Consider the following 461,373-nt stretch of genomic DNA (forward strand, 5'->3'; position numbering starts at 1 on the left):
AGGCATCCGCGATAATGTTGAGCTTTGGGCTGATGGCGGCATTAAGAGTGCTGCAGACGTATTAAAGGTTATGCTGCTGGGTGCTAACCGTGTAGGCTTTGGCACACTTTCCATGCTGGCTATCGGCTGTACGACATGCCGCGGCTGCCATCTTGATACTTGCCATGTTGGGATTGCAACACAAATAGATTCAGAGGCACAGGCAAAGGAACATGGCTTAAGAAGATTTGTTCCACGCCAATTCGACCTTGCTGTCAAAGGCATCATGAACCTGTTTAGTGCTTTTGGCGAAGAACTGAAAGCATTAGCAGCTTCTATTGGCATAAAAAATCTGCAGGATGCAGTTGGCCGTTCTGATCTGCTTGTACAGATTAAGGGGCAGGATCAGCTTGACCTGACTCACCTGCTGAAAACACTTGAAATCGGCCAATTCTCTGCACAGGAAGCACCTGAAGCCCTGCAGGAAGCCCAGCTGCAGGTAGCTGTTGGAGCAGAGTATCTCGATGCAAGTGTAGAAGAATTGGATCAGTCACGTGAATTCCATAGCGTCACTTCCGAGCAGCGTGTACTGGGAAGCCGGGTTTCCTGCCACCGTGTAAGAAACAGACTCGACGGTTCTTATAAAACTCTTCCGCAAGTTGATTTGAAATACAAAGGCGGTTCCATTCCGGGCAATGGCCTTGGAGCTTACAACAGCTTCGGCATCAACATCGAAGTTGCCGGAGGTGCACAGGACGGCATCGGAAAAACTTCGTTCGGCGGACAAATTAAAATCTTTAAAGCTAAAGGCAAGAATGGCAAGTTTTATAATGGCTCTGTTGGCAAAGGGTTTGGCTATGGAGCACAGGAAGGCTTGCTTGTAGCTCAAGGAAATGCTGACGCACGTGCCGGAATCAGATTATCCGGAGCGGATATGATTATCGGCGGCCAGCTGCAAAAGCCGCTGCCTGAAAAAGAATACGGCAATATCGGTTCAAACGCCAATATTAAAGGGTTTGCCTTTGAGTATATGACGAATGGCCGAGGCCTGGTCCTTGGCGATGCCGGTCCATGGATCTGCGCAGGAATGACAGGCGGTGTTGTTTACTTAAGACACCAGCCGGAAATGGGCTTAACAAAAGAAGCCATCCAGCGCAGAATTGCAAAAGGAGCTAAAGTCTCCGTTACTTCTCTTTCCGATAAAGGAAAGGAAGATGTAAAAGAACTGCTTGGCCAATACATTGCCATGCTGAATGATCAGAGACAGACAGAAGAAGCTTCCCAGTTTGCTTCCCTTCTTAATCATCCGGAAGACCACTTTGTTCAAGTTATACCGGTCAAAGAGCAGGCAGACCCATCTGTTTCCACAGAGTGATTATCTGCACCAATCAAGCCCCATCCGTTTCTTCGGATGGGGCTTTTTGTCTTCTTTATTAGCAATCTCTTGAACTTTTCACTTCATTTAGGCACCCTTAACTTTTTTTACTAACTTTTAATATTAATTTCATAAAAATGCCCCTTGAACTTCTTTCCATATCCCTGTATAGTACAATATTGTTTAACAATGAGCAAAATCGTTTAAAGTATGTATAATTACTGCTTTTACGGTTTAATCGCTTTTTAATGAACCCAACTTTTATGAAAGAAAGGACATATATTGTATGAAACTTGGCGCCCGCATTCTTAAGACGGGAATCGCAATCATTTTAGCTCTTTTATTATCAGAACTCTTTCATCTGCCTGCTCCTATCTTTGCAGGAATTGCTGCTATTTTTGCCGTTCAGCCGACCATTTACAGATCTTATCTTTCTATTGTGGAACAGATCCAGGGGAACGCAATCGGCGCATTAATTGCCGTGATTTTTGTGCTTTTATTCGGCAACCATGTCTTCATCATAGGCCTGGCAGCTATTATTGTTATCACGATTAATCTTAAGCTTAAAATTGAAAACACAATTGGCCTGTCACTTGTAACCCTGATTGTCATTATGGAGACACCGGGCGATACCTTTCTGCAATTTGCTCTTATTCGATTCTCAACCATTATGCTCGGGGTTTTGTCAGCTTTTATCGTTAACCTTGTATTTCTGCCTCCTAAATATGAAAACAAGCTTTACTTTAAAATATCCAATAACACAGAGGAAATTACCAAATGGATCAGGCTTACCATACGTCATGCATCTGAACACAGACTGCTGAAAAACGATATTGATAAGATGAAAGACAGCAATGTTAAGCTTGAACAGCTGTATTTAATGTATAAAGAGGAAAGAAATTATTTTAAACGAAATGACCTGGTTAAATCCAGAAAACTCGTTATTTACCGGCATATGATTTCCACTGTTAAACGCTCGCTTGAAACATTAAAAAAGCTTCATCGCTTTGAAAATGATCTGCAGCAAATGCCTGAAGAATTCCAGCATGCTGTGCAGCAGCAGCTTGATATTCTTATCCATTATCATGAACACGTCATGCTTAAATTTATTGGGAAAGTTCGTCCGAATGTAGTGTTTGAGGAAGGCGACTTCAGCCTGAGCAGAAAGGAACTGGTGAACCTTTTCCTGGCTCAGCAAAAAGAACATGAACATGATGAAGAATCCATTCTCCCCCATATCATGCAGGTAGTATCAGCTATTGTTGATTACGATGAACATGTAGAGCATCTGGATAAACTTATATCCAGCTTTCAGTCATATCATAAGGAAGAAAATGAGGTTTCCATACCGGAGAATGCCGAGTAGACTGTGATATCTATACAACTTGCCTTCATAGAAAAAAGCAGCTGATGTCAGCTGCTTTTTTGTTAATTCTTCATACGCGGATCAAGTGCATCCCTTAATCCATCACCCATTAAATTAAATCCCAGAACTGTAAGCATGATCGCAAGCCCGGGGAAGATCATCGTCCATGGAGCCTGTATTAAATATGCCTTCGCATCAGAGAGCATTTTTCCCCATTCAGGATTTGGAGCCTCTGCACCGAGGCCAAGGAATCCCAAGGCAGCACATTCAATAATGGCGGTTGCAATTGCAAGTGTTCCCTGCACAATTATCGGCGCCATACTATTTGGCAGTACATGCCTGAAGAGAATACGGCTGTTGCTCATCCCAATCGCTTTTGCAGCCATAATATATTCCTCCTGTTTGACACTCAGTACCCTCGAACGGATAAGTCTGCCAAAGTTGGGAATATTGATAACCGCAATGGCAATCAGAGCATTTCTCAATGATGGGCCAAGCACAGCCACAATCGCAATGGCCAGCAATATGCTTGGGAAAGCAAGCATGATATCAAAAATGCGGGAGATGATGGTATCAACCCATTTGCCATAATATCCTGCTACTACACCTAAAAGGCATCCAACTACAATAGATCCGATTACGGCCAGAAAACCTACCCATAATGAGATCCTCGCCCCGTAAACAACCCTTGAAAAGATATCCCGGCCGAAGTCATCTGTTCCAAACCAATGCTGGCTGGATGGAGCCTGAAGCCTTTTTGACAGCATCTGTTCATTAATCCCCTGTGGTGCAATAAGGGGTGCGAATACAGCCAGAAGGATGAAAAATACTACAATAATGGTGCCGATTAAAGCCAGTTTATTTTTTCTAAAGCTCCTCCATGCTTCCACCCAGGGGGAAACCGCTTTTTCTTCAGCTGGCATAATAGGCGGCTGAATGTCTTTTTGTGTTGAAAGTTCCAAGTACGTTCCCCCTCCTTAATTATATTTAATCCGCGGATCAATTGCTGCATACAGCAAGTCCACCACTAGATTAATCATGACAAAGATAAATGCAATGATAAGTATGCCTGACTGGATAACAGGATAGTCCCGATAGTTGATAGCCTCATAAATATATCGTCCGATTCCCGGCCAGCTGAAAATCGTCTCAGTTAAAATGGCGCCTCCCAGCAATAATCCCATTTGAAGACCGATAATTGTAAGAACTGGAATGATGGCATTCTTTAATGAGTGCTTATAAACAACCCAGAACATTCTCAAGCCTTTGGCCCTTGCTGTTCTGACAAAATCGGATCTCATTACCTCAAGCATCGTAGAACGGGTAATTCTCGCAATGATCGCCATTGGGATGGTCGCCAGGGCAAATGCCGGCAGAATCAGGTGTCTGATGACATCCCAGAATTGATCCATCCTTCCCTGCAGAAGGGTATCAATCATATATATGTTCGTAATGGCCTCAATCGGATTTCTTACTTCTTCCCTTCCCGATGTAGGAAGCCAGTCCAGCTTAATGGCAAATGCCCACTGCTCCATTAAGCCGAGCCAGAAGATTGGCATGGAAACGCCAATTAGTGCAAGCACCATTGCCACATAATCAAACCATGAATTCTGATACCAGGCACTGATGATTCCGGCATTCACACCGATAAAAACAGCAATTAGCATGGCAACGAATGTAAGTTCAATTGTTGCAGCCAGATACGGCCAAATTTCCTGGCTTATTTCCGTTTTAGTCCGGAGTGATTCTCCAAGATCCCCCGTAATAAGCCCGCCCAGATATGTAAAATATTGAAGGTACCAAGGCTGGTCCAGCCCCAGCTGCTTCGTTAATTCTTCCACTGCTTCTTTTGTTGCCAATTGTCCCAAAATAATCTGTGCCGGATTACCGGGTATTGCCCGGATCATAAAAAAGACGATTAAAGAAAGCCCCAGCAGAACGGGAATTAGGGAAAACAGACGTTTAAGTGTGTAGGACAGCATTGCCATCTCACCTCTCTTGAAGGGTTAAAATATTTTGGAATAAAAAAGGGAGCTACAGAACTGTACTCCCTTTTCCTTGAATATAAGAAGTATACTATCTCACTTGTAAAGCACCTTATTTAAATTCTACAGTTGCCAGTAAATCAGAACCTGTTGGATGCGGCTTGAAGCCTGTGATATCAGCTTTACCCGCAAGGATTGGCCTTGAGTGAACAAGTGGAATCCACGGAGCATCTTCTTTGATCAGAAGCTGAGCCTCTTTGTAAAGTTTTTCACGCTCTGCCTGGTCTGCACTAGCCTGAGCTTTTACAAGCAGTTCATGCACTTCAGGGTTTTTGTAGTAAGAGTAGTTGTTAGAACCGATGCTGTCCTGGTCAAGAAGCACATACAGGAAGTTATCAGCATCCCCATTATCGCCAGTCCATCCTAATAGGAATGTATCAGCTTCACCATTCTTAGCTTTATCCAGGTAAGTACCCCACTCATAAGTTACAATTTTTGCTTTTACACCGATTGCATCAAAGTTGGCTTGAAGTGCTTCAGCCACTTTTTGTCCATCCGGCATATATGGTCTAGGAACCGGCATTGCCCATAGCTCCATTTCAAAACCATCTTCATATCCTGCTTCTTTTAAAAGTTCCTTAGCCTTCTCAGGGTCATACTCATAATCCTTAACGTCATCATTGTAACCAGCTACAACTGAAGGCATTGGGTTTTTCGCAGGCTCAGCTGCACCCGCATAGAATGCATCAATAAGAGCTTGCTTATCAACTGCATAGTTCAATGCCTGGCGGACTTTTTTATCTTTTAATGGTCCACGTGTGCTTGTCAATCCAAGGTAAGCTACGTTTAATGATGGACGTTCAAAAGTTTGAAGATCCGGATTTCCTTCGATTTGGCCAACATCACTGAAGTTAACACCATCGATTAAGTCGACTTCGCCTGTAGCCAGGGCGTTCAGACGAGCAGAGTTTTCAGGGATGACACGGAAGATAACCTCATCTAGCTTTGGAAGGCCTTCCTGCCAGTATTCTTCATTCTTCACCAGAGTGATGCGGTCGTTTGCTTTGTATTCTTTAAATACAAATGGACCTGTTCCCACCGGGTTGTGAAGGAATTTTTCACCATGCTTTTCAATCGCTGCCGGGCTTGCAATTCCAAATGGAGACATTGCAAGATTCTTAAAGAATGGTGCAATTGGCTTGTTTAAAGTAAACTCAACTGTGTAATCATCTACCGCTTTCACTTCAGAGATTTTATCTCCAAACTGAGAGTTATAGTAATAGAATTGCTCAGCGCTTCCAGCTTTCCATCTTTCAAAGTTGAAGACAACTGCTTCGGCATTGAAATCAGTTCCATCGTGGAACTTAACGCCTTCACGAAGCTTTAAAGTATGCTTTAGCCCATCTTCGCTTGAATCCCATTCAGTAGCAAGGCCAGGCTGAATTTCTGTATCCTGCTCACCAAATTCGATCAGAGTTTCATAGATGTTTTTTGTAACTTTAAAAGATTCACCTTCTGTTGTAATAGCGGGATCAAGTGAAGTTGAATCACCGCCGCGGCCAAATACTAATGTTCCGCCTGATGACGCTTCTTCTGTATCTGTACCTTTCTCTTTATCCTTTTCGTCTTTCGTTCCGCTGCTTGAGTTGCTGCTGCAGCCGGCAAGAGCCAGTGACAGTAACAAAGCTGCAACCAGGAACCAAATGCCATTGCGCTTCTTCATTGTTTTCCCCCTTTTTTCTTTTGCCGGTATCGGCTGTTTACATATTTATCATCCATGCAGTTCTGCCTCTATAGCTCAGCTATAGAGATGGCAGGCTGCAAAGTGACCCGGTTCAATTTCCTTCAGCTGCGGCCTATCTGTTTTGCAGATTTCCATGCATTCTTTACATCTAGTATGGAAGGCACATCCAGCAGGCGGATTCTGCGGGCTTGGAATGTCCCCGGTTAATAATTCCCTGTCTTTCTTTAATGTCGGGTCAGGGATGGGAACTGCACCAAGCAATGCCTTTGTATATGGATGCAGCGGCTTATCGTAGAGCTGGTCAGAGGTTGTGATCTCTACTAATCTTCCAAGATACATAACACCAACTCTATCACTGATATGTTTAACTACCCCGAGATCATGGGCAATGAATATATACGTCAGCTGAAATTCTTTTTGAAGATCTTCCAGCAGGTTGAGCACCTGTGATTGAATGGATACATCAAGTGCTGAAACAGGCTCATCTGCAATGATCAGCTTAGGCTTGGTCATCAATGCCCTTGCGATTCCAATCCTCTGCCTTTGGCCTCCGCTGAATTGGTGCGGATAGCGTTTGGCATGGTAGCTGCTGAGGCCGACAACCTCAAGCATCTCTTTTACCCGCTGTTTACGTTCTTCTTTGTTCCCGATGCCGTGCACAATGAGAGGCTCCTCCAAAATCTGCTCAACAGTATGGCGGGGATTTAACGACGCAAACGGATCCTGGAATACCATTTGCATTTCCTTTCTCATCTTGCGCATTTCCGCAGAGTTTAGGGAAGTCAGATCTTTGCCTTCAAAAACTACTTTCCCCTCTGTTGGTTCAATCAGGCGCATCAGCATTCTCCCTGTGGTTGATTTGCCGCATCCTGATTCACCTACAAGGCCAAGCGTTTCCCCTTTGTTAACGAAGAAGCTGATATCATCAACCGCTTTCACATCACCCTGTTTTCTTCCAAACAGACCGCCTGTTACGGGGAAATATTTCTTTAACTGATTAACTTCCAACAGCACTTCGGTCATTAATGACACCCCCAGACTCATGCAGGAAACAGCGCACTGTATGCTGTTCTGCATTATTGGCATTATAAAGCGGAGGGCTTTCCGTCATGCATCGGTCATGGACAAATTCACAGCGCGCTGCAAAACGGCATCCAGTCTTGATGGAGCCCGGTTTAGGCACATTTCCCGGAATCGAATATAATCGCTCTTTTTTCTCTCTTACATCAGGCACTGATTGAAGAAGTCCCTGGGTATAAGGATGCTTTGGATTTTTGAATATCTCTTCTACAGGAGCTTCCTCCACTATTTTCCCGGCATACATGACAATTACCCTCTCACATACTTCCGCTACTACCCCGAGATCATGCGTAATCATGACTATGGCTGTGTCCAGCTTTTCATTAAGATCCTTCATAAGGGATAATATCTGTGCCTGGATTGTCACGTCCAAAGCGGTTGTCGGCTCATCTGCAATCAGAAGCCGGGGATGGCAGGACAATGCCATGGCAATCATTACCCTCTGCCTCATTCCCCCTGACAGCTGGTGGGGATATTCCTTTACAATCTGCTCTGCCCTTGGCAGGCCAACAAGCTTAAGCATTTCAACAGCCTGCTGGATTGCAGCCTTTTTATTTAGCTTTTTATGTAGTCTAATTCCTTCTATCAGCTGATCTCCAATTGTAAATAACGGATTCAATGAAGTCATCGGCTCCTGAAAAATCATAGCCACTTCATTTCCCCTTATTTCACGCATTCTTTTTTCTGATGCTTTAACGAGATCTTCTCCATCTAAAAGAATTTCACCGCCAACAATTTTTCCCGGGGGCTGTGGAATCAGCTTCATAATGGATAGAGATGTAACACTCTTCCCGCAGCCTGATTCTCCTACTATTCCCAGAATTTCACCCTTGTTGACCGAGAAGCTGATATCATCCACAGCCGGAACTTCTCCATCTGAAGAGAAAAAGGATGTCCTTAGCTGTTTTACATCTAAAACTGGAGCTTGAGTCACACGGATACTCCTTTCCTGATCGTCCGTTTCTATGAAATGGGACATTTTTAACAATTTTGGATCTTAGGTCACTATCTTTTTTTCATTCTATAAAAAAAGATTGGTTAAGTCTACTCATTTTTCTAAATTATTTAAATATAGTAAACATTATATATTTTTAGATTTGGTTTAATAAGTAATATCCTACTAATATTTATGAAAAAGATGGAGATTAATGACCGTTATTTGCCGGAAGCTATTTTAACACTATAGTAATTTAACGCATTGCTATAAAAAAGCTCACAAACAAAGCCGGCCCTGTAATAGAGCCGGCTTTTTAACCTAATTTTCAAGCTGCTGAACTTGAAAAAGCTTATAATAATTCCCTAGTTTTTTCATTAATTCGTCATGGCTTCCCGCTTCAGAAATTTCACCATGCTCTATCAGAATAATTCTATCTGCATGTGTGATGGTGGAAAGGCGATGAGCCACGATAAAAGTCGTGCGGTCTTTAGCCAATTTTTCCAATGCTTCCTGTATCAGATGTTCACTCTCCAGATCAAGGGCTGAAGTGGCTTCATCCAGCACAAGGATCGGCGGATTTTTCAAAAAGATTCTCGCAATGGCAATTCGCTGCTTCTGCCCTCCCGAGAGTTTCACACCGCGCTCGCCAACCTTGGTATCATAGCCTTCAGGCAAATTCATAATAAATTCGTGGGCATTTGCAGCCCTGGCAGCATCTATTACTTCCTCTTCAGTAGCATCGGGTTTGCCGAGCAGAATGTTAGTTTTGACCGATTCACTGAACAAAATATTATCCTGAAGCACCATCCCTATTTTATCGCGAAGGCTCCTTACTTTAAACGAACGGATATCAGTGCCGTCAAGCAGAATTCTGCCTTCATTCACATCGTAAAAACGCGGAATCAGCCCTACCAGAGAGGACTTTCCTCCTCCGCTCATCCCTACAAGGGCAATTGTTTCCCCTGCTGATACATCGAGATTTATTTCCTTTAATACCGGAGGCTCATTCTCATTGTAGGAAAAGCTCACTTCTTCAAATTGGATATGCCCTTTAACATCCCGGCATTGGATGGCATCAGGTGAATCGTCAATATCGTATTTCTCATCAATTAACTCAAATACCCGATCCATGGATGCGATTGATTGGGTTAAGGTGGTTGAAGAGTTAACAAGCCTTCTAAGCGGACCGTACAATCTATCTATATAAGCGACAAATGCCATCATGACACCGAGGGAAATATCTCCCTGGATAACCTGATATCCTGAATACCCAATGACTAAAAGAGGTGAAATATCTGTAATGGTGTTAACTACTGCAAATGCTTTTGCATTCCACTTCGTATGGTCGATCGCTTTTGTCAGGAAATTCTTATTTTGTGCATCAAATTGGGTTTGCTCATAATCCTCAATGGCAAAGCTTTTCACAACTGCCATCCCCTGTACACGTTCATGAAGATAGCCCTGTACCTCTGCAAGAGCCTGTGAACGGGCCCTTGTCAGCTTTCTGAGGTTCCCAAAAAAGTATTTAACTGAAAAAGCATAAAATGGAAATAACAGCAGTGACACAAACGTCAGCGTAACGTCCATATTCATCATAATAACAACTGCAATTAAAATGGTTGCCACATCAAGCCATAAATTCATTAAACCGGTTACTACGAATGTTTTGGTTTGCTCAACATCATTTATTACCCTGGAGATAACTTCCCCTGTCCTGGTATTTGCATAGAATCGGAAGCTTAACTTTTGAATGTGGGTAAAAAGCTTGTCCCGGATATCATAGAGAATTTTGCTTGCCACCCACTGGGCAAAATATTGGCGGTAATACTCAATTGGCGGACGGGCAATGACAAATAAAGCAATCATCACAGCCATAACCATTAACAGTGTGCTGTTCTTATCGCTCTGGCTCAATGCTTCATTACCAATAATATCATCTATTACATACTTAATCAGAAGCGGAATCAAAAGCGGAATGGCAAATTTTATGATGCCTATGATAATGGTTCCGATAATCTGAAGCCGATACGGCTTAACGAATTTCAAATATCTTTTTATACTGTCCAACCGGATCGCTCCCCCTCTCTGTCGCATTCCCTGTTATTTTCTTAAACTTACCCCTTAACCCGGCAATCATGCAGATTCAGGGCAATAAGAAAAGCGCAAGCGCCTTGCCCACCCCCGACACCTTGAGGGAGCAGACGCTTTCGCTAGACAAAAATAAAAACCTGCTGACTCAAGGTCCAACAGGCGTTTTTTTCGGCATTCAGCCATTTTTTAGCGTCTGTAAGTAAGATAACGTTCATACCATATATCAATAAAGTCGGGTGCAAAAGGACCTTTTCTCTGACGGATCCAATGGATGAGGTTGTCCACATTTGATTTAAGGATGCTGTCAATCACATCGGGATAATTCATTTCCTGACGGTGCCGTTCATACTCGTCTTCGTCAAGCAAATTGAATGTCATGTCCGGATATACTTTAATATCGAGATCATAATCAATATACTTTAACGCTTCTCCATCAAAAATAAATGGTGAACTAATATTACAGTAATAATAAACACCATCTTCCCGAATCATTCCAATCACATTAAACCAGTGCTGTGAATGAAAATAACAAATGGCTGGCTCTCTTGTCACCCATGTTCTTCCGTCAGATTCTGTTACGATTGTCCGGTCATTTCCGCCAATCACAAGATTTTGAGTCCCTTTTAATACGGTTGTTTCCTCCCAGACGCGGTGGATATGCCCATTATGTTTATAGCTGTGTATTTGCATTGGTTCGCCTTCGATGGGTACCGCCATTCTTTTTCCCCTACTTTCCTTCCGGAAGCTTTGCAACCTGATAATACTTTTTTGGCGCCTTTAATAGGCTTCCTCCCCTTCATGCTAAGTGCATACTGCACAGCATGACTCAATAATATCCAAAAGAAAAAGGCAACAAAGTACGATTCCTGTTTTCTACTATTATAACGGTAAAAGGAAATTTTTAAAACAAAGAGCCATTGAAATGTATCAACGGCTGTAAAAAAAGGATATAATAGCTTATTTTATAGGTATTGAAGACAACGAAAGATTATAGAGAGTTTATCTTTAAACGGTTACATTTACTTTCTGATAGGAGCGGATGACCTCTTCGGTCTGTTCCTCAAATATACGATGAATTTGTTTGAGCTCTTCTTTCATTCTGGCAATTTCATACTGTACACTTTCAAGTTCCGTTTCCTGCTGAATTGCTTTTAATTCCTCTTCAATCTCCTGGCAGCGCTCCAGCTCACTCTGCAGATAAAGAAGTTTTTCCATCGTTTTCATCTGTTCTGAAACTAAACTGTTAAAGTTCTCCATGTTTGTTCCACCGTCCCCATTATTTTTCCTATTTCTATAATTTCGCTGTACCTTTTTTTAACCCTTTGACTAGTTATGTTGACTTTATGGAAGTTTTGTCGAAGGGTGAGAGCAGCAAAAAAAGAAGCCGCCTTTTCCATTTAAAAGGCGGCTTCTCTCTTTAGATGTAATTAGCGGCTTTGTTTGCCGGCATTTTGACCTTTGCGAGCTTCAGCTTGCTGGTTTTGCTGTCTTACTTCAGCAGCATTTGTTTCGCTGGCAAATTCAGTACCGTATTGGCCTTGGCCAGCAGATTGTGCGTTTTGTTGTCTCACTTCTTGAACGTTAGTTCCAGCTTGAGATTGGTTTGGTTGTTTAGCCATTATAATCACCTCCACGCTCATTAATTTAACCGGGAGCGGAGGAAACTATCCAACTTTTTTACAAACCAAAAATATCCATATTTTATTAAACCAGCAGAGAAATGCCGCCATCCACAATAATCGTCTGGCCGCGGATCATGCTGGATTCCTCGCCTAACAAAAACATTACTGTATTCACCATATCTTCAATTTCAACCATTCGTCCTGCAGGAGTTTTGGCTTTTGCTTCTTCGAGAAGCTCTGTACGGTTAGGGAAATGTTTTAATGCTTCTGTATCCACTGCACCGCCTGAAACAGCGTTTACGGTGATATTCTTAGGAGCCAATTCAACAGCCAGGTAACGTGTCAATGCTTCCAATGCTGCCTTGGAAACCCCTACAGTCGTATAGTTTTCCAGATAGCGGATTGATCCCAGCGAGCTGATGCTTACAATTTTTCCGCCCCCGCTTTTCTCCATTAGCTTTGCAGCTTCCTGACCGCAGAAAAGCAGGGCTTTGCTGTTAATATTCATCGTCCAGTCCCAATGAGATTCTTCCAGTTCCATAACCGGACGCAGAACCCCGGAAGCTGCATTGTTGACAAACACATCGAGCCTTCCGAATTCACGGTCAATCTCCGCGAAAAGGCCTTTAATTTTCTCTACATCCCCCACATTTGCTTTTACAACCAATACTTTTCTTCCGAGCGCCTCAATTTCGGCTGCTGTTTCATTTGCAGCCGATTTGCTGCGTGCGTAATTGATGACAATATCATAGCCTTCTTTGGCAAGCCTGATGGCTGTTGCCTTTCCAATTCCTCTGCTGCTTCCTGTTACCAGTGCTACTCTTTGTGTCATGATTCAATTTCCTTTCTGTTATGTATTTCTGTTGTTTAAGGATTTTTTTCACGGGAATTTATAAAACAAAACACCTTACCGATTTCATTTTAGCTTTTTCCATGTATAGATGGCAATTCGAATTAAAACACTATCTGTAATCCAATTGAGGAAAGGAAGATGGCATATGTTTGTGGGTCGTGATATGACAGAGCTTTCTATGATGTCAAAATCGGACTGGAAGGACAGCGAGCTTGCTTTTTACCATCATTCATTTCAGCAGATCATGCCTTATTTAAATGCTGAGGGCCAGACGATTCATAGAGAGATTATTGAAGAAATAGAAAACCGCGGCGGCCTGAAGAGACAGGAAGCCGATTATACTCACGGGACCAGGGTCAGCTACGATTAATAGTGAAGGAAAAAGGGGAACGTTCCCCTTTTTCTATGTTTGGCTTTCCAAATATTGCTTCCAGATTTTCTGATGGGAAACCGGAAAAGGAAATTCCTTCATTTCTTCAAGCGTGACTAATTTCAAATCATTTTTTTCCTCTATAAGTTCTAATAATTTCCCTTTATAAACATTAATGTTCCATGTCAAATGGGAAAAAACGTGTTCGATCTGACCCGTCATTTCCTGAATATCCACATTGGCGCCATATTGTGTACTGAACGCATCCTTCATCTGCTCTTTGTCGCTTACATAAGCAATATTGATCTCTGCCATGGGAAATTCCCAGAGATTAGCAAGCAGTCCTTTACCGGGTCTTTTGTGTATGAGAACCCGCTCCTGATCATCTATAAGGACAGCTGCTGCCAATTGCACATTTTTTTGCTTTTTGATTTTCGTTTTTACGGGCAGGTCCTGCTGAGTCCCTTCATAAAAAGCAGTACAATGTTCTCTCACCGGGCATAATAAGCAGGAAGGCGAGGTTGGTGTACATATTAATGCGCCAAGCTCCATAAGCGCCTGGTTGAAATGGGACGGGTTTTCATGTGAAATTAAAGTTCGAACGGAAAACTCAAAGATTTTCCTGGAAGAAGGCTTTGCGATATCTTCCCAGATGGAGAGGATTCTTGACAGGACACGCATTACATTGCCATCCACAGCCGGTTCGGGTATTCCATACGCAATACTGAGAATGGCCCCTGCTGTATAGGGTCCCACTCCTTTTAGGGTGGAGATCTCTTTTGGCGTATCCGGAACTTTCCCCCCATATTTTTCATGTACCTCCCGGACGGCAGCCTGAAGATTTCTTGCCCGTGAATAATACCCTAGACCCTCCCAGGCTTTTAATACCTTTTCTTCGTCTGCTTCAGAAAGATCCTTGATGGTCGGAAACTGTTCAATAAAACGGTGAAAATAGGGGATTACAGTGTCCACCCGTGTCTGCTGAAGCATAATTTCAGAAACCCATACTTTGTACGGATCCTGATCTTTTCTCCAGGGCAAATCCCTTTGCTCGGCTTCGAACCAGCTGAGCAAATCATCTTGAAAACCTTTTATATCGGTTGATTCGATTGTATTTTGACTAACTTCTTTCAATTTTTTAATCCTCCTGATGTTAAACAATCGGAAAATATGGGAATATATTAGTACAGTCGCTGCTTATTAATAATTGAACATCAACTTCTGCGACACCTTTAAAGGTACCCATTTTCAGCTGTTAATACAAGAATTTTGCTGTTACACTTTAAGTAAATTAGGTACTCAATATATGATTTGTTACCAGGGAAGGAGGTATTTTCCTCTTGGATACCGGCACACATGTAGTGATGGGGCTGGCGCTTGGCGGCATAGCCACTCTTGATCCCGTTGTTGCGGAGAGTTCTGCTACAGCAACAAGTGTCATGATTGGAGCCATCGTCGGTTCGCAAATACCTGATATCGATACTGTCTTAAAACTAAGAAATAATGCCGTTTACATTCGCAATCACAGGGGAATTACTCACTCCATTCCGGCCGTCCTGCTTTGGCCGCTTGCCATACTAGCTGTGATTTATCCGTTTTTTCCGTCAGCTAATCTGCTGCACTTATGGCTATGGACTTTTTTGGCTGTATTCCTGCATGTTTTTGTAGACATATTCAATGCATATGGAACACAGGCACTCCGGCCCTTTTCATCCAAATGGGTAGCACTGGGGATTATTAACACATTTGACCCATTCATTTTTGGGATTCATGTCGCCGGATTATTCATTTGGGCATTTGGGGCTCATCCAGGTTATACATTCCTAATCATTTATGGCATTATTTTCGTTTATTATCTTCTGCGGTTTGCAGCCCAGAGAAGTGTTTTAAATGCCGTAAAGGTTATGATACCGGATGCAACTGAAATCATCATTGCCCCAACGATGAGATTTAATCAGTGGCGTGTGGCGGTTATGAGCAGGCAGCAATTTTTCGTCGGGCGTGCTGTTAAAAACCACGTGAGAATTCTCGATCAATTTAATCGCGTTCCCGTTCCCGAGACACCTGTAATAGAAGCCGCGAAGAAAGATAAAAATCTATCTGCATTCCTGTCCTTCTCACCGGTTTACCGCTGGGAAGTGGATGAATATGATGATTATTACGAAGTTCGTTTTATTGACCTTCGCTACCGGAGCAATGGACATTATCCATTTGTAGCCGTGGTCCAGCTCGATCGGGAGTTTAACATTCAATCATCTTATACGGGCTGGATTTTCAGCGAGGAAAAGCTTCGAAAAAAACTGGATATTCTTCCCGGATAATAAAAACAGGCTGCTACGATTGGCAGCCTGTTTTTAATTTAAGGTATTCTTATCCTGTTCAAGCAAATGCTGGTATTTAGGATTATTGGCAACAAATTCATGGAGCCTGCTGCCATAGTTTTCTATCCATTGCCTTACAATTCTTTCTGTCATTTCAGCACCCTTATATTCTCTGCCAGCCTTGGCATATGTTGCTTCGAAATCCTCCCAAAGCAGCTCAATCCATGTCTGGGCCTGACTTGCCGAAAGCAGGTTATTCTTTTCCAATAAAAGCTCATAAAGCTTTTGCTGGTACTCATTCATAAAAATCACCTCTTTTCCATTTATTAATCCCCTTAATCCTTCATAGCCTTCCGTAAAATACAAATAATAGTATTACGTGATTAGCTATTTGCCGGTCACGCTCTTATTCCGGTTTAGGAGGCATGTTATGCGCAATAAAGCGAGAAATTTCCCAAATCAGAACAATATAAAATTGGAGGGGGAGCCGCGGGCAAAAGCAGAGTATGCTTCACGCCGGGCTGATGGCACGATTAACACACACCCTCAGGAACGAATGAAAGCTTCAACAGACCGCGAAAGTGACACACCTGAATTTTAAAATACAGGGAGGCTTGGTTATGGGAAACAGCAAAAACTTTTTTGGTGATAATCCTTATTCCAGTCCGTTTACTTCACCGCACTTTAGGCCAAAACGTGCACATTCACAAGTAAATGGCGAGACCCAGCAAACTCAAGACCTCATTATTTTAAAGCGGCAGATTCGCAAAAACTCTTAAGGTGAAACATCAAATCAGGGGGGCTTTCCCCCTCTGATTGCATTTAACTCCACGTCAGGTCATCCTTTTTTCTCTAATTTTTTCAGCATGGAAATGGGCAGAGCCTCTTCGCCTTTGCTTCCGTTCAGCCGGAATCCCCAGGCAAATACTCCATTCATATAGTCAATCTTAAAGTAAACACCCGGATCCCCGTCAATTTCATAAATTTCACCAGGTAAAAAGGCTTCTGGATTGAGCAGGTAGGATTTCGCCATTATGACTTTGCGTTCAAGCACGGCAAACTCATTTACCATCCCCATCTGTTCCGCTTTCCTTGCTTTTTCATTTAAACTGGCAATTTCCTGCTGAAGCTCATACGTAGACATCATACTGTATCTTTTTTCCTGCATAAAGAGATCCTCTTACTTTCTTCAGATAGTAGTCAAGCTGATGATATGCAAATTTACTGTTACTCCACACAGCTAAGTATATGAGAAAATGCCTGTTAAGAAAAGGCTCCTGCTTTTTGTTTTGATGCATTTCGCAAGTAATGGACTTTTTTGCTAAGATGGTGGTTATAAGACGTTTCGAAGGAGGATTAATATGAAGTCAGTCATCATTACCGGCGCGGGGTCGGGTTTAGGAAAAGAGCTTGCTTTATTATTTGCCAAACAGGGATTTCATACTATTTTAACAGGCAGGACATTAGACAAGCTGCAGAGCGTGGAACAGGAAATTCATGAAGCAGGCGGAAGCGCTCAATCCTATACAGCAGATATCACACAAACCAAAGAGATCAGCAAATTGATGACGCAAATCCAAAATTATGAACTCTATGGCCTGATAAACAATGCCGGGGTTGGACATTTCGGGCCTTTTAACAGCCTTTCAGAGCAAGACATTCAGGATATGTTCGAAACTAACACGCTGGGCACTATCTATATGACACAGGCAGTCCTGCCCTTCTTAAAAGAAAAAAACGAAGGCCTGCTGATGAATATCATTTCGACCGCGGGCTTAAAAGGAAAAGTAAATGAATCCGTGTATGTGGCAAGCAAATTCGCTGTAAGAGGCTTTACTGAAAGCCTTCAGAAGGAACTGGAGAATACAAATATTAAAGTTAAAGCTGTTTATATGGGCGGCATGGACACTCCTTTCTGGGATGAAAGTGACCATATCAAGGACAAATCGAGGCTTCGTTCTCCTAAAGAAGTGGCAGAAATGATTCTGGATCATATGGAAGAAGACTCAATTGTCATCGAGTCAAAAGAATAACACATGGGCTTCCATGTGTTATTCTTCTTCACTTAAAAATTGCTCTATTAAATCAAAAGAAAAACCTTTTCTGAACAAGGCTTGTTTCATTTTTTGCGTATATTCGAACTCAGGAAGGTTCGCATATTTCTTCCTCGCTTTTTCCGCCTGAAACCTCAGGGCTGCCAGTTCTTCATCCTCTTCTTTATCAATCTCTGTTTCAGTTATGGCTTCTTGAATGATGTCGAAATTAAAGCCTTTGCGCATTAACATCTGTTCGAGCTTTTGTTTAAGGATTTTTGATGAATCACGGGCATATTTCTTGGAATACTTTTCACACAGCCTTATGGCGGCAGCTACCTCAGCATCCCATGGATATTCCTCCAATGCCACTTCGATTAATTGAGGGGAAATCCCTTTTTCCTTTAGTTCTGTGCGGATGAGACCTTTTCCTTTATCTGATGTGTTCATTTGTGTACGCACAAAAGCAGCTGCAAATTCCTCATCATTTAAAAAATGGTAATCATACAATTTGTGGATAACTTCCTGAATAACCGGTTCTTCCACTTCTTTTTCAGCTAAATGTTTGCGGACTTCGGTTTCTGAGCGCATTCTTCTGGATAAATAATGAATAGCCCTGTTATAGGCTTTCCTAATATCATCCTGGTATCCAATTTCATTTAAAGAGAATTCATCAAGCTCCATTCCCTTTTTGAGCTGATGCTTAATTAAAACATCTTCATCCACACTAAATGCATATTCTTCACCTTTCCCATAATCCATATATATATTGTAACGGTCTGTGTTTTTTTTCTGAACTGTGATTTTCGTAATAGTCGGCATTTTCTCCACCTCTTATCTTAAATGTAACACATCCAAAAAAGGATTTTGAAAGAAAACGTCGTAAAATGTACCAAAGTATATGACACTTGAAAGGGGAATTTCCCATGAGAATAGCCATCGCCGGCGGAACTGGTTTTGTTGGAAGCGCCTTAGTTAAAAAATTACTGGATAAAAAACATGAACTATTTATTCTTACAAGAAACACAGCTGATAAACACTCTTCTAAAAATTTGAATTATGTACAATGGCTGAACGATGTTGACTCACCTGAGGATGCTCTGGAAGGCATTGACGTGTTTATCAACCTGGCTGGTGAGTCCATTAACAGCGGGAGATGGACAGATGAACGTAAAAAGCGTATATTAAACAGCCGCATTACAGCCACAAGGGAAGTTCTCCGCATTATTAGCCGCCTTGAAGAAAAACCGTATACATTAATCAATGCCAGTGCGGTCGGCTACTATGGCACATCCCAAAATGAAACCTTTACAGAAGCCAACAGGAAAAACGGCACTGATTTTTTAGCTGAAACAGTAAGAAGCTGGGAAGAAGAGGCCTTCAAAGCAGAAGAATTTGAAGTCCGGACCGTTTTTTGCAGATTTGGAATCATTCTTGAAAAGAACGATGGAGCCCTTCCGCGAATGGCCCTTCCCTACAAGCTATTTGCCGGGGGGACTGTCGGAACAGGTGATCAATGGGTTTCCTGGATTCATTTAGATGATGTTGTAAACGGGATCCTTTATTGCATTGAACACGAGCAGCTTCAGGGTCCCGTTAACTTTACATCTCCACATCCCCTGACAATGAAAGAATTTGGAAAAATACTTGGTGAAGTCCTTAATCGTCCCCACTGGCTGCCCGCTCCCGGTTTTGCTTTAAAAATAGCTCTCGGAGAGATGAGTACCCTGGTATTAGAAGGGCAAAAAGTGCTTCCTGAAAAATTGCAGACATTCGGCTATGACTTCTTATATCCGAATTTAAGGTCAGCTCTCAGGAATATTTATCAATGAAATTTGTATCATTTATGTCAAATAAGGGAAAAATAAGGTAAGTGTGTACCCTTATTCTGAAAGGATGATGCAAAGTGGATAAAAAGAAAAGAGACAAATCCAAAAGCACTTTATCAAGCATGCAGGAAGTCACTTATTCAAGAGAATTCAAACGGGCTGACAAAGCTGGCGGATTTGCAGGCAGACAGTCTAAACATTAATTTCCACTCATACCGCCATGATCGATGGTACATGATAAAGGTACGGAAACACCTGAGTTTCCGTACCTTTATTGCTGAAAGGGGTTATTTGCAATGGGCCGTGCACATGGACATAAAACTCGTGATAAAAACAAAGCATCACTTCCACAAGTACCGAAAAACATGAAATCTGACGGCATTGACGTAGAATTTAACCGCGAACTCGCCGATCAGGATGATCTCGAGGCAATGGCACGTTCCAAGGCTGCCGATCAGCGGGCAAAAAGCCGACAAAAACGCTAAGCCAAAGGGTAAAAAAGAAGCAGGGACAACAGGTTCCTGCTTCTTCCTATTTCTGCTTAGTGAGTGTGTGCTTCTCTTTTACCTATGCCGTGACCGCCCCCCGACAATCACCAGAGAGTCTCCCGAAAAGGGTTCTTAGCCTTTTCTGGGAGGATTGCCCGAAGTTGGACGTGAATGCCCAGGACGACAGGCATTAGTCGTTTCCTGCAGAAGGTATTTCCCTAAAAAAAAGATACACTTATGACCCCGTGTTCTTAGGAGAGCAACTAGACAAGCTTCTGACCACGACGCGGGAATGTGCGTTGAAACAATTCAGCTATTCATGACGACCATTTTCACCCATGGCTTTTGATTTTGGGATTCATGAAGGCTTCATGGCGACCGTTTTCACCCTAGGCTTCAGATTTTGGGATTCATGAGGGCTTCATGGCGACCGTTTTCATCCAAGGCTTCAGATTTTGGGATTCATGGTGACCTTTTTCACTCAAGGCTTCAGATTTTAGGATTCATGAGTGCTCCATGGCTACCGTTTTCATCCAAGGCTTAAGATTTTAGGCTTCATGAGTGCTCCATACCTACCATTTTCACTAAAGGCTTTTAATTTTGGGCTTTATGAGGACTCAATGACAACCGTTTCCAGACGTCCTATGCTTTTTTATTTTCACAGGACAAAAGAAGCAGGAAGATCAGGTTCCTGCTTCTTCTTATTTCTGCTTAGTGGGTGTGTGCTTCTCTTTTTCCTATGCCGTGACCGCCCTTCATCATTGTCTTAATATAGGGATAAGCGAATCTGTCAATTCCCCAGTAGTAAGCACCTGCGCCTGTGAATAGAAGGATGATTGCTGCTGTATACAAAATTGGGTTAGTGCTTGTTGTTCCTGCTAATAAGAAGTTTAGATTCATGAAAGCTGCTGCAATTAAAGCTGGAATGGTCGCAGCTCCAAGTATAAGTCCAATCCCGACAAGAACTTCGCCCCATGCCACTAAAGTGCTGAATAAATCCGCGTTTGGCAGTGCTACATTTTCCAGAAATCCTGCATACCAGCCCTGCACTGCTGGATGATCGCCAGCTGCTTTGGCAATGGCCCCCTGCATGAATCCGCCTGCATCAAATCCGTCTGCTACTTTATGCCATCCTGCTTCAAGCCACTGTATACCAAGCCAAACCCTTAATACTGTCCACACAACTGCTGCCTGAGGAGTTTTCCACCATTTCATCATAATCATCTCCATGTTATTAATGTGAACTATTTCACATAATTTCTTAAATTTTTTTCCCTCTTGGGGATTTAAAAAGCCGGCCAGCTCTTATGAAGAAAGATTTCTTAAGTGAAGTTATTTGTGAAACTCTTCACTAACTTTCCTCACTTATAATATACTCCTTCCTTCCCTTTTTCGCAATATACTTCACCAATTTTTCACAATTATTGGGCCATCTTAAACAAGCAGTTTTCATCCTCCCATAGCGGGAATAGTAAGAGAGTACTGTGTAAATTTATTGCTGTAATAAAGGAGGACCTTTGACATATGCTTGAAAACTTATTGAAAGATCTCATTTCCATTGAAAGCTCTTCAAAGGAAGGAGCAAACCAGGCCATTGAATATTGCCATCAATGGCTTTCAGGACATGACCTCCCTTCCAGAGTCATCGAAAATAATGGCTATAAAATGACTGTCTGTGAGATTGGAAGCGGGGATCAGACCATTATTTTCAACGGACATGTGGATGTTGTTTCAGGGAAGGATGAACAGTTCATTCCTGTTGAAGTCCGCGATAAAATTTATGGACGTGGGGCAGCGGATATGAAAGCAGGGGTTGCCGCCATGATGTGTGCAGTAAAAGAGCTCAAAAATATGCCCATAGGCGTAAAAATACAGCTTCAAATTGTTTCAGATGAAGAAATCGGCGGCTTTAATTGTTCCGGGTATTTAGCAGAACAGGGATATCGCGGCGATTTTGTCATTTGCTCTGAACCTACTCAGCTCGGAATTGCGCTCGAAGCAAAAGGAGTTATCAGGCTGGACATCGAGATTGAAGGAGACCCTGCACACGGCAGCCGCCCATGGGAAGGAGTCAATGCTATCGAAAAGGCTTTTGAAGTACATCAAAAACTATTAAAATTGCCTTTTGCAAAGGAATCATCTGAATTTTACCCATATCCTTCGATTAATCTTGCAAAAATAACCGGAGGGGATGTTTATAATAAGGTGCCTGAAAAATGTGTAATGTCGTATGATATCCGCTATTTGCCCCAACAGAATCATGAAGAGATCATCAAACAAATCGAAAATATCACAGATGGGGAAATTATCATGAATATGTTTTCAAAGCCGCTTGTGACAGCCAGAGATAATCCTTTTATCCTGATGCTTGAACCTATTGTGGAAAAGCATACCGAAGATAAAGCTGTTTTCTTTGGACAGCATGGTTCTGCGGATACTGTGTTTTTTGCCAATTACGGGATACCGGCTATCGAATTTGGCCCAACCGGCATGAACTGGCACGGTGATAAGGAATACGTTCTGCCGCATTCCATCCATTTATATGAAAAAATGCTTATCGACTTTGCTATGAAATTTTCAAATTAGAAGGCTTTTTTAATGTGAATAGCTTCCCGCTATGGTAAATTTTAGATTATATGATTAAAGGGGGATTCACAGAAATGAGCTCTATTAGTTTATTAAAAAAGTCAGCAGGCATAGTATTGGAGAAAAAGAATCTGACAAATGTCACTGCCAGAGTAGGTCTGGTGCTGGACATTTCCGGCTCCATGCGCAAGTTATATAAAAATGGGACCGTTCAGAGGGTTGTGGAGAGAATCTTAGCAGTTGCCAGTCAATTCGATGATGATGGCGCTTTGGATGTCTGGATCTATGATAATGAATTTTCCAGGCTGAAGCCGGTAACCGAACATGATTTTGAAGGATATGTGGATCAGTATATTTTAAATAATGATCTGATACACAAATTCGGAAGAAATGATGAACCTCCGGTAATGGAGGATGTCATTCAGAAATATACCTCTGAAGATCCGAGCAAAGATCCTGCCTTCATCGTTTTCATTAATGATGGCGGCTGCAAAAGAACCATCAAAAAACCCGTTGTTTCATCATCCGATAAACCATTGTTCTGGCAGTTTGTCGGGATAGGCGATTCAAACTTTGAAGTATTGGAAAAGCTGGATGAAATGGATGGCCGCTATATTGATAACGCAAATTTTTTCCACATTAAAGATGTAGAGGCCATTTCTGATAACGAACTATATGACCTCCTGCTGAACGAATTCCCGGACTGGCTAAAAGAAGCAAAAGAAAAAAATGTCATTTGATAGATTAGCGAAAAGGCGGACTTGATAGTAATCAAGTCCGCCTTTTGTGTTGGAATAACCATTGATTTCATGCATTTGCCCCTGCTGCCGCTTTACCATGCAGCCGGTAATAAAAGCCCTCCTGTTCAAGCAGTGATTCATGTGTTCCTTCCTCGATAATCCTGCCCTCTTCCAGAACAAAAATCTTATCCGCATTTTGAATGGTGTTCAGACGGTGGGCAATGACAAAGCTGGTCCTTCCTTTCATCAGCTCCTGAAGGGCATCCTGAATTTTAAGCTCTGTCACCGTATCAATGCTGCTTGTGGCTTCATCCAGAATTAATATATCCGGGTTGGCCAGAAATGCACGTGCAATGGAAAGAAGCTGCTTTTGTCCCTGACTAATGCCATTTCCGTCCTGACTTAGCACAGTATCATACCGCTGAGGAAGTTTCATGATAAATGAATGGGCATTGGCAAGCTTAGCCGCCTCCACCACTTCTTCATCTGAAGCTTCCAGCCTGCCGTAGCGGATATTTTCACGCACACTGCCGCGGAATAGAAATGAATCCTGCAGGACAAATCCCATATGCTTTCTAAGGCTTTCTTTTTTCACATCTGCGATATCCTCACCATCAATTAAAATACGACCTGAGTCACGTTCATAAAAGCGGGAGAGCAAATTTATCATGGTTGTCTTCCCAGCACCTGTCGGACCAACGAAAGCAGCAGTCTGGCCTGCATTGACATGGAGGTTTGCGTTTCTTACCGTAGTTCCGTCTTCTTCATACGAAAAAGAGACATCCTGGAATTCAACCTCTCCTTTCACTTCGTTAAGTTCTTTCAGTTGCTCTTCATGTCTGAATTCTTCATCCTCATCCATGATGTCAAAAACCCGCTCTGCTCCTGCAAGGGCAGATAGAAGGGTGTTAAATTGGTTTGCCAGGTCATTAAGCGGACGTGTAAATTGGCGGGAATACTCCGTGAACACGACAATCACACCGATTGAGATCATGCCGTTCAGGGCAAAAATGCCCCCTACCCCGGCGATTATGGCAAAGCTCAAGTTGTTCAGGACATTCATCAGCTTCGGGATAAACCCGGAATAAGTTTGAGCCCAAAACCCTGCCAGCTTAAGTTTTTCCCCTTTTTCCCGGAACTCAGCCATTACTTTCTGTTCCTGAGAAAATGTCTTGATGATCCTCTGTCCTGATATAGTTTCTTCAATAAAACCGTTCAGCTCTCCAAGATTCTTCTGCTGCTCTTTGAACAGCCTTCCTGTCCGTGCTGTAATCCATTTCATTCCAAAGAACATCAGCGGCACAATGATCAGGGTAATGAGCGTCAGCAAAGGACTTAGCCAAAGCATGACGGAGACAGTGCCAATCAAAGTCAGCAGGCTGGAAAAAACCTGGATTACTGAACTGTTCAGAGTCGAGCTGACATTTTCAATATCGTTTGTGACTCTGCTCATCAGTTCACCCTGCTGCCGCTTGTCAAAGAACGGAATAGGCAGCCTGTGCAAATGGCCAAAAAGCTTCGTTCTCATTGTAAAAACCGTTTCCTGGGCAATGCCGATCATCCAATAATTCTGAAACCAAAGGGCAAGTGAGTTCATCACATAAATGACTCCAAGCCAGATCAGTAACGCTATAAATCCATCGCTGTTCTTTGTGACAATATAATCGTCAATAGCCATTCCGACTAAATATGGGCCAAGCAGCCCCATTGCCGAGCTTATGACCACCATTAATAAAACGAGATATAACAATCCCTTATTATAGGCTAAATAGGACCAGATTCTTTTCAGTGTGGCCCCCATGTTTTCAGACTTAGGCTTTTTCCCTTTAGAAAATTCGCCTTTCAGCTCAAGAGGAATCTTTTTATGCTGGAAAGGTTCTTTAAACTGCTTAAGCATAGTTTCTTTTCTCCTCTCCAGACTGGGATTGAAAAATCCGTTTATACAATCCGGATGTTTTAAGAAGATTCTCGTGGTCTCCCTCAGCAAGAAGCACTCCATCTTCAAGCAATAGGATTCTGTCTGCTTCCATTGCTGTACTGATTTTCTGCGTAATAATCATGGTTGTACAGGCATATTGTTTCAATGAACTCAGAAGTTTTGCTTCTGTTTCCATATCAAGTGCACTTGTGCTGTCATCAAAAAGAAGGATTTTAGGCTTTCGTACAAGCGCCCGGGCAATGGAAAGACGCTGTTTTTGTCCGCCGGATAAGTTAACACCCTTTTGCCCCACTCTTGTTTCATAACCCTGCGGAAGCTTCATGATTGTTTCATGTATCTGCGCATTGACAGCTGCTTCAGTGATTTCCTCCATCGTCGCATGTTCTTTGCCCCATGAAATATTCTCTTTCACACTGCCTGTAAAGAGCAGGGCTTCCTGAGGAACAAAACCGATTTTCCTGCGGAGGTTCTCCATTTTCAATTCCCTGACATCCCGACCATCAATTTCAACCTTCCCGCCGGTCACATCATAAAGCCGGGGGATCAGCTGGAATAAAGAGGTCTTTCCGGAGCCTGTCGCACCCAATATTGCCACTGTTTCTCCGGGATGGATGATAAAGCTGATGCCATCGAGTACTTTCTCTGAAGTGCCGGGATATTCAAAAGATACATCTTTAAAGTGAATTTCCCCCCGGCTGACTGTTAATTCCTTCATATCATGAGGTTCTGAGCGGTCAGTCAATTCCACTTCAGTGTCCAATACCTCTGTTACACGGTTTGCAGATGCCCTCGCCCTTGAAAATGCCATGATAATCCAGGAAAAAATGGAGAATGCGGCCGTTATTCTGGTTGCATAGTTAACAATCGCAACTACCTCGCCTACCTTTACATCACCTGCATTTACCTGTATGCTGCCAAACCAAAGGACTCCAAGAATACTAAGATTCATAATGAAAAGCAGAGCAGGCATGGTCACTTCCATCAGACGCAATGCTTTAACGGTTCCATCTCTGAGATCCTCATTTGTGCGCGTGAAGCGTTTTACTTCATGATTTCTGCGGACAAACGCTTTAATTAGCCGGATCCCCGTCAGGTTCTCCTGCATGACACTGTTCACAGAGTCTAGCTTTTCCTGGACTGCCTTAAAAAGCGCGCCGCCTTTTCCCATTACCCAAAACAGAAATAGAAAAAGGAATGGCGCCACAGCTGATAAGATAAGAGCAAGCTTCACATCTACCACAAAAGCCATAAGAAGTCCGCCGATGATTAAGAGAGGCGCTCGCATCATGATTCGAAGGCTCATAAAAACCGTATTCTGAAGCTGCGTAATATCATTCGTCATACGGGTAATTAATGAAGAGGTCGGAAATAGATTAAAGTTGGCAAAAGAGAAGGATTGAACCTTGTCATATAAGCTTCTCCTTACATCAAAACCAAAGCTCTGGCTGACATGTGCAGCATAAAAGGAATTAATGACTCCAGCCGCAAAAGCCGCAAAAGAAGCAGCCAGCATGATCCCTCCCCACTTCACGACCTCCTGAAGGTCATTCTGCAGGATGCCTTCATCTATGATCTTTGCCATTAATAATGGCTGAATAAGCTCAACAGCAAGCTCAGTCAGCATTAATGACAGAGCTATAGCCACCGCTATCCGGTAAGGCTTAAGAAATGCCAATACTTTCGCCATTTATAGTCCCCCAAGCTGTAATTGCAGTTAATATATGTATAATAATACTCTTAAAATCCTTCGGCAAACTAAATAATCCTATCCATATCATAATCCCTTTTACAAAATTTTTAAATAATTCCATTAAAAAAATCTAAAAAACGCCTGGATTAGACCAGGCGTCTATTCTTCTTTATATTTTGAGGCAATCAGCTCAATCCTGTTTGTCCAGATGCCTCCTGAGTAGCCATCAGGGAGCCGTTTTAGGTCTTCAGGTCTGTCAAATCCTTCTGACCAGCTGCCATCCCCTGCAACCACTATAACTCTTGTACCTGCATCATCCATTCGGTTTAAGAACTTATTTGGCCATCCCCACATCAGCTTTGCATACGATTCAGGAATATGAACCTGTGTCTTTTTGCAGGCATTTGGAACATAACCTGTCCATCCCGCACCTATATATGGCAGGAGGCAATCTTTCAATGTAGCCTTAGACATAATCCGCATCCCAGGCATTTCTTCCTTCAGTGCGGCAATAGGCCTGTCTCCTCCATATACAGATATTTTCTCCAATCTGTCTGCTGGAAACATGGACAAGTATTCAGCAAGCTTTACTCCTTCCTGGGAGTCATTGCTTTTAATATGGATTAAAAGATCTCCTTCCGGGAACTCGTTAATGACTTCTTCCAGGCTTGGCATCATTCCGACCCCTTTACCGCGAAACGGATGGGTTTTTCCCTGATCGTATGTATAGCCGTATCCAATGTCCAGCTTTTTTAATTCCCCCATTGAATACTCTCTCGTATTTCCCTTTGCGTTTGTCCGGCATTCCAGCGTCCAATCATGGAACACCGCAAATTGTCCATCCTTCGTAAGCTGAATATCCAGTTCGACTACATCTGCACCTGCCTCAAAAGCCGCTTCCATGGAAGGAATCGTATTCTCAAGAAAGGTATGCTCAGGCTCGTAAATTCTCTCAGCTGTACACGTTTCTCCTGTGATCCCTTCCATATGAAAGGTCTGTGCCATTCCTCTATGAGCGAGCAGCAGCGGCTTATCGTTTCTTTCTTTCGTAAGCAGGGAGCTGTTATTTAAAAACATAAATACGCCGAGAATTAATAAAGTTATAATTATCTGTTTTAAGATTTTCTTTCTCTTATTCATTTGTCCTCCGGTTTTTGCACGATGATTTCTCACTTCAACCGATTTTATCATAATGCAATAGGTAAAAATACAAAAGGCCAAACCAAAAGATTCGGCCTCTTATATTTAACTTGATTTACGCCCCAGATAGGCTTCCATGATACGCGGATCATTCAGAAGCTTCTCTGAACTTCCCTCAGCAACCATTTTGCCTGTCTCCAGGACATACCCATAATCGGATATTTTCAGTGCCTGCCTTGCATTCTGTTCTACCAATAGAACAGTCGTGCCCGCTTCATTAATTTCTTTTATAATTTTAAAGATGTCAGCCACTATCAGCGGGGCCAGCCCCATTGACGGTTCGTCAAGAAGAAGCAGCTTTGGTTTGCTGAGGATTGCCCTCGCAATGGCCAGCATCTGCTGCTGTCCGCCGGATAATGTTCCGCCAAGCTGCTTCTGCCTTTCTTCGAGGATGGGGAAACGCTCCATAACGTTCTTAATATCCCGGTCAATTTCATTATCCTTCCGGTGGTATGCTCCCATTTCGAGGTTTTCAAGCACTGTCATTCCGGAAAGAATTTGGCGGCCTTCCGGAACAAGGGCAATCCCTTTGCGCAGCAGCTGGTCCGGCCGAAGTCCCGTTACATCCTGCCCCTGGAATTGAATGCTTCCGGCTTGAGGCTTAAGCATTCCGGAAATGGTCTTCATGGTCGTTGTCTTCCCTGCGCCATTTGCGCCAAGGATCGTAACAATACTTCCTTCTTCCACTTCGAGGCTGATGTTTTTAAGAACCTGGATTTTGCCGTAAAAAGCGTTAATCCCATTTATCTTAAGCATACATATCCTCCTCCTCACTTCCGAGATAGGCTTCGATAACATCAGGATTATTCTGGATTTCAGCAGGTGTGCCTTCAGCAATCTTCCTGCCGAAATTAAGGACGGCGATACGGTCGCATAATTTCATGACAAGCGGCATATCATGTTCAATCAGCAGGACCGTGACGCCCTGTTCCTGAATTTTTTTGATGAGTTGAAATAATTCGCTTGTTTCTGTTTCATTCATTCCGGCTGCCGGTTCATCGAGCAGCAGCAGTTGGGGAGAGCTGGCCAGGGCACGGGCAATCTCCAGCCTTCTTTGCTGGCCGTATGCGAGGCTGTCTGATACAGTTTCCGCGAAGCCGCCCAGCCCCACAAACTCTAATAGTTCATTCGCTTTGCTGCGGATTCTCTCTTCTTCCTGCCGCTGTGATTTTGTCCTGAATACACTGCTGAAAACCCCTGATTTGCTTCGGCAGTGCTCCCCAACCATCACGTTTTCTACTGCTGTCATCTGCGGAAACAGGCGAATATTCTGGAATGTCCTGCAAATGCCTTTTTTCGTTATCAGGTGCGGCTTTAAGCCATTGATATTGTCTTCATTAAAGATAATCTCGCCTGAGGTAGGAGTAAACATCGATGTTATCAGATTGAACATCGTTGTCTTCCCGGCTCCATTCGGACCAATCAGCCCAAAGATCTCACCTTGATTTATAGAGAACGAGACATCAGACAGGGCACTCAGCCCGCCAAAGTTTTTACATGCTTTTTTGACTTGAAGTACCATGCTTTTGCCTCCTCTTTGATGTTTTAAGCTTGACCCAGTTTAAAATATTTACATCAATTAATCCCTGCGGCCTGACTGCCATCATAATAATAATGATCAAACCGTAAATCATGTAGCGGTATTCGCTGATAAATCGGAGCACTTCCGGCATTACAGTTAAAAAGAGAGCCCCAAACACCGGTCCCCAGATGACTTCGCTTCCCCCGAAAACGGCGAAAATCAGAATCTCAACGGCACGGTGATAGGCAAAATCGGCAGGACTTATGTACGCAAGAACATGCGCAAATAGTGCACCTGCAAATCCGGCTACCAGTGCACCCTGTGCAAATGCCAGGACCTTATAATACGTGATATTGATGCCCATTGATTCTGCAGCTTTCTCATCCAGCTTAATCGCTGCGAAAGCCCGTCCTACTCTTGAGCGGTTCTGCCTTCTGAAAAATGCGATGATGCTGATTGTCACCCCTAATAAAATGAGGAAGATAGCCAGAAATACAAACTGGTTATTTTGAAGTCCAAGTATTTTCGGATCAAAGCCTAAGTCTTTTAACGTATTCAGCAGCTCACGGCCCATATGCGGTATGCCTGATAAACCGACAGCTCCCTTTGTCATTGACTCCCAGTTTACAAAAATAACGCGGATAACCTCTCCAAACCCGAGGGTAACAATTGCGAGATAAACACCCTGAAGCCTTAATGTCGGTATCCCGATCAGGATTCCGAAAACACCTGCCAATAAAGTGCCTGCCAGTATGCCCACAATAATCGGAAGGTCAAAATTCAGCGTCAATAGTGCAGATGTATAGGCACCGATCCCCATAAATCCTGCGTTGGCGAGCGAAAGCTGTCCAGTTGATAGAGTAATATAAATACTAACCCCTAATATAATGTTGATTAATATAAACGAAGCTACCTGTAAATAATATGGATTTATTAATTCTGCAAGCATGAGTTCACCTTCTTACGCTGAAATTTTTTGGCCAAACAATCCCTGCGGCCTGATGAGAAGTATGATGATGATGGCCGCAAAAGCGATTGCATCCTTGTATCCTGAATCGCCGTAGACAACGACAAAGGTTTCGGCCAGACCAAGGATAAGGCCCCCAGCCATCGCTCCCTTGACATTTCCCATGCCGCCAAGAATGATGATAGCGAGTCCTTTAAGCCCGATGGACAAGCCCATCTGCGGCGTAACAGAGTTAAAGGCCATTCCGACAAGGATACCGGCGATCCCGCCCATTGCCGATGCGATAATGACCGTCATTGTAATTGTTCTTTTCACATCAACACCAAGAAGGCTTGCAGTTTCCAAATTTTCAGCAGTTGCTCTTAAGGCTTTTCCTGCCTTTGTTTTTCCCAGCCAAAAAGAAAGGGCGTACATGAGCAGTACGGATATGACAAAGATGACAATCTGCACAAGATACACAGTTATCGAACCGATTTGGAAGCTTATTTCCGCAAAAGAAGCACGGAAAGGGTGGTTGCCCGGTCCAAAAATATGGTGGGACAGGTTTTCCAGCAGTATCGATACACCAATGGTGCTGATCAATGGCGCCAGATGGGATACCCCCTGTTTATTCCGAAGCGGCCTCAGGGCAAATCGCTCAAGCAAATAGCCCATTGCAGCAGTTACCGCTATCGCTGCCAGAAAGGCAAGCCAAAGCGGCCCTTTAAAAGTGGAAGTGACAACAACGCCAATAAAGGCTCCGAACATAAAAATTTCTCCGTGGGCCATATTGATAATCCCAAGCACCCCGAAAACCAATGTAAACCCAAGTGCAACAATGGCATAAATGCTGCCAAGGGTAATTCCGTTTATTAATTGTTCGATTAACACGGCATTCACCTGCTTACTAGTAATTTTCTTAAAAGTAAGCTCTGGCACTGAAGGCGCCAGAGCTTCACTTTCGCACTTTTTAGTTAAATTCCTTAAATGCTCCGCCTTCAATAACCAAAACGGTCGGATCCATCACGACATCTCCTTCTTCATCGAAAGAGAACTCTCCAAGAATTCCATTAAAGCCCTTGACCTCGGCCAGAGCATCCCGAAGTGCATCACGGTCAGCTTCACCCGCATTCTTCAATGCCTCAGCCATTATGTACAGTGCATCGTAAGCCTGTGCTGCAAACTGATCTGGCTTTTTGCCGTATTCCTTTTCATATTTACTTACAAATTCTTTGACCTTATCATCTTCTTTTTCACCATACCATGGAGTTGCCACAATGAGACCATCTGCTGCATCCCCTGCGATATTGATGACTTCAGGAGAATTAAAGCCGTTTCCTCCGACAAACGGAACCTCAATGCCCATTTTCCTGGCCTGATCCATGATGACTGCACCTTCATTGTATAGAGCAGACGCCAGAATAAGGTCCGGCTTTAAGCCTTTAATTTTTGTCAGCTGAGCATTATAATCTGATTGACCTTTTTGGAACGTTTCAATCGTTAAGATTTCAAGGCCCTTCTCTTCCGCTGCTTTTTTCATCGTGTCAAAGCCTGATTTTGTAAAAACATCATCATTTCCATATAGAATTGCTACTTTTTTAGCATCATATTTTTCAATGGCTTTATCGATTGCAGCCGGAATGGCCAATGCTTCAGGCAGCGAGTTGCGGAAGACATAGTCCCCAATTTGCGGAATCCCTTCTGCCGTTGTGGAAGTCCCCATGATCGGCACTCCGTTGAGGTCAGCTTCAGGACCCACTACATTCATTTCTGTACTTAATGTAGGCCCGATTATGGCAGTCACATTCTCTGAATTCATTAGCTTTTGTGCTGCTGTCAATGCCTGGTCCTGCTTGCCGGCGGAATCTTCTACAACAAGGTTTATCTCGACTTCACCCTTGCCATTGATTTCTTCCTTTGCGAGCTTTAAACCATTTGTGATAGCTTCGCCATAAGCTGCACCCGGCCCGCTGATATAGGAAATAACTCCAATATCCGCTTTAACCGCTCCTCCGCTGCTCTTCCCATCCTCATCCCCTGCAGCCTGGTTGCCGCCGCATGCAGATAGGACAAGCAAACTGGACAATGCTGTAAATTTAGCAAATTTCTTTAACTGCTTTCTCATTTTTTCTGACCCCCATTTTCTGAAATAAATAAATATTCAAAACTATATTACTATTTAAATACAAATGCTTGTCATTGTAAACAATAATATGGAAACTTTTCTTACATATTAATTGGCAGCGGAATATGGAAAATGCAGCCTTTCATTGTCTTCTGTCAACAATAGATTGATAGAATCTTTGTTTTTTATGAACATTGTCGTAACTTGTCACAGAATTGTAAGATTAATCTAAAGATACAACCATTGGAGGTGCTTGATAAAATGGAAGCGATTACAAGAGACTTTTTTCTATATTTATCAAAAAATAGCTTACTGAATAAAATTGCCCAGAACAGAGGCGGAAGTTTTGCTGCAGGAAAATTAATTGGCGGGGTTGATTTCAAAAGCAGCGTCCGCTTTATCAGGGATCTGAACAATCAAGGACTTTCTGTAACAGTGGACCATTTGGGAGAATTTGTTGATTCTGTTGAAGTGGCTAATGAACGGACAGAGGAATGTATTTCAACCATTGAAATGATCAGCAAAGAAGGACTTGATTCACAAGTATCCCTAAAAATGACTTCACTTGGTCTTGATATCGATCGTGATCTTGTTGTGAAAAATATGACCAGAATTCTTGATACTGCGGAGAAGCATAAGATTATGGTGACAATTGATATGGAGGATGTGCCGCGCTGCCAGGCAACGATCGATTTGTTTAAACAGTTTAAAGAGAAGTACAGCTGTGTGAGCACCGTTCTGCAGGCGTACCTGTACCGGACTGAAAAGGATCTGGAGGATCTGGGGAAATACCAGCCCTTCTTAAGACTGGTAAAAGGCGCTTATAAAGAAGCACCGGAGCACGCATTTCCTGAGAAGACAGATGTTGATGAAAACTATAAGAAATTAATAGAACAAAGTCTCTTAAACGGAAACTATACAGCAATAGCTTCCCATGATGATCAGATCATCGAGTACACAAAAGAATTAGCAAAGAAGCATAACATTTCAAACGATCGTTTCGAGTTCCAAATGCTTTATGGCATGAGGAATAAAACACAGCTGGAGCTGGCAAAGCAAGGCTATAAGATGCGTGTCTATGTGCCATACGGCATGGACTGGTACGGCTATTTCATGAGAAGGCTTGCTGAACGGCCGGCTAATATTGCATTTGCTTTTAAGGGCATTTTCAAGAAATAATATTTTTCTTCCAAAATATTAAAATATAGCTATAATAAATAGAAACCATTCATGATTTCTAGGTAATGAGAAAGCAAACCACTGCTTTCTCATCGCTTATTTTATCTAAATATTTTGTTAAACCAACAAAAAGGAGGCTAACAAAATGGATTATGCATTAATTATATCCATAACTGTGTATATGATTGGGATGCTTTGGATTGGCTATTATGCGTATAAACGGACTTCCAATCTATCAGATTACATGCTCGGAGGACGAACACTGGGCCCTGCGGTAACCGCTTTAAGTGCGGGTGCTTCCGATATGAGCGGATGGCTGCTGATGGGCCTTCCTGGAGCCATGTATGCCACTGGCCTAAGCGCTTCCTGGATTGTCATCGGTTTGACTCTCGGGGCATGGGCGAACTGGATTTATGTTGCACCAAGGCTCCGCACGTATACTGAGGTAGCAAATGATTCTATTACGATTCCTGGTTATTTAGAAAACCGATTCGGGGATGCTTCCAAAATCCTCCGCCTGATTTCAGGATTAGTTATCTTAATTTTCTTTACCTTTTATGTATCATCAGGCATGGTTTCCGGGGGAGTTTTATTCCAGAGCACTTTCGGGCTGGATTACCACACAGGTTTATGGATCATTACAGGTGTTGTGGTTGCGTATACACTATTTGGAGGATTTCTTGCGGTTAGCTGGACAGACTTTGTTCAGGGTCTGATTATGTTTCTCGCCCTCATTCTTGTACCAATCGTAACCCTTTTCCATGTAGGAGGGTTTGGGCCGGCAATTGATACTGCCAGAACAATCAATCCAGCTTTCCTTGATATCTTTAAAGGGACAAGTCTATTAGGCATCGTATCCCTTTTTGCATGGGGCCTTGGCTATTTTGGACAGCCTCATATTATCGTCCGCTTTATGGCTATCAGTTCTGTTAAAGAAATCAAGAAAGCCACCCGCATTGGAATGGGCTGGATGATTTTCTCGAGTATTGGAGCTATGCTGACTGGTTTTGTGGGAATTGCTTATGTGGCGGATACCGGAATTAGCATCGAAGATCCCGAAACGATCTTCATCCTCCTTGGCGAGGTATTATTTCACCCGATCATTACAGGCTTTTTAATCTCGGCAATCCTTGCGGCTATCATGAGTACCATCTCATCACAGCTGCTAGTCACATCAAGCTCATTAACGGAAGATTTATATAAGACATTCTTCCGCCGCTCAGCTACAGATAAAGAATTAGTTACAATAGGAAGATTATCTGTATTGCTGGTTTCTGTCATTGCATTATTTATCTCATGGGAGAAAAATGAAACGATTCTTGACCTTGTAGGTTATGCATGGGCTGGTTTCGGATCTGCTTTCGGACCACTTATCATTCTCAGCTTATATTGGAAGCGCATGACAAGATGGGGAGCATTAGCAGGGATGATTGTTGGGGCCAGCACTGTTATCATTTGGTCTCAAGCCGGATTATCTGATGTCCTTTATGAAATGGTTCCAGGCTTTGCTGCCAGCTTAATTGCCATCGTAGTGGTGAGCCTTCTAACTGAAAAGCCTTCTGCAGACATTGAGAAACAATTTGCTGAATTTGAAAAAACATTAAAATAACTGCAAAATATTAGGACTGGGCAAAGAAAATGCCCGGTCCTTTTTCTTTCGACAAAATTCGGGTGGTGCCTGTCACCGTTTTTAACTATAATAAGAACAGCAATAATGAGGAGGGAGCTTAATGAGCCAGCCGCTGGAGAAAATCCTTACTTTGACTGATATTGATGAGATCACAGAAATGGTCAGCACTTTTTTAAAGAAGCCTGTTGTCATCGAGGATGAGCAATTCTCGCTGCTGGCTTATAGCTCGTATTATATTGAACATTTTGATTTGGCCAACCAGCAGACCATATTTTCGAAGAGATGGCCGATTCCCATTTTGGAGAAATTTATGGATGAAGGCATTGTTGATCAGTTAAAGACAATCCCTGAGCCTTTCAGAATTAAGAAAATGGAAGAAATCGGCCTTAACCAGCGCGTAGTTGTAAGCGCTAAATATAAAGAACAGATACTCGGCTTTATCTGGGTTCAGGAATTGGACGGCTTCCTGTCAGAAAGCGAAATGAAATTTCTGCATGACGTTTCTTTCCATATTGGAAAGCTTTTATATCAGAAAAACCTGAAGAAGCTCCGCAAAGAAGAAGAAAAACATCAATTTTATCAAAAAATCATTGATCGCACCTACCAGACAGAAGACCAGATTAAGTGGGAGGCGGCCAATGTAAAAATCATCCTCCCGGAGGCCTTTATCATCAATGTATTTACGATCGTCCAGGGAGATGAAGAGATGATTGCGGAATTGAATGAAACCGTTCGGCTGTTCGCAAATGCTCTCAGCCATCCCGCTCACATCTTTACGAATCAGCATGAAATTATCGTTATGATCGGCAGCAGCTCCCCTGTACCCGGCAGCCTTTCAGAAGACGCACACGAATTAACCAATACCGTACTAAGCCAATTCAGGCAGCAGACTGTTTATGCAGGTATCGGAGGAGAATATTCCTCCATCCTAAAACTTCGCAAAAGCTATAGAGAGGCTCTGGAGGTTATCAAAGCAGCCAAGTTCATTGGCTCGCCTGAAGAACTGCCTTATGAGTATAAAAAGCTCTGGGTGTTCCGTTACCTGGAACCGATCGCCCAGCATAACAGCAAGACTAATTATGTAAATGAAGACCTTATGAAGCTGCAGAAAAAAGACCTGGAGAGCCAAACCAGCCTTTTGAAGACGCTTGAAGTCTATTTATTGAACAACTGCCGCCTTAAGCCGACTGCGGAACAGCTTTTCATCCATACCAATACATTAAAATACCGGATGAAACAAATTACTGACCTGACCTCAATCGACTTTGACGACTTTAACACAAGATGCCAGCTGTACATTGATTTACAGCTGCTTAAGCGGAAGAAATAAGAATGTGGGGAGACTGGCGGGGGAAGGCCTATACGTGCGGCGATCATGGAGCGTTTATGACAACCGTTTTCTCCTGCGGTTCTTATTTTCGGCTTCATGAAGCGCTCATGGCGACCGTTTTCTTCCCCGCTCCCTCATTTTCGGCTTTATGGGGCGCTCATGGCGACCGTTTTCTTCCTCGCTTCTTCATTTTCGGCTTCATGAAGCGATCATGGCGACCGTTTTCACCTCCGCTCCCTCATTTTCGTCTTCATGGAACGTTCATGGCGACCGTTTTCTTCCTTGCTTCTTCATTTTCGGCTTCATGAAGCGCTCATGGCGACCGTTTTCTTCCCCGCTCCCTCATTTTCGGCTTTATGGGGCGCTCATGGCGACCGTTTTCTTCCTCGCTCCCTCATTTTCGTCTTCATGGAACGTTCATGGCGACCGTTTTCCGCTTCGATTCCTCATATTCGGCTTCATGAAGCGCTCATGGTGACCGTTTTCACCTCCGCTTCCTTATTATCGGCTTCATAAAGCGTTCATGGCGACTACTTTCACCTTCGCTCCCTGATTTTGGACTTCATGAAACGTTCATGGCGACCGTTTTCCTTACTGCTTCCTCTTTTTCGGCTTCATCCCGCCTCTTTTTCCGTCACTTGCTTCTAAACTTGCCAGGATTATCAACTCTGATAGAAACAATCTCCCCGCAGTTTAAACAAAAGCGAAAGATCTTCAGAGATCCAGTTGAGAGTTTTTTATTCAATGGCCTGACTGCCGCATAGTCAGTGCCTTCTGCAAATTCTGTCCCTTTGCATCTTGGGCATTCTTTAACATGATTCACCTTTATCAGCTCCCTTCAGCTTATATACGCATCAGAATTGTAAAAGTTCTCCAAAAAAAATGCCTGTCCCCTTTCCAGGGAGCAGGCATCTTATTGCTCTTCTTTTTCCGGCTTGAATAAAAAATAGGATATACACCCTGATAATAGTGCTGCACCGGCTGCTATCATCAAGCGGATCATCAGGTCTATCTGCTGATAATCCTTATTCAGCATCCACATTGCAGCCCCGGCTACAAGTATCATAATGGGAATGACAATAAGCATTCTATTTTTCAAGATTTCTTACATCCTTTCGTGCTCGTGCTAGTCATACCTATTATATAAGAATTATACAAAAATAGATATTAACACTCTCCAGTGAAACCCGTTCCAATTTTCATAATTATTAAACCTTATTTTTTTCCTCTCATTCCCTTTACAAAGGGTCTTGATGGGCTTTATAATCCCGTTGTTCCACTTTTTACGGAATCCGAAAAAACACTATAAAAAAAGGAGGTTGCGGCGATGCGGCAAAAACTGTTTTCTTTTATGATGATCAACCTGGGAGCTTTCCTGGTTTCTATAAATGTCCATTTTTTCTTGTCCCCCAATAATTTAGCAACTGGAGGGGTCAGCGGATTGTCGATTATCATGAATGACTTATTTCCCGATTTATCGATCGGTACGTTCATGATTCTTGTCAATTTGATACTATTTGCAGTTGGGTTTGTTTTTCTTGGATCTGGTTTTGGGGCAAAAACCATTTATGCAAGCTTTGCGTTGTCCTTTTATGTGTGGGCCCTTGAGAAGTTCGCCCCGATGGCTCAGCCGCTAAGCGATGACCTGCTTATTCAGCTGATTATCGGGCAATGCATCGCCGCAACCGGCATGGCCATTGTGTTTAACCAGCAGGCCTCCACTGGCGGTACAGACATTATCGCTATGATTTTTAATAAATATTTAAATATTGAAGTTGGCAGAGGAGTGCTTCTGGCTGATTTAGCCATTGCCCTGTCTTCCGCTGTTCTATTTGGGCCGCAAGTCGGCATGTATGCCTTTTTTGGAGTCATTATTAATGGATTTGTGATTGATTATGCACTTCAGCAATTCAATTCAAACAAGGAAATTGTGATTATCAGCCACCACAGTGATGAAATTAAGACCTATATTGTTCATGAACTGGGGAAGGGTGCAACCATTCACACGGCAACCGGTGCCTTCACTTCAGATAAAAAAGAAGTCATTACAACCATCCTGGGCAGAAAAGATTTTACAAAGCTGAAAAGCTATATTACCCAGGTTGATAATAAGGCATTTATTACAGTCCATACCATGAATGAAATACTCGGCCAGAACTTTAAGCGGCTGGCATAACAGTAAAGCTTCATCCTTAAAGGATGGAGCTTTATTTAGTTTAGTGAACCTATTATCCCATCAATCGGTCCCTTTAAAAATACTCAGAGAGTTTTCCTTCATGATATTCCTGTGATTAATGGAAGTACTGGCTTATCTGCAGCTATGCCTAGAAACGTATTCCGTATAGGGAGTTTAGAGATAACGCGCGGTAAAATCAGATGCGATTGCCCTCATTAGTCCATCCGTGTTAACGCGGCGGTTTTTTCCATTAAGTGTGAATAATGACAATCAGCAAAAATCAAATTAAGAAATGTGACACTATTTTTAAAAATAATACCATTATTCCCAAGTTATTTATGGTATTATTTTCCCATTACATATTTTTATAAGAGGTGCTTTCACTTGTTATTCAGAAAAAATAAAAATACAGAAATCACTCAAAAATTTTCAATTGGAACTGGAGAAATTAATATTCCCAGAGGCAGTGATGTAGAAAAGCAAATACACATGATTGGGTTAACAGTTTATGATCTGCAAATTATTAATGGCCTCAAACCCTATATAGAAAAGAACATCAATACAATAGTCGACCAATTCTATAAAAATCTAGAAAGAGAACCTGTCTTATTAGATATTATTAATAATAATAGTTCTATTCAAAGATTAAAGATAACATTAACAAAGCATATTGTTGAAATGTTTGAAGGAGAAATAAACGAAAACTATTTACATAAAAGGATCCGCATTGCCAATATGCACGTTAAAATAGGTTTACAGACTAAATGGTATATGTGTGCGTTTCAGGATATGCTCCTGTCTATCATAAATATCATTGAAGAAATTTCTGATAAACATCCAGATTATATTTCTATGATCAAAGCAGTTTCAAAGCTCCTCAATCTGGAGCAGCAGCTGGTTCTAGAGGCTTATGATGCTGAAAATGAGAGAATTAAAAAGGAAGCTGAGGACCATAAAGCCTTAATCCGAAATAATGTTGCCAGTGCATCTCAAAATCTGGCTGCCGTTTCGGAACAAACCAATGTATCCTTTCATCAGCTTCAAAATCAAGCACAAGACATTGTTTCAATTGCCTATAGAGGTTCAGAGCTTTCTTCCCTTGCAGATGAAAGTGCCCGAAAGGGGCAGGAACAACTGGGCAAGCAAACAACTCATATGTTGAACATCCAAGGAGCTGTTCAAGATATTATTGCAGATGTTCAAGTCCTCCTGGAAATCTCAAAACAGATGCAGGAAATTACCGATATTGTAACAGGAATTGCCGATCAAACTAACCTGCTTTCTTTAAATGCAGCTATTGAAGCAGCAAGGGCAGGAGAGCACGGTCGGGGATTTTCTGTGGTAGCAGATGAAGTACGCAAACTATCCGAAGAGACGAAGAAATCAATCACAAACGTATCATCACTTATTGCCAATACAAATGCACACACTGAAAAACTAACTGAATCCGTATCGAAAATCAGTGAAGCCGTAAAAAATGGCAGCAGCAACCTGAAAGAATCAGACGCCTATTTTCATAATATCCATACCAACATGCGAGAAAGCAGGAAACAGAATAACCAAATTGAAGAAGAGCTGCTCTCATTCGTGAATGTCGTAAATGAAATAGGAGATGCTTTTCAGCAGGTAGCTTTATCTGCTGATGAATTAACCATGATTACAAATGAATTGGAATGAACACTTCGCGGTCCTAATGGGCCGCTTTTTTTGTTTGCCTAATTTTGGTTTTAAATCAACCCCTTGTGGAAAAAGGGTAAAAAAGGAGGCGTTAGCATGAAGGTGATTGTAATCGGTGCCAATGGGGATGTCGGTGAGCATGTAATCAGGAAGCTCGCGGAAAAGAAGCATGAAACTCTTGCCGTTGCGGCAAATGAAAACCAAATTGAAGATCTGGTCAAGCTGGGAGCAGCACAGGCAATTGTTTATGACGAGGAAAAGCTGATCCCCTATCTTCAGGCTTCAGATGCAGTGATTTATTTAACAGGCGTCAATCCTAAAAAACATACAGGCAAAACTGTTATGGTCGATCACCAATCTATATCCGATATCATCCAATTGGCGCAAAAATCAGGTGTCAGGCGATTTGTGATGATGAGTGCAGTCAAAGCGGAGGAAAGCGAAACAGACCCTTCACGCAAAATTGCCGCGAAGGATCTTCCCGAGGATATGCTTAAAGCTGCCAACTTAGTGTACACAGTGATCCGGATTGGCCAATTAACGGACAATCCCGGGAACGGAACCATTACCCTGGCGGAGAAAATCCATGACCGAGAGGCTGAGATTCCGCGCGAGGACGCTGCTGAAGTTCTTGCAGAGTCCCTTGACAAAGAAGCGATCTTTCATTCAACCATTGAAGCAGCCTCGGGAGACACCCCTATCAGTGAAGCCCTAAGCCAGTTTTAATAGAAGGAGGATAAAATGAGTTTAACAGATTACCTTGTCATTGCATTATTCGTATTTATCTCATTGGTTATTTTTGTGCCTGTCATTCTACTTATTTATTGGTATGTAAAAGATGACAGGCAGAAACAGCACTCCATCCTGAGGAACTTCCCGGTAATCGGAAAGGTGCGCTACTTCGCAGAAAATGTGGGGCCTGAGCTAAGACAGTACCTGTTCAATAATGATACAGAAGGCAAGCCGTTTTCCAGAAAGGAATACCAGGATGTTGTCAAGGCCGGCAAATACAAAGAAAGATTAATAGGCTTCGGTTCGATAAGAGATTTTGATGAAGAAGGCTTTTATATACGAAATACCCTGTTCCCCAAACTGGTTGATGAAATGAAGGTGGATAATACAAGGAAAATAAACACACGTGTCTATAAGGTCGATGGGGATAATCTTTTTTCAAGAAAGGAGCACAGCGAGGAAAAATTGGCTGATCCTTACTATCTTCGGGATGAGGATGCGGTTGTGCTGGGAGAAAAAAGCTGCCGTCAGCCATTCAGAGTTAAGGGTCTTGTGGGACAATCGGCCATGAGCTATGGATCCCTCGGTGAAAAAGCCATCACGGCCCTTTCCAAAGGGCTTGGCCTTGCAGGGGGAACCTGGATGAATACGGGTGAAGGCGGCCTGTCTCAGTATCATTTGGCCGGCAGCCCGGACATCATTATGCAAATCGGCCCTGATATGTTCGGTGTCCGAAAGGCCAACGGGGAATTTTCATGGGAAGAATTTAAAAAGAAAAGCGAAATCCCTGAGGTCAAGGCCTTTGAACTCAAGCTTGCACAGGGTGCAAAAACCCGCGGCGGCCATGTGGAAGGCGAAAAAGTAACCGAAGAAATCGCTAGTATCCGGCTTGTCGAAGTCGGCAAAACCATTAACAGTCCAAACCGTTTCTATGAATTTGATAATGTCCCTTCCATGTTCGAATTTATAGAGGAGCTCAGAAGTGTTGGCGGAAAGCCTGTCGGTATGAAAATTGTAGTAGGTGACCTGGATGCTCTTGAAAACATGATTTCCTATATGAATGAGAGCGGCAAAGGCCCTGATTTCATTACAGTGGATGGCGGTGAAGGCGGAACTGGGGCGACTTATCAGGAGCTTGCAGACAGCGTGGGACTCCCAATCCAATCAGCCCTGACAGTTGTCGATGAAATGCTGAGGGAGTATGGGGTACGGGACCGTGTAAAAATTATCGCTTCCGGTAAATTAATCACTCCTGATAAAATTGCCATTGCACTTGCGATGGGAGCGGATCTGGTCAATATTGCCCGCGGTTTTATGATCAGCGTCGGCTGCATCATGGCGGGGGTCTGCCATACCAATCACTGCCCGGCAGGGGTGGCAACAACCGACAAAAAGCTTCAAGATGGATTGATTGTTGAGGAAAAGCATTACCGGGTCTGCAACTATGTCATTTCTCTCAGAGAAGGGTTATACAATCTGGCGGCAGCTGCAGGAATTGATAACCCCACCCAATTTGAAAGAAAACATATTGTCCATAAAGATAAATTCGGAAGAGTGTCTCCAATCGAAGATATTCTGCATGCCGCCAAACGCGCACAGCTGCAGAAAGAAAACTGAACAAATTGAAGCCCGGTCCTGAATGGTCCGGGTTTTTATAAGAAATAAGATTTACCATCCAAACCTTTTTCTTACATAAAAACAGGACTATCGTGTTATTTTGAGGTTATCATTCGAAATCCCCCGGCAATAAAGGTATAATTTAGTTTGGTTAAAAAATAGATACCGAGAAAAAATGTGTTTACATAAGGGAGGATTTTAGGATGGGATGGGTAATTGCCATATTATTTGGTTCAGCAGTCGTGCTGCTCATTTTATCGTTTTTAAAAACGGCGCAGTCGAAATCAAATATTGAGCAGCAAATTGACCAGGTCACTTTTACACTAAAAAATGAAATTCATGAGCTCCAGCAGCAAATCAGAAATATTGAATTGGATGCTGAGATTACAGCAAAGCAATCCGGGGCAATGAGCGGTCCTTCAGAAGAAAGACTGCTGCTTCGCGAAGTACTGGATATGCATAAACGCGGATATTCCAATGAAAGCATTGCATTAAAAAAACAGCTTACACCGAACGAGGTCGACCTGATGCTCCTGCCTTATACAGCGAACAAAGGTGAAAGGAGCATGGTTGCCCAATGACACCGAATACCTTGCGCAGTTTTGCAGCAGGCCTTTTAGCGGCGGCCATCTTGACAGGAAGCGTTTACCTTTTTGGACCTTCTGAAGCAAAGAGTACAGAAAAGCCTTCTGATAAAACTGAGAAAGCAGAAAAGCTGTCAGATAAAGAAATGATTGAATTGCTCGCATCTAAAGGCTACGTCATCAACACGGAAGATGAATGGAGCAAACAGCTCGCTGCAGCAGCAAAGTCCAGCGAGAAAAAAGATGAAAAAGCAGAAGAGAAAACTGAGGATAAAACAGGTGAAAAAGTTGTTTACCGGACTATTTTAACCGTATCAATGGGAATGACCAGCATTGACGTGGGGAATGCGCTTGAAAAAGCCCATATTATTGAAAGCGGAATTCAATTCTATAAAGATGTAGAAAAACGCGGTCTTGAGAATGATTTGCGTCCCGGCACGTTTGAAATAGAAAGCGGAATGACGACTGACGAGATTATTTCAGTTATATTTAAGTAAGATAAAGCTCCTTTTCTGGTGAAAAGGAGCTTTTTTTCTATATTTCACTCGCAAAAATGATTAATTTGGCGGCAAAGGAACCCTTCTGTGTGCTTAACGCCAATTTATGTGCGGATAAAAAAATTTATGTGCGCATCAAAACAGAGACTCCTTACTCTTTCAAAAACCCGCGGATAGCCTCTGCCAGTTCCTCCGGTGCTTCGTACATGCTCATGTGCCCCGCATCATTAATAGTCACCTGCTTAATGTTAGATCCTTTAACTGCAAATGATTTTTCTGGAGGGACAATCTGGTCTCGTTCTCCAGCGACAATTAACACTGGGAGCTTTGTACTTTTCAAGACATGACTGCGGTCACCGCGCAGTTTCATTGCTTTCAGGGAAGCCTTTGCACCTTCAGCTCTTGTACGATAGCCAATTTCTTTTGCCATTTGAATTTGGTCCGGATGTTTCTCCCCTGGTGCAAAAAGCTTCGGCACCAGTCCATCTATAAAGGATTCCATTCCCTCCTTATCAATTTTACCGGCAGCGACATCCCTTCCCTTTTTCCCTTCTTCAGAATCCGGGCTGGCTGTTGAATGGATAAGTGAAAAGGATTTCAGCTTGTCCTCAGACGCTTCAGCAAATGCAAGGGCTACATAACCGCCCAATGAATGGCCGAAAAGAGATACTTTTTCAAGTCCCAGCTCATCCATAGCTCCTTTGATTGCTTCTGCCATCTTTTCAATAGAGGGCTCACCCTCTGGCAGCCCTGAAACTCCATGTCCCGGAAGATCCATCGCAATCACGCGAAAGTTCTCCGCCAAAAGTGGAATCACCCTTGCCCAGTAATCTTTGCTGCCGCAAAATCCGTGCAGCAATACAAGCGGCTCCCCTGTTCCTTCACCATAGTATGAAATGACTGTTCCATTTACATCTATTCTTTTTGCGTCCATTCAGATGGCCTCCTTTAGTTTGCAAGCAAATCCTGATATTCGCTCTTTCGGTCAAAAACAGCTTTGGCATATGAGCAGGCAGGCACAATCTTATATCCCTTGCTGCGCGCCTCCTGAACGACGCTTTCCAGCAGCTTTCCTGCAATTCCCTGTCCGCGCAGGGAGTCGCTTACATATGTATGGTCTATGGTTATGACAGAATCGCCGCTTGGAATATACGTAATTTCAGCAATCATATTTCCTTTATCATCATTCATAAAAAAACGGTTTTCTTCTCTTTGTATATCTGTATTCATCGCATTTCCTCCTTTATTTGTATATGTCCTTATACTTGATGTTAACATACTGTCTTCGGAATTATTTGAATATCCCTTCCTATATCTTCCCTGCTTAATAAAACTTTTAAACTTTAGTTTTCTTGCGGGTACTAAATAAACTCTTGCATTGCATGCTGCCGCTGCTGAGGGAATCAATCTTTCAGGGACATCTATATAAAAGAAATCCCTTTCTGCTATTAAAACAGAAAGGGATTTCTTTATCTTAAATCTTATCGGGCATTATTAATATCTATGCAATTACTCTATACCAGCGGTAAATAAAATATCCTCTATTTCTTTGTATCCTTTTCTTCTGGCAAGCTCAATCGGCTTCACACCATATTGGTCTGTAAGACTTGTATCAGCTCCATGTTCAAGCAATAGCTTTATGATGGCCTGCTGCGTTTCTCCTCCATCATTCAAAACAATGGCTTCAATCAAAGGTGTCCATCCGCAATAATTGGTATGATTTACGTTCATATCTGTAGATGTTAAAAGCTCCCGAACTACTTCTAAATGGCCCTTTTCGCAGGCAGGAGTAATACCCACTCCGCCAAATCTCGTTAAGAGATTAATATCAGCCCCAGCGCTAATCATCATTTTTACTAACTTTAAATCTCCATGAATGCATCCATATAAAAATGGGTTTAAGCTGGTTTGATCTTGAAGATTAATGTCTGCTCCTGACTCCGCCAGAAAATGAACCAAATCATAATGCTTATTTATCGAAGCAATCAAAATGGCCGTTCGTTTTTTCTTATCCTGCAGATTAATATCAATGCCGCTCTCTATACAGGCTTTCAAACATTCAAGGTCACCATTTTCTGCTGCTTCGAATAACACAAGGCTATCATCAATTTTTAACATATGATCCTCCGTAAAATATGGTATTTATACCAGGAAACGCTTTTATGTCAGCTGTCCTGCCACCACTTTCCCTCTAAAAATTACCGCTTCTCTTTCAGGTGTTCTAGCAACTGCTTCTGCCGAACACGAAGCATTGACTAATACCAAGTTTGCCTCTTCTCCCTTAAGCGGCCAACTCATCTCTCCATCCTTGTTTAATGGAACAGGGCCCCCAGTGGCCCATTTTAATGATTGAGCCAGAGAAATTTCATCGCTCTTGCGATAAAGTTCACCATACCTCGTTACTTTTTCCAGCAGATCTCCATTCCCGAAAGGCCCCCAGGAATCATAGAATCCATCACAGCCCAGATAAACATTTACACCTTTCCTGTCCAAGAGTTCAATTGGCGGAAGAGATTTTGTTATAGGAATAGTGGACATGATCGACATTCCAAGCTCATTCAATCTTTCCGCCATTTCTTCCGCTTGCGGGACTGGTACTTCCCCTAAACAAAATGCATGGCTTACAGCAGCACGATTGTGCCACTTTGCTTCGTCTATCATTTCAGCAAATTTATCAATGGTATATAATCCGGCATGTCCGCCATCATGTAAATGGATATCTATATCTGCATCAAATTCTGTACTCAGATTCATGACTTCATACAGTGACTTTTCAATGTTGCGGTCAATTCCTGCAGGATCAAGACCGCCTACAATACTGGCTCCAGATCTCATCGCTTCTTTCATGAGAGGAATTACATGTTCCCTTAAAAGACCATGTTGAGGGAAAGCTACAATTTCGTATGTCAGTTTGCCGGAGTAGTCTTCTAGAGCTTCTCTTACGCCCTCCAGGTTCTTCAAGCCAATATAGGGATCAATATTCACATGGGTACGAATATGAGTTGACCCCTTAGAAAGGAGAAGCTCAATCATTTTGCTAGCCCGCTGTTTAGCTGTTGGCGCCAATTCCGCAAGCTCCATTGCTTCATACCGTAAACGTTCCTCTAAGTTTTTGACCGGCCTGCATGCCTTCCAATCAAGAGATAGATAGGTCTTATCAAGATGGTTGTGCATTTCTTTAAAAGATGGCAGTGCCAGAAATCCTCTTCCGTCCACCTTTTTTTCATTATCGGAAATTTTATAATTGCTGCTGTGTCTTTCTATGATTTTTCCATCTTCAATTTTCAAATGAAAGAGTTCTGTTGTTGTGGTATAAGCTCCCTTGTCATCCTGAAGATATCCTGTTTCAAGCTTTATATTTGTTAACCAATGGGAAGTTGACACTATATATCCTCCTTTTTGCTCTTAAACTATGAATTTATCAGGTTTTTTTCACTTCGTTTGCTTTCTACCTTATTGCCTTTGAAAAATAATGCCTCAACCGGTGCTCTTCTTGCAATTGCCTCTGCTGAACAAGTCGCATCAACAAGCATCATCGTTGCATCGTCGCCGACTTTTGGCCAAACCCGTTCACCAGCTTTATTCAGGGGAGTAATCCCGCCAGTTGCAAACTTCAAGACTGATGATAAAGAATATTCATCAATCATTCGGAACCTTTCCGCAAGGGTCCCCAGTTTCTGTATGGTGTTTCCTGTTCCGAACGGGGACCAGTGATCGGTGATGCTGTCATGGCCTACTGAAACGGGAATACCGTAACGATCAAGGGCAGGAACCGGAATAGTTGTACGATTAATTGGAATGGTAGTGGTCACGTCAATTTCCTGCTCTTTCAATATTGCCGCCATCTCAGCCAATGCATCTCCGGACAGATCAGCTAAAGCAATTCCATGGCTAATGGTTGCTCTTCCTTTCATGCCTGCTTCTTTTGTATAATCTGCCATTCTCTCGAATGTAAAAGCTCCCAATGAGTTAGGATCATGAAGATGGATATCGACTCCCTTATTATGCTCTGCCGCAATTTCAAAAATGGTGTGCAGGGACTTTTCAATATTTCTGTCCACGGTAGCTGGATCCACTCCGCCAACTAACGTGGCACCATTTTTCATAGCATCCCGAATTAACTGAACAGAATCACTTCTAAGCAGTCCATGCTGCGGAAACGCAACAATTTCATATGTAAGGACATCTTCATATTTTTTTAGTGCATTGACTGTAGCTTCCAAGTTTTTCAGGCCAATTACAGGGTCAACATTACAATGTGTACGAATATGGGTATGGCCATTTTTTAAATATAGCTCTATCATTTTTTCAGCACGTTCTTGTGCGGTTGAGAGAAGCTTTGGCAAAAGCTCCTTTTCCTCTTCTAGTCTAGTGAAAATACCTTTTGTGATTGGAGTGCAGGCTTTCCATGGCCCTCCGTAATAGGTTTTGTCAATATGAATGTGCATATCTCTTAAAGAAGGAAGCAGAAGCTTCTGTTTTGCATCAATTTGGTGTTCATTAGAATCTGGGGCAAGCTGTGAAATTTCTGCAATTTTTCCATCTTCGATTTTCAAGTGGAAAATTTCTGTGCTTGTGCCTGTAATTTGTTCATTTTCGCTGATGAATCCTGTTTCTAGCCGAACATTTGTAATCCATAGAGCTGTCATTCTGATTCCCCCTTAATATTGAAAATGAAGGAAAAGCACTTTTGCTTCAAAAGTACTTTTCCGGCTCACTCTTAATTTCTATTTACTTAATAACTGCATCATCAATCATTAAATAATTGGCAGCATTAAGCCAAAAGCCGCTTACGTTTTTGCTGTGCGCAGCCATATGTTCATAGTTTCGGATTGGTATATAGACCGCATCCTCTAATTCCATTTGCATCACTTTTTCATAAAGGTCCTTCCGCTTTGCTTCGTCAGTCTCTCTGCGTGCTTCTTCGATGATTTTGTCTACCTCCGGGTTGCTGTAATAGAAATGGTTTCCAGGAGGTCCCTGTGATGCCGTATGGAAAAGATTATACTGATTATAATCCCCATCTCCCGTGGCATTTCCCCATCCTCCGATAAATAAATCATGCTCAGATTTATCGATTGTATCAATATATGCTCCATATTCCATTACTTGAATTTCTACCTCAACGCCAATTCCCTTTAATTGCGATTGAATAACTTCAGCCATATTAATGCGTTCTTTTCTATCACTTGTCAGTAATTTAAGCTTTAGTCCGTTTTCATATCCTGCTTCTTTTAACAATTTCTTCGCTTCATTTAAATCATAATCATAAGGCTTAACATTTTCACTGTGGCCAAACACCTTTGGACTCATCGCTGCATTAGCAAGTGTCCCCACATTGTTGTAAACCCCTTTAATGATTGCTTCTCTCTCAACGGCATGGCTGATTGCTTTGCGGACTTTAACATCATCCAATGGTTTTTTCATCGTGTTAAATCCGATGTATTCAACTGCAAGCCCCTCAGCCCGGAGAAGTCCCATCGAATCAGAAGCCTCAATTCTCTCAATTTCTGTAACAGGCACCTGATCATTAATATGTGCTTCCCCAGTTTCAATCATAGCCAGCCGGGTCGCATCTTCAGGTACAACCTTAAAAACTACCTCATCAATATTTGGCTGTTTTCCCCAATAGTTTTCATTTTTCTTCAAGGAAATTTCCTGTCCAGTTTTCCAATCTTTAAAAACAAACGGGCCTGTACCAACAGGTTTCTCTGCAAGCGACTCCTGGTTTTCGGCCAGCGCCTTTGGACTTATGATGCTTCCCTCGCTGCTTGCAAGAATTGAAAGCAGTGGAGCATATGGATAATCAAGCAATAATTGCACTGTGTATTCATCCATTACTTTTACTTCATTAATCATCGCGAATTTCTCACGCTGAGGAGACCCGGTGTTGGGATCCAGCAAACGGTCAAAGGTGGCCTTCACTGCTTCAGCGTTAAACGGTGCACCGTCATGAAAGGTTACGTCTTCTTTTAGTTTAAACTCCCAGGTCGTATCATCAATGACATTCCATTCTGTTGCCAGCAGCGGCTGAATGTTCATATCTTTATCTGGTTCCACTAAAGTTTCATATACTTTTTGATAAATAATATTTGCTGAAGGAATGTCTGTTATAAAGTGAGGATCTAATTTTGTTGCATCTGATAAACGGACAACTGTCAATGTACCTCCATCCTTTTTACCTTCGGATTCATTGCCAGCTTCCTGCTCTGTTTTTGTTTGTGTAGAGCATGCTGTTGACAGCAGCATCATTAAGCATAGGAAAATCATTAGCATTCCCTTTCGAAAGTGCTTTCTATCTTTCTCCATTTTTCTCTCCCCTTTTTTAATAAATAATTCCGGTAATAAATTCAATGTTCACCGTCCCTCCCTAATTGCTTATCTGCATTATAGAAGATGATGCATTTAGATATTTACAGAATATTTACCTTATTTTTAAATATTTTGACAACTCTTTTAAAAAATATTTACTTTACAGGTAATTTTGATAATTTTAACTAAACGTTTGCAATCACTCTTTCTTTTGAAAGGAGGAATATTGTTTTTCATTTTAGTACTAGAAAAAAATTTTAGGGGGGAAATAAGATGACAGTTCAAGTAAAAACGGAGCAGCCAGAAATAACTGTAAAGACATTGATCAGCTCCAAAGATTCTAGAATTAAAGATTTTCTTTCTATATTGATTCAAAATAAAGCTGCCCTGGCAGGCGCCATCATTATTTTTGTTTACCTGTTAATGGCGGCATTTGCACCGCTGCTGGCTCCATATAGCCCATACGAAATTGATTTGGAAAATAAGCTGACTCCTCCATCTGCAGACCATTGGATGGGAACAGATGATAAAGGAAGAGATATTTTAAGCCGGATTCTTTATGGTTCCAGGCTATCAATGGGGGTTGGATTTGCTGCTGTGCTATTCGGAGCATTTTTCGGAATTATTTTTGGTCTTGTTGCAGGTTATTATGGCAAATGGGTTGACACCATTATCATGAGGATGATGGATGTTATGCTTGCATTCCCAGGGATTCTTCTTGCCCTAGCCATTATTGCAGCATTGGGTCCAAGTCTGATTAATGTGACCATAGCAGTAGGGGCTTTTTCGGTACCTTTATTTGCCAGGATTGTCCGCGGATCTACTTTAGAAGTAAAGCGCCTTGAGTATATTGATGCAATCCGATCGCTTGGCGCCTCTGATTTTGTCATTATTTTCAAGCATATTTTCCCGAACATTCTATCACCTATTATTGTTCAAGGGACTCTGCGTTTAGCTACTGCCATTCTATCAGCAGCTGGATTATCATTTCTTGGACTTGGTGCACAGCCGCCTTCTCCTGAATGGGGAACCATGCTCAGCAGCGGGAGGGATTTCTTATTCTCAGCACCATATATCGCTCTGTTCCCTGGTCTCGCTATTTCCATCCTCGTCCTTGGATTTAATATTTTTGGTGATGGCTTACGTGATGCTTTTGATCCTCGGATGAAAAAATAAAAGCTTTGAGGAGGTTACATCTATGCTGATGTTTATATTACGCCGGATTTTACAAACCATCCCGGTCATTATTGGAGTTACTTTTGTTGTCTTCTTCATTATGCAGCTCGTTCCAGGTGATCCTGCAGTACTTCTTGCTGGTGAAGGCGCTTCAAAAGAAACAATTGAAGCTATTCGTGAACAGCTTGGATTAAACCAGCCTTTATATATCCAATACTTCGAATACTTAACGAATGTGTTTAAGGGGGATTTAGGCGTCTCCTTAAAAAACAGCCAGCCTGTTCTTGATGAAATATTGGTAAGACTGCCAATTACGATTGAACTCGCCTTCTTTAGCATCATTATCACAATCGTGCTGGGAATGGCAGCAGGTATTATTTCAGCTGTTAAGCCTTATTCTTTGACCGATGTCAGCGTCATGCTTGTTGCACTCTTAGGCATTTCACTTCCAAGCTTCTGGTTTGGTCTCATGCTTATGTATTTCTTCTCTGTTAAGCTTCAAATTTTGCCTGTTGCAGGATGGGACAGTCTGCTCCATGTCATCTTGCCGGCTGTTACTCTTGGAGCAGGCGGTGCAGCAATTGTCGCAAGGATGACCAGGTCGAGCATGCTGGAAGTTATTCGCCAGGATTATATTCGAACAGCACGTGCAAAAGGGCTTCGCGAGCGAATCATTATTTCTAAACATGCATTAAGAAATGCACTGATCCCAGTGATTACGGTTGTAGGACTTCAGTTTGGCGCACTCCTTGGCGGTACAGTATTGGTGGAATCGATCTTTGCTATTAATGGACTTGGAAGAATGATTGTCGATGCAATTCGAATGCGAGATCTGCCAATGGTCCAGGGAGGAGTTCTATTTGCCTCACTTATTTTCGTAGTTGTGAATTTATTTGTAGATGTCTTTTATCGGTTCTTCAATAAACGCATTGAGCTAAATTAATTAGGGGTGGTGACTGGACATGAAAGAAATAAACAAGCCAATACTTGAAGTAAAAGGGTTAAAAACCCATTTCACAACAAAGCGGGGAGTCAGCAAAGCGGTTGATGGCATCGATTTTACACTGCATAAGGGGGAAACGCTGGGAATTGTAGGTGAATCCGGATGCGGGAAAAGTATGACCTCCCTCTCCATTCTCCGCCTTATTCCTTCTCCTCCGGGAAAAATTGCCGGGGGTTCCGTTCTTTTTAAAGGAAGAGATTTAGTAACAATGCCAGAGGATGAAATGAGAAAAATTCGAGGGAATGAAATATCCATGATTTTTCAGGAGCCGATGACATCCTTAAATCCAGTAATCCCGGTTGGAGAGCAAATTGCAGAAGCTTTAAGGCTGCACCAAAAGATGGGGAAAAAAGCTGCATGGGATAAATCAGTTGAAATGCTGAAGATGGTTGGAATCCCCTCTCCTGAAAAAAGGGCGAAACAAGAGCCATTCCAATTGAGCGGCGGGATGCGCCAGCGTGTCATGATTGCTATGGCTCTTGCATGTACACCTGAGGTATTAATAGCAGATGAGCCAACGACTGCCTTGGATGTTACGATTCAAGCACAAATACTGGAGCTGATAAAAGAGCTGCAAACAAAGATCGGAATGGGTGTTATCATGATTACCCACGATTTGGGAGTTGTGGCAGAAACTTGTGATAAGGTAGCCGTAATGTATGCCGGCAATATAGTCGAGCATGCTTCCACAGAGCAGATATTTGCTGCTCCAAAGCACCCGTATACCCAAGGTTTATTGAACTCATTGCCTAAAATACATGAAGATCAGGAAGAATTAATTACAATAGATGGCAGTGTCCCCAGCCCTTACAATATGCCTGCCGGATGCCGGTTCGCCTCTCGATGCCCTTATGCGGAAGATATATGTGCTGCTCAACAGCCTGATCTTGTTGCCTATTCTGATGATAGTAAAGTAAGCTGCTGGAAATACACCGACAAGTGGACTGGCAAAAGAGAGAAAGAAGGGGTTGTCTAATATGAACATGGCCGCAGAAAAAAATATCATCCTGCAGGTAGATCGATTAAAACAATATTTCCCGGTTAAAAAGGACTCTATCTTCAAGCCAAAGACATATGTAAAGGCGGTAGACGATATTTCATTTGAGCTTTTTGAAGGTGAAACATTAAGTATAGTCGGGGAGTCAGGCTGCGGGAAATCAACAACCGGACGTGCCATTTTAAGGCTTGATGAACCTACTGACGGAAAGGTTCTTTATATGGGGAAAGATATTTTAACGCTAAATAAAAAGGATATGAGAAAACTTAGAGGTGATTTGCAGGTAATATTTCAAGATCCTTTTGCTTCTCTTAATCCCCGTCAAACGGTGAAGCAAATTTTGAATGAAGCCATGGCCATTCAGAATGTGGTTGAAAAATCAAAGCGAAAGGAAAGAATGCTGGAACTGCTGGGCTATGTTGGACTTCCTCCAGAGGCGCTTGACAGATATCCGCATGAATTCAGCGGCGGCCAGCGCCAGCGCATTGGGATCGCCAGAGCATTGGCCGTCAATCCGAAATTAATCATTTGTGATGAAGCTGTATCTGCCCTGGATGTATCTATCCAGGCACAAATTCTCAATCTATTAAAGAAGCTGCAAAAGCAGTTTAAATTGACCTTTCTTTTTATCTCTCATGACCTTAGCGTCGTCAGGCATATTTCAGACCGGGTTATGGTGATGTATCTGGGAAAAGTGGTTGAGATTGCAGAGAAAAAAGAAATGTTCGATTCTCCGCTTCACCCGTATACAAAAGCGCTTCTCTCGTCAATTCCAGTCCCGGATCCAACTTTAAAAAGGGACCGTGTTATATTAAAAGGAGATGTACCATCGCCAATTGATCCTCCTGGAGGCTGCAGGTTCCATACACGCTGTCCTTTTGCTGCAGAAAAATGCAAACAGGAGGAACCTCCCCTTAGGGAGCTGGTTAATAATCACTTTGTAAGCTGTCATTTCGCTGAAACTCTTCCAGTTTAATACAAATACCTCTATTTTGTATAAAATGTTATATTAAAAAAGGGATAGGTTATGATACCTCCCTTTTTTAATACTTAAGGAGAAACGAACCGCATGCTGCCTATTGAATCATTCTCCATATACATTATGTTTTGTGTTCTGGTTCCACTGGCAGGAGCCTTTACCCTGCTATTTTTATTTGTTTTTGAAAAAAGAATTGATTTACTTGAGAAGCAAAAAAGAGAAATAGCGCTGGAAAGTGAATTACAGACAGCTTTATACAATCAATTAAACCAGGAAATCCAGCCGCATTTCTTTTTTAATACTCTAAACTCAATCCTGGCTCTAGCCAGGCTCGACCGCAAAGAAGAATTGATACGGTCCATTGAAACCCTTTCAAAACTCCTGAAATTTAAATATCGGACTTTAAATAACTTTATTTCCATTGAAGATGAACTTACTTATGTTAATTACTATCTGGAGATACAAAAAACTAGATTTAGAGATCGTCTTCATTATGAAATTCAATTGGATAACCATGTGAATAAAGCCATTATCATACCCTTTTTAATACAAACTCTTGTGGAAAATGCTTTTAAGCATGCCTTTGAAAGACATATTGGCGAGGCTTTATTAAAAATAAAAGTAATAAAGATCGAATCATCCATTCATGTTTCAGTGTGGAACAATTCCATAGAGCGCTATGAAACAGGCCCCCTGGATGGCGGGGTGGGGCTGGAGAATATAAAAAGAAGACTTGAGCTATTATTCCCCCATGATGAAACTTCTGTTCAATTAAAAGACCAGGGGGACGGAACAGCTGTTTTGGCAATATTCCCCCACGTTATTTTGTCAGAAAAATTGGAAGGAGAAAGGATGCAATGAATATTTTGCTTGTAGATGATGAACTTATCGAACTGGAACAGCTGGAATATCTCATCAAAAAGAAATTTCCCAATTGGATTCTTTATAAGGCTCAGGATGCCTCTCAAGCTCTTCAAATTATAAAGAAGCATGACATCTTTCTTGCTTTCCTTGATATTCAGCTCCCAGGCAAATCAGGGTTAGATTTAGCTATGGAGCTTTCCTCAGCTGGTGACATTGATTTAATCATGGTTACAGCTTATCAAAATTTTGATTATATTCAAAAATCACTCAGACTTGGGGTAATTGATTATATTACAAAGCCCGTCATTGAAGAGGAATTAATGAGCGTATTGCGAAGGTACGAACGAATCGGCAGTTACTCTGAGCAAATTGTTAAGGCTTTGCAAATTATTCAAAAGGAATACAATGAAAAACTAACTTTAAATTATTTAGCATCTAAGATTCATATCAATTCAGCTTATCTGAGCAGAAAGTTTCATGAGGAAGTAGGAATGGGGTTTTCCGAATACTTAAATGACTTTCGATTAAAACATGCACAAAAAATGCTGATTGAAAGTCCTGAATTAAGCATTAGCAGTATTTCAGAAAAGTGCGGCTTTAACAGTCAGCACTACTTTAGTCAAATCTTTCGGAAAATGACTGGCCTATCGCCAAGGGATTACCGCCTGAAGGAGACTTCACAATGAAGAAAACCGATTTTCAATACTATATTGGCGGGGCATTCCAGCTCGGAATCGGTTTTGGTGTAGTGAGTCTTTTGTCCAGATGGGTAACAGGCAATACCATTCTTTCATCGCCCGAAACATTAATAAAGTACGGACTAACCGGGGGAATCGGCTATTCGCTTATGGGGGCACTTGCACTCATCTTATTTGGAATATTAGCAAAAAAGATTCGAGATCGGTTTCACGACCATCAAACGATTGGAGATGTATTGCGCGAAAGATTGACTCCACGCGGCTACTGGTTCATGATCTCTATTCTTCTTGTGATTAGTCTTCATTCTATATTTGTTCAGGCTATGGGTGCAGGAATCCTCCTGCACATGATTTTTCCCCTGCCTGTTTTTTCTGGTATGGTTTTCTTTTTATTGTTTTGTTTTTTTATTGGGGGAGCAGGAGGCATGCAAAGAATTCATCAACTTGCAGGCATTAATGTTGTGCTCATATTCAGCGCTGTCATCATCATCCCTGTTTACTTTTATATCCAGGAAGGTGTATATCCTGTTTATGAAGGCATTAAATTATATCATCCATACATACTTTATGTTAAAAACACCGAAGCTATTTTGTTTATTTTCACAGCCATTTTAATTGGCTTTGGACAAGTGATTATCGATCGTGCCTCATGGCAAAGGGTTTTTATTATAAAAAAAGAAAAGCTGAGAATTACGTTTACATTAGCGGGTTTAATATGGGCAACTATTCCTCTTGCATTATCATCATTGATCATGATTATTATTTTTGGAAGAAGCTATGATTCCATATCTTCTTTGTTATTTGAGTTAATAGGAAAAATCAATTCAACTTTGCTTATTGTTTTATTTGTCCTATTTTGCTTCAGTGCCATTTCATCTGCCATTAGTGCAGAATTACACGCTATTGTCACATTAATCATTAAAAATATCGCAGGTATGCTTCGCCCTCTCAGCAATAAAGAAAAATGGGGATTCACCTATCTGTTTTCCGGAGCCATTTGTCTATTATTACTTATTATCGTTAGTATCTTGCCTCCATCCCCTATTGAACTGCTGTTTTTTTTCGGTAATATTTATGCTTCCATGATCGTTCCAATGCTGTACATTATACTAGGGAGCAAAACCTTGCCTGCCCTTATTCCCCTTGCTTCTATTATTGGGACTGCCGGGGGATTTGCAGCTTTGCCTATTACGGAAAATATTCTTACGATTTGGATCAGCTTTTCTCTGTCCAGCTTAATTTGCTTAAGTTATTTCATTTACAATCTATTAAGAACGAAGCTGACTATGAACGTCTAGCCGGGGCACCTTTTTTATTATGAATATATATCGTGTTCATTTCTGCATATCGCTCTCTTCCAGAAAATCCGGCTTAGAGCGATATGTTTTTTATAAGACTGCAGATTTAATATCTTGTAATATCCATTGGCAGAGAACCAGCAGCAAATCCAACAAATAAAAATCTATCCTTACCTGTATTGCGCATTCCATGAATCTGATTAGGCTTAGCAAGAATCACCATGCCTTTACTTATTTGAATTTCATTCTCCAAGTCAGGAAAGTAGGTTCCTGTTCCCTCCATACAAACCCACATATCATCTACATTTGAGTGAGAATGCAAGTATACCTCCTGTCCTGGTTCCAGACACCAGACAGCTCCCACTGTTTTATCAGTTTCATAAAAATAGTTCTTTTGCGGTTTCTCAGGATCGAACTTTGCTATTTTATCGATTTCAAAGACTCTTTCTTCCATAATCTTCTGTATGTTTGGCACCGCTAATTCTCCTCTCCTGAAATTTTTTATAGTTCTGCGTCCCGATTGCAATCTTTTGAGTAGACATATGTTAAATTTTCTCTCCCTACAGCATACGCGGCCTGGTGAACATAAGGGCCCATGAAAATATAATCGCCTTTTTTGACTGGGATCCACTTGTTATCGAGATTATACATCCCTTCCCCGGAAAGGATATATGCTCCATGTTCCTGAACATGTGTTTCAATAAACGGGTGGCTCGCAGCAGGATCGAACGAAAGGATATGAAAATTCATATCAAAATCTAAATCAGCAGGCAGCAGATCTTTAATGTTTACATTATGCATATCATCGTAATTCCTGAATTCTATCTTATTTGCATGTCCTGATATAACCCAAGGCTTCCGCCCTTCAAGAGGTCGATATTTCTGCTTGTATAAAAAGAGCTTAGAATCCCCATCATTCATATTTTCCAAATACATTTTCACTCCCGGCGGACAATAAAGGTATCCGCTTTCCTCCAGGATAAATTCTTTTTCCTCTGCAGAAGCTTTTACTTGTCCCTCCAATATGTAAACAAATGTCTGTACTCCTTCCTGTCCGCCGAAACCTTCTTTATTTCCGCCTCCTTTTTTCATTGTCACATAATAGTCAACAAAGCTTGCCCCAAGCTTAGGAGAACCTAAAATAGAAATAAGGCAATGATGAAATCCAGGAATAACATTGTTCACTAATCCTTCAGGTGCAATTAAGGCATACTTCCCATGTTCTATTACAGACCTGCTTGATAATAAATCTTTTGGATAGCCCATACATAACTCCCCTTTTCATGATTATTTATAAGCCAGTTCATATAACGTGCTGATCAGTGCTTTAACTCCTTCGGCTAAATCAGCAGGCGCAGTATATTCACCAGGGTTATGGCTAATGCCCTTTTTACTCGGCACAAATAGCATAGCCGCCGGAATGGAGGCTGCAAAAATTTGTGCATCATGGCCTGCACCACTATGCATTACTTTATAGCTCAAATTTTTTTCCTTGCACTTCTTCTCAATTATTTCCGTAATTTCAGGATCCATTGGGACCGGATCTGTATCAAGCCATTTTTCAATGACCGTTTCAACCCCATGCTCTCGTGATATATCATTTATTTTTTCTATAAATCTTTCAGTAAAATGGGATATTGTATTTTTATCAATATGGCGCAGATCTAAAGTAAACGCAGCTTTTCCCGGCACCACATTTGCAATGTTAGGTGAAATATCAACCCTCCCGACGGTTGCTACCAGCGGGTCACCATATTGATCTGCCATATTAAGTGTTTCATATATCATTTGGCTGGCAGCATACACAGCATCTCTGCGATATCCCATGGGTGTTGTTCCAGCATGATTGGCTTGACCTTTTACTTCAATTGTAAAACGCCTTTGCCCAACGATGCATTTCACAATACCAACAGATTTTTTCTCAGTTTCAAGAACATTTCCCTGTTCGACGTGGACTTCTACGAATACCTTCAAATCCTGCCGTGGAGATAGGGTTTCATCCCTAAATCTGAACCCTGCCTCATTTATGGCGTCAGAAAAAATTATTCCATTTGAATCTGCAAGATTTTCAACATCCTTTTTATATGCGCATCCTGCAATATTTTTTGAACCCCAAAAGCAATAAGGAAATCTGCTTCCTTCTTCTTCTGCCAGTGAAACAACCTCGAGATTGCGCTCTGGAGTCCCATAATGATCTTTTAAATAAATTAAGGCCAGTACTCCAGCTACAATGCCAAATTGCCCGTCAAAAAGCCCGCCATTTTTCACGGTATCTATATGGGACCCAGTTAGAACGGTCTCTGTCTGATTTACTCCCTTTAATATCCCACTCAGATTTCCCACTTCATCAAACTTTACTTCCAAACCCTCGTCTTCCATCCATCTTTTTAAAGCTTGCTGAGTATCCGTCCATTGCTGGGAGTATAACAGACGGGTAATTCCTCCTTCCGGGTCCTTTGCAAATGAACCCAGCCATTCAAGCCTGTTCACAATATGTTTTGCTAAATTTTCATATTCAAGTTTCCCCTGCAAATTGATTAAGTCTGTCATCCCAAATTCCCCTATCTATAATCTGTCTGCGGACTTTTTGATTTCAGATCATATTCAAAGCTGACCTGCCGTTTTTTAACTTAAGGGCTTTTCCGAGAGGTTTCCCGACAATCCCCTGATCCAAATCATATACAATCCTGCCGCGGACAAGGGTTTTAGTTATCCTGCAATTAATCATCCTCCCAATGTATGGGCTATGCTTATGCCGATAATATAGGCCTTCCTCCTCAACAACATAGGAACGATTTGCATCAATGAAGATGATATCTGCATCCATTGATACTGCTATTTCTCCTTTATTAGGAATGTTAAAACGTTCAGCGGGATTAGAAGAAATCATCCTTGCAAAATGAGTGATTGGCAGCTTTCTTTTCAAAACCGCTTCATCAAACATTAAATCAACGCTGTTTTGACACCCTGTGATTCCTCCCCACACTTCGAAAAAATTATTTGAAGAACTATACTTCATTTCAGGCGGACATGGTGAATGATCAGATGTTAACATATCAATCTTGCCTTCTATTAACTTTTTCCATAGCTTTTCCTGATCCTCTTTACTTCGCAGCGGAGGAGAGCATTTGGCAGCAGGGCCAATTTTTTCGAGCTGTTCAGATGATATTGTAAAATAATGGGGACAGGATTCAAGAGAGACATCCTGACCCGCGCTTCGGGCCTTCATAATTTCTTCTACTGCTTCTGCGGTGCTAATGTGCACAAAATGAATGGGACACTTCGTTTCTTTACCAAAATAAAGAGCGCGTTTCACTGCTTCAACCTCTGTTAAAACAGGCCTTGAAAAGACATAATCTGCAGCAGCTGTCCTTCCCTGCACCGTTAACTCTTCGCCTAATCGATCGGTAATTTGGGCATTTTCTGCATGAATGGATAAAATTCGGCCCAGTTCAGCAATCTTTTTCATCCCTGCAAAAAGGGTATAATCATCCACATTGGAAAAATCATCGGGATTATCGGTTCCACAAGTGGACATAAAGCATTTATATGCCATAACTCCTTCATCTGAAAGCTCTTCAAGCTTTTCAAGATTGCCAGGAACTAGTCCTCCATAAAATGTATAATCAATATAATTTTTCCCCTTGGCTGCTTCTGCCTTTAATTGCAGTGTGTGCCTGTCTATCGTAGCCGGGAGAGCATTCAACGGCATATCCGCATAGCATGTAGTTCCTCCTGCTGCCAGCGCTTTAGTTCCAGTTATAAACCCTTCCCATTCTGTTCTGCCAGGTTCACAAATATGAACATGAGTATCGATCATTCCTGGCATGACATATTGATCAGATGCATCGATAATCTGTTCAGCTTCATGATCAATTGTTTCCGCAATCGCTGCAATTTTTCCATTTATAATGGCGATATCATTCTTTATTACCTCGTCTTTAAGAACCACATTGCCGCCCTTTATAATCAAATCATATATCATCGCATTTCTCCCTTTGCTTTTAATATTTATCCTGTATTTTGTGGAACCTCATAACTGCTTTCTTAAATTGTATAAAAAAATCTAACTATTTTTTTCGGATTCCTTTACCAATTTTTTAGTTTTCTTTACTTCTTCAATTTTTTAGAAATATATAAGAAGACAATTACCAGAGAATGATCAGATCACTCTGGATTTATGCCTTTTTTATCGCAAACTAAATTTCCCTTATAGAACACTGCATGGCGTTCCGCCCTTCTCGCCATAGCCTCTGCTGAACAGCTTGCATCGACAAGGACCATGCTGGCTTCATCACCAGGTGCTGGCCAGATCCGGTTTCCCTTCTGATCAAGCGGCGTTCTGCCCCCTGTAATATATCTGAATGCCTGTGAAAGAGACTTTTCATCCGTCCATCTATACCGTTCAATTAAACGGCCTGCTCTTTCCAGGATATCTCCATTTCCTGTTGGCCACCATGAATCAAAAATATTATCGTTTCCGACAGCAACCTCTACTCCAAATTCACTTAACAGATCAACAGGCGGGATCGCACGTCCAGACGGAAGGCTGGTAACGATCGAAATACGAGCGTCTTTCAGTATCTCTGCCATCTCGGAGGCTTCTCCCCTTGAAACATCACCCAGGCCAAATGCATGGCTAATCGCAACTCTTCCTTCCCAGCCAGCTTCCTTAGTCAAAAAGGCCAGCCTTTTCATTGTAAAAGTCCCAAGGTGACCAGGATCATGTAAATGCAAGTCAATATCTGCATCGCCTTCTACAGCTAAATCCATCAATTGAACAAGTGAGGCTTCAATATTGTTGTCAACAGTAGCGGGGTCGACCGCACCTACAATTCCAGCACCGTTTCTAATAGCTTCTCTAATAAGCTGAGGTGTCCCTGAGCGCAGGAGGCCATGCTGGGCAAAGGCCACAATCTCGGAGCTGGCACAGCTTGAAAATTCCTCCAATGTCTGCTGAACTTCAGCTAAATTCCGTAATTGTACTTCAGGGTAAATATCCACATGGGTCCTAATGTGAGTTGATCCATAAGATATAAGCTGCTTAAGCAATGCTTTTGACCGCTGATAGGTGCTTGAAGACATAGATAACACTGCATTCTTTTCAATTTCACATCGTTCTATGACACCAGATGCAGGAATGCAGGCCATCCATTTATCCCCCATATACGTTTTATCAAGATGGACATGCTTTTCAACAAAGGATGGCAATAACAGCAGTCCGTTTGCATCTTTTATAGGCAGATTATCAGAGGGAGCCTCTAAGTCCTTCGTAATCTTAGCAATGCAGCCGTCCTCTATTAATAAATGAAATTGATCTGTTATAGTACCTGACACTCTATTATTCTCATTTTTGTATCCGCATTCTAATCGCACATTCTTTAGCCAATAGCTATTATTCATTTTCATTCACCTTTCGTGCCCCGGACAAGATAAAAGGGTACCCAGAATGGATATCCCTCTTATCTTAGAGCTTATTTAATTGAAATGTCATTGATCTCTAAGTATCCAGATGGACTTATAGAGAAGCCTTTTACAACTTTTGAAATAGCCGCCATATTCTCAATTACACGAACCGGAATATATACGGATTCTTCCATTTCGATTTCCTGAGTTTTTGCATAGAACTCCATCCGCTTATCCGAATCTTTTTCAGCCCGTGCAGCTTCTATTAAGCTGTCCACTTCTTTATTGCTGTAAAAGAAAGTATTGCCGGCAGCGCCGTGTGAACTGCTATGGAAAAGGTTATATTGATTATAATCAGCATCTCCCGTCGCATTTCTCCAGCTTAAAATAAACATCTCGGAATCACCGCGGTTTACTTGTTCGACAAATGTCCCGTATTCATATACCTGAATGTCCAGTTTGATTCCTATCCCTTTCAGCTGGGACTGAAGAACCTCCGCCATATTGATCCATTCTTTCTTATCCATTGTTTTCAATGTGGATTCAAAACCATTTGGGTAGCCCGCTTCGGCCAGAAGCCTTTTTGCCTCATTGAGATTATATTCGTATGCTTCTAAGCTTTCATGATACCCAAATACCTTTGGCCCCAGCAGTGAATTGGATTTTTTCCCAACATTCTCAAATACTCCTTCCAGAATGGAATCCATTTCAACAGCATGTCCAATAGCTTTGCGGACCCGGGCATCATCGAATGGCTCCTTTTCAACGTTGAACCCAATATATTCTGTACCAAATCCTTCACTGCGGAATATTTCTGCATTTTTGGAGTTTTCCACCGTTTCCATCATTGTGACCGAAAGAGGTTCGGCTATGTGGGCTTCGCCTGTTTCAAGCATGGATATCCTTGTTGTTTCTTCAGGCACAATTTTAAAGATGACTTTATCCAGCTTAGATTGAGTCCCCCAATACTTTTCATTTTTGTTAAAAACAATTTCCTTTCCTGGAGTCCAGGATTCAAATACAAATGGACCTGTCCCAACAGGTTCTTGAATCACTTTCTTTCCATATTTCTCAATTGTTTTTGGTGAGATAATTCCGCCTTCATGACTGGCCAATATGGACAGTAAGGGTGAAAATGGCTCTGATAGTTTAAATTGAACAGTAAATTCATCAACTGCCTTTACTTCTTCTACCATTTTGAATACGACAGCTCTTGGAGAAGCAACCTCCGGATCTAATAACCGGTCAAATGTCGCTTTCACTGCCTCGGCGTTAAATGCAGTCCCATCATGGAATGTAACATTCTCCTTAAGCTTGAACTCCCAAGTTGTATCATCTAACTGTTCCCACTTCTCCGCCAGCAGCGGTTTGATTTCGGCATTTTTATCCCGGCCAACAAGACCCTCATAAATCTTATTATGTGTTACGCTGGCAGCATTGATCGTCGACATAAAATGATGATCTAAATTTTCCGCATCAGATAAACGGGCTATAACTAATGTTCCGCCGTTTTCAGATGCTATTCCCTTGGTGTCCTGACTGCTGTTCACTTGCTTCTTGGTCGAACAGCCTGAAATAAGGATTGCGATCAGCAAAGCTAAAATGACTAACCCTATTCTTTTTTTCACTTTCAAATTCAATCCTCCTTTTTTAAGCCCTTAAGCCTTTATCTAATTATATAAAATATTCTGATTAATCTTTTTCTACTTTCTTTACATGTTTTTAAACTTTTTCTACTACTTATTAAAAATATTAATGTCATTGCTGATTAATAGAATCGACAACTCTGAAAGAAGGCGGCAGCAATTCATTTTCCGGAAGCTCTTGATAATCTCTTTTCAAATAACCTTTTTTCATTTTCATAAAATATTCTTTTGCTTTTCCTTTTAATGCCTCTAAATTAAGGTTGGGTAATTTTCGGTCTTTCATGACTACTTTCCCATTAATGATGGATAACTTGACATCTCTTCCAGTTCCGCTTATCATCACTGTCCTTAGGGGATCATCTAAAACTCCCATATGGAATCCGTCTAAATCAATTGCAATAATATCTGCTTTTGCACCAGCGCAAAGACGGCCCAAATCTTCTCTTCCCAGAAACTTTGCAGCCCCTAACGTAGCAGCACGGTATAGATCTGAGTATGATGAGTCTTTAACTTCTTTATTTACGATCCGGGAAAGCATGCTTCCTGTCCTGATATTCTGGAACATATCGGGAGGAAAGGTGTCTGTTCCCAACGCTAAATTAATTCCTGACTGCTTATATTTTGCAAAGGATTCCATTGCCTGCCCATGCCTTCCAATTATCAATGGGCAATGAATAACAGTTGTCCCCGTTTCCCTCAGAAGTGACAAATCATCCCCGCCGCCTGTTTTTGCCTCACTGTATCCTGCAATAAAATGGGCATGAGGAATCGCCGTTCTGGATCCTAAAAATCCAAGATTATACAAGTGCCTAATTGGCGTTACGCCATATTTCTCAACCATAGTATGGTATTCAAAATCACCTTGGGCCGCATGCAATTTTATCGGAACTTTATAATGATCACTATATTGCTTTGTCCTGAGAAGGCTTTCTTCCGTTTGACTTTCAATCCGCTCAGGTGCAAGCATTCCCCTGACCAAACCATTAAATGAACCATCAAACTCCTCCAAAAAACGCACAGCTCTTTCTAATCCTTGCCTTCCAGCTTCTTCATCCCAATAAATCTTTATATTGCCATCAGCCTGAACGACTCTTATCCCCGATTGATAGCTTGGCCCCAGGTATATGCGCAGTCCCAGGTCAGCAGCATGCCTCGCTGCTGCAGCAAGCTCCTCATATGTTTCTGCCCATTTTTTATAATGTACAGAAGTGATAGGCATAGCTGTTGTAATTCCATGAAGAATCAGCTGTGAATAGGCATATAAAGATTTAAAGGCCTCTTCCTCAGCCGTCATAATTTCATGGTGCCCTTTATTCACATACTTCTCTGACCAAAGCAGATTTTTCTGTCTTGCTGAACTGGCCTCCAAATGCAGGATATCATGATCAATATCGCCTAATGCATTCAAGTCAATAAATCCCGGACTGATTAAAGCGCGGCCGGCATCTATAACTTTATCAGCCTGGCCCGAATAACTTTTTCCAACATAAATAATGGTATCATTTTCAAAAACAACTTCAGCATTTTCTATCAGGACATGATCTTTTCCATCATATCCAATAACATATTTCCCCTTTAGCCTGGTCTTCATTGATGATCCCCTTTCTCCCCAACAGCTTCTTCCGCGTTATGGTCCATTCCATCTCCATAGGTTCGTGTGTGACCCCAAAAATATTTCGTTTGCTTCATGTATCTTTCTAGACCAGCACGCTTAATTGTTGCGTTAGCTTCTTCATTTGCTTCCGCCAAAACTGATTTTTCATCTACGGTCAAGACTGCTCTGTCTTTCATAAGGACCCTGCCATCTACGATAACATGCCCCACATCAGCTGCATAAGCTTGATGGACAAGCCGATGAATATGCATAAATTCAGGTGTTAAGTGCGGCTGATGCATGTTGACAGTTATAACATCGGCCTTTTTTCCCGCTTCAAGTGAGCCCAATTCATCATCCCATCCAATACATTTTGCTGCATCAATCGTAACCATCTCCAAAAGTTTACCAGGAGGCAAGCAATATTCATCTCTATGAGCGGCCTGATGTATAAATTGTGTTTTTCTCATGGCTTGAAACATGTCAAAGCCAGTGGATGGTGAAGTACCATCTGTTGATATGGCAACTGTTGTTCCCAGCTCGATCAATTCTATCATTGGTGTGCGGGCATGAATTTGAGAGAATCCAGGAGAGGCACTGACATTTGTTCCGGTTTCAGCTAATATTTTCGCTTCATCAAAGGATATCCCCCGGCAATGCTGAAGATGAACATCAGGACCTAAAAGAGCATTCTCCCAATCCTTTACTGCTAAGTGAATCATGCCTCCAAAAGCATCAGAGTGGATTCTTGTATTATATTTTCTGGCAATTTCTCTGACTTTCTTTGCTTGGTATAAATCATGTTCGGTTAAATGATGAAGTTTCGAAGGTGAAGTTGGGCCGGACGGTTCAACTGATGTAACAATTACGAAAGGCGTAATAAATGCTCTTGTCAGGTCTTGATTGGCATGGTTTAAAGCTTCAATCACTGCTTCAGCACCATTTAACACTTTCTCGTAGGTGACTTCTTTAGTAATTCGTTGACCGTCTATCCACCTGCTGAATGAATGAGGCCATGGCGGATTGCAGGGACCGGTGCAAACAACCTCCCTGACACCAGTCTCTGCATAGGCTTTTGCATGATTGAGGGCAAAAATCGGATCATCCGACCTTGGCATTGAGCCAAGAACAGATACACCTGTTGTTATGCCAGCCTTCAGACGTTCAAGCGCTGAAAGCTTTCCTTCAAAATACCAGAATTCATCTGTTACAAAATGCTTATACGTATTCGTCATGATAGGCATCCAATCATCCAGGCTTTCCATTGCAATTGTCTTAAACATTGAATGTCCGCCATGTCCATGTACATCTATTAATCCCGGCAGGATACAATGATGGCTGCAATCTATTACTTCTTTCGCTTCATATTTCTGCAATAGTTTTTCACTCATATCCACATCCAGGATCCTGCTGCCTTTTATGGCAACAGCTCCATCGGTGATGATTCGCCTGTTTTGATCCATGGTAATGACTGTTCCATGAATCAGGAGTAAATCGATCATTCCCTTCCCCCTCACTTCTTTTAACTTTAAGTATAGGAAAAAAGAAAACACTAAACTTTCAGAATCATTACTTAATTTTAAAGTATTTCTACCTATTTTTTATTTTTTTCCTGCCTATAACATTAAGCTTCTATTTCTCCTTGCTTAATAATTCTTCCAATAATACAATCGCATGGTTATTTACTGGATCTTTTGCAGCATATAGTAATGTAAGTTTTTGCTTCTTCGATATCTCGTACAGTTCTTCCATCTTGCGAATCTTGTCTGTCTGTGTGCGCAGCTCAATGAGATACTTTTCCCGGAACATACCGAAAAGTTCAGGCTTATGGTTAAAAGATTTTCTAAGTCCGCTGCTTGGTGCAACTTCTTTCTCCCAGGCTGATAAATGTGCATCTTCTTTTTTAATTCCCCTCGGCCACAGCCGATCCACTAATACCCGGTATCCATCAGCCTCTTCATGCGGATCGTATACTCTTTTTATAGTAATTTCAGCCATTTCTTCACCACCAGATTATTTTCGCGTTTCTATCTCTCTTGTCATTTGCTATAATTTATACAAATACCAATTATACAAAATTTTCTAATTCAATTAAATGTGAGGTGCAAGGAATTTGACAGGTATTATTGCCGTTATTATGACTTTCTCTATTCCCATCATTGCCATCCTGACTGTTCATACTCAAAAACTCGCAAAGATCAAACATAATATGACCAAAGATGAAATCACCCTGGAAAAGCTGAAGCAGGAAAACTTTTTGCTTGAAACCGAAAAAATGAAGCTCGAACTGGAGCAAATGAAGCTTGAAAGTCCTAAGGATCTTACCAAAATCATATAAGCAAAAAATCCCCATCTTACAAAAAAAAGGGTTCCATACTGAAGTACTTTTCTAAAAAAATGCACAGGAATGACAATCCTTTTGACATCCAATATGACATAAAAAAAGTAAAACTCGCTCCTAATGGCGAGTTTTCTTTGTTATAAATTAGTCATTTTTATTGAGCTAAAGCACCCCTTAGTTGAAAAACCACCTTCTCCTTAGTGGATATTTTTTTCGTACTATTCATTAAATAAAAAGATTATGTTTTTTGTCCAATCAATGATTTGTTCTATTTAATATACTATTAAAAAACATGAAAGGATTGATTAATATTGAGAAGCAGCAGTTGCTCATGTAATAAGAATAGCTGTCCTGAGTGTAATCCATGTGAACCTATTGGTCCTATAAATCCAAATGTCCCATGCACATGTTCTGCCTCATTTAAAATCAAATCAAAAACTCAAGTATCTATATTCCCAGTGGGAAATAAATCAGGAATCTTAACAGTAATCGGTAGCATCTGCCCTAATTGTCATAATGATACCAGTAATTTTCTTATAAGCTTTACCGATTTAGACATATCCGAAGGAGATCAGAGTTTTAGAGTTTCTCCAGTTTCTATAGAACCGATTGGATGTAGCCAAAGTGACAATAGAATAACCCTAAGTATAAGATTTGCTGGAATTTATAAACCAACAGTTGGAAATCCCCAGCTAGCAATTGGTCAAATGAACGTTAGCGACAGCATAGTAGATGGACAAGATACTGTAGAAATTGCACTATGGGATTTTAGTTTCAATAACTTTCTGGGAGCAGCAGCCAATATTCCTCCAACATCTGTGACTATTACTCAATGTTTCTAATGTTACTGCATTCATATTGCTCTGTTTTGTTTCGCAATATATGTCTAAAGTGACATAGCAGCATAAATTCTTATTAAAGAAACCTGCCCCTATAATTGAATAAAAAAGACCGGCTGTTGCAGCCGATCGTTAAGAATCTGTTAGGTTAAATAAGAAGTGTAAATACAACGGTTTCTTTCCTTACTGCTAGCTCAAAAAAATACGAGAACCATCCCCCTGGTTCTGTTTTTCTCTTATAATGAAGTTAATAAAATCAACAATTAGTCTTGCTGCAATTTGTGAAGTTACGCCGGTTGGGTCGTATAGCGGGTTTACTTCAACTAAGTCAAAACCGATTACTTGCCCTTTTTTTGCGACTGCTTCTAATATTTCACTTACTTCATCATAAAAGAATCCCCCTGGTGAAGGTGAACCAGCTCCAGGTGCAACAGAGGCATCTAAACCATCGATATCAATCGTTACATAGTACTTTTCGCCATTTGGCATCTCTTTCAATGCTTCTTCAATTCCCATTTTTCTAATTTGTTTAGGTGACAAAATCGTACTTCCATAGGCACGGGCATCGTCAAAGTCTTCTTTCTGGCTGCTGCCAACCCCTCTTATTCCGAGCTGTGCCATTTTATTGATATGCTCCATTTCTGACATTCTTCGCATCGGATTGCTTAACGTAAAGCGCTGACCAGAGGCATCCTTTAACCAGTCGAGATGGGCATCGATTTGAACAACATTCACTTTTTGCTCACTCTCTAAAGCAAAAGCAACCGGGCTCGTGATCGAATGATCGCCGCCTAAAACAATTGGAATAGCTCCTTTAGAGATAATTTTCCGAATGGCTTCTTCGGTATTTTCATGACTTTGTTCGACGTCTCCATTGATTATGGAAACATCGCCGCAGTCAACGACCTTCCAGCCATCATTATTGTAGACAATATCTCTTTCATGATCATAGCCTGAACCAAATGCATATAGAGAAGACTGCTCACGAATCGATCTCGGTCCCATCCGAGCCCCGGAACGCCAGGCGGTGGTCATATCATTGGGAACACCAATAATTGCAAAATCAGCATCTAAATCATCTAAATTCGTACAAATTGGATACTTTCGAAAGGATGTTATGCCTGTAAAGGGCATATCCAGTTTTACTCTTGTATAGTCTGCTTTTTTTGAATATTTACTCATATTTTCCCCTCATTCACTTAAATTTTTATCAATATTAACTGTAGTAGAAGTTGCACTTTCAAGTTTTCCCTTATTAATAAATTGGCGGTAAAGCATTCCAACCATTAAAATTAAGCCGATATATCCGACAATCGGATAAACAAGATCAATGATCTTCGCAAATGGAAATAATCCGCCAAAAAATCCTAATATTGTTAAAGTAACAACAAGAATTCTATATTTAGATAGGTTGTCTTTTGAAAATTGCTTTGCAACCGTCCATAGCATTCCAACCGCTGTTGTATAAATAGCAATGAGCAAAATAATCGAATAGATTGTTGCTAAAGCCGGACTAATTTGATCAGCTAGAACTAATGTCGGAATAGCTTTTGTGTGGAGATTTTCAATGTTTGATAGAATCCCAATATAGATGGCAAAGACGCCAATCAGCATAATGAGCCCGCCCAGACTCCCGCCAATGATTACATTACTTCTTTTTACTTCACCTTTACCTAAGTTTGCCAAAAACGGAAGTGCTACAAGTAAAACAAAGGAAGAATAAATAAAACCGGCTTGCCACCAATCACTTGTAGCCTTTGACAAGTTAAGCTCCTTAACAATATCCCCTGCTTGCGAAAATCCTGCTGATTCAAAATTTCCGATCCCTACAATGACGGCAAAAAGGACAATAATCGGCCCGGCAATTCCCAGGATTTTAATAATGGTTTCTAATCGGAATAAAGCGGTAATTAAAACGGCTATGGCCATGATTGCTCGGCCGGCGACTATTCCCAAACCAAAATGTTCAGAAACCGTTGCCCCTGCTCCGGAAATCATCACGACAAAAACGATTAGGATAAAGAGTTGTGCGAACCAATAAAAAAACAGCCCAAGATATTTTCCGCAAAAATAAATAAAAACATCTTTTGAATCTTCTGCTTTTAATTTAAGTCCGACATCCATAGCATAGGCACCAAACCACATATGCAAGACGGCTGCAATGATAATTGCGCCAATGCCAAGGTAACCAAAGGATACAAAAAACTGCAAAATCTCTTGCCCTGTTGCTGTTCCACCCCCTAAGATAAATGATACAAAGGCACCTGCTAAGACAATAATTTTAAATGTATTATTCATATTAACCTCTTTTCTATGTTTATTAGATTCGTTACAATTGCTGAATCTCCACAGTCATTTTCAGCCGGTTAGAATCACCCTCATTTCGACGTTTTTATTTTTTCATTTTTCAAACAATTTTTATGATACTATAATAGTACAATTAAATAAGGATTTACATATTAAAAGGTAGGTATTAAATGTAATAAAAGTTAAATTTGAAGGGAATTTAGGCAATTGGTTTACACTTTGAAGGATGTGAAGAAATGGATAATTTGGATATTAAAATGATAACCATACTGCAGGAGGATGGACGAATCTCAATCAGTGATTTATCGAAAAAGTTAGCCCTAAGTCGGCCAAGTGTGTCGGAACGCTTAAAGCGCCTTCAGGAAAAAGGGATCATTGACGGCTTCCATGCCCTAGTTCCTCCTGCGGCTGTAGGAAAAAAATTATTGGTTATGATCGAATTAAGTGACCTTAAGGTATCCCAAGACGTATTTGAACAAATGGTTAGTAACCAGCCAGATGTGATCGAATGCCATCGAGCCACAGGACATGTTCATTACTACATAAAGGCAGCTATAAAGGGAACTGATGAACTATCGCAACTAATCGGAAACTTCATCCCCTTTGGGAATACCAGAACATCTATCCTGCTGGCGTCTCCTGTTGTCAGAAAAGTGATATTACCCGGCTGAAACGGCCATGGTTGTGACACGGGGACGGTTCCGAAGCAAATACACTGATGTTGTCTTGCGGAAGAGTTGGAAGCATTTATAAAGCCACTACATAAAAAATCCCTGGATTTAACCAGGGATTTACTTTTATATGGCGATTTTTGAGATAAAGTTTTTAAGAATTGTTTTATAATCGCAGCCAATAATGAAAATTTTGAATGGATCCACCTTTAATTCTTTTGGATACCCATATTTAATACTATTTAATTCAAATTCATCCTCATTAACTACTGTCCATTGGTTATTCTTCTCCTGAATAAAATCTAAATCTAGATCAACAAAACTTATTTCTTCGTTTTTAAATAAGGTAGGTTTTGCTACATTGCAATAAGTAGAAACAACTTTTCCGTCTTCAACTTCCATTGCAGCTGTGAACCATTCTTTCAAGGGAATGTACTCTAATGAGGTATTATCAATAATTATAAATCGACCAAAGAGGAAAATGTTCCTTCGTTCATTTATTTTTCCTCAAAGTTTTAGATGCTTACCATCATTGTCATTATCTCGCATATACGGGTATAACCAATGTTATATTTAGGTTAGATAGGTAAAACAGTTGATAATAAAAGGACCACACATATTAGACATATCTAAAATGTGTGGTCCTTTATTTAGTCCGTTCTTAAACTAACGCACCCGTTCGTAATATAAGGTTAGCCAGATATTTCTGGTTGACCTTTTAATTTTGGGTCTTATTATATAACGGTAGTCGGGGTAGAACGTCGCACCCGTGGGTTAAATCCCGTCAACTAAACTGTTCACCCCCTACTTGTATAAACATGTTTCAGGCTGGTTGGGACAAAGATCCCGTTTAACAAGCGAACCTATGACATTACAAGAAGCCTTAGGGGATACCGACAAATTGAGTTTTAGGAGGAGAAAAGCATGAATCCAGTCATTGGCCTGGATGTATCAAAAGGAGAGAGTCAGGTTCAAGCATTTTTAGACAAAGGCAAACCGTATCGGAAGAGCTTTAGTATCAAGCACAATACCGATGGTTTAGGTAGTTTATTAGAGTTCCTTCATGAAGTAGAAAGTTCAGCTGGTAGTCATCAGCCAACGGTGGTTTTAGAATCAACAGGACATTACCATTTTCCTGTAATTCAATTTCTTGAGGAGCAAAGTTTTGTTTATATTGTTGTCAATCCTCTTATCTCCCATCGAGCCAAAAGTTCGAGTTTGCGGAAGGTAAAAACAGATGCAATTGATGCTTACCACCTTTGCGAGCTGTTTTATAAAGAAGAGTTAGAGCCTTATAAAAAAAGAGGAATTCAACTTTTAAATCTTCGTAATCTAACAAGACAACAAGAAAGTATTGCCGAAGTATCAGCACAGACGAAAATACAGCTGCATACCCTTTTGGATCAGGTATTTCCTGAATATAGAGGAGTTTTTGGAAGTTTATATTCCAAAGTCTCATTGCTTACATTATTAGCATTTCCTACTTCAGAAGTAGTGTTAAGTGTGAGTGAAAGAGAAATAACAGAGAAAATAGCTTCGCTATGTATGAGTCGTTCAGATGCATGGGCAAACGAAAAGGCTAAAAAATTAAGGGAAGCAGCCCTTCGTAATCCGTTTCAAAACAACCTCTACCAGAGTAATATTTTTAATCTAGAGTTATTAGTCAAGATCGTTCTTCAATACCAAGAGCATCTATCTAAAATTGCAGTTGAAATAGATGCCCTCGCTAAAGAAATTGAAGAATATCATATACTTCAGTCTATCCCTGGAATTGGAGAGAAAATCGCCGCCACGATTATTTCCGAAATTGGTGAGATAGATCGGTTCAATGATGCCAAAAAGCTCGTTGCATTCGCTGGAGTGGATCCTAGTGTTTTCTCTTCTGGTAAGTTTACCGCATCAGTAAATCGAATTACCAAACGAGGTTCTAGCAGGCTTCGTCATGCCTTGTATATGGCTGTTCAAAGTGGTATTCGTGATGCTCGTAAAAAGAAAACAACTGATGAAATCATCGCACGCAATAAAAAATTAAGGGAGTTTTACGATAAGAAACGGGAAGAAGGAAAACCCTTTAGAGTAGCAGTTATTGCATGTGTTAATAAGCTCTTACATTGGATTTTTGCCTTACTAAAAAGCAGAACTATTTTCCAAGATACAGATTAAAAACTATATCTAACTAAATACAACAAAACCTTCCAAATAAGACATAGAGGAAGGTTATTTGGCATGAACATTTTTAGTATATCATGACGTTATTAATCATTTTATTGAAAAATGTTGACAAACTATTAGCTGGTTTAGTTTAAGTGCAATATTTCACAAACTTAATTAATCATCGAAACTGTTAGTATGTTGACCTAGAAAGGCATACCAAGTTTCGGTATACCTTTCAGTTAAAATCTTATTAATATGCCATTTCGATTATTTTTTGAATGTTTTCTTCATCAACTTCTATGTTAACTTTCGTACTTAGGCATTTATTTAGTCTTAGTATTTCTGGAATCATACTTATTATCGTTTTCATAATTTCATTGGTATTACGTTTACTATTCCAACTTTCTAATAACGATAATTGCCAGTGGTTTAATTTCCTTCTCTTCCCCTCAATTTTCGACCAAACACCACATGGACTGTCTAAATGTATTTCCATTTCCATATACCATCCCGAGACGACTAACCACCGAATTCTATCGAGATTAGATATAGCATAATATATTTCATTCCTCATAACGGCTCTATATGTTTCGTGAATAAAGGCAAGAAGTTTTCCCCTCCAAAACTCTACTTCTTCCGATGAAGGTTCATATGCTTTGTTTGACGATTCTTTTATTACCTCGCTAATGATATTAAATGGATCGTATAGAACTTCATATCCTTTTAACCATATAGAAGGTACAACTTGTTCAGCGGAATGATACCAGCTATCTACTTTTACAAAAGAAGCATAATGTGTAACTACAACTGGTGACGCACGATTAAAATCTTCATAAAATAATACCTCTCCCCATTTTTGTGCTCTCTTTCTTTTTTGTAATATAAAATCAGGTTTTTTTTCTTGGGGTTACAATAATATGAAGATCAATATCAGAGTAAATGTCAGAATTGCCCTTAGCCAATGAACCTCCCTGGTAAATAGCCAAAACGTCAGTATCTGATGTTAAATCATTCAATGCATTCTCTAGGAGAATATTCCGAAACTCAGGTAATGATAAATCCCTTTCTAAATGTCTACTTACGAATCCCACACATAACAATCCGCCCCTTATAATGGGGATTTTTTGTAGTATTAAAAAATTCAATATATAATTCTTAAAGTCCTTTATAAGCTATTCTTCATCTTTTGTTATATAAGAAAATGAGGTGAGGCAGCTACATCCGTTAATTTTTACACATTAGCTTATTAAGGTATTAGTTGCATAACACTCCAATAATACAGAAGGCTCAACCGAAAATAGTTCCCTTATATCTTTTATATGGTTTGTTGATGTATAATTTGAAATTACTTTTAAGGCGAATGAATATCCCGCGAAAACAGGTATTCCTTTTTTGCGGCTCCCAAAGCATAATGACCCTTTTAGATTATCGTCTGTTGATTTAAGATGTTCTTTACACTCATTCCAATACCTTGACTCTACCTCAGCTGGAAGGTTATCTTTCCACCATCGCCTATCAGGATACAAAGAAAGAGAAAAATACTCTGCTGTTCCCTCCATTTTATACCATTCTTCTAAAGTAAAAGTACTTAACGATAAGTTATAGATAGGGTTCTCGGGACTAGCGTGATGACATTCGTGGGCTAGTAAATATTGAAGAAAATCAATATCTGGTTGAGGAGGTAACGCCATAATTACGTTGCCTGGACCATTGGTAAAAGCATTAGTCCACAAGGATTGCGGCTGTTCTTGAACATAAGCACCCATTAGCTTAACGAAGAATTTATTAAAATTGTTCCCCAATAAAGAAAACTCATAATAAAGAACACAGATAGAAATACCGTAAGTGCCTTTGGCAATTTTCTATAAAAATAAATTAAGGCTAATCCTATCAATATGTGAATAACAGCAAAAAGAAAAATACTCAACTCTTTCACCTCTACCAATAATTGTAACATTTTGTATATTAGTGAGTATATCTATATTTCATTAATCTGCCACTTTAGTTCAATAAAAAAAGCCACCTGGGATGTGGCAGCTGGATCTAAAAGTAACGCATCCTTTAGTTGAATAGGGTATGCGACTAATAACTATTGAGCTTCACACCTGATACTAGAAGAAAAATGAAACTTGACCATTATTCTCTCTTCTCGAAGTAGTGGATAGGGCGGATTTCAATCCTCCAGTTAAACTGCTCAGCTGCATCCAATTGTGTGGTCGGATGTAAGGAGGCCACCCTAATTGCTTCCTTAATGTCAAGTGCCTCTATGATGAACACACTGCCTATCATCTCATTTGTTTTGTCAAAAGGTCTCTCAGTAACCTCAACCTTCCCGTTCATCCGCTTCAAGCATTTTACTTCTAAGTCAACACCAACATCTATAATTACTTGACCGCTCTTGTAAAGTTCCTTTAGGTGGGGCTGACATTCGCTCAGGACAGTTTCGATCTCCGCCTTGGGGCTGGCATCCATTTTCTCTGGGTTGAAGTAACCCAAACACAAGTATTTCATTTTAACGTCTCCTTTTTATAGAAGCAGTTTTTGATACCAATGGTATTCTTTACTATTAAGTAAAATTCGACTAGTCTTTATAAAATCCTTCTTGAACTATCCTGCCCCGTTTGTTTAATAAGAACATTAACAATACAGTCTCGACTGCCACCTTTCACAAATACATTGTAATAATTCGTTAAAATAGTTTCTAAAAAATCTCAACAAAAATTCCACCAGAACATATATTCGTGAATAATTCATTTATGACTACTAAGGGGAGGGGTTCTTTTGAATTCAATTGACCTAATTATTTTAAACTTTAATGAAGTTCGAAGAAGAAGCGTTAATAAGCTGCATAACCCACTCTTTATTTTTTTGGCTGTTTTCGTAAACATTGTTGCTTACCATCAGGTTATAACAAAGAAAACTCGCATTAGAAAATTGCGAGTCTTTGTTATTTAAGGATTTGCTAATTCAATTAAAGCGCCCGAAAACGAACCCTTTACTTACACAAAAGGGGATTTTTGTTTTTACATATTCTCAATAATTTTACCGGCAGTTTCTGCCCCATTTTCAATGCAGTCAGGGATGCCCACGCCGTAATAAGAGCAGCCGGCAAGCCATATTCCCGGGTATTCCCGGCCCAGCCTGCTTTCAATCGCTGCTACTGTCTGCGGATGGGATATCAGATAGTTCGGCATTTTTTCAGTCCAATTTGTCACTTCACTTTCCAAAGGCATAGCCGTTATGCCGAGGCTTTTTTCAATGTCAGCCAGAGCCGTCCGAAGCAGTTCATCTTCATCCATTTCCCTTAGAGATGCAAAGGCCGGATGGCTGCTTTTATAAAATAATCTTACAAGCAAATTACCGCTTTCTGATGTATGCTTCCACTTGCGGCTTGTCCATGTACAGGCATTGCAGGTTAATTCATCCGTATTGGCCGTGATGAAGCCGGTCCCGTCTTCAGGCAGTTCGCTGTCTGGAATATCATAAGCAAGATAAATAGAAATCAGGGAACTGTTCTTCAACGGTTCGAACTCCGCTTTCAGCTCCTCATCATCGAACAGGGCTTCAGCTGCATTATGCGGAATGCTCAGCACTACATGATCTGCCTCCAGGCTTTCGCCATTTGAGAAATCAACCATATATCCGCGATCCGTTTTTTCTATTTTAACTGCCTGTGTGCTTTTTAATATTTCTGTTCCGTCCAATCTTTCCTCATAAGAATCAATTAATGTATCCAGGCCTTTATTAAAGGAAAGGAACTTCTTTCCCCCGCCGCTCTGGAACACCTTTTTATTTTCCTCAAAACCTTTTATAATACTGCCGTATTTTTCTTTATAATCAAACACCTGGGGAAGAGTTGAAGCAATGGTTAAATCACTGAGATTTCCGGAATATACTCCTGAAAGAACAGGCGCAACTTGTTTTTCCACCAGTTCTTTTCCAAAAAAATGCTCCAGGAAATCGCCGATCGAATCGTTCTTTGTAAAGCGGTCATTTTTCGTATAAAAATCCTTCAGGGCTTCCACTTTTCCTTCCGCTGAAACAAGCGTGGATTTGGCAAGAGATTCAACACTGGCCGGAATCCCAAATACAGAATCTGCCGGGATCAGCTTCAGCTCGCCGTCAGTGTAAATATAAGACCGTCCTGCCGCATTGTACACAACCGCTTCTTCCAAACCGAGCTCCTGGATAAAATTCATCGCATTTGCTTTTCGGGCAACAATCGAATCAGCTCCCGCCTCGATAGTGAAGCCGCCTTCCCTTACCGTGCGGATTTTTCCGCCAAGCTGTTCTGCTGACTCTGCCAGCACCAGCCGGATATCCTGATCATTTTCTTTTTTCCACTTATTCAGTTCATACATAGCGGACAATCCTGTTACACCGCCGCCTATGACTAATACTGTTTTCACTCGTATGCACCTCAGTTACATCCAATTCATATATAAAGTGTACCACAACCTAAAGAGATGAAAGAATGTGAGGGTTTGTCCAAATGATGAATATATTCTTTCAAATAAAAAAACGGAGAACTCTACTCCCCGTTTCATCATTTCCTGAACCAATTCGCATGCTCATCCATATGCAAAAAAGGAATGTCCGTATCAACTTCACCAGTGATTCTATTCATTTCAATATCCCGGCCTTCGAGCCATCTTCTGAAGTCAAAAACAACAGGCTCTCTGTCGCCGCCAAGCGCAAACCAGGCTTTCATCTCCCCCGGAAGATAGGCTGATGTATGAATGGTCCCTGCCCAGCTTCCATAAAGATCTGAATAGACACCTTTATCGCTATCATTCAGAAGGCGGAATGCATCATGTGCATCCAGGCGCCCATCCTGACGGCTTTTCATAACATCCAGCCTGCGCAAGCTGTCAGCCAGATGGTTGCGGTTTTCCTCCTTCATGATTTCAAAATGGTTTGTACAGGCAGTTGTCTGGCGGACCTCTACACCTCTCGGAGATGTTTCCACTGCATATGTCTCTCCGCTTGTGTCATACACCACATAAGTAAAGGAATGGCGATGGGGAATTTCCTTCAGCATCTCAACCGCTTCTTTGACATTTGCGCATGCCTCCAAAATCAGGCGGCCGATCATGCAGCAGATAAAGCCATCAGCAGGCTTTTTACGGTTCATGAAATTATAGCCGATGACAAGTCCTTTTTCATTCATGCCATCCATCCGGCCAGTCACCCTCTGGCTGGGACCCATGATCGCATAACCCTGGTCTGTTGGCTGATAAAAAGTATAGCGCCCCTCATAGGTTTTCGGATGGTAATCATAATTGCGGACCAGGTAATCAGCCCCTGTCAGGATGGAACAGCCTGAGCGGACATAATCAAGGCGATACCCGCCAAATTCCTGTAACACCCGCTTCATCGGCCATCGCAATGCTTCCTGTATCCCAAGCAGCTCATCCCAGATTCCTGGCGCAAACCTCGTGATCTCTCTTTTCACTTCTGCTTCATTTATTGAAAAACGCGGCTTTCTTACCTTCCATTGATCCTCCCGATTTTTCACAGAAAGAGAATCCTTGATTCGCTCTCCCTGCATAAAGCCAAAATCAAAGTGAGTGCCGCGGAATTGAATAATATCACTGTAAATCTTTTTCAAAGTAGATCCCTCTTCTATTCGTTTCTTTTAATTTAGAATAAAGGAAGGCTGCATGAAATTCCAGCGGGGGGATTTATGAAATTCTAAATCTCTTTCAATTTAATGCTATAAAACCTCATACTTTTCGGAATCCCTTTTATCGCAAATATTCCGTTATAAATCAGGGATCTTACTCTATACTCAGCAAAGCCATCACCAATTGGCTCATCCAGATGCCCTATCACTTCCCCGATTAATCTGGCTGATTTTATAAAACCCTTGTTGCTTTTATGAAGCTTTTTGGCTGCCTCGATGATATAGTCATCAAAATAACTCTCTGGCACACTGTGTATTTCGTTATCTTCCCATATACGCAATACTTCTTTTGTCTTGGAAAGTGCCTGCCAATCCAAAACAAAAGCAGTTCTTTCTTCTGCAGATAAAGGGCTTCCCATGTTTTTATCTAATATGATCTTCAGTTTTTCCGGAGCTGCTTCACCTGAGTGCCTTAAAAGGACTTGATTCTTTTTCGCAGGAAAAAGCTCCTTATATGACTGAGCAGTATTAATAACATGCACATTATTATCTTTGTTTCTTATTAAGTGCAGGAAATACCGCAAACCGGTTTGTTCATCTGCATTGTCAGCTGTCCAGATCACGATCGGTTTTCTTTCAGGAATGGCACAAATCTCCTCAAGTGCTGAGGCTATTTTTCTTTCATATTCCTTTTCCAGATAATCTTCAGGTATATTAATATGATCCTTCAGCCAATCTAATCGCTGTTTTCTCCCCTCCTCTTCATCCATCCTCCAGAGAGGTCCATTGCTGAAGAAGTCAGGAAAGCCAATGACTTTATTTTCTTTACTAAGCCCAACCTTTAAAGATCCTGCCGGTGATTCTCCGCACACAATGTGGTATGTTTCATATTCCTGCTCCAATTTCCTCTCCTGGGAATAAAAGATTATATTTTTTTGAATATCATTGAGCAGTTCCATGATCTCTTCCTGAGAATCAGCACTGTTTTTTAATAAGTGAACCCGAAGCAATATGTGGAATAAATAGCTCTTCGCCCCATGCTCCGGGAGTTTCTCAATTGCTTCCCGCAATTCGTCCAACATTATAATCATCCTTTTTAAATGAATTGGAAATCTATCTTTCCTACGAATGAACCTTAATGCTAGTTTCATAAAAAGCTGATTTGTTGCAAAAGGAATTTAAATCGCCTAAGATTAAATCGCACACGATTAAAAATAGGAGGTATCCCCATGACAACGATTTATGATTTTGAAGTCAAAAAGACGAATGGTGAATTGAAATCTCTGAAAGAATACGAAGGAAAGCCTCTAATTATCGTAAACACAGCAAGCAAATGCGGGTTGACGCCCCAATTTAAAGGCCTGCAGGAGCTCTATGAAAAGTATAAAGACAAGGGCCTTGAAATTCTTGGATTCCCTTGTGATCAGTTCAATAACCAGGAGTTCGATAATATTGAGGAAACCACTGAGTTTTGTCAACTCAATTATGGTGTGTCTTTCCCGATTTTCGCAAAAATCGATGTAAATGGCGACAATGCAGATCCATTGTTTGCTTACTTGAAAGAACAGAAAAAGGGCATTCTGTCCAAAAACATTAAGTGGAACTTTACCAAATTCCTCGTGGACCGCAGCGGCCAGGTGGTAGAACGCTATGCGCCAACAACAGAGCCGGGAAAAATTGAGGATGATTTGACAAATTTATTGTAATGCCGGAATCAGGTGATGATGTGAAAGATTTTTTTACACTGGATAAACAGCTATGTTTTGCTGTTTATGAAACAGCAGGCGAATTTACCAAACTCTATACAAGTGCCCTTCAGCCATTCGGCTTAACCTATCCGCAGTATCTGGTTCTACTGGCCCTTTGGGAAAAGGATGGCATGACAGCCAAAGAGCTTGGAGTAAGACTTAACCTTGGCACCGGGACACTTACCCCGATGATCTCAAGGATGATTTCTAACGGATGGCTTCGAAAAGAACGCTCCAAAGCGGATGAACGCAAAGTGTATATCTTCCTTGAGGAAAAAGCACACAATGAAAAACAGGATATCACCAAAAGTGTTGGAGAGGCCATTCAGACGTGCAGCATTGAACTCGAAGAATATGAAGAACTTATGAAGCTTCTCGGAAACCTTAAAGTTAAGTTAAGGAGCAGAGTATCTCGCTGATGCGGGGTACTCTTTTTACAGTTCCGTGTTTAATCCCTCCAAAAATAGCCATATTAAGGATAGCTAATATGGAAGGGAGCAAGCATAATGGAGTTTTTACCAAGAGAGCAAGTTTTAAATTCACTGCAGGAGCCATTTCAGTCTTATTTAGACAAATATGGAATCGACGATATTGGCATTTTCGAGGAAGAAGGACAGGACCAGCACTGCTATATGGGATACACGGTGAAAAAAGCAGGGAAAACGTATCATGTGCATAGCCCATTCCTTAAAGATGGGAATGGAGGATTATCACCTGAAAGAAATGAGTGGACCATTGAATCAGATGAGCCCGATGGTGCTGATAGAAGCGGATTTACCAGTATAGAACAAGCACTTCAGGAATTATAAGATTGTTTTGATTTTGACTTTTGAACTATATTAATATTAGAATATTTTGTCTATAATGGAATTGTATTTAAAGGAAGGAGTGGACGGTATGGCTGTTAATGCCTATTTAAATTTTGATGGAAATACACGCGAAGCTATTGAGTTTTATGTAAAGGCTTTTGAACTGGAAATACCTGAGATTACAACTTTTGGTGATGCTCCGCAGAATCCTGAATATCCTCTCCCGGAGGAAGCCAAAAATCTGGTCATGCATTCAAGCCTTACTATTTGCGGCAGTAATGTCATGTTTTCAGATACGTTTCCAGGTATGCCATTTACAGTAGGAAATAACATTAATCTCGCAGTTGTCATTGATGATGTGGATAACCTGAGAAAGTATTTTAACAATCTGGCAGATGGCGGTAATGTGACCATGGAGCTGCAGGAAACATTCTGGAGCAGGAGCTTTGGCCAGTTAACAGATAAATTCGGCGTTAACTGGATGTTCAGCCACGAAAGCGAATAAGATACATAGATAAAATGGAGGCATGCGGCCTCCATTTTTTTATTCATTCAGCAAATGATGCAGCATTCTATTCTTGTCATCGAAGAATTGCTTCATAATGCTGTAATGATTCGTTTCTTCGAGCTTCTTTTCCGAGATGCCGTCATCAGTGAATTCATATATGGCTGCATCAGGATAGGCCATAATGATCGGAGAATGGGTAGCGATAATAAATTGTGAATGGTCGCCTACCAAATCATGAATCCTTGTCAGCATGGACATTTGCCTCAATGGTGAAAGTGCCGCTTCGGGCTCATCAAGAATGTAGATTCCACTGCCGCGAAAGCGATGAAGAAAGGTGGAGAAAAAAGCTTCCCCATGCGACTGCTCATGTAAAGAACGGCCCCCAAAAGAGTCAATTACTTTTGGTGCGCCGCCTTCCCTGTCCATTTCCTCAATATTGGAAGCAACATTATAGAAGCTCTCTGCCCTTAAGAAAAAACCATCAGACGGCCTATCTACGCCTTTTATAACCTTTAAATATTCGCCCAGTATGGAATGTGAATCAAAGGTAGAAAAATTAAAATTGAATGATCCGCCTTCCGCATTGAATCCCAGTGCAACCGCTACTGCCTCCAGCAGGGTCGACTTACCCATCCCATTCTCGCCGATCAGAAAGGTGACTTTTGGGTGAAAAGCCATCTCATCCAGCGTTTTCAGGCTCGGAAGGCTGAAGGGATACTGATGGAAGGATGGTATATCTTCTCTTTTAAGCCTAATGCCTCTTACGTACTGTGAACTTAATAGATCCATAATAATACCTCATATATCCTTTAGTCAGCTATTTGCCATCAGGGCTAAACCCCGTCTTGGATACACCTAATTGAATGGGTGCATCTTGAAATTCCTGCTCCAGCATTTTAAGAACCACTCTATATGCGGATGGATTATACCATTTCTCCAAACCAAGCTCATCAAAAATCTTCCGGATTCCAAGTCTCTCGGTCCTTCGTCCTCCGCTTCCATCCCCCATCCAAAAATCGTCAATCGTAACACGATTTGCAATAGATTTAAGTTTTGCCGGAAATTCCCGCGAGCATGGAAGTAACGGGGCCAGTGTTGCCTGAGTTATAATCCCTGCATCTTTTATGTCTTTTAGCGCAGCCATTCTTGCCTGGATGGGAGGGGCCGCTGGTGCAAATGCCTTTCTGACTTCTTCTTTGTCTGTTTCGATTGTCATAGAAATTCTGATTCTATCTCTGAATTGCTGGAATAAATCGATATCCCGCTTCACCAATGGTGAACGGGTTTGTACATGTAAAAAGTCTGGCTGATTTTCAAGCATCACTTCCAATAAACTTCTGGTCAGTTTTGAGGTATATTCAATCGGCTGGTAAGGATCTGTGGAAGAGGACATAAATAAAGCAACTTTTCCCCTTTTTTTGGCTTTAGCCAATTCTTTCTCCAAAAGTTCGGCCGCATTTGATTTTATATCAATCCACGCACCCCATTCCTCTTCACGGAAAATGGAAACAGGGAGCTCCCTTACATAGCAATATTTACAGCCAAAAGCACAGCCCGCATAAGGATTCAATGAATGGGTAAAATTGTCTATAGCACCTTTGGCAGGTGTTAAGATACTTTTTGATATGATTTCTTTAAGCTGTATGTTCAAGTCAATCACCAAATCGAATGTATGTTCTATATTGAAAGTAACACTGTGAGCTCATGATGTCAACAATAAGCACTAGCTTCTCCTGCCATTAGAACTCTTCTATCAATTAGAGAACTCAACTATTTCAATTTGATTTCCTGAAGGATCCTCAATAATGAAGTAACGGCCAGGAGGACATGGCTGAGGATTTTCAAAAAGCATTTTCACACCAGCTTCTCTCATTTTGCTAAAATCACTTTCGATATTCTTTGAGAGGATTCCAGGCAATACGTTTGAACCCGTTTTTTCATCTGCGCTTTCTTCCAGAACAACCGGCACATCATTATGTACAAGACTGACAATTTTATCTCCATAATGTTTCGATACTTTGAAGTCTAAAACCTCAGTATAAAAATTCACCGCACTTTTCAAATCCGTTACTTTGATCGTAATAACACATAATTGATTTAACACGGAAATTTCCTCCTTTTTTTAAATCATAGATAGTATTCTTTTCTAAAATGAAAATTCCTGCATAATAAAAAATGCCTGACCCGATAATGGGGTCAGGCTTTGCCTATTTATTGTTATTAAGTTCCGCAAAATGTTCGATATGGTGCGCCGGTTGGCTCTGGAAGTCTGCAGAATTCTTCCTGATCTTCCCTATAAGCATAAGGATTCTCCAGCACTGCAAGAAGCTTTTTCATTACGCTGTAGTCTCCATTGTTAACCGCTGCTTCCAGAGCTTCTTCCACCCGGTGGTTTCGCGGGATAATGGCCGGGTTGCTGGCCCTCATTAGCTGATTTACTTCTTCTTTCGTTTCCTTCTGCCTGGTCAGCCTTTCCTGCCATTGACCAAGCCAGCCGGCAAATTCCTGATCATTACCTAATACAGTGTTCTCAAAGTCGCCCAGTGTTAAGGCACGGAATGTGTTCGTATAATCGGCTTCAGACTTTTGCATAATCTTTAGAAGGTCTGTAAAAAGGGCTTCATCTTCTGCTTCTTCATTAAAGATCCCAAGCTTCGCCCTCATGCCGGCAAGCCAATAATCCTGATACATTTTATTGTATTCTGAAATGGCGCCCTGAGCTATTTTAACAGCTTCCTCTTCCTCTTCATGCAGCAGAGGCAAAAGGGTTTCCGCAAATCTCGCCAGATTCCAGCCGCCAATATAGGGCTGATTTCCATAAGCATAACGGCCTTCCCTGTCAATGGAACTGAAGACAGTTGCCAGGTCATATTTATCCATAAAGGCGCACGGACCATAATCAATCGTTTCTCCGCTGATTGCCATGTTGTCGGTGTTCATGACTCCATGGATGAAGCCAATATGCTGCCATTTAGCAATAAGTTCAGCCTGCTTCTGGATCACTTTCTGTAAGAGAGCCAGGTAAGGATTGTCATTTTCCTTTATCTCCGGGTAATGGCGCTGAATTGTGTAATCTGCCAGAGTTCTAAGCTCCTCAACCGGCCGCCAATTCGCCGCATATTGAAAAGTTCCCACCCGTATGTGGCTATCCGCCACTCTTGTCAGGATCGCACCCGGGAGCATGGTTTCCCGGATAATAGCTTCCCCTGTTGTTACAACCGCCAGACTGCGGGTCGTGGGAATTCCAAGGGCATGCATGGCTTCACTGATAATGTACTCCCGGAGCATAGGGCCCAGAGCCGCCCGCCCATCTCCGCCGCGCGAAAATGGCGTTCTGCCGGAGCCCTTCAGCTGAATGTCGACCCTTTTATCCTCTGGTGTTATCTGCTCGCCAATCAGCATTGCCCGGCCATCTCCAAGCATATTAAAATGTCCAAACTGATGTCCTGCATAAGCTTGAGCGAGAGGTTCAGCTCCTTCTGAAACTTGAGAGCCTGAAAGGACCTCAATGCCTGTTTCACTTGTCAATGCATCCATATTTAATCCCAAAGATTTCGCCAGTTCCCTGTTAAGGATCACCAGCTCAGGAGATTGTACAGGGTTGGGCTTCATTTTTGAGAAGAATGTCTGCGGGAGCCGCGCATAGCTATTATCAAAATTCCATCCGATTTCATTGCTAATTGTCATCATAACTCCTTCCTTGCCTTCATGGTTTTATAGTCATTTTCCTTTATTATACCCTTTCTTGTAAAACATAGCGGGCATCTTTTTGTATGTAAAAAAACCTGACAGCCGGAATTATTCAATCCTCCGGCGGTCAGGCTTTTTCATGCTTATGCATCTTGCTCAAACGTTTTACAGGCTGTTTCCTCTATTTCATCCGCTTCCCGGCCATTCTGGCCAATCACATAAATAGAGTCAGCTACACATTTATCACCTTCAGCCCAGTACTTACAGTTTTCCACGTTACACAAAACTTCTACTTCCATTTTTGGCCACCTCCTTTTGGTTTAGTGATTATATACCCCTTTTTCGGATAGTTAACCATATGGGATAATGTTCCAATTTGAGGCAGAATGGCCTTAGAGGGGAGTTAGTCTGAGAGGATTAGGCTTCTTAGTTTTTTCGTCATTTGCGGTGAAGTCTGGTAAATATCTTCATTGGTAATATACATGAAGGCGCTCTTTTCATTATCCTCGCCGAGCCATAAATGAATGCCATGAGAAGGAAGATCTCCTTTGTATTCTACTGCTATATCATACTCAGGTTTACTGATATCTGCATTCCCTGACTGTTTGACAGCAGTTTTTATTGCTTTTTCAAATACAGCGATCGATTTTCTGTCCTTGAAAGAAATAAAATTTTCTTCATTTATTCCGCCTAAACCCTCTGATTTTGAGACTTTGATTTCACGTATTTCTTCATCCAAGAGAACCATTGTTTCAGCTGATTGACAGCCTGTTATGATTGCAAAAGAAAATACCATGAATGTGCATAATAAAAAAGCTTTCATCCTCATACCTCAAGTTTAATATTTAGGCTCTTTTCGTATAAATTGTTGTTTTCGCTTAACAATGTTGTCCGTTGATTTCCGCTCCAGGCTGCTCGCTTTCCGCGGGGCGGGCGGTGAGCCTCCTCGACGCTGCGCGTCTGCGGGGTCTCACCTGTCCCGCTACTCCCGCTGGACATTGAATAAGCTCCCTTGAGTAAACACCGCTCGAAAAAAATGCGAATGCATTTTCGAGGATCTCGCACCTTCCGCTCCAATCAACTCAGTAAATATAATATAAAAAGCAACAAACCTTGTGAAAAAGCCAAATTTATTTTTACAAAAAGAGGATGGACTTCTTGCCCACCCCCTTTAGAATTCAGTTATTATTTTAAAGATTCTTTGACGCAAAGGCATCTAGCAATTCACGCACTTCATTTGTTGACCTTGTGTTCATCAAATGGTTTCTTAGTGCACTTGCCCCTGGAAATCCTTTGACATAGATCTTGAAGAAGCGGTGAAGAGCCGTGAACGGCCGCAGCTCTAAATGTGAATATTGATCATGGAGATTCATATGCAATCTTAAGAGGTCCAGCAATTCCTCACTAGTATGATCCTTCTTCTCCTTTTCAAAGGCAAATGGATTATGGAATATGCCGCGCCCGATCATGACTCCATCAATCCCGTATTTCTCGGCAAGCTCTAAGCCTTTTTGACGATCAGGAATATCTCCATTGATTGTCAAAAGGGTATCCGGTGCCACCTGGTCGCGAAGTTCCTTAATCTCTGGGATCAGCTCCCAATGCGCAGGCACTTTGCTCATTTCGTCCCGTGTACGCAGATGGATGGAAAGATTAGCAATGTCCTGCTCCAAAATGTGTTTCAGCCAACCCTTCCATTCGTCTACTTCCGTGAAGCCAAGCCTTGTCTTTACACTTACCGGCAAACCTCCTGCTTTGGCTGCCTGTATTAGTTCTGCTGCCAGTTCGGGACGGCGGATCAGCCCGCTTCCCTTCCCATTCTGGGTCACATTGGGTACAGGACAGCCCATATTAATATCCAATCCCTTAAAGCCCATTTCCGCCATCCCAATACTCATTTGACGGAAGTATTCAGGCTTATCCCCCCATATATGGGCGACAATTGGCTGTTCATCCTCTGTAAAAGTCAAACGCCCTCGTACACTATTGACCCCCTCAGGGTGACAATAACTATCTGAGTTTGTAAACTCAGTAAAAAACACATCGGGTCTTGCCGCTTCACTCACCACATGGCGGAAAACAACATCTGTCACCTCTTCCATGGGTGCCAGTATAAAAAATGGCCGCGGTAACTCACGCCAAAAATTTTCTTTCATCTTTTTATTCCAATCCTCTCATTAAGGGATACCATACTAACCCGTATCCCAAAATTAAAAAGCAGCATATTTCTGCTACTATACACTTATACCATGGTTGGTCACTTTTTATCAAACTGATCAAAAATGTATACATCAACTTTACGACAGCCAGTATCTCCCGCTAAAATTCACCCTATTAATCAGCATTCCACAATCCGAGTTAAAATAAAGTTTTGCTAAGAAAAACATTATAATTTTAACAGGAAAAAGACCCCAAAATCGCAACGATTCAGGGTCAGAGCAGCAAAAGCATATCTTTAGTGGTTACACGTTTAAAATAAGCTGTGTCACACTTTCCACATGTGTGGATTGTAATTGACAACACATGAGATGTTGGTTTGTTTACAGAGATAGTTATAATTTTAGCACTTGAAAAGTGAATACAAATAACAGGGAATTAAAGTTTTATCCCCAACTGTCTTAACATTTCAAAGGTATTTACATAAGGAACTTCAAATGCCTCACAAGCAACTGGTATAAGTATCCGATTTCTTTTTTCTCGATTATATGCCTCGTGAGTAACTAAAGTTCCTCCTCTCGATTTCGCATATGCGATTAACCATGCATCTGCATTTGAAGCGAATTCACTTTTTGCTTCTGGTAAAAAGTGCTCACTAGAATTAGCCCATTGTTGCAGCTCTGCATAAGCACTAATGACATCGTGGCTATCTGTTTTTTCAAAGTACTCACGAAATTCATTTCCGGACCAATTATGTAACTCATCAGGTTCAGCTGCACATGTAAGTTCATCATGAATCTTATCAATACTACAAATCGCAGATTGTTGGGCTGACTTTTCTAAAGCCTCCCAAAAACTTGGAGCAAAATCAAAAGAATAATAGCTTCTATGGGCGGATATAAACACGTTAGCATCTAATATAAACATACCTACATGCTACCTCTCATTGTAATCCACAAATTTATTAAAAGTGTCACCCTTTAATCCGGTCAATCTATATGCATCTCTATACATGACATTCCCCGCCTTTACTTCAGAAATAACAATCCTGGTAAACAAACTACCTAGTTTTGCTCCCAGGGTGGTATAAAAATTCCCCCCACTAGAACTCCCAACATCCCTTAAATTTTCCCTATAGTTTCTATAGAAAATCATAAATTCTTCCCTGTTTATTAAGTTGAGTTCTAAGGCCCTACGAGCCACAACTAATGTACTTACTTTAAAATATCTAGCTAATGATTCAAATTTATTGGAACCTTCATGACTTTCCCAGTTATTTATAAATGCAGTCCTTGGACATAAAAATTCTGCCGCTGCCTTATTGCATAGTTTTTCAATTTCATTTTCTTCATTATCTAAAGGAGAAGCCTCAACTATTGCGCTATGTCCCACCCATATATGAGCTAGTTCATGAACTAAAGTAAATAATTGAGCTGCCTTCGCGTCAGCTCCATTAATAAAAACCAAAGGGGCCATATTATTCACCAACACAAAACCTCGAAATTCTTCAACATCTAATTTCCGATGTGTATTGTTATCGACCACTCCATTTACCATTACCATAATACGGTGTTCTTCACATTTACTAATTAGAAATCGCAAGGCATAATGCCAGTTAGGTAAACTAGCAGCCCAATTTTCTTGTAAACCCAATTTAGTCCTTATTAAATTTGCTAACTCTAATGGATTGCTTCCTCTGTATGAACCAATAAAATCAATTTCAACTCCTACATTTTCTATATAAAATTCTTTGATAAACTGCTGTCTTCGTTGCATGGTATGTAGAGTATCTATTAATTCCGGACTTGTTCCGGGTGGAGCCTCATCACCTATTGTACGGTAGTGTGGTACTGGTATAACTTCTTTTGGGGGTTCACTCAAGAAAAAATAACCTAGTGGTGTAGATGTAGCTTTAGCATACTTCTCTAATTGTTTTAAAGTAGGTTTAGACTCTCCCCTTAACCATTGATCTAACTTTGGAAAAATAGAGTTTAACGATTCACCTTTTCTTGACCTCTCCTTTGCCCATTGCAGTATACTTTGCTGGACCTCTATATAAGTCATATTTCACCTCCCACTTAATAAAAAAGTTTAAGTGTTTGAATATTTAGATATTGGCGTTCACAAAAAAAGTAACCCCCCTTACCCCAGATCAGGTGTTATAAGGTAATGGTTACTTTTTCGTAGCTCCTTATCACTTTACGTTGAAAAGTCGCTGCTCTTTATATGTTAAATATAACAGAGATATACACAAAAGTAAAATTAATACAAATACGATAATTAAATGTTGCAATTTTACTTTCAAAAGGTTTTATTTACCTTACTTAGTAAAACCCCCAAAGGGTCAGAGCCGCTACCTCTGCCAAAACGCTGTCGCCGGTTCGACAATTACATACCGGATAAAAGAATAACCGTGGGAGCGCCCTTAAGTCACGCTAAATAAGAGGTCCGGTGAGCTGAGCCGATGCAGAAAATCAGCGTAGCAATCATTAGACAAGGTCTTTCTGCTGTTTATGATCGGATTGTGAGTCTTAGAGGAGTGGGAACGGCTTCTTGCAGTAACGGTTCGGTGGAGTTTCGATTGGTTACGGCCAGTGGTACTTGCCATAAAGCATGCGGGCGAAACTGTATGCGCTTTTTAAAAGCTAGTGGCAAGGTGAAGAGATTCGGTACTAAACAGCAGCGTCATCAAGTTTCCCTGCTTTACACTAAAGCATGTACGCTAGTATCACTTCCTCTGTATACGAGTCTAACAATGATTCGTGTTACAGGGGAGGGTACAATTCGTAGTCAGTAGCCCGCATAACCTAAAGCATATAAATATAGACTGCAGCCTCCATTTGATGTTACTCAACAGCAAGTTTAGACCAACCTCAACCCACCATGGCATCGTTTTACATAAATCAGGAATATGAAAACCTCGGGTGCCTCAGTGAAGTAGTTCCTTAACCCAGAAAAACAACTGCAGGGTGCTTGAAGGACTTTGGTCCTTTATTGTTGAATTCCTTATTAAACTAACGGGGCAGGTTAACTTAATAAGGAAAAATAAAACAGGTTCGACCGAGCATTCCAAAAAAAAGTGGGAAGGCCTTATACTTAAATTAACAATGAGACTACTTATTCTAGAGGTGAAAATGATTGTTAGATAAAATAAAGGACATTAATCTTGCTCTTACTAATAAAAGTTATTTATCTGCACTTGCACTATCATTAACTTTACCGGATATTTGTGGGCAAATAGAATACCCACATTTTATTAAGAAAAATGGAGATCGGAACGTGGGAAAGCAATATGCAACATGGTTTGATAATTGGGTAAACCACCATTTTGCAGATACCTCAGGTTGGACAAATGATTACACTAAAGCTAAAAATCCATATTTAACTGGAAAAATGTGTTACTTTTTACGCTGTTCTTTCTTGCATGCTGGAAATTCAGATATAGGAAACTGGGGCGACAAAGAAGATGCAGATTTTTATTTTTCGTGCGAATTTGAATTAGCAGTAGGTGGCGCAGACAAAATTGGTTCATCTTGGGGACACCAACCTAATAATAACTCAAAAATATTAAAGACAAAAAGTGTCAGAGTAAATATCGACAAATTATGTGAGTGCATTTGTCGATCTGCTGAAAGGTATTATCGAGAAAAAGATCCTAATCTATTCAAAGACTATAACCTTAACTTGATTGACTTTAAATAACAAAAGAAATCAAATCATAAGAGCGATCTTGTCAGCATATATCCGCAAGCGACGCTTTTTTTTATTAAGAGGGCATTTTTTTATATTGACCATATTTATACAAGGTATAAGAAGAATTTGAAGGACTTAAACTATCGGGGGCTTTCCTTAAAGATCTGTCTGCTAAAAATACTGCCTTTTTCTTTTGCTACCAAAGGGATAGTTTAGAGAAAATGCATTTTTATGAATAATAAGACATTTGGAAAAAACACCATAATTACAATCAAAAGTTATTAACAAAACGGCAAGGGATATAATTGTGGAATGTCATTCTGAATAATATAATTGTTAAAAGTTAGGGGGAATCATATGTTAGTTAATTTTAGAGACCAGAAAAATCCAAAATATATAGAACAGCCTTTTATTATAAAAAGGCTGTTTACATATTAGTCATTAATGTGAAACAGCCTATGTTTATTGTATTGGTTTTATTAAATTGAGGTCTTGATAAATAATAAGATCGCATTTACTTCCTTGAAATAATCATCATCGATTTGCCTAAAGGCACGATACATTGATTGATCTCAGGTTTGTCACCCGTATATTATGGTGTTAACTTGTTATTTATTTGTTGCTCTTTATCTTTAATTAGATTTTCATCTTAAAAGGGGTTTGAAAGATCGGCACATTAATACGGTCCTTTGCTACACAAATTCCGTTACTAATGATGTAGCATTCTACGTAATGAGGGCCATTAAAGGAAGTGGGCTCTACTTTTTGAGAAGTCCCTTTAACTATTTCTCCTCTTTGCATTTTCTTTTCAACAGCTTTTGGACCACGATTTCGAACCTTCCAATAAATAGAATAATTTATTCCCTTATCTTCTACCTCATTTACATCTATATAAAATTTAAGTTCCCTTTTATGTAGCAAAGGGATTTTTTCCTTTATAAACCTCCGTAGTGAACCTTCACGAAACCCATTTGCCTTTACATCACACTCAATTTTCAATCTATATTTAATATCAACCTGAAACATTTCTTCAATGAATTGCTCGTTATCACCACGCAAAGCAAATGAACTAAGTTCAGCTTTTTGCACAACTTCAGGAACAGGAAAATTAATACCGAATATTTCCTGTAATATCTCATAAAGTTCTTCGCTTTCTTCTGTTAGATCTTTTATTTTATTGTAGGCCAGCTCTGCTTTGTCTATAAAAGCTTTACCTTTATCATAAACATGTTGTTTACTTCCTATTGCTTGCCAATACTTTTGTTCTTTACTTTGACCTTGTAGATACAAAAATAAATCTTTAAATAAAACCAAATAATCCTCAAACGTTGCTGTCACATAATCTGGATATTTGTTAAAAAACTTATGAACCAATGTATCTATTAATAATCCCCCCATCTTAAATCCAATGTTATTTTTCCAAGCGCGAATCATTTGACAAATATATTTGTAGTGATCATTAGTATGGTCAATCATATATTCACTTTCCCCAATCTCTACCATGGGGTCTGTTCGCTTCCAAGTACCTCCGTTGTTTGAATCTGGATATTTGTAACTACCGTCACTATTTTCAAATGCAGGACATACTTCTACTTCATAATTGGAAAAGGTTATGACAACAACTTGTCCATCTCCACGAACTATTATACTTTCATTTGGATATCGTTTTCTTATCTGAGCCTTTACATCCTGTAGCAAAGCTGATTGCCCGTTACTTTTATGCTCATCATATTGTTTGAATTTTGATTTAGGAAGTACAAACAACATATCCATGTCACTGATACCATTAATTGCAGTTTTACGCCCTAACGACCCCACTTTATAACCGTGGTCTTCCTCACTGGTACTACCATCATAATAGCTCATATTTAAACGCTTGGTGATGGTTCTAAATTTTGTATCAATATCATGTTGATTATCTAATTGAAGCGAATTTACAAACTCCTCAAATGATTCAGCTAACAAATGGTAACTCCCCCTTGAAAATGAATACCCATGTCGGGATAGCAAGTACAATTACAACGACAAACACAATAAATGATGTTGGTATTTTATCTCTAAATAACTTAAAATTCTTCTGCTCGTCAATCCAGTCGATCTGCATTTGTCTAAAGAATTTATAGTGTGCGTACCAATCGCTTGCAAAGATTTGATTACTCATACTGATGGAATAATATTGATTCATAATCTCTGCCATTTCCCGTTCTTCATTTTCAAATTCTGTCGCTGAAGAGCTTTGAACTTTGAAGTACAGCTGTCTTAGCTCATTAAAGAGCTGAGTTATTTTTACGCCTTGTTCATTATATTTTTCCTTTTCATTGTTAAAAGGAGTAATTGTCATACCAACTATGCTTGCCATAATTAAGACTGTTGATATTCCAGTATCAAAAGGGCCATCAGGATAAGCAAGTTGTCCTACTCCAATTAACAATCCTATTAATGAAATGAAACCTGGAACTTTTGAAATAATATCATAAGTCGCAAAGTTCTTCTTTGCTCCAAACCCTACATTGTAGCCATTAGTAGCTAATTCTTTTAATAGCTCATCTTTCCCTAATCCAGCCAACAGTTCTCAATCCCTTCATAAACAGTAAGACATATCAATACTTGTTAATTATAACAAGTTTACTGGAAAAATAGATCCAACGAAACATTATTTTTCCAAATTTCATATAAAGTTTGTGAAGAAATGTACTTAAATAAAACCAGCTAATAGTTTGTCAACATTTTTCAATAAAATGATTAATAACGTCATGATATACTAAAAATGTTCATGCCAAATAACCTTCCTCTATGTCTTATTTGGAAGGTTTTGTTGTATTTAGTTAGATATAGTTTTTAATCTGTATCTTGGAAAATAGTTCTGCTTTTTAGTAAGGCAAAAATCCAATGTAAGAGCTTATTAACACATGCAATAACTGCTACTCTAAAGGGTTTTCCTTCTTCCCGTTTCTTATCGTAAAACTCCCTTAATTTTTTATTGCGTGCGATGATTTCATCAGTTGTTTTCTTTTTACGAGCATCACGAATACCACTTTGAACAGCCATATACAAGGCATGACGAAGCCTGCTAGAACCTCGTTTGGTAATTCGATTTACTGATGCGGTAAACTTACCAGAAGAGAAAACACTAGGATCCACTCCAGCGAATGCAACGAGCTTTTTGGCATCATTGAACCGATCTATCTCACCAATTTCGGAAATAATCGTGGCGGCGATTTTCTCTCCAATTCCAGGGATAGACTGAAGTATATGATATTCTTCAATTTCTTTAGCGAGGGCATCTATTTCAACTGCAATTTTAGATAGATGCTCTTGGTATTGAAGAACGATCTTGACTAATAACTCTAGATTAAAAATATTACTCTGGTAGAGGTTGTTTTGAAACGGATTACGAAGGGCTGCTTCCCTTAATTTTTTAGCCTTTTCGTTTGCCCATGCATCTGAACGACTCATACATAGCGAAGCTATTTTCTCTGTTATTTCTCTTTCACTCACACTTAACACTACTTCTGAAGTAGGAAATGCTAATAATGTAAGCAATGAGACTTTGGAATATAAACTTCCAAAAACTCCTCTATATTCAGGAAATACCTGATCCAAAAGGGTATGCAGCTGTATTTTCGTCTGTGCTGATACTTCGGCAATACTTTCTTGTTGTCTTGTTAGATTACGAAGATTTAAAAGTTGAATTCCTCTTTTTTTATAAGGCTCTAACTCTTCTTTATAAAACAGCTCGCAAAGGTGGTAAGCATCAATTGCATCTGTTTTTACCTTCCGCAAACTCGAACTTTTGGCTCGATGGGAGATAAGAGGATTGACAACAATATAAACAAAACTTTGCTCCTCAAGAAATTGAATTACAGGAAAATGGTAATGTCCTGTTGATTCTAAAACCACCGTTGGCTGATGACTACCAGCTGAACTTTCTACTTCATGAAGGAACTCTAATAAACTACCTAAACCATCGGTATTGTGCTTGATACTAAAGCTCTTCCGATACGGTTTGCCTTTGTCTAAAAATGCTTGAACCTGACTCTCTCCTTTTGATACATCCAGGCCAATGACTGGATTCATGCTTTTCTCCTCCTAAAACTCAATTTGTCGGTATCCCCTAAGGCTTCTTGTAATGTCATAGGTTCGCTTGTTAAACGGGATCTTTGTCCCAACCAGCCTGAAACATGTTTATACAAGTAGGGGGTGAACAGTTTAGTTGACGGGATTTAACCCACGGGTGCGACGTTCTACCCCGACTACCGTTATATAATAAGACCCAAAATTAAAAGGTCAACCAGAAATATCTGGCTAACCTTATATTACGAACGGGTGCTTTAGTTGAAGATAGATAAACAATACTACAATATTTTTTATTACTCAGAACCTCGTCGGATTATATATTCCGGCGAGGCTTTCTTTTTTTAAGACTTAAAAAACTCCGCTTGACTTTTTCTCAGAAATGGTTATGTTCCTTTTGCCGGTAGATGAACTACCGAAATTAAAAGATATGTGGAGGAATATACACCATGAAACCAACTCAAAAAAACATATAAGAAAATAAGATTCGAAATAATACACAGGCTGCAATCCAGCGCTTGCGAAACAGGGGGATGCTTTCATGAGCACCAATCCCTCCTCTTTAATAAACAAATTAAGAAAACCTTTGGAGAAAGGAACTCTCTCACCTTTTTTATTTGAGGGCTTTAAAGAGTACCAGAGTCAAAGGAGGCCTAGAAATGAAGATACATCAAGTATCCATTGACTCTTTCCCTGGCCGGAACCGTGGAATAATAACGGTTTTAATTAAAAAAGGCGGCCAAGAAGGGAATGTTCAGCTCTCTTTTGACCTTTTCGAGGAAAAGCCTTTGAAAGAATAGCGGAATAATTTCTGCCTCTGCCTGAGAAAGATAACGGGTGGAGGTGATTTTATGAGACGACGAGTACAAATTAGCTCTATCCCCGAATCAAATCCGGTTTCAAACGTGTGGATCCAACACTTGATAGCGCGCCTCCTAATTGGTGAGCTTAATATCCCACACAGATTGCAGGCAAAATTACTTTATGAATTATCCAAAGAAAGAAAGGACGTAGATTAGATGAATGTTATTAACAGCCAGAAAAAGCACGTTTTCTTCCGGCGAGTAAGTACAGCAGGACAAGATATCATAACACAGGAAGCTGCTGACCTTCCTTTCCGGGAGAAACTGCCACACAATGGAATTTTGATTATTGATGAGATTGCCACTTCGGCAAACAAAAAATCAATCAGTGAAAGGCCAGAGATGCAAAGGCTTACTTCATTGATAAAGGAGAATAAAGTTCACAGTATTTATGCCTTTGACCGGAGCCGCCTATTTCGGGATTTTTACGAAGGCATGGAGTTTAATGACTTGCGCGCCAAATATAATGTCCAAGTGATTTACACATCAGTGGGAAACGGGAACATGCCAGCAAGTGATGACGTATTCGTAGAAGGATTACTGAGCATGTTTAGTGACATCGAGGGCAAAAACATTGCTCGCAGAAGCCGAGAGGCAAGATTGAGATATCCTGCTAAAAAATTCGGTTATCAAAAACAAAAAGAGACAAAGCGTTTCTTGCACGATACTGCTAAGCAGGAAAGCGTACAACAATACTTTACTGCTCTTCGGGAAATTAGTTCCCTTGATGACTTATATAAGGTGGTAAAGGAGTATCGAAAAAAATTCAAGAAAACAGACGAACAATTAATCTCAATGGCTACAGATCCATTTTACGCGGGATATGACCTGGAAAAGGGGACAAATAAGCTGCATCATGTCACCCCTTATATTTCTATTGAAGAATTTTTACAAATCCAAAGAAGTAAAGGTGACTTTTTTAAAGCTTTTCTTGAACGAAAAAAATCGCTAAAGGGCCAAAATGTTTACTCACCATATTGCGCCTATTGCCGGAAGCCTCTTAATTACAAAATTGAAGAAGAGACCAACAGTGCCTATTATTCTTGTTCCAGAAAACAACATTCCAAAATCACTGTGTCGTTTTCAGAGCTTACTCAAATAATCAGGCACGTATTGGATCAAATTATTCAAAACTTTGATAAAGGCAACCTAATTACTCACTCTATCCATTTTTACAGGGCAATTAAAAAGCTCCTGGAAGCAGAATTGAATAGGATCGACCAAAGCCTCAATGGAATCATAGAGGAATTAGTCCTTGAATCTGATGATTATTCTTCTACTTGGAAGGATGACCCTAGATATAAACGAAAACAACTTTTAAAACAGGAGTATCAAAACTGCCTGGAACAAATCAAAGAAAATCAAAACGCTCTCCAGCAAAATAAATCTGTCATTAAGGTGATTGAAGGGGCACTAATTAACCAGGCTAATATAAATCCCCTAATGCTTTATGACATGCTTATAAATGGAGTATGGATTTATGTGGATAACATTCAGGTAGATGTTTTCTTTTTTGATTATCTGCAGGAAATGGAGAAGGAAATTATTTACGAAGGAGAAGAGACAGCATGACTTTCGCATTCGGTTATATCCGTCGTTCATCTTATAAACAGCAGGAAAACAATAGTGTTGAAATACAGAAAGCCCACATCCTGGAGTACGCCCGGAGGAAAGGACTGAGTGTCCCAGAGGATTTTATCATTATAGAGGATGTTACGAGTGCATATAACAAACGAGCTAATCAACGAAAAGAACTGATGCGGCTCAAGGAATTGATGATGGAAACAAAGATTCCTACCGTGATCTTTTATGAAGAATCCCGAATGGACCGGACAGCTTACACGTTTGTACTAGACTTTTATAGACCATTAAAGGAAGTTATTCCGGACATTTTATTATATACAACCAATTCCGAAAATCCCTTCAATCCAGATAATGAACAAAACAAAATCGCTCTTTTACTTTACCGACAAGAATCAGAAATTAAATCAAACCGCGCAGTCGGGAATTTGATTGCCCATTTAGAAGCAGAGGAAAAGACACGGCCAGGCTCCAAGGTTCCCTTTGGATATAAGCAAGTTAATAAAATGCTTATTCCTAATGAGGATGCCGAGATTGTCACTTTTATCTATTACCTTCATAGCTGGGGTGTATCAATGGGAAAAATAGCAACCATTCTGAACGAAGCTGAAGTACCTTCACCATCCAATAAAGAATGGAGATCAAGCAGCATTGAAAACATTTTAAAGAACCCTGTTTATACCGGAACGCTAATATGGGATATTCAAAAATCAAAAAATGAAAGAAAATATGAATTCCTGGATTTCCATGAACCCTTAATTGATAGCTTCCTCAAACAGATTAGTGATATTAATAATCAGCTTCAAAAAAGTTTCGGACGCCTGGAAACCCCTTTCCTCTTTTTAAATAAACTAACCTGCGCTGACTGTGGTGATAAATTGGACAACCAAAACGGTTCGACCAAAAGGAACGGCATTTCATATCTATACCAATATTATGTATGCCGGAACTGTGACTACAAACTAGCAATCGATGAATTACATGAAAAACTTTTACCCCAGACTTTCAAACATGTCCAATCTTTTATAACTGCGCCAACAATAAAAACAACATCAGAAGAATACCTTACAAAATTCCAACAAGCCATTAAAAAAAATATAGCCAAATTAAAAAACTCTATTGACAAAGCTCAATCAAAGGGTTGTATTGCAAAAGAACAAGGTGATATGGAACTAGAAGAAATAGCTGTCTCTTTGGAACAAAGATACCAAGCCACCATTGATGACCTTGTTTCCTACTCAAAAACTGTCGATGAATTGAAAGGAACGCAAGATTCGGATGTCTTTTTTCATCGCTTCAATCAAATATTAGATGATTCACTGGCCATTACAGAGAAAAGGCTAATCATTCTCTACTTTGTGAATGAAGTTTTAATAACGCCGGAAAAGCCTCCAAAGCTTATCTTTTGCGAAAACTTCTTTGAACAATTACTTCCAATGGATAAACTCCAGAAACTCAGAGGAACTCAAATGGACAAACTACCGAAACCTATTTCACCCACCGGGATACAAAATACCGACATTTCTTAAGCGCCCTGTCTACAGGGCTATCCTTTAAGGAATGTTCGGTAGTCCATCCAAATTGGTATACCAATTTGGATGAATAACAGAAACCGATATCCATAGTATGGACGAAAAACCGAAAAATAACCAACTTAGAAAAAATACTAGGAGAGAGAAACAATGAAGGTAATTAGGTCATATGCAGGGCCTGAAAATGCAGTTAATGTAAGGGTCCTCCTGCAGCAACTTTTAACATTAGAAATAGAAAAAATGGTGAATACTAATCCTGTAAACTCACCAGCATCTCATGAAAAAATTACTCTAGGTGGTGATTGTGCATGAGATGTGCAGTATATGCTCGTGTTTCAACAGAATTGGATTCCCAAAGGACCTCAATTGAAAATCAGATCGATATTTTCCGGGACTACACTTCCAAGCAAGAAAATTGGGAGATTATCAAAGTCTATACAGATAAAAAATCAGGCACTAAGGAAAATCGGCCCGGATTAAAAGCTCTGATTCAAGATGGAAAAAACGGATTGTATGATGTGATTTTAGCCAAAGAGCTGTCCCGACTTGCGCGTAATGGTAAGCTATCATACGAGTTACGGGATATGTGTAACGACCATGGAATTCATATTGTTTGTATGGACAATTCCATTAATACTATTGAAGGCAATACCAACAACTTTGGGTTATATGCCTGGTTGTATGAAAACGAATCAGCCAATAGCAGACGGAGAAACAAACAGGCCAAGCGGGTTAAAGCTTTAAGGGGAAATTTTGTAGGTTCACATCCTCCCTACGGATATGGCTTGGAAAACGGTGTGCTGAAAATAAAAAGCGATGATACCCCCAATATCGTCCGCCGTATATTTCAGGATTATTTAAGCGGAACTGGTATGGACACTATCGCGAAAAATTTTACAGCAGAACAAATTCCTACTCCCGCTCAGGTAGCAAATAAAGCAAATGCTTCGGATCTATGGCATTCTTCTACAATTAAAGGTATCTTAAGTAACCGGCACTATGTTGGTGACCTTGTCCAAAGAAGGTCTGAAACAATATCAGTAATCTCTTCTAAACGGCGTCAAACAAGTGAGCAGGAATATATCATTAAGGAAAGCGCACATGAAGCAATAATAGCCAGGGAGCTTTTCGAAACCGTTCAGGTAATGATGTCAAATAGGACCAGAATTGGTACCGCTCCTCAGAAACACCTCTTTACCAACGTCCTTTATTGCGAAGAATGCAATAAAGGTATGTGGTATAAAGCAAACCAAAAAGGCTATAGGTGTGGAGGTAACATTAAACATGGAACCCATTTCTGCCAAAGTAAAGTCGCCGTTCGGGAGAAGGAACTTAAGAATGTGATATTGGAAGACCTGAAGGAATTGTTCAAAACAATAAGCAACGGCGCCTTCATGGAAACGATGGTCGGCAAACTAAATTCCAAAAAACAATCCGTTCAAAAAGAATTAAATTCCATCTTAAAAGAGATTGAGATGTGCCGGAAACAAAAGCTTGATCACGTGAATTTGTATACCGAAGGCATCTTAAACAAGGAAGATTTAATGGAATTAAAGCAAACACTTGATGCCAAAGTAGAATCACTCCTGATTAAACAGGCTCAACTAAATGAGGACTTAATTGAGTGCGAAAATAAGGATCATATTACTACCCTTAAAGAAAAGCTTAGTGACTTGCTTAACCTTAAGGATTTAACGCCTCAAATACTGAACTCATTAGTTGAAAAAGTGACCTGCCAATCAGATGGAACAATTCACATCAAATACAGCTTTGAAAATCCATTGCAGGAAACATGAGAAGGCAACTCCCTTAAGGGTTAGTTGCCTTCTTTTAAAATGAGTTGCGAGACACACTCAACATGCGCAGTCTGCGGAAACATATCCACAGGCTGAATACCATTTACCTTATATTTAGAGCTCAGAACTGAAATATCCTTAGCCAATGTTGATGGATTACACGAGACATAAACCACTTTCTTCGGCTGGACCTTCAAAATAGTCTTTAACAGCTGCTGGTCCAGTCCTGTTCTTGGCGGATCGACAATGATGACATCCGGCTTCCAGCCTTCTCTTGTCCATTTCGGAAGCCATTCTTCTGCTTTGCCGACCACGTATTGGGCATGCTTGATTCCATGGCGGGCCGCATTTTTCTTTGCGTCTTTAATGGATTCCCTGATGATATCCATGCCGCGGATTTCGGCAGCCTGATCAGCTACCCATAGCCCAATCGTTCCGACACCGCAGTATGCGTCAGCTACTTTTTCCTTGCCTGTTAAAGCCGCTGCTCTTTTGACTTCATTATAGAGCTTGACCGTCTGTTCAGGGTTCAGCTGGAAGAAAGTCCGGGCCGATAGTTCAAACTGAAGGTCTCCAAGTGTTTCCTGGATAAAGTCGCTTCCATCCAGATTCGTGGTTTCCTGTCCAAAAATAATGGAGGTTTTTTCACCGTTCACATTTTGAATGATGGACTTTACTTCAGGGAGCTCACTTTTTATTTTTTCGATAATAATCTCTTTTTTAGGAAGCTCTTTTTGAGCTGTAATTAATACGATCTGCAGCTCGCCTGTCTGTATTCCCACCCTGGCAACGATGGTTCTTACGATGCCTTTGCGGTTTCTCTCATTATAAATGGGGATTCGCAGGTCCTGGAGAATCCGCTTCACTGCTTCTGTCGCCTTTGTTGTCTGCGGATGCTGGACCGCACAGTGCTCTATATTAATCAGACGGTGTGAATTCATGCCATATAAACCGGCCAGCACCTTCCCGTCTTTTTGGCCAACCTGGAACTGGCTTTTATTTCTGTAGCTCCATGGATCTTCCATTCCAATGGTTTCTTTAATATCCAGCATCTCAGGATTAAGCTTTGTGTGCCGTTCTAAAGCTTGAATAATGATATCCCGCTTCTCCTTCAGCTGCTGATCATAGCGGAGATGCTGCAGCTGGCAGCCGCCGCACTCATGATAGACCGGGCATGGGGGCTGGACGCGGAACTCCGATTTTTTGCGGATTTTCTTGATCTTGGCCTCAGAAAACTTTGGATTTACCTTTGTTGCTTCTGCTACAATTTCCTCGCCAGGCAGTGCCCCAGGGACAAATACGACCTGCCTTTTAAAATAACCGACACCTTCGCCATTGATGCCAAGCCTTTTGATTGTCAGCGGGAACGTCTGTTTTAGTTTTAATTTAGCTGTTTGTTCTTGTTTCATGATCCTTCATCACTCCAAATTACTCGATGCTTCTCCACAAATAAAGCGAAGCATAGCTCAAATAAGGATTCCAGCTCTTTGAAAATGTCTCCATTTCCTCCAGAGTCGGTTTCGCTTCTAATTTATATAATTTTTTCAAGGCATTCTGGATGCCAATGTCTGCAGCCGGAAAAAGATTTGGCCGGCCAAGCCCGAACATTAAGAAATTCTGGACAGTCCAGGGACCGACACCGCGCAATTTGATCAGTTTATCATAAATTTCTTCATCTGAAAGGTTTTTAAGCTCATCAAAGTTTATATTTCCCGCGGCTGTTTCTTTTGCAATGCCAATGACATATTCCGCCTTCCGTCCGCTGAACTGCAGTTCCCTCAGGTCCTCCACCTTAAGTTCTGCCACTTTTTCAGGCAGCGGATAGAACCACACACCGTCTTGTTCAAAGCCAAAAGTTCTCACAAACCGTTCTGTCAATGTGTGTGCGAATGTAAGATTCAGCTGCTGGTGAATAATGCATTTCAGAATACAGGCATATGGATCAAAGTCGAGAACAATAGGTGTTCCATAATGCGCTTCAAATATCGGCTGTAATTCTGTGTTTTGAAAATGCCTGTGAATAGTCTCAAGCGGCAGATGCCATTGGAAAATTTCCGATAAGCGCTCAGCTGCTTTTTCTTTTAAGGGGCCATCCGTTCCGGAAATTAAAAATTCCGGCTGTTCCGTCGTTCCGATTGCCTTTACTTCTGCCACAACCGGCTGACGCTTAAGCATCAGGGGCACTTTCACAGACCTTTCCTCTATATTAACCTGATTAAGAGGATCGTTCGAAAGCCTGTCCAGTACAAGATCAAAATTATAAGGTCCTTCTACTTGTATCTTTTCCAAGAAGAATCCGTCCTTTATCATTTTCCCCGATTATAGCATTTTTTGCTGTTATTTTTCTAAAATTGTTCGCTTATGTAAAAATAGACCCTGAAGAACGGGTCTATTTCATGCAAATATTGAAATTCAGCTGTTTTACCGGCCGAAATTGGAGATTTACCGGCCATTTTAAGGAAGATACCGGCCAAAGTACATTATTTACCGGCCGAATTAAAGGTTTTACCGGCCAAACCTAATCAGTACAGCATCCGCTCCCCAATCGCCTGCTCCCATGTCAAGTCGTCAAGGCTCTTAAACGTGTACCCGCGTTTTTTCAGATCCTGAATGGCTTTTTCAAGAGCATCGGCATTGTCCTTTGAGACTGTGTGCAGAAGAAGAATACAGCCCGGGTGGATCTGGCGCATAATATTGTCATAAGAATACTGCCAGCCTTTCTGTCGATCAGTGTGCCAGTCGACAAAAGCAAGTGACCAGAATACATGCGTGTAGCCTTCCTTTTTAGCAAGAGCCAATGTACGCTCACTGAATATCCCGCGCGGCGGCCGCAGATAAGCCATATGCTTAACACCTGTCAGCTTTTCGGTTTCAGCACGGACCATTTCGAGCTCCTTGATGAATTTCTCATCGCTCACTCTTGTCATATCAGGGTGATGCCAGGAGTGATTGCCTATGATATGCCCTTCAGCCGCCATCCTCTTGACGAGATCGGGTGCGCTTTTTAAATAATGCCCAGTTACAAAAAAAGCAGCAGGGACATTTTCCTTTTTTAAAACGTCCAGGACCTGTCCGGTATAGCCGTTTTCATAACCATTATCAAAGGTTAAATAGATCTCCTTTTTGCTTGTATCGCCTTTATAATAAGAGCCATGCCTTGCAAGGAGGGAGTCGAGCGGCTTGCCTGCTTCGGCGGACACCTCATTTTTTGCCTTTTTAAATCCCCAATGAACCGGCGAGTTGCCGTAGTTTGCATAAGCTGTTCCGGAAAAAAACAGAATAAATACACTCAGGAAGATACTTAATTTTTTCATCTGAGCTCCTCCAATATTTTTTCTTAGTGTTTGTGAATGAAAAAAAAACATTCACAGGGCCGGCTGGCAAAAATGCACAAAAAAAGAGAGACCGCATGCAGTCTCTCTCGTTCCAATATTAAAATACACGCTCTTTAAATTGAGCCAATTTCTCAAGTGAAGATTTATCTACATCACGATGAAGGCTGTTGCCGTGGGAATCCATTGTCACAACTGCAGTAAAGCCTTCAACCTTAAGGTGCCACATAGCTTCAGGAATACCGAATTCCATCAGATCCACACCTTCAACAGACTTGATGCAGTCTGCATAATATTGTGCAGCTCCTCCGATTGCATTTAAGTAAACGCCGCCATGCTCCTGAAGTGCTGCCAATGTTTTCGGCCCCATTCCGCCTTTTCCAATAACAGCACGGATGCCAAACTTCTTCATGATATCGCCCTGATAAGGCTCCTCACGTATACTTGTAGTCGGACCGGCTGCTTTGACATGCCACTGGCCGTCTTCATCCTTCATCATAACCGGACCGCAGTGATAAATAACCTGTCCATTAAGGTCAACAGGAGCATCATGATCTATCAAATGGTGGTGGATGGCGTCGCGTCCCGTGTACATCATGCCGTTGATTTGAACGACATCACCGACCTTAAGACCGCGAATCTGTTCTTCCGTAATCGGCGCCTGCAGTGTCACGATGTTTGTTTGCTCTGCTGTTTCTGCTGCTGCCGCTGTCTCCAGTTCAGCTTCAGTTGCACCAAAGTCGATGTGCTCGCCTTCCTGGTACATCCATTCATTAATATCGCCAGTTTCCATGCTGACTGCCACGCCAAGTCGGCGGAACGCCCAGCAATTATAAGCAACAGATACGAAGAAGCTGGCCGGAATGCGGTTCATCACACCGACTTTACAGCCTAGAAGCGTTGTTTCCCCGCCGAAGCCCATTGTTCCGATGCCAAGCTCATTGGCATTTTCCATCACATAATCTTCAAGCTTGCGAAGATCTTCATTCGGGTTCACATCATCTACAGAACGGAACAGCTGCTCTTTCGCCAGGTCATAGCCTGAAGAGCGGTCTCCCCCAATTCCTACACCGATGAAACCGGCGCTGCAGCCCTGTCCCTGGGCCTGGTAAACAGAGTGCATGATGCACTTGCGGATTCCATCCAGGTCGCGTCCAGCGCGGCCAAGGCCGTCAAGTTCACATGGAAGGCTGTATTGGATATTTTTATTTTCACAGCCGCCGCCTTTTAGAATCAGGCGTGCGTCAATATAGTCTTTTTCCCATTGCTCGAATTTAATAACGGGAGTGCCAAAGCCAAGATTGTCCCCGCTGTTGGCTCCTGTCAAAGAATCAACAGAGTTCGGGCGAAGCTTTCCGTCCTTGGTTGCCTGGACAATTGCGTTTTTAATTGCTTCTTTCATGACCATCTGGTTCGCACCGACAGGCGTCTTGATTTTGAATGTCGGCAAGCCGGTATCCTGGCAGATTGGCGACACATTATCATCAGCCATTTTAATATTATTGGTAATCGTATCCAGGCTCATTGCCGCTCTAGTGCCGGCATTTTCTCTTTCTTTCGCTGATTTAATCGCACGGCGCACGTCACGCGGAAGATTTGTGGATGTCTCAACAATCAGCTGATACATGCTTTCCTGAAATTTGTCGATATTCATTGCTTTAGTCCCCTTCCCTTTGCTCCCTATATCGCTATATCTTTTATGAAAATTATAATTATTAATCGTCTATCATTATACTCCTATCTTGATTGTATTTAAAGACAAAGGTTGCAATCGTTTACAGGGTGAAAAAGGAAGCTTCGGCAAACAAAAAAGAGCCCTCAGGCTCCTATTGTTAATCGCGGTTATTAAATTCACGGCATTTGGATTCGAGGTCATCGATCATTTCAATCAGACGGTCGATGTCTTCGATTTCAGTGTCTTCCGGCTCAATAGCTTCCAGTACGTCCAGGAACATATTTAAGCGCTGTTTGAGAAAAGTAACCTGTGAATTTTTATCTTGAATCGGACTGCCCAAAACGTTCTCTCCTTTCGTCTCGATTACATCCTACATGAAATCTGCTGTTTCAGCAAATAAGTATTTTTACTTAATATACCCGTCAATGCCACCCTGCAACATGAAAACTGATTAAAAATCATCCGTTTACTGTCTTCCTTTTAAAGGAATAGAAACTATATAGAAGGGAGGCTAACCATGCTTTTTTCCAGCTGGCAGGACATATGGAGAGTTCTCTCGATTGGGGCAATGAGTTATATATTCCTGGTCATATTCCTAAGGATAGCAGGAAAAAGAACCTTAACCAAAATGAATGCATTTGATTTAGTGGTGACAGTTGCCATCGGATCTACCCTTGCCACTATTTTTCTTAATAAACAGGTATCACTTGCCGAGGGATTGACTGCTTATGTACTATTGATCAGCCTGCAGTATATCGTAGCCTGGCTATCTCTTCATTCAGCCACATTCAATAAGTTCATAAAAGCCAGTCCAGAACTTCTCTATTATAAAGGCCATTTCGTTGAATCGGCTTTAAAAGAGAATAGGGTTTTACGATCAGAAGTGCTGCAGGCAGTGCGCTCTGGCGGTCATTCCTCAATGGATGAAATTGAAGCCGTTGTGTTTGAAACTGACGGCAGTATGTCAGTCATTCAAAGGAGCAGTTCAAACAGCACGATGAGCACCCTTTCAGATATTGGCCAAAAGGAAAGCTGATGCCAAAACGGCATCAGCTCTTTATTTGCTCCTCAGTAATTCCGGCTGCCTTCCCTTCACGGCTGGAGTCAGCCGCTCCATATAAACGGCCTTTCTCCCGGTCGATTTGGATGGCCTGTACATTTCCGATCCTGCTTGGCTTATCTCCAAATTCATACCCCATGGACTCCATTTCTCCCTTGGATTCCATGCTGATGCCCGGCTCCCATTCAATAAGCGGGCCTGTTGTGGCAAAGATCCGGGGTTCTTCAATGGCTTCCTTTAAATTCATGTTATGATCAATAACATTCACGATCGTCTGAAAAACCGAGCCTATAATGGTTGGTCCGCCTGGAGAACCGAGTGTCAGGACAGGCTGATCATCTTTAAACAGAATCGTCGGGCTTTTACAGCTGACCGGCCGTTTGTCCGGTTTTGGTTCATTGATGCCGCCAGGGTTGGCATCAAAGTCTGTCAGCTCATTGTTTAATAAAAATCCGTATCCCTTTACCATAATACCTGACCCAAATGGGTGCTCAACGGTTGATGTACATGCAGCAATATTGCCCCATTGGTCGACAACTGTGAAATGGGTCGTTTCACTTTTCTCTAAATCATCCGGCTGGCGGATAATCTGCTGTGGTTCGCCCTCCTGGTATTTCCATGGGTTCCCAAAATCAATGGCATCATTTCTTCTTTTAAAATTAATGGCTTTGACCCTTTCAGCAATATAATCATCATGCAGCAGCCCTTCAATCGGGAGATCTGAAAATTCCGGATCACCTGAATAGGCAACCTTGTCAGCAAACGCCAACCGCATGGCTTCTGTAATCAGATAGTACTTCTCCCAGGACTTTGGATCATATTGGTTTAAGTCAAACTTCTCCAGGATCTTCAGTATTTGAATGACGGTTACACCGCCTGCACTCGGAGGAGCGGACGATGCAATCTTATAGCCTTTATATTCGCCCCATACCGGTTCATCAATCGTAAGACGGTAATTCTTCAGGTCCTCAAGCGTCATAAAGCCGCCTTCTTCTTTAAGAGTTTCTACAATGGCTTCAGCAATTTCTCCTTCGTAAAAAGAGGCTACACCTTCTTTTTGCAGAATCCGGAATGTCTTGGCTAAATGATCCTTGACTAACCTGTCACCTTCTTTTAGGGATTTGCCTTCAGGGAAATAAAAGGCTTTAGCCTCCTCACCAAGCCTGTAATGAAAGTTCTGAAGGGCTTCCGCCATTACCCAGTTCACTTCCACACCGCTCTCAGCAGCTTCAATTGCAGGCTGGATCAGATCGGCTAACGGCCTGGAACCATGTTCCTCAAGAGCTGTATCAAAAGCTTTTAGGATACCCGGAATGCCCACCGCAGACCCATGTGTAGAGCGTTTGCGAAAATCGATCACTTCCCCGCTGTCATCGAGGAACAACTCCGGATGCACGCCTTTTGGCGCCCGTGTGTGGCCATCATATATTTTTACATCTTTCTTTTTATTGTCGTATACCATTAAAAATCCGCTTCCGCCAATGCCTGTCATCATTGGTTCTACGACATTGAGAGCAAATTGGATGGCTGCTGCAGCATCCACTGCATTGCCGCCCTCCCGCAATATTTTTTCACCAATATCTGTGGCAACTGAATGAGGACTCACGACCATCCCCGCAGTACCAACAGCCGTTTCTCTTTCGTGTGATTGTTTTTCCATATCGTTTGATAATGATTTCCCTCGTCTATAACCCATAATGTAACCTCCAAAAATTGTCCTGTACCTATAATTAAGGGTTACCCCCTCATCGAAAATATAAAACAGCCATCATTAGGAAAAAACACCAATAAAAAACCTCCACTCCTAAGAGCAGAGGATTTTTAAAATTTATTACAGGTTGTTGCTGTTTTTTTGAGTCTCAGGACTGTAGGTAACTGCACTTTCACCGCGCTCTGCCGGAAAAGCAGTATTTGTGCTGCTCACTGAGCCTGTACCTTGATAGTTTGAGCCTGTGGAAGTTCCACTGTTTTCTACAGGGCTTTCCATTAATTCCGAGCCTGCCTCTTTCACTTTTGAACCAATATCAGCCAGCTCGCTTTTCGCTTCCTTCGCTGTTGACATTGCGTCGGTTGACACTTCCTTTACCATGTCCATATTGCCGAAAACATCTTCATTTACACGCTGATATAAACTCTGGGCGTCTTTAATGGCATCTTTCAGGGTATTGGAAGCACTCTTGAATTGGTTAATCATGTTTTCTTTTACATCACCGGGATTTTCCCTTACTTCTGAAATGAGATTGGCTGAAGAATCCTTAAGATCCATCGCTTTCGTTTTCACTTTCGTTCTTGTTGAGGTATCAAGCATAGCTAAGGCTCCGCCAATAATACCGCCAATCACAATCCCTTTCATCAGCTTGCTGTTTTGTCCATTGTCATAATTCATGTCCATATTCTGACCGTAATCTGACCTCAAAGCAGTTGTTGTGTTTGTCGTATTATAAGTGTTATTCTGTTCCATGTTCATTCCTCCTCTTTAGTTAAAAAGTGTTTCTCGTTTGATATTGAGTTAATTCCCGCAGGAGGAGAAATTAAACGTAATTATGTCATTTTTAGTACTAACTATCGATTGACAATAGATCCCAAAGATTAAATAATGACAAAGGACTTAGATTTTTAAGGAGCTACATATGAAAACACAACTTTCACCCATCACACCGGAATATGATCCATGGGAAGCATATTCCGACATTGATCAGCACGGAAAAATGGTGCTTTCAAATATTGAATTTACCACAACCGTCTTATGCAATATGCGCTGCGAACACTGTGCTGTCGGCTATACCCTTCAGCCGAAAGATCCTGACGCACTGCCAATTGATCTGCTTCTGAAAAGGCTGGATAAAATCCCCCTTTTAAGATCACTGAGCATAACAGGCGGGGAGCCGATGCTTTCCAAAAAATCAGTTGAAAATTATGTTGCGCCGCTGCTGCGCTACGCACACGACAGAGGGGTCAGAACACAGATCAATTCAAATCTGACGCTTGAGTTAGCCCGTTATGAAAGTATTATTCCTTTTTTGGATGTCCTTCATATTTCTCATAACTGGGGAACGGAGGAGGACTTTATTGAAGGCGGCTTTGCAATGATGGAACGAAAGCCGACAATAGAACAGCGCCAGCGCCTTTTTTACAGGATGATTGAAAACAGCAGGGAGCTCGTAAAAGCGGGGGTAATGGTTTCCGCTGAAACCATGCTTAATAAACGGACATTGCCTTATCTTGAGAAAATCCATAAACAGATTACGGAAGAAATGAACTGTCAGCGCCATGAGGTGCATCCTATGTATCCCTCAGACTTCGCCTCCTCATTAGAAACGTTAACTCTTGAAGAAATGAGATCAGCCATCCACCATCTTCTCGATGTCCGGAATGAGGATACCTGGATGCTGTTTGGCACCCTGCCCTTTTATGCCTGCAGCAGCGAGAAGGAAGACCTGGAGCTTCTAAGAAGACTGCACTTATCCAAAAATGTGACGGTCCGTAATGATCCAGACGGAAGATCACGTCTTAATGTTAATATTTTCACGGGTGATGTCATTGTTACTGACTTTGGTGATACCCCGCCGCTTGGGAATATCCAGAAAGATCAGCTTGAGGATATTTATCAGAAATGGAGCAGAACGGAACTCGCCGATTCCCTGAACTGTCATTGTGCCGGTATTAAATGCCTTGGCCCTAACGTTCTTGTGAAGAACAGCTATTATAAAGAAACAAATTTTAAGACGCGACGCTCGAATATCTAAAAAAATCAGCCAGCCCGAATCGTGGGCTGGCTTTACTAATTACAAAAAAACATCAATTTTGAACGTCGATAACTGCCTAGCTCCACAAGGAACGCTTCGACAGCATCATCATCGCACGGCTAAAAGCGTTAGCTTTTAGGAGGAGCGCACTACCTCCTCGAGGTGTCGAGGGTGGGCACCAAGGAAAGCTTCCTTGGATGATCTTCGCAGGAACAAGCGATTTTGGCTTGTTCCGAAGGCGCTTCCGCTTTTCTTATTATCTTGGCCTTTCTGAAACAACAAACCCGAATGTCACATGATCCTGAATCGGAATCCAGGCACCTATTCCCTGTGAAGTGACATTTTTAATGACGATCATTTTTTTGCTGCCTTTCAGCATCAAATACACTTCTCCATACGTGACTTTCCCCTTTTCATTGATGGCAGGAGCATAGCCGTATAGATAGCCTAATCTTTTAGGCGGAATATTATAGATATGATCCTTTTTGGTGCCTGCGCCTATAATTGTTTCAAAAGCAAGAGGCAAACCTGATTTCTCCATGGCCTTGAGGAGCATCATCTTTTTAACATCCTCGGCATTGGGAACCTTGGCAGTAAGTCCCCCGCGGACAACCTTCTGGGCTTCCTGCACATAATGAATCTGGTAAGGCGCCTTGCCGCCCCGGTTATCGAAATAATTCGTGTTTATCCGCTGATATTCCCAATTTGGGGAGGTTTCGGCAGACTCATAATTTAACGGCCACTGACCGAGATAGACGATCGCTCTATAGCCAAGCGCGAACGGAGTGCTGCTGACAGAGGTTTCATTCAGCATCCGGATGAGATCCGGATTTTCGATCGTAACCTTCGATGAATCAATGAGCTGCTGGGTTAATTCGCTCGGCTGCAGCGTCGGCATATCCTGCGCAGGGTTCGGATACGTATTTTCCTTCGTTACATTCAGCACCGAATTAGGGATAGTGATTGCTTTCGGCGGCTGTTTTGCCGGCTTCTCAGACCCTTTCTGCGCTTCTGCGGCCGGATGGAATGACAGCAATAGTATAAGACCTAAAAAAAGAATGCTTACGTATTTTTTCATGGTGTCTTTCTCCTTTCAAGTCACAATCTTTTTAGGTTGATATTAGTTTTTTCGGAGAAAGGGGATATTATCCCTCCCATGCAAAATAAGCTTTGTTTCGATTATTTTGTAACAAAATTGTAAAAATCAGAATATTTACAAATATCAAATAAAGGTTTATAATGAGATTACTAAATTAAAGGAGGGCAGTGGAAATCAACCCCACTATTATGTAAAAGGAGGAGAATCGTTTTTTTGTTAAGTCATCTGCAAGTCAGGTTAATGATCAAAAATCAGCATGAAGGTTGGTGATCAATGACAGAAAGCGAACAGAACCATTCTCTGAAAAAACATAATCCTTTAAAAAAAGTACTTAAATACCCATATAAATAACCGGCCCTGAGATTTTTCAGAGCCGGTTTTCTGTTTGTTATAAAAGATAAAATCCGATTCCCATGATTACGTAAGCTGCCAGGAGAGTGGCTCCTTCAAACCAGTTGGTTTCCCCGTCATTGCCAATGACAATCATCAGCAGGACGGCCGTCACCATGGCAATCAGCTCAGGTAATGTAAAAACAAGCGGCATGGCTGTTGGGAAAAGCAGCGAAAGCAGTACAAGGACTGGCGCTACGAACATCGCAACCTGAAGTGTGGAACCAACGGCAATTTCAACAGCAATGTCCATTTTATTTTTATAAGCCATAATGATGGCAGAAGCATGCTCTGCCGCATTTCCGACGATGGCTACTATCACTACCCCAATAAACAGCTCTGTCCAGCCAAACGCTTCCCCGACTGTTTCGAAGGTGTGCACCAGATTCTCTGATACATAGGCAACGGCAATAGTCGAAATGGCAAGCACCGCAATGGCCTTCCCTTTGCTCCATTCCGGGGTTTCCTCCTCATGAGAGCTTTTGCTCTCCTCTTTTGATTGATAGACGCCCCGGTGGGTGACCAATTTGAAGAACAAAGCTGCTAAATACAGAGCGATTAAAATGACAGAAATGCCGATGCTGAACGTAATCGTTTCAGCTTCATCCATGGTCATGGAAAAAACCTCAGGGATTACAAAAGCCACAATCACCGCAAACATCAGAAGTCCTGAATTGTGGCGTGCATCAAAGACATTAAAGGACTGGGTCTTGAATTTTACTCCCCCAACGAAAAATGATAGTCCTGCCACTAAAAGTAAATTCCCCAATACGGATCCTGTAAGTGATGCAAGCACAACACTGATCAGGCCGGCCTTTAAAGCAAAAATAGATATAATCAGTTCAACCGCATTTCCAAAAGTAGCATTCAGTAATCCGCCAATTCGGGGACCCGCTACTACGGCCAGGCTTTCTGTCGCCCTTCCCATATAGCTGGCCAATGCGATAATCGTGATGCAGTATATACCAAACAGCAATATATTGGACCAGTGCATCAATGTTCCGATGACAGACAGCGGAACACCTGCAAACGCCAATACCATGAACACTTTATTTGTCATAACTTTAACTCCTTACGTTTTATAATATTTTTAGTATTGCCTGCACATTCCTGCCTATGTGATTATATGCAGAGACTTTATGTAAAACGTACTTTCTCTTTAGCCATTTTTGGAAGTACTCAAACTTGCCGCGAATGGCATACAAAAAGCTGCCGTTTAAAACAGCAGCCTTCTGAGTTACTTTATCGCATTTTTTGCTAATGCCTGAATTGTCATATCATCCATCGGCGGGTTATGCAGGCCGGCACGCACATCCCTGTAATAGCGCTGCAGCGGATTTTTTGCTGATAAACTGCGGGCACCTGCCACCCGCATGGCCAAATCGACTACTGTAATTGCCGCGTTCGTTACAGCCAGCTTGACTGCTCCCAATTCAGGCTGCATCCTGTTTCTCGTATCATCGTTTGCTTCATCCCATTTATTTGCAACTGAATAAAGGAAATGGCGTGCTCTCATGAGTTCAAATTCCATCTCGCCAATTTTTTGCTGAACATTGGGCAAATCAATGATGGCACCCTTTATGCTATTCGGGGAGTAGTCTTTCGCAAAGGTAATCGCATAATTCTGAGCAGCCTGTGCAATGCCCAAATAACAGGCCGGAATGTGGAGAAGCCAGCCGGCAGCGCCTTTTTTGCCGGGCTGAAACAGCTCAACAAGGGCCTCTTCCTTCACCCTTACATCTTTTAAAAGAAGGTCATGGCTTCCTGTTCCTCTCATAGCAATGCTGTCCCATGTTTCCTCAATCTCCAGGCCTGCAGAATTTCCCGGAATTAAAAAGTTCCCAATCTCTCCACTCTCTTCAATCGTGGCGCTCACATTGAAGTAATCCAGCACGGGGGCCATGGTTGTGAAGCTTTTCCGGCCATTAATGATCCAGGAATCCCCCTCTTTTCGTGCAGAGGTAACAGGCTTGCCTCCCCTTGTAGGGCTGCCCGTCTGCGGTTCTGTTGCACAGTTATTCATTAGGGCACCCTTTTTTACGTCTTCACACAGCTTCTTAAATACTGCCTCTTCCCAGTTGTTTTTCTCGCCAAGGCTTTTGATAATCCCCATATGCCAGCCAATGGACAGGGCGGTGGATCCATCACCTTCCGCTATCTTTTCCTGGAGGTGCAGAAATTCAGAAAGGGAGATTTCTTTACCCCCGTATTGTTTAGGGACGGTCAAGGAGGTGTAGCCGGATTCTTTTAGTTCTTTCATATTCTCAAACGGAAAAAGGCCTTCTTCATCATTTTTGGCGGCCCTTGATAAAAAATTGTGTGAGAGTTCTTGCATGAGCCTGATTCTTTCTTCGGCGGTTTTTAAGTCTTGGAATTTCAAGTCGGGGCACCTCTTTTCCACTTCAAATTCTTATTATTTGTATAGGAATTATTATACTATTATTCTCCCGCCTTTCACAAAAGTACGCTTGTATAAGAAAAGCGCAAGCGCCTTGCACACCCCCGACAAGCACAAGACGAGTCTCTCGGAAAGGCGTTTTTTGCCTTTATGGGAGGATTGGCGTGTGACCTCGAGGGGGTAGGCGCTGGAGCTAGACAGTTATCGACGTTCAAAAATTATATACTTTCTTATCTTTTTAAGAAAACAGGAAAGAGGCATCCTCTTCCCTGTCTGCGTGTTAAATAAGTTCAAATGTCTCTTCTATTTCAATGCTTCCTTCCACTGAGCGCACCATTGAACAATTCTTTCTGGTCAATTCCAATGCCTTGTGGAGTTTCGCCTCATTCAAATCCGTTCCTTTAATAATGAAGTGGATTTGCACCTTTTCCACACGGTCAGCGATTTCAGGATTTCTTTCTACACTGGTTTTTATTTGGATATCCTCGAATTCCATGCGCATTTTTTTCATGATTTTTCTCAGAACACCGCCGCTGCAAACAGCCAGCGAAGCGACAAGCAGCTGGTACGGCCTGAAGCCATACTCTTCATCCCCGGCCACCTCCAGACGCCCGAATGGCAAATCGGCATAAAAGCCTGCTTCTTCCTTCATTTTAAATTCCATGGTATTCGCCCCTTTTTATCTTATTATTAGTAGAGATTACACTATTTTGGTTTTGAACAAAACTATTATGACCATAAACTTACTCTTGCCAAGATACCTTATTCCCGATACCATCATTTAGGAGACATTTATAATTCAGTCAGAAAAAGAGGTTTTTTTATGAATAAAGAAACAATGCGTTTTTGGATTCTCATCAGCATTGTGGCCATTTCTGGCTTCAGCCAGGGAATGCTGCTGCCGTTAATTGCCATTATTTTCGAAAATGACGGCATTTCCTCCAGCTTGAATGGTTTAAATGCAACTGGTTTATATATTGGTATCCTTCTCATTTCACCTTTTATGGAATATCCATTGCGAAAATACGGCTACAAGCCGGTCATTATCCTTGGAGGGTTATTAGTTGTTGTATCTCTCATGCTTTTTCCGCTGTGGAAATCGTTTTGGTTCTGGTTCATCCTGCGGCTTCTCATCGGAATCGGCGACCATGCCCTGCATTTCGGAACGCAAACATGGATCACATCCTTTTCACCGGAAAACAAACGCGGCCGGAATATCTCCCTGTACGGACTTTTCTTCGGAGTTGGATTTGCAGTAGGTCCATTAATGGCACCGCTTGTCAAAATCAATGAAACCATGCCGTTTATCATTTCTTCTATTCTATGTCTGATTGCCTGGCTGTTTTTATTCTCTTTGAAAAATGACTTCCCTGAACAGTCCATTGAAATTAACTCATTTAGTGAAACAATGAAGCGTTTTTCAAAAGCCACGAAATATGGCTGGGTTGCCTTCTTGCCGGCAATGGGCTACGGGTTTCTTGAAGCTTCATTGAACGGCAGCTTTCCCATCTATGGCCTGCGCATCGGGCTCGAAGTTTCAAGTGTTTCCCTGCTGCTGACTTCATTTGCGATCGGGGGTATCATATTCCAGCTTCCTTTAGGGATCATGAGTGATAAATTTGGAAGGCGCCAGGTTTTAATGAGTGTTCTTTTTATCGGGTTTATCAGCTTTGTAGCTGCAAGCCTGCTTGAGGAAATCGTGCTTGCACTGACCATTTGCCTATTCATAGCAGGCATGGCCGTCGGATCAACCTTTTCACTCGGCATCACGTATATGGCAGACTTAATGCCAAAGAACCTGCTTCCAACAGGCAACCTGCTTTGCGGCGTAGCCTTCAGCATTGGAAGCCTGATTGGCCCCTACTTCGGCGGCCTTTTCATTGATTTATTTAAGACAATCAGCTTTTTCAACATTATCAGTGTGATGCTATTGATTATTTTTGGTGCCGTCACCTTTTTTGGGAATAAAGGGCAGGTATTGCAGAAAAGCCAGTCATTTTAATTTCACGTAACTGTTTAGCTTTTCTTTTCATAGGTTATATAGTAATATAAGTGTAATAGATTACCATAATTGCATAGTGCAAGCTGCATTACTGATTTTAACGCTGTCACCTATCTGGTGGCAGCTTTCGTCGTTTTTTAGGGGTATTGAATGTGATTATTCTTCTCAATAAGACAACTGAAAAAACATTAAATCCATTTTAGGAGGACAAACGATGAGTATGGAGGCAAAGGCTCTGCTTAAAAGCAGCAATCGATCTGAAGAAAGTCTATTAGAAAAAATCAAACCCCATGCTGAATTAATTGCCGCACTTCTGAGCGGTGTATTGATTCTGGCAGGCTGGCTGTTAGACCGAAGCGGAATGGAAACCCCATCGATTGCCGCTTACCTGCTGGCTTTCGTAATCGGCGGTTTTGCGAAAGCGAAAGAAGGCATCGAAGAAACCATTGAGAATAAAGAATTGAATGTTGAAATGCTGATGATCTTCGCTGCAATCGGCTCAGCAATTATCGGCTATTGGACAGAAGGCGCAATCCTGATATTTATTTTCGCAGTCAGCGGTGCTTTGGAAACCTACACCATGAACAAAAGCCATAAGGAAATCTCTTCTCTTATGGAGCTGCAGCCTGAAGAAGCCCTGAGGATCACAGACGGTTCCGAGGAGCGTGTCCATGTTTCCGAGCTGGAAATTGGGGATTTTATCCTTGTAAAGCCGGGTGAGCGGGTTCCCTCTGATGGAACCATCGTAAAAGGACATTCATCCCTGGATGAAGCCGCCATCACAGGTGAATCCCTTCCTGTTTCCAAAGGCGCAGATGATCAGGTATTTGCGGGTACTGTGAATTTGAATGGATCGATTACGGTTGAAATCACAAAACCGAATAACGAAACCCTTTTTCAAAAAATTATTGAGCTTGTGCAATCAGCTCAAAGCGAGAAATCACCTTCACAGCTTTTCATTGAAAAGTTTGAAGGCACCTATGTCAAAATTGTTTTGGCTGTAGTTGTTCTAATGATGTTTGCTCCACACTTTCTGTTAGGTTGGAGCTGGACTGAAACCTTTTACCGGGCCATGATCCTTCTTGTTGTAGCATCACCTTGTGCCCTGGTAGCGTCCATCATGCCTGCTACTTTGTCAGCCATTTCGAATGGAGCGAGACACGGCATTCTTTTTAAAGGCGGTGTGCACCTTGAAAACCTGAGTCATCTTAAAGCGATCGCCTTTGATAAAACTGGCACACTGACAAAAGGAAAACCGGAAGTAACCGATGTAGTAGCCGGGGATAGGATTTCCAGGGAGGAACTGCTTCTAAAGGTCGCATCCATCGAGAGCCACTCAAACCACCCGCTGGCTAATGCCATTGTCAAATATGCCAAGAGCACACTTTCAGAGTCCCTTATCCACCCGGAGAGCATTGAAGATGTGACCGGATTCGGGGTCAAAGCCAAGGTTGATCATGATGAATGGAAAATCGGCAAAGCCTCTTTTGTCGGTAAAACAGAGGCAAGGGCATTTGCAGCCGGAGCTGCCGACCGCATGGCAAGCGAGGGAAAGACGGTTGTATTTGTCCAGAAAAACGATGAAATCATCGGCCTTATTTCCCTGAAGGATGTTGTCCGGGAGGAAACCAAACAGGCCATTGACCTTTTAAAGAAACAGGGAATCTACACCATCATGCTGACGGGAGACAGCCAGACAACAGCAGCAGCAATTGCGGGCGAAAGCCATGTCAATGAGCATATTGCCGAATGCCTTCCTGAAAACAAAGTGGAGCATTTGAAAAAGCTCAAGGAAACATACAGCAATGTCGCCATGGTGGGTGACGGAATTAATGACGCCCCTGCCCTGGCCACTGCCAATGTTGGAATCGCCATGGGGGAAGGAACTGACGTTGCGCTTGAAACGGCTGATGTCGTTTTAATGAAAAATGACCTTCCGAAAATCGCGGAAGCCATCGATCTTTCAAGGCGCATGAATAAGATTATCAAGCAGAATGTCATCTTTTCCATCATGGTCATCATGTTTCTAATTGCATCCAACTTCCTGCAGCTGCTTGACCTTCCTTATGGAGTAATCGGCCATGAAGGGTCAACCATTTTGGTTATTTTAAACAGCCTGAGGCTGTTAAGATCATAAGGAAAGCCTGGGAACTCAGATTCCCAGGCTTTTTTATGTCTGGCGCAAGAAGCCTACCCCCTCGAGGTGTCGGGGGTGAGCACCAAGGGAAAGCTTCCTTGGATGTTCTTCGCAGGAACAAGCGTTTTTGGCTTGTTCCGAAGGCGCTTCCGCTTTTCTTTTTAGTGATAGCCGTTCTGCCCGTTAGCAGATCCGGATGTTTTTTGTTTTGGTTTGTTTTTGCCTTTTTGCTTAGTGCCACCGTCTTTTTTCGTGTGCTTTGTCATATCGGTTCCCTCCAATGAATTCATTTTCCCCCATTACTATTGTGTTACGGAGAGAGACTTTTTAAGAAGGAAACTTTTATCAGCAATCCTCTTTATTGATCTTCGAATAGGTGGCATTGATTTCCCCGCCAAGAATGATGATAATGCCGGATAAGTAAAACCAGATCATAAGCACGATTATGGCCCCAATGCTTCCATATGTCGCGGAGAAATTGCCGAAGCTGCTGACATAGTATGAAAAGGCAAGGGATGAAAGCACCCAGCCGACTGTTGCGAAAATAGCACCAGGCACAGCGCTGATACAGGTTAGTTTTTTATTGGGGGCAATCCAGTACAACCCTGTAAACACCACAAAAAGGATAAATGGACTCACTAGCCAGCGAACCATATTCCATATCGCCAGGAATTGGCCTGACAAACCAAATTCCGAAGAAATAAATAAGCCAATCTGTCTTCCGAAAACAGGAAGAAGCAGAGCCAGTACAAACACAAAAATCATCGCAAACGTAAGCAGTATCGCCATCCCGCGTGCAATTATAAAATGACGGGTTTCCTTTACATCATACGCCTTATTAAAAGCCTTCACCACGGCATTGATTCCGTTTGAAGCTGACCAGAGTGTTGCGATGATTCCGAAGGAAAGCAGCTTTCCATTCCGCTGCGTAATTTCATAAATATTGGTTTCAATGAGCCTCATTGTCTCTCCCGGCGCAAAATCACGGACAACATTTAAGATATCCTGCTGCGTAATCGGCAAATAAGGAACGAGTGTGACCAGGAAAATCAGCAAAGGGAAAAGAGAGAGAAGAAAGAAATAGGCCAATTGGGCAGCAAGTCCAAATACATCATCTTCCTCTACTCTTCTCCATAAGTTTGGAATCAGAGCCGAAAAAGTTCGTCCCATTCCAACACCTCACTTGTTATTAATGCGGAATCTTAACCGAATCGTCAGCAGGTTTTTCCGGCAGTTCGTCTGATCCCTTCAGCTTTATATCTGAAAAGGCCTGCTTTGTGTTCTGAACAATCTGTGTTACTTCCGGTGCCATTTCTCTTATTTCTTCCACAGTGCCAGTAATAAAAGCGACGTCTTCACTAACCTGGTCAATAGCGGTTTTGACCTTATTGGAAACATCCTTCACCTGATTCACTGCTTCACTTGGGTGTTTTAAGTAATAGCCGACATTGCTGGACGTTTTCCGGCAATTGTCAAAAACCGTTTCCCTTGTGGATTTGTCAAGAAGGCTTAGCGCACCGCCTGCAAGCGCTCCATATAGTACACCTTTCCAAAACAATGATTTCCCCATATTTTATTCTCCTTTAGTAAAATTATTATATGAAAATTTTATTCAATTTTTCCCTTTTTTTCGTTTAACGAAACCTGACTTGTCCTTTTCCTGTATTTTCATATGTAATTTGTACATGGTTCTCCTTTATTTTCTACTAATTTCCATGGTACATGCAAGCCTAATTTAAGTTGACAATTTGCAGATATCGTGGAAAGATGATAAGAAAAGTGTGTTCGTCCTAATACATAGCTATGAGAGGGTGTCTGTAATGAATAATTTATCTGAGAAATCGGTTGAGAATGTGGAGTTTATGATTGAGGCTATTAAGGAGAAGCTGAAGGTTTTGAATTTAGGTGCTATTAAGCCTTCACATTTTGATGAGGAAATGTATGAGGAATTAAAGGATATTTATGATCTTGTCATGAAAAAGGATTCGTTTAGTCCGAATGAGATGCAGGCTTTGGTGGAAGAACTTGGGAATTTGAGGAAGAATAAATAATTTGGGAGCAGCCTTTTGAGGGCTGCTTTTTGTTAACCAACATAAAACCCCCTGCCAAATCAGGCAGAGGGCTGTCCATTTCATTAACCTAACAATTTAAGCGATTCACGTGTGAATGCCGGAATATCGTCCGGCTGGCGGCTTGTGACGAGCTGGTTTTGGCAGACGACGACTTCTGAGTCCTGGAATTTGGCTCCTGCGTATTCCATATCGACCTGAATGGATTTGTAGCCGGTTGCGTCGCGGCCTTCAAGAGTCTTGGCTGTCAGCAGCAGCTGCGGTCCGTGGCAGATCGCGAAAACTGGTTTCTTTTCGTCCATGAAGGATTTTGTAAATTTAACAAATCGATCATCAGCACGAAGCTGATCCGGTGAGAATCCGCCTGGCAGGAACAGTGCATCAAAGTCCTGAGGATTTACGTTATCAATGCTCTGATCTATTTGAACAGTGGCTTCACCCTGTTTGCCCTTAACGGATTTGCCTTGTTCCTTTTCGATTGTAACCACTTCATGCCCTGCTTCTTTGAAGCCTTTAGCAGGTTCCGTGTATTCACTATCCTCGAACATCTCGGTAATTAAGCATGCGATTTTTTTACTCATCTATACCATCTCCTTTTAAAAATCTTCACATAAGGAGATTTCCCTGAATGAACAATCTTAAACGTAAAAAAGCATGTTACACTCCACTGTCCATTCTTCTCGCAAAATCAACAAACCTGAATTTGTCCGGCCTGTGCCTGGATTCTGTGTACTGAAAGAGAGTAGCATCATCGAAATAAATATAATTTTTCACCACGACAATGGCATGGAATCCTTCCATATCCAGGAGCCTGCGATCTTCGGCAGTCGGTTCTTCCACTGTAAATTCCTTTTTGGCAAAGCTTATTTTTTTCCCGAGTTCACCCTCAATGTAGGCAAAAATAGAGCTTTGGCATATTTCTCTGGTTAAGCCCGGGACATATTTATCAATTAAAAAATCCTTGTCCAAAATGATCCGCTCATCTTCGATTTTCCGGACACGGTACACTTTCCATACCTTTTCATCTTTATCAATATGAAGATGCTTCATCTTTTCTGCGTCAGGCTGAATAAGTGAAAATTCGTCCACAATTGTTTCAGCACGCTGGCCCATTTTTCCGGCCAGCTCTTTAAAGCTGACCAGGCCCGATATGGGGAACTGCAGCTTTTTTAAATCAAGAACCATCGAGCCCTTTCCGCGGATTTTCTGAATAAATCCGTTTTGCGCAAGCAAATTTAAGGCCTTTCGGATGGTTTCCCTTGAAGTGGAATACATCTCCGTCAATTCATGTTCAGATGGCAGAATAGATCTGGCGGGATACTTGCCTTCCTGGATTTGCTGGGCAAGCTCCTCATAAATCACTAAATATTTATTATTTCTCATTTCAATCACCATTTCAGTCAAGTTAACACCATTCTACCATTAAACGGGCTTGCTTTCATTTACCGGTTGGACAGCTGGATAAAATACCAGCCACCTTCTGTTACAACCGGCTTGAAGGTTTTCACTTTCAGCTTCAGCTCTTTAGCGAGCTGGTGAATGTCCTCCTCTGTTGGGGTTGGATATAAATTTTCAAAGGCTGAAAAGAAGCTGTTAAACACGCTTGAAAACTCCTCGCCTTTTTTTGAATGCAGAATGGGTGTGATAATCGTAATGGATCCTTTCCGGCTAAGCCAGCTTTTCAATCGGGACAGCAGCTGTTTGCGATCCTCCGGCTGGATATAGTGAAGCAAATTATTGACCATAATTAAATCAGCCTGATGCTCAGGGGAGTATTCATGAACATCTGCTGTCACAATATTAATGTTGGGAATATCTTTGCAATTGGTTCGGGCAGATTCTGCGACATCTTCATTAATTTCAATTCCCGCCAGTTTTGCATGGGGGAACTTCTGGCTGATTCTGCTTAAATAGCCGCCTTCCCCACAGCCAATGTCAATGATTCGTTCCATTTTATTTTTCTTAATGGTTTTCATAAGCCGCGGCAGGGCAAGCTGTTCAAGCAGTGATGAAGTTCTTGCGACAGTCGGTCCATGCTCTTCATGGTCAAAAGTGTTTTTCGTATTGGAACGGAGCAGTTCTGGATAAGAGAGTAAAGTCGGGATATGCAATTCCATCATTTCCTTCAGGATGATTCCTGTGGAACGGGGGTTTTGGGGCGTGGACGGAAGGCTGAATTTAGATGCTGTCTTGATTTTATCCTTCCCCTTCTTTTTCAAATGGCGGATCGCCAGCCCCACCTCCACCCATCTTAAGAGCAGCTCCTCCTGAAGATTTCTGCTTGAGGCCACTTCTTTTACCGTTCTCCAGCTGCGGAACTGGGAAAAAAGGTCCAGCTCAAATCCAACATATGCATGCCAGCTGTATAAAAAGGGCTGGTTCTTTTTCATCCAATTTCGTGCTTTTAGCAATCTCACATATTCATTTATCATGGCTGTTCAACCTTCTTCCAGGGATAGTCTTCTTGTTCTGTATAAAAATAATGGCTTTTATCGGCAGCTGATAATTCTGTTTTTCTTGCCGGCAGCATTCCCGCCTGAATCAATCGGTCCCAAAGGCTCTCTGGCCAATATCCAAGACCTGAAACATTCAACATTTGCTTATATTGCAGGGTTTTATCTCTTTCGATCTGCTTCAGGCCTTTGCGGCGTATTCCTGTAATCACCCGGTTGGAATAGGAATAGGCTATGGCGGATAAATGGCTGAGGCTGATCATGTTTTCAGCGCGTGGCTTCCGGACTTTTTCATACCATTTAAGCTTGTCCGGCGCAATACTTCCGCTCTCATACATCTCTGCAAGCAATTCGCCCAGCACATCCGCATCCTGAATCGCCATGTTCATTCCTTCCCCTGCCATCGGGTGAACCGTATGGGCCGCATCGCCCAGGATAGCAAGTCTTCCATCCACATATTTATCTGCATAAAAGGCTGTCGGAATCATTAACTGAATATCCTTCCAATTTTTCAGCCTGGTCACATACCCTTCCAACTCAGGAAAAAGCTCTACATAATTTTTATGGAAATAGTGAATTCCTTTTTTTTGATGCTCCTTATACGTGCCCTCCGGAATTAAATAAACAGATCTTACTTTCGCATCCGGCAGCGGAAATAATCCGAGGAACCGCTCATCCTTAGAAATGATTTTCCCTTCCTCCAAGGATTGAGGGCGGGGGAAGGTGACCGTTAAAAATTGATGGTTATACTCAATCTTTTTAATTTTGCTGTTCATTTCTTTTCTGGTAATGGAGTTTCTTCCTTCAGCGCCTATATAAAAATCAGCACTTACTGTAAGCTGCTCCTTTACATCCTTCCGCTCAACCAGTAAATCGCCATTGTCATAACCTTTTGCCAGGGACCCTGACAGATATTGAAAGTTTGGATATTGAAGCCCCTGATTAAGAAGGATTCCTTTCAGCTTTTCATGCTCGATCATAAGCGAGTAATCATAATCTCCCGGCAGAATGCTGTAATCCATGGCAAACTCTTTTTCCCCTTCCTCAAACGCAATTCGGGAAAATGAAAAGCCGTTATCAAGGATTTCACGCAGTACATCCAGCTCCTCAAAAATTTTCAGGCTCTTCGGCTGCAGGAGTTCCCCCTTATAAACGGAAGATGGGGCATCCAGCTTCTCCATTACGATGACATCAATATTGGCTTGAGCCAGCTTCAATCCCAGCGTCAAACCGCCAATCCCACCGCCCACAATTGCAACCTCTGTATTCAAGGACATGTTTCCACCACCTTTGCCTTTTATTTAACCTCCTTTTTAAAAAGCAAAACCAATGGATATGCTGATATTACAAAGTCTGGAAAAAATTATAAGAACAAACTTTTAAAAATAGGAGTATGATTGTGATAGACACCTATATTTTCAAAATCCTGTATAATAGTGAGAGTAAAATCAATTAACGTACCCTTAGGGCTATATATAGCAATACCACAGTCTAACGGGCAGTAAGATCCCCACTAGAAACTGCAGTAAAATTCAAAGGTGAATTAACGGGGCCCAAACTGCCCGTAAAGGCTCGATTAGTTCAACTAACCAACTAGCGGGAAAACCCCCACTGATTGGAGTTTCACTTTAATTTTGGAGGCAATAAAATGAGAGAAATAGCAGTCGAACAATATATCCAAATGGACAACGCAGTTCCGGTCGATGTCAGGTCTCCAATCGAATTTGAGGAGTGCAGCATTCCCGGTGCTGTCAATGTGCCGCTTTTCACCAATGAAGAGCGTGTGGAAATCGGAACACTATATAAGAAAGAAGGATCTGATGCAGCGAAATGGAGAGCGATGGAAATCGTTTCACCTAAAATTCCGTCCATGATGCAGAAAATCAGAGACCTGAAAAATGATGGCCTTCAGCCTGTCATTTACTGCTGGCGCGGCGGCATGCGCAGCAAAGCGGTTACTACATTTATCACATATGCCGGTGTTTCGATCCCTCGTTTAATTGGAGGATACAGAGCTTACCGTCAATATATTCTGGAAAACACAGCAAGCCTGATTCCTGAAAAAGCAGTTGTTCTGCACGGAATGACCGGCGTCGGGAAAACGGATGTTCTGAAGGTGTTAAGCGAAAAAGGCTATCCTGTTATTGACCTGGAAGAAATGGCGGGACACCGCGGATCGATTTTCGGTTCCTTTGGCATGGGGTACGGCAGCACACAAAAAACATTTGATGCACTATTGTATCAAGCCCTTTCTGAGGTTAAAGGCTACCCTTATATTATTATGGAAGCCGAGAGTAAGCGGATTGGCAAGGTGGTTCAGCCGGATGAGCTGCTGGATACTAAAAAAACCGCAATCCACATTGATATGTTTGCAAGCATCGAATCCCGTGTCCAGCGTATTCTGAGGGACTATGTGGAACCATATCAAAAAGAAGAATGGTTCAAGCCAAAAGTGGATGAAAGCCTCGTTTTTATTAAAAAACGTCTGAAAGATACTGAAATCCGCGAGCAGCTTGATGAATCAGCTCAAACGGAGAACTACGAACTATTTATCAAGCTTTTATTAGAATACTATTACGATCCGCGCTATGCTTTTAAACAGCATGACTATGAGGGCGAATTCCACCATGTGAATGCTGATAATGTGGAAACAGCTGCACAGCAAATTATTCAAATAATTGAGAAGCAAAATGCTCCCGTCTTATGACGCGGAGCATTACTTTTTGAGAGCGACAAAAGATATATTTTTATAAAACACAGATAACTAACTATTTAAATCGGTTGACACTGTGGTATGATGATAATAATATTGAACAAAACGTTCTTAATATGGAACTCATTATGATAAAATCCTATTACATACAAAATAAGGTGTGTGGTATACGATGATCGGTGATCGTGTAAAAAAACTTCGCCAGGAAAAGAAAATGTCCTTATCCGAGCTTGCGGACCAGGCCGGTGTCGCAAAATCATACTTAAGCTCACTTGAGCGCAACCTGCAAACCAACCCTTCTATTCAATTCCTTGAAAAAATCGCGGGTGTTCTGAATGTTCCCGTTGACCATCTGATCCATGAGCAGATTAACAAGGATGACCTAGATTCCGAATGGATGAAAATTGTGAAAGAAGCGATGGAGTCTGGTGTTTCAAAGGAACAGTTTCGGGAGTTTTTGGATTTTAATAAATGGAGAAGCGGACAAAAATCATAATTGCAATGAGCCTGAATGCACAGGCTTATTTTTTTGGCAAAATAAAAAGCATTTCCATATAGAGATGTCTCTAACAGAAATACTTAGCCATACCGGATATTAAGCTTCGATCAGAACCTCTTTGGCTCTGTTATTATGTAAAAACTCTCTAATTTCTTCCTTTTGCAATCCTAAGTTTCTTGCTTCCATAATTAACTGCAGCCACTCCAAATCAATTCCTTCGACCTTAACATTTTGCTCTGTCAAAACTCTTCCCCCCAGGATACGTATCGTATTCCAGGCAATCCAGCCATCGTAGTATTTTTCAACACCTTAGACCCGCGACTTTGCGTCCCCATCTTTCAATGAGTTTGCCTTTTTCTGCGCCTATCGACTCAAAGAAATATTTTCCATAGATGTATTCTACTATGACCATATTGCTAACATTGTCAGGTTTTGTAATTTTTATTAATTATTTTAATATTAAATTAATTTGTTTTTCGACATAATCCTAATACTTTTTATGTATTTGATTACCTGAACCCCTCATCTTTTACAGTAAGTTGTTATTTATGGTCGAACTCCTTTTGGAGTAGTAGGAAAGTCCGATTCTTTTTCTGTAGTTTTTGCTGACTTGTTTTATTGTATAGGTGTGCGGGATTTTGCATTTCTTAAAGGTCGTGTGGACTGGTTCAAGAGTCATAGCATCCAAGAAGATTTCATTCGTTAAATCAGTGTGGCAAATCGGGCATAGCCAGCCTTCCAATTCACTGCTGCTGTATGAAGGTTTGTGGCATTTATGGCAGATCTTTCGATACATTTTCAGCCTCCTCATTTGACTAAGGATAGTAATTTCACTCTATCGGTTATTAAGATAGAGCTTCATAAATCCATAAAACATGAAATACTAATATGAATGAATAAAGATATGCTGCACCTTTTGCCACTACCTTTACTTTAGTTTGCGGCGGAAAATTAATCGAAGTTGACAGCAGGATTAAAAAGCATGAAAGAACAGCTTTAACAGAAAGAAATAATAGGGGTTCTATCGTATAGAGAAAATCCATAATTGGATTCACTTCTTCAATCAGTGAAAGTTTCATTCCAAAGAACGTCAAGAGACCATCCAAAAAATTAATGAAGGCAAGATACTGCAGAATTTTTTTCATAAGTTCACCGCTTAATGTGTAGCTTTTTGATTATATTCATTAACTGCTTAGATAAGTTCTAAACGCGAATAAAAATTAAGGCCTTAAAGAATCAGTTCCTCAGGCCTTAATCTAAGTTTCACTCCGCAGCCTTCTATAACGCCATAATAAAATTACGCTTCCGGCACCTAAAAATAATGTACCGATAAGTAATAAATTGTAATTATTAGTTGCAGTATTTGGGAGCTTATTAACCTTCTCTGGAATTACCGTGGCATCTGTGGATGGTGGTGAATTATTAGTTCCCCCTCCAGAATTATTATTATCTCCTGATCCGGGAGTCTCGTTGCCGGTTCCTTGTTCACCTGTTGCCTCGGCAAGAAAAATGATTTCAACCTCTGCAGCAGAGTTTTGAAATTCATTTCCTAAATGCTCTGGCAATGTTACTTGGAAAAATAAAGTTTCTTCTGTCCCTTTCGCTAATTCTCTGGGAGAGAAACCTTTAAAATCTTTAAGTTTTCCTTCGTAAAGCATCTTTGTATCTTTTTTAACCTCAAGCTCTAATTCCTCAAAAAGTCCTTTAATAGACTTTGATTTTCCAATGTTAGAAGTATATTTAAAATCTTGATTGCCATCATTTTTTATTGTGATATTTCGGGGCATCCAATCGCCCGGTTTTAAATTATCTACCTGAAATAGGTACCTATTTGAGTTCTCTAAGTTCGTATTAATATCAATATCTTTGTCCACTGCTAATGCAGTTTCGTTTCCAAAAACAATTAAGATAACAAAGCTATAAATAATAAATATTTTTATAGGTTTTGCCAGCAGACTTTTAACTTTCATGGCATTCCCTCACAACAATAGATTTAACAAAAGGCGGGAATTTAATTCCCCCCCTTTGTTTTGAAAAACTATTATCTTGCAACACCAGCGCCTTGCTTACCGTTAAATGTCCACTCAAGTTTTAAAGAGTCACCTTGGAATTTATTTTGATCCTGGCCATTATCTACAAACTCGAATTGAACATAAAGTTTGTCTCTAGTTCCTGCCGCCAACTTACCTCCTCGTTCTCCAAGGTAAGCGCTCCAGAAATTACCCGAGATAACATCTGGACTCATAGTTTTTAGGTCTGAAAGAGTGGTTGACCAAACAGGCACGTCAACTTTATCAGCATTAAGTAAGAAATTGACACGAATATATTTTCCAAAATCTTCGCTATTATTATTATTTGCATCCGTTACAGTATAGTTTGTGCTCATATCTATTGTAGCAATATCAAGTGAACCACCATTAACCAAGTCAAATGAACGAAGCATTGTATCACCGGGCTTAATATTATTTACATTTATAATTGTTGTAGGGTCTACGTTTAAATCTAAAGTTCCAGCAGCAAATGTTGCATCAGCTGTTGCAGTGTCACTGAAGTATGCAAATGTACCCCCACCAACTAATGAAATACCAAGTGCTGCAGATGCAATTCCCATACCTAACTTTTTCTTAAGATTCATAATAAATTTCCTCCTCTTACCCCTTTTTGGGTATGTATAATTTTATATATTGACCCCTGTATTTCTACAGGGAGTGCAACCAAATTAAGCAGTTTTTTCTTCTGAATCAGCTTTGTTTCTTTTAGGATCAATTTCTCTTATAGCCTGGAAGATGCTGAATGCTGCATACCCTAGAAGTAGTAAACCTGGGCCAATAAGCAGAATAGCACTACCTTCTTTTGATTGAGCAAAATCTATAAAATATCCCACATAAGGAAGGGTGAAGCCAGTATAAATAGCTCTTACATTTTCAGATAGCACAGGCTCCATGTCTGCAGTTTTGTTGTTATCTCCCTTTGTTTCATACATGACATGATCTCCGCTGCTGCTGACACCGATTACTCGGTGAGTAATTAATTTTTCTTCGCTAGCCTGGAATGTAATGACATCATCTTTCTTGAGAGCCTTGCTTTCTTTGGAGCTAAGCGGCTTTACTGCAATAACAGACCCAGTTTGGAAGGTAGGCTCCATAGAGCCTGATAATACTGTCTTAAGCTGATATCCAAAGGCCTGCGGCTCTCCTCCTGACGCTTTGGAGGAGACCACTAAAAAGGCCATTAAAATTAAATTAATGAATAGTACCGCTGTTATAATGTTGCTTATAATTTTCAATGCTTTTTTCAAGCTATTCACCTGCCTCATTTGAGCTTTCTTCAGAATTAACCGGAGCTTCTGATGCCTTAGCCTTGGTATCTTCCGGCTTTGATTCTTCTATTGGTTTCTCTTGTGGCTTTTCTTCAACTTTAGACTGTTCTACTTTCTGCCCTTCTTTTGGTTCTTCTGCTGGTTTTTGCTCAGGATTCTCTTGAGGTTTATCTTTTGCTGATTCAGCTGCTTCTTTTTCAGCCTCCTCGGTCTTATTGCTTTCTTGTTCAGTTGCAGTCTCTTCTGTTACTTCTGCCTTTTGTTCGGTTTTCTCTTCTTCCACGGTAGAAGTTTCATCTGACTCTAAACTAACTTTTATTTCTTCACTCCAGAGGTCTACATTCCCAGGATGATCTTTGTGCTGATAGGCTTTAAACATATAGGATCCACTTTGCTGAGGAGTAAATGAAACTTCTATTATTTTTCCTTCTTTAATAGGAGCAAATGTCAGCACTCCACCTACAGACTTTCCTTCCTTGGGATTCCCTTTCTCGTTGTAATAAATTTCATATGTTCCATTCGTTTTCATATCTGACCCTGTATTTTGAATGGTTGCATATATCTTCTGTCCATCATATTTTTGTCCAATGAATTTTAGAGAGCTGCAATCCCATTCCCCATGCTTCTCCCCTTTAGAACACCCAGGCTCTTCTGTCTCCCAGGTACCGGCTTGAATGGTTCCAGTTACGGTATCCCTATCACTAAAATAGGCATTCGTCTGCCCAGTCAGAGTTGCCGACATCCCAATAAGCAGATACCAGGCAGCCACAAACTTAAATGAGAGCAATAGGATCTTATTCTTCTTCCCAAACTTTCTAATGCGTTTGTATCGTATAAGAACCCCCTCCTAGCGAGTTGATGTTCTTTGGATTTATCCGTTTCGTTCTTTTTATCGAACCGATAAGTCGAGTATAGTCCATCTGTCTTATTTTGAAAAATTCCAAATTCAGCCGTTTTTTCGTTTTAAAGAACGTTTTTCGTTCTTTTTCAAAGAATAGCTCTAGAATTCTCACTATTTTGTATTTTTTATTGAACGATTTGTTCGTTATAATGAAAACATCTTTATATTTTATGTTAAGGGAGTACTATTCCTATGATAGGTGGCCGGATTAAAAGTTTAAGGATCACAAAAGGATACTCAATTAATGAGCTTTCTGAAAAAGCGGAGGTATCCAAATCGTATTTGAGTTACATTGAGAGAGGCATACAGGAAAACCCTTCACTGCAGGTTTTATCACGAATCGCCAGGACACTGGATGCTAATCTTGAGGATCTGCTGGAAGAGAACAAAGAGGACATTACCGACTTGTCTAAGCTGGATGAGGAGTGGGTTTCCCTTGTCAAAGAAGCAATCAGGCAGGGTATCACAAAAGAGGATTTCTCCTATTATCTGGAGTTTATTAAATTTAAGAAGATGAATGGAGGGAACGTGTAGTTGAAGGTTAGAGGCCGTTTGCTGATTGTAGCTGCCTCCTTCCTAATCTTAATAGGAGGCGGTTTGGTCCTGTTCTCTCTGCAGGAAATGTATGCTCAGGAGAAGAAAACAAAGGATTCCTTAGCCCAGGCACATGAAAGAATTCAAAACGAAGTGAATAAAGAAAGTAAAAGTGTTCTTCAAACAGAACAGCCTGTGGATGTTTCCTTTGAGCAGGGTGAAGCCATTGGCATCTTAAAGATCCCCCGTTTAAAAGCTGAACTTCCCATTATAGAAGGAACAGATGAGGATGAGCTGGAAAAAGGGGTTGGCCATTACTCTACAACTGTCTTCCCAGGGCAGCAAGATCAGATTTTATTATCAGGGCACCGGGATACGGTCTTTCGCAGCCTTGGCGAACTTGAAATCGGTGATACTTTTGAAGTCAGCATGCCATATGGTAAGTTTACATATGAAATTACTGACTCCAAGATTGTGGATGCAGACGATACCACTGTGATCCGATCCACCGCTCCTAACGAAATTCTCACTGTTTCCACCTGCTATCCCTTCTCTTATGTGGGAAATGCCCCTTTCCGGTATATCCTGAATGCTAAAAGAATACAAAATTAAGAGGCCACATCCATCAGGAATGTGCCCTTTTTACTGCATATAGACAAACACCCTTCCCCCATATAAGAACCTGTACATATCATCTAATATATGGGTTTCCAGAAGGGACGTATCCTAATGATCAATTTCTTAAGATTACTATTATATTTAGCCATCATCATCACAGCTATCATTCTATCAATATAAAAAGCCAGACTTCCCAAGCCTGGCTTTTCCCTTTACTTATTCAAACTAACAGCAATCTTCGAGCCCACTTCGGCATTATGCTTCACCAATGCAATGTTCGCTGTCAAGCTTCTTCCTTCTGTTAACTCCTTCACTTTACCTAGAAGGAATGGTGTCACCTTTTTGCCGGCGATATTGTTTTCTTTTGCTTCTTTAAGAGCAGTTTCAATAACATTTGTGATAAACGATTCTTCCAGCGCATCTATTTCAGGGATTGGGTTGGCAATGACCACGCCGCCTTTTAGGCCCAGTTCCCATTTTGTGCGGATCATTTCAGCTGCTTCCTCAGCAGTATCCACTCTGTAGTTTACATTAAAAGGACTAGTACGAGTATAGAAGGCAGGCAAGACATCTGTTTCAAAGCCTACAACCGGAACGCCGTGGGTTTCTAAATATTCAAGCGTCAAGCCGATATCCAGGATGGATTTCGCCCCTGCACAGATAACGGCAACATTGGTCATCGCAAGCTCCTGAAGGTCAGCCGAGATGTCCATGGTGGTTTCCGCTTCGCGGTGCACTCCGCCAATTCCGCCCGTAACAAACACTTCAATACCCGCAAGCTCTGCACAGATCATGGTAGCCGCTACAGTTGTCGCACCATTTTTCTTTTTCGCTACCAAATATGGAAGGTCGCGGCGGCTTGCTTTTTCAACTTCCTTGCTTTGAGCAAGGAACTCCAGCTCCTCATCTGACAGACCGATTTTAATTTTTCCGTTTAAAATGGCAATGGTTGCAGGAACAGCCCCGTTTTTGCGGATGATTTCCTCCACCTCTTTTGCTGTCTGGACATTTTGCGGGTATGGCATTCCATGTGAAATGATGGTGGATTCAAGGGCTACAACCGGTTTATTTGCTTTCTTTGCTTCTAACACTTCTTCTGAGTACTCAAGCCATTTTTCTAACATGATGTCACTTCTCCTTAGTCGAAATATTGTTTGAATGTTTCCTGCAAGCGTGTGTTGTTTAGGTTCGGATTAACAGTTTCAAGGGACTGCAGGGCAAGCATCGAGCAGGACATGCCGATTTTGCATGCATCCTCTGTGTTCAGGCCTTTTAAATGTGCAAAAATAATTCCTGATACAAGCGAATCTCCTGCACCTGTCACATCGGCAATTTTCACCTTCGGAGGAAGCTGCACACCTGCTTCACCCGTGTTTGTAAAGTAGATCAGCCCTTTATCTCCCCGGCTGATGACGACTTTTTCAACACCTTTTTTCATAATCTCCTGTGCCGCCTTAAAGAAGTCTCCTTCATTGCTGATCTCTGTCCCCGTTAGTGCTTCTGCTTCATTTTTGTTTGCAATCAGCCAGGTAACACCTTTCAGATCTTCCGGCAGATTTTTTATTTTTGGTGCTGAAACAGGTGTAATGCAAAGCGGAATGTTCTCTTCATAACACCTTTTTATAATCTGTTCCAGAACCTTGGGAGGGAAGTTTGTATCGAGAATCACCATTTCGGATGATGCCAGGTAACCCCACTTTTTCTCGACAAACTCTCTGTTAACGCTTTCATAAATGGACATATCAGCTAAAGCCACAGCCATTTCACCTTCAAGGTCAAGCACTGCTGTATAAGTACCAGTAGTGGAACCTGCCAGCGACTGTGAAGGAGTGACATCCGCAAAAGCTTTCGTATATTCAAGAAGCCATTCGCCTTCCGGATCATCTCCCACTACTGTCATCAAACCCACATCACAGCCCAGCCTGCCAAGGTTTTCAGCAATGTTGCGGGCCACTCCGCCACAGGATTGGGAGCTTTCTGCAGGGTTCGACGTTCCGTATTGGAGCTGCCCTGTTGACTGGATTTTTCTGTCGACGTTAGCCCCTCCCACACAAAGCACTTCTTTCTTTTGCGGCAGAATATAGGCTCTGCCGAGAATTTTCCCCTGCTTGGTCAGTGAAGAGATATAGCCGGCAACAGCTGACCTGGAAAGTCCCGTTTTTTCAGCCAGCTCGTTTTGAGCAATAAATGGATCCTCTTTAATCAGCTGCAAAATCAATATTTCTTTATCATTCATAATTGACCAGCCCTGCCTTATTAAACTTTTGTTTATATTATAAACTTATGTCTATTTATAAAACAAGTGTTATTTTTCGAAAAATTTGCAGAGATAATAAAAAAAGCCTCCCGCCTTAGGCGGAAGACCAAGCTTTATGCAGCGTTATCTTCTTTTTTAATATCCTTTAAATAATATTTTTCCGAAGTAAAGAACTCGTTTTTCAGCTGTTTAACCTCTTTGCTTAGAAGGAGGACAGCCACGATGTTCGGTATCAAAATCATGGCAAGAGCCAGATCAAGGAATTGCCAGATCGTTTTCGCCGCTCCCACTGAACCAAGAACAATCGCAGCAATGTAAACGACTTTGATGGCTTTTCCGGCGAAAGAGCCAAATAGGAACTCTGCCATCTTGGATCCATAAAAGACTACGACAATGATCGTTGAAATGACAAAGAATACGAGTGATACAGCTACAAGAATACCTCCGAAGGAACCAAAATACTCTGTAAATGCCGCTGCCGTCAGGGCTGAAGGATCCTTCATTGCTCCTTCCCTTGTCCACACACCTGATGAAAGCACCACAAATGCAGTGGCGGTACACACAATCAGCGTATCCACAACAATACCGACAATCGCCCAAAAGCCCTGGCGTACCGGATGGTCAGTCGTGGCAGCCGCATGAGCAATCGGAGCGGTTCCAAGTCCTGCCTCATTGGAATATAATCCTCTTGCAAATCCCCAGCGAATGATTTCGCCAATTGCCGCACCGGCAAATCCGCCTATTGCTGACATTGGCTGAAACGCATAAGTGAAGATTAATTCCAACACTTCAGGAAGCTTGCCCAAATTCATGAACAATACCACTAAAGCCGCTCCTACATAGATAAGAGCCATGAACGGAACGAAGATTTCAGTAACTTTGCCGATTCTCTGAATTCCTCCAAAAACAACCAATGAAACCAGTAAGGCTACAGCGATGCCTGTATAAAGGCCATCAATCTTAAAAGTCTCGCCAACCGCAGATGCTACGGCATTTCCCTGAACCATGATGCTTGGGATCAGTTCAACCATCAGCGCGAAGGCAAAGATGACACCAAGCCACTTCATGTTTAGCCCTTTTGTCATGTAATACATAGGGCCGCCCACATATTCTCCATCTTCATTTTTCTCTCTGTACTTAATGGCCAATACACTTTCCGAGAACTTAATGGACATTCCTATCAGCGCAATGACCCACATCCAAAAGACTGCTCCAGGGCCGCCAAACATGATGGCTGCCGGTACACCTACAATATTCGCGGCTCCAATGGTGGAAGCCAGTGCTGATGTAAGTGCCTGCAGCGGTGTAACGGTTCCTTTGCCCTTCGGCTTTTTAAAAACACTTCCGAATGTCTGCTTAAAAATATATACCGGATAGCGGAACTGGAAGAAACCAAGCAAAAAGGTTAAATACAGCCCTGTTCCGGCTAATAATAGGATGATGGGATATCCCCACAGCCATCCTGAAATATCTCCTACGACTTCTAATAACTTATCCAAAAAATTTCCCCCTTATTGTTATGCACAGTTGCCCTTGTTACTCCATTCCCTTTTATTTGCCAGTTAAACACTTAGTTAGCAAAAGAAATATGTGAGGTAGACAAATTCTTAAACTTCATGTATAGTTAGCTAGGTAACTATTTTAAGCAGGTGAGGACAATGGACCCTAATCAAAGTGAATTTTTTCATTCCATAAACCAATTTACACGCCATTTTTCCAAAGTACTTAATGAAAGTCTGGTGCCGCTTGGGTTATATGCGGCTCAATGGACGATTATTTACCGTCTTAAAACCGGAGGACCAAGCACTCAAAAAGAGATTTCCTCTTATTTGGGAGTTGAAGCTCCGACCATGACCAGGACATTGGCCCGTCTTGAAAAGTCGGGCTGGATCGCCAGAACGGCAGGAAAGGACAAACGTGAAAAACTGATTTCACTGACAGATGCAGCGATTCTGGAATATGACAATTGGCTTACCGCGGTAAGATCAAGCGAAAGCAATGTCCTGCAGAATATTACGGAAGAAGAAATCAGCACGATGATCAGACTTATGGCAAAAATGAGAGAAAATATGGTACCAGGCACCTAGACCAGTTCACGAAATTGGTATAGGTACCTGGTACCTTCATTGTTAGGAGGACAACATGAAGAAACAGCCATTATGGACGAAGGATTTTTTGAGTATTTCGGTTACGAGTTTTTTCTTGTTTATGGGGTTTTATGTGTTGCTCACAACGCTTCCCCTTTATATTTTGGATGATTTGAAAGGGGACGAAACACAGGTTGGCCTGATTATTTCGGTCTTTTTGATTGCTGCCGTGATCAGCAGGCCGTTTACAGGGAAATGGATTGACGAGGTTGGACGGCGGAAGATTCTGCTGGCTTCCCTGATTGTGTTTGCTGTCTCATCTCTTCTTTATTTTTGGGCTGACACTTTGCCGGCTCTTTTGGCATTAAGATTCCTGCACGGTGCAGGCTTTGGTATGGCTACCACAGCGACTGGAGCGATTGTTGCTGATATTGTGCCGAATGAGCGCAGAGGCGAAGGGCTTGGCTATTACGCCATGTTCATGAATCTGGCTATGGTCATCGGCCCGTTTGCCGGATTGACGATTGTTCAATACGCAAGCTTTACATGGATTTTTGCGTTATGCACAGTTTTATCATTTATTGCTATAGTGCTGGGTGCTTTTGTAAAAATACCGCAAACAGCAGAAAGCTCTGTGAAGCATCCCAAATTCACACTTTCAAGCTTATTCGAAAAGAATGCCGTTCCTGTGGCGATTTCAGCAGGCATCCTTGCTTTCGCGTACTCAGGAATTCTTTCCTTTATTTCGGTTTATGCGAAAGAGCTGGATTTGCTTGAAGCTGCGAGCTTCTTCTTCGTTGTATATGCGGCGTTCATCATTATGTCCCGCCCATTTACAGGCCGCTGGTTTGATATGTACGGAGAAAATAAAGTGATCTATCCAGCGATTATTCTGTTTGCGGCAGGATTGTTTTTGCTCAGCCAGGCCAACAGCACCTTTGTGTTTCTGCTGTCAGGTGCAGTAATCGGACTGGGGTATGGCACGATTGTTCCGAGTCTTCAAACCGTTGCCATCAAGCAGGCCGATCCAGCGAAACGCGGGCTTGCTACCTCAACCTTTTTCACCCTCTTTGATACAGGGATCGGTTTAGGATCCTATGTTCTCGGAATACTCGCGGTCAAAACAGGCTTCGCTTCACTGTATTTTATGCTTGCCGGAGTCGCACTTTTTGGCCTGCTCATATACTACCTGCTTCATGGAAAAAAGACAGAACCAAAAACCATTCATTCAGAAGCAGATCTTCCATTATAAAGTGAAACTTCAATCAGTGGGGGTTTTCCACCCCACTGATTGTTAGTCGCGTTCTAGTGTCGCTAAGATCTCCGCTAGCGCTTTGATCAATCGACACTACGAACCCGATTGGTTCAACTAAGCCTCTGCCTGCGCGTCGGCAAGTTTCACTGTATCTCACCAATCGGGCCTTTACGGGCCGTTTGACCCCCGCTTATCCTCCTTTGATTGCTCCGAGTCTTGAAGCTGGGGTCTTACTGCCCGTTAGACTGCGATAAAGAGTCCCTTGCGGCTCTTTTTCTTTGTCAATCTTAATTTGTGTATATTTTCTGAAAGTTATTTGTCTTTTTTGTGAACATTGGCATATAATGTAATTAATATATTTTGGGAGGTTCGTGATGACCATTGTTCATATTTTGAATTTTTCCATTCCCATCGCCTGTGTATTTCTATTTGGTGTAATGGTCGACCGCATGTGCAAACCGGACGGCACGGAACAGGAAGCAAATAAATAATCCAGGAAAAGCGGCTGGCTGACAGCCTTTTTTTATTTCTTATATAAAAAAGAAACCAGCCCCCTAAGGCTGATTCCCCGTTCTTGGCAATATTAAAATCTCTACCCGTCTGTTCTTCGCTCTGCCTTCTTTCGTATCATTTCCGGCAACCGGCTGGAATTCCCCAAATCCTTTGGCACTGAACCATTTCGGGTCCAGCTGGTCATTCTTCAGGATGATTTTCATAAAGTTGACCGCCCGCATGACACTGAGCTCCCAATTGGACTCGAAGTTCGAATTGCGGATCGGGACATTGTCTGTATGGCCGCTGATGATGATATTTCTTGGCGGGTCCATGATGAGAAGCCCGGCAATTTCACCAGCCATTTTTAAATCCTGCCCACGGACCTCTGCACTTCCTGAGCCGAACAGGACATTATCCCTGATTGAAACGAGCAATCCTTCCGTGGTTAAGGAGGTTTCCAGTTTGTCCGCCAGGTTTTGATTTTCGATAAAGGCATTGACTCTTTGCTGCAGCTCTGCCAGTTCTTCCTGATCGGCAACCTGCTTCAATTTTTCTTTTTCCAATTCATCCAGCGCTGCCATTTCCTCGAGATCCTTGCTTGGCTCTTCAGACACAGCATCCGTGGATTGCATTTGTCCTTCCGGCATTGGACTTGGGAATTCAAAGACGCCCGTTCCCCCTGAAAAGACATCATTGAATGCCTTTGACAGCTTCTGAAATTTCTGAGCATCCACTGAACTCATGGCGAAGAGGACAATGAACAGGGCGAGAAGCAGTGTCAATAAGTCAGCATACGGCAATAGCCAGGATTCATCTACATGTTCTTCATGATGCTGCTTCTTTTTCCGCCTACTCATCCTTTGCCACGCTGCTTTCTTCAAGGAACTTGCGGCGTTCTCCTGCAGGAAGATAAGAAGCAAGCTTTTGCTCGATTACCCGTGGTGCTTCCCCTTCTAAAATAGAAAGAATTCCTTCGATCATCATGCTTTTAATCTTTGCTTCCTGTTTGGACTTTCTCTTTAGCTTATTGGCAAACGGATGCCAGAACACATAACCTGTAAATATCCCCAGTAAAGTCGCTACGAATGCCGCACTTATGGCATGACCGAGGGTGGTGGTGTCCTCCATATTTCCTAGTGCTGCAATCAATCCAATAACGGCTCCCAATACTCCAAGGGATGGGGCATACGTGCCGGCCTGGCTGAAAATTTGCGCTCCAGCCTGGTGCCTTTCTTCCATCGCTTCAATTTCTTCACTTAATACATCCCGAATATAATCGGCACCTTGCCCATCAACAGCCAGAGATAAGCCGCTTCTTAAAAAAGCATCTTCAATTTCGCTTGTCTTGACTTCCAGGGCAAGCAATCCTTCTTTTCTTGCCAGCTGAGCCCATTCCGAAAACATCTTAATCATTTCAGAAGGGTTCATCAGCTTTTCTTCTTTAAATAAAATACCAAAAAGCTTGGGTACACGTTTGATTTCATTCGTTGGAAATGCAATGGCCACAGCTGCTGCAGTTCCCAGAATAATGATCAGAATTGCGGCAGGATTTATCAGGACAGACGGGGAAACTCCTTTAAAAACCATTCCGACTCCAACTGCTATGATTCCTAATATAACTCCTATAATCGTTGTTTTATCCATGCATGCATGCCACACCTTCTATGTAGTCTGAAAATCACTAAAAACCTTCTATAAATAATTTCGGATGATTTTTACAGTTCTTTAGGAAAATTTTCATATATAAAAGGCAGAGGTGCTTCCCCTGCCTTTGTTTTCATTATATTAGATCCAGCGGCATCCGCAGAAACCTCTTCTTCTGCGGTCATCGTCATCACGGCGGCATCTGCAGCCTCTGTTAGATCCGGCTAAGTCCCTGTTATACCATAAGTCACCTGCACCGCGTACATTGTCACGGCGATGTTTTCGGCGGTCATCTTCTGCTCCGCCAACATTATTCCGGCAACCCCAGCCAAAGCCGCATCCCCAGCCACATCCGCAGCCTCTTCTGCGTCTGTCTTCAACTCCAGCTACATCGTCATCACGGCGATGCTTTCTGTTGCGGTCTTCAGCTCCACGCACATCATCACGGCGGCGATCATCTTCTTCATTTACAATAACTTTTTCTGCTCTGATTTCTACTTCATCTGCATTAATCTCAAATCTTCTTCTCCAATTATTTGACATAAGTCTACCTCCTTTCTCATGGATACTATAGAATATGTATCACTGAAGGTTTTCGCATGGACAAATCCCCAATCGGAAAGAAAATGTGCCTGTATATGTAAAAAACCCCTGTCCTATTCAGAAGGGGAGTCTTTTAGAATTAGATTTTTTGAAAGACAAGATTGTTTATTTTCATTAAATGCTTTAAAGCCGCCTGGAAGTTAGCATGTGTTTCAGCATTTAATTCAATGCCGGATAAAATGATTTCTTTTATAAGCTGCGGGGTCATTCCGACAAAGTAAGGCTTAACTCCCATGAGGTTAATGGAATCAGTCAGGTTGCGGATTTGCTCCCCAAGCTCTGACAGGCACATCTGCTCTAAGCGGTCGACCGTAATATCGGTAAAATCTATTATAGCAAACTCTGTATCATGGTCTCTAATATGGTTCAGGATCTTAGCCGTAATTTTTTCGAATCTTTCTGCCATGAGAAGGCCTGTAATGGGCACCAGAATCGTCTGAGGAATGATCGATGGAATAATGGGTGCTGTCATATCAGCAATGGCTGCCTCATATTCCTTCACTCTTTTTTCAAGGATCTTTATATATTCATCTTTATTCATGTGTTCTCCTCAATTCCAATCATCTAATTCATTAGAATAATTTATTGTTGATTTTTACCTCGTAGTTTTTGAAAAGGGATGAGTTGGTGTTCTGTCTTCTTTTCGACATCATGCTGTTATAGCGGAGCAGCTTTTCGTTTAATTTCTTCTGCAATGCCTTCTTTTCTTCCTGATCCTCACATTTCTTCATCAGATCTTCAATCGTCATCATTTCCTTTTTTACCTGGTTTTCTTCATCAGTAAATCCGGCATTCTTCATGATGCGATAGGCCATGCGCAAGTTCTCTGGGACGGAAGACAGATCATCTGGCGGCAGCGGTTTCCCATATCCCGGCAGATTATCAAACTCGCCGTCCTTGTAAGCTTTTTTTATGCGATCTTCAGAAAGTATAGAAAAAAAGTCCACTCAAGCTCCCCCTCCACTTCATTTGTACTTATTATATATTTTCGGCGCTGCATATTAAAGTAATTATGTATATAGAAGAGAAAGCTTGCGCCTCCTCCTTTTAGATTTTACCTATTAAGTTTGGATCCTTGTTAATCCCTTGCTGGCCGGGCTGCCAGTTTGCCGGCACACCCTTCCCTGTCTGCTGTGCATATTGAATTCCCTGCATGATTCTGACATGTTCATGCAGATTTCTCCCGACTTCTCCAGGGTAAATGAGCTTTGCCGCGATAATGCCATTGGGATCGATAAAAACGGACGCCCTGATGGCCGCTCCTGACTTTTCATCCAATACCCTATAAGCTCTGCTTATTTGATGTGTCCGGTCGCTGACCATTGGATAATTCACATTTTTTAATGACGGAGATGTTTCCTTAAATACTTTATGTGCATATACACTGTCCGTACTGATGGACATGACTTCGCAGTTTAAGGCTTTTAAATAAGGGTTCACAGCGGCGACCGCCGCCAATTCTGTCGGTCAGACAAATGTAAAATCACTCGGATAAAAAAACAGCAGCACCCATTTTCCAATATAGTTCTCCAGATTGATTTTTTTTATTTGGTGATTAATGACAGCATCGGCAATAAAAACTGGCGCAAGGTCTCCCCGTCCCGCACAGAACACGGAAGCATTCGGATCAATCACGGCTGTCCCCCTCCTTTTCTGTTTCGTCTTTGCTCTATATACTTATGCGAACAAGAGCAAAATTGAACGGAAAATATTGATTGAACCACCCGTACATACTCCTGATGCCGGAGGGAAAAATAGTGGAAGAATGCAAATTCAACTATGAAAGGAGCCTGATTATGTCACGCGGAGTCCATTTTAATCATAAAAAAAAGCATCACCCGGGGGAATTCCCTGAACACACAATGGTTGAGCGCCATACAACTGAGGCACAGGAAGATGAAGAATTTATTGTGACGCAGGAAGCGTTTAAAAACCGCTTTGAAGAAGATGAAGCCAAGGAACTTGAGGAAAGAGCCAAAGATTAAAAAGTCAGGGGCCTGAATAACATTCAGACCCCTCCTTCTTAAAATGCGTCTATTTCAACTTCTTTCAGCCAGGCTGCACATGCTTCAATATCCTTTGAAAACACGCGATCTTTTATGATGGAAGGCACCACTTTTCTAGCTTCTTCAAAAAAGCGTTTTGTTTTATCAGCCATTTTATCAGAGCCGCGGAATTCTGCTGCCTGCAGTGCGCAAATAAGTTCAATTGCCAATACTTTATTGACATTCTGGATGATCTGGTAAGCATGTCTCGATCCGATAGTTCCCATGCTCACATGGTCTTCCTGATTCCCGGATGAAGGGATCGAATCCACACTGGCGGGATGGGCGAGTGTCTTATTTTCCGAAACAAGGGATGCTGCAACATACTGGAGAATCATCGCACCGGACTGCAGTCCAGGCTCCGGGCTTAAAAATGGCGGCAAGTCACTCAGCTGCGGGTTAACAAGCCTTTCAATACGGCGCTCTGAAATATTGGCCAGTTCCGCTACCGCGATTTTCATAAAGTCCATTGCAAGTGCGATTGGCTGTCCATGAAAGTTTCCCCCGGATATGACACTTTCCCCATTATCAAAAATAAGCGGGTTATCTGTGGCTGCATTCATTTCGATTTCAAGCTTTTCTTTTACATAATCAAGAGCCTGCCAGGATGCTCCATGCACCTGCGGGATGCAGCGGATCGAATAGGCGTCCTGCACCCGGATTTCCCCCTGTCTTGTGATCAGGCTGCTGCCTGACAGGTATTCCCTTATTCTTCTGGCTGTATCCACCTGCTGCTGATACCCCCTTGCCTGATGGATGTTTTCATCAAACGCATCAATTATGCCGTTCAATCCCTCCATTGTAAGTGCTGCGATCAGCTCACTTTGATAAGCGATTTTTTCCGCTTCCAGATAACCAATGACTCCCATTGCCGTCATCGCCTGTGTGCCGTTAATGAGGGCAAGCCCTTCCTTCGCCTGTAAGGTTACAGGCTCTATTCCTTCCTGAACAAGCACTTCTAGCGCAGGCTTTCTTTCCCCCTTGTAAAATACTTCCCCTTCTCCCATTAATACTAATGCAAGATGGGATAGAGGAGCCAAATCCCCGCTTGCTCCAAGAGAGCCCTGCTGCGGAATGACAGGATGGATACTTTTATTCACAAGTGCTAAAAGAGTTTCGATCACGACCGGACGAACACCTGAGAATCCTTTCAATAAGGCATTTGCTCTTAAAAGAAGCATTGCTCTTGAGACAGACTCAGGGAACGGCTCCCCTACTCCGCAGGCATGCGAACGGATTAAATTCAGCTGAAGATCCTCGACATCTCCCTGGTCAATTCTTACATCGCTGAATTTCCCAAAGCCAGTGTTTATTCCGTATATGACTTTTTCTTCACTTACAATTCTCCTAACGGCTTCATGGCTGTTTTTTACACGAAGCATGCTTTCCTCTGATGCCGCAGCCTTTACTCCTTCAAAAAGAACTCGTTTGACTTCAGACAAAGTAAGGGTATTTCCATTTAAAGTAACCACCCTGTTCTCCTCCCCGTGAGTTAAAGTCATCATCGATTCTGTCAATTTTTCCATTTTATATCCTCCCCGGTACATTAGCGAGATAAAGAAAAGGCTGTATCTCAAACACAAGTTTGAAATACAGCCTTTTTTAGAAGATTATTTGCAGTATCTGTTGTCAGATATCTCATCTTTATCACAGCCTATTTTTGTTATATTTTCTGAATATAATTAATTTTATGTTCCTAGTGGAAGGATGTCAACAATAAATTCCCATTTTTTAACAAGTTAGATTGTTAGAATGGTAACACAGTAAAGCGTATTTTATTATATCCATATAAATAGCCGGCAGTTCTGCCGGCTATTCGTTCTTCTTCCTATTTTAAGTTTTCACCTTGTCTTCTTAAAGCATGTTTTAATTTCCCATATGTTTCAATACCCGTGAAATCCAGTCCCAGCTGAATGGAAGTCTGGGCAACCTCAGGGCTGATGCCGGAGATGGTGGATTTGACCCCTAATAGCTTTAAAGCAGTCGTTAAAGAGAATATTTGATGAGCAACCATCGTATCGATAATCGCTACACCTGATAAATCAATAAATAAGTGCTCAATATTTTCTTTTGCACATTTTTTCGGAATTTCCTCCAGCAGGATCTGTGCACGCTCCGTGTCAATATCGCCGATAAGCGGCAAGACAGCTGTATGGTCTTTTATAGGAATGACCGGAGTTCCAAGTTCATTGATCAGACTTTGCTGGGCAACAAGCCGATTGGTCGTCAGTTCATAATATTTCTCTGAAAATTTATTGATGAGCTTATCAAAAGCCTTGTTAATGATCGTGCTCCATTTCAATACATCATCTGCTGTGACTTCAGACTGGTTTGACTTTATGAACTTTTCAACAAAGTGCCAATAAGTTTCCCGCACATTGCTTAAAGCTTCAAGTACTTGAAAAATGGGCGTATTAGTATCCACTCTGCTCTCCGCTACTGTAATTGCCCACTCTTCCATATTCTCGTTAAAAGTGTTCTCATCAAGAAGAGCGGCTGAAACGGTGCAGTTGGTAAACGCATTCTGTTCTCTCAGGAGTTTTTCATAGGCAGGGTCTGCATCTGCAGAATAAATGGAGCCTTTCTGCTTTTCCCTTAAAGACAGCCACATATCTGTGATATTTATAGAATTTTCTTCAATGTAATCATATAGAAGCTGGTTTTTTGCGTCCATTCTTTTCACCTTGTCTTTCTATTTTTCAACAAACTGTTATATTCATTGTAAAATGAATCGGAGTTAATGAAAAGTAATACATCTTATTCAGCATCTACCTCATTTTGTCCAAGCTGACGTATCCCATTACAAATATTAATGATTTTCCGCTATACTTAGGTAGGATACAAAAGGAACTGAATGGATTTGAAAGGAGTCATTATGAAATCACTTGTTCTTGCTGAAAAGCCCAGTGTTGCCCGTGAAATTGCCCGGGTGCTGGGTTGCCGGCAATCTCATAAAAGCTATATGGAAGGCGATAAATATATCGTCACTTGGGCTCTTGGCCACTTAATCGAATTAAAGATGCCAGAGCATTATGACAGCAAATATAAAAACTGGAACCTGGAGGATCTGCCGATTATTCCCGACCAAATGGGCCTGAAGGTGATGAAGCAGACCAGCCACCAGTATAAAGCCATTGAAAACCTTGCAAAGCGGAAGGATGTTAAGGAAATAATCATTGCAACCGATGCAGGCCGTGAAGGGGAGCTTGTCGCTCGCTGGATATTGGAGAAAATCCGCTGGCGCAAGACAATCAAGCGCTTATGGATATCCTCTGTAACGGACCGTGCTATCCGTGACGGTTTTCAAAACCTTAAACCCGGAAAACAATTTGAAGATCTTTATGAATCCGCTGTGTGCCGGGCAGAAGCGGATTGGCTCATCGGGCTGAATGTCACAAGGGCTCTGACGACTAAATACAAGGATCCCCTATCCGCAGGCCGGGTGCAGACACCGACTCTGGCGCTCGTTATGGAAAGGGAAAAAGTGATTCAGCAATTTGTTCCAAAAGAGTACTGGACGATTCGCGCCCACATTGGCCCCCTGCAGGCTGACTGGGAGAAAAATGGTGAAAAGCGCATTTTCGCTAGAGAATCAGCTGATGGAGTCCTTTCCAAAGTAAAGGGGCAAAAGGCGGTTATTCAGTCCATTAACCGGAAGGAAAAAACAGAGCCGCAGCCGCTTCCTTATGATTTGACGGAGCTGCAGCGTGATGCGAATAAACGTTTTGGCTTCTCTGCCAAGAAAACGTCCAATGTACTGCAGAAGCTTTATGAGCAGCATAAGCTTGTCACCTATCCGCGGACAGATTCCCGCTATTTGACTAAAGACATGGAAGCAACCATGTTGGATCGCCTCCATGGCATCGCTGCTTCCTATAAGGACGAAGTGAAGCCAATCCTTGCGAATCAGGGCAGAGTGCAGGCAAAAAGAGTTTTTAATAATGAAAAAGTAACCGATCACCATGCGATTATTCCGACTGAAGAACGCGTACATCTCGGTGATTTGTCTCCTGATGAGCGCAAGCTGTACGAATTGATTATGCGCAGGTTTCTGGCCATGTTCCATAACCCTTATAAGTATGAAACCATCCTTGCTGCTATCGATGTTAATGGTGAGACATTCACAGCGAGGGAAACGGCCGTTATTGACCTGGGTTATCGTAAGGTTGAACGGAATAGTGAAGAAGACACAGGAAAACAGAGCCTGAAGAACATTTCGAAAGGACAGAGCTTTACGCTGCAAAATGCCGAATCCGCTGCAAAGCTCACTGAACCGCCTCTTCGCTATTCAGAAGCTGACATTTTGACCCAGATGGAAAAATACAGCCTCGGAACACCTGCGACAAGAGCGGAAATCATTGAAAGGCTTCTTGAGACTGAAGCCCTTGAAAGGCAAAATGGACGCCTGTTTCCGACTAAAAAAGGCAAACAGCTGATGGACCTGGTGAATGAAGATCTGAAATCACCGGAACTGACGGCCAAATGGGAGCAGGAGCTGGAGAAAATCGCACGCGGAAAAGCAGATCCAAAAGTGTTTCTCCAGAACATCCGCAAGCAGACTCAAACCTTGGTTTCAGAAATTAAAAAGAGCGACAAATCGTACCGTGCCCATAATCTCACCGGCTCAAAATGCCCGGAATGCGATTCCTTCCTGAAAGAAAGGAATACAAAGGATGGGAAAATACTTGTCTGCTCTAACCTTGATTGCAGTTTCCGAAAGCGCAAGGATCCAAAGCTTTCAAACCGCCGCTGCCCGCAGTGCCGCAAAAAAATGGAAATCCATCAGGGCAAGGCTGGCGCCTACTTTCAGTGCCGACCATGTAATGTAGTGGAGAAAGCCCAGGACAAAAAGAAAGCCGTCAACAAACGTGAAGAACGAAAACTTGTTCAGAAATATACCCAGAAGGAAGAGTCCTTTGGAACAAGCCTTGGTGATTTGCTGAAGGCCGCAATGGAAGATAAAGATTAATGTATAGCCCTGGCTGCTGCCGGGGCTTTTCTATATGAACTGGCATACACAGCTTGTCCTCTCCATAGCATGTACTAATACTGAAAGGAGAGTGAAAGGATGTTAACCAGAATGGCAGACCGTTTCTCCAAGATTGTGGAAAGGTATCTCCCTGACGCCTTTGTCATTGCTGTACTAATGACTCTGTTTGTATTCATAGCCGGATTTTTCATGAAGCCTTCTGAACCTGCCCAGCTGTTTAAATCATTTGGTGACGGCTTCTGGGTATACCTTGCTTTTACCATGCAGATGGTGCTTCTCTTGATGACAGGCATGGCGCTTGCTTCTGTTCCTTCTGTACAGCGTATACTTGAAAAGCTTTCCTCCAAAGCGAAGACGGCGAACCAGGCCTACGTACTGACTTTTCTCGTTTCTTCTGCTGCTTATTATATTAACTGGGGCCTTGCTGTTGTAGTTGGCGCTATTATTGCCCGTGAAGTCGGTAAAAGAAATCAGAACGCACACTTCCCGCTATTAGTGGCTGCAGCCTATGCACCTACTGCTCTATATACAGCCGGCTTGTCGAGTTCAATTGGTTTGACTGTTGCAACCAAGGGCCATTTTCTTGAGGAAGTGGCTGGTGTCATCCCAACTTCAGAGACCATTTTCCATCCTGGAACGATTGCTATTTTAATTGCTCTTGTTATTACAATGCCGATTTTCATCGTGCTCATGGCACCAAAGAAAGACATAATCTCATACGTTCCCCCAAAGGCGTTCAAGGAAGAAGCTGAACCGGCTAAGATTTTAAAAACGCCCGCCGGAAAGCTTGAAAGAACACCTTTTCTCGGCATCGTTACCGGATTAATCGGTTTAATCTATGTCATTTTCGAGTTCATAAACGGGCGTGACCTTGACTTAAATATTATCAATATTACCTTTCTATCCCTGGGGCTCATCCTTCACAAATCGCTTGTACAATACGCAAATGCCTTTAAAGAAGCGGGTTCTGCCATTTCCCCTATCATTCTGCAATTTCCGTTTTACGCCGGAATTATCGCCGTTCTTGGCAGCTCCGGGTTAGCAGAGTCTATAATCAATGGAATGGCGTCCATAGCAAGTAAAGATACCTTTGATATTTTCACCTATTGGGCAGCTGGCATCGTCAATATTCTTGCCCCTTCAGGCGGCGGGCAGTGGGCTTTGCAGGGGCCGCTTCAAGTTCCTGCCGGGCTGCAGCTGGGAGTGGACCCCGCCATTACGGCTATGGCGGTAGGCTGGGGTGATGCCTGGACGAACCTGATCCAGCCTTTCTGGGCACTTCCTATTTTAAGTGTAGTCGGCCTTCATATTCGTCATATTATGGGCTACTGTGCACTGCTGGCCATATGGGTGGGCATTGTTACTACCATTTTAATGATTTTTGTATATTAAGAGAGATAGCCAAGCCTTGCCAGGGTTTGGCTGTTTCTCTTTTACTCCTCCCGGAGATGGAGCCCGGAAGTTCTGCAGCATGATTTTCAGTTCAATAGGTTTCTTTTTCCGGATAGAACAGCTACAATGAAAATGAAGATTCTGACAAAAGGAGAATACATAATGAGTCAATTTCAAACGAATTTAGAGAAATACGCAGAGCTTGCGGTGAAGGTCGGCGTAAATGTACAAAAGGGTCAGACGCTTGTTATTAACACAACGCTTGATGCAGCTGAACTGGTTCGTACTATTGTGAAAAAGGCTTATGAAGCAGGAGCTCATAACGTTGTGGTGAACTGGAGTGATGATGCGGTCACACGCACGAAGTACGATTTGGCACCCGATGAGTCTTTCTCCGAATACCCGGAATGGCGTGCAAAAGAAGTCGAAGATTTAGCTGAAAAAGGTGCGGCATTTATGTCAATCGTTTCCGCAAGCCCTGATTTGCTGAAAGGCGTGAAATCAGAGCGAATCGCAAGCTTCCAGAAAGCAGCCGGACAGGCGCTTGCAAAATACCGCAAATTCATCCAGTCCGATAAAGTGAGCTGGACAGTCATTGCTGCGCCTTCTCAAGCATGGGCAAACATGGTATTCCCTGAAGCTCCGGAGGAATCCAGAGTGGAAATGCTTTGGGACGCTATTTTCAAAGCCACTCGAGCTGACTTGGATAACCCGGTTGAAGCCTGGAAAAAGCACGACGAAACACTTCATGAAAAAGTGGATTATTTAAACAGCAAGCGTTATCAGAAGCTTCATTATAAAGCTCCAGGCACAGACCTGACAATCGAGCTTCCAAAAGGCCATTTATGGGTCGGGGCAGGCAGTGTGAATGAACAGGGACACGAATTCATGGCAAACATGCCGACTGAAGAAGTGTTCACAGTACCATACAAGACAGGTGTGAATGGTAAAGTTTCGAGCACAAAGCCGTTAAGCTATGGCGGAAACATCATCGATAACTTTAGCCTGACATTTGAAAACGGCCGCATTGTAGATGTGAAAGCAGAAGAAGGAGAAGAAATCCTCAAGCAGCTGGTTGAGACAGATGAAGGTTCCCACTATCTTGGTGAAGTGGCACTGGTTCCTTTCAACTCGCCAATTTCCAAGTCCAATCTGCTTTTCTATAATACTTTATTTGACGAAAACGCTTCAAATCACCTCGCCATCGGCAGTGCGTATGCATTCTGTATTGAAGGCGGCAAGAAAATGTCCAGTGAAGAACTGGCTGATAACGGCTTGAACGAAAGCTTAACACATGTTGATTTCATGATTGGTTCCGCTGAAATGGATATCGACGGAATCACTGAAGACGGCAGCGCGGAACCTGTATTCAGAAAAGGTGATTGGGCATTTTAAAGCGGAAGCGCCTCCCACCCCCGACACCTCAAGGGGGCAGGCGCTGGAGCTAGACAGTTCTCGAAGTTCAAAGTTTAATGCTTTCTTATTCTACAAAAAATCATGCGGTCATTGACCCGCATGATTTTTTATTTTCCTTAATACGATTTCACTAACGTTTCCTTCTAAATCAGAAATTATATCGATGGAATATTTATCTGCCGGGTAGGTGGAGATGGTTTCACCTGACAGCTTCTCTTCCCTAACCTCCGCCGGAGTGCCAAACATTGCAGTAATCTCGTCCATTGACGTTCTCACCCGCTGTCCAGGAATGGAAATAGCTGTTACGTTCCCGGTTTCCCGTTCAAAATAATAGGTAATTTCAGGATACATTACAAAAGGGCTCCCATCTTTAAACCCCTCTTCAACAAAGTTTGGATCTGACTTTTTAATTTCAGATATATTTGTGCCGATGGGAAATGGACTTCCGAGCGGTATTCCCTGTTTTGCTTTCTCAATAGCATCCCCACTGAGTGCCAGATTTTTAAAAGGATAGTAAAGGGCTTCCTTTTTCAGCCACAGATTCATCCAGTCGATATTAGAATGATCTTCTTTAGAAAGCTCGATTCGGTCGTGCAGGCTCATTGAATGGGTTTCCTCATTAAAAAGCCATGTTGAAATAACCCATCCATCATTCTTATTTTGGGCAGTTTGAAGATACTTTTGATTAATGGTTTTTATTTTCGCTTTGGAGGTGGTGGTCATGTCTTTTTCTGTGCTTATTCTTTGCACTTCTCCATCTTTAATCGCCAGCAGCTGGCCCTTAACTAAATTTTCCCCCTTGGACTGAAAGATTGAGATGATGGTTTTGTTCCTCATTTTCTGAGTGTAAACCTGTTCCTTTGAAGGATTAAAGGACATTTCAGAACTGTCATTTAAAGCTGCTTGTTTATAAGCCTCTTTTGACCCTTTCAAAGCCAGGTAAACTGAATAATGTCCTGTAAAATAAGAATCGCCTTTCTTTCCTTTCGCACTGTCCTCTTCCAGAATGGTTCTTCTTTCGTCTTCCGAAAAAAGGTAAACCGTATATTTCATTATCCCGTCTGTTGCGTCAATCTGGAATAGTGACTTGCGTTCAAGCCAAACCGTATCTTTTTTCTCTTTTCCATTGTCTTGTACAGCAATATTATTTTCTGCTTCCACTTTATCTTCTTTTTCAAGCTTTATTTCTTCTGTATTTAAAGATGCATTTATTTCACTTGAGCAGCCTGCTATAACGGATGACAGCATGGCAATCATCATCATATTTATAAAATTTTTCATTATTTTCTCCCTAAAGTTATAAGAACATTTCCATTTAAAGTCAAATGTTACAATTACGTTTCAACTAATTAAGTGTAACAAATAGGGATCGTTTCTACAAACCTATCAATATGCTCATTTTTTTACAAAAACAAGGGTTTCCTCCCGTATCCTTTATATATGACTCTTCTCCTGCTTCAATCAAACGTGTGATTACAACACCGAGGTCCCTATCTATAGGCACTTTGCAGGTTAATTCGAGAGGCCCCGGAATACCTCTCCGGAGCCTCTTGGTTAAATTTCTGCTGCTGCAGGTGCTGCTTTCTCGGTAAATAGGCTTACAGCTATATAAGCTGCCAGTGATAAAGCAATAGGCAATACGACTGTATTCATGCCAAAAGCATTTGGATAAAAAGTATGGAATAAAATATAGGAAGCCGTTCCGGTTATCATGGAAGCCACTGCACCATATTTATTTCCCTTCGCCCAATAAAGGCCCAGCACAACAGGCCATATGAATGCTGCTTCCAATCCTCCGAAAGAAAAGAGATTCAGCCAGATCAGCAAATCGGGCGGACTGAGCGCCATGATGCATACCAGAATCCCCAGCAGGGCTGTGACTGCAAAACTCATTTTCTTAATCGTGCTTTCTTCAGCATCAGGTTTAATGTAATTAATATACACATCTTTAACAATCGCCGAGCTGACCAGAAGGAGCAGGGAGTCCACGGTTGACATAATGGCAGCCATCGGTGCAGCCAGCACAATTCCCGCAAGCCATGGCGGAAGGACTTCCATGGCAATCATCGGCATCACTTTATCCCCCACCTCAATTCCGGGAAGAATCGGCCGGGCAAATACACCAATTAAATGCATGCCAAGCATGATAAAGCCGACCACTATTGTTCCGATGATAATGGCCCTATGCATGGCTCTGGCATTTTTATAAGACATAGCCCTTACCGCCACCTGAGGAAGACCTACAACCCCCACTCCCACCAAAATCCAGAATGAGGATACATATAATGGGGTCAATCCGCCATCAAAGCCAAACGGTGTAATCAGATTGGGGTTTTCTGAAGACAGATCACTGATAATATTCGGTATTCCTCCACCAGCCACAATAACAGCAACCAGAAGGATCATGGTGCCGATAAACATTATCCCGCCCTGGACGGCATCCGTTACGGCAACAGCCCGGAAGCCGCCGATCACAACGTAGACCATGACGGAAGCCGCGAAAATAAACAAAGCCGATAAATAGCTTAATCCAGTCAGTGATTCAATTAATCTTGCTCCGCCAACCCATTGGGCAGCCATGGCGGAAAACAGGAAAATAATGATGCTGAGAGAGGATAGCCAGACAACCCATTTGCTGTTATATCTTTCCTTCAGAAAATCGATGAGTGTTACAGCATTATACTTTCTGGCTGTAATCGCAAACTTTTTCCCCAGTACCATGAGGACGAAATAACCAGTAACAACCTGTGACATGGCAAGCAGTACCCAGCCAAGCCCCTGTGTGTATGCAACACCGGGACCCCCAATGAAACTGCTGGCACTTCCGTAGGTTGCAATCATGGTCATGGCCAGAATAAAACCGCCCAGCTGCCTTCCTCCAAGAAAATAATCCTGCAGAAACGAACTGCTCGTATCAATCTTTCTGCTGGACCATAAACCCACCAGAAAAATAATGATTAAAAAGAAGATAAGAGGAGCAATAACCTGCCAGTTCATTCGGATTCTCCCCCTTCCCCGTTTTCTTCGAACGGAACTTCCTTAAACAGGAATTTCACAGCTGCTGATACCAGTATCACCATGACGACAAATCCGGCTACACAGCTCCAGAAAAACCAGGCAGGAAGCCCCATTATGAATGTATACTCATCGGCAGGTGCTGACCCCAGCCCATAGGCAAACCCATACCACCAAATAAAATTAAAGAGTACGAGACCAATGCCAATCCACGCTTCTTTCTCTGCAATCTTAAAGCGAGGATCTTTTTTATGTATGCTTTTCTTCATTATGTCCCCCTTCAGAGCTTTTTTTATAATGTTCTAAAAAAATACAGAATATTCCCTAAATATAATCCCACTTATATATTTTCTGCAACAAAAAAAGCAGATTGCTCTGCCTTTTTTGATATTATTTTAAAATTGCAGTTTAAGCAAGGGTCTTAGCGATTGTCAATTGTCTCCGGATATAGATCATGGTTCATCAAGCGGTAATCGGCCATTTTTTCATATTTCGTCCCCGGCTTTCCGTAGTTGCAATACGGATCGATGGAGATTCCGCCACGTGGTGTAAATTTGCCCCAAACCTCAATATAGCGGGGATCCATTAATTCGATAAGATCATTCATAATGATATTCATGCAGTCCTCATGGAAAAGGAACTTTGTACAAACCCTTTATTTATAAGGATAATTTGACATCAATTTATATCTTAGTCACCATTTTTAGTCACCTTTACTGAATGCTTCATCAAATTTACCAACAGCTTCAAGCTGCATTGATGGTAAAGCATGACTATAAGTGTTAAGTGTCACTGTAATATTTTTATGTCCCAATCGCTCTTGAATGATTTTAGGATTTACTTGTTTAGATAACAGAAAAGTTGCATGGGAATGTCTTAAATCATGTAATCTAATCATTGGAATGTCTAATTGTTCGACAGTCACTTTAAAAGCACGTCTAAAATTGTTTGGATGTACCCAATTACCATTCTTAGCACAAAGCACTAAATCATAGTTCAAATAAGAGTCACCCAATATTTTTTGTTCCTTTTCAATGAGTTGTCTATGTTCCTTTAGACTATGAATTAATGAAGTTGGAATGTAGATTGTCCTTATTGCTGATGCTGTTTTTCCTTCATCAATAAATCCATAATTCCCTTCTTCATCAATTTTAGATAGTGTTTGTCGAATATAGATTATTTGTTTATCAAAGTCTATATCCTTCCACCTAAGACCTAGAACCTCACCCATTCTCATTCCAGTTAGAATTGAAATGACAAAGCCGATAAAATGTCTACTAAGATTTAAGATTGTATTTGGAGCATTTAAAAATGTATTTATTTGATCCTCATCCCATACCCTAAGCTTTTTAACTTCTCTAGGTAAAGAAATATCAGATAATAACATTTGATCAAATAATCCTTTTCTAGATGCACTCCCTAATACTTCACTTACAATTCCATAAGTGGTTCTTATTGTTGAAGGGGCTAGCTCTCTTTTATTGTGCAGTGTGAAAATAAAATTTTGAAGAATTTTATCATCTATTTCCGCAATGGTTTTATCACCAAGGACAGGGAGAATATTATAGAATACTTGTTCTTCATAATTCTTTTTTGTACTTGGTTTTAATTTTATACTCTTTGCTTCCATCCAGTCTTTTAAGAAGTCCCCAAACGTCATCTTAACATTTTTTATTGCTTTGTTTTGTGACAGTTCAAGTCGTATTTTTGCTAATGCAACTTCTGCTTCATTCTTTGATTTAAATCCTGTTCGTTTGTATTGAGTCCTTTTCTTTGTAATAGGGTCTCTTCCACCATCTAATACAAAGAAATAGGTACCTCTTTTAGGGTCTTTCTTAATTTTCGACACACACCATACCTCCAATTAGGAATGATGCGACCTTTTGTAGAATTATATCATGATGATTGCATTTAAAAAAAGAGTGACTTCACTGCCACTCTAAAAATATAGATTCAACTTAGGTTCATCTTGCACCAGACCTCAAACGCTCCTTCATCTTGAAGGTTCTTTTTTTATGAGGTTCATGTTGAAACTCCGCCTTCTGAACAGTTCAGAACCTACTTTTGAGAGTAGGAATCTAATTAGTAGTTTTGTTGTTTGTACATTTGTCTATAAGTAACTCTGCAATTACTTCATACAATCTATCGAGATTCTGCTCTAAATCATCTTGTTTTACAAAGTTTATTGTGTAGCTTTTTCTTACGATTCTTCTTATGATTTTTCTTCCTTTTTGGTCAAAACACTTATTTTCCTTTTTCATGCTAACTCCTTTATAACCCCCTTTCGAAACCACCCTTTGAACCCTTCAGAACTAAACAAGAGCAAGGAATAATCCTTACTCTTGTTCTTCAATCCATTCCAATAAAAATTCCTTTGTTTTTTTCGCAGGGAATAACCACTTATTCCCCACTTTTCTTTTCGGAAATCGAGGATCATAAAAGAATTCTTTCTGAATTGTATTCCATGAAAGTCTTGTTTGTTTCATTAGATCTTTTGAATTCCAAAACAAGAATTCTTTGTCCATTTTCTTAATATGTTCGTCTAGCTTCTTTAAATATATTTTTCTAACTTCGCTTTCATCTACTTTGACTTCAATCATTTCAATCTCCGTCAAACCACTTGAAAAATGTTTTCTTTGATATCTTATATAACCTGCCAACTTTAACTACATGAAATGGTGGGTTACTTAATAATTCGTATGTCTGTCTCCTACCAATGCCTAAAAGTTGCTGCACATTATCTGGAGTTAGCGCTTCCGGTAGTTCTTCTCTTATTATCTCTGTTGTCTTCAAAGTTGCACCTCTCTGTTGCTATTAGTAATTCGTGCCCTGCAGAACACTTTGGTTATTATACGGACAAATAATATAACTGTCAAAATTATCAGTTTAATATAAAATAATTTAATATAGAAAGAGAGTGACCATTTAGCCACACTAAAATTTATACCGCATTCCCCACCTGTTTTAACACATTTAAAATTAATGGAGAAACCTGAATCAGCACATAACCTAACCCCGCGTTTTGAATCATCGTCCATGCCTTCTCTGCACTGCTAAACATAAACAGAAAACAGGCCCCGACAATTATTACACTTGCTATAGGGAATGATAAAGCTACAAGAATATCTACTACAGGATCTAATACATGAGCCAATGCTGATAATGTTTGCTCTCCCATCCATTCTTTTGCTGTAACCTCTACTGCTACTGGAGCCATTACAGGAGAACTTGTAGCAGCGAAAGCCTTAGCTGCAAATCCTAATGTTCCAACAGTCCCACAAGTTGCTACAGGGAGTATGGCTGCGCTTGCTATTCTTGCCACATTACGCATTCTTTTTTTCTTTTTTACCTTCTCCTTCACTTTATATTCACCAGTCATAAAGTCGTTAAATTTAATCGTTTTAGCCATATTAAACACTCCCTTTATCTGATGTCATTCATGGTGTAAATCGCAAAAGGCAGTCCTTTGCATAATACTGCTAATTGTTTTTTTCTCAGATCCGTCACTGTAAGCCAAACCAACTTAGGGAAATGACCTACATTCTTAGCAAGTTTCCCTTCCTTCATCAACCCTTTGTACTGCTCAATCTTCTTTCTGTTAACAATCATTTTTTGAGTAGAGTCCACTTCCAGGAAATGATACCTTCCGTCTTTTTTATAGTAAGAATCTGATATGACCGTATACGTTCCATCACTTATTTTTAATTCGTTCTCCCATTCGTGCGGATATCCTATATAGATGTAAAAGTCATTCCTCATAAGATAGTGATTTACAAATTTAGTTTTTCTTTTTATCTTTTCAGAACCGACGTACTCTCTACCTTCTTTATTTAAAAAGTATACGGTTGAATTGGAATCCTCCCTGAAGCTTGATAAATAAAGTGACAAATCTTTTAAAACACGATTAGCATTCCTCACACTTCCAAGCCTGTGTATTCGTGTTAACTGATCACGATTAAGATAATCCTGTTTTCTCAAAGATAACAGTATCTTCTCTTGTCTCTCTGTTAGTGGTTTCAATCTTTGAGCCCCCTTTATCAATGATGTAAGGTTGGATGGTTTTTTGTATGATTTCTGGTGTAATAAGAGGGGTTTGAACAATAGTTCTTTTATCTGCTGTTTGATAAATCGCCCGACCTTTAATTTTAGGAAGGCTCTCTGCTCCATCACTATCCAAAACAACCCTAGATGCCGTACCTGATTGCACTCGGAAGCATAACTTTCCGTCACTATTTTGCTTACATTGACGAGGGATAACATCTCCAGTAGGATATTGAGTAGCCAATATCTGATAAAATCCAACGCCAGCCCCTAAACGAGCAATTTGAGACATATATTTTTGGCATTTTAGTTTCAACTTCTTTTCCTCGTTATCTACTGCCTCATCCGGATTCAGTTCACCCACTTCGTCTATAATGATGAAATTCCTTTCCTGTATATCGGTATCTTCAATTTTCTTTTTACCTAACTTTTTAATTCTTTGCTGCATAGCTTTCATCCGGTAATAAGTATTTTCTAATGTTAAAAGGGCCTCTTCTGGCTCGTAAGCGATAGATATTGTCTGTTTGATGTTTTCGTAATCGCATAATTCCATACCACCTTTTAGATCAATAAGGTGTAGTTTTGCGTTTTCAGGTTGTTGCTTTAGCAAAGATGTGATAATGCAGTTAATTGTGTTTGATTTTCCATACCGGGTTGCCCCACCTAACGCTAAATGAGGGATTTCCCTAAAATTATGATAAACAGGTTTGTTTTTCTCTCTGGTTACACCAAAAAACACTTTCCAGTCATCAGCCTTTTCGAATTCAACTTTTGTAGGTAATGGATCATTGTACACTCTGATAATCAACATACCATCATATGAAAGTTCAATCTCCTTCCTGTCGGTTAGATTCTTTTCGTATAGTCTCTTTATATTAGAAATGATGTTACGGTCTAATTTAATGCTCCTTAGGTCTTTAAACTGAAGCTTTATAGAACGAGTATTTATTCCTGCTTCAATGGTTTTCTGTTTACTAAGATAATCTTCAAAACTCCTGCCCAATGGTATGCGGTAACGATATTCGTTTCCCCAATCATAGTTCCTTTTCTTCATTAGTTGAGCCGTAAGTGTTTGTTTACCATCTTTAACATTCAGGCCACTAAGGGTAAAAATTTTATTCAGTTTTTGAGAGTCATTCCCTACTCCGCTTTTTGATAAATAAGCTTTCAAAGAAATTGCTCCAAATATAGTTGTCGAGAGGATTTCAAAAATCATTTATTTATCTTCCTCCTTTCTGCACCACCTCATTGAACTTACGGTAGTAAGTATCCCTCCTAGTTGGAACTCGAAAAAAGGTTATTCGAGACTGTGAAAACTGAATTTTTCTTATACCAATGCGAATTCCAATGCGGCAATTCCAAGGGCTATAGTTAATGGTATTAGGGCTGGATTGTCCGTTATGACACTTAAATTTCCGCGAACAGGCTAATTTTTGTTCCTCAAAGGAAAAGGGCTTGTCTATGTGGAATGTATTCTCAGGTGATATTAATGAATATTAAAAGTAGAATTAAAAAACTAACTGATGAGAGTGGATTTAAAAAGAGTTTCATTGCAGAAAAGTTAGGTGTTAGTGTTAAACAATTAAGGAATTATGAATCTGGTCGAAGTTATATTCCAATGGACAAAGCTTATTTATTAGCCGATTTATTGGGTGTTAAGGTGGATGATTTATATGAACGTTCAAAGTGACTGGGAAAAGCTAATACTGGATTTAAAAGCAAAAGGAAAAACACCTGAAGATGTAAGAATGATTATTTGTTTTTACGATACTATGCTCGAAACACATGAACTTCTTAAGGAATATTCTCAAGGTGATGCTAAATGAATGTAATTATCCAAACTACCCTTAACATTGAGGGAAACAGAGGGTTTAGAAATGGGGAATTTTTTGTTCCAGACAGAGAATTTAACAAGGATCCTAATTTTGCAGTAGCAGTTGTTGCGTTTAAATGGATTCAGCAGCAAATGAACGAGACTGGTCACAGAGAAACAATTATTGAGAAAGTGACTTGGAATGAGAAGAACGATATAACGCAGATAGTTAGAGAAATCAAGCCAGTTTTACCTGAAGATAATTTACCTTTTTAAGCTCCATCGAGAGGCAATTTATTTTCACAAAATAGACACAAGGACTTCTTTCCTATTTAGCTAATTAATTAGTGGAAAGGAAGTGGAAGTCCATGAATCACGTTATGATAAGAACAAATTTCAATAAAGAGACATTACAAAAACTACCTCAAGTTTTAACATTGTATTACCAATATGAGCTAACACTTGGAGAAGTAGCAAAGGCATTAAATATGAGCAGTGTCACAGTTAGCAAATTACTTAAACAATATGGAACAGGATTACGTCCTAAAAAGGCATATGATGAAAAGGTAAATAAATTAGGTAAAGTTATTGAAATTATGTATTATGAGCAAATGAAATCAAGCAATCGAATTGCATCTATATTGGGCATTAGTTCAGAATTTGTTGTTGCCTACTTAAATCGGTATGCCAAAGGAACTAGAAGCGCAAGTGAAGCTTGTATACTTAGAGCAGATGAGGAATATCGAGAGAAGATAAGAGAAACACAACTTGGAGAAAGTAACACAGCTGCAAAACTAACAACCGAGAAAGTTGTTAAAATTAGAAACGAGTATGTTAATTTGCTTAGTGAAGGTCACAGGAAAACGCATGCTCAGAATTATCTTGCTAAGAAATATGGAGTCAAAAGACCAACTGTATCGGATATAGTTCTCAGAAAGACTTGGAGGCATATATAAAGCCCCTCTCGAATGAGAGAGGGATTTTTTATTTAACAAACAATTAAATAACCTATTCGAAAATTTAATCACCCTTCATGCTATAATACCCATATATGGAAATTGGAGGGATAATTATTGAGTAAATTTTGGGAACCATGTCCTAGATGTGGAAGCAACAAAGTCAAGACTCTGGGCAAAGGTACTTTCTTTTTAATATTTTTTGGGTCTGGTGGATGTTTAATTTGGATTGGTTTTATTTTCTTTCCTGTTTTAATACTCGCTGCAATATTAATTTTAGTCTCACCACTAGCTTTCTTGTTGCCTAAAGTGAACCAATGTGAAGAATGTAAGTATTCTTGGAAAGTGAATAAGAAAGGAACTGAAAATATACCAACTACTCCAACCCAAAGCACACCAGTTCCCACAACACTTGTAACACCTCAGCCACCAGATATTTTACCAGTTCCAGAAAGGAAAACTGTTGGTTTTAATGTTTCTGGCGTCACCTTTGATAATGATAAGGGAAAAGATATTCAAAACCTACTTAGAAAACTAGGTAAAGAAATATCAAGAGATGAAGGTATCCGTGTATTTTCAGGATTAAAAAACTCAGAAATATTGGAATACAATGAAGAAGTGTCAGAGTTTGAGGATTTAGAGCTTGGAGAATATATTCGATTTGAAAAAGATCCTGAGAACGAGTTCGACAAAAATGCAATTAAAGTGTTAGTCGAATATCCTCTAGGGACAAAACATCATATTGGATATGTCCCCAAAACTGACAATGTTAATATTCTTAAATTAATTGACTCTGACTCTATTAAAAGTACTTCTGCTCTTATGGTTGGCGGGAAAATAAAGCTGGTTGATTATGATGAGGAAAAAGACAAGGACATAGTTGTTGTTGACGAAATTACACTTGGAGTAAAGGTTACACTTCATTTGAAGGATTAAAAAAATCTAATAATATTTAAAAAGGATTGTATTAATTTGAAGAATAACATTACAAAACTAAAAGCTTTGGTATTTGACAAGACCTTTTGGCAAAACACATGGATAGTTCCAAGTGTATTATTCGCAATTACCACTACCTTTTTAAGTTTCATTGAAATTGAATGGAAAGATAAGCTCCTATACGGCTTAATTATTGTTTCTCTTCTTTACATTTTAATTTCTTTAAACAGGGTTTATAAGTTACACTCCATCTCCTTAAACATAGATGGCTCTGAGTTTGAAGTAACTTCAGGAGATATATTCCAACAAGATTCTGAGTGCTATAAAGTAATTGCATTTAATGAATTTTTTGATACTTTAGTTGATGATAATTTGATTTCGGAAAGTTCATTGAATGGACAATATATACTTAAAAAGTATCCAAGTAACAATGACATAAATGAATTAAACCGAAGAATATCTAATGATCCAAGATTAGATAAGAAAGAATTGGACGTTTATAGGAAGCTTGGTGGTAATACAACGCGCTATGAATTAGGCAGCATATTTAAAGATAAGGACTACTTTCTTGTAGCTTTTTCAAAGTTCAATGAAAAAAATGAAGCGAATTTGAAATTAACTGAGTATGCAGCTTGTCTTTTAAAATTTTGGGGAGAGGTAAACACCCTTTATAATCGTAAAACAGTTGTACTGCCACTCTTAGGGTCAGGAATTACTAGACATAAAGATTTCAATGCCTCTAATCAACAACTATTAGAAATACTTATCTGGACATTTAAAATAAGTAAAGTAAAATTCAGAGAGCCTTCAAAAGTTAAGATTCTAATTCATGAGAGACAACTAGGTGAGATAAATTTTTATAAACTAAAGGAGATGGAGAAAATTGGCATATAGAAATGGCACATATGTTGCATTTAACGGAATGGGTACTACTAACCCAACTGAAGGTGATATGAAATATTATGGTCTTTTACAAAAGTGGGGCAACGAAAAAAGCCTTGATTTTAAGTTTAGTGATAGTCATAAAAAAACATATTCTGTTAGGGATACTAGCCAAGATATAACGCTAAAAGCTAGGCTTCGTGAAAGAATGAGTAAATCTAAAAATATGTTACTTATCATTACGGAGAATTCAAGTATAAACAGGGGCTTATTAAATTGGGAAATAGAAATAGCTGTTGATCATTATAATATCCCATTAATCATAGCTTACACAGGTTACAGTAGCATACTTCATCCTGGCTCTCATAGAGGTTTGTGGCCATTGGCTTTAAGCGAGAGAATTAAGTCGAAAACAGTTAAGGCTATTCACATTCCATTTAAAAAAGCAGCTATAGGATCTGCAATAAGCCAATTCAGCATACACAATGAAAAACCTAATGGAAGTTTGTCATATTATTCAAAAGAAGTTCAGGTAAGATGGGGTTTAATAACACAATAATATTTTAGATACAAAATTAAGCCCCTCACAACTAAGTGAAGGGCTTATTATTTATGTTGATCTTGATGTATTTAATCGTTACCCCAAATTAGTATGGTTTAATCATGGACAGTATAAGTTTTATATCCCTTTTTTTCTAATTCCACAGCTAACTTTTCTGCATTTCCTTTAAGTGAAAATGCACCTACTTGAACTTTATATAACCCTTTTGCGGGTTCTTTTTGTTTTGGTTTAGGCTGATTCAAAGGTTTATAGCTCTTCCCTTCTTGTTTACATACAGCCTTTATTACACACTCATACATACCTTCTCGGTACTTTTTATCTTTAATCTTTTCTGAGTTATCACCATCAACAAAATCATACTCAATTATTGTGGTACGGCAAGCGCCAGTACGCCTGTGCATATAATAGTAATCTTGACCATTGGAACCTTTACGAGTATAATTTGTCTTTGGTCTTAGTGGATAATCCGCCTTCTTAAATTCGTCCGCAATCATCTTTTCGAACTTACCATCTGAATAAATGGAATGAATAAATTCAGCACCATTACCGCCACCAGCGTTAAAATGATGAGATAAACAATATTTATAACTCTTTACTCTATTTACCCTTGGGTTTTCATCTAAGGTTACATCGGATGTACGAGTAACATCACTGTTAATACCATGATCTTTCAAGCGCTTATGTACGTATAGTTCTGCTTCTAGTGTATAAACTTTTTCAGTATTACCCTTTGCCACAGCACCAGGATCAGAACCACCATGACCTGCATCATTAATCCATTTTTCACTCATTTTTATCATCTCCAAACCATTTTCCTTCCTTAGGATTACTTACTACACCTAAGGAGATTAATATTCCTACAATTAAGGTTACATAGGTCTCCCAACGAGTAGGATCAATTTGATACCCTAAATCCTCCAAAACCAAATAAAAAAGAGCTGCAGTTGCAACCCATAAACCGTGATTTCTTATTTTTTTCAAGAGTTGTCCCTCCCATCAAAAATACGAGCCTCAATTTTTGATAATCGTTCTTTAACATCTTCTGATAAAGTTTGAATAACAGTTAAATATCGTCCTTCACGCTGATCATTTTTCCAGAGTACCCATACTAAAAGGGCAATGAAAAGGGCAAAAGGTAAGCCATATAAACTTACTGCCTCTTTAAAAAGTTCAACCCATGTTCCCATTCTTACACCTACTTTCTATTTCCTTACTTCCCCACTAATTTGACCTAATTCTTGCTTAATTTTTTTTATTAGTGTTGGTCGATTATTGCCAAATGTAGCTTCCAGCTTATATCCACCTGTTTCATAAACTTCTTTTATCTCAGTGATACGGGTATCCATAGTGACACCCCAATCAACATTTTGGATTGTGACAACATCACCTAAGTCATAATCCACTTCATACTTAAATGGGCTTTTAGTTAAGATTTGACCTTCTAAGTATTCTTCCTGAAGAAACTCTTTTAACTGTTGCTCTCCTCTTTCAGAAAGAGTTTGTATAATTTGTGATTCAGGAATTGGTTGATCATTCTCATCTTTTTCTTCCACATCCCGGGCATCGATAAAGATCTCATGACGATCAATCCCTGAAGAACTACCTATTTCAATAATTCTTCTATCGACACCCTCTCCTTGCCCACCTACATACGCAACGTTTTTGTAATTCAATTCACTCTCTGTATACTGTAGTGATTGTAAGGACTCGAATTGAGGACTAAAAATAACTGGTGGAAGCAACTCCTGACTAGCTGTAAGGTTTCTTCCACTTTGGACATCGAAAACAAATTTATTTAAAGTAAAATCAACCGAAATATCCCAGCCTATGCCTGTTATTAAAGAAATCTCTGTTAGTTCTTCAGCTAAGTTTTTAAACCTTGTTTGCCACGAGATAGAATAACCTCTGTTTTGATTTTCAGCTAAACTAACTTGATTCATTCTTCTTTTAAGATCTGGTGGATTAACAACATTCCTGTCAACATAGTGCTTCATAACTGTTTCAACATTTCCTTGCCTGTTGTCATAAGCTGTATGAGAAGGAGGTCTTGTTTGCCTCTGACCAGTTAAGGCTTTTAGAGAGAGCCCTTTTATCAGCCAATTCTCTGTAGCCTTTCCATTTTCATCAAGTTCAATTTCACGATGCTTAATGATAAATACCTTTTTAGGATTCACCATGATCAAGTTATTTTTAATTAAATGCTCCACATGTCGCTTATATCGATTTATCCTTATCTCTATTTGTCCAACTCCACTCCACGAACGAGAAAACCACATAGATTCATAGTTATCAATTTCGGCTTTAAGTTCAAAGCCTAAAGTAATGATTCGAATAGGCTTCATAAAACACCACTTTCCTAAAATAATAGAGCCCTACACATAGTAAGGCTCCCCTGTAATTTCCTGGTATTGTTCTGATGTAATTTTATTAAAGACAACACCTTGTTTGACTTGATCTTTTGTCCATAAAGAATTTTCGTAATAACCCTTTATTTTTGTGTACCAATCCCACATCTCAGATAACCTCCTTCATCATGAGCTGAAAGGCAAGATCTGCTTGCTCTTGTTTTAACTGCACCTGTTCTCCTTCTAGAACCATAACTTGAAATGACAAATCTGCATTTTCCTGCAGAAGAATTTCATCTATGTTTTTCGGAGGTTCTGGAGGGTTTGTCTGGTATTCTTCCCATGCAGCTTCTAATTCTTCTGCAGAAGGTTGAGGCACATCCAGATTCCATTCTGCAATAAATTCCCCTCTGTTATCCAATTCATCCATAACGATGTAGTCCACAAGTGGTTTCGCATCTGGATAAATCAGCTGTATTTTTTGAGATAATGAAAACAATTTAAACACCCCCTATTATGATATTCGCCCAATGCTGACAAGACTTTCGATAAAGACAGAAGAAGACATGCCGCTAAATACATAAAATTCGATGTAATCTCCTGTAATTAAATTCATTACAACCGAACCTGAAATACCAGCCTCCATTACACCCATGGCGATCGTATCAAAAATAGTACCATTCTTGTAGATTTGAAGTGAACCCCCTTGGTAATTGGATGGATAGTTTGTACCCATCGTTGAGACGTTGATGATGTACGTCCCGTCATTTTTAGGAGTAAACCTGCTACTTGCGAATTCACTTAATCGATCGCTATACTCGCCAGAAGCTACGCTTAACTTAGCGAGTGCTCCTGCTGAAACACTCTGACTGCCATAAGCAGCGATGCTTGTTCCTCCAGATTGAAAAAGTTCTCTCCAAGATTCCCAGCCAAGTGATGATTTACGTCTGAAGAACACCTTATTATTAGTGCTCACCATGTAGGCAACTTGATAAGCGTTGTTGGAGTTAATCTCAAAGTGTTCAACAACAAATCCAAAACCACTTAAAGGGGTATTAGTCGCAGTTGTCGAGCATTGATAGAATCCTGTGCCACTGATATTGTTTATATTCCCTCCGCCTATGTCTTTGAGATTTGTTCCCAACCCGTAGTTTTTAACTTGTGTATCTATTTTGGTCTGTGACCCTGCAGTTGTTTCTAGTTCAACCCATGGACCCCAATTTGCTGTTGAACCGTTCTTAGTCCTTAAGAACCTTCTATTTGAATCATCCCGAGCAATGTGCTCTTGCACAATATCCGCTTCATTATTGGAGATATACACCAATACTAAACCAGAAATATTTTGAGGTTTATTTGCTGTATTGGAAGAAGCATAATAGTAACCAGGCGTTATAATGGTATCTAAATCTACGCTTCCTAGTGAAGTTGCCCCACCATTGTCCTTAGTCAACTTAAATACTTGTGTAGCATTAACTTTTGTATCTGTTTCAATCTTGGTATAAGTATTCTGTTCAAGTGCGGTAATCCTTGAACCATCCACAAAAGGATCCACAAAATCAGCAGGTCTTTTATCAGTGATCTGAGACTGGGCAATTGTCGACTTACCTTTTGTTACTCTTACCTCAGCAAGAGCAAACTCCTTAATAAATGTGGAATTCTCAACAACTGGGGCAACTGGAGAAGTTGCAGCTACACCTTTTTTAACAAAGGCTTTGATATAGCGATTTTGCTCTGTTAAATCCAGCCGTAAGACAACCAGGTCAATCCGATCAAGAGTCGCTTCGGCTGCATCCACATTTAATGTAAGGGCACTGTCATTTTCATACATATGCCCATCTAAAAAAGCAACCCCGGTACCGACCGTCACCTTCATAGTGGTTCCGGTAGCAGTTACATTAAGGTTGCTTCCCTCTTTGTATATTCCATTCTCCAAGAACTTAGATAGTACCCTTGACCAATCCGAGGCGGAATACCACCGTTCATCTCCTATTGATTCATTAGAATCAAAGAAATAATATTTTTCCATATCACATCTCCTAAACTGCTACATATCGCTTTTTGTATCGTATATTTACCGATCCTGTACTTGCTGGATCATCTGAAGAAAAAGAAATATCGTTTTCTCCTAATGCCAACTGAAAGAGAATAGGGTCTGCTGAAAGATCAATCCAGTGAAAAGCATTAGTCCTTGACCCGTCAGCTGCAACTATTTCTACATACTTGTTTCCGAATTCAGTACTTACCTCTAATTTGTCAGTTGCTGATAATGTCCGTTTAATTCTAATTCTTTGCCCCGTAGTTTCATTTGTAACTGTTGGGTTTATAGCTGGACCATAGAAATCAATAAAAACAGGTGTTTCGACATCACCATCATTATTGATGGTTGTTCTATTTGCTTTCTCCCCAAACTCAACAGGAAACTTAAAAGGAAATTTAAATTTACCTATCCAAGCTGATAATGGTTCTGATGATTCGTATGGATCTAACCAAAATGGATCCAACGCAAGTAAATCCACAGTACAAACTTGATAATTAAAACCCCTATTTTCTTTTCCAGATGGAAAAACAGGAACCCTTTCAGGAATAGCTTTAATTTCCTTCTTTACTTCACCATCTATATAACTTAAAGTTCCTATTCCTGTTTTAGGGTTAAAAATAGAAGATACAAAAGATCTATGCGCCGGAATATTATCGCCTATTATACTTATTACAAATGCTAAAGGACGTTCCGAAAGGGTTGTATCAATATAACTTGAACCATCTTGAAAGGGTGCTTTTTGGGTTTCGATATTCCCTTCAACTCCCCCCAATCCTTCAATTTTAGAAACAATGAATGGGGGAGCACTTGAAAGTTCAATTGAAATTCCTCTTCCATTTGTAAATACTAATTTTGCAGACATTTGTTAAATCCCCCCATATTCAAGTGCCCAATTCCTCATCATTTGTTTTTCCTTTCTGTTAATTTCACTTGGTGTCATGGGCTTAGATGTGAAGGTATTATAGAAATTAACATTTGTGTCTCCACCGCCTAATTTACTTCTTGTTTGGCTGGCGGTATGTACTTTTGAACCCTTCGGCAATTCAACTAATTCAGCGCCATGTTCACCGATTACTGATAAACCACCAGGTGCATAGTTAGTTCCTTTCGCATACCAATCAATATCAATTGAAGGCATAGCTTTTAACCAGTCCACAGGATTCTTAGACCAGTTCTTTAATTTAAAACGAGGTGTTTTAATGTCTGGAAGTTTTAATGATAAATTTCGGAAGAATGACTTAATTTCTTCAATAAAACCTTTTACCTGATCCTTGGCTGTCCGTATAGGATTCATTATGGCATCCTTTACCTTACCGAAGATTGATTTTGCTGTAGAAAACACCTCATCAAAACTTGTTTTTGCAGCATTTTTAAATATTTTAACTGTATTTTTTACAGTATCAAAAGTTGCTTGCCATATGGAAGATCCTGTTTGTCGAAAATAATTAAACCAACTAATGGCATCATCGATAAACTGTTTAAAAGTTGCTACCACTGACGTACCGAAACTCTTAAAAAAGTTGATTCCGCTAGAGATAAACGATTTAATACCTCCAAGCAGCTTACCAATCATCATAAGATTGAATAAGTTCCATAAGAATTCCAAGGCACCTGATATGAGTTGTTTGACACCTTCCCACATTTTTTTCCAGTCTCCAGTGAAAATTCCTGCAAAAACCTTCAATAATCCCATAATGATCTTTAATGCTCCATCAAAAACGCCTTGAATATTACCCCATACTGATTGGATTAAAAGGAGTACAGCTGGCATAAAAAACTGGACAATATTCCATATAAATTGAAATGCATTTTGTGCAGCAAGGACAATTTGAGCTCCATTTTGCTCCCAGAATTGCTTAAGCATTGTAACCTTTTCACCTACAAAAGTAACAATTGCTGTTACCATTGGGATAATATAAGGCTGTAGAAATCCCCATCCAGCAATAGCCGCATCTTTGACGCTTATAAAGGCTGCCTTTACCTTTTCTACCCCATCACGCACACTTAGGAAAAAGTTAATGACCGGGATTTGTTTCTCTTCACTAAAGCTTTCTGTAATTGCTTCTATTAAAGGTAAGGAATCACCCTTAAAGAGATCTATTATTCCAGGGACTATATTTTTTATTGTATTAAAGGCATTATTTATGGAAGGCATCATCTTCTGCTCTAGTGGAATTAATACTTCAGCATTAAAGATCCTCCAGATACCTGATATTGCTTCCCCAACAGAGTTAAAACGTATTTCATCTATCTTCTTCAAGGTATCGGCTGACTTATCAGCTACTTCTTGAACATTGCCGAGACTAAGTACTGCCTGATATTCTAGGTCTTCAAATTTAGTGCCAAAAAGACCGACTCCAATAGTGTTTCTTTCCACAGGATCTTCAATCTTCGCTAAGGCTGCCATTGTCTTTTCGAATGCAGTTTGAGCAGATTCACCACCCTTTGCAAATTCTTGAGACATTTTGGAAGCATCTAAACCTAGACCTGCAAATGATTCAGCAGTTAATTTGGATTCATCTTTAACTCTTATTCCAAACTCCTTAATTGCGTCTGCTAAAACATCACTATTTCTGACACCATTTTGCATACCTGTATTAAGGATATCCAGCATTCCTTCGGCATCAAAGCCTAGTTGTTCAAAAATTGGACTATACTCAAGGAATGTATCAAGCATGTCGTCAGAGGCATTAACACCCATCTGTTGACCTTGTGCTAACAAAGTAAAAGCCTCATCAGAAGTAATACCAAAATTCTTCATCATAACGCTAACTGTTCGCATTGACTCATTCACTTCAAACCCAAATACATCTCGCATCTTTAGAGCTTCTTGAGTCATGCTTTCAAGTTCTTCACCAGTGGCTCCTGTGGTCTGCTTAACATTAGCCATTGCAGATGCAATATCATCAAAGGATTCTCCGTAGCCTGCCTTATATATACTTAGTAGGGACTCTTCCATCCCTTCCATCTCTTGCTCAGTTGCACCAGTTTGCATCTGCAACGAATTTAATGATTTCTGTAAATCATCTCCTGCTAATACTAAACCCGTTATCGCTGTTACTGCCGAACCTATCCCAGCAACGATTGCTCCCCCCAAAGCACCTGCAGCAACACCTAATTTTCCAAACTTTCCTGCCAACCCTTCAGCTTTTCCATCTGTTTCATCAATCGCTTGATTAGCTTTATCGTTATCTACGAAAATGCTTCCAAATAATTTAAATATCTCCATTATGTATTCACCTGCCTTTCAAAAGCAGCAATTACCTGATCCATTTCTTTTTCAATTTCTTCATAAGACTTATCTGAGGTCTTTTTCTTGGACATCAGTTTCTCTTTGTATGTGTTAAAATCCATAAAATCTATATGACCTAGCATCATTTTTGGATATAAAGTTTTCCACAAATCAAAGATGAGATTTTCATTCTCTTTCTCTGATGCCTTTAACAGCAATCTATTTAAGTATTTGGGAGATTGTCTTATTAGAAAGTTATAATCGTAGCTATGCAAAAGCCTGAGTGTTTCCTCAAAGCCTATTGCATAGCTGTTTTGAAAAAATCCATTAATTCTTTATCTGTAAATACTTCTTTAAAAGTTGTAATTGTTTTCACAAGTGATTGTGCTTTAATTTCATCAACTGATTTTTCATCTGCTATAGCCACTACAGTAAAAAACTCTTCTTTAACTTTGCTGGAGTTTTTTATAATGTACAAAAGAACATCTAATCCAACTTTTTGTAAATCAACATTTTTTGCTTTTTTGTGTTTAGCAATGCTTTTCCTTCGATAACTTTCAATATCTAATTTTTCATAGATTTCAACTACATGCGGTAACATGTCAAATGCTTGCTCACTTTTAATCATTTAAATCCTCCTTCAAAATAAAAAGACAGGGAATAACCCCCGTCTTAAACTACTGGTGCTGGTTCAACAATTTCTGCAACATCTTCAATTGAATATAAGTCATCCATTGTTTCAGGATCCCAATGGGCGAAAACCTCAAGAGCGATTTCCCCTTCTGCTTTAGGCGCAGATGAAAGAACAAAGTCACTCTCATTTAATGCGTTAAACAATGTGATTTTCTTATACTTACCACCAATAACCTTGGCAAACATGGTGATATTCTCGAAGTATTTAGATGCAGGAATTGCTCCACCTTTATTGTTCTTAATAATCTTAGTTGTTTCATCATAATCAGCTTGAGGCATAGTCATGGCTAGAGTCTGTAGGCTAGAATCTAAAATACTAAATTTCAATGAGGCATTCATTTCATCAATTACTTGCATTCCCATTGTTTTCCCCATCTGACCATCAAATTCAATGTCACGAATATTCTTAGTTGCTGAAAATTCTGCTCCACCTTTAGTCGGCCCCAATCTTTTTTGATCGGCTAGACCATAATTTAAAATTACAATTCCATAATCAATCTGGATATTTTCCATTTGTTCTTTCGTTAATTTCTGTGTCAAATTAGTCACTCCTTATTAAATAGTCTTGCTTGGTAAACGTACTTTCTTCTTTTTATTAATGGATCATCATCAACTAAAGGTAATTTAGTATCCAAATAAAAAGAGACTGCTATATTATCAGCAGTCAATGTGTTCTTATTAAGTCCTGATGGTTTTAATAAATCACCATCTCCATCAATCTTTTCCATTAATATTTCTAATGGAATTGTATCTCCATTAGAGGGTCTATCCCACCCATCAATGTCCACTACTACTATAGATTGAACCTCACCATCAGAATTTAAATTTGGGAAATCATAAACTATGTATGGAAAGGATGCATCTTCAGGGGCATTTTGAAAATAGACAGTGGGATGGACGCTTTTAAGATAAGTCCTTATAACTTTCCTAAGATCAATCATCTGCCACCTCATCCTCCTCATTTGGTAGTCCATTTGCTTTAATGTGTTCGATCTGTCGTAAATATTCTGCTTGAATGGCTATAATTACATCTAAATTCTGAAACACAGGAGCACGAAGGTAATCCGTTGCTCTCATTTTGACAGTCCCAAATTGAATCAGATGCGCATGATAAGCATATTGATAACCTTTCTTTCTAGCTCTTGCTCGGTCATAAACACCAAGCTGCAATACTGGATCTTCTTTCGCCTTACCTTTAACCCAGGTGCCTACATTTTTTCTAAGCACACCCTCGTCTTTAGGAGTAGCCTTTTTAACTTGCTTTCGCAGAACTTTGGCTATCTCTCTAAGTGCTTTCTTTTCAAGTTGCCTTATTGCTCTTTGAACCTCTTTTGCATTACTTTCAAATCTAACTTCACTAGCCATTTGAATCACCTTTGTTAACTGTGCCAGAGCCAACTAATTCGATTAATTCATTATCTTTTTCAAATGTCCTAATGATCGTATATGTCTTATTGTTAAAAGAAAATTTAGGTTCATCTTGGTAATCCATTGACCATATTTCAAATTTAATTTCAGGGCGCAAACCTGTTGTCTGTGCTTGATAAAATTCAGTTTGTGATATGGACTTTTTATTAGCAAATACATCTCTAGGTACTGAAATTTCTATAGGGTCACCTAATTCATTTTCACTTGAGGTAATACTTATTAGCTCAATAACTTCATTGAATGCCATTGTAATCACCCACTAATGATAAATGACTTCTCAAAAGTTCAAAGGCTTTCTGCAGCTTTTCTGAATCAGCATTATTCATTCCAAAGTTAGCTTTGCAATAAGTGATAACTGCCCTAATAATTAATGGGTCAAGTTCATAAGTATTAGTAATACCGACAATTTTTAATTCTGATAATGCTGCATTTATCAAATCAGTTAGCTCATCATCCAGTTTATTGTGCGATATCCTTAAGCTTGTTTTTACTTTCTGTAAAAGCATATGTCACCAACTTTCATCAATAAAAGGCTACCGAATTAATCAGTAGCCTTTATTGCTTCAATCAATTGTGCTTTAGTCATTGAACTATAACCGACAATACCACGCTCTTTAGCAATTGCTTTAAGCTCTATAACTGTCATAGATTCATAGTCTAAAGCTTCTTCCGTAGTATTAACGGTTAATGTCATTGGTTCAATGACTGTTAAGCCTTTTTTACACGCAAGAAACCATTATGAGCCGCTACGTTACCACCAACAAATACTGAACCACGGTGAGCGATCATTCCTTGCTTAAATTTAAAATCAGTTGAACGTTGGATGTCAGTTGGAGAGAAAGTAGCCAACTCATAGTTAGATAATGGACCATAAGCCATTACGTAATCTCCAGCTAATGCTGTGGCAAGTGGTTTACAAGCACTGTTAATGATGTAAGGAACACCATTGATTGTACCTGTGTTACCAGAAGATTTTACTTCATAAACTTTCTTATCTTGTCCATCACGAAGCATAGCAAATGCCTTAACATCCAATTTGTTAAGAATCAATACTGCAGTATCTTCTACATCTTCTTCTCCACCAAATGAGAATAGGATGTTATCAAGTGTATCGGCATCAATCGCAGCTAATGGAAGATCTGTTGCAGGATCAATCGCAGTTGCTTGCGCAGAGAAAATACCAACTAAATGACCTGTTGCACCATCTCCAACTAAAATTTCTCTTGTAATCTTTTTACGTAGTGATTTACCGACACCACCAACGATAATTTTTTCATAATTAGCTGCAGGTAGCTTTGCAACTTCTTCAGTTTCTTCGTTATATGCAGTGATCTTTGTCTTATTAATATCTGCATATCCAAATTGAACATCTGTCTCATTGTAGTCAACACCCTCAGCAGTGTAGCCACCTTCTCCATGACCTTTTTCGTATCCTCTACGGTAACTTTCCCCGCCTTCAAGAGGCACATGCTTAACACGATCAACTAGAGAAGATACTTGATTAAATGTACCTTTGATATCTGAAGCATTGTGTTTAGCAAGTACTAGATTACTAGATGATACAGTAACCGCGCGGTTTTCTAATAAATCTTGACCACGCTTTTCTGCAAGTTCAACTTCTTCACGTTTCTCAGGCTCAGCATTAAAGGTTTCAATTGTGCGAGTTTCTGGCGCTTTATTGATATTACCTGCTTCTGCAAGTAGACGTTGACGAGTTTCAATTTCTGATTGTTGATCATCAAGTTCACGTAGTTCTGTCTCAAGTGCTTTCAAATCAATTTTCTCTTCTCCCTCAAGTAATGAACGGATTTCCTGTTTGCGATCTAGAATTTGTTGTAAAGTTTTCATAAATAAATTAGCTCCTTTTTTATTAGTTTTATAGGTATGTTTTTAAAATAAGTTTTTTCCTTAATTCCATTTGATTCTTTTCTTCTATGTATTCCTTGTATGGATCATGGCTTCTTGCAGAAACCTGTGAATCTGGATATGCTGGAAATGCAACCGGACTAATCTCTAATAATTTTGCCTTTGTTACACTCCTAATCACATTGTCGGGATCGGATTCATCCCATTCTTCCTTTTGCATATTGAATCCAAAACTAACCCCATCGACATCTCCGCGCTTAATGCTTTCAAAGGTGTCATTACCTAATGAAGTATTAGGCAAATCAAGCTCAAACCGAAGTCCAACTTCATCTTCAAATAATCTTAGAGAACCATTTTTAGTTCTTCCCAGCACCTTCGAAGTATCATGACTCCATAATGCTCTTTGGTCATCTTGTGTTAAAGTTTCAGTAAATGAACCTTTTTTAAACTGTTCCTTGAATCGTCTAAAATACCCCATTGCATGAGATTTCATTTCCCATTTAACAGCATAGCCAGAGATTGTTCTTTTACCATCTTCTGCTTCTCTAACCTCAATGCCGTCAGTTACCAGTTCCCTTTTCTCCGTCTGTTCCATTTTTATCACCCCCTTCAACCTGATTAGTTTTCTTCTTATCTTCAACTAAAGCTGTATCTAGTCTTCGAATAGGCTTATCTCCACCTTCAATAGGAATAAGATTTAAGACAGTACGCCACTCATTTGGTGTCATTGCTCCCCTATCCACCATCTGTACTAATCCAAGCTTTGTAGACATGGAGGCGTAATTAAGGTTAGACGCTTCAAAAGTAATTCGATTACCAAACCCCCTCATTTTTCTAGAGAATAGTTTACGAGTATATTCACCAGACAATTGCATTGCTTCAGGCTCAATCTGAGACTCATAATAAGCATTCCACTCATCTTCGGTATATTCACTCTTGATAATCTTTTCATTGGTATTAAAAAAGCTAAGTATTCTCTGCATAGTCTCTTTCATCTGCTCTGCATTAGGTACATAGCTTTCTTGTTTTACTTGCTGTAAATCATAACGACTATCTGTTGCAGCTGCTCCACCATTGTCATTGTCCATAGCAAGATAATTTTTAACGAAAGTTTTAACTTGTACTTCTTTATCCTCTTCTTTTAGAACATTATTGAATTTCAATATCCATTTAATGATTGAACTATTTTTAATGGCTTTGACAATTCCTTGATCTGTAGTTGTTACAATTTCCATAAGTCCGACTAAAGCTGGAATTGGACTTTCACCAAAGAATTCATTTTCATTGAAGTCTTTTCTTAAGTGAATAATGTCAACATAAGGAACAGTCATGGTCTTTCCATTTCTAAAATAGAACTTTAAATAAATATCACCTTGTAGACCCTCCACAACATCAACAGATACGCATGTAATAGGATATATTTCAAGAGGCGTTCCAAATTCATCTCGCTTGATATATGCAAAAGCATTGTGATTTAGTTCCAATTGTGTCGCCATCTTTTCCTGAAATACTTGTCCTGTCATTAATGGGTTAGGCTCTTCAAGTAAGAAACGAATATTAACATCAGGATTCACTTTAAATTCACTTGCATTCTCTCTTATGTGCTTCCCTATAAGCTTTCCAATTGCTTTAGCTTTTGGACGAATACACGCTCGTACAATGTCACTTTTGTAAATTGTCCCATTCCAGGAATAGTACCCCTCACCTGTATCATTAAGTAATTCAAATCTTGTACCAGAGTTAGACTCAGACTTTTTCCCAAAAATTTTATCCAATAATCCCAAGTTTCCACCCCCTTTCTTAGATCAGATTCATGTAATCATTCTTCTTCTCTTGGAGTACTACATAGGCATTTAATAATGCAGCAGTACCATCTATACGCTTCCTTTGGTTTGCTAACTTTGTAGGCTGAATATTGAGGTTCTTGTCAATTTCAATAGCAGTATTACTCAAACACCATTTATCAATTTGATTGTTATTGTAATTAACAATTTTCTTCTCTAAGTCTGCACCCAATAACTTCATTGGACTTGAAAGTGTCTTCTTACCTTGGAATACTTTAATCATTGCTTCCTTGCCGAAGTGACCTTCCATTTCCTCAACCCAATAATTAGCTGACCAAGCATCATAACCTATCCACGGAAGGTAAACTCCATGAACATCTCTCATTTCAAGGAACCATTCTGTTACAAATCGAGGGTGAACTGTATTGCCAGGAGTAGTTCTCAGTAGCTCCATTTCCTTCCAAATATCATAAGGTACTTTATCCTCTTCAGTTCGTTTTTGTAAGAGATCTTCAGGTAACCAATACATTGACTTAACATAAATATTCGGATCATCTGGAAGCATAAAAATAACCTTCGCTGCAGTAAGGTCAGTTGTAGATGAAAGATCACAACCACCTATTCCATAGGAAGGTTTAAGTTCCGCTAATTCGTATGTAGCAGTATTATTCAATTGTTCAAACGTTAACCAAGCCTCACTTGAAGTCTCTCTTATATTGAAGTCTTTACATAATAAGTTCTTCACTAATAATGGGTTAGATTTGGCTTTATTGACTTTAGTTTCAAGTTGATCTAATTTCTTAATGGTTCCAAGTCCTGGATTTGCTTTTTTCCAACATGCTGAATCTGTCCATTCTTCACGCTTATCTAATTCATAAATGATTGGTAATACACGCTCATCTTGATATCCTTCAGGATCATCATATCCATTGATTATTCTCTCGCACTCTTCGTATTTAATATCAAATATACCTTCTCGAACAGTACCAGCAGTAGTTGTAATAATAGATATAGGCTGTTCCCTTGCCGTCATCCCATCGACTATTACATCGTAAAGGTTTTTATCCTCAATTGCGTGCAGTTCATCGATCAAACTGGCATGTAAATTAAGTCCGTCAAGAGTGTTACTGTCACTACTAAGTGGTTTAAATGTTCCCTCATTGAATTCAGAAGCAATCTCTCCAACAAGTGTTTTTATCCTCTTCCTGAGTACAGGAGACTTCTTAACCATTCGCTTTGCCTCTGACCAAATAATCTTTGCTTGGTCTTTCTTTGTGGCTGCAGAAACGATTTGTGGGCCTGATTCTCCATCAGCAACCATCATGTATAAAGCAATTGCAGATCCCCACGCTGATTTTCCGTTTTTTCTAGCGACAATTAAAATAAATTCCCTATGTTTTCGAGTACCATCAATCTTATGTACAAATCCAAATAAAGCCGATGTCATTGCCTTTTGCCATAATTCCATAATAAATGGATTATTTGTACCTTGACTGTGTTTGCAAAAATTCTCTACAAACTCAATAGCATGATTGGCTTTCCTAGCATCATATTCCCATATGCTATTTTCATCATTCATTATATTGATTAGGTTTTGATAAACTTTTCTTACTTTTAGACTTACAACTTCTTCACCAGATTCAATTTTATTATAATACTCAATTATCGGATTATAATCTAATGGATAAGTTATCATTTACTATTCACGAAGGCATTAAACCCATCGTCCTCTGTTTTAGGCTTATCCTTTGGTAACAGGCTAAATAACTCTTTACAAACTGTTGTATATCTTTGGATCATGGTATTGTAAGTTTTTACTGCAGGACTTTCACGTAAGATTGAGTATTCACCCTGTTGCATTTCATCAATAGCACCCTTAGCATTTATGTCTTCCTTCAGCTCATTTAATGTTGCACGCATAAAAGCAGCTTCTTGAACTAGACTCTCCACTGCAGATTTTTTGTTCTTATCGAACTCTTTGAAAATCTTGTTAAGTCTGGATACTTCTTTCTTAATGTTCTTTTCTTTTTCTGTAAGTTCCTTTTTACTCACAAATCCTCTCTCCTTCTTCAAATATTCTAGGGGTGGGGTTATGTACAAACTACCTATGTGTTACAGAAAAGTCCGACTCGCCGGTCTCCAAGTTTTTTTCAAATCCAAAAAGACAGGGGGACATAGAAATTTTTAAAAAATTATTTTTTAAACTTTTTCAATTGAAACAATTTCATCTGATTTTATCGCAAACTCTTTTCCAACTATAAATGTTTGACTAGTTCTCAATAAATTTAATACATTAGCAAACTCTTCTTCAGTTACTTCTATTCTCATAACCTTAGTCCTCAACTGAACTCTCATTGTTGTCATTAATAATCCCTCGCTTTTTGTACCAACTCTCCATGTTCATTAAACATTAATCCATCAACCAATGGTTCTTTCCAGAAGTGTTCTTTGTTATGGCAATCCCTGCACAATAACTCAAGTAGCTCATGGTTTAAACTAATCAATGGATCATTAATATTCTCAGGTGTTAAGTAAACAGTATGGTGAACTATATCTCCACCTAATCCACAACGCTCACATAATCCATGCTGTGAAACAAAGTAAGCATTTCTACATCTCTGCCAACGTTTAGACTTATAGAATTTTTCAGCATATGGTTTTATAACTTACCGTCTCCCTTCTTCAATAACTCCTGCATCTCTTCAAGCAATCTCAACTCTTTCTGTTTCAACTCTTGAAGCTTCTTTAAATTGTCCTGACATTGCTGCACCAACAACTGTATATCTTCAATTGACTCCTTCACTTCTTCTCACCCTTATTAAACAGATATATACAAGCTGCCGCACTCGAAAATAACACCATCGTTGCTATCACTTTTAGCACTCCTTTAAATTTAGACAATAAAAAAGAACACAGATAATACTGTGTCCTGTACACGTGTTTTCCTTCTTACTTAATTACAACATGTATAAAGATAAGTGCCATCTATAAGCACTTGACAACCTTTACATACAAAAACTATTTCATTGCTCTCTTGATTCATTTTAACTTTTTTCAGCCCTGCATTACTGAACCATTCAGGATTTTTCTCAATGTTCTCGAGGAAAAATTCTTTTCTCAATTGGTTATTGTCTACTTTATGTCCTAGTAATTGTTTTTCAGGATAACCTTTTACATCTCTAAGCCATGTTTCCCATTTTAATGCTAACTCTGAGTAATTACCATGACCATCTAATGGTCCCCTTTGGCCTTTTGAAGCTATTTCAATACCAATACCCAACGCTCTATCCCAACTAATTTTATTCCTCATAATCCTCACTCCCTTAATGCCAAAATAATACATTTCGAGAAAGGTTACAAGAAATATTTTCAAAGTTAATAAAACAAATAAAGCACTCTCGAAGGAATGCCTAATAATTTTATTTACTATATAACAATTTATCTACTTTAATAAAAATTTCTTCAATGTCACCTTGAGGAAGACCAAACTCTTTATTTGCTTTATCTAAAACAATCTCAATAGGTTGACCTTCTTCTAAATGATACTGTTTCACAAAGTTATATATCCTCATAAGTTCAACTGAAATTGCTTGCTTTCGAGTATCAAGGTCTTGTTTTCGTTTATCTAATTCTGGAGTGACTGATATCGATGAGCCATTTGTTGCGTAGATTTTATTGTCTTCTATTTCCCACCTAAAAATATTAGGACTTCTCAATCCAGGAACATGTACTAAAAAAGCTATAACATTTCCTGTATGTGACCACTCTGTTTTATATTGAGGGTACTTTTGCTCAAGAAAGTCGCCTAGTCTCTTCCCATTTTTTAATCTATACTCTTTAACTTTAGAAATCATACAAAACCCACCTTTCTACCTATTAATTTCGACAAAGTCACTCCTTATCCTGCAAATATAGTATAATATTGTAAATTACTTATGGGATGGTGTAAGGTGTGGAGGATAAATTTAGTTGGTTTTGGTTGAGTACAGAGTTAAAATTTAATGATTTAGAAAAGTATGCAGTTAGTGTTGAAGAATTCCTCCAAAGTAAGAGCAAAGAGTTTGAAGACCTTGTTGAAAAGGAAACTCTAGGTCTCAATTATACACAACAAGAAAAACTTGAATACTTTGACCATAAGTATGCAGATGATTATCTAAACTACAAAAACTCTTTTCCAAATATATTAAGACGATCTTTATTTCTCCATATCTACTCAACATTTGAACAACTTCTAATGTCATTATGTCTTGAATATGAGGATAAATTATCAAATAAAATAAAACTTGATGATTTAAGACATAAAGGGATAAAGAAAGCCCAAGTATTTTTAAAACGAGCTGCCTGTATTCCTTTCCCTGATGATGTTCCAGAATGGACTAAGATAAAAAATTATAATGAAATCAGAAATCATTTTGCACATGACGGACGTAGAGTCTGCTCAGAAAACTCCAGTCTTTATAAAGCAATAATTAATACTGAAGGTGTTATCAGTAAACTAATGATTAAAGATCCAGTATCAAATGAAATCCTACACGACTTTGAACTTACCGAAGAATTTTGCATTAATGCTATTGAAACTATAAAAAACTTTTTATTTTTACTTGATGCCAAGATACCTATTGAGCATGTCAGATAATAAAAGAATAAAGCCTTGATGTGTGTGGGTGGAGAAACTAATAATCCACCCTTTTTTTTTGCAATCACCTATGTATTTCCTTCTTATTGTCTTGCTTTATGATATGTACTACACCTGACTGATCCACTGTATACTTAATCCTTTTTCCATTCCCCATTAGATACTAGCTCCCCGAACTGCATCAGTATAACGATTAAAGGATTCAGGAATATATAACTTGTACTTACTATTTATTTGCTCAATTCGCTTCTCAACTATCCTATATACTTGATCAATTTCATCTTTTGTCAGTAAATCTAAAGGAACATTATTGTACATAGTAAATTCAGGGTACAACCTTTTCATAACCTCATCGTACGCCATAGCTGCTTGTTCAGGCTTAGAGTAGTTAGTTCCGAAATTATACTTAGTACCATCAATTTTAATAAAACATCTATACTTACCATTTTGCTGAGTAACATTTTTATAGTTAAATTTATTATCTTTCCGTGCAGGTACATTTCTGTTGTTCTCAGCTGCAGTTGCAATTCTTAAATTATCTGACCGATTATCAAGGGAATTTCCATTCTTATGTTCACTATGTAGGCTAGATTTATTACCTGAAACCAGACGATGCATACTAATACTTTTCTTGCTTTCACTATCCCAAGCAACTGCATATCCTTGACGATTCGGATCACCAATAATTCCTTTACCATCATGAGTCCAAATGTACTGACCAAGATTAAATTTTAGATAACTCTTCAGATCCGTTAAAGCATATCTCCCATGTGCATTGACACCTTGCAAATAGATATATACTAGCTGCCCAACAATTAATGTTCTATTTGGTTCTAGCTTTCTTCTTCCCATCTATATCTTCTCCCTTATGATTTAGTTAATGGAAAGGGTGTCGTCACGACATGCCTATGTTTTGAATCTCCAGAAATAATTCAGTTCAATCAGTACTGGGGAGAAGCAGTACATCTTAAACTAAATTATTTATGCAAATTCAAAAAACTACTTGAAAAACGAGTTTTATGTGTTATGATTAAATGGGTTATATTGAACTTTTTTATAAATATTAAAAAAAGAAGAGGAAGATATACTCACCCTATTAGTGTACTTTAGCTTTCTTTCTTCCCTAAGAGACGATTATCTCTATAGATATAAAAAGTGGCTAGAAATCCTTTGTTCATAAGGTTTCTAGCCACTTTGAAGTTAATAATGTTAAGCTGAGTTTCTTTTCTTCCTCATCGCTAATTTAGACTTCTCTCTGTTTCTTTTAATCTGACAATCTTCACAACGCACTTGTCTTTGTTTAATTTTTCTAAACTTCGAGTTACAGCCAGTGCAATGTAATGCTTCGTTCAAATTCATTTCTAAATTTTCTTCAATAATTTCTCCAAAACTCTCCCATAAGCTGTCCTTAAATCTACTCTTCTTATTGTTATACAGGTGTTCAATCAACACATCAGTAACATAATACTCATCTGAATTAACCTCTAACAGTTCATCTCTGATTAATTTATATACATACAGCTTACCTTTTTTATTTTGAACGTCTTCATTATGGGCATTTAATAATTCCTTCTTATTCTGATCAAGCTCTTTATACCTTTGAATGATAGCCATATCCAATTCAACTGATTTGCTTTTCATCAAGAGCTTGTAATCAAAGGAACCACCAGCAACTTCTTTAAAGGTAATTCTTTTGTTCGGAATTATCTTTTCAAGCTTATTCACTGTGCTACCGTTACTCTCTTCAACCCTCATCTTCTTTTTAGTACCATTCTTATTTTTATTCTTTTTCTTATTGAATTTAAAGAAATGCGGCATCTTTGAATTTATGTATTTTTTTATTAATACCTCTATGTGTTCAGGCCTTGTTAACCTAAAGAGTGTCTTGGCGTAGTCAATTTCAAAATTCGATTCCATACAGAGCCAAGATATTACATCAAGATCCGGTTTATCACTGTTCCAGACCTTAGTCACTTGGTTGGAAACCTCTCCAATTGCACCGTTAGTGTCAAAGGCTGCTTTAAGGCTCAAATAAATATTATCAGCATCAATTAACTGTGCTGGAGCTTTCTCCATTTCATAATACAACGGAACAACATGATCATTTCTCATATTTCTCTCAGCAACTTCTAATAATTTTTCATCCTTATTCTCTGACAATACAAGTACTTTGTCACCGTCCCAATCATTTTGGATCAACTTACTTAAGAGGCTTTCATTTGAAACATAAATAGCATCCGTTTTAAAATACTGTTTCTTTTCTTCATCAATTACATTATCTTTCAAGCCCCATTCCCTGCTTAAATGAGGACTTCTTAGGATTCCTACTCTACCTGAATCATGCAACCTGCAAAATACTTCATTTTCTTTTAGCAAACTCTTTGCCTTACCTTTGAATAAATACTCACTAAAGCTGTACAAATCAGGAATGATAAATGTAAATGAACCATTAACATTAAGTTTACCTGTCCAAGAATCTTGAACTAAACTCTTTTTCTTGTTTTTTATTGTTTGCTTCGAGTGATCATCATTTAATAATTCAGGGTACATAATTAACGCTCTCTGAAAACTCCTTTTTCTTTCATTCGTTTCAGTTGCTCCAAGAATTTTCAGCATTACCTTTTTATCATTTCCAATTGAATTAATATCGTTAATTGTTGAGGCAGCAATCTCAGTTAATTCTGCATCGGTTACATCAACTAAACTTTGAAGCATTTGATAATTAATCTTACCCTCACTATTCAATTCATCTTCCTCTTCATTCAATTTAGCAGCCTGACATTTATACTTATTGAACCTCTCTTTGTAGTCAGCCCAGGATTTAAAATAAGAATGCATCTTAAACTGAGAGCGAGTAAAGATAATCTGTATATCATCCTTTTCAATATCCCACTCTACACCATCAATATCTTTAACTTTTGTTCCATGTTGTCTAAAATCATAAACTGCCAATAGACCTTTTATCCAAGGTAACCTAACCATAAAATTCTTTTCTGAAACGGTGGGTAATATCATACCTACACCATCAGTCACAGTGACAGGTACATCCATTTTTATATTCCGTTGGATTTTATAAGTATCTCTATTTATGTAATCAACTTCGGAATTTACCACTAAGTCCATATCATCAACACAAATGCATCGATCGATATCAAAGCCCAACCATTCTTCCGAGGCTGAATTTATTAATGCTTTATAGCTTAAATATTTATTTATGTTACATCCTTGTTTTTCACTATTATTAATTTCATCTATACCTAGCCCACAAGTGAGCGAACCTTTATGTTTTTCCCATAAATCCTTCTTGATCCAAACACCTTTTTTCTGCCTTATCTGTCCTGCGCTGGAGGAAAAGTAAACGTACTGTTCACCCTGATGATTAACAAATCCATCTTTAATTAACCCATCAAGGACTTGAAAATGAAACGACTGAATTACAATAATATCTTCAGTTAATTCATCCTCTTCCAATCCTAAAGTTCGTGTTAACACCGAATCAAAAATTGATATAACATTGTTCTTGGTTAACTCATCCGACCTTAAGTTTCTGATTCCCTTATGATTATTAAAGGCAGCATGCAAATCCATTTTTAACTTTTCAATTTCTTCATTAACTAATCTTATTTCATCATTTATTCCCTTTCTCTTTTCCTTAAGCTCCTTTTTACTCAATTGAGCACTCTTAAGCTTATCCTTACTTTTAGTCAACCTTTTCTTATATCCTTTAAGACCAGTGATACGTTTATGTATTTTATTTTCTTCCTCGTTATGAAAGCAATATGTTCCTAAGCTATACACAAAAATTTGTTTCGATAAATTTGTCATTTAACATTTCTCCCATTCTGTATAAGATTATTTCTAAAAAATACGTATATTTAAATCAAACTATGTATAATTGTTCGTCTTTTTATGGAATTAAGATAATAAAAATCGACCACTCAATTTGTGATCTGTTCGTTCGTAATTTGCATTTTTTTAAAACCATGGATATTTAGTACAGTTAGAAAACAGCTAGGTTATTTTACTTTTATTATTTATAGATAGATTTATTAAATATTAATTATGTAATAAAATTAAACTTAAAAATAAACTGCCCTGTGTTATATGTTTACTAAAAATCAATGGTTTTTAATTTCACATATTTGAGGATAATCCCCACATCATATCATCAATTTGCTGCACATTAGGAGCTTCTTCAGTTGCCTGCTTCATTATTCGGTAATCATTAAGATTCATTCTCTGTATCTTTTTAATAGGTAATTTAATATCTGAAAACGCAAAGTACTCATTAGTTATGTATGTGTTGGCCTTTCTTTCACCATCTTCAAGACCAGGCACAAAATACTCTTGATTATGTATGCAATTTACCATCCTATAACATCTAATTGCCTCAATGTCTTTCTCCAGAGTGCTTATAGGTATTGCTATTTCCTTAGACAACTTTTCAATTGAGACATCATATCCTTCACCGTAATATTCATTCATTCTTTTTAAGTAGCAGTATAGATAAAATCCTCTAACACCTACCTCTTTCTTACCCATGCAGAATAAGAAAATTTCAAATGGAACTACGTGAAAGTTATGTGGTTCATAAAATAAGCCATCTAATATTCCTTCTTTATAAGACTCTGAATCTCTGTGCAAATGTTTTATAGGTATCTTTATTTTGAAGTTTCTCCCCTTCTGGTTAATCAACATCTTTTGAATATCTTTATCCATATCGCTAAAAAAAATGAATTCAAGTTCTGGATCTTTAAATTCCCAAGCAATCGGATAATCATTAGTTGTTTCAGTGTAGCCAATTTCGTCAAGTATTCCGTTTTTCTTTATTATGTAGTCAACTTCCTGACTTTTTCTTGTATATGTTAAGACTTTCTTTATGTCCTCTATCGTTATGTTTATTTCTCCATATTTTGCATTTCTGTATAACCATGAGATTAAGTAATAATAGGAATACGCAAATGCAATATGCTTAGAAATTGCATCCTTATTTTGTCCTCTCTTTTTCCTAATCCCCTTAACAGTTTCTACTTTAATAAAATTATTAGATTGCTCAATTTTTTTATTCGCTGCCATTTGGATGAACGGTTTCTTGATATCATCAAATATTTCATTTGGCATAAAAACCTTTGATTCTTTTTCTCTGTACTGAAGTAATGTCTTTAAATCTTCTTCCATTTATTAACCTCCGATTGTTTCAATGTGAATTTGTTTGGATTATGTTATTTGCTTAATTTGTATTGATTCAAGACTGCTTGCAATTGCTCATTTATGTAATATAGGCTGTATAAGCGTTGGCTTTTTGGCTCCATTCCAATATGGATGAATGGTATCCCATGCTTCGATAGATAATCAGACACATGTTTTTGTTATAGCAATAGAAAAAGTCGCTGCGTGAAAAATTCATTTATGATCCACCTCCCCTCTGAGTTTTAATCATTTTGTATTTTTTCTGATACATTCCTTTAACAAAAATTTGTTAAACTAAATTTAGCCAAAATGCAGAATACTTTTTCAATCTAGACCCCCATTAATATATTTGCTGTCCGACCGTCTTATTGAGTGGTCGGATATTTTTTATTTCCAATAAAATCAGTATTTTACTTGAATACCCTATTTTCCGTTTTGTCGAAAATTTCAACATATAGTAGTTGTTTTTTTGATTGACACACAATATATAGATTGGTAGACTTATCCATGGGAACACACTTTCTGGTGGGGAAGGAGGTTTAAACCATGGCACGTAAGTCTAGTTCTAAAAAGACAACAAGCCCAAAAGTAGCTTCTCTTGCTTCAAAAGCTTTAAGAAGTAAAAAGTCCAGCAAAACAACCAAGACACTAGCTGCAACAGCATTGGCACAAGCAAAAAGTAAAAAGAAAGCTAACTAACAACATTTACGGGGAGAGGGATAGCAGCAATGCTATCTTTTCTTTTTTTAATCCAATTTTATAAAAATGAAAAATTGGATTGCATTTCACATAGTAAACATTTATAATATTGATATCAGAGACATGCTCTGTGGATCAGACAAAGCATGTCAATAGTATTCATCCGCCGATATATTTTAGTGGTCAGATTATGAAGCTTTATTAATTAAACCAGCTATGTAATCAGCACCTTTTGGAGTTACTAATGTCACATGTTTGACACCTATTGGTGTTGATTTTGCTTTTAGTTTAAAATATCCACGATTGACATACTGCTGATAAGGCGTATTATCTTTCATCAGTAATTTATTCTCACGCATAAATGCAAATAATGTATTCCTTCCCCATCCTACAATTTTCGCAAGACTCTTCATGTCCAGTAATCCATCCGAATTTATGAATTGTTCATACTTCTCCACTTTTGGCATAGCAATTAATAGTTGCTCCTTTATCATCCTTTTTTCTTTCAACTCAGTGAAATATGCTATTGCTCTGTCTTCTTCATTCAATGAGAGGTATTTATCTACAATCCCTAGTTGTTGTGTCTTTATAGTGTAATAATCATCAACAAGCATTTCGTAAGCATCCCATGCTTGATTAGTATTTAGAGACTTCGCATGTAACCAAGCTCCTTTTTCAGTCCAAAGATATAAAGAACTGGCTGTTTTGGCTACTACGGAATTATCGTACTCGTACTTAAATACCTTTAAATCATCATTTATTAATAAAATAAAGTGTTTACCTTCAGTGTATCTAGATGAGTTATTGTTAAAGTTTTCAGAAATACGTCTTGCGTTAGTTCCATAAGCTTCAGCTAACTGCTGAGTAGTCAATACTCTTTGATTACTTCTTTCAATAATTTGTAAATTGTTCATTCAATATCTCCTTTATTATTTATATTACTTTTTCATTACAACTTTCTTTATCATTTGAATTTATTACGTCAATATTTTAAAATTAAAGTATAGATTGTTTACATATTAGGCTGAAATACTGCCAATACTTCAGCCATTTAAACTTAAATTTGGTCTGAGTTTAGGAACTCATTCCAATCAATCTCGAAATCTATAACATTGAAATTGTAGACTTCTTGATAGTAGTCTTCTAACTGAAACTGAAAGAAATTTACAACGGATTCATTTAATTGAAGGTTCGCTTCTTGCAATGCAGATCTTTCTGTATCTGACTCAACATGAATACTTACAACAAAGGTAGCACTTAGCTGATTTGGCTGGGTGCTATTATTCTGTTCTAAGAATAGATCATGAACCTGAACAGATATTGACTCATCTGCCTTATTTGAGAGTGTAAGTTCTTTCATCCTTAAGACAATTTCTTCATGCAGGTTAGAAACATCCTGATTTGCAACTGTATTCACCTTGATTTCCCCAAAAACCTTACCGCCTTTTACTGCTTCGATAGTTGCTGACATTTCATAATTCCCCCTTGGAATAACCATTAGTTTATTTTGTGCTGCGTTTATTGCTACTTATGTTAAGTCTTAGATGTATGTATCAATTAGACTATTTCTTATAAGCGTCCCCTCCCTTCAAGGGTAGGCGATCAATTAAGACCGCCCTTATTTTCTTAAATGCTCCTTCAGTGAAGGCTTGTATTTAAAAATTAACTCGTCTAATTCATTCATAAATTCCCTATTATCAATTAGGTGTTCTGATATCAACATTAATGATTTCAAATTTATACTAGCTACTAATCCATCTTTTGAAAGTTGATTAAGCTTATTTGCCTCATCAAGACCCTTGATATATTTCCTACTCATAGATTCTTCAATTTGTCTCATTGTCTCTTGGATAAGATAGATAGTTGTTATTGTTTGTTTATCACTAGCCGAAATTTCTTTTGAAAATAATTCTTTATTAATGTTGCTGAATTCAGGAATATTAGTTTGTAGATCATTGAGTCTTTTCTCCGGAATTCTTGATGTTTTTCCCTTAATCCAGTCGGTAACAGTTTGATTACTGACTCCTATTTTCTCTGCGACCTCCTTATACTGAATATCGAATACTTTACAAATAAATTCTAATCCGATCATTATAAATTTTACACCTCTTCTTTTCTGACTGAATCAGATGTTAACTTTATAATAATCTGACCGAATCAGATTGTCAATATTATTTCTGATTTAATCAGAAAAATTTTTTTCACTGATAACCATTAATAAGACTATATTCCCAATAAACTACAATTTCAAGAGGTTGACTTCCAAAAAAATACAAATATCAGCAAGTTTTTTATAGTTTTTTAACTTTTTTTCAAAAAAATTGAATTTCCCACTCCAATTTTTTAAATCTGAAAAATTGGAATGAAATATCATGAATTGAAGACGTTACTAAACAGCCTTTGCGCTTAATTTTAGTCACCAAACCAAATATTAAAGTCACGTAGTCACCAAGTGTCACTTTTAGTCACCATGTAGTCACCAAATCCATAAAAAAAAGAACCTTACCATAAAAAGGTCGCAAAAAATGGTAAGGTTCTTATTATTAATGGTCTTAGCGATTGTCAATTGTCTCCGGATATAGATCATGGTTCATCAAGCGGTAATCGGCCATTTTTTCATATTTCGTCCCCGGCTTTCCGTAGTTGCAATACGGATCGATGGAGATTCCGCCACGTGGTGTAAATTTGCCCCAAACCTCAATATAGCGGGGATCCATTAATTCGATAAGATCATTCATAATGATATTCATGCAGTCCTCATGGAAATCGCCATGATTTCTGAAGCTGAAAAGATATAGCTTCAATGACTTGCTCTCTACCATCTTTTGATCCGGAATATAGCTGATATAGATGGTCGCAAAATCCGGCTGGCCTGTTTTTGGGCAAAGGCTCGTAAACTCAGGACAATTAAACTTTACAAAATAATCGCGGTTTGGATGCTTATTATCAAAAGCCTCCAGAATCTCAGGAGCATATTCAAAAAGATATTTAGTACCCTGATTTCCCAACAATGTAATATCCGTTAATTCCTCATCTTTTCTTCCTGACATAAAAATAGCCTCCCTTTATATGATCCCGCTGATCCTAAAGAGAGGTCCGAAAAGTACAGCTTGAAAAATAAAACCATATCCTCTCGTGGATATGGTTGATTATTATAATCAAAGCCATAGTTTTTTATAGAGGGTGAAGCTATGAACCTCTCCCGCTCACACGGGAATAATAGAAATATAATTGTCATAGTTACTATAGAGAAAAAGCCTGTTTCTGTCAATAGGTGCATCCTTATCTGGTTTTCATACATTCTTCATAGTATAATAACGGTAATTTTCAAAGAAAGGTGACTTGTTATGTGGAATGAGTTTAAAAAATTCGCCCTAAAGGGAAATGTCCTGGATTTGGCGGTTGGGGTTGTAATCGGAGCTGCCTTCGGAAAGATTGTATCTTCCCTTGTAGATGATATCATAATGCCGCTGGTCGGATTGCTGATGGGCGGAGTTGACTTTACCGAACTGATGGTTAAGGTCGGCGGAGCACAAGTGAAATACGGTTTATTCATACAGAATGTGGTGGATTTCTTCATCGTGGCATTCTCCATTTTCGTCTTTATCAGGATTATCAACAATCGTTTTAAAAAGAAAGAAGAAGCAGCACCTGAACCAGCTGTGGATAAAAACGTTGAGCTTTTAACTGAAATAAGAGACCTATTAAAAAATAAATAATTTATGAAACTTAAATAATAGCTCAGTCGTATATACATATACAAATGAATTTAGAGGAGAAATGAAGAAATGTATGTACAGCATACCGCAAATAACAGTTATTTACCCTCTGTTTTACGGGCGTTTGCCTTATCATTGGGGATTGCATTTACCGGAACGATGGCGGGTGTTTTCATCCCTCCAGCCCTGTTTTTGCCGCTGATGCTTCTTGAACTCGGAATGCTGCTTTTCGCTTTCCTGCTCCGCCGTAAAAAAGCTATTGGGTATACATTCCTTTATGTATTTACATTTATTTCAGGGATGACGACCTACCCGATTGTTGCCCACTACCTGGCTGCTATTGGACCCAACCCTGTTTTAACAGCACTTGCGACGACAACGGTTGTGTTCACAGGCTTAGCCGTATATGCTTCGACAACGAAACGGGACTTATCTTTCCTTGGCGGCATGCTGATGGCGGCATTGCTCGCTCTTATTGCGATTGGAATTTTCAGCCTCATCTGGCCATTAAGCTCTAATGCTATGCTCGCGTTCTCCTTCATCGGAGTGCTCGTGTTCAGCGGATATGTGCTATTCGACTTCAACCGCATGAAGCAGTATGGAGTGTCACCGGAAGAAGTGCCTTTGATGGCTCTTAACCTATATCTTGATTTCATCAACCTGTTCATTAATATCCTTCGCATTTTTGGAATATTGGGGAGCCGGGACTAATAGAAGAAATAAAAGCAGGAGCTTAATCTCCTGCTTTTATTATTGCTTTAATTGAGTATAAACTACAAGCCTCTTTGAATGCTGGGTGCTTTCAGGATCATAAACGCCTGTACAGGTAATTAAATTTAGAGCACTTCGGCTGGTATAGCCAAAAATCTTTTTTAAGGGTGCATTTAATCTGGGATATGCCTGGACATCAACCACTTCGAATACCTTTTGCTCCTTAGTATTTCCTTTCACGATCACCTCATCACCAGGCTTCAGTTTTTTTAAATCGAAGAAGACTGCGGGACCTTTTTTGCTGTCAACATGACCGGCTATTACCGCATTCCCAGGTTCTCCCGGCATAAAGCCAGCACCATACCATCCAGTTGTATCAAAACCAGCAGGCACATCCATCTCCCCATCACCGAGAAGACCCACTTCCTCAACTGGGGCTTTAACCCCTATTGAAGGAATTTCAATTACAGCAGGGATCACTCCTGTTCTTTCGTCCTTGATAATATCTATACTTTCTTGTGTTTTAGCTTGTTGAGAAGGCTGAATTGCAGCAGCCTCCTCAACAGCTTGTGCAGTAACGTCTGTTCCTTCCGGCTTGCCTTTTTCGGCACAGCCCGTTAATAGTAAGGCCGCCCCAAGTAAAGCAGCTATTAATGGCTGTTTCATCCTGCAATCACTCCAAGCTTTACAGCCTTCTTAATTTTTTTCCACTTTTCTTCTTACTGCCATTGCCGTTATACCTGCTGCAGCAAATAATCCTGCAAGGAGCATTTCAAATGGCATCTCCCTTTCAGCCGTACCTCCCATGCCTGTTTTCGGCATTTCAGCCGGCATGTTAATGGCAAACTTTTCAGGAAACTGGTCAACAATGGAGCCGGAAAGGCCTTTAGCAGGATTCAGCATATGTGCGTAAGCTTCCCTTGCTTGTTCATATGCCTTTTCGTAGTCACCTGCTGCATAACTGTCAAATGATCCTACAAGCTGATTTACATGCATTTGTAAGCCATCTGCCAGTGCACCAGATTTCAATCTTCCGTCCGTCGCAGTTTCCAGGAATTTTGAAAATTCACCGCGGTAACTGTCCAGATTCTTTAATGCCTCCTCCTTCTTTGCTTCATCACCTGCTTCTGTTGCCTTCACATATTCTACAAAAAATCCGATATGCTCTGACCACATATTCTCAAACTGCTTGCCGGCTTCATCCCCATAAACAGACGATATTGCAGCTGCAAGATCTTTCGTATTGGCAGCAAGTGCCCCCGCAGAAGCTTCGAAATCTTCTGATCCATCAATGCCATTTTGCATAGCCGTTACTGCTAAACTGGCATGTTCTGTCAGCAGATGATCAAGATGTGCTCTTAGATCAGCCGCAGGGGTAACAGCCATTGTTTCATGAAACTTTTCCGGAAACTGGTCGCTGATGGCACTGGACAGGCCTTTCGCTACCATGTGCATATGATGTATGGATTCTCGTTCATATTGGTAGGCTTTCTCATAGTCACCCTTAACATAGCTGTCGAACGCACCGACAAGCTGATTCACATGCATTTGCAGTCCATCAGCAAGGGAAGATGATTCCAGCCTTTCACCAGTGGCCGTTTCCAGAAACTTCGAAAAGTCACTTCTGTAATTATCGAGCTTGCTTAAAGCTTCATCTTTGGCAGCCTGGTCATTACTTCCAGACGCTTTCACATAATCTACAAAGAATCCAATATGGTTTGTCCACATTTCATTAAACTGCTGTCCAGCATCTGTGCCATAGACCGATTCAATTGCTGCCGTTAAATCTGTTGTATTATCATTCAATGCATTTGCAGCTGCGTCAAAATCCTTCGCACCCTCAGCCCCCTTTCGCATCGCCTCTGCTGCAAGGTAGGCATGTTCACTAAGCAAATGGCCTAATGAGGAGCGCAAGTCTGATGACGGTGTCTCTACGGAAGGGTTCGAAGGCTCAAGATTATGTGCCGAGACTGCACCTCCTGCAGAAGCCAATAGAGTTAAACTAAGCGGAATTGCCAGATAGGATTTGCGGAATTTCATTTTCATCTCTCCTTTTTTTGTTTTTACATAAAGCTAACGGAGAGTATTTTTATTTGGATCACTTTTTTTCTGAAAAAATTTTAAGCCGCCTTTCCTGGAACAAAAAGGCGGCTTAAGAATGATTAATTATTCGGGGCTAATTGTGAGGCTAGCACCATTGAACCTTTAGGTGTTTGGCTGGTTTCATCCGGCTCAAGTGTAATTGCTACTGTATCCCAATTAATATTTTCTTCGGCATTCAGCTGAAAAACAACCGCCCCTTCTCCATTTCCGGTGGAAACAAAGGTCCCCGCCCTCTCAGGCTGCTCATTTTCAATCAGCCAAACCTGATAAACTTCTTCGTTTTGCAGATCCTGCAGCTGTGAAGCCTGAATTACAATGCTAAGCTGATTGCCATTTTTCACAATGGATGCGGTTCCCTGGGCTTCGCCTTCTACAGGCTCGAGCGGGACATAGCTTAACACCCTATCAATTGTCTCCTGCTTCTTTGGCAAAACTGCCTGATCTTGATTGTTCAGTAAATAAAGATTTCCTGCAAGTGACAAAAACAGGGCTGCTGCCATAGCTGGCACTAATATTCCCGGCCTTTTCTTTTTGTTAATTTCAGCTTGGCTTTGATGAGCCCCTTCTTCCAAAATATTGGCCATCACCCGATCTTTCATGCCGGCTGGAGGGAGGGCAGGTTCCGATCTATAAGGAAGGACATCAATCAGCGACTCCCATTCTTTCAGTTCTTCTTTACATTCCGGACAATTATCCAGATGTTCTTCAAACTTTCTTTTCTCTTCTTCATTCATATGGCCATTGAAATAATCGATTAATCCATCACAGTAATTCTCAGTCATTGCTCTCCCCTCCTTCCTTTTCCAAATGGGTCCTTAAATGCTTCAAAGCCAGCCGCAGCCTTCCTTTTACTGTACCGAGAGGCAACTCGGTCTGCTCTGAAATTTTCTGATGTGTTAATCCTTTATAATAGAACAGATCAATCATTTTTTGCTGGTCACCCTTTAACTTTGCAACAGCTCTCTTAACCAAATTCCCCTGTTCTTTCCATTCCGCAATATTCTCAGGGTTTTTTGAGTCAATAGATATGCTGTCATTTTCCTTAAACTCCAATGATTCATGCGGTTTTTGTTTTCTCATAACATCCAAAGCCGTGTTTCTTGTCAATGTCAGAAGCCAGGAGGAGAATTTGCCTTTATCCTCCGAATAACTGGAGTGCTTTCTCCATAATTTCATGAACACTTCCTGTATAATCTCTTCTGAAAGTTGCGGATCCTGGGTCATTTTATAGATAAATGAATACAGCAGCTTTTCGTAGCGGTCGTACAGCTTTTCAAGAGCTTGGCTGTCTTTTTGCAAAATACCTCTATACAGTTCTGCATCCTTAATTTCGGACATAATTTACTCCTTTTTGTATGATAAGTGATTTCATCATACTAAACAGCCCGCTGCCAAACAACATTCTTTATTAAGAAAACTATTTTTCTGGCCGATTGGATCACATCAATTCTTATTTCTTTATTCCTTTAAAAAGATTGGGTATGATCAGAAGTAAATCCGAAAGGCGGGATAATTATGAATTATATTTTAGAAACACAAATTCCTGATAATAATATTACGCTTGAACAGGCCATCAGCAGCCAGTACACAATGGCTGTTTTCGTCCGCCATCTTGGCTGACCGGTCTGCCGGGAATATCTTGCGCAGTTGCGCGAGCGCATAAATGAAGTAGAAGCAAAAGGATTTCAAGTCATTGTCATTGCTCCTTCGAAAGGAACCTTTATCAGTCAATTCCTTGAGCAATTCGGTCCGTTCCCTTTTCCGATCCTCGGCGACCCTTCCCGGGAAGCTTATAGAGGAATGGGACATAAAACCATGCCAAAATGGAAGCTTCTTTCAAAAGCAGCACTTGGATTTATTACAGGAAAAGTCGGCGGCTTTATCCCTAAGGATGAAAAACAAAAGGAGTTTGTCATGAAATCCATGAAAACTCAGGATGTATACATTCAGGGCGGGACATGGCTTTTCTCGCCTCAGGGAAAACTTTTATGGAAGCATATTGATGAATCCCCTGAAAATCACGCAAAGATTGATGATGTTTTAAAGAAAATGGACGAAGTTAAAGCTTAAAAGGCAGTCAATTACTTGGCTGCCTTTCCTTTTGTGATCTCCCATATTTCACGCAAAACCGGCATCTCTTCCATTTCCTTATCCGTTACAAGATCCCATTGAATCCCGGTTGGTTTTGGATAGGGCGTATTGGTTTTGATCAGTTCCTTTTCAGTGGCAATCCAGTCGACAGTCAGATCATAAGGATCCCTCGGGATATCTGCCTCTGTCACCTGGGCACTGTTAACCGTTCCAATCACAGGGATTTCAGGATTCCCCAGTTCCCTGATTATCGCATACTCCCGGTCAGCATAGCCCTCCCCTTTTCCGACCCGCCGGCCATCCCGGTGAAGCCCCACTGATCCGGCAAAAAACAAATCAATCCTCGGCAATTGTGTGAGGGGAACTTCTTTTCCGTATGAGTGAATGTGCTTAAGGCTCGCTGCTTTTCGCTCCTCCCCCGCAGGTACCCATTCCGGCTTTACCATAATAAAGCCTGCTTTCAGCCGTGGAGTTGGAACCAGCAATGTCTTTCCATCTTTCAGAATTTGGGTGCGGACCGGCAGCTGCGGAGAATCAGGATTTACCTTAATTACCTTAGCCTCTTTATACTCAGGCAAAGTAAAAACAAATGCAGCCGCTTTTTCAGCTCCTTTGAAATTGGGAATTCTATTCGTTAAAGGAAATGGAAAGCGGCCAAGCTTGTTCTCCTCAAGAAAATTCCATATGTACTCACGGATTTCTTTCTTCGTTTTCATCGTGTTTCACTTCCTTTCTTTCATTTTATCTATTAAAGAAAAAAACTCCAATTTTTTAAATAAACAGGTTTTAACACAAGGACACGGGGTAAACAAATAATGCAAGGCCAATAACAAAACGGAAGGGACTGGTTGACGATGAAAAGCGTAACAGCGACTTCAAGGTTCGTCATTGGCATTGCAAGAAACCAGGGAGGGTTTGCAGAGCGTTCGAAAGGCACTCTCGTCTATAACCGTTATATTTAAAATCGGTTCGGCCCTATGCAAATCGTAATCTCCAGGTTGTCCGTCATTCGGACTTAAAAAAGGTGCAGACCAATCGGTTTGCACCTTTTTTAATGCCATAAAAACCCCCTTATTTCTTCTCTTATTTTTCTCAATCAAAAAAATAATTCTATCAAACTGTTTAGACAAGTATATTTTTCTCCATAATGGCAAATAAAAGGAGGTTTCCATATAAATGTCTGAACATGAACAAAAACAAGAATCAACCATGTCCCGAAGGAGATTCATCCGCAATTCCGGGTTAGTTGCCGGCGGTTTAGTAGGAGGCGGCATTCTTGGCGGCTTAATTGGTGCAAACATGAATAAAGACGGTACAGCAACGGAAGAGAATGCCCATACAAACGGGCATGATCAGGTTGCCTATCAGCAGTCGCCTTTATATTTCACAAACCCCGAGACATTTGGAATCCTGCAGGCAGCTGTTGAGAGAATTTATCCAAAGGATGAAAATGGCCCTGGCGCCAATGATTTGGATGTTCCATTTTTTATCGACCACCAGCTTGCGGGCTCATGGGGCAACAATACAAGGGAATATATGCAGGGTCCGTTCTTTCCAGGGTCGAACTTTCAGGGCTACCAGTCCCCTTTAAAACGGCATGAAGTATTTGATGTCGGACTTGCTGCCCTGCAGACCTACAGCAATGAAAAGTTCAAGAAGCCATTTGCTGAACTGGAGGGCGAACAGCAGGATGAAATTCTTACAGCCTTTGAAGAGGATAAAGTGAAGCTCAGGGGTGTTACTTCAAGGACGTTCTTTAATATTCTCCGGGCCGCCACCATTGAAGGTGTATATGCAGATCCTGCCTATGCCGGAAACAAAAATATGGAAGGCTGGAAAATGAAAGACTTTCCTGGCCATCAAATGAGCTACATCAATCAAATTGAGTCTGAAAAATTCGTGAAAATTAAACCGAACAGTCTCCATTCATATACGAAATAGTACTATCTTTTAAGGAAGTGGTAAATATGGCGAAAACATTGCCAAAAACTGATGCAGTCATTGTAGGAGTCGGATGGGCCGGCGGAATCATAGCAGCTGAACTTGGGAAACAGGGATTAAAAGTTGTTGGCCTGGAGCGCGGAAAAGAGCGAGGCGTCAAGGACTACTATGTTGTCCATGATGAACTGCGCTATGGAATCCGCTATGAATTAATGCAGGATCTTTCTAAAGAAACGATCACGTTCCGCAATCAGGGGAAGGAACGAGCCCTTCCGATGCGCCAGCTTGGGTCCTTTTTGCTGGGCGAAGGCTTAGGCGGGTCCGGTGTTCACTGGAATGGGCATACCTTCCGCTTTCTGCCTTATGATTTTGAAATAAAATCACAGACAGTTAAAAAATATGGCGAAGCCAAGATCAAAGGTCTTCAAGTTCAGGATTGGGGCATTACATACGATGAATTGGAGCCTTATTTCTTCGAATTTGAAAAGGCGGCAGGAATTGGCGGAGAAGAAGGTGAGCTTGGGCCAAAGAGGGCAGATCCTTTCCCAAATCCTCCAATGAAGGAAACCCCTATAACAGCGAGATTTAAAAAGGCCGCGAAATCATTGGGGATGAAACCTTACCAAATGCCATCGGGCAATATGAGCGAGGCTTATGAAAACCAATATGGCGCCAAGATGGCTCCATGCCAGTATTGTGCGTTTTGCGAACGATTCGGCTGTGAATATGGAGCAAAAGCTGATCCGACTGTAGCCGTTATTCCGTTTGCCAAAGAAACGGGTAATGTGGATATCCGCAACTTTGCGAATGTAACTGAAATAATTCACGACGGCAAAAAAGCAACCGGTGTGCGCTATGTGGATGTCCAGACAAAAGAAGAATTCATTCAGCCGGCTGAAATGGTTATTCTGACCAGCTATGTCATGAATAACACCCGCCTCTTACTGACATCCAAACTGGGGCGCCCATACAATCCTGATACAGGATCAGGGGTGATCGGGAAGAACTATTGCTATCAGATCCTTCCCGGGTCAGCGGGCTTTTTTGATGAAGAGCAATTTAACACATTCATGGGTGCCGGTGCCCTCGGTGCAACGGTGGATGATTACAATGGAGACAATTTTGACCACTCGGATCTTGGCTTTATCCATGGCGGCTCCATATCTATCAACCAGTCAGGATACCGTCCTATTCAATATAATATGGTTCCGACTGATACACCGAAATGGGGCAGCAAGTTCAAGGAGAATTCCATTAAGTATTTCACAAGAGCATTAAGCATTGGCACACAGGGAGCATCCATGCCTGTGCAGCACAATTACATGGATCTCGATCCTTCTTATAAAGATGCTTACGGACTTCCCCTGCTTCGTCTGACATATGATTTCACTGAACAGGATAAGAATCTTTATAACTATATTGGAAAAATCACAGACAACATCATGAAGGAAATGGGGCCGTCAAAAATTAACGACCGGCAGCAGCTTGAGCATTATGATATCGTCCCTTATCAGACGACACACAATACAGGTGGTGTCATCATGGGGGCTGAGCCTGAAACATCAGCCGTAAATAACTATCTGCAGATGTGGGATGCAGAGAATGTCTTTGTCGTTGGTGCCTCCGCATTCCCTCACAATGGAGGATATAATCCGACAGGAACCGTTGGGGCACTCGCCTACCGTGCTGCTGAAGGAATCATCAAATACAGCAAAGAAGGCGGCCTGCTTGCATAAGAAAAGCGGAAGCGCCTTGCTCATGAAGGAATGCAGACTAAGAACGCCACGTCCTCCCAAAAGCTACCGCTTTCGGTCGTGCGATGTATCGCTGCCGTAGCTTTCCTTCTCCTGTGGCAACGTCTGCATGACCCGCATCCTCCCAAAAGCTGTCGCTTTTGGTCGTGCGATGTTTATGCTGACGAAGCCTTCCTTGTCCTGTGGGCCTCAGGCATAAGACGGTTCCTGTAAGAAGGTGTCTTTTCTTCTGAAAGGAAACGGCTTATGACCCCGAGTCCCTGGGAGCCGAAACTAGACAAACCGAAATGTGGAGGCGACTGCTTAGGGACGACAAGCATAAGACGAGCCCTGCAAGAAGGTGTTCTATCCTTCTGGAAGGGATTGGCTAGTCTTTCGTCCCTGGGAGCCGAAACAAGACAAGCTTGTGACCTCGAGGGGGCAGGCGCTGGAGCTGGACAGTTCTCGAAGTTCAAGCTAATACTAACTTACCTTTTAAGAAATTTTTCAAGAAGGAGTGAACTCCATGGGGCTTTCAAATATCGGAATACCCGGATTGATTATCATCCTGGTTATTACCTTAATTATCTTTGGGCCAAAAAAGCTTCCGGAAATCGGTTCTGCATTTGGCAGAACCTTATCAGAATTCAAAAAATCAGCCAGAGAAATTATGAGCGATGACGATGAACCTGATTCAAAAACACGTTCAATTGAAACGGCTGACCGGAAGGATAAACCGCTTTAACAGGAGGGTTTAGAATGAAAACGGACGAACAAACCCTTGTAGAGCATTTAACAGACCTGAGAAAAGTGCTGATTCGATCTCTGATTTTCTTTATTGTCAGCTTTGCCCTATGTCTGTTTTTCATCAACCGGCTGATCCCTATGCTGGCAAACGATCATGAGCTCGTCATGCTTGGACCGCTGGATGTCATTAAGCTGTACACAGGAATAGCAGGAAGCATCAGCCTCGGGCTTTCGCTTCCTTTTATCTCCTATCAGATTTGGCTTTTTGTGAAGCCTGCATTAACGGAAAAGGAAAGCAGAGTTTCCTTAATGTTTTTTCCGGCCATTCTTTTCAGCTTTATCGGCGGGCTTGGCTTCGGATTTTTTATTATATTCCCTGCTATTTATCAGTTTTTAATGCTATTGGGTGAATCACATTTTGCGATGATGATCACGGCAAGGGAGTATTTTTCTTTTCTCCTGATGTCGACCATTCCTTTTGGTTTTTTGTTTGAGGTGCCCTTGCTGTTATTGTTTCTGACAACGATTGGTGTTGTCACCCCAGTTATGCTCAGTTCGATGCGAAAATACGCTTATTTGATCATGGCCGTTGTATCAGCTCTAATTACACCGCCAGATTTATTTTCACAGATTCTTGTCCTTGTGCCTCTTATCGGACTATATGAAATTGGCGTTATTTTATCAAAAGTAAAGTTCAGGAAACTGAAAGCTGTTCAAGAAACACCCTCCAGTGAAATCTAAAAGAGTTTAATTCACCTTCTGAAAGGATATTTAATAAGAAAACAATCCTTTGGGAGGTCTATTAAAATGAATGAACAAGAACATGTGATCAAACAAGATGGCGAACTGGATACAAAAAATATAAAGAACGCAATGGACAAGATGTCGAATGAAAGAGCAGAAGATATCTTAAGCAGCTTCGATGAATTTAAGAGCTATCTGGCGGAACGAATTGAGCTTGGCAAAAAGCTGGGATTAAATGAGGAACAGCTTGCCGTAACAGCGGAAAAAGTGGCTGGCTACCTGGCTGAAAATGTGGAGCCAAAGAACCGTGAAGAACAGCTGCTGAAGGAATTATGGAAGGTCGGGAATGATGAAGAAAGACATAAGCTCGCACATATGCTTGTTCGCCTGACAGAGCAGGCATAATAACGCAGCCGGAATTGTTGTTCGTGACAATTCCGGCTTTTATTTTTTAAGATCTCTATACAGGTTTATAAAGTGACTCGGCTCTGACTTTACTTGAAAAGAAAACACTCCCCTATTGGTATGAAGATAAAGGAAACCAAATTCGCAACTGGAATTTCTATATGACATATCCCAAACTTCATCAATGAGAAACTTTTCTGATGGCGACAGGATGTGATCCTCAAATAAATGAAGATAAAGTTCCTGTTCAATGTATTGCTGCTGATTCCAGTCGATCTTCCTGCTGACTGTAATAAAAGGATGGGAAGCAATGATCCGCACATGAACCTCCATGATAAAAAGGATTTGCTTCTATTGAAACATATTGTGGATTGCGATTCAAACAGCGGCTCTTCCTTAACCAGTGTATTCCTCACGCAGTATGGCATAGTAGGTCAAATCCACCGGCCTTCCATCTCTTATAGCATGCTTCCGCAAAACTCCTTCATGCTTCATGCCCGATTTCTCCATAATCCTCCATGATCCAGGATTGTCCGTAAAAGCAAGAGCATAAATGCGGTTATGGTTCAGTTCTTCAAATCCGTACTTAATAACTGCCCTGGCAGCCTCTGTACCATATCCTTTGCCCCAGAAAGGCTTGCCGATCCAATAGCCGATTTCCGCCCTTTTATTTGCATTAATGCCTGTAATATTAATGAGTCCTATTAAGCTGTTATCCTCTTTTCTCGTAATGGCGAAAATCACAATCTTACCGTTTCTCTCTGCTTCCAGGATGTTTGTAATAAACTCCCTTGCTCCCCCTTCAGGATAGGGATGGGGAATATTTAATGTCGTTTTTGCCACATCATAATCGCTTGCGTATTCTTCTACCTTGGCTGCATCATCAAGGGTAAGGCTGCGCAGAATTAGGCGGCTGGTTTCGAGAGTTTTCATCTTTTTGCCTCCTTTTTTTGTTTATCAGCAAAATTTCTATTTTCCGAAAAGAAAATTCTTTAATTTTCCTGCTGTTTTTTATCCTGCTTCCCACATAATGAAGAAAGCACACCACCTGTGAAGTGGTGTGCCATCCCTTTTATTTATTCAACCGTCACAGCCAGCTCCCTGATTAATAGAGATGGGGAGCCAATGTAGCCTGTGGCCATAAATCCCAACGAAAATTCCAGGTCTGAACCGATGGCTTCAATTTTATTTAACAGCTCATAGAAGTTTCCGGCAATCGTCATTTGGTTTACGGCATTTTGCACTTTTCCATCTTTGACATAATAGCCGTTAGCCGCAATGGAAAAGTCCCCTGAGACGGTATTGGCACCGGAATGGAGGCCGGATAATTCGGTTATGACGATGCCCTCTGAGAGCGAAGATACCAGCTCATCATAGCTCTGATTGGATGGATTGACGTAAAGATTCGTTGGAGCTACAGTCAAAGCACCCTTATATGAAGCTTTATAGGCATTGCCTGTCGATTCCACACCATCTTTTTGTGCTGTTTTGCGATTATGCATCAAGGTAATAAGCCTGCCGTCTTTCACAATATCTTTTCTGGCAGTGGCAACCCCTTCGCTGTCAAAATTAGAACTGAGCAGACCTTCTTCTAAAAATGGGTCATCTACAATATTTAATGACGCCACAGCAATGCTTTCACCCGTTTTCCCCTTTAGAGCCGATTGCCCTTTTTGGGTGTTTTCCGCTGAGAAGATTGGGATGTATGTCTGCAGCAGGGCGCTGGCAGCATCATGCCTTAAGAGCACAGGGTAGTTTTTGCTTTCAGCACTCCTGGCATTAAGCTTTGATAACGCTTCTTCTACTGCATGCCTGGCAATTTCCTCCGGATTTAAGATGGAAAAGTCTCTCGTAAACTTGGAGTATTCCCCATTTTTCACCTGCTCGCCCTGCTTTACGATGACTGATACATAAATGCCGGCATGATTGTTCTTTTCGCTGAGGTTCAGGCCTTTGCTGTTGAGAAGAACCCTTTCCGTTTCACCGCTGCGCAGCATGAAATAATCGGTCCCGGTTACCCGCTCATCATAGGCATAAATGTGCTTTTCTATTTCCTTAAGCAAATTTATTTTTTCAGCAATCGTAACTTCCGCAAGACTGGTTGAATAGTAGCTTCCAGACTCATACTTTTCGCTGCCGGCAAAGACTTCTTCCTGTACTTCATCCTCAATAAATTGAGAGTTTTCCTTCGCATTCTCGATCAGAAAAGACAGGGACTCCTCATCCAGCTTCTCCGTAAAAGCATAGCCCATCCTGCCTTCGCAAAGGCCTCGGAAGGATGTTCCGAACACTTCGGAAGTGTCGTAGGAATCGATTTCGCCTTTGAAAAGCTCGCAGGCGAACTTTTCCTCTCTCTCATAATAGAGCTCCATATCTGTAAAACCATGCTGTCCGCCAAGCTGAAATAGCTTTTCCTTAAATTCCTGCAGGTTCATATTATTCGCCCCCCTTTGTTCCGCCAACAGTCATTTCGCTTACGCGGATCATCGGCTGGCCAACATTGACAGGGATGCTTCCGCTTTGTGACCCGCACATGCCAGCACCATGGTCCAAATTATTCCCCACCATGTCAACCAGCTGGAGCGTTTTCGGGCCATTTCCTATTAAGGTAGCACCTTTTAACGGCTTGCCGATTTTTCCGTCTTTTACGAGATACGCCTCCATGACTGCGAAGTTGTAATCGCCCGTTGTGGTATTGACCTGGCCGCCGCCCATATATTTGGTATATATTCCGTACTCAGTATTTGAAACGATTTCTTCCGGAGTGGATTTGCCGTTCGCAATATACGTATTGGTCATCCTGGAAGTCGGTGCAAAGCGGTAGGACTGCCGTCTTCCCGACCCTGTCGACTCCATGCCCATTCTGCGGCCCCCGAATTTATCAATCAAGTAACCTTTTAAAATCCCATTTTCAATCAGCACATTTTTACGCGCCTTTTCGCCTTCATCATCAATCGTAATCGATCCCCACTCATTGGCAATCGTGCCGTCATCAATGTATGTAACGACATCTGAGGCCACTTTTTCACCGATCCGGTTTGCAAAAACAGAGTTTTCCTTCGCTACAGATGTAGCTTCAAGGCCATGTCCGCATGCTTCGTGGAAAATAACACCGCCGAATTCATTATCGATGATCACAGGGAACTTCCCGCTTGGACAAGGGTCTGCCCCAAGCATCGTAACGGCAATGCGGGATGCTTCATTGGCGTAATGCTCAAGGTTCAGATTTTCCATGAACTCAAAGCCTTTATGGGCTCCAGGTCCATAGAATCCGGGCTGCATTTGATTTCCTTCTGCCGCAATCGACTGAATGGCAAGACGGCTGCGCACCCGGCGGTCCTCAACAAATTTACCTTCCGAATTGGCAATCAGCACATTCTGTTCTTCATCCAAATACCTGACCGTAACCTGATGGATGCTGCTGTGATAGTTTTTCGCAATTTCGTATGCCTTTTTCATGACATCTACTTTGCGAATCTTCTCCACTTCACGCGGATTCAGAGATATAGGATGTGCTGCCGGAATAATATCTTTTTGCAGCTGTGCGGGCTGAATGATTTTTTCTCCACTGATCGCCTGGGCAGCATTGCCCGCAGCTTTCAGCAAACCTTCCTTTGATCCATCTGTTGTGTAAGCATAAACACTCTGCAGCCCCTTAAACACGCGAATGCCGATCCCGTAATCCCTGCCTGATAAGCTGCTCTCGATTTTCCCGCCCTGAAGCGCAAGGTTATTGGTGAAACGATCCTCAACAAATACTTCGGCAAAATCCCCGCCAGTGGCCAGGGCTGCCGTAATAACATCATGAATGACTGATTGTGAAAGCATAGTGACCCTCCTTCTATCTAACTTTTCAAACTATTCTAATCATACCGTACTGATCTTTATTTTAGTATGGTTTTATCCTTTTTTGACCAATAAGGAGGATGATTATGCCTCGGTCCGGAGACTTAAATGGGGGATTTGCTTGTATGTGATTTGGGTCAATTTGTAAATTTGCTCATTTATTTGTATTTTCAGTTGTTCTTTTTGAAGGTTGGGCTTGTCTATTTGCAGTTTACCTATCAATTTGCAGGTTGGGCCTGCTATTTGCAAGTTTGCTCATCTGTTTGCAGGTAAGGGGACTCTATTTGCATTTCACCTATCTATTTGCAAGTTTTGCTGGTCTATTTGCAGGCTTGCTCATCTATTTGCAAGTTTGGCTGGTCTATTTGCAAGTTCGCTCATCTATTTGCAGGTTCGGGGACTCTATTTGCATTTTACCTTTCTATTTGCAAGTTCGGCTGGTCTATTTGCAGGCTTGATCATCTATTTGCAATTTCGGTTGGTCTATTTGCAGGTTCGCTCATCTATTTGCAGGTTCGAGAGCTCTATTTGCATTTTACCTTTCTATTTGCAAGTTCGGCTGGTCTATTTGCAGACTTGATCATCTATTTGTAATTTCGGCTGGTCTATTTGCAAATTCACCTTATCTAATTGCAAGTCCCCTTATCTATTACCAATGGCACTTTTTTACAACACCCCGGAAAACAGCCGGGCAAAGGATTCCTTCGATCTTTCAGCCAATCCACGTTTATAATATTGGACGGGACTTATTTTCACACTTTCCTCCAGATCCTCTTCATAATGGGCGACAAGGTCGCGGATGGAGCTTGTACCGTACAAAAAGACATTTACTTCAAAGTTCAAGTGGAAGCTGCGCATATCCATGTTCGCAGTTCCTATTGAAGCAAGGATTCCGTCCACGATAATGATCTTCTGATGCAGAAAGCCTTTTTTATAGGAATAAATTTCGACGCCATATCGCAGAAGCTCCGCAAAGTAAGACCGGCTTGCGTATTGCGTCAGGAAGCTGTCGTTGATCTCCGGTACCAAAATACGCACCTCTACTCCTTTAGCCGCTGCCACCCTCAATGCCGTACGAATCGATTCATCTGGGACAAAATAGGGTGTGGCAATCCAAATGGATCGTGTCGCACAGGAAATCATTGAATAATACAGATCACTCATAATTCCCTGCTGTGTGTCAGGACCGCTGGCCACTACCTGCACAGCGCCATCAAGAACATCATCATCAATTGGATACTTTACATCCCGGTATTCCTCCAGCACATCTTCCTTGCTGACATATTCCCAGTCCAAGAGAAAAACCGTATGCAAAGTATACACAGCCTCCCCCTTGAGGAGCATATGAGTATCCCGCCAGAAGCCGATTTTTTCATTTTCACCCAGGTATTCAACTCCCACATTCAGTCCGCCCACAAAGCCGACTTTCCCGTCTATAACAACAATCTTGCGATGGTTTCTGAAGTTGAATTTCTGATTGAAAAAACCGTACTTCAGCGGAGAAAATGGCCGCACTTTAATGCCCGCATCTTCCATGGACTGCAGATCCTCTAATGTAATCCCCATGCTGCCTGCCGCATCAAAAATAAACAGCACTTCCACACCCTGCCCCGCTTTGTCGATCAGGATATTGATGATTTCTTTGCCAAGCCTGTCAGACCGGAAAATATAATATTCCATATGGATAAACTCTTCTGCTTCAAGCAGCTTTTTCTTGATTTCATTGAATGTCTCCTCGCCATTTTTGAGGATCTTGGCCCGTGAATTCGTGCTCAGCGGGGTCAATGCCACATTATTGGCGAATTTTGCAAAGCAGTGCTGGCTGTCCTGCAGGAATGATGTATCAGGCGTGTCTTCCCTTTTCATCAGCTTTTTCCATTCATCCCTGTCCCGGCTTCTTTTGCTTTTAAACAGGTAGCCTTTCAAATATAGCTGTCCGGAAAACAAATAAAACAGATAACCGGCAACCGGAAAAAACACCAGCACATACATCCACAGCAAGGTCTGATTAGGGCTGCGATTCTCAAGCATCAAGGAAATAGCACTGATAACTATAACAGCTGCATAAAGAAGGGCAGCACCGATTTTGATTGGCTGACCGGCATCCGTGAATAATATCGTATAAACAGATGCAATCAGGATAAATACAAATAAAGATTCCACTCTTCTTTTTTTCATAGGCCACTTCTCCTAAAAAGGTTACAATATGTATGTTTTCCTTATACCCTTTTTGATGCCCTATAGAAACCAGGCAACATTAGCTTTTCCCATTTTCAGGATAAGAAAGCATGATCCGAAAAAAAAGAAGAGCCTTGCTGATGCCGCAAAACTCCATGGTTATTGTCCCCCTCCGGTATAATGATTATCACCCATCGTATAATTCGAGCTCTCCCCCGGTTTTTCACTTGGGCTGATCCCTTTTTGCACTGTATTGTTTATCTTCTTCCTTCTGCGGTCAATGCAATAGGCGAAAACCAGAGTTGCAATAATTAAACCAAACAGCACTCCCATTCTGCTTCCCCCTTTTTATATGTATATTCAAAATGCGAGAACCATTGCTTACAATTCGGCCTTTAAAAAGAGAGAGCTATTCTTCATAGCTCCCTCTCAAAATTACTTCCTCATATTCTCCTGGTCCTTCAAACGGTTCTGCTGATCCGGCTTACGCTCCTGATCTTTTAATGACTGTTCTTGCTGCTGCCGGGAATCCTGCCCTTTTACAATCTCTTTTAAGTCCTTTTTGTTATCCTGTGTCATACTGATCCCTCCTGTACTTTTTTATCCTGTTCCCTTATCAAAGCAAAGAAAAACAATTTTTGTTAAAGGATTTTGTCACAGTAAAGAGAATCTAAGGGTTAGGAAAAAATAAAGGAGTGACCCTGATGGAAATTAGGCTTCTGCACCCGGATGATGCTGAAATATACAAAGAGTTAAGGTTGGAAGGCTTAAAAAAGAACCCGGAAGCTTTTGGTTCAAGCTATGAAGAAGAGTTTGGAAGGCCCCCTGAAGTGTACGGGGAAAGATTTAAGGGCGATAACTCCTTTCACTACGGCGCATTTGAAGACGGGGAGCTTATAGGTGTTGTCAGTTTAGTAAGAGATACCGGGTTAAAAATGAAGCACCGCTCGAATATCTATGCGATGTACGTGACAGAGTCGGCCCGAAAGAATGGTGTCGGCAAGAGCCTTGTCAGCAAGGCTGTAGAAAAAGCCCGATCCTGGGACGGGGTTGAACAAATACACCTGGCCGTCATGTCTGAAAATACTCCTGCTAAAAAGCTTTATGCGTCTTTCGGCTTTGAGGTCTACGGCAAGGAGAAGCATGCACTGAAGATTGATGGCAAGTACTATGATGAGGACCTGATGGCATTGTATTTTTAAAGGCAGCCTACTATAAGATGGCTGCCTTTTTATCATTGATATTTATTCACTATTTCCTGCAATTTCAGGGCAAGTCCCATTTTCCCGTCCACTTTAAGACTGCCTGTCATAAATGTCATGGTGGTGTTTAGATCGCCTTTTAATAGCTTAGAAAAGTTTTTCTCTGACAATCTCAGTGTCACTTCTGATTCATGTGGAGCCCCCTCTTCCACTATGACTTTTCCATCCTTTAAAAAATTTGAATAGAACCGCTTTCCTCCAGGTCCACTTGAAATACCCGATTTTTATCCTTGATATGTACGGGATCAGCGTTTATTTTATCCGCCAGCTGATATAGTTCATTTTTAACCGTCATGGTATATTCCCCCTTCTATTAATCAAAATACCTTTATGTCTGCACCCGTTCTAGTTCAACAAATATTAATGTATCCCTGCTAAAAAATGAATTAGTATTCATTTTTTTAACAAAAAAAATAGCACCTAATCAGCAAGGTGCTATTCTCATAAACTCTATTTTCTCTTCCCTTTCCCTTTCAAATCAACTCCAATGGCAGCTCCATTACGGCTTGAATCTGCTACACCTTTGAAAATTCCTTTATCACGGTCGATCAAAATACTTTGGACATTTCCTATCGTGGTTGGACTCGGACCGAAGTTATGCCCCATTCCGTTAAGCCTATTAATAACTTCTAAAGGAATTCCCTCTTCATAGCGGTAGGAATTCAGGTTATTTGTATAGATTCGCGGTTCTTCAACTGCTGCTTTTAGCTCCATATCATATTCAATCGCATAAAGGATTGTCTGCAGCACTGATGTAATTATCGTTGGGCCACCTGGTGAACCCACTGTCAGAACAGGCTCTTCATCTTCAAAGACAATCGTCGGTGTCATCGAGCTTAAAGGACGCTTGTTTGGCTGGACTTCATTCGCCCCGCCTGGCACGGCATCAAAATCTGTCAGCTCATTATTCAGCATCAGCCCGTAGCCTGGAACCATGATTCCTGTTCCGAATACCTGTTCAATGGTTGTCGTATAAGACACAACATTTCCCCATCTGTCCGTTACGGAAAAATGAGTAGTCTCACCGTATTGGCGGTCATTCGGCTGTTCAGCCGCTTCATAATTGGCTTCACTGTTCTCATATTTCCAGGGATCTCCCGCTTCAGGACTTGGATTCACTTCATTCAGGCTGATCAGTTCCTGGCGCTCCTTAATATAATCAGGGTGAAGGAGCCCATTGACCGGGACATTCACAAACTCCGGATCCCCTGCATAGACGGCACGGTCTGCATAAGCAAGATGCATGGTCTCAGCAAGCAGGTGATATTTCTCCCAGGATTTTAAATCATATTGTGATAGATTGAAATCATCCAAGATCTTCAGCATCTGCAGCAAAAATACTCCGCCAGAGCTTGGAGGCGGCATGCTGGCAATTTCATACCCCTGGTAATCCCCCCAAATAGGCTCGTCAATGGTTACTTCATACTTTGCCAGATCTTCAGGTGTCATCGATCCTCCGTATTCCTGAACCACACCTGCAAGAGCATCTGCTATTTTCCCGTTATAAAACGCATCAGTTCCGCCAGAGCGAATCATTTTAAGCGTTTTGGCAAGATCCTTCTGTACTAAACGGTCCCCTTTTTCAAGAGGTTCACCCTTAGGCAAAAACACTTTGCCGGCAGCCGTCCTGTCAAGCTTGTCCTGATTATCGGCAATCGCATCGGCTAATACAGAATCAATCGGAAAGCCTTTATCTGCCAGCTTAATCGCAGGACCGATCAGCTGCTGCATGGGACGTGTTCCCCATTTTTCAAGAGCTGTTTCCAGTCCTTTCAGTGTTCCAGGTACACCGACAGCTGTACCGCCTGTTGAACGCTCACCAAATGGAATCGGCTTCCCGTTGTCATCCAGGAACATATCCGGCGAAGCTCCGGCCGGGGCACGTTCACGGCTGTTAATGATGGTAGTTTCTTTCGTTTTGCCATCATAGACCATCATGAAGCCCCCGCCGCCAATTCCGGACATCATCGGTTCCACCACATTGAGGGCAAACTGGACCGCGACAGCCGCATCGATGGCATTACCGCCCTTTTTCAAAACATCTGCCCCTATTTTTGATGCCAGCGGATGAGCTGAAGCCACCATTCCATCCCTGCCTGCATCAACCTGGCTATATCCGCCATAGCCATCATCATGCTTCGGCTTTTTCGCCTGCCCCGTTAAAGGCATGGTTCCTGCTACCAGTAAAATACTTAAAAGCATGAGAATACTAGCCTTCAAAACTTTTCTCATAATCTTCCTCCTTCAGTTAGGTTCTACACGTCTAACTTAAGAGGAAGGAAAAGGATAATCAAGAAATAAGAGTTAATATTCTGAAATTTAAAACTATTTTACTAGACAGTGGTGTGTAAAAAGGTTCAATTATTCTTGCAGATGGGAAAAAATAAGGAGGCAGTTTTTGACAGGGGAGAAACAGTGTCAGGTGCTCTCCCCCTCATCAAAAAAGCTTCTCATTCCGGATGTTCAGTTATTGGTTTATTATTCACCAGGGAAGATCTGCACCATATGTCTTTGCTCTGGCTTCGCTGTCCTTTCTCCGCTTTTTGCGGAATTCAGCCCGTTCTTTTGCTGTTTCATATAAGCTCTTTTCTTCTTCTGTCTCAGGCACGACTGCCGGCACCGGAGCAGGCTTTCCATTTTCGTCAACCGCAACCATTGTCAAAAAGGACATCGCACACACATTTCGATCGCCAGTCAGCAGGTCTTCTGCAATTACTTTTACGAAAATCTCCATAGATGTCCGGCCTGTATAGGTCACAAACGCCTCCAGGCAGACTGAATTGCCTTCATAAACCGGATGAAGAAAGTCAACAGAGTCTGTAGATGCGGTTACGACATTTCTTCTTCCATGCCTCATCGCCGCGATGGCTGCCACATCATCAATATAAGCCATTAGCTTGCCGCCGAATAGTGTTCCATATGTATTCGTGTCCGGCGGAAGCACAATGCTTGTTTTTACCGTAAAAGATTGTCTGCATGTTTTTGTTTCATTCATGTTGTTCCCTCCTGTTTTAATAAAGCATATCAAAAGCTGATGGCTAATAAAAATTATTTGGATAGATATTTAAAAAATATTGCCATAAATACCCTCTTTGTCATATAATCTAATTGACCAGTGTTCAATAATGAAAGGTGATTCCATGAGTCCAAGAAAATCAGCCCATGACGAACTAACAAAAGAAGCAATTATTTCTGTAGCACGTAATCTGTTTGTTCAGGAAGGATATGCCTCAGCATCCATGAGAAAAATTGCAGACACCCTTCAGTGCAGCCATGGTGCCATCTATTATCATTTCAAAAATAAGGCTCAATTATTTTACGAAATGGTTGAAGCCGATTTTCAAAAGCTCGATCAGGTCCTCGACAGTGTGCTGATTGAATCTGCAGACACCAATGAACAGAAGCTTTTCAGCATTTTTTACGGTTATATCCAATTTGGCCTGACCCATCAAAAACATTATGAACTGATGTTTTTAATTCGTGATGATGATGTGAAAAGCTATCTGAATGAAGGGCCAAATAAAAGCTACCTGCGTTTTGCGCAAGCGATTAATTCACTCGCTCCAAAAGCTCTTTCCATAAAGGATATTTGGTCTGTCTTTTTAAGCTTGCACGGCTTTGTCACGCATTATTGCAGATCGGAAACGACATTTGAAGAAGTGAAGGAACTCGCCTCTTCACATGCCCAATTTTTAATAAAAGCCATTTATTAAAGAAATGCCATGCATTTCTTTAATATTTCCCTTTAATTGAACAGTGGTTAATAAAATAAAAAGGATGATGAAAAGTTATGAAAACAGCTGCAGTTTTAGGAGCAACAGGCGGAATGGGCTATGCTTTAACAGAAGCATTATGCCGCAGAAATATTAAAACTATTGCTTTTGCAAGGTCTGAAGAAAATCTGCTTAATTTCAAAAAAGACTGGGGACCAAATGCTGTTATCCATTCAGGCGATGCACTGAATCCAGATGATGCTGAAAAGGCAGTGACAGAAGCGGATGCAGTTTTTCATGCCATCAATATCCCTTACCCTGACTGGGATCCCGCACTCTCAATTATCTTACATAATATCCTGCAGGCTTGCAGCAAACATCATAAGCCTTTTATTTATGCTGATAATATATATTCCTATGGCCTCCAATCCGGCCCAGCTAACGAAGTTTCTCCCAAGAATCCGCACACAAAAAAAGGCATGCTGCGCCAAACCTTAATTGAGATGATAAAAAACTCAGGCGTGCCATACATCATTGCCCACTTTCCTGACTTTTACGGCCCACATACAGGAAACACACTCTTACACTATACACTCAGCAAGATTATTGAAAAAAATAAGGGCATGTTTGTCGGCAAAACCGATATTCAGAGAGAATTCATTTTTACTAAAGATGGAGCAGAAGCGTTAGCCGAACTTGCATTGAATAAAAACTCATACGGTGAAGTGTGGAATATCCCTGGTGCAGGGACCATAACCGGTGAAGAAATAGCCAGTATTGTTTCTAACCATCTAAATAGAGACGTTACCTTCAGACCTGTCCATAAATGGATGATTCGTGCCATCGGTGTTTTTGATCCCATGATGAGGGAGTATACTGAATTGATGTATTTGAATCAGACTCCTGTTATTTTGGACGGCAGTAAATATGAAGCGAGAATCGGCACTCTCCCTAAAACACCATACGAGACTGGAATTAAAATGACACTGGATCATTTATTAAACAAAAGGAATGCCGCACTCTAACGGCATTCCTTTATTTAAAGAATGAATTTTTCTTTTTTCCTCTCAGGATATCACCCATCCAGCCTTTTTTAACAAGCATGATATAGAGGGCTGCCGTAGAAGCAATGATAATGATAATGGAGAACAAATACCCATACTTCCATTCCAGTTCGGGCATAATTTTGAAGTTCATGCCCCAGAGCGCTCCCCAGGTTGCAATCGGAGTCATAAGAGTGGTAATGACCGTGAGCGTCTTCACGATTTCGTTTCCCCGGTGCATGGATACCATTTCTTCAAAATTCACAAGGTCATCAATTTCCTGCTGAAACTCACGCACCAGCGTATAGCCTCTTTCAATTCGCTTGCAGGTTCGTTTAAATTCAATTCCGTCTGTAACATCTTCACCAAAGGTTTCTTCTACACCAAGCCTGATTTCCTTAACAGGAATCATTATATTTTTCCACACGAGGATCTGGTGACGGAGCTCATAGATTTCTTCCAGGCGATTAATATTATTTTTATCCTTTATTTTCCACAACAGATCATTTAGCCGTACTTCAAACTTATCAATCTTCTTAATGTTATCGCTCAGAATTTCGCCTAAAATCACAAAAAATCCATCAATGGCATTATCGGTATAATCCATTTTTTTCAAAAGCAGTGATTGATCAGACTGAATGACAGACGAATCAAAGTCAACGGTAAGGAGAAAATCCCTTGTCAGAAAATAGTGGAACATACTATTTTCATGTTGCTCCTTTGTTGTCTGCTGATAAATGAGAGAGCCGCTGAGAAATTCCTTATTACGGATGGAAGTATCTATCTCCATAACATTTGTTTTGCTCTCGGAAGTGTTTTTGGCCCATGCCTGCAGTGCTTCTTTATAGTGGCCAGCATCATTAAAGTCAATTTCATCTAAATGATCGTAACGGTGCCATGTCCAGTTGTCCTCATTATATTCCTTTTCCATCCCCATCTTCCTCCTAAAACGATTCCTTATTTATATCAACATACTTCCCTCCTGAAGGGCTGAATAAAACCATTGTTAAAGAGTAATTATTTCTAGTATTGGAAACAATGTTAAAAGTACTAAATGTTTGTTTCTGATTATGCCGGGTAAATATAGAGCAAGAAAGATAATCAAATTTTTTAGAGGAGGAGCATAAACATGAATTCTCGTCCATTAAATCCATATCTGTTAGCCGGTGTTGGAATTACAAGTATTTTATTATTAGCAAGCAAGAACAATCGAAATAAAGTTCAGTCACTTGCAGTTAAAATGAAAGGCATGCTGCCTGAACGCTTTTTAAACGATACAGTGCCGACAGAAAAGCTTGGCCACCCGGACCCGCATAATATTGAAGATAATAAAATGGTTGATGAAGGGGCCATGTATTCAGTAAATTACTATAACGAAACTGTTCAGCAATGACCTAAGGACTGGCTCCTTAGGTTTTTTACATAAATCTGAATTTTCGGAGGAAGCAAGATGGGCGTTCTTTTTATCCTGATTTATTTGGGAATCGTTTTAGCTGTTATCGAAATTCATACCCTTATCTTTACATATACCGGGCTTGATAAGCATATTGCGAGATTTCAGGTGATCAGTATGCTTACAGGCACCGGCTTTACAACTGGGGAATCGGAACTGATCATCGACCATCCGATCCGCAGAAGGTTCGGAGCATTTTTAATTTTATTTGGTGCATTTTCATTGGCAGTTATCATTTCGGCAATCAGCAGCATTCTGTCAGATGAATTTTTCACTGCCAAGATCTCGATCGTGGCAGCAGCCCTGATCGTGGTTATAATTACTTTAAAGATGCCTAAAGTGCGGGATTATCTTTCGGAGAAGCTTAAGCATGAGCTCGAAGAACATTACGATTTTCGCGACCTCCCGATAAGAGAAGCGCTGCTGACAGATGATACTGATCATGTGTTGGACTATACAATCAGTGAATCATGTGATTTCATTGATAAAGAATTAAGGGAAGTGATTGAAGAAGACGAAGATATCAATGTGCTATACATTCAGAGAGGGGAAATAAAGATCAGAAAAGACCGGCTTCTTACGGAACTCCAAGAAGGCGACCATATTATCCTGTATGGAGACGAACAAACGATTGAGAACAAATTCGGGAAAAATAATGAAGAAAAAAGATAAGCATCTGCCCAATGGGGGAAGATGCTTTTTTATTTATCAGTTAAATTGCTTAACTGGCGATAGATAGAGTGTCAGGCCAATTTTTTTGCATACTGTTACATAATGCATCATCGCCATGAGAACAGCGCCCATATTCATGCCCACAATAATTCCGTCCATCTGCAGGCTGTGCATCGAGCCAAGCACAAACATGGCCGAGAATGAAACAACGGTTGACCAGACGGAATGATAAAACGCATCCTTCATCAGCCCCAGGCCGATTAAATAGGCCTGCATCGGGATTATGAAAAAGTGGAGCAGAAAGAAAGGCCAAAGCAACTGTAAATATACGGCTGCATCTGTCGAGTGAAAAAACATCTCGGTCAGCGGCTGTGCAAAGAAATAGAAAAAAACAACTGATGGAATCCCATATAAAAAAGTGACAAAGAACACCTGCTGAAGAAGTCTTCGAAGCTCCCCCAGATTATGATCAGCATACTCTTTGGAGACTGTCGGGATCAGCATGATTAAAAAAGAATGGGCTATAAAGGATGGAAAAAAACCAATGGTCATGGCGACACCGGCGAGCATTCCAAAATGTTCTGTTGCAACTTCGCCCGGCACTCCTGCTTTTAAGAGCGCCGCCTTGATCAAAAACGGCTGAACAGCATGTGTCAGAGCATGGAAGACCCTTAAAGCCGTTGTCGGAACAGACACAGAGATTAGGTTCTGCCTCACACTTTTTCCGCTGATGAAATCAGATGGCTCTTTTTTAATCCGCTGATACTGAATAATAAACATATTCAGCAAGTATAGAAAAACAACAGCCTCGCTTCCTACAAATGTACAAAAGGCAATAAAGACCGCTGTATTGACATCAAATTGAAAGGCCTGATAAAGAACCACGAGCAGCAGGAGCTGAACGGATTTGCGCAGAAAATTAGAGGCTGCAATTTTCCCCATTTGATGCTTGCCCATGAAAAAGCCTCTGGCAATCGAGGAAAAGGACACGATGGGGATGAATCCGATCACAACCCATCTTAAGAGCGGGTGGTACTCATTAAAGACACTGATAAACGGAATAATAAACGCTACAGCCGGCACTAAAACGGCCGTAAAGATAATGGTCAGCTTGATGACATGATGAAGCATGCTGAGATGGTATCTTTTATCCTTTTCCGCAATGAATTTGGAAATAGAGATGGGAAGCTCAAAACTGGCCAGCAGCACAATTAAAAATATGGTCGGCAAAATCGACATGTACATGCCGAGTCCCCTTTCCCCCAGTTCCCGGGCGAGCACCATATTCACCACAAACTCTATACATTCGCTTGCAAAAGCCGCCATTGCAAGCAATAAGACTCCTTTGAAGAATTTACTCATTGCGCCTCTCCTTATATAATGCAGATTCTATATAAGATATGAGACATGCTCAGATAATATATTGCCCTTTTGGAACTTTTGAGAAAATTAATATAACGAAAAAAGGAGAGCTGGCTATACGCCGCTCTCCTTTCAGCTAAAATACAAAAACATGTGCAATCAGTACAATAACAGGTAAAGTAATAATCGTTCTTTCGATAAAAATAACGAATAAATCCACAAAGCTCAGCGGGATGTTTGAACGCAGGATCAGAATCCCGATTTCAGACATGTATACTAATTGTGTTAATGACAGCCCTGCCACAACGAATCTTGTCAGCTCACTTTCAATTCCGCTTCCGATAACAGCAGGAAGGAACATATCAGCAAATCCGACAAGCATAGTTTGCGCCGCAGCACCTGCTTCAGGCAATTGCATAAACTCCAAAACCGGAATGAGCGGGTAAGAAATAAACTTAAATGCAGGCGTGTATTCCGCAATGATCAAGGCTGCTGCTCCCAGGCTCATCACAAGCGGAATCAGGCCCATCCAAATATCCAAAACAGTTTCAATTCCGTTGGTTAACAGCTTTTTGGGACCCGGGGCATTCCTTGCTTTATCAATTGCCTGCTCCCATCCCCATTTCAATTTCGAAACCCCATCCGGAATGGTTTCATCAATCTGCTGTCCTACTGGCTCATAATAAGTGTCAGGCTTCCGGGATAATGGCGGAATTCTTGGCATAATCAATGCTGCCACGACACAGGCGGCAGAAACGGTTAAGTAAAAAGGAATGAATAAATGGCCAAGGCCAACTACATTCGCTACGACGAGACTGAAAGCAACGGAGGCAATTGAAAAGGTTGTCGCAATGACCGCTGCTTCTCTTTTTGTGTAAAAGCCTTCATCATATTGCTTCGTTGTTACCAATACACCGACTGTTCCGGCACCCATCCAGGACGCAAGGCAATCGATGGAGGACCGACCGGGCAGTGTGAAAAATGGCCTCATAAATTTTTGGACAAGCGCCCCTATGAACTCCATTAAACCAAACTCTACTAGAAGCGGCAGAAGGATGCCTGCGAACAGGAACCACGTAAGCAAAACGGGAGCCAGGTCGTAAAGAACCACTCCGCCTGTATTCCGCGACCAGATAAACTCAGGACCGATTTCATAAAAAGTCATGATTCCTACTGCAAATCCGAGGACTCTCATGGTCAATCCAAATGTGCCAGTATCAAATAAGCCCTTTAAAAACTTATTATCCAATATAAATGCCGGTTTTGCTGCTTTTGTCAGGATGGAAAGAAAAACCGATATCCCTAAAATAAAAATGATAATGGCAGGCATCTGCTCACTGAACGCTTTGCCTAAAAGTGAAGCTAAAATACCGACACCAATCGTGACGTCACCCTGAAATTTAACTGGAACCAGAAATAGGAGCGATCCAATTAAAGATGGAATGATAAATTTCCAATACTCTCCCGTGACTGCTTGCGGCTTAATCCTTGTCTCAGCTTTCATTCTCTAACCTCCTTATGATTTGGAAACAACTGCTTCATGTTCCATAATTGCTTCTTCCAATACTTTCAGACCCTGGTCAATTTGCTCCTGTGTCACGATAAGCGGCGGAATCATCCGAATCACTTCCCCTGAATTTCCGCAGAGATAAAAGAGGACTCCCTTATCAAGAGAAGAATTCAGGATATCCATTACCGCTTCTCCATCCGGTTTTCCGGTTTGGGGATCGATTATTTCAATGCCGATCATCAGCCCCAGACCTCTGGCACTGCCAATTGAAGGGTGTTCGGCTTTCAAAGCCTGTAATTTCTGTAATGCATACTCTCCCATTTGCTTTGCATTTTCCAAAAGATTCTCCGTTTTTAGTACTTCAAGAGAAGCCAATGCTGCAGAGCAGGCAATCGGATTTCCCCCGAAGGTTGTTCCGTGGGCACCGAGCGGCCATTTTTCCATGAGTTCCTTTGAGGCTGCAGTTGCGCTTAACGGCAGTCCTGCCGCAATTCCTTTTGCAATTGCCATGATATCCGGCACCACATCAAAAGCCTGGGCGGCAAACCATTCCCCAGTACGCCCAAAGCCGGTTTGCACTTCATCAAATATCAGCAGGATTCCATGCCGGTCACAGATTTCCCTGATTTTCTGCATCCATTTCTTTGGAGGAATGATATAGCCTCCTTCCCCGAGAACCGGTTCAATGATCATGCAGGCAACCTCTTCCGGGTCTACCTGATGCTTGAAGAGTGTTTCAGCGTCCTTTTCCAGTTTTCTTGGGAAGTACTCCTCAGGATCTTCACCAAAAGGACAATCCCGCTCATCCGCATATGGAAGCTGATAGGTCAGCCAGGACGGCTGCTGAAACTTGCGGTATTTGCTCTTGGATGTGGATACACTGAGTGCCCCCATAGACCTTCCATGGAAACAGCCTGTGAAGGAAACAACATAGGGCCTCCGCGTGACATACTTTGCAAGCTTAATAGCTCCTTCGATTGCTTCAGTCCCGCTGTTCGCAAAGAAAAAGCAATCCAGATTTCCCGGCGTAATTTTCCCAAGCTCATCTGCGAGCCGCAAAATCGATTCATAGATGATAACGCCTGACGGGCCGTGCACCAAATGGTCTGCACTGTCTTTGATGGCCTGTACAACCTTTGGATGGCGATGTCCGACATTTTCCACTGCGATGCCTGATGTAAAATCCAAATACTCTTTACCATCGACACCGTAGTAATAGCAGCCTTCCGCCTTAACCACCGGCAAATTAGGGTGATCCTTTGCCATACTTGGCGCCAATAGGTTTGAAATGTTTCCGACAAGATGACTCCAATTTTCTCTGTTCATACTTTCCCCTCCTGAATCCTGCATAGATGTAATGGTTATGTTTTCTCTGCTATTCTTTAATGCAATATTCATGCCAAGGTATGTATTAACAATCATATTTTTTTAATTTTCTTACTACTGAAGGCTGACTGATTCCCAGTGCGACCGCTATTTCAGTAGTGGTCCGGTAATGTTTCCTAGCATTAATTAATACTTTTTTCTCTACATCTTCCAATATAGCGGGAAGAGTTTGTCCCTCATAATCTATTAAACCCTCTTTTTTTCCTTGCATATGGTATTCATAAGGCAGGTCGTCTTTCGTGATTATCAGGCTGGTGCTTGTCACGATAAGCCGCTCCATCAGGTTTTCAAGTTCTCTTACGTTTCCCTTCCACTCAAGCTGCAGCAGGTGATCGACCAGGAATTTGTCCAGGTGTCTTTCCCGATTATGCCGCTTGGAGATAGAGTGGAGAAAATAATTAATGAGAGCAAATAAATCCTCTTTCCGCTCCCTGAGCGGCGGAATCTTTAAGGGCACCACATTCAGCCGGAAGAATAAGTCCTGCCTGAAGTCCCTGGATTCCACTGCTTTTTGAAGATCCTTATTCGTAGCTGCCAGGAGCCGAAAGTCTGCATGAACCGGCTTTGTCCCTCCTACTCTATAAAACTGCTTGTCTTGTATGAATTTCAGCAGCTTTGCCTGCAGATGGGCTGAGAGTTCGCCAATTTCATCAAGAAATAGTGTGCCTCCTTTTGCCATTTCAGCAAATCCCATTTTGCCTTTATTCTTTGCCCCTGTAAAAGCACCGCCTTCATACCCGAAAAACTCAGCCTCAAAGATGGATTCCGGAATGGCACTGCAGTTTACTTCAATGAACGGCCCGTCTTTTCGCGTACTATTTTGATGAATCCATTTGGCGAGAGCCGATTTTCCGACTCCTGACTCACCCAGGAGCAGGACTGTGACATCTACATCGCGGATTCTTCTAATGGTTTCGGCAATATTTCTCATCGCCAGACTGTCAGCTATCATGCCATCCATTTTAGTGCTCTTATTGCGGAGGAGATCCAGTTCACTCTTCACCCTGGCCATTTCTTCTTCAACACTGTTCAGATATTCTTTTATAACAAGAATTTCTGAAACATCGTAGGAATAGCTGACAATATGATCAATATTCCCAGTTTCATTGAATACAGGAATACCAGTAACCAGGATTTTTTTGCCTGAGCCGGCTTTTTGCACCAGAATGACTTTTTTCTTTTTCCTTAGTACTTCAGGAGTGATCGCAGGCTTAAACACTCCTCTTCTTTCCAGTTCATATACAGACTCACCAAGAAGCGTATCCGGTTCGATGCCATAATGGCCCCCGCTGCCTTTACTGACCTTTATAATTATGCCGTCTGCATTGGTGACCATAATGTCTTCTTCCATTGAAGATATGACTTCTCTGTCATTATTCCAGTCCATGAAAAAGCTGTTCATCCAGTTCCTCCCGCAGATTATTCATTATTGAATCATAATATTTCTAAAAATTGTTGTGTTTCAAGAGATTTTTCCTTAAATTATTCAAATTTAAATAATTATTCAGATTTGTATAAGACTATACATCATTTTGGTGAAAATGAAAAGATACATAGGGGAAAAATTAATAAAAATTCGTATTTCAGTATAAAAATAAGTATTTTCTCGTATTAATTGTTGTTTTCACCTATCAATGTTGTCCGTTGATTTCCGCTCCAGGATACTCAGCGAACCGCGGGGCAGGCGGTGAGCCTCGCACCTTCCGCTGCAATCAACTCAGTAAATAAGATACAAAAAGCAACAAACCTTGCGAAAATAGCCAAAAATAAAATAAAAACTTTTAAAGATTATAGCTGCATTAAAAGTGGAATATATACTCTTATAAGGGGAAGGAGAGGTATTTTTGATTCTATTGTTTGAAATTGCGGCCTATTTGGTCATGATTACAGTAAATGCGCTGGCAAACATTCTGCCTTTGAATGGGCAGACAACAGGTGAGATATCCAATAAGCTGGAGGTTCTTTTCACGCCGGCAGGGTATGTATTCAGCATTTGGGGATTCATCTATTTGCTGCTGGGTGTCTGGCTGGCAAGGCAAATTCCTAAGAAGCGAAGGAATCTTCCCATTTACAGACAGAACAGTCTACTGTTTATTGTGAGCTGTATGTTAAACAGTCTTTGGATTTTCGCCTGGCACTACGAGTATTTTCTTTTATCTGTAATCATTATGATTGCACTACTGTTTACTCTAATCCTTTTATACAAAAATGCTAAGGAATTTGATCCTGATTTTCTGGATTTTGCTTCATTTTCGGTTTACTTAGGGTGGATTTCTGTAGCGGCGATTGCAAATATCAGCTTTTATCTTACCTATATTGGCTGGGATGGATTGGGTCTTAAAGACAGTGTGTGGACATACATCATGCTCGCAGTGGCCACCGGCCTGGCTCTTGTATTCCGCATTAAGAATAATGACTGGCTTTATCCGCTTATATTTGTATGGGCATTTATCGGCATTGGAGTCAGAAATATGGAAAATGACCCAAATGTGGCTTATGCCGCTTACTTCGCTGCCTTTTTTACAGCCGCAGGCATTCTCCTGACCAGAAAAAAAACTTAAGTCAGCAAAAAAAGGAAGCCTCATCGCAAGGCTTCCTTTTTTCATCATTTCCACGTCTGGATTTGGTCTGTCTCAAGTATTCCAAGCGTTACGTCACTAATATCAGGGTCATCAAGCAACTGATTCCTTACACCAATTTTTATATCATCCGCATCGGCAAGGGTGAGGCCTTCGACCAGTTCAATATACCCTTCCACATGATATCTTCTTCCCTCCTGGATCAGCCGCAGCTGTTTAATATCCACAACCTGGGGGTCACCAAGAATAATTTGGGCAATACGGTCTTCTATGTCTTTTGGTGCAGCCACTCCAATCAGGCCAAGCGTATTTTCAAATCCGATTTTCACTGCTATCCCCACCAGAAGCAGCCCAATTAAAATCGTGCCCACCCCATCCAGGAAGTAAAGGCCTGTAAAATGAGCGATCAGAATCGAAGCAAGGGCAAGCAGCGCACCAAATGTCGCGATAATATCTTCATAAAAAACCAGGCGTGTTGGAGGAGATGCAAGCCTGACATTTTTAAAGGCAACAGGCACAATGCCAAATCCTTTGGCTGGATTCCTCGTTTCATGGCCGATTTCCTTCATGGCTTTTAATAAAATAAATCCATCGACAGCTACGGCAAGGATCATTACTCCCACATTGAGCCAGAGGTCGGTTGATTCCTTTGGATGCTGAATCAATTCCCAGCCTTTATGTATCGTTTCATAGGCCATGATGGAAATGACAATAACAGCAATTAAGACGAAAAGGTTGATCACCCGGCCAAATCCTGTTGGGAATCTTTTGGTCGGCGCCTTTTCCGCAAGCGCACTGCCGAAGAACACAAACCCCTGATTCAGTGCATCTGCAAGAGAATGAAGGGTCGTGGCAAGCATGGCCCCGCTCCCGCTTGCAAAAGCTGCCAGGCCTTTAGCAATTGCCAGAGCCGTATTTCCGATTGCTGCCATTCCCGATGATTTGTTTCCTTTTTTCAATAAAGCAATCACAGACATTTCATCACCGCCAAATATTTTTATTTGGTTTATTGTTACCCTCATGAGCCGATTCTGAATCATTTTTTCCTCATAAACCAAAGGCAAAAAAAAAAGAGCTAATATCCTGATTAGCTCTCCAAAAACATTATTTAACAAGCGAGTGCTTAAAGGCATATATGACAGCCTGGGTCCTGTCCTGCACCTGCAGTTTGCTTAGTATATTGCTCACATGTGTTTTGACTGTTTTTAAGGCAATGAAAAGCTCGTCGGCGATTTCCTGGTTCGTTTTGCCTTCTGTCATCAACAGGAGGATTTCCATCTCGCGGCTTGTCAGCTCTTCATGGGGCAGCACCTGGTTTTTCTGCCTCATTTTCACCATCATTTTACCGGTTACTTCCGGTTCAAGCACCGACTGTCCATGATAGGTCGAGCGGACTGCCTCAGCAATTTCACTGGCTTTGGAGGTTTTCAGCATATAGCTTGTCGCCCCGGCTTCCAGTGCCGGATACACTTTTTCATCATCCAGGAAGCTTGTGACAATGATGATCTTAGCTTCAGGCCATTGCTCGATGATTCTTCTGGTCGCCTCGATTCCATCCATTTCTTTCATGACGAGATCCATCAGAATGATATCAGGCCGCAATTCAAGTGCCAGATCAATAGCTGTTTTTCCGTTATCCGCTTCTCCTATTACTTCAATATCCGGCTGTGCCGTCAAATAGGAAGACACTCCAATCCGAACCATTTCATGATCATCCACAAATAAAACTTTAATCATTGGCCTCACCCTCAGAATTTAGTCTTGCCTAAGCAGACATTATTTACATAATCGGAACCTTTACTTCAAGTCGGGTTCCTTTATTTTTTACACTGATGATTTTCATGCTGCCGCCAACTTCTGCTGCCCGTTCATACATATTCTGCAGACCATAGGAGCCAGCCTTTGTTTCCTCTACATCAAACCCGACTCCATCATCAGCCACCCGGAGGATCGCAAAATCATCCCTTTGAATCAGGAGCACTTCAAGATTTTGCGATTTGGAATGGCGGAGTGTGTTGGACACAGCCTCCTGAAGGATGCGGAATAAGTGGTCTTCCACGCCTTTATCAAGCGGAAAACTCTCTACCTTCCATTCAATCTCCATGGAAACTTTTTGAAGCAATTCGACCAAAAGCTCTTCAATTCCTTCCTGAAGGCTTTTGCCCTTAAGTGCCGCAGGACGAAGGTGCAGAAGCAGGGCACGCATTTCGAGCTGTGACTGATGGATCATTTCCTCCACCATTTTCAGCTGTTTTGCCTGTCTGTCTTCCGGATCCTGCTGGGTTTCAGTAATGGCGGACATCATCATGGACGCTGCAAACAGCTGCTGGCTGACAGAGTCGTGAAGCTCACGGGCAAGCCTGTTCCGTTCCTGGGAAACGATCTCCTGCATCCTGCTCTCGATATCTTCCGCTTTTTCATTTGCCAGCTTTTGAGAGATTTTCGCCTGTTCTGCCATATTCTTTTGAATCTTCTCGGCCCTGACTGCTATGGACTGCAGTTCTTTACCTGTTTCCGGCACATCCAATTGCCTGCCTTCTTCGACCTGGTGGAGCATAGTGTCTACTGCAAAAAGCTGCCGGCGCCAGTAAATTCCTGACAGCAAACCGAAGATCAGGCCTATGGCCAGGCTTATGCTCGGCACAAATAAGATAAATGGAATATCGAGTATTTCCGTTTCCCAAAGATCCCGCCAGCCGGGAATGGGAAACATTGTAAAAAAAGAGGCTGTCAGGACAGCAAGAATGAGGAGGGACATGCCCGCTCCCCATGCAATTTGCCGCTGAATGATATTCATACGCGCTTCACCTCGATATCCCCGACTGCAAAAGAAGTGAAAATTTTAACGCGCTGGCCTGATTGATCATAGCCAGGCGTCTGAAGGTGAAGGTGCTGATTAAACATCTTGGATTCTTCGTACTCGAATATTCGGGCCTTTCCGGCTATGGCTGAATGACTGACACTAACCTCCACGTCATAGGGAACAAGCACCTGCACATTTCCGATGAAGTTCCGGATGAAAATGACGGTTTCTCCCTTAGGAATAACTGTATAGCTTAAATCAATGACCGTATCACCTATGCCGGTCTGGATATTAATATCATTCCACTCGTACACCTGCTCAGGCGTTTTTTGCTGGCCGACAAATATATTGGAAAAAAGAGGATTCTTTTTTATGACTGTTTCTTTCTGAAGATTTACTGCCGATTCCTTTAACTCCGGCTGAATCCGTTTAGGTGCCTTTTTGGACTGCCCAAACTGAATCAGCAGATGAACCAGAATCGCCAGCAGGAAAAATTTGAGCGTCATCATGCTGAAAATATTGATGAGCAGAAAAATTAATCCAAGCCAGAAAAGCCATTTACCGGAGCTCTTAGGCATCCACTTTCTTCCGATATATACCATTCCAATTGGCACAAGAAGAGAGAATACCACGCCGCTGTTAAAAAAGGCTATTTCCACAAAGAGAAAGACAATGCCCAATATGATGATCCAGCTCATATAATCGCTTTTGTTGTTCGTGTTCATGAGGCATCCCCCTTTTGTGTAATGGAATGATTGATTAAAAGGCGCAGTATTTCCACGCCTTTTTAGAATACCATTTTTTGTTCATTAAGTAGAAAGAGTTTTTATCTTTTTTGGGAAAAAGAGCATACAGACAGGGTTTATTTTACTCTCTCGTTAATTTGGGTTGCTGCGTAAGAGATAACACTACAATACTGGCTTCTTCTCCATCTCTTTTTCCAGCTGCGCAATGCGTGCATCGATTGTGCTGCGGTGATAGGAGCTTTTCACCTGATGCTCAAGACGGTCAAGATAGGATTCGATTTCCTGGAATTTTGTAAAGGATTTATCATTGTTTTGGTCCAGCACCTTATCCATCCGGTGGTTGGCGCGTGTAATGTTTTCGCGGCCCATCAGCTCCATGCGGCGGATATGCATATCCTTCAGTTTATGCTTCATTTCCTCGTATTTTCTTTCAAGATCACCCATTTGATTTACCGCCTGGTTCAATAGATCCTGCAACCGGCCGGCACGCTCTTCATACTGCATTTGCTCCTGTGAGGCAAACTGATGGAGTTCCTCTTCACCTGCCTGTAAAGCAACCTCTGCCTGGCGCTTGCGTTTGTCTGCAAGATTTTTCGCCTGCTCGTATTCCCGGGTGAATTCTTCCTTTAATGTATATTGACGTTCCAACAGCTTGCGGACCTTCTCAGTTTCCCGCTCACAATCACGAAGGTGTTGGTTTAAAAGTGCAATTGGATTCCTTTTTTCCTTTTTATCCAATGCTTCATGAAGATCTGCCATTACTGTATCTTTGATTCTTGTTAATAGGTTTGCCATATCGATCTCTCCTTTTTTTAGTTTCTGTTTAATTCTGCCCACTGCTTTTCAAAGCTGGCAAAAGGGTCATTGGCTTCTTCCATTACACTTGAGCTTGAATCGTTCCACTTTTTATAGACCAGATATAAAACGTATGCAGCTGCAAGCCCTAAGATTGCCGGGAAGTTGGAAGCGGTGGCCATCAAAGCGATGAACCCGATGATTCCATAGCCGATTTTTGCCATCGTGCTTTCTGCTTTTAAAAATTGTTTAAACACAAAGTATAGAATTCCCGCGCTTACTGCCAGACCCACGATCGGGCCAAGATTTGAAATCAGCACCATCGCCGCAATTCCACCTACTATCAATAATCCAAGTTTTTTCATTTTTCATTTCCTCCTTTCTTGATTTCATCTTACCTGTAATAGGTAAATGCTATAACGAGCCTCAGCTTTATTTTCAAATAAGACCTGAGACGTAGCAGTTGGTCGGCCTCTTTCAATTTAGCTGGGAAATCTGGAAAAAGAATGTACGTTAGTACAGCAGATTAGGGGGTACACATGGGGTATGCAATCAAATAACGATGTCTGCATTGCGCAGGTTTTTATACATCAATTGAAGTGGAGGTCTTCCCATGTTTGGGTATGATGATTTTTTGAAGTTCATGCAAGCCTTTTTTGTGGTATTCCCTATAGTGACGCTCATTCATTTATTGGGTCATATATTCTTTGCAGCCATTTTTGGCGGAAAAGGGATACGGGTTATTATTGGCACAGGCAAAATACTATTCTCAATGAAGTTTTTGGAGGTTAGGCGGTTTTACTTCTGGTATGGAGGGTGTGAGTATACTTCTTTAACATACAGCAATAAACTGACCAAATCTCTTATCTTTTTAGGAGGGTCCATTTTAAACATTGCCAGTATTTTTCTTGTGAATTACTTGATCCGAATCGGCATTCTGGATGCTAATATGCTGTGGTACCAATTTGTCTATTTTTCCTTTTATTACGTCTTTTTCGCCCTGCTGCCAATGGATATGGCAGATGGCACGCTTAGTGACGGGAAGGCCATGTACAAGCTCTGGGTTGATAAAAATGAAGATGATTCTTCAGCTGACTGCCAGCTGGTTGATGAAGAAAGATAGTGTGCATTCAAAAGGAAGCTCCGATCACCGGAGCTTCCTTTTTGCATTATTTTCTTTTCATAATGGTTTCTTGCCTGCAGCGCCCAATGCTGATTGGAACCAGCTGATAAAAGAGTTTTTTCGGCACATGAAAGAATTCTTTCCTGCCAATACTAATGGCGGAGGTGAAGTGTGATATGTATTTCTCATGGATGTTAGGTATTATGTTATTAGCACAAACACAGACTGCTGGACTTCCAGAAGATTTATCCATTGCAAATAACGGCGAATCCATTTCAAATATCAGCAGAATCAACTATCAATTACCTTTTCCCGGGCTTCCTCTGGTAGATAGTGAACGGTTCATTCGTCTCCTTGAGACATTGGATCGTCAGACCTATATTCCCCCTATGAACGCTTACATAGACGATAGCGGGCGGATCGTTGCCGAGAAACCTGGGAAAATCCTGCACCGCAAAGCATTCATAGATATTTTCTATACATATTTTTATAATAAGGGACCGGCTAGAATTCAGATTCCGATGCTCCCCGTTTATCCAAGAGTGGATAAGGACCTTCTTTCCCATATCCGGGTTAAAATGATCGGCCAGTATGTTACATACTTTAATCCGAGTAACACCTCACGCTCTCATAATATTCAGCTTGCAGCCGAAGCCCTTGATAACACTGTTGTTTTTCCGAATGAAGTATTTTCTTTTAACCGTGCTGTCGGCAAAAGAACAGCGGGGAAAGGCTATAGGCGCGCTCCGGTTATCGTAAGAGGGGAATTGTCGGAAGATATCGGGGGCGGGATCTGCCAGGTATCCTCCACTCTGTTTAATGCAGTTGACCGGGCAGGCGTCAAGGTGCTCGAGAGGTATTCCCACAGCAAGAAAGTTCCATATGTACCGCCCGGCCGGGATGCAACGGTAAGCTGGTATGGCCCTGATTTCACCTTTAAGAACCGTTACAGCTTTCCCCTGCTTATACGGGCAAAGGCCCTGCACGGCCAGATGGTGATCAGAGTATACTCATCTGATGAAATAGACTATGAGCCACGCCAGGTTCCGAAGGCTACTAAAATGCTGCCGGAAGAAATCAGCATTGAAAAGGAAGCGGTTAAAGAGGATTGATAACCTTCAATTCATTCGGGCTAATTTAGTTGCATCTATATAAAAAGACCAAGGAGCATTATTACCAGCCCAAAGATCGCAGAGACTCGCTTCACGCTCCTGTTCTGCCCGGGCTTTAGAAATAAACTGATCAAAAAACCCACTGGCAAAACAATGCCATTAAAGCTAAAAGTAAATGTTCCTAATAGATAATAACCAATCAGCTTCAGCACCAAGTGTTGTTCTTCCTCATTCCTGCTGCGGAACAAAAGATAAATACCGGCTGCCCATAAAAGTAAAAAGATTATAATCATGCTATGCACCCCTTTTAGATACGGTATTCTGTGTTAAGCAGGAAAGTGCCAAAGATAGAAAACACCCGCTCAGTAGCGGGTGTTCAACTTTAAGAAAGTGGAACAGAAGAGACAATCACACCATCTTCATCTGCATATACATATTCACCCGGTTTCCAGTCAATCCCGCCAAACGTGACAGGAATGCTGCGGTCCCCTTTTCCTTCTTTTCGGCTCTTCAAAGGATTTGAGCCAAGTGCCAGGATGCCTGTATCGAGGCTTCCAAGCTCCACTGTGTCCCGAACGCATCCATAAATAATCACACCGGCAAGCTTTCTTGATTGAGCAATCTCACCAAGCCGATCACCCATTAGTGCGCACCTTTTCGAACCGCCGCCATCCACCACCAGTACACTTCCCTCTGGAATTGACTCCAGTGCCTCTTTTACCAGCACGTTATCTTCAAACACTCTAACCGTAGAAATGGGACCGGAAAACTTTCTTTTTTGCCCATAAGATTTAAACTCCTGCTGGCAAATACGCAGCTCCTGGCTGTGATCATCACATAAATCTGCCGTTTTAAAATCCAAAAGAGATCTCCTCCTTTAGCGCTTTTGGCTGTAAACCTCTTTATGCCATCTTTCAATACTTCGATATGCAGCAGCCTGTTCCCTTCCTATTTTCATAATCAAAAGGGAAAGATTGCAGATTTCAGGCATATATCTTTTAGTAAGGAAACTCTGCGCTAAAGAAAAGGGAGGTTAAAGGATGGCTTTAATGTGGGCTATTACAATCGGTTTTATTGTTTCATTGGGGCTTGTCGGATTTATGCTTGTCCATTTTCTAAAAGGTGCAATGGATTCCCGCGATTCCACGACTGTTGACAGGATTCAGAGTAATTCGAAAGACTAGTGAAAAGAGGCTGCCGGAATTGGCAGCCTCTTTACTGGCTTTGACAATTTGCACAATAGAACGTTTTCCGTGAAGATATTTCTTCTTTCACTATAGGGCTGCTGCAGCGGAGGCATGGCTCTCCTTCTCTGTCATAGACCCTGCACTGCTCATTATACCCCCCGGTTTTGGCATCTCCTTTAAACAAAGACTCTTCCATATAGCCTCCAAACTGAATGGCACGGGTTAATACGCCCTTCATGGACTGATACAGGATTTTTATTTCATCCTCATCCAATTCATCTGCTTTTTTCATTGGAAGCAGTCCGGCCTCAAAACAGATTTCATCACTGTAGCAGTTGCCGATTCCCGAGAGAAACTTCTGATTGACTAATGTTGTTTTCAGAATTCCCCTTCTGCTTCTGATCAGTTCATGAAAGGCCGGAAATCCCAGCGTGTGATCCAGAGGCTCCGGTCCCAGACCGGAAAGCTTCTTTTCCGCCTCAGCGTCTGTCAGCAAGTGCAGATAGCCAAGTCTTAGTCCAATAAAATAAAGCTTTTTATCACCAAAAGAAATAATAACCTGTTTGGTTCGCTCAGGATTGTCCGCTTCGCTGCCGATATACATCCAGCCACCGAGCATAAGGTGCAGCAGCAGGTTTTTACCGGAGCTCAACTTGAAAATAAGGTGCTTGGCTCTTCTTTGGATTTCGGTTATTTGCACATTAATCAGCTGACTTTTTAATTGGGCAGGCTGCACATTGATTGATTTTTCACGGTTTACCTCTACATCAGTAATGACTTTACGGACCAGTTTCTCCGTTAACAGCCTTCTGTAGGTTTCCATTTCCGGAAGCTCAGGCATGGTGTCAGCTCCTTCCTAAAATTCTGTTATCTTAGTATTTAATGGAAGGATTCATCTCATTCCTAAAAACTGCACAATCAATTTTTTCATTTGTTCAATGTTTCGTAACAATGGTTTCCAATATTTTGATGTTTGAAATGGTACGATGATTCCTAAGGGAGGTTTTTCCATATGCAAAAGAACCGTTCCAGCAATCAGGCTTTAATGTTTTTTATCATTTATATTGCATTATTAGGCAGTTTAATTTTTGCGGCTGTCTCTTTCACACCCACTTTTCAACAGGAACAGCCTTCAGAAATTTCTTCTGCTTTCATTCAGAAGCACAATCAGGAAAAGAAAGCAGCTGAGAATGAAGGAAAATGGCAGCCATCCAATACTTTTGTGATTACAGCCATTTCCATAGGCTCTTGTCTTGATATCATCGTTGTGCTTCTCTGGGCCCGTCATGAAAATAAAAAGACAAAGCAGGGGGAATTCTCTAATCCTGATAGATTAACCAACAAGAAATGGTTCTGGTATCTGGTTTCAATGGGCATTGTTTTGCCCAAGGACGGCAAGTTGATATTCAGCCTGAAAAATTTCATCTTAACTGTTATCTTTTTTGTTTTATTGAAGTTTTTGCTGTTTGACCAGCTTGAGAGCATCTAAAATCATCACAGGCTCCGATTAGCAGCCTCATTCAGCTGTGCAATAATATCATCCGCATGTTCAATACCGATGGATATCCTTACCACCTGCTTGGTAATGCCGAGTTCTTTGCATACTTCAGGAGGCAGTGCCCGGTGGGATGTTGTCAGAGGATGAGATACAGACGTTTCAACACCCGCAAGTGTCGGCACAATTTTAATCCATCCAAGTTCTTTAAAAAATTTATTCACATCAGCACGATCAGATAATTCAATCGTGACAATGGCACCGAACCCTTCTTCGCCGTGCTGAAAAGGATAATAGACCTTCTTTACTTCCTGGTTTTGCTCCAATGCCCTTGCCGTTTTTCTGGCATTGGCAGACTGCTGCTTCATTCTGAGAGCCAGCGTTTTCGCTCCCCTGCAGGTCAGCCAGGCTTCAAACGGACTTAAATTTGCCCCGAGGTTTACAATTTTACCGTGCGCTTTTCCAACCAGCTCTTCATCTCCAGCGAGGACACCTGCAGTAATATCACTGTGTCCGCCTATGTATTTGGTTGCACTGTGGACGACTAGATCAATGCCTTTCAAATAGGGTTGGCAATGATAGGGAGTGGCAAATGTATTATCAATCAGGGTAACTAGATGATGCTTCTTCGCCAGGCGGACGACATCTTCAAGGTTTTCCACCCGCAATAAAGGATTTGTGATGCTTTCTGAATATAGAAGTTTTGTATTCTCCCTTATGGCCCCCTCCACCTGATGAGCATCAGAAAAAGGCACAACGGTTACTTCTATACCGAGCTGTGTCAGCTCTTCCTTGATTAAATGGAAGCTGCCTCCGTACAGGTCATCGGCAGCCACAATATGGTCGCCGCTTTTGACCACAGCCAGCACTCCCGCAAGGATGGCAGATATACCTGATGAAGCTGCTGTCCCGGCCGGTGCTCCTTCAAGGCCGGCAATTAATTCACCAAGCTCATCTGTGTTCGGATTTCCGACCCTTGAATAAAGATAATTGCCGTTCCCCTGATAAAATCCCTCCAGCTCATCAAGATCGCTGAAAGCAAAAGCGGAGGTTTGATAGATTGGTGTGACTTTACTTTTAATTTTGCGATTGCTATTATTTTTTCTATGCAGAACAGAAGTTTCGAAATTCATTTGGCCTTTCCCCTTTAATAGAAATAAGTCTGGAGAAATGCCCAGACCTTTTAATGAAAATTAGCTGAATTTATAAAAAATTATATCAATACAGCTTTTATGCGTCAATGAATGAAAGGGTCTCTACTCTACTTTATTCTACTTTACTTCCTTCAGAAAGCTTTTAGTCCTGATGCCCGTCCGCCGAATGATTAGTGTTGTGTCTACATGTATATCCGCATCAGCAAATTTTTCATCCCAGTTATTCTGGACCTTTTTGAAATTCTGATAATCCTGTCTCAGCACCACTTCACCAAAACCAAAAATATCGGTACCATACTCCTGCTGGACCTTCTTAATCGTTTTTGTAACCATATCATTGATCTGCTTTTGGGCAATTTCTCCATTTTCTTCGTATGTCTTCGCTTTATCAAACTGATCATTGCAATGAGTCCCGTCAATATATGCCTCTGCTCTAATTTTTATATGAATGTCTGCTTTTCCATTCTCGAGTTTTCCTTTAATCTTTGTACTTGTATCGTATACTCTCATCCCCATATACCGGTTTTCGCTGCATTTTACAGTAATCGACGTTTTATCAAGCTTATCCTGGATCCATAAGTAATTTCTTGAATCCTCCAGTGTCAGAAATCCTTCCAGCTTATCACCTTTGAATATTGCCAGAGAGTCCAGGACGACAAGCGCCTCCGGGGTGACCTTCATCATATTTTCCACACTTGAGCCAGCCTCCGGATCACCCTTTATCCTGACAGCTGCCATTACAGGCTGACGGCCACGAGCGGTCCATGCCGTAATGACATCATTCATTCTCACTCCCGGGTCTCCGCCCCAATCCTTCATCATCGTGTCCAGCTGAGTATGCAGCTTTAAAGATGTAGATTTCTGGAATTGATACGTCACTTTTAGAATGTCAGAACCTTTGGCTTCTCTTGCAATCAATATATTAAAATCATCACGGATTTCCCGGTTTCTTTCCAGAAAATCAATGAAGTCAATAATCCCCTCTTTCGCAAGCTCCTCTCCGATAATCAGTGTTCGCATGTGAGAATAGATCAGGTGCCTGGACATCCCTTCATTCATTCTATAGGTCAGCTCTGCCAGAGAATTCCCTTCCGCAGAGTAAACAATTGATGGAGCAAAGCCGCTGGCGGTGCGGTTATTCAATTCAGTTGCATTAATGCCTTCTACAGTCAGAATATACTTATCGTTTTCTCCCTTATCCACAGCCATTCCTGTGACAACGGTTATTTCACCCAGTTCTCTTTGATCCCAGCATCCGGCCAGCAGTATTGCCGCTAAAAAAATGGCGGACATCACACCAAATTTTTTCAATTGGACTGCTCTCCTTTCATTGGCGGAGGAGAAGGCGAACCTGTCTTTGGAAATTTTTCAGGATTCTGCGTTTTTAAATAAGCCGGCCTCTTCCTCATGCTCCAGATCGGGAATCGAAAAAATACATCCTTCTGCTGCTCGATGATAAACGGTGCCACCGGCGAAAGATATGGAATGCCAAAAGATCTGAGAGAGCTCAGATGGGCCACAATAAAAACAAGTACAATCAGGACGCCATACAAGCCCAATATGGCTGACACAATAATCAGGAGAAACCTTAACAGCCTTGCTGCTGCAGCAAAACTATAAGTTGGTGATACAAAATTGGCGATGGCTGTAATAGCGACAATGATGACCATAATATTCGATATAATCCCTGCCTCTGCTGCAGCCTGTCCGATCACGAGAGCCCCTACAATTGAAACAGTCTGCCCGACAGCCCTTGGCATCCGAACACCGGCTTCCCTCAGGATCTCAAAGGTTACTTCCATCAATATTACTTCAATGACTGCTGGAAACGGCACCCCTTCCCGCTGGGCAATAATCCCGAGAAGCAGGGGCGTGGGCAGAAGTTCGTGATGAAAGGTTAAAATACCAACATATAAGGAGGGCGTAATCAAGGCAATCATAAAGGATAAATATCGGATTATTCTTAAGAAGCTTCCCATCATGAAGTTTTGATAATAATCTTCTGCGATGGAAAAAAAATCGACCAGTACAGCCGGAACCACCAGCACAAAAGGTGTACCATCAACAAGGATGGCAATCTTCCCTTCAAGCAAATTGGCTGCCACCGCATCAGGCCTCTCACTATTCAGAGCCAGCGGAAAAGGTGTCGCAGATTTATCTGCAATCAGCTCTTCAATATTTCCGGATTCAAAGATGGCGTTCGCCTTTATCTGGCCAAGCCTTTTGCGTACCTCCCCAACAATCTTTTCATTTGCCGTCCCTTCCATATACCCGATGTATACAGAAGTGTTAGTCTCAGAACCAATGGTGAATTTTTCAAAACGGAGATTTCTGTTTTTTATTCTTCTTCTCAGCAGGCTTACATTTGTAGTTATTGACTCCACGAACCCATCCTTAGGACCGCGGATGACCGTCTGAGTGCTTGGCTCTGTTATGGACCGGTCTTCGCCGATAGCCATGGAAAGGGAAAGCGCCTTTTCCATATCATTAAATAAAATGATGATGTTTCCATTAAGCAGAGAGGTGATAATTTCATCGAATGACCCAACCAGCTGATAGCCTGCTCCTCCGAATTTCTCCTTGCATAAAGACTTTAAATCATCCTCTGTTGTTAATTTAAACCCAGCCTCTTTCCCGCTGATGGATTGCAGGATCGTTTCCTTTAGTAATTTAGTATCAATCATGGTTGTAAGATAGATAAGCAGCGCATCTTTGCCTTCTGTCTTCAGCTCATCCATGCTTAAATCAATCGTACTTCCGAACTCTGCGTTTATTTTTTCTTTCAGCTGTTTCAGGTTCATACTTTTAAGATTCGGGCCTGGGTCTGCCGTTTCCTCAATATGAACAGGGTATTCCTTTTTTTTGCGCATTTTTAAAAGTGATTTAAGAATACTCAAAACTTCATCCCCTTCGTGCCAGGTTTAGCCTTTTTCTTTCGCCTCGTCCATAAAACTGCGATTAAAAGAAGTGAAGGCAGCCCGAACTGCATCGGCAAATGCAGGAAGTATGGGACCATCTCAAGTCCCTCCTGCCAATGGTCACCGAAATTTACTGATATCAATACAGAATAAGCTGAAACAATCATGGCTGCAGGCATGGAAAAATACCGGTACGGAAGTCTGAAGGTGTATTCCAGGCCCTTCAATCCTGCAAACATAAACACCGACCCCTTTACCAAAATTCCCAGCATCATGATAAAAACAACGAGGGCATCAATTCTTTCGATGAAATTGCCGATGGAGACCTCACGGGCTGAACTCAGCATGGGAAAATTGGAACGCAGCAAAGCATCAGCTCCAAGTGTCACAATCATCAAAAACATCGCAAATAATAAAAGTGCACCCGCAATTGCCACTCCCAGCAATGACACACGCAGGCAATATTTAAAATTCGTTACTACCGGGAGGATAAGTGTAAATGCAACAAGCTCGCCAAAAGGAAATACGATCAAAGTTGGAAAAAGCGCCTTCAAAACAGGCTTGAGCCCATCTCCGAGCACGGGCTTTATTTCATATAAATTGGCATTCCCGCTTGCAAATAAAAGGATGGTCAGAAGGAATAAAAATCCGAATAAATAAGGGGTAAAAATTTCTGAAGTTCTGCCAAGGACTTCAAGACCGAGATATAAAATATAGGCCATGGCAAGACAGATGGTCAGCGAAATGATCTCAATTGGCGTCGACGGCAGAATGGCCGAAGCAATCAATTCCCCAAAATCCCGGACTACCCGGCTGGCAAGGTACAGAAAATAAACTGTATATATATTGGAAAAAATAATGGCAATCGGTCTTTTGAAGCCAATTTCCATGAGCTCATACAAATTTTTTCCGGGCACTCTGCTGATCAGGAAGTAATAGAATAGCATGATCCCAAACCCAAATATAATGGAAGCTGCAATGGCAATCCAGGCATCTTTCTTGGCATCTCCGCCTACTCCGACAACAATGGCGCTTCCTAAAAGGAAATTGATCAACAATGTCAGCAGCTGGCTGAGAGAGATATTCTCTTTTAACATTCCATCACCAATCCCTTTTACGATGTGTACGTTCAATTAAGCAAGCATTTCTATGATGGCCGCTTCTTTTTCCTCGCTTTCAAAAGGCGGAAATCAGCCACTGTACTTGAGACCAATCCGATCAAAACAGTAAAAATAATAATCATTCTTCCAGTGGCAATCTCTGAAAACAGCAGATTCCTAAAAGCTTCCCAAAACGTATAATCAAATATTTTCATATCAAATATTGTGCTCAAAATAGCCAAGAGCAGAAAAATGGCCAGATAGCTAAATGTAATCATGACTGTACCCCATTAACATTGGATATTGTATATCTTTTCTCGGTCTGCACATTTTATCCAGAATTAAAGAAAAAACCGTCCAGGTTCCGACTTACCATTCCACCTGATTAATTAACAATTATTTGGGTATGGTTAGAGAAGGAGAAATTGTATAGGAATAGGGTTTGCAGGAAAAATTATGAATGAATATAACGTAGGAGGAACGATATGACGACATCCAACCACAAAACTCCCCAATATCCGGAGCCATATTGGAGGGAAGAGGAACTTCCCGCCTTTGACAAGCTCAGAGAAGATGCTCTAACGGACATTGCGATTGTCGGCGGAGGCATCACCGGTATTACGGCAGGGTACCTTCTTGCCAAGGAAGGCTTTAAAGTGGCGATTCTTGAAGCCGGCAATATCCTGAACGGCACCACTGGCCATACCACAGCCAAAGTGACGGCACAGCATGGCTTAATATATGATGAATTGATCAGCCACTTCGGCGTGGAAAAAGCCAAGCTCTATTATCAGGCTTCGGCTGATGCACTGAATTTCGTCCGGAACACAATAACGGAAAAACAAATTGAATGCGACTTCAGTAATGAAGAAGCAATCATCTATGCTGTATCAGAGGAGTATGCACAAAAAGTCGATAAAGAGCGGCAAGCCTATGAAAAACTCGGAATCCCACACGGAATGAAGGACAGCATTCCGTTTAACATCAACACTACTGCGGTGCTTTCCATGTTTGACCAGGCCCAGTTCCATCCGGTGAAATACTTGAAAAAGCTCCTTAGGGACTTTGTGGATTTGGGCGGAATTGTTTATGAAAATACAACAGCAGCAGATATTGAAGAAGGCAGTCTTCCTGATGTGGTAACCAGAGATGGCCATCGCCTGAAATGCAAATATGTCATTGCTGCTTCCCACTTCCCTTTTGCAGATATGAAAGGGTTTTATTTTTCCAGATTATCTCCGGAAAGATCTTATGTACTTGGCGTAAAAATCAAAGAGGACTTTCCAGGAGGCATGTATTACAGTGCCGATTCACCGACCCGCTCGCTGAGGTACACACCTTATAACGGAGAAAAGCTTATTTTAGTGAGCGGCGACAGCCACAAGACGGGCCATGGGCCGGATACGATGAAGCACTACAATGCCCTCGAAGTCTTTGCTGAAGAGGTGCTCGGCATAACCGACTATCCTTATCGATGGTCTGCCCAGGATTTATACACACTTGATAAGGTCCCGTATATTGGCCCGATTACATCCAAACAGAAGAATATCTTTGTCGCAACAGGCTACCGGAAATGGGGAATGACAAACGGGACAGCAGCTGCCATGCTGATAAAGGATCAGATTATGGAAAGGGACAACCCTTATGCAGAGCTGTTTACGCCATCGAGATTCCAGGCTGACCCAAGCATTAAAAAATTTATTGCGGCCAATACAGATGTAGCCGGACAGCTGATTAAGGGGAAGCTTGAATTCGTGCCAAAAGAAACAGGAGATCTGTCAAATGATGAAGGCGGCGTAGTGATGATTAAAGGGAAACGGACAGGTGCTTACAGGGATCCTGAAGGCAGCCTCCATCTTGTGGATACCACCTGCACCCACATGGGATGTGAATGCGAATGGAACCATGGTGACCGTACATGGGACTGCCCATGCCACGGGTCCCGCTTTTCCTATGATGGAACCGTCGTGGAAGGTCCGGCTGCCAAACCGCTGAAGAAAGTGGAAGAATAACTTATTTTTTAAGAAAAGAAGACAGTTTTCCATGGGAGACTGTCTTTTTTGTGGAATTTGCAGTACGTTGATCGGGTTCCCACCCATTTATGTGCGGATAGAGCCCTGCGTTGTAAATATGGCGGCCTTATAGATGTTGAACTGCTGGATAGCCCGCTTTTATTATCGGATAGCTGGATTTTTCTTGCATATAGCTCTTTTATATTTTCGGATAAATCGTTTTTTTGCCGTATAGCTCATTTTTATTTTTCTTACCGTCTGATGCAAGAAAAAATCCCCCTTAAAAAGGAGGATTCGGCTCAATCAGTCCTGCACGTTGTTCTCTTTCTTTTCTTTGCTTCCGGTTGTGAATTCAACAAGCTCTTCGCTTGTGCGCTGAGGTCTGTGTTTATTGTTATTACGCTGTGCATTGCCATTTCCAAGTTTGGTTCTGCCCATATTCTCATCTGCTCCTTTTTTGTTTTATCAGGAGTAGTATGAGTCAATTATGGAGCAGTTATTCTGATGCCAGCACTTCAAGTTCAGGTGCTTTTCTATGCCTGGCAGCCTGTTCAAAGGCATAAGCAAGTTTGATCAGGAGCGGCTCACTGTAGGCAAGTCCTGTAAATGTGATGCCCACCGGCTCTCCTTCCGGGGTATACCCGGCCGGTACTGTGATGGATGGATATCCCGCTTTTGCAGGGATTCCTGCTCCAAAATTATTCGGGAACACGATGGCATCCAGATTATGCTCCTGCATCACATAATCAATACCCCGCTCTCCTGAAAAATAGATATCCTTCTCAAGTGCAGAGATGTAGGACATTTCCGTTAAATCTCCACTTGTTTGCTCCGCTTCAATCAGAATGGATTGACCGTATTTTAAGCACTTTTCGCTATTCTTTTCATTAAATTCAATGACATCTGACAGGGTGCGAATATGAAGGTGGGGTGCGACAGTACGCAGATAGGCATTCACATCCGCTTTAAATTCATAAGTCAGGACGTCGTAGCTCCACTCAGTTTTTGTGGAAGGAATCACTACTTCGTCGACCACCTCTGCACCGAGCTCATTTAACCGGGCTACTGCTTGATTCATGATCGCGAGCTTCTCTGAACTTAAGTAGTCAAAATATGTCTCTCTGGCAATGCCGATTCGTGCGCCCTGCAGTCCGTTTTCATCAAGGAAAGCGGTAAAATCCTTCCCCTGCAGATCCTGATTTGTCAGGGTAACCGGATCATTTTCGTCAGAGACTGCAAGCACGTTTAATAATAATGCGGCATCCTTTACAGTTCTCGCCATTGGCCCGGCAGTGTCCTGGCTATGGGCAATTGGAATAATCCCGGTTCGGCTGACAAGTCCGACTGTCGGCTTTATCCCTACGAGAGAATTCTGGCTGGCAGGACTTAATATGGAGCCTGATGTCTCCGTTCCAATGGCTGCAGCGGCAAAATTAGCGGCAATAGCGGCACCGGACCCTGCGCTCGAACCTCCCACATCAAATTTCCCCGGCCCATATGGATTTAAGGTCTGTCCGCCACGTGAGCTGTAACCGCTCGGCATCCCTTCCGTCATAAAATTGGCCCATTCTGTCATATTCGTTTTTCCGATAATGACGGCTCCCGCTTTTCTTAATTGAGAAGCCACAAATGAATCACTTTGTGCATAGTGACCCTTTAAAGCAAGTGACCCGGCAGTTGTCTGCATTTTGTCTCCTGTATCAATATTATCCTTTAACAATATGGGAATGCCATGAAGAGGGCTGCGCGGCCCCTTCTTTTCTCTTTCCGCATCAAGAGCAGCTGCAATATGCAGGGCATCCGGATTGAGTTCTAAAACAGAATGAATGTTTTTATCCAGCTGTCCAATTCGGTTCATATACATTAATACAAGTTCTTTGGATGTAATTTCCCCACTTTGCATTTTTTTCTGCATTTCATCTATCGTGGCTTCAAGCAAAAAGTCATCATGAAAACTCTTTAGCCTTGGATTCTCCATCATCGATTTCCCCTTATTCTTTAGTGAAATAAAGCTCCACTTACTAATTCGCTTAGAAAAGAAGAAATTCCTTTTTATAAAAAAAATGCCAGGCACCAATTGATGTGGGTACCTGGCTGTTTGATCTTTATACGATTTGGCCGCCGCGCATGACTTTCTTTTCAGCAGTGAGGCCCAGTTCTTTTGCCATTTGTTTAAGTTCGCGCTCTTCTCTTTCAGTGACGAGAGAAATAACGGTTCCGCCTGCGCCGAATCTTCCTGTTCTTCCAGAGCGGTGGACATATTGATTCATATCCTTCGGGAAGTCGAAATGTACGACATGTGTAACTCCTTTAATGTCCAGCCCCCTTGCTGCAACATCTGTGGCAATCAGCATATTCGTTTTGCCCGTGCGGAAGTTCTTGATGGCTTTCTGCCTGTCAAATTTGCTCAGGTCACCGTGCAGAGTGCTTGAGGAGATATTTTTAAAATCAAGCTTTTCGGCCATTACTGTGAGGTTGCCGATATCCTTGACAAATACCAGTGCCTTTATGTCTTCAAGCCTTGAAATCTTTTCGAGCATTTTGATTTTATCCCGTGCTTCTGCCACAAAATAAATATGGTCCACACCAGCAGCCTGAATGGTTTCATCCTTCTCGACACGAATGACATCAGCATCAGCTGTCAGTTCTTTCGCAAGCTGCTCAACAACCGGCGGCAGTGTCGCTGAAAACAGCAGGACCTGGCGTTCTTTTAATGTAGATTTAACAATGTTTTGAACCGTCTGAGTGTGTTCCTTAACGAGAAGCTGATCACCTTCATCAAGGACAACGGTTTTGACTTCATGCATTTTCAGCTTTTTCTGTTTAATCAGCTCGAGCACCCGTCCCGGCGTTCCTAAAGCGATGTGCGGATGCTTCTTCAATTTTTCAAGCTGCCTTTTCACATTGGCTCCGCCGATAAAAGAAGCGGCTTTTATCCCGCTGCCTTCAGCCCATTTTTGGATCTCGCTTAATATCTGCATAATAAGCTCCTGTGAAGAGGCTAAAATGACAGCCTGAACCGCCTGTTTATCCGGATCGATTTTTTCAAGGACCGGCAGCAGGTAAGCAAGCGTCTTGCCTGTTCCAGTCGGAGACTCGGCAATAATATCTCTGCCTTCCAATGCCGGAGGAACCGCCTCTGCCTGAATGGTCGTCGGCTGTGCAAATGCAGACTTTTTCCATGCCTCCTGGATAAATGGCTTCATATTTTCAATAAAAGATTGTGTCATATGTTACTCCTTTAACTTTATTGCGTGTAATCAGATAATTATATTTAGTATAGCCGAAAATCGGAAAAAACTAGTATCGGTAATGATACTAGCTTATAGGCAGGAAGTTGTCCACCCTTAACAGAAAAAGGCGCGAAGCCGCTTCTGGCATTCGCACCTTTAAATCTTACTTGTGAATCCACACGGCTCCGGCAGAGTTGTCCTTTGCTTCACCGACCACTTGGAATTTCAGGCCATGTTCAGGAACAATTCGTCCTGCATCAGGAATCAGACTGTTGATGTATTTGTTAGAATCATCAAAAACAGAAATTCCTTTTAGGCCAGGGTAGTCATAATCACCGCGGGTTGGCGAGCTTACTTCCCATGCTGGTGCTTTGTCCAAGGAGAACGCAGCATCTGCAATCTGATATCTTGTGCTTTGAGATACTGTTTCTTTGCCGTCTAACAGACCGGTAATGGCTTCCGGATGTGAATCCACCACTCCAAGAAAACCTTCTCCCGGATGAACGCCAACCCAGTTGTCTGTGTGGCTGTCATCGGCATACCAAACAACTAAACCAGTGTTGTATTTTACCCCTCTTGATTGGGCAAGAGCCGTATCGGAGCCTGCGTGATTTCTCCACTCAAGGTAATAATGGTTCTTCGCAAAGCTGATTCCGCTGGAAACAATGAATCCGTCAAGTGCCATCTGAGAGACACCTTCAGCATCGTCTGTGAAAATCACATTTCCATCAGCAGTTACCGTGATTTCATCCATCGCAAATCCGTCCAATGCTAAGCCTCCATCTGTTACATATTCAAATGTCAGGCTAACTTTTTTACCGGCAAATGCGCTTAAGTCATATGTCTTATCTATCCATTGTCCTTTTGAAGATTCAGCACGGGCATCGCCATCTGTATCATTATCACCGATTACATCCAGCTCAGTTTTCGTCCCATCGGCTGCTTTTGCAGTAACAGTCAGATAATCATAATCAAACTCAATATCAAAATATGCCTTTGCATTAAATGTTGCTGTTGTTGCACTTGTTAAATCAAATTCCGGCGTCGTCAAAGTGGTATGAAGATCGTCGCCTTTTGTGCTGTAGTAATATTTCTCCCCAAACGCAGGTGCAATTCCCTTCACTTCTTTTTCAGGAAGATTCACTTTTACAATTCCAGGGTTTTTAGATTTGGTTACACTTTGGTCAATAACTGTTGCCAAGCCATTTTTATCGATATCTTCATAATTTACTTCCATAATATTGGCCCAATTTCCACCCATGCCTTTTTGGAAAAATTCTTTGTTTTGCGGTGAGAAGCTGGTTGGCTCTGTACCAGCTATTTTGCCGTTCCAGCTGCCGCCGCTCATGATGGACCAGGAAGCAACCGGCTCACCTTGACCGGTGTATTGCGTATCATACTCGTCAGGCAATCCTAGATCGTGGCCGAACTCATGGGCAAACACCCCGACAGCTCCGTCTTCCGGCTGAATCGTATAATCAAATGCGCCCATTTTTCCGCCCCAATAATCTACCTTGGCAGTTGTATCCGGAACAGCAAATACTCCGCCAAGCGTCCAGCGGTGAGACCAGATGGCATCATCACCGAGTGCACCTCCGCCAGCTTCCTGTCCTGTACCAGCGTGAATAATCATGAGATGGTCAACCAATCCATCAGGCTCGTTAAGGTTTCCATCTCCATCTAAATCATATAGATCAAATTCATCGTACTCTGAAAGATCCATTCCAGCGTCTACAGCTGCTTTTAAAGCCTCTTTTACTAAGTCGCGAGGTCCAAGGGGAGATAGATTGTCATGGCCTCCGTTAGGGTTATCATCACCATAATCGGCCGCTTTTCCAGGGACCGTCAGCCATTCAGACACAGTGCCGTCCACAGTGTAGCTGCCTCCGGACTGCTCTTCATAGAATTGCTTAAATGTTTTTACTTTATCTCCATTAAATAATTCAAATTCAGTATCGCCAAACATCAGTTTTTCATAGTGCTCTTTGCTGAAATCATCAGCGTACATGTAGCCCTCTTCCTGTGTTACATTGTTATGCTTGAAATCTTCAAATTCAGTTAAAAGCACAAGCACTTTGTCTGTTCTGACATCACCATTGTAGTTTGCTTCTTTGGCCGGATCTACTTTTACATAGCCGTCCGGTTTGCCCTTTTTGAAGTTTTTATGACCTTTATTCAGCTGCTTTGACAGCTTTTCTTTTTGTTTCGTTAAGAAGTCCTTAGTCTTCTTGTCAAATTCATTGTTGTGGTCATGGCTATCTTTTGTACTTCCAGGCTGCTTTTCACCTTGTTTTTCATTTATGTAATCCTTTACTGCCTTTTCTATTTCTATGGAGGAAGCATCCTTTTTAATCAATCCTCTTTCTTTTAAAGCCTTTCCGAGGCGGTCTTCATTCACAATGTTTAAATCAATCGGTGCAGAAAGTTCCTCTGCTGAAGCTTTTGAAGGAGCTGCTGTTGTCCCGGCAAAAGATCCCGCAAATAGTGCAGCTGCCATCATCGTGCTGGCTGTAATGGAAGATACAACCTTAAAAGGTTTATTCTTATTACTCATCTTATAGCCTCCTATTTAGTTTTTCTGAATTTTCGAAGTGCGAGATTAATTCTATCAAACTAACATAAAGTTTTTAATAGTCTAACAATACTGTTATTTTAATAATTTGATAACATTTGATTAGGTAATTGTGATTGAATTATTCAGCACGAAAAATAGAATTGGGTATTTATGCTTATTTAGAGGATATAAAACAGAGAGCATCAGACTGCTCTGATGCTCCCTTCCTGTTATTTATTCAATTTGGTAATTCTTCCTTCAACCGCTGGATTTAATTCTTTCTGTTCTTTGATGTAGCTGATTAAAGCATCAAGGTCGACGATATCCACAGTGCGGTTCTTGCCGTTTAAAAGGGCGCTATAGCCGTCTCCGCCATCAGCCATATAGTTGTTTACCGTCACAGAATATTCCTGCTCTGCAGCAATTGTTGTTCCATCGTTCTTCACTAAAGAAACGATCCGATCTCCAGCGGCTCTCGAAGAATCATACGTCACCTTTAAACCGGAAACATGCATGATTCTTTCTTTTGAACCCCACTGCTGTTCAAAAAGTTCTTTAATCTGCGCACCGGTCAATGTCAATGTCACAAGGTCATTTCCGAATGGCTGTACCGTAAAAGCTTCTTTCCACGTAATATCTCCCGCATCAATGCCTGCACGGACGCCGCCTGAGTTCATGAAGGCAAAATCAGTATTGGTCTGTGCAATCATGGAGTCTGCAATCAGGTTCCCCATCGGAGACTCTCCGTCAGCATTTACATCCCTCGAAATGCCAGTTGAAGTATGGCCGATAACCTCATTTAAAATTGGAGCTGCATCAGCAATATAAGCATCCAGCATTTCCTTGATTTCAGCATCTGGCTCAATATCACGTGTGGCGTTTACGATTTCAGCTTTTTTAGCAACAACATCTCCGGAAACCGGATCAATTGTTAAATCCACATCAGAGAAAGCTGTACCATATGAATAGGATTGAACAAGCAATTTTCCGTCTACTACAGTGTTTGTGTACTTATGGTTATGCCCGCCAAACATCACATCCACTTCATCATCAACCGCATTTGCAATTTCTGCGAGTTCTTCTTGAGGATTAGCCCCATCCAGATCAGACACTGCAGGATTGTGAGTAATGACCACAATCGATTTAATGCCTTGCTCCTTTAGCTCTGCCGTGTACTTGTTGATTGCTTCCGCTTCGTCTGTGAATTCTACTCCAGCTGTTCCGCTGGGCGTTACGATCCCAGGAGTATCGGAATAGGCAATACCAATAAATCCGATAGGCACTCCATTTACTTCTTTAATAACATATGGATCAAGGATGGGTTCCTTTGTTGTTTCATCGACTACATTTGCTGCAACATACGGAAAGTCTGCTCCTTCAAACTCACCATACTTCTCCACCGTTTTAGGATGGGCACCGCCATTGATAAGACGGAGCATTTCATCTACCCCTTCATCGAATTCATGGTTTCCGACTGTACCTATATCAAAACCGATCTCATTAAGCATATTAATGGTTGGCTCGTCCTGAAGAAGGGCAGAAACAGGGGAGCTCGCCCCGACTGCATCACCGGCATGCAGCATGATTGTATTGGGGTTCACTGCTTCTCGCTGTTTTAAATGTGAAGCTAAATATTCGACTCCACCCGCATTCAAGCCGGCATTAAATGTATCAAGCTGGCCATGGAAATCATTGATGCCCAAAAGCTGGACTTCAAAAGGCTTTGGCTCCGGAAATTGAAGTGAATACTTCGAAAAGCCATTGCCTGCTTCACCGGCGTAGCCGATTCCGCTGCCTTCAGCAATTGCATTCTTTGCATCCGGTGAAGATTCGAACGTTACATTTACTTCACCGGCAACCGGTGCAAATGACCAATTGGCATCTGCAGAAGGATCGATGGTTTGTTCTTCACGGATATAATCAATGATTGCCTGGCGGTTTTCATCCGGATAAAGCTCTACTGCTGTGTTGTTTCTAACTCCAGGGAAAGTGCCGCTGGCCCGATAATTATTTGTCACAACAATGAATTCCTGATCTGGATCAATAGGTGCTCCGTTATACTGAAGATTTTTGATTCTGTTTGCATCAGCATTAACCTGCTTGCCATCCTTATCATACTTAGCAGGTTCTGTTACATCTATCTCATATGTCACACCATCGATTACATCATAGTTATAAGTAGGGAAATCATTATTAATAAGTGACTGTTCTCCTGCTTCATTTTCTTTTATCTGATTGAACTGTCCTGCAGACATTTCAAGCCATTCTTTCACATCTGCTCCTTTAATTTTTACCGTAGCGACTGTATTCGGATACAGGTATAGATCAGCTACATTCTTGATGGCGATTGTGCCTTCAGGAATATATGTGTAATAGCTCGCCCCGTTGCGTCCGCCTGCTTTAAAAGGTGCTCCCGCTGAAAGCACTGGTGTATTTTCATCCGGTGTTCCTATTAATTGCTTCTCGATATACCACTTTTGTGCATTCGTTACAATTTGAATGGAAGGATCATCTTTTACAAGTGCAAAATAGCTGTGGATATCCGCTGTTGTTTCCCCAACAGGCTGGCGGACATAATTCACGGTTCCTTCATGCTCTTCCTTTACAGCTTTCAAAATATCAGGATCTGCATCTGCAAGGCTTTCCTTAACGGTCGCGCCGGATTCATTTTTATAGCTTCTGAAAATAGACCTTAAAGATGACTGGGAATCCTTCACCTGCCACTTGCCCTTTACCTTGGCAATGGTCAGGTCCATAACGCCAAGCCGGTTGCCCCAGCTGCCCGGCATGATGAACGGCACCCCGTTGACCGTTCCCTTTTCTGTATTTACTCCAGGAAGATCGGTGAAATCTCCCGGAAAATTCTTATGGTTGTGTCCGGAAATGACTGCATCAATACCTTCTATTTTTGTTAAGTCGTAGGCTGCATTCTCTTCCATTTCCGCATATGCAGCATCCCCCATACCGGAGTGTGCAAGCGCAATGATAATGTCCGCACCTTCTTCTTTCATTTTAGGAATATTAGCTTCTACTGATTTTACAATGTCTTTCGTGATGATTTTTCCATCAAGATTGGCTTTGTCCCATTGTGTAATCTGCGGAGTCACAGCACCGATAACCCCAACCTTAATAACCTGTTTTCTGCCTTTTTCATCAACCACTTTTTTCTTGATGATTTTATATGGCTTAAAATAATTTTCATCGTTTTCCGGATTTTGATCGTGGTCATCTTTGTAGACATTGGCATTCACATAAGGAAATGGCGAATCATCCAGGACCTCATCCAGATAATCGAGCCCATAATTGAATTCATGGTTTCCTACCGTAGCGGCATCATAATCTAATAGTTCCATAGCTTTGAAAACAGGGTGCATTTCCCCATCCTCAAGCTTATCTACTTTTGCTTTATAATCGCCAAGCGGATTTCCCTGTATTAAGTCGCCATTGTCGAATAATAATGTATTCTTTGCTTCTTTTCTTGCCTGTTTGATTAAGGTAGCTGTTTTAGCCAGTCCAAATTCAATGGTTTCTGCATCTTTATAGTAGTCATAGTTATAAAGGTGTGTATGTATATCTGTTGTTCCCAGTATCCGAAGGCTTACTTCATGGCTGAATTCATGTTCCGGATTCCCTATATGATCAGGCTTTGCTGCCATTACAGAATCATATGAAACAGGAGCTGCCAAGACAGATAGGGACATAGTTGCAGCAAGAATTGTTTTACCTAATTTGCGCGCAGGGTTTTTCAAATGGATACATCTCCTCGATATTAGTAGATTAGGATGATAACATTCATAATTCTATCTATTTTTAGACTTATTTGAGAATGAGCAATTAGGAGCAATTCGTGTGGCAATTTATAATTTTATGTAAAAAACAATTTCTAAATACCTAAAAAACAGCACCCTCAAAGGATGCTGCATCATTTTAAATAGTTATTATAATAGAGATTAATAATTCCTATCTCCGCCCTCAGCCTTTTCCTTCAGCTCATTTGCAAGAAGGGACAGGCTTTCGGTTGTATGATTAATTTCCTGAATGGACTGAACAATGCTGTCGAGGTCTGTTTTATTGCGGCCGAACATATCCAGATACTGTTCCATTTCCATTTTCACTGTAACAAGCCCGCCTTTAACCTGCTGAATCTGAGCTTGTGATTCTTTTGTTGAGAGATTCATGGAGTTCATTGTATTAACCAGCACGCTGATTTGATTGTCGCTTTTTTCGATTTGTTCCTTGATATGGCTGCTCATTTTCTTAGAGTTTTCTGCCAGTTTCCTCACTTCGGTTGCCACTACGGCAAATCCCCGGCCTTCATCACCCGCCCGGGCCGCCTCAATCGATGCATTCAGTGCCAGCAGATTCGTCTGATCGGCAATATCCTCAATCCCTTTTGTCATCGTGATAATTTGCTCAGAGATTCCTTTCAATGCTTCAATTCCGCTCATAGACTGCTCCACATCCTGAAGAACATTATTGAATGCGTGAACCATCTCGTCCATTTGGGTTTGGTTGAGATTAGTCAGGTTCAGCAGATTTTTGCTGCTTTTTTGCGTTGTTTCGGTTTCACTGCGGATTTGATCAGCTTTTAAGCTTGTCTCATGGATTGAAGCTTCCGTCTGCTGGACCGAGGCTGCTACTTCCTGGCTGATCGAGTTTAATTCTTTTTGCAGCTGAGCATTCGAATCATTTAACACATTGAGTTCATTCATTCTGGCCTGCAGATAATTTTCAACGACAAGCTGGGAATCTAGATTGATGATATGAGTAAGAGCCAGAAGTGCATTGGTCAGCTTCTCAGGATCCTGGTGGAGTTCCGCCGCTATCTTAGGCACCAATAAGGTATTAATGGCAGAGTACGTCGCCAGAAACCACTCGACTGGGAGACCGGCTCCGTTATGGGTATTGCCAATTCTCGTTCTCATGGCAAAGTATTCATCATCCAGGTTACCGCTTAATAAACTCTGGAAATACCGGACAAAAACGCCATATAACCTTTCCCTGCTTGTATTATTTTCAGCAATCCTCTTTAATGGAGGCTGTTTATAAAGATGATCCAGAACTTTCTGAAGCAATTCATCCAGCACGAGTGAAATCACCGGGTTCAGATCCTGAAGTGTTTCAAGATGCTTCTTTGAAAAGCCCATGTACCACAATCGTTCAGAAATACGCTGATCTTTTACTTCAACTGTTTCCTCTAATCCTGGAAAGTTCATTTCCGGCTGAAATAATGAAGGTGGATTCTTCTTTTTTAATTGAAATAGCATAGTCGTGTCCCTCCGGCTCTTTAGCCATTTTGTACATGTTTTGTATATATTATGTATAATAAGTAGGTAAATAGCAACTATTAACTCTCTGCTTATATCGGCTAATAGTCCTAAATATAAATAGAGGATGTACATTAAAGGTACATCCCCTAAAATCCTTTTATTCTGCTGTCTGCTCTATCGGAATCGTAAGGTTCACAATTGTCCCTTTTCCCTCTTCACTTTCAAATATGATTCCCGCCTTGTGTTCATCCATAATCTGCTTGGTAACCATCAGGCCCAGTCCGGTTCCATCCGGTTTAGTTGTATAAAATGGATCCGCTACCCGATCCATATTTTCAGCACTGATTCCGCAGCCTTCATCTTTAATGCTGATCAGAACGCAGTCATTCTCCGCCATTTTAGCCGAAATCAGGATCGTGCCGCCTTCTGTCATAGATTCCATCGCATTTTTGATCAGATTAATAAAAGCCTGCTTCAGCATATGTTCGTCACAATGAACTTTAGGAAGGGATTTCAGATTCTCTGTTTCAAAACGGATATTCTGATTGGCTGCCTGTTCTTTAATAATCATGAGGACGTATTGAATCACTGCATTCAGTTCAACCCTTTTAAACATAGGCAGCCTTGGTTTGCTCAGAATCATAAGGTCATCTGCAATCAAATTAATGCGGTCGATTTCTTCAATCATAATTTTATATCGATCCTTATCTTCAGGGTGTTTTTCCATCTGCAGCTGAGTAAACCCTCTTAATGCTGCTAAAGGATTTCTCACCTCGTGGCCCACTGCCGAAGCCATCTGTCCGACAGCAGCCAGCTTTTCCGTCTGGCGGAGCTCCTGGAAAACATGTGTCAAGGAGTGAATATATGAATAAAAGCGGTTCAGCAGAACATAGGAAACACTTGAAAAAATGATCAAAAGCACAATTGGCACCATTACCTTCTGGCTGCTCAGTATAAAACCAGCAATAAGGTACTTCGCAACCATGCCTCCGGTTACAATCCAAAAATAGCGCTTATTCACAAAAATCGGTGCAAATATAATAAATAAAAGTTCGACTGCGCTCCCGCTCTGAAATTCCTTCGACTCACCAAAATAGATAAGCATGCTGTTACTAAAATCTATCAGAAAGAAACCTGCAAAAAATAAGTATTTTACCTGAAAAGGGCGTTTTGTCCTGATTAGATACACCGCTAAGGGCAAGAGCAAGATAATGGCCAGGTAATACACCCATCCAAGCCCGCCATTTGGCAGTCCGATAATGCCGCCTGTATTGAGGGGGAGCAGATAATAATAAAATAAGTCATAAAGTGTTAAAATAATATAAAACAGCCAGATAAAAAGGGTAACTGCTTTTGTTTCTTCTTTTATCAAAGTATCTTGATTAAAGCCTTTCATTTACATGCTCCTTGGTAACTCTATTAATAATATGCCTTTAGCACTATTATATACGTTTGTGTCGAAACATGTATATTATGTTATATTCTTAAACTTCAAAAAACCGGCCCTGGTATATCCAGGCCGGTTTGTGTATAACAGCTAGGGTTTTAAGATTACTTTAATGCAGTCATCTTCATGGTCATTAAAAATCTTATATGCACGATCTGCTTCTTCGAGCGGAATCTGATGAGTAATGATTGACTTTGGATCAAATTCCTTTTTCGTGATTTTTTCGAACAGCTCAGCCATATAGTGCACCACAGGGGCTTGCCCCATTTTAATGGTAACATTTCTCGAGAAAAATTCCTCCAGCGGGAACATATTGTATGTGAGCCCGTACACACCTGTCAGCTGGACGGTCCCAAATTTACGTACGGCTTTCGTCGCAATTTGGATCGGGCCAAGCGTTCCGCCCTGCAGCTTCAGCTTCTGTTCAATTTTTTCCACTGCGGATTTCTTTCCGTCCATGCCCACACAATCGATGACCACATTAGCTCCGCCCTGGGTAATTTCTTTTAGATAAGCACCCATGTCATCATATTTCGTGAAGTCATATACCTCCACATCATTGGTGAGTTTGGCGTGATTCAGACGATAATCAAGATGGTCGACTGCTATTACCCGTTGAGCCCCTTTCATCCAGGCAAATTTTTGGGTCATTAAACCGATGGGGCCGCAGCCGAGGACGACGACTGTATCTCCCGCTTTTACACCTGAATGCTCCACACTCCAATAAGCTGTCGGCAGCACATCCGATAAAAAAAGCAGTGACTCATCCTCCAGCTCGCATGATTCAGGTATGACAAAGGGCATGAAATTGCCAAATGGCACCTTTAAAAACTCTGCCTGGCCGCCCGGATGGTTTCCATATTTCTCGGTATAGCCAAAATATCCGCCTGAATCGTTATGGGGGTTAGAATTATCACATTGGCTTTCCATATCATGCTGGCAGTAGAAGCAATGCCCGCACGAAACATTAAATGGGATGACCACCCTGTCGCCTTTTTTTACCCTCGTCACATCTGGTCCTGTCTCCTCAACGATTCCCATCGGTTCATGCCCGATAATATACCCGGGCCGCAAAGGCATGTTTCCCTGATATAAGTGAAGGTCCGATCCGCAAATGGCTGTTGACGTGATACGGATAATAACATCATCGCGTTTTTCAATTCTGGGATCCTCCACATTTTTCACTTGAATATCTTTTGCTCCCTGGTAAGTAACAGCTCTCATGCTTCACACTCCTTAAATGACTTAGTAGGCTATACCCTCAACACGGTTAACTAACACCATTTATATCCATTCAATGAATTGAAATTTTTTCTAAAAAGTTAAATCTCTTAAAATTCCAAATAAATAGTACGAAAGACCGGTTTAATTATTCTGAATTTTGTAAATATAATAGAGTCACAGCTTTTCCGGCTGTGGTCAATACATATTTTGAGAGGGGATTTTGAATGAAGAAAAAAAGAATGATTGGGTCAGCAGTATTAAGTGTGGCAATGGGGCTTTCTGTATTTGCATCAGGGGCATTTGGCCAGCAGGTTGAGAGCAATGAAACCTACCGGGTCGTTATTCAGGGACCAAGTGCGGAAAAGGCAAAGGCAAAATCGAACTACGGAGTACGGTGGGATTTTGGACAGAAAGGTTTTACTACAACAGTCAATGCTAAACAGTATCAGGCACTTTTAAAAAATAAAAACTTAAAGATTGATAGAGTTGATGAAGTTAAGAATGCACCTGTGACAGCTGCAAAACCTGGATCGGGGGCTGCATCAGCTCCGGCAGACGGTACACCTTGGGGAATTGAGGCCATTTATAATGACAGCTCCATCCAAAGCACTTCAGGCGGAAATGGGGTAAAAGTTGCCGTGCTGGACACAGGGGTAAATACAGCGCATGCTGACCTTGCTGGACAAGCTGAACAGTGTAAAGACTTTACACAAAGAAAGACACCTTTAATTGACGGAAGCTGCGGAGACAAGAACGGACACGGCACACATGTTGCGGGTACTGTACTGGCTCATGGCGGCGCTAACGGACAAGGCGTTTATGGGGTGGCTCCAGACGCAGATCTCTGGGCATATAAGGTGTTAAATGACAGAGGATCAGGGTATTCTGATGACATCGCCGGAGCTATTAAGCATGCGGCCGATGAAGCGGTCCGCACAGGATCTAAAGTGGTCATTTCCATGTCATTAGGTTCAAGCTCTAAAAGCACATTGATTGCAGATGCAGTTGATTACGCCTACAGCAAAGGTGTCCTGGTAGTGGCTGCTGCCGGAAATGATGGTCCTGCCGATAACACGATTGGCTATCCTGGCGCATTGGTGAATGCTGTTGCAGTGGCGGCTCTTGAAAATGTTCAGCAAAATGGATCCTACCGTGTTGCAGATTTTTCATCACGGGGCAATCCTGCAACTGATGGCGACTTCGTGATTCAGGAGCGTGATGTTGAGGTGTCTGCACCAGGCAGAGCGATTGAATCCACATGGTATGATGGCAGCTACAGCACAATCAGCGGCACATCCATGGCTACGCCTCATGTATCCGGATTGGCTGCTAAGATCTGGGCCCATAATCCATCCATGACCCATGCACAGCTTCGCACCGAGCTTCAAAGCCGGGCCAAGCAAAATGATATTCTTGGCGGAACAGGAGCTGCCACTGGAGACGATTATGCGTCAGGCTTTGGCTTCCCTCGTGTAAAGTAAGAGAATAATAGAAAGGCTTGGACATTTACGGTCCAAGCTTTTTTGTGCTCTGATTTATTTATAATTACTGCAAAACAGCCTGCTTTTTCTGCTTTCTGTCATATATAATTTTGGACAGGCTCACGCTAGCCTCATACAGCAGCAGGAGAGGCAATGTAACCAGTATATCTGAGATGAAATCAGGCGGTGTAACTAATATGGCCACCACAATCAGTGCGAAATAGGCATACTTCCTTATCTTCTGCAGCGAATAGGGATTGAGTATGCCAAGACTGGTCAGGAACATAATCACAACCGGAAGCTCGAACAGAAAGCCAAATGGCAGTGTTAAATGCAGCACGAATTGAAAGTATTTTTCCGTTGTAAAAAAGGCGGTGAACATATCTCCGGATAAGGTCACTAAAAAATTCAGAACCAGCGGCAAAAGGATGAAATATCCAAATGCTATACCGGTAATAAACAGCAAAAATAAAGCGGGAATATAGGATAAGGCCACCTTTTTCTCCATTCCGGTAAGCGCCGGACTGACGAACAGCCAGATTTGATGGGCAGCTACCGGGATGGCGGCAGCAATGGCGACTACAGACGCAAGCATGAAATAGACCCATAAAATCTCAGAGGGGCCGAGAACAGCCAATTTAAAGTCCAGATCCCTAACCAGCCACTGGTAAATGTCGCTGACAAAAATAAAGGATAGTGCCAAGAACGCTATAAAGACAGCAGCTATAATCATCAGCCTCTTCCGGAGCTCCTCAAAATGCTGGAGAACATTTACTGCCTCATTGTTCATATTAATCACCTCAATATAAAAGGAAGGAAGATAACTCTCCCTCCCCTATTCATTCTTACAGCAATTCTTTTTTCTTATCTTCCGGCTGTTCGTCTGAAACAAGTTCGCGTGTGGATTTCTTGAATTCCTTCAGGGTGGTGCCGAATGCTCTCCCGATTTCAGGAAGCTTGGATGGGCCGAAAATGATCAGCGCCAGCACTAGAACAATAATCAATCCTGGTATCCCGATATTTGATAGCATAGTAACCTCCTAGTATTTGAAGCCTGTAATCGCTACAACCCCCGGACGCGGCATGGTGTCTCCCTTGCGATGCGGCCATTTGCTTGTCAGATTGTTCAGGTCTTCCGTCTCTTCTCCCGGGTGCTGAATGGACAGGAACAGGGTTGTTTCGTTTGGTGTAAAGGATGGTCCAGTCAGTTCTGCTTCAACGGGAGCTGAAGCAAACTGAAAGGCTTCACCTGTATTTTTTCCGATCGTCGGGATGACAAACATGCCATTGTTGGCGAAATGCGTGTAGATTCCTGTATTCAGCTTGCTTGACGACATATCTGTAACAGTCCAGAGATTGCCAAGGCTATCGAAAGTCAGATTGTCAGGTGCACTGAATCCGCTCTGTTTTCCGCCGGCTGCGAAGATTTCAAAATCAAAAGTAAGTGCCCCCAGATCATCTCCCTCTTCGATAAATCTGGTAATATGGCCGTGGAAGTTGCCATGTTTATCATTGTTGGTGTGGGCAATGAATACCGTTTTATCGAACGGGCTGATTTCCACATCTTCCGGACGGTCAGTCGGCGTTCCGCCAACAAGCAGAGCTGCTTCATGGCAGTGAACAGCCACATCAGCCTGCGTTTGGAATTTCTTTAAAAGATCTGCGTTCCCTTTGGCGGCTTTCTGTACATTTTCAATCGTTAATGGCACCCATTTTCCGCTGCCCATATTAGCCACATAAAGTGTCCCTTCTTCAAGAAGGTCTGCATTGGCTTTTCCGCGGGACTTTACATATTTATTTTTGCTGATGAACTTATACACGCATGCATCTTTTTTATCATCACCCATATATACCACAACCCGATTGTCATTGCTCAGGCCGACTGCTGCATTTTCATGGTTGAAACGACCAAGGGCGGTGTGCTTGCGCGGCTTAAAATTAGGATCAAACGGATCGATTTCCACAATCCAGCCATAATGTGTATCATTTAATCCCGCATCCTTAGAGGTAGATTCGAAATTTTCCTCAGCTGATAAAACCGTGCCCCACAATGTCATGCCGCCGGAACAATTGGCAAAAGTCCCCTGTACATTCGTTGCACCGCCCACTGCTTTTGAACCTTTGGCAGGACCTGTAAGCTGGAACGGTGTCAAGCCTGTAATACGGCGGGCATATTTGGAATCCGTATCCATTTTCCAGGTACCTTCTTTATCACGGTATACCTCGATTATCGATCCACCCTGGTTATAAAGCATTTTCTGAATTTGCGCTGCGGTATATTTGCCATTTGCCGGCCTTGCACCATGAACAAATAGATCACTTGAATATTCATGATTCACCCATAATAGACCGCGCTTGTCCTTATCAATTGGAAAATATAATGTAAAGTCATTGTTAAAGCCGAATGTATCGCCTTTTTTATTAATGACATCTCCATAGGCTGCCACAACATCGTATTTGTAACCACGAGGCAAAACAAGGTCATCTGTATCTGTCGGATCAATCGGCTTAAAATTTAAACCAGAGATTTTTTTCTGAAATCCGAATAATTGGGAGGCTGCCTCCACACCCTTAGCTTCCGCTTTTGGAACCATTGCCCCCAAACCTGTCGAAGCTACAGTCAATGCTCCCACACCTGTACCTACATACGTTAAGAACTTGCGGCGATTTAATTCAGTCATCCTCAGCACCTCTTCTTTTAAAATGTTTGCATCGTATTTATGTACCAAACCCAAGTACAATACTAAAAGACGAATATTAAGATAATGCTAAGAAATAACCTGAATATTGTAAAAGTAATATAAAGATTGTAAAAAAAATGCCCGGCATCAGCCGGACATCTATTATCTTTCTATTAAGATACTTTTTCTTCCTGAGGCTTGTATTCCTCTTCCCAATACTCAGCATTTTTAATGCCAAGCTTCTTGGAATTGAATACTGGATCAAGACCTTGCTTCTTCTGGGCCTCGTAATCTTTCAGTGCAATCAAAGCCGGTTTTCTTAAGATAACGATGGCAATCAAGTTCAGCCAAACCATTAGTCCCAAGCCAACATCTCCAAGTGCCCACGCCAGGCCTGCTGTTTTAACAGCACCATAGAATGTCGCAGCAAGTAAGACAATCTTCAGAATAAACATCGCCAGCTTGCTGTTCTTGCCGCTTATCAGGTAAGCTACATTTGTTTCAGCCATATAATAGTAGGCCATAATGGTTGTGAAAGCAAAGAAGAAAAGAGAAACAGCAACGAATCCGGCACCGAAGCCTGGAAGCACAGATTCAACAGCTGCCTGTGTATAACCAGGTCCAGCTTCCACTCCTGGAAGGTTTTCTACAATTGGAGTCTTTCCATCAGCACCGACTGTATTGAACATTCCAGTGAATAGGATCATGAAAGCTGTTGCCGAACATACGAATAGCGTATCAATATATACAGAGAATGCCTGTACAAGACCTTGCTTGGCAGGGTGGGAAACCTCAGCAGCTGCAGCAGCATGCGGGCCTGTACCCTGACCAGCTTCGTTCGAATAAATTCCGCGTTTTACACCCCATGCGATCGCACTTCCGATAATTCCCCCAAACATGGAGTCTGCGCCAAAGGCACTGCTGAAGATTAACGAAAAAACGCCAGGCAGCTCACCAATGTTCATGGCAATAATAATTAAAGCGACTAAAATATATCCCACTGCCATAAAAGGGACCGTATATTGAGCTACAGTTGCAATACGCTTAACACCGCCGAAAATAATCAAGGCAAGTAAACCGATAATAATAAGGCCTGTTACTGTTTTGTCTATGCCAAACGCATTTTCCATTCCAAGCGCAATTGAGTTTGACTGGATGCCAGGCATTAAAAGTGCCATAGCAAGCAAAGCAGAAATTGCGAAAAGGACGGCAAACCATTTAATTCCGATTCCCTTTTCAATATAATAGGCCGGACCGCCTCGGTATAGCCCGTCTTTTTTCACTTTGTAAATCTGAGCCAGCGTTGATTCAACGAACGCACTGCCTGCTCCGATAAAAGCAATGGCCCACATCCAGAATACAGCACCAGGACCACCCATCGCGATGGCAGTGGCAGTACCTGCAATGTTACCAGTTCCTACACGGCCGGAAAGAGCAATAGATAAGGCCTGGAAAGACGAAACGCCCGCTGCGGAACTTTTCCCTTGAAACATGAGCAGTACCATATCCTTGATATGGCGGACCTGTAGAAATCGAGTTAAGACTGAGAAGAACAACCCTATTGCAAGACAGATGTAGATAACAGGTGTACTCCATAAAATACCGTTTAGCTGATTAACAAAAGCTTCCAAACAACTTCCCCCTTTTTAGAATATATTCTGAATCTTTTTCCTATTAGGAATTATAGAATAAATACTGTTATAAGACAATGTTTTTTTAACGGACTGTGGTAATAATGTCATAGATTTTTCTGGATTCCCTGAGTAAAGCGGTTTTTATCATATTTGAGAGGATATATAAAAATTAGAGTGATAGCATAACCCTTCCTATTTTTTGTAATTTTCGTTATTATATATTTAGGGAAACGAAACGTTGACCGGAAAGAAGTGTTTCAAATATGGTAAAACAAACGAAAAGAAATTTAATGATTATGTGGTTTGCCAATTTTTTTGTGGCAGGCAGCATGACGATGGTGCTTCCCTTTATTTCGTTATATATAGAAAGTTTTGGCGACCATTCTCCTACCTATGTGCAGCATTGGTCAGGGTGGACGTTTGCGATTACATTTGTGACTGCGTTTCTTTTTTCACCTGTATGGGGAAGAATCGGGGACCTTTTTGGGCGCAGGAAAATATTGATTCTGTCCGGAATCGGCATGGGGATATCCATCTTCCTGATGGGATATGTGACAAACGTGTGGCAGCTGTTTTTTCTCAGGCTGTTTACGGGAATTTTTACAGGCTTCATCGGAATGTCACAGGCGTTTATTTCCACGCAGACTCCGAAGGAAATTGCCGGCAGGGTGATGGGGACACTGCAGACCGGAAGCATCACAGGTTCATTGATGGGCCCTCTTCTCGGCGGAGTCCTTGCAGATTTATTCGGATTTTCAGATACCTTCAAATGGACCTCCATCGCCATCTTTGTTTCCGCTTTTCTTGTCTTTTTCACAAAAGAACACAGAATCCAAACTCAAAAGGGCGAGAAAACGCGGTATTCAAGCAAGGCGGTCATTCAGCATATTATCAGTAATCCCGTCCTTCTGACAGTTATGCTGATATCAACGCTTGTTCAAATCGCACACTTCAGCATCCAGCCTATCCTATCCCTATATGTCAGTGAATTGCACGGACCGGAAAATCTGGCGTTTTTTGCGGGAATTGCTTTTTCAGCTGCAGGGCTTGGCAATCTTCTGATGGCCCGGCAGTGGGGGAAAATCGGGGACCAGCATGGCTATATAAAAACATTGGTTATTCTCCTCTTCCTCGCTGGCGTGTTTTATCTGCCGGGCGGATTTGTCTCAAACATGTGGCAGCTTGTTCTAGTCCGCTTTGCGCTTGGTGTTACCATCGGGGGCATCATCCCTGTTCGGATTGCTTATATTCGCCAGGAAGCGCCCGTTGCCATGCAGGGTGAAGTGCTTGGCTACAACACAAGCCTCCGATTTTTCGGGAATATTATCGGCCCCGTCATCGGCGGCTTGATCTCAGGCTATTTGGGTTTTTCTGCAGTCTTCGTAGTCACAAGCTTCCTGCTTATCCTGAGCGGACTGATTCTGCTTGGTGCCATGAACCGTCATCCGAAGCTGGCGAAGGATTCCTATTAAATGAAAATGAAGCCGGCATCTCTGCTGGCTTCATTATTTTCTCGCTGCATTGCTTGCGATATGGACAGCATCCCAGACACCCGCAAACGGCGGGGCATAACAGAGATCCACCATGCCAAGCTCTTCTGCTGCCATTTTATTGTGGATGGCAACGGCAAATACATCGATTCGAAGGACCACTCCTTTATTTCCAATGGCGTGGGCTCCGAGAATTCGGTTTGTTGCTTTCTCACAGATCAGCTTGATCCAGATAGGAGTCTGTTTCGGATAGTAGTCCGGATGATCAGCTGCTTTCACAAATTCGGTTGTGTACCTTATACCAAGCTTTTTGGCATCTTCCTCGGAAAGCCCCGTTCTTCCAAGCTCCATATCAAAAATTTTAATCGCGGCACTTCCCAGGGTTCCCACATATTTTTCATGACTGCCGGCTATATTGGCCCCAGCCAGACGGCCGCACTTGTTCGCGTTTGTTCCAAGCGGGATATAATCATTTTCTTCAAGCACCTTGTGATAAACCTGTGCGCAGTCCCCCGCAGCATAAACACCTTCAATATTTGTCCGCATTTCACGGTCGATGATAATGGCACCATTTTCGGCCATCTCTATTCCCGATCCTTCCAGAAACTTCGTAGCAGGCTTTACACCTACAGCAACAAGCACTAAATCTGCTTTATAAGTGCCTTTATCCGTTTTGACACTTTGCACTTTCCCATTGCCGCTGAAGCTTTCCACCTTTTCACCCAGGTTCAGTTCTACACCGTGATCACGAATTTCTTTTTCAGCGATATCGGTTATTTCCTTATCGAAAGGAGCTAAGATTCTCTCACCCATTTCAATAACCCGCACATTTTTGCCAAGGGTTTTCATCGCTTCAACCACTTCAATGCCAATATAGCCGCCGCCGACGATGACGACATTCTTCACTCCTGGTTTGCGGGAAATTTCTTTTAGTACCATCCCATCTTCCATTGTTTTCAGCACATGAACATTCTCGAGATCGGCCCCCGGAAATGGGGGCATGATCGGAAACGTGCCAGTTCCAATCATCAGCTTATCGTATGTATCCGTAAATTTTTCTCCTGATGCAAGGTCTTTAACCGTTACTTCCTTTTTGTTTGTATCCACTTTTAAAACTTCATGCTGCAGATACGTTTTAATGTTCCTCTCAGCAAATTGCTCCTGTGTTCTTGCGATCATTTTACGATAATCATCATTTTCGCCGGATATATAATACGGAAGACCGCAGGCACCGTAGGATAAAAATTTTCCTTTTTCATAGACGGTAATTTCCGCTTTATCGTCCATTCTTCTTAATTTCGATGCGGCTGACATACTTGCAGCCACCCCGCCAATAACCAGCAGTTTCATCGGAATCTCTCCTCACGTTTCAATAAGGTATTCAAGATAGGTTTCGTTAAAAGGGTTAAAATATACAAGATTGCTATACCCTTATAGCTATCCCTTTTTGGCTATTTTAAAACGTTTTTTAGGACTTCTTCCGTTACTCTCCGAACAATATTTTCGATCATTTCTTCTGGCAGGCCGGGAGCCGTCCGGATTTTCTTTTCACTTTTCGGAACCGGTACTCCTCCTGTTTTAATGCCCATTTTCTCCCGGATTGAGATCAGCTCTGCAATTTGTCCAGTGCTCAGTTCGTTTGACTTTTGAATGATGTGTTCGGAATACATCAGCATAAGTGCATAGTGTTCCAGTGATTCCATCCGGAAATAGGCCTCTGTTATATCCCTGCCCCAGGTTAGTGCGCCATGATTCGCTAAAAGGACAGCATTGTAATTCCTGCAGTATGGGGCAATGGAATCCGGCACTTCCTGTGTTCCGGGAGTGGCATACGGGGCTACGGGCACTTTGCCAAGCAAAACTACCGCCTCCGGAGAAACGGGTTTTTCAAGACTGGTTCCGGCTATGGCAAATGATGTGGCCACAGGAGGATGGGCATGGACAACAGCCTTTGCTTCAGGGTTTTCCTGATACACTCTGAGGTGCATCTTTACTTCTGAAGACGGCTTCATCTTCCCTTCCAGTATATTGCCTGAAAGGTCCATCTTAACCATCATATCCGGTGTCATAAACCCTTTGCTCACTCCGGTTGGTGTTGTCCAGAGTTCAAAGCCATTCACTTTAATGGAAATGTTTCCATCGTTTGCAGCAACGAAGTTTTTATTGTATATTCTTCTGCCGATTTCGCAGATGAGTTCCTTTGCTTCCTGGTCATCAAGATATGTATTATTAACAGCCATGGCTGTCAGCTCCCTTCCTAATTCACATCCACTCCTTATTGTATATTCAAAATTAATTTGTTTCAGCATTTTCTATTAGTTTTCATGTTTCGCTAAAATTTGATCATTTCCGCGGAAATATTATAAAACCGCCTGATCCGAGATCAGACGGTTTTCGGGGGTATGATGATGTTCGTTTATTTTACGCGAGGGTATCCGAAGCCTGACGCATAGTCATCACCAGTTGCTGCTCCGTATCCGCCTTTTATGTCATATTGCTTGGCACGATTTTGAAGCTCTGTGCGAAGCTGAGTATGGCTCATGGATGGGCTGGATGACCAAATTTTTGCTGCAAGCCCTGCTACGTGAGGTGTTGCCATGGATGTTCCGCTGATCGTGTTATAGCCTCCGTTATACCACGTAGACTCGATGCTTGCACCAGGTGCAGACACTTCCACGTCTTTTTCCTGAATGACATAGTCACCGTCCGTGTTAGGATTTCCGCGGGATGAGAAGTTGGCTACACGGTATGTACCGTTTTGCTGAACGTTTTCAAGAGCTGCAACCGCGACCGCATTCTTTAAAGCTCCAGGATAGCCGATTGTATTAGCGCTGTAGCCTGAGTTTCCTGCTGCGGCAACAACAAGAACACCTTTGCTGTATGCGTAATCAACCGCACTGCTGATGAGGGAATCCTTGCTGCTTGAACCAAGGGACATATTAATGACCACTTTAGAACCAGTACGGGATGCTTCGTCAGCTACGTGGCGGATTGCTCCTGCGATATCATCTGAATATCCTGAACCATTGTCTCCAAGTACTTTATAAGCCCACAGCTTTGCCTGTGGAGCCACTCCATAAATACCCTGGCCATCATATCCTCCATGTGCTAAAACCGTCCCGGCTACATGTGTGCCATGGCCCTGGCGATCCGTACATGAACCATTTACAATCGGAGTGGATTGAGTGAAGTCCTTACACTGCTCCGCAGAGCCTTCCAGGTCAATATGGCTTGTATAAACGCCTGTATCAAGAACAGCAACCTTAATGCCGCTTCCGCCTGACGTACTCGTAATGCTGCTGTTATTATAGATGGAAGCAATTCCCCATGGTGTCTGATCACTAGGATATCCTGCTGCCTGAATAGAAACTGAATCTTTCTTGGACGCCTCAGTTCTGGCAGTATCAAGAGTAACTTCGCTTACTTTTTCAATCTTTAAGTTCTTATTTTTCAGGAGTGCCTGGTATTGCTTAGCATTAACCTCTGCAGTCATGCCATCGCTGCCAAAATCCCAGCGCTTGTCCACCTGTGAATTCACACTGGCTTTAGCATTTGCCGGACCCTGGATCAATACCCGGTAGGTTTCGTTTTGGGTCTCAGGTTCTTTTGCGAATGCCCCCGCTGTGAAAACTGATAAACCCATTGTCATACTTAGAAGTGCTGCTCCTAATGCCCTTTTTTTCTTCATCCTTTTTCTCCTCTCGACTCTATATTTTTCTGTCGTTTCTTGTTGTATTTAAAGTATATTTAAAATATTCAAACTCTAACAATATGCTAAATTATTTAATTATCAGACTTTAGAATCAGGTACAGAAACATAGTTTTTCAAAAAGTATCAGGCATTTTGGAGGGTTTACAAATAGATTCTACTATTCACCTGTTGTTTTTTTCATAAATTTTCCAAAAATGAAGGGGTTACCCCAAATAAATTAGTACATTCGATTGATAAAAAGAGTTAAATTACACTCTGTTTTTATCGTAATCAGGGATATTTTCCTAGTTAAACGCTTTAAAGATATGAAGTATAGAAGTGCAAGCATGAAAATGCCTCCTGACCACTTGGCCTGGAGGCTGTATTCTTCCTATTTAAACATCTTAGACAGACTTTCAGTGAACGGTGCATAAGCTATGCCATTCTCCGTTATTATGCCTGTAATCAGTTCATTATCTGTTACATCGAATGCGGGATTATAGGTTTTTACACCTTCTGGCGCCATCGGCTTTTCGTACCATTTAGAAGTAATTTCTTCTGAATCTCTTAATTCTATATGGATATCGTCCCCTGTTTTGCATGCGAGATCGACTGTGGACAGCGGAGCACAAACATAGAAAGGTATATTATAATGTTTCGCAAGAATCGCAACGCCGGATGTTCCAATCTTATTGGCTGCATCACCATTGGCTGCAACACGGTCACAGCCAACAAGCACAGCTTGAATCTTGCCTTCTTTCATGACGATGCTTGCCATATTATCGCAGATCAGTGTAATATCGACACCTGCTTCTTCGAGCTCCCATGCAGTCAGGCGTGCCCCCTGCAGAAGCGGGCGGGTTTCATCGGCGTATACTTTAAAATCATATCCCTTTTCCTGCCCTAAATAAATTGGAGCTAGAGCTGTCCCATATTTAGCGGTCGCAATTGTACCGGCATTGCAGTGTGTCAGTATACCCCATCCACGCTCAAGTACAGAAAGTGCGTGCTGTCCGATCGACTCGCACACCTTTTCATCCTCAGCGCGTATTTTTTCTGCTTCCTTTTTTAGGGCTTGCTTTACTTCAGCTGCTGCTTTGCCTTCTTCCTTCTGGAAACGGGCTTCCATGCGGTCGAGTGCCCAAAAAAGATTAACCGCAGTTGGCCGTGATGACGCCAGGTATTCCTTCGCCTTTTTAAAATCCTGATAAAGTTCCTCATAGCTCGCTGCCGCTGATTGCTTTGTGCCCAAATAGACACCGTAAGCCGCCGCTATTCCAATGGCAGGTGCACCTCGGACCTTTAAATGATAGATTGCATCCCAAATATCCTTTAATTCTTTCAAATGCAAAAAGTTCTTTTCATTCGGCAGAACTGTTTGATCTAATAGAATGAGCGTATCGTTTTCATCATCCAATCTGACAGACTGGATGACATCAACTGGTTTTCCCATCATGCTGCCTCCTTTAGAATCTTTTTTCACAGTCTTTTAGAACACGTACAAAATCTGCTCCTGTTTTAAAAGATTCCCTATCCATAATAAACATTTTTCCGGCTGCCAGACAAATGTTTTCCGCTGCAGCTCTGCTGCTGTAATCTTCAATGGATGTGACATCCTTTACAGATGCCAGCCCGATAATTCTCCTGCACAGCTCAAGTCCTGTGACGGCTGCTGTATCACGAAGGATTGTATCCAGGTAGTATTCCTTAAAGCCTTTATAGCAGGCTGTTTGTTCTTGTGCCTTCTCATCCCAGGCCTGCAGGAATTTCGTTTGGAACAAGTCGATAATATCTTCCATTGTGTTTTCAAGATACCCAAGCTGATCGGTTCTTGCTTCACCTTCTGAGATGGTATATTTCGCGTTCACATAGGCGAAAATCAGGTTGGCAATCACATTGCCGGCATCGTATCCGGCCGGGCCAAAAAAGGCGAACTCAGGATCAATGATTTTAGTAGAATCTTCTTTTACAAAAATTGAGCCTGTGTGCAGATCACCGTGCAGCAGGGACTGGGCATTGGTCATAAACTCAAATTTTAGCTTAGCAGTTTCAAGCTGAAGCTTTGGATCCTCCCAAATTTCCTTTTTGGCAAATTCCCTGGTGCCTTCAAACACTTCATTTCTCGCACAGTCGTAAAACGGTTCTGTAAAGACGAGATCCTCTGAAATTTCGCACAATTCCGGGTTGATAAACTTTTTGACGAGCTCTTTCTTTTCCTTATGACCCATTACGACATCTGAAGTAAGCAATAAGGTATTTACCAGAAAAGTCGAGATATGGTCAGCAAATAGCGGGAATTTTTCATGCTGCATTAAGGCTGTCCTCATAATAGTGTAATCTGACAAATCCTCCATTGCGGTACAATTCATTATGGGATCGTAGCTAAACACTTGTGGCACGAAACCTGGAGCGAGCTTGTTTTGCAGATCGAGAATTTCGTATTCAATGCGGTTGCGGTCAGGTGACAGCTTAAATTCATCAGATATTCTGGCAACCGGTCCGGCCTGTTTGATAATCAGAGACTTCTTGTGTTTATGGTCAGTCAGCTTGAAAACATAGTTTAAATTGCCATCGCCAATTTCCCTGCAGTCCAATTCAGCATCTGGAGCAAAATAATTCAGCCTTGTTTTGGCATATTCAATAGCTTCCTGTTCAGTCATTGTAAAATAAGCGGATGTAAAAACAGTCATACAAAAAGCCTCCCATACGAATCTTTTTAATAGTATCTATAATTTTGTCAATTTAATATATTGGAAAATATCTAAATACTATCATGTGACTTGTGGTTCGACAATTGTTTTTTTAAAAGAAAAGCGGTTGCGTCCTGCATGCAAACGCTGAAGCTGGACAGTTATCACAGTTCAAATTTCCCATTTTCTAATTTAATAAAAAAAAGCCGCTCTATGAGCAGCTTCTTTCATTACAGTTATTTAATGCTTCTAATCGCCTGCAGGACGTTCGAGTATACTTCAAGGGATGACAAGTCAATGCCAAGGACAACGGCACTTTTTGCCAAATCCGGTCTGACGCCTGTTGCAATGGTATTGACACCGATTAGCTGGAGAATATTACGGATATCAAAAATATGATTGGCAATTTCAACATCTATATTCACCGTGCCGGAAAAATCGATAATTAAGGTTTCAATTCCCAGCTGACTTACCCGAGGGACTGTCTTCTCAATGATAATTTGAGCTCTGTCATAGTCTATGCTTCCGATCAATGGAAGGATTGCAATGCTGTCCTGGATCGGTACAATAGCTGCAGACAGCTCGTTTACCTGGGATTGTGTCTCTTTTAATTGTTCCTCGGAGTGCCGTTCAAAGGCAAATACGGTCTCATTAACGCTGATATCCAGCATAAAGTTCACTTTTTTAATAATGGAAATAATCTCATCAGCCGTTAATTCAAACTTTTTGCCAATATTGTTGAATCTATCAGTAAAAACGAGGCGGGTGTCCGGATACCGGATGACGATATCAGAAATTTTCCCTCCCTTGGAGGCAGCCCGTTCGCCATTTCCTTTGCTCCATTCAACCAATCCTTCAGGAATCATATCATCATTGCTAGCAATCATGGTTCCCAGAAACTTCATAAACTCCACATACATCGAAACGGCAGCCTCAAATTCCGGTTTGGGAATTTCGAAACCAAATCGTTTTACGATTTCTTTGACGAGTTCTTCAGATAAAACCTCTGCATTTTGAGTAAGATACGCTGAAACTTTATGAATAGGCTCCATTTATGTATATATCTCCCCTCTTATGTCTTGCTTCGATTATATCCTACTATATCTTTAAAGTGACAGAATGGGAAATAAATAGGAGGATTTCCCTAATGGGAAAGACTGCTGTTTTCAAGCTTTTTATAAATACTGAGTGCCTCTATTAAAAATTCCCGATCATACCCTGTCTTTTCATGAATCCGGACCGCCCATTCTTCAATTGATTCCGCAGGGGCATCATGGTACAGGCCTTCTGTGGTACTGAGGAAACTTTTCCAGTTGTAAAATTCCCAGTGTGCGGTTTCGTTTTTATAGGAAATCCGCTGTTCCAGCAAAGCTTTTGGATAAATCGTGTTTTGCGATCGTTCAGCTGCTTCCAGGAAAATGTTCATGTCTGCCGGATCCGTATCATAACTCTGCCGCGATACTTTTCCGTTTGGGCGGTGATAGGAAATTTCCAGCTGTCCGCGTTCAGATGAAACCTGGACATCTGCTGCCGGGAAAAATCCGCTTATTTTTTCGGGAGTAAAATCCCGGGCCATTGAATCAATTAATATGGGCTGCAGCCATTGGTCCCCAAGATCACATAGAAATCGGCGACCCTCTTCATCCACCGCCACCACTGCAGCATGGGCAGAAGTATTTTTTAATTCGTGGCCAACCGGATAGGCCTGAATTCCCGCCTCCTTAAATTCGTGCAGAAGCCAAATCGCGAGGTCAAAACAGTTTCCGGTAATGCCATATTGGGCACGGTGCTCCTTCATTAAAGAAACATCCCGCTGCTTTTTTGTTCCTGCTTTATCGTAAAACCATGCTTTTGTCAGAGTTTCCATCGGAAAGCGATCAAAGATTCTCCAGACTGACATTATTGAATGGGGTGCGTTCAACCTCATCATCCTCTCCTATATGTACCTTTTTACTATTCTTTTTCCATTGTAAAATTCCTCTTCCTTTTGTTTAGAAGGCAAATTATGATAGAGTATTTTCAGTAGAATACATATAGAGGAGGCTTCATATGGCTAAGTACAGAGGATACATAGGCACATATACAAAGAGTGAAAGTGAAGGGATTTATTCATTTATTCTGGATACAGAGGCAGGCAGAATTTCCGATGTAAGGATTGCAGCGCAGTTGGATAATCCCACCTATCTAACAATCAGCCTTGATAATCAGTTTTTATTCTCGGTAGCCAAGGAAGGCGAATCCGGCGGAGTGGCTGCGTATCGTCTTGACAGCAGCGGTTCGCTTGAGAAAATCAACAGCCAGGTTTCTGCCGGCTCCCCTCCATGTCATGTCAGTGTGGATTCTTCCGTGCGCAATGTTTTCAGTGCAAACTACCATAAAGGGACAGTCGAGTCTTACTTAACAAATGAGGACGGCTCTTTAAATCCTGCTGTTTCAGTTATGAAGCATAGCGGATCAGGTCCTGACAGCAGGCAGGAAAAACCGCATACTCACTATGCTGGACTTACTCCGGACGAAAAGTATTTAGCTGCAGTTGACCTGGGAACAGACCAGGTGATTACGTATGAAGTAAATGAAGGCATTCTAAAGGAAAATAGCACCCTGGCCGTTAAACCTGGGAGCGGACCCAGACACCTTGTGTTCCATCCAAATGGCAAGTATGCCTATGTGATGACCGAGTTTAGCTCTGAAGTTCTTTTACTTCAGTATCATGAAGATGGAAGCTTCGTTCAAAAGCAGGCTATAACCACCCTTCCGGAAGGTTTTAAGGAAAATAACCAGGGAAGCGCCATTCATATCTCTTCCGACGGCCGCTTCGTTTATGCCGGCAACCGCGGGCATGACAGCATTGCTGTTTTCTCCGTGAATCAGGATAATGGAGAGCTTGCATTTGTGGAGCATACCTCTACAGAAGGAAACTGGCCGCGTGACTTTGTGCTCGATCCAACCGAAAAATTTGTAATAGGCTCGAACCAGAATTCCAGCAGCATTGTTTTATATTCTCGTGATGAGACGACCGGAAAGCTTACATTGCTTCAATCTGATGTGAAAGTGCCGGATCCGGTTTGTGTGAAGTTTTTACATGTATAAGAAAAGGGGTGAGATACTGCTTTTTGCAGATCTCACCCCTATTTTTATTCGCTGATTTTGAAAGCAATTTTCCCCCATTGCTCCGCGTTTGCGATTTTTTCAAAAGCCTGTTCATATTGTTCCAGGTGAAATGCCTGATCCAAAACCGGCCTGATTTGATGTTTTTCAATAAACTGGAGCATTTCATGGTATTCCTCTGCACTTCCCATTGTTGAACCAAGCATGTTTTGCTGAGCGTAAAAGAGACTGCGGAGATTGAGTTCCAGCACATCCCCAGTAGAGGAGCCAAATGTTACGATGGTACCGCCATTGCGAAGGATTTCCAAAGATTTATTAAATGTAGCCGGGCCAACAGATTCAATGACAAGATCCACCTTTTCCCCGCCAAGAGCTTCCGGCCACTCTTCACTGCTGTTTAAGGCTTTATCTGCACCAAGCTCGAGAGCTTTTCGGCATTTTTCCTCTGAACGTGAAGCCACATACACAGATGCCCCTGCCGCTTTTGCGAATTGCATTAAGAAGGTTGCCACACCCCCTCCAATTCCGGGAATGAACACCTTCATGCCTGCCTGAAGCTTTCCTCTAGTGAATAATGCTCTGTAGGCGGTTAGTGCTGCCAGGGAAAGGACACCCGCGTCCTCCCAGGTTAAATACCCTGGCTTGGGAGCTGCGTTTTCAGCCGGAATTATGATGTATTCCGCAAATGTCCCATGAAACGGCAAGCCGACGATTTCAAAGCCGGCTGGGGGTGCCTCGCTTTTTTCCTTCCAGCCGAGTCCGGGATTGATGATAACTTCATCGCCTGGCTTCATGTCTGCAACGTTATCTCCGACTGCGTCGATAATTCCCGCTCCGTCTGAACCGATGACAAGCGCAGGATCTTCCGCCTTGTGGCGGTTCAGGACAAATAAATCCCGATGGTTCAGCCCTGCCGTCTTTAATTTCACCCTGACTTCGCCGGCACCCGGCTCAGGCTTTTCAATTTCACCATAAGATAACCCGGCAAGACCGGCTTTACCTTCATGAATGACCGCTTTCATTTCCTCCACCTGCTTTTCTTTAAAAATTTCGTCTATTCTATCATATCTTGAAAAGGATTGGGGAAAAAAGCGATTTGCCTAGTTCAGCCTCAGTTTCACAAACTTTCTTTTTCCTGCCTGAAGAACTAATCCGTCTGTAATTTTCACGAGCAGCTTTACATCGCTGACTTTTTCTCCGTTTAAACGAATGCCGCCTCCTGCAATCATTTTTCTTGCTTCTGTTTTGGATGAAAGCAGGCCAAGGCCGGCAATCAGGTCGGTAATGAGCATTTCACCCTCACCCCTCCATTCGGTTTCCGGGATCTCATCCGGCATGGCTCCTTTTTGGAAAATGGTTTGGAAATGCTGTTCGGCTTTCTCGGCTTCAGCTGCACCATGGTACATGCGGACAATTGTTCTTCCCAAGAGCATTTTGGCGTCACGCGGATGAAGAGTTCTGTTTTCCAGCTCTTCCGCGATTTGCTGTTTTTCGGTCACCGGCAAATCTGTTGCGAGATTGAAGTATTTTACAATCAGCTCATCCGGTATGGACATCATTTTGCCATACATATTATTAGGATCCTCATCCACACCGATGTAATTGTTTTTCGATTTGGACATTTTCTCTTTGCCATCCAGGCCCTCAAGGAGCGGCATCAGGATGACGACCTGCTTTTCCTTTTGAAAATGCTCCTGCAGATGGCGTCCCATCAGAACATTGAAATGCTGGTCGTTTCCGCCAAGCTCGATATCGCTTTCAAGAGCAACCGAGTCGTAGCCCTGCATCAGCGGGTAGAAAAACTCATGAAGCGAGATTGGTTTACCTGTGGCCAGCCGCTCTGAAAAGTCATTTCGCTCCAGAAGGCGGGCAACCGTTATGCTTGCAGACAGGCGGATAACGTCTTCAAGCTGGAGGTCAGAAAGCCATGCTGAGTTGTAGTGAAGATCGACTTTATCCATGTCCAGCACTTTGCTGAATTGCTCGAAGTAGGTTTTAGCATTATGCTTCACTTCTTCATCTGTGAGCTGATTTCGGGCTGCCGATTTCCCTGTCGGGTCGCCAATTTTCCCTGTAAAATCGCCAATGATCAGCTGGATGACGTGGCCGTTGTCCTGGAACTGCTTTAATTTATTCAGCACGACCGTATGGCCGATATGGACATCCGGTGCAGAAGGATCAAGGCCCAGCTTAATTTTTAAAGGCTGATTTTGAAAAATGGATTTGGCTATTTTATTCTTCAATTCGGCTTTTGGCAGAATCTCCTGGACGCCATTACAGTAAATCTCAAGCTGCCTCTCTGTTTCAAGCTTTTGCTGGGCTGTTAATTTTTCAAAAAAATTGTCCATGTATTCCCTTCCTTTCTGTTTTTGGAATATAAAAAACCACGCCCCTAAAGAAAGGGACGTGGTTAACGCGGTACCACCCTTTTTGAAGATTGCTCTTCCGCTCAGCGGATTAACGGTCCGTGCCGTTCCCTGCTACTACTGTTCACAGAAAAAGTTCGAGAAGGTAATTCACTGTTATCTATGTGCTGATTTTCACCGGGCATCAGCTCTCTAAAACAGGGAGAAGAACAGCTACTTATTTCTGTCATTACTTTAAAATTTTAAATTTTTATTATTTTAGCGGAATGTTTTGGAAAGTTCAAGTGTTTTTTTCATGAGTAACAATAGATAAAAATAAACCAGGAACATGCAATGCCCCTGGTCCATGCTTATTTCGTTAAGATAATCGGTCCTTCTTTTGTTATGACAACGGTGTGTTCACATTGGGCGACATGGCTTTTGTTAGGTGTGACGAACGTCCACCCGTCGCTCATTTCCCTTACTTCTTCATCTCCGCTTGAAATAAACGGTTCGAAGGCGACAACCATGCCTTCTCTTAACAGCTGTTTATCCCATGGATCAAAATAGTTCAGAATATGGTCCGGCTTCTCGTGAAGGGAGCGGCCGACACCGTGTCCGGTCAGATTCATGATAACGTTGAATCCATTGTTTTTTGCCACTTTATGAACCGTTTTACCGACAAGGCTCAGCTTGCCGCCCGGCTTTAATTTTTTCATGCCTTCATCAAATGCTTCCTGTGCCGCATCACATAACTTTTGCAGCTTCTCGTCTTCCCCAACGACAAATGATAGGCCTGTATCTGCGAAATAGCCATTCTTTGATCCTGAAACATCAATATTTACAAGATCGCCTTCTTTTATTATGCGGCTTCCTGGAATGCCATGAGCCACTTCTTCATTCACGCTTATGCATGTGAAGCCGGGAAAGTCGTATTCTCCTTTAGGGCCTGAAATCGCTCCATTCTTTTCAAATAGCTCTCCGGCTAAATCATCAAGTTCTTTGGTTGTTACGCCTGGCTTGGTTTTTTCAATCATCGCATCGCGAATCTCCGCGACAATTTTGCCGATTTCCTTAAGTTTTGCTAATTCTTCTTCACTTTTTACAATCATACAGAATCCTGCCTTTTCTTTAGTTGTTATTCCTCTATTATAATCTAAATGTGGCGCGCTTAATAAGATTTCGCCTTTTCTCTTGCTAAAAACCTAATAATCAACAGAAAAGTGATAAGGCCAGTTAAAGAAAACAGTAAGACTTCAATCAGATGTCCTTCACCTTCATTTTCTTTAGCTGGACTTGGTTTTCTTACTTCTTCATTCATTATCTTTCCGTAATAATCCTCATGACCTGATACAATTCTGCCATCCTTCCCTTGAACCATTCCATTGGGGCCGGCAACGGGAACAAGAAAGTGTGCTTCCTTTGTTTTTTCCAAAAATAACAGGAACTTGCCGCCCTCCTGCTGAAATTCCTCTGCCCATCCAGTATCGTTGCCATCAATGCCTGCCGTTATGGTTTCTGCTGCTTCTCCTTTATACACCTTTTCGACTTGAAACTGTCTTCCATAAAAAATACCCCTGCTAGATTTTTGTTTGCTTTTAAAATTATATGTACCCAGCACAATAACTTGTGAACGGGATTCAACCTCTTCCGGCTTAAGGTCCACCCATTTTACTGCCAGTGTCTGCGAACCGCCTGGCAGCATGAGCAACATCAGTATTAAAAACACCTTTTTCATTGGTTTCTTCCTTGAATTTCTTCTATCCCTGGCCATAATAATTTCCAGTTCTTTTTTTCAATTCGCTGGAGGTAAACTCCAAATAACTTACTATCTTCAGCAAACATAGGTGTGGGCTTTATTTTATAAGCAAGCAAGTCCCCGATCCCCCATGGAGCAGTTAATATAATATTGTTTTTGTCATCAAGCTTTAATCCAAGGGCAGTAGCCGTTTCAGGAAATTTCGAGATCGCATCCACTGATGAAGTATATGGGGGGAGGTCATTAATCAGATGCATTCTTGCCTCATTTTTAACTGACCAGGGCACTTTGGGCAGAAGGGATTTAAGCTTGGACTCCAGCTCTTTTTCCGTTTCTTCACTAAGGTCACTCTTATTAAAATAAACGACATCCACATCAGGCAAGTGAGTTCTATTGCTGAATCCATGAAGAGTATCCCAGACTTTTGCCCTCACAAAGCCGGCACAGACCCACCAGTCCGGGAGGTTTAATGACTTTGCGGCCGATAGGATGTTCATCATCCATTTGTCCTGCTTTACCAGCTTCACTATATCTTCTTCTGTCTTAATCAGCATGTTCCCTCTCCGTCTCTCGAATCGAATGCAGTACACGCCTGTAGTAGTAATCCTCATGCGGAACAAAGTCCTCTTTGCGTACGGTAATGACAGTGGTGATTCTATCATCTTTTTCAACCTGAAATCCTTCTGCCTTAATATGTTCTCTTCCTTCAAACCAAAGCTCATAGAAGTCTTCCAGAGCAATCCGGTAGATTCCCGTTACTTCTTCGAGCTGCGGCTTGAACTCCTCCAGTGTATGGACGCTGTGATAAAGAAATACATTCGCCAGTTCTTTGTCGATAAAATTTTCTTTCTCTGCAATATATTCAATGACACCCAGTGGCACCAAGTCCGCAAAATCAACATGAATCCCCAGTTCTTCCTCCACTTCCCGCATGCCATCCATGACAGATTCATGACTCATGAGATGGCCTGCAGAAGTTATGTCCAGAAGTCCGGGGTAATCCTTTTTGTTATTGCTGCGGTATTGAAAATATATGTATTCCTTTTCTTCTTCTCTATTGACGAACCAGCAGTGGAAAGTTTCATGCCAGTGACCTTTTTGATGGACTTCTTCACGGGAAGCTACACCGATTTGTTTTCGGTTTTCATCAAAAATATTGAGAATTTCTGTGTCCAATTAATTGTCCTCCTTGTTTAAATAACTCTTGAATAATTCATGCGTGGCAGCTTGAAATAAACCCCGATTAGTGGTAAATTTCATAGAAATTCCTCCTTATTAAAGGGATACCCGGCTGCCGGTTTCCCCTGTTACTGTTTTCCTGATTGATTCTGGTAATTACGCTGCACCATTCCTGAAGATTTGATCATTCCGAATTTTTCATAAAACGGCTGTAATTCAGGGTCACACATAATATCAATCATGTAAATGCCGACCAGCTCTTCCAGTAAACGGGTGACCAGCTTTTGGCCGATACCCTGCTGCTGGTATTCGGGCAGCACTTCAAGCAGCGGAATGTAGGCAGATAGCACTCCATCGCTGATTGCTGTGGTGAATCCAGCCACTGCATGTTTATCTCGGTCAACGGCCAGCACGATCTTCGTGCTGTTTTTTAAAAGCATTAGATGTTTTTCAGGGCTCGGCGGATTTGGCCACCCGTCAAAAAAACCTTCCAGCATATCTGATGATATTCCTTCTATATCCACTTTATATTCGATCATTTTGTCAGCTCCATTTTTCTATCAGAAGAAAGCATACAAAATTCCTCCTGACCCGTTAATCAATTAATTTTTCGACAAATAGGCAGGAAAAGCCTGTATATTTTTCTGAAAAATTCAAACAGTTCATTTTTCATTTATTCTTTAATCTATTAAAATAATGATAATAAAACTTGGTTAAAGGGGCCCTAAGAATGCTTGAACTGCTGATTACAATGCTGGAGCGGCTTGGAATCATTGTCACCATTGCGCTGATTCTGACAAGGTTCCGCTTTTTCAGAGAGATGATTTATGGCGAAAGATTAAAACGGCAGCAGGAGTATAAAGCCATTCTTTTTTTCGGTTTCTTTGGCATTATTGGAACCTATTCAGGGCTTGCCTTCAATACAGACACACTGCAGTTTAACCGCTGGGCATCCGAGCTTGCTTCTGATGAAGCCATTGCTAATTCCAGGGTGATCGGGGTTGTTCTCGCCGGATTGCTTGGCGGCCCTAAAGTTGGAATTGGCGCAGGAATTATAGCAGGATTCCATCGATTTACGCTTGGCGGCTTTACCGGGATTGCCTGCGGGCTGGCGTCCATAGTGGCGGGGCTGCTTGCCGGCTTTTTCCGCCGAAAGAACGAACATGTGAAGCTGTCATCAGCCTTCTTCATTGGTGCTGCGGCTGAAGCCGTACAGATGCTGATTATTCTTGGAATATCACGGCCCATGGAAAAAGCGGTCGCACTTGTCGAAATGATTGGGATTCCTATGATTATAGCAAATGGGCTTGGCAGTGCCTTATTCTTGCTGATCATAAAAAATGTCATTAATGAAGAAGAAAAAGCAGGTGCTTTTCACGCACAGAAAACCCTTCGGATTGCAGACCAGACCCTAGCTCACCTTCGGGAAGGCATTAATCATAAATCCGCTCTGGCAGTCTGCCTGATTTTACATAAGGAACTTCAAATGAAAGCAGTTGCAATCACCAATCACACTGAAATCCTTGCCCATGTCGGCCTTGGAAATGACCACCACCGTTCCCGAAGCCCAATTCAGACCCAGATAACACGGGATGTCATTCAACACGGAGAAATTGCGGCTGCCAATGACCAGACCATCCATTGCCGGCAGGAAAACTGTCCTCTTGGCGCTGCCATTGTCGCTCCTTTAAAGCTGCGCGGTGAAACCATCGGAACGCTAAAGTTTTACTTCACTTCGGAAAAAGAAATGACAAATCTTGTGATGGAGTTAATCTCGGGACTAAGTGCACTACTCAGCAATCAGCTCGAAATCGCTGAGGCTGATAAAGCCTACCAGCTGGCAAAAGAAGCGGAAATTAAAGCGCTGCAGGCACAAATTTCACCGCATTTTTTATTTAATTCATTAAATACGATAATCTCCCTTGTCCGGATCGAGCCTGCTCAGGCACGGAAACTGCTTGTATCACTATCGCATTTTCTTCGCCAGAACCTGACGGCCACGACAGTCAGCTGTACGACTCTTGAACAGGAGCTCAGACACGTAAAGGCCTATTTGTCAATTGAAGAAACCCGGTTTGTGGATCGGCTCGAAGTCATATACGACATTGAAGAAGATGCCCTATTGGAGAGAATCCCGCCGCTCACTCTGCAGCCGATTGTGGAAAACGCGGTAAAGCATGGGATTAAGAACAAGGAACAAGACTGTATCATTATGATCAAAATTCAGAAACAGGACGGAATGACGATAGTAAAGGTGAAGGATAATGGACAGGGAATGAGCCGGGAAAGAGCCGAACAGCTCGGGAAGGAAACCCTGCAGTCAGAATCGGGATCAGGACTTGCATTGTACAATGTAAACCGCCGGCTGACTATTATGTTTGGTGAGGAAGCTTCGCTGCAAATTTCCAGCACGCCAGGCATGGGCACTCACATCCAATTCGCCATTCCACAAACGGAGGAAAAAAGCTGATGGAAAAAACGATCCGAGCCCTAATCGCTGATGACGAACGCTACAGCAGAGATGAATTAAAACATTTACTGGAGGAATTTCCTGCAATTCAGGTTGTCGGTGAGGCTGAATCCGGCGAAACAGCGGTGATGAAAGCCATCCAGCTTCAGCCGGATGTTGTTTTTCTTGATGTGGAGATGCCCAAAATGAACGGTATGGAAGCGGCCAAATCCCTGCACGAACTGAAAAAAGTCCCGCTTATCATCTTTGCAACAGCCTACCCGCAGTTTGCTGCTGAAGCCTTCCGCTATGAAGCGACCGATTATTTATTGAAGCCCTATGACGAGGAACAGCTCGAGCAGACCATCAGGCGTGTGGAAAAATTGATTGGCGCCAAAAAAGAGAATGACATCGGCAAGCCGGCGGGCAAACTGGCTATTGAAGAAGATGGAGAAATTTTATACCTGGAGCCAAAAGAAATCCTCTATATCGGCCGGGACGAAAAAGTATCCCGGATTATCACCAGGACCGGAGAGCATGAAACCAAAACCCCGCTGAAGGATTTGGAGAGCCGGCTCTTACCCTTCTCTTTTTTCAGAATTCACAAAAGTTACCTGGTAAATCTGGATTATGTAACTCGACTGACTCCATGGTTTAACGGGGCGTATCAGCTTGAGATGGAAGGCCGGGAAGAGCTCTTGTCTGTGAGCAGGAACTATGTGAAGGCACTGCGGGTGCGATTGGAATTGTGAAAAAGCATCGGGGACGGTGCTTTTTTTATGGTGCTGGGATGAGAGTGCCCTTTGAGTTGGGGCTTGTACTGATCTCAAGGTTAATTGCGTTTGAGCTAAAATCTCCACCCTACCTTCTTTTCAAAAATAACATAGTGAATTTTCAAATACATTCCCGCCTTTCTATGCATCTTAATCCTCCTTCATTGCCTTTTAATCATCATTTTTTACATCTTGGTCACAAATTGTTCAAATTTTCTCCTTCTTTTGTATAATTAATGTAAACGCATTCATAAAGGGGGATAAATATGATTACTTTTTTAGCCTGTATTGCACTTTTAATTGTAGGTTATTTTACGTACGGCAAGTTTGTTGAAAAAGTCTTCGGTGTGAAGGAGGCACGTACAACACCTGCCTATACACATGCTGACGGTGTGGATTATATCGCCATGAGTACGCCAAAGAACTCGTTAATCCAGCTGTTGAACATTGCTGGTACCGGCCCGATTTTCGGTCCAATCATGGGAGCTCTTTACGGGCCTGTAGCTTTTATCTGGATCGTGGTCGGCTGTATTTTTGCCGGTGCTGTTCATGACTATTTAACAGGAATGATTTCCATACGCAACCGCGGCGCACATTTGCCCGAGCTTGCGAGCAAGTTCCTCGGGAAAGTCATGAAGCATGTTGTGAACGCTTTCGCCGTTCTTCTTCTGTTATTGGTTGGTACGGTGTTTGTTACGACTCCGGCTGATCTGCTTTATGTGGTGATGGATCAGAAGGTATCTGTAACCCTCATCATTGCTGCAATTTTCATTTATTACATTTTGGCGACTTTACTGCCTGTTGATAAAATTATTGGCCGCTTATACCCATACTTTGGAGCATTGCTTTTAATCAGTGCACTTGGTGTTGGTATCGGTTTAGTTGCGACCGGCGCTAATATTCCCGAAATTTCACTGCAGAATTTCCACCCGGCTAATGCACCTATTTTTCCATTGCTGTTTTTCACGATTACTTGCGGTGCTCTTTCCGGCTTCCATGCGACACAGACACCGATTATCTCCCGTACAACTCAGAATGAGAACCAGGGACGCAAAATTTTCTATGGCATGATGATTGCAGAAGGAATTATCGCGATGATCTGGGCGGCTGCTGCAATGAGCTTGTTTGATGGCTACAATGGATTAAGTGATTTCCTTGCAAACGGCGGTCCGGGAGCAGTCGTCAGTGAAGCTTCGACCATGATGCTTGGTGCGATCGGAGGAACACTTGCTGTTCTTGGAGTTGTTGTCCTTCCAATCACTTCAGGAGATACGGCTTTCCGGAGTGCACGGATGATTATTGCTGATTATATTAATTTTGCTCAGAAGAAATTCTCAAGCCGTTTGTGGATTGCTATTCCTTTGTTCGCGGTTTCACTGGCACTAACGCAAATCGACTTTAACATTTTATGGAGATACTTCAGCTGGGCTAACCAATCAACAGCAGTTATCGCACTGTTTGTCGGTGCCATGTACTTGTATATCGCAAAGAAAAATTACTGGATTTCGCTTATTCCTGGCACGTTCATGCTGCTGATGGTCTTAACGTATATCTTAAACGCACCAATCGGTTTCGGATTATCCTGGAATACTGCCTGGATTGGCGGTGCATTCGGCACAGTTGCTCTTGTAGCCCTGTTCTTCTCCGCGGCTAAAAAAGCTCGGGCGAATAATCTGCCGCTTGAAGAGGATATTTCCGGCTGGAAAAGATCTGCTTAATGGGCTGCTGTAATCCCAAATATCGGGAAACGGTAAATGAGGAAGAGAAGAGAATAAACGCGAAAGGCGAGGATTCACTCTCTCTTTCTGCCAAATTGATTTTAGCAGCAGTTATGTTATCAGGAACAGGCATCTTCTTCTATTTAACTTAGCAATCTGGCAAAGGTGCACGTACATGCGTGCACTTTTCCATTTAACCAAAGGGGGCATTATTGTATGAGAATATTGGTTGTCGGAGCCGGAGCCATTGGAGGCTATTTTGGCGGAAGGCTTATGGAAAAAGGAGTGGATGTTACGTTTTTGGTAAGGAAAAAAAGAAAGCAGCAGCTTGAGAAATATGGGCTGCTCGTGGAAAGTGTACATGGGAATATGGCATTTCCTGAGCCGAAAACGATTCAGGCTGGAGAAATGGCAGAAGCATTCGATATCATCCTTCTCTCTACCAAAGCTTATCATCTTGAGGGAGCCATCAGGGATATCCGTCCATACACAGGCAACAAAACTTTGATTCTTCCTCTATTAAATGGAATTGCCCATATGGATCAGCTTACAGCTGTTTTTGGAGAAGAGAACGTTCTGGGCGGCCTTTGCTTTATTGAAACCACTCTGGGCGAAAATGGCAAGGTGATTCATACCAGCCCAGTCCATGATTTGGTTTTCGGGGAGCGTTCTGGTGAAAAAACGGGGCGGATTCTGAAGCTTCAAGAGGCTTTTTCAGGTACAAAAGCAAACTTCCGCCTCTCTGAAAATATCGAACAGGGGATGTGGCATAAGTACCTGTTTATCTCTACGCTTTCCGGCGTCACCTCCCTGTTCCGCTCCCCTATCGGTCCGATCCGCGAGCAGGCTTTCGGATTGAATTCGATTAAAGAGGTTCTAAAAGAGGCATCTGCCATAACGAGAGGCCTGGGTGCTCCGCTAGCTGACGGGATTGAAGAAGCTCAGGTGAAAAAAATACGTGAAATAGGCTATGAAATGAAATCTTCCCTGCAGCGGGATATGGAAAAGCAGCAGGCTATTGAAGCGGACCATTTCTTTGGTTATTTGCTGGAAAAGGCAGAGCTGCTGGATTTACATGCTCCTGTTCTGGCAGCAATTTATGCTAATTTAAAAGTTTATGAGAAAAATAATCTTTAAAACCAAAAATCCGAGCAGGTCACCCCGCTCGGATTTTTTTAGTCTATTATTTTGTACTGCTGTTCGAATTATAGAAGAATTTCGCTGTGATGGATCCATCCGCATTTTCTTTAATGTCTGTTACATGGATTCCGGAGTCAGCCGGTGTTGAACTGTTGCCTTTCCAGAAATAGTAAGAGCCCGTGTGTACATTTCCGGATACAGGTGTGATTTTGCTTCCTGTTTTGAAGAAGTCACCTGCATCACCGCGGTTTGCGTTTTTCTCCAGGTCATACTTGCCGTCTGCCTGAAGGACAGATAACCCATAGTGCGTGACGACTGTACCGTCACTTGCTGTTTGAGATTGGTTGTACTGGAAGCGTTTGTTCATCCAGTTTTCCACATTATTTGGACGGAAGCCGGCTGTCTGGTACAAGTTGATGATGTTCTCATCTACATGCCATGCCACTAAGCCTTTAGCGTCTTCACCCTGACGGATAAACCCTTTGTTAAAGCCGTCCTGCTGAACATTTTCAAAAAGGAAGTATTCAGTTCCATTTGAGCCTGGCACTTCCATTTTAACGATGCCGTTGTCAGCTTCCGCTTTGCTGATTGGCGGCAGTGTAATAGTTTGCGGCTCATCCTCCGGTTTCACTTCAATTGGATTTACCCATCCTAAGAAAATCTTAGAGAATGGATCAAAGTGCGCTGGAGAGTTTCCGCCAAATTCAGGTTTATTCGGATAGCGCAGCCATGATCCGCCTGCCATCAACGAGTAGTTCCCTACCCCCTCAGAGCTATAGACCGTATCATAGAAGTCAGGCAATCCCAGTGCATGTCCAAATTCATGGGCATAAACCCCAGTTTGTGCAGGGAATGGACCTGTTTTTGCTTCTTCTTTATAAGTGTTTGTTGCAGCATCAAATCCGGCAACGTTTCCGCCAATTCCCGGCTGGATGTTGTAATTGTTAACGAGTACGCCATCATAGGTCATATCTTCTTTAACAGTTTTGCCAATCCATTCTGCTTCTGTCATTCCTTCTTTTACTGGTGCCGGCTGGCCAGTTTCATAGTATTTGCCGTAGTAAAGGGCGCTGAGGATATTCCACTTATGAGACCAGAATTGTGCCGGGTCACGGCTGAATTCAGCCCCTGTTCCTTCATGAATGACGAAAATGTTAGGCACTTCCCCATTCTCGGCATATTTAGAGAAATTAACCTGATCGTCTGCTGCTTTCAGCAAGTCACGGATGAATTCACCTGTATGGGCATCACCATTCACGTTCCCATTTACATATGTGCCGTTTTCAGCAAACTTTCCTTCCTGGTCCAAGTAATATGAAGCCCCTTTTGGCATCTCCACCCAGACAAATTCGGTGTTCTCTTTTCGGACCAGGTTCGTTTTTCCATAGCTGGATTCCTTATAAGCGTTTTGCATTGTGCGGTCCTTTGGAACATCCGGACCGTCGTATTTCTCGAACTGAGGAAGCTCATACGGGTTATACTCAGTGCCAAAAATTAAATCCTCATAATATTTAGCCGGGACTTGTCCGGGCATATCACCGACCGGCTCATCACCATCCGGATATTTTGCGAGAAGGACTAGAACCGGTATATCCCCTGTTGCTTCTTTATATGCAACATGATTGTCGCCAGGCTGCTGGAATTTCGCTCCTGCCTTGGCTGCTTTCTCAGCTGGATCTGCCTTTGACAGATCGATGCCAAGTTCTTTTGCTTTTGCAGCAAGCTCCGGTGACGCACCGACATGATGTGCAAGACTGATTTGATACTTGCTTTCCTGCTTAGCTTGAGTATCTGCCGGCCCGGCTCCTGCAAAAACGGCACTTCCTGCTAAAGCAAGCGATAAAGCTGAAGTTGATAGAACTTTTAACAATATACTCACTCCCTATAATCTATTTCTGTAATCTAAATATTATAAAATATTCAGTATATTCTAAATAGGAATAAAGCATGGTTTCATATAGAAGTTCGTGATACTAAAGACTTATTTTTCAAAAAAGTTACAGGTGAAAAGATTATTTCACTGAGAAATTTCCTTTAATAGGTTAATGATTTATAATAGAGGGATATGTAAATAAAGGAGACTCTAACATGACTAATATAGAAGATAATGCCCCCAAAAAAATCAGCCTTAAAGAAGCAATGAAACAGCAGCTTATGAATAAAAAGCAGGGTCAGTCAGGCGGAGCTTTTAATAATACCCCTGTTAAATCCACGAAAGCACTGAAAAGCCAGCAGACTAAGAAGACCAATAATCAGCGGAAACGGACGGGTGTGTAATGGAAGGCCAGAATCGCGCTGCCATAGCGCCAGGATTAAAAGTGAAGATTGTACTTAAAAAGGATCAGCGGACAGGTGTGCTGACAGAAGGAATCGTGAAAGACATTTTAACGAAGTCCCCTTCCCATCCGCATGGTATTAAAGTAAGGCTTGAAGATGGTCAGGTTGGCCGGGTAAAACAAATCCTGCGCCCATAAGGAGCGGCCTTTTAATTTGATAACTCACGGAGGAGACTATTGGTTACACTGATTAAACCTTTACTGGTAAATATTACGATACTATTCTCATTCACGTTTAACGGAAATTTGTTTTTTCCCTATCAGACAAAGGCCCCTCTTACCTTTCAGCAAAAATTGATATATGGCCTGCTTGGCTCATTCGGGGCACTTCTGTGTATGTTTTACCCCATTGAAACACTGGGGGAAACCCATTTTGATTTGCGCATGGTCGCGATCATGATTGTGACACTGTATGCAGGGTGGCTGCCGGGATCCATCGTAATGCTGAGTACCGTCATTACCCGCTATGTAATAGGCGGCCAGTTTATTTATATTGGAATTTTGGTTTCTATTTTATCTTTTGTGATTACATTTTCCTTAAGAAGAGTGTTTCTTAATTCTAAACACCGGCTGATAACAGGTTCATTTATTCTCTTTTTTTATTTTTACTTGTATATAGCCATTCTTGCGACAGCCGTCATGTTTCTTGACACCTCTTTTTATCTGACCTATTTCGCCGCGTTTTATCTGACATTTATTGCTCTTATTTTTATAATCGAGAGTCTTTTCAGAACGAATAAACAGATCAGTGAAATGGTATATATGGATAAGCTGACAATGGTCGGCCAGCTGGCAGCTTCGATTGCCCATGAAATTAGAAATCCTTTATCCACTGTGAGGGGCTTCATTCAATATTTGAGCCAGGATACGGCAGATGAGAACTTTAAAAAGTTCTCCCCTCTCATAATTGAAGAACTGGATCGCACAAACAGCATCATTACCAACTATCTTAAAGTTTCAAAGCCTGAACAGTTCCATCTGGCTAATGTCCCCCTGCATGAGGTGATTCAGGATTGCGTCCTGCTCATGAGGCCGCTTGCCTCTTATTCAAATGTAGTGATTGAGTACGGGAATAAAGGGCCATTTTATGTGAGGGGTGATGAAGACCACCTAAAACAGGCCATCATGAATGTGATCAAGAATGGCATTGAATCGGTTCAGGAAAAAGGAAGAATCTCTATCAATACTTCTGCAGATTATTTTCTTAATACGGTTAAATTAACGATTGTGGATAATGGGCGGGGTATGACATCCGAGCAATTACAAAATATCGGTCTGCCTTTTTACACAACGAAAACAAAGGGAACAGGCCTGGGGAGCATGGTTACGAACAAAATCATCCGTGAAATGCAGGGAACGATTGAGTATGATAGCGAAATCGGCAAGGGGACGACAGTGAACATCATACTGCCTTTGCTGAAGAATGATTAAGAAAAAGAGTGCCTGAGTGCACTCTTTTTCTGTATAAATTTTTAGCCAAGCCTGCCGTGGGCTGCTGGCTGATATTTTCTCATCGGGCCTTTTGCCAAAACATCACGCATATAGAAGTCACCGGCCGGATTTGTTTTTTTCAGCAGTTCCAAGAGGTATGTAATATCATCCATGGCGCGGTGTGTCTGGCTGTCTGCAATCCGGTGGGATTGAATAAGCGTCAGCAGCTTGCTGTCTGTAAAGCCGTATTCTTTCCACGGAACACTTCTCATCGTGCAGTACCATTTTAATTCGGTAATATCTTCAGGATACATCCGGTATAAAAAGCTGCGGTCAAAGGATGCATTGTGAGCGAAAACCGAATCAGCGTGAAAGAAATATTTTTTTATTTTGATATCATCAAAGCTTTTTCCGCTGACAGCTTCATATGGAATCCCATGGACTCTGAATGCACGGCTGTAATTATTTTTGGCCGATTTACTGACAGGTTCCCGCAGGAATGCGGATTTATCCTTAATATCAAGAATCTCTCCTGTGTCGGCACGATATGAAAATAGCTTTAATGCCAGTTCGATGATTTCATCGGAATTTGGTCCAAGCCCCGTCGTCTCCACATCCAGCAGCAATCCCATTTTTTCCTGGTTTTTCATGGCCAGCCTCCTCTATTGATTTTAAATTAAGCATATATTAGAGGAGTACTGAAAGCCAGCGGAACCGCTCTTAGATCTTTTTATCGTTTTTCAAGCGGTCCACATAATCCGCATGATAATTCTGGTGCATGTATTCACGGTTTTTCATGGAATAGAAATATCCTGTTGAAAGAGACAGAAATGCGAACAGGAAGCCTACTCCAAAGCCGAAGTTGTGGTAGCCCAGGACAATGCTGACAACGGTAATGATTAATAGCGCCACTAATATATAAAATAAAATATTTTTGATTTTCAAGGATGTGCCTCCTTTTATTTCAATACATTATTAAGAAACTCTTTTATTATTATTATACCAAAAACGAAACAAAACGTCGGACTTATCCGTAAGAATAGCAAGGAGGTTTTTGCCATGATTGGACTTGTCATTACACAGATTTCTGTGATCCTGCTCTTCCTGGTTCTGGGATGGGCTGTACGAGTCAAAAAAGCTTACTGGCTCATTTCCGGTTTCGCCTCGCGGCCTGAGATCGAAAAAGAACAATTGATTAACAGCGGTTATCCGCAAAAAACCGGCAGCCTGCTCATTGGCACAGCTGTCGGGATGCTGGTTCTTCTGCCTTTATCATTTACGGGATTCAGATTTGCAATGGAAGTGCAATTCGGCTTTATGATGATTGTTTTGCTTGGGGGATTCATCTATTTATCGAGATATGAAGTGCCGGCCAAAAGAAAACGAAGTTACATCATTGCTCTCATTCTTTTTATTGTGACACTTGGCCCCCTCATTTACCTGACTGTCTCCAGCCATAAAGGCTATGAAATGGCATTAGCAGAGGATTCATTTGAAATCTTTGGAATGTACGGAGACGAATGGAATTATCGGGATATTCAGTCTGTTCAATTGTTGGAGGATATGCCTGAGGTAACCTGGAAACAGAATGGAATCGGCCTCCCTGCCCTTTCACAGGGGCATTTTAAAGTGACTGGCTACGGCAGCAGCTTATTATTCATCCAGAAAGGCCATACGCCGATCCTGTACATTGAACTTAAAGATGAGCAGATCTTTGTGAACAGCAAAGATTCCGCAGAAACTGAGAGCTGGTATAAGACAATGAAAGAAGAAGCGGATATCAAATGAAGCCGCAAAGCATAATCCCGGCTTTTAATGGAATCCATAATTGGGTAATCATAGTAAAAACAGGAGGTGACTCGTAAAGGTGTCATATTTACTTTTAGTTATTGGATTTTCTTTATTGATTGCAGGGGCAAACTTTTTTGTAGATGGTGCTTCAAAAATTGCGGGGTTTCTAAAGATTTCCCCGCTGCTGGTCGGGCTGACAATTGTTGCATTTGGAACGAGTTCACCTGAAGCCACTGTCAGCATACTGGCTGCGCTGGATGGAAATGCCGATGTGGCTATAGGAAATGTTGTCGGCAGTAATATCTTTAATATCACGCTGGTGGTCGGTGTGACTGCCATGATTTTCCCTTTAAAAGTCGAAAGTGCAACCATTCGCAAGGAGATTCCCTTCACATTGCTTGCCACGGCCGCTCTTATGATTTTCATAAGTGATACATATCTTGACTCTATCAGCAGCAATGTGGTTGCCCGGAGTGATGGTCTTGTGCTGCTGCTGATATTTGCTGTATTTATGTATTATTTGTTTGAAGTGGCCCGGGAGAGCCGAAGCAGCATAGAATCTGCTCCTGTCAAAACAAGTACTTCCCAATGGACAAAGCAAAGTCTTTTAACGATTGCCGGATTGGCTGCCATTATTTTTGGCGGTGACCTGGTTGTTAAAAGCAGTACGGAAATTGCTTTATCATTAGGAATGAGTGAAACATTGGTCGGCTTAACGATTGTAGCTATCGGGACTTCTCTGCCGGAACTGGTGACATCTGTCGCCGCTGCCATAAAAAAAGAGAGTGAAATTGCTTTAGGAAATATCGTAGGAAGCAATATCTTTAACATCCTTTTCGTCCTAGGGGCATCGGCTTCCATATCTCCGCTTCCGGTAGACCCTAAAATGGTTATCGATATTACACTCTTAATTTTAATTACATTCGTGCTCCTTATCTTTTCAAGAAGCCATTATGCCATTGGAAAGTATGAAGGGGGTTTTCTCGCAGCCTCTTACATTATTTATTTGATTTATATCATAATGCGTAATTAGTGCGAGCGCCGGTCTTTTAGGATCGGCGTTTCCTTTTATGCGGAAGTTGTTTTCTGAAAAATACTGCTGCTTCCCTGACTTTACCGCTGCCAGCAGACATATAGAGAGTTCATAGGTAAAGCATGCCAGGCTGGCAATGAAGCAGGAATAATTTTCAATCTATTATTGTGATTTTCTGGTTATTACTATACCAAGAAAACTCCGGAGAATATTCTCCAGAGTCTTTAACCATCAGCCAGCAGCTGAGTTTTTGTTGTAAGGAACTTTCGTGCCAACACTTCTTAACCCGGCAAAAAACCTTGCGGTGAAGATGATCGCAGCCAGAACGATAAAGATTCCGCTGACTGCGCCAACCTGGTCGGACAGTACCCATTGCGGCAGGTGCTCTGCCCATCTTCTAGGAGCACTGATTCCGCCGGCGTAAAGGAATGAGCCCACCAGACCCGTAAAAAACGCAAAATAGAGCGTAATGGTGAATGTATCGATTCCCCTGTGCTGCTGATTGCCTTCTGTTTTATTGAAATAATACATAAATCCGATAATCATAGCGACTACCCCCATTCCCATATATGTATGGAAATGGCCTGGAACCCATTTCGTGTTATGCATCACATGATTGACAACAATGGTGGCATCAATGATGGCAGGAATGGCCCCTGCCACCCATCCGAACATGGAAAGGAAAAACAGGCTTGAGGCAAAGTCCCATTTCATCCGCGAGCGGTAGACAATCATAAGTGCACCGTAGGCAGTAACGACCATAACAGGCAAGCCGTTAGCATAGGAAAACACCTGCCCGATGATAAGCATCCATTTTGGCACTGCAAAGTCCATCAGTAAATGGTGCGTATAAATCATTAAGGTAAAAAGTGTGGAGCAGTTCCAAGCAATTAAAAAGACTTTGTTAGCTTTCCACGGCCGTTTTGTATATTCTGACAGAACCTCATAGACAGCAATAACAGCCATATAGATGGTGCAGTTGGCAAAGATATGGCCGAACGCATAGGTAAGATGCTTGGCAAGCAGCGGATCTATGGTAATGGCCGGATTGATAATATTCACCAATGATGCGGCCAGCACCGTGGCACCTGCCAGCAGTGCAGTCGAGTTGGTGATGATAACCATGGCTGTTGCCACGACAGCAGCAGGCGGCCCGTATCCTTTCTTCCCCCTGAAAATGATATCCCATCCGAGTGCCTTTCCGAGGCTCCCATAAACTGCTGTCAGCCTTGCAGCCAGATACATGTACAGAAGCAAAAAGCCAATGCCAAGAATCAGCATGCCTGCTAAGAAGAAAACTGCCCCTGCTGCCCCGTACATTTTAGCTGACTGGGCAGGAAGCGGATATAAGAACGTCCATCCATCTGAAAAGTCAAAGACAAAAATGGCGATGAGGACCATCGTGACTCCGGTTAAAAAAAGGACTAAGTTTACAATGAGAATGGCAGGGTTAAGCTTCACGTATTTAGACAGGAAGTACCATAGAATAGCCGTTCCTCCCAATGCCGCGATGCCAACCATGCCTGTACCGTGTGCAGTCATGATTTTATAAAACCATTGCGGTGTGATGCTAATCATTTCCCCCTGATTCATTAGCATAATAACCCCAAAGATCATCATAAGAATTAAAACAAGTGCAGTCAAAGCCAGGTGCCATATCACTGCTTTTTTGGCTAAAGGGTGAATCGCATCATTCATCAGAGCTTCCCCCTTCCGGTTCAACAACAATTTCTTTGACCATCACATGATGGCCTGTTGAACAGTATTCAAGACATAATATTTGATAAGTTCCAGGCTCTTCAAACGTATAATAAACGGTATTTGTATATTCAGGCATGGCCTGAGTCTGTGCGACAAGCTCCATTTTTTCATTATATAAGCCGAAACCATGGGTAACATCCGAAGCTGTCACATCAAATTGAACTTTGTCCCCAACTTCGAACCTTTCCTCGCTCATCTCCCACGCATATTGGATTCCGGTTACCTTCACTACCTTCGGTTCACTAAACCCTTCCGCTTCTGCCTGATTCCGGTCATACGGCAGCCTGCCAAGCGTCATAATTGTGGCAAAAGCCATAATGGCAATAAGTCCGAGAAAATAGAATTTCCTTATTTTATATCCTTTTTCCTGAATGGCACTATATTCACCGCTGCGCTTAGATTCACCGTAAACAAACGCGAAAGCCAGCGCCAGCAGGAAAACAAAGAAAACAGTCGCATACATGGCGATAAGCTGATACATTTCTACCCCTCCCATAACGTTTTCAAAAATCCCCCAGCCCTTATTTTAAGTAAGCTCAAAATTAAATTCGGTGATATATGTCCTATTTGATAAATTTTTTTAAAATTTTTCCACAAAAAAAAGCCCTGGATTATCAGGACATTTTCTTCTCTATCGTGTACATCATCCAAAAACCTATATCTTCAAATCCTATGCGTTTATAGATGGTGCCTGCTGCCGGGTTATCATAAAACAGGCACAGCTCTTTATTTTCCGAAAGAAGCTGGCGGCAGAGCTTAACCATGCACTGAGTGGCATACCCCTTCTTTTTGAATTCACTGTCTGTTGCTACACCTACAACCATGGCTGAAAGGGAATTTTCAGCTGTCGTTGAAGCAGTGCTGACCATCTTCCCATCCTCTTTGATAAAAAAGGAACGAGATGAGCCATCCTTTAGCACCCTGCGCTTTCGTTCAACGGTAATAGCGGAATCACTGAATTCCGGAATGCTGTTCAGAAGCTCAACAAGCTGTTCTGCATCTTCAGGAACAGCCTGGCACACTGCTGATACTTCAACACCTTCTGCATTTAACTTTGTGCATTTTGCATAATAGGTTTCCCGCTTTCTTTTTATGCGGTGTGATACATAAGGTTCAATTTTCGCCGTTACAGCTTTCAGGCCGGACATCATTCCAAAGTTCGGGTCATCAAGCATTATCTCCGCAAATCCCTTGGCGTCAAAGTCTCCTGCTGCATATGGGATGAAATTTTCTTCATATTTTAATAAAACAGCCTTTAATTTTCCGTCTTCCCCAAAGTCACCCCACACCTTTTGAAAATCCTGTTCATAGCCGTAGGCTTCAATATCTCCAAGAATGAACAAATTCTCAGCCGGCTGCTGTTTTAAAAGGCTGAAGCACATTTCATGATCTTGTTCAGTTAGTTGTCTGATCATATTCAATTAATCTCCTTCCAATCAAATTGGCTGATACAGGCGCGAGATTCAGGTCCCTTGCCCAGACTGACAGCTGTCCAATATGATGAATTTCATGGGCAATCACATGGTTTAAGATGTCACCCTTTTTATATTGCTTTTCCATCCATGGAGGTGTAACAAACTCATTGTATGGAACTGGCCATTCCTCCTGAAAAAAGTGTACTAATCCCCTTCGGTATTCCTCAGAAAGTGCCATTACTTTATCCAATTCAGCATAGTCGGAAAACAGGGGATCTTTCACTTCCTTGCCCTGTATCACACAAATCCAGCTGTATTCTACATCTGCGATATGAAAAAGGGTTTCCAGTATGCCTCCAACTCCTCCAGTCCGGCTGGCTTTCAGCTCTTCGGCTGAAAGCTGACGGCACCATTCAAACCACTCATCACGCACTTGCCAGTTATAGCGGAATAATGTCAGCAAATCCACTTACCTCCTTGTCCAGATACCTATGAATTTCGTCAGCATATGGGAATTTCCTGCATTTTTATGTTTCAGCCGCATAATTACTGGCTATATATTTAATCCTAAAGGAAGCAGCATGAGAAGAAAGGGGATTGCATGTGAAGAAAAGCTTAATGGTTTTCTATATATCGGTCGGCATTTTATTATTGCTTGTTTTATTCGGTGTTTTTGTCCCGGATTCACTGGAGAGTGTGACAGCAAATGTACAGACCTTCATCACCGATAAATTCGGGTGGTATTATTTGATTCTTGTTTCGTTTATTGTCATTGTCTGTTTATATTTTTTAATCAGCCCTTTAGGAAGAATCAAGCTTGGGAAGCAGGATGATAAACCGGAATTTTCCCGCCCTACCTGGTTTGCGATGCTGTTCAGCGCGGGGATGGGAATCGGGCTGGTTTTCTGGGGTTCAGCAGAACCGATTTATCACTATGCAGTGGGGTCTCCTACCGGCGGAGCAGTAGGGACGGATGAGGCGATTAAGAATGCGATGAGATATACGTACTTCCATTGGGGAATCCATGCCTGGGCGATTTATGGCATTGTCGCGCTTGTGCTGGCTTATTTTAATTTCCGCCATGGGGAGCCCGGTTTAATCAGTGCCACCCTAAAGCCCATATTGGGGGATCGTACACAGGGGGTTACAGGAAAAGTAATTGATATTCTTTCAGTGGTAGCGACTGTTATAGGTGTAGCAACGACACTTGGGTTTGGAGCTGTGCAGATTAACGGAGGGTTGTCATATCTATATGGCCTTCCTGTTAATTTCACCGTACAGTTTGTGATTGTCGCGATTGTTACAGTCCTGTTTATTCTCTCGGCCCTGTCCGGTCTTGGAAAGGGCATCAAGATTTTGAGCAATGCCAATATGCTTTTGGCAGCTGCTTTATTTCTTTTAACGTTTTTTCTCGGACCATCATTATTTATTCTTAACCTGTTCACCAATACGCTTGGAAGCTACCTTCAATATTTGCCGGGCATGAGCCTCAGGATTGCCCCTCTGAATCCGGAGGTCAGGGAATGGATTAATGGCTGGACGATTTTTTACTGGGCCTGGTGGATTGCCTGGGCGCCGTTCGTTGGCATTTTCATTGCCCGTGTTTCCAAAGGAAGGACCATCCGGGAATTTGTCTTTGGGGTTCTGCTAATCCCGTCGCTAATTGGATTTATTTGGTTTTCTACATTCGGGGGAACCGCCATTATGCAAGAGCACCAGGGCACAGCTAAAATCTCGGAATTGGCTACTGAAGAAGCACTTTTTGGCGTATTCTCCAACCTTCCGATGGGTACAGTCCTGTCGATCATCGCCATTTTGCTCATTTGCACGTTCTTTATTACTTCGGCCGACTCCGGCACCTATGTATTAGGAATGATGACGACAAATGGTTCGCATCATCCCGGCAACAAGATTAAATTGGTGTGGGGAGTATTGCTTGCTGCCATATCATTGGTCCTGCTGTATTCCGGCGGGCTTCAAGCTCTGCAGAATACGATGATTGCAGCAGCTCTTCCTTTTTCCGTTATCATGGCTTTAATGACCTTCAGTCTGATCAAGGCCCTTCAGAAAGAAGCCAAGGAGCTTGGGATTGGGAGGATTCCGAAGAAGAAAGTGTAAATGCAGAAACCTGCAGATTTGGCATCTGCAGGTTTTTTGATAGGTTATTTTACCGGAATCCAGATCTCTGAAAAATAATCGGGACTGGACGCATCACCTGCTGTATAGACTTCCAGTTCGGGTGCAGCAGCATGTTCATAGCCGCTTGATGGAAACCATTCCGAGAAGATTTTTTTCCAGGTGTTTTGCATGGCATGCGGCATGGCGCCATGTACTTCGAACACCGCCCATTTGGAGGCCGGGACTTGCAGGCACTCGAAGCTGTCCGGTTTGTCGCCTTCAAAGCTTGCGGCAATCCAGTAATCCATGCTGTCAGACTTCTGGCTGCGGTTATCAACACACACGCCTAGAATTCCTTTGATATCCCCATTATTCAGCTTGAATAGCTTATCGGAGGTTCCGTTACTGTTTACTTCATCCCACATTTTCGGGATGCCGGCCAGATTTTCTTCATTAATTAAACTGAATTCTTTCCTGATACCGGCTACTTGAAAAGCTTCTTTTTCGACAATTGCATATTGCATTGGTTCTGCCCCTTCCAGACTCACCTGGATCACCAGGCGGTTATATGATTTCAGCTTTCCGGAAATATTTCTGGCTTCCGTCGGGGTAATGCCATGCTGCCTGCGGAAAGCCTTAGTAAAAGCTTCGGGAGTGTCATAGCCATATTTATAGGCGAGATCAATCACTTTCAGACCTGTACAAACCAGGTTCTGTGCGGCCAGCGTTAACCTTCTTCCCCGGATATATTCGCCCACCGGCATATCTGTCAAAATGGCAAACGTGCGCTGAAAATGAGATACGGAGGAGTTCGCCGCCTCCGCTGCTCTCTGAATTGAAAAATCCTCATCCAGCAAATGCTCCTCGATATAATCAATGGCCTGCTGCAGCGATTCAATCCATGACATTACTGATCACTCCCTTATGTATAATCCTATCTTTATCTTTTTTTGGCTGCCTGTCATTTTTTGCTTTGTTTTGGCAGGCGTATATTAAAGAATTCTTATTTTAAGCTGAGAATACCTGCTGAATGGGGAATTTTTGATGCGGTTTGCTGTCGGGCATGGGGTAAGCCCTGGATAATACCGGCCGAAACGGAGGTTTTACCGGCCAATTATGCCGTATTACGGGCCAAATTTAAGAAAATACCGGCCAATCTGGATCATTTATCGGCCAAATGGGATATAGAGAGCCTGCCAGGAGGATTATAACGGCTAATTTTCCGATTTTATCGGCCATAAATAGAGGTGGTTTAACGGGCATACTTAATATTCATCGGCCGAACTGTCAATATTCCGTTTATCGGTCACCTCATCAGCTTTATGGCCAGAACTTTAATATATCTAGGAATCAGGAAAAAGCCAGCGCCCGTTAACAGGCGGCTGGCTTCAAGTGATTTTATATGGCACGTCCCCAATGACGGTGCATGGCTATGGTATTGATTAAATTTTCACTGGAGGATGGATCGCCGCTTTTGATTTCTACGATACCCATATCAGAGAGTGTTTGTGATTGCCCCAGCATGTTTAAGGCTTCTGACGGCAGCAATTCCGCTCCCTCGCCGCCAAACGCAATCGTTTTAAAATGCTTGTAGGCTTCACTGACGAATTCCTTGGCCTGCGGCACCTTTTTCAGCGCTTCTGCACTTTCTTTCCCGCCGGCGATATAGATGGTATCATACATAACGGAATGGGAGGTCAGAAAGGTTTTCATGACTTCCAGCTCTCCGCCGTCACCTTTAATCATGCCCAGGTTTTTGCTGACAATCTCCGGCATGATCCCAGCCGCTTTCAAGGCTTCCATTACGCTGCTGACTTCGGTATAGTTGAACCCATTATCAGCAAGAATGGCGACTTTCCGGGTCATAGCTGATCTGGCTGTATTCATTTGGCTTAATGCAGGAGAAGAAAGCGTGACTTTGGATTCTGCCGCCGCATCCGGCACCTTCACGCCGACTCCAAGGGCAATTTGTTCGGCCAGGTAAAGGTCAACATTACTGAACATATCTACTACCTGCTGCTTTATATCCTTGTTCTGCACCTTGCCAACTTCAAAACGGAAGGCTTCGATAATATGCTCCTTTTCCACTTCTGACATGCTGTTCCAGAACAATTTTGCCTGGCTGTAGTGGTCTTTGAAGCTGTCGCTGCGCTGGCGTACCTTTCGTCCTTCAACCTTTTCCTGATAATGAACATAACCGCCTTCTTCTGCTGTGGCAGGGCTTGGATCATTTTTCTGCATCGAGTTTTTATGATAAGCAACCGGCCCTTTGTTGATCGTCATGCGATGATAGCCGTCATACTGATTATTATGGAAGGGACATACCGGACGGTTGATCGGGATTTCATGGAAGTTTGGACCGCCAAGGCGGATCAGCTGGGTGTCTGTATAGGAAAACAGGCGGCCCTGCAGCAATGGATCATTTGAAAAATCAATGCCCGGCACCACATGCCCAGGGTGGAACGCGACTTGTTCCGTTTCAGCAAATACGTTATCCTGGTTGCGGTTCAGTGTCATTTTTCCAATGATCTTAACCGGGACCATTTCCTCCGGCCACAGCTTCGTCGCATCCAGAATATCAAAATCAAAGGAGAATTCATCTTCTTCATCAATCATCTGGACACCCAGCTCAAATTCAGGGTAATCTCCCATTTCGATCGCTTCCCAAAGATCACGGCGGTGGAAATCCGGATCCTTTCCGGCAAGCTTTTGGGCTTCGTCAAAAACAAGTGAATGAGTGCCCAGAACCGGCTTCCAGTGGAATTTCACAAAACGCGCCCTGCCCTGCTCGTTCACAAACCGGAATGTGTGAACACCGAAGCCTTCCATCATGCGATAGCTGCGCGGGATCGCACGGTCTGACATCGTCCACATGATCATATGGGCAGTTTCCGTATTGTTGGCGGCAAAATCCCAGAACGTGTCATGGGCAGTTGAAGCCTGCGGCATTTCGTTATGCGGCTCCGGCTTGAATGAGTGGACAAGATCCGGGAATTTGATGGCATCCTGAATGAAAAACACGGGAATATTATTGCCGACTAAATCATAATTGCCCTCTTCCGTATAAAACTTGGTGGCAAAGCCGCGGGCATCACGTACAGAGTCTGCCGAGCCGCGGGAGCCGGCAACTGTCGAGAACCGGACAAAGACCGGGGTTTTGACGGATGGGTTCTGCAGAAACTTTGCACGGGTATATTCTGCCATGGGTTCATACACCTGGAAGAAGCCATGTGCGCCAAAACCGCGGGCATGAACAACCCGTTCAGGGATGCGTTCATGATCAAAGTGCGTCATTTTTTCCCGAAAGTGAAAGTCCTCCATCAAGGTCGGTCCGCGGGAACCGGCTTTCAGCGAATGCTCATCCTCCGAAACCTTTACACCCTGATTCGTCGTCAGCTTCTGGCCCGAGTTATCCACGCGGAATTCCTCGAGCTGCCTGTCTTTACTATGCTCATTTACACCTTTGTTTTGCGGATCCTGTTTCAAATGTTCATTCCTCCTTATATTTAAGAAGCAAATGCTTCTGGATTACGGTGTATGTATCTATTATTGAAGTACCCTACATTCAAGAAGGTAAACAGCAAAAAAAGAAAGAAGCGGGACCATTACGAATAAATTAGAAGGAATATCAGCATAGCTTTACAGAAATTGGTTCTGAAGCATTTTAGAATTTTGTTTTTTCTGACAATAATATATAAAAAAAGTAAATGAGTATTGTCAATAATAGTAAAACAATATAGAATTTTCATATAACCTCACATAGAGGCAGGTGAAACGGTGGAAATTACAAAGCATTTTTTCTTTAATCTATCGCTCTTGATCGTTATCTTGTTTGTTGTGCTTGTATTGGCGGAAAAAAGCTCTAAATTCCGGTTTTCCAAAGTCCGCTCTTTTGTATGGCTTTTGTTTATGATCTGGATATGCTTTCAGTTTTCCTTTCAGCCAAGCCCCCATTATTTTTTTGATTTACGTTTGATACCTGTCATCATCGGCGGTTTATATGCGGGGATCGGCCTCGCTTTGGCCGGGTCTGTGATTTTGATGAGAAGTTTTTATGGAATAGAGCCTGGGTTTTATTCTAATATTCTTTTATATTTGCCCCTGGGGATTATTCTTTGGAAGCTCTATCCCTGGTTTTGGATGCAGGTGCCCCGAAAAAGGATTCGCTTTTCGGTTATCATTACCCTGATTTTAAGTGTACTGACGGTCATGGTAATGGAAATAAGCGCCCCGCCACAAAACCGGTTCGATGCCTGGTTTGCCTATTTGATGATTCCGCCATTGGGTGTCTTTATGATTACATACGTATTTGAGTTCGCTAAAAGAAATTTGGATATGCGTGAGAATCTCGTCCGGGCTGAAAAGCTTGAAGCTGTCGAGCAAATGGGTGCAGCCATCTCCCATGAAATCCGCAATCCCCTGACAGCCGCCATCGGATTTGTACAGCTTTTGCAGGAGCAGCGGCTGCCCCCGCGAAAAAGGGTGGAGTATCTGAGTATTGTGAAGGCTGAGCTGGAATCAGCAGAGCAGGTCATCCAGAACTATTTAACCTTTTCCAAGCCATCCTTAGATAAGATTGAGGAAATCAATGTAAAAAAAGAGCTCATGCAGGTAATGAATATATTAAAGCCGACTGCCAACCAGAATTCCGTCGAAATCAATGCCCACTTTTCCCTCCTCGGATCTATTAAGGGGGATCGGCAAAAATTCCACCAATGTTTCTTGAATGTAATTAAAAATTCAATCGAAGCTATGCCGCGCGGAGGGCAATTATACATAGAAACACACTACAGCAGCAGCCAGATCACCATCGAAATTAAGGACACCGGCGTCGGCATGACTCCCGAACAGCTTCAGCGCCTGGGAGAACCCTATTATTCTACTAAAGGCACCAAAGGGACCGGCCTTGGAATGATGGTCGTATTCAGTATTATAAGGGCCATGGATGGCAATGTCAGGGTCAAAAGCGAAGTCGATAAGGGAACTGTTTTCAGCTTTACTTTTCCGAATTATAAGTCGGAAATACATAAGGATTAACAAAAAACAGCAGGGGCCCCTGCTGTTTTTTTATAGCTTATCATGATTCTATCTGCTCCGCTTCCAAATGCTTCGTGCAGTTATACAGCTCACAGTTCCACTTGCTTTCTTTTATTAACAGTTCCGTGATGGAGGTGTTTTTCGGCGGAGTGGATAGGTCTGTCTGCGGAACCAGTTCTTTTAACAGGTGGCGAATGAAGGAACCGTGGCTTACGATTAAAACGTTTTGGAACGGATGCTTTTCTGTAATCTCCTGCAGGAAGCCAAGCCCTCTTTTCATAATACTTTCTTTCGGCTCGAATCCAAGGTCCATTTCACGCCAATTCTTGCCCCATTTCTCAAGACGCTCTGCTTCGGTGGTACCTTCAATCATCCCGCCGCCGACTTCCCTTAATCGGGGATCAAGGTGAAGAGGAATGGAACCGATTTTCTCCTGAATCGCTTCTGCCGTCTGCTTTGCCCTAAGGAGATTACTGGAGTAAATCACATCCCAATTTTCACCGCTAACCCGTTCGGCCAGGCGTTTGGCCTCAGCCAATCCTTCTTCATGGAGAGGAATATCCGAGCTTCCCTGTGCCCGTCCCTCCTTATTCCAGGCTGTAATCCCGTGTCTGATCAATCCGATTTTTGTCATTAGTAAACACGTCCTTTTTTTGACTTGATTGTTACTAATAAAATTGGCGTTCCCTCATCTAATTAAAAACAGCGGTACTTGCCGCTCCTGCAGCTAATCTACTTTCCTCATGCTTGTAAAAGGATACCAGACAAATTCGCTGACTCCAACTATCCGCTCTTTCTCAATAAAACCGAGCCCATTCCGGCTGTCCAGGCTGACAAGGCGGTTGTCTCCCATAACGTAATAGTGATCACTCGGGACCGTGAGAGGGCCGAAGTCACCCGTCAGTTTGCTGACAATACCTTCTGCTGCTTCGCGATTTTCAGCAAGGTAATCTTCATCCCATTGCTGGCCGTTAATATACAGCTGGTCATTCTTCATTTCCAGTTCATCACCTGGGAAACCTATTAATCTCTTTACATAGTTCTTTTCATCGCCCCTGATGATGACAATATCGCCTCTGTTCAGTTCTTCAAATTTATTTACAAAGATTTTTTCCTCGTCATGAAGGGTCGGATCCATGGAGGCTCCTTCCACATAGTATGGTGAAAAAAGAAAGACCCTGATGACCAGTGCGAGTCCAAAGGCTATCAGAAGGGATTTCAGCCAGCTCGCTATTTCATGCTTATTCATGTGCCCCACCAAATCTTTCTGCACCCATATACCTTTCTTGGATTAAGGTGCGGTGATGAAGTTCATGTCCGGCAATAATATAGGCAATGGCCCTGGCGGTTACCCCGGTCCCGTTGGCATTCCCTTGCCTTATCAGTGCCTCATCCTCCAGACTTTTCAGTAAAGCAATCGTATTTTGGCGAACCTGGGACAGCTGGGCGGAAAGCTCCCCAATACTGAAGCGGTTGAATTTGCCATTCTTTACATACTGGTTATCATCATATCCCGGAAGCTCAGCCTTCTCACCTCTGCCGATGCAAAGCAGGCGGTAGCTCATGATACGTTCGGTATCTGTAATATGGCCGATTACTTCCTTAATCGTCCATTTTTCCGGAGCATAGCGGAAATGTGCCTGGTCTTCATTCAGATCTTTTACCAGATTCATTGTCTCCTTCATTTGTTCATCGAGGATCTGCAGAAGGTCCCCTTCCGGTATAGAGCTGACATATTTCTCATAATACGGCGCATACTCATCAGATTCAGGTTTCGTTAACATCTCGGTCCCTCCCATTCTATTACCTTATTTTACTGAATTTTCATCTAAAGAGCCAACTTCAGGTCTGAAAAAGCTCGCCCCTGATTGCTTTGACATACCGTTCGGCTGACCGCTGCACAGCAAGGTCTGCCTCTTTTTCTACCACTCTGTGAAACGCATTGTAAATCCGGTCAAATGACAGCGGTTTGATTTTGCCGGCCATCCGTTCAACCGTTTCAGCAGGAAGCGGAATGAGGTTCGGGTAGCTGTACATGAAGCTGACCCAATCCCTGTCCGCAACAACCTGAATGATGTCGCCGGTGAGCATGACGCCTTTGCCCCCATTCCCCTTTTCCCAATGAAGGACAGCACCGCCTTTAAAATGGCCGCCAAGGCGGTGTATGACCAGGCCATCATTTAGCTTGAGACTTTCCCCGCTCCAGAAAATGATGTGATCACTTTCCCTCACCACCCACTCCCTGTCGTCTTCATGGATATAGATCGGCACATTGAATGCTTCCGCCCATTCAACTTGTGCTTAATAATAGTGAGGATGGGACAGTGCGATCGCGCTAAGTCCTCCCAGTTCTTTTAGGGTTTCAATCGTATACTCATCAAGGTAGGTAATGCAATCCCACATCAGATTAAAACCGTTATGCTGAACGAGATAGGCTGTCTGGCCGATCGCAAACTCAGGAGCTGTTTTCAAGCTGTAAAGATTGGATTCCTCCCGCTGTATTTCATTCGTATAATTTTGGCTTTCCGTCATTTCATGTAAAGTAGTCCATTCCTGGCCGCCGGGTCCAACATACTGGCGCTCTTCCATGCAGATCGGGCAGCTTTCAGGCTGATGATCGCATGGTGGAAATTGCGTTCCGCACGTTTTGCATATATATTTTTCCAAAGATATTGCCTCCGTTTCTCATACTGGTTATATTAACCATTTTAATACTGGAAACGTTTTGTTTAATCGCCGTTTCGACTGAAAGCGGCTACAGCTTTAGACTGAGAACTTATACTTTAAGCCTAATGTAAAAACCTCAAAGCCCAGCTTCTCGTAATAGCCCGCTTTTTCTTCCTCGGCCAGCAGCTGTAAATGCAGCCGGGCCTTTGAGCACTCTGCTGCAAGCCTTCGCACCATTTCCTTGCCGATGCCCCGGCTGCGATAATCTGGATCAACGATCAATCCGCAAAGATAAGCATTAATCACTCCGTCTGAAATAATGCGTCCTGACCCGACCAGGCTCTCTCCATCATAGGCACTGATCACAAGCCAGCTCTTCTCCATCGCCTTATGCAATTTGTCTTTCGGCAGCTTCAAAAAATCATTCCAGCCGTCATTTTCATATAACTGAAATAACTGATCCTGGCCGGGTATGGCCAATTCATATTTGATCATAAACAATCTCCTTAATAAGGGAATGCTAATCCTATTCTGGTTCGGGGCGAAAGAATCCTTCTTTTAAGAATTATGCAGTATTGATGCTCAAGAACACTTTAGGATTGCTTAATGAATCTTTTTTGATTTTCATCCGTAACAGATAGTAACGAAATTATTATTAGGAGAGATTCATTATGGGAAATATATTTATTTTTTCACTCATCGCCGGACTTGCAATTTCGATCCTGCTGATTCCGTTCAGCTATAAAGCAAAGGCCAAGGAAAAGGAAGGCAGGAGGCTCGGCACCGGGTTCATGGCCGGGACAGCTGCCCTATCTGTGATATTTGTTTTTGCCGTGTATTATTTCACCAATCTGGACCGGAATTTAACCAGTTTGTGGCTGTTTGCAGTTATCGCTTCTGTAATCGGGGCAGTTTTCGCGACCGGCCGAGAGCGTATGATTAAAACGGGTGTGTTTGTCCTTAGTTTAGCTGCAGGTGCTTTCTTTCTGACAGCTTTCTTGTTTAATGCGGATGATAAATACGAAAGTGCCAAAATGAAGGAAAAAACGGAGATCGAAACGTTTGATGAAAAAGAAACACCCGCGAGCGTGCCGCCTAAGTTTGCGCGCAATAAGATGAAGAAGGCTTTCGGGCAGGTTCCAAACACGAGTTATTATGAACTTGGCAGCCTGCAGATTCAGAAAGTCAATGGAGAATATGTTTATATTGCGCCTGTAGAGTTTTCTGGCTTTTTCAAATGGTGGAACGGGGATAAGACACCAGGCTATTTTACAATCAGTGCGACTGATTCCTCAGCAAATCCGAAGTTTGTGAAAAGCGATATGGTGTACACACCATCCTCTTATTTTAATAAAAATTTAGAGCGTCATATCCGGATGCAGCATCCGCAGGCCATTTTTTACGGAGATGTGCAGCTGGAAGTAGATGACGACGGAAAGCCGTTTTATATCCGTTCATATGGGGAATTTATTTCAGCAAGAAATGGCTTTGATGTTCAAGGGGTGGTCATGGTTGACCCGCTGAACGGACAGACGAAGTCTTATAAACTTGCGGATGTGCCGGCCTTTATTGATGGAGCAGTTTCCCCTGAGACGGTCAGTCTGCAGAACAGCTATTTCGGGAATTATGTACATGGCTTCTGGAACAGCAAATTCGGAAAGTCCGATGTAAGGCATCCATCGGATGAAGGAACGGAAGCCAATGTGAGCCCTATTTTTGATGAAAATGGCGACATGTATTACTTCACTGATTTTACGAGTCCAAAAGAAGGCGTTGATTCAATGCTTGGCTATTCTCTGACAAATTCAAGGACAGGCGAAGCCACCTTCTTTACGGGCAATCTTGAAGAATCTTATATGGATTCACAGGGTGCCCTCCAGATTATTGAGAAAAAGTTCATTGAGAAAAAGTGGAGCGGCGAAATGCCTGTTCTGTATAACTTCTACGGGGAAGCGAGCTGGCTGACACCTGTGCTTGATGCCAATGGATTCCTGCAGAACTACTTTATTGTATCAGCTGCCAATCCGGAAATATCCGCTTATGGAACGACGCCAAATGAAGCATTGCGTTTGTATAAAACCGCTCTGCAGCGGGGCGGCGGCACGGTAGACGGAAGTTCGAAAGCGGAGGAAAAACAGATTAGCGGAACTGTGGTGCGGGTGTACAAAGAGAAATCAGGCGATTTCACGGTCGTATCAATCCTTCTGGACAACCGACAGAGCTATGTGGTTTCATCCGAAACCGTGCCGATGGCCATTTATCTGCAGGAAGGCGATCAGGTCGAAGTTAACTATCTGGATACAGGTGAGGCATTCCTGCCTGTGAAGGAAATGAGTATTAAAGGATTGGAATAGATGCAAAAACACGATGAAGACTGTCTTCATCGTGTTTTTTATTAGCCTGCTATTATGTTCGCTGATTTAATGGCGCTCGATAGCGTGGATTTGACGCTGACATGTTCAAATGACAGCCCGAGCTGTACTGCTGTCTGGGCAATTTCCGGTCTTAAGCCGGAGATTGTAGTCTTTACGCCGATCAGGCTTAGCGCTTCGATCAGCTGGAATAGCTGATGGGCTACCATGGTATCAATCATGACTACGCCTGAAAGGTCAAGGAACAGCTGGTTGACGCCTAATTTATTGCATTGCTGAAGTGTATTTTCAAGCATAATTTTCGCTCGTGCTGTATCAATATCCCCGACAAGCGGCAGAAGTGCGATCTCTGCTGTCAATGAAATGACCGGAGAACTGAGTTCAAGGATTAAAGCCTGCTGAGCCTGCAGCCTCTTCTGGGAATGTTTATTGTACTCTTCCGTGAACCAGGTAACCACTTCCCCAATGGTTCTGATGATCATTCTGCGCCATAAGGTGATTTGTTTTTCATTATAATGGCCCTGATTGATTGCAACGAACTGCTCAAGCAGATTCAAATACTGTTCCTGGGTGTTAAAGAACTCCTTCAGTATCATCTCAAGAGGTGTGCGGAGATGTTCATCATCCTGCGCCACTTTGACAATCCAGCCTTCCAAATCATTAAAGAACGCTTCTTCTTCTTTATGGAAGACTTCGGAGAACTGCTTGTGGAATCCATAATTCTGCTTTTTGACTTTTTCAATTACAGCGGGGTCTTCCGAGGTATAAATCCCGCCGCTCTCTTCTTTGTTTACATTTTTATACCATTCTTCTGTTAAGTCCCATGTTTTTTCAAGGAAAAATTGATATAGATCATGATTACGATGCATGCCCGTCTCCCCTAACCGAACTGTTATTTCAATATTTTTATTTTAACCGAAGAGAAATAAAGTGTCATTTTTAAGCTCCTACCTATTTTCAGCCAATTCCCTGCTGTTAGCATACTTATAGTCTGCCCCCTGCCTTGGAAGCATTATGCTTAAGGAGGATGCGAATACCAGAAGAATGATGGATGCAATGAAAGAACTGTCATAGCTGCCTGTCAGATCAAATAATACACCAGGGACGAAAGAACCGAGAGCTGAACCCAGCTGATGGCTCAAATAAATCCACCCAATTACTGCTCCTGCTGACAGGTGCCTGAAATATTCCGCAGCCAGTTTCATGGTTGGTGCGACAGTAGCAAAATTGACAATTCCAAAGCTGATGGCAAACAGAATCAGCAGATGGGACTGAGTGACGAAAAAGCCAAACAAGGAAGCATCATTTACGATGATCAGCAGAAGAACAATGGTTAACGCCCTTACTCCATAGAGAAAGGCTAGGATTTTTCGGCAATTCCACTTGTCTGCGAGGAATCCTGAAACGACAGTTCCAAGAATATTAAAGCCGGCCAGCAGGCTGACAGCGGCTCCCGTTACCCCAGGCGTAAATCCGCAATATTGGGCAAAGGGAATCAGATGCGTATCCATCAGGCCAGTAGTTGTGACACCGCACACGAAAAACGGGAGCATGAGAAACAGGAATTCTTTCCGCTTTAAGAGCTGGAATATGGATAGCGTTCCTTTTGGAGTTTCCTTTTTTCCCTGCTTCCCCTTTTGATTGTCACTCACGTTTGCCCCATAAGCATCGATTTGCAGATCGGCCGGGTTCGAACGGATGAAGAGCAGAAGAAGAGGAAAAATGAATACAATCAAAAAACAGCCGAGCACAAGAACTGTTGTTTTCCAGCCCAGCTGATCAATTAGGAATAAGGACAGCGGGACGAGAATAAGCTGTCCTGCGGCTGTGCCTGCAGACATCAGTCCCATGGCCATCCCCTTTTTATCGGCAAACCAGGTCGCCACTGCCATCGTTCCTGCTACATTGGATGCACCGCCAAAGCCAACAGAGGCAATCACACCGTATATAATCATCAGCTGGACGGGATTGGCGGTAAAAAAGGTCAGCAGTGTTGAAAAGCCAATAACCAAAATACTGAAGGACAGAACATAACGGATGCCGTATTTATCAATCAGCCGGCCGACATACGGCTGTGAAATGGCAAAAACAATATAGCTGACAAAGGCAATAAAGGAAATAACACTGCGATTGGCGGAAAACTCATTCTCCCAGGGCGCCATAAAGGCACCGAACGACAATCGTACACCCTGTGCAGCAAGCAAAGCCAAAAACGTCAGCATTAAAATTATCCACGCATAATGAATCTTTAAGCGCTTCACGATGTGAACCTTCTTTCCGGTGACAGGCACCTATACCAGTTGGGCCAAGTGGTATAGGTGCCTGTCACTTTTTTTAAAAATATCATACCATATATTTTTTATAACTTTCTAAATTTTGTTTACCTTTCGCGTTTATTCAACAATTTACTTTTCAATCAAATGTTTGATTGAAATGACAAGAAAGCACTTCCATTTCTGATTTTTTCCCGGGAAATAGCTGCAGGAATTGTCGTCAGCTCAGAGGTGGTTTCGACAATTAATGAGGAAAGGCCATTCCCCTTTGCGGAGAATGGCCTTTCCATTTATACTGCCTGCTTTTGCTGTTCCTGCTTCATTAATTTCATTTCACTGATGGCTTTCTTAGCCTTATTTTCATCAAACTCATTTTCGCTCTTTGCTACAACCATTGTTGCGATTCCGTTTCCGATCAGGTTCACGATCGCTCTTCCTTCACTCATGAAGCGGTCTACGCCAAGAAGAAGCGCCAATCCTTCAAGAGGAATAACCTGAAGGGCTGCAAGCGTAGAGGCCAATACGATAAATCCGCTGCCTGTTACACCCGCGGCGCCTTTTGAGGTCAGCATGAGCACTAATAGAATGGTAACCTGCTGGCCGATGGTCAGATCCACTCCGAACACTTGTGCAAGGAAGACAACCGCCATGGACAGGTAGATGGATGTACCGTCCAGGTTAAAGGAGTAGCCTGTTGGAATGACCAGACCCACAACCGATTTGGAGCAGCCGATCCGCTCCATTTTATCCATCATTCTCGGAAGCACTGATTCTGAAGAACTTGTGCCTAATACAATTAGTATTTCATCTTTTATGAACTTCAGATAATTCCATAAGCTGAATCCGTACATTTTGCAGATGATATTCAAAACAACAAAGATAAATAAGAACATGGTCACATACACAGAAATCATCAGTTTGCCAAGCGGAACAAGTGATGCCAGTCCGAAATGTCCGATTGTATAGGCCATGGCTCCAAATGCTCCAAGCGGGGCTGCCTTCATGACATAGCCGATGATTTTAAAGAAGACTAATGATAGCTTATCCAAAAATTCAATGACGACTTTGCCTTTTTCCCCAAGAGCCGCCAAGCCGACACCAAATAGAACAGAAAAGAATAATACCTGCAGGATATCTCCTTTTGCAAAAGCATCCACCATGTTGGAAGGAACAATATGTGTCACAAACTCAATCCAATTGATGCCCTCTCCGCCATTGGCTGTATACTGTGAAACATCTCCTTTTTCCAATTCATTAAAGTTCAGGCCTGCTCCTGGTTTAATGACATTAACGACGATCAGACCGATCATTAAAGCAAGTGTAGTAACAACCTCGAAGTATATGAACGCTTTTCCGCCCACTTTGCCGACTTTTTTCATATCGCCCATTTTAGCAATTCCAAGGACGATGGTCAGGAAAATAATCGGGGCGATGACCATTTTGACTGCGTTGATGAAGGTGTCGCCGACCGGTTTCATTTCTTTTCCGACCTCCGGCCAAATTAATCCGACCATAACACCGATAAAAATAGCCGTTAACACCTGAAAGGTTAAATTCTTATAAATCCGCTGTTTCTTCACTTTTATCTCATCTCCCTTTTTTCTAACTATTCATTCTATTAGAAATGATAGCGTTTTCAGATAAAAGGGAGAAGTTTATGGTCATAACGGATGTTTTGTTCATTTTGGTCTCAAGGAATGCAGCTAAACGATGACATACCGATTGACAGGCCTGCCCACGCCCCCGTACTGCACATCCAGCCGGATCGCACCGCTTTTTTCAAGATAATCAAGATAGCGGCGGGCAGTGACTCTGGCAATGCCGATGCCGTTCGCGACTTCTTCGGCTGAGCGGGGTTCGGTCTGCTGTTTCATAAACGCGGTAATTTCATTTAAAGTGAATTCATTCAGCCCTTTCGGCAATACGTTTTCTTCTTTCTTTGCCTGCTTGGCATAAATCAGGGCATCAAGCTGCTCCTGTGACAGGGTGCCCGATTCCTTCAGGCTCTCTCTGTAATGGCGGTATTTTTCGAGGGCCTGCTGGATCCTGTTCAGCTTAAAGGGCTTGATAATATAATCCCTGGCACCGTTTTGAAGCATCAGCTTGATGGTTTCCTTATCCTTTGCAGCGGAAACGACGATGACATCAGAATCGAGGTGCTGCTTTCTGAATTCCTGCAGAGTTTGAATGCCGTCCTTTTTCGGCATAAAAATATCTAAAATCACCAGATCAGGCTGCAGCTTTTTCGCAAGGCTGATGCCTTCCTCCCCATTTCCGGCTGCCGCAATGATTTTAAATCCTTCCACACTTGCAATAAACTCTTTATTCACTTCCTGGACCATTGGGTCATCTTCAATCAGCAGCACACTGATTTCTTCTTTAACCGCCATATGATTCTCCCTCCGCTTCCATCGGAAAAACGATTGTAAAAGAGGTTCCTTCATCCCTGCTTGTTGAAACCTCGATCGCTCCCCCGCCTTTTTCTGCAATTTGTTTGACAAGGTAAAGCCCGTAGCCTGTCCCGCCAGATTTATTGGCGGTAAATCCTTTTTCATATATTTTCGGCAATATTGCTTCCTCTATCCCGCTGCCGTTATCTTCCACCAGCACCGCACAAATCTCATCCGTCTGTTCAATGCTGATGTCAATTTTTCTATCTTCACGTTCACTATGCTCAAAAGCCCCGAAAGCATTCTCAATCAGATTGCCCAGCAGCAAAACAAAGTCATGGTGATCCAGGCGGCTCGGAAACAACTCCAGATTGCTGTTTGGATCGATGACCACCGTGATGCCCAATTCCTTGCCGCGCCTTACCTTGCTTAATAAAAGCCCTGCAATGGCATCGTTCCTGATTTTATCGCTGAGGAAATTCGAGAGGTTCTCCTGCTCTTCAGATGCATCAAATGTCAGCTGGAGTGCTTTGTCTGCTTTCCCGAGCTGGATCAATCCGGCAATAGTATGAAGCTTATTCATATGTTCATGATTCTGCACCCTCAGCGCCTCTACAAAGCTTTTCACACCGGTCAGCTCTTCGGCCAGCTTTGTAACTTCCGTGCGGTCCTGGAAAATGGCCACAGCTCCAATCTTCTCATTGTCTTTCCGAATGGGAATTCTGGTGCTCAGGATGACCTTGCCGCTTACAATGATCTGTTCGTTATAAACGGCACGATTACTTTCTACAATCTCAGGGAGCCTAGTGTCTTTTAGGACGTCTCGAATTTTTTTGCCTGCGACTTTGCCGGACACATTAAAAATTTTCTTTGCCTTTTCATTAAAGATCGTGATGTTTTCCTGGTTGTCGATCGCGATTACGCCTTCATTGATCGAATGGAAAGTGGCTGTCCTTTCCTCCAGCATCCGTTTGATTTCATGGGGCTCCAGCTGAAACATCTGCTTTTTAATATGATTGGCAAGCATTAAAGAGCCGATCAGCCCAAATATGAGCGTCAAAAGCACAATGATGCTGATTTCGTCTGCCAGATCTGTGATAATCTCCGTAATCGAAGGGATCTTATTGCCGACAACGACCACACCGATTTGATTAAGGCTTTCATCCTTTATCGGTATGAATGCGCGGATAAAGGTGCCGACGTCTCCCTCTGCCTTTGAAAAATAAATATGCTCGGCAAAAGCCGGTTTCTCATCCTCGCCTGATGAAGGCCTGCCGATCAGCTCCCTGACTGGATGGGAATAGCGGATACGTTCCATATTCATGATCACGATATAATCGGTTTCATTAATGATCCGAATTTCCTCTGCGACTTTATTAACCGTCTTCCAGCCCTGGGGCTGCAGGATTCCCTTTTTCACATCTGACAGTTCTGCCACCGTTCTGGCTGTATTCATCGAGCGTATCCTCAGTTCTTTTTCTTCCTGCTCCTGGATGTTTGCAATCACGACCATTCCGCCAATCAATAAAGAAAAAATAACGACGGCATAAGACAGGATGGTAATCTTCCAGCGGATGGGCAGCTGATTCACAAGGGGTTCCTCCCTTCTGTCTTTACGGATAGAATTCTTGTAAGTATGATAACATTAATAGTTTTAAAAAGGAGGATTCAAATGAAAAGCGCCGCAGGCTATATTCTCCTTGCCGGCATGGTTTTGCTGCTGGCTGCCTTCTTTGGCTATCAAAGCTTTTTCCCAAGAGAAGAGATTCCCTACGATGATGACCAGGAAGGGCTAAAGGATCAAATTGTCTTTAAGTTCAGCCATGTGGTGGCTGAAAATACGCCGAAGGGCCTTGCCGCCCAAAAGTTTGCAGAGCTCGTGGCCGAAAAATCGGATGGCCATATTAAAATAGAAGTGTTTCCAAACGGCAGCCTTTATTCTGATATTGAAGAAATTAATGCGCTTAAGGAAGGGCAGGTTCACTTTATTGCCCCTTCCACCTCTAAGCTTGGCATGCTTTCCCCCCAATGGGGCGTGCTTGATTTGCCTTTTGCCTTTCCTTCGCGTGAAGCTGCACTTGAAGGTCTGAATGGGGATATCGGCAGGCAGCTGCTGAATTCTCTTCAGGGGGACGGCATTAAAGGGCTCGCCCACTGGCCAAATGGATTTAAGCAGATCACTTCAAATCAGGGTCCTATTCAAAAACCGGGGGATCTGAAAGGACAATCCTTCCGTATCATGCAAAGTGATGTGATATCGGCCCAATTCAGCCGCCTGAAGGCAAAGGCTATTCAGGATTCCTTCAATTCCACTTACAAGCTGCTGGAGGAAGGCGATGTGGATGGTGAAGAAAACACGATTTCCAACATCTACTCAAAGAAATTTTATAACCTGCAAAAGCATATGACAATCAGCAACCATGGCTATCTGGGATATGCGGTGATGATGAGCGGGAAGGTCTGGAATGAGCAAAGTGAGGAAACAAAAAGGATTCTGCTTGAGGCAATGGAAGAAACAACTGAATGGAACAGCCGGAAGGCTTTTGATATGAACGAAGAACTGCTTGAAAAAATCAGACAGAATTCCTCCATTCAGATTCATGAACTCACACCGGAAGAAAAAAGGGAATGGCAGGCTGTGCTGGATCCGGTCTATGAGGACTTCTCACAGGATATCGGGAAGAATCTGGTAGAAGAGATGAAGGAACTGCGGGCTAAATATGAATGAAAAGGTGACAGGTCCTATACCAGTTGGCCGAAGTGGTATAGGTACCTGTCACCCATTTTTTACAGCTTCTGTATGAATGCTACTTTAAGGTAGTCTCCTTCTTTGAATTCCTTAATGGTGCGGAAGTCTTCCGGAAGGGTGAATTCCTCCAGGATTTTGTAGCGGTCCCCTGTTTGGGCGAATGCTTTTTTGATAAAGTCTTTGAATTTTTTCATGCTGAATGTGCTGCAGTTTGATGAGGCCACAATGATCCCGTTCTTTTCTGTGATCTGAATAGCCTGAGCGAGCAGCTCCGGGTAATCTTTTCTGGCGCTGAAAGTATGCTTTTTGGACCGGGCAAAGCTCGGAGGGTCCAGGATTACCATATCAAATGTCAGCTGCTTCCGGACAGCATATTTGAAGTAGTTGAACACATCTTCCACAATGATATCCTGTGCTTCAAAATCAATGCCGTTGACGCTGAACATTTCAATGGTTTTGCTTTTGCTGCGGTTGGCAAGGTCGACACTGGTTGTTTTCACTGCTCCCCCTAATGCGGCCGCCGCTGAAAAAGCGCCCGTATAAGAGAACGTATTCAGGACCGTTTTTCCTTCCGCATACTTGTCCCTGATTGTCTTCCGGACATGCCTCTGGTCAAGGAATACACCTACCATGGCGCCATCATTCAGATAAATGGGAAAGCTGATTCCATTCTCTTTCACCATTAGCGGAAAAGATGCCCGTTCTCCTGCTGCAAAATCATCGTCCTCTATATAAGTGCCTTTTACAGCAAACCGTTTCTTTTCATACAATCCTTTTACATCAGCACTGTTCATAAATGCCTGAATCACCGTATCCCTGAACGTATAAATGCCTTCGCTGTACCAGCTGATCACATAAAAGCCATCATAATAATCAATCGTGATGCCTCCGATTCCGTCTCCTTCTCCATTAAAAGCCCGAAAAGCGGTTGTATCGGGATCATGGAACAGAGCTTCCCGTCTTCTTAACGCTTCTTGGAATTTCTTTGCAAAAAATGCTTCACCAAAGGTTTCCTGAGGATTTCGCGACAGTATCCAGCCTCTGCCTTTATTCTGCTTTCCATAATATCCTTTGCCGATAAACCGGCCGCTCTCATCAGCCAGTTCAATGACCGCTCCCTCTTCAATGCCCTTCGGAATCCGCTGCACCGACTCCTCCGTCACAAGCGGATAGCCATTCCTAAAACTATTTTTATATTTAGAAGCCGCAATTAATTTGATAGCATTACTCATAAATTCACCCAATCATTTTGTTAGTATAGCTATCATTGTAACATTAAAAGTGACAGGCACCTATACCAGTTGGATAGAAGTGGTATAGGTGCCTGTCACCATCTGTTTTAACAGAAACTCCACTGAGGAGCAGCAGCTGCCGCTGTTTCTTTTAGCATGGTTCCATTCTTTGCAAAGTCTGTATGCCAGGAGAGGGCCTTTTCCAGTACGTGCGGAGTCTGGCCGCCTCTTGTGAGGGCTTCCCGGTAATATTCGCGAAGCTGGCCGCGGTACAGCGGGTGTGCGCAATTCTCGATAATCAGTTCGACGCGCTGCCTTGGAGCCAGACCGCGCAGATCTGCATATCCCTGTTCTGTCACAATGACATCGACATCATGCTCAGTGTGGTCTACATGGGAGACGAATGGGACGATGCTTGAAATCTTGCCGTCTTTGGCAATTGATTTTGTCACGAAGATCGCCAGGCGTGCATTTCTGGCAAAATCACCCGATCCGCCGATGCCATTCATCATTTTCGTTCCAAGGACATGGGTGGAGTTCACGTTTCCATAAATATCAATCTCCAGTGCTGTATTGATCGAAATCAAGCCGAGGCGGCGGATGATTTCAGGATGGTTGGAAATCTCCTGCGGACGCATTATTAAGCGCTCCCTGTACCGGTCAAAGTTCGTGAAAACCTCTTTCATTTTTGCATCTGATAAAGTGATAGAACAGCAGGACGCAAAGTTCACCTTTCCGGCATCCATCAAATCAAATACCGCATCCTGCAGCACTTCTGAATAGACTTCCAGATTCTCAAACTCAGAACCAAGCATTCCATGAAGCACAGCATTGGCCACCGAACCAATACCCGACTGCAGCGGTGCCAGGCTATTTGTCAGCCTCCCTGCTGTAATTTCCCCGCGGAGAAATTGCAGCAGATGCTGGGCCATGATGGCGGTTTCTTCATCCGGCGGCACGATCGTCGAAGGAGAGTCCTGCTGATTCGTGAATACGATTCCCCTCACCTTATCCAAATCCACTTTAATTCCTGGAGCGCCGATACGGTCGTCGGCTTTCGTCAGCGGAATCGGATTCCGCTTCCCCTGCCTGCCAGGTTCATATAAATCATGGAGCCCTTCCAGCTGTGTGGATTGGGCCAAATTGATTTCAATAATGATATGCCTGGCATTTTCCGCGAAAGACAGCGAGTTTCCGATAGAAGTAGACGGAATGATCAGCCCATCTTCCGAGATAGAAACCGCTTCCAAAATAGCGAAATCAATAGGATCCATAACATTGGCGCGGACAAGCTCTGCCGTGTGGGATAAATGCTGATCGACAAACAGGAAATCCCCCTGGTTAATCCCTTTCCTCATGGTCGGATCGGCCTGAAATGGCAGCCTTTTTCCCAAAATCCCTGCTTCCGCAAAAAGCTTATCCACATCAGACCCCAAAGAAGCACCCGTATAGACATTTACTTTAAAGCTCTCATGTCTGGCACGGTCAGCGAGCGCGAATGGCACCGCTTTCACATCACCTGCACGTGTAAAACCGCTTAACCCAAGAGTCATGCCATCCTTTATCCAGGATGCTGCTTCTTCAGGTGTAACTACCCGGTCATGCAGGCGGCTGTCGCGAATCCGTTCTAAATGTTTCTCCATGATGTTCATCCCCTCTATCAAGATATATGTAACCATTTTACCCGGATAAAGAGGGAGCCAGGAATTTTCCGATTATCTTACGGAAAATTCCGATAAAACAGCAAATTTCACAGCTGAAACAGAAAGAATTTTCTAAAAACCGAGCAATTTCCTGAAATAACTGGAATATGACTGGCTGACAGGCACCCGGTCCCCATTTTTCATGACGAGGAGAAAGGTGGAATGGGTATCAGGAAAGATTTCCTTGATATGATTGACATTTACAATGAATGAGCGGTGGCAGCGGATGAAACTGTCCTTCGGCAGCGAATACTCAAAATCCTGAAGCGAGTATTTATGAGTGCCTGAATGGCCGCCAGCATGTACATAGGTCTTCTTATCCTTTGCCTCAAGGCAGACAACTTCGGAAAAGGGAATGGGAATCCAGCCATCATTCGTTTTCATCGTCACAACCGATTTGCCGTCCGTCAGAGCCGGAAAAATGGCGGTTACACAGCCTTCAAGCTTCCCTTCATGCAAAAATGGCACGGCCATGCCGTGATACGGAACACCAAATACATCGCGGTCAATAAACTCCGACACTCTTTGCTGTGTCCCTAAAGCCTTATAGGCAATGGTCCCTTCCTTTACCATGTCCCCTGACCTGATTTTCAAATCGATGCGCTTGCTCGGCCGGTAATAGATATATTCACTCGTATTGGAAACCGCTATGGAAATCTCATCGGAAAACAGCTCTCCAATTACATCCAGCAGCGATACAACTGTAATGCTTTCCACGTTTTTTTCAGCACCTTTCATGATGATGGCTTTTTCTTATTTTACAAGTTTTCGGAGGGGGATTCACTTAATTTCTAATCATGACCGAAAAGGCACCGGCATAAAATAGAGAAGATTAGGGGTAAAGGAGGATGCTCGTATGCTGATTCGCCATCAGATGGTGGATAAAAAAGATGTCCGGTTTTGTGATGAAACCTTTAATTTGGAACAGGCGCTGCAGTTTTTAAATGAAACTGGCTACCGCTGTGTCCCTATTCTGGATGCCGCACATACAAAGTTTACCGGCAATATTTATAAGGTTGATATTTTAGAATATAAGGAGAACCATTCTTTGGATGAACCGATTACGGCTCTGGCTAAAGACCAGCAAACCATAATTGATGAGAATGACTCCTTCATGAAAGCCTTTTTCACACTGAAGAGATATCCTTATCTGCCGGTTAAAAATGACCATGGGCAGTTTGTCGGATTGCTGACACATGCGGCCGTACTGGAACTGCTGGAGGAAGCGTGGGGACTGAACCGCGGAAGCTATACGCTGACTGTGGGAAGCTATGGCACACAGGGAACATTGAAAAAGATAAGCAGTATTATCAGTAAGTATAGCGATATCCAGGGAGTCATCTCATTGGATTCATCCAACTTCCACGTCAGCCTGATCCGCCGTATCCTTTTTACATTGCCGAAGGATACGACAGAAGAAACCCTGGATAAAATCAAGAAAGAACTGGATGCAAATGGCTTCCGTGTGATCGGAGTCGAGTGTCATAATGGAGAATGCTGATAAAAGATGAAAAGCCGTTCCTTGAGGGAAACGGCTTTTTTCTTACCTTTGATTCCTATGAAAGAATTCCTGGTACCCGTAAATTATCCATGAATAAGAGGTGAAGAACAGGAAAATATGGATGGGCTTGAATTTTACAAGTTTGTATAAGTTAAACCTTTGGTACAGGTAATTTAGCGGGTATGCAAACAGCAGATCCATGATTGCATTTACTGTCAGGTACTTCTTGAAACTGCCAAAGGTGAAATGGAAGATCCAGAGGGTCCCGATAAAAAAAGGACCCAGTATGAAGGTGAGATCATTGAGCAATTTCTTGAAGTGTCCACCCTCCACTGTCCACCATTTAAAGGGAATGGCCAGAATGCTCATAATGAACACTAAAATTCCGGCAAAAACCGAGACGGTTGAAAATTTATTGAATGACTTTTTCGGCAGAAAAAATATGGTCAGCCAAGGAATGACCAAATGAAGCAGCCTGATCGCTGTAGTTGGTTTCATATAACCCCCCCTTATTCCATATTATGGTTTAGAGGGATTTGAATTATTCTCCATTTTTTTAAACAGCTGATTCTACCTTAAACATTCCATCCATCTTCCTGACAATCTCTTTTCCAATTTCTATGGAAGCCGTCGCGGCCGGGGATGGTGCATTTAAAACATGGATAGAGCGTTTGCCCGGCACAATGAAAAAGTCATCGACTAATGAGCCATCATCCTTCAGGGCCTGCGCTCTGACACCGGCCGGTCCGGGAACAATGTCATCCTTCTGAATGTCCGGCATTAGCTTCTGAACATTTTTCATGAAGAGCTCCTTGGATGCTGAGCGGATCATTTCTTCCACTCCTTCTTTCATATATTTCTTTGCGAGCTTCCAGAAGCCTTTATAAGCCATAACCTCCATCAGGTCTGCCACATTCAGATCAGTCTTTTTATAGCCCTCCCTTTTAAAGCTTAGAACGGCATTTGGACCCACATCAATGGCTCCGTTAATCATACGGGTAAAATGGACTCCAAGGAACGGGAAGTTCGGATTGGGCACAGGATAAATCAGATTTTTGACGAGGCTGCTTTTTTCCGGCTTGAGCATGAAATACTCGCCTCTGAATGGCACAATTTTGACATCTGTTTTCAATCCGGCAAGCTTCGCAATCCGGTCTGACTGCAGGCCTCCGCAGTTTACATAGTAAGCTCCCCTTACCTCTCCCCGGCTGGTCTTGACGATTACTTCCTGAGCATTTTCATCAATCGCCAGAACTTTATGATTCAGAAGGATGTCCCCGCCTTTTGCTGTAATGATCTCGGCCATTTTTACTGAAACCTGCTTATAGTTGACAATGCCGGCCATTGGCACGTGGATGGCCTTTTTTCCATTTACATGCGGCTCGATTTCATGGAGCTCCACCTGGTCAATCATTCGGATTGCAAGGCCGTTATCCAGCCCGCGCTGAAATAAATCGTCCAAAAGCGGCAGCTCGAAATCTTCGCTCGCGACAATGACTTTCCCGCAGATATCCACTTCAAGCCCCTGCTTCCGGCAAAATTCCGTCATGGATTCGCTGCCTTTTTTGGCAAGTCGGGCTTTATAGCTTCCAGGCTTATAATAGATTCCGGAATGGATGACTCCGCTGTTATGGCCTGTCTGATGGGCCGCCACATGGCTTTCTTTTTCCAGGATAGCCACTTTTGCAGATGGAAACCGGTTCAGCAGCTCCATTCCTGTTGACAGGCCGACAATCCCCCCGCCAATAATGATGTAATCATACATGATCCTCCACCCTTTCTCTTATTTATGATCAATCCCGCAGGCTTCTGCCAGTAATTCGATGATATGTACCACACGCACCTTCTCTTCAAGCCCCTCGCGTTTGACCCCTAGGCACATCTGCAGATGACAGCCAGGGTTGGACGTGACGATGGTATCTGGAGAGATGCTTTGGACATGTTCCATTTTGGCGTCGAGTATTTCCATGGACTCTTCATAGTGAACAATATTATAGATTCCTGCCGAGCCGCAGCACATATCCCCTTTCGGAAGCGGAACATATTTAATGCCTGGTATGCTTTCGAGGAGCTGAACGGGATCTTCGGCCACCTTCTGCACATTTAACAGATGACAGGATGGCTGATAGGTCACAGCACCTGAGAGTTCCCTGCTGAAACTGATTCCGAGTTTGTTCAGTATTACACTTACATCCTTATTCTTTTGTGCGAACACCCTGGCACGCTCTGCCCATTCCGGGTCTTCTGCGAGAAGGTGATCATATTCAACGAGCATTGCACCGCAGCCGCCAATCGCATTAACCACAAAATCATAGTTTCCTTTTTCAAAAGCTGCAATATTTTCCTTTGCCAGTTTCCTGGATGTTCCCGTATCTCCGCTATGGTTCTGAAGGGCGCCGCAGCAGGTCTGTTCCTTGATTACAGTGACCTCGCAGCCGGCATGCTGAAGCAGCTTGATGCTGAGGTCATTGATTTTGGCAAAAAACACATCCATAATGCATCCTGTAAAAAAAGCGACGCGGGCTTTCGGCTTGCTCTCCGGCATGACGATTCCAGATCTCAGCTGCTTATTGGGCATTTCCACAGCGGGTGTGATTTCTTCAAAAGCGCGCAGCTGTTCGGGAAGAATACCCAGCACTTTGCTTTTGCGTGCAAATGAATCCATGCCCGTTTTTTGATATGCCCGAAGTGAGGCTCTCATGGCTGCGAGCAGCTTCTTATTCGGCAATGCTTTCTGCAGAGCCATGTTTTCCATGAACGGAGCGGGTGCTTCGGCAACTTTTACTTCATTAAATGATTCGAGAATTTTTCCATATTGAACATTGGTTGGACATGCCGTCTCACAGGCGCGGCAGCCAAGACAGAGCTCCATCGAGTCGGTGATTTCATTGATGGTTATTTTCCCTTCCGCCGCCATTTGCACAAGATTGATCCGGCCCCTTGGAGAGTGCCTTTCCTTCCCCATAGTGGCGTATGTGGGACAGGCCGGGAGACAATAGCCGCACTGGACACAATCGAATGTTTCTTTATAGGCGAGCTGGCTAGTCATGGACTAACACCAGCCTCTGCCCTTTTGTCTCGGGAAAAATCTTCCCCGGATTCATTATGTTGTTTGGATCCCAAGCTTTTTTCATTCGTTTCATCATGTCCAGCCCTGCTTCACCAAGCTCCATTTCCATAAACGGTGCCTTCATAGTCCCGATTCCATGCTCGCCTGAGAGAGTTCCCCCTAATTCAATCGCTGCTGTAAAAATTTCTTCGACCGCTTTTTCCACCCGCTTCATTTCTTCTTTATCCTGCTTATCTGTAATGATATTTGGATGCAAATTCCCATCACCTGCATGGCCGAATACCACTAAATCAATTTCATATTTTGCTTTGATTTCCTGAAGCCTTCTGAACATTTCAGGAATCTTGCTTCTTGGAATTGTGGCATCTTCGGAAATTTTCGTCGGCTTTTTCCTGACGATGGCCGGAGAAACGAGTTTTCTGGCTTTCCATAGGCTTTCAGCAGATTCCTTATCCCTGGCGATGATCGCTTCCCTTGCCCCAACATCCAGGCACACCTTCTTCACCTGCTCGCTTTCTTCCCTGATAGCGATTGGGTGGCCATCAAGCTCAATCAGGATAATGGCATCCACATCAATTGGAAGACCGATCGGCTGAAACTCTTCCACCGCCTGGATCGAAGCCTGGTCCATGATTTCCATTTTGGATGGCAGGATGCCGGATGTGAGCACCGCCGAGATGGCTTTTCCAGCATCAATAATGTCATCAAAAATGACCATCATTGTCTGGGTTGCCTGCGGTCTTGGAATCAGCTGGAGAGTGGCCTCTGTGATGATGCCAAGTGTCCCTTCCGATCCGACAATCAGCTTTGTCAGGTCATAGCCGGTCACATTCTTTACCGTCCTGCCGCCTGTCCGGATAATCTCCCCTTCCGGCGTTACAACCTCCAGCCCCAGCACATAATCTTTTGTTACTCCGTACTTTAAACCGCGTGGCCCGCCTGCATTCTCGGCGAGGTTCCCTCCGATTGTGGAAACATGGGAGCTGCTTGGATCTGGCGGATACATCAGCCCATGCCGCTGTGCTTCACGGTCAATATCAGCTGTAATGACCCCGGGAGATACAATTGCAACGGTATCCTCAGGGTCGATGATCAGCTTTTGGGTCCACCTGGAAAAATCAAGCACCATCCCGCCATGGACCGGAAGCGGGCCTCCGCTCAGACTCGTTCCCCTGCCTCTTGGATAGACGGGGATTTTCATTTCATTTGCCAGCTTTACAATGCCTGCTGTTTCCTCAGTCGAAACCGGCTGCAGAATGATCTCAGGGATATAGGCTCCAAATGAACCGTCATATGAGTAAGAGACCAGGTCCGCTTTCTCAAGCAGAATGTGCTTTTCTGATCTCATGATGCTTCTAAGCCGGTCAACAATCTGTTCGGTGATCACAATAGCACCTTCTTTCCTTCCCCTTCATTCACTTTTAGCTTCTTCGTCACATTTTCAAGATGGACTTGCATCGCCTTTGCTGCTTTTCCTTCATCCTGTTCTTTAATAGCCGTAAAAATGGTCATATGCTCCCGAAAAACCTGTTCACGCTTTGCCGGAAGACCGACGTTTTTCTGGAGGGAAAAGGCAATCGCTTTCCGATACAGATCATCGATATTTTCCATAACCTGGATCATGAAACGATTTTTCGTCGCAGTAATCAGGTGTTTATGAAAATTAACATCTGCCTGATCACCTACCGCATCGGGATTAGACAATGTGATTTCAAATTGATCGAGGGCTCCCTTTATTTTTTCCAGGTCATCCTCATCACGACGCAAGGCAGCAATTGCTGCTGCCTGGGTCTCCATAATCATCCGCATTTCCAGAAGCTCAAAAACCTGTTCCACGGGAATATATTCAATTGCTAACGAACCAAGCATGTCTGCCATATTTATTTCCTTGACAAAGCTGCGGCCGCCCTGCCTGGATTCAATAATTCCGCTGGCAGATAAGACACTCAATGCTTCTCGAACAGGCGCACGGCTGACGCCAAACAGCTTGGCCAGTTCATTCTCGGATGGCATCGGCTCATTCGCCGGGAACTTGCCACCCTTTATCATTTCCTTCAGCTGATCCAATACTTGTGCCGAGATTTTTTTTCGTTCGATTTTCATTGATGCCAGCTCCTTAAATGGTGATTTCGACTGAACTGCTTTTCTTTACTCTAATGATATGGAAGAGAATCGCGAACACGCAAAGACCGAGTCCGGCAATATCCGTGATCATGCCTGGCTTAATCAGCATTAAAGCTCCGGCAAACATTAGGACTCTTTCAACAATCGTCAGCTTGGCATTCAGGTAGTTTCCAAGTGAACTTGCCAGTGCGTAAATGCCCAGCGTGCTTGTGATGACCACAAGCGCGACTGATAAAATGGATATCGTTTCTCCCTCTGCTGCCTGAAGCAGAATGATAGGATTATAGGCTATCATGAATGGGATGATAAAGCCCGGAAGTGAGATTCTAAGCGCTTCCCATGATGTCTGCATCGCATTGGCTCCGGCCAGTCCCGCTGCAGTATAAGATGCCAATGCCACAGGCGGCGTAATGTTGGACAATGCACCAAACCAGAACACAAAGAAGTGTGCCGCAATCGGGTTAACGCCCGCTTCCACAAGGGCTGGAGCAGCTGTAACCGCAACAACGATGTAAAGTGCTGTGGATGGAAGCCCCATGCTTAAAACGATGCAAGTAAGCATAACGACGATTAAAATCAGCCAAAGCTGACCGCCGGTTAATTCGACAATATTATAAGCTAATGTAGATCCAATTCCCGTCATAGTAACAACGCAAATGATGATTCCAATGGCGGCGCAGGCAATCCCGACTTGAATCGTCCCTCTTCCGCCTTCGATAAATGCCTCAATTGTTTTAGAAATAGTGATTCTTGATGATTTATCCTTTGCCAGCCAGCTCGCAATGATGACTGCGCCGATTCCGGCAAATCCGGCAAAAAGGGCTGTTTTTCCCATTAAAAGTGTTGTGATAACGACGATAATCGGGATAAGGAGAACCCCGCGTTCCTTCAGGATTTGGACTACATCCGGAATATTCTCTTTGCTGATGCCTTTTAATCCAAGCTTTTTCGCCTCGATGTCGATGGCAAAAATCAGCGCGATATAATAGAAGAAGCTTGGTATAATGGCTGCCAGGATAACAGTAGTATAAGAGATTCCAAGGAATCCGGCCATGATGAAGGCCGCAGCACCCATAATCGGCGGCATTATCATACCGCCAGTTGAAGCAGCTGCTTCTACGGCACCGGCAAACTTAGGCTTAAGACCAATGGATTTCATTAAGGGAATTGTAAACGCTCCTGTTGTGGCAACGTTAGCCACTGCACTTCCGCTCAACGATCCTGTCAGTGCACTGGAGATGACCGCAACCTGAGCCGGGCCTCCGCGCTTTCTTCCTGCAATGGCAAGGGCAAGATCATTGAATAGCTGGGTAGCGCCGCTGACAGACAGGAATGCCCCAAACAGGACGAACATGACGATAAACGTGGAAGCCGTTGAAAGCGTTAATCCCAGTACACCCTCAGTTGTCATATAAAGACGGTACAGAAGGCGTTCCAGTGAAAAGCCGGCATGTCCGAATATCCACGGGAAGTATGTGCCAAAAAGGGCATATACAATAGCGCCTCCGCACAGGATCGGAATAAAGATACCAACTGCGCGTCTTGAAGCTTCGAGCAGAACGATGATCGTTATAGCTCCAAAGATATAATCAATCATAATCGGCTGGGAGCTCCGGTCCACATGTATTGTTGTGTAATTCAGAAGCAGGTAGCCAAGGCCTGCAAGGGCAAGGGCCGCAAATAAGTAGTCAGGTAAAGTAAACCTCTTTTGATTGGACGATTTGCCGGCGGGATAGTACAAAAAAGTCATCACCAGCAGGATGCCCAAGAAGATCAGGTTTCTGTAGATCTCTTGAATATTGGATAATCCATTGGAATAAATGGCAAAAGCAGAAAACAGTACAGCAATGGCGGCAGCAGTTTTTTTGTATGGCCCCTCAAGCAGGCGCATACCTCCGCCTGCTTCTTTATCCAAATCAATGGGCTGTACAATGGGTTCGCTTGATTTTGTCATCATGTTCCCTCCTTTATTTTGCTTCCGGTGGAATTAGATTTTCAGGTATATCCAGACCAGCTTCTTTGAAATATCTGTAGGCTCCTGCATGCAATGGCACAGATACACCATCAAGGGCCGTTTCCAGAGTCATTTCCTTGGCAGAGCTATGAACCTCATACATTTCATCAAGATTCTCATAAAGCGTTTTAGTTAAAATATAGATTGTTTCTTCATCCATTTGTTTCGTTGTGGATAAAAGGTTCGGCTGGGCAATGGTGTTGATATCTTCGTCAATTCGAGGATAAGTGCCTCCAGGAATCACATAGCGGTACCAGCTGTCAGATATTACATTAATGGCATCCAGCTGCTCATCGGTTACTTCCAAAATCGAGGCTTTCACATTACTTGCATACATATCTGTTACAGCGGAAATCGGGATTCCTGCCGGAAGCGATCCTCCGTCCAATCTCCCGTCACGCATTGCTGAAACCGTGTCACTGTAACCCAGATACTCAGGAGAAATATCTTTTTTCGTAAGACCAAGGCCATCCATCATCACGACTGTGGATTGCTCCGTGCCGCTTGCCTGCGGCCCTACTGAAAAGCGGGTTCCTTTTATATCGTCAATCGTCCCGCTTTTGATGTCACTGTTCATCAGCACGAAATGCTCCACATTTGGCCAGAGCATGGAAATCGTGCGGAGATCCTCGTATCGCTTCCCTTCAAAGGAGTCGTCTCCGGCATAAGCCTGAGAAGATATTAATCCCTGAAGAATTGCAAGCTGTGCTTCCCCTTCACGCAGAAGTTCAATATTTTCAATAGATCCGGCAGAGGACTGTCCGCTTGCCTGGATTTTTTCACCCTTTAAATGACTGCTCCAGATGTTAGCCATTCCAACTCCTATCGGGTAATATGTACCTCCGGTTGAAGCGGTCGCAACGGAGACGAATTTTTTATCCTCATTCTCGGCCGCTGTCCTCACGCCCACAATGGCAATAAAGACAAGTGCCAGGACCGATATGATAATCTTCCACTTCTTTTGAATCATAAAATCCTCCCTTTCCAAGTAATTATGTAAGCGCTTTTTCCAAACTTGTATTACAAGTATACAAGATTACATGTTTTGAATTCAATTAAAATTCTGATTTTTCTTTTTGTTTTGTGGAATTGTATGCTAGATTCCTTGAGAATACAGGGGTTTCTGAATTGAAAATAGGAAAATTTACCTTGTGGGGATTTAAAAGGTTATTCTATTTAAATTAGACTGGGCTGGGGGGCTGGCGCTTTCTTTATTTAAAGCGTGATGGGGTTCGGACTCTGGGTGCCCGGGTTCGGCTTTCCCTGTCCGAAGTTGGGCCGGGTTCGGACTCTGGGTGCTCGATTTCGGCTTTCTCTGTCCGAAGTTGGGCCGGGTTCGGACTCTAGGTGCCCGGGTTCGACTTTTTCTGTCCGAAGTTGGGCCGGGTTCGGACTCAAACGCCCCGATTTCTTCTACTCTGTCTGAAGTGCCATCAGGGTTTAGACTGCTCCCTCTAAAAAAAGGCCATTCCCCTTGTTTTAAAGGGAATGACCTTTCTGTTATAGCAGCTTGCCCATATAGTATTCATCCACAAATTGGCCGTTTATCATAAGCGAGTGTTTTTTGGTGCCTTCGATCTGGAATCCAGCCTTTTTGTAGAGGGTGACACCGGCCTGATTATGGATAACTGTTGTAAGCTCCAGCCTGTGGATATTGTGTTCACGCGCCCAGCGGTCCAGTTCCTCAAACAGCATAGTGCCGATGCCCCGTCCTCTGTGTTCCCTGAGAATGCCTGCAACGAGATAGGCTGAGTGCCGGTTTCTCTTTGCTGCACCGCCAATCACCATTAAGAAGCCGATCAATCTATTATTCTGTTCCGCTACAATTATGGTTGAATGATTTTCTTTTTGGACGGTCTCGATTCTTTTACGCTGCGCCTCAGCTGACGTCTGCCTTTCACCTGGCTCAAATAGCATGTAGTCTGATTCGTTTTCTACTTGGGTAATTAGATTTGCCAGGGACTGGGCGTCTGTTGGGGTAATGTGGCGGATAATCATGAAGACTGCTCCTTTTTCTATTTTTTCATAAGTCCTTCAACAAAATCTTTCAAAACATGCACACCATATACACAGTCATTTAATGTCGTCCATTCCCGCGGATTATGGCTGATGCCATCCCTGCTGCGGACGAACAGCATGGCGGCTGGCACTTCAGTTCCGACTATCATGGTGTCATGGCCGGCACCGCTTGGGATGTAAACGGGTTTAATTTTGAACTTGGCAAGAGATTCTGCTATACCCGCCTGAAGCCTTTCTTCAATTGGCAATGGTTTAATTTTGGCATTCAGTTTCATTTTCACGTCAATACTTCGTTCGTCTGCTATTTTTCGGGCTTCGATCTTAATGTGTTCAAGCAGCTGATCACGGGTTTCTTCAAAAATATCCCGGATATCCACTGTTAATATTACTTCCTGTGCGATGACATTAAAGCCATTTGGATGCACGTTCAGCTTGCCGACAGTGGCAACAGCTGTATCACTGACCTGCTTCGGGAAGTTCTCGATGGCCGCTACAAACAATGAGGCAGCCACTAATGGATCTCTGCGACCGGCCATCGGCGTATTTCCTGCATGTCCAGCTTCTCCTGTAAAAGTAACCTCCAGCGAGGCTGGGCCTGCAATTCCTTTTACCACTCCAACTGGCTGGTTCTCTCTTTCCAGTACCTTCCCCTGCTCGATATGGACTTCCACAAAGGTTTCGATTTCACGCCTGTTTTTTCCTGCATCTAAGCACTCTTCCGCACTGCTGCCATATTCGGTCAATACTTCCCGAAACGACTTGCCATTTTCATCCCGCAGGCTATCCATTTCCTCCTTCTTCAGCTGACCCATAAATGCCCGGCTGCCTGTTAAGCTGCTCTTGAATCTCGAACCCTCTTCATCTGAAAAAATCACAATCTCATACGGTTTCTCCGGTATGTATCCTGTTTCTTTCCATGACTCTGCAACTTCCAATGCTGAAAGAACCCCTAACGGCCCATCAAAGTGCCCTCCATTTGGAACACTGTCAACATGGGAACCTGAAGCGATTGAGGACCCTGCTGTTTTACCTTCCAATCTGCCGAATACATTCCCTGCTCCATCTTCAGTCACAGTAAGATCAGCGTTTTTCATCCACTGGATTACTAGCTCTTTCGCTTTTTTCTCTTCGGCAGAATAACCGGGGCGGGTCAGCCCGCCGCTGTCCATGAGGCCTATCCTTGAAAGCTCATCAAGTCTTAAGGCCAATCTTTCGCCGTTTACACCCGAATGAGTAAGTTCTTGGTCATAATCTTTTAATAACTGTTCATAAAGGTTCATAGGTTTCACTCTTTCTTATTTTTTGGATACTGTTAACACTGTGAGATTACTGGAATGTTGATTCGCCAGGAAGTGACCGATAATATCGGAAAACTGACCGATAAAATAGAAGCTTGACCGATATATTGGAAGAGTGACTGATAAAATGGAATTTTGACCGATATATCAAAAAAGCAACAGATATATTTTAATTCTGACCGATAAACCTGTGAAAGAGACTGATATATCCTAAAAAATGACTAATGCAGAGCAGAAAGCCCGGCAGATGTCCACCTGCCAGGCCGCAAATCATTAGATAATCCCCTGCATTCGTAAAATAATCTCGGCAATTACTGCAGATCCGATAAAGGTTCCGAAGAACACGAAGACTGCGACAATAATGCTTCTCCAGCCCAGCTTGGAAAAGTCAGCCCAATTCTTTCCGATTGAGATGCCTGCATAAGCCAGAATTGGGGTAGCAAGAGCGAGGATATTCACCTGAGTTGTCCATTCAACAACATATTCAGACCCCGGTACTCCGGGAATGGAAATGATGATTCCGATAATCCCGATATATCCAACGCTCGGGATATTTCCTGGCAGCACTTTTTCAAGAATCAGGCCCAGGACACTGATGACAATTAATACAATCATGCCAGGAATGGCTGCAGACGGCAGGATATCGTAGCCTACCCAATTTCCGATCAGCGCTGAAAGACCGAATATACCTAAGATCAGGAACCACTCTGTTATATTTTTAAGCATGGATATCTCCCCCTTTGTCCGCAGCCTTTTTCTCTTTGCGTTTCATCATGATGCTGTACAGCTTTTCAGTAAGAGGCAATCCAATGAAAATACTGGCATACAGCCCTGTAGAAAGTGAAAGCAGGTTACTGGCGCCTGCGAAGGCAACAATCTGCGCCTCCATTTCAGGGAAGGCAGCGACGAGCGATCCGCTTGCTGCCGCCATCATGCTGCCGCTTCCCACACCCGATGCCATCGCGAACGACAGTGGATGGAGCGGGGTAATGGTGGCCAGGAATCCGGAAATCAACCCGAGGAAGGCAGCACCAAACACAGTACCGAAAATATAAATAGCCATTACTCCTCTGCCTTCTGGCGAATCAAATCCGTATTTATTCATAATCAGTCCGACGTTCGGCTCTCGGCCAATCGAGTGGGTCATGCCAATGGCTTCTCTTTTAAAGCCAAGAAAAATGGCCACTGGCAGTGCAAATAAGATTGTTCCCAGGTTACCAAGTTCCTGCAGCAATAATGATGGCCCCGCCGCAATGATTGCCTCGATTTGCGGCCCGATTGTTACTCCTATTTTGGCAATTAAAAGAGTAACCCCAAGCACGATGAGGGGCTCTGCATTTTTAGCCTGTTTTTCCTTAATAAGCGGAGTGAAGTAAAGGCCCAGCCCCAGGAAAAACGCATAAAGCATTGGCAGAAGCAGAATAACCCCTGCGCCAACTTTAAAGCTGATCTGTCCAATCGCTTCAGTAGCCATAACCAGCACCAGCACAACGGCATGCAAGCGCCAATCTTTTAAAATTTCTGTCTTTTCGTTTTTCATGTTTTCCCCCCTGGATTAAAAGATTACTAGATAGATCCGCACACAGCGGAAGAATCAAGCTTGCCCTTTCCTTGCTCCATCGCCTTCCCATAGATATCGCAAACCAGCTGACCCAAAGGTGAATCTTCTCTGTAAAATTCGGCTGTCTCTTTGTATAAGTGAATATCCTTATTCATGTGCTCCAGGCTGAACAGCACATTCCCGTATGTATGCTGAAGGATATTCTCACCGAATACGGTCAGGACGCGATTATGTGCAGACCCGCTTTGAATGACTTCCGCCAGCTGAGTCCGGCTGACACCGGCTTTCTCCCCAACTGCAAGGACCTCCCCCAGGCCTGCAGTCGTTAAAGCAACCAGCATATTGTGGCACAACTTTGCCACCTGTCCTGATCCCGAAGGACCGAGCAGAAAAATATCTTTTCCAACGCTCTCCAGAACCGGGCGAATGTCCGGCAAGAATTTATCGTCTCCCCCAACCATAATGGTCAGCGTGCCGGCATCAGCACCCTTTGGTCCCCCGCTTAACGGACAGTCATAAAAATGGATGTCTTGCTCCTTTGCAGCCTGATTCAACTCCTGGGCTGTTTTTGGATCTATGGTGCTCATATCCAGCACGAAACTGTGAGGCTTTAAAGCGGAAAAGACCCCGCTTCCACCCATCATAACATCCTTGACAATACTTGGTCCAGGCAATGAAGAAATTACTAGATCCGCTTGTCTTGCTGCCTCGTATGGAGAAGACCGGGGAATAGCCCCCAGCTCCTCGCATTTCGCCAGTGCATCCTGACTTGGATCATAAGCATTCACCTTATACCCGTTTTTGACTAAATTTTTCACAATGCCCTTTCCCATGGCCCCGCAGCCAATTACACCTAAGTTTTTCATCCTCTCCCTCCTTAAGGTTTAATATAAACAGTCTTTGTATCCAGCCAAAAATCCAAAGCCGTGCTGCCCTGTTCACGCGGCCCGATGCTGGATGTTTTTTTGCCGCCAAACGGGAGCTGGTTTTCATAATGGTTGGATGGTATATTCACGTGCGTGACCCCTGTTTCAATTTTCCGGACAAAATCGAATGCTTTCTGAAGGTCATTCGTAAAAATGGCAGACGACAAGCCAAAGTCCGTATCATTTGCTAGCTCAATCGCCTCTTCGTAAGAATCCACTTCCATCACGGCCACAACCGGCCCAAAAATCTCTTCCTGAGCGATTGTAAAATCCTTCGTCACTTTACTGAAAACAGTCGGAGCGACGAAATAGCCTTTCGCCATATCGCCATCCTTCAGCTGTTTTCCGCCATATTCGAGTACCGCGCCTTCTTCGATGGCGCTATTCACATAATGGAGATACGTATTAAGTTGATGCTTATTCGCAACTGCACCGTTGTCAAATCCTTCCCGCACCCCATTGCCGACTTTTACTTGCTTCGCTTTTTCAACTAATAAATCAATGACCTTTCGCGAAATGGACCGGGGCACAATAACGCGGCTGGTTCCCGTACAGCTTTGGCCGTTATTGTAAAATCCGCTGATGACCACACTCTGGACAGCCTCTTCCAAATTGGCATCCTCCAGAATGATCGTCGCATTCTTCCCGCCCATTTCTGCCTGCATTTTTCCGCCATGGGCTGTCACAAGCTTGCCAAGATGGATCCCCACATCTGAGGAGCCTGTAAACGAGACTGCCTTAATTTCCGGATTGTTTCCAAGCTCTTCTCCCACGACAGAACCAGGTCCTGTGATCATATTCAGCACACCTTCTGGCATTCCCGCTTTTTCAAACAGCTCGACTACCTTCACTGCGATTAAAGACGTGTCACTTGCGGCCTTATAGATGATCGTATTTCCTGCCAGCATGGAAGGTGCAATTTTATAGATGGCGATTCCGAGCGGAAAATTAAATGGCGTAACGACAGCCACCACTCCCAGCGGCTCCTGAATCGTGCAGGCAAAGGTTTTCGGATCAATTGCAGGCACGGTTTCACCTAAAATCCGGTTAGCCTCACCGCTGAAGTGCTTCAGAGCCTGAACCGTTGCATCCACTTCCTTTCGGGCGGCCTCGATTGTTTTGCCGACTTCCTTCGTAATGATTTCAGCTAATTCCTCTTTTTCCTGCTGAATGAGAAAGATCAGTTTAAAAAGGATGTCCCCCCGGCTGATTGGAGATGTATTTTTCCATTCGAGAAAAGCTCTCTTTGCACTCTCAATTGCTTTCTGCACATCAATCTCATTCGATTTCTGAAAATAACCCAGTACCTCATCTGTATTTGCCGGATTCACACTCGGATACGTTTCACCTGTCGCAGAAGGAACCCATTCCCCGCCAATATAATTGTAAAAAGTTTCTGCCCCCGCATTGACGGCCACTGTTTTCTGGCTATTGACCTCTGTACTCATCCAATCTCCCCTTATCCTATTAAATTGATATTATTATAATATTTAGAAAATTACATGTACACGTGCCGATAGACAAATATTCCTCCCCTTCTTTGTGGCAATCCCCAATTAAGGGTTTAAAAAATCGAAAACCTGGAAGGCCAGGACAACTGTAATCCAATCTTCTTTCCGGGAAAAATCAAGCTGCAGCTCGCTCTCGATTTTTTTCAGCCGGTATGCCAGGGTATTGGGGTGGATATGCATCTCTTCTGCTGTTTGTTTATGGCTTTGATTATTTGCCAGAAAGGCTTGCATCGTTTTTAAGTATTCAGGCTCCATTTTTAAAAGAGGGCCTATTTTATCGGAGACAAATTTATTCAGCAAGCTCCGGTCGGTGTTGAGCCACAGTCTTTCAGCACCAAGCTCAGAATAAGTGATAAAGGTTTTGTGATAATGGTTTTTAGCAAATGATAAAGCTTTGGCAGCTTCCTGATAAGTATCTGTCATATCTGTCAAAGCAACCTCCCTGCCCAAACCTATGACAGCTCTGTTCACTTTTTTCTGAATAGCATCAGCAAGAGAATGGTCATACTTTTTCCGTCCATTCACCAGTAGTGCTATGATTTGGTTTGATTTCGTAAAAACGACTGAGGTTTCACAGTATTTCATGATGATCTGCTCAATCAATCGGATAAGCTTTTCTTTTTGTAAGATGGAGGCTGCGTCCCATAGAAAACCAGACTTGCAGTCCACCATCATACAGGCGATGCTGCTTTTCTCGTTCAGGCGAAATTTTTCCAGAATTCTTGCATTCAGACGTCCGCCATTAATCAAATCATGAAATGCCTCTTCTCTAAGATGCATCTCTTTTTCAAAAAGCGTATTCTGCCTGACAAACTCCAGTGACAAAGCCGTTGAAGCATGTTCAAGAGCTGCCTTCTGGATATTGGTCAAACGCTCAATAGGCTCATTCAAAAGGAAATATCCGAAAAGTTCGTTGGAATTTATGATCGGAAATGAATGGGATGGCTCAACTGGCAACTCTGCAAAAATTACCGGGGTACTCAAGATATGACTGATCGTATCCAGGATATACGAAGTCCCCCTTCCCTCCAGCAGAATCTTCGTGAATTGCCGGTGGATATCAAGGGATTGGCTAAGTTCCTCATTTTTCCGCCTGACTTCTTCGTAAAGCTTCGAGTTCATGATGGCAATAGCTGCCTGGTCTGCCACCACCTCCAGCACTTGAAAGTCCGCTTCAGTAAATTGTACATCCCTGTCGAAGTTATCCACCACAAGAACACCGATGCAATCTTCTTTATAAACCAACGGGACGACGATTCCGCTTTTCACATCTCTCTGGAAGACGCCATTAAAAAAGTGAATATAATTTATCTCATTCATCCGGCTCATATGCTCCCTGAACTCACTCCCTGAAGCAATTACGCCTTTCTTAGTCAGAAAAACCTGTCCAGTCAGGGATTCTCCAGGCTCAAACTTCACCTGGCTCATAAAGTCACTATCAACCCCAACCCCACTGGAAAAATGTAATAATCCATCTTCCTTTAATGTGTAAAGAATGGTGGTATCAGCATGATCTACTAAATCAAAGGCTGCTTGTACCAGTCTCTTTAGTATCTCCTCCAGTTCAAGAGACTGGGTTAGACTGCGATTAATTTCCAGGAGACTTGAGATTTTATTCTGCATCATGGTCATGGCTGTTCTCCTTTCTAATAGGTTAGTGAATGTCATTACAGTCTATTATTGTTCAACCTATCTATTTTTCTGACAAACTATCCTTTTCATTTCACTACCTCTCCACCGTCCGCGCCAATACCGCCCCCGCAACAAGTCCCCAAACAGGAGCGCTGATATGAAGAAAGCTCATGCCTGATAAAGTGACTATAAAGGCTGCGAGGGCACTTAGCCTGTACCGGTTTCCGGTAAAGCCCGTTTGCAGGCTGGAATGGAGGACGCCAATCAGGGCGAACCCTGCCAGCAATGAAACAAAAGCTTGGGGAAGCGACTGGATAAAGGGCACGATTTTCCAGGCAAATATGCCGAAAACAATCGTAATCGCGCCTGACACAACTGCTCCCATATACCTTTTCTCCCTCGGCCCTGAATCCGGTCCTGCACAGATGGCGCTCATCATGCCCGCGATATTGGCACATTGTCCGCCAAAGAAGCTGGTGATTACCGAGAAAATACCGCTTGATGAGACAATTTTGCGAATAGGGGGCTTGAAATCCTCGCTTTCCAATGCCCCGATTCCTGGTGCTGCATCATTGCTCAGAATCAGCATTGCGAGCGGGAGGGCAATTGTTACGAGCCCCATCCAGCTAAATTCAGGCAATTGGATAGAAGGCAGAAAATAAGCAATTTCTTTAGCAGGTTTTAAATCAGCTGTTAAAAACAATGCAGAAAAGGCAACTGCAACAGCCGCGAGCACAGGCGGGAACTTTTTCACATATCTCGTAAAAAGCAGAAAACTGACTAACGCTGCTCCACCGACAACAGGCAGTTCCTGTATGGCAGGCACGAGTTTGACGACATAGCCGGCAACAAGCCCGCCAAGCATGGAGGCGATGACCTCTTTAGGCACCCAGCCAATGATTTTTGTAAACAGGCCGGAAATTCCGACCAGAAAAATCAGCAGCCCGGATATCACATACCCGCCAATCAGATCAGGATACGAGTATTGCGCAGTCACCGTCGCCAAAAATGCAGCACCTGTAATCGAATGCCCCCCTGTAATGGGAATGCGATATAGAAGCGGCATGAGAATGCTGTAAACACCGCCGAAAAAATAAACCGCAAACATCCAGTTAATCGTCTGCTGATCCGTGAATCCCCCTGCTGATGCCGCCTGCAGGATGATCAGTGCCGGCCCGGTCATAACCAGCGTGCTTGCAATGATTCCAGATGAAATATTTTCCGCTGTCAGGTCCCTTAGTAGTGAACCATTCTGTACTTTTTGACTGTAACCGCTATACCTCTCCTTCGGCAAACCCATTTATCCTGCCCCCGACTTCCGATTATTTTACTTACTATCATGATTTTAAACAAGTGAATTGTCAAACTATTTCGCATTTAGAAACAAAAAAAAGAAATACCCTCGAAGGATATTTCTCTATTATCGACAAATTTCGGGTGGTACCTGTCACTTTATGAGATTCCGGCGCTCTTCCATTTGCGGCGGTTCTTCCATCCAGCCGTTTTGGATCATGACCTTGGCTCCGCGGTGGGCGTATTCGAAAATGTCTTTTGTAAAGATAGCCGCTTTGGCCGGGATATCGTTTCGCAGGCTGAAGGCTGTTCCGATGGCATTTTTCCCGATCGAAAAGCTGCAAAACAGACTAATACAGTACATCATAAGCTTATCGGAGAAGGGAGCAGCAGTAGAACGGGTGGCTTGGCCGCCTGGACCAATTGGGGTTTGGATTCCATCTTCGAGCAGCATGTCCGTAAATTCGCTAATAATCCCCTTTGCCAGTTCCACGCCTTCGGAAAAATACTTCCGTACTTCTTTTTCCTGGGCACATTGGGCAAAGCCCGTAATCATCTGCATGCCCGTCATGTTGGCTTCAATCGTAAAATACAGCTGGCTGAGCTCAACCGTGTTGATTGTCCGTTTACTTCCCAGCAGGTTTGTACCCTTTAAATAATTTGTATCCTTTACAAATTCAGTCTTTTCAGGCATAGTCACAAAAGGCGCACGGATCAGCAGACCTTTTCCCAGCAGATATTGGGTGCATTTTCTGGAATATTCCTGGGTCATTGTGGTAAGATCTCTATACAATAAGATAATATCTTCCCGGTAAGACATGCTTAGATGCAGAGTGTGCAGCCCCATGCTGATTGATTTCATCAGGCGTACAAACATGATATCAAATCCGTTGGCGAATAATGCCGGTGCATCAGCTATCACGTCCTGTTCGGTAAATCCGACAGGAATGGCCGCCCCTTCCTCTTTCATGATCCCAGCAACTCTTTGGATAAAAGCAGCTATTTCTTCCTGTAAATCGGACATGATATTTTTCGCTTCTTCGTCATTTGACTTTTCAATAAAATGATCAAGCATTCTGAAGAACATGGTTTTTTGCTGGTAAGTCATCCAAAGTGTAGCCAGTTCATTAGACGTAATCGGTGGTCTTTCAAGCATGTATTTTCCCCCATTATTAAAGTTATTACTATCCTCCCTTCAAATGTTAAAATCATGCGTTTTTCTGCAAAAAAAAGACCCCCTAAGAGGCCCCCAGTTCATTCCGGTTAAAATAAACATTTAAAACCTGCTTCAGAGACTGATCAATCTGCACCCACTCATCAAGCTTATAGTTATTCAGCACTTCTGCCAAATTTGGCTTTATGCCGATCAATTTGATAATGCTGCCTGTCATGAAGTTCAATGTTTTAATCAGCTGGGTGAATTTCTCTATGCCTTTTCCTTCAATTTCTCCAACAGCTGTCAGATCAAAAAGAATTTCGTCATATTCGCCCGCAAAGACAGCCTTAAGGCAGCTTTCGGAAATAACGTTGATTTTATCCGCGGTTATATCGCCAAATAAAGGGATCAGACAAAGCGTTTCAGACAGCGGTATAAACGGCCCGGACAATTGATTCAGGCGGGTCAGCACCTGCTCCAGCTCTTCCTTTTTCTCCAAAAGTTCAAAGTCGGTGGAGGTCAGGCGATGCTGCAGCTGCATCAGTTTATCCATCAGTCCCTCGTTTGAGCTGTCTTTGGGCAGAAACAGCATATTGGCATGATCCTCGCTGTCCCATTGGATATGAACCTCAAATAAACAAAGAGGCAATTCCCGGGTTTTCATATTCAGCTCCAGCTTTACAGGATCCACACCGGGCTCCCAGCTGTATTGAATCAGCTTTTCGATGCTTTCTTCATCGATGATTCCTTTTAGATGTCCCCCGCTCAGGTCAAATCTTTCCCGTGCGATAGTGGAGTAGCTTACTATTTTTCCGTTTCTGTCAGCTTTTAAAAACGCAAGCGGAAGCGCATGATTAAAATATTGCATTTTGCTGTCCTCCCGCTTCATAATTCTGAAGCCATTTCTTTGTTTCCGGCAAATCCTTAAGGATAACCGTACGATCGGAACAATACGGAAGCAGGTCATACTTCCCTGCTAACCGCCCGCCAAGGATAACAGCCGGCTTATGCGGCAGCTTGGCAAATGCCTCGGCATATTCCGTCAGCTTCGGCAGGTGATAGACGATGGTCACTGACAGGCCGATTACACTGGGCTTCCAGTCTTTTGCCGTTTTCAGCGCATATTCCAAAGGGAGACTTGGACCAAAATACTTCGTCTCCCAGCCATGCTCTTCAAAAAGGCTGTTAACCATCTTCAAACCAATATAATGCTGTTCCCCATCCAGGCAGAGAAACATGGCTTTTTGGCGTGATTGTCTTTTTTCACTTTGGTAAGCGAGTTTTGACAGTACAAAATCACATGTAGCTGTTGCCAGATGCTCATCTGCCACTGTGATTTGATTCGTCTCCCACAGGTGGCCGATGTGCTGCATCGCAGGTGTAATCAGATTTTGATAAACCTCGATACGCGATAGCTCCGGGTGTTTTCGGATATTTTCCCAAACTTTTCCGGAATTACCCTCAAGTAATAAGGAAGCAAGTGTTTCTGCCTGCTGCATACTACGCGCCCCCTTTCGATGGTTCACCTTTCAAGAAAGCAATGGCTTCCGCCAGGTAAAGATGGAACCGTTCTGCCTTCTCCGCAGACTCTTTCTCTTCAGCCAGTACAGCCTGAATGATTTCGAAGTTCTCGATCAGATGCCGGCTTTTCATCCCATGCCTGGTTAAAATGCCATTAAGCCAGACTGCATAATCATTGAAAAAAGCAGACTGATCCATCTCATAAGCTGTCTCAAGATGCTTCATATGATGATGATTGTCTTCCCGGCACTTCTCTTTTCCCTGTTCGCCGAACCGTTCCATAAGGGAAGGCTCACGCTCATAAATTTTTTCGGTAACACTATTTACGATCTTATCATGATTCACTTAGCCACCACCTTATATTGAGAAACCTTCGGAACCACGGCAGCGAGCTCCTGATCCGGATACTTTTTCTCCAGATCATGAATCCTCTTAAAATCTTCGCTCCGGACCCAGCTTAAATAGTTTTCTTTTGTATTAAAAATGAGCTGCACAGTCAGTTCACCTGCGCGCTTATCATTCTGCAGCAGCAGAAAATCGACAAACCCCTCTGCCTGATCGACTGACCGCGAGCGATTCTTATATATACGAATGACTTCTTCCGACTTTTCATCGGGAACGTCGAATGTTGAAAAAACAGTGTACATGTACTCTCCTCCAATTTTGGGAGTTTTATGGCTTCTTCAGTATAACATACCGTTTTGGATTGTCATTTTGGAAGGGTTATAGGTTGGAGTCGGCGGTTTTATTATTTGCCGGCAACCTCATTATTTCCGGACTGCTGTTTGCTACCTTTATTACGCTTCTCCTGATTCCGGCGGTTTACCGCTTGTTCTCTGTGTCCAGTCTCCGTTTTGGCTGGTTAAAGAAAAAGCAGAAAAAAGTTAAAGTGATTCCCGATACCGTTAATTAACTGTGAACAGCCCCCTCAAAAATGAGGGGGCATTTGCGGATTTTTTAAGCAATATGGACAAGGGCTCTTTCCTTCTGGTTTCCCCTTCATATATTAGAAGGAGAAAGGAGTGAAACCCATGTGCCATTATTGTGTGGAAGAAGAATTTTATTATAAGAAAAAGGTTTGCTGCAAAAAGAAAGAAAAGCCTGAACATCACGGCTGCAAGAAATGCACAAGCGATTTTAAACACCATTGTCCCTGCAAAAAATGTTCATCTGAACATAAAAGCTGTTCCTGTAAAAAATGCAAACCTGAAATTCATCATTGCACCTGCAAAAAATGCTCATTTGAGCGGCATTACAGCTGCTGTAAAAAATGTTCCCACAGCTCCCACTATTAATCCGGTAAAACAGCGGCCAGCATTGCTGACCGCTTGCTTTATTTTTTTGCGGCGCTCTTCAAACCCATCATCAAAAGGCGAATACCCAGAAAAAAGAGGATAAAGCCTATGAACGAATAAGTATGCTTCCAATGTATGAGCACAAACATATTTAAGAAGCTAAATAATGGTTCAAAGATATAAGCAAACAGGATTCCCAGGCCCGCTGCTGCAGCAGCATAGCTTTTCCAGGAGCTGAAGTACTGGTAAATCAGCATCCCTGACACCGGAATGACCACAAAATCTGCTGGCACTAATGGCGGAATAAAATGAAACAGCTTATCGGGATATCCCCACAAAAGAAAGCTCACTCCCACAACATCCAGAAAACAGGCAAAGATCGCACAGATTAAGCCAAAAGTCATAATTTCAAATAACCTGCTCTTATCCACCAGCTTCCACCAAATAAAAAATGGCAAAATGCTCGCAGCCAGCAGCAGCCACCAATTAAAGCTGAACAAATCCTCATTCAGCCAATGGTCAAGAGAAACATCCCTTAATTTTCCCCTTAGGGTTTGCTCATCTTTATAGGAAGGAATGCGGCTCATCTCGTCACCTGCCATTTTGAGTTTGTATCTTGTTACTCATTTTCCCCTTTGGAAGAAGTTACATACAGTAAGCAGATGGTTTTAGTGAACTATTGGCAGATAGCGCAATTATCCTCTTAGCGGCGTATTCAGCCATAAAAAAGCGGCCGGGCAGAGCCAGCCGCTTTCATTCCTATTGCTGTCCAGTATAAATCTTGATTGCATCCCTTAAAAACTCAGCGGCACCAGTCTGAATTTTATCATAATAAGCTTTAAACCTTTCATCTGCCACATACATTTCCGCCAGGCCTGCGTGGGCCTCTTTGCTGTATTCGCTCCAATAGAATGTGATCCATTGCTTATGCAGGCCGGCTGCTTTTTGAGCAAGCCCGCCCGCCGGATCGCCTGTTTCCATGGCCTGGGCTAAGGTACTGTTCACCTCTTCAGCAAGTTTGGTTACAGCCTCATGTTCCTCCCGGGTCATGTTCATGAGTTTGGCATTCGAATTATCTACTGTCTCCTCACCATATTTTTCGCGGATTTCTTTTCCGTATTGCTTCTCGTTATCTTCAATCATTTTCTTTTTGAATCCTTCAAACTTTTCTTTATCTGACATGGTTGTTCTCCCTTCTGCTGAAGCTATCGTTTTTTCTACATTTGTAATAAGCAGATCAAGCTGCTTTCTTTTCTCAAGGAGTTTCTCGCGGTGCTCCTTCAGCGCATCCGCAGCATCGAAAACCGGTGCTGTAATGATATCTTTGATCTGATCGAGGCTGACGCCAAGTTCTCTGTAAAACAGAATCTGCTGCAGCCTGTCAACTTCCTGCTGGCTATAAATCCGGTATCCCGACGAATTGGTTCTTGCCGGCTTAAGAATCCCGATTTCATCGTAATACCTGAGGGTCCTCGAGCTGACCCCGGCCAGCTGCGCGAGCTTATGCACTGTGTATTCCATGCGATAGTCCTCCTTTCAAGAAAAGCGTAAGCGCCTCCAGATGAACTTAAACTATAAACCGCCGAGTCATGTGGCGAACGTTGAAGTCAGCACATCCTGTGCAAGCCCGACAGGCATAAGACGAATCACGCAGGAAATCTCCTAAAGCAAGCTTTGGTCGGGCGATGTATCGCTGACGAAGCGTTCCTTGTCCTGATTTCTGGAGTGATTTACTTATGACCCCGAGGGGCTAGGCGCTGCAGCTAGAGAATGAAAAGTTATAGAAAGTACTTTCTGTTAATAACGATACACCTTTACGCAGCGTGAAGGTCAAACATTTTTTATAAAAAAATTAATTCAGTTTTTTTATCAGGAGAGCGGCGGTGGTCCTGGAGATTCTGCATCCTTCCAGGTCAGCTTCCTTAATCAATCCAAGGTCCATGGCTGATTTTATTTTACCTTCATCCGGACGCTTTTGAATTAGATCGATAAGATTCAGCTGCTCCAGTTTGCTGACAGTTGGAACTGGATCAAACTTTTCCGTCCTTCTAATCTGCCTCTGCAATTTGTAGCTATCAATTTTGACTTCCCCTTTTTCATTCTGTCCCACTGCTGTATCAAAATACTGGTGGAACAGGTCTTTCAATTTATCCAGTTCTGCTTCCAGATCCTTTTTCCTGCGGTTCAGCTCATCAAAACGGACCAGCATCTCTTTTGTTATCATGGTTCGATCGCCTCTTTTCTTGGATGATACTTCATCTTATTTAGGTAGCGGCGGATTTATGCACGGTTCAAGAACATACGTTCTTAAATGCGCATTCATAGAGATGTTGTAAAATGGAATTAACTAGTAGGAGGCTTAATGTTTTGATGGTATCTTAAAAGTATAACCAAACAAACAGGAGGCCACATGAAGTCAAGAACTGAAACCGAGATGATGAATCTGATTTTAGGAACCGCCAAGGAAGATGAGCGGGTCCGCACGGTTATTTTGAATGGATCTCGCGCGAATCCAAATGTGAAGAAGGATATTTTTCAGGATTTTGATATTGTGTACATCGTTAGGGAAATGGAATCTTTCACCTGTGATCATAGCTGGGTGGATGTGTTTGGAGAGCGGGTGATGATGCAGATGCCTGAGGAGAAGGTGCACTCACTTGCCGATGGGAACGGCCGCTTCCCTTATCTCATGCAGTTTATGGACGGGAACCGGATCGATCTGACTTTGATTCCGGCTGAAAGGATGGATGATCTGCTGGAGCCTGACAGCCTGAGTGTGCTGCTTCTTGATAAGGATGGGCTGATTGGGTCCCTGCCGCCAGCCAGTGACCAAGATTACCACATTAAGAAGCCGGATGCGAAAGAGTTTGCCGATTTGTGCAATGAGTTTTGGTGGATTACGATGAATATCAGCAAAGGGCTTTGGCGCCGGGAACTTACTTACGCGATGTTTATGCATGAGCAGATCAATCGCAATGTGATCATAACCATGTTGGAATGGAAGGCCGGCATCGCAGCCGATTTTAGAAAGAGCGCAGGCAAAGCCGGCAAGTATCTGCCCGAATATCTTTCCGCCGGGGAATGGGAACATTTTCAGGCTACATACTCAGACGCCGAATTTGAACACATCTGGGATGCCCTTTTTACCATGTGCTCCCTTTTCAGAAATACAGCTGTTGAGGTCGCGGAGAAACTTGGCTTTGAGTACCCATTTGAAGATGATAAGCGTGTGACCGGATTCATAAAGCATGTCAGCAGCCTGCCTGCAGACGCCCAATCCATCTATTAAAAAATCCCCTTCGCTCAGGGGATTTTTCTAGTTGTTCTTTAACTCGAGCTGTTCGAACGCAGACCAGTTCACCATTTTTTCCAAAAGAATGGAGATCAGGACGCCCATAAGCAGCCCGTTTGAGATGAATGGCTGAATTAATACAGGGAATTCTGCGAACACGGCAGACGGTGTATTCATAAGGCTGATTCCAATCAGGACGGGTGCCGCTAAACGGAAGATGGTGTCTGAGTTGAACACTTTTCCGCTTAAGCTGTTGAAAGCAGTCCCGAACAGCTGCAGATACGCGACAAACAGCACGGCGTTCCCGACTGTTACCGGCATGCCGGCGAGCCATGAGCCCAAGTGCGGGACCAGGCCAATTACAGTTAAGAGCGCTCCCCCAATGAAGAAGGGTGTTCTCATCAATACGCGCGTACTCTGCAGGAACCCAATCGATGAAGTGAATGGCGTATACGGCACAAGGCCAAAGCCGCTTCCAATTACGGTGAATACCGAGGTGATAAAGATCGAGCCGCGGTACTCGCGCTTCCCGGATTCCTTTTTAAATAGGCGGTCACCGGAACTGATTGAAGCGACTGTGTTGCTCAGGTTCATCAGACACGCAAAGAAGGCTACTGCCACAATTCCGATTTCCAGGTTAGGCTGGCCCAGCGGAAAGAGTGTAAAGCTCACACCTTCGGATGCCGTTCCCTGCACTGCTTCACCGGCAAACAGGAGATCATAGCCGATCCACCCTGCCAGCAATCCTATTAATATGGAAAAATTACTGATGAGGGCGTTCCCTTTTAATTTTAATAAACTCACAAAAATGACGAGGACGAAGGAATAAAGCGTAATCGGCACATCAATGGTGCCCTGCTCGCCGACCTTCATCATGCCTTTAAAAAAGATGAAAATCAGCTGGAAGGTTAATAGAAACAAATAAACGGACATCACCATCGGGCTGAAGATTGCTTTCAGAAGTGAAATGCCGTTGAATGCTGCGAGGATCAGCGTGACACCCGAAGCGAGCATCACCCCTGTCGCAATTCCGCCTCCGATTTCTGGAAAACTCATTCCAAGGGAGGATGCCGACAGGCCAAGGTTCAGGATGACTCCCCACAGCAAGCCGGAATGACCTTCCATAAGCGGATAGCGATGCCCTTTCCAGCCCTGAAAAATGGTAGCCAGCCCCGTAAAGATAAGCGAGGCTCTCAGCATCATCGCAATCGTTTCACCCGGAAGCCCGAAGACGGTTCCTACTGAAATCGGGACCATCACGGTATTTGCAAAAATAAAAAATAGCCATTGAACAGAAGAAAATATCGTCACGGTACCAAACCGTTTATCCAAGATGCCAACACTTCTTTCTATTATTTCGTTTCTCTAAAATAACTAGCTATTATTATAGTACAAATTTCGAGAAATTTCTTTGGGTTTATCTTGAAAAAGAGTGGAAATTGCAGAATGCGGCGGCGAATAGGAAAAGCCCGCAAAATCCATTGCGGGCTCTGCTCCATTTTTACATAAGTCCGGAAAACCATAGTCCAAGCGCAGTGCCGACATAGTTGCCGATGATATAGCCCAGTGTTCCGACAACGAGAATCGGCCCAATCAGGTCCTTCCAGCCCTTGGCAATGGCCATGGCAGCAGCAGTGGTCGGGCCGCCGACATTGGCATTGCTGGCCAGGAGGATTTCTTCGAGGTCATATTTTAATAGTTTGCCTGCAGTTAAAGATACGGCCAGGTTCACTGCTACGATGATGAACACAAACACCAGCAGCAGCGGGGCATTCTCGATAATCAGCGGGATCGATGCAGGGATGCCGATCACAACAAAGAACAGGTATATCAGGAATGTGCCGATTTCCTGGCTCCCGTTAATAGACTCAAAGTATCTCGGGAACATGGCCAGAGCCAGGAATGTCAGAGTAGTAAGCATCAGATACTTGTCTCCAAACAGCCCATTTACAAGATTAATAAAGAAAGAGACATCGTCCCCGGAAGGAATGGCTTTATCCAGGAATTCAGCAATCTTAAAAGCTATAATCACCAGTAAAAAAGCCGTTCCAGCGGATAAAGCGATATCCTTTAATGAAATGTCCTTTCGCTTCCAAAAGCTTTCCGCAAGTGTCTTCCCTTCTTCTCCTATAATGCCGCTTTCCACCTGATCTACATGCGGCGTTTTAAACCGGCTCCGGAAAAATCCAATGGCTGGAACCATCATCAGAACAACAAAATATATTGCCATCATTAAATTATCAGCAACAACTGCGGCTGAAACCATTTCTCCAGGCGTTTCAAATTTTGCCGCCATGGCAGCGAAGTTAACCCCGCCGCCAATATAGGATGCACTGAGCATCGCTCCCAGTTTATCGAGAACAGGAATATGATCTTTCAGCAAGAAAAAGCTGATGATCACACCTGCCACTGTTCCAATGGAGCTGATCAGAAAGATAATCAGCAGCCGGCCGCTTTCCTGCCAGATTCTTTTAATATTCACATGAAAAAGAAGCAATGGGATTGCGAGCGGGATGATAAAAGTCCAGACTGCATCGTAAACCGGCGATGTTGTCGGAATAATGCCCGTATTAGAAAGAATGATAGCGCCAATCAGGGCAACAATCGCCCCTGAAATTTTCGCAGCTAAAGCGTATCGCTGCTCCAGATAGATGCTTGCCGAAGCCCACACCACAATAATTCCCCAAAGTGTTACATAATCATCGGCTTTAATAAGTGAGTGCTCCAATAAAGTTTCCTCCCCTTTTACAATTTCTACTAACTATAGTAGCGTTATTTCTTTTAAAATTCAAAATATTCAAATCACCTGAAGCAGTTTCGACAAAATTCGGGTGGTGCCTGTCACCCAAAATTTCTTTTCACTTTTTTGAAGCCGAATGTGCCCTTTCGTACGTCTAGAAGGCAGACACTTTTTTAGAAGGAAGGTTATTGCATGATAGAAGTTAGAGAATTAAGCCATGCATTTGAAATTGGGAAGAAAGAAAAGAAGACGGTTATTCCTGTATTGGAGGATGTTTCTTTTTCAGTGGAAAAAGGCGAGATTGTCACAATTGTGGGCAGGAGCGGATCAGGTAAGTCGACGCTTTTGAATATCATCAGCGGTTTTATTAAGCCGAAGCATGGTGAAGTCTGGATTCATGGCGAGAAGGTCAGTGACTATAACGAAGGCAAATTCGCTGACTTCCGCCTGGCGAATCTCGGGTTCATTTTCCAAAGCTTTCAGCTGATTCCGAGCATGACGGCTTACCAGAATGTCGAGCTCCCTCTCATTCTCAAGGGAATGCCTGAAAAGGAAAGACAGCAGAAGACGGAAGAGACGTTGAAGCGTGTAGGACTCATCGAATATAAGGATCATTATCCAAGTGAGCTTTCCGGCGGACAGCAGCAGCGTGTCAGCATCGCCCGGGCGCTTGTCGTGAATCCTCCCCTCATTCTGGCGGATGAACCGACAGGCAGCCTGGACAGTGAAACAGAAAACGAGCTGCTGCAGTTCATTCACGAGCTGAACCGTGATCTGGGCATTACGTTTCTGATTATTACGCACGACGAAAAAGTGGCATCCATCGGCCATAAGACAATTGAAATTACAGATGGAAGGGTTATGGAGGGTGTGTTGGCATGAATGTAAAAGATCAATTCAGATTTGTAAGGCAAAATATGAAAAAGAATAAAACAAGACTGTTTATGACGATTTTAGCCACAGCAATTGGATGTACCTTCCTGATTGTGCTGGCATCGGTCGGATTCGGGCTGCATAAATCGATCATCCAGGATGTAATGGAAGACAGCCTCGTTACGGAAATCCAGGTTCACGGCAAGGAAGCGGGCGAAGGAAATTTTCAGGGCATAAAAGATGAGGATATCAAACATTTTCAAGAAATCACCGGGGTAAAAGCAGTCACCCGCAGGCAATCTCTGCAGCAAAGCCCGATCTTTAAAACAGATGATTATACCGCTCAATCAGAGGCCGTTTCGGCATATTTTCCGGAAGAAGTGAAAGCGGGATTTGAGCTTTCTGAAGGAAGACTCCCGGAAAAAGAAAATGAAGTCGTGGTTGGCTCCTCCTTTGCTGATGGTCTGTCTCTGAAGCCGAAAGAAGGAGAAAACTCCTTTAATGAGGATGGCTCTATAAAAGAAGAATACGCCTACAAGGGTGAGTTAGTCGGAAAGACGATTGAAATGGAAGTTATCAAAATGGAGGATGGCAAAGAAGTCAAAAAGTCCATACCGCTAACCATAACCGGGGTCACGAAGAAGCCTTCTAAAGAATGGCTGCAGATCCGCACGGTCTTCATTTCTGAAGACATTTTTAAAGAAGTCGAAGCTTTCACCGGCACACCAGGCGGCAGCCCGGAGCAAGGGGAAGGGGCTTCCGGGGATACCAGCCGAATATACGATAGAGTCAGCCTTTACGCAAAAGATGTCGAGGCTGTCACAGGTATCAATGACAAATTAAAAAACGGCAATTATATGGTTTATTCCATTGTGAACGAGATGAAGCAGATTAATATGGTTTTTACGATTCTAAAAATCGGCCTTCTCTTCATCGGAACCATCGCTTTAATCATTGCTTCCATCGGCATTTATAATACAATGACGATGGCCGTTACAGAGCGGGCCCCCGATATCGGCATCATGAAAGCGATCGGCGCCCATCCGAAAACGATTAAGCGGATCTTTGTCCTTGAAAGCAGCTATATCGGCTTGCTTGGCGCCCTGTTTGGCACAATTGCCGCTTATGGTATCAGCTATGCGGTCAACCTGGCCCTTCCGCTCGTGCTGGAAAGAGTATTTGAGGAAGCCCCGCCTGAGGGACTCATGCTTTCTTATATTCCTTGGTCCCTTACTCTGATCAGTGTGGCGATTTGCCTGACAGTCACCATCTTCTCCGGCTGGCGTCCGGCCAAGCGCGCGACACAGGTGGATGTGCTGAAGGCAATGAGACGGGAAGTTTAATTGGGTGAAATCTGCAGTTTAGTGAATTTATGTCAAAAAAAGGATGCTGGCAGGCATCCTTTTTTTACCCAATAATCTGAGTCTCTCCTCCAGTATGATGGTCTGCTGTATCCTCCATTAAGACAAGGAAAAACACAGCCTTCTGCTGGCGATGCTTTCCCGGCTTACCCATTTAAAAACAAGGTAGCCGTTACATATTTCTTTGTCAGCGACTTGTAATAGGCCGATAAAACGGTGAGGGAGGCCGTTACAAGAATATTCGAGACGATGTCTTTCTGCTGATCCGTAAAATCCTGAAAGCTTTCCAATGTCTGCAAGGCTTCCTGTTTGATGCATCTCTCAATGCCATCATGCATGTTTTCGCCTAATATATTATGATGATGGGCTTTTTCAAAAATAGCCGCGTAAGCAGAATAAAATGGGATCGGCTCAATCAAATCGTCTGATCTGTCATCGAGATCATTAAAAAGGAGAGCCAGAATTTTCCGGATAGAATCAAAATCGAGCGTCGCTTTCAGATCCTCCACGATAAAAAGCATGGCAGCCTGGTCGACTGAATATTTCTTGCCGAGCTGCGGACTGCCAATCAGGTTCTTCACATCCCGCTTCACCCAGTTTTGAACGGCACTCGAAGATAAATGGGTGAATTCAATCTGGTTCCCCAGTGCAACAATTTCATTTATGGAAAAGCCGATTTTCTGCAAATCTGCCCGAAGCAATTTTTCAAAAATAGCCGGCATTTTCGTATCGAGAAAAGCTTCCATTGAAATTCCTTTTTTTGCATGAGCGGCTGCCCATGCCTGCTGGAGGATTTGTTTGGGCGAAAGCTCCCCTTCTCCCTTCAGCGACAGCAGGAAATCAGCCATGCTTTTCCTTGATAGCTGGAATAATTCCAAGGTAATCAGCCCCTGCGTTCTCTATTCAATGCTTTCATCCTAATCGTTTCAATGATAACAGTCAATGTCTATTTCCGTTTTGCCCTGGTTATGGCTTGCCATTTTCACAGAAAAAATATATTATATAGTCAGATGACAAGTTCATATGAACTCAAAATAGATAAAAAGGGTGAGGAAATGGGTAAACGTATTTTTTACTTTTTATTGACGAACGTGCTTGTTCTATTGACAATCAGCATTATTTTCTCGCTGATTGGCGGAGGTAACTACATTAATGCCCAGGGCGGCATTGATTTTGGCGCATTGCTGGTATTCAGTGCGGTCATTGGCTTCTCCGGCTCCTTCATTTCTCTGTGGATGTCCCGCTGGATGGCCAAAAAAATGATGAATGTCCAGGTGCTGGATCCGAATGGTGCCCTTTCAGGAGCTGAACGGGACATCGTGGAGAAGGTTCACCGCCTTTCAAGAGCGGCAGGCTTAACGCATATGCCGGAAGTTGGAATCTACCACTCTCCTGAAGTGAACGCATTTGCGACTGGTCCTTCGAAAAAACGCTCGCTTGTGGCAGTTTCAACTGGATTGCTGCAGGAAATGGACGACGATGCCATTGAAGGTGTCATCGCTCATGAGGTGGCACACATTGCGAACGGAGACATGGTCACCATGACTCTTCTCCAGGGGGTTGTCAACACATTCGTTGTCTTCCTTGCCAGAATCGCGGCGTGGGTGGCATCCCGTTTTGTCAAAGAAGAAATGGCGCCAATTGTGCATTTCATCGCTGTAATTGTGTTCCAAATCGCCTTCTCAATCCTTGGAAGTCTTGTCGTCTTCGCCTATTCCCGCCATCGTGAGTTCCATGCGGACCGCGGGGGTGCTGACCTGGCCGGCAAAGACAAAATGACACATGCCCTGCAGATGCTGAAGGCCTACTCCAGCCGCATCAAGGGTGAAGAGCAGACAGCCATTTCCACTTTGAAGATTAATAACAGAAGCAAAGCTTCCCTGTTCTCAACCCATCCGGATTTGGATGAGCGTATTAGACGATTGAGTGCGAAGTAAGTAAAAAAGCGCAAAGTGCTTTAACCGGAAATTTCTATATCATAAAGAACAAAGCTATCCTTTTGCGGGATAGCTTTTCCTCATTTTTGTGAATTTTTTCCTCCAATTAAGTGTTCGTTTCCCAAATTTCACATTTAGCAGGCATCCTTTTTATTTCTCCAACTCTCTAAAAATTGTTTGCTCCTCCAATAAAAGGGTAACTACCTAATATATAGCAGAAAGAGCATCGGAGTAAGGCTGTGACGGTTTATACCGATGCCGGCACGCTGTATGATTACTCATTTTGAGGAGGACAAGAACATGAACGGTTTCCAGCGTATTGCACTTGTACTAACGATTATAGGAGCCATTAATTGGGGACTGATTGGATTTTTCCAATTTGATTTAGTTGCCAGCTTATTTGGAGGGCAGGATGCAGTTCTATCAAGAATAGTCTATGGGCTAGTGGGAATTGCCGGTTTGATCAATCTCGGTCTCCTCTTTAAACCAAGCCGCGAATATGACAGAGAACCTGAATCAAGGCCAGTAAGATAAAATGATATTCCCCTCAGCCTTTTGGCAAGGGGGATATTTCAATCAAACGTTTGATTGAAGCGATAGACCAGGAAACGCTCGTTTTCGTCACCCTTTAGTGCCACCTCATTGACCAGTTCAAATGGAGTGCTGTTTTCCAGATAAAATAGATAATCTTCTGAAGGGTAGTATAAAATAATGTCCATCTTGCGCGGAGTCCCTTCAGCTGATCGGAGTATATTGTTGACGACTTTCATAAAAATCTGCACTGAAAATGGATTGAAAAAGTAAAAATGAGTGTCCTGCGGAGTGATTTCATACTCCTGAGCCAGTATGCAATTAAAGCTGATTCCTGCTTTTTCCCCTTTGTATGTCCGGAGATTTTTCAGTGCCTCACGGTAAAAGTCATCACTCATTTCCACACCTTCAGCGGAAGCCCGAAAGGTATGGTGTATATAAAACGGCAGCCGTCCCTTGCCGCAGCCGAAGTCCACGAGGCGGTCACTGCTTTTCAGCGTGTATTCACTGAACAGTTTTTCCAGACCCTCGTAAGGAGTAGGTTCGTAGCGATGGTAGTGAAAGGATTTGTGGTAGCCTTTTTGGTCGCCGTGTGTATGGATATTCAGCCATTCATCAAAATCTTTCATAGCGGGCTCCTTTTAAAAAATGCCTGCCGCGTACCAATGAGGACAGCAACAGGCAGTTGTATATGTTCTAATTTTTAGGTTCAATCACTAAATATTCCCCTAAGGTCTGCTGCAGAGTTCCCTTTGTTTCTGCCTGGCTCTGGAATGATACTCCAGCATGAATCATTTTGCGGACAAGCTCAGCCCGCAGACCGGTAATGACTGCATCACAGCCCATCATTCTGATACCGCTCAAAATCTTTTTGAAGTGGACGATGACATCAACTTCCATATCGGCAATTCCGGAAAGGTCCATGATTAATGTCTGGATTTTAATAGAGGCGATATCCATCAGAACTTTTTCTTCAATCGTCTGAATCCGGTAAGAATCAATCATGCCAATCAGCGGCAATACTGCGACAGACGTGCTGACCGGAATAATCGGCACGGACAAATGCTCCACCAGTTTGCGCTGCGATTTAAGCATTTCATCCTTATAATCAGAATAGCTGATAAAGAAGTTATTTAAAAATTGGTCCACAAGATCATTGACTTCTTTTTCCATACTATAGAAATCCTCAGCCACTTTGTCCTGCCCTTTAATTCTGTCATACTGGAACAGGAAGTGCCATAAAGTCCGCCGGATCGCCTGTACCCATTCCAGTTTAAAAGAAAGCGTCAGGGAATGCTCAGCCCAGGCCACACCTTCCTGTCTGGCAAAAGCAATCAGCTCTTCATCTCTATTTTCAGCTACATATAAAGCCAGTCTTTCGGCATTTTTTAAAAGATCAATATTCCCTCTTTGCAGAATTTCATTGATTTTAGAGGCTACATTCACAGCCTCTGACAATAATTTTTGCTGAAAGTTCTCACGATTCGCAACAATAAATCCTGCAATATCGCTTGTTTCTTTGTAGGTTGCTTCCATTTTAAACATACGCCCCCTTGTTATATATATACAATTCGTTTAAGGCGAAGAAAATCCTTCTCTTGAATTTGATTTTGAAGATCACTTTTTTTATGACAGAGTTCTAAATGTTTATACCCTTTTTATTTTGCCCATAAACCATAAATTTAATTTTTTTATGAAATAGTAAAAAAAGCGCCGGAGAGGCGCCTCTTTAAATAACTCCTAATGTGCTCATAAACACAACTACAATCGTAACCGGAACAACCACTTTCATCAGGATGCTCCACGCGGTGTACATGGCTGGCGAAATGTCGCTGCCAAGCAGAAATTCTTCTTTTACAAGCCCTTTGTCCATTCTTAAAGAAACAAACAAGGCAATCAGCAGGCAGCCCAGCGGAAGCAGGATGTTGCTGACCAAGTAGTCGGTTGCATCAAAAATATTTTTCCCGAAAATCGTGAAGTCTCCAAGCAGGCTGAATGACAACGCAGCAGGAATCCCGGCGGCAAACATGACTATGCCGGAGATCCAGGAGATTTTTTTCCGTGAATGCTTTCCGTTCTCGATGAAGGCTGAGACGATGATTTCCAGCATGCTGAACGATGAGGTCAGGGTTGCAAATAAGAAAAGCAGCAGGAAGATCGCCAGGAACACTTCTCCTAATGGGATCTGTGAAAAGACAGCCGGCAGGACCATGAACAGCAGCCCCGGGCCTTCCGCCGGTTCAAATCCGAATGCAAATACAACCGGGAAAATCGCCAATCCTGCCAGGACTGAGATGATGATGTTCATGATGACAACAGATCCGGCAGACGTTGGAATGCTGACTTTCTTATCCAGGTATGAGCTGTACGTGACCATACAGGAAAAGCCGACTGCTAATGCAAAGAATGATTGTCCCAATGCATAGAGTGCAGATTCGCCTGTGATTTTACTAAAGTCCGGGTTCAGGAAGAACTTGACCCCTTCCATTGCTCCATCCAGCGTCAAAGCGCGTATGACAAGCACAATAAAAAAGATGAATAATAGCGGCATCATGTATTTGCTTGCAGCTTCAATCCCGTTTTGGATTCCGAATGTAATGACGACAATATTAATAAGAAGGAACACAGCAAGTCCCATTAGCGTCCAGCTTGGTGTCGAAGTGATCATGCCAAATAGTTCCGGATAGGCTGCACCCGGCTTGATTATTTGTCCGCCGATCGACAGAACTGTGTAAATCAGCACCCAGCCCCCAACAACCGAGTAAAAGCTCAGCAGCAGGAAGCAGCCAATCACCCCAAGCTTCCCGGTAATCGTCCACAGGCTGTTTGGCGCCAGTTTATAATAGGCAGACACGGCTTCCTTCTGTGCGCCCCGCCCGATTATAAATTCTGAAATGAGCATCGGCATACCCACCAGGATCGTAAATGCGATAAACATCAGCAAAAAGGCGCCACCGCCGCTTGTTCCGGCTACGTACGGGAACTTCCAGATGGCCCCCAGGCCAATCGCCGCACCGGCCGAGGACATAATAAAGCCGAATTTAGATGACCATTGCTCTCGATTTGTACTCATAGTTTCCCCCCTGTTGTGCAGTTTTTTTTATTTTTATAGGTGGTTCGGACTCTGGCAGCTGTTTTCTTGCTGGTTGTGTCCGAAGTTGATCCGGATTCAGACTCTGACTTCTGTTTTTCCGCTGGTTGAGTCTAAAGTTTAACCGGGTTCCGACTCTCATTGCGGTTTTTTCGCTGATTGTGTCTGAAGTTGGTCCGGGTTCGGACTCTGACTCCGGTTTTTCCGCTGGTTGCGTCCGAAGTTGAACCGGGTTCCGACTCTCATTGCGGTTTTTTCGCTGATTGTGTCTGAAGTTGATCCGGGTTCGAACTCTGCCTCAGGGTTTTCAGCTGGTTGTGTCCGAAGTTGATCCGGGTTCAGACTCAGCCAACGGCTTTTCACCGCTTCTGTCCGAAGTTACCCCGAGAGATTACAGCTCTGTACGGATATCCCAAAGTTCAGGGAAGAAGCGCTGGTCCAGCACTTTTTTCAGATAGCCGACACCGGATGAACCGCCTGTGCCCATCTTGAAGCCGATGATTCTTTCGACCGTTTTCATATGGCGGAAGCGCCACTGCTGGAGCCAGTCTTCGATATCCACAAGTTTTTCCGCAAGCTCGTATAACTCCCAATACTTTTCAGGATTTTTATACACAGTCATCCAGGCTGAACGGACAGAATCATTTTCTTTGTAGGTTCTGGTTACATCTCTGTTCAGAATGTCTTCATCAATTGGCAATCCGGCTTTGTGAAGCGCACGGATGGCTACATCGTAAAGGCCAGGTCTTTCGAATGCTTCTGTTAATCTTGCATGCAGCTCGGGATCTTTTTGATAGATTTTCAGAACATGCTCCGTTTTGTAGCCTAACGCAAATTCTACCATACGATACTGGTAGGATTGGAAGCCAGATGCCTGGCCAAGTGAATCACGGAACTCCATATATTCGGAAGGTGTCATAGTGGACAGCACATCCCATGCCTGGATAATCTGCGATTGCGTCTTCGAAACGCGTGACAATCTTTTCTGTGCTGTGGATAAATCATTGTTTTCAATTGATTCGATGGCTGCGCCCATTTCATGAAGAATCAGCTTCATCCACAGCTCGCTCACCTGGTGGATGACGATGAACAGCATCTCATCATGATGGCCGGAAAGCCTGTTTTGCGCGGATAAGATTTTATCAAGCTGAAGGTATTCTCCGTAAGTCATGTTATTGGTAAAGTCTGTATGAATGCTCTTTTCAGAGGTTGTTGCGTTTACGTCCTGGTGTTTTTCGTTGATCATGTGGGTTCCTCCTTGGAATTGGTTCTTTTCGTTCTCGATTCGGCCTGATTCTGAGATCAGGTATATCAGCGACTGACCGAAGTATCTGGAAATTGGCCGATAATTTCGGCCGTCCCCCCGCCTAAATCCGGCGAATAACCGCCCGTACCGGGCTGCCGTCTCCGTCTTTGATCGGGAGCGGCAAAGCAATTAGTTCATAACTTCCTTCTTCTACCTCATCAAGCATGATATTTTCCAGTATATGAATGCCATTCCGATATAAGGCATGGTGCGTTTCCATCTCTTTGCTGTTGAGCTGATCGACAGATGGCACATCCACTCCGAGCAGGCGCACTCCTTTGCTGCCAAGGTAGTCTGCCATATCCTCCGTCAATTCAGGAATCCGATTCGGAAACACTTCCGAATCATTCGGAACCGAGGTCCTGAGCAGCACGCGTTCTGCGCCTTCGAGATCAAATACTTTCAGAACCTCCGAATCCACCTTTTCATACCCAGATACATCGATCACCCTCGCTGGTCCGATATATAGCTCAATGTCCAGATCCAGAATCTTTTCGCCTTCATCATTAAAATGGAACGGCGCATCAATATGGGTGCCGGTATGCAGGCTGGTCGTAATCCGTCCGATATTGACTGAGCCGGTTTGTTCTTTTGTAAAAGCCGTTTCATAGCTGAACGGGGTATCGCCGGGCCAGTGGGCAATGCCGTTAGTCAGCGGCTGAGATATATCGATCCACCCCTTTTTCGTCATGCTACGACTCCCCGCTTATTTTCGAATTGTTTATATTTTTCCTCTTCCATGATGCCTTTTAAAATTTGCACGGTTTTCCACACATCTTCAAACGTGTTGTATAGTGCAACCGGCGCCAGGCGGATTCCATTTGGCGCCCGGAAATCCGGGATGACTCCTTCTGCTTTCAGCGCCTTGCAGATCCTTGCTGCTTCCGGGTGTTCCAGATAAATATGGCCGCCCCGCTTCTTTTCATCAAGCGGATTGCGCAGGACAAGGCCATGTCCTTCAAGCTCTTGCTGAATCAGCTCGATCATATAGCCTGTCAGCTGAAGAGATTTTTCACGGATTCGTTCCATGCCGACTTCATTAAACATGCTTAATGAGCCAATAATCGGCGCCATGCTGAAAATATTCGGCGTACCGATCTGGTAGGCGCCTGCATCCTCAGCCGCAGTCAGCACATGTTCCATATCAAACTGCTTATCCTTGCGGGAACTGAACCAGCCGGAAAGTCCCGGAACCTTTCCAAAGTGGCGCTTGTTCACAAACAGCCCGCCCGTTGAGCCTGGACCGCCATTCAGATGCTTATAGTTGCACCAGAACGCGAAATCGACATCCCAATCACTCAGGGAATGGGGGACAGATCCAACCGAATGGCATAGATCAAAGCCGATCTCAATCCCGCGCTTATGCGCCTCATCAGTCAAATACTCCATATCCAGCACCTGGCCGCTTCGATAAAGAACGCCCGGCAGGACAATCAGCGCGATTTCATCCGTCATAGCCGCGACAATGTCCTCTTCTCTCAATGTATGGCCATCCGCGCTTTTCACCCGGACAAGATGCTCATCAGGATCATAGCCCTTCAGCTTCACCTGGCTTTGCAGCGCATAAATATCACTTGGAAAATTGAGTTCATCCGCTAAAATCTTTGTTCTTTTACCTTCCGGCTTATAAAAAGTCGATACAAGCTGGTGAAGGTTAACAGTTGTGGAACCGCTTACAACCACTTCCTCCGGATTTGCCCCAACGATTGGCGCCAGCTCTTTACCCAGTTCTTCAGATAGATAGAACCAGGGATTGTCCCCTTCTGTCCAGCCGTCAATGGCATGATGCTTCCAGGAATCCAGCAGATCGAGCAGCGATTTTTCCGCCCTCTTCGAAAGCAGGCCAAGTGAATTGCCATCCAGATAAATTCCATCTTCTTTTATATAAAACTCTTCCCGGCAGGACAGGTCATTTTGTTCATCAAGTCTGATTGCATACTCTTTTGTAATATCCATATATTTCCAACCTTTCAGAATATTTATTATTTACGAAAATTATATTGTTTGATTGACACTATGTCAATGATATAATGTCAGTAATATTAGAAAATATAAAAAGGAATGAACTAGATGAAAAATTCCATAGATCAATTGCCGGCGAGGCAGCAGCAGGCCCTGAAAACACGCCAAAAGCTTCTCCAAGCCGGTAAAGAAGTTTTTCTCGAAAATGGCTTTCAAAAAGCGACCATCTCACAAGTGATCAAAAAAGCACAAACAGGCTATGGCACGGCGTACGTCTATTTTAAAAATAAAGACGAGCTTTTCATTACCTTAATGGAAGATCTCATGAACCAATTTTACCAAGTGGCAGAGATGCCCTTTAAGCCGCAGGCCAAAGAAGAGGCCTACGAAAATATTAAGAAGCAGGTCAGACTGTTTCTGCAGCTGGCTTTGGATGAGCGGGAAATGATGAAGGTCGTAAAAGAGGCAATCGGCATTTCTCCTGAGATAGAGGAAAAATGGTATGGAATCCGTGAACGCTTCATCGAACGGATTTCAGTCGACATCCGCTACGCCCAGTCACAAAAGCTTGCCAAAGAGAACCTTGACCCGGCTCTCACCGCGAGAGGCTGGTTCTATTCGAATGAAATGTTCATGTGGGAGCTGGTGATGAACAAGGAGAAGTATCAGATGGATGAAGTGATTGTGAACCTGACGAGGATGTATACAGGCGGATTGTACGAATAAAGCGAACATTTATGGTCCTAAAAAAGGTGCCTCTCCTTAAGGGAAAGACACCTTTTTTCTATTTCAAAACCACTTCCGAATCTTTCGGAAGGGAGGGACAGATCCCTCTGTTCCAATCATAATCTTTAGTGGGCCAGTGAAACTGCCCCCCCCCCTTAAATCCACTCTTTCCCGTGCTGACGAATGAATTCAATATCTTTTTGATAGTGTTCATAGTGGCCTTCATCCAGCATTTTTTGAAAAGCAGCGTCACCTTCACCGGCTTTCCTTTTCATGTACTGACATAATCCTTCTAACCGGAGCATTACCATCTCCACATAGTCTTCTTCTATTTCCTCCATACCGTAGGATTCAAAAAACAAACTAACTCTTTGTCTTATTCGGCTGGCATCAAGGAATGGATTATAATGAACGGCTTCGCCTGCTTCGGTATGATAATGCCTGCTTAATGGAACGCAGGTATAAAGAGCATACGCTATTTCCCACAGTCTTGGACCCGGAGCCGCAAGGTCAAAATCGATAATGCCTGCAGGCTTTTTATGACTGAAAATAATATTGTAAATGGCAAAATCATTGTGACAGACAACCTCCTGGTTAGCTGGAGTATTGTCTAATGGCTTCCATTCACTCGATATAGGAAAATCACTCACCGCATCATGATAGTGCCGGAGCATCTTCGCTATTTCTTTTAAAACATCATTGGACCACATGTATTCTTTTAAAGGGTAATTACCCGCTTTACCTTCAATAAATGATAAGATTTCTCTGCCTTTGTCGTCCATTCCCAGAAACTTTGGCGCATAGCTGAAACCTTTGCTTTCCAAATGCTTTAGTAAACGGTGAATTCTGGGACTGTCCGGCTTCAGTTCACGCCGGATAGTATCTCCGGAACGATAGACGCGAGAGACATTCCCTCCTGTCAGCAGCTCTTCGTTTTGATTCTTCATTAAAATTCCCCCAATAATATAGGGACCCAGTATCTGTGTCAATAGAGATGTATTTTTACCCAAAAATAAAAGCAGAGCTGCGAAAGGCATCTGCTTGGCAATGGGAATTTAATTGTCCACACCATGTATCCCTTGAATGATTTTCAGATAGACAAATAAACGCATCCTTACAAATCAAGGACCGCCGCCTGTCTCTATCCAATTAATGAATCATTTCAAGTTATTCCACATGTGTAAAATCGATTCCCCTTTCTTTACATCTCTAAAAATAGATTTTACCATGGAATGATATCTAATGATAGAAAACTTATCTACTTTTATGATTATTCAGAGCGATTCTGTTAGCCTTTCTTATATTCAGTATATTCCTCAATGAAGCCCCTGTATTCACCTGTTAATCCATCGGGCAAGTTAGTCAGTGCAAAATAACGCAAATCTACCGACTCACTATTATCTGCCTTAAGTTCTCCACTTACCTCTTTTGTAAAATAAAGGGCTGTTACGGAATAAAGCTCGTCACCATTTTGAACTTTTAAGTAGTACTCGGAACCTGAAAATACATTCAGCAGCTTTAGGTTCTCCACTGCCAATCCTGTCTCTTCAAAAACTTCTCTTTTGGCTGTTTCCTCAAAGCTTTCCCCCAAATCCATCAGCCCGCCAGGCAGCCCCCAGCTGCCATCATGCCTTTTTTGCAATAACACTTCATTTCGCTCATTCAAAATAATCACAACTGAACCCGGAAGAATAATGGGTCTATGCCCTACATACTGTCTGAGATATTTATAGTATTCCACTTTCCTTAGCCCCCTCTGTTCCATTGATAGGCCAATAAACCTGTCCTCTTGTCCCACCTTACATATTCCTGAAAACTGTGCTGGATTCCTTTTTTATCTGCAAAATCCCCGCAGTCAACAGCACTCTTCCATTTTCCTGTATAACAAAAAGGACTGCCCTATGCAAACGGCAGTCCCCCTTTTTATTTCTCTCGCGAAATTCGAATTACTTAGTCCACAACCGGAAACCACCCTGGAGTGTTCACAATTGCCTGCCAGAGCGGATCCGGAATAACCAGTTTTTCCTGATCCTTTTTAGATAATGTGACAGCAATTTCAGATTCTTTTCCTTCCTGCACCTTCTGCACCCAATCCGGCTCCATAATCAGCTCCCGGCCAAGGGCGATCATAGCCACTCCTGCTTCCAGTGCCTTGGCGGCTTCTTCAGGGGTATGAATCGATCCGACTCCGATTAGCGGTACGCGGTTATTGATCTTTTCTAATAAATGCTGAATTCTTGGCTTAGCCTCATCAGCACCGCGTCTTGGTTTGGACCAGAAGTCCATCAGAGAGACATGAAGGTAGTCCAGCCCTTTATCTGATAGCACATCCACCAGTTGAAGAGTATCGTCCATAGTGATCCCTGGCTCAGTTGGCTCTTCCGGAGAAAAACGGTATCCGACAATGAATGGCTCTTTTGCATGTTCTTTTACCGCTTTTTGCACTGCATCTACTACAGCAAGAGGGAACGTCATACGATTCTCAAGGCTGCCTCCGAATCGGTCCTCACGGCGATTTGAATGCGGAGAAAAGAACTGCTGAATTAAATAGCCATTGGCACCATGGATTTCAACGCCATCATAGCCTGCCTGGATAGCCCGGCGGGCAGTCTCTCCGAAAGCGGCAATGATATCCTCCACTTCCTTTTCCGTCAGTTCTCTTGGCGTGTTGCCGCTACCTTCAGATGCAACCGCACTGGCACTGACTGTTTCGCCATTTGGTACAAGCTCTGGAGGACATTCCCTCCCGCCATGAAAGATCTGAAGAACGGCTTTGGCACCCTGCTCTTTTATGCTTGTTGCCAGCCTTGAAAGACTTGGAATCATCCCGTCATGGTCGCCGCCGAATTCACCATGGAATCCCTTTCCGCTGGCTGTCACATTTGTACAGGCTGTAATCACCATTCCAGCCCCTTTGGAGCGTCGTACATAATAATCGATCTCGGCATCTGACACCGTTCCATCCGGATGGGAAGCGAAATTCGTCATCGGCGCCAGGACCAGCCTGTTTTTTAACTCGACATTATTTTTTAACTGAAGAGATTCTAATAACGGTTTATAGCTTGGATTCATATAAATCACTCCTCTATTTCGTTCAACCCTAGTTTGTATATTTTTTACACAAAATAAACTGACTGCAAAACGATACTGTAATGTTATATGTTACAGTTTAGGAAGTCAATTATTTGAATCGCAGCGTTCCAAAAAGAACAGAGGGACAAGTCCCTTGTCCCTCCCTCTGCTTCTCTTCCTTGGCGTTCAGCCTGCCCCCTGGTCCCAGGATATATTTTCGATGACCACGTCCAGCTGGCCGCTTGGGATCATAAGTGATGTTTTTTCTCCCAGATTTCTTAACAAAAGCTGCCTGCCTACCGGAGACAGGAACGAGATACAGCCATTATCAGGGTCCGACTCTTCCGGGAGGCAAATATGATAAACTTCCCGATCGTCCTCCCCGTCAAATAAAACGGTTACCTTTGTTCCAATCAATACTTTCCGCAAAGGTTGTTCCGCCGGCGCTTGATTACAAAGATCAATGTATTGCTCTACTTCCCTTACATAAATACTGAGAAAATCCTTTCTTCGCTCCTTTAGCGGAGTAGAAGAAAGGTAAAGTCCATTCAAGTCCTGATGATTTTCATCAATATACGTCAGCTGTCTAACAAAGAATTCTTTCTCAGAGAGAGCCTCAAGACTATGGTTCATAATAGATAACCCCCCTGCTCGGATCAAACACCCTGCAAAACTTCAATTTTACTGTCATTTTCCATGCACCATCCTTTTTTGAATATATAAAAAGCAGACCTTTCCCATTTATAAAAGAAAGGTCTACTATATATTTACAACATAGCATATTGATACCTGAAAAGCCAGCTAACTTACGCGATTATTGGCAAACCCCGAGCGGATTCCCATCAGGATCAAAGAATGTAAAAAATCTCGTGGTCCCTTCCCCGCCGATTGGATTTACGTTTACACCCTTCTCAAGTAAAAGCTTATGAGTTTCTTCAATATCTTCAGGAATGAAATTATAATATTTTCCCACGCCAAAATCATTTTCTGGAAATTTCATCGGCTGATGAGGATTGGTTCTGACAAGGCAGACGACAGTTTGCGCATGTTCTCCAATCCGCATGACAGCTGCCTCTTTTTCCATGTAAACCAGCTGAAATCCCAGTATTTCTCCATACCATCTTGCTGATAGCTCCGGGTTTTTGACCGGTATAAAGATTCCTTCAACGCCTGTCAGCAGCGGCTTGCCCATTAAAATCTCTCCTTTTAAATTTGAATGATATTTACCTACTTCCTTAGCCATCTTATTACTTCTCTCTTTTGTATTATTTTTCCTTTTTAAATCAGACTATCTGTTCATCTCTGCAAGAAAAAACGCTCCTGCTTTTGCAGGAACGTTCGGTTTGGACTTGTTCTCTTGTGGTCGCGCTTCTTAGGTCCGAAGTTGAGCCTGGTTCAGACTCTTCTCACGGCTTGCCCGCTTCTCCTGTCAGAAGGCAGCCCGGCTTCAGACTCGCCTGAACCGATTTCCCCTTGTACTGTCTGAACAGGAAGACCGAACCCACTCTGAATACTTTCCCAAATTTTAAGCACTCTAATTGTGTATGGGAGGTGAAGGATTTGCCGCGTCAAAACAATAAATCAGAGAAACAGCAAACAAATTCCGCAGCAGTAAACCGTCAGGGTTCAGGATCAGAATATGAAAAAGAACGTGCGGGGAATGTGGAAGGGTACGGCCAGCCCTACCCGGAAAATGGAGCTAAACAGTAATGATGGGCAAGAGTGAATTAAACGTTAATTCACTCTTTTATATTGCCTTCACCATTTTGGATGCCTTCTCTGCAGGCTTTTTCCACACAAGGGTTAAACCGATCCCCAAGGCAGTGACGATAGCTGCGAAATAGTAAGGGTAGTTAATATCGATATCAAACAGCATCCCTCCTATAATAGGTCCGCTGATATTCGCGAGGCTTGTAAACATCGAATTCATTCCGCCCACAAAGCCCTGTTCATTGCCGGCGATATTGGAAAGATAGGAAGTGATGGCCGGACGGAATAAATCGAATCCTACAAACACAATGAAGGTTACGAGCAGTATCGCAAAATAGGAATGAACAACGGTCATTAAAAACACAAGCAGGCCGGATAATAATAAGCTGTAGCGGATCAGTTTGATTTCACCCCATATTCGGGTGAGGCGGTCAAATAGCAGGATTTGTGATACAGCGCCAAAAATGGCTCCGCCCGTTATGACAATAGCAATATCCGCTGGTTTAAAGGCAAACTTGTGATCGACAAATAAGCTAAAGAAGGATTCAAAAGCAGCAAGTCCGAATGAGGCAATAAAAATCAGAATAAAGGCAAGGAGGTACTTTGGCTCCATCACCCGTCTGAAGCCGCTCTTTCCTGCTTCGGCTCCTTCATTATTTTCCTCATTGCGCTCAGGCTCTGTTAATAAAATCAGGGAAAGCACAGCTGCAAGCGCACCAAGTCCCCCTGCAAAGAAAAATGGCACCCGCGTTCCAAACTCTGCTAAAAATCCGCCAATGCCTGGACCGATGATAAAACCGGTGCTGATGGCCGCTGACATATACCCGAGTGCCTTCGGGCGGGTTTCAGTCGTGGTAATGTCCGCAATAAAAGCTGTAACGGCCGGCATAATAAAGGCCGCACTAATCCCGCCTAAAATCCGCGAAACGAACAGAACCTCGATTTCTTTGCCGATCCCGAATAAGAATTCTGATAGGCCGAAAATAAACAGGCCGGTGACAATCATGATTTTCCTGCCCCATTTATCGGCTGCTCTCCCTGCAAACGGGGAAACAATCAGCTGGGCTAAGGCAAATGCGGCTGTCAAATAGCCGATCGTTGTGCCTGTTATGCCTAATTCATTCATCAGCGTAGGCAGGACAGGAATGACCAGGCCGATTCCCAAAAAGGCAATGAATAAATTCGTCAATAATAATCCTAATGTGATTTTCATCTATATCATGCTCCTTACAAAACAGTCAAACTTGATTTATATATACGATCTATCCTAGTGTATATAGTAACTATATAGTCAAGGGCAGTGATGTAAAAAATGAGTAAAAAAGACGGCAAATATTTAACGACAGGTGAATTTGCAAAGCTTTGCAAGGTTAACAAGCAGACCATTTTTTATTACGACCAGATCGGAATTTTGTCACCGGTCATGAAAAATGAAAAAGGATACCGCTATTATTCCATTCATCAATTAGAGTTATTTTTTGTGATTGATTTATTGAAGGATCTTGGCATGTCGCTTAACGATATACAGCAATACATGCAAAATAAATCGCCCGAAAGCTTTTTATCCATCATGTACCGGAAAAAAGAAGAGATTGTAAAGAAGCGTCAGGAAATCGAAATGAAGGAGAAAATGATTGAAGCCAAAATAGCCATAATGGAAGAAGCCTCCCACCTTGATTTTAACCGGATTACGCTTCAGCGTTTGCCGGAAGCAACCCTTTATTTAAGCAGAAACATTCAAAATATATCGGACGAAGAATTTTTAGAGGTCATCTCGGATTTTATTAATGAATTGCAGATCTCGCAGCTTGATTCAGGCTATCCGATCGGGTCCATAACGAAGCGTGAGCAGGTGCTGAAGGGGGAATACGCCAATTACAGCTATTTGTATATCGAGCAGCCCAATCCAAAGGAAGGCCACCCCTATTTTCGGGCTGTAAAGGGGGACTTCCTCATCGGCTATCATATTGGGAGCGAAAAAACGATCGGTGATACCTATAAGCGGCTTTTTTCAGAGATGGAACGGCTCGGTTTAACCCTCGGAGAGCATGTATTTGAAGAGTACATTTATGATACTGTTGTCCGGAATGATAAGGAGCATTATGTTACGAAAATTATGATGGAGGTTGACCGGGAATAGGATTTGCCAATCTTTAATGTGCCCTGCTCATTGGTGAGCGGGGTTCCACATGTTCAACAAAAAAACAGGCTCATAATGAGCCTGCCCTGAGTTTGGTTTAAGATTAAGCTTTGCGAACGTTAGCTGCTTGAGCTCCACGCTGGCCTTGCTCAACGTCGAAAGTCACTTCTTGACCTTCTTCTAGAGATTTGTAGCCTTCGCCTTGGATAGCTGAGAAATGAACGAATACGTCTTCTCCACCTTCACGCTCGATGAATCCGAAGCCTTTTTCACTGTTAAACCATTTTACTTTACCGTTTTCCATGTTTGTTGCCTCCTCGTGTGTAAACCACACATTGTGTTACTATCCTTGCTCTCAGTGATCATCAAGACGTAAAGTTTTTACTCAAACTATCCTTTACACCGAACAAAAATAATTCTTAATAAGCATAACACTTTTCAGAATTATATGCAAGGAACACAATAATTTATTCAATTTAGAACACTGGATTCAGGCACTCCCCCCTGGAGTGTCGCAGGTTTGGGTTCGGACTCAAAATCCTCGGTTTCCGCTTTCTGTGTCCGATGTTGATCCGAATTCGGACTCAAAATCAAGGTTCCCTGCTTTCTCTGTCTGAAGTCGACCCGGGTTCGGACTCTAAATCCTCGGTTCCCGCTTTCTGTGTCCGAACTGGCTCCGGGTTCGGACTCTAACTGGCGCTCTCCCGCCTATTCTGTCCTAAGTTGACCCAGGTTAGTTCGGACTCTGCCGACGGGATTTTCCCTTTTCTGTCTGAAGTAGCCCAGACTTCAACAAAATTCTCAAAAAAACAAAGGGCAAGATTCAATCTAACCCTTGATCCTTTTAAATCGACCCCTGTATTTGCTTCGTATAGAAAAATCGCACAATGAAGAAATAAACAACCTGGATGGCCAAGAAAACACTCAGAACAGCGACTGATTCTGTAAACAGGTTAAAGTAGAACAGGTTTGATAAGGCAGTCAGGGCTACAGCACCATGGATAAGAGCGACGAGGATCGGTGCGAAAAACAGAATCATGGTCTGTCTGTTTAAGACCTTTTTCAGCTCTTTCCCGGTCAGCCCCATTTTGGATATCGATCTGAATTTTTGTTTGTCTTCATCCAGATCCATGTAAAGACGGAAGTACAGGAAGCTGCCGGCAGAGACGAAAAAGACAATTCCGATAAACAGGCCGATAAATAAAATAGGGCCGTAGCCTTTCATAATCTCATATATTTCATACTCCACTGATGTGATCTCATATCTAGGCAGTTCCTTGTACAGCTTTTCAGAGGCAGACATAACCCTTTCTTCCCCATCTGTTGCCTGCCAGGCGTAATAGCTTTCTTTCCAAGTCGGTTCAGGAAGGTTTTTAAAGTCTTCATCAGACATGATAAAATAGGAATCTATTGCCGGCAGGGCTTTCGATTGAATAGCTTCTTTCGGTTTCAAAACTGTGCCGGACGTCAGTGTAATGGTTTCATTCAGGAGGTCCTTCGATTGCCCAAAGTTGGTGCCTTCATACTCCACTACCACAACTTGTCCTTCTTTTAAAGAAACGGGATCTTCGCCAATAAGGGAGGCAAAACGGTTAAAATCGGATTGGCTGGCAATCTGAGTGGAACTTCCGCCCACTTCAAAACTCTTTAAAACAGTATGCGCCGATTCAGTTTCAATGTTTTCTTCCTTTAATATTCGGTTGATAGCCGCAACATTCTTCTCTTCTTGATCTTCACTCGTTTTATAAGAAAACGTTGTGGCATTTTGATTTTTTATGCTGGAGGTCAAAACGGTCTGAAATCCAAACAGTGTGCCGATTGCACTGAAGGCAACTGTAGAAACCATTGCCACCATAAAAAAAGTCCGCGCATTATCCTTCATGCGGAAGGCTAAATCGGAAAACAGCAGCATATTGGTCTTAAACCAGAAAACACTCTCATTCTTCTTTAATCTCCTAATGATAAACACGCTTAATTGCGTAAATAGCAGGTAGGTCCCAATGCTGACAACGATGATTACCGGCACCATGGCCGCTACTACCATCACACCTTTTGCGAGTAAAGCGACTGCATACCCCGCTCCTAATAAAAGAACAGCCAGCAACGTTAAGAAAAGATTCGCTTTCGGCTCACCCTTTGACATCTTATTTCCTTTAATTAATTCAATCAGCTTTTTGCTGCGCAGAACATACGTGACAAACAAGGAAATAAAGAAAAATAAAATGATGAAAGATATAAAGGTAACCAGAATGGCTTTCACCGGAAAATAAAAAGAAAGCGTACGTTCAATAATCAGCACATTCTCAGCCAGCAGCAAAATCCCTTTTGCAAACACAAGGCCCAGGAGAATACCGCCCACGGTTGCCAATAAGCCAATCAGCATATTTTCCAAAAAGACCATAAGGCGGATTTGTTTCATGCTCATGCCCTGAATCATCAATAAGCCGAATTCTCTTTTCCTGGACTGCAAAAATGAGCTCATCGAATACAAAACAAAAAAGAACGAAAACACATAGATAATTCCGGCAGCTGCATTCATTCCCTTTGTGACGGTTGAGTTCATCGCTTCCCCGCTTAATGCAGGATGATTCGCAAAAATTGAGAAGGTAAAGAAGACCATGACCGTAAATAAACTGCTGAGAAAATAGGCTGCATACAGCCGTTTGTTGCGGATGACGTTATTAAACGCGAACTGACGAAAGGTCATGTGCATCCCCTCCCAGCAGTGAAAGTGTATCGATAATCTTTTGGAAAAAGGCCTGGCGGTTATCGCCGCGGTGTATCTCCGAATAGAATTTTCCGTCCCGGATGAAAATGACCCGGTTGCAATAGCTTGCCGCCTGGGCATCATGTGTGACAAGCATCATGGTGGTCTTCTCCGTTTTATTAATCGATTCAAGCATTTCCATTACATCCTTGGAAGACTTGGAATCCAGATTACCTGTCGGTTCATCTGCCAATAGCAGCTTTGGAGTATGAATCATCGCTCTTGCCACAGCAGCTCTTTGTGCCTGTCCCCCGGAAATTTCATACGTCCGTTTATTCATAATGCCGGTAATCCCCAGTTTTTCAGCAATTTGATGCGCTTTTTCCTTCATTTCCTTCACTTTTTTTCCGTCCAATGTCAGCGGAAGGACCATATTTTCTTCAACCGTCAAGGTATGAAGCAGGTTGAAGTCCTGGAATACAAATCCCAGTTCACGGCGCCGGAATTGAGCCAGCTCGTCTTTTTTTAAGACATGGGGATTTCTTTCATTAATCAGGATTTCCCCTGTTGTCGGTTCATCAATGGTGGCAATCATGTTCAGCAGCGTCGTTTTCCCGCTTCCCGAAGGACCCATAATTCCCACAAATTCACCTTCTTCAATGGTTAAGTTAATATCCGTTAACGCACGATAGGCAATTTTTCCTTCATATATCTTGCTTACCTGTTTTACTTTTAGCATCACAAGTTCTCCTTTCACATTCTGGTGACTTGTGATCAGTATACCGTCTAATCCCAGTTCCAAAAATCGATTTTTCTTTCACTTACCTTACAAGGTTGTAAGGTTCTGTGTCTTTCCGAAAATCAGCCGGAAAAGAGACCCTTCTCCAAATGTGGATTCCAGTTCAATCCGATGGCCAAGGTAATCGGCCGCCTCCTTCGTCAAGTAAAGACCCATACCTGTGGACTCTCTGAATTTCCGCCCATTTTCACCGGTATAAAAAGGTTCAAACACACGGCGCTTGTCCGCCTCTGGGATGCCGGCGCCAAAATCCTTCACTTCTAAGACGGCTTCCCCGTCTTTTTCATAGACGGAAATATCAACCCTGCTGGTCTTTCCCCTGGAATACTTGACCGCATTATGGATCAGCTGAGAAAGTATAAAGAACAGCCATTTCTCATCTGTCTCTACGATTATGTTTTCTTTTTCCTGCAAAAGATTCGGATATACCCCGTTTCGGATATAAAATCGCTTGTTTTCACCATTTACTTCATGAATGATTTTCGACAAGTGTACAGGTTTGATATGAAAATCCTGTTCGATTGTCCGGAGTCTCGCCATATAGAGGATGGTGTTCAAGCCCGTTTTCATCCTGTCTGTTTCTTCCCGGATGCTTGATGAATCCGGTTCATCCAGGTTTTGTGCAATCAGCTCAATGACAGAAAGCGGTGTTTTCATCTGATGGACCCATTGATCCATGAACTTCAGGTGCTCATCCTGCCTGGATTCCAGCGCTTTAATTCTCGTTTGATAGTGTTTATACTGGGCCTTCAGCAGTTCATCAAGCGCCATGGAGATGGGGGAGTTTTCTGTTGTTTGAAAGGAATCGTCAAGAGAAGAAAGCTCATTTGTCAGCCTCTTATAAAACTTGCGGCGGCTAAAATAGTGGTAGGCAAGGTAAGCAGTAAGAAAGAATAGTCCGAGAAATATGCCATAGAGAGCCGGCAATAGACGCTGATAGCCATCAAGCCAGTAAATAGCCAGAACCACAAAAAATTGAACAATCTGTATAGCAATTAATAGCGCGTGCTCTTTAAAAAATAATTTCATGTCTCTCCAGCCTTTCACCAGGTAACAATCAAACGATAGCCTGCCCCTCTCACGGTTTCGACCGCTCCTGAAAGCCCAATTGCCTCCAATTTTTTTCTTACCCTTGCAATATTTACATTCAGTGTATTTTCATCCACATAAACCTGCTCATCCCACAGCTTTTCAAGAAGATCCTCACGCCCGGCCACACGCGGGTGCCGCTCCAGGAGACTTTCGATTATATCCGCTTCTTTTTTAGACAGCTGGACCGTTTTATCATGAAATGTGAGTTCCAGTCTTTCCGGAAACAGCTTTAATCCCTGTGTTTCAATAATCCGTTCCTTTGCCTGTAAGGCATATTCCCCGTAAGCCCGTCGCATCTGGCTGCGGATTTTCGCCATCACAATTTCCGGGTGAAACGGCTTCGTGATAAAATCATCGCCGCCATTTTCAAGCGCCATTACCTGGTCCATCTCCCCTACCCTCGCGGAAATGAAAATAACAGGACAAATCGACTCCTTGCGGATTTGCCTGCACCAGTAGTAGCCATCAAAGCTCGGAAGATTAATATCCAGGAGCACAAGATCCGGTTTCTGCTTATGAAACTCTTCCATTACATCATCGAACTGTTCCGCCATGACTGCCTCGTAACCATATTTCACTATATAGGATTGCAGATGCTCCGCAATTTTCGGGTCATCCTCAATAATGAATACTTTCTGCATCCTCTCACTCCTTTGTCTTAGAGAATTATGCCATAGGGAGAACGTGAAAAAAAGAGCACCATCCAATGGGATAGGCGCCCTATTAAAATACTTATGATAAATGCTTTATTTTCCTGTCAATCGGTGTACGTTCCTTCGCTTCTGGCACTTCCTCAGGGAATCCTACTCCCAGAATACCGACTACATCGTAATCATCAGAGACATTTAAAGTTAATCTGGCTTTAGCTGAAGTCCCCAGAGAAGACCAGAATGTCCCCACTCCTGATTCCCAAGCCATCAGCATGAAGTTCTGGATAAAGCAGGATACGGCAGCCATATTCTCTGTTCGCTCCAGAGCTGTTGCTCCATGTTTGGACAGAATCGCCAGCACAACAGGGGCACCGCCGAAATCGGTTTTATGATTCAGCTTGGCTCTTGTTTCCGGACCAGCAAATAATACTTCCCATGGCTCTGTCATTTTATGGTTGGGTGCCATGCTTGCAGCCTCCAGCCAGGATGTGATTAAACTATGCTCCACTTTATCAGATTTAAATTTTTTTATGTTGCGGCGTGTTGTAATGATTTTCTGTATATCCACTGTGTATTTCCCCTTTTTGTTTTTTTACTATATATAATACTAGATTAATTGGATTTCATCTGTGAAAATTATTCGATGACCCCATTCTAAGTTTAAAGCATCCAGGTTTTAATAACTGTCAATAACAAAATTAAAACAAAGACTAGATGAATAATGGTCACCATATAAGCCCTGCGGTTTTCGGCATATTTCCACTCCATAAAAGCCCTGGCGCTTTCTGAAACACCGATAAAAACAAAGAGCAGGAACCATGGTTCTAAAAACCATAGCCACTCCATCGGATCCCTCGTCATGTTAAAAGTGCCTCCCCCCAGGATGGCCAATAAAAACCCTATTCGAATGGTCCAATCCATCTTTTTATGTTTATCATTGATATGGTTATATGAAAAAAATTTCTTTTTCTCAACCTTCAGCCATTTTCTTAAACCCAATTCGAAGAAATACATAGATGCTCCGACAATCGCTACTAAGAGTAATAACTTTGGCCAGATCATTGGATCAATGTCATACATACCCTTCCCTCCTCCGCCTTTATACGAACACCGTGTTTTCTTGTCTATTTCTACGAACGCGGGAGGAAAAAGTTCCCTTTAACCTTTGGATGTTCCAGCTGCAGAAAAAATAAAAGCCGAAGAGGCATCTCTTCAGCCTTGTTTCTCCAATTCAAGCAGAGTCCGCTTCATTTCAACGCCCCCCCGATAACCGGTTATCGCACCATTTTTGCCGATGACACGATGGCATGGGACCGCGATTAACAGCGGATTGGCACCGATTGCTTTCCCTGCTGCCCGGACTGCCTGCGGCCTGTTTATTTTCTCTGCAATGTCCGAATAAGAGACTGTTTTTCCGTAGGGAATCTGTGCTAATGCCTCCCAGACTTCTTCTTGAAACGAAGTGCCCTTTACATCTAGGTCCATTGAAAAAACTTGTCTTTTTCCCAGCAGAAATTCCAGTATTTCCATCATGTATGGCTGCAATGCTTCTTTATTTTCCATAAGCACTGCAGCTGGAATATATTTTTTCAGCGATCTTTCAAAATCCTCAAACTCCGGGTCAGATCCAATATAGCAGAGACCCTTTTCTGTTTTCGCAAGATAAAGGCTCCATTCCCCTTCCTGCAGGTTTGCCCATTCAATGTTCATTCTTCCGCTCCTCTCTAGTTTTGTTTCTATATGCCGCAGGCGTTGTGCCCAGCTTCTTTTTAAATAAAGAGATAAAATAAGGGGTGCTGGGGAATCCTGCTGATGCACCGACATCGGCTACCGATTGTTCGCCGGCCTCCAGCAGATGGACAGCTTTTTCGAGCCGGATATCCTGAAAATACTCTGTAGGCGACTTCCCGGTGACCCTTTTGAACACCCGCTGCAAATGATAAGGACTTCCATGAAACAGATCCCCCAATTGATGCAATGTAAGCGGGTCTTTATAATGCTGATCGATCCACCCGGTTATCTGCTTAATCCATTCTTCTGCAGGCAGGCTGAGGCCTTCCGGTTTGCAGCGCTTGCACGGCCTGAAATTTTCCGCCAGTGCTTGAGCAGCATTTTTAAAAATAGAGACATTGCCGATATTCGGGACTCTCGACCGGCATGACGGCCTGCAGAATATCCCTGTCGTTTTAACGCCATAAAGAAAGAGATCATCATAGGATTTGTCGCAATCCTTTATTGCGGTCCAGTATTCTTCAGGAATCTGTTCATAAGCCAAGTGCGCTCACCTCTGCTAAAAAGTATACACAAAAAATACTCATTATCAGCTATTTACTATATATAAACGCAAGATAACGTAATCCTGAGGACTTACAATAAAGAAAAGGGGGAATTAAAATGAGCTTTCAATTTGTTAACTGGAAAGATACTGAAAATGGCCTGGTCCTTTTCACTCCGTCTGAATTCAGCTTTTCCGAAAACCTGCGATACTTGTCACGTTCGGCAAATGAATGCCTTTATGAGTTTTCCGGCGAGACGATTAGACGCGCCATTTCCATCAGAGATGAAAAGCTGCTGCTAGAAATAAGCGGTGAGTCAGATCAGTTCCTATCCGTCAGGATTCATAAGCCTGTCACGCATCAAATGAAAGCGGAGATTGCGGCATATATTCATGATTGGTTCGACCTGGGAGCCAGCCTGACCCCATTTTATGAGATGGCAAAAACAGATCCCTTGCTGCAAAAGCCTGCTGAACAATTTTTGGGACTGAGAGTTATGGGAATTCCCGATTTATTCGAGGCTCTGGCCTGGGGAATCCTCGGGCAGCAGATTAACCTTACATATGCGTATACACTGAAGCGGAGGCTCGTTGAAAAATATGGGAAGCCGCTGGAGTCCGGAGGAAGTAAATATTGGCTCTTCCCTGCAGCGGAAACGATTGCCGGGTTAACCATCGAAGATCTGGCCGACTTAAAAATGACCGTTAAAAAATGCGAATATCTGATTGACACAGCCCGCTTAATTGCAAACGGCGAGCTGTCGAAAGAGGACCTGCTTAAAAGCGATGTAAAAGCTGCAGAAAGAAAACTAACGCGAATACGCGGCATCGGCCCCTGGACCGCGCATTATGTCCTCATGCGGTGCCTGCGCTTCCCGAACGCTTTTCCTATCGATGATGTCGGACTGCATAATGCGATTAAAGTGATCACAGGATCTGAAAGGAAACCTGCGAGAGAGGAAATCCTGAAATATTCAGCTCGCTGGGAGAATTGGGAAGCGTATGCTACTTTTTATTTGTGGAGAGTATTATATTAGATTATTTTGCAATGTGCCATTGCCGCAAATCAACGTGACGCAGAGTGGCAGATAAAATGTAATTCTTGCCGATTTACTTTTGAAAGTGACGGATAAAATAAAAATACGGCCTCTCTCCTTGACTCTTTGCCCGATATAACGAAACCTGTCCGTTTTCTGCAGCCGATTGATCTATATAAATGATCAAAAGCACAGTAAAAGGCCGTCAATTAACGGCCTTTTTACTACTTATATCAAATTCAAGCTTGTAAATGAGATCAATCATCCGCGTCCCGATCATCTGGCAGATCACCGCATAAACAATAACCTTCCAGTCCACGACAACCCCTGTAAGCAAAAGCAGACTGCCATTTATGTAAAACAGCGTCCGTCCCGGCGCACTTCCTCTTGCTTTGGAAATGATTAACGCGAGGATATCCATGCCCCCTGACGAAGCGCCCATCCGGAATAAGATGCCGACTCCAACTCCAAAGACTGCTGCTCCAAGCAAAAGATCCAGGAAGACCGGATTCAGCGGTTCCGTTATGTATGGCGTCAGAAAATCAATCGTAACCGAAGTAACCGAAACACAAAACAGCGTCCAGAACACACTGCTTTTTCCGAGCCATTTGGCCGCTGCCAGCAGCAGGCCCGCATTCAAAACCCACAATGTCACCGAGTAAGGGGTGTCCAATAGATAATTGAATAAAACTGCCAGACTCGCCGCTCCGCCGGAAGGGATAAAATGCGGAAACAGGAAAAAGGTCATCGCGATTCCCTGGATGCCGGCAGCTATTCCTAAAATCAAAGATTTATAGAGTACGTGCATAACAAAAACTCCTAACTTTTTTCCTCACTCTATCTTATAATATTTTCATAGAAGACGAAACCGCGTGAGGTGGATAGAATGGCTATTACTTTTGAAACAGGCCGGCTCCAGCTCCGGACCATGCAGACCGATGACCTGGATGCAATTTCTGAGATTTGGGGCAGTCCTGAGGTAATGAAACACTGCTGCGGCGCCAGTACAAGAAGCCGAATCCAGCACTCCATTGACTTTTACCGGAGGCTGCAGAATGAAAAAGGCTACTCTGTTTATACTGTTTTGCTAAAAGAAAACTCCGCCCTTATTGGGGTTTGCGGGTTTAACCCGGCTGAAAATGAACACGAAGTCGAGCTCCTCTATCATTTTAATCAGCATTACTGGGGCAAGGGGTATGCTGCTGAAGCTGCGGCTGCATGCGTGGCCGCTTTAAGGAATAGTGGCCTGAATGTGCGGAAAATGTCCGCGGCGGTGGATCCAGCCAACCCTGCATCCGGAAAGGTGCTCGAAAAAATCGGCATGACTGCGGCTGGCATGAAGTGGTTTGAAGATACACAGCAGGAAGAACTCTGTTATGAAATGGAATTTATGTAACAATTGTCCACCTTAAATAAAAAACGAGTCTGCACTTGCTGCAGACCCGCCTCTTCTATTCTATTAAAATCCAGCTGCTTTTTTTCCGCCCACAACAGGAAGGCTGATATAACTTTGCCCAAGCTTTACTTCAAACGTTGCCCCTGTTGTTGAAGGAATGGCACGTCTTCGATCGCTTCCTGCGATAATGATGCCAATACGGTGACCTTCCTTAAATACATAGTCTTCAGGCAAAACATCCCATTCAAACTTATAATTCTTGCCCTCTCTTAAAGGTTCGTCCTTCTCAATCGTTTTCCAGTTTTGCGGATCAAACCAGCCTCTTGTCACAACTTCATATGGTGCTGTGTGAGTGGTTTTCTCTGTTTCTTTGTAGCAGGCATCATCTGTTGAACTGCTTTCTCCCCAGCAGGTTTCTGTATCAAGTGTCCGTACTCCCTCTCCACGGCCCTCATGATTGATGCGGGTATCTGTTCCATAGTCTACAATGAGAACTGTTAAGTTGGAGTCTTCTTTATCTACCTTTGCCCGAAGTGAAATTTCAGGTATGCCGCTCAAACGGACGTCTTCTTTAAGCTGTGGAGATAAAAATGCCAGGCGGTCGCTTTTGACAGCCGTTTCATTCGTGACCATCTGCTGCTCCGTTTGTTTTGGGTTATCTGTAAAAGATTGTTTAAAATTGCCATTCACTGGTCCTGTTGTCAAAGTGCCATTTGTCTGGTCATTCTCGCCTGGTGCCAGACGGATCTTGACATCTGCCGCATTTTGATCCGGCCAGGAAGCTTGAGTTTCCCAATGATCCGCGCCTCTTTCAATATCAACAGCAGGCTCATCCATAATGCCATTCTCCATATCCATCAGCCAGTAATCAAACCAGCGGTGAAGGGTATCAACCCACTCTGCCCTGCGGAAGTCAAATGGATCGACATGGCCGGTTTGAGTGAGCCATAATTTACGCGGTACATCTTCTTTCGCAAGTGCTGTCCACCAGTCTGCAAGGTGATTCATTTTCACATTGTAATCGTTTAATCCATGGACCGCAAACACACTTGCCTTTACGTTTTTAACGTCTTTCACGTAATTTCGTTCATCCCAAAACTCATTATAATCTCCAGATGGATCGTCCGCTTCTGAGTTCAAGCGATCGAACACCGGCTTGCAGGCCTCTTTGCGGGAACTGCTGGCAACTCTGCTGGCCAGGCCGCCTGGCCCGTTGTTGTAATATGTAAGTCCCTCATAGCGGTAATAATTGTACCAGCTGCTTATGGCGCCAATTGGAACAATGGTCTTTAAGCCTTCTACCCCTGTGGCTGCAACACCATTGGCCAGTGTACCATCATAGGACTTTCCGATCATACCTACATTCCCGGTTGTCCATTCTGCTTTGACTTCGTTATTATCTTGATCCCATGCTTTCGCTCTGCCATTCATCCAGTCAATCACAACCCGGATGCTCTCAATCTCTTCATATCCGCCAGTTGTAGGGCAGCCATCAGAATTGTTCGTTCCAACCATCTCGGGCAATGCTACTGCATACCCTCTTGGAACAAAATAATTATCATAAAATAGTGGAAACTTCTCATTCACGCCATCCTTGTCCCGGTCTTTCACTTCACTTTCATTTCCCCGCCCAAGACTCTCATAGTATGGACTCGCATCCATGATCACGGGAACTTTCAGGCCTTCTTCTGTTTCTTTCGGACGGATGATATCCACGGCAATCCTGTCTGCTTTTCCGTTTTCATCCGAATCAAGTGTGGATTCGACATAGACCGTCTCACGAATCGCCTCTTCATATGAATAAATTGGCTGAGACTTTACCTCCTCGATGTGTGCTGGCTGTGCCGGTTTCTCTTTCGCAGCTGCATTTGCAGGCGTGTAGGCAAGTGATGATAGAATCATAGACATGACAGCTAACACAGCTGCAGGTCTAATAAGCTTTTTCTTTTTCATAGAATCCCTCCTCTGCTATTTGCCACTCATTATATTTCGATTACAGAAATATTAATAGATTACTTTTTCCTAAAATTCAATATTTTTCAAAAAATGTTTTTTAAACCAAATAGGAGGAAAGTATTGTAAATGTGAGCTTCGCTAGTTTATCAGAAGATGAATAAGAGTGAGGAAATCAGCAGGAGCTTAGAGCTTACGCCAGTTTTGGCTAAAAAAAAAGCCCGGCACTCACCAAGAGCACCAGGCTTTCCATTAACAAATCGAATCAGTAGATTTCGGGTTCTTCAATCCAAACAGCGGACGGATGAACAGCGCCACACCTGTTCCGAGCATGGCCATGATCGCCCATACCCAGCCGTGCAGGCTGAAGGATGCAATTCCGCCAAAGTAGGCACCGATGTTGCATCCAAATGCAAGACGGGAACCATATCCCATCAGCAGTCCGCCGACAATCGCAGCACCAGCTACACCCGGCTTAATTTTTCCAGGCTTGAACGTTCCCTGTGATGCCGCTGAAATGAAGGCACCCAGGATGATGCCGAAGTTCATAACACTTGTAGAATCAGCAAGCACTGTATTTTTCAATGCCGTTAAATTGGGTTCTGATGCAAAGTAGCCCCATGATGTTACGTCGATGCCCATTGCCATCAGCGCTTTTCCGCCCCATAGCGCGAATGCGGAAGTGATGCCCCAAGGCGTTCCGCGGACCGTCAGAGTCAGGGCATTCAGCAAAGCTAATACGATCGCTGCTGCGAACAATGGCCATGAGCCTCGCAGGATCTTTTTCCAGCCGGCTGTTGTAGGCAAAGCTTTCATCATTGGCGCTTTACGCTTTTTCGCGATTTGCAGGGTCACCCAATAGATCAACGCAAACAAAGCAAGCTGGACCATCAATGCCCCGCCATATCCGAGTCCCGTAGAGGTAGCCAGGGAGATTGGCGGCAATGCCGGTGTTTCTTCCATCCAGAATGAGAAGTGGTACGCTCCAATCGTGGAACCAGCGATGAACGAAATCAGCGTCAGGATCATGGAGGATTGCCCTCCGCCTACAGAATACAAAGTACCGGATGCACAGCCATTCCCAAGCTGCATCCCGATTCCAAATATAAAGGAACCAAACAGGACGCTGACTCCTACAGGAGACACATATCCTTTAGGCTCAATTCCTGTAAAACTGAAGCCTGTGCTTAGTATAATCGCAAATAATGTGGAAGCAACTGCGAGCATCAGCATATGCGCCTGCAAGCCCTGCCCGTTTCCTACGCTTGCAAAGCGCCTGAATGCAGATGTAAAGCCGAATCGGGCATGAAGCAAGGTCATACCGAGTGCAATTCCAATAATAAATAGAACTCCCTGTGTCATGTTCGCTGCATTTATTATAGAGAAGAACAAAATGAGAGCTGCAAGAACACCAGCTGCAACAAAAGGCTTTTGAATCGGATTTAAGTTTGAAACAACTGTTGTAGGTGCTGAAATCCATGATTTATTTTTCATTTCAACTTGAGCCAACCTCATTCACTCCTTTTCTTATCTTTTTAGTCGGATTAAAGTGTTATTTTATACTATATTTTTTTAAAAGTAAATGGTGAATTTTTCTCCAGCCCGAAGATTTCCTGATATAATTATATCTTTGGAGAGTCATAATTTTACAGACAGGAAAGGAAAGATATCATTGTTTAAGCGGTTAAAATGGCCTTCGTGGGCAGTATTCATCCTCTTCATTATGGGCATCTATTTTTTCATCAGCTCTGGAGCTGACACCAGCCTGCAGGCCTTTTCCAGAACAGAAACAACTTCCCCGGCAGCTTTCCCCGGATTAAACCTAGAAACCCGGACAAAGGAAACGAAATCTTATACCCTTGCAATCAGTACTCCTATAACTAAAATTGAGAATTTAAACAAACCCATGAAAGAGTGGATTCAGACTCAGGAAATGGAATTCCTGGAACTTGTGCAGGCAAACCGGCAGGTGCTGGACAGCGAAGATTTCCGTGCTCACCTAAATATCAAGGCGGAGCCGAAAAAAGTTTCCGATACCATGTACACCCTGGTATTTGAAGCCTACCAGTACACCGGCGGCGCAAATGGGCAGGCCGCGGTCAAAACGTTCACGATTGACCTTGCGAATCAGAAAATGGTGCAGCTTGCCGATGTTTTCTATATGGATGAGGAGTCCCTGACAACACTCAGGACGATGATAAAAAACCAAATTGGCCAGAAGGAAGAACTTCAGGACTATCTGTTCGATGACATGCTTGACGAAGCGCTGGAAAATCCGTCGAGCTGGAAATGGTCACTGAGCGGCAAGAATTTCACGCTTTATTTTAACGAATATGAAATTGCGGCCGGTGCAGCCGGAGCGGTCAAAGTAAAAATTCCAGTCGAACAAATTCGTTCCCTCTTAAAGGATGAAATTGTCCAGCACTTGAAGCTCCCTGACATTCAACTTCCTGAACCGGAAGCCAGCGAACCCGAAACCGCTCCGCTGGATCCAAACGGCAAGTATATTGCCCTTACCTTTGATGATGGGCCGCACCCGAAAGTCACACCGCTTATACTGGATATTTTAAAAAAGCATAACGCAAAGGCTACCTTTTATATGCTTGGCAGTCAGGCGCAATTCTATCCTGCCCTCGCAAGCCAGGTGGCTGAAGAAGGCCATGAAATCGGAAATCATAGTGACAGCCATGCGGACCTTTCTTCCCTCGGTGAAAAAGAAATCCGAAAAGAAATGGAAGAAGCCAGCGCCAAAATTAAAGAAGCAAGCGGACAGCTTCCCGCAACCGTCCGCCCGCCTTATGGGGCCATGAATGAAGATGTGAAAAAAATTGCCGGAATGGCCCATACACCGCTTATTCTGTGGTCTGTCGACTCACTTGACTGGAAAACACTAAACGCTTCATCGATTCAAAAAATTGTGAAGGCCAATGCCGTGCCAGGCTCAATCGTCTTAATGCACGACATCCATATGCCAACTGCTCAAGCACTGCCGGACCTGCTGACTTATCTGAAAAAAGCGGGCTACGAATTCATTACTGTCTCCCAGCTTCTATCCCTTCAGGAACAGGAAGTGACCGGTACGTTTTTTGGAAAAAGATCATAAGCATACAGCTAAACGCTCAGGGTTTTTCCTGAGCGTTTTGTTTTATGCGCCTGTCCTCTTTTGATAAAACTGAAGGGAGACGCCGCCCGCCCCGTACACCTCTCCTCGATGCGCCCAGCCGTATTTTTCATAATACCCTTCCAAATCCGTCTGGAGATAGAGTTTTTTTAATGCAAGCTTTGCCGTTTCTTCAATAGCGTGATCAAGAAGCCGGGCGCCAAGCTTCTTCCCTCTGCTGTCCAGGTCAACGTACAGACATGCCAGCCACGGATGCAAATCCTGCCGGCTATTTAGATCATTGCGGATTAATGCATATGTTCCAATGAATCGCTCATCCAGGATAGCTGCATAAAACCTTGGGATGCCGTCCTCTGTTTTCCCGGAGTGAATCATGCAATCCTGGTAAAAAGTGAAGTTTTCTTCTGTTCCCCACTTCTCCCAGAAAAATTGAACTGCGCTATCCAATAAATGTGGGCCGCTCTCTTTCGGTTTTACATTCTAAGAGGGATTATTCAGTTTGACATATAATTATACGCTAAAAAAATATGGTGTTTTCTGTAATCATGAACCTTTCGTTAATAAAAAATAAAAGCTGCAATTTTCAGCAGCCTTAGCTATGCAATCGTTTCTCCAGCACGATCTTATGCAGTCCTTTTTCATCCTTGTAAGTTTCAATAACATCAAATCCATGCCTAATATTCAAAATCAGCATGCCTCTCCATTTGTTCATCGTCTTTGTCCGGACTATCTTATATCCCAATTCTATTAAATATTCATGCTGCTTTTCCATTAGCATGGAAGCAATCCCGTTTTCCCTGTATTCAGGGTCTACTCCGCCTAACCAGCTATAAAAGGTATCCTCTCCAAGGGCATATCCCATTTTATATCCGATCACCTTTTCTCCATCCATAGCTGTCAGCACGAGCAACTGAGGTTTGCTTTTCATCTTACTGACTAAGTCTTCAGAATCGCCGAATATGTTCCTATGAAGTTGCATGATTCCTTTTAAGATGTCATCCACTGGAATTGAATAAAAGATATTTAATTTCATATGTCCCTCCCGCTTAGAAAGCTCCTCTCCTTTAAATATAGCAGTTTTATACTACCACTGCCCTCTGCATTTCGTTATTACAGGCATCCAGTCTTAGGTCTTCTCTATCATTTTGAATATTTTAAATATTTTATATTTTTAATACCGAAACAAAATTGTATAATTTACCAGAATACTAGAATTAAGGGAGGCGAAATAAGTTGAGGCAATTGAAAAAGTCTTTTATCTTCTTTGTAACATTGCTTTTAATGACCATTTCTTCTGCGGCTTATGCAGAAAAACCGGGTCTTGAAGACTTCCCGGATCCTGCAGATGTGCAGTCCTGGGAGCTTCCTGAGGATATGACCTGGGAAGATTACCGGCCGGTGCCGGGAATTGACTGGCGCACAGCTGATATTGAGCCTGAAAGAGTTTTAAGGGGAGCGCTTGTCATTGTCGATTTTCCTGACAGGGAGTTTATTTTAAGTCAGCCGGAAGGATCTGAAGTGGCAGGCAACCCTATCGGCACCGGCAATATCCCGCGGGATGAAATCGGACAGTTCTGGGTGGATTTCCTGAACAAGCCGCAGCCGCTGAATAATCATCGGACGATTAATGAATATTGGAGAGAAAATTCGTATGGCAAATGGGCTGTTGAACTGGATTCATTTGGAACCTATCGTATGGACCACAATGAATTCCAGTATGGACTGAACGAATTCGGACAGCAATCCAATATGCCGGGAGAGTATCAGGCAAAAAATTTAAGATCTGAAGCAATGGAAAAGGCGCAAGCGGATATTGCCGCTTCAGGCAAAAATTACGATTTCACCTTCATCCTGCATGCCGGATATGATGAGTCAGGTGTCTGGCAGGAGTTTGGGGAAATGATGTTCCAGACGGCAGAAGATGTGGCGAAGGAATTTGGCCCGCCTTTTGAAGGATTCCCGAATTCCGCCAATACCCGCTATGTCCCTTGGACTTCGTGGCTTGCTGCGAAAAGCATCTGGTCCAGTGCAAGCCGGGGTGTTTCCATCCAGGGTGAAAACGATGGAATGGGAACCTTCGCTCATGAATTTGGCCATATTATGAATTTGGGGGATAACTACAATAATCCATATGGAAAGCCTGTTTCCCGCTCCTATTCCGGACCTTGGGAATTAATGAGCCGTGGAAGCTTTAATGGTCCTGCAGGGCCTCATACACGCTGGATGGTGCTCCCTACTCTGGGCGGATCGGCACCGGCACATCACATGCTCCGGAACAAAATCAAGCAAGGCTTCTTATCTGAAGACCAGTACTTGAACATCAGCCGGGAGGAATTGGCTGAATCCGGGCCTGTGTTTACTGATATCCTGGCACGTGCGGTACCGGCGGGTGTTGAGTTTGGCCGCAACGCCCTTCACGGCATCAACATCACTATGGAAGATCTGACGCCAAAGAATTCACTTGAGGACGACTGGCGTGCTGACATGCAGCGCGGGGAAAAATGGTACAACAACTATACAGTGGAAGTGGTGGACCGTGTAGGATTCGACTCGTTCACTCCAGACTCAGGGGTTCTACTGGCTAAAACCAAAAATACAGAAGCAGCACCAAACATCTGGGTCATTGACTCTCATGCAGAAGATATTCACAAGGTTGACTTTAAACGCCCTGACGGAACGGAAGCTATGTATTCCAAAGGGGATTACAGACAGCTTTCCGATTCTCTCTTCAAGGCAGGTACTGCTGAGGGAGTTGTCAGCGAATATAAAGACGAGCATAACCGTCTTCACTTCTACATTCTAAATAAAAAGCTGGATAATGAAGGAGCACTCTCCTATCGAGTTGCCGTCCGTCATATGGATGAATCCGGCCCGGCTGCGAGAGGAGTCTCTGCTGAAAACAGCAAAGTCCAATTTGCTGCTCCCGGCAAGGTGGCAGCCTATTACTTCAAGGTAACCAATACGGGCAATGATACGGATCTTTTCCGCCTTAATGCCAAGACGGAAGCCGGCTGGGAACTCATGCTTGAGCATAATGTGATTGAGGTGCAAGCCGGTGAAACAGTGGAAGTTCCAGTTTACGTGAAAATTCCAAAAACCAAGCCTGTACCGACAAACCTTACATTTACAAGCACCTCTGAAACTGATTCTGCCAAAACGGATACTATTACACGCCGTGTTGGCCCTGGTGCAGGAAAATAAACGATTAAAAAAGGGACAGGCCCGCCTGTCCCTTTTCATTTGCCTACTCTTTTGAATGCAATTGGTTCTTATAAAACTTTAAAAATCCCACAAACACCATAACCGCTCCTGCTGTGTTGCAGGCGATCCTGATCCAATTGATCATCAGAAACTCCCTTGCCGTCTGTTTCAGAAATTCCACTGAATGAACACTCTGCCCCTCAATAAACATTATTTCATTCCGCGGCCATTCAAATAGCATGGAGATGAGCCCCAGGAGAATCATAACAAGGATACTTCCCAGAACCCAGCTTCGGGCAGATTTTATTTTCCACACCAGAATCAGCGCCCCAGCCCCAGTGATCCAGCTCGCTAACCCAAGCGGCGGGAAAAACGTATGAGGACTCGCAACCTCCATAAAGTCCATCGAAACCTTAAACGATTCCGGCACGTTATGAAAAATATTCGGATACACCATGAATACCTCCAGTACAAAAGCCCCCAGCATAATAAAGGTGATCCATAAATATGAAACCATAAAGAAATACGTCAGTTTTTGCTTCATTCCTTTTCCTCCTTCATGTTTTGTTTCTTCTTATACTGCCAGGCAGGTACCATTACTGCGGATAAGGCAGCCAGATAAAACGGCAGAAATTTAATCCCCACTCGCTGATCGAATACATAGAAACTAATGATTCCAATTAGATTGGATAAAATAACTCCTGCTGTTAATCCGCCGGCTGCACCAGCCAATACCCAAACCAGAAGCCCTCTGTTTTTTTCTTTAGAGCGAACAGGCTCCTGCGGCTTCCATACCTTTCGGACCGCAGCCGCGCCTGCCCCAAGAAACAGTACTCCCGCAACCGGGTGGAACGCTCCAAGCCAGCTGATTTTCCAGCCCATATTGGCAGTGAAATACATGGCAAACAGCAGCTGAAAAACGGCTATCATTTCCTTATAAATCCTTTTAAAAAATCCTCCTGCCAGCGCACTCAGCATCAACAGCACCGGAATGGCATAGCCAAACAAATGCACAAACCTTTTATGGGCGGCCCACTTGGACGGATCCCCAAAGATCGACATCCCCGCCAGCAAAAACTGAATCAACAGGCAGCCCAGATATACCAAGCCCAATCCTATATAACTATTTTCAGCCATTGTTCTTTTTGGCATTTCCTTTCATCTCCTCTCCTGTTCATTTACAAAACCATTCTAAGCAGAGGTTCTAACAGCACTCTTATCAAATTCTTACAGAAATATTAAATCCGGAAATAAAAAAAGAACGCATAGAAAATCTATACGCTCTTACCGTTTAAATCGATAGCCCACACCCCAAACCGTTTCGATATAATCCGGTTCGGATGGGTCTTTTTCAATTTTCTCCCTTAGCCTTCTGATATGAACTGTCACGGTTGTGACATCCCCATAGAAATCAAATCCCCACACCTGCTCGAGCAGATGCTCTTTACTGAACACCTGGTTCGGGGAGGAAGCCATAAACAGCAGCAGGTCAAACTCCTTGGCCGTAAGGATTTTTTCTTGATTGCCTGCAAATACTTTCCTTGTACCCGGCTGAATCAGCAAATCCCCAACCCTGATATCTTCATCCTTGCCTGGACCGCTGGAAACCAGCCTGTCATATCTGGCTATATGCGCCTTCACCCTGGCGATCAATTGATTGGGATTAAAAGGCTTGGCAATATAATCATCCGCTCCCCGGCCCAATCCCCTGATCATATCAATGTCCTCATTTTTTGCCGTCACCATAATAATGGGTATCTCTGTAACCTCCCTGATTTTCCTGCAGACTTCATATCCGTCCATATCCGGAAGCATCAGATCCAGCAGAACCAGCCGATAGGCGTTTGTTTTTAAGCGTTCCAGCCCTTCCTGACCCGTTGCCGCAATATCTGCCTCATACTGGTTCAATTCCAGGTAATCCCGTTCGAGCTCAGCAATACTGGGCTCATCTTCAATGATCAAGATTCTCTCCAATCATCTTCCCCCCTTTTTTAACGTAAAAAAGATACTAAGCCCCTGTCCGGCTCCGCCCTTTGCCCAAACGGTCCCCCCGTGGCCTTCAATAATTTTTTTTACAATGGCCAGACCCAGCCCGCTGCCGCCTGTGGCAGAATTCCGGGAGACATCCGTACGGTAAAAGCGGTCAAATAAATGAGGAAGCTCGTCGTGTGAAACGCCAGCACCATTGTCCTGAATTTCAACCGCGACATCCTCCGCTTTTGATGACAGCCTGACGACTAATTCTTTCTTTTCTTCCTTCATGTATTTCAAGCTATTCTGCACAATATTGCCAACTACGCGATTTAATTTCTCCCTGTCAGCCTGTACCCGATACGATTGATTCGGCTCGCACTCAAGACGGAGACTGACAGGCTGTCCCGCCAGATTAAACCGAAGCTCCTCAAGGTAATCATCAAAGTAGGACGCTAAATCCAGCTCCCTCAAATCATAAGGAACATTCGGCAAATCAAGCTTGGAATACAATAAAAGCTCTGAGATCAAAGCTTCCATATCATCCGCCTTTTTTTCAATTGTGCCCAAATATCGTTCCATCTTTTCCGGCGTATTCGCCACACCATCTGCCAGGCCTCGGATATAGCCCTTAATGCTCGTTAAAGGGGTTTTTAAATCATGGGAAATGCTTGCAATCAATTCCTTCTGATTTTCTTCATACAGCTTTTGCATCGCTGCGGCTTCCTTCAATCGGCTTCTCATGCTTTCAAACGCCATGGCTAGTTCGTTCAGCTCATCCTTTTTCCCTGAAACCACTATTTTTGTATCCAGATTTCCTCTGCTGATATCATTCGCCGACTGCTTCAGCCGGAGAAGCGGAGCAATGATGCTTTTCGAAACAAGGAAAGTCAGGATTCCATTGGTCAAAACCAGCACCCCGACCAGCAGATAAATCCGAATCGACCGGAAAAATTCGAGATCCTCCTGATCCACTGAACCTTTCACAGGATAAAACAATACATACCCAATGACCATTTCCAAAAGCAAAAATAAAACAACAGGAAGCAGCACCATCCCTATATTCGATAAAATCAATCGTTTTTTTATGGACATACAGTCACCCCGGTTTTGTATCATAATAGCCGGGTTGAACCCAGCTTGATAGTCTTGAAAGAAGTATAAACAAAGATTCTAACCAAAACATTATGCAGTTATTACAAATTTCTTAACAGCAGGTTTTTTTGTGGTGATTTACACGTTTTTGCGCGGAGGGGTGGTGTAGAGTTCCTGAATTTTCAGGTTAACACCGGGTTTGGACTCTAACTCGCGCTTCCTGCTTTTTGTATCTGAAGTTGCAGCGGATTCGGACTCTAATTCACGATTACCTGTCTTTTGTGTCTGAAGTTGCACCAGGTTCGGACTCTGACTCGCGATTACCTGTCTTTTGTGTCTGAAGTTGCACCAGGTTCGGACTCTAATTCACGATTACCTGCTTTTTCTGTCCGAAGTTAAACCTAGGTTCGGACTCTGCCCCTCGGATTTTCGCTTTTTGTGTCCGAGATCCTCCAGTTCCTGTGGTTTAAGTTAAAAAGCATCAAAAAAAGTGCACAGATTCATTCTGCACACCAGCTCCCTGCCTTACACTAAACGATTCACTATTTATTCTTGCTTTCCATTCTAAAAAGGATCTGATCGAGCTTTTCTTCCATGCGCTTTAACCTGTCGTTTCTTCTCTTGAAAATAAAAAAGAAAATGACGAGAATCCCAGGAATGGTCAATAAAAAGGAGAAAGCCAAGAGCTGAAATAAAATATCCCCGGCATTCAATCCGGCTAGAGCAAATGTGAACGAATTCATGATGGATCCCCTTTCCGTGATGACATGCTTAAGGTATATAGCTGCCTAAGGGATACTACTAGAGCAAATACAGCCAAGGCATTGGTCACGGAAAAGAAATCTATGTCCGTTAACATGTTCCTGATCATTAATAATATTGCTATGACTGAAATGATAATGGCCGAGTAAAAATCAAACCTGCTGCTATTTTCTTTCAAAACCAGCTCCCCCTTTTTAGTAGTTTACGATTTTACAGGAGAGAAAGTTTCATGTTCAGCCATAAAAAGGGACAGGTTCATTTTCCCCCATCCCTCTGGGACAGTTGACCTGTCCCGTTGTCCCACTTGCACTATTTCTCTCTCAACATTGAATATTTACGATAAGCTTTATAGAAACTGCTGCAGAAGAACACAGCCATAAAGACTGGAAGCAGCCTTAAAAGGACAAATGGAGTCTCAAATAAAAAGGCTTTCCAAAATAATGCACCTTCCATACTCCAAAGACCCTCGGCTAAATATAAGCCTGAATCCTTATAAAGCATATAAGAAAAATACAATAACAGTAACCCTAAACCAGATGAATAACCCATCAGCCTTTTATAATAATTACTTTCTGATTGGCGATCTGAAAAGATTTGAATTTGACCATCATCCTCTTTTTGCCAATATCGAATTCCGCCAAGCCACGGCCCATTTATATAAGCCCAGCCGAAATCTTCATATAACCCTTTGTAATCTTCGAACTTTTTCTTTGAAAAATAATCTTGATAATCGAGCAGCATCACATATCTCTTGTCTGTTTTTTCGAAAGTGTATATTCCCAATCCGCTAATATTTGTACAGCGATAGCCTTTTTGCAATTGCTCGTTCAGCCAGTGCTCCTCTTTTTCAATATCAAAAAACATCTTAAATTTCTTCATTCGATTCACTTCCTTCGTACAGGGATAAAATATGCAGCAGCCTGTTTTGTTCGATTTTCAAAATTTCGCTTCCTTCCGCGGTAATCATATAAACTTTTCTCCGGCCTGACTCTCCAACAGGTTCGATCCAGGCATGCTTATTCAAATTTTCAATTGCACCGTATAACGTACCTGCCGCTAAAATAACAGTGCCGTTACTTATCTCTTCTATCTTCTGCATGACGGCATAGCCATGGAGCGGCTCACGCAGAGCTAATAAAATATAATGCATGGTTTCAGACAACGGTAATAATTTATGTTTCATAATCTCATCCTCTATTCAGTTCAGCTATATAGTTCAACTTAATAACAGAATAATACAGTTCAACTGAATAGTCAACAACCATTTCAGCATAGTCAAAGGAACTTTAAGCAAAAAGCTTGAGAACCAGGGGAAAATCAAACTAAAAAGCCGCTTTCCTTACGCAAGGGAAAGCAACTGTTTGTGTAGTTTTATTCACTTAAATGGCCCTACGGTTGAACACAAAAGCTCCTGTTTACCAGTTAATGAATCCGCTGAGGCAATGGGAAATCACGGACATCGTTTCTTCAATCGAGCGTTCATCCGGGCTTTCTGCGATCCACAATGCCGATTCGTTCAGAGCGCCGGAGAGAAAATGTGTTAAAGCGTTCAGGGGGACCGGCTTTAAATTTCCCTGTTCCTGCATAATCTGGAGTTGATCGCGCAGATGCCGCATTGAGTGCTGTTCGTCCATGCTGCGCCAGACTTCCCACCCCAGTACGGCCGGTCCGTCGATGAGCAGAATGCGTCTTGTTCGCAGTTCAACGGCCGACGCGACGAATGCACGGCAGCCCAGGGTCAGTTGTTCCCAGGGATTCTCGCTCTGGGACGCTTCAGCTTCAACCCTGTCTCCGATTTCCTTCTGAACCGCCTCAAGTACAGCCTGGAACAATCCGCGCTTATTTCCAAAGTGATGGTATAGAGCGCCGCGTGTCAGGTTCGCTTCGGCGACGATGTCCTCCATTGACGATGCCGCGTAGCCTTTCTCAGTAAAATGTCTTCGGGCCACCTTGATCAGCGAAGCAATCGTTTCATATGTCTCTTCCTTGTTTCTTTTCATCTCGACTTATTCTCCTATATGTGTTTTGCCTTAGAAGTACCTCGAGTTATAAGGCTTTCCTCACCTGAAGCGACTAGTGCTCTTAACCCTTGGCCGGCGGTAAATGAGGTGCGATCGATCCAGAGAGCCGGTGGGCAAGCTCGATTCCCGTAATGTGTTTTAGAGCTGTGAGTCATCATTTCATCGATCCATTACTTCTCATTTGTATTGATCGCTGTATTCCGAGGAAGGAGGAATGATCTTGATGATATCGATCAAGACCCCATTTGGATCGTTCGTAATGAAATGCCGCTGTCCGAAGGCTTCGTCGCGGAGCTCAAGCCTTAAGGGGAGCTTCTTGCCAACGATTAGCCTTTCGTATTCCGCATCGACGTCTTCTACTTCGAAGTTAAGGATAAGTCCCTTCACCGAATGACGATAAGCTTCCGGTATGGTGGGATGTCCCGACTCCAGGATCGCCAACTCGAGTGCGGTCTGATCCTCCTTGACCAACCGCAAACTTACGTACCAATCAGATTCAAATGTCGCTTCGAATCCGAACAGAGTCCGATAAAAATCCGCGGTACCTACCACCTGTTCCGTCATAATGACCGGGTAGAAACTTGTTGTTTTCATAGTTCACTTCCCCCTTACCAGTTAATACCATAACATTAACATACAAACAGTATGTATGTAAATAGTTGATACAACCATAGAGGAAGGAAATCAAGGGAATTTTTTAACACAGCAAACCTAACCCAGCCGGTTGAAAGATTGTATGAACTCTCTTCTATAAAACTGAGCTCCCTAACTTTTACGCGGCTTGATAACAAAAATTATCTTCTATATAAAAACCGCTCAACACAGTTGATTGAGCGGTTTTCTAATTCAAATAAAACAGTTCAGATCCGTTGGTTTAAGTTCATTTTCTATACACTTATCCAAATTAAAAAGACATCCGATGTCCGCCTTAAAAGATTGTTTAATGCTCCATCATTTCATGAGCGATATCCTGGCCATCCATATCTGATGGATAGTAAGTAGGCCAATGGGTAACTTCATCCAGTAACTTTTCCCTGTCATCACCCCAATACAGGTGATAGTGGCCAGCCTCTGTCGGATAGATGCTATGATCACTAAACTGAATATATTGAGGAAGACCATCAGTTTCTTTTTCCAGTTTAAATACATATCTAACCCCTCTATTACCAGCATCATATGTGAGGATTTCATACCCATCGTAGATATAATCACCAGAATGTTCTTCTCCGTTCTTGTAAAACGTTACCTTGTTCCCCTGTATCTGAATTCGCCCAACATTTGTTTGGTAGCCTTCATCATAATATTCCTTATATTCTTTAACTGTCATTTCTCCTTCATGCTCTGCTTTATGAGCAAATACTTCGTCAAGGGTACCATCTTGAAGATATGGGTATACAGATTGCCAGTCACCTTCCCAGTCCGATAAGGATCGATCCTTCACTTGACTGTCTTCAAAATACCCTTCATAAATTTTTGCTGTTTCTTCATTATCTGAATGTGTATGGCCGTGATCATGTTCACGCTCATTTGTCTCAAAATCTTCTTCTGATGAAGGTTCCGATAATGCTTTTGTCAGTTCCTTTAAGTTGTGCTGCATGAGAGTAAAGTAGTCCTCATTATCCTTGATATCTTCTTCTGTTAAAACCGATAAATTGTGTATACGTAAAGCCTCTGCATCAATTTCCTTCCTAACTATGTCTGCCACCTTAGGAGTTATATTCTGTTCAAAAAATACATGCTTTAAGCCATGCTTTTCAGCAGTCTTAATGATGTTTTGCACCTCTTTATGTGAGGGCTCGTTAGCAGGGCTCAAGCCGGATACGGCGATTTGCTCGATCCCATAGCTTTTCTCCCAATAGCCATAAGCAGCATGAGATACAATAATTTTATTTTCAGGTAAATTTACAAGTTGTGTGCGGAATTCCTGGTCTAAGTTTTCGAGTTTTCTTGTCAGCTCCTCAAAGTTTTGATTAAAGATCTCTTCTTGCTCAGGTTTCAATTCAACTAATAAATCCTTTATATGCTCTGCCAGCTGAATAGAACGAATAGGATCCAGCCAAACGTGAGGATCCTGGTCCCCATGATCATGTTCATCTCCATGACCGCCCTCCTCTTCACGCTCATGGCCGCCATCCTCCCCTTCATGGGTATGTACATGCTTTTCCAAGTTAATTCCTTTTGATGCTTCAAGTATCTTAACGTCATCAGATTGAATCGTATCCGAGATTTTGTGTGCATATGCTTCTAAGCCTGCCCCATTATATATAAAAGCATCAGACTCAGATATTTTCATCATATCGCTGGTGGTTGGTTCATATGTATGCGAGTCTGATCCTGATGGCAGAATAGACGCTACGGAAGCTTGATCTCCTGCAATTTGTTCAGCAAAAAACTGAAGAGGATATACAGTTGTATAAATCTTTAACTCCTTGCTGGATCCACTTGGCTCCTTTTCACTTTCACTGCTGTTTACAGTTCTCCCTCCGCAAGCAGCCAGCGTAAAGATGACAAAAATTAAACTAAGCAATCCTGCATATTTTCTAAACATTTTTACTCCCCCTTTACTTTAGGGAACATTTTATCGTAATGATTACGATTTGTAAATATGAATCATTACGATTTATTAGCAGTGTCACTTTAGAAAAGGCTTCCTGATCTGATAGTCGATTTAAACGATGGCAATTTTTTGTCTCCAATAGAAAAAAAGCCCATTCATAAAAGAAAGACTTCCCTATCTGCAAAACACCAGCTATTAAGGTCATTAATCTCTATCAACAGCTGTTGGAGGCTGTCCTATGAAAAACTCACATTTTGTTGAGAGTGCTGCCAAAATAATGATTGAGAAAGGATGGTTCGATTGCCTTCCTATAACCATCCCTACATCCACCTTCAGCAATAAAAATGACCAGCCCGCAGCAAATGGGTTGATCTATTTGCAAGATTTAAGATTCTATTTGCAGATTAAACGTTCTATTTGCAGATTCGGCCTTTCTATTTGCAGGTCTAACTATCTATTTGCAGATTAATATTTTTTTGCAAAAAAGCTTTTTTATTGCAGAGTGTATCCATCTGTTTGCAGATTCAGCGTTCTATTTGCTGATTCCCCCATCTAATCCCCCTCCTACTCGCAGTCTCCTAAAAAGAAAATCCGGCTCCACCAAGGAAGCCGGGTTTCCCCACACTATTACTTATCTTTCTTTCCATTCCCTTTACCAGGCTTCACCGGGCCATCAGGGGTTTCATGATTTTGCGGAGGCTGTTCGCCTTTTTTAAGCTTATACAGTTCGACTGTCTTAGTTGTTTTGTTTCCGGCCAGGTCCTCTGCTTCAAACGTGAACACGTTTAAGCCTTCCTTCAATGAGAGCTTAATTTTCTTGAACTCTTTTTCAATAGGTCTCATAGCATATGGTTCCTGGAATTCCTGGTAGAATAGCTCGCTGCCGTCCTGGGAGAAGCGAAGCTGGTCAAAGTTATCTGTCACTGTGATGTCGATGACAGGGTCTTTCTTGTTATGCTTAATGTATTTGCTTGAAGGCAGTCCATCAATTTCAACCGTCGGGCCAGTAGCATCGACGATGATCGTGCGCTTAAAAGAGATCGCATTATTTGCAGTATCCACCGCTTTCACTTCCAGGCTGTGAACACCATCTTCAAACGTCATCTTTGTTTCAAATTCATATTGCGCTTTTTCTTCATTGTACGTAGTCTCAATAGGTGTTCCGGCTATGGTAAATTCCTTCATGCCAGATTCTTCTTTAATCGTGCCGCTGACAGTCAGTTCATTTGTGTTGTATACTTCAAGTGCTTCAGGCTCTTCAAGGTACACGTATGGAACAGTCTTGTCATTGCTCACTTCGCCCACTTCCACAGTTGCTTCAGAAGAGTTGCCGGCAAAGTCATAAGCTACAACCTTAACATTGGTGCCAACTTCCAATTCTTCCGGAAGGTCAAATTCTTCTGTATCCCCGCTTAGTGCTTCATCCAGAATAGACTCTTCATCTACGAAAATATCAATATACGAAATGCCGGAGCCTTCAGGGTTATCAGCAGCTTCCAGCTTTAATGCTGTGTTGCCTTCGATAAGCTCAGCCTGAACGCTTGGCGTAGCCGTATCTACTTTTACAGGGATTTTAACGGATTGCCATTCTGCCCCTGCATAATCGATGACAGACTTAATCTCAAAATAGTACTGTCCATCCTCCGCAAGCTGGTTGCTGATCTTTCCATCCCAGTCCCAATTCGGGTTAAGCGTATAATTCGCACCAAGGCCTCCATCGTAATAATGCTTGCGAACGCTGTTTTCCGTGCGAAGCTTTCTTAGTGTTTTTCCATCTTCATCTGTTACAGAGAATTCTACTTGTTTCGCATTTCTCAGGAATGAAAGAACCGGGATCAATTGATCCTGAACTTTATCCCCGTTCGGAGAAATCGCGATTGATTCACCGCTGAATGCATCGTTTACCGGATCATATCCTAAGTAAGAATAGCCCTCGGCTGTCTCAGAAACTGCTCCTGCCATTCCGTAGAATGAACTGTCATCATACTTCATGCCGTCAAGGATTGGCGCTTTATCCCAATCACCCTTGAAGCCTACATATGGAACCGTTAACTGCGGGTTCACATCAGCTGAATCTGTCAAAGTGACATACCCTTCGACAAAGTATCCATTCGGGAATACCTCGTTGATGTCCAGAGGAGTTTCCCAGTTTCCTGTTTTCGAAGGATCTACCACTTTTGCATTGCTGACATCCACACTTACTTTAAAGCTTACAGATCCATTCGCAGGAACGGTTATCGCTGCTGAATCCTGGCCTTTCACTTTTACAGAAGCATCCAAAATCTTCTGAGCTTCAAGCTCATCTGCTGCCCAGCCCATCTCTCCATAGGCTGCAAAATCAGTCTGCAGATTCGCTGCTACATCGTAAGCCACATCTTCATCACTGAAGTTTTGTGCTTTTAATGTGAATTCAAATGTATTGCCAACCTCTTTCAATGCCACTTTCCCTTCATTCGTTGAAGCCTCCGTTACGATAACTGGAGATGATAACGCCGAATGAAGCTGCATGATGCCCGAACCTTGTCGGCGTGGAGAATAGGGAATATTCCATTCAAATGCACTGTTGACGGTTCCTTTATCAATGACCGGCGCCGCTGTATTCATCATCAGATTCTTCGCAACGTTAACACGGTCAAAGCCAGTTACACCGAATTCTGTATCCACACGCTCAAGAACAAGTGCTGCACCTCCGGAAACGTGAGGAGCTGCCATGGAAGTACCGCTCATCATTCCGTACTGGTTATTCTCAAGAGTAGAGTAGATTTGTCCGCCTGGAGCTGTAATTTCAGGCTTGAAGTCCAGGTTAGGCGTTAATCCCCATGAAGTGAAGGCGCTCATTTTGCCTGCTTCAGGGTTTGCTGACTTTGTTTTTTCTCCGTTAAAAGAAAGATTGACTGTCTGGCCATCCTGTATGGCTGCTGCCAGCTTGTCTCCATCTGTCTTCAGCATGAACAGCTGCGGGATGGTAATGGACGGATCGCTTGCCATGTTGACATAACCGTCAGCATTATTGTAGATAATGACGCCAACAGCTCCGGCTGCCTGAGCATTCATCGCTTTATCAACAAATGCCAATTCTCCGCGCTTGATTAATGCGTATTTTCCAGCAACACCGGAAAGCTCTTCAGGCTTGCCCAGTCCGCCGTATGCCACCTCAAAGGTTTTCTGTTCAACATCGTTCGGATGAACATTTCCAGCTGATAAAAACGCAGCTTTTCCGGACTCTTCACCAATCTGATAGTTCACTGCATCAAGATCCATGAAGCTATTTTCAATGGATGCTACCTGCAGGGAATCATAGGATACACCAGGTGATCCGCTAACACCGATATCCGGGTTTTCACTGCTTGGATTTGCAAATCCATTTCCAAAGTGAGCAGAGTTCCCCGCAGAGATAGACATTAAAATGCCGTTTTCTACTGCTCTGGCAATCGCTTTTTGTTCAGCTGACTCAGGGCTGACGAACCCGGCCGTTGAACCAAGGCTCATGTTCAGTACGTCTGCACCAAGTACAATCGCATCATCAATTGCCTTTACATAAATATCACTGTATGTAGAAGGCATATTCGGATCATTTCCGAATACTTTAAGCGCAAGGATCTGGGCTTCAGGTGCTACCCCTTTAATGCCGCCGTTTTCCTCATCGCCATTCGCTCCGACAGTTCCGGCAACGTGCATTCCATGCATGGAAGCATCCGGGCCGATATCACGGATTGTGTCATTTTCATCCATATAGTTGTATCCATATGGTACTTTTTCAGAATAATATTTTCCAAGAAGGCCATTATCTTTTTTAAACTTGGAGATTTCCGCCTTCGTTAACTCCTTTTCTGATTCATCGGCTAAAACCATGTCACGGTGAGAAGGATCCATACCGGTATCAATGACACCGACTACCATGCCCTCACCTTTAAAGCCATAATCACGCCAAGCTTCCTGAGCTTGTACGAGCTCTTTGCTGTAAAGCATATCCGGCTTTTCCTGCGGCTTTTCGTACTCGTTCACTACTTGTACTTCGGCCACTTCCGGCATTTCTTCTACAAGCTCAATGTCGCCATACATCATCTCAGCACTAAAGCCATTTACAATTGTAGTAAAGCTTTCGCGCTCAATCATTTTCACTTTATTCTTTTTAGCGCGATCTTTAACTTTCTGCTGCTCAGACAGCTTTTCATTTTTTAGCTTCTGCTTTGTTGCATCTGGAAGTTCTTTATACTTCTTCTTTTGCTTTTGGGCATAAAGGACAGATGGCTCTGTCTTCATCTCCACGATGACCCTGACAATATCAGTTTTGCTGTACTGCTTGTCCAGCTCACTTTTCTTTATTTCCTGGATGGTCTTGCGGTTTTCTTCTCCCTTGCTGCTCGGTGTTTTACCAGGCACAACGGCTGCAGATACCGAACTGGAGAAGATTAGCATGAACATTAATAAGGCCACTGCTGATCTTTTAATCCTCATCCCCTACCTCCTAGTTATATTATTCAGAATTTTTTTAATACACTATAAAGGTACCAAAACCAAATTTTTCATATAAGGATCAAAAGACCTGATTACCAACTTTTAGAACAGGAAATTAGATCTATCTTTCCCGAAAAATGCTGTAAAAAAATTTCATATTTTAACAGAATATGAAATTTAATCAGGACAGAGGATCAGGTTCTTTGGCCCATTAAGGGCACTGCTAAAAAGGCATTAACCAGACAGCAGTAGATGGGCTGGTCTATTTGCAAGTTTTAAGATTCTATTTGCAGAATCAGCCTTTCTATTTGCAGGTCCACTCCATCTATTTGCAGATTGATATTCTGTTTGCAAAAAAAGCTCTTCTATTTGCAGGATCAGCGTTCTATTTGCAAATCCTCTCTTTCTATTTGCAGAATCCCCTACCTCTGCAGATTCCTTTTACCAAAACACCCTGTAATTGGATATTTATGTTAACATATTACTTAGGTTCCCTAAGCCGATCCAGAATCTCATGATTCAGTTTTATGATATGTTCGTGCCGTATAAAAACAATAATAGCAAACATAGAATAACAAAAAACAGCCAGAACACATTCGCAGTTAAGTATTTGCCCTATTTTAAAAGGAAAGCGGTGAAAATGTTGAGTAAGAATAAACGAATATTTTTAAGCCTATTTGCCATCCTCATTTGCCTTGCGCTATTTGTGATTGGAATCCTATTTGCCGGAAAAATGCCTTTCCTTACTGTGCTGGGGATAGCCGGCCTTAGCGGAATCTATTATGTTGTGTTCCGGCTTGTAAAGACATCAGCGGAGATAGAAAAATAACTTAGATGAAAAGGAGATACACACATGAATACATTTAAAAATATCATAGTCACAAAAGATGAATTCGCGTCTTTTCGGGAAGAAATCGGCCAGCCGAGTGCGCGTGCCGCCGGCAAAGTCATCTCCTTCATCGATGAGCACTGCATTGACTTTATTTCCAAGTCGCCTTTTTTAACGATGTCCACTTCAAATGCCGCCGGAAAATGTGATGTTTCGCCAAGAGGAGATGCCCCCGGGTTTGTGACAGTTCTTGATGCGCAGCATTTATTTATTCCGGAACGGCCGGGCAATCGAAGAATGGATACCGCTCATAATCTTATCGAAAACTCCAATATTGGTATTATTTTTCTCATACCTGGGCTTGGGGAATCGCTAAGAATTAATGGTAAAGCGTACATATGCCGTGACCCGGAGCTCTTAGAAAGGAGTATAGCCAATGGACGCACTCCGTTATTTGGAATTTTAGTAGAAGCAGAGGAATGCTTTATCCATTGTGCAAAAGCATTGATCCGATCGGGATTATGGAACGGGGAGTCATGGCCTGCGAGAGAATCCCTTCCTTATGCCCCTGCCATGCTGGCAGCCCATACAAACCTGCCGAATCAAACCGCTGAACAAGTGTCGAAGGATCTTCAGGAAAGTTATAAAAACAGATTGTATTAAGGGGAAATAGATGGTGCGGAAAAAAGGAGCTGATCAGTTTGCTGGTTAAAAAGAAAGCATCTGAGGGAAAGAAAAACGGCGTTTCCTATCTGAATGGCCAAATTAAGTTTCAGGGTGTTTCCTTAAATGTGTAGAGCTATTTAACAGATGGAGTCTTAATCGACACAGGGGCTCAGTCTCTCCATAAATTTTTCGAACCGTTCATTGATGAAGCAGACTATGATCAGATCATGATCACCCATTTTCATGAAGGCCATTCCGGCTGTGCGGCATATGCAGCACAAACGAAGAAATTGCCCATTTTCTTAACGAAACATCCATTCCTTCCTGTGAAAAAAGGGCTGATTACCCCTTATATCGACAGCTTTTTTGGGGCAAAATGAAGCCATTTCACGCCCATGCGATGCCGGATTCCTTTTCCTCCCGAAAAGCGCACTGGGATGTTATCGACACTCCCGGCCATGCTTTCGATCATAAAGCTTTTTTAAACCGGAAAACCGGCCAGCTGTTTACAGGTGATTTATTTGTCAGAGAGAAGACCAAGGTGGTTTTAGCAGAAGAAAGCATTCCGGAGATTATCCGCTCCCTTGGACGCGTTCTAACCCTTGACTTTGAAGATGTATTCTGCAGCCACGCGGGCTTTGTAGAAAATGGACGCGCATCCCTGCAGCGAAAACAGGACTATTTGCTGTCCATCCAGGATGAAGTATTCTCACTGTATAAAGAAGGGCATCCCGCTGACGCGATCTGCCAGAGGCTGTTCCCGAAAAAATACCCGATCGTGAAATTTTCACGCGGCGAGTGGGATTCCAGGCACATCGTCACATCGATTTTGAAGGAATGCAGCACACGGTAAGCAGAATCGTCATGGAGCGTGTTTCTATGATTCTCTGCCTTTATCTCCTTTGACTGTTTTTACATTTCATAAATTTCTTAACAATGATACAATAAAAATGTAATAATTTTACATAAGGAGTGGATTCATTTGTCTATCACCACTAATGGTAAAACGATTATCAAAGAAGCTACCATTTACTCACCATTGGAATTCGTTTGGTATGCCTGGACAATTTCCGAAAGAGTGTCTGAGTGGTTTGCACCTGAAGCAGCCATTGAAGCCAGGGAAGGCGGGAAATATGAACTTTACTTCGCACCTGGAAATAAAACGGGCATGAATACCAGGGGCTGTAAAGTCACAAAGTTGAAGAACGAAGAAGAGCTTCTCTTTACCTGGAAAGGCCCGGACCAGTTCGAGTCCATCATGAACAATGAAGACGACTTAACCATTGTAAGTGTGAGCTTCAAGCCAATCGATGAAACTGCAACCAACGTGATGGTGAAACACAGTGGATTTAAAGATCATGATGAATGGGCTGAAGCTATTAAATGGCACGAAATGGCTTGGGCAGGTGTACTGGATAGTTTAAAGTCCGCTCTGGAAAAGGGCGAAGGCAACTTATGCTGCCAGCCATAATCCTATAAGTAAAGAGAAATTGAAATGTCCTCTTTTTTTAAATAATCCACAGAAATAAAAGTGATTATGGCAACTCAAATGACGCAAAAAAGCAAAAGGGAGCTGCCAGACAAGGCATTTGCTCTCTTTTCTCCGTAAAAACTTTATTTAAATCATTTACTACAACCCATCAAACCTCACTTCATACAGGTATTTCAACTGTTTTTCAAGAATCCTCGCTGGAATATAAGGGAATAGTGCATCTCTAAGAGTTACAGAAACACGGTCATTCAGCTGGGCCACCCTTCCAATCCTGTTTGACATTTTGGCAATTTCACTGGTCCGCCCCGTTCGTTCGTGTTCATATCTTTCCAATGCTTCTTTAATTGTGGGTCTCCTTTTTAAATGACCTGCGAGAATGATTGCATCTTCAATAGACTGTCCGGCCCCTTGCCCCAGATTGGGCGTCATGGCATGAGCTGAATCACCGAGCAAAACAATGTTCCCAAATTCAAAGCGGCTGATTGGAGGAAGATCATAAATATCATGGTGAAGCAATTGGTGATCAGACGTTTGTGCCAGTATGCCGGGGATTGGCTCGTGGTAGCCTTCAAATATCCTGGTCAAGTTCGATACAGTAAAGGCTCTGAATTGAGAATCCTTTTCTTTGGCATTAACGCAGGCAAACCAATAGATTCGGTTGTCCGGCAAAGGTACGATACCGAAGCGTCCCCCGCGGCCCCAGGTTTCTATAAATATTTTTGGATCATAATCCCTCAAGTTCGGTCCAGCCTGCACAACCGCCCTCCAACAGGTGTATCCGGAATACCGGGGTTTTGCACTCGGCATCAGTGTTTCACGAATGGTGGAGTGAATGCCATCCGCAGCGATCAGCAAATCCCCTTTCTCTGTTGAACCATCGTCAAACCATACTCTCACTCCGGAGGCATTTTGTTCAAAACGCCTGCAAGTCTTTCCAGTATGGACAATTTGCTCCTGACCTAAAGCGCTCATTAGCAGCTCCAGGAGCTTTCCTCGCTCAATCGCAACGTTATCAAGTCCATACTTGCTGCTGATTAAAGCTGTGTCCGTCCGCTGCAGGATTTTCCCTGCAGGTGTTACGATGCGAAGTTCATCCAATGCCTTTCCTTCCTGAACAGCCTGATCGCCCACACCAAGCTGCTGCAAAGCACGGACAGCATTTGCGCCGATTCCTAGCCCGGCACCTGCGAAACGCACTTCATGCTTGCTTTCAAAAACCTTCACTTCCATCCCGATTTTGCGAAGGGCAATGGCTGCGCTAAGCCCTCCGATGCCTGCACCTATGATGATAGCTTTCATCGTATCACCGCTTCCCCTCTTACAAGTACATATAATCCAACCATTGAATTAATCTACTATTTTATTTATTTCTTAACTTATTTAATTCTGGAATATGTTTATAAATATCCGATACTTTATCTACAACCTCTAACTTCACTGCATCTCCGCCATTTCCCGTCATAGCAGTATTTATAAATCCATATATTAATCTCAGCAATGTTTTAGCATCAGCTTCTGTAAGATGATTAACAGCATCTATCGTATTGTCAAACTCATTACTATCAGTAGTTTCTTTCAATGTCATCCCTCCTCATAAATAATAGGATTTTAATATCCTTCTTAAACAAACCTGCCTCTTTATTTGAATAACTAACTTTCGTTTAATCTATTAAACAGAATACCGATAGAACCTTTTATCAACCTGTAATACTGGAAAATTCTTGGGCAACTCTTTAAGACCTATACTTAAAAATCCATTTTTTTCGTAAAATCTATGAGCGGCTAAAAATTGGGGTGTGGTTCCAAGATACACTGTTTTTATTGAGTTTTCCTTCGCCCATTTAATTGCATTGTTTAATAAGAGACTTGCAGTTTTAAATTTTGCGCCTCGGAATTCTTTATCTACAAACATCTTTCTTAATGCAACTTGATTATTTCCTATATCTAATAGACTGATTGTACCAACTACTTTCTCGTTATAAACAGCTATCCAAAAGTTTCCACTACCAGTCTGGTAAAAATCTTCTATGGTAAACAAATCAGGTTGGTCCTTCCTAGTTATCGGAATGTTATATTCTTGTTGCTGGATATCAAGAATTAAATCTACGACTTGAGCTTGATACTCATTAGAATATTGTTTCACAATGGGACTATTATTCATAAATTCACACCGCCTAAAAATGACTCTACTTTCTAAATTTAACAACAAAATACATTTTTAGGAACCCTCGTTCTTTGGTTAACCTACCCTAATGAAAAAAAAAGGCTACTGTATTACTAAGACTGAGCTTGAGCATAAGTATTCGTTACTTAATTGGAAAGACCGGCAACTCTAATTTACAACCTTTTCAGTTAATCCGAAAATAAAAATTACTTTTCAGAGTAAATTATTGTTTGTTTCAATAGTAATATGTATTACCTTATAAAGTAAGGAGGATGAAAAAATGGATGATTTGAAATTAAATGTTTCTCTTCTGCGAAGAAAAGTACCAAATCTTACAAGTGCTGCTAAATCAGTCGGCTTACGCCCAGCAACAGTTTCTAATTTATGTACAGGAAAAATCCCCTTGGGGCGTTCTGAAGTCAGAACTCTAGTTGCTCTTGCAACCTTAGCACAATGCAGTGTTGATGAATTAATTTTAAAGGGGGAAACGGTTGATATGATTGAAACAAAAATAAAGACGTTAGATTTATTTGCACCAATTGCTAAAGGTGGAACAGTGGGACTTGTAGCACGTCCTGGAATGGGGCAGCTTGTTGTTCTTGGAGAGGTATTTTTCAGGCTGAAAAACGACGGATATTCCACTATATTACTTAAGCCAGAAGCTCCTCATCCAGAAATAAATGACATCATCGATTATGTCGATGTAGTTGTTGAATCAATCGAAAAAGCTCTTGATCAAATAGTTAAATCCGGGAAGAATAAAGAAATAATTTTTTGTGCTGACCGCTCCAATGTATTATCTGGTGATATATATAAACTTCAAGAAAATCTGCAGGATGGAAATATTCAAAATGTAACTACTTTCCTTCTGGATTTAAAGGGTGAAGCAGTTGATGATGACCTTCCATATGGCCCACTAGAAACAGTATGGCAATTTGATGCAGACCTCACAGCAAGACACCGATTTCCCGCCGTTAATCCCATCTATTCGACATCTTCAGTATTGGAAGGTGGCCATCTAGACCAAAGTCATTTGTATATTCAACAAAGAGGACAAAAACTTTTACGTCGATATCGAGAGTTGCGCTCTCTCGTAAACGTTAAAGGATTGGATGCAGTTCCATCATCTGAATTAGAAACATATCGAAGAGGAGAACGTTTAGAGGCATACCTGACCCAGCCTTTTTATGTAGCAGAACCATTTACACGAAAAAAAGGTGAAGCAGTTAATATTAAAGATACATTAAATGATGTTCGAAAAATATTAGACGGAGCATTTGATTCTCACGAATTACAGGAATTAGATTATAAAGGCAGGTTATAACCGCTGAACGAATAGGACGAACTCATAATCATAAAGAAGAAGATTCATCTTATGAAAAACAGGAACATCTTCTCATAACCTTAATCAGGCTGTGTAACTTTTACGGCAGCCTGATTTTTTTAAAATCAAGAAAACATAAAAGCTGTCCAACCAAAGGACCATTCCAGTTGTCGAACACACCGTTTATTTCCTTAAATAAGCAGCTAGTTTTTGTAAAACAACGTTTAATTTGCAATCTCAAACTTATCAGTTGCAGGGTCTTCATCAGCACTCCTTAGCCTAACAACGATTTCCGCTTTAAAACTAACTTTGTATTAAAAGAGGAATCATGTAACTAAACGATTGTGCATTCGGTGATTCATATTTTTCTAACTTAATTCCTTTCGTGTTAAATCCAAATCGATGAACTAACTTTAAAAAATGAAAGCACATAAATTGGTCACAGACATTAAAATTCATTGTGGCAAACAATGTAGGCTCCAGCCGATCTATATAGATATTACTATGACTTTTTAATGAATCGGAGGAAATCTCTTCATTTAAGATAAAACCTACCTCTCCCGTCATTGAAGCACCTTTCGCATCTAGTGTTCTTATAAATATTCCAGGCCGCACATTTAATCCTAATTTTTTTACTATTTCTATATCAGCTTTCATAACAGATTGAAAAGGGTTCATTGCCCTTGGTACCGCATGTCTAAACCAGATAAAAGTGGTTGGAGAAGACCATTTAACCAAGTGCATATGCTGCTCACTATAATTCAAACCATTTAAGTATTCTTTAGCAATATTTAATGAAGACAACTTTGCTTCAACTTCTTGTCTCCAAGCAGTGATTAATTGCTGCTTCTCTCCTACTCCTGCATGTAAAAATTGATAGATATCCTCAACCTTAATATCAGCTAACCGGAGGGAATGGATAATTAAGGCCTGTTCAACTTGATCATCAGAATATATTCTATATCCATTCTCTAATCTCTTCATCGGTTCTAACAATTTTTTTTGGTCATAAAATCGAAGAGTACTTGGTGATAGGCCTGTTCGTTCTGAAAATTTATTAATCGTCATTTCCAAACCTTAACCCTCCTTTATCTTAGGCAGGATATGACCAAACATTTATACGGTTTCCGTCTAAATCAAAAAAATGAAATCCTGCCCACCCTTTTTGTGGATCACCTGCAACTTCAGATAATTCCAACCCTTTTAGCTTTAATTGATTGTAGGTATCATTAAATACTCCTGGCCGGATATCAAAATAATTTCTCACAGCAGGGTTACCCTTTCTAAAATCTGCATCTTTAAGTTTTTCCAGCCAAATATTATCGTAGAACACTTCAGAAAGCTGCATCCAATCATAAGCATCTTCAATATGCAGGTGAGCAAACTCATCATTGTATTGCTTTACTAATTTCACGCCAAGATATTCCTTATACCATCTAATTGCTTTATCGATATCACTCACACCTATTCTTACATTTACATCACTGAATCCTGTTATTCTTGATGTAAGAAATTCACCTTCAATACTATTATTATAAACAGCGGTCAGCCTGGCGTTTTCAAAGCCAGTAATATCAAAACTAACTTGCCCATCAGGTAATGTTTTCAATTCTGTAACTTTAATTCCCTCCCTATCAAAATAGTTTAATGTTTCGCCAAGGTTCGTTATCTCGAAACCCATTCTCATATTGCCTTCAAAGAAACTATCAGCTTTAAAATGCTCCATATCAGACTCAAATGATTTCAAAGTGATAACACCTAATCTTGGCATTTTAAGAAAAGCCTTTTTTCCCACTGGAGTAATTACCTGGTCCAAACAAGCCCACCCCATATGCTTGGTATACCATTCCACTCCCTCTTCAAATTTATCCCATGACACCATAATAAAACCGCCATCCCAACGAAATTTCATCTGTCCCATCCCTACTTTCTAATTCTGTAAGTTCTACCAATTTCATTCTAAAGGTTAAAGTAAGTTTAAGGTCAAGTGTTTATTGGTTAATTTATGTAACTAACATTCCACTTTAAAAAAAGAGCTGCCGATCCCTGGTGGATCTACAACTCTTACCCTTTCCCGTTATTGAAGAATGAACGAGCAATGTTATTTATCTATTTGGAAATTAGATATTTTTCTCTGAAGATTGGACTAAGTTCACTCCATACATCGAATTTATTTCCATCTAAATCATAAAAAACAAAGTTTCTTCCCGTGTGCCCTCTGTTTTCAATCTCTCCAACTCTAATTTCATTTTGCCTAAAGTCTGTATGTATTGATTCTAAGGCATTTAATCCATTAACTTCAAATGTTAACGAAAAACGTTCATTACCGTAAATATCAAAGAAATTTGAACTTTGATTTTCATTAGATTTCACAAGAAAAATACTTTGATTTGCAAAGTTTAAAATAGCTTTGTCTTGATCTTTGTAGCTTAATTCTGCTCCTAATTTATTTACATACCAATCAGAGGAAAGGTCTACATTAGTCACTGGAATATATATTGTGCCTACCCTTAATAATTTCTCGACCATTTTTTGTCTCCTTTCAAAATACCAAAATATTCTAATTTATTTATTCAACAAAAAAACCTTACTTCCTGCATCAAGTAAGGATTTTAAACTTATTTATGCAACTGTTATTGAACAAACCTGCCCCATTAATTCAATAAAAAATGCTGCATCAGCAGAATTTCTAATATATCTCACGTCTCAAATGTCCACTCAGGTATGCACAGATTCTAATGGTTTCGCTTTTTTGTATTCCATTAAATTTTGTATAACCTCTAATGGTGTCCCATTAAGTGAAATTACATCTATATCTTCAGTGAGTAGCTTTAAGCAATAAATAAAGTTGTTATAATTACAATAGAATTTCTCATTCTTGGCGTCTTTGGCAAATGGATTGTCGTTCCCTGCTAATTACAGAAAGACAATATATAAGTAAAATAAAATAACTATCCCGTTAACAGAGTTAGCTGTAATGTGCTGATAGATAGAGAGGTGTAATAGGAATGACTATAAATACTCGTGTTAGAATACCGGATGGATTTTGGACGGTGCTAAAAAAACTTGGAATTAATGCTCATGATTTGGTTCGGAAAACAAAAATGCCGCTTACTGTAATTACTGAACAAGTTGTCACTATTGACCAATATTACGCATTATGGCAAGCATATTCCGATATCATCGGTGACATGGAAGTTGGAATATTGCAACTTCCGACAGTATTTGAAACAACGCAGTATCCCCCGCCTGTACTGGCAGCTTACCATGCCCGTGATTATCGGGATGCTCTTGAAAGAATGGCTCGGTACAAAGAAATGTGTCCTCCTGAAAAAATACGCATTATGGAGGAAGACACAAATTGTGTAATTGAACTGGAATGGCTTGATACGGAGCATGCGGGACCACCCCTACTTGTTGGGACCACTCTCGCGTTTTTATTGGAACTCGGACGGCGGGGCACCGGTTATTCTATAAAAGCTAAATCAGCAGAATTTACACATTCATTTGGTCAAGTACAGGCGCTTGAAGAATACTTTGGCTGCCCTATCCACATTGGAGCAGAACGTAATAGTCTGACATTGCATAGAGATGACCTTAATCGCCCCTTTACTTCCTACAACGCTGACTTACTGGAGATCTTAGCAAACATTAGAGGAACAGCGCCACAGTCACTCCATAACGGAGGTAGTTAAGTGGATATTGAAACGCAATTTAACAGGAGAACGACTCGACATACAAGATGTAGCAAGTGAGCTCTGCATGAGCGAACGAACCTTACAGCGCCAGCTTGCTAACGAAGAGACCAGCTTTAAGGAGCTGCTAAAGGAAGCCCGTCATGAACAGTCAAGACAGTACTTGGCTAATCCTAATCTAGATATTAAAGAAGTGGCATTTCTTGTTGGATATAAAGATCAGAGCTCGTTTTATCGAGCCTTCCGTAGCTGGGAAGCTATGACACCTTTAAATTGGCGTGCTGAACATGCACTTATAAACGAACTAAGTTGATAACCAGCACAAAGGAGAAATGTATCTTGGAAATGGAATTATTGAAAAAAACTGCTTTAGTTACAGGTTCAACAAAAGGCATAGGTAAAGCAATAGCGAAAGAATTGGCTAAAGAAGGAGTTAATATTCTCATAAATGGACGCAATTATGAGGAGGTAGATCGAACTGTACAGGAAATCAAATCAGAATTCCCGCTAACTTCTCCTCAAAATGCTGCAGCCGATATTGTGGATGTTCATCAAAGAGAGGAATTATTTAAAAAATTCCCGAATGTAGACATTTTAGTTAACAATATGGGTATTTACGAAATCATGCCATACGAGGATGTTACGGATGAACTATGGCAAAAATACTTCGAAACTAACGTATTAGCCGCAAATGGATTATGTAAACATTATCTGCCAAAAATGCTGGACAATAATGATGGCCGCATCATCTTTATTGCAAGTGAAGAAGCAGTAATGCCTTCTGGACAAATGCCTCAGTATTGTATGACAAAGTCAATGCTTCTATCATTGGCAAAAAGCTTGTCTATACTAACAAAAGTAACAGAAGTTACCGTCAATACGATTATGCCGGGACCAACACTTTCTGAAAATGTCCAGGATATAATTGAGGGTATTTACAGAAATGAAAACATAACCTTCTCAGAAAAAGAAAAACAATTCATGTTGAATAATCTGCCACAATCTGAAATACAGCGATTTATCAGACCGTTTGAAATAGGAAGACTAGCTGCATTCTTATGCAGTCCCTATGCATCTGCATTTAAAGGCTCACCAATCCGTATGGATGGAGGAATGGTACCGACCATTTTTTAATCAAAAAAGCTGCCAGGAGGAGAATGTTAATATAAAACATAGGTTACTAGTGTCCTATTTAATTTGTTATAACTCTCGTGCAGTACTAGCCTCTGAAGTAAACTTCCGAATTTATACGAGCCTTTCAAAGTTCACGGCAAAATTCGGAGCGTTTACTTTTACTAACCCTTCACCTAAAAAGGCCTCGTATGGATTCTTTCAATGTTTTTATAATGGTTTCATAGCGTACCTCCTAACCGCATTTTCTCCCCCGATGTAAGAGGTGCTCATTTTCATAACTGTCTCTAAATCCATTACTCCGATTGCAATATCTATAAATGGCTTAGCTCCTAAACCCATAATAGATGTGCTTCCTATGTGTTCAATAGTATTACGTTGTCATTCAAAATTTCATTTAATTTACCTTTTTCCTCTTCAAATTCTTTTGCCCAATTTGAATTATAATCTTCAATCAATATTTTATTTTCCATTTTTTCTCCTCGGTAATTAAAATATAACACTTGAATAAACCTGCCCAGTTTGTTAAACAAGAAAAGAGATCGCTACAGCGATCCTCATCTTTAATTCTTGCAACTTCTAATTCTTTTTTATACTTTTTTGATATTTACTATGTCCATCGGTTACACCAATAAGTTCAAAGTCATTGCACTTATAAAAGTTATTTAATTTAGTATTATCTGTAACACAATCTAACTTAAGATATTCTTTTTCACTTGCATTGTCTTGTATCGAAGCTAATATACTTTTACCTATACCTTTCTTCATATAAGTTGGTGTTATTGCAAGTCTATGTAAATATAGCGATTTTGAAGAAATATCACTTCCCCAAATATGCCTATCCCATTCACTTTGTTTAGATAATAGTGTGAACGTAGCCACAATATTCTTATCTTTTAAAACAATGTATGTTTCTTGATTAATTATGGCTTGTTTAATCTCTTCATCCTCACCACCATCTAGCAGAAACCTCCATTGGTTTATATCATTATCTTTCATCCATTGAGCTATTTGCTTTAACATTTTAATAATTACACTGCTATCGTGATTAGTTGCAATTTTTATTTCAAATCCTTCACCGTAACCCAATTTATACCTCCTTTTTCAATTAACTTTTTTATTCGTTACCTTATAAATTCAACAAACCACTTCAACTAACCTGCCCCGTTAGTTAAGTAAGAATTGGCCACCATTGTGCAGCTTGATGTTAAAGTAATGCCTGCCTTTACGTTTTGTATAACATCCTCTATCGGAACTATCTGTTTTTTCTAATTATTCAAACACAAAAAGGTGTCCTTTTCAAGACACCCTTTTGTTCAGCTATTAATAATGTACAAAGTAGTAATAACCGTCTGCTTCACCAGATGAGGTTTTTCTCGGAGAATAAGCATAAGCTGATTTGCTAGATAGTAAACCATCCCAATTTGAATATCTTTTTAATGTTCCAGAGGTTTTCTTCAAGTATGGCTTGAATCCAATATAGCCAGAGTCGCCTTTTGAAAGTGTGAAAGAATATGTACTAGAGTCAGAAGCGCTACTAGTCCATGAAAAGCCTGCATTAGCCTTAATCGCATCTTTTTCTGCTGTAAGAGAAACACTATACGTAGCCGATACTGTCACACTAACTGCTTTATCAATTCTACAAGTTGATGTAGTACAACCGATGTCTGCTGTTACCTTTTTAGTACCACCAGTCACATTGGTAGTTGAAGAAGGAGTGTATCTGTAGTATTCGTAATAATCTCTTAAGATTGATACATCACCATCACCAGCAGCATCATCATCAGTAAACATACCCTCAGTGTCAACTTCCTCAGAATTTTCAACCTCATTTGCATATTCTTCTTTTGAAACTGGAACTAATTGTCCATCTACTTCCTTAAGAGGTGTTACATACTTTCCTAGAGATTCAACATAAATGGCATTTTTCTTCTCGATTTTTACAGGTTTATTAGCATCCTTCGACCCTGCAGCGAATGTAGATCCTCCAAATCCCCCTAAAAAAACAACACTCAAACTTAAGACAGCAAAAACCTTTTTAATATTAATTACCATAATTTTCCTCCTTTACCAGAATTACCTAAATTATCCAATTTTTTGAAAATTCGGTAAAGGGTCCTTGGACCTATTTAGTTGGTTGGATATAAAAATAAATTCCTGTTTTGTTGTCAATTGTGGGACTTACTTCGCCAGTTTTTGTTTTAACGACAGGAGCTTCTTCTTCACTTACTCCGGTATAAATTGTAAAAGTTTTTCCTGACTGTGTTTCTGTTCCCCAATTTATTTGAGAAGAATATTGTTTGACCTCATCATTCTTAACAAGTACATCTTGATCAGGATCATACCAGGCATATTGCCCTTCTTTTTCACTTATGCTTGATACACCTACGCCTAAGCCTTCCTCTAATTGTTTCTTATAAATAATAAATGTTTCTCCGTTTTCACTAACTTCCCCAATAATGTCTTCTTCTTTTATCTTTTCTTCTTTAATGCCATAATCAATTGTTTCTTCTTTGGTTTCAAACCATTTCGTTTCAGTAGATTCATCACTAGCTAATGCAGAACATCCTGTAAGTGCAAGCATGGCTATTGCAAAAGGCAATATTACTTTCATTTAAAATCCCCCTTTAAGAAAAGATGTAATATCTCCATGATACATTTCTGATAATATAAATTACAATATTTAGAAATTTTTATGAAATATCGTAGTATCCATTTCGAATTGTACTTCTTAATAGTTAAAGTTGATACGATTATTTCCCCATTTTACAGTTGCTGCTGCCCAGGCAAAACCCTTCTGCCATAACCTACCATATAATTTCTTTATAGTAAGGCCTTCCTATCCCCTTCTCGCTTCTGAATTCTTTACACTTTATAGGGATCTTACCTATGGTAAACATAATAAGTAATGTAAAAAAGCCACTTATAAACAATTTAACAATAATTTACTCCTTACGATTAATTAGACGATTAAGACAATAGAAGGTATCATCATTGCACCAAATCTGCAAAATTTAAATTTTTCCCTCCTTAAACAAACCTGCCCCTTTTGTTAAATAAAAAAAGCCGCCTAGTTTGGCAGCTGTTCTAAATATATGAAACAGTTAGCTTAATAAGCATTATTCTTCTTCATGTCATCACCATCAACCAATGTATCGTTTATTTGCGTTATGACAGTTCCTTTTGGTAAGTTCGCAATAAATTGATCAAGCGGAAAATATTTTTCCTCGTTTGAAAATAAATAAAAGCCAGCTCCATCGTGAAAAACAGTAATAAAGCTAGTTTCTGTTTCTATTTCAAAGGTTGGAATGGACCGTTTCCTTTTTCTTAACCACTCAATAACTTCCTCAGCTTTGAACCTTAAATTATCGGAAAAGGAAATTGAATAAAACTCATTTTGAGTTGGAAGCCAATATGTTTCATTTATTAATTGAGCTAAAGAATCCGAATCATAAATCTTAGCAGTAAAGCAAGGCAGTTGATATTGGTGTTTCCCAGAGAAATCATAATAAGTTCGCTTTTCTTCAAGTATATTTAGCCTAAAATCGAAATTATTCTGTTTTAAAAAAGTGATATACTCTTCAGTTTGTTCCTCATAAACAATAAAGGTAATAAATAATGGATACCTATTTTGGTGAATTAAAAATTCCAGTAAAAAGTTTTTATTTTCATCCACATAATCTTCCCCATCAGCACTAACAAAATAGGCAGAATCCAATTTTCCGTCCAGGCTCATATAATGTCCCAAATCATCGAGAAACTCGTTTGAAACTGGTTCTTCTACAATCCATATTTCCGCCATATTTACTCCTCAGTATTTTATTAAAGTCTAATTTTCTTTGATGCTTACAAATGTTACAACCAAATTCACCAGTTTCCCCTATTTCTTAAAACCTTCTAAGGATAATATTTACACAAGAACAGATAGTATTCCTTCTTTAACTAACCTGCCCTGTTAGTTGAATTAATTCAATAAAATATACGTCAATTCGTTCTGAATCAACGCCAGTGAACTTCTTACTTATCTGATTTCCAACTGTTTTGTAGTTTCCTAATAAATATAATTTGACCAATATGATATGCGTTATGGGTAGTAGAATTCCCAAGGATCTGCCACCATTTAGCCTTTTCTTGAAATCCGATAACCTCACTCTCTATTTTCTCAATGGATAATAACCCATCCCACTTTAACAGTACATCAAGCAATGTTTCCTTTAAATCATTAAAGTTGGTGTTTTCAGGGATTTTAAAGCTCACTTTATTATCTCTAATTGAAGGGGTAGCATCTATGCGTGATTTTATGTATCGAGTCTGCCAGCATTGATTCCAATATATTAAATGTTGTACGATTTCGGCTATACTCGGACAATTTTCATTTGGCTTCCACAGTGCTTGTTCTTCTGTTAAATCCTCCACGGATTCTGAAAATGGTCTGTACCAACTCGCTTCATTGGCATTAGCTAAGAACTGGTCAGATAGAATATCTTTTATGTGAATCATTCTAATCACTCCTCATTCCGGAATATCTAACTTAAGGGATAGTGCTTGTTTATCCTCCTTATTTACTTTCGTGGTAAATAAAACAAATCCCTTTTCTTCTTCAACTAAACTGCCCCTATTGTTTAATAAAGAGCATACAAAGTCCTTAACTTTAATAAAAAAAAGCAACCATCTGTGAAGGATGCCAATTTTCAGTCCACTTTGTTTTTAAGACCTAGCAATCTGTTCTGCTGTTTTGTTCATATTTTTTTGTTCAATCACATAGACTAGCTCTTCAATAATATCGTTTAATCTCATCTGACTAGTATCTTTATTTAAAATGATTGAAGTTTTGTATAGCAACCTTTTCTCTTGTTCACTCATTCAGATTCCTCATCTCTACCTGGTCTTACTCTTCAGTATACCCTCGCTTCATATTAATATACTTATAGTTTCGAAGTTGAATTTTTCGACATATTGATGAAGTGTAAACATTGCTATAGCCATTTTACTTTTTCGAACTATCCTCTAAACGTAAAATATTATTAGACGAGTTTAACGAAAAGTCTTCCTTATTAGTTTTAAATAGATCTTCAGCTTTCAAGTCCTTAGTCTTGTTCTCTACATCCTTTTGAACAGACTGTTTAAACTCATTAAACTGTCGCTCTAAATTCTCCATTTTACAAGCATAAGACTCAGCTTCTCTTTTATAGAATTCTGCCTCTTGCGCATACTTTTTTTTCTCATCTGGATCACTAGAACTTTCTGCCTTGCTGTAAGCCTCTTCTGCTTGCTTTTCTTTTCCTAAGTTACTAAACCAATTTTTATAAATCCAAAGGCTTTGGAAAAAATAAGTTCAGCCAATTCTCTCCCATATTTAACTAGTAACTTTAGAATCTCTGGCCAAATTTTTCAATAAAGAATTTAACTATCACTTTCCACATAGTAAAATATACCTCCTCGGATGCCTATATCCATTATATTACAGATTTTCGGGTATACAATATAATTTCCTGTTTAATGCACACATTAATTTATCCGCTGTTTCACCGCAGTTACCTCTTATGAAGAGCCCCAATAGTTCTCTTATTCAACTAACCTGCCTCGTTTGTTTGATTACAAAGTTTCACAGGCTTTCAACCTGCCAGTCCTATCTATTATCTTTAATGATTGAATAAACATATGTATCGTATGCCTCTCCATTTTGATACATATAATCCCTTAGAATACCTTCTTTTTCGAATCCGGCTCTAGTGAGCAATTTGATAGATGCTTCATTTTCCATAAACACAACTGCCCCTATACGAGTAAGACCAAATTCACTAAAACCATATTGGATTACTTTAGATAGAGCTTCAAAGGTATACCCCTTTCTCCAATGTTCAGGATGTATTTCATATCCTATTTCTGCCCGTTTGTTTTTAGGAGACCAGGCATTAAAGCCCATAGTCCCAATAATCCCTTTATAACCCTTTAATTCTATTCCCCACCGTACTCCTCTTTTCTCCTTATAACTATTTGCAAAAAATTCAATAAAATCTTCAGCTTGCTTAATATTATTCAATGGTTCTTGTCCATAATATCGAGTCACATCTTCATTGGAAAAGCAAGAGAATATACTGTCAGCATCATCTTTTGTGATTTCTCTTAATAACAATCTTTTTGTCTCTAATGCCGGAATCACTTTTTTCTCCTCCTTATATCTATGATATTAACATCTTCTTAAACCAATCCTGCCCGGTTGTTCAATCTAATTTCAGTCTATATCGCTTGTATATTTTTCAGGTAATAACTCCATCACATTACACTTTACCAATTCACTATTATAAGAAATGATTACATCAGTTTCTTTGCCGTAATCACTAATTAACTCTCGACACATGCCACAGGGAGCAACAACCCAGCATTTCTCTATATCCTCGTGTGGATGAGGATGGGCCACTGCTACTATCGTTTCAAATTCGTGTTCACCTTCTGATATAGACTTGCCAATAGCCATCGCTTCACCACATACAGTTATTCTCCCAACATTTGCTTCAACGTGAACTGCTGAAAATACAATATCAGATGTTGTTCTGACTGCTGAACCAATGTGATGCCGTCCATACCTGTAATTCTTTTCAATGACTTTTTCTGCTTCCTTTATCAATTCATAGTCTTTATCTTCTAAAGGTTTTACTTTTAACAAAAAAGTTCTCCTCCTTGTTGATTTTGTTATATCTTGTTCTTCAACATAACTGCCCCGTTCGTTAAGTAAGGAAAAACCGCCATTGGGTACCTGATTGTTAAAGCAATGCATCCGTTAGTAAAATAAGATTGGCTCTTAATGCCCAATAGAATGCAGGATCTGTCTAATGTTCATAAGTTCCAATGCTATCATTACACTGGATAAGGCAATTACAGCTAAACAAATTACTTTTATAAGATTACAAAGTTTATCACTCAATGAATACCTCTCCCCATCTTCTAAAATAACTAACCTGCCCCGGTTGTAAAAAAAAGAAAGAGGCGATGGCTAAATAATCGCCTCTTGTTAATTCATAATCAGTGAAACATTCCGTATAGCCAAACAATCATTGCATTGGAACTCCAACAATAATCGTTCCTGATGACTTGTCCACAAGGATCTCAATACATATCCTTCTGAGTAAAATTCCAAAACGCCACAGCCAGGCAGCCTGCCGTCCAAACCCCAAGCACGGTCAGTGAAAACGGCAGGGACATTCCTTCAATCGGCGGAGCCTGGCCTTCCAGGTAGTTAATCAGATCAAAGTTCAAGTTCACTAGGTATTTGGAGCTGGTCCAGCTTGAGCCGATGGAAGACAGCAGGGTGCCAGCGATTAACACAGCCATCATGGCCCCGATTCCCGTCGCTGTATTTTTCACCAGGACGGAGATCATCAGGCTTATCGTTCCAACGACCGCTGTTACCACCCATGCAAGCCCGGCTGACATCAGCAGATATTCCCACATCGGCAGGGTATGAATGTACTCCGTTGAAAACTCGCCGGAAGCAGAAGCTTGAAATCCTGTTAAAATAGGGGCGGTCCAGCCGTCATATCCGAGGACGATCCCTGAAACCCCATAACAGACGATCACCGTAAGCGCCATCAGCATGGAGGTATACAGCGGCACCGTCAGCCATTTTGCCATCAGGATCCGCCACCGCTTAACCGGCCGGGACAGCAATGTTTTGATCGTGCCATCATTGTATTCCCCGCTCACAATGTCTGCCATGATAATGATAATGAATAACGGCAGGACAAGTGTGACTCCCTGCGATAAAAAGATGCGGATAAACGTAGGCGCCCCCGGATAGTTAGGATTGATATCGTTGTCCAGATAATACTGCTTTTGCTTCAGATCAAATTCAAGAAACTGTCGGAATTCGTCCTGGATTCCGCTCGATGCGAGCCGATTCTGCCGGTCGACAATTTCCTGCTGAAGCTCCACCCGCCAATCCAGAGTGCCCTGCTTTTCGATTTTGTCCTGTATCTCCCGGTATTGGGCGTAGGTAAACATTGACACCAGAATGACTAATATAACGCCGACAACCGCGAGGCGTTTTTTGGAAGCGATCTTCATCACTTCATTGCGAATCAGGCCAACCATATTCGGATTAGACAATATGATCGCCTCCTGTCAAACTGATAAATAGATCCTCCAAGGTCTGCACTTTCCTTTCAATCGTCCATACCTCAATGCCATCTTTCATTAGGGCTTCATTCAGGATTGAGGTTTTGCTTTCATCCATCAGCGTATGTATCGTATGGTCATCGTACAGTTCTGCCGCCTGGACATGCGGGGATTCCTGTAAAATAGCCAGCGCGCGGAAAGAATCACTGACTCTCCAGTCCACACCGGCAGACAGTGCACCAACCAGATCACTCACACTGCCGACCTTTACGATTTTCCCATGGCTCATAATAGCCACGCGATCTGCCAGCAATTCGATTTCACTTAAAATATGACTGGATACGAGAACCGAAAGACCCGTTTCATCGACCAGCTTTCTGATAAATAGGCGAAGATCCTTGATTCCCATCGGGTCCAGTCCATTCGTTGGTTCGTCCAGTATCAGCACATCCGGCCGGCCCAGCAATGCCTGGGCGATTCCAAGACGCTGCCGCATCCCTAAAGAATAGGTACGCACCTGGTCATCGATTCGGGCCGTCAGATCCACCAGATCAATGACTTCCTGTATCCGTCCTTCATCCACATCCAACAGCATCCGGGCAAACATCTGCAGATTTTCGCGTCCGCTTAAATATTTATACAGCTCCGGATTTTCGACGATGGAACCAAGGTGCTGCATCGCCTGAACGAATTGTTTTCTCACATCAAAACCGCAAACGTGAATCTTTCCGGACGTTGGCTTAATGAGCCCGACAAGCATCCGGATAGTAGTGGTTTTCCCGGCGCCATTCGGACCGAGGAATCCAAAGACTTCGCCTGGATAAATGTCAAATGATATATTATTAATAATTGTTTTCTTTCCAATGATTTTCGTTACATTTTCTAATTGTACTGTTGGCTTTACGCTCATAGCATCACCCCTGTTCTATTCTAACTAAATTTTCGAGCAATAACTCTTTTGAATACTCCATTTTGGAAAAAATTGATACAATCAAATTAGAAGGAGAGGTCAAAACATGAAAAAATGGATGTGGCCGTTATTTTTAACCCTATCCCTTGCCCTGACAGTTTTTTTTGGATATGGACTTGCCAGTGCCTACATGGACGTTACCAGCCCGCCCCGAGGGAAAATTTTGGAGAAAACAGAAGAAAGTCCTGCCACTCCCGGCGATGCCTATGTCGCTCTTGGAGATTCCTTAACAAGGGGTGTCGGCTCGTCGAAAGGCGAAGGTTTTGTCTCCTTGGCTGGAAATGAACTGAAAGAAAAGAAGATGGTTGATCGCTTTCAAAACCTTGGGGTGCGCGGCGCCAGAATTGAGGATTTGCTGACACAGCTGGAACAAAAGGAGGTCCAGAGATCTCTTAAAGAAGCCAAAATAATCTCCATCACCATTGGTGGCAATAATCTTTTTAATAGCGGGGAAATCCTGGAGAAATATTCAGAGGAAACCGCACTGGGCATCGTGAACACCGAAATTTCGAATCTGGAGAAGACCTTCAAAAGCATTCGCGAAACCAATCCGAATGCCGTTATCGTCTACATGGGCCTTTATAATCCTTTCAACCAATCGCCCAATGGGGATTCATTTGATTCCGTCATCCAAAAATGGAATGAATCTGCCCGGACATTAGGCTTGAAATACCGTGTTCATGTAGTGGATACCTTCAATCTGGTCACAGATGCCAAACGCGATCTTTCCAGTGACCTCTTCCATCCGAATGATGCCACTTATCAGGAGATGGCTGAAAGCCTGTCACTTGTCATTGAAAAAAATATCGTGGAATAACCAAAAGGTGAATCTGCAGCAGATGTGCGCATTCACCTTTTTCTTCTAGTAGAAGAGCACATCCGGATTTTTGGGCAAATCCGGCCCTAAAACACTTGACGCAATTCAATCTGGCCTTCCCCATATCCTTGCGGGTCCGGCATCCGCATGGCCCACTCGATCGCTTCTTTCTTCGAATTCACCTCAATCAGGATGAACCCGGCAGTCAGCTCTTTCGATTCAGTAAATGGGCCTTCCGTAACCACAGGCTTTTCCCCTGGTCTCGGAAAGGAAATGCGTATTCCATTTGAACTTGGATGAAGTCCTTTAGCCATCACCCGAACGCCCGCCTTAACTAATTCTTCATTGTACTTCGTCATGGCTTCCATGAGCTCAGGGCTTGGAAGCTTTCCGGATTCGGAATTCTTTGAGGCTTTGACAATCAGCATAAACAGCATAACTATTTCCTCCTGTTTCAGAGGCAAATCCCCTGATCTTTAATACAACGAACCGTCAACTTCAATATCGGCACATTGTAAAATCCCAAAATTGAATTCTTTGCTATAAACCTATTCTTCACAAATCTCTAATATCCGGCTTATTGGACTGTACCCTGTTGATATTCAGAACCTTGGGATCTGCTGCATCCGTATTGTCTATTTTGCAGATAATGCACCATCTGCCTTTTACTTTTGAAGTTAACGGAACTTCTATATCATCTCCGTTGCCAGTTTTGACGAGGACGCGGCCATCGTATCTGGCAAAGTTCTCCCCTTTGGAGATGAAGCCGAGAAACCGGAAGATCCCGCCTTATCGGAAATTAAAGTTGTATTTATTTTCTAAATATCACCTTTATTTTAACATAAATCACCTGTTCAACAGCATAAAAAAAATAACCTTGACCTCTTGGATCAAAGTTATCAGGTTCTTACTCAAACTTCCCGGCACATTTCCGAATAGCTTCACCTTCATACGTAAAAATGCCGCTTCTTGGCGGTTTCACGGATTGAATCATGGCTTGAGCCAATATTTCTGTCGGCAGCGGTTCCTGAGATCGAAGCAGCCCGAATTTATTAAAAAACTGTACGGCTCTCATTCCGGCAACCTCCATGGTTCTATCACTATTTTTTCGTACCAGCACAGGCGGCTTAAAGATTGTCACGCCAGGAAACCCTAAATCTTTTACCGATTCTTCCAGCTGCCCCTTCATCCTTGGATAAAATAAGGGGGAATTAGGCGACGAGCCCCCTGAAGATACCAAAACATAATGACTGACATGGTTTTCTCTGGCTATCTTGGCAAACTGGTATTGGCAGTCGTAATCGATTTTCCATTGCGCTTCTTTACTTCCCGCAGCTTTTAAGGTCGTTCCCAAACAAGAAAACAAGACATCGCCTTTTACTAAATGCTTCCACTGTTTGGAGTGATCAAAGTCAATCACATGCACCCTTAGTTTTTCATGCTGGATAGAAAGATCCCGCCTGACAAAAACATCTACCTGATGAAAGTACTCGTCTTCCAGCAGCAAATCCAGCAAGTCCTTGCCTGTTGCTCCCGTTGCTCCTATTAGTAAAGCGTGCATTTTTTTCTCCTTCTATTCTGGATAGTTTCTTTAAATTATATATCACGTTCATTCCATAGAGGGAACTAAAGACTTATTTGTCATTGTCTAAGTCACGATCAAGAAAGGAATCCTTATCCTTTTTAATCCCATACTTATTTTCAAGAAACTGACCAGCTACAGACTTGTTAATGCCATCCCTGACTGCTGCAGAAATGACGATATACAGAATAAATAGTCCAATAACCCAAAGAAGGATAGAAAATAATAAGGAACCGAAAACCACCTGTAACTCCTCCAGACTTTTAAGTATGTACTACTAGTCATTTGACTTCCTTGCTCGATTAACCTTCCTCAATAGGTTAAAAAGAAAAAATTAATCGGCTGTTCTCAGATCAATTCTGTCCCCTACTTAAAAAGTTTGATTGGGATATACCTGAATAAAAGCTTGTTTAAAGGGTAATATAACTCTATAAAACTTTTACGAGGTGATGGAAATGTCTAACATAATAAATCAAGAAGAAATAGAAACATTACGAGAGTTAATCAAAGACATAGACACGGCCATGCTGACCACGGTAACGGAGGAAGGGCTTGTGTCCCGCCCCATGAAAACCCAAGAAGTAGAATTTGATGGTGACTTATGGTTTTTCACGAAAAAAGAGACTGCTAAGTATGAGGAAATTCTTCATGATCAAGACGTTAATGTGGCTTATGCAGGCAAATCCTATGTTTCCGTCCGCGGAAGAGCAGAAATCGTTGAGGATCTAAACAAGAAAAAGGAACTGTGGAGCAAAGCTTATGATAAAATCATGCAAACCTCTTATGATGATCCCAATGTTGTCTTAATCAAGATCAAGGCGGAAGCAGCTGAATATTGGGAAACCGGTAATTACACAAAGAAAATTGCCTTTCTTTATAAACGCATGACTGGGCAAAGCTCTGAATCGGCAGATGTTAATGAGACGGTTGAATTAAATAAATAGTAAGTATACAATCCACTTTAATAAAGAAGCGCCTGTCTCCCAGTCACCAACTGGGGGCAGGCGCCTTATAAACCTAAATTTGTTAATGCTTAAAACAATAATATGTCAAATACCAATTTAGGAATCAACAGCGGAATTTCCCGTTTCATCTTCCGTACTTCCATTTTTAAGGATATCATTAATTTCACCAATATCGCCTTTAGCATTAATGATTTCAAATATCTGATTCAGTCCTTCACTTGTTTCCTGATCTTTGTCTTTCATTAAAATCCCTCCATTTAAAAGCCTTTCATTATAGGTTTTCCAACCTCTCCATTTATATCCTGGCAGACACCGTTTGTTTGATAGCCCTAATTTATACGGAGTAAACCAGTCGTAATATTTCCTCAAAGCAGCTCTTTTGAGGCGGTTATCAGCTAACCTTAAGAATACGTTCTTTAACCTCTGCTTCATAATATTCACTATCTCTTATCGCTTCTTTATCACATCAACCAATCTTACTAATGACCAAGTGAACAATAATAGAGGTAACCCGATTAAAGCCACTACAATTGCCACCCCATGAAGGATATCCATTGTTTTTCCTATCTCATTTTTGACTAAGTTTCATTTCTCTTTTGATATTACGGATAGTTGGGGAATAAGTTTCATTTAAATTGTTTTATGAATCACCCGCCCCTTAAAAGAAAAAACCAGCCTGAATAACAGCTGATTTTGAACATGATCTCCCGTTGGGTTAAGTTGGGTATTGAATAGTTTTATTTGCTAACCCTTCTTTTAATATATTCATTTGGAAATAAGATACTTCTCTTTGAAGGTTGGACTTAGTTCACTCCACACATCAAATTTGTTACCGTCTAAATCATAAAAGACAAAATTCCTTCCAGAGTGTCCTCTGTCTTCGATCTCTCCAACTCTAATTCCATTTTGCTTAAAGTCTTTGTGTATGGCTTCTAAGGCACTTAATCCATTAACTTCAAATGTAAGCGAAAAACGCTCATTGCCGTAAATATCAAAGAAATTAGAGCTTTGGTTCTCATTAGACTTTACAAGAAAAATACTCTGATTGGCAAAGTTTAAAATTGCTTTGTCCTGATCTTTATAGCTTAACTCTGCTCCTAATTTACTTACATACCACTCAGAGGAAAGTTCTACATTTGTTACTGGTATATAAGTTGTACCTACCCTTAATAATTTCTCGCCCATTTTTTTCATCTCCCAAATTCTAAAATATTTTCTTTAAATGTAATAATAAACTGTGATGAGCAACTGACCTTAATCATCGTAAATATTGAACTTCTGGCTGCCTTTCCCGTTTATGAAAAACAGTCACGTTCGGCAGCACATTTGTTTATAATGGACAGGATTGGCCGATTATGTCCAAAAGACGTTTCGGGTTTTCCGACGGTACTATTTCCGACAGCCTTGCCGCTGCTATAATTGGTGCCCATTGCAGTACCTCATCTTCTGCCAAGCCACTTTTCATACAATAAAGCTTCAAATACATCTCAGCTAATTCATTTGAAAACTGGGAATATAATAGATAAGTACGATATACGTCAGCACGGATATCGCCTTTACTCGCATCCACCCAATCCAGTATAGTCACCTTGTTATCTGAAACAATTAAATTAAAGAAATGATAATCTCCATGACACAGCCTGCTTTTAAACGTCATCTTATTCAATCTTTTGATTAAGTCGGATTTTTGCCTGTTATCTAAATGATTAGCTAAGGTAATCTGCCTGCTTAACTTTTCAGTCATGTGTTCGATGGAATCAGCCTCCACCTTATGAATACTCTGCTGAATGTCAACAGAAAGATTCATGTAGTATTCAGCTTGTCCCATGTTTTCGGAAAGAATATCGCCTATTGATCTGCCCTTGATATACTCCATAATAAGAACTTGTTTACCATTCATTTTTGTAACATCTATTATTTTTGGAACAGGAAGCCCGCTTGAATAAGCATAATTTTGCTTTTTATATTCATTAATAGATTCCCTTTCGGTAAAGTAATCATTAAATACTTTATAAATCCTGTTCCGATAGAGATATATTTTTGCCGTATTTCCTAATGCGATGGGAGCACCCAGATTCATTCATTTCTCTCCTTGCTATTTCTTTGTAAAATCCGCCCTGGCACGCGTTATATCAAAAAATCCAATAGCTCCACAAAGCAAAACACCTAAGCCAAAAACACCTGTAAGAATCCAATTCTTACCCCAGCTGCTGGTTAAACTTAATAAACAACTAACCGCAACAACAATTGCCCCATATTTCGCACGCCATTTGTACAATTTTGAATGGTTTTCATTACTCAAAATCTCAACTCCTTAACCAGCAGGTGGAATAACCCCTGAAATAAGCAGAATAAACAGCACTAATCCAATGGAGAAAAAAATGATGGAGGAAGTGAAGACAGGCCCTCTCCTAAACACAAACACTTCCCGTTTTTGGATGATGCCTGTTTGCTTGCCCGTGAGGAACTGAAATCTGCTTGAAAAGTAAAAGCTAAGGCTCGCAAAAGCCATTCCAGTAAAAAACATGACCTCAACGAACCTTACCGAGAATGTGGAAGCAGCGAAAAGCGTTACAGCCGCTTCAGCCAGAAAAGTCATAAGCAAAACAATAAAATATTTTGTCCGAATGACGTTCTCCTCCTTTTTCAGTTACCTAGCTCTAAATATAGTTTAACATATTTTTACAAAAATTACATAATTCTGAAAATAGAGTACAGGCGGGCATACCCCAGATGCTGAATGGCACATCCTGTGACTAAACTTTACCTTGCCGAATGGAATTGCCTCCTTTAATCTAGTAGTAAATAAAATTGCCAGAGGTGGCCAAAGTGTCGAAACCTTTTAATTTAAAGCGGCCGGGGCTTTTCGGGCAAATGGTTCTGCTCGTTCTTACTGTACTCATACTTTGCATACTGTTAATCATCATTTCTTTTTCCTCCATTATTGATCAAATGATTGAGAGAACAACTGGACAGCAGGCACTGACCGTTGCGGAATTGGTTGCTGAAAACGAATCTATTATTGATGCGTTTGACACAGAACATCCGGAACAGCTTATACAGCCGATTGCCGAGAAGCTTAGAAAGCGGACAGGTGCAGCTTATATTGTAATAGCGAACGAGGATGGTATCCGTTATTCCCATCCCTACCCAAACCAAATTGGCAAAGAGACAGAAACAAGCAACAAGGCCCCCCTCGCAGGAGATTCTGTTATTTTCATAGGAAATGGCGTCTTAGGAGAAGCAGTTAAAGCGAAAACACCCATTTATGATGAGGCTGGTACCATTATCGGTGTTTCTTCCGTTGGATTCTTAACAAATGAAGTAGAAAGTAAAATCTTTGTTTATCAGCTGCGGGTAGCTGCTTTCGGCGGACTTGCCCTTCTTATTGGCATACCAGGGGCATTTTATATTGCCCGCCGAGTCAAAAGGCTGATATTTAATTTAGAGCCGGAGGAGATTTCACATGCCTTTTCTGAAAAACAGGCTATTCTGGAGTCGATTGGGGACGCCACTCTTGCCATCAGCCCTGCGCTCCATATTTTATCAGCCAATAAAAAAGCGCGTGACATTCTGGGTGAGCATGCAAAAGGTACGCTGACAGAGCCCCATTTGAAAGCGCTTATCAGAACTGCATTCCAGAATCCGAACCGATTAATCCAGGAACAAGCGCTCATCTGCAACTCAATATATATTGTAGACATCTCGCCCATCTTAGCTGAAGAAACGGCAATATCAGGTATAGTGCTGACTATCCGCCCCTTCTCTGAAGTAGAAGATCTGGCGAATGAACTTATTGAGATCCGGCAGCACGCGAACCATATTCGGGCACAGACCCATGAATACTTAAATAAATTAAACACATTAAACGGGCTCCTGCTATTGGAGCGCTACGAAGAGGCAAAGGCTTTTATGAGGATGGAGGTGCAGGAACTGCAGCAGACTGTCACCTTTTTAATGTCCGCCATTAAAGATCCTTTAATTGTTGCCGTTCTTCTTGGGAAAGTGAACCGGGCCAAAGAAATGAAAGTCTTGATCACCTTTGATGAAAACAGCCAATGGCTGGACTTTCCTGATACCATTCAAAGCGAACATGTCGTTACTGTAATTGGCAATTTGATTGATAATGCTCTTGAAGCATCTTCTGAATGGAAAGGAAAGAACGCCGCTGTCCACTTATCCTTTACAGACTATGGAGACGAACTGGTTATGGATATTGAAGACAATGGCAAAGGCATGACCTCCGAAGAAGAAGCCTACTTTTTCACTGAAGGAGCCACAACCAAAAACCACCCGCAGCACGGCCTGGGCCTGACAATCATGCAGCATGCATTGAGCCAACTTGGCGGGGAATGGTACCGTACAGACCGGGCAGAAGGAACATGCATGACCATCGCCATTCCAAAAAACAATCCTGAATACACGACCGCGGAGGAGAGAGAAAATCATGAATAACCCATCAATTGGGGTCCTTATCGTTGAGGATGACCCTGTGGCTTCGTCTGTATATGAACAGCTTATCCAAAACAGACCGGAGTTCACTGTCATTGGAAAAGCACAAACAGCTTCAGAAACCATTCAATTGCTAAACGTGATTACACCTGACTTGATCTTGCTCGATGTTCACCTGCCGGACGCCAATGGCATTGATTTGCTGTTTCAGATCAAGCACGAACACCGCCATATCGATATCATCATGATAACAGCTTCAAATGATGCTAAAACCGTAAGAGATGCCATGCGCGGGGGAGCATATAGCTATCTGCTGAAGCCTGTAATGGTTGAAAGCTTTTTTTCAACTTTTGAAGAGTACAGCCAAACAAGGCACGCCTGGCAAACCAATGCTCATATTAAACAAGATCAAATACAGCGGCTCTTTCAAAAAAGTTCCCCTGCTGTGGAGACAAAGCATGAGGCTGAGGCTTTGCCAAAAGGCATCGACAAACATACACTTCGAAAAGTTACACAAGCAATGGAAGCTGCATCCACAAGCCTGAATGCTGAAGAAGTAGGAATGCAAATCGGCGCAAGCCACTCCACGGCAAGGCGCTATTTAGAGTACCTGGTTTCTATTGACCTTGTGGAAGTGGATATTGTCTATGGCAGTGTGGGCCGTCCCGAACGCCGATACAAACAGCTCTAGCAAGCCCTCTCATAAAGGGGCTTGCTTTTTTTCGGAAAGCAGAACTCCTGCATGGGCAAAGAGATTTCCACTCGCCCTATTACCCCCATCTTTCCACACCTGAGAACCAGACATATCCCAGTTTGTCTTCATTTCCACTTTTCATAAAAAATATGAAAATTATGAAATTATTATGTTTTATGTAAATTAAACAACTAATCTAGTCTTTCAGGAGCTGCCCTGTTAAAGTGAGTCAAAAGGAAGCGCTTACAAATAATAAGGAGGGGTTTTATGCTCGCATTGCTTGGATATTGTATGGTTGCTGTTTTTATGGCTTTAATTATGACGAAACGGATGTCTGCCCTATTGGCATTAATTATTGTACCGATAATATTTGCTTTAATTGGAGGGTTCTATACAGGGATTGGAGATATGATGCTTGAAGGAATTAAGCAGGTTGCCCCTACAGGCGTGATGCTTGTGTTTGCTATCCTCTATTTCGGCATTATGATTGATGCCGGCTTGTTTGAACCAATTGTGAATACGATTTTGCGGATTGTTAAGGGTGACCCGCTAAAGATTGCCCTCGGAACTGTTGCTCTCGCGTCGCTGGTCGCTCTGGACGGAGATGGAACTACAACGTTCATCATTACTGTCACAGCCATGCTGCCTTTATACAAAAAGCTGAATATGAATTTATACATGCTGGCAACGCTAGCCCTACTCTCCATCGGCGTTATGAACATGACACCCTGGGGCGGACCGACAGCCAGAGTCATCAGCTCTCTGCAGCTTACAACTGAGGAAGTATTCCTTCCGCTGATTCCTGTAATGGCAGCCGGAATTCTTTTCGCCTTCCTTGCTGCCTGGTACTTTGGCATTAAGGAACGGAAACGGATTGGAATCCGCCAAATGGATGATTCAGCTATCAGGGAGCTGCAGGCTGCAGAGGAACAGATAGCTGCTGCTGTCAGCAGAGAATCGCTTACGGATCTGCAGCGTCCAAAGCTGATTTGGGTAAACGCAGGACTGACAATAGGCCTTCTGATTGCCTTAATCGCCGGATTGCTGCCGCTCCCTGTTCTCTTCATGTTAGGCTTTGCGATTGCCGCGATGATTAATTACCCAAACCTGGTACAGCAAAAAGAACGTATTGCCGCCCATGCCGGAAATGTCCTCGCAGTTGTCGCGTTAGTCTTTGCCTCTGGTATTTTCACAGGAATCATGAATGGAACTGAAATGGTGGATGCAATGGCGACAGCACTTGTTCAAGTCATTCCAGATCAATTGGGAACCCAGCTGCCTTTAATTACAGCGATCACGAGCATGCCATTTACTTATTTCATGGCAAACGATCCCTATTATTATGGAATTATTCCAATCATAGGGGAAACGGCTGCCAGCTACAATATTCCTATGGCTGAAATTGCCCGTGCATCAGTACTTGGCCAGCCAGCTCACGTGCTAAGTCCGCTCTATGCCGCAGGTTACCTGCTAGTCGGAATGATCGGAATTGACTATGGCCAGAATCAGCACTTTGCATTAAAATGGGCAGTTGCCTCTTCACTATTTATGATCATTGCGGCGATTGCATTTGGCGTTATTTCGATTTAATATGAATACTCCTGTTTTTCACCTCGCAGCTGATCCTATGCTATAATTTGAAGGGTAAAATAAACATAGAGGTGACAACCCTTGGCCATACATGTCGTACTATATCAGCCGGATATTCCTGCCAACACCGGAAATATTGCCCTGACTTGTGCGGGAACGGATACAGCTCTGCATTTGATCCGGCCACTTGGCTTTTCCACAGAGCCGGAAATGATCAAGCGGGCAGGATTTGATTTCTGGGACTCAGTGAACATATCGTATTATGATTCCATGGATGAATTCTTCTCAAAAAACCAGGGGGAATTTTACTATATTGAAACCTTTGGTGAACAGGCCCATTCATCCTTTGATTTCAGTGATGTCTCAAAGGAGCACTATTTTATGTTTGGAAAAGAAACCACAGGCTTGCCAAAAGACTTGCTGGAAGAAAATAAAGATCATTTCTTAAGAATCCCTATGAATGGCAATGTCCGATCACTCAACCTTTCAAGCACAGCTGCGATATTGGTATACGAGGCATTGCGCCAGCAGGGATTTCCGAATCTAAAATAAACCATCTTCCGTGCTGGAAGATGGTTTGTCTTTGCACTCTTATAAAAACACCCAATTCATAAAATTATGTATCTGTTTTAGACTGAATGCTGTCTTTCTTTCTTTTTCCTGGCAATAAGAACAACTAAAAAATTTAACCCGGACCCTATTAGATTCATTATGGTGTTTCCTGCCTTACCAAGCTCATCAATGGTTAACCCCCTCAAAAAGCTTCCAAAAAGAATAAGTAAAATAACAGAAAATAATCTCAAGTCTGTTTCAGTCCCCCTAGCCCAATTAAACATCTGTTGTTGAAGTCCTTCATTATCTCAAAGAAAAAGCTGCCCTAATGACAGCCCAGGATCATGCTATCGCCCTTAAGCGCCTTCAGATCAGTCTTTCTCCGGATTCAGAATGGTTCTCTACAGGGGAACACCTCCCATCGAAACATTGCGTTCTATAAAAAAATAGGTTTGGCCATCAATAATGAATTTTCGATTCCCTATATAACTGACCTCTCTCCCTTGATTGACAAGTTCACTCTTGATTGTTTCAACATACTCTTTAAAATCCACATATCTCTCATCCAGATCAATGGTGATATGATTTTTTCTATATCCCATAAGCCAATTAAAACCAATCAGACATAAACTGATTATCGCCAAAAATAAAATGATTTTCATTCGAGGTTTCACCTCTCTTTAAAACCTTTTTCCCACTATACCTAATGTATGATTTAGTAAATGTTACGTTTCATAAAAAAAAGAATCCTCAAGTTTATGTGACTCCAAAAAAGTAATGAGTTTCTCATCTCTTTCAAATGCTAATTTACCTATCCATATTAAATGTCCCCAAGAATCAAGTACACTGAGTTCAGAGTGTGGAATATTTTTGTGGGCGTAATAAGGATGTTTCAGTGGAATAAAACCGTCATTTTTACTATGAAGAATCAAAACAGGACAGGCGATGGATCTTAAATCTTGGCCGGTTAATTCCTTGGTTTGTTTAATGTCAATAAGAAAACCACTGCCTGATCGCTGACGGTTATTCATCTTTTTAAATTCCGCAATATCATTGTCACCAATTCTTTGTTTAATGTCTTCTTTTGAGAGGGAACTAAACTGCGAAGACATCATGTTGAACATTAGCTTTGAAAAGGAATTACTGAAAAAACCAAGCATCTTCCATGTGAACCCTTCAACAGATGGCCGAAAGATAATGCGGGCTGCCTTATACTCCAGATCCTTCGGTGTCAGCCATTCCTTTGAAACCGCACTCTCTAAGGTAAGACTTTTAACTCTTTCCGGAAATAAAGAGCAAATCGGATACCTGTTGGGCCGCCAGCCGATATAGCCAGTATATGAATCTGTTCAATGCGAAGATGGTCTAACAATTTTGCGTAATATTTACAAGCAGTAGTTAAACTTTCTCCTATCACTTCAGAAGTCTTTCCATATCCTGCTCTCGATGGGGTAATAATAGAATAACCATTCTCCACTAAACCTTTATAGCCAAATTCTTCGTTGCAATTTGAGTGGCCTCCATGAAAAACAAAAATAGGTTTACCTTCCCCAATAACGGAATACTCGATGATCACATCGTCTACTGAAAATAATTCGACTCTTCTCTCCACACTTCCATCTCCCTGATTGCTTATCTCTATATAAATACTAACATAATATTCCAAATACTAAAAAACAGAGGGCCCACCTGGGTTCCTCTGTTTTCCTATAAACCTGTAATCACTTTTTAAACTTCCCTTCCATCAGCCGGGCCACTTGCGTAGAATTAAAATCACTCTCTTCATAGAGTTTATGAATGATATTTTGATAGTCTTTTTCATTCCGGTTCTGGCTTAATTTATCAGCAGCTTGAATTTCCTTTACATTAATCTTGAATCCAACAATTCCTTTTATCTGCTGTTCTAAAAGCTCCGGAGAAAGCTTATCCCATAAAACTGGATTTTTGCGATGGTTTTCATATTTTTGAAGCAGGATGGCCAGGTCACGCTATAATTCCTCTTCACTCAGAATACTCGCTTGACCATATACATGGACAGCCTGATAATTCCAAGTCGGTACATTTTCTTCTTCATACCAGGAGGAAGAAATATAAGCATGTGACCCCTGGAACATCACCAGTACATCTTCAGAGTCTGCAAATGTTCTCCATTGCGGGTTCCCGTAAGCCATATGCCCTGTTAAATAGCACGTATCTCCTTCTTTTATTAGCTGCAGTGGCAAATGAGTGGCAACGGGCCTTCCTTGTTTTACTGTGACGATCGTACCAAACGAGTTACTTTGAACAAACTCCCATATTTCATCCGGATTTGTGACTTGATAGTATTTTGGAATATACATAACCATCCGCCCTTCGAAAAAATTAGTTAAGAGTCTTGGCCATTATAAAATCCGTTTGCTCTTCATCACCCATATAAAAAGAATGGGCTCCCGTTTGGACAAACCCCATTTTCTTATAAAAGGCAATTGCCTTTTCATTTTTTTCCCATACACCCAGCCAAATTTTCTTTTTATTAAGCTCCATCGCACTTTCAAGGGCTTTATGAAACAGATACTTACCAAGCCCTTGTTTCTGAAATGGGCTTCTGATATAAATCCTCTCGATTTCGAGTGCTTCGTCGCCCATTTCTTCAGTCTGAGCCTCATTGGTATTAACCTTTAAATACCCGGCTGTCTCGCCCTTAAATTCAACAAAATAGAACTGTGATAAAGGTTGAGATAGTTCAGTCTCTAATTGCTTTAGGTTAAATGCCTTTTCCAAATAGGCTTGCATATTATCGGGTGAATTTTGATCCTTAAACGTCTCATTAAAGGTTTCATAGCTAATTTCCTGTAGTCTTCTTAAATCTTCAAGCGTACATTTTTTTATATTAATAGTCATTATGACTCTCCTTCAATAATTTCTCTTGTTCCCCTTTTTCACATATTCCCAGTCTTTCTCTACATTTTTCCTAACTTTTTGAAGCAGACTGAAAATGATTTCTGCTTCTTTTTCGGTGAATCCCTCTAAGGCAATCGCATTGGAATATTCATGTTCTCTTTTTATGAACGGAAAAGCTCTTTTCCCTTTCTCTGTTGGGAAGAGCTTCCTGATTTTCTTGTTCTGTTCATCACCTCTCTTTTCTATAAAGCCGTTCAGTTCAAGCTTTTTAATCGCACGGGCCGCTGTAGTCCGATCTACTTTTATCATTTCAGCTAACTTTTCCTGAATAATACCTGGATTCTCACATATTCGCACAAGGTACAAGTATTGGCCTTTTGTAAGGTCAAGCTCTTTAAATTCGATATTGCTTATGGAATCCAGCGCCCTCGCGATCATGCCAATTTCACGAAGTATCTCCAGCGTAATCAACTCCCTAAAGTATTTTTTGTTGTAAATGCATCAATAATATTATGTATTCAATCTAACTTACTATTGTTGCAATTGCAATAAAATTTTTACCGCCTTGTTAATGGCTGGAATGAGTCGAGGGATTAAAAAAAAGAGCACTCACCACCTAATAAACTGCCTGACCCTCCAAACACATATGCTAAAATAGATAAAAATGGGAGGTGTTTATATGCCGGATTGGTCATATCAACCTATTTTCAAGCCCATACTTCAGAAGCTTCCTCCTTCCTTCAGCCGGGAGTTTATCCATCGCGGAATGAGCATGATATCATCCAGCCGTATAGGGGAAGGATTAATCGAATTTCTTGGCCATATGGAACCCTCCAGAAAGCTAGCCAAAAATATATTTGGCGTTCATTTTTCCGCTCCAGTCGGCTTAAGCGGAAGGATTGATCCTCACTTAACCGGGATGAAGGCTTTTCAAAATCTGGGGTTTGGTTTTCTTGAAATTGGGCCCGTTTCCATTCAAGGGTCAGCAGAAGAACTATATTTAGACCTGAAACAAGAGAAGATACATAGATTAACTGACGCTTCTATGGAGTTGACGGCTGCTAAGAAACAGTTGCTTTCACTAAAGAAAAAGAAAATTCCTTTCCTCATTAATGTGGAAGGAACATATCAGGGAGCCATGCAAATTTGTAAAGAATTGCTGTCTTTTAGTGACGGATTTATTTTGGACAGCCATACTTTTCAATCAGCGAGCCAATTTAATCAATTTAAATACGAATTAAATAAACCTATCATCCTTTCTTTTTCAAAGAATGATCCTCTCAGCCTGGACTATAGCCCGGACGGCATTCTTCTAACGGGATATGATTCGCAGGAAGAACTCATTCATAAACTTGCGGCCCTCAGGAAAGTGTTCAGCGAAGATTTGCCCATCATCACTTCAGGTGGTGTTAAAGAGCCTTCACATGCTATTAAACTGCTGGAAAGCGGAGCTTCTTTAATCATGTTAGGCGATGAGTACATTTTTACTGGACCCGGATTGCCGAAGAGGATAAATGAGGCCTATACCAGCACATTCCAGAAGGAGCCTTTTAAAGTGGAGGGATGGCGCTGGTATTGGCTGTTTGGCTTGGCTATTGCCATTGCAGGGGTTATTGCCCTGTTCTTCAGCATGACCTCGGTGATCCTTCCCTATGATGAGAGATTTCTTGGGATCTTCAGGAAAGATATTCTTTATTTTAACCCTGCCATTTTATATTTTATGGCACATGACAGAATGACGCTTTCCGGAACGATGATTTCAGGTGGAATCATCTATATGCAGCTTGCCAGGCATGGAATAAGACATGGCCTCCACTGGGCAAGAAAAGCAGTAAATATAGCGGGAACCATCGGCTTCCTGGGGATTGTCCTGTTTATTGGCTACGGTTATTTCGATTGGCTTCATGGGCTGTTTTGGCTTATTTTACTGCCCTTGTTTATATTGGGATATGCAAAATCAAGAAACGCAAGTGCATCCCCCGGCAGTTCAAACCTTTCAAACAGTGCGCAGTGGAAGCTGAGCTTATTCGGCCAGCTTTGTTTTGTAATATTGGGCTTTTCATTAGCTATTGGCGGGATGGTCATTTCCGCCATAGGAGCTTCACATGTGTTTGTACCAACAGATCTTTCTTATCTTTGCCTGACTCCTGAAGCGCTTAACGAGTTTAACGATCGGTTAATTCCTGTGATTGCACATGACCGGGCAGGCTTTGGGAGCGCACTTCTAAGTGTAGGCTTGCTCGTCCTGACGCTGGCTTTATGGGGCATCCGCGAGGGGGAACGCTGGGTGTGGTGGACCTTCACCATTGGGGCCATCCCGGCATTTGCCGCCGGGGTTTTAACTCATTTTTTTATTAACTATACGGATTTTATCCACCTGCTTCCTGCTTACTTCGCATTGCTTTTATATGTGATTGGCGTTATCGCAACCGCCCCTTTTTTATTAAAAAATAGTGGATAAATAAAAAACCGGGCGGTTCCAGAAACTGGACTCACCCGGTTTTTTTTATCTTACAGCCGCTCCCTCGCCCCTTTTGAAAAACAAGTTAAACCTGAATGAGACCTTCCCGCAAAACATCCTGCAAAAACGGACTCGGTTCACCAACGCTGCAGAGCTGCAAATCATGCATTGCTCTCGTGCAGGAGGTATAAAACACTCTGCGCAGGCTCTCATCATCATATACATTCTCCGATGCATCATAAATTATAACCGCATCAAATTCAATGCCCTTTGACAAATACGAAGGTACGACTACGACTCCTTCTTCATATTCAGTCGAGTTGCTTTTCAGGAGTTTTATTCCATCGATGCCGGACAAAGCTTCATAGGCCTTTGCACTTTCTTCAGCAGACTTACAGATAATGGCCATGCTGTTAAGCCCCTCGCTTCTCCAGTCAGCAACCTTGGCTGCAATGAAGCTGTGCAGTTCGGTTTGATCGGATAATTGCTTCAGCTCAGGCAGCTTACCATCACGGTCAAATGCGATGATCTCTTTCCCGTTTGGAACCAGTCTTCGTGTAAATTCGATGATCGGTTTAGTCGACCGGTAGCTCCTCGCTAAATTAATCAGTTCCGTCTGATCAGGCCCATACAGGCTGGTGAGTGTGTGAAAATCAGCCGTTTCGCTGGCATGGGCGAATATCGCCTGGTTAAAATCACCGAGCACTGTCATCTTCGAAACAGGGAACAAACGCTTTAAGAACTCAAATTGAAACGGAGAGTAATCCTGCGCCTCATCCACCACAATATGTTTAATCGCACTATTCGTCTGAAAGCCTTGAATCTGCTCCTTCACATATAAAAACGGAGTAGCATCTTCATAACATAATCTGCCTTCATCCAGATTTTCCTGTGTCGCCTGGCAGATAGCCGCCCATTCTGCCGGCAACTCCTCTTCTATCCACTCTTTGATCTGCAGGGGATCATCAAAAAGCTGCTTGTATATCGCCCTAAAATCAATGAAACGCATGGCCCGGATTTGTTTTCGAAGCGGCTTGGATTTTTTCCTGACAATCAGGCGTGCTAATGCTTGAGGCTCGATTTCATAATCATGAATCGAATCCCCTGTAAAGCCGCGTTTTTTCGCCAGGTAGGCATGCGCCTTATGGTATTCCTCATTGCTGAGCAGCTCGATTTCCTCCTGTACCCACTCCTTAGACCGTTCGGCTTTTTCAGCTTCAGTAATTTGCTTAATAAGCCAATCCGTCAGCTTCTGAAGTCTGTTATGAAAACGGAGTGAAGTGTCGCTGCTGTAGAATTGTTCTGCCATTTGCTGAGCAACAACAATCGGCTCTCCTCTGAAACTTATATCCTTAAACATCATTCCCGATAACTCCAGCGACTTCAAGTACGCATTAATGGCTTCAAAAAACCGGGCAGATGCTTTAAATTTAATGCCCGCAACTCTTGATCTGTACTCAGGGGTTTTCGCAGCAGTTAAAACATACTCCAATTGCTCATATGGATTTTCTACGACAAACTCTTTACCCAGCCGATGATCCAAATATTCCTGGAAGGTAACCTGCTGCATGTTCTCTTCCCCCAGCTCCGGCAGCACATTGGATACATAGCTGTTAAACATCCTATTAGGTGAAAACAGAATGATTTGATCAGCATTCAGATTTTCCCGGTACTTGTAAAGCAGATAAGCAATCCGCTGCAGGGCAGCTGACGTCTTGCCGCTTCCGGCCGCACCGTGAACAATAAGCAGCCTTCCCTGATCATGGCGGATGATCCGGTTTTGATCCTGTTGGATGGTCGCGACAATATTGTGCATATGCTTATCAGTTCCCTTGCCGAGAACCTGCTGCAGTATCTCATCCCCAATCGTCAGACTCGTATCGAACATGGATTGAAGTTCACCGCGGCGGATCAGATATTGCCACTTTTTCTCCAATGTGCCCTCAATTGTGCCTCCGGGTGTTTCATACTTAGCCGGTCCCGGCTGGTAATCATAATAAACACTTGAGACGGGTGCCCTCCAGTCGTAGATAAGAAAATTCTCGCCGCTCTGATCTCTTAGCGTAGAAATGCCAATATAAACAGGTTCCTGATCGGAGGAACCCTCTTCCGTAAAATCGATTCGGCCGAAATAGGGCACCTCCTCCATTCGGCGAAGCGTAGACAAGCGCTTAGAAGCATGCCGATGGGTACTCTGGCTGACAGACAGAGCCTGTGCCTCCTGCCTCAAACCGATAATGGTCTCCAAATAATCATCAAAGGTATCCGTGTTCACCTTCACTTCATCCCAAAAGTGTTTGCGAATATGAACCACTTCGTTTTTACGCCTGGAGGTTTCTTCTTCCAATCTGCGGACTTCCTCCGTAATCGTCTCCATTACACCATCCAATCGTTTTTGCTCCTGCTGAAGTTTTGAATTCATAGCAAACACTCCTTAAAAATATTTATAAAAAGGTTGACAAACGAATTGATTGCATTATATAATTAAGATAGGGATAATATACTTAACTTTATTTAAATAATGCGCATCTATTTAAATTTACCACAGGAATTCATTTATTTCAATGGATAATAAAAAAAAAGATCCGTATTTACAGTTTTAGCGTAAATACGGATCTTTTTATTTCTTTTTTAATCCAGATGCCCACATCTCCTCATTCAGTCTAAAGAAGAAACCATCGGAAATTTTGGCTTTAAAGTGCTTAGAGATATGTTAGAGTAATACATATAGGGATGAGTCCCTTGCTAATAAATTTAAGGAGGCCTCGTCATGATTATCAAGTGGATTCGGCACAGATAATGAACAGGGGCAGGCCTATGCTCCGGAAACAATCTGATCTGCGATATTTAGAACAGTGATACGATCACGGAGGTAAAATATGAGTGAACAAATAATGAAAATAAATAATGTGGATATATGTACAGAGAGCTTTGGCAACTCCAAGGATCCAGCAATTCTTTTGATCATGGGCGCAATGTCTTCACTGGACTGGTGGGACGAGGATTTCTGTCTCCGTTTGGCTGATCAGGGGAGATTTGTCATTCGGTACGATCATCGGGATCTGGGCAGATCGACCACATATGAACCTGGGACTTCCAATTATACAATAACAGACTTGGCTGACGATGCAGCAGGCGTACTGGATGCTTATCAAATAGAGCAGGCAAATATCGTTGGCATGTCCATGGGCGGCTTAACCGGCCAGATTCTTGCCTTAAGATATCCGGCACGTGTATTGACACTTACGCTTATCGCATCAAGTGTGTTCGGAACTGAGATGGAAAAACTGCCGCCAATGGATCAGAACATCCTGGATTACCACTCGAAGAGCGCTTCCATAGATTGGTCGGATCGGGATGCGGCCATTCCTTATCTCGCGGGCGGATGGAAAACACTAGCCGGCTCCAAACCTTTCGAGCAGGAGAGAATGTATAAGCTTGCAGCAAGAGAAGCCGACCGCGCCAATCATCTGCCGAGCAGATTTAACCATGCCCTGCTGCAAGGCGGAGAAAAATATTATGATAGAATGGATGAGATCCGCGTACCGGTTCTCATTATCCACGGCACAGAAGACCCGGCCCTCCCATACGAGCACGGGCTTGCGCTTAAGAAAGCCATTCCTCATTCTGAATTGATGACACTTGATGGAACTGGACATGAGATTCATAGTGAAGACTGGGATCAGATTATAGATTCTGTTGCAAAGCATAGTTCTTGATAAAAGAATAGTTAAGAAAAGCTTAAAGCCCAATTTCTCAAAATTATTAATGAGAAATTGGGCTGTTTTTTCTATACAATCCGATATTTAAAGAACCCTGCTTCTAATGGATTGGAATCAATGCTTCAGCATACTTAATGCTTTCTTTTAAGTAAACAGGCGCTTTCGGGTGATGTAAGATCTCTTCAGTTGTTAGCCATAACACCTCTTCGACCTCATCGGAACATAAAGGTAATGCATCACCAGATTCATATTCGCATAGAAAAACAATATCTACTACATTATGATTAGTATCAGTTACGAAAGAAGTACTGTGTACATAAGTTAAACGGTCTTTTACTTTTACCCCGACTTCCTCTAAAACATTCGTTGGCCTTCCACCCCTTGGATGGGCATAACGAAGGAATGAGAGGGTAACTGACCCGTTGAGACACGGGAGGTAAAGCCTCCAGGGGCGGCGCGGAGAGTACATCATATTGGGAAATATGAAGAGAAATCACTACTCCTCTATTTAACTATGCCTTCACGTAGCCATTTGTCCAAAATCTACTCCTTTCAAGTAAGCAAGAAAAATACGAGAGGTATGAAATCCTGTGAATAAGCGAGCATTCGTGAGAAAAGCGTATTTAACTGAGGGAATCGAATAAGAAAAAAGAGCTGCCGATAATACTGATCTTCGACTCTTGCACCCTTTAGCTTAAGTACATTTCTTTACAATGCAAAGGGATTTTCATTTTCCCTTTACATTGATATATGCTTCCTTAATAAGTGGAAAGATTATTTTAAAGTTGTATACTAAATCATCTATAGTTTTTATTGGTTTTACGAATCCTGCATTATATACTCCCCATCTATCTTTTTCGGGTTCCATACATATAGATAGATAAGGCTGATCTGCTACCGCCCATATAATTCCCGCAATTGTCCTATCTGGAGCTTGAACAAAACCATCTCCAAACGTACAACCTACTTCCTCATCAGAATCAAAGTGATCGGTATATTCACCAAATATGAAGCCTTCGATTTCAGTCTCCATAATTAATGAGTTGCTGTTAAAAATACTTTTAATTTTCTCAAGGAATTTATCCAATTTATCATTCATTATTATCCCTACCATTAAATTAGAATGTTATTATTTTCTACATCCTTGTTCAACAAATCTGCCCCGTTAGTTAAAGAAAAAGCCGCCGATTGGCAGCAGACTCTTAAAGCAAAACACCCCGTTTATTTTTGTACAATTTTCAAATGCTTTTTCCACCATCAACGATGCGATGGCCAAGATCCTTGCATCTTCCTAATTTGAATAATTTGTCCTGTATGGTATGCATCATGAAGCAATATGTCAATTATCTCCTCTTCAAGAGAATCTTGCTCAAGCACTTCAGTGGTTGTTTTGTTTAAAGCTACTCTTAATTTGCTTTGAGCTATTTCCGCCCGTTCAACGACTTCAATCCATTCTTTGTCATCATTTGATTGTTTAGTCAGGTTGAAAGTTTCGTCACCATCGAGATTTTGTGACAATCCTCGGCCTTCTAAATTTGCTGCAAGTCTTTCTTTATAGTAAATAAGGTGATTAACATTTTCCCAAATTGATTTTGTTGTGTCCCCTGTTGGTCTCCACCTAGCTTGTTCTGCAGTAAGTCCTTCTATTGCAGATTTGAAAGGCGCATACCAACTCTCATTATCATACGTAGTATCGAGCATTCTTAATAGCAGGGCATTTCGATTCATTAACATCTTCTCCTTTAAAATTAGGTATCAAATAAGGAGTATTTCACCAAAAAGCAAGAAACTCCTTCTTAAACTCGACTGCCCCGTTAGCCCATTAAGAAAAGCCTCCTTAGATGACAGCTGGTTCATAAATCAGTTATTAGGGGTCTTTGTATAATAGTGAATTGATTAAATATCTAGATGCAATACAGTCTCTAAAAATTTTAGTCAAATAAAGTTTGTTTTGGTTCAGCCATTCCAAATTGTGCCCATTCTTCTTTTGAAGGACCGTAAATCCCTGGAACACTAATTCCTGCTTGTCTCATTAGAATAGTCATTTGTCCCCGGTGATGAGTTTGATGTTGGCTTAAAAATAATAAAAGACTTCCCTTTGTCATGTTTATTCCAAAGAAGTCGATTTTTTCCAACAGGGTCTGATCAGTCCATTGAGTTTTCAAAGCCTCAACAAATTCATGTGAAGATTTAATATAGCTTTCAGCAATGAAGTTAGCAGATGACGGGACAGACCAGTCTTCATCAGGAGCTTCAAACCTTAATCCTGCCTGTGAACTAATAACTTTAATAGCAGTAACCGTATGCCAGGCAATACGTCCTAGAGACCATTGATTTGGAGTGACTTCATGCTTTAATGATTCATCCGTGAGATTTTTAAGAATCCTGCTTGTAGCTCCTGCCTCAAATCCCCAAGATGTATAAAAATCGCTTAAACTATGATACATCTTCAAACTCCTCTCAATAATATGCTTATTAACATTCTCCCTTTTAATAAAATTACCTCCTCCTTTTTTCTTTAAGGCTGCACCCCAAAAATTTGGATATCCATTCTAGTTGAATTCTCCTTGTGTAAAAACCTCTTCTTAATTTAACAACTGCCCTCGTTAGTACAACACACGCAGCAGCCCTCATCTTCATCAAAATAGAAGCCGGCTTCTTCATCTTGGTCTACATAAGTAATGAAACCATCACTTGATTTTCAACATGGCTTATTCTATTAACCTGCCCTGTTAGTAAAAAAGCGTCTCTACTTATTGTAAAAAGGCATCCAAATATTGTTTGTTATTAACCATTTAAAGAATTAAAAATCTGAAATTTTCATTTTTGATAAAAAATACAACTATCTATTTGAGCTCCAATTTGGTTTTAATTTTATTACTAAAACACTTTTAATTTATTTTAATTAACACCTCTTAATTAACAAATCTACAAAGATTGTTTAAATAGAAAAAAGCTGCCTGATTAGCAGCTTAACTTGAACTACTTCTCTATTAATTTTTTTATCGCGCAGACCACCAATTCCGGTTAGTCATTTTGAATGTAGTGGGTACTGTTTTCAGCAATGACCAATTCTCCATCTAGGGATATTTCAAGAATCTCTCTCTGCATTTCATTCCATAACTTTTGGGATTCCATGGAATAATGAGCTTTCTTACCTGCTGAAAAATAAGAGCCAGCGATTTATTCTTTAAATGATAGCTCTTCTTCTTCTAAGGAGGTTCTCATAATAGGCAGGGATGCTGGTCCAATACCATGAAGTTTTAATATTTCTTTTTCTGTGTAATTTGATAGTTTTTCCAAAGTGTTTATTCCTTCGAATACCAATGCATTCCTTGCAGGAGCACTGAGTTTTGAAAGGAAGCCGCTTTTGGGTTTATTCTCTTTATCACAGGCAGGGCAGCTTTTACACTCACTAGTTTTGTGAAATTTATGTCCCTTTTCACAAATCCTTAAACTTTTAGCTACTGACAAGATAATTCCTCCAATTCTAGTCTAATCCTGTATTATCTATTATGAATCTTATATTAATTTTATAAACTATTCGTATTTTCCGCCACCCTGTCCATGACTTCCCTTTTCATTTAAGCTTCCCGACTGGTTAAAAAAGGATCGGCTGTAATGAACAGCCGATCTTTGAAATTCAATTTATACAGATGCTGCTGCAGCGTATTTTTCTTCTATTGTCTTCTTTAGGAAGGCAGCTAATTCGAGCATGCCATACTTACCGGCTTTCGCTTCCGCATCCGAATTATAGTTTGTGTTTGTATTAATATCATACGTAAAAATGTCACCTTCAGCATTTCTGATAAATTCGATTCCAGCGACTTGAATATCATTCCTGGCCAGAACCTCTTTATATTTTTCCAAAGTTTCGTCCTCAAAATCATCAATGATCTGGAACTTAGGCTTTTCTTCAACCTCTTCTCCTACGGGACAGAATAAGTCGCCAATCTGGCAGGCATCCGCGGGACAAAGTTCAAATCCTTCAGAAGTATCAACCCTGACAGCATAAACAAATCTGCCCCCAACAAATTCGCAGCGCGTGATATAGCTTTCAGGTGATTGAATATATTCCTGAATAAGAGTAATGCCATCTACCGGTTCTTCGAAGGAAGGGCTTTCCACATAAGATCTTAAAGCTTCAATACTATGGAATAATTGAACACCCAGACCTTTGCCGGCACGATTATGCTTTGTGATAAACGGCTGTCCGGCAAATGCTTCGGCTGCCTTTAGGATATTTTGTTTTCCAACAGCTGCAATTGTTTTTGGAGTCCTCACACCAGATTTATTTAACTCCAAGTATTGTAAAACCTTACTTACTTCAAGCTTTAAAGCGCTCGTTCCATTAATCACCGTACGGCCATGTGCTTCAAGCCAGGCCAATACTTGTCCGGAAAATTCAGCCGCAAAACGGTGGTCACGTGTATGAGAAGAAGCACTCATCCGGCTATAGAAAATACCTTCCGGCGGTTCTGACGATAAATCCAACGTTCCTTCATCTAAATGCCATTCCTCATAAGGAACACCCAACTCCTCCAATCTTTTTGAAAGATGGACTGTCCACTCACTATTTTCATGTATTACATAAACCTTGCTCATTATTCAGGCCCCTTTCTAGCTCTTTATTAAACTGCGTTTTTGTTCCACTAATGGCATTACCGTCTTTGCGAAGCGTTGCATTTCCTCCAGCTGAGGTGAGAATTGCAGCAACAGCAAGTCTAGGCCAGCTTCTTCAAATTGCAGAATCCGGTCAGCAATTTGCTCTGGTGTTCCTACTAAATTTGGACGCAAACCTCTATTGGAAACAGAGTAATCCTGCAGCTGAATCTGCTGCTCCAGATGTGACTTTGTCGTGAAGTCCTTAAAGCCGGCATAACCGCTGGAATCCTTCACAGCCGTGATTTTTTCAAGCTCAGCGAGAGCCTCTTCTTCTGTCTCACGGCAAATAACATACGCAGCCATTCCGAAAGAACTGAATGGTGCATTTCCCGTTTGTTCACGCCGGGCCTTCATTTCTCCTATTTTCCGGTCAATCTCTTCAACTGTTCCTCCGTGCATGACATAAGCATCACATTTTTCTGCAATGGTCTGCTTGCCTTTTTCACTTTCACCGCCTGCATAAAGAATGGGGTTAGGCCGTTGAACAGGCTTCGGTGCAAGCTTCGTTTCTTTTAAGTCGTAAAATTGGCCAGAAAAGCTGAAGGTATCTTCTGTCCATAAGCCTTTCAGAACATTAATGAACTCCTCGGTGCGGGCATAACGCTCATCATGTTCTGTAAAAATACCGCCATATTGACGCGCTTCTTCGGCCCACCAGGCAGAAACCATGTTTAGAGTAAAACGGCCTTTGCTGATTTGATCAATATTGGCAGCCATTTTTGCTGCTACTGCTGGATTATGAAAACCGGGGCGAACCGCGGTCATAATTTCAATTTTTTCCGTCACTGCGGCAAGCGCGGCAGCCGTAGACCAGGCTTCAAGAGAATCATGGTCCGGTCCTTTAATATCATTTAAAAATAATTCCGCGATTAACGTAGTCGAGTATCCCCATTTTTCAGCCGACTGAATGACATTTTTAGCATACTCAAAGGTTGGCGGCATATTTTCGTCTTCCACATTCCGCAGCCATCCTCCAAAAATCGGCAGCCAGAAACCATATTTCAATTTTCTTCTCTCCCTAACTTTCGAATATCTACTTTTCTTATCATTTAAGTAGGATTTATAAACAACTAAAAAACTCTCCTCCTAAGAAGAGAGTTTTTTATACTCTCTTCTCATCTTTCAAGCGATTCGCTTGCTGGAATTGGCACAGTATTCATCAGAACCTGCTGCCGAGGCTTCAAAGGGCCAGTCCCTCCACCTCTCTTGATAAGAAGAAAAAACTATTCAGCTTTTTAATATTTAAAGTGATAATAATTTAAATAGATCAAATTGTCAATTAAATATTTCTAAGCTCTAAATATTTTCAATAAGAATCGAAGAATGGTACTTGTCCCCACTGACTTTAAAGCTTCTGCAGAAGTGTAATCAGGCACCTATTTTAAAAGTCATGCACGGTTAGACTTTTCCTGCTTAATTTATGTACTGTAAAAAATACTTTCAAAATACAGTATGAGACCAAGAGTCTTCTGACAGTATGCCATGTTGTGAATATTTTCCTGTTTTAGAGCTAAAATATCCTTAAATATACTTTATAAGGGTGACTCGGTAAATGCCGGATAAGCGACTTGAGCAATTTGATCATATAGTGAGAATGGGAAAAGAAGGGCAAGAGGCTTTAAATAAGTATTGGTTGGACTTTGAGCTGTATACTTCATTTGAATACTGGTTAATGGCAGCACTTCTTATAGGTCCTCTTATCTACCTATTTTTTAAAATCGATAAAAACAAAATTTTTTTCTTTGGCTTCTATGGTTACAGTATTCATGTAATATTCGGATATATTGACCTGTTTGCGAAAAATTCAGGACACTTAAACTATCCTTTTCCAGTGATCCCCATGCTGCCAGGGTTATCCCTTGATTCGAGTTTCGTTCCGGTTACTTTTATGCTTGTTTACCAATGGACGATAAACCGGAAAAAGAATTACTATCTATACATGATCATTACCTCTGCGGTTATGGCATTTATCTTTAAGCCGGTTCTGGTCGGAATAGGGCTAATGAGACTTTATGGAAACACAAATTATATCTATCTATTTGCTGGTTATTTAATTGTCATTACGATAGCTAAATTTATCACGAGTGTGTTTTTGTGGACAGAGGCTAAATACAAAAAAGGATAAATGAATTTTCCAAAGGGTTCATTATAGAGGCGATCGTTCATCCGGATCCATTCGAGACTCAATCTAAGGGTTGATATGATTGTGAATATGAGGGGTCCAATCAGCAAAGCAGATTATTGGCTGGACCCCTTTAAGAACTCGAATCTTTATCTTTTAGGTATTTAGAGAAAATAAATATTAACCCAAGATACGCTTATATAAATTAATACAAAATTTCCCGCTTGTACCAGCCGGTGCATTAATTCGAAACTCATTTGGATTATTTTCGGATGTTGAAACTGAATTTCCTGGCGGTACATTTAGCGTTCCAATGACAGTACCTGCACTATTTAACACTTCACCAACTATGACACCCGTTCCAGAATTGAAAATTTCAAAGGTCCCCTGAAAATAATCATTGATATCCGGTGCTTGCCATGCAATATAATTATTAAGCGGCCCTGCTAAGTTCCCGCAAATTTTCTCTTGAAATATTTTCCCTTCCGGGCAGCAGCAGCAATTTGCGCTGGATGATCCACACATTACACATTTCTCCTTTTAAATCATTTTTCTAATTTCGGCGGTTTCATCTTTTTACGCAAGTATTCGTTTGTACAGTACAATACACCATTTTCCTGAAGTACCTGGCTGCGCACCTGGCTGCCCAACAGTTTGAACGATAAAGATTGTTGGATTGTTAAATGAAACTGCTCTGCTGTTTCCTGGCGGAACGCTGAACACATTACCATTTACTGAGAAATCAATTGTTCCTGGTCCGGCATTAAACACTTCAAATGTGCCTTGAATATAGTCATTTACAGCTGGTGCTGTCCACACAGCTTGATCAATCGGATCTTGGATGTTGCCACAAAGTTTTTCCTGAAAAATGACGGGATCGGGACAACAACAGCAATCACCACTTCTATTTGATCCACACACAACTATCTCTCCTCGCTTTTTGTAATTTAGTTATCTTATAGTTTATGATAGCTTGCCTATTTAGGACTGATACAATAGCTGATTTTTGGTAACTTTGTACTTGCCATTAGCCAGCCCGCACCGGTTCGCCTAATAAAAAAAGCTGCCTGGTTAAGCAGCTGTTCCTGAGTTTGCGAATCTTTATATTCATAACTGCCAGGCTTGACGCTGCAGTTGGATTTTTCATTAGAGTCAAATCGCCATACTTTTATTAACCTATATTTACCTTATACCTCATTTTTTCCAGAAATTTTACAACTCCACCCAATAATCTTCTCCACCATAAGCAACAGACGGAAGAGTAATTAAAAAGGCCAGGTCTTCCGGAAACGATAACTCTAAAGCTTTTAATTCCTCGATACTCTTCCAGGCAATGTCATAAATCAAATGCTCAGGGTCCTGAATTGTTGCTTTACCTCCAATAATCTCAACTTCAAAATATCTGACTTCTACGCCACTGCTCTCTTTTTTATAAATAGGCCGTATCACCTTTACCTCAAATCCCGTTTCTTCCCTTACCTCCCTTATACAGCACTCTTCAAACGTTTCTCCTTCTTCCAATCCGCCGGAAGGAACAGACCAGCGTTTTGGTTCATCTGCTGTTCCCTGCAACACCATTAGAACCTTATCCCCTCTAATACAAACTCCCGCTGAGCCAAGCCATTTTTTCATAGAACCACCCTCTGATCACTTACTTTTCATTAAATATTCAACTATTTTAGCAGCTAATCCTTTTTTTCAATGACCGCCCCTTTCTTTAAATGGCAGGGAAACCAATTGTTCATATCCCGGCCCCTTTCTAGCTCTCTGCTAAACTTCGCTTTGATAAACTAATGACGATAACTTTTAGCCAGGAACATACCGGTTCACTGTTTTTAGCGGCAGAAAGCTACATGTGCATTTTCTGTGCAGTTTATTTTATTTTAGACGTGGTAGAACATAATGAAGACGCCATTTAAAGGGAGTTTCATATGCGTTCTTCCCGGCCCTTGTACAATGGCTTGTGCCTGATAATACCCTGCTTAAGTTAAAACAAGCATATCTTATAAATTCTAGCCAAGAGGGGGAAATAGAGTGAAAGCTTATGTGAAATTTGCAGGAATGGTAATAGTCTCTACGATTGTCATGTTTATTTTTAAATATTTCAGTACATATAAATTGGACCATGTCTTCTTCAGTGAAACGAGGGCGTATATGGCACTGTTAATGGGGGCTACAATGGCTATCATTATGCTGGCTTTTATGCGCAACATGTTAAAAAATCGCAAATTGAATGCAGGAATTGCCGCTGGAAGTCTTTTCGTTTTCATCGCTTCCTTATTTTTATTGCGAAGCCAGACCACAGTGGATGATGCAGACTATATGGAAGCGATGATTCCGCACCACTCCATTGCCATTTTAACCAGTGAACGGGCTCAGATATCAGATCCAAGAGTCCGCAGCTTAGCCGACACCATTATTGAAACACAAAAAAAAGAAATTTCGGAAATGAAGAAATTAATAAAAGACCTTAAAGAAGAATAACCATATCAATCAGAATAAACCCAAAAAGCTCGGATAATAATCTCAGCTTTCTGGGTTTTGAGTTACTTCCTTCCCTATTGGGAACGGCCAGAGAGAATTACGGAAGCCAAATACTCAGCATCCCGCCCCACTCCGCAAATCAAAGCCGATCCTCGCTGGTATTGCCAAGGCAAGCCTATAAAATATAGCCCCCTAATTTCAGTGATCCCCCTTTTATGTATCGGTATTCCTTCGTCAGAAATCACACCCTCTATATGAATCCAATCGTATGAGGGAACAAAACCAGTAGACCAGATGATACTTACGAAATTCCTCTGAGTCCCATCTTCAAAAAGAACTGCTGTATCACTGACCTGTCTAGCTTTAGGCTTTACATCAACCTTCTTATTATGAATGAGTGTTTTCAGCTCTTTTCCAAAAATCGGGTCCTTCTGTTTCTGAAACCAGCTGCCTTTAATCGTATCTTTCCCCGGAAACAGCAGGCCGAGTTTTTCCAGCCAATAAAAAATGCTTTTACCCAGTATTGTTAAGGGCAAAAATTTCATGCGATGGCTAACAGCTATAGTGACTTTCCGATCTTTGGCTAACTCCACAGCAAGCTGTGCACCCGAATTGCCGCCGCCCACAATCAATACTTCATCACCCGGCACTTCTGCCGGTGAACGATATTCTGAAGAGTGAAGCTGAAAAGCACCTGTTTTATCTTTAATAACAGGAGGTATATAACGTTTTTGAAATGCGCCAGCTGCGATGATAACTTGTTGAGCTTTAATGATACCGCTAATTAGTTTCTATAATAAACGAACCATCTGGCAGCTTATTTAACTTACTTACGTTTGTATTAAGCATAACCGGAAGATTAAAATGCTTCACATATTCATTCACATAATCCGCCATGTCATCCTTCGTCGGAAATTCCTCTGATGGACCTCTCATTTGCAGTCCGGGCAGACTGCTATATCGGCGCGGAGTAAATAAAATAAGGGAATTATATCTTTGTCTCCAGGAGTCCCCAATACTGCCGTTTTTTTCTATTATCACAAAGGGTATCTTCTCTTTTTTTAAAAAATATCCCATTGCTAATCCGGCTTGACCACCGCCAATAATGACAGCTTCATACTTTTCATGGCCATCGCTCCCAGCATTACATTCAAATATACATTTGAATATTTTTATACAGAATAACCAGAAAAAGGAATGCAATTTCTCAAAAAAAAGAGCAGCCCAATGGCAGCCCGATAGCAGGTATTCGCCTGCGGCAGATACTTTTATGTTAATTGCATCGTGGTAATGCAGGTAGCGTCATCCTCAAAAGTAGAAATCTCGGATTCTGATGCTTTTCCATCATGCTTAATCTTTATTTGATAGGTTTTGTCTCTTGGAAGCCATAAATCGAAAAACCCATTAGCCTGGGTTTTGACCTTATCGTCCAAAATCACATTGCCTTCCGTATCTTCAATATATACATCAAACTCTTTTTCAGCCAGTTCACCTTGACAACCTGTCAAGCTATGATTCGTTCAAGGGTGGGTTTCATTAGCGTAAGGTGCAATCGATACGAAAAACTCTTCTTCCGGCAGATCATAGGATAATTCCTCTCCGTCCGATTCTTTAACGATCAGCTTCTCCGAGGTAATGGATGCAGACCCGGTCTTTATGTTTCCGACACTGTAATCGTTCACTAAGGCTTTGATGTCTTCAGTCTCTGAAGCAGCATCATCCTTGGAATCAGCTTGTCCACAGCCAGCTAATGCAATAGAAATTAGTGAAGCAGCGAGAACTAATTTGATCTTCATCGTTTTCACATCCTTCTTCAGTTTCATCTCTTACTATACCAAAGTACTATAGCAAATAAATATGAACAATTTATGAAGCTTCCAAAAAAGAGTACAATAAAAAGGCCCGCTTCTTTAGCGAGCCTTACAGAGCTACCTTACAAATGTAAGTTTACTTTCCTTTTCAGGAGCTTCACATGGTGTTCCTTCCGCTTTTCCAAATACAATGCTTCTGCCGCAGATGGCTTCCACATCTTCTTTATCATGCGTCACCATGATACAGGTCATGTTTGCCTTTTTCAGGATCATCAGAAGCTCATCCCTGATCGATCCTTTTAAATTCGCATCCAAATTGCTGAATGGCTCATCCATCAGCAGCAGCTTCGGCTTGGGAGCCAGAGCCCTTGCCAGTGCAATCCGCTGCTGCTGACCGCCGCTGAGCTCATGCGGATATCGTTTCTCAAACTCTGTCATCTGGACAAGCTCAAGCATCTCCCTGACACGGGGATATCTTTCTTTCCGCGGCAGGCGCGACAAACCGAATAATAAATTATCCTTTACTGACATATGAGGGAAAAGGGCATAATCCTGAAATACCATGCCCACCCCTCGGTCTTCCGGCTGTACAAACGTCTTCTCTCCAGCTGCTTCTGTGCCTGCTATTTCAATCGTGCCAGACCTTGGAATTTCAAGACCTGAAATCAACCTGAGCAGCGTGCTTTTACCGCTGCCGCTCTGTCCGAGTATGCCGACGATTTCCCCCTCGTCCACTTTAAAAGAAAAGTTCTCAATTACAGGAACACGGGCTTTAGGAAATGAAAATGTCAGATTCTGAATGGTAAGGATGTTCATTTCTTCACCTTCTTATCAATCATTTGGAACACCGCAACAGATAAAACACTTATGAGAATAATCATGAGAGAAGGGATGGCTGCTTCATGAATCATCTCATCTTTTGCGTATTGATAGGTCTTCGTGGCAAGGGTATCAAAGTTAAACGGCCTAAGCAGCAAAGCCAAAGGCAGTTCCTTAATAATCTCTACAAATGTTAAAATAAACCCGCTGAATAAAGCGCCCTTGATCAGCGGCAAATCCACCTTGAAAAAGGTTTTGGTGACGCCGAACCCGAGCATCCTGGATGCTTCTGTATATTTTGGGCCAATTTTTTCAAATCCGATTTCAACAGCATTATAGCCTGTTGCCATAAAGCGGATGGTATAGCCAATCACCAGCATGCCCAGAGATAAACTTAAAATAAGGGGAGCTTTTCCCCATCCCATATAAGCATAAAATGGCGCAAGCAAAGAATCAAGTTCTATAAATAACGCCAGGATGCCAATCGCAATGATTGCCCCGGGAATCGAGTAGCCGGCTGTTGCGAGCTTGGATAAAATATAGGCCCCGTTCGAGTGCGACCGTGTTACATTGGCAATGATCACAGCAAATAATAGGATCAGCGCCGTGGAAATCATCCCAACAAAAACAGTCTGGTTTAACAGGGTAAAGAACGTGTCGTTCCATACCTTTGTGAAGGTCAGCCTGGTCCATGCCAGCAGCTGTACCACCGGTATAAAGAAGCCGAGAAGGAAGATCGCTGAACAATAACCGAACACTGCTGCAGCCTTAAGCCCCTTTAGCTTTTTCCGGACCAGGGGCCTTGATTTGCTGCTGATATTATAGCGTCTTCCCTGTCTGAGCAATTTTTCAATAAAAAACAATCCAACGATAATGACCATTAGCCATGCCGCGAGCCTCATAGCTGAATCTGCATCATACATGCCAAACCAGGTCTGGAAGATAGCTGTCGTAATCGTATGGATGCCAAAATAGCTTGTTACTCCATAATCACTTAATACTTCATAAATGACAAGCACAGCACCGGCCACGATTGCCGGCCTGGAGAGCGGGAGGACAATTCTTACAAAAATTGAAAAAGGCTTTCTCCCCAGCAGCCTTGCATTTTCAAGGAAAGAAGAGCTCTGGTTTTCAAGAAACGCTCGGCAGATAATGTATACATATGGAAAAAGAAAGATCGTAAAAATAAATACGGCCCCTCTCAGAGAGGAGATTGACAGCCATTCCGGATTGATCTGATAATCGAACTTGTTCCTTAACGTAACCTGTACGACCCCTGTATAGCTCAGCATCGTCCGATAGGTGTAAGCTGCGATATAGGGAGGAATGGCCAGCGGGAGAATCAGCCCCCAGCTAAAAAAACGTCTCAGAGGGAAATCATATGCCGCAATGAGCCAGGCCAGGCTCACCCCTAATATAGCTGTAAATAGCCCAGTCAGCACAACGAGAATAATCGAATTGGCAGCATAATTTTTTAAAAGATATTCCCTAATCTGAAACCAGTTTTCATTCGGTTCCTGGAAAATAGAAAAAAAGATAAACAAGATGGGCAGCAAAATTATTGCCGCCCCAATCAAGCTTACCAGCCACCATCCGTTAAAATCTTTTCGAAAAAAATGTTTAACAGATTCCGTATTCATGTTTATTTCCAGCCTGTTTTATTGAAAATCTCAATGGCTTTTTGGTTATGCTTTCCTAAAGTATCAAAGTCAAGCTCCTGCATTTTAAAGTCGCCCCATGACTTAAGAATTTCCGGCTTTTCTGCTTCAGTGTTAACAGGGAACTCATAGTTGTTTGCTGATAAATATTCCTGAGCATCTTTGCCAGTCATGTATTCAATTAGCTTTGTCGCATTTTCAGGATTTTTGCTGTGCTTCGTTAAGCCAATTCCGCTAATGTTTACATGAGTGCCGTTTGTTTCCTGGTTAGGGAAGAATACACCAAGACCTTCTGCCACTTTTACTTCTTCAGGGTCAGAAGAATTGGCAAGCAATCCTACATAGTACGTATTCATGATTCCCACATCACCAATGCCGGCTGCAATGGCCTTCGCCTGGTCGCGGTCACCGCCATCCGGCTGGCGCGCGAAGTTTTTCACAATGCCTTCTGACCATTCTTCGGCCGCTTTTTCACCATTCAACTCAATGAAAGAAGCAAGCAGGGACTGGTTATAAAGGCTTGTTGAAGAACGGGCAAGCACTTTGCCTTTCCACTTATCACTTGTTAGATCTTCATAAGTTGATAATTGATCAGGTGAAACTCTATCCTTCGAATACACGATGACACGTGCTCTGGTCGCCATTCCAACCCACTTGTTTTCTTTATCGCGCAGGTTCTCAGGGACATTTTCACTGATTACATCGGATTCAACCGTCTGAAGAATATCATTATCTTTTGCGTGCGCAAGGACACCGCCATCTACTGTAATAAATAAATCCGCTTCCGTGCTTTCGCCTTCACGCTTCAGGCGCTCAATCAGCTCTTCCGCTTCCCCTTTAACGACATTGACTTTAATGCCTGTTTCTTCTGTGAAATCTTTATATACTTGATCATCTGCTTCATAATGTCTGGCAGTATATACATTAACCACCTGCTCTTCCTTTTTGGAAGCAGTGTCTTTTTCTTTTTCTCCCTCAGAAGCGCCTTCTCCCCCGCACCCCGCAAGAGCCAAAGTTAAAGCTGTTGTTGCAATAAAAGGTTTTAGTAATTTTGATAAGTTCATGTTTTCTTTCCACCTTTATATATGTATTTGAAAATGATAATTATTATCACTATATTAATTCTACCTATTAATATTTATTTCGTCAACATTCTTTTGCTATGAAAATAATAAATTTGTCAAATGAAATGTTTCCTCTTATATTCATTCCTATCAATCTATATGTAAATCAGAAAAATAAAAACTGCTTATTAATAACAACAAGATCCTTATGCGTATCAGGATCTTGTTGTAAAAGCATTCGCGGAATCTCTATTCTACCTGACCGCACACCGGTTTGGACCAATTTCCATTTCACGCTGTGTTTCTTCCTCTGGTGAGATTTTGCCCATATTCGTTTCCCGGATTTGCTGATAGGAATTCGGCTGCGGCGGTAGATTCTCCGTAACAGTTCTGCGGAACTCTTCCTCGCTGTCGATCTTTAAGCCATGATTCTGCTGGTACAGCACCCCGAGCTTTTCCGAAATGCTTCCATCCTCATTCATTTCATCTGAAATCATAAAATGTGCCGGGAGCACAAGCAGTTCATCGGTCAGCTCTTTATATCTTGTATATAAGGTTGTACGCAGGTCCTTTACCCAATCGCCAGCTTTCCCGGCCAGATCGGGGCGGCCAATCGAATCAATGAAAAGAATATCGCCTGTGAGCAAATATTGGCCATCGACCACAAATGAAGTACTGCCGATGGTATGGCCCGGCGAATATACTGCCTTAATGACTGTATCTCCTACCTGATACTCATCCCCGTCATGAATGTGATTGTACTCAAATTGGACCTCTTCCGCGTCCTTTGGAGGCAGATAATAACCCGCTCCAAACTTTTCAGCCAGCTTTCTTCCGCCTGAAATATGATCCGCATGCAAATGAGTATCAAGGACATGTGTGATGGTTATCTCTTTTTGCCTGATAAAATCCTCATACGGACCTGCCATCCGGTTCGCATCAATCAATGCTCCCTTGCCATTGGACTCAATAAGATAGGATAAACAGCCTTTTCCGATCCGGACAAATTGATAAATGGATCCGCCTTGTTTCAAATCCCCAATTTTAATCGGCTCGAGGTGTTCACTCCATGCCTTCATTCCGCCTTCAATGGAATATACATTTGAAAAGCCTGCTTCCGCTACCTGTCCGGCAACAAACTCTGATGAGCCTCCCTTGGCGCATACGACAAAAATTTCCTGATCTTTAGGCATCTTGTCCTGGATGGATTCCACTCCCTCAAGCAAATCAAAATACGGGGCGTTAATGATATGGACGTTTTTTCCTTCAATCTTCCAATCATCAAAGTCATCCGTATTTCGCACATCCAGAATGAATGTTTCTTCATGATTTAGAATTTTTCTGGTTAATTCCTTTACAGTGATTGTCTTAACATGATTCTCAGCCATTTTTTTCACCTCTTTGCGGGATTAAAAAGTAAGTGTTACATCGGCATCCTTACCTATTATTTTTTCCTGGAGATCGCCATGGTCTGTTACATGAGGATGTTTCGCCTCCACTTTTTCTTCCTCCGCCGTCGCTTTGCGCAGGTAATGTTTTAAGGTATCTCCGTCTTCCAATGTTCCCAAGTAATGATTGCCAGTGCTCTGGGCCCATGCTTTAATATCTGCGGTAGACCCCTTATCCGTCGCCTGAACCTCCATTACCTGTCCTGGCTCAAGAGCGGTCATCTCTTTTTTGGTTTTAACAATTGGCATTGGACAGGAAAGTCCTTTAGCATCCAAGACTTTATTAACATTCATGCTTTTCCCTCCATTCCCTATTAGTATCTTTTTAATTCTGCTTTCAATGCCCGGCCTAGTTTTCCAATTATTGATAACTTGATTCCCTATACCTCTATCCGTATGAATACAAACTAAACCTTTTTGTTTATTTGTGCACCAAATCCATTTCTTAATAAAGTCTTAACAATAGCCCATCAAAATGGTGGTCAAAGGAGTGACTTACATGAACGATATAGGAATGTTTTTTGCCCTCGCAGCCGGAATGCTGTCTTTCTTCTCTCCCTGCGTGTTTCCGCTGCTTCCGGCATATGTGACCCATCTGACTGGAGGCCGAATCGAGAACGCTAAAATGAAGGTGGACCGGAAGAAGCTTTATTTGCGTTCGTTTGGATTTATAATTGGTTTTAGTATGATTTTTATAGCTCTTGGTGCATCCGCCAGCTTTATCGGAAAAATTTTAATGAATTATCGGATGATTATAATGCAGGCTGCCGGGCTGTTAATTATTGTTTTCGGATTGCAGATGGCCGGCTTGCTTAAATTCAAATTCTTAATGAAAGAAAAGCGATTCCGTACAGAAAATAAATCAAAGGGCATGTTTGGCTCTGTTTTGCTGGGAATGGCCTTTGCAAGCGGCTGGTCACCTTGTGTTGGCCTTGCGCTTTCATCCATACTATTACTGGCGAGTTCTTCAGATACGCTAAGTCAGGGTATCTTCTTATTAGTGGCTTATTCTCTTGGTATGGCCATTCCATTTTTCATTATTTCAGTAATCATTTCTTATTCATTAAAAACCATGCGCAAAATTAATAAGTACTTATCCAGGCTCGCATTTGTTAATGGCATGATAATGGTTGCACTGGGAATGCTCGTTTTAAGCGGGCAAATGCAAAAAATTAGTGCATGGCTTTCAGCGTATAGCCTATTTCAATTCTAAAAAAGCGATAAATAATAAAGGATGATTATTTTGCCCGATCAGCATCTTATTGGAAAAACAGTATTGGTGGTAGAGGATGATGCCAAAATCCGCAACCTCGTTAAAATTTACCTGAAAAAAGAAGGTTATGAAGTGATGGAGGCAGCGGATGGCCGTGAAGCCATGAAGAAAATTGAACAATTTGATCCCTGCATTTTAATTCTGGATCTGATGCTTCCTAAAGTCAGCGGAGAGGAAATTTGCAGTTGGGTGCGGGAAGATTTGAAAAGCATGATGCCAATCATTATGCTTACGGCCAAAGCAGCTGAAAAAAACCGCATTCAGGGCTTCAAGCTGGGTGCAGACGATTATGTCGTCAAACCTTTCAGCCCTGCTGAACTGATGGTGCGCATCGAAGCAGTCCTAAGAAGAACCTCAAGCCGGTGCGGAAAATTAAGCTTTACAGGATTTACTCTCAAGCCTGCAAAAGGAGAAGCTATCATTAATGGAGATCCTCTTGAGCTGACACAATTCGAATTTAAACTGCTGCACATGTTTATGCAGCACCCGGGTCAAGTTTTATCGAGAGAACAGATTCTAAACTGCATTTATGAACATAACCAGAAGGCAGTGTCTGAACGGACAATCGATGTGCATATCAACCATCTCCGGGAAAAAATCAAACAAAAAACACCAAAGGACTATATTCAGACGGTAAGGGGAATGGGGTATAAATTTGTGGGTTTATAAAAAATTTTCCAATCTGTTATCGCGCCTCGTTGCCCTGAATAGCCTGGTCATTTTGCTTGTGATCCTCCTGGCTGGTTTTTCAGTAAAGGATTACGCATGCTTCCTCGTCAACTCAGAAGATGTCACCGGACAGGATCTGGTTGTTACCTTGAACGGATTTCTCTGGAGGGTTAGTATTGCTGCATTTGTCATCGTCGGCTTATTCCATTATTTCACTGTCCGTAAATTGGTCCATCCCATTAAGAATCTGTCCCAGGCTGCCAAGGACGTGATGAAAGGCAAGGCTCCTGATGAATTGGCCGTGCCTTCTTCGGGAGAATTAAAGGAACTGACCGAGAACTTTAATGCCATGACGGCCTCCCTTGTATCTTTTCAGGAAAAACGGGAAGAAATGCTCCGTGACATCGCCCACGAGCTCCGCACTCCCTTAACCAATATCAATGGCTATCTTGAAGCCCTGGAATCCGGAGTCATCGAGGGTGACCCTGAATTATTCGGCTCACTGCTTGAGGAGTCCCGGCGGATTACCGGCATCGTGGAACTGATAACAGAGCTCAACACATGGAGCAATGGCACATATTTTACTGAAAAGCCATTCGAGCCTTTATCCATTGACACGATTCTAAAAGAATCACTTAGTGCCTTTCGGTTAAAACTGGACGAAACGTTTGATCTCCAGGAGGTCCGGATTGAGTCTGCAATGGTAATGGGGAATAAAGACGGCCTTAAACAGGTTTTTACTAATATTCTTCAAAATGCACTTGATTACAATGCAGGGGCCGAACTGGCTATAAATGCCGCCCTCTCCGATCATTTCTATTCCATTACTATTTCCCATACAGGGCAGTTCATTGATCCTGAAAAAAAAGACCTGATTTTTGAAAGGTTTTATCGCCTTGAGGAATCAAGGAGTACAAAAGTAACCGGAGCTGGATTAGGATTAGCCATTGCCAAAAGTATTGTGGTAGCTCATAAGGGGCTGATTTCTTTGCAGACAGATGGAATCAGCCATACTTTTAACATTAAACTTCCAGCGGTTTCTAAAAATGAACTGATTTCTTAATCAAATCTTAATAAAACCCTTTCATACTAATGACAGGAAAGGGGTGAAGAAATGAAATTTACTATAAATAATGAAAACATTACAGGTGAATTGGGCTTCGGAAAGCTGCCTGTTTCTCCTAATGATCAGGCAGGCTATCGCCCGCTGGAACTCTTTGTGTCATCCTTGGCTGGATGCAGCGGCGCGGTGCTTTGGAATATCCTTCAAAAGAAGAGGCTGGGAGTTAAGATGATTGAGGCGGAAGTTTCTGTCTCCAGAATTCCTGAAGAAGCAAATCGGATAAATAAGCTGGCCATTTCAGCTGAGGTTCATGCAGATCAAGCTCTTTCCGAAGCACAGGCTGCAAAAGCAGCAGAGCTCACTGTGAAAAATTGCGGAATGATTCAATCTGTGATTGGCTCTATCGATATCAACTATGAGGTTACGTTCACGGGTGATTATGATTGAGTTATTTTAATATTGGGAGCCTGACGATTCCATCTGTTTGGCTGGCTGTTCTGCTGTCCCTTTTTATGACATCACTTTTGTACAGATTCGCCTCGGGAAGAAAACTTGAGGATTGGTATTGGAACAGTTTTTTTCTTTACTTTCTGGTGTGGAAGTTAAGCTATATTCTGTTTCACTTTAAGATGGCCATAGAGATGCCGCTGTCTATTGTTTATTTTAACGGGAGCACAAAAGGTCATTTCCTTGCTCTTATATCGCTTTCCGTTTATCTGATTTATATTGCAGGAAAGAAGTACCAGACAGTCTATCGCGATGCTTTTAAGGTATTTCCTCTTTTTTTCATTAGTTTTGAAAGCACCAAATTTGCACTGGAAACAAATCTGGCTGCTGCCACGGCAAGTCTGCTTCTGCTGATCGGCTATGCACCTTTTCTTAAAAAGAAAAATGAAAGCTTCTCAATCCAGGCATTCACCTTCCTTTTCCTTTTCGAGCTTCTTATCATCAGTTTCTTACAGCCGATCCTGTCCCTTGAGATACTGACATTCGGCTGGCTGGCATTTATCGTATACATCCTGTCTATCCGGGATCGTAGAAATCTTAGCTGCAAACTAACTACTTAAGGCGGTGTAAAAGGTTGAATAAAAATTTGTTATCGATAGCTATAATTCTATTGGCACTGGCGATTGTATTCGTCAATCTATGGAAACCATCTGCAGATAAAGAAAGCACAAGCAATGCTGCTGTGGAAAACGAAGAGGAATCGATTGAAACCGAGGATATACCTGGGTCAGATCTTACTCAGGTTGAGGAAGGAAAGCCTGCTCCAGATTTTGAACTAACCACTCTGGATGGCAAAACTATGAAACTATCGGATCTTCAAGGGAAGAAGGTCATTCTGAACTTCTGGGCAACCTGGTGTCCGCCCTGCAAAGCTGAAATGCCTCATATGCAAAATTTCTACGAAAAGCATAAAGAAGATGGCATTGAAGTGGTAGCAGTTAATCTCACAAATATTGACAACGGCCGGAAAGATATCGAGAAATTCGTTAAGGATTACGGACTTACCTTTTCCATCCCCCTCGATGAAGATGGCATGATCGGCCCGCAGTATCAAGCATTTACAATTCCAACAAGCTATATCCTCGATACAAAGGGTGTAATTACAAAAAAAATTGTCGGCCCTATGGATGAAGGCATAATGGAAAGCTTGACGAAGGATATTGATTAAGGATAGGCAGACAAAAGGTGCCTGCCGCTGAATTTTAATATCATCTATCACCGTATAAATGAAGGTACATATACGATGAAATATCTCAATATTGGCCCAAACCACCTTAAAATATTATATCAGATGCCTGCCCTCCTTAGTCTATAATGTATTTTTTGGGGCAGGCACTGAAAACGAATGGGGTGTGTACCTTCCGAATCGAGATTCCTGTAATTCTCAAGCGGTTTTCTGCATTGATATTAATCTAATCGGTAATGCTTATTCCATTCGGCATACCTTTTACTTCAATTGTATCAATAACCTTATTCTGTTCTTTATCGATGATGCTGACCGTATCATCAAATATATTCGTTACATACACCCTCTTGTTATCCGGACTTGTTACCACTCCATGCGAGCCTTTGCCGGTTTCAATTTCAGCTGATGCTTTCTTTAAAGCAAGATCTATAACGGTAACACTGCTCGAAGGAGCTTCTTCTGTTCCCTGGTTGGCCACATAGGCAAACTGGCCTTTCTCATCGATATATACTTGTGCAGGACCAGTTCCCACTGGAATTTTATCAACCTTATCAGTGGCCAGATCAATCACAGCGAGAGCATTTTCTCCATTTAATGCTGCGACAAGTGTTTTTCCATCAGAAGTAATACCCGTAGTGACAGGAGCTCTTCCCACTTTTATCCGCTTTTCTTCCTTCATGGTTTCAAGATTAATAACACTGACCGTATCTTCACCCATATTGGCAATGTAAGCTCTTTTGCTATCTGATGAAATCCTGAATCCATGCGGCCCTTTGCCGGTCTCAACTGTGTTTGATACATTGAGGCTATTCATATCAATGACAGATGCAGTATTGTCCTCGTTGTTTGTTACAACAGCGTACTTCCCATCCTCCGTAAAAACAATGTGGGCAGGGTGATTTCCAACTTCGGCCTCCTGAACCAGTTCATCGCTTTCAACACTGTAAAATACTGCTTTTGCACTCACTTCTCCGTGCTCTCCATGGCCTCCCCCTTGCCCTGCCATACCTGGCACAACCGTAGCCCCTATTAATTTTCCATCTGGTGAAACCTGCACATTGTGAGCGGAACCTTCTACCTCTATTGTCGTTACAATTGAATTGTCAGATGCATCAATTTTTGTGATGCTGCCTCCTTCGTTTGCGGTGTAATAATATTGGACCTCCGTTTTTTCTTCAGCCTCTTCTTTATTGCCTTCAGTTTGCTGAACATCCCCGGAAACAGACTTCGATTCATCAACAGCATTACTTCCCGAGCTGCATCCGGCCAGTATCACGCCTAACAATAAAAATACAATAAATATCATTTTAAATTTAATCATGGAATTTTCCTCCCTTATCGTTATATAAAGAGAGCATAATAACAGCAAGAATATACAAAAGTGATGTACTTCACTTAACCAAATAAACGTGCAAAAAGTATAACAATCTTTTGAAATCCATAAACTCTGCAAATTTAATAGGTATGATAAAGAATTTCCTAATATCCAGGCCCTTTGCTAAAACAAAAAAAGCTGGCCCGCACTACTATAAGTGCAGCCAGCCCATACCTATTCGATTATTTCCACACGAACGCTTTTTCTCCCCCACTGAAGGGCATCGCCCTGGTTTGGAATGAACACATCGATTGAACTTCCGTTTATGCCGCCGCCTATGTCCGCTGCTATTGCAGTTCCATAGCCTTCTACTTTCACGATTGAGCCAAGCGGAATGACACTTGGATCGACTGCAATCACTTTCGCATCAGGGTACTTTTTTAAATCCAGACCCATCCTTGTCACACCTGAACAGCCCTCACAACTCGCTGTATATGCTGTGCTTTCCACAGTCAATGTTTTACCTGCCGCTGTGCCGCGCTTCGCCTTTCGGTCAAGTGCGGCTCTCGTCCTCGGGCCGGCAATGCCATCTGCGGTCAGTCCCTGCTGTTTTTGAAAGCTCTTGACAGCGCCCACTGTACCATTTCCATAAATACCATCTAAGCTAGATTTGTAATGACCTGTTTGTTTTAATTGATATTGAATTTGGATGACCTGTTTTCCAATGTCCCCATATCTCAGTACTTTTAATGCGTGGTTTGTCTGCGGTCCTGCTATTCCATCAGCCTTCAGGTTACGCTTACGCTGAAAATCCTTGACGGCTTCCACCGTGATGCTTCCATAGTATCCTGTCGATGTATGATATGGGAATACCCCTTTTGTCATCAGGTAATCCTGCAATTCGGCCACATCTGACCCTGATGATCCATTGGCAAGTGTACGATCCCCGAGCGCCGCTTCTGTAAACGAAGGAGCAACCAGCATGAGAACCACAGCCACGAAGGCCATCAGCATGTTTTTAAATCTCATTAACATTAATAAATCCTCCCCAATTTCCTTTGATATAAAAGAATTCGGGAGGAAATGACATTATTCGAGTGTTGCAAACAGAATCACAACGTTCGACCCTCTATCATCCATTATATTGCAATAATGGGTTCTATTTTGTCTGTGTATATATTACCCTACATTTATAAGAAAAAGCTGAAGAACTTTATCTTCAGCAATTTGATCTATTTCCATATATCCAAGTACTTTTTCTTGTATTTTTTGTCATCAACAGTATCAATCAAATCTAAAGCTGTTTGTCTAATAGCCTCATCATTCAGATGATCATATAAATTTTTCATATTTTGAAGGATGTCATTACGTATTAACGTGTAATTTTTTTCATCTGTTCCATTAATAAAACGTTCAGTCATTTCTTCCATGACCAGTTCTTTTTGGGGTGTACCGGAAATCCCGATTTTCCATATAGATTGAAGGCTATGTCTGGCTGTAACAAACTTTTCATCTTTTGTTACTTCCCACAGCTTAGGGAAATCCCTCATGATTCTCATCTCTGGATCGCTTTTAGCCAGGTTAGCTAAGTATTGAGCTGCACGGGAGCGTTGATGGTTATCGTTATGAGTTAAGTCCTCTAATAGCTGATCCCATACTTCATAAGCCCAATCAACTTCTTTGTCAGTAGCATTTAAAATGTGCTGATAAGCTTCATAACGCTCTTCTTTATCGTCTGACTTTGATTTTTGAAATTCCAACTTCAGCTGACTGTCCATCGTTCACCGCCTTACTTACATGCAAGAATTTCTTATATTTTATAAAGCTACTTCTGCGCTATTTGAATAAGGTTGCCGCATGTATCATCGAATACAGCCAATGTGACATCCCCCATTACTGTCGGCTCCATAGTAAACTTCACTCCGAGTTTTATTAATCGGTTATACTCTTCGTGAACATCAGCAACGCCAAACATTGTGGCTGGAATTCCTTCTGCAAAAATCTTCTTTTGATATTCTGTGGCAGCCGGATGTACATTAGGTTCCAGCAAGAGCTCCGTACCATCTTGATCTTCGGGAGAAACCAGGGCGATCCACCTGTGTTCCCCAACTGGGATGTCATGCTTTTTTACAAACCCCAGCGTTTCTGTATAAAAATTCAATGCCTTCTCCTGATCCTGGACGAAGATACTGGTAACAATAACGTTCAACATGTATTTGCCTCCTTTGTTAATTGTAATGGGCTTCCAGCAAAACCGGCAGTACCTCTGTATGAATCTCTATTCCACTTTTAGTAAGTTACTCCAGCCATCCTTCCAGCAGATTCTTAAGTGGCTGGTTATTAAAAATAATTACCCGATATTTTCCCTTTCGTTCGGATCTAATGAGCTGTGCATCTTCCAATACTGAAAGATGTTTAGCTATTGCCTGCCGCGAAATGGAAAGGCCGTGCTTCATAATGAGACGAGCCGTCAGTTCAAATAGCGTCATCTCTTTGCGTTCGGAAAGTTCGTCCAATATAAGCCTTCGTGTCGAATCACCAAGTGCTTTGAATATAGTGTCTTTGTCCCAATTCATATTATGATTATAAGCAACCATTTGGTTGCTTGTCAATACAAGCAACCTCAAAGTTGCCTACTAAAGGTCCCGTTTCAATCTTGGCAGTAATCACGAGAACAAGTCTTAGAGGTTTAAGCCAAAGAACTGCATACATCCTTCTGTATTTGTAAAAAATACTGAAGAGGTGAGAACAATTGGAAAATGATAATTTAAAGCTTACATCTTCCGAAATAGGAACACTATGGGGGGAGTATGTAAACGGAACAATGACCGAGATTGTAAATAGGTATATGATTTCAATTATAGAAGACGAAGAAATAAAACAAGTTTTTGAAATAGCTATTAAGACAGGGGAAAAACAAAAGGAGCAGCTTGTTTCCTTCATTGAGAAGGATGGATTTCCAATTCCCATTGGTTTTTCGGAGTCCGACCTCAATAAAGGTGCAGAGAGATTGTTTTCAGACTTATTCTGCCTGAATTATTTACATATTATGACTATCCATGGTTTGTTAGGTCATACAACCGCTTTAGGTGTTTCGGTCAGAAAGGACATACGGGAGTTTTACAACTCATGTGTAGATGATGCAAAAAATATGTACGATTTAACCATTGAGCTGCTTCTGAAAAAAGGAGTTTTTCAGAGAGATCCTTATTTTTATCCTGCCGAAAGCCCTGAAATTATTACTGCAACAGATTTTACTGATGGATTTTTCGGAAAAGGGAGACGTTTATCTTCTACAGAAATAATCAGTATCTCCCTTAACATTAAAAAGGGGGTTATGGCAAAAGGACTTTCCATCGGATTCAGCCAAGTCACAGAATCGAAAGATATAAGGAAGTTTTTTGAGGAGCTAGAAGAAACATCCGATGATAACCTGCAGGCGCTTTCAAAAATATTGCACAAGGATAACTTGCCAGTCCCAACTTCATTGGAATCAGAGATTACAGCGTCAAAGGACTCTCCATTTTCCGATAAATTAATGTTGTATCATATGGGTTTCCTGGCTCAAACTGCACAAGTATATTACGGGACAGGCCTGGCCGGATCCATGCGGACAGACCTGGCCTTAACTTATGAAAAAGCAATTCTGAAATCCTTGGGAGTCACCAGAAAATGGTTCGGCATTATGGTGAAGAACAAGTGGTTAGAACAGCCGCCGCTTGCTCCCAATAGAAAAGAACTTGCACAGGATAAATAAGTTACCCCCTCATTTTTATGAGGGGGTTTTCACAGTCCGGCAGCTGAGCCGTGCCTGGGTTCTCGTTCCAGCTTAATCTCCTCCCCCGCCACAACTTGAGCAGGAGCTGCAGGAAGAGCAGGAACTGCATGAGCTGCCGGAACCGCAGCTTGTACAGCTTGATGAAACCTTGCTGCTGATTTTCATGTAACTGGAAAAATCATCATAATGAAAATACGATACAGATAAAAAAGGAACCAGCATTGCGTTATAGTTTTGCTGGGTTTTTCTTTTTCTCATCATTTCTTGTATGATACTTTTTTCATAGTTTTTTACTTTCTTTGCTGTTTTTTTCATGGCAGAAATAAGCGAGACCACCGTATTTATATATTGGCTATTTCTCCTAAAATAGAGCTCTATTAGTTCATTTTCCGGCAAATCCTTAAAATCATCAATTATATTTGGAGGTACTGGGAATCTGTAAAACCCCTTATAAAGATGGATATTTTCCTTTCTTATGAAAAAGAGCTCACCATACACCCAATCAAAAAATCCGCGCAAATCAGGTTGAGACGACTGGTTTAGATTTGGACTATGATGAAGAGTGCTTCCCAAATATCCTTTTGAAAAATCATCATACTCACGGGTAAACATGAGCATATGATGCCACAGGTCATCGACTTTTTCACTGAACATAGGGGACTCTTTTAAAAAAGAAGTCATAATAAAGTAGCGTTTTAAATCCAGCAGACGCCACCTGTACTCATTTTCTTTTAGCTTAATTTCTTTCCTTACCCTCTCTTCTACATTGCCCATATAACTGCTGCTAAGAGATTTCTCCAGGTGATCACTTAGCTTTTTCAACCCTTTAATCGGTTTTATGTCTAAAGATTTCGGAGATAAACCAAATTTAAATGAGAGTTTCTTGCGCAAAAAGAAAATAAACCAGATAACCACGGCAAGCAGGAATAACCAGACCATGTAATCCCCCCTTCTTTCATACTATTACGAATCCCATTGCCGAAAGTTCCATATTTTCGCATTATTAATATCCATTAGCACAATATGAAAGTACCCCGTTAGCTCAATACCTTTACCAATACAATTTCATCTCTGATCGGAATGCCAGCATTTCCAATTAACGGTATCTTGGGTTTAACCTTTCTTGCTTCCTCAACCGCATTATGAATAATTTTGGATAGGATAAATCTTCGTTTCTGATAAAACTTTAATGCTAATAAATTATCATTCGTTGTTATTAGCAAACAGCAACTCTAATTTTACAATGGAAATAATCGATTATTGTTGAAATGAGGTTAAGGTGAGGGAGGACGTAACTGTCACCTGAAGTATTATTCGCACTCCAGCCTCCTGCAATAAAATAGACATCCCGCGAAAGGATGTCTTCTTATGTTTTTATCAGCTGAACAAAAACTAACATGATAAATGATATTCCTATCATACACGCTACCCATAACCAGGCCATCTCCATATTGCCTGAATCAATGGCTACATAAATAGCAGTTGGAATCGTTTGTGTTTTTCCCGGAATATTACCGGCAAACATTAAAGTAGCTCCGAACTCTCCCAATGCCCTGGCAAAGCTTAGAATGCCGCCTGAAATAATGGCCTTGTATGAAAGAGGGATCGTGATATTCATAAATAATTGAATATCATTCGCCCCATCTACCCGGGCCGCATTTTCAATGTCACGATCAATCGCTTCAAAGCCTGTCTTGGCAGACTGATACATAAGAGGAAATGCGACAACCGTCGAAGCGATAACAGCGGCCCACCATGTAAACATAACTGGCTGTTTAAAAATAAACTCAATGAATTGGCCTGCAAAACTGTTTCTTCCAAAAATGACAATCAGCAGAAACCCTACAACAGATGGCGGTAATACTAATGGCAAAAGGAAAGCGGTCTCCGCAATGGCTTTTCCTTTAAATCTTTTATTTGCCATCGTCTTTCCTATGATAACGCCCAGAATAACGGCTAATATTCCTGAAACAGAAGCAATTTCGGCAGATAATATGACTGGCGACCAAAAATCAGTAGACATTTAATTATTTCAATCCTTTAAATCCATACTCTTCAAAAATACCCATAGAAATTTCATTTTGAAGATAATCATAGAACAGATTAGCTTCCTCTGGATGACTTGTATCTTTAATCACACCCAAAGGATAAATGATAGGGTTGAGAGTGTTTTCATCTGCCGTGTCCACCATATCAACCTTTTCAGATATTAACGCATCCGTTTTATAAACAATTCCGGCATCCACATTATTAGTCTCTACATACGTAAGGACCTGGCGGACATCTTTGGCAGGTACCACTTTTTCTTCTATGTTGTTCCAGATATCCATTTTCTCTAATAATTCCTTCGCATATTTCCCGGCAGGAACCGACTCCGGTGTACCGATTGACAATTTATCTGCGTTTGTGAGATCAGAAAACGATTTGATTTTCAATGCTGACTTCTTCGGTACTACTAAAACAAGCTCATTCCCAACCAGATCAATCCCATTGTTTTCTTCAATCAGCCCGTCATTCACCAGTTTATCAAATTTATCCTCTGCAGCTGAAAAGAAAAGATCAGCGGGTGCTCCCTGGGAGATTTGCTGCTGAAGAGAGCCTGAAGCACCAAAGTTAAAGTTGATCAGCACATTTGGATGTTCCTTTTCGAACCTTGTTTCAATTTCCGTTAAGGCATCCTGCAGGCTTGCTGCTGCTGAAATAGTCAATTCCACTTTCTCTCCGGCTCCTTCCCGCTTATCCTCTCCTGTATTTTTAGGAAGGTCACTGTTTGAACAGCCAGCCAATGATAAAAAAAGGACCATTAACGAAAAAAAGAACAGGTATTGCTTTTTCATTATGCCCCCCCTTTCCAATTAGTTATATCTGATTATAACTAATTATAACTGCTAATGCCCTGGATATCAGCGGTGAGGACATTGTGACAATACCTCTGGGAAAAACAGTGAAAAAACTCCATTTTTAGGGCTGGAAAAAAAGAAGGCAC

474 protein-coding genes, 10 pseudogenes, 3 riboswitches and 1 other annotated feature (1 of these 488 cut by a window edge) are annotated in these 461,373 nt (G+C 42.0%); of the genes and pseudogenes, 141 read left to right on the forward strand and 343 right to left on the reverse strand.

The features are described 5' to 3' along the window. Nucleotides 1-1,354: the 3' end of a glutamate synthase-related protein gene (locus NYE23_RS15270; protein ID WP_341079044.1), read on the forward strand. It extends 3,119 nt beyond the left edge of the window; only the last 1,354 of its 4,473 coding nucleotides appear in the window; its start codon lies off the left edge, out of view; it ends in the stop codon at nt 1,352-1,354. 286 nt (nt 1,355-1,640) lie between these two features. Beyond that, nucleotides 1,641-2,720, forward strand: coding sequence for an FUSC family protein (locus NYE23_RS15275; RefSeq protein WP_341079046.1), 1,080 nt, complete (start codon nt 1,641-1,643; stop codon nt 2,718-2,720). A 62-nt stretch (nt 2,721-2,782) separates the two neighbouring features. Here the strand turns inward: NYE23_RS15275 and nikC are convergent, their stop codons facing one another. The 10 genes from nikC to fabL all read right to left on the reverse strand — a co-directional run bounded on the left by nikC (nt 2,783) and on the right by fabL (nt 13,011). After that, nucleotides 2,783-3,643 (reverse strand): nickel transporter permease, encoded by an 861-nt coding sequence (gene nikC / locus NYE23_RS15280; protein WP_341080748.1) that lies wholly within the window; start codon nt 3,641-3,643, stop codon nt 2,783-2,785. 54 nt (nt 3,644-3,697) lie between these two features. After that, a complete protein-coding gene (locus NYE23_RS15285; protein ID WP_035333117.1) occupies nt 3,698-4,702 on the reverse strand; it encodes an ABC transporter permease in 1,005 nt (334 codons plus the stop codon). Nucleotides 4,703-4,817: 115 nt separating this feature from the next. After that, nucleotides 4,818-6,428 carry an ABC transporter substrate-binding protein gene (locus NYE23_RS15290; protein ID WP_341079049.1) on the reverse strand — a complete coding sequence of 537 codons (1,611 nt, stop codon included), beginning with the start codon at nt 6,426-6,428 and terminating at the stop codon, nt 4,818-4,820. 75 nt (nt 6,429-6,503) lie between these two features. Next, nucleotides 6,504-7,472, reverse strand: a complete 969-nt coding sequence (locus NYE23_RS15295; protein ID WP_341079050.1) for an ABC transporter ATP-binding protein — start codon at nt 7,470-7,472, stop codon at nt 6,504-6,506. After that, complete coding sequence (locus tag NYE23_RS15300; protein WP_341079052.1) at nt 7,447-8,463, reverse strand: ABC transporter ATP-binding protein; 1,017 nt, start codon at nt 8,461-8,463, stop codon at nt 7,447-7,449. Before NYE23_RS15300 ends, NYE23_RS15295 begins: the two co-directional genes overlap by 26 nt. A 321-nt stretch (nt 8,464-8,784) precedes the next feature. Continuing rightward, entirely contained in the window at nt 8,785-10,533 is a 1,749-nt protein-coding gene (locus NYE23_RS15305) for an ABC transporter ATP-binding protein (protein WP_341079053.1), read from the reverse strand. Nucleotides 10,534-10,743: 210 nt separating this feature from the next. Further along, complete coding sequence (ntdP, locus tag NYE23_RS15310) at nt 10,744-11,274, reverse strand: nucleoside tri-diphosphate phosphatase (RefSeq protein ID WP_009335840.1); 531 nt, start codon at nt 11,272-11,274, stop codon at nt 10,744-10,746. Nucleotides 11,275-11,562: 288 nt separating this feature from the next. Beyond that, nucleotides 11,563-11,814: a YgaB family protein gene (locus tag NYE23_RS15315; RefSeq protein WP_035333110.1), complete on the reverse strand. Its 252-nt coding sequence runs from the start codon at nt 11,812-11,814 to the stop codon at nt 11,563-11,565. Nucleotides 11,815-11,984: 170 nt separating this feature from the next. Beyond that, nucleotides 11,985-12,176, reverse strand: a complete 192-nt coding sequence (locus tag NYE23_RS15320) for a gamma-type small acid-soluble spore protein (RefSeq protein WP_048011778.1) — start codon at nt 12,174-12,176, stop codon at nt 11,985-11,987. 85 nt (nt 12,177-12,261) lie between these two features. Further along, entirely contained in the window at nt 12,262-13,011 is a 750-nt protein-coding gene (gene fabL, locus NYE23_RS15325; RefSeq protein ID WP_341079055.1) for an enoyl-[acyl-carrier-protein] reductase FabL, read from the reverse strand. Between the two features lie 166 nt (nt 13,012-13,177). Between fabL and NYE23_RS15330 the strand changes: the two genes are divergently transcribed. Continuing rightward, nucleotides 13,178-13,402, forward strand: a complete 225-nt coding sequence (locus NYE23_RS15330) for a hypothetical protein (protein WP_019383506.1) — start codon at nt 13,178-13,180, stop codon at nt 13,400-13,402. A 33-nt stretch (nt 13,403-13,435) separates the two neighbouring features. On the opposite strand, the gene mutY is transcribed toward NYE23_RS15330, so the two are convergent. Then, nucleotides 13,436-14,536, reverse strand: a complete 1,101-nt coding sequence (gene mutY / locus NYE23_RS15335) for an A/G-specific adenine glycosylase (RefSeq protein WP_341079057.1) — start codon at nt 14,534-14,536, stop codon at nt 13,436-13,438. A 206-nt stretch (nt 14,537-14,742) separates the two neighbouring features. Between mutY and NYE23_RS15340 the strand changes: the two genes are divergently transcribed. Continuing rightward, nucleotides 14,743-15,723 carry a metal-dependent hydrolase gene (locus tag NYE23_RS15340; RefSeq protein WP_341079059.1) on the forward strand — a complete coding sequence of 327 codons (981 nt, stop codon included), beginning with the start codon at nt 14,743-14,745 and terminating at the stop codon, nt 15,721-15,723. A 33-nt stretch (nt 15,724-15,756) separates the two neighbouring features. Here NYE23_RS15340 and NYE23_RS15345 read toward each other — a convergent pair whose 3' ends face one another. Continuing rightward, nucleotides 15,757-16,026, reverse strand: coding sequence for a YfhJ family protein (locus NYE23_RS15345; RefSeq protein ID WP_341079061.1), 270 nt, complete (start codon nt 16,024-16,026; stop codon nt 15,757-15,759). Nucleotides 16,027-16,153: 127 nt separating this feature from the next. Between NYE23_RS15345 and NYE23_RS15350 the strand changes: the two genes are divergently transcribed. Together NYE23_RS15350 and NYE23_RS15355 are read left to right on the forward strand one after the other, a co-directional pair. Continuing rightward, the gene (locus NYE23_RS15350) at nt 16,154-16,324 is read left to right on the forward strand and encodes a small, acid-soluble spore protein K (protein ID WP_048011772.1); all 171 of its coding nucleotides are present in this window, start codon (nt 16,154-16,156) and stop codon (nt 16,322-16,324) included. Nucleotides 16,325-16,343: 19 nt separating this feature from the next. Continuing rightward, nucleotides 16,344-16,502, forward strand: coding sequence for a YpzG family protein (locus NYE23_RS15355; protein WP_009335831.1), 159 nt, complete (start codon nt 16,344-16,346; stop codon nt 16,500-16,502). A 59-nt stretch (nt 16,503-16,561) separates the two neighbouring features. Here the strand turns inward: NYE23_RS15355 and NYE23_RS15360 are convergent, their stop codons facing one another. Beyond that, nucleotides 16,562-16,891, reverse strand: coding sequence for a YfhH family protein (locus NYE23_RS15360; RefSeq protein ID WP_341079063.1), 330 nt, complete (start codon nt 16,889-16,891; stop codon nt 16,562-16,564). Between the two features lie 193 nt (nt 16,892-17,084). Between NYE23_RS15360 and NYE23_RS15365 the strand changes: the two genes are divergently transcribed. Beyond that, nucleotides 17,085-17,756 (forward strand): SDR family NAD(P)-dependent oxidoreductase, encoded by a 672-nt coding sequence (locus NYE23_RS15365; RefSeq protein ID WP_341079065.1) that lies wholly within the window; start codon nt 17,085-17,087, stop codon nt 17,754-17,756. An 18-nt stretch (nt 17,757-17,774) separates the two neighbouring features. Here the strand turns inward: NYE23_RS15365 and recX are convergent, their stop codons facing one another. Beyond that, nucleotides 17,775-18,578 carry a recombination regulator RecX gene (gene recX, locus NYE23_RS15370; protein ID WP_341079066.1) on the reverse strand — a complete coding sequence of 268 codons (804 nt, stop codon included), beginning with the start codon at nt 18,576-18,578 and terminating at the stop codon, nt 17,775-17,777. Between the two features lie 104 nt (nt 18,579-18,682). Here recX and NYE23_RS15375 point away from each other — a divergent pair, with 104 nt between their 5' ends. From NYE23_RS15375 to NYE23_RS15385, 3 genes are all read left to right on the forward strand, one after another. Then, complete coding sequence (locus NYE23_RS15375; RefSeq protein ID WP_341079067.1) at nt 18,683-19,588, forward strand: TIGR01777 family oxidoreductase; 906 nt, start codon at nt 18,683-18,685, stop codon at nt 19,586-19,588. 74 nt (nt 19,589-19,662) lie between these two features. Then, on the forward strand, nt 19,663-19,788 hold the full coding sequence (locus NYE23_RS15380; protein ID WP_019383498.1) for a YfhE family protein: 126 nt from the start codon (nt 19,663-19,665) through the stop codon (nt 19,786-19,788). A gap of 93 nt (nt 19,789-19,881) precedes the next feature. Then, nucleotides 19,882-20,070 (forward strand): YfhD family protein, encoded by a 189-nt coding sequence (locus NYE23_RS15385; protein ID WP_341079068.1) that lies wholly within the window; start codon nt 19,882-19,884, stop codon nt 20,068-20,070. A 714-nt stretch (nt 20,071-20,784) separates the two neighbouring features. Here NYE23_RS15385 and NYE23_RS15390 read toward each other — a convergent pair. Continuing rightward, nucleotides 20,785-21,288, reverse strand: a complete 504-nt coding sequence (locus tag NYE23_RS15390; RefSeq protein ID WP_076260318.1) for a DoxX family protein — start codon at nt 21,286-21,288, stop codon at nt 20,785-20,787. Nucleotides 21,289-21,597: 309 nt separating this feature from the next. Here NYE23_RS15390 and NYE23_RS15395 point away from each other — a divergent pair, with 309 nt between their 5' ends. Next, complete coding sequence (locus NYE23_RS15395; RefSeq protein ID WP_341079069.1) at nt 21,598-22,659, forward strand: M20 family metallopeptidase; 1,062 nt, start codon at nt 21,598-21,600, stop codon at nt 22,657-22,659. A gap of 74 nt (nt 22,660-22,733) precedes the next feature. Next, entirely contained in the window at nt 22,734-23,399 is a 666-nt protein-coding gene (locus NYE23_RS15400) for a vWA domain-containing protein (protein WP_341079070.1), read from the forward strand. 67 nt (nt 23,400-23,466) lie between these two features. On the opposite strand, the gene NYE23_RS15405 is transcribed toward NYE23_RS15400, so the two are convergent. From NYE23_RS15405 to NYE23_RS15440, 8 genes are all read right to left on the reverse strand, one after another. Then, nucleotides 23,467-25,296 (reverse strand): ABC transporter ATP-binding protein, encoded by a 1,830-nt coding sequence (locus tag NYE23_RS15405; protein ID WP_341079071.1) that lies wholly within the window; start codon nt 25,294-25,296, stop codon nt 23,467-23,469. Continuing rightward, nucleotides 25,289-27,025 carry an ABC transporter ATP-binding protein gene (locus NYE23_RS15410; RefSeq protein ID WP_341079072.1) on the reverse strand — a complete coding sequence of 579 codons (1,737 nt, stop codon included), beginning with the start codon at nt 27,023-27,025 and terminating at the stop codon, nt 25,289-25,291. Before NYE23_RS15410 ends, NYE23_RS15405 begins: the two co-directional genes overlap by 8 nt. Before the next feature lie 162 nt (nt 27,026-27,187). Continuing rightward, on the reverse strand, nt 27,188-28,168 hold the full coding sequence (locus NYE23_RS15415; RefSeq protein ID WP_341079073.1) for a glycerophosphodiester phosphodiesterase family protein: 981 nt from the start codon (nt 28,166-28,168) through the stop codon (nt 27,188-27,190). 105 nt (nt 28,169-28,273) lie between these two features. Continuing rightward, the gene (locus NYE23_RS15420) at nt 28,274-28,984 is read right to left on the reverse strand and encodes an ABC transporter ATP-binding protein (RefSeq protein ID WP_341079074.1); all 711 of its coding nucleotides are present in this window, start codon (nt 28,982-28,984) and stop codon (nt 28,274-28,276) included. Next, nucleotides 28,977-29,750 carry an ABC transporter ATP-binding protein gene (locus tag NYE23_RS15425; RefSeq protein WP_341079075.1) on the reverse strand — a complete coding sequence of 258 codons (774 nt, stop codon included), beginning with the start codon at nt 29,748-29,750 and terminating at the stop codon, nt 28,977-28,979. The genes NYE23_RS15420 and NYE23_RS15425 overlap by 8 nt, the downstream gene beginning before the upstream one ends. Further along, nucleotides 29,722-30,699: a branched-chain amino acid ABC transporter permease gene (locus tag NYE23_RS15430; protein WP_048011759.1), complete on the reverse strand. Its 978-nt coding sequence runs from the start codon at nt 30,697-30,699 to the stop codon at nt 29,722-29,724. The genes NYE23_RS15425 and NYE23_RS15430 overlap by 29 nt, the downstream gene beginning before the upstream one ends. A 12-nt stretch (nt 30,700-30,711) precedes the next feature. Next, a complete protein-coding gene (locus tag NYE23_RS15435; RefSeq protein WP_048011758.1) occupies nt 30,712-31,587 on the reverse strand; it encodes a branched-chain amino acid ABC transporter permease in 876 nt (291 codons plus the stop codon). Nucleotides 31,588-31,666: 79 nt separating this feature from the next. Then, the gene (locus NYE23_RS15440; protein WP_341079076.1) at nt 31,667-32,821 is read right to left on the reverse strand and encodes an ABC transporter substrate-binding protein; all 1,155 of its coding nucleotides are present in this window, start codon (nt 32,819-32,821) and stop codon (nt 31,667-31,669) included. 261 nt (nt 32,822-33,082) lie between these two features. Here NYE23_RS15440 and NYE23_RS15445 point away from each other — a divergent pair, with 261 nt between their 5' ends. The 3 genes from NYE23_RS15445 to NYE23_RS15455 all read left to right on the forward strand — a co-directional run bounded on the left by NYE23_RS15445 (nt 33,083) and on the right by NYE23_RS15455 (nt 36,960). Further along, entirely contained in the window at nt 33,083-34,000 is a 918-nt protein-coding gene (locus tag NYE23_RS15445) for a proline dehydrogenase family protein (protein WP_341079077.1), read from the forward strand. 145 nt (nt 34,001-34,145) lie between these two features. Then, nucleotides 34,146-35,609 (forward strand): sodium/proline symporter PutP, encoded by a 1,464-nt coding sequence (gene putP, locus NYE23_RS15450; RefSeq protein WP_341079078.1) that lies wholly within the window; start codon nt 34,146-34,148, stop codon nt 35,607-35,609. Between the two features lie 121 nt (nt 35,610-35,730). Further along, nucleotides 35,731-36,960 carry a PucR family transcriptional regulator gene (locus NYE23_RS15455; RefSeq protein ID WP_341079079.1) on the forward strand — a complete coding sequence of 410 codons (1,230 nt, stop codon included), beginning with the start codon at nt 35,731-35,733 and terminating at the stop codon, nt 36,958-36,960. 913 nt (nt 36,961-37,873) lie between these two features. Here NYE23_RS15455 and NYE23_RS15460 read toward each other — a convergent pair. After that, nucleotides 37,874-38,059 carry a histidine kinase gene (locus tag NYE23_RS15460; RefSeq protein WP_341079080.1) on the reverse strand — a complete coding sequence of 62 codons (186 nt, stop codon included), beginning with the start codon at nt 38,057-38,059 and terminating at the stop codon, nt 37,874-37,876. Nucleotides 38,060-38,287: 228 nt separating this feature from the next. Here NYE23_RS15460 and NYE23_RS15465 point away from each other — a divergent pair, with 228 nt between their 5' ends. The 6 genes from NYE23_RS15465 (at nt 38,288) to NYE23_RS15490 (ending at nt 44,243) form a co-directional block, all read left to right on the forward strand. Next, on the forward strand, nt 38,288-39,136 hold the full coding sequence (locus NYE23_RS15465; protein ID WP_341079081.1) for a YitT family protein: 849 nt from the start codon (nt 38,288-38,290) through the stop codon (nt 39,134-39,136). A 384-nt stretch (nt 39,137-39,520) separates the two neighbouring features. Continuing rightward, nucleotides 39,521-40,813 (forward strand): globin-coupled sensor protein, encoded by a 1,293-nt coding sequence (locus NYE23_RS15470; protein WP_341079083.1) that lies wholly within the window; start codon nt 39,521-39,523, stop codon nt 40,811-40,813. Between the two features lie 96 nt (nt 40,814-40,909). Beyond that, nucleotides 40,910-41,539, forward strand: a complete 630-nt coding sequence (locus NYE23_RS15475; RefSeq protein ID WP_341079085.1) for an NAD(P)H-binding protein — start codon at nt 40,910-40,912, stop codon at nt 41,537-41,539. Nucleotides 41,540-41,554: 15 nt separating this feature from the next. After that, nucleotides 41,555-43,162 carry an FMN-binding glutamate synthase family protein gene (locus NYE23_RS15480; protein ID WP_341079086.1) on the forward strand — a complete coding sequence of 536 codons (1,608 nt, stop codon included), beginning with the start codon at nt 41,555-41,557 and terminating at the stop codon, nt 43,160-43,162. A gap of 203 nt (nt 43,163-43,365) precedes the next feature. After that, nucleotides 43,366-43,743 carry a hypothetical protein gene (locus NYE23_RS15485; protein ID WP_113883178.1) on the forward strand — a complete coding sequence of 126 codons (378 nt, stop codon included), beginning with the start codon at nt 43,366-43,368 and terminating at the stop codon, nt 43,741-43,743. Then, a complete protein-coding gene (locus tag NYE23_RS15490; protein ID WP_341079089.1) occupies nt 43,740-44,243 on the forward strand; it encodes a hypothetical protein in 504 nt (167 codons plus the stop codon). The genes NYE23_RS15485 and NYE23_RS15490 overlap by 4 nt, the downstream gene beginning before the upstream one ends. Nucleotides 44,244-44,394: 151 nt before the next feature. On the opposite strand, the gene NYE23_RS15495 is transcribed toward NYE23_RS15490, so the two are convergent. The 6 genes from NYE23_RS15495 to NYE23_RS15520 form a co-directional block, all read right to left on the reverse strand. Next, entirely contained in the window at nt 44,395-45,177 is a 783-nt protein-coding gene (locus NYE23_RS15495) for an alpha/beta fold hydrolase (RefSeq protein WP_341079091.1), read from the reverse strand. 14 nt (nt 45,178-45,191) lie between these two features. Beyond that, the gene (locus NYE23_RS15500) at nt 45,192-45,473 is read right to left on the reverse strand and encodes a GNAT family N-acetyltransferase (RefSeq protein WP_445662602.1); all 282 of its coding nucleotides are present in this window, start codon (nt 45,471-45,473) and stop codon (nt 45,192-45,194) included. Nucleotides 45,474-45,752: 279 nt separating this feature from the next. Beyond that, a complete protein-coding gene (locus NYE23_RS15505) occupies nt 45,753-46,361 on the reverse strand; it encodes an ankyrin repeat domain-containing protein (protein ID WP_341079093.1) in 609 nt (202 codons plus the stop codon). A 42-nt stretch (nt 46,362-46,403) separates the two neighbouring features. Then, nucleotides 46,404-47,627, reverse strand: a complete 1,224-nt coding sequence (locus NYE23_RS15510; protein ID WP_341079094.1) for an amidohydrolase — start codon at nt 47,625-47,627, stop codon at nt 46,404-46,406. A 26-nt stretch (nt 47,628-47,653) separates the two neighbouring features. Next, on the reverse strand, nt 47,654-48,892 hold the full coding sequence (locus NYE23_RS15515; RefSeq protein ID WP_341079095.1) for an amidohydrolase family protein: 1,239 nt from the start codon (nt 48,890-48,892) through the stop codon (nt 47,654-47,656). Between the two features lie 82 nt (nt 48,893-48,974). After that, complete coding sequence (locus NYE23_RS15520; RefSeq protein WP_341079096.1) at nt 48,975-50,552, reverse strand: glutathione ABC transporter substrate-binding protein; 1,578 nt, start codon at nt 50,550-50,552, stop codon at nt 48,975-48,977. 276 nt (nt 50,553-50,828) lie between these two features. Between NYE23_RS15520 and NYE23_RS15525 the strand changes: the two genes are divergently transcribed. The 7 genes from NYE23_RS15525 to NYE23_RS15555 all read left to right on the forward strand — a co-directional run bounded on the left by NYE23_RS15525 (nt 50,829) and on the right by NYE23_RS15555 (nt 57,570). Further along, nucleotides 50,829-51,731 (forward strand): ABC transporter permease, encoded by a 903-nt coding sequence (locus NYE23_RS15525; RefSeq protein WP_341079097.1) that lies wholly within the window; start codon nt 50,829-50,831, stop codon nt 51,729-51,731. A gap of 22 nt (nt 51,732-51,753) precedes the next feature. Continuing rightward, nucleotides 51,754-52,674 carry a nickel ABC transporter permease gene (nikB, locus tag NYE23_RS15530; protein ID WP_197249156.1) on the forward strand — a complete coding sequence of 307 codons (921 nt, stop codon included), beginning with the start codon at nt 51,754-51,756 and terminating at the stop codon, nt 52,672-52,674. 19 nt (nt 52,675-52,693) lie between these two features. Beyond that, nucleotides 52,694-53,710, forward strand: a complete 1,017-nt coding sequence (locus tag NYE23_RS15535) for an ABC transporter ATP-binding protein (protein WP_341079099.1) — start codon at nt 52,694-52,696, stop codon at nt 53,708-53,710. Between the two features lies 1 nt (nt 53,711). Next, on the forward strand, nt 53,712-54,707 hold the full coding sequence (locus NYE23_RS15540) for an ABC transporter ATP-binding protein (protein ID WP_341079100.1): 996 nt from the start codon (nt 53,712-53,714) through the stop codon (nt 54,705-54,707). A 93-nt stretch (nt 54,708-54,800) separates the two neighbouring features. Next, nucleotides 54,801-55,571 carry a sensor histidine kinase gene (locus NYE23_RS15545; protein WP_341079101.1) on the forward strand — a complete coding sequence of 257 codons (771 nt, stop codon included), beginning with the start codon at nt 54,801-54,803 and terminating at the stop codon, nt 55,569-55,571. Then, complete coding sequence (locus tag NYE23_RS15550) at nt 55,568-56,260, forward strand: response regulator transcription factor (protein ID WP_341079102.1); 693 nt, start codon at nt 55,568-55,570, stop codon at nt 56,258-56,260. The genes NYE23_RS15545 and NYE23_RS15550 overlap by 4 nt, the downstream gene beginning before the upstream one ends. Continuing rightward, nucleotides 56,257-57,570 (forward strand): hypothetical protein, encoded by a 1,314-nt coding sequence (locus tag NYE23_RS15555; protein WP_341079103.1) that lies wholly within the window; start codon nt 56,257-56,259, stop codon nt 57,568-57,570. Before NYE23_RS15550 ends, NYE23_RS15555 begins: the two co-directional genes overlap by 4 nt. A gap of 106 nt (nt 57,571-57,676) precedes the next feature. Here NYE23_RS15555 and NYE23_RS15560 read toward each other — a convergent pair whose 3' ends face one another. The 9 genes from NYE23_RS15560 to NYE23_RS15600 all read right to left on the reverse strand — a co-directional run bounded on the left by NYE23_RS15560 (nt 57,677) and on the right by NYE23_RS15600 (nt 68,214). After that, complete coding sequence (locus NYE23_RS15560) at nt 57,677-58,045, reverse strand: cupin domain-containing protein (RefSeq protein WP_341079104.1); 369 nt, start codon at nt 58,043-58,045, stop codon at nt 57,677-57,679. Between the two features lie 26 nt (nt 58,046-58,071). Continuing rightward, complete coding sequence (allE, locus tag NYE23_RS15565) at nt 58,072-58,836, reverse strand: (S)-ureidoglycine aminohydrolase (protein WP_341079106.1); 765 nt, start codon at nt 58,834-58,836, stop codon at nt 58,072-58,074. 21 nt (nt 58,837-58,857) lie between these two features. After that, entirely contained in the window at nt 58,858-60,120 is a 1,263-nt protein-coding gene (allC, locus tag NYE23_RS15570; RefSeq protein ID WP_341079107.1) for an allantoate deiminase, read from the reverse strand. A 43-nt stretch (nt 60,121-60,163) separates the two neighbouring features. Then, a complete protein-coding gene (gene allB, locus NYE23_RS15575; protein ID WP_341079108.1) occupies nt 60,164-61,555 on the reverse strand; it encodes an allantoinase AllB in 1,392 nt (463 codons plus the stop codon). 182 nt (nt 61,556-61,737) lie between these two features. Further along, nucleotides 61,738-62,973 (reverse strand): amidohydrolase, encoded by a 1,236-nt coding sequence (locus tag NYE23_RS15580; RefSeq protein WP_341079109.1) that lies wholly within the window; start codon nt 62,971-62,973, stop codon nt 61,738-61,740. A 71-nt stretch (nt 62,974-63,044) separates the two neighbouring features. Next, nucleotides 63,045-64,610 (reverse strand): glutathione ABC transporter substrate-binding protein, encoded by a 1,566-nt coding sequence (locus NYE23_RS15585; RefSeq protein WP_341079110.1) that lies wholly within the window; start codon nt 64,608-64,610, stop codon nt 63,045-63,047. Between the two features lie 124 nt (nt 64,611-64,734). Beyond that, entirely contained in the window at nt 64,735-66,213 is a 1,479-nt protein-coding gene (locus tag NYE23_RS15590) for an amidohydrolase family protein (protein ID WP_341079111.1), read from the reverse strand. After that, complete coding sequence (locus NYE23_RS15595) at nt 66,210-67,718, reverse strand: amidohydrolase family protein (RefSeq protein WP_341079112.1); 1,509 nt, start codon at nt 67,716-67,718, stop codon at nt 66,210-66,212. Before NYE23_RS15595 ends, NYE23_RS15590 begins: the two co-directional genes overlap by 4 nt. 130 nt (nt 67,719-67,848) lie before the next feature. Further along, on the reverse strand, nt 67,849-68,214 hold the full coding sequence (locus NYE23_RS15600) for a DUF488 domain-containing protein (protein WP_341079113.1): 366 nt from the start codon (nt 68,212-68,214) through the stop codon (nt 67,849-67,851). 115 nt (nt 68,215-68,329) lie between these two features. On the opposite strand from NYE23_RS15600, the gene NYE23_RS15605 reads away from it, so the two are divergent. Further along, nucleotides 68,330-68,554, forward strand: coding sequence for a hypothetical protein (locus NYE23_RS15605; RefSeq protein WP_341079114.1), 225 nt, complete (start codon nt 68,330-68,332; stop codon nt 68,552-68,554). Between the two features lie 314 nt (nt 68,555-68,868). Continuing rightward, nucleotides 68,869-69,399: a hypothetical protein gene (locus NYE23_RS15610; protein WP_341079115.1), complete on the forward strand. Its 531-nt coding sequence runs from the start codon at nt 68,869-68,871 to the stop codon at nt 69,397-69,399. 186 nt (nt 69,400-69,585) lie between these two features. Here NYE23_RS15610 and speB read toward each other — a convergent pair whose 3' ends face one another. Continuing rightward, on the reverse strand, nt 69,586-70,578 hold the full coding sequence (gene speB, locus NYE23_RS15615) for an agmatinase (RefSeq protein ID WP_341079116.1): 993 nt from the start codon (nt 70,576-70,578) through the stop codon (nt 69,586-69,588). 9 nt (nt 70,579-70,587) lie between these two features. After that, nucleotides 70,588-71,694, reverse strand: a complete 1,107-nt coding sequence (locus tag NYE23_RS15620) for a YkvI family membrane protein (RefSeq protein ID WP_341079118.1) — start codon at nt 71,692-71,694, stop codon at nt 70,588-70,590. Between the two features lie 245 nt (nt 71,695-71,939). Here NYE23_RS15620 and NYE23_RS15625 point away from each other — a divergent pair, with 245 nt between their 5' ends. Then, nucleotides 71,940-72,374, forward strand: coding sequence for an Lrp/AsnC family transcriptional regulator (locus tag NYE23_RS15625; protein WP_341079119.1), 435 nt, complete (start codon nt 71,940-71,942; stop codon nt 72,372-72,374). Between the two features lie 126 nt (nt 72,375-72,500). Here the strand turns inward: NYE23_RS15625 and NYE23_RS15630 are convergent, their stop codons facing one another. Next, complete coding sequence (locus tag NYE23_RS15630; RefSeq protein ID WP_341080751.1) at nt 72,501-72,875, reverse strand: DUF402 domain-containing protein; 375 nt, start codon at nt 72,873-72,875, stop codon at nt 72,501-72,503. 423 nt (nt 72,876-73,298) lie between these two features. Here NYE23_RS15630 and NYE23_RS15635 point away from each other — a divergent pair, with 423 nt between their 5' ends. Continuing rightward, nucleotides 73,299-74,537 (forward strand): IS110 family transposase, encoded by a 1,239-nt coding sequence (locus tag NYE23_RS15635; protein ID WP_341076294.1) that lies wholly within the window; start codon nt 73,299-73,301, stop codon nt 74,535-74,537. A 1,229-nt stretch (nt 74,538-75,766) separates the two neighbouring features. On the opposite strand, the gene NYE23_RS15640 is transcribed toward NYE23_RS15635, so the two are convergent. The 5 genes from NYE23_RS15640 to NYE23_RS15660 all read right to left on the reverse strand — a co-directional run bounded on the left by NYE23_RS15640 (nt 75,767) and on the right by NYE23_RS15660 (nt 81,236). Further along, on the reverse strand, nt 75,767-76,330 hold the full coding sequence (locus NYE23_RS15640; RefSeq protein WP_341079121.1) for a DUF2268 domain-containing putative Zn-dependent protease: 564 nt from the start codon (nt 76,328-76,330) through the stop codon (nt 75,767-75,769). Nucleotides 76,331-76,664: 334 nt separating this feature from the next. Continuing rightward, complete coding sequence (locus NYE23_RS15645) at nt 76,665-77,039, reverse strand: YciI family protein (RefSeq protein ID WP_341079122.1); 375 nt, start codon at nt 77,037-77,039, stop codon at nt 76,665-76,667. 512 nt (nt 77,040-77,551) lie between these two features. Continuing rightward, entirely contained in the window at nt 77,552-78,937 is a 1,386-nt protein-coding gene (gene hemG, locus NYE23_RS15650) for a protoporphyrinogen oxidase (protein ID WP_341079124.1), read from the reverse strand. Nucleotides 78,938-79,074: 137 nt separating this feature from the next. After that, nucleotides 79,075-80,139, reverse strand: coding sequence for a C45 family peptidase (locus tag NYE23_RS15655; RefSeq protein WP_341079125.1), 1,065 nt, complete (start codon nt 80,137-80,139; stop codon nt 79,075-79,077). 83 nt (nt 80,140-80,222) lie between these two features. Beyond that, nucleotides 80,223-81,236 (reverse strand): DUF1835 domain-containing protein, encoded by a 1,014-nt coding sequence (locus NYE23_RS15660; RefSeq protein ID WP_341079126.1) that lies wholly within the window; start codon nt 81,234-81,236, stop codon nt 80,223-80,225. A 147-nt stretch (nt 81,237-81,383) separates the two neighbouring features. On the opposite strand from NYE23_RS15660, the gene NYE23_RS15665 reads away from it, so the two are divergent. From NYE23_RS15665 to NYE23_RS15680, 4 genes are all read left to right on the forward strand, one after another. Beyond that, on the forward strand, nt 81,384-81,860 hold the full coding sequence (locus NYE23_RS15665) for a glutathione peroxidase (protein ID WP_341079128.1): 477 nt from the start codon (nt 81,384-81,386) through the stop codon (nt 81,858-81,860). A 20-nt stretch (nt 81,861-81,880) separates the two neighbouring features. Further along, nucleotides 81,881-82,321, forward strand: a complete 441-nt coding sequence (locus tag NYE23_RS15670) for a MarR family winged helix-turn-helix transcriptional regulator (RefSeq protein WP_341079129.1) — start codon at nt 81,881-81,883, stop codon at nt 82,319-82,321. Between the two features lie 87 nt (nt 82,322-82,408). Next, nucleotides 82,409-82,711: a DUF5634 family protein gene (locus NYE23_RS15675; protein ID WP_159344649.1), complete on the forward strand. Its 303-nt coding sequence runs from the start codon at nt 82,409-82,411 to the stop codon at nt 82,709-82,711. A gap of 88 nt (nt 82,712-82,799) precedes the next feature. After that, nucleotides 82,800-83,216 (forward strand): VOC family protein, encoded by a 417-nt coding sequence (locus tag NYE23_RS15680; RefSeq protein WP_341079130.1) that lies wholly within the window; start codon nt 82,800-82,802, stop codon nt 83,214-83,216. Between the two features lie 39 nt (nt 83,217-83,255). Here NYE23_RS15680 and NYE23_RS15685 read toward each other — a convergent pair whose 3' ends face one another. The 9 genes from NYE23_RS15685 to NYE23_RS15725 all read right to left on the reverse strand — a co-directional run bounded on the left by NYE23_RS15685 (nt 83,256) and on the right by NYE23_RS15725 (nt 91,130). Beyond that, nucleotides 83,256-84,008: an AAA family ATPase gene (locus NYE23_RS15685; RefSeq protein ID WP_341079131.1), complete on the reverse strand. Its 753-nt coding sequence runs from the start codon at nt 84,006-84,008 to the stop codon at nt 83,256-83,258. Nucleotides 84,009-84,036: 28 nt separating this feature from the next. After that, nucleotides 84,037-84,879, reverse strand: a complete 843-nt coding sequence (locus tag NYE23_RS15690; protein ID WP_341080754.1) for an SPL family radical SAM protein — start codon at nt 84,877-84,879, stop codon at nt 84,037-84,039. 93 nt (nt 84,880-84,972) lie between these two features. Continuing rightward, on the reverse strand, nt 84,973-85,323 hold the full coding sequence (locus tag NYE23_RS15695) for a VOC family protein (protein WP_053071371.1): 351 nt from the start codon (nt 85,321-85,323) through the stop codon (nt 84,973-84,975). A 116-nt stretch (nt 85,324-85,439) separates the two neighbouring features. Beyond that, nucleotides 85,440-86,906, reverse strand: a complete 1,467-nt coding sequence (locus NYE23_RS15700; RefSeq protein ID WP_341080756.1) for a protein adenylyltransferase SelO — start codon at nt 86,904-86,906, stop codon at nt 85,440-85,442. Nucleotides 86,907-87,052: 146 nt separating this feature from the next. Then, nucleotides 87,053-87,208, reverse strand: coding sequence for a DUF1540 domain-containing protein (locus tag NYE23_RS15705; RefSeq protein WP_076260238.1), 156 nt, complete (start codon nt 87,206-87,208; stop codon nt 87,053-87,055). Between the two features lie 104 nt (nt 87,209-87,312). Continuing rightward, nucleotides 87,313-87,732, reverse strand: coding sequence for a hypothetical protein (locus NYE23_RS15710; protein WP_341079133.1), 420 nt, complete (start codon nt 87,730-87,732; stop codon nt 87,313-87,315). 367 nt (nt 87,733-88,099) lie between these two features. Further along, a complete protein-coding gene (locus NYE23_RS15715; RefSeq protein WP_341079134.1) occupies nt 88,100-89,065 on the reverse strand; it encodes a tRNA dihydrouridine synthase in 966 nt (321 codons plus the stop codon). A gap of 439 nt (nt 89,066-89,504) precedes the next feature. Next, nucleotides 89,505-89,993 carry a DUF4411 family protein gene (locus NYE23_RS15720; protein ID WP_341079135.1) on the reverse strand — a complete coding sequence of 163 codons (489 nt, stop codon included), beginning with the start codon at nt 89,991-89,993 and terminating at the stop codon, nt 89,505-89,507. A 9-nt stretch (nt 89,994-90,002) separates the two neighbouring features. Beyond that, on the reverse strand, nt 90,003-91,130 hold the full coding sequence (locus NYE23_RS15725) for an ImmA/IrrE family metallo-endopeptidase (protein WP_341079136.1): 1,128 nt from the start codon (nt 91,128-91,130) through the stop codon (nt 90,003-90,005). A 1,074-nt stretch (nt 91,131-92,204) separates the two neighbouring features. On the opposite strand from NYE23_RS15725, the gene NYE23_RS15730 reads away from it, so the two are divergent. Continuing rightward, entirely contained in the window at nt 92,205-92,768 is a 564-nt protein-coding gene (locus tag NYE23_RS15730) for a hypothetical protein (RefSeq protein ID WP_341079137.1), read from the forward strand. Nucleotides 92,769-93,395: 627 nt separating this feature from the next. Here the strand turns inward: NYE23_RS15730 and NYE23_RS15735 are convergent. The 3 genes from NYE23_RS15735 to NYE23_RS15745 form a co-directional block, all read right to left on the reverse strand. Further along, nucleotides 93,396-94,724, reverse strand: a complete 1,329-nt coding sequence (locus NYE23_RS15735) for a nucleotide-binding domain-containing protein (protein WP_341079138.1) — start codon at nt 94,722-94,724, stop codon at nt 93,396-93,398. After that, nucleotides 94,714-95,325, reverse strand: a complete 612-nt coding sequence (locus NYE23_RS15740; RefSeq protein WP_341079140.1) for an SLATT domain-containing protein — start codon at nt 95,323-95,325, stop codon at nt 94,714-94,716. The genes NYE23_RS15735 and NYE23_RS15740 overlap by 11 nt, the downstream gene beginning before the upstream one ends. A 272-nt stretch (nt 95,326-95,597) precedes the next feature. After that, the gene (locus NYE23_RS15745; protein WP_341076294.1) at nt 95,598-96,836 is read right to left on the reverse strand and encodes an IS110 family transposase; all 1,239 of its coding nucleotides are present in this window, start codon (nt 96,834-96,836) and stop codon (nt 95,598-95,600) included. 656 nt (nt 96,837-97,492) lie between these two features. Here NYE23_RS15745 and NYE23_RS15750 point away from each other — a divergent pair. The 5 genes from NYE23_RS15750 to NYE23_RS15770 all read left to right on the forward strand — a co-directional run bounded on the left by NYE23_RS15750 (nt 97,493) and on the right by NYE23_RS15770 (nt 102,605). Beyond that, the gene (locus NYE23_RS15750) at nt 97,493-97,633 is read left to right on the forward strand and encodes a hypothetical protein (protein WP_341079142.1); all 141 of its coding nucleotides are present in this window, start codon (nt 97,493-97,495) and stop codon (nt 97,631-97,633) included. Nucleotides 97,634-97,852: 219 nt separating this feature from the next. Beyond that, nucleotides 97,853-99,268, forward strand: a complete 1,416-nt coding sequence (locus NYE23_RS15755) for a recombinase family protein (RefSeq protein ID WP_341079143.1) — start codon at nt 97,853-97,855, stop codon at nt 99,266-99,268. After that, on the forward strand, nt 99,265-100,806 hold the full coding sequence (locus NYE23_RS15760) for a recombinase family protein (RefSeq protein ID WP_341079145.1): 1,542 nt from the start codon (nt 99,265-99,267) through the stop codon (nt 100,804-100,806). The genes NYE23_RS15755 and NYE23_RS15760 overlap by 4 nt, the downstream gene beginning before the upstream one ends. A gap of 153 nt (nt 100,807-100,959) precedes the next feature. After that, nucleotides 100,960-101,121 carry a hypothetical protein gene (locus NYE23_RS15765; RefSeq protein ID WP_341079147.1) on the forward strand — a complete coding sequence of 54 codons (162 nt, stop codon included), beginning with the start codon at nt 100,960-100,962 and terminating at the stop codon, nt 101,119-101,121. Continuing rightward, nucleotides 101,118-102,605: a recombinase family protein gene (locus tag NYE23_RS15770; RefSeq protein WP_341079148.1), complete on the forward strand. Its 1,488-nt coding sequence runs from the start codon at nt 101,118-101,120 to the stop codon at nt 102,603-102,605. The genes NYE23_RS15765 and NYE23_RS15770 overlap by 4 nt, the downstream gene beginning before the upstream one ends. A 20-nt stretch (nt 102,606-102,625) precedes the next feature. Here NYE23_RS15770 and rlmD read toward each other — a convergent pair whose 3' ends face one another. The 5 genes from rlmD to NYE23_RS15795 all read right to left on the reverse strand — a co-directional run bounded on the left by rlmD (nt 102,626) and on the right by NYE23_RS15795 (nt 107,952). After that, on the reverse strand, nt 102,626-104,014 hold the full coding sequence (gene rlmD / locus NYE23_RS15775) for a 23S rRNA (uracil(1939)-C(5))-methyltransferase RlmD (protein ID WP_341079149.1): 1,389 nt from the start codon (nt 104,012-104,014) through the stop codon (nt 102,626-102,628). Between the two features lie 19 nt (nt 104,015-104,033). Beyond that, nucleotides 104,034-104,915, reverse strand: coding sequence for a DNA-3-methyladenine glycosylase family protein (locus NYE23_RS15780; protein ID WP_341079151.1), 882 nt, complete (start codon nt 104,913-104,915; stop codon nt 104,034-104,036). A gap of 212 nt (nt 104,916-105,127) precedes the next feature. Continuing rightward, entirely contained in the window at nt 105,128-105,919 is a 792-nt protein-coding gene (pdaA, locus tag NYE23_RS15785; protein WP_341079152.1) for a delta-lactam-biosynthetic de-N-acetylase, read from the reverse strand. Nucleotides 105,920-106,037: 118 nt separating this feature from the next. Beyond that, on the reverse strand, nt 106,038-107,591 hold the full coding sequence (locus NYE23_RS15790) for a fumarate hydratase (protein WP_341079153.1): 1,554 nt from the start codon (nt 107,589-107,591) through the stop codon (nt 106,038-106,040). Between the two features lie 178 nt (nt 107,592-107,769). Then, nucleotides 107,770-107,952, reverse strand: coding sequence for an SE1561 family protein (locus NYE23_RS15795; RefSeq protein ID WP_035326476.1), 183 nt, complete (start codon nt 107,950-107,952; stop codon nt 107,770-107,772). A 177-nt stretch (nt 107,953-108,129) separates the two neighbouring features. Here NYE23_RS15795 and NYE23_RS15800 point away from each other — a divergent pair, with 177 nt between their 5' ends. Continuing rightward, entirely contained in the window at nt 108,130-108,648 is a 519-nt protein-coding gene (locus NYE23_RS15800) for a DUF421 domain-containing protein (protein ID WP_341079155.1), read from the forward strand. Nucleotides 108,649-108,661: 13 nt separating this feature from the next. Here NYE23_RS15800 and ggt (NYE23_RS15805) read toward each other — a convergent pair whose 3' ends face one another. Next, a complete protein-coding gene (gene ggt / locus NYE23_RS15805) occupies nt 108,662-110,368 on the reverse strand; it encodes a gamma-glutamyltransferase (protein ID WP_341079157.1) in 1,707 nt (568 codons plus the stop codon). Between the two features lie 135 nt (nt 110,369-110,503). Beyond that, the gene (locus NYE23_RS15810; protein ID WP_341079159.1) at nt 110,504-111,133 is read right to left on the reverse strand and encodes a hypothetical protein; all 630 of its coding nucleotides are present in this window, start codon (nt 111,131-111,133) and stop codon (nt 110,504-110,506) included. 169 nt (nt 111,134-111,302) lie between these two features. Here NYE23_RS15810 and yfkAB point away from each other — a divergent pair, with 169 nt between their 5' ends. Next, complete coding sequence (gene yfkAB / locus NYE23_RS15815) at nt 111,303-112,418, forward strand: radical SAM/CxCxxxxC motif protein YfkAB (RefSeq protein WP_341079161.1); 1,116 nt, start codon at nt 111,303-111,305, stop codon at nt 112,416-112,418. Between the two features lie 256 nt (nt 112,419-112,674). Here yfkAB and NYE23_RS15820 read toward each other — a convergent pair whose 3' ends face one another. From NYE23_RS15820 to NYE23_RS15835, 4 genes are all read right to left on the reverse strand, one after another. Next, nucleotides 112,675-113,496, reverse strand: coding sequence for a YfkD famly protein (locus NYE23_RS15820; protein ID WP_341079162.1), 822 nt, complete (start codon nt 113,494-113,496; stop codon nt 112,675-112,677). 409 nt (nt 113,497-113,905) lie between these two features. Next, nucleotides 113,906-114,967: a calcium/proton exchanger gene (gene cax / locus NYE23_RS15825; protein ID WP_341079164.1), complete on the reverse strand. Its 1,062-nt coding sequence runs from the start codon at nt 114,965-114,967 to the stop codon at nt 113,906-113,908. A 177-nt stretch (nt 114,968-115,144) separates the two neighbouring features. After that, on the reverse strand, nt 115,145-116,287 hold the full coding sequence (locus NYE23_RS15830; protein WP_341079166.1) for an acyl-CoA dehydrogenase family protein: 1,143 nt from the start codon (nt 116,285-116,287) through the stop codon (nt 115,145-115,147). A gap of 298 nt (nt 116,288-116,585) precedes the next feature. Beyond that, nucleotides 116,586-116,969 carry an OsmC family protein gene (locus tag NYE23_RS15835; RefSeq protein ID WP_048010420.1) on the reverse strand — a complete coding sequence of 128 codons (384 nt, stop codon included), beginning with the start codon at nt 116,967-116,969 and terminating at the stop codon, nt 116,586-116,588. A 159-nt stretch (nt 116,970-117,128) separates the two neighbouring features. On the opposite strand from NYE23_RS15835, the gene NYE23_RS15840 reads away from it, so the two are divergent. Further along, a complete protein-coding gene (locus NYE23_RS15840; protein ID WP_341079169.1) occupies nt 117,129-118,307 on the forward strand; it encodes an MFS transporter in 1,179 nt (392 codons plus the stop codon). A gap of 214 nt (nt 118,308-118,521) precedes the next feature. After that, nucleotides 118,522-120,444, forward strand: coding sequence for a heavy metal translocating P-type ATPase (locus NYE23_RS15845; RefSeq protein ID WP_341079170.1), 1,923 nt, complete (start codon nt 118,522-118,524; stop codon nt 120,442-120,444). A 345-nt stretch (nt 120,445-120,789) separates the two neighbouring features. Here the strand turns inward: NYE23_RS15845 and NYE23_RS15850 are convergent, their stop codons facing one another. Together NYE23_RS15850 and NYE23_RS15855 are read right to left on the reverse strand one after the other, a co-directional pair. Further along, on the reverse strand, nt 120,790-121,614 hold the full coding sequence (locus tag NYE23_RS15850; RefSeq protein WP_341079171.1) for a YihY/virulence factor BrkB family protein: 825 nt from the start codon (nt 121,612-121,614) through the stop codon (nt 120,790-120,792). Nucleotides 121,615-121,633: 19 nt separating this feature from the next. Next, nucleotides 121,634-122,014 (reverse strand): YtxH domain-containing protein, encoded by a 381-nt coding sequence (locus NYE23_RS15855; protein ID WP_341079173.1) that lies wholly within the window; start codon nt 122,012-122,014, stop codon nt 121,634-121,636. A gap of 250 nt (nt 122,015-122,264) precedes the next feature. Between NYE23_RS15855 and NYE23_RS15860 the strand changes: the two genes are divergently transcribed. Beyond that, nucleotides 122,265-122,495 carry a DUF1128 domain-containing protein gene (locus tag NYE23_RS15860; RefSeq protein WP_035326433.1) on the forward strand — a complete coding sequence of 77 codons (231 nt, stop codon included), beginning with the start codon at nt 122,265-122,267 and terminating at the stop codon, nt 122,493-122,495. A gap of 83 nt (nt 122,496-122,578) precedes the next feature. On the opposite strand, the gene NYE23_RS15865 is transcribed toward NYE23_RS15860, so the two are convergent. From NYE23_RS15865 to NYE23_RS15880, 4 genes are all read right to left on the reverse strand, one after another. After that, complete coding sequence (locus NYE23_RS15865) at nt 122,579-123,094, reverse strand: type 1 glutamine amidotransferase domain-containing protein (RefSeq protein WP_341079176.1); 516 nt, start codon at nt 123,092-123,094, stop codon at nt 122,579-122,581. A 76-nt stretch (nt 123,095-123,170) separates the two neighbouring features. Next, nucleotides 123,171-123,896 carry a trehalose operon repressor gene (gene treR / locus NYE23_RS15870; protein WP_341079177.1) on the reverse strand — a complete coding sequence of 242 codons (726 nt, stop codon included), beginning with the start codon at nt 123,894-123,896 and terminating at the stop codon, nt 123,171-123,173. A 59-nt stretch (nt 123,897-123,955) separates the two neighbouring features. Further along, entirely contained in the window at nt 123,956-124,945 is a 990-nt protein-coding gene (locus tag NYE23_RS15875) for a class I SAM-dependent methyltransferase (RefSeq protein ID WP_341079179.1), read from the reverse strand. Further along, entirely contained in the window at nt 124,942-126,243 is a 1,302-nt protein-coding gene (locus NYE23_RS15880; RefSeq protein ID WP_341079180.1) for an NAD(P)/FAD-dependent oxidoreductase, read from the reverse strand. Before NYE23_RS15880 ends, NYE23_RS15875 begins: the two co-directional genes overlap by 4 nt. Nucleotides 126,244-126,614: 371 nt before the next feature. On the opposite strand from NYE23_RS15880, the gene mnmH reads away from it, so the two are divergent. Both mnmH and NYE23_RS15890 read left to right on the forward strand, forming a co-directional pair. Then, nucleotides 126,615-127,673 carry a tRNA 2-selenouridine(34) synthase MnmH gene (gene mnmH, locus NYE23_RS15885; RefSeq protein WP_341079181.1) on the forward strand — a complete coding sequence of 353 codons (1,059 nt, stop codon included), beginning with the start codon at nt 126,615-126,617 and terminating at the stop codon, nt 127,671-127,673. A gap of 178 nt (nt 127,674-127,851) precedes the next feature. Continuing rightward, the gene (locus tag NYE23_RS15890) at nt 127,852-128,175 is read left to right on the forward strand and encodes a helix-turn-helix domain-containing protein (RefSeq protein ID WP_221880714.1); all 324 of its coding nucleotides are present in this window, start codon (nt 127,852-127,854) and stop codon (nt 128,173-128,175) included. Nucleotides 128,176-128,274: 99 nt separating this feature from the next. On the opposite strand, the gene NYE23_RS15895 is transcribed toward NYE23_RS15890, so the two are convergent. The 7 genes from NYE23_RS15895 to tapA all read right to left on the reverse strand — a co-directional run bounded on the left by NYE23_RS15895 (nt 128,275) and on the right by tapA (nt 132,332). Then, on the reverse strand, nt 128,275-128,421 hold the full coding sequence (locus NYE23_RS15895) for an anti-repressor SinI family protein (protein WP_341079183.1): 147 nt from the start codon (nt 128,419-128,421) through the stop codon (nt 128,275-128,277). Between the two features lie 30 nt (nt 128,422-128,451). After that, nucleotides 128,452-128,540: riboswitch (cyclic di-GMP riboswitch) on the reverse strand. A gap of 167 nt (nt 128,541-128,707) precedes the next feature. Then, on the reverse strand, nt 128,708-128,974 hold the full coding sequence (locus NYE23_RS15900) for a hypothetical protein (RefSeq protein WP_341079185.1): 267 nt from the start codon (nt 128,972-128,974) through the stop codon (nt 128,708-128,710). 49 nt (nt 128,975-129,023) lie between these two features. Beyond that, nucleotides 129,024-129,323 (reverse strand): DUF5658 family protein, encoded by a 300-nt coding sequence (locus tag NYE23_RS15905; protein ID WP_341079187.1) that lies wholly within the window; start codon nt 129,321-129,323, stop codon nt 129,024-129,026. 111 nt (nt 129,324-129,434) lie between these two features. Then, complete coding sequence (locus NYE23_RS15910; protein WP_341079188.1) at nt 129,435-130,148, reverse strand: LPXTG cell wall anchor domain-containing protein; 714 nt, start codon at nt 130,146-130,148, stop codon at nt 129,435-129,437. Between the two features lie 71 nt (nt 130,149-130,219). Then, nucleotides 130,220-130,813 (reverse strand): CalY family protein, encoded by a 594-nt coding sequence (locus NYE23_RS15915; protein WP_341079190.1) that lies wholly within the window; start codon nt 130,811-130,813, stop codon nt 130,220-130,222. A gap of 84 nt (nt 130,814-130,897) precedes the next feature. Next, nucleotides 130,898-131,476 (reverse strand): signal peptidase I SipW, encoded by a 579-nt coding sequence (gene sipW, locus NYE23_RS15920; RefSeq protein ID WP_341079191.1) that lies wholly within the window; start codon nt 131,474-131,476, stop codon nt 130,898-130,900. Nucleotide 131,477: 1 nt separating this feature from the next. Beyond that, entirely contained in the window at nt 131,478-132,332 is an 855-nt protein-coding gene (gene tapA / locus NYE23_RS15925; RefSeq protein ID WP_341080760.1) for an amyloid fiber anchoring/assembly protein TapA, read from the reverse strand. Nucleotides 132,333-132,590: 258 nt separating this feature from the next. Between tapA and NYE23_RS15930 the strand changes: the two genes are divergently transcribed. Then, nucleotides 132,591-132,932, forward strand: a complete 342-nt coding sequence (locus tag NYE23_RS15930; RefSeq protein ID WP_341079192.1) for a helix-turn-helix domain-containing protein — start codon at nt 132,591-132,593, stop codon at nt 132,930-132,932. Beyond that, the gene (locus NYE23_RS15935; protein ID WP_341079193.1) at nt 132,933-133,544 is read left to right on the forward strand and encodes a class D sortase; all 612 of its coding nucleotides are present in this window, start codon (nt 132,933-132,935) and stop codon (nt 133,542-133,544) included. Nucleotides 133,545-133,762: 218 nt separating this feature from the next. Here the strand turns inward: NYE23_RS15935 and NYE23_RS15940 are convergent, their stop codons facing one another. The 3 genes from NYE23_RS15940 to NYE23_RS15950 all read right to left on the reverse strand — a co-directional run bounded on the left by NYE23_RS15940 (nt 133,763) and on the right by NYE23_RS15950 (nt 137,306). Further along, nucleotides 133,763-134,674, reverse strand: a complete 912-nt coding sequence (locus NYE23_RS15940) for a pseudouridine-5'-phosphate glycosidase (protein WP_341079194.1) — start codon at nt 134,672-134,674, stop codon at nt 133,763-133,765. Nucleotides 134,675-134,688: 14 nt separating this feature from the next. Next, nucleotides 134,689-135,786 (reverse strand): carbohydrate kinase, encoded by a 1,098-nt coding sequence (locus tag NYE23_RS15945; RefSeq protein ID WP_341079195.1) that lies wholly within the window; start codon nt 135,784-135,786, stop codon nt 134,689-134,691. Nucleotides 135,787-135,920: 134 nt separating this feature from the next. Next, on the reverse strand, nt 135,921-137,306 hold the full coding sequence (locus tag NYE23_RS15950; protein ID WP_226619402.1) for an alanine/glycine:cation symporter family protein: 1,386 nt from the start codon (nt 137,304-137,306) through the stop codon (nt 135,921-135,923). Nucleotides 137,307-137,465: 159 nt separating this feature from the next. Between NYE23_RS15950 and NYE23_RS15955 the strand changes: the two genes are divergently transcribed. After that, nucleotides 137,466-137,894: a MarR family winged helix-turn-helix transcriptional regulator gene (locus NYE23_RS15955; RefSeq protein WP_341079196.1), complete on the forward strand. Its 429-nt coding sequence runs from the start codon at nt 137,466-137,468 to the stop codon at nt 137,892-137,894. A gap of 55 nt (nt 137,895-137,949) precedes the next feature. Beyond that, nucleotides 137,950-139,146: an MFS transporter gene (locus tag NYE23_RS15960; RefSeq protein WP_341079198.1), complete on the forward strand. Its 1,197-nt coding sequence runs from the start codon at nt 137,950-137,952 to the stop codon at nt 139,144-139,146. A gap of 557 nt (nt 139,147-139,703) precedes the next feature. On the opposite strand, the gene motB is transcribed toward NYE23_RS15960, so the two are convergent. The 6 genes from motB to NYE23_RS15990 all read right to left on the reverse strand — a co-directional run bounded on the left by motB (nt 139,704) and on the right by NYE23_RS15990 (nt 143,526). Continuing rightward, nucleotides 139,704-140,501, reverse strand: a complete 798-nt coding sequence (gene motB / locus NYE23_RS15965) for a flagellar motor protein MotB (RefSeq protein ID WP_341079200.1) — start codon at nt 140,499-140,501, stop codon at nt 139,704-139,706. Continuing rightward, a complete protein-coding gene (motA, locus tag NYE23_RS15970) occupies nt 140,494-141,288 on the reverse strand; it encodes a flagellar motor stator protein MotA (RefSeq protein ID WP_341079201.1) in 795 nt (264 codons plus the stop codon). Before motA ends, motB begins: the two co-directional genes overlap by 8 nt. A 141-nt stretch (nt 141,289-141,429) precedes the next feature. Next, entirely contained in the window at nt 141,430-141,831 is a 402-nt protein-coding gene (locus NYE23_RS15975) for a hypothetical protein (RefSeq protein WP_341079203.1), read from the reverse strand. Between the two features lie 139 nt (nt 141,832-141,970). Next, a complete protein-coding gene (locus tag NYE23_RS15980; RefSeq protein ID WP_341079204.1) occupies nt 141,971-142,432 on the reverse strand; it encodes an STAS domain-containing protein in 462 nt (153 codons plus the stop codon). A 31-nt stretch (nt 142,433-142,463) separates the two neighbouring features. Continuing rightward, nucleotides 142,464-142,838, reverse strand: a complete 375-nt coding sequence (locus NYE23_RS15985) for a DnaJ family domain-containing protein (RefSeq protein WP_341079205.1) — start codon at nt 142,836-142,838, stop codon at nt 142,464-142,466. A 100-nt stretch (nt 142,839-142,938) separates the two neighbouring features. Further along, nucleotides 142,939-143,526, reverse strand: a complete 588-nt coding sequence (locus tag NYE23_RS15990) for a peroxiredoxin (protein WP_445662603.1) — start codon at nt 143,524-143,526, stop codon at nt 142,939-142,941. A 122-nt stretch (nt 143,527-143,648) separates the two neighbouring features. Here NYE23_RS15990 and NYE23_RS15995 point away from each other — a divergent pair, with 122 nt between their 5' ends. After that, nucleotides 143,649-143,876, forward strand: a complete 228-nt coding sequence (locus tag NYE23_RS15995) for a hypothetical protein (RefSeq protein ID WP_226619409.1) — start codon at nt 143,649-143,651, stop codon at nt 143,874-143,876. A gap of 38 nt (nt 143,877-143,914) precedes the next feature. Here the strand turns inward: NYE23_RS15995 and hutH are convergent, their stop codons facing one another. Together hutH and NYE23_RS16005 are read right to left on the reverse strand one after the other, a co-directional pair. Beyond that, on the reverse strand, nt 143,915-145,408 hold the full coding sequence (gene hutH / locus NYE23_RS16000) for a histidine ammonia-lyase (RefSeq protein ID WP_341080764.1): 1,494 nt from the start codon (nt 145,406-145,408) through the stop codon (nt 143,915-143,917). Between the two features lie 356 nt (nt 145,409-145,764). Further along, nucleotides 145,765-146,610 (reverse strand): STAS domain-containing protein, encoded by an 846-nt coding sequence (locus tag NYE23_RS16005; RefSeq protein ID WP_341079206.1) that lies wholly within the window; start codon nt 146,608-146,610, stop codon nt 145,765-145,767. A gap of 201 nt (nt 146,611-146,811) precedes the next feature. Between NYE23_RS16005 and NYE23_RS16010 the strand changes: the two genes are divergently transcribed. The 3 genes from NYE23_RS16010 to NYE23_RS16020 all read left to right on the forward strand — a co-directional run bounded on the left by NYE23_RS16010 (nt 146,812) and on the right by NYE23_RS16020 (nt 151,713). Continuing rightward, nucleotides 146,812-148,905: a DNA topoisomerase III gene (locus NYE23_RS16010; RefSeq protein ID WP_341079208.1), complete on the forward strand. Its 2,094-nt coding sequence runs from the start codon at nt 146,812-146,814 to the stop codon at nt 148,903-148,905. A 99-nt stretch (nt 148,906-149,004) separates the two neighbouring features. Next, nucleotides 149,005-150,318 carry a short-chain fatty acid transporter gene (locus NYE23_RS16015; protein WP_341079209.1) on the forward strand — a complete coding sequence of 438 codons (1,314 nt, stop codon included), beginning with the start codon at nt 149,005-149,007 and terminating at the stop codon, nt 150,316-150,318. A 162-nt stretch (nt 150,319-150,480) separates the two neighbouring features. Next, on the forward strand, nt 150,481-151,713 hold the full coding sequence (locus tag NYE23_RS16020; RefSeq protein ID WP_341079210.1) for an aminopeptidase: 1,233 nt from the start codon (nt 150,481-150,483) through the stop codon (nt 151,711-151,713). Nucleotides 151,714-151,821: 108 nt separating this feature from the next. Here NYE23_RS16020 and NYE23_RS16025 read toward each other — a convergent pair whose 3' ends face one another. The 11 genes and pseudogenes from NYE23_RS16025 to NYE23_RS16075 form a co-directional block, all read right to left on the reverse strand. Further along, entirely contained in the window at nt 151,822-153,015 is a 1,194-nt protein-coding gene (locus NYE23_RS16025) for a hypothetical protein (protein WP_341079211.1), read from the reverse strand. Nucleotides 153,016-153,288: 273 nt separating this feature from the next. Beyond that, a complete protein-coding gene (panF, locus tag NYE23_RS16030; protein WP_341079213.1) occupies nt 153,289-154,731 on the reverse strand; it encodes a sodium/pantothenate symporter in 1,443 nt (480 codons plus the stop codon). Further along, on the reverse strand, nt 154,728-155,018 hold the full coding sequence (locus tag NYE23_RS16035) for a YhdT family protein (protein WP_197247373.1): 291 nt from the start codon (nt 155,016-155,018) through the stop codon (nt 154,728-154,730). The genes panF and NYE23_RS16035 overlap by 4 nt, the downstream gene beginning before the upstream one ends. A 152-nt stretch (nt 155,019-155,170) precedes the next feature. Continuing rightward, nucleotides 155,171-155,383: pseudogene (locus tag NYE23_RS16040) on the reverse strand (preQ(1) synthase); the annotation flags it as partial. Between the two features lie 69 nt (nt 155,384-155,452). Then, nucleotides 155,453-156,598 carry a site-specific integrase gene (locus tag NYE23_RS16045; RefSeq protein ID WP_341079216.1) on the reverse strand — a complete coding sequence of 382 codons (1,146 nt, stop codon included), beginning with the start codon at nt 156,596-156,598 and terminating at the stop codon, nt 155,453-155,455. 229 nt (nt 156,599-156,827) lie between these two features. Continuing rightward, nucleotides 156,828-157,010, reverse strand: a complete 183-nt coding sequence (locus tag NYE23_RS16050; protein ID WP_341079217.1) for a hypothetical protein — start codon at nt 157,008-157,010, stop codon at nt 156,828-156,830. Nucleotides 157,011-157,085: 75 nt separating this feature from the next. Next, nucleotides 157,086-157,349, reverse strand: a complete 264-nt coding sequence (locus NYE23_RS16055; RefSeq protein WP_341079218.1) for a group-specific protein — start codon at nt 157,347-157,349, stop codon at nt 157,086-157,088. Nucleotide 157,350: 1 nt separating this feature from the next. Then, nucleotides 157,351-157,542 (reverse strand): helix-turn-helix domain-containing protein, encoded by a 192-nt coding sequence (locus NYE23_RS16060; protein WP_341079220.1) that lies wholly within the window; start codon nt 157,540-157,542, stop codon nt 157,351-157,353. A 148-nt stretch (nt 157,543-157,690) separates the two neighbouring features. Beyond that, on the reverse strand, nt 157,691-158,158 hold the full coding sequence (locus tag NYE23_RS16065; RefSeq protein ID WP_341079221.1) for a hypothetical protein: 468 nt from the start codon (nt 158,156-158,158) through the stop codon (nt 157,691-157,693). 14 nt (nt 158,159-158,172) lie between these two features. Further along, complete coding sequence (locus NYE23_RS16070) at nt 158,173-158,769, reverse strand: replication-relaxation family protein (protein ID WP_341079222.1); 597 nt, start codon at nt 158,767-158,769, stop codon at nt 158,173-158,175. Next, on the reverse strand, nt 158,705-160,006 hold the full coding sequence (locus tag NYE23_RS16075) for an FtsK/SpoIIIE domain-containing protein (RefSeq protein ID WP_341079224.1): 1,302 nt from the start codon (nt 160,004-160,006) through the stop codon (nt 158,705-158,707). Before NYE23_RS16075 ends, NYE23_RS16070 begins: the two co-directional genes overlap by 65 nt. A 273-nt stretch (nt 160,007-160,279) precedes the next feature. Here NYE23_RS16075 and NYE23_RS16080 point away from each other — a divergent pair, with 273 nt between their 5' ends. The 7 genes from NYE23_RS16080 (at nt 160,280) to NYE23_RS16110 (ending at nt 163,936) form a co-directional block, all read left to right on the forward strand. Then, nucleotides 160,280-160,480 carry a helix-turn-helix domain-containing protein gene (locus NYE23_RS16080; protein ID WP_341079226.1) on the forward strand — a complete coding sequence of 67 codons (201 nt, stop codon included), beginning with the start codon at nt 160,280-160,282 and terminating at the stop codon, nt 160,478-160,480. Then, on the forward strand, nt 160,464-160,616 hold the full coding sequence (locus NYE23_RS16085) for a hypothetical protein (RefSeq protein ID WP_341079227.1): 153 nt from the start codon (nt 160,464-160,466) through the stop codon (nt 160,614-160,616). The genes NYE23_RS16080 and NYE23_RS16085 overlap by 17 nt, the downstream gene beginning before the upstream one ends. Further along, nucleotides 160,613-160,879 carry a hypothetical protein gene (locus NYE23_RS16090; RefSeq protein ID WP_341079229.1) on the forward strand — a complete coding sequence of 89 codons (267 nt, stop codon included), beginning with the start codon at nt 160,613-160,615 and terminating at the stop codon, nt 160,877-160,879. The genes NYE23_RS16085 and NYE23_RS16090 overlap by 4 nt, the downstream gene beginning before the upstream one ends. Before the next feature lie 92 nt (nt 160,880-160,971). Further along, nucleotides 160,972-161,559: a sigma factor-like helix-turn-helix DNA-binding protein gene (locus NYE23_RS16095; protein ID WP_341079231.1), complete on the forward strand. Its 588-nt coding sequence runs from the start codon at nt 160,972-160,974 to the stop codon at nt 161,557-161,559. Between the two features lie 117 nt (nt 161,560-161,676). Continuing rightward, on the forward strand, nt 161,677-162,495 hold the full coding sequence (locus NYE23_RS16100) for an HIRAN domain-containing protein (protein ID WP_341079233.1): 819 nt from the start codon (nt 161,677-161,679) through the stop codon (nt 162,493-162,495). 36 nt (nt 162,496-162,531) lie between these two features. After that, on the forward strand, nt 162,532-163,389 hold the full coding sequence (locus tag NYE23_RS16105) for a macro domain-containing protein (RefSeq protein ID WP_341079234.1): 858 nt from the start codon (nt 162,532-162,534) through the stop codon (nt 163,387-163,389). Continuing rightward, nucleotides 163,379-163,936 (forward strand): TIR domain-containing protein, encoded by a 558-nt coding sequence (locus NYE23_RS16110; RefSeq protein ID WP_341079236.1) that lies wholly within the window; start codon nt 163,379-163,381, stop codon nt 163,934-163,936. Before NYE23_RS16105 ends, NYE23_RS16110 begins: the two co-directional genes overlap by 11 nt. A gap of 98 nt (nt 163,937-164,034) precedes the next feature. On the opposite strand, the gene NYE23_RS16115 is transcribed toward NYE23_RS16110, so the two are convergent. From NYE23_RS16115 to NYE23_RS16240, 25 genes are all read right to left on the reverse strand, one after another. Further along, complete coding sequence (locus NYE23_RS16115) at nt 164,035-164,730, reverse strand: N-acetylmuramoyl-L-alanine amidase (RefSeq protein ID WP_341079237.1); 696 nt, start codon at nt 164,728-164,730, stop codon at nt 164,035-164,037. Then, the gene (locus NYE23_RS16120) at nt 164,723-164,920 is read right to left on the reverse strand and encodes a holin (RefSeq protein ID WP_341079239.1); all 198 of its coding nucleotides are present in this window, start codon (nt 164,918-164,920) and stop codon (nt 164,723-164,725) included. The genes NYE23_RS16115 and NYE23_RS16120 overlap by 8 nt, the downstream gene beginning before the upstream one ends. Beyond that, a complete protein-coding gene (locus tag NYE23_RS16125; protein ID WP_341079240.1) occupies nt 164,917-165,126 on the reverse strand; it encodes a hypothetical protein in 210 nt (69 codons plus the stop codon). The genes NYE23_RS16120 and NYE23_RS16125 overlap by 4 nt, the downstream gene beginning before the upstream one ends. A 15-nt stretch (nt 165,127-165,141) precedes the next feature. Further along, complete coding sequence (locus tag NYE23_RS16130) at nt 165,142-166,281, reverse strand: siphovirus ReqiPepy6 Gp37-like family protein (protein ID WP_341079242.1); 1,140 nt, start codon at nt 166,279-166,281, stop codon at nt 165,142-165,144. A 30-nt stretch (nt 166,282-166,311) separates the two neighbouring features. Continuing rightward, on the reverse strand, nt 166,312-166,452 hold the full coding sequence (locus tag NYE23_RS16135; RefSeq protein ID WP_341079244.1) for an XkdX family protein: 141 nt from the start codon (nt 166,450-166,452) through the stop codon (nt 166,312-166,314). Nucleotide 166,453: 1 nt separating this feature from the next. Further along, the gene (locus NYE23_RS16140; protein ID WP_341079245.1) at nt 166,454-166,783 is read right to left on the reverse strand and encodes an XkdW family protein; all 330 of its coding nucleotides are present in this window, start codon (nt 166,781-166,783) and stop codon (nt 166,454-166,456) included. A gap of 15 nt (nt 166,784-166,798) precedes the next feature. After that, the gene (locus NYE23_RS16145) at nt 166,799-168,310 is read right to left on the reverse strand and encodes a pyocin knob domain-containing protein (protein WP_341079246.1); all 1,512 of its coding nucleotides are present in this window, start codon (nt 168,308-168,310) and stop codon (nt 166,799-166,801) included. 10 nt (nt 168,311-168,320) lie between these two features. Next, nucleotides 168,321-169,184, reverse strand: a complete 864-nt coding sequence (locus tag NYE23_RS16150; RefSeq protein WP_341079247.1) for a phage tail family protein — start codon at nt 169,182-169,184, stop codon at nt 168,321-168,323. Nucleotides 169,185-169,187: 3 nt separating this feature from the next. After that, nucleotides 169,188-171,551, reverse strand: a complete 2,364-nt coding sequence (locus NYE23_RS16155) for a phage tail tape measure protein (protein WP_341079249.1) — start codon at nt 171,549-171,551, stop codon at nt 169,188-169,190. 301 nt (nt 171,552-171,852) lie between these two features. Further along, nucleotides 171,853-172,182 (reverse strand): hypothetical protein, encoded by a 330-nt coding sequence (locus NYE23_RS16160; RefSeq protein ID WP_341079250.1) that lies wholly within the window; start codon nt 172,180-172,182, stop codon nt 171,853-171,855. Between the two features lie 44 nt (nt 172,183-172,226). Continuing rightward, entirely contained in the window at nt 172,227-172,787 is a 561-nt protein-coding gene (locus tag NYE23_RS16165; protein ID WP_341079251.1) for a hypothetical protein, read from the reverse strand. 5 nt (nt 172,788-172,792) lie between these two features. Beyond that, nucleotides 172,793-173,188 carry a hypothetical protein gene (locus NYE23_RS16170; protein WP_341079253.1) on the reverse strand — a complete coding sequence of 132 codons (396 nt, stop codon included), beginning with the start codon at nt 173,186-173,188 and terminating at the stop codon, nt 172,793-172,795. After that, entirely contained in the window at nt 173,181-173,612 is a 432-nt protein-coding gene (locus NYE23_RS16175) for an HK97-gp10 family putative phage morphogenesis protein (protein WP_341079254.1), read from the reverse strand. Before NYE23_RS16175 ends, NYE23_RS16170 begins: the two co-directional genes overlap by 8 nt. Beyond that, a complete protein-coding gene (locus NYE23_RS16180) occupies nt 173,605-173,922 on the reverse strand; it encodes a phage head closure protein (RefSeq protein ID WP_341079256.1) in 318 nt (105 codons plus the stop codon). Before NYE23_RS16180 ends, NYE23_RS16175 begins: the two co-directional genes overlap by 8 nt. Beyond that, nucleotides 173,909-174,181, reverse strand: a complete 273-nt coding sequence (locus tag NYE23_RS16185) for a head-tail connector protein (protein ID WP_341079258.1) — start codon at nt 174,179-174,181, stop codon at nt 173,909-173,911. The genes NYE23_RS16180 and NYE23_RS16185 overlap by 14 nt, the downstream gene beginning before the upstream one ends. 35 nt (nt 174,182-174,216) lie before the next feature. Then, the gene (locus NYE23_RS16190) at nt 174,217-174,369 is read right to left on the reverse strand and encodes a Rho termination factor N-terminal domain-containing protein (RefSeq protein WP_341079259.1); all 153 of its coding nucleotides are present in this window, start codon (nt 174,367-174,369) and stop codon (nt 174,217-174,219) included. A 14-nt stretch (nt 174,370-174,383) separates the two neighbouring features. Then, on the reverse strand, nt 174,384-175,523 hold the full coding sequence (locus NYE23_RS16195; protein ID WP_341079260.1) for a phage major capsid protein: 1,140 nt from the start codon (nt 175,521-175,523) through the stop codon (nt 174,384-174,386). A 28-nt stretch (nt 175,524-175,551) separates the two neighbouring features. Continuing rightward, nucleotides 175,552-176,136 (reverse strand): HK97 family phage prohead protease, encoded by a 585-nt coding sequence (locus NYE23_RS16200; RefSeq protein ID WP_341079262.1) that lies wholly within the window; start codon nt 176,134-176,136, stop codon nt 175,552-175,554. After that, nucleotides 176,102-177,325: a phage portal protein gene (locus tag NYE23_RS16205; protein WP_341079263.1), complete on the reverse strand. Its 1,224-nt coding sequence runs from the start codon at nt 177,323-177,325 to the stop codon at nt 176,102-176,104. The genes NYE23_RS16200 and NYE23_RS16205 overlap by 35 nt, the downstream gene beginning before the upstream one ends. 16 nt (nt 177,326-177,341) lie before the next feature. Further along, nucleotides 177,342-179,021 carry a terminase large subunit gene (locus tag NYE23_RS16210; protein ID WP_341079264.1) on the reverse strand — a complete coding sequence of 560 codons (1,680 nt, stop codon included), beginning with the start codon at nt 179,019-179,021 and terminating at the stop codon, nt 177,342-177,344. After that, the gene (locus tag NYE23_RS16215; protein WP_341079266.1) at nt 179,018-179,377 is read right to left on the reverse strand and encodes a hypothetical protein; all 360 of its coding nucleotides are present in this window, start codon (nt 179,375-179,377) and stop codon (nt 179,018-179,020) included. Before NYE23_RS16215 ends, NYE23_RS16210 begins: the two co-directional genes overlap by 4 nt. A 147-nt stretch (nt 179,378-179,524) precedes the next feature. Next, nucleotides 179,525-179,689 (reverse strand): hypothetical protein, encoded by a 165-nt coding sequence (locus tag NYE23_RS16220; protein WP_341079268.1) that lies wholly within the window; start codon nt 179,687-179,689, stop codon nt 179,525-179,527. A 295-nt stretch (nt 179,690-179,984) separates the two neighbouring features. After that, the gene (locus NYE23_RS16230; protein WP_341079270.1) at nt 179,985-180,128 is read right to left on the reverse strand and encodes a hypothetical protein; all 144 of its coding nucleotides are present in this window, start codon (nt 180,126-180,128) and stop codon (nt 179,985-179,987) included. A 150-nt stretch (nt 180,129-180,278) separates the two neighbouring features. Then, nucleotides 180,279-180,635 carry a hypothetical protein gene (locus tag NYE23_RS16235; protein ID WP_341079271.1) on the reverse strand — a complete coding sequence of 119 codons (357 nt, stop codon included), beginning with the start codon at nt 180,633-180,635 and terminating at the stop codon, nt 180,279-180,281. A 109-nt stretch (nt 180,636-180,744) separates the two neighbouring features. Continuing rightward, nucleotides 180,745-181,179, reverse strand: coding sequence for a hypothetical protein (locus NYE23_RS16240; RefSeq protein WP_341079273.1), 435 nt, complete (start codon nt 181,177-181,179; stop codon nt 180,745-180,747). A 98-nt stretch (nt 181,180-181,277) separates the two neighbouring features. Here NYE23_RS16240 and NYE23_RS16245 point away from each other — a divergent pair, with 98 nt between their 5' ends. Continuing rightward, a complete protein-coding gene (locus NYE23_RS16245; RefSeq protein ID WP_341079275.1) occupies nt 181,278-181,961 on the forward strand; it encodes a hypothetical protein in 684 nt (227 codons plus the stop codon). A 156-nt stretch (nt 181,962-182,117) separates the two neighbouring features. Here NYE23_RS16245 and NYE23_RS16250 read toward each other — a convergent pair whose 3' ends face one another. The 4 genes from NYE23_RS16250 to NYE23_RS16265 all read right to left on the reverse strand — a co-directional run bounded on the left by NYE23_RS16250 (nt 182,118) and on the right by NYE23_RS16265 (nt 187,368). Next, entirely contained in the window at nt 182,118-182,813 is a 696-nt protein-coding gene (locus tag NYE23_RS16250; RefSeq protein ID WP_341079276.1) for a hypothetical protein, read from the reverse strand. A gap of 357 nt (nt 182,814-183,170) precedes the next feature. Beyond that, nucleotides 183,171-185,786, reverse strand: coding sequence for a hypothetical protein (locus tag NYE23_RS16255; protein ID WP_341079278.1), 2,616 nt, complete (start codon nt 185,784-185,786; stop codon nt 183,171-183,173). Nucleotides 185,787-186,095: 309 nt separating this feature from the next. Further along, nucleotides 186,096-187,139: a hypothetical protein gene (locus tag NYE23_RS16260; RefSeq protein WP_341079279.1), complete on the reverse strand. Its 1,044-nt coding sequence runs from the start codon at nt 187,137-187,139 to the stop codon at nt 186,096-186,098. A gap of 91 nt (nt 187,140-187,230) precedes the next feature. Beyond that, nucleotides 187,231-187,368 carry a hypothetical protein gene (locus tag NYE23_RS16265; protein ID WP_341079280.1) on the reverse strand — a complete coding sequence of 46 codons (138 nt, stop codon included), beginning with the start codon at nt 187,366-187,368 and terminating at the stop codon, nt 187,231-187,233. 329 nt (nt 187,369-187,697) lie between these two features. Here NYE23_RS16265 and NYE23_RS16270 point away from each other — a divergent pair, with 329 nt between their 5' ends. After that, nucleotides 187,698-187,850 (forward strand): hypothetical protein, encoded by a 153-nt coding sequence (locus NYE23_RS16270; protein ID WP_341079282.1) that lies wholly within the window; start codon nt 187,698-187,700, stop codon nt 187,848-187,850. 188 nt (nt 187,851-188,038) lie between these two features. Here NYE23_RS16270 and NYE23_RS16275 read toward each other — a convergent pair whose 3' ends face one another. The 4 genes from NYE23_RS16275 to queF form a co-directional block, all read right to left on the reverse strand. After that, nucleotides 188,039-188,764: a phage antirepressor KilAC domain-containing protein gene (locus NYE23_RS16275; RefSeq protein WP_341079284.1), complete on the reverse strand. Its 726-nt coding sequence runs from the start codon at nt 188,762-188,764 to the stop codon at nt 188,039-188,041. Between the two features lie 143 nt (nt 188,765-188,907). After that, nucleotides 188,908-189,321, reverse strand: a complete 414-nt coding sequence (locus NYE23_RS16280; protein WP_341079285.1) for a hypothetical protein — start codon at nt 189,319-189,321, stop codon at nt 188,908-188,910. A 147-nt stretch (nt 189,322-189,468) separates the two neighbouring features. Then, nucleotides 189,469-189,942 (reverse strand): helix-turn-helix domain-containing protein, encoded by a 474-nt coding sequence (locus NYE23_RS16285; protein ID WP_341079287.1) that lies wholly within the window; start codon nt 189,940-189,942, stop codon nt 189,469-189,471. 460 nt (nt 189,943-190,402) lie between these two features. Further along, nucleotides 190,403-190,900 (reverse strand): preQ(1) synthase, encoded by a 498-nt coding sequence (gene queF, locus NYE23_RS16290; RefSeq protein WP_035326349.1) that lies wholly within the window; start codon nt 190,898-190,900, stop codon nt 190,403-190,405. Between the two features lie 110 nt (nt 190,901-191,010). Next, nucleotides 191,011-191,056, reverse strand: a riboswitch (PreQ1 riboswitch). Nucleotides 191,057-191,197: 141 nt separating this feature from the next. Here queF and mscL point away from each other — a divergent pair. Then, a complete protein-coding gene (gene mscL / locus NYE23_RS16295) occupies nt 191,198-191,569 on the forward strand; it encodes a large conductance mechanosensitive channel protein MscL (protein ID WP_341079289.1) in 372 nt (123 codons plus the stop codon). 69 nt (nt 191,570-191,638) lie between these two features. After that, nucleotides 191,639-192,280: a Bax inhibitor-1/YccA family protein gene (locus tag NYE23_RS16300; protein WP_035326345.1), complete on the forward strand. Its 642-nt coding sequence runs from the start codon at nt 191,639-191,641 to the stop codon at nt 192,278-192,280. A gap of 39 nt (nt 192,281-192,319) precedes the next feature. On the opposite strand, the gene NYE23_RS16305 is transcribed toward NYE23_RS16300, so the two are convergent. The 4 genes from NYE23_RS16305 to NYE23_RS16320 form a co-directional block, all read right to left on the reverse strand. After that, nucleotides 192,320-192,946, reverse strand: a complete 627-nt coding sequence (locus tag NYE23_RS16305) for a class F sortase (RefSeq protein WP_341079294.1) — start codon at nt 192,944-192,946, stop codon at nt 192,320-192,322. A gap of 30 nt (nt 192,947-192,976) precedes the next feature. Further along, entirely contained in the window at nt 192,977-194,320 is a 1,344-nt protein-coding gene (locus NYE23_RS16310) for a copper amine oxidase (RefSeq protein WP_341079295.1), read from the reverse strand. A gap of 122 nt (nt 194,321-194,442) precedes the next feature. After that, the gene (locus tag NYE23_RS16315; protein ID WP_341079297.1) at nt 194,443-195,165 is read right to left on the reverse strand and encodes an anti-sigma factor; all 723 of its coding nucleotides are present in this window, start codon (nt 195,163-195,165) and stop codon (nt 194,443-194,445) included. Then, nucleotides 195,158-195,721, reverse strand: coding sequence for an RNA polymerase sigma factor (locus NYE23_RS16320; protein WP_341079298.1), 564 nt, complete (start codon nt 195,719-195,721; stop codon nt 195,158-195,160). Before NYE23_RS16320 ends, NYE23_RS16315 begins: the two co-directional genes overlap by 8 nt. A 294-nt stretch (nt 195,722-196,015) precedes the next feature. Here NYE23_RS16320 and NYE23_RS16325 point away from each other — a divergent pair. After that, a pseudogene (locus NYE23_RS16325) lies at nt 196,016-196,453 on the forward strand (AhpC/TSA family protein); the annotation flags it as partial. Nucleotides 196,454-196,464: 11 nt separating this feature from the next. Here the strand turns inward: NYE23_RS16325 and NYE23_RS16330 are convergent. Then, nucleotides 196,465-197,190, reverse strand: a complete 726-nt coding sequence (locus NYE23_RS16330; RefSeq protein WP_341079300.1) for a 5-formyltetrahydrofolate cyclo-ligase — start codon at nt 197,188-197,190, stop codon at nt 196,465-196,467. A gap of 460 nt (nt 197,191-197,650) precedes the next feature. On the opposite strand from NYE23_RS16330, the gene NYE23_RS16335 reads away from it, so the two are divergent. The 5 genes from NYE23_RS16335 (at nt 197,651) to NYE23_RS16355 (ending at nt 202,044) form a co-directional block, all read left to right on the forward strand. Continuing rightward, on the forward strand, nt 197,651-198,415 hold the full coding sequence (locus NYE23_RS16335) for a gluconate 2-dehydrogenase subunit 3 family protein (protein WP_048010514.1): 765 nt from the start codon (nt 197,651-197,653) through the stop codon (nt 198,413-198,415). Between the two features lie 26 nt (nt 198,416-198,441). Further along, complete coding sequence (locus NYE23_RS16340; RefSeq protein WP_341079303.1) at nt 198,442-200,151, forward strand: GMC family oxidoreductase; 1,710 nt, start codon at nt 198,442-198,444, stop codon at nt 200,149-200,151. Nucleotides 200,152-200,674: 523 nt separating this feature from the next. After that, nucleotides 200,675-200,893, forward strand: a complete 219-nt coding sequence (tatA, locus tag NYE23_RS16345) for a twin-arginine translocase TatA/TatE family subunit (RefSeq protein WP_061792259.1) — start codon at nt 200,675-200,677, stop codon at nt 200,891-200,893. Nucleotides 200,894-200,907: 14 nt separating this feature from the next. Next, complete coding sequence (gene tatC, locus NYE23_RS16350) at nt 200,908-201,636, forward strand: twin-arginine translocase subunit TatC (RefSeq protein WP_341079306.1); 729 nt, start codon at nt 200,908-200,910, stop codon at nt 201,634-201,636. 66 nt (nt 201,637-201,702) lie between these two features. Beyond that, nucleotides 201,703-202,044, forward strand: a complete 342-nt coding sequence (locus tag NYE23_RS16355) for a DUF3243 domain-containing protein (RefSeq protein ID WP_341079308.1) — start codon at nt 201,703-201,705, stop codon at nt 202,042-202,044. Nucleotides 202,045-202,083: 39 nt separating this feature from the next. Here NYE23_RS16355 and NYE23_RS16360 read toward each other — a convergent pair whose 3' ends face one another. The 7 genes from NYE23_RS16360 to NYE23_RS16390 form a co-directional block, all read right to left on the reverse strand. Next, the gene (locus tag NYE23_RS16360; protein WP_341079309.1) at nt 202,084-202,365 is read right to left on the reverse strand and encodes a hypothetical protein; all 282 of its coding nucleotides are present in this window, start codon (nt 202,363-202,365) and stop codon (nt 202,084-202,086) included. 75 nt (nt 202,366-202,440) lie between these two features. Next, nucleotides 202,441-202,977 carry a GNAT family N-acetyltransferase gene (locus tag NYE23_RS16365; protein WP_341079311.1) on the reverse strand — a complete coding sequence of 179 codons (537 nt, stop codon included), beginning with the start codon at nt 202,975-202,977 and terminating at the stop codon, nt 202,441-202,443. A gap of 143 nt (nt 202,978-203,120) precedes the next feature. Beyond that, complete coding sequence (locus NYE23_RS16370; RefSeq protein WP_341079312.1) at nt 203,121-204,479, reverse strand: TldD/PmbA family protein; 1,359 nt, start codon at nt 204,477-204,479, stop codon at nt 203,121-203,123. A 1-nt stretch (nt 204,480) separates the two neighbouring features. Beyond that, the gene (locus NYE23_RS16375; protein ID WP_341079314.1) at nt 204,481-205,872 is read right to left on the reverse strand and encodes a TldD/PmbA family protein; all 1,392 of its coding nucleotides are present in this window, start codon (nt 205,870-205,872) and stop codon (nt 204,481-204,483) included. Between the two features lie 684 nt (nt 205,873-206,556). After that, on the reverse strand, nt 206,557-208,068 hold the full coding sequence (gene cls / locus NYE23_RS16380) for a cardiolipin synthase (RefSeq protein WP_341079315.1): 1,512 nt from the start codon (nt 208,066-208,068) through the stop codon (nt 206,557-206,559). Between the two features lie 159 nt (nt 208,069-208,227). Beyond that, a complete protein-coding gene (locus NYE23_RS16385) occupies nt 208,228-208,401 on the reverse strand; it encodes a hypothetical protein (RefSeq protein ID WP_341079316.1) in 174 nt (57 codons plus the stop codon). A 102-nt stretch (nt 208,402-208,503) separates the two neighbouring features. Continuing rightward, nucleotides 208,504-208,647 (reverse strand): hypothetical protein, encoded by a 144-nt coding sequence (locus NYE23_RS16390; RefSeq protein WP_341079317.1) that lies wholly within the window; start codon nt 208,645-208,647, stop codon nt 208,504-208,506. A 125-nt stretch (nt 208,648-208,772) separates the two neighbouring features. Here NYE23_RS16390 and NYE23_RS16395 point away from each other — a divergent pair, with 125 nt between their 5' ends. Then, nucleotides 208,773-209,270, forward strand: a complete 498-nt coding sequence (locus NYE23_RS16395) for a GNAT family N-acetyltransferase (RefSeq protein ID WP_341079318.1) — start codon at nt 208,773-208,775, stop codon at nt 209,268-209,270. 32 nt (nt 209,271-209,302) lie between these two features. On the opposite strand, the gene NYE23_RS16400 is transcribed toward NYE23_RS16395, so the two are convergent. The 4 genes from NYE23_RS16400 to NYE23_RS16415 form a co-directional block, all read right to left on the reverse strand. Further along, entirely contained in the window at nt 209,303-209,482 is a 180-nt protein-coding gene (locus tag NYE23_RS16400) for an SCP2 sterol-binding domain-containing protein (RefSeq protein ID WP_341079319.1), read from the reverse strand. A gap of 17 nt (nt 209,483-209,499) precedes the next feature. Beyond that, nucleotides 209,500-209,625 carry a hypothetical protein gene (locus tag NYE23_RS16405; protein ID WP_341079320.1) on the reverse strand — a complete coding sequence of 42 codons (126 nt, stop codon included), beginning with the start codon at nt 209,623-209,625 and terminating at the stop codon, nt 209,500-209,502. Nucleotides 209,626-209,780: 155 nt separating this feature from the next. Beyond that, a complete protein-coding gene (gene ggt, locus NYE23_RS16410; protein ID WP_341079321.1) occupies nt 209,781-211,562 on the reverse strand; it encodes a gamma-glutamyltransferase in 1,782 nt (593 codons plus the stop codon). 250 nt (nt 211,563-211,812) lie between these two features. Then, nucleotides 211,813-212,325 (reverse strand): acyl-CoA thioesterase, encoded by a 513-nt coding sequence (locus NYE23_RS16415; RefSeq protein ID WP_341079322.1) that lies wholly within the window; start codon nt 212,323-212,325, stop codon nt 211,813-211,815. Nucleotides 212,326-212,470: 145 nt separating this feature from the next. Here NYE23_RS16415 and NYE23_RS16420 point away from each other — a divergent pair, with 145 nt between their 5' ends. Both NYE23_RS16420 and NYE23_RS16425 read left to right on the forward strand, forming a co-directional pair. Continuing rightward, nucleotides 212,471-213,043 (forward strand): TetR/AcrR family transcriptional regulator, encoded by a 573-nt coding sequence (locus NYE23_RS16420; protein ID WP_341079323.1) that lies wholly within the window; start codon nt 212,471-212,473, stop codon nt 213,041-213,043. Between the two features lie 77 nt (nt 213,044-213,120). Beyond that, a complete protein-coding gene (locus NYE23_RS16425) occupies nt 213,121-214,068 on the forward strand; it encodes an NAD-dependent epimerase/dehydratase family protein (RefSeq protein WP_341079324.1) in 948 nt (315 codons plus the stop codon). Nucleotides 214,069-214,078: 10 nt separating this feature from the next. On the opposite strand, the gene NYE23_RS16430 is transcribed toward NYE23_RS16425, so the two are convergent. Next, nucleotides 214,079-215,017 (reverse strand): magnesium transporter CorA family protein, encoded by a 939-nt coding sequence (locus tag NYE23_RS16430; protein ID WP_341079325.1) that lies wholly within the window; start codon nt 215,015-215,017, stop codon nt 214,079-214,081. A 198-nt stretch (nt 215,018-215,215) separates the two neighbouring features. Here NYE23_RS16430 and NYE23_RS16435 point away from each other — a divergent pair, with 198 nt between their 5' ends. Then, entirely contained in the window at nt 215,216-215,479 is a 264-nt protein-coding gene (locus NYE23_RS16435) for a hypothetical protein (protein ID WP_222498532.1), read from the forward strand. 57 nt (nt 215,480-215,536) lie between these two features. Then, the gene (locus NYE23_RS16440) at nt 215,537-216,211 is read left to right on the forward strand and encodes a TrkA C-terminal domain-containing protein (protein WP_341079326.1); all 675 of its coding nucleotides are present in this window, start codon (nt 215,537-215,539) and stop codon (nt 216,209-216,211) included. Nucleotides 216,212-216,247: 36 nt separating this feature from the next. On the opposite strand, the gene NYE23_RS16445 is transcribed toward NYE23_RS16440, so the two are convergent. From NYE23_RS16445 to NYE23_RS16460, 4 genes are all read right to left on the reverse strand, one after another. Beyond that, a complete protein-coding gene (locus NYE23_RS16445) occupies nt 216,248-217,573 on the reverse strand; it encodes a polysaccharide biosynthesis protein (RefSeq protein ID WP_341079327.1) in 1,326 nt (441 codons plus the stop codon). Nucleotides 217,574-217,709: 136 nt separating this feature from the next. Then, entirely contained in the window at nt 217,710-219,077 is a 1,368-nt protein-coding gene (locus tag NYE23_RS16450; protein ID WP_341079328.1) for a YjiH family protein, read from the reverse strand. A 12-nt stretch (nt 219,078-219,089) separates the two neighbouring features. Continuing rightward, nucleotides 219,090-220,409 (reverse strand): aspartate aminotransferase family protein, encoded by a 1,320-nt coding sequence (locus tag NYE23_RS16455; protein WP_341079329.1) that lies wholly within the window; start codon nt 220,407-220,409, stop codon nt 219,090-219,092. 85 nt (nt 220,410-220,494) lie between these two features. Next, the gene (locus tag NYE23_RS16460) at nt 220,495-221,871 is read right to left on the reverse strand and encodes a sigma-54 interaction domain-containing protein (protein ID WP_341079330.1); all 1,377 of its coding nucleotides are present in this window, start codon (nt 221,869-221,871) and stop codon (nt 220,495-220,497) included. Between the two features lie 478 nt (nt 221,872-222,349). Here NYE23_RS16460 and NYE23_RS16465 point away from each other — a divergent pair, with 478 nt between their 5' ends. Beyond that, a complete protein-coding gene (locus NYE23_RS16465) occupies nt 222,350-223,030 on the forward strand; it encodes a TspO/MBR family protein (protein WP_341080769.1) in 681 nt (226 codons plus the stop codon). A gap of 44 nt (nt 223,031-223,074) precedes the next feature. Here NYE23_RS16465 and NYE23_RS16470 read toward each other — a convergent pair whose 3' ends face one another. From NYE23_RS16470 to NYE23_RS16495, 6 genes are all read right to left on the reverse strand, one after another. After that, nucleotides 223,075-224,025: a cation diffusion facilitator family transporter gene (locus tag NYE23_RS16470; RefSeq protein ID WP_341080771.1), complete on the reverse strand. Its 951-nt coding sequence runs from the start codon at nt 224,023-224,025 to the stop codon at nt 223,075-223,077. Nucleotides 224,026-224,152: 127 nt separating this feature from the next. Then, the gene (locus tag NYE23_RS16475; RefSeq protein WP_341079331.1) at nt 224,153-224,785 is read right to left on the reverse strand and encodes a response regulator transcription factor; all 633 of its coding nucleotides are present in this window, start codon (nt 224,783-224,785) and stop codon (nt 224,153-224,155) included. Nucleotides 224,786-224,828: 43 nt separating this feature from the next. Beyond that, nucleotides 224,829-225,845 (reverse strand): sensor histidine kinase, encoded by a 1,017-nt coding sequence (locus NYE23_RS16480; RefSeq protein WP_341079332.1) that lies wholly within the window; start codon nt 225,843-225,845, stop codon nt 224,829-224,831. Then, nucleotides 225,842-226,576: a cell wall-active antibiotics response protein LiaF gene (liaF, locus tag NYE23_RS16485; RefSeq protein WP_341079334.1), complete on the reverse strand. Its 735-nt coding sequence runs from the start codon at nt 226,574-226,576 to the stop codon at nt 225,842-225,844. Before liaF ends, NYE23_RS16480 begins: the two co-directional genes overlap by 4 nt. A gap of 183 nt (nt 226,577-226,759) precedes the next feature. Beyond that, nucleotides 226,760-227,392 carry a PspA/IM30 family protein gene (locus tag NYE23_RS16490; RefSeq protein WP_341079335.1) on the reverse strand — a complete coding sequence of 211 codons (633 nt, stop codon included), beginning with the start codon at nt 227,390-227,392 and terminating at the stop codon, nt 226,760-226,762. 17 nt (nt 227,393-227,409) lie between these two features. After that, nucleotides 227,410-227,757, reverse strand: coding sequence for a lmo0954 family membrane protein (locus NYE23_RS16495; protein WP_341079337.1), 348 nt, complete (start codon nt 227,755-227,757; stop codon nt 227,410-227,412). 248 nt (nt 227,758-228,005) lie between these two features. Here NYE23_RS16495 and NYE23_RS16500 point away from each other — a divergent pair, with 248 nt between their 5' ends. Both NYE23_RS16500 and NYE23_RS16505 read left to right on the forward strand, forming a co-directional pair. After that, on the forward strand, nt 228,006-228,515 hold the full coding sequence (locus NYE23_RS16500) for a hypothetical protein (RefSeq protein WP_341079339.1): 510 nt from the start codon (nt 228,006-228,008) through the stop codon (nt 228,513-228,515). Between the two features lie 176 nt (nt 228,516-228,691). Beyond that, nucleotides 228,692-229,627: a VanW family protein gene (locus NYE23_RS16505; RefSeq protein ID WP_341079340.1), complete on the forward strand. Its 936-nt coding sequence runs from the start codon at nt 228,692-228,694 to the stop codon at nt 229,625-229,627. Nucleotides 229,628-229,662: 35 nt separating this feature from the next. On the opposite strand, the gene NYE23_RS16510 is transcribed toward NYE23_RS16505, so the two are convergent. Together NYE23_RS16510 and rraA are read right to left on the reverse strand one after the other, a co-directional pair. Beyond that, nucleotides 229,663-229,920 carry a hypothetical protein gene (locus tag NYE23_RS16510; RefSeq protein WP_341079342.1) on the reverse strand — a complete coding sequence of 86 codons (258 nt, stop codon included), beginning with the start codon at nt 229,918-229,920 and terminating at the stop codon, nt 229,663-229,665. 89 nt (nt 229,921-230,009) lie between these two features. Next, nucleotides 230,010-230,489 carry a ribonuclease E activity regulator RraA gene (gene rraA / locus NYE23_RS16515; protein WP_341079343.1) on the reverse strand — a complete coding sequence of 160 codons (480 nt, stop codon included), beginning with the start codon at nt 230,487-230,489 and terminating at the stop codon, nt 230,010-230,012. 178 nt (nt 230,490-230,667) lie between these two features. Here rraA and NYE23_RS16520 point away from each other — a divergent pair, with 178 nt between their 5' ends. Further along, nucleotides 230,668-230,811 (forward strand): hypothetical protein, encoded by a 144-nt coding sequence (locus tag NYE23_RS16520; RefSeq protein WP_341079344.1) that lies wholly within the window; start codon nt 230,668-230,670, stop codon nt 230,809-230,811. A gap of 31 nt (nt 230,812-230,842) precedes the next feature. Here NYE23_RS16520 and mutM read toward each other — a convergent pair whose 3' ends face one another. Further along, nucleotides 230,843-231,655, reverse strand: a complete 813-nt coding sequence (gene mutM, locus NYE23_RS16525; protein WP_341079345.1) for a bifunctional DNA-formamidopyrimidine glycosylase/DNA-(apurinic or apyrimidinic site) lyase — start codon at nt 231,653-231,655, stop codon at nt 230,843-230,845. A gap of 171 nt (nt 231,656-231,826) precedes the next feature. Here mutM and NYE23_RS16530 point away from each other — a divergent pair, with 171 nt between their 5' ends. After that, the gene (locus tag NYE23_RS16530; protein ID WP_341079347.1) at nt 231,827-232,303 is read left to right on the forward strand and encodes a hypothetical protein; all 477 of its coding nucleotides are present in this window, start codon (nt 231,827-231,829) and stop codon (nt 232,301-232,303) included. A 5-nt stretch (nt 232,304-232,308) separates the two neighbouring features. Here the strand turns inward: NYE23_RS16530 and NYE23_RS16535 are convergent, their stop codons facing one another. The 5 genes from NYE23_RS16535 to NYE23_RS16555 all read right to left on the reverse strand — a co-directional run bounded on the left by NYE23_RS16535 (nt 232,309) and on the right by NYE23_RS16555 (nt 237,759). Next, nucleotides 232,309-233,442: a trans-sulfuration enzyme family protein gene (locus NYE23_RS16535; RefSeq protein WP_341079348.1), complete on the reverse strand. Its 1,134-nt coding sequence runs from the start codon at nt 233,440-233,442 to the stop codon at nt 232,309-232,311. Nucleotides 233,443-233,580: 138 nt separating this feature from the next. After that, nucleotides 233,581-234,774, reverse strand: coding sequence for a Ger(x)C family spore germination protein (locus NYE23_RS16540; RefSeq protein WP_341079350.1), 1,194 nt, complete (start codon nt 234,772-234,774; stop codon nt 233,581-233,583). Beyond that, nucleotides 234,771-236,360: a spore germination protein gene (locus NYE23_RS16545; RefSeq protein WP_341079353.1), complete on the reverse strand. Its 1,590-nt coding sequence runs from the start codon at nt 236,358-236,360 to the stop codon at nt 234,771-234,773. Before NYE23_RS16545 ends, NYE23_RS16540 begins: the two co-directional genes overlap by 4 nt. Beyond that, on the reverse strand, nt 236,357-237,478 hold the full coding sequence (locus tag NYE23_RS16550) for a GerAB/ArcD/ProY family transporter (RefSeq protein ID WP_341079355.1): 1,122 nt from the start codon (nt 237,476-237,478) through the stop codon (nt 236,357-236,359). The genes NYE23_RS16545 and NYE23_RS16550 overlap by 4 nt, the downstream gene beginning before the upstream one ends. Before the next feature lie 50 nt (nt 237,479-237,528). Beyond that, a complete protein-coding gene (locus NYE23_RS16555; protein WP_341079356.1) occupies nt 237,529-237,759 on the reverse strand; it encodes a hypothetical protein in 231 nt (76 codons plus the stop codon). A 207-nt stretch (nt 237,760-237,966) separates the two neighbouring features. On the opposite strand from NYE23_RS16555, the gene NYE23_RS16560 reads away from it, so the two are divergent. Both NYE23_RS16560 and NYE23_RS16565 read left to right on the forward strand, forming a co-directional pair. Continuing rightward, nucleotides 237,967-239,493, forward strand: coding sequence for an FAD-dependent oxidoreductase (locus NYE23_RS16560; protein ID WP_341079358.1), 1,527 nt, complete (start codon nt 237,967-237,969; stop codon nt 239,491-239,493). 48 nt (nt 239,494-239,541) lie between these two features. Beyond that, the gene (locus tag NYE23_RS16565) at nt 239,542-239,973 is read left to right on the forward strand and encodes a hypothetical protein (RefSeq protein WP_341080839.1); all 432 of its coding nucleotides are present in this window, start codon (nt 239,542-239,544) and stop codon (nt 239,971-239,973) included. A gap of 16 nt (nt 239,974-239,989) precedes the next feature. Here NYE23_RS16565 and NYE23_RS16570 read toward each other — a convergent pair whose 3' ends face one another. The 7 genes from NYE23_RS16570 to NYE23_RS16600 all read right to left on the reverse strand — a co-directional run bounded on the left by NYE23_RS16570 (nt 239,990) and on the right by NYE23_RS16600 (nt 253,221). Then, a complete protein-coding gene (locus tag NYE23_RS16570) occupies nt 239,990-241,471 on the reverse strand; it encodes an amidase family protein (RefSeq protein ID WP_341080773.1) in 1,482 nt (493 codons plus the stop codon). A 127-nt stretch (nt 241,472-241,598) separates the two neighbouring features. Next, entirely contained in the window at nt 241,599-242,723 is a 1,125-nt protein-coding gene (locus NYE23_RS16575) for a DEAD/DEAH box helicase (RefSeq protein ID WP_341079360.1), read from the reverse strand. A gap of 166 nt (nt 242,724-242,889) precedes the next feature. Beyond that, a complete protein-coding gene (locus NYE23_RS16580) occupies nt 242,890-245,280 on the reverse strand; it encodes an immune inhibitor A domain-containing protein (RefSeq protein ID WP_341079362.1) in 2,391 nt (796 codons plus the stop codon). Between the two features lie 230 nt (nt 245,281-245,510). After that, nucleotides 245,511-249,029, reverse strand: coding sequence for a bifunctional 2',3'-cyclic-nucleotide 2'-phosphodiesterase/3'-nucleotidase (locus NYE23_RS16585; protein ID WP_341079364.1), 3,519 nt, complete (start codon nt 249,027-249,029; stop codon nt 245,511-245,513). A 201-nt stretch (nt 249,030-249,230) separates the two neighbouring features. Next, complete coding sequence (locus NYE23_RS16590) at nt 249,231-250,547, reverse strand: globin-coupled sensor protein (RefSeq protein ID WP_341079365.1); 1,317 nt, start codon at nt 250,545-250,547, stop codon at nt 249,231-249,233. A gap of 160 nt (nt 250,548-250,707) precedes the next feature. Continuing rightward, nucleotides 250,708-251,946 carry an ATP-binding protein gene (locus NYE23_RS16595; RefSeq protein ID WP_341079366.1) on the reverse strand — a complete coding sequence of 413 codons (1,239 nt, stop codon included), beginning with the start codon at nt 251,944-251,946 and terminating at the stop codon, nt 250,708-250,710. 141 nt (nt 251,947-252,087) lie between these two features. Continuing rightward, a complete protein-coding gene (locus tag NYE23_RS16600; RefSeq protein WP_341079367.1) occupies nt 252,088-253,221 on the reverse strand; it encodes a zinc-dependent alcohol dehydrogenase in 1,134 nt (377 codons plus the stop codon). Nucleotides 253,222-253,445: 224 nt separating this feature from the next. On the opposite strand from NYE23_RS16600, the gene NYE23_RS16605 reads away from it, so the two are divergent. Then, the gene (locus NYE23_RS16605; protein WP_341079369.1) at nt 253,446-254,702 is read left to right on the forward strand and encodes a S8 family peptidase; all 1,257 of its coding nucleotides are present in this window, start codon (nt 253,446-253,448) and stop codon (nt 254,700-254,702) included. Between the two features lie 64 nt (nt 254,703-254,766). Here the strand turns inward: NYE23_RS16605 and tatC (NYE23_RS16610) are convergent, their stop codons facing one another. The 4 genes from tatC (NYE23_RS16610) to NYE23_RS16625 all read right to left on the reverse strand — a co-directional run bounded on the left by tatC (NYE23_RS16610) (nt 254,767) and on the right by NYE23_RS16625 (nt 259,014). After that, complete coding sequence (gene tatC / locus NYE23_RS16610) at nt 254,767-255,492, reverse strand: twin-arginine translocase subunit TatC (protein ID WP_341079371.1); 726 nt, start codon at nt 255,490-255,492, stop codon at nt 254,767-254,769. A 55-nt stretch (nt 255,493-255,547) separates the two neighbouring features. Continuing rightward, nucleotides 255,548-255,733 (reverse strand): twin-arginine translocase TatA/TatE family subunit, encoded by a 186-nt coding sequence (locus NYE23_RS16615; RefSeq protein WP_035326193.1) that lies wholly within the window; start codon nt 255,731-255,733, stop codon nt 255,548-255,550. A gap of 9 nt (nt 255,734-255,742) precedes the next feature. After that, nucleotides 255,743-257,383 (reverse strand): PhoX family protein, encoded by a 1,641-nt coding sequence (locus NYE23_RS16620; RefSeq protein ID WP_341079373.1) that lies wholly within the window; start codon nt 257,381-257,383, stop codon nt 255,743-255,745. Nucleotides 257,384-257,556: 173 nt separating this feature from the next. After that, nucleotides 257,557-259,014 (reverse strand): alanine/glycine:cation symporter family protein, encoded by a 1,458-nt coding sequence (locus NYE23_RS16625; RefSeq protein WP_341079375.1) that lies wholly within the window; start codon nt 259,012-259,014, stop codon nt 257,557-257,559. A gap of 266 nt (nt 259,015-259,280) precedes the next feature. Here NYE23_RS16625 and NYE23_RS16630 point away from each other — a divergent pair, with 266 nt between their 5' ends. Beyond that, nucleotides 259,281-260,489, forward strand: coding sequence for an MFS transporter (locus NYE23_RS16630; RefSeq protein ID WP_341079376.1), 1,209 nt, complete (start codon nt 259,281-259,283; stop codon nt 260,487-260,489). Nucleotides 260,490-260,522: 33 nt separating this feature from the next. Here NYE23_RS16630 and NYE23_RS16635 read toward each other — a convergent pair whose 3' ends face one another. The 7 genes from NYE23_RS16635 to NYE23_RS16665 form a co-directional block, all read right to left on the reverse strand. Beyond that, on the reverse strand, nt 260,523-261,857 hold the full coding sequence (locus NYE23_RS16635; RefSeq protein WP_341079378.1) for a CoA-disulfide reductase: 1,335 nt from the start codon (nt 261,855-261,857) through the stop codon (nt 260,523-260,525). A gap of 101 nt (nt 261,858-261,958) precedes the next feature. Continuing rightward, a complete protein-coding gene (locus NYE23_RS16640) occupies nt 261,959-262,747 on the reverse strand; it encodes a class II aldolase/adducin family protein (protein WP_341079379.1) in 789 nt (262 codons plus the stop codon). 176 nt (nt 262,748-262,923) lie between these two features. Then, nucleotides 262,924-264,195 (reverse strand): S8 family peptidase, encoded by a 1,272-nt coding sequence (locus NYE23_RS16645; RefSeq protein ID WP_341079380.1) that lies wholly within the window; start codon nt 264,193-264,195, stop codon nt 262,924-262,926. A gap of 394 nt (nt 264,196-264,589) precedes the next feature. Continuing rightward, nucleotides 264,590-265,651 (reverse strand): S-methyl-5-thioribose-1-phosphate isomerase, encoded by a 1,062-nt coding sequence (gene mtnA / locus NYE23_RS16650; protein ID WP_445662604.1) that lies wholly within the window; start codon nt 265,649-265,651, stop codon nt 264,590-264,592. 13 nt (nt 265,652-265,664) lie between these two features. Next, a complete protein-coding gene (gene mtnK / locus NYE23_RS16655; protein WP_341079382.1) occupies nt 265,665-266,888 on the reverse strand; it encodes an S-methyl-5-thioribose kinase in 1,224 nt (407 codons plus the stop codon). A 236-nt stretch (nt 266,889-267,124) separates the two neighbouring features. Then, nucleotides 267,125-267,940, reverse strand: a complete 816-nt coding sequence (locus tag NYE23_RS16660; protein ID WP_341079383.1) for an STAS domain-containing protein — start codon at nt 267,938-267,940, stop codon at nt 267,125-267,127. A gap of 92 nt (nt 267,941-268,032) precedes the next feature. Continuing rightward, the gene (locus NYE23_RS16665) at nt 268,033-268,815 is read right to left on the reverse strand and encodes a hypothetical protein (protein ID WP_341079384.1); all 783 of its coding nucleotides are present in this window, start codon (nt 268,813-268,815) and stop codon (nt 268,033-268,035) included. A gap of 122 nt (nt 268,816-268,937) precedes the next feature. On the opposite strand from NYE23_RS16665, the gene NYE23_RS16670 reads away from it, so the two are divergent. After that, nucleotides 268,938-269,978: a lactonase family protein gene (locus tag NYE23_RS16670; protein WP_341079385.1), complete on the forward strand. Its 1,041-nt coding sequence runs from the start codon at nt 268,938-268,940 to the stop codon at nt 269,976-269,978. A 44-nt stretch (nt 269,979-270,022) separates the two neighbouring features. Here NYE23_RS16670 and NYE23_RS16675 read toward each other — a convergent pair whose 3' ends face one another. The 7 genes from NYE23_RS16675 to NYE23_RS16705 all read right to left on the reverse strand — a co-directional run bounded on the left by NYE23_RS16675 (nt 270,023) and on the right by NYE23_RS16705 (nt 275,818). Then, nucleotides 270,023-271,018, reverse strand: coding sequence for a zinc-binding dehydrogenase (locus tag NYE23_RS16675; protein WP_341079386.1), 996 nt, complete (start codon nt 271,016-271,018; stop codon nt 270,023-270,025). A 78-nt stretch (nt 271,019-271,096) separates the two neighbouring features. Next, on the reverse strand, nt 271,097-272,344 hold the full coding sequence (tyrS, locus tag NYE23_RS16680; RefSeq protein ID WP_341079387.1) for a tyrosine--tRNA ligase: 1,248 nt from the start codon (nt 272,342-272,344) through the stop codon (nt 271,097-271,099). 49 nt (nt 272,345-272,393) lie between these two features. Then, nucleotides 272,394-272,601: a binding site (T-box leader), on the reverse strand. A gap of 111 nt (nt 272,602-272,712) precedes the next feature. Continuing rightward, complete coding sequence (gene map, locus NYE23_RS16685) at nt 272,713-273,453, reverse strand: type I methionyl aminopeptidase (protein ID WP_341079388.1); 741 nt, start codon at nt 273,451-273,453, stop codon at nt 272,713-272,715. Between the two features lie 59 nt (nt 273,454-273,512). Beyond that, complete coding sequence (locus tag NYE23_RS16690) at nt 273,513-274,079, reverse strand: hypothetical protein (protein WP_341079389.1); 567 nt, start codon at nt 274,077-274,079, stop codon at nt 273,513-273,515. Continuing rightward, the gene (locus NYE23_RS16695; RefSeq protein ID WP_341079390.1) at nt 274,076-274,654 is read right to left on the reverse strand and encodes a nucleotidyltransferase family protein; all 579 of its coding nucleotides are present in this window, start codon (nt 274,652-274,654) and stop codon (nt 274,076-274,078) included. The genes NYE23_RS16690 and NYE23_RS16695 overlap by 4 nt, the downstream gene beginning before the upstream one ends. After that, nucleotides 274,644-275,276, reverse strand: coding sequence for an NUDIX hydrolase (locus NYE23_RS16700; RefSeq protein WP_341079392.1), 633 nt, complete (start codon nt 275,274-275,276; stop codon nt 274,644-274,646). Before NYE23_RS16700 ends, NYE23_RS16695 begins: the two co-directional genes overlap by 11 nt. Nucleotides 275,277-275,407: 131 nt before the next feature. Next, nucleotides 275,408-275,818: a GNAT family N-acetyltransferase gene (locus NYE23_RS16705; RefSeq protein ID WP_341079394.1), complete on the reverse strand. Its 411-nt coding sequence runs from the start codon at nt 275,816-275,818 to the stop codon at nt 275,408-275,410. 191 nt (nt 275,819-276,009) lie between these two features. Here NYE23_RS16705 and NYE23_RS16710 point away from each other — a divergent pair, with 191 nt between their 5' ends. The 4 genes from NYE23_RS16710 (at nt 276,010) to NYE23_RS16725 (ending at nt 281,356) form a co-directional block, all read left to right on the forward strand. Further along, nucleotides 276,010-277,749: a sensor histidine kinase gene (locus NYE23_RS16710; protein WP_341079395.1), complete on the forward strand. Its 1,740-nt coding sequence runs from the start codon at nt 276,010-276,012 to the stop codon at nt 277,747-277,749. After that, nucleotides 277,749-278,480: a LytR/AlgR family response regulator transcription factor gene (locus NYE23_RS16715; RefSeq protein ID WP_341079397.1), complete on the forward strand. Its 732-nt coding sequence runs from the start codon at nt 277,749-277,751 to the stop codon at nt 278,478-278,480. The genes NYE23_RS16710 and NYE23_RS16715 overlap by 1 nt, the downstream gene beginning before the upstream one ends. Before the next feature lie 287 nt (nt 278,481-278,767). Then, nucleotides 278,768-280,219, forward strand: a complete 1,452-nt coding sequence (locus NYE23_RS16720) for a carbon starvation CstA family protein (protein WP_341079400.1) — start codon at nt 278,768-278,770, stop codon at nt 280,217-280,219. A gap of 216 nt (nt 280,220-280,435) precedes the next feature. After that, entirely contained in the window at nt 280,436-281,356 is a 921-nt protein-coding gene (locus NYE23_RS16725; RefSeq protein ID WP_341079404.1) for a ketopantoate reductase family protein, read from the forward strand. A 46-nt stretch (nt 281,357-281,402) separates the two neighbouring features. Here the strand turns inward: NYE23_RS16725 and NYE23_RS16730 are convergent, their stop codons facing one another. After that, nucleotides 281,403-283,229, reverse strand: coding sequence for a M6 family metalloprotease domain-containing protein (locus NYE23_RS16730; RefSeq protein WP_341079406.1), 1,827 nt, complete (start codon nt 283,227-283,229; stop codon nt 281,403-281,405). A gap of 218 nt (nt 283,230-283,447) precedes the next feature. Here NYE23_RS16730 and NYE23_RS16735 point away from each other — a divergent pair, with 218 nt between their 5' ends. Genes NYE23_RS16735 through NYE23_RS16745 form a run of 3 tightly spaced genes read left to right on the forward strand, consistent with a single transcriptional unit; the run spans nt 283,448 to nt 285,126 of the window. Next, complete coding sequence (locus NYE23_RS16735; protein ID WP_404323446.1) at nt 283,448-283,636, forward strand: hypothetical protein; 189 nt, start codon at nt 283,448-283,450, stop codon at nt 283,634-283,636. Then, nucleotides 283,636-283,833: a YwbE family protein gene (locus NYE23_RS16740; protein ID WP_095244303.1), complete on the forward strand. Its 198-nt coding sequence runs from the start codon at nt 283,636-283,638 to the stop codon at nt 283,831-283,833. Before NYE23_RS16735 ends, NYE23_RS16740 begins: the two co-directional genes overlap by 1 nt. Before the next feature lie 39 nt (nt 283,834-283,872). Continuing rightward, a complete protein-coding gene (locus tag NYE23_RS16745; RefSeq protein ID WP_341079407.1) occupies nt 283,873-285,126 on the forward strand; it encodes an ATP-binding protein in 1,254 nt (417 codons plus the stop codon). 41 nt (nt 285,127-285,167) lie between these two features. Here NYE23_RS16745 and NYE23_RS16750 read toward each other — a convergent pair whose 3' ends face one another. Continuing rightward, nucleotides 285,168-285,776 carry an exonuclease domain-containing protein gene (locus NYE23_RS16750; protein ID WP_341079408.1) on the reverse strand — a complete coding sequence of 203 codons (609 nt, stop codon included), beginning with the start codon at nt 285,774-285,776 and terminating at the stop codon, nt 285,168-285,170. A gap of 70 nt (nt 285,777-285,846) precedes the next feature. Beyond that, a complete protein-coding gene (locus tag NYE23_RS16755; RefSeq protein WP_341079409.1) occupies nt 285,847-286,071 on the reverse strand; it encodes a hypothetical protein in 225 nt (74 codons plus the stop codon). A 114-nt stretch (nt 286,072-286,185) separates the two neighbouring features. Between NYE23_RS16755 and NYE23_RS16760 the strand changes: the two genes are divergently transcribed. Beyond that, nucleotides 286,186-286,914, forward strand: coding sequence for a DUF3784 domain-containing protein (locus NYE23_RS16760; RefSeq protein WP_341079411.1), 729 nt, complete (start codon nt 286,186-286,188; stop codon nt 286,912-286,914). A gap of 79 nt (nt 286,915-286,993) precedes the next feature. Continuing rightward, nucleotides 286,994-287,950: a calcium/sodium antiporter gene (locus NYE23_RS16765; protein ID WP_341079413.1), complete on the forward strand. Its 957-nt coding sequence runs from the start codon at nt 286,994-286,996 to the stop codon at nt 287,948-287,950. A gap of 231 nt (nt 287,951-288,181) precedes the next feature. Here NYE23_RS16765 and NYE23_RS16770 read toward each other — a convergent pair whose 3' ends face one another. From NYE23_RS16770 to NYE23_RS16785, 4 genes are all read right to left on the reverse strand, one after another. Beyond that, nucleotides 288,182-289,648, reverse strand: coding sequence for a cbb3-type cytochrome c oxidase subunit I (locus tag NYE23_RS16770; RefSeq protein WP_341079415.1), 1,467 nt, complete (start codon nt 289,646-289,648; stop codon nt 288,182-288,184). Further along, the gene (locus NYE23_RS16775) at nt 289,641-290,192 is read right to left on the reverse strand and encodes a cytochrome c oxidase subunit II (protein WP_341079417.1); all 552 of its coding nucleotides are present in this window, start codon (nt 290,190-290,192) and stop codon (nt 289,641-289,643) included. The genes NYE23_RS16770 and NYE23_RS16775 overlap by 8 nt, the downstream gene beginning before the upstream one ends. Before the next feature lie 133 nt (nt 290,193-290,325). Continuing rightward, nucleotides 290,326-291,126: a GNAT family N-acetyltransferase gene (locus NYE23_RS16780; protein ID WP_341079419.1), complete on the reverse strand. Its 801-nt coding sequence runs from the start codon at nt 291,124-291,126 to the stop codon at nt 290,326-290,328. Continuing rightward, the gene (locus NYE23_RS16785) at nt 291,107-291,589 is read right to left on the reverse strand and encodes a DinB family protein (protein WP_341079421.1); all 483 of its coding nucleotides are present in this window, start codon (nt 291,587-291,589) and stop codon (nt 291,107-291,109) included. Before NYE23_RS16785 ends, NYE23_RS16780 begins: the two co-directional genes overlap by 20 nt. 140 nt (nt 291,590-291,729) lie before the next feature. Between NYE23_RS16785 and NYE23_RS16790 the strand changes: the two genes are divergently transcribed. After that, nucleotides 291,730-293,244 (forward strand): glycine betaine uptake BCCT transporter, encoded by a 1,515-nt coding sequence (locus NYE23_RS16790; RefSeq protein ID WP_341079423.1) that lies wholly within the window; start codon nt 291,730-291,732, stop codon nt 293,242-293,244. A 44-nt stretch (nt 293,245-293,288) separates the two neighbouring features. Here NYE23_RS16790 and NYE23_RS16795 read toward each other — a convergent pair whose 3' ends face one another. Continuing rightward, entirely contained in the window at nt 293,289-294,152 is an 864-nt protein-coding gene (locus NYE23_RS16795; RefSeq protein ID WP_341079424.1) for an AraC family transcriptional regulator, read from the reverse strand. A gap of 490 nt (nt 294,153-294,642) precedes the next feature. Further along, the gene (locus NYE23_RS16800) at nt 294,643-296,730 is read right to left on the reverse strand and encodes a catalase (protein WP_341079425.1); all 2,088 of its coding nucleotides are present in this window, start codon (nt 296,728-296,730) and stop codon (nt 294,643-294,645) included. 291 nt (nt 296,731-297,021) lie between these two features. Here NYE23_RS16800 and NYE23_RS16805 point away from each other — a divergent pair, with 291 nt between their 5' ends. After that, nucleotides 297,022-298,281 carry an ATP-binding protein gene (locus NYE23_RS16805; RefSeq protein ID WP_341079426.1) on the forward strand — a complete coding sequence of 420 codons (1,260 nt, stop codon included), beginning with the start codon at nt 297,022-297,024 and terminating at the stop codon, nt 298,279-298,281. A gap of 40 nt (nt 298,282-298,321) precedes the next feature. Here the strand turns inward: NYE23_RS16805 and NYE23_RS16810 are convergent, their stop codons facing one another. From NYE23_RS16810 to NYE23_RS16830, 5 genes and pseudogenes are all read right to left on the reverse strand, one after another. Next, complete coding sequence (locus NYE23_RS16810) at nt 298,322-298,915, reverse strand: histidine phosphatase family protein (protein ID WP_341079427.1); 594 nt, start codon at nt 298,913-298,915, stop codon at nt 298,322-298,324. Between the two features lie 93 nt (nt 298,916-299,008). After that, nucleotides 299,009-299,530, reverse strand: coding sequence for a signal peptidase I (lepB, locus tag NYE23_RS16815; RefSeq protein ID WP_341079428.1), 522 nt, complete (start codon nt 299,528-299,530; stop codon nt 299,009-299,011). Then, a complete protein-coding gene (locus tag NYE23_RS16820) occupies nt 299,523-300,065 on the reverse strand; it encodes a DinB family protein (RefSeq protein WP_341079429.1) in 543 nt (180 codons plus the stop codon). Before NYE23_RS16820 ends, lepB begins: the two co-directional genes overlap by 8 nt. Before the next feature lie 58 nt (nt 300,066-300,123). Beyond that, nucleotides 300,124-300,948 (reverse strand): annotated as a pseudogene (locus NYE23_RS16825) (MBL fold metallo-hydrolase). A gap of 96 nt (nt 300,949-301,044) precedes the next feature. After that, nucleotides 301,045-301,443, reverse strand: coding sequence for a GNAT family N-acetyltransferase (locus NYE23_RS16830; protein ID WP_341079430.1), 399 nt, complete (start codon nt 301,441-301,443; stop codon nt 301,045-301,047). Between the two features lie 176 nt (nt 301,444-301,619). Here NYE23_RS16830 and NYE23_RS16835 point away from each other — a divergent pair, with 176 nt between their 5' ends. Next, nucleotides 301,620-303,302: a hypothetical protein gene (locus NYE23_RS16835; protein ID WP_341079431.1), complete on the forward strand. Its 1,683-nt coding sequence runs from the start codon at nt 301,620-301,622 to the stop codon at nt 303,300-303,302. Between the two features lie 41 nt (nt 303,303-303,343). Here NYE23_RS16835 and NYE23_RS16840 read toward each other — a convergent pair whose 3' ends face one another. The 6 genes from NYE23_RS16840 to NYE23_RS16865 all read right to left on the reverse strand — a co-directional run bounded on the left by NYE23_RS16840 (nt 303,344) and on the right by NYE23_RS16865 (nt 309,574). Next, nucleotides 303,344-304,189: an STAS domain-containing protein gene (locus NYE23_RS16840; protein WP_341079432.1), complete on the reverse strand. Its 846-nt coding sequence runs from the start codon at nt 304,187-304,189 to the stop codon at nt 303,344-303,346. Between the two features lie 78 nt (nt 304,190-304,267). Beyond that, on the reverse strand, nt 304,268-305,581 hold the full coding sequence (locus tag NYE23_RS16845; RefSeq protein ID WP_341079433.1) for an MFS transporter: 1,314 nt from the start codon (nt 305,579-305,581) through the stop codon (nt 304,268-304,270). A gap of 155 nt (nt 305,582-305,736) precedes the next feature. Further along, a complete protein-coding gene (locus NYE23_RS16850; RefSeq protein WP_341079434.1) occupies nt 305,737-305,883 on the reverse strand; it encodes a hypothetical protein in 147 nt (48 codons plus the stop codon). Then, nucleotides 305,884-307,173, reverse strand: a complete 1,290-nt coding sequence (dctP, locus tag NYE23_RS16855; RefSeq protein ID WP_341079435.1) for a C4-dicarboxylate transporter DctP — start codon at nt 307,171-307,173, stop codon at nt 305,884-305,886. A 123-nt stretch (nt 307,174-307,296) separates the two neighbouring features. Then, nucleotides 307,297-307,983 carry a response regulator gene (locus NYE23_RS16860; RefSeq protein WP_341079436.1) on the reverse strand — a complete coding sequence of 229 codons (687 nt, stop codon included), beginning with the start codon at nt 307,981-307,983 and terminating at the stop codon, nt 307,297-307,299. Continuing rightward, on the reverse strand, nt 307,973-309,574 hold the full coding sequence (locus tag NYE23_RS16865; RefSeq protein WP_341079437.1) for a sensor histidine kinase: 1,602 nt from the start codon (nt 309,572-309,574) through the stop codon (nt 307,973-307,975). The genes NYE23_RS16860 and NYE23_RS16865 overlap by 11 nt, the downstream gene beginning before the upstream one ends. A gap of 81 nt (nt 309,575-309,655) precedes the next feature. Between NYE23_RS16865 and NYE23_RS16870 the strand changes: the two genes are divergently transcribed. Further along, nucleotides 309,656-310,711: a TRAP transporter substrate-binding protein gene (locus NYE23_RS16870; protein WP_341079439.1), complete on the forward strand. Its 1,056-nt coding sequence runs from the start codon at nt 309,656-309,658 to the stop codon at nt 310,709-310,711. Between the two features lie 59 nt (nt 310,712-310,770). Here NYE23_RS16870 and NYE23_RS16875 read toward each other — a convergent pair whose 3' ends face one another. The 3 genes from NYE23_RS16875 to NYE23_RS16885 form a co-directional block, all read right to left on the reverse strand. Beyond that, nucleotides 310,771-311,964 carry a class I SAM-dependent rRNA methyltransferase gene (locus NYE23_RS16875; RefSeq protein WP_341079440.1) on the reverse strand — a complete coding sequence of 398 codons (1,194 nt, stop codon included), beginning with the start codon at nt 311,962-311,964 and terminating at the stop codon, nt 310,771-310,773. Between the two features lie 107 nt (nt 311,965-312,071). After that, nucleotides 312,072-313,607, reverse strand: coding sequence for an acetyl-CoA hydrolase/transferase family protein (locus NYE23_RS16880; protein ID WP_341079441.1), 1,536 nt, complete (start codon nt 313,605-313,607; stop codon nt 312,072-312,074). 132 nt (nt 313,608-313,739) lie between these two features. Further along, nucleotides 313,740-314,384, reverse strand: coding sequence for a LytTR family DNA-binding domain-containing protein (locus tag NYE23_RS16885; RefSeq protein WP_341079442.1), 645 nt, complete (start codon nt 314,382-314,384; stop codon nt 313,740-313,742). Nucleotides 314,385-314,523: 139 nt separating this feature from the next. On the opposite strand from NYE23_RS16885, the gene cbpA reads away from it, so the two are divergent. Then, the gene (gene cbpA, locus NYE23_RS16890) at nt 314,524-315,168 is read left to right on the forward strand and encodes a cyclic di-AMP binding protein CbpA (RefSeq protein ID WP_341079443.1); all 645 of its coding nucleotides are present in this window, start codon (nt 314,524-314,526) and stop codon (nt 315,166-315,168) included. A gap of 42 nt (nt 315,169-315,210) precedes the next feature. Here cbpA and NYE23_RS16895 read toward each other — a convergent pair whose 3' ends face one another. The 20 genes from NYE23_RS16895 to NYE23_RS16990 all read right to left on the reverse strand — a co-directional run bounded on the left by NYE23_RS16895 (nt 315,211) and on the right by NYE23_RS16990 (nt 335,940). Continuing rightward, nucleotides 315,211-315,666, reverse strand: coding sequence for a hypothetical protein (locus NYE23_RS16895; RefSeq protein WP_341079444.1), 456 nt, complete (start codon nt 315,664-315,666; stop codon nt 315,211-315,213). A gap of 58 nt (nt 315,667-315,724) precedes the next feature. Beyond that, complete coding sequence (gene lhgO, locus NYE23_RS16900) at nt 315,725-316,933, reverse strand: L-2-hydroxyglutarate oxidase (protein ID WP_341079445.1); 1,209 nt, start codon at nt 316,931-316,933, stop codon at nt 315,725-315,727. Between the two features lie 18 nt (nt 316,934-316,951). Then, nucleotides 316,952-318,217: a (Fe-S)-binding protein gene (locus NYE23_RS16905; RefSeq protein ID WP_341079446.1), complete on the reverse strand. Its 1,266-nt coding sequence runs from the start codon at nt 318,215-318,217 to the stop codon at nt 316,952-316,954. Further along, entirely contained in the window at nt 318,210-319,625 is a 1,416-nt protein-coding gene (locus tag NYE23_RS16910; protein WP_341079447.1) for an FAD-binding oxidoreductase, read from the reverse strand. The genes NYE23_RS16905 and NYE23_RS16910 overlap by 8 nt, the downstream gene beginning before the upstream one ends. Next, nucleotides 319,622-320,341 carry a FadR/GntR family transcriptional regulator gene (locus tag NYE23_RS16915; protein WP_341079448.1) on the reverse strand — a complete coding sequence of 240 codons (720 nt, stop codon included), beginning with the start codon at nt 320,339-320,341 and terminating at the stop codon, nt 319,622-319,624. The genes NYE23_RS16910 and NYE23_RS16915 overlap by 4 nt, the downstream gene beginning before the upstream one ends. 13 nt (nt 320,342-320,354) lie before the next feature. Further along, nucleotides 320,355-322,316 (reverse strand): TRAP transporter permease, encoded by a 1,962-nt coding sequence (locus tag NYE23_RS16920; protein WP_341079449.1) that lies wholly within the window; start codon nt 322,314-322,316, stop codon nt 320,355-320,357. A gap of 13 nt (nt 322,317-322,329) precedes the next feature. Then, nucleotides 322,330-323,346, reverse strand: coding sequence for a TAXI family TRAP transporter solute-binding subunit (locus NYE23_RS16925; protein WP_341079450.1), 1,017 nt, complete (start codon nt 323,344-323,346; stop codon nt 322,330-322,332). A 530-nt stretch (nt 323,347-323,876) separates the two neighbouring features. Then, entirely contained in the window at nt 323,877-324,374 is a 498-nt protein-coding gene (locus NYE23_RS16930; protein WP_341079451.1) for a GNAT family N-acetyltransferase, read from the reverse strand. A 17-nt stretch (nt 324,375-324,391) separates the two neighbouring features. Next, a complete protein-coding gene (locus tag NYE23_RS16935; RefSeq protein WP_341079452.1) occupies nt 324,392-325,675 on the reverse strand; it encodes a M20 family metallo-hydrolase in 1,284 nt (427 codons plus the stop codon). 291 nt (nt 325,676-325,966) lie between these two features. After that, on the reverse strand, nt 325,967-326,419 hold the full coding sequence (locus NYE23_RS16940; protein ID WP_341079453.1) for a hypothetical protein: 453 nt from the start codon (nt 326,417-326,419) through the stop codon (nt 325,967-325,969). Beyond that, nucleotides 326,412-327,233: a DUF3100 domain-containing protein gene (locus tag NYE23_RS16945; protein WP_341079454.1), complete on the reverse strand. Its 822-nt coding sequence runs from the start codon at nt 327,231-327,233 to the stop codon at nt 326,412-326,414. The genes NYE23_RS16940 and NYE23_RS16945 overlap by 8 nt, the downstream gene beginning before the upstream one ends. A gap of 26 nt (nt 327,234-327,259) precedes the next feature. Next, on the reverse strand, nt 327,260-328,120 hold the full coding sequence (locus NYE23_RS16950; RefSeq protein WP_341079455.1) for an NAD(P)-dependent oxidoreductase: 861 nt from the start codon (nt 328,118-328,120) through the stop codon (nt 327,260-327,262). Nucleotides 328,121-328,131: 11 nt separating this feature from the next. After that, entirely contained in the window at nt 328,132-329,628 is a 1,497-nt protein-coding gene (locus NYE23_RS16955; protein WP_341079456.1) for an aldehyde dehydrogenase family protein, read from the reverse strand. A 108-nt stretch (nt 329,629-329,736) separates the two neighbouring features. After that, nucleotides 329,737-331,323, reverse strand: coding sequence for a helix-turn-helix domain-containing protein (locus NYE23_RS16960; RefSeq protein ID WP_341079457.1), 1,587 nt, complete (start codon nt 331,321-331,323; stop codon nt 329,737-329,739). 94 nt (nt 331,324-331,417) lie between these two features. Beyond that, nucleotides 331,418-332,623 (reverse strand): benzoate/H(+) symporter BenE family transporter, encoded by a 1,206-nt coding sequence (locus NYE23_RS16965; RefSeq protein ID WP_341079458.1) that lies wholly within the window; start codon nt 332,621-332,623, stop codon nt 331,418-331,420. A 147-nt stretch (nt 332,624-332,770) separates the two neighbouring features. Next, on the reverse strand, nt 332,771-333,772 hold the full coding sequence (locus tag NYE23_RS16970; protein WP_341079459.1) for a DUF3231 family protein: 1,002 nt from the start codon (nt 333,770-333,772) through the stop codon (nt 332,771-332,773). An 82-nt stretch (nt 333,773-333,854) separates the two neighbouring features. After that, the gene (locus NYE23_RS16975; protein WP_341079461.1) at nt 333,855-334,640 is read right to left on the reverse strand and encodes an STAS domain-containing protein; all 786 of its coding nucleotides are present in this window, start codon (nt 334,638-334,640) and stop codon (nt 333,855-333,857) included. After that, nucleotides 334,627-335,271, reverse strand: a complete 645-nt coding sequence (locus tag NYE23_RS16980; RefSeq protein ID WP_341079462.1) for a cobalamin B12-binding domain-containing protein — start codon at nt 335,269-335,271, stop codon at nt 334,627-334,629. Before NYE23_RS16980 ends, NYE23_RS16975 begins: the two co-directional genes overlap by 14 nt. Before the next feature lies 1 nt (nt 335,272). Beyond that, on the reverse strand, nt 335,273-335,638 hold the full coding sequence (locus NYE23_RS16985; RefSeq protein ID WP_341079463.1) for a hypothetical protein: 366 nt from the start codon (nt 335,636-335,638) through the stop codon (nt 335,273-335,275). After that, nucleotides 335,635-335,940 (reverse strand): antibiotic biosynthesis monooxygenase family protein, encoded by a 306-nt coding sequence (locus tag NYE23_RS16990; RefSeq protein WP_341079464.1) that lies wholly within the window; start codon nt 335,938-335,940, stop codon nt 335,635-335,637. The genes NYE23_RS16985 and NYE23_RS16990 overlap by 4 nt, the downstream gene beginning before the upstream one ends. Nucleotides 335,941-336,023: 83 nt before the next feature. On the opposite strand from NYE23_RS16990, the gene NYE23_RS16995 reads away from it, so the two are divergent. After that, entirely contained in the window at nt 336,024-336,206 is a 183-nt protein-coding gene (locus NYE23_RS16995; protein WP_341079466.1) for a hypothetical protein, read from the forward strand. 420 nt (nt 336,207-336,626) lie between these two features. On the opposite strand, the gene NYE23_RS17000 is transcribed toward NYE23_RS16995, so the two are convergent. From NYE23_RS17000 to NYE23_RS17010, 3 genes are all read right to left on the reverse strand, one after another. Beyond that, nucleotides 336,627-337,175: a CBO0543 family protein gene (locus NYE23_RS17000; protein ID WP_341079467.1), complete on the reverse strand. Its 549-nt coding sequence runs from the start codon at nt 337,173-337,175 to the stop codon at nt 336,627-336,629. Between the two features lie 172 nt (nt 337,176-337,347). Further along, nucleotides 337,348-338,109 carry a MerR family transcriptional regulator gene (locus NYE23_RS17005; RefSeq protein ID WP_341079469.1) on the reverse strand — a complete coding sequence of 254 codons (762 nt, stop codon included), beginning with the start codon at nt 338,107-338,109 and terminating at the stop codon, nt 337,348-337,350. 331 nt (nt 338,110-338,440) lie between these two features. Then, nucleotides 338,441-338,812 (reverse strand): hypothetical protein, encoded by a 372-nt coding sequence (locus NYE23_RS17010; protein ID WP_341079472.1) that lies wholly within the window; start codon nt 338,810-338,812, stop codon nt 338,441-338,443. Between the two features lie 186 nt (nt 338,813-338,998). On the opposite strand from NYE23_RS17010, the gene NYE23_RS17015 reads away from it, so the two are divergent. Then, a complete protein-coding gene (locus tag NYE23_RS17015) occupies nt 338,999-339,877 on the forward strand; it encodes an aminoglycoside 6-adenylyltransferase (protein ID WP_341079474.1) in 879 nt (292 codons plus the stop codon). A gap of 27 nt (nt 339,878-339,904) precedes the next feature. On the opposite strand, the gene NYE23_RS17020 is transcribed toward NYE23_RS17015, so the two are convergent. Together NYE23_RS17020 and NYE23_RS17025 are read right to left on the reverse strand one after the other, a co-directional pair. Next, nucleotides 339,905-341,212, reverse strand: coding sequence for a uracil/xanthine transporter (locus tag NYE23_RS17020; protein ID WP_341079475.1), 1,308 nt, complete (start codon nt 341,210-341,212; stop codon nt 339,905-339,907). Nucleotides 341,213-341,381: 169 nt separating this feature from the next. After that, the gene (locus NYE23_RS17025; RefSeq protein WP_341079478.1) at nt 341,382-342,608 is read right to left on the reverse strand and encodes a DUF819 family protein; all 1,227 of its coding nucleotides are present in this window, start codon (nt 342,606-342,608) and stop codon (nt 341,382-341,384) included. Nucleotides 342,609-342,812: 204 nt separating this feature from the next. Here NYE23_RS17025 and NYE23_RS17030 point away from each other — a divergent pair, with 204 nt between their 5' ends. Together NYE23_RS17030 and NYE23_RS17035 are read left to right on the forward strand one after the other, a co-directional pair. Then, nucleotides 342,813-343,502: an ABC transporter ATP-binding protein gene (locus NYE23_RS17030; RefSeq protein ID WP_341079480.1), complete on the forward strand. Its 690-nt coding sequence runs from the start codon at nt 342,813-342,815 to the stop codon at nt 343,500-343,502. After that, nucleotides 343,499-344,836 (forward strand): ABC transporter permease, encoded by a 1,338-nt coding sequence (locus NYE23_RS17035; protein ID WP_341079481.1) that lies wholly within the window; start codon nt 343,499-343,501, stop codon nt 344,834-344,836. The genes NYE23_RS17030 and NYE23_RS17035 overlap by 4 nt, the downstream gene beginning before the upstream one ends. A 164-nt stretch (nt 344,837-345,000) precedes the next feature. On the opposite strand, the gene NYE23_RS17040 is transcribed toward NYE23_RS17035, so the two are convergent. Next, nucleotides 345,001-345,732 (reverse strand): DUF1836 domain-containing protein, encoded by a 732-nt coding sequence (locus NYE23_RS17040; protein WP_341079483.1) that lies wholly within the window; start codon nt 345,730-345,732, stop codon nt 345,001-345,003. Between the two features lie 177 nt (nt 345,733-345,909). Between NYE23_RS17040 and htpX the strand changes: the two genes are divergently transcribed. Next, entirely contained in the window at nt 345,910-346,791 is an 882-nt protein-coding gene (gene htpX / locus NYE23_RS17045; RefSeq protein WP_341079484.1) for a protease HtpX, read from the forward strand. 300 nt (nt 346,792-347,091) lie between these two features. Beyond that, on the forward strand, nt 347,092-347,325 hold the full coding sequence (locus tag NYE23_RS17050) for a DUF378 domain-containing protein (protein WP_248348991.1): 234 nt from the start codon (nt 347,092-347,094) through the stop codon (nt 347,323-347,325). A 38-nt stretch (nt 347,326-347,363) separates the two neighbouring features. Here NYE23_RS17050 and NYE23_RS17055 read toward each other — a convergent pair whose 3' ends face one another. The 6 genes from NYE23_RS17055 to kynU all read right to left on the reverse strand — a co-directional run bounded on the left by NYE23_RS17055 (nt 347,364) and on the right by kynU (nt 353,675). Further along, the gene (locus NYE23_RS17055; RefSeq protein WP_341079486.1) at nt 347,364-347,951 is read right to left on the reverse strand and encodes an SAM-dependent methyltransferase; all 588 of its coding nucleotides are present in this window, start codon (nt 347,949-347,951) and stop codon (nt 347,364-347,366) included. Nucleotides 347,952-348,018: 67 nt separating this feature from the next. Then, complete coding sequence (locus NYE23_RS17060; RefSeq protein WP_341079487.1) at nt 348,019-348,858, reverse strand: STAS domain-containing protein; 840 nt, start codon at nt 348,856-348,858, stop codon at nt 348,019-348,021. Between the two features lie 193 nt (nt 348,859-349,051). Next, complete coding sequence (locus tag NYE23_RS17065) at nt 349,052-350,395, reverse strand: sodium-dependent transporter (protein WP_341079489.1); 1,344 nt, start codon at nt 350,393-350,395, stop codon at nt 349,052-349,054. Nucleotides 350,396-350,804: 409 nt separating this feature from the next. Continuing rightward, nucleotides 350,805-351,659 carry a tryptophan 2,3-dioxygenase gene (kynA, locus tag NYE23_RS17070; protein WP_341079490.1) on the reverse strand — a complete coding sequence of 285 codons (855 nt, stop codon included), beginning with the start codon at nt 351,657-351,659 and terminating at the stop codon, nt 350,805-350,807. 121 nt (nt 351,660-351,780) lie between these two features. Further along, nucleotides 351,781-352,410, reverse strand: a complete 630-nt coding sequence (kynB, locus tag NYE23_RS17075; protein ID WP_341079492.1) for an arylformamidase — start codon at nt 352,408-352,410, stop codon at nt 351,781-351,783. Further along, nucleotides 352,407-353,675 (reverse strand): kynureninase, encoded by a 1,269-nt coding sequence (kynU, locus tag NYE23_RS17080; RefSeq protein ID WP_341079493.1) that lies wholly within the window; start codon nt 353,673-353,675, stop codon nt 352,407-352,409. Before kynU ends, kynB begins: the two co-directional genes overlap by 4 nt. Nucleotides 353,676-353,789: 114 nt before the next feature. On the opposite strand from kynU, the gene NYE23_RS17085 reads away from it, so the two are divergent. Next, a complete protein-coding gene (locus tag NYE23_RS17085) occupies nt 353,790-354,407 on the forward strand; it encodes a TetR/AcrR family transcriptional regulator (protein ID WP_341079494.1) in 618 nt (205 codons plus the stop codon). 155 nt (nt 354,408-354,562) lie between these two features. Here the strand turns inward: NYE23_RS17085 and NYE23_RS17090 are convergent, their stop codons facing one another. The 5 genes from NYE23_RS17090 to NYE23_RS17110 all read right to left on the reverse strand — a co-directional run bounded on the left by NYE23_RS17090 (nt 354,563) and on the right by NYE23_RS17110 (nt 358,671). Then, nucleotides 354,563-355,354 carry a phosphotransferase gene (locus tag NYE23_RS17090; RefSeq protein ID WP_341079495.1) on the reverse strand — a complete coding sequence of 264 codons (792 nt, stop codon included), beginning with the start codon at nt 355,352-355,354 and terminating at the stop codon, nt 354,563-354,565. Between the two features lie 341 nt (nt 355,355-355,695). Beyond that, nucleotides 355,696-356,172, reverse strand: a complete 477-nt coding sequence (locus tag NYE23_RS17095) for an NUDIX hydrolase (protein ID WP_445662621.1) — start codon at nt 356,170-356,172, stop codon at nt 355,696-355,698. A 185-nt stretch (nt 356,173-356,357) separates the two neighbouring features. Next, nucleotides 356,358-357,479, reverse strand: coding sequence for an NADH-dependent flavin oxidoreductase (locus tag NYE23_RS17100; RefSeq protein WP_341079498.1), 1,122 nt, complete (start codon nt 357,477-357,479; stop codon nt 356,358-356,360). Nucleotides 357,480-357,665: 186 nt separating this feature from the next. After that, nucleotides 357,666-358,112: a GreA/GreB family elongation factor gene (locus NYE23_RS17105; RefSeq protein WP_341079499.1), complete on the reverse strand. Its 447-nt coding sequence runs from the start codon at nt 358,110-358,112 to the stop codon at nt 357,666-357,668. 181 nt (nt 358,113-358,293) lie between these two features. After that, the gene (locus NYE23_RS17110) at nt 358,294-358,671 is read right to left on the reverse strand and encodes a VOC family protein (protein ID WP_341080784.1); all 378 of its coding nucleotides are present in this window, start codon (nt 358,669-358,671) and stop codon (nt 358,294-358,296) included. A gap of 368 nt (nt 358,672-359,039) precedes the next feature. On the opposite strand from NYE23_RS17110, the gene NYE23_RS17115 reads away from it, so the two are divergent. Next, entirely contained in the window at nt 359,040-359,189 is a 150-nt protein-coding gene (locus NYE23_RS17115; protein ID WP_341079501.1) for a hypothetical protein, read from the forward strand. A 37-nt stretch (nt 359,190-359,226) separates the two neighbouring features. On the opposite strand, the gene norA is transcribed toward NYE23_RS17115, so the two are convergent. Continuing rightward, the gene (gene norA, locus NYE23_RS17120) at nt 359,227-360,402 is read right to left on the reverse strand and encodes a multidrug efflux MFS transporter NorA (protein WP_341079503.1); all 1,176 of its coding nucleotides are present in this window, start codon (nt 360,400-360,402) and stop codon (nt 359,227-359,229) included. 99 nt (nt 360,403-360,501) lie between these two features. On the opposite strand from norA, the gene NYE23_RS17125 reads away from it, so the two are divergent. Beyond that, the gene (locus NYE23_RS17125) at nt 360,502-361,329 is read left to right on the forward strand and encodes a MerR family transcriptional regulator (RefSeq protein WP_341079504.1); all 828 of its coding nucleotides are present in this window, start codon (nt 360,502-360,504) and stop codon (nt 361,327-361,329) included. A 103-nt stretch (nt 361,330-361,432) separates the two neighbouring features. Here NYE23_RS17125 and NYE23_RS17130 read toward each other — a convergent pair whose 3' ends face one another. The 9 genes from NYE23_RS17130 to NYE23_RS17170 form a co-directional block, all read right to left on the reverse strand. Beyond that, nucleotides 361,433-361,633 (reverse strand): cold-shock protein, encoded by a 201-nt coding sequence (locus NYE23_RS17130; RefSeq protein WP_009335135.1) that lies wholly within the window; start codon nt 361,631-361,633, stop codon nt 361,433-361,435. 540 nt (nt 361,634-362,173) lie between these two features. After that, nucleotides 362,174-364,036, reverse strand: a complete 1,863-nt coding sequence (locus NYE23_RS17135; RefSeq protein WP_341079506.1) for an ABC transporter permease — start codon at nt 364,034-364,036, stop codon at nt 362,174-362,176. Further along, a complete protein-coding gene (locus NYE23_RS17140) occupies nt 364,011-364,775 on the reverse strand; it encodes an ABC transporter ATP-binding protein (protein ID WP_341079507.1) in 765 nt (254 codons plus the stop codon). The genes NYE23_RS17135 and NYE23_RS17140 overlap by 26 nt, the downstream gene beginning before the upstream one ends. Before the next feature lie 87 nt (nt 364,776-364,862). After that, on the reverse strand, nt 364,863-365,864 hold the full coding sequence (locus tag NYE23_RS17145) for a sensor histidine kinase (protein ID WP_341079508.1): 1,002 nt from the start codon (nt 365,862-365,864) through the stop codon (nt 364,863-364,865). Nucleotides 365,865-365,878: 14 nt separating this feature from the next. Next, nucleotides 365,879-366,568: a response regulator transcription factor gene (locus NYE23_RS17150; protein WP_341079510.1), complete on the reverse strand. Its 690-nt coding sequence runs from the start codon at nt 366,566-366,568 to the stop codon at nt 365,879-365,881. 91 nt (nt 366,569-366,659) lie between these two features. Next, complete coding sequence (locus NYE23_RS17155) at nt 366,660-367,145, reverse strand: nitroreductase family protein (RefSeq protein ID WP_341079512.1); 486 nt, start codon at nt 367,143-367,145, stop codon at nt 366,660-366,662. A 92-nt stretch (nt 367,146-367,237) separates the two neighbouring features. After that, complete coding sequence (locus tag NYE23_RS17160; protein ID WP_341079514.1) at nt 367,238-367,657, reverse strand: DUF4181 domain-containing protein; 420 nt, start codon at nt 367,655-367,657, stop codon at nt 367,238-367,240. A 132-nt stretch (nt 367,658-367,789) separates the two neighbouring features. Further along, nucleotides 367,790-368,287: a methylated-DNA--[protein]-cysteine S-methyltransferase gene (locus NYE23_RS17165; protein ID WP_341079516.1), complete on the reverse strand. Its 498-nt coding sequence runs from the start codon at nt 368,285-368,287 to the stop codon at nt 367,790-367,792. After that, nucleotides 368,277-368,852 (reverse strand): bifunctional transcriptional activator/DNA repair enzyme AdaA, encoded by a 576-nt coding sequence (locus NYE23_RS17170; protein ID WP_341079517.1) that lies wholly within the window; start codon nt 368,850-368,852, stop codon nt 368,277-368,279. The genes NYE23_RS17165 and NYE23_RS17170 overlap by 11 nt, the downstream gene beginning before the upstream one ends. Before the next feature lie 119 nt (nt 368,853-368,971). Here NYE23_RS17170 and NYE23_RS17175 point away from each other — a divergent pair, with 119 nt between their 5' ends. Beyond that, nucleotides 368,972-369,889 (forward strand): DNA-3-methyladenine glycosylase family protein, encoded by a 918-nt coding sequence (locus NYE23_RS17175; protein ID WP_341079521.1) that lies wholly within the window; start codon nt 368,972-368,974, stop codon nt 369,887-369,889. Between the two features lie 205 nt (nt 369,890-370,094). Here the strand turns inward: NYE23_RS17175 and NYE23_RS17180 are convergent, their stop codons facing one another. After that, nucleotides 370,095-370,697: a YitT family protein gene (locus NYE23_RS17180; protein WP_341079522.1), complete on the reverse strand. Its 603-nt coding sequence runs from the start codon at nt 370,695-370,697 to the stop codon at nt 370,095-370,097. A gap of 78 nt (nt 370,698-370,775) precedes the next feature. Here NYE23_RS17180 and NYE23_RS17185 point away from each other — a divergent pair, with 78 nt between their 5' ends. Continuing rightward, nucleotides 370,776-371,285 (forward strand): GNAT family N-acetyltransferase, encoded by a 510-nt coding sequence (locus NYE23_RS17185; RefSeq protein WP_341079523.1) that lies wholly within the window; start codon nt 370,776-370,778, stop codon nt 371,283-371,285. Between the two features lie 63 nt (nt 371,286-371,348). On the opposite strand, the gene NYE23_RS17190 is transcribed toward NYE23_RS17185, so the two are convergent. Together NYE23_RS17190 and NYE23_RS17195 are read right to left on the reverse strand one after the other, a co-directional pair. Beyond that, the gene (locus NYE23_RS17190; protein WP_341079525.1) at nt 371,349-373,238 is read right to left on the reverse strand and encodes a Xaa-Pro dipeptidyl-peptidase; all 1,890 of its coding nucleotides are present in this window, start codon (nt 373,236-373,238) and stop codon (nt 371,349-371,351) included. Nucleotides 373,239-373,490: 252 nt separating this feature from the next. Next, nucleotides 373,491-374,732: a YeeE/YedE family protein gene (locus tag NYE23_RS17195; RefSeq protein ID WP_341080786.1), complete on the reverse strand. Its 1,242-nt coding sequence runs from the start codon at nt 374,730-374,732 to the stop codon at nt 373,491-373,493. 178 nt (nt 374,733-374,910) lie between these two features. On the opposite strand from NYE23_RS17195, the gene NYE23_RS17200 reads away from it, so the two are divergent. Next, the gene (locus tag NYE23_RS17200; RefSeq protein WP_341079526.1) at nt 374,911-376,341 is read left to right on the forward strand and encodes a polysaccharide deacetylase family protein; all 1,431 of its coding nucleotides are present in this window, start codon (nt 374,911-374,913) and stop codon (nt 376,339-376,341) included. Nucleotides 376,342-376,383: 42 nt separating this feature from the next. On the opposite strand, the gene NYE23_RS17205 is transcribed toward NYE23_RS17200, so the two are convergent. Both NYE23_RS17205 and NYE23_RS17210 read right to left on the reverse strand, forming a co-directional pair. Next, a complete protein-coding gene (locus tag NYE23_RS17205) occupies nt 376,384-376,806 on the reverse strand; it encodes a GNAT family N-acetyltransferase (protein WP_341079527.1) in 423 nt (140 codons plus the stop codon). 145 nt (nt 376,807-376,951) lie between these two features. Next, nucleotides 376,952-377,392 (reverse strand): GNAT family N-acetyltransferase, encoded by a 441-nt coding sequence (locus NYE23_RS17210; RefSeq protein WP_341079529.1) that lies wholly within the window; start codon nt 377,390-377,392, stop codon nt 376,952-376,954. Between the two features lie 200 nt (nt 377,393-377,592). On the opposite strand from NYE23_RS17210, the gene NYE23_RS17215 reads away from it, so the two are divergent. Then, entirely contained in the window at nt 377,593-379,560 is a 1,968-nt protein-coding gene (locus tag NYE23_RS17215) for a M6 family metalloprotease domain-containing protein (protein ID WP_341079530.1), read from the forward strand. Between the two features lie 43 nt (nt 379,561-379,603). Here the strand turns inward: NYE23_RS17215 and NYE23_RS17220 are convergent, their stop codons facing one another. The 11 genes from NYE23_RS17220 to NYE23_RS17270 form a co-directional block, all read right to left on the reverse strand. Beyond that, entirely contained in the window at nt 379,604-380,104 is a 501-nt protein-coding gene (locus NYE23_RS17220; RefSeq protein ID WP_341079531.1) for a DUF1772 domain-containing protein, read from the reverse strand. Next, nucleotides 380,101-380,712, reverse strand: a complete 612-nt coding sequence (locus NYE23_RS17225) for a DUF5957 family protein (protein ID WP_341079532.1) — start codon at nt 380,710-380,712, stop codon at nt 380,101-380,103. Before NYE23_RS17225 ends, NYE23_RS17220 begins: the two co-directional genes overlap by 4 nt. A 132-nt stretch (nt 380,713-380,844) precedes the next feature. Further along, the gene (locus NYE23_RS17230) at nt 380,845-381,534 is read right to left on the reverse strand and encodes a response regulator transcription factor (protein ID WP_341079534.1); all 690 of its coding nucleotides are present in this window, start codon (nt 381,532-381,534) and stop codon (nt 380,845-380,847) included. Next, a complete protein-coding gene (locus NYE23_RS17235; RefSeq protein WP_341079535.1) occupies nt 381,535-382,626 on the reverse strand; it encodes a sensor histidine kinase in 1,092 nt (363 codons plus the stop codon). It lies immediately after the preceding gene. A gap of 542 nt (nt 382,627-383,168) precedes the next feature. Next, on the reverse strand, nt 383,169-383,369 hold the full coding sequence (locus NYE23_RS17240) for a hypothetical protein (protein ID WP_341079536.1): 201 nt from the start codon (nt 383,367-383,369) through the stop codon (nt 383,169-383,171). Next, nucleotides 383,366-383,566 carry a hypothetical protein gene (locus NYE23_RS17245; RefSeq protein ID WP_341079538.1) on the reverse strand — a complete coding sequence of 67 codons (201 nt, stop codon included), beginning with the start codon at nt 383,564-383,566 and terminating at the stop codon, nt 383,366-383,368. Before NYE23_RS17245 ends, NYE23_RS17240 begins: the two co-directional genes overlap by 4 nt. A 131-nt stretch (nt 383,567-383,697) precedes the next feature. Next, entirely contained in the window at nt 383,698-384,267 is a 570-nt protein-coding gene (locus tag NYE23_RS17250) for a DUF2812 domain-containing protein (RefSeq protein ID WP_341079539.1), read from the reverse strand. Further along, nucleotides 384,254-384,571: a PadR family transcriptional regulator gene (locus tag NYE23_RS17255; protein ID WP_341079540.1), complete on the reverse strand. Its 318-nt coding sequence runs from the start codon at nt 384,569-384,571 to the stop codon at nt 384,254-384,256. The genes NYE23_RS17250 and NYE23_RS17255 overlap by 14 nt, the downstream gene beginning before the upstream one ends. Before the next feature lie 232 nt (nt 384,572-384,803). Beyond that, nucleotides 384,804-385,388, reverse strand: coding sequence for a TetR/AcrR family transcriptional regulator (locus NYE23_RS17260; protein ID WP_341079542.1), 585 nt, complete (start codon nt 385,386-385,388; stop codon nt 384,804-384,806). A 198-nt stretch (nt 385,389-385,586) separates the two neighbouring features. Beyond that, on the reverse strand, nt 385,587-386,003 hold the full coding sequence (locus NYE23_RS17265; protein ID WP_341079543.1) for a VOC family protein: 417 nt from the start codon (nt 386,001-386,003) through the stop codon (nt 385,587-385,589). A 346-nt stretch (nt 386,004-386,349) separates the two neighbouring features. Continuing rightward, nucleotides 386,350-387,957 (reverse strand): metal ABC transporter solute-binding protein, Zn/Mn family, encoded by a 1,608-nt coding sequence (locus NYE23_RS17270; protein ID WP_341079545.1) that lies wholly within the window; start codon nt 387,955-387,957, stop codon nt 386,350-386,352. Nucleotides 387,958-388,204: 247 nt separating this feature from the next. Between NYE23_RS17270 and NYE23_RS17275 the strand changes: the two genes are divergently transcribed. After that, complete coding sequence (locus NYE23_RS17275) at nt 388,205-388,435, forward strand: hypothetical protein (RefSeq protein ID WP_341079546.1); 231 nt, start codon at nt 388,205-388,207, stop codon at nt 388,433-388,435. Between the two features lie 158 nt (nt 388,436-388,593). On the opposite strand, the gene NYE23_RS17280 is transcribed toward NYE23_RS17275, so the two are convergent. Beyond that, nucleotides 388,594-392,424 carry a S8 family serine peptidase gene (locus NYE23_RS17280; protein WP_341079547.1) on the reverse strand — a complete coding sequence of 1,277 codons (3,831 nt, stop codon included), beginning with the start codon at nt 392,422-392,424 and terminating at the stop codon, nt 388,594-388,596. A gap of 640 nt (nt 392,425-393,064) precedes the next feature. Here NYE23_RS17280 and NYE23_RS17285 point away from each other — a divergent pair. From NYE23_RS17285 to NYE23_RS17300, 4 genes and pseudogenes are all read left to right on the forward strand, one after another. Continuing rightward, nucleotides 393,065-393,253 carry a hypothetical protein gene (locus NYE23_RS17285; RefSeq protein WP_341079548.1) on the forward strand — a complete coding sequence of 63 codons (189 nt, stop codon included), beginning with the start codon at nt 393,065-393,067 and terminating at the stop codon, nt 393,251-393,253. Nucleotides 393,254-393,277: 24 nt separating this feature from the next. After that, nucleotides 393,278-393,916, forward strand: coding sequence for a pyridoxamine 5'-phosphate oxidase family protein (locus NYE23_RS17290; RefSeq protein WP_341079549.1), 639 nt, complete (start codon nt 393,278-393,280; stop codon nt 393,914-393,916). Between the two features lie 38 nt (nt 393,917-393,954). Further along, a pseudogene (locus NYE23_RS17295) lies at nt 393,955-394,772 on the forward strand (MBL fold metallo-hydrolase). 129 nt (nt 394,773-394,901) lie between these two features. Further along, complete coding sequence (locus NYE23_RS17300) at nt 394,902-395,390, forward strand: SRPBCC family protein (RefSeq protein ID WP_341079551.1); 489 nt, start codon at nt 394,902-394,904, stop codon at nt 395,388-395,390. Nucleotides 395,391-395,549: 159 nt separating this feature from the next. Here the strand turns inward: NYE23_RS17300 and NYE23_RS17305 are convergent, their stop codons facing one another. The 3 genes from NYE23_RS17305 to NYE23_RS17315 form a co-directional block, all read right to left on the reverse strand. Further along, nucleotides 395,550-396,710 carry an FAD-dependent monooxygenase gene (locus NYE23_RS17305; protein WP_341079552.1) on the reverse strand — a complete coding sequence of 387 codons (1,161 nt, stop codon included), beginning with the start codon at nt 396,708-396,710 and terminating at the stop codon, nt 395,550-395,552. A gap of 61 nt (nt 396,711-396,771) precedes the next feature. Next, nucleotides 396,772-396,990 carry a hypothetical protein gene (locus NYE23_RS17310; protein ID WP_341079553.1) on the reverse strand — a complete coding sequence of 73 codons (219 nt, stop codon included), beginning with the start codon at nt 396,988-396,990 and terminating at the stop codon, nt 396,772-396,774. Between the two features lie 90 nt (nt 396,991-397,080). After that, nucleotides 397,081-397,572 carry a GNAT family N-acetyltransferase gene (locus tag NYE23_RS17315; RefSeq protein ID WP_341079554.1) on the reverse strand — a complete coding sequence of 164 codons (492 nt, stop codon included), beginning with the start codon at nt 397,570-397,572 and terminating at the stop codon, nt 397,081-397,083. A gap of 283 nt (nt 397,573-397,855) precedes the next feature. On the opposite strand from NYE23_RS17315, the gene NYE23_RS17320 reads away from it, so the two are divergent. Continuing rightward, nucleotides 397,856-398,899, forward strand: a complete 1,044-nt coding sequence (locus tag NYE23_RS17320; RefSeq protein WP_341079555.1) for a hypothetical protein — start codon at nt 397,856-397,858, stop codon at nt 398,897-398,899. Nucleotides 398,900-399,202: 303 nt separating this feature from the next. On the opposite strand, the gene NYE23_RS17325 is transcribed toward NYE23_RS17320, so the two are convergent. The 3 genes from NYE23_RS17325 to NYE23_RS17335 form a co-directional block, all read right to left on the reverse strand. Beyond that, nucleotides 399,203-399,967: a helix-turn-helix domain-containing protein gene (locus tag NYE23_RS17325; RefSeq protein ID WP_341080789.1), complete on the reverse strand. Its 765-nt coding sequence runs from the start codon at nt 399,965-399,967 to the stop codon at nt 399,203-399,205. A gap of 25 nt (nt 399,968-399,992) precedes the next feature. Further along, nucleotides 399,993-400,811, reverse strand: coding sequence for a VOC family protein (locus NYE23_RS17330; RefSeq protein WP_341079556.1), 819 nt, complete (start codon nt 400,809-400,811; stop codon nt 399,993-399,995). A gap of 197 nt (nt 400,812-401,008) precedes the next feature. After that, entirely contained in the window at nt 401,009-401,428 is a 420-nt protein-coding gene (locus tag NYE23_RS17335) for a VOC family protein (RefSeq protein ID WP_341079557.1), read from the reverse strand. Between the two features lie 479 nt (nt 401,429-401,907). On the opposite strand from NYE23_RS17335, the pseudogene NYE23_RS17340 reads away from it, so the two are divergent. Continuing rightward, nucleotides 401,908-402,907 (forward strand): annotated as a pseudogene (locus NYE23_RS17340) (helix-turn-helix domain-containing protein). Nucleotides 402,908-402,939: 32 nt separating this feature from the next. Further along, the gene (locus NYE23_RS17345; protein ID WP_445662622.1) at nt 402,940-403,728 is read left to right on the forward strand and encodes an SDR family NAD(P)-dependent oxidoreductase; all 789 of its coding nucleotides are present in this window, start codon (nt 402,940-402,942) and stop codon (nt 403,726-403,728) included. 207 nt (nt 403,729-403,935) lie between these two features. On the opposite strand, the gene NYE23_RS17350 is transcribed toward NYE23_RS17345, so the two are convergent. The 11 genes from NYE23_RS17350 to NYE23_RS17400 all read right to left on the reverse strand — a co-directional run bounded on the left by NYE23_RS17350 (nt 403,936) and on the right by NYE23_RS17400 (nt 412,750). Further along, a complete protein-coding gene (locus NYE23_RS17350) occupies nt 403,936-404,067 on the reverse strand; it encodes a hypothetical protein (RefSeq protein ID WP_341079559.1) in 132 nt (43 codons plus the stop codon). Between the two features lie 237 nt (nt 404,068-404,304). Then, nucleotides 404,305-404,814: a GNAT family N-acetyltransferase gene (locus NYE23_RS17355; RefSeq protein WP_341079561.1), complete on the reverse strand. Its 510-nt coding sequence runs from the start codon at nt 404,812-404,814 to the stop codon at nt 404,305-404,307. Nucleotides 404,815-405,048: 234 nt separating this feature from the next. Further along, nucleotides 405,049-405,780: a DUF6060 domain-containing protein gene (locus tag NYE23_RS17360; RefSeq protein ID WP_341079563.1), complete on the reverse strand. Its 732-nt coding sequence runs from the start codon at nt 405,778-405,780 to the stop codon at nt 405,049-405,051. Nucleotides 405,781-405,850: 70 nt separating this feature from the next. Next, on the reverse strand, nt 405,851-406,339 hold the full coding sequence (locus NYE23_RS17365; protein ID WP_341079564.1) for a hypothetical protein: 489 nt from the start codon (nt 406,337-406,339) through the stop codon (nt 405,851-405,853). A gap of 495 nt (nt 406,340-406,834) precedes the next feature. Next, nucleotides 406,835-407,527 carry a hypothetical protein gene (locus NYE23_RS17370; protein WP_341079565.1) on the reverse strand — a complete coding sequence of 231 codons (693 nt, stop codon included), beginning with the start codon at nt 407,525-407,527 and terminating at the stop codon, nt 406,835-406,837. Nucleotides 407,528-407,742: 215 nt separating this feature from the next. Next, nucleotides 407,743-408,225 carry a DinB family protein gene (locus NYE23_RS17375; protein ID WP_341079566.1) on the reverse strand — a complete coding sequence of 161 codons (483 nt, stop codon included), beginning with the start codon at nt 408,223-408,225 and terminating at the stop codon, nt 407,743-407,745. Between the two features lie 207 nt (nt 408,226-408,432). Further along, complete coding sequence (locus NYE23_RS17380) at nt 408,433-408,588, reverse strand: hypothetical protein (protein WP_341079567.1); 156 nt, start codon at nt 408,586-408,588, stop codon at nt 408,433-408,435. A gap of 766 nt (nt 408,589-409,354) precedes the next feature. Beyond that, complete coding sequence (locus tag NYE23_RS17385; RefSeq protein WP_341079569.1) at nt 409,355-409,888, reverse strand: GNAT family N-acetyltransferase; 534 nt, start codon at nt 409,886-409,888, stop codon at nt 409,355-409,357. Between the two features lie 72 nt (nt 409,889-409,960). Further along, nucleotides 409,961-410,392: a cytidine deaminase gene (locus NYE23_RS17390; protein ID WP_341079570.1), complete on the reverse strand. Its 432-nt coding sequence runs from the start codon at nt 410,390-410,392 to the stop codon at nt 409,961-409,963. Between the two features lie 440 nt (nt 410,393-410,832). Further along, a complete protein-coding gene (locus NYE23_RS17395; protein WP_341080791.1) occupies nt 410,833-411,816 on the reverse strand; it encodes an ABC transporter permease in 984 nt (327 codons plus the stop codon). A gap of 7 nt (nt 411,817-411,823) precedes the next feature. Then, a complete protein-coding gene (locus NYE23_RS17400) occupies nt 411,824-412,750 on the reverse strand; it encodes an ABC transporter ATP-binding protein (protein WP_341079572.1) in 927 nt (308 codons plus the stop codon). A 106-nt stretch (nt 412,751-412,856) separates the two neighbouring features. Between NYE23_RS17400 and NYE23_RS17405 the strand changes: the two genes are divergently transcribed. Continuing rightward, complete coding sequence (locus NYE23_RS17405) at nt 412,857-413,627, forward strand: SGNH/GDSL hydrolase family protein (RefSeq protein ID WP_341079573.1); 771 nt, start codon at nt 412,857-412,859, stop codon at nt 413,625-413,627. An 86-nt stretch (nt 413,628-413,713) separates the two neighbouring features. On the opposite strand, the gene NYE23_RS17410 is transcribed toward NYE23_RS17405, so the two are convergent. The 3 genes from NYE23_RS17410 to NYE23_RS17420 form a co-directional block, all read right to left on the reverse strand. After that, nucleotides 413,714-414,064, reverse strand: a complete 351-nt coding sequence (locus NYE23_RS17410; RefSeq protein WP_341079575.1) for a YciI family protein — start codon at nt 414,062-414,064, stop codon at nt 413,714-413,716. Nucleotides 414,065-414,534: 470 nt separating this feature from the next. Next, a complete protein-coding gene (locus NYE23_RS17415; protein ID WP_341079577.1) occupies nt 414,535-415,188 on the reverse strand; it encodes an NAD(P)H-binding protein in 654 nt (217 codons plus the stop codon). 73 nt (nt 415,189-415,261) lie between these two features. Next, nucleotides 415,262-415,453, reverse strand: a complete 192-nt coding sequence (locus NYE23_RS17420; protein ID WP_174752232.1) for a hypothetical protein — start codon at nt 415,451-415,453, stop codon at nt 415,262-415,264. Between the two features lie 211 nt (nt 415,454-415,664). On the opposite strand from NYE23_RS17420, the gene NYE23_RS17425 reads away from it, so the two are divergent. After that, nucleotides 415,665-416,153 carry a pyridoxamine 5'-phosphate oxidase family protein gene (locus NYE23_RS17425; RefSeq protein WP_341079581.1) on the forward strand — a complete coding sequence of 163 codons (489 nt, stop codon included), beginning with the start codon at nt 415,665-415,667 and terminating at the stop codon, nt 416,151-416,153. A gap of 117 nt (nt 416,154-416,270) precedes the next feature. Here NYE23_RS17425 and NYE23_RS17430 read toward each other — a convergent pair whose 3' ends face one another. From NYE23_RS17430 to NYE23_RS17445, 4 genes are all read right to left on the reverse strand, one after another. Continuing rightward, on the reverse strand, nt 416,271-416,417 hold the full coding sequence (locus tag NYE23_RS17430; RefSeq protein WP_341079582.1) for a hypothetical protein: 147 nt from the start codon (nt 416,415-416,417) through the stop codon (nt 416,271-416,273). A gap of 522 nt (nt 416,418-416,939) precedes the next feature. After that, a complete protein-coding gene (locus tag NYE23_RS17435) occupies nt 416,940-417,359 on the reverse strand; it encodes a VOC family protein (RefSeq protein ID WP_341079583.1) in 420 nt (139 codons plus the stop codon). A 145-nt stretch (nt 417,360-417,504) separates the two neighbouring features. Next, entirely contained in the window at nt 417,505-418,254 is a 750-nt protein-coding gene (locus NYE23_RS17440; protein ID WP_341079584.1) for a phosphotransferase family protein, read from the reverse strand. A gap of 15 nt (nt 418,255-418,269) precedes the next feature. Continuing rightward, a complete protein-coding gene (locus NYE23_RS17445; RefSeq protein WP_341079585.1) occupies nt 418,270-418,476 on the reverse strand; it encodes a hypothetical protein in 207 nt (68 codons plus the stop codon). Between the two features lie 527 nt (nt 418,477-419,003). On the opposite strand from NYE23_RS17445, the gene NYE23_RS17450 reads away from it, so the two are divergent. From NYE23_RS17450 to NYE23_RS17465, 4 genes are all read left to right on the forward strand, one after another. Further along, a complete protein-coding gene (locus tag NYE23_RS17450) occupies nt 419,004-420,629 on the forward strand; it encodes a sensor histidine kinase (RefSeq protein WP_341079586.1) in 1,626 nt (541 codons plus the stop codon). Then, nucleotides 420,622-421,317 carry a response regulator gene (locus NYE23_RS17455; protein ID WP_341079587.1) on the forward strand — a complete coding sequence of 232 codons (696 nt, stop codon included), beginning with the start codon at nt 420,622-420,624 and terminating at the stop codon, nt 421,315-421,317. Before NYE23_RS17450 ends, NYE23_RS17455 begins: the two co-directional genes overlap by 8 nt. Before the next feature lie 270 nt (nt 421,318-421,587). Then, nucleotides 421,588-422,910, forward strand: coding sequence for a CitMHS family transporter (locus NYE23_RS17460; RefSeq protein ID WP_341079588.1), 1,323 nt, complete (start codon nt 421,588-421,590; stop codon nt 422,908-422,910). 81 nt (nt 422,911-422,991) lie between these two features. Beyond that, nucleotides 422,992-423,462, forward strand: coding sequence for a tRNA (cytidine(34)-2'-O)-methyltransferase (locus tag NYE23_RS17465; RefSeq protein WP_341079589.1), 471 nt, complete (start codon nt 422,992-422,994; stop codon nt 423,460-423,462). 401 nt (nt 423,463-423,863) lie between these two features. Here the strand turns inward: NYE23_RS17465 and NYE23_RS17470 are convergent, their stop codons facing one another. The 5 genes and pseudogenes from NYE23_RS17470 to NYE23_RS17490 form a co-directional block, all read right to left on the reverse strand. Further along, nucleotides 423,864-424,124 carry a hypothetical protein gene (locus NYE23_RS17470; RefSeq protein ID WP_341079590.1) on the reverse strand — a complete coding sequence of 87 codons (261 nt, stop codon included), beginning with the start codon at nt 424,122-424,124 and terminating at the stop codon, nt 423,864-423,866. A 63-nt stretch (nt 424,125-424,187) separates the two neighbouring features. Further along, nucleotides 424,188-425,074, reverse strand: a pseudogene (locus NYE23_RS17475) (alpha/beta fold hydrolase). Between the two features lie 109 nt (nt 425,075-425,183). Continuing rightward, a pseudogene (locus tag NYE23_RS17480) lies at nt 425,184-425,801 on the reverse strand (FMN-binding negative transcriptional regulator). A 22-nt stretch (nt 425,802-425,823) separates the two neighbouring features. Further along, on the reverse strand, nt 425,824-426,342 hold the full coding sequence (locus tag NYE23_RS17485) for a GNAT family N-acetyltransferase (RefSeq protein ID WP_341079591.1): 519 nt from the start codon (nt 426,340-426,342) through the stop codon (nt 425,824-425,826). A gap of 12 nt (nt 426,343-426,354) precedes the next feature. Beyond that, entirely contained in the window at nt 426,355-426,780 is a 426-nt protein-coding gene (locus NYE23_RS17490) for a MarR family winged helix-turn-helix transcriptional regulator (protein WP_341080793.1), read from the reverse strand. Between the two features lie 241 nt (nt 426,781-427,021). Here NYE23_RS17490 and NYE23_RS17495 point away from each other — a divergent pair, with 241 nt between their 5' ends. Beyond that, nucleotides 427,022-428,803, forward strand: a complete 1,782-nt coding sequence (locus tag NYE23_RS17495) for a dihydroorotate dehydrogenase (protein ID WP_341079592.1) — start codon at nt 427,022-427,024, stop codon at nt 428,801-428,803. An 85-nt stretch (nt 428,804-428,888) separates the two neighbouring features. Here the strand turns inward: NYE23_RS17495 and helD are convergent, their stop codons facing one another. Next, nucleotides 428,889-431,225 (reverse strand): RNA polymerase recycling motor HelD, encoded by a 2,337-nt coding sequence (helD, locus tag NYE23_RS17500; protein ID WP_341079593.1) that lies wholly within the window; start codon nt 431,223-431,225, stop codon nt 428,889-428,891. Nucleotides 431,226-431,682: 457 nt separating this feature from the next. On the opposite strand from helD, the gene NYE23_RS17505 reads away from it, so the two are divergent. After that, nucleotides 431,683-432,522, forward strand: coding sequence for an alpha/beta fold hydrolase (locus tag NYE23_RS17505; RefSeq protein WP_341079594.1), 840 nt, complete (start codon nt 431,683-431,685; stop codon nt 432,520-432,522). 103 nt (nt 432,523-432,625) lie between these two features. Here the strand turns inward: NYE23_RS17505 and NYE23_RS17510 are convergent, their stop codons facing one another. From NYE23_RS17510 to NYE23_RS17545, 8 genes and pseudogenes are all read right to left on the reverse strand, one after another. Then, the gene (locus NYE23_RS17510) at nt 432,626-432,997 is read right to left on the reverse strand and encodes an NUDIX hydrolase (protein ID WP_445662605.1); all 372 of its coding nucleotides are present in this window, start codon (nt 432,995-432,997) and stop codon (nt 432,626-432,628) included. 255 nt (nt 432,998-433,252) lie between these two features. Continuing rightward, nucleotides 433,253-433,624, reverse strand: a complete 372-nt coding sequence (locus NYE23_RS17515; RefSeq protein ID WP_341079595.1) for a 3-deoxy-8-phosphooctulonate synthase — start codon at nt 433,622-433,624, stop codon at nt 433,253-433,255. A gap of 158 nt (nt 433,625-433,782) precedes the next feature. Then, nucleotides 433,783-434,253 (reverse strand): DinB family protein, encoded by a 471-nt coding sequence (locus NYE23_RS17520; protein ID WP_341079596.1) that lies wholly within the window; start codon nt 434,251-434,253, stop codon nt 433,783-433,785. A gap of 203 nt (nt 434,254-434,456) precedes the next feature. Then, complete coding sequence (locus tag NYE23_RS17525) at nt 434,457-434,972, reverse strand: DinB family protein (protein ID WP_341079597.1); 516 nt, start codon at nt 434,970-434,972, stop codon at nt 434,457-434,459. 580 nt (nt 434,973-435,552) lie between these two features. Further along, nucleotides 435,553-435,690: pseudogene (locus NYE23_RS17530) on the reverse strand (alpha/beta fold hydrolase); the annotation flags it as partial. Between the two features lie 18 nt (nt 435,691-435,708). Next, entirely contained in the window at nt 435,709-435,999 is a 291-nt protein-coding gene (locus NYE23_RS17535) for an RNA polymerase alpha subunit C-terminal domain-containing protein (protein WP_341079598.1), read from the reverse strand. Between the two features lie 174 nt (nt 436,000-436,173). Beyond that, nucleotides 436,174-437,130: an ATP-grasp domain-containing protein gene (locus NYE23_RS17540; RefSeq protein ID WP_341079600.1), complete on the reverse strand. Its 957-nt coding sequence runs from the start codon at nt 437,128-437,130 to the stop codon at nt 436,174-436,176. Nucleotides 437,131-437,145: 15 nt separating this feature from the next. After that, nucleotides 437,146-438,195, reverse strand: coding sequence for an LLM class flavin-dependent oxidoreductase (locus tag NYE23_RS17545; RefSeq protein ID WP_341079602.1), 1,050 nt, complete (start codon nt 438,193-438,195; stop codon nt 437,146-437,148). 107 nt (nt 438,196-438,302) lie between these two features. Then, nucleotides 438,303-438,406: riboswitch (SAM riboswitch) on the reverse strand. Nucleotides 438,407-438,742: 336 nt separating this feature from the next. Here NYE23_RS17545 and NYE23_RS17550 point away from each other — a divergent pair. Continuing rightward, nucleotides 438,743-439,315 carry a hypothetical protein gene (locus NYE23_RS17550; protein ID WP_341079604.1) on the forward strand — a complete coding sequence of 191 codons (573 nt, stop codon included), beginning with the start codon at nt 438,743-438,745 and terminating at the stop codon, nt 439,313-439,315. A 177-nt stretch (nt 439,316-439,492) separates the two neighbouring features. On the opposite strand, the gene NYE23_RS17555 is transcribed toward NYE23_RS17550, so the two are convergent. The 3 genes from NYE23_RS17555 to NYE23_RS17565 all read right to left on the reverse strand — a co-directional run bounded on the left by NYE23_RS17555 (nt 439,493) and on the right by NYE23_RS17565 (nt 440,944). Next, nucleotides 439,493-439,837, reverse strand: a complete 345-nt coding sequence (locus NYE23_RS17555; RefSeq protein ID WP_341079606.1) for an S-Ena type endospore appendage — start codon at nt 439,835-439,837, stop codon at nt 439,493-439,495. 51 nt (nt 439,838-439,888) lie between these two features. Then, complete coding sequence (locus NYE23_RS17560) at nt 439,889-440,233, reverse strand: S-Ena type endospore appendage (protein WP_341079607.1); 345 nt, start codon at nt 440,231-440,233, stop codon at nt 439,889-439,891. 291 nt (nt 440,234-440,524) lie between these two features. Beyond that, nucleotides 440,525-440,944, reverse strand: coding sequence for an NUDIX hydrolase (locus NYE23_RS17565; protein ID WP_341079608.1), 420 nt, complete (start codon nt 440,942-440,944; stop codon nt 440,525-440,527). 402 nt (nt 440,945-441,346) lie between these two features. Here NYE23_RS17565 and NYE23_RS17570 point away from each other — a divergent pair, with 402 nt between their 5' ends. Continuing rightward, complete coding sequence (locus NYE23_RS17570) at nt 441,347-441,796, forward strand: DUF305 domain-containing protein (RefSeq protein ID WP_341079609.1); 450 nt, start codon at nt 441,347-441,349, stop codon at nt 441,794-441,796. A 74-nt stretch (nt 441,797-441,870) separates the two neighbouring features. On the opposite strand, the gene NYE23_RS17575 is transcribed toward NYE23_RS17570, so the two are convergent. The 8 genes and pseudogenes from NYE23_RS17575 to NYE23_RS17610 form a co-directional block, all read right to left on the reverse strand. Further along, nucleotides 441,871-442,581: an NAD(P)-binding domain-containing protein gene (locus NYE23_RS17575; protein WP_341080794.1), complete on the reverse strand. Its 711-nt coding sequence runs from the start codon at nt 442,579-442,581 to the stop codon at nt 441,871-441,873. Beyond that, a complete protein-coding gene (locus NYE23_RS17580) occupies nt 442,577-442,873 on the reverse strand; it encodes an NAD(P)-binding domain-containing protein (protein ID WP_341079610.1) in 297 nt (98 codons plus the stop codon). Before NYE23_RS17580 ends, NYE23_RS17575 begins: the two co-directional genes overlap by 5 nt. Nucleotides 442,874-443,064: 191 nt before the next feature. Beyond that, complete coding sequence (locus NYE23_RS17585) at nt 443,065-443,592, reverse strand: CueP family metal-binding protein (protein ID WP_341079612.1); 528 nt, start codon at nt 443,590-443,592, stop codon at nt 443,065-443,067. Nucleotides 443,593-443,724: 132 nt separating this feature from the next. Then, nucleotides 443,725-444,423 (reverse strand): ABC transporter ATP-binding protein, encoded by a 699-nt coding sequence (locus NYE23_RS17590; RefSeq protein WP_341079614.1) that lies wholly within the window; start codon nt 444,421-444,423, stop codon nt 443,725-443,727. Then, nucleotides 444,420-446,066 carry an ABC transporter permease gene (locus NYE23_RS17595; protein WP_341079615.1) on the reverse strand — a complete coding sequence of 549 codons (1,647 nt, stop codon included), beginning with the start codon at nt 446,064-446,066 and terminating at the stop codon, nt 444,420-444,422. The genes NYE23_RS17590 and NYE23_RS17595 overlap by 4 nt, the downstream gene beginning before the upstream one ends. A 2-nt stretch (nt 446,067-446,068) precedes the next feature. After that, nucleotides 446,069-447,148 (reverse strand): Fe(3+) ABC transporter substrate-binding protein, encoded by a 1,080-nt coding sequence (locus NYE23_RS17600; RefSeq protein ID WP_341079616.1) that lies wholly within the window; start codon nt 447,146-447,148, stop codon nt 446,069-446,071. Nucleotides 447,149-447,402: 254 nt separating this feature from the next. Then, entirely contained in the window at nt 447,403-448,536 is a 1,134-nt protein-coding gene (locus NYE23_RS17605) for an MBL fold metallo-hydrolase (RefSeq protein WP_341079617.1), read from the reverse strand. Between the two features lie 45 nt (nt 448,537-448,581). After that, a pseudogene (locus NYE23_RS17610) lies at nt 448,582-448,890 on the reverse strand (sulfurtransferase TusA family protein); the annotation flags it as partial. Between the two features lie 205 nt (nt 448,891-449,095). Here NYE23_RS17610 and NYE23_RS17615 point away from each other — a divergent pair. Genes NYE23_RS17615 through NYE23_RS17640 form a run of 6 tightly spaced genes read left to right on the forward strand, consistent with a single transcriptional unit; the run spans nt 449,096 to nt 453,276 of the window. Continuing rightward, complete coding sequence (locus NYE23_RS17615) at nt 449,096-449,809, forward strand: cytochrome c biogenesis CcdA family protein (RefSeq protein ID WP_341079619.1); 714 nt, start codon at nt 449,096-449,098, stop codon at nt 449,807-449,809. Between the two features lie 30 nt (nt 449,810-449,839). Next, nucleotides 449,840-450,538: a response regulator transcription factor gene (locus tag NYE23_RS17620; protein ID WP_341079620.1), complete on the forward strand. Its 699-nt coding sequence runs from the start codon at nt 449,840-449,842 to the stop codon at nt 450,536-450,538. Continuing rightward, the gene (locus NYE23_RS17625; RefSeq protein ID WP_341079621.1) at nt 450,525-451,601 is read left to right on the forward strand and encodes a HAMP domain-containing sensor histidine kinase; all 1,077 of its coding nucleotides are present in this window, start codon (nt 450,525-450,527) and stop codon (nt 451,599-451,601) included. The genes NYE23_RS17620 and NYE23_RS17625 overlap by 14 nt, the downstream gene beginning before the upstream one ends. Nucleotides 451,602-451,652: 51 nt before the next feature. Continuing rightward, complete coding sequence (locus NYE23_RS17630; RefSeq protein ID WP_341079622.1) at nt 451,653-452,048, forward strand: OsmC family protein; 396 nt, start codon at nt 451,653-451,655, stop codon at nt 452,046-452,048. Beyond that, complete coding sequence (locus NYE23_RS17635) at nt 452,045-452,668, forward strand: hypothetical protein (RefSeq protein WP_341079623.1); 624 nt, start codon at nt 452,045-452,047, stop codon at nt 452,666-452,668. Before NYE23_RS17630 ends, NYE23_RS17635 begins: the two co-directional genes overlap by 4 nt. A 14-nt stretch (nt 452,669-452,682) precedes the next feature. Beyond that, nucleotides 452,683-453,276, forward strand: a complete 594-nt coding sequence (locus NYE23_RS17640; RefSeq protein ID WP_341079624.1) for a peroxiredoxin family protein — start codon at nt 452,683-452,685, stop codon at nt 453,274-453,276. A gap of 244 nt (nt 453,277-453,520) precedes the next feature. Here NYE23_RS17640 and NYE23_RS17645 read toward each other — a convergent pair whose 3' ends face one another. The 5 genes from NYE23_RS17645 to NYE23_RS17665 form a co-directional block, all read right to left on the reverse strand. Beyond that, nucleotides 453,521-454,615 (reverse strand): YncE family protein, encoded by a 1,095-nt coding sequence (locus NYE23_RS17645; RefSeq protein ID WP_341079625.1) that lies wholly within the window; start codon nt 454,613-454,615, stop codon nt 453,521-453,523. Nucleotides 454,616-454,843: 228 nt separating this feature from the next. Next, a complete protein-coding gene (locus NYE23_RS17650; RefSeq protein ID WP_341079626.1) occupies nt 454,844-455,644 on the reverse strand; it encodes a peptidoglycan-binding protein in 801 nt (266 codons plus the stop codon). 197 nt (nt 455,645-455,841) lie between these two features. Further along, nucleotides 455,842-456,387: a hypothetical protein gene (locus NYE23_RS17655; protein WP_341079627.1), complete on the reverse strand. Its 546-nt coding sequence runs from the start codon at nt 456,385-456,387 to the stop codon at nt 455,842-455,844. 47 nt (nt 456,388-456,434) lie between these two features. After that, nucleotides 456,435-456,818: a VOC family protein gene (locus NYE23_RS17660; RefSeq protein ID WP_341080797.1), complete on the reverse strand. Its 384-nt coding sequence runs from the start codon at nt 456,816-456,818 to the stop codon at nt 456,435-456,437. An 88-nt stretch (nt 456,819-456,906) separates the two neighbouring features. Beyond that, nucleotides 456,907-457,185, reverse strand: coding sequence for an ArsR/SmtB family transcription factor (locus NYE23_RS17665; RefSeq protein ID WP_341080799.1), 279 nt, complete (start codon nt 457,183-457,185; stop codon nt 456,907-456,909). A 176-nt stretch (nt 457,186-457,361) separates the two neighbouring features. On the opposite strand from NYE23_RS17665, the gene NYE23_RS17670 reads away from it, so the two are divergent. Continuing rightward, nucleotides 457,362-458,366 carry a DUF3231 family protein gene (locus NYE23_RS17670; protein ID WP_341079628.1) on the forward strand — a complete coding sequence of 335 codons (1,005 nt, stop codon included), beginning with the start codon at nt 457,362-457,364 and terminating at the stop codon, nt 458,364-458,366. Nucleotides 458,367-458,438: 72 nt separating this feature from the next. On the opposite strand, the gene NYE23_RS17675 is transcribed toward NYE23_RS17670, so the two are convergent. The 4 genes and pseudogenes from NYE23_RS17675 to modA all read right to left on the reverse strand — a co-directional run bounded on the left by NYE23_RS17675 (nt 458,439) and on the right by modA (nt 461,224). After that, nucleotides 458,439-459,326, reverse strand: a complete 888-nt coding sequence (locus NYE23_RS17675; RefSeq protein WP_341079629.1) for a hypothetical protein — start codon at nt 459,324-459,326, stop codon at nt 458,439-458,441. Nucleotides 459,327-459,424: 98 nt separating this feature from the next. Beyond that, nucleotides 459,425-459,607, reverse strand: a pseudogene (locus tag NYE23_RS17680) (GNAT family N-acetyltransferase); the annotation flags it as partial. Between the two features lie 146 nt (nt 459,608-459,753). Further along, complete coding sequence (gene modB / locus NYE23_RS17685; RefSeq protein WP_341079630.1) at nt 459,754-460,410, reverse strand: molybdate ABC transporter permease subunit; 657 nt, start codon at nt 460,408-460,410, stop codon at nt 459,754-459,756. A gap of 4 nt (nt 460,411-460,414) precedes the next feature. Then, entirely contained in the window at nt 460,415-461,224 is an 810-nt protein-coding gene (gene modA / locus NYE23_RS17690) for a molybdate ABC transporter substrate-binding protein (protein ID WP_341079631.1), read from the reverse strand. Nucleotides 461,225-461,373: the final 149 nt, after the last annotated feature.

Origin of the sequence: Cytobacillus sp. FSL H8-0458 (assembly GCF_038002165.1) — a bacterium.
In the GTDB taxonomy this organism is placed as follows: Bacteria; Bacillota; Bacilli; order Bacillales; family Cytobacillaceae; genus Cytobacillus.

Coding starts and splice junctions, on each gene's coding strand:
- mtnA (WP_445662604.1), bottom strand. CDS start 265,651: ATGGGAAAACCAGTTGATGTCATCCAGTCTGTCAGATTGGATGATGAA.
- NYE23_RS16580 (WP_341079362.1), bottom strand. CDS start 245,280: ATGAGTAATAAGAATAAACCTTTTAAGGTTGTATCTTCCATTACAGCC.
- NYE23_RS17160 (WP_341079514.1), bottom strand. CDS start 367,657: ATGTATGACATTGATCCAATGATCTGGCCAAAGTTATTACTCTTAGTA.
- NYE23_RS16265 (WP_341079280.1), bottom strand. CDS start 187,368: ATGAATTTTTCACGCAGCGACTTTTTCTATTGCTATAACAAAAACATG.
- NYE23_RS15590 (WP_341079111.1), bottom strand. CDS start 66,213: ATGAAGACCAGGCTAAAGGGGAAATATGTTATTGGATATGATGGAAAA.
- NYE23_RS15350 (WP_048011772.1), top strand. CDS start 16,154: ATGCGCAATAAAGCGAGAAATTTCCCAAATCAGAACAATATAAAATTG.
- NYE23_RS16930 (WP_341079451.1), bottom strand. CDS start 324,374: ATGATTATCCGCCACATTACCCCAACAGACGCCCAGTCCCTGGCAAAT.
- NYE23_RS16905 (WP_341079446.1), bottom strand. CDS start 318,217: ATGACTAGCCAGCTCGCCTATAAAGAAACATTCGATTGTGTCCAGTGC.
- NYE23_RS17365 (WP_341079564.1), bottom strand. CDS start 406,339: ATGAAAGTAATATTGCCTTTTGCAATAGCCATGCTTGCACTTACAGGA.
- NYE23_RS15800 (WP_341079155.1), top strand. CDS start 108,130: ATGCTTTTTTCCAGCTGGCAGGACATATGGAGAGTTCTCTCGATTGGG.
- nikB (WP_197249156.1), top strand. CDS start 51,754: ATGCTGATGTTTATATTACGCCGGATTTTACAAACCATCCCGGTCATT.
- NYE23_RS17495 (WP_341079592.1), top strand. CDS start 427,022: ATGCCGGATTGGTCATATCAACCTATTTTCAAGCCCATACTTCAGAAG.
- NYE23_RS16575 (WP_341079360.1), bottom strand. CDS start 242,723: ATGACACAATCTTTTATTGAAAATATGAAGCCATTTATCCAGGAGGCA.
- NYE23_RS16145 (WP_341079246.1), bottom strand. CDS start 168,310: ATGGAAAAATATTATTTCTTTGATTCTAATGAATCAATAGGAGATGAA.
- NYE23_RS16115 (WP_341079237.1), bottom strand. CDS start 164,730: ATGAGTGAAAAATGGATTAATGATGCAGGTCATGGTGGTTCTGATCCT.
- NYE23_RS16435 (WP_222498532.1), top strand. CDS start 215,216: ATGAATTCTCGTCCATTAAATCCATATCTGTTAGCCGGTGTTGGAATT.
- NYE23_RS17645 (WP_341079625.1), bottom strand. CDS start 454,615: ATGATTAAATTTAAAATGATATTTATTGTATTTTTATTGTTAGGCGTG.
- mutM (WP_341079345.1), bottom strand. CDS start 231,655: ATGCCTGAGCTTCCGGAAATGGAAACCTACAGAAGGCTGTTAACGGAG.
- NYE23_RS17550 (WP_341079604.1), top strand. CDS start 438,743: ATGCCGGATAAGCGACTTGAGCAATTTGATCATATAGTGAGAATGGGA.
- NYE23_RS16620 (WP_341079373.1), bottom strand. CDS start 257,383: ATGACTGAATTAAATCGCCGCAAGTTCTTAACGTATGTAGGTACAGGT.
- NYE23_RS17005 (WP_341079469.1), bottom strand. CDS start 338,109: ATGGAATACACAGTGCATAAGCTCGCGCAGCTGGCCGGGGTCAGCTCG.
- NYE23_RS17305 (WP_341079552.1), bottom strand. CDS start 396,710: ATGAAAGCTATCATCATAGGTGCAGGCATCGGAGGGCTTAGCGCAGCC.
- NYE23_RS16465 (WP_341080769.1), top strand. CDS start 222,350: ATGATTACAGTAAATGCGCTGGCAAACATTCTGCCTTTGAATGGGCAG.
- NYE23_RS15355 (WP_009335831.1), top strand. CDS start 16,344: ATGGGAAACAGCAAAAACTTTTTTGGTGATAATCCTTATTCCAGTCCG.
- rlmD (WP_341079149.1), bottom strand. CDS start 104,014: ATGAAACAAGAACAAACAGCTAAATTAAAACTAAAACAGACGTTCCCG.
- NYE23_RS16630 (WP_341079376.1), top strand. CDS start 259,281: ATGGTAAAACAAACGAAAAGAAATTTAATGATTATGTGGTTTGCCAAT.
- NYE23_RS16915 (WP_341079448.1), bottom strand. CDS start 320,341: ATGAAAATCGAACGAAAAAAAATCTCGGCACAAGTATTGGATCAGCTG.
- NYE23_RS16590 (WP_341079365.1), bottom strand. CDS start 250,547: ATGCTATTTCAATTAAAAAAGAAGAATCCACCTTCATTATTTCAGCCG.
- NYE23_RS17065 (WP_341079489.1), bottom strand. CDS start 350,395: ATGAGTACAAATCGAGAGCAATGGTCATCTAAATTCGGCTTTATTATG.
- NYE23_RS15875 (WP_341079179.1), bottom strand. CDS start 124,945: ATGATAAATGAATATGTGAGATTGCTAAAAGCACGAAATTGGATGAAA.
- NYE23_RS16210 (WP_341079264.1), bottom strand. CDS start 179,021: ATGATAACTTATCCATTAGATTATAATCCGATAATTGAGTATTATAAT.
- NYE23_RS15420 (WP_341079074.1), bottom strand. CDS start 28,984: ATGCTTAAGATAAATGGGATTAACGCTTTTTACGGCAAAATCCAGGTT.
- NYE23_RS16025 (WP_341079211.1), bottom strand. CDS start 153,015: ATGAAAAATTTTATAAATATGATGATGATTGCCATGCTGTCATCCGTT.
- mscL (WP_341079289.1), top strand. CDS start 191,198: ATGTGGAATGAGTTTAAAAAATTCGCCCTAAAGGGAAATGTCCTGGAT.
- NYE23_RS15905 (WP_341079187.1), bottom strand. CDS start 129,323: ATGAAAAAAATTCTGCAGTATCTTGCCTTCATTAATTTTTTGGATGGT.
- NYE23_RS16335 (WP_048010514.1), top strand. CDS start 197,651: ATGTCTGAACATGAACAAAAACAAGAATCAACCATGTCCCGAAGGAGA.
- NYE23_RS17350 (WP_341079559.1), bottom strand. CDS start 404,067: ATGGGTTTAGGAGCTAAGCCATTTATAGATATTGCAATCGGAGTAATG.
- NYE23_RS16600 (WP_341079367.1), bottom strand. CDS start 253,221: ATGAGAGCTGTTACTTACCAGGGAGCAAAAGATATTCAAGTGAAAAAT.
- NYE23_RS17090 (WP_341079495.1), bottom strand. CDS start 355,354: ATGAAGAATCAAAACGAAGAGCTGCTGACAGGAGGGAATGTCTCTCGC.
- NYE23_RS16365 (WP_341079311.1), bottom strand. CDS start 202,977: ATGAAAACTCTCGAAACCAGCCGCCTAATTCTGCGCAGCCTTACCCTT.
- NYE23_RS16870 (WP_341079439.1), top strand. CDS start 309,656: ATGAAAAGCGCCGCAGGCTATATTCTCCTTGCCGGCATGGTTTTGCTG.
- NYE23_RS16370 (WP_341079312.1), bottom strand. CDS start 204,479: ATGAACCTGCAGGAATTTAAGGAAAAGCTATTTCAGCTTGGCGGACAG.
- helD (WP_341079593.1), bottom strand. CDS start 431,225: ATGAATTCAAAACTTCAGCAGGAGCAAAAACGATTGGATGGTGTAATG.
- NYE23_RS16490 (WP_341079335.1), bottom strand. CDS start 227,392: ATGGCAAACCTATTAACAAGAATCAAAGATACAGTAATGGCAGATCTT.
- NYE23_RS16175 (WP_341079254.1), bottom strand. CDS start 173,612: ATGGCTAGTGAAGTTAGATTTGAAAGTAATGCAAAAGAGGTTCAAAGA.
- NYE23_RS16340 (WP_341079303.1), top strand. CDS start 198,442: ATGGCGAAAACATTGCCAAAAACTGATGCAGTCATTGTAGGAGTCGGA.
- NYE23_RS15760 (WP_341079145.1), top strand. CDS start 99,265: ATGACTTTCGCATTCGGTTATATCCGTCGTTCATCTTATAAACAGCAG.
- NYE23_RS15505 (WP_341079093.1), bottom strand. CDS start 46,361: ATGTTAAAAATTGATGATAGCCTTGTGTTATTCGAAGCAGCAGAAAAT.
- NYE23_RS15315 (WP_035333110.1), bottom strand. CDS start 11,814: ATGGAGAACTTTAACAGTTTAGTTTCAGAACAGATGAAAACGATGGAA.
- nikC (WP_341080748.1), bottom strand. CDS start 3,643: ATGCCAGCTGAAGAAAAAGCGGTTTCCCCCTGGGTGGAAGCATGGAGG.
- NYE23_RS15490 (WP_341079089.1), top strand. CDS start 43,740: ATGACACCGAATACCTTGCGCAGTTTTGCAGCAGGCCTTTTAGCGGCG.
- NYE23_RS16595 (WP_341079366.1), bottom strand. CDS start 251,946: ATGAAAGGCTTTAATCAAGATACTTTGATAAAAGAAGAAACAAAAGCA.
- treR (WP_341079177.1), bottom strand. CDS start 123,896: ATGAGAAATAATAAATATTTAGTGATTTATGAGGAGCTTGCCCAGCAA.
- tyrS (WP_341079387.1), bottom strand. CDS start 272,344: ATGGACAATTTTTTTGAAAAATTAACAGCCCAGCAAAAGCTTGAAACA.
- NYE23_RS16375 (WP_341079314.1), bottom strand. CDS start 205,872: ATGCTTTCACAATCAGTCATTCATGATGTTATTACGGCAGCCCTGGCC.
- NYE23_RS16645 (WP_341079380.1), bottom strand. CDS start 264,195: ATGAAGAAAAAAAGGGCATTAGGAGCAGCACTTCTAAGTATGACAATG.
- NYE23_RS15480 (WP_341079086.1), top strand. CDS start 41,555: ATGAGTTTAACAGATTACCTTGTCATTGCATTATTCGTATTTATCTCA.
- NYE23_RS16250 (WP_341079276.1), bottom strand. CDS start 182,813: ATGGGAAGAAGAAAGCTAGAACCAAATAGAACATTAATTGTTGGGCAG.
- NYE23_RS17430 (WP_341079582.1), bottom strand. CDS start 416,417: ATGAAAGACAAAGATCAGGAAACAAGTGAAGGACTGAATCAGATATTT.
- modA (WP_341079631.1), bottom strand. CDS start 461,224: ATGAAAAAGCAATACCTGTTCTTTTTTTCGTTAATGGTCCTTTTTTTA.
- NYE23_RS17410 (WP_341079575.1), bottom strand. CDS start 414,064: ATGCTGTTTATGCTGATTGTCAAAGCCTCAAAGAATTCCGAATCCGGA.
- NYE23_RS16150 (WP_341079247.1), bottom strand. CDS start 169,184: ATGTCTGCAAAATTAGTATTTACAAATGGAAGAGGAATTTCAATTGAA.
- NYE23_RS17150 (WP_341079510.1), bottom strand. CDS start 366,568: ATGCAGAAAGTATTCATTATTGAGGATGACCCGAAAATTGCGGAGCAT.
- NYE23_RS15835 (WP_048010420.1), bottom strand. CDS start 116,969: ATGGAATTTAAAATGAAGGAAGAAGCAGGCTTTTATGCCGATTTGCCA.
- NYE23_RS17275 (WP_341079546.1), top strand. CDS start 388,205: ATGAAAAACTCACATTTTGTTGAGAGTGCTGCCAAAATAATGATTGAG.
- NYE23_RS16050 (WP_341079217.1), bottom strand. CDS start 157,010: ATGAAAAAGGAAAATAAGTGTTTTGACCAAAAAGGAAGAAAAATCATA.
- NYE23_RS15515 (WP_341079095.1), bottom strand. CDS start 48,892: ATGACAGCTCTATGGATTACAAATGTTCGGCTAGAAACAGGATTCATC.
- NYE23_RS16555 (WP_341079356.1), bottom strand. CDS start 237,759: ATGATTACATTTAGCTATCTGGCCATTTTTCTGCTCTTGGCTATTTTG.
- NYE23_RS16255 (WP_341079278.1), bottom strand. CDS start 185,786: ATGACAAATTTATCGAAACAAATTTTTGTGTATAGCTTAGGAACATAT.
- NYE23_RS16940 (WP_341079453.1), bottom strand. CDS start 326,419: ATGCTTAAAAATATAACAGAGTGGTTCCTGATCTTAGGTATATTCGGT.
- NYE23_RS17360 (WP_341079563.1), bottom strand. CDS start 405,780: ATGGTAATTAATATTAAAAAGGTTTTTGCTGTCTTAAGTTTGAGTGTT.
- kynB (WP_341079492.1), bottom strand. CDS start 352,410: ATGACGAAAAAGGGGTGGATCGATATATCTCAGCCGCTGACTAACGGC.
- NYE23_RS15960 (WP_341079198.1), top strand. CDS start 137,950: ATGAAGAAACAGCCATTATGGACGAAGGATTTTTTGAGTATTTCGGTT.
- NYE23_RS16055 (WP_341079218.1), bottom strand. CDS start 157,349: ATGATTGAAGTCAAAGTAGATGAAAGCGAAGTTAGAAAAATATATTTA.
- panF (WP_341079213.1), bottom strand. CDS start 154,731: ATGAACTGGCAGGTTATTGCTCCTCTTATCTTCTTTTTAATCATTATT.
- NYE23_RS16440 (WP_341079326.1), top strand. CDS start 215,537: ATGGGCGTTCTTTTTATCCTGATTTATTTGGGAATCGTTTTAGCTGTT.
- NYE23_RS16470 (WP_341080771.1), bottom strand. CDS start 224,025: ATGTCTGTGATTGCTTTATTGAAAAAAGGAAACAAATCATCGGGAATG.
- NYE23_RS16195 (WP_341079260.1), bottom strand. CDS start 175,523: ATGAAAACTTTACAACAAATTCTAGATCGCAAACAGGAAATCCGTTCA.
- NYE23_RS16560 (WP_341079358.1), top strand. CDS start 237,967: ATGACGACATCCAACCACAAAACTCCCCAATATCCGGAGCCATATTGG.
- NYE23_RS16735 (WP_404323446.1), top strand. CDS start 283,448: ATGACTAATATAGAAGATAATGCCCCCAAAAAAATCAGCCTTAAAGAA.
- NYE23_RS15675 (WP_159344649.1), top strand. CDS start 82,409: ATGGAGTTTTTACCAAGAGAGCAAGTTTTAAATTCACTGCAGGAGCCA.
- NYE23_RS15810 (WP_341079159.1), bottom strand. CDS start 111,133: ATGGAACAGAATAACACTTATAATACGACAAACACAACAACTGCTTTG.
- NYE23_RS15550 (WP_341079102.1), top strand. CDS start 55,568: ATGAATATTTTGCTTGTAGATGATGAACTTATCGAACTGGAACAGCTG.
- NYE23_RS17655 (WP_341079627.1), bottom strand. CDS start 456,387: ATGGACAGTCAGCTGAAGTTGGAATTTCAAAAATCAAAGTCAGACGAT.
- NYE23_RS15680 (WP_341079130.1), top strand. CDS start 82,800: ATGGCTGTTAATGCCTATTTAAATTTTGATGGAAATACACGCGAAGCT.
- NYE23_RS15900 (WP_341079185.1), bottom strand. CDS start 128,974: ATGTATCGAAAGATCTGCCATAAATGCCACAAACCTTCATACAGCAGC.
- NYE23_RS16080 (WP_341079226.1), top strand. CDS start 160,280: ATGAATATTAAAAGTAGAATTAAAAAACTAACTGATGAGAGTGGATTT.
- NYE23_RS16495 (WP_341079337.1), bottom strand. CDS start 227,757: ATGAAAAAACTTGGATTATTGATAGTAGGTGGAATTGCGGCGATGGTG.
- NYE23_RS16710 (WP_341079395.1), top strand. CDS start 276,010: ATGCTTGAACTGCTGATTACAATGCTGGAGCGGCTTGGAATCATTGTC.
- NYE23_RS17035 (WP_341079481.1), top strand. CDS start 343,499: ATGAATGTAAAAGATCAATTCAGATTTGTAAGGCAAAATATGAAAAAG.
- map (WP_341079388.1), bottom strand. CDS start 273,453: ATGATTGTAAAAAGTGAAGAAGAATTAGCAAAACTTAAGGAAATCGGC.
- NYE23_RS15930 (WP_341079192.1), top strand. CDS start 132,591: ATGATAGGTGGCCGGATTAAAAGTTTAAGGATCACAAAAGGATACTCA.
- NYE23_RS16355 (WP_341079308.1), top strand. CDS start 201,703: ATGAATGAACAAGAACATGTGATCAAACAAGATGGCGAACTGGATACA.
- NYE23_RS15495 (WP_341079091.1), bottom strand. CDS start 45,177: ATGGACGCAAAAAGAATAGATGTAAATGGAACAGTCATTTCATACTAT.
- NYE23_RS15845 (WP_341079170.1), top strand. CDS start 118,522: ATGAGTATGGAGGCAAAGGCTCTGCTTAAAAGCAGCAATCGATCTGAA.
- NYE23_RS16125 (WP_341079240.1), bottom strand. CDS start 165,126: ATGGGAACATGGGTTGAACTTTTTAAAGAGGCAGTAAGTTTATATGGC.
- ggt (WP_341079157.1), bottom strand. CDS start 110,368: ATGGGTTATAGACGAGGGAAATCATTATCAAACGATATGGAAAAACAA.
- NYE23_RS16130 (WP_341079242.1), bottom strand. CDS start 166,281: ATGAAGCCTATTCGAATCATTACTTTAGGCTTTGAACTTAAAGCCGAA.
- liaF (WP_341079334.1), bottom strand. CDS start 226,576: ATGAACACGAACAACAAAAGCGATTATATGAGCTGGATCATCATATTG.
- NYE23_RS16395 (WP_341079318.1), top strand. CDS start 208,773: ATGGAAATTAGGCTTCTGCACCCGGATGATGCTGAAATATACAAAGAG.
- NYE23_RS17675 (WP_341079629.1), bottom strand. CDS start 459,326: ATGGTCTGGTTATTCCTGCTTGCCGTGGTTATCTGGTTTATTTTCTTT.
- NYE23_RS16305 (WP_341079294.1), bottom strand. CDS start 192,946: ATGAAACAGCCATTAATAGCTGCTTTACTTGGGGCGGCCTTACTATTA.
- NYE23_RS16665 (WP_341079384.1), bottom strand. CDS start 268,815: ATGAGGTTGAACGCACCCCATTCAATAATGTCAGTCTGGAGAATCTTT.
- ggt (WP_341079321.1), bottom strand. CDS start 211,562: ATGAGAAAAGTTTTGAAGGCTAGTATTCTCATGCTTTTAAGTATTTTA.
- NYE23_RS16455 (WP_341079329.1), bottom strand. CDS start 220,409: ATGAACAGAGAAAATTGGAGTCATCTTGTCGGAAACATTTCAAACCTA.
- NYE23_RS17140 (WP_341079507.1), bottom strand. CDS start 364,775: ATGCTAAAAGTAAAACAGGTAAGCAAGATATATGAAGGAAAAATTGCC.
- NYE23_RS15365 (WP_341079065.1), top strand. CDS start 17,085: ATGAAGTCAGTCATCATTACCGGCGCGGGGTCGGGTTTAGGAAAAGAG.
- norA (WP_341079503.1), bottom strand. CDS start 360,402: ATGAAAATCACATTAGGATTATTATTGACGAATTTATTCATTGCCTTT.
- allB (WP_341079108.1), bottom strand. CDS start 61,555: ATGATATATGATTTGATTATAAAGGGCGGCAATGTGGTTCTTAAAGAC.
- NYE23_RS17375 (WP_341079566.1), bottom strand. CDS start 408,225: ATGATTCACATAAAAGATATTCTATCTGACCAGTTCTTAGCTAATGCC.
- NYE23_RS15720 (WP_341079135.1), bottom strand. CDS start 89,993: ATGTTTATATTAGATGCTAACGTGTTTATATCCGCCCATAGAAGCTAT.
- lhgO (WP_341079445.1), bottom strand. CDS start 316,933: ATGTATGATTACATCATTATTGGCGGGGGGATTGTCGGCCTGTCAACA.
- motA (WP_341079201.1), bottom strand. CDS start 141,288: ATGGATAAAACAACGATTATAGGAGTTATATTAGGAATCATAGCAGTT.
- NYE23_RS16510 (WP_341079342.1), bottom strand. CDS start 229,920: ATGATTATAATCTTTTTACTTTTATGGGCAGCCGGTATTTATCTTTTG.
- NYE23_RS17135 (WP_341079506.1), bottom strand. CDS start 364,036: ATGACCTTTCGTCAGTTCGCGTTTAATAACGTCATCCGCAACAAACGG.
- NYE23_RS16990 (WP_341079464.1), bottom strand. CDS start 335,940: ATGTACACTGTTTTTTCAACATTCGACGTTCCCGATGAAAAGTCGGAA.
- NYE23_RS16530 (WP_341079347.1), top strand. CDS start 231,827: ATGCAAAAGAACCGTTCCAGCAATCAGGCTTTAATGTTTTTTATCATT.
- NYE23_RS17395 (WP_341080791.1), bottom strand. CDS start 411,816: ATGGTTGGCCTGATTCGCAATGAAGTGATGAAGATCGCTTCCAAAAAA.
- NYE23_RS17665 (WP_341080799.1), bottom strand. CDS start 457,185: ATGAATTGGGACAAAGACACTATATTCAAAGCACTTGGTGATTCGACA.
- tatC (WP_341079371.1), bottom strand. CDS start 255,492: ATGAACAATGAGGCAGTAAATGTTCTCCAGCATTTTGAGGAGCTCCGG.
- kynA (WP_341079490.1), bottom strand. CDS start 351,659: ATGATCAACGAAAAACACCAGGACGTAAACGCAACAACCTCTGAAAAG.
- NYE23_RS16720 (WP_341079400.1), top strand. CDS start 278,768: ATGATTACTTTTTTAGCCTGTATTGCACTTTTAATTGTAGGTTATTTT.
- NYE23_RS15295 (WP_341079050.1), bottom strand. CDS start 7,472: ATGACCGAAGTGCTGTTGGAAGTTAATCAGTTAAAGAAATATTTCCCC.
- NYE23_RS16235 (WP_341079271.1), bottom strand. CDS start 180,635: ATGAGGAATAAAATTAGTTGGGATAGAGCGTTGGGTATTGGTATTGAA.
- NYE23_RS16810 (WP_341079427.1), bottom strand. CDS start 298,915: ATGACAAAAATCGGATTGATCAGACACGGGATTACAGCCTGGAATAAG.
- NYE23_RS15620 (WP_341079118.1), bottom strand. CDS start 71,694: ATGAATAATACATTTAAAATTATTGTCTTAGCAGGTGCCTTTGTATCA.
- NYE23_RS16315 (WP_341079297.1), bottom strand. CDS start 195,165: ATGACTGAGAATTACTGTGATGGATTAATCGATTATTTCAATGGCCAT.
- NYE23_RS17470 (WP_341079590.1), bottom strand. CDS start 424,124: ATGAAAATCATTTTATTTTTGGCGATAATCAGTTTATGTCTGATTGGT.
- NYE23_RS15860 (WP_035326433.1), top strand. CDS start 122,265: ATGAATAATTTATCTGAGAAATCGGTTGAGAATGTGGAGTTTATGATT.
- NYE23_RS16860 (WP_341079436.1), bottom strand. CDS start 307,983: ATGGCGGTTAAAGAAGAAATCAGTGTGCTGCTGATTGAAGATGACCCA.
- NYE23_RS16320 (WP_341079298.1), bottom strand. CDS start 195,721: ATGTCCGAAATTAAGGATGCAGAACTGTATAGAGGTATTTTGCAAAAA.
- putP (WP_341079078.1), top strand. CDS start 34,146: ATGGATTATGCATTAATTATATCCATAACTGTGTATATGATTGGGATG.
- NYE23_RS16405 (WP_341079320.1), bottom strand. CDS start 209,625: ATGACGGTTAAAAATGAACTATATCAGCTGGCGGATAAAATAAACGCT.
- NYE23_RS16020 (WP_341079210.1), top strand. CDS start 150,481: ATGAGTCAATTTCAAACGAATTTAGAGAAATACGCAGAGCTTGCGGTG.
- NYE23_RS17595 (WP_341079615.1), bottom strand. CDS start 446,066: ATGAATACGGAATCTGTTAAACATTTTTTTCGAAAAGATTTTAACGGA.
- NYE23_RS16035 (WP_197247373.1), bottom strand. CDS start 155,018: ATGAAGAAAAGCATACATAAAAAAGATCCTCGCTTTAAGATTGCAGAG.
- NYE23_RS17335 (WP_341079557.1), bottom strand. CDS start 401,428: ATGGTCGAGAAATTATTAAGGGTAGGCACAATATATATTCCAGTGACT.
- modB (WP_341079630.1), bottom strand. CDS start 460,410: ATGTCTACTGATTTTTGGTCGCCAGTCATATTATCTGCCGAAATTGCT.
- cls (WP_341079315.1), bottom strand. CDS start 208,068: ATGAAAAAAAGAAGAGTGGAATCTTTATTTGTATTTATCCTGATTGCA.
- NYE23_RS16075 (WP_341079224.1), bottom strand. CDS start 160,006: ATGATTTTTGAAATCCTCTCGACAACTATATTTGGAGCAATTTCTTTG.
- NYE23_RS15725 (WP_341079136.1), bottom strand. CDS start 91,130: ATGACTTATATAGAGGTCCAGCAAAGTATACTGCAATGGGCAAAGGAG.
- NYE23_RS16415 (WP_341079322.1), bottom strand. CDS start 212,325: ATGAATGAAACAAAAACATGCAGACAATCTTTTACGGTAAAAACAAGC.
- cbpA (WP_341079443.1), top strand. CDS start 314,524: ATGCTGATTCGCCATCAGATGGTGGATAAAAAAGATGTCCGGTTTTGT.
- NYE23_RS16460 (WP_341079330.1), bottom strand. CDS start 221,871: ATGAACAGCTTTTTCATGGACTGGAATAATGACAGAGAAGTCATATCT.
- NYE23_RS16420 (WP_341079323.1), top strand. CDS start 212,471: ATGAGTCCAAGAAAATCAGCCCATGACGAACTAACAAAAGAAGCAATT.
- NYE23_RS16155 (WP_341079249.1), bottom strand. CDS start 171,551: ATGGAGATATTTAAATTATTTGGAAGCATTTTCGTAGATAACGATAAA.
- NYE23_RS16920 (WP_341079449.1), bottom strand. CDS start 322,316: ATGACAAAATCAAGCGAACCCATTGTACAGCCCATTGATTTGGATAAA.
- NYE23_RS17100 (WP_341079498.1), bottom strand. CDS start 357,479: ATGAATCCAAGCTATAAACCGTTATTAGAATCTCTTCAGTTAAAAAAT.
- NYE23_RS15750 (WP_341079142.1), top strand. CDS start 97,493: ATGAAGATACATCAAGTATCCATTGACTCTTTCCCTGGCCGGAACCGT.
- NYE23_RS16385 (WP_341079316.1), bottom strand. CDS start 208,401: ATGGGAGTGCTGTTTGGTTTAATTATTGCAACTCTGGTTTTCGCCTAT.
- NYE23_RS17145 (WP_341079508.1), bottom strand. CDS start 365,864: ATGAAATTATTTTTTAAAGAGCACGCGCTATTAATTGCTATACAGATT.
- kynU (WP_341079493.1), bottom strand. CDS start 353,675: ATGGATATTACAAAAGAGTATGCAATCAGACTTGATGAACAAAATGAC.
- NYE23_RS15660 (WP_341079126.1), bottom strand. CDS start 81,236: ATGTTGGACGAATTGCGGGAAGCAATTGAGAAACTCCCGGAGCATGGG.
- NYE23_RS16170 (WP_341079253.1), bottom strand. CDS start 173,188: ATGATTGATCTTAGGAAAGTTATAAGGACTTATCTTAAAAGCGTCCAT.
- NYE23_RS15710 (WP_341079133.1), bottom strand. CDS start 87,732: ATGAAAGCTTTTTTATTATGCACATTCATGGTATTTTCTTTTGCAATC.
- NYE23_RS15840 (WP_341079169.1), top strand. CDS start 117,129: ATGAATAAAGAAACAATGCGTTTTTGGATTCTCATCAGCATTGTGGCC.
- NYE23_RS15415 (WP_341079073.1), bottom strand. CDS start 28,168: ATGAATAAGAGAAAGAAAATCTTAAAACAGATAATTATAACTTTATTA.
- NYE23_RS17055 (WP_341079486.1), bottom strand. CDS start 347,951: ATGAAAGATTTTGATGAATGGCTGAATATCCATACACACGGCGACCAA.
- allE (WP_341079106.1), bottom strand. CDS start 58,836: ATGGGCTATCCAAAAGATTTATTATCAAGCAGGTCTGTAATAGAACAT.
- NYE23_RS16955 (WP_341079456.1), bottom strand. CDS start 329,628: ATGAGTACAGAGGTCAATAGCCAGAAAACAGTGGCCGTCAATGCGGGG.
- NYE23_RS16500 (WP_341079339.1), top strand. CDS start 228,006: ATGTTTGGGTATGATGATTTTTTGAAGTTCATGCAAGCCTTTTTTGTG.
- NYE23_RS17175 (WP_341079521.1), top strand. CDS start 368,972: ATGAGCTTTCAATTTGTTAACTGGAAAGATACTGAAAATGGCCTGGTC.
- NYE23_RS15910 (WP_341079188.1), bottom strand. CDS start 130,148: ATGAAAGTTAAAAGTCTGCTGGCAAAACCTATAAAAATATTTATTATT.
- NYE23_RS15290 (WP_341079049.1), bottom strand. CDS start 6,428: ATGAAGAAGCGCAATGGCATTTGGTTCCTGGTTGCAGCTTTGTTACTG.
- NYE23_RS15635 (WP_341076294.1), top strand. CDS start 73,299: ATGAATCCAGTCATTGGCCTGGATGTATCAAAAGGAGAGAGTCAGGTT.
- NYE23_RS17455 (WP_341079587.1), top strand. CDS start 420,622: ATGAATAACCCATCAATTGGGGTCCTTATCGTTGAGGATGACCCTGTG.
- NYE23_RS15555 (WP_341079103.1), top strand. CDS start 56,257: ATGAAGAAAACCGATTTTCAATACTATATTGGCGGGGCATTCCAGCTC.
- NYE23_RS17255 (WP_341079540.1), bottom strand. CDS start 384,571: ATGAAACATAAATTATTACCGTTGTCTGAAACCATGCATTATATTTTA.
- NYE23_RS15755 (WP_341079143.1), top strand. CDS start 97,853: ATGAATGTTATTAACAGCCAGAAAAAGCACGTTTTCTTCCGGCGAGTA.
- NYE23_RS17600 (WP_341079616.1), bottom strand. CDS start 447,148: ATGAACTTATCAAAATTACTAAAACCTTTTATTGCAACAACAGCTTTA.
- NYE23_RS15665 (WP_341079128.1), top strand. CDS start 81,384: ATGACAACGATTTATGATTTTGAAGTCAAAAAGACGAATGGTGAATTG.
- NYE23_RS17555 (WP_341079606.1), bottom strand. CDS start 439,837: ATGTGTGGATCATCCAGCGCAAATTGCTGCTGCTGCCCGGAAGGGAAA.
- NYE23_RS16795 (WP_341079424.1), bottom strand. CDS start 294,152: ATGTCATGGATTGAATCGCTGCAGCAGGCCATTGATTATATCGAGGAG.
- NYE23_RS15360 (WP_341079063.1), bottom strand. CDS start 16,891: ATGCAGGAAAAAAGATACAGTATGATGTCTACGTATGAGCTTCAGCAG.
- NYE23_RS16095 (WP_341079231.1), top strand. CDS start 160,972: ATGAATCACGTTATGATAAGAACAAATTTCAATAAAGAGACATTACAA.
- NYE23_RS16950 (WP_341079455.1), bottom strand. CDS start 328,120: ATGAAAAACTTAGGTGTAATTGGCTGCGGGGCCATGGGAAAGGGCATT.
- NYE23_RS16185 (WP_341079258.1), bottom strand. CDS start 174,181: ATGCTTTTACAGAAAGTAAAAACAAGCTTAAGGATATCGCACAATAAA.
- NYE23_RS17315 (WP_341079554.1), bottom strand. CDS start 397,572: ATGAATAATAGTCCCATTGTGAAACAATATTCTAATGAGTATCAAGCT.
- NYE23_RS17105 (WP_341079499.1), bottom strand. CDS start 358,112: ATGAACCATAGTCTTGAGGCTCTCTCTGAGAAAGAATTCTTTGTTAGA.
- recX (WP_341079066.1), bottom strand. CDS start 18,578: ATGCCGACTATTACGAAAATCACAGTTCAGAAAAAAAACACAGACCGT.
- NYE23_RS17565 (WP_341079608.1), bottom strand. CDS start 440,944: ATGAAAAAATGGCTTGGCTCAGCGGGAGTTTGTATTAGAGGGGATAAG.
- NYE23_RS16310 (WP_341079295.1), bottom strand. CDS start 194,320: ATGAAATTCCGCAAATCCTATCTGGCAATTCCGCTTAGTTTAACTCTA.
- NYE23_RS16275 (WP_341079284.1), bottom strand. CDS start 188,764: ATGAACAATTTACAAATTATTGAAAGAAGTAATCAAAGAGTATTGACT.
- NYE23_RS17485 (WP_341079591.1), bottom strand. CDS start 426,342: ATGACTATTAATATAAAAAAATGTACGCTTGAAGATTTAAGAAGACTA.
- NYE23_RS15790 (WP_341079153.1), bottom strand. CDS start 107,591: ATGAATATCGACAAATTTCAGGAAAGCATGTATCAGCTGATTGTTGAG.
- NYE23_RS15385 (WP_341079068.1), top strand. CDS start 19,882: ATGGGCCGTGCACATGGACATAAAACTCGTGATAAAAACAAAGCATCA.
- NYE23_RS17050 (WP_248348991.1), top strand. CDS start 347,092: ATGAACGGTTTCCAGCGTATTGCACTTGTACTAACGATTATAGGAGCC.
- cax (WP_341079164.1), bottom strand. CDS start 114,967: ATGACAAATAAAGTGTTCATGGTATTGGCGTTTGCAGGTGTTCCGCTG.
- NYE23_RS15955 (WP_341079196.1), top strand. CDS start 137,466: ATGGACCCTAATCAAAGTGAATTTTTTCATTCCATAAACCAATTTACA.
- NYE23_RS17435 (WP_341079583.1), bottom strand. CDS start 417,359: ATGGGCGAGAAATTATTAAGGGTAGGTACAACTTATATACCAGTAACA.
- NYE23_RS17330 (WP_341079556.1), bottom strand. CDS start 400,811: ATGAAATTTCGTTGGGATGGCGGTTTTATTATGGTGTCATGGGATAAA.
- NYE23_RS17000 (WP_341079467.1), bottom strand. CDS start 337,175: ATGAGCCGCATTCCTTCCTATAAAGATGAGCAAACCCTAAGGGGAAAA.
- NYE23_RS17110 (WP_341080784.1), bottom strand. CDS start 358,671: ATGGGCAAGCCGCTGCTGACAGGCGTTGAAGGAATCTTTATACCGGTC.
- NYE23_RS16640 (WP_341079379.1), bottom strand. CDS start 262,747: ATGGCTGTTAATAATACATATCTTGATGACCAGGAAGCAAAGGAACTC.
- NYE23_RS15890 (WP_221880714.1), top strand. CDS start 127,852: ATGATCGGTGATCGTGTAAAAAAACTTCGCCAGGAAAAGAAAATGTCC.
- NYE23_RS16675 (WP_341079386.1), bottom strand. CDS start 271,018: ATGAAAGCGGTCATTCATGAAGGTAAAGCCGGTCTTGCCGGGTTATCT.
- NYE23_RS17180 (WP_341079522.1), bottom strand. CDS start 370,697: ATGCACGTACTCTATAAATCTTTGATTTTAGGAATAGCTGCCGGCATC.
- NYE23_RS15545 (WP_341079101.1), top strand. CDS start 54,801: ATGCTGCCTATTGAATCATTCTCCATATACATTATGTTTTGTGTTCTG.
- NYE23_RS17290 (WP_341079549.1), top strand. CDS start 393,278: ATGAATACATTTAAAAATATCATAGTCACAAAAGATGAATTCGCGTCT.
- NYE23_RS16480 (WP_341079332.1), bottom strand. CDS start 225,845: ATGAATATCATTCAGCGGCAAATTGCATGGGGAGCGGGCATGTCCCTC.
- NYE23_RS15425 (WP_341079075.1), bottom strand. CDS start 29,750: ATGGTACTTCAAGTCAAAAAAGCATGTAAAAACTTTGGCGGGCTGAGT.
- NYE23_RS17515 (WP_341079595.1), bottom strand. CDS start 433,624: ATGAATGATAAATTGGATAAATTCCTTGAGAAAATTAAAAGTATTTTT.
- NYE23_RS15390 (WP_076260318.1), bottom strand. CDS start 21,288: ATGAAATGGTGGAAAACTCCTCAGGCAGCAGTTGTGTGGACAGTATTA.
- NYE23_RS17220 (WP_341079531.1), bottom strand. CDS start 380,104: ATGAAGCAAAAACTGACGTATTTCTTTATGGTTTCATATTTATGGATC.
- NYE23_RS17400 (WP_341079572.1), bottom strand. CDS start 412,750: ATGAGCGTAAAGCCAACAGTACAATTAGAAAATGTAACGAAAATCATT.
- NYE23_RS16975 (WP_341079461.1), bottom strand. CDS start 334,640: ATGCAATATTTTAATCATGCGCTTCCGCTTGCGTTTTTAAAAGCTGAC.
- NYE23_RS17405 (WP_341079573.1), top strand. CDS start 412,857: ATGAAAAAATGGATGTGGCCGTTATTTTTAACCCTATCCCTTGCCCTG.
- NYE23_RS17240 (WP_341079536.1), bottom strand. CDS start 383,369: ATGAATTCGTTCACATTTGCTCTAGCCGGATTGAATGCCGGGGATATT.
- NYE23_RS15520 (WP_341079096.1), bottom strand. CDS start 50,552: ATGGAGAAAGATAGAAAGCACTTTCGAAAGGGAATGCTAATGATTTTC.
- speB (WP_341079116.1), bottom strand. CDS start 70,578: ATGAGTAAATATTCAAAAAAAGCAGACTATACAAGAGTAAAACTGGAT.
- NYE23_RS16285 (WP_341079287.1), bottom strand. CDS start 189,942: ATGATCGGATTAGAATTTATTTGTAAAGTATTCGATATTCAGTATAAG.
- NYE23_RS17650 (WP_341079626.1), bottom strand. CDS start 455,644: ATGTTAATGAGATTTAAAAACATGCTGATGGCCTTCGTGGCTGTGGTT.
- NYE23_RS16010 (WP_341079208.1), top strand. CDS start 146,812: ATGAAATCACTTGTTCTTGCTGAAAAGCCCAGTGTTGCCCGTGAAATT.
- NYE23_RS17185 (WP_341079523.1), top strand. CDS start 370,776: ATGGCTATTACTTTTGAAACAGGCCGGCTCCAGCTCCGGACCATGCAG.
- NYE23_RS17345 (WP_445662622.1), top strand. CDS start 402,940: ATGGAATTATTGAAAAAAACTGCTTTAGTTACAGGTTCAACAAAAGGC.
- NYE23_RS16760 (WP_341079411.1), top strand. CDS start 286,186: ATGATTGGACTTGTCATTACACAGATTTCTGTGATCCTGCTCTTCCTG.
- NYE23_RS17190 (WP_341079525.1), bottom strand. CDS start 373,238: ATGAAAAAGAAAAAGCTTATTAGACCTGCAGCTGTGTTAGCTGTCATG.
- NYE23_RS16270 (WP_341079282.1), top strand. CDS start 187,698: ATGGCACGTAAGTCTAGTTCTAAAAAGACAACAAGCCCAAAAGTAGCT.
- NYE23_RS16015 (WP_341079209.1), top strand. CDS start 149,005: ATGTTAACCAGAATGGCAGACCGTTTCTCCAAGATTGTGGAAAGGTAT.
- NYE23_RS17605 (WP_341079617.1), bottom strand. CDS start 448,536: ATGGCTGAGAATCATGTTAAGACAATCACTGTAAAGGAATTAACCAGA.
- NYE23_RS17085 (WP_341079494.1), top strand. CDS start 353,790: ATGAAAAATTCCATAGATCAATTGCCGGCGAGGCAGCAGCAGGCCCTG.
- NYE23_RS17520 (WP_341079596.1), bottom strand. CDS start 434,253: ATGAATCGAAATGCCCTGCTATTAAGAATGCTCGATACTACGTATGAT.
- NYE23_RS17030 (WP_341079480.1), top strand. CDS start 342,813: ATGATAGAAGTTAGAGAATTAAGCCATGCATTTGAAATTGGGAAGAAA.
- NYE23_RS16535 (WP_341079348.1), bottom strand. CDS start 233,442: ATGAATTTCGAAACTTCTGTTCTGCATAGAAAAAATAATAGCAATCGC.
- NYE23_RS17250 (WP_341079539.1), bottom strand. CDS start 384,267: ATGAAGAAATTTAAGATGTTTTTTGATATTGAAAAAGAGGAGCACTGG.
- NYE23_RS17125 (WP_341079504.1), top strand. CDS start 360,502: ATGAGTAAAAAAGACGGCAAATATTTAACGACAGGTGAATTTGCAAAG.
- NYE23_RS15765 (WP_341079147.1), top strand. CDS start 100,960: ATGAAGGTAATTAGGTCATATGCAGGGCCTGAAAATGCAGTTAATGTA.
- mtnK (WP_341079382.1), bottom strand. CDS start 266,888: ATGACTGTTTTTACATCCGCTTATTTTACAATGACTGAACAGGAAGCT.
- NYE23_RS15880 (WP_341079180.1), bottom strand. CDS start 126,243: ATGTCCTTGAATACAGAGGTTGCAATTGTGGGCGGTGGGATTGGCGGT.
- NYE23_RS16300 (WP_035326345.1), top strand. CDS start 191,639: ATGTATGTACAGCATACCGCAAATAACAGTTATTTACCCTCTGTTTTA.
- NYE23_RS17280 (WP_341079547.1), bottom strand. CDS start 392,424: ATGAGGATTAAAAGATCAGCAGTGGCCTTATTAATGTTCATGCTAATC.
- NYE23_RS17165 (WP_341079516.1), bottom strand. CDS start 368,287: ATGAACATTGAATGGGCAAACCTGCAGGAAGGGGAATGGAGCCTTTAT.
- NYE23_RS17225 (WP_341079532.1), bottom strand. CDS start 380,712: ATGCCAAAAAGAACAATGGCTGAAAATAGTTATATAGGATTGGGCTTG.
- NYE23_RS16725 (WP_341079404.1), top strand. CDS start 280,436: ATGAGAATATTGGTTGTCGGAGCCGGAGCCATTGGAGGCTATTTTGGC.
- NYE23_RS15780 (WP_341079151.1), bottom strand. CDS start 104,915: ATGATAAAGGACGGATTCTTCTTGGAAAAGATACAAGTAGAAGGACCT.
- NYE23_RS17490 (WP_341080793.1), bottom strand. CDS start 426,780: ATGATCGCGAGGGCGCTGGATTCCATAAGCAATATCGAATTTAAAGAG.
- NYE23_RS16550 (WP_341079355.1), bottom strand. CDS start 237,478: ATGTTAAAAGAGAATATCTCTCTCAGCCAGCTGCTGACATTGTTGATC.
- NYE23_RS16965 (WP_341079458.1), bottom strand. CDS start 332,623: ATGGGTTTGCCGAAGGAGAGGTATAGCGGTTACAGTCAAAAAGTACAG.
- NYE23_RS17130 (WP_009335135.1), bottom strand. CDS start 361,633: ATGGAAAACGGTAAAGTAAAATGGTTTAACAGTGAAAAAGGCTTCGGA.
- NYE23_RS16430 (WP_341079325.1), bottom strand. CDS start 215,017: ATGGAAAAGGAATATAATGAGGACAACTGGACATGGCACCGTTACGAT.
- NYE23_RS17590 (WP_341079614.1), bottom strand. CDS start 444,423: ATGAACATCCTTACCATTCAGAATCTGACATTTTCATTTCCTAAAGCC.
- NYE23_RS16160 (WP_341079250.1), bottom strand. CDS start 172,182: ATGATTAAAAGTGAGCAAGCATTTGACATGTTACCGCATGTAGTTGAA.
- NYE23_RS17525 (WP_341079597.1), bottom strand. CDS start 434,972: ATGTATCATAGTTTAAGCGATTTTTATACATCTTGGGGATTTGAGGCA.
- NYE23_RS16570 (WP_341080773.1), bottom strand. CDS start 241,471: ATGGAGAATCCAAGGCTAAAGAGTTTTCATGATGACTTTTTGCTTGAA.
- NYE23_RS15410 (WP_341079072.1), bottom strand. CDS start 27,025: ATGGCGAAAGTATTGGCATTTCTTAAGCCTTACCGGATAGCGGTGGCT.
- NYE23_RS17505 (WP_341079594.1), top strand. CDS start 431,683: ATGAGTGAACAAATAATGAAAATAAATAATGTGGATATATGTACAGAG.
- NYE23_RS16240 (WP_341079273.1), bottom strand. CDS start 181,179: ATGATTTCTAAAGTTAAAGAGTATAGATTAAAAAATGGGAAGAGACTA.
- NYE23_RS15275 (WP_341079046.1), top strand. CDS start 1,641: ATGAAACTTGGCGCCCGCATTCTTAAGACGGGAATCGCAATCATTTTA.
- NYE23_RS17325 (WP_341080789.1), bottom strand. CDS start 399,967: ATGACGATTAATAAATTTTCAGAACGAACAGGCCTATCACCAAGTACT.
- NYE23_RS16960 (WP_341079457.1), bottom strand. CDS start 331,323: ATGACCATGATGCAGAATAAAATCTCAAGTCTCCTGGAAATTAATCGC.
- ntdP (WP_009335840.1), bottom strand. CDS start 11,274: ATGGCGGTACCCATCGAAGGCGAACCAATGCAAATACACAGCTATAAA.
- NYE23_RS17440 (WP_341079584.1), bottom strand. CDS start 418,254: ATGAATCTGGGTGCTCCCATCGCATTAGGAAATACGGCAAAAATATAT.
- NYE23_RS15940 (WP_341079194.1), bottom strand. CDS start 134,674: ATGTTAGAAAAATGGCTTGAGTACTCAGAAGAAGTGTTAGAAGCAAAG.
- NYE23_RS16740 (WP_095244303.1), top strand. CDS start 283,636: ATGGAAGGCCAGAATCGCGCTGCCATAGCGCCAGGATTAAAAGTGAAG.
- NYE23_RS16520 (WP_341079344.1), top strand. CDS start 230,668: ATGGCTTTAATGTGGGCTATTACAATCGGTTTTATTGTTTCATTGGGG.
- NYE23_RS16190 (WP_341079259.1), bottom strand. CDS start 174,369: ATGACATTAACCGTTAATACTACGGAAGAAGCTTTAGACTATGAATCT.
- NYE23_RS16705 (WP_341079394.1), bottom strand. CDS start 275,818: ATGATCGAATATAAAGTGGATATAGAAGGAATATCATCAGATATGCTG.
- NYE23_RS15625 (WP_341079119.1), top strand. CDS start 71,940: ATGGATAATTTGGATATTAAAATGATAACCATACTGCAGGAGGATGGA.
- NYE23_RS15595 (WP_341079112.1), bottom strand. CDS start 67,718: ATGATCGATTTACTCCTGATTCATGGAACAGTCATTACCATGGATCAA.
- NYE23_RS15485 (WP_113883178.1), top strand. CDS start 43,366: ATGGGATGGGTAATTGCCATATTATTTGGTTCAGCAGTCGTGCTGCTC.
- NYE23_RS16750 (WP_341079408.1), bottom strand. CDS start 285,776: ATGAAAAACCAGGAAAAAATGGGATTGCTGCTGGATGTGGAGACGACG.
- NYE23_RS16695 (WP_341079390.1), bottom strand. CDS start 274,654: ATGCTGATTAAGACAGAAGAAGATATAGTGAAGCTGGTAAAGCAGGAC.
- motB (WP_341079200.1), bottom strand. CDS start 140,501: ATGAGTAGGCGGAAAAAGAAGCAGCATCATGAAGAACATGTAGATGAA.
- NYE23_RS17285 (WP_341079548.1), top strand. CDS start 393,065: ATGTTGAGTAAGAATAAACGAATATTTTTAAGCCTATTTGCCATCCTC.
- NYE23_RS17095 (WP_445662621.1), bottom strand. CDS start 356,172: ATGGAACAGAGGGGGCTAAGGAAAGTGGAATACTATAAATATCTCAGA.
- NYE23_RS16635 (WP_341079378.1), bottom strand. CDS start 261,857: ATGAAACTGCTGGTTATTGGCGGGGTGGCTGCAAGTATGTCAGCCGCA.
- NYE23_RS16445 (WP_341079327.1), bottom strand. CDS start 217,573: ATGAGTAAATTCTTCAAAGGAGTCTTATTGCTTGCAATGGCGGCTTTT.
- NYE23_RS16450 (WP_341079328.1), bottom strand. CDS start 219,077: ATGAAAGCTGAGACAAGGATTAAGCCGCAAGCAGTCACGGGAGAGTAT.
- NYE23_RS15475 (WP_341079085.1), top strand. CDS start 40,910: ATGAAGGTGATTGTAATCGGTGCCAATGGGGATGTCGGTGAGCATGTA.
- NYE23_RS17370 (WP_341079565.1), bottom strand. CDS start 407,527: ATGGCGGAAATATGGATTGTAGAAGAACCAGTTTCAAACGAGTTTCTC.
- NYE23_RS15745 (WP_341076294.1), bottom strand. CDS start 96,836: ATGAATCCAGTCATTGGCCTGGATGTATCAAAAGGAGAGAGTCAGGTT.
- NYE23_RS15455 (WP_341079079.1), top strand. CDS start 35,731: ATGAGCCAGCCGCTGGAGAAAATCCTTACTTTGACTGATATTGATGAG.
- NYE23_RS15945 (WP_341079195.1), bottom strand. CDS start 135,786: ATGAATGATAAAGAAATATTGATTTTGCAGCTGATTAAAGAGGATCCA.
- NYE23_RS15540 (WP_341079100.1), top strand. CDS start 53,712: ATGAACATGGCCGCAGAAAAAAATATCATCCTGCAGGTAGATCGATTA.
- NYE23_RS16670 (WP_341079385.1), top strand. CDS start 268,938: ATGGCTAAGTACAGAGGATACATAGGCACATATACAAAGAGTGAAAGT.
- NYE23_RS17540 (WP_341079600.1), bottom strand. CDS start 437,130: ATGAGCAAGGTTTATGTAATACATGAAAATAGTGAGTGGACAGTCCAT.
- NYE23_RS15375 (WP_341079067.1), top strand. CDS start 18,683: ATGAGAATAGCCATCGCCGGCGGAACTGGTTTTGTTGGAAGCGCCTTA.
- allC (WP_341079107.1), bottom strand. CDS start 60,120: ATGACAGACTTAATCAATTTGCAGGGGAAACTTGAATATGAAAATTTA.
- NYE23_RS16780 (WP_341079419.1), bottom strand. CDS start 291,126: ATGATCAGACAACTAACTGAACAAGATCATGAAATGTGCTTCAGCCTT.
- NYE23_RS16820 (WP_341079429.1), bottom strand. CDS start 300,065: ATGTTAACGAAACCTGAATCTGATGAGTATGCGCCGTATTATGAGAAA.
- NYE23_RS16715 (WP_341079397.1), top strand. CDS start 277,749: ATGGAAAAAACGATCCGAGCCCTAATCGCTGATGACGAACGCTACAGC.
- NYE23_RS15580 (WP_341079109.1), bottom strand. CDS start 62,973: ATGAATAATAGCTATTGGCTAAAGAATGTGCGATTAGAATGCGGATAC.
- NYE23_RS16770 (WP_341079415.1), bottom strand. CDS start 289,648: ATGAATGATGCGATTCACCCTTTAGCCAAAAAAGCAGTGATATGGCAC.
- NYE23_RS15445 (WP_341079077.1), top strand. CDS start 33,083: ATGGAAGCGATTACAAGAGACTTTTTTCTATATTTATCAAAAAATAGC.
- NYE23_RS15715 (WP_341079134.1), bottom strand. CDS start 89,065: ATGAAAGAAAATTTTTGGCGTGAGTTACCGCGGCCATTTTTTATACTG.
- NYE23_RS16330 (WP_341079300.1), bottom strand. CDS start 197,190: ATGAAAACGAAGAAAGAAATCCGTGAGTACATATGGAATTTTCTTGAG.
- NYE23_RS17630 (WP_341079622.1), top strand. CDS start 451,653: ATGAAATTTACTATAAATAATGAAAACATTACAGGTGAATTGGGCTTC.
- queF (WP_035326349.1), bottom strand. CDS start 190,900: ATGTCAGGAAGAAAAGATGAGGAATTAACGGATATTACATTGTTGGGA.
- NYE23_RS15820 (WP_341079162.1), bottom strand. CDS start 113,496: ATGAAAAAATACGTAAGCATTCTTTTTTTAGGTCTTATACTATTGCTG.
- NYE23_RS17060 (WP_341079487.1), bottom strand. CDS start 348,858: ATGGAAGCAACCTACAAAGAAACAAGCGATATTGCAGGATTTATTGTT.
- NYE23_RS16970 (WP_341079459.1), bottom strand. CDS start 333,772: ATGCTTGAAAGACCACCGATTACGTCTAATGAACTGGCTACACTTTGG.
- NYE23_RS17010 (WP_341079472.1), bottom strand. CDS start 338,812: ATGATAACAAAAGAGATGCTGGTCCGTTTTGATGAGCTGAACCGCAGG.
- NYE23_RS16850 (WP_341079434.1), bottom strand. CDS start 305,883: ATGGAAAGGCCATTCTCCGCAAAGGGGAATGGCCTTTCCTCATTAATT.
- NYE23_RS16260 (WP_341079279.1), bottom strand. CDS start 187,139: ATGGAAGAAGATTTAAAGACATTACTTCAGTACAGAGAAAAAGAATCA.
- NYE23_RS16005 (WP_341079206.1), bottom strand. CDS start 146,610: ATGGACGCAAAAAACCAGCTTCTATATGATTACATTGAAGAAAATTCT.
- NYE23_RS16085 (WP_341079227.1), top strand. CDS start 160,464: ATGAACGTTCAAAGTGACTGGGAAAAGCTAATACTGGATTTAAAAGCA.
- pdaA (WP_341079152.1), bottom strand. CDS start 105,919: ATGAAAAAATTAAGTATCTTCCTGAGTGTATTTATTCTGTTTTTTTCC.
- NYE23_RS16690 (WP_341079389.1), bottom strand. CDS start 274,079: ATGAAAAAGGTGTTTTTAATACTGATGTTGCTCATGCTGCCAGGCGGT.
- NYE23_RS15770 (WP_341079148.1), top strand. CDS start 101,118: ATGAGATGTGCAGTATATGCTCGTGTTTCAACAGAATTGGATTCCCAA.
- NYE23_RS15705 (WP_076260238.1), bottom strand. CDS start 87,208: ATGGAAGTAGAAGTTTTGTGTAACGTGGAAAACTGTAAGTACTGGGCT.
- NYE23_RS15865 (WP_341079176.1), bottom strand. CDS start 123,094: ATGAGTAAAAAAATCGCATGCTTAATTACCGAGATGTTCGAGGATAGT.
- NYE23_RS16660 (WP_341079383.1), bottom strand. CDS start 267,940: ATGGAGCCTATTCATAAAGTTTCAGCGTATCTTACTCAAAATGCAGAG.
- NYE23_RS17425 (WP_341079581.1), top strand. CDS start 415,665: ATGTCTAACATAATAAATCAAGAAGAAATAGAAACATTACGAGAGTTA.
- NYE23_RS17460 (WP_341079588.1), top strand. CDS start 421,588: ATGCTCGCATTGCTTGGATATTGTATGGTTGCTGTTTTTATGGCTTTA.
- NYE23_RS16835 (WP_341079431.1), top strand. CDS start 301,620: ATGGGAAATATATTTATTTTTTCACTCATCGCCGGACTTGCAATTTCG.
- NYE23_RS15855 (WP_341079173.1), bottom strand. CDS start 122,014: ATGGGGAAATCATTGTTTTGGAAAGGTGTACTATATGGAGCGCTTGCA.
- tatA (WP_061792259.1), top strand. CDS start 200,675: ATGGGGCTTTCAAATATCGGAATACCCGGATTGATTATCATCCTGGTT.
- NYE23_RS17580 (WP_341079610.1), bottom strand. CDS start 442,873: ATGGGATATTTTTTAAAAAAAGAGAAGATACCCTTTGTGATAATAGAA.
- NYE23_RS16090 (WP_341079229.1), top strand. CDS start 160,613: ATGAATGTAATTATCCAAACTACCCTTAACATTGAGGGAAACAGAGGG.
- NYE23_RS16775 (WP_341079417.1), bottom strand. CDS start 290,192: ATGTATCAGCTTATCGCCATGTATGCGACTGTTTTCTTTGTTTTCCTG.
- NYE23_RS15320 (WP_048011778.1), bottom strand. CDS start 12,176: ATGGCTAAACAACCAAACCAATCTCAAGCTGGAACTAACGTTCAAGAA.
- NYE23_RS17015 (WP_341079474.1), top strand. CDS start 338,999: ATGAAGTCAAGAACTGAAACCGAGATGATGAATCTGATTTTAGGAACC.
- NYE23_RS17415 (WP_341079577.1), bottom strand. CDS start 415,188: ATGCACGCTTTACTAATAGGAGCAACGGGAGCAACAGGCAAGGACTTG.
- NYE23_RS15685 (WP_341079131.1), bottom strand. CDS start 84,008: ATGGATCTATTAAGTTCACAGTACGTAAGAGGCATTAGGCTTAAAAGA.
- NYE23_RS16135 (WP_341079244.1), bottom strand. CDS start 166,452: ATGTGGGATTGGTACACAAAAATAAAGGGTTATTACGAAAATTCTTTA.
- NYE23_RS16180 (WP_341079256.1), bottom strand. CDS start 173,922: ATGGCATTCAATGAAGTTATTGAGCTAATAAGTATTACCTCAAGTGAA.
- NYE23_RS15430 (WP_048011759.1), bottom strand. CDS start 30,699: ATGCTTGCAGAATTAATAAATCCATATTATTTACAGGTAGCTTCGTTT.
- NYE23_RS17195 (WP_341080786.1), bottom strand. CDS start 374,732: ATGAAAAATAAATCATGGATTTCAGCACCTACAACAGTTGTTTCAAAC.
- NYE23_RS16065 (WP_341079221.1), bottom strand. CDS start 158,158: ATGGCTAAAACGATTAAATTTAACGACTTTATGACTGGTGAATATAAA.
- NYE23_RS15285 (WP_035333117.1), bottom strand. CDS start 4,702: ATGCTGTCCTACACACTTAAACGTCTGTTTTCCCTAATTCCCGTTCTG.
- NYE23_RS16220 (WP_341079268.1), bottom strand. CDS start 179,689: ATGACAACAATGAGAGTTCAGTTGAGGACTAAGGTTATGAGAATAGAA.
- NYE23_RS15600 (WP_341079113.1), bottom strand. CDS start 68,214: ATGGCTGAAATTACTATAAAAAGAGTATACGATCCGCATGAAGAGGCT.
- NYE23_RS15500 (WP_445662602.1), bottom strand. CDS start 45,473: ATGAATACAGATATACAAAGAGAAGAAAACCGTTTTTTTATGAATGAT.
- NYE23_RS15345 (WP_341079061.1), bottom strand. CDS start 16,026: ATGAATGAGTACCAGCAAAAGCTTTATGAGCTTTTATTGGAAAAGAAT.
- NYE23_RS15395 (WP_341079069.1), top strand. CDS start 21,598: ATGCTTGAAAACTTATTGAAAGATCTCATTTCCATTGAAAGCTCTTCA.
- NYE23_RS17260 (WP_341079542.1), bottom strand. CDS start 385,388: ATGAAAAGAAACAAGGAAGAGACATATGAAACGATTGCTTCGCTGATC.
- yfkAB (WP_341079161.1), top strand. CDS start 111,303: ATGAAAACACAACTTTCACCCATCACACCGGAATATGATCCATGGGAA.
- NYE23_RS16280 (WP_341079285.1), bottom strand. CDS start 189,321: ATGTCAGCAACTATCGAAGCAGTAAAAGGCGGTAAGGTTTTTGGGGAA.
- NYE23_RS16840 (WP_341079432.1), bottom strand. CDS start 304,189: ATGCATCGTAATCATGATCTATATCAATTTTTCCTTGAAAAAACATGG.
- NYE23_RS15700 (WP_341080756.1), bottom strand. CDS start 86,906: ATGACAATTAGCAATGAAATCGGATGGAATTTTGATAATAGCTATGCG.
- NYE23_RS17380 (WP_341079567.1), bottom strand. CDS start 408,588: ATGAGTGAACAAGAGAAAAGGTTGCTATACAAAACTTCAATCATTTTA.
- NYE23_RS16200 (WP_341079262.1), bottom strand. CDS start 176,136: ATGGAACAGACGGAGAAAAGGGAACTGGTAACTGACGGCATTGAGGTT.
- NYE23_RS15405 (WP_341079071.1), bottom strand. CDS start 25,296: ATGCTTAAGCAGTTTAAAGAACCTTTCCAGCATAAAAAGATTCCTCTT.
- NYE23_RS16980 (WP_341079462.1), bottom strand. CDS start 335,271: ATGCAGCAGGCAGAAACACTTGCTTCCTTATTACTTGAGGGTAATTCC.
- NYE23_RS16895 (WP_341079444.1), bottom strand. CDS start 315,666: ATGAAACCAACTACAGCGATCAGGCTGCTTCATTTGGTCATTCCTTGG.
- NYE23_RS17210 (WP_341079529.1), bottom strand. CDS start 377,392: ATGAAATTAAATATCTTTTATTCAATTCCAGTGGATGACATCTTAAAA.
- tatC (WP_341079306.1), top strand. CDS start 200,908: ATGAAAACGGACGAACAAACCCTTGTAGAGCATTTAACAGACCTGAGA.
- NYE23_RS15465 (WP_341079081.1), top strand. CDS start 38,288: ATGCGGCAAAAACTGTTTTCTTTTATGATGATCAACCTGGGAGCTTTC.
- fabL (WP_341079055.1), bottom strand. CDS start 13,011: ATGACACAAAGAGTAGCACTGGTAACAGGAAGCAGCAGAGGAATTGGA.
- NYE23_RS15535 (WP_341079099.1), top strand. CDS start 52,694: ATGAAAGAAATAAACAAGCCAATACTTGAAGTAAAAGGGTTAAAAACC.
- NYE23_RS17510 (WP_445662605.1), bottom strand. CDS start 432,997: ATGATGTACTCTCCGCGCCGCCCCTGGAGGCTTTACCTCCCGTGTCTC.
- NYE23_RS16605 (WP_341079369.1), top strand. CDS start 253,446: ATGAAGAAAAAAAGAATGATTGGGTCAGCAGTATTAAGTGTGGCAATG.
- NYE23_RS15645 (WP_341079122.1), bottom strand. CDS start 77,039: ATGAAATACTTGTGTTTGGGTTACTTCAACCCAGAGAAAATGGATGCC.
- NYE23_RS16425 (WP_341079324.1), top strand. CDS start 213,121: ATGAAAACAGCTGCAGTTTTAGGAGCAACAGGCGGAATGGGCTATGCT.
- NYE23_RS16925 (WP_341079450.1), bottom strand. CDS start 323,346: ATGATTCAAAAGAAGTGGAAGATTATCATATCGGTCCTGGCACTTGTC.
- NYE23_RS15400 (WP_341079070.1), top strand. CDS start 22,734: ATGAGCTCTATTAGTTTATTAAAAAAGTCAGCAGGCATAGTATTGGAG.
- NYE23_RS15330 (WP_019383506.1), top strand. CDS start 13,178: ATGTTTGTGGGTCGTGATATGACAGAGCTTTCTATGATGTCAAAATCG.
- NYE23_RS17320 (WP_341079555.1), top strand. CDS start 397,856: ATGGATGATTTGAAATTAAATGTTTCTCTTCTGCGAAGAAAAGTACCA.
- NYE23_RS16945 (WP_341079454.1), bottom strand. CDS start 327,233: ATGAAAAACGAAAAGACAGAAATTTTAAAAGATTGGCGCTTGCATGCC.
- NYE23_RS15975 (WP_341079203.1), bottom strand. CDS start 141,831: ATGTCAAATAATTGGAGAAGAAGATTTGAGATTAATGCAGATGAAGTA.
- mnmH (WP_341079181.1), top strand. CDS start 126,615: ATGAGAGAAATAGCAGTCGAACAATATATCCAAATGGACAACGCAGTT.
- NYE23_RS16505 (WP_341079340.1), top strand. CDS start 228,692: ATGTATTTCTCATGGATGTTAGGTATTATGTTATTAGCACAAACACAG.
- NYE23_RS15525 (WP_341079097.1), top strand. CDS start 50,829: ATGACAGTTCAAGTAAAAACGGAGCAGCCAGAAATAACTGTAAAGACA.
- NYE23_RS16875 (WP_341079440.1), bottom strand. CDS start 311,964: ATGAGTAATGCTATCAAATTAATTGCGGCTTCTAAATATAAAAATAGT.
- NYE23_RS16615 (WP_035326193.1), bottom strand. CDS start 255,733: ATGCTATCAAATATCGGGATACCAGGATTGATTATTGTTCTAGTGCTG.
- NYE23_RS15980 (WP_341079204.1), bottom strand. CDS start 142,432: ATGAATAAAGATGAATATATAAAGATCCTTGAAAAAAGAGTGAAGGAA.
- htpX (WP_341079484.1), top strand. CDS start 345,910: ATGGGTAAACGTATTTTTTACTTTTTATTGACGAACGTGCTTGTTCTA.
- NYE23_RS16830 (WP_341079430.1), bottom strand. CDS start 301,443: ATGATCAAATATGAATTGGCCATACCCGGCCAGGATCAGTTATTTCAG.
- NYE23_RS17615 (WP_341079619.1), top strand. CDS start 449,096: ATGAACGATATAGGAATGTTTTTTGCCCTCGCAGCCGGAATGCTGTCT.
- NYE23_RS16935 (WP_341079452.1), bottom strand. CDS start 325,675: ATGAACCTTTATGAACAGTTATTAAAAGATTATGACCAAGAACTTACT.
- NYE23_RS16390 (WP_341079317.1), bottom strand. CDS start 208,647: ATGACACAGGATAACAAAAAGGACTTAAAAGAGATTGTAAAAGGGCAG.
- NYE23_RS16880 (WP_341079441.1), bottom strand. CDS start 313,607: ATGGAGAAACATTTAGAACGGATTCGCGACAGCCGCCTGCATGACCGG.
- NYE23_RS17270 (WP_341079545.1), bottom strand. CDS start 387,957: ATGTTTAGAAAATATGCAGGATTGCTTAGTTTAATTTTTGTCATCTTT.
- NYE23_RS15440 (WP_341079076.1), bottom strand. CDS start 32,821: ATGAGAAAGCAGTTAAAGAAATTTGCTAAATTTACAGCATTGTCCAGT.
- lepB (WP_341079428.1), bottom strand. CDS start 299,530: ATGAATAAGCATGAAATAGCGAGCTGGCTGAAATCCCTTCTGATAGCC.
- NYE23_RS15915 (WP_341079190.1), bottom strand. CDS start 130,813: ATGAATCTTAAGAAAAAGTTAGGTATGGGAATTGCATCTGCAGCACTT.
- NYE23_RS17265 (WP_341079543.1), bottom strand. CDS start 386,003: ATGAAAACAACAAGTTTCTACCCGGTCATTATGACGGAACAGGTGGTA.
- NYE23_RS15850 (WP_341079171.1), bottom strand. CDS start 121,614: ATGGGACGAACTTTTTCGGCTCTGATTCCAAACTTATGGAGAAGAGTA.
- NYE23_RS17235 (WP_341079535.1), bottom strand. CDS start 382,626: ATGTCCATAAAAAAACGATTGATTTTATCGAATATAGGGATGGTGCTG.
- NYE23_RS16475 (WP_341079331.1), bottom strand. CDS start 224,785: ATGATTAAAGTTTTATTTGTGGATGATCATGAAATGGTTCGGATTGGA.